Origin of the sequence: Bacteroides sp. HF-162, assembly GCF_015679285.1 — a bacterium.
GTDB classification, from domain to species: Bacteria; Bacteroidota; Bacteroidia; order Bacteroidales; family Bacteroidaceae; genus Bacteroides; species Bacteroides uniformis.
Genome location: NZ_CP064937.1, coordinates 403,699 through 865,071 on the forward strand (window position 1 = coordinate 403,699; position 461,373 = coordinate 865,071).

The 461,373-nt window shown below is 47.4% G+C and carries 357 protein-coding genes, 10 tRNA genes and 7 pseudogenes (2 of these 374 cut by a window edge); 222 read left to right on the top strand and 152 right to left on the bottom strand.

Annotation, left to right across the window (positions count from 1 at the left end; genetic code table 11):
* The 3 genes from ITJ87_RS01595 to ITJ87_RS01605 form a co-directional block, all read left to right on the top strand.
* Positions 1 to 721, top strand: partial view of an ABC transporter permease gene (locus ITJ87_RS01595; protein WP_117601218.1) — the 3' portion only. 521 nt of this gene lie to the left of the window's left edge; 721 of the gene's 1,242 nt are visible here — the last part of the coding sequence; the start codon falls outside the window, past its left edge; the stop codon is at positions 719 to 721.
* Between the two features lie 80 nt (positions 722 to 801).
* A complete protein-coding gene (locus ITJ87_RS01600; RefSeq protein ID WP_117601217.1) occupies positions 802 to 1,905 on the top strand; it encodes an efflux RND transporter periplasmic adaptor subunit in 1,104 nt (367 codons plus the stop codon).
* A gap of 30 nt (positions 1,906 to 1,935) precedes the next feature.
* Positions 1,936 to 3,264, top strand: a complete 1,329-nt coding sequence (locus ITJ87_RS01605; RefSeq protein ID WP_117974640.1) for a TolC family protein — start codon at positions 1,936 to 1,938, stop codon at positions 3,262 to 3,264.
* An 83-nt stretch (positions 3,265 to 3,347) separates the two neighbouring features.
* Here the strand turns inward: ITJ87_RS01605 and ITJ87_RS01610 are convergent, their stop codons facing one another.
* The 3 genes from ITJ87_RS01610 to ITJ87_RS01620 form a co-directional block, all read right to left on the bottom strand.
* Positions 3,348 to 4,259: a hypothetical protein gene (locus tag ITJ87_RS01610; RefSeq protein ID WP_117966130.1), complete on the bottom strand. Its 912-nt coding sequence runs from the start codon at positions 4,257 to 4,259 to the stop codon at positions 3,348 to 3,350.
* 13 nt (positions 4,260 to 4,272) lie between these two features.
* Positions 4,273 to 4,965, bottom strand: coding sequence for a DUF4476 domain-containing protein (locus tag ITJ87_RS01615; RefSeq protein WP_196096304.1), 693 nt, complete (start codon positions 4,963 to 4,965; stop codon positions 4,273 to 4,275).
* 100 nt (positions 4,966 to 5,065) lie between these two features.
* Positions 5,066 to 5,902, bottom strand: coding sequence for a S1 RNA-binding domain-containing protein (locus ITJ87_RS01620; protein WP_117601213.1), 837 nt, complete (start codon positions 5,900 to 5,902; stop codon positions 5,066 to 5,068).
* A gap of 193 nt (positions 5,903 to 6,095) precedes the next feature.
* Between ITJ87_RS01620 and ITJ87_RS01625 the strand changes: the two genes are divergently transcribed.
* The 13 genes from ITJ87_RS01625 to ITJ87_RS01685 all read left to right on the top strand — a co-directional run bounded on the left by ITJ87_RS01625 (position 6,096) and on the right by ITJ87_RS01685 (position 16,973).
* On the top strand, positions 6,096 to 7,097 hold the full coding sequence (locus tag ITJ87_RS01625; RefSeq protein ID WP_117966127.1) for a malate dehydrogenase: 1,002 nt from the start codon (positions 6,096 to 6,098) through the stop codon (positions 7,095 to 7,097).
* Between the two features lie 137 nt (positions 7,098 to 7,234).
* Positions 7,235 to 7,307, top strand: a tRNA-Phe gene (locus tag ITJ87_RS01630).
* Positions 7,308 to 7,322: 15 nt separating this feature from the next.
* A tRNA-Pro gene (locus tag ITJ87_RS01635) sits at positions 7,323 to 7,395 on the top strand.
* Between the two features lie 404 nt (positions 7,396 to 7,799).
* Positions 7,800 to 8,273, top strand: coding sequence for an arginine repressor (argR, locus tag ITJ87_RS01640; protein ID WP_005825113.1), 474 nt, complete (start codon positions 7,800 to 7,802; stop codon positions 8,271 to 8,273).
* Positions 8,274 to 8,308: 35 nt separating this feature from the next.
* The gene (locus tag ITJ87_RS01645; RefSeq protein WP_005825115.1) at positions 8,309 to 8,866 is read left to right on the top strand and encodes a GNAT family N-acetyltransferase; all 558 of its coding nucleotides are present in this window, start codon (positions 8,309 to 8,311) and stop codon (positions 8,864 to 8,866) included.
* A 13-nt stretch (positions 8,867 to 8,879) separates the two neighbouring features.
* Positions 8,880 to 10,085 (top strand): argininosuccinate synthase, encoded by a 1,206-nt coding sequence (locus ITJ87_RS01650; protein ID WP_117600278.1) that lies wholly within the window; start codon positions 8,880 to 8,882, stop codon positions 10,083 to 10,085.
* A complete protein-coding gene (locus tag ITJ87_RS01655; protein ID WP_005825120.1) occupies positions 10,086 to 10,304 on the top strand; it encodes a PspC domain-containing protein in 219 nt (72 codons plus the stop codon).
* Positions 10,297 to 11,265: an N-acetyl-gamma-glutamyl-phosphate reductase gene (gene argC, locus ITJ87_RS01660; protein WP_005825122.1), complete on the top strand. Its 969-nt coding sequence runs from the start codon at positions 10,297 to 10,299 to the stop codon at positions 11,263 to 11,265. Before ITJ87_RS01655 ends, argC begins: the two co-directional genes overlap by 8 nt.
* Positions 11,266 to 11,271: 6 nt before the next feature.
* Positions 11,272 to 12,393 carry an aspartate aminotransferase family protein gene (locus ITJ87_RS01665; RefSeq protein ID WP_117600277.1) on the top strand — a complete coding sequence of 374 codons (1,122 nt, stop codon included), beginning with the start codon at positions 11,272 to 11,274 and terminating at the stop codon, positions 12,391 to 12,393.
* Between the two features lie 46 nt (positions 12,394 to 12,439).
* On the top strand, positions 12,440 to 13,213 hold the full coding sequence (gene proC, locus ITJ87_RS01670) for a pyrroline-5-carboxylate reductase (protein WP_016272529.1): 774 nt from the start codon (positions 12,440 to 12,442) through the stop codon (positions 13,211 to 13,213).
* Between the two features lie 72 nt (positions 13,214 to 13,285).
* Entirely contained in the window at positions 13,286 to 13,840 is a 555-nt protein-coding gene (locus tag ITJ87_RS01675; RefSeq protein WP_016272528.1) for a helix-turn-helix domain-containing protein, read from the top strand.
* A gap of 7 nt (positions 13,841 to 13,847) precedes the next feature.
* Positions 13,848 to 15,503, top strand: coding sequence for an AMP-binding protein (locus ITJ87_RS01680; RefSeq protein WP_117965553.1), 1,656 nt, complete (start codon positions 13,848 to 13,850; stop codon positions 15,501 to 15,503).
* A gap of 219 nt (positions 15,504 to 15,722) precedes the next feature.
* Positions 15,723 to 16,973 (top strand): acyloxyacyl hydrolase, encoded by a 1,251-nt coding sequence (locus ITJ87_RS01685; protein ID WP_117965555.1) that lies wholly within the window; start codon positions 15,723 to 15,725, stop codon positions 16,971 to 16,973.
* Between the two features lie 349 nt (positions 16,974 to 17,322).
* Here the strand turns inward: ITJ87_RS01685 and ITJ87_RS01690 are convergent.
* The 7 genes from ITJ87_RS01690 to prmC form a co-directional block, all read right to left on the bottom strand.
* Positions 17,323 to 17,406 (bottom strand) — tRNA-Leu (locus tag ITJ87_RS01690).
* Between the two features lie 20 nt (positions 17,407 to 17,426).
* A tRNA-Gly gene (locus ITJ87_RS01695) sits at positions 17,427 to 17,499 on the bottom strand.
* Positions 17,500 to 17,601: 102 nt separating this feature from the next.
* Positions 17,602 to 18,942, bottom strand: coding sequence for an argininosuccinate lyase (gene argH, locus ITJ87_RS01700; RefSeq protein WP_196096305.1), 1,341 nt, complete (start codon positions 18,940 to 18,942; stop codon positions 17,602 to 17,604).
* A 21-nt stretch (positions 18,943 to 18,963) separates the two neighbouring features.
* Positions 18,964 to 19,374: an SRPBCC family protein gene (locus ITJ87_RS01705; protein ID WP_117965559.1), complete on the bottom strand. Its 411-nt coding sequence runs from the start codon at positions 19,372 to 19,374 to the stop codon at positions 18,964 to 18,966.
* 93 nt (positions 19,375 to 19,467) lie between these two features.
* Complete coding sequence (gene pyrE, locus ITJ87_RS01710) at positions 19,468 to 20,106, bottom strand: orotate phosphoribosyltransferase (protein WP_005825142.1); 639 nt, start codon at positions 20,104 to 20,106, stop codon at positions 19,468 to 19,470.
* An 82-nt stretch (positions 20,107 to 20,188) separates the two neighbouring features.
* Complete coding sequence (locus ITJ87_RS01715) at positions 20,189 to 20,668, bottom strand: regulatory protein RecX (protein WP_005825143.1); 480 nt, start codon at positions 20,666 to 20,668, stop codon at positions 20,189 to 20,191.
* Positions 20,665 to 21,501, bottom strand: a complete 837-nt coding sequence (prmC, locus tag ITJ87_RS01720; protein ID WP_117965561.1) for a peptide chain release factor N(5)-glutamine methyltransferase — start codon at positions 21,499 to 21,501, stop codon at positions 20,665 to 20,667. The genes ITJ87_RS01715 and prmC overlap by 4 nt, the downstream gene beginning before the upstream one ends.
* A gap of 74 nt (positions 21,502 to 21,575) precedes the next feature.
* On the opposite strand from prmC, the gene ribD reads away from it, so the two are divergent.
* The 11 genes from ribD (at position 21,576) to ITJ87_RS01775 (ending at position 33,407) form a co-directional block, all read left to right on the top strand.
* The gene (ribD, locus tag ITJ87_RS01725; protein ID WP_117974650.1) at positions 21,576 to 22,631 is read left to right on the top strand and encodes a bifunctional diaminohydroxyphosphoribosylaminopyrimidine deaminase/5-amino-6-(5-phosphoribosylamino)uracil reductase RibD; all 1,056 of its coding nucleotides are present in this window, start codon (positions 21,576 to 21,578) and stop codon (positions 22,629 to 22,631) included.
* 134 nt (positions 22,632 to 22,765) lie between these two features.
* Positions 22,766 to 24,130, top strand: a complete 1,365-nt coding sequence (locus ITJ87_RS01730; RefSeq protein ID WP_117965564.1) for a DUF6242 domain-containing protein — start codon at positions 22,766 to 22,768, stop codon at positions 24,128 to 24,130.
* A 5-nt stretch (positions 24,131 to 24,135) separates the two neighbouring features.
* Positions 24,136 to 24,870, top strand: a complete 735-nt coding sequence (locus ITJ87_RS01735) for an isoprenyl transferase (RefSeq protein ID WP_057258836.1) — start codon at positions 24,136 to 24,138, stop codon at positions 24,868 to 24,870.
* A gap of 52 nt (positions 24,871 to 24,922) precedes the next feature.
* A complete protein-coding gene (bamA, locus tag ITJ87_RS01740) occupies positions 24,923 to 27,562 on the top strand; it encodes an outer membrane protein assembly factor BamA (RefSeq protein WP_117965566.1) in 2,640 nt (879 codons plus the stop codon).
* 48 nt (positions 27,563 to 27,610) lie between these two features.
* Positions 27,611 to 28,126, top strand: coding sequence for an OmpH family outer membrane protein (locus ITJ87_RS01745; protein WP_005834752.1), 516 nt, complete (start codon positions 27,611 to 27,613; stop codon positions 28,124 to 28,126).
* Positions 28,127 to 28,254: 128 nt separating this feature from the next.
* Positions 28,255 to 28,761 carry an OmpH family outer membrane protein gene (locus ITJ87_RS01750; protein WP_005834750.1) on the top strand — a complete coding sequence of 169 codons (507 nt, stop codon included), beginning with the start codon at positions 28,255 to 28,257 and terminating at the stop codon, positions 28,759 to 28,761.
* A 109-nt stretch (positions 28,762 to 28,870) separates the two neighbouring features.
* Positions 28,871 to 29,710, top strand: a complete 840-nt coding sequence (gene murI, locus ITJ87_RS01755) for a glutamate racemase (protein ID WP_005834749.1) — start codon at positions 28,871 to 28,873, stop codon at positions 29,708 to 29,710.
* A gap of 75 nt (positions 29,711 to 29,785) precedes the next feature.
* On the top strand, positions 29,786 to 30,025 hold the full coding sequence (locus ITJ87_RS01760) for a DUF2007-related protein (RefSeq protein WP_005825154.1): 240 nt from the start codon (positions 29,786 to 29,788) through the stop codon (positions 30,023 to 30,025).
* Positions 30,015 to 31,094, top strand: a complete 1,080-nt coding sequence (gene proB / locus ITJ87_RS01765) for a glutamate 5-kinase (RefSeq protein WP_087332249.1) — start codon at positions 30,015 to 30,017, stop codon at positions 31,092 to 31,094. Before ITJ87_RS01760 ends, proB begins: the two co-directional genes overlap by 11 nt.
* Before the next feature lie 67 nt (positions 31,095 to 31,161).
* Complete coding sequence (locus ITJ87_RS01770) at positions 31,162 to 32,409, top strand: glutamate-5-semialdehyde dehydrogenase (protein ID WP_117965568.1); 1,248 nt, start codon at positions 31,162 to 31,164, stop codon at positions 32,407 to 32,409.
* A 44-nt stretch (positions 32,410 to 32,453) separates the two neighbouring features.
* Positions 32,454 to 33,407 (top strand): acetylornithine carbamoyltransferase, encoded by a 954-nt coding sequence (locus ITJ87_RS01775; RefSeq protein WP_117965570.1) that lies wholly within the window; start codon positions 32,454 to 32,456, stop codon positions 33,405 to 33,407.
* A gap of 140 nt (positions 33,408 to 33,547) precedes the next feature.
* On the opposite strand, the gene ITJ87_RS01780 is transcribed toward ITJ87_RS01775, so the two are convergent.
* From ITJ87_RS01780 to rpmH, 7 genes are all read right to left on the bottom strand, one after another.
* Positions 33,548 to 33,934 (bottom strand): rhodanese-like domain-containing protein, encoded by a 387-nt coding sequence (locus ITJ87_RS01780; RefSeq protein WP_117965661.1) that lies wholly within the window; start codon positions 33,932 to 33,934, stop codon positions 33,548 to 33,550.
* A 13-nt stretch (positions 33,935 to 33,947) separates the two neighbouring features.
* Positions 33,948 to 34,616 carry a NigD-like C-terminal domain-containing protein gene (locus ITJ87_RS01785; RefSeq protein WP_117965571.1) on the bottom strand — a complete coding sequence of 223 codons (669 nt, stop codon included), beginning with the start codon at positions 34,614 to 34,616 and terminating at the stop codon, positions 33,948 to 33,950.
* Between the two features lie 4 nt (positions 34,617 to 34,620).
* A complete protein-coding gene (locus tag ITJ87_RS01790; RefSeq protein ID WP_117965573.1) occupies positions 34,621 to 35,775 on the bottom strand; it encodes a 1-acyl-sn-glycerol-3-phosphate acyltransferase in 1,155 nt (384 codons plus the stop codon).
* Positions 35,776 to 35,787: 12 nt separating this feature from the next.
* A complete protein-coding gene (locus ITJ87_RS01795) occupies positions 35,788 to 36,768 on the bottom strand; it encodes a D-alanine--D-alanine ligase (protein WP_117965576.1) in 981 nt (326 codons plus the stop codon).
* A complete protein-coding gene (locus ITJ87_RS01800) occupies positions 36,765 to 37,835 on the bottom strand; it encodes an RluA family pseudouridine synthase (RefSeq protein ID WP_005834741.1) in 1,071 nt (356 codons plus the stop codon). Before ITJ87_RS01800 ends, ITJ87_RS01795 begins: the two co-directional genes overlap by 4 nt.
* A 53-nt stretch (positions 37,836 to 37,888) precedes the next feature.
* Positions 37,889 to 38,536 (bottom strand): PASTA domain-containing protein, encoded by a 648-nt coding sequence (locus tag ITJ87_RS01805; RefSeq protein ID WP_117600267.1) that lies wholly within the window; start codon positions 38,534 to 38,536, stop codon positions 37,889 to 37,891.
* Between the two features lie 169 nt (positions 38,537 to 38,705).
* Positions 38,706 to 38,867 (bottom strand): 50S ribosomal protein L34, encoded by a 162-nt coding sequence (gene rpmH, locus ITJ87_RS01810; RefSeq protein WP_004292199.1) that lies wholly within the window; start codon positions 38,865 to 38,867, stop codon positions 38,706 to 38,708.
* Positions 38,868 to 39,061: 194 nt separating this feature from the next.
* Between rpmH and efp the strand changes: the two genes are divergently transcribed.
* The 7 genes from efp to ITJ87_RS01845 all read left to right on the top strand — a co-directional run bounded on the left by efp (position 39,062) and on the right by ITJ87_RS01845 (position 45,156).
* Positions 39,062 to 39,628, top strand: coding sequence for an elongation factor P (gene efp / locus ITJ87_RS01815; RefSeq protein WP_005825176.1), 567 nt, complete (start codon positions 39,062 to 39,064; stop codon positions 39,626 to 39,628).
* A 145-nt stretch (positions 39,629 to 39,773) separates the two neighbouring features.
* Positions 39,774 to 40,763, top strand: coding sequence for a glycosyltransferase family 2 protein (locus tag ITJ87_RS01820; RefSeq protein ID WP_087332257.1), 990 nt, complete (start codon positions 39,774 to 39,776; stop codon positions 40,761 to 40,763).
* Positions 40,764 to 40,794: 31 nt separating this feature from the next.
* Positions 40,795 to 41,481, top strand: a complete 687-nt coding sequence (radC, locus tag ITJ87_RS01825; RefSeq protein WP_022401073.1) for a DNA repair protein RadC — start codon at positions 40,795 to 40,797, stop codon at positions 41,479 to 41,481.
* Between the two features lie 349 nt (positions 41,482 to 41,830).
* A complete protein-coding gene (locus ITJ87_RS01830; RefSeq protein WP_117965579.1) occupies positions 41,831 to 42,142 on the top strand; it encodes a metal-sulfur cluster assembly factor in 312 nt (103 codons plus the stop codon).
* A 39-nt stretch (positions 42,143 to 42,181) separates the two neighbouring features.
* Positions 42,182 to 42,946 (top strand): UDP-2,3-diacylglucosamine diphosphatase, encoded by a 765-nt coding sequence (locus ITJ87_RS01835; RefSeq protein ID WP_005824878.1) that lies wholly within the window; start codon positions 42,182 to 42,184, stop codon positions 42,944 to 42,946.
* Between the two features lie 41 nt (positions 42,947 to 42,987).
* On the top strand, positions 42,988 to 44,844 hold the full coding sequence (locus tag ITJ87_RS01840) for a ChbG/HpnK family deacetylase (RefSeq protein WP_117965582.1): 1,857 nt from the start codon (positions 42,988 to 42,990) through the stop codon (positions 44,842 to 44,844).
* A gap of 99 nt (positions 44,845 to 44,943) precedes the next feature.
* Positions 44,944 to 45,156, top strand: a complete 213-nt coding sequence (locus ITJ87_RS01845) for a hypothetical protein (protein WP_008662841.1) — start codon at positions 44,944 to 44,946, stop codon at positions 45,154 to 45,156.
* A gap of 106 nt (positions 45,157 to 45,262) precedes the next feature.
* Here the strand turns inward: ITJ87_RS01845 and ITJ87_RS01850 are convergent, their stop codons facing one another.
* From ITJ87_RS01850 to pta, 3 genes are all read right to left on the bottom strand, one after another.
* Positions 45,263 to 46,663 carry an alkaline phosphatase gene (locus tag ITJ87_RS01850; protein ID WP_117965585.1) on the bottom strand — a complete coding sequence of 467 codons (1,401 nt, stop codon included), beginning with the start codon at positions 46,661 to 46,663 and terminating at the stop codon, positions 45,263 to 45,265.
* Between the two features lie 180 nt (positions 46,664 to 46,843).
* Complete coding sequence (locus ITJ87_RS01855) at positions 46,844 to 48,040, bottom strand: acetate/propionate family kinase (RefSeq protein ID WP_117965588.1); 1,197 nt, start codon at positions 48,038 to 48,040, stop codon at positions 46,844 to 46,846.
* A gap of 21 nt (positions 48,041 to 48,061) precedes the next feature.
* Positions 48,062 to 49,081: a phosphate acetyltransferase gene (gene pta / locus ITJ87_RS01860; protein WP_117600262.1), complete on the bottom strand. Its 1,020-nt coding sequence runs from the start codon at positions 49,079 to 49,081 to the stop codon at positions 48,062 to 48,064.
* A 322-nt stretch (positions 49,082 to 49,403) separates the two neighbouring features.
* Between pta and ITJ87_RS01865 the strand changes: the two genes are divergently transcribed.
* The 4 genes from ITJ87_RS01865 to ITJ87_RS01880 are packed head-to-tail and all read left to right on the top strand — an operon-like array spanning position 49,404 to position 52,453.
* A complete protein-coding gene (locus tag ITJ87_RS01865; protein ID WP_117600260.1) occupies positions 49,404 to 49,742 on the top strand; it encodes a CidA/LrgA family protein in 339 nt (112 codons plus the stop codon).
* Positions 49,739 to 50,434 carry an LrgB family protein gene (locus tag ITJ87_RS01870; protein WP_005824898.1) on the top strand — a complete coding sequence of 232 codons (696 nt, stop codon included), beginning with the start codon at positions 49,739 to 49,741 and terminating at the stop codon, positions 50,432 to 50,434. Before ITJ87_RS01865 ends, ITJ87_RS01870 begins: the two co-directional genes overlap by 4 nt.
* A gap of 52 nt (positions 50,435 to 50,486) precedes the next feature.
* Complete coding sequence (locus ITJ87_RS01875; protein WP_117600259.1) at positions 50,487 to 51,401, top strand: DUF2156 domain-containing protein; 915 nt, start codon at positions 50,487 to 50,489, stop codon at positions 51,399 to 51,401.
* A gap of 35 nt (positions 51,402 to 51,436) precedes the next feature.
* Entirely contained in the window at positions 51,437 to 52,453 is a 1,017-nt protein-coding gene (locus ITJ87_RS01880; protein WP_117965591.1) for a GNAT family N-acetyltransferase, read from the top strand.
* 2 nt (positions 52,454 to 52,455) lie between these two features.
* Here ITJ87_RS01880 and ITJ87_RS01885 read toward each other — a convergent pair whose 3' ends face one another.
* The 4 genes from ITJ87_RS01885 to folP all read right to left on the bottom strand — a co-directional run bounded on the left by ITJ87_RS01885 (position 52,456) and on the right by folP (position 57,058).
* Positions 52,456 to 53,775, bottom strand: coding sequence for a TldD/PmbA family protein (locus ITJ87_RS01885; protein WP_195690848.1), 1,320 nt, complete (start codon positions 53,773 to 53,775; stop codon positions 52,456 to 52,458).
* 22 nt (positions 53,776 to 53,797) lie between these two features.
* The gene (locus tag ITJ87_RS01890) at positions 53,798 to 55,336 is read right to left on the bottom strand and encodes a TldD/PmbA family protein (RefSeq protein WP_117965597.1); all 1,539 of its coding nucleotides are present in this window, start codon (positions 55,334 to 55,336) and stop codon (positions 53,798 to 53,800) included.
* A 79-nt stretch (positions 55,337 to 55,415) separates the two neighbouring features.
* Entirely contained in the window at positions 55,416 to 56,180 is a 765-nt protein-coding gene (gene cdaA, locus ITJ87_RS01895; RefSeq protein ID WP_005824908.1) for a diadenylate cyclase CdaA, read from the bottom strand.
* A 26-nt stretch (positions 56,181 to 56,206) separates the two neighbouring features.
* Positions 56,207 to 57,058, bottom strand: coding sequence for a dihydropteroate synthase (gene folP, locus ITJ87_RS01900; protein WP_117965599.1), 852 nt, complete (start codon positions 57,056 to 57,058; stop codon positions 56,207 to 56,209).
* A 184-nt stretch (positions 57,059 to 57,242) separates the two neighbouring features.
* On the opposite strand from folP, the gene murF reads away from it, so the two are divergent.
* Complete coding sequence (gene murF, locus ITJ87_RS01905) at positions 57,243 to 58,541, top strand: UDP-N-acetylmuramoyl-tripeptide--D-alanyl-D-alanine ligase (protein WP_117600254.1); 1,299 nt, start codon at positions 57,243 to 57,245, stop codon at positions 58,539 to 58,541.
* A gap of 2 nt (positions 58,542 to 58,543) precedes the next feature.
* On the opposite strand, the gene ITJ87_RS01910 is transcribed toward murF, so the two are convergent.
* Entirely contained in the window at positions 58,544 to 58,927 is a 384-nt protein-coding gene (locus ITJ87_RS01910; protein WP_005824913.1) for a VanZ family protein, read from the bottom strand.
* 103 nt (positions 58,928 to 59,030) lie between these two features.
* Between ITJ87_RS01910 and ITJ87_RS01915 the strand changes: the two genes are divergently transcribed.
* Both ITJ87_RS01915 and ITJ87_RS01920 read left to right on the top strand, forming a co-directional pair.
* Positions 59,031 to 60,398, top strand: a complete 1,368-nt coding sequence (locus ITJ87_RS01915; RefSeq protein ID WP_117600253.1) for a sodium-dependent transporter — start codon at positions 59,031 to 59,033, stop codon at positions 60,396 to 60,398.
* A 6-nt stretch (positions 60,399 to 60,404) separates the two neighbouring features.
* Positions 60,405 to 61,355, top strand: a complete 951-nt coding sequence (locus tag ITJ87_RS01920; protein ID WP_117965602.1) for a helix-hairpin-helix domain-containing protein — start codon at positions 60,405 to 60,407, stop codon at positions 61,353 to 61,355.
* A 62-nt stretch (positions 61,356 to 61,417) separates the two neighbouring features.
* On the opposite strand, the gene ITJ87_RS01925 is transcribed toward ITJ87_RS01920, so the two are convergent.
* The 3 genes from ITJ87_RS01925 to ITJ87_RS01935 all read right to left on the bottom strand — a co-directional run bounded on the left by ITJ87_RS01925 (position 61,418) and on the right by ITJ87_RS01935 (position 64,983).
* Entirely contained in the window at positions 61,418 to 62,077 is a 660-nt protein-coding gene (locus tag ITJ87_RS01925; RefSeq protein WP_117600251.1) for an ABC transporter ATP-binding protein, read from the bottom strand.
* 64 nt (positions 62,078 to 62,141) lie between these two features.
* Entirely contained in the window at positions 62,142 to 62,852 is a 711-nt protein-coding gene (locus tag ITJ87_RS01930; protein WP_117600250.1) for a ThiF family adenylyltransferase, read from the bottom strand.
* A gap of 1 nt (position 62,853) precedes the next feature.
* Entirely contained in the window at positions 62,854 to 64,983 is a 2,130-nt protein-coding gene (locus ITJ87_RS01935; protein ID WP_117965605.1) for a cation:proton antiporter, read from the bottom strand.
* 154 nt (positions 64,984 to 65,137) lie between these two features.
* Here ITJ87_RS01935 and ITJ87_RS01940 point away from each other — a divergent pair, with 154 nt between their 5' ends.
* Positions 65,138 to 66,145: an aspartate-semialdehyde dehydrogenase gene (locus ITJ87_RS01940; RefSeq protein ID WP_117965608.1), complete on the top strand. Its 1,008-nt coding sequence runs from the start codon at positions 65,138 to 65,140 to the stop codon at positions 66,143 to 66,145.
* 77 nt (positions 66,146 to 66,222) lie between these two features.
* On the opposite strand, the gene ITJ87_RS01945 is transcribed toward ITJ87_RS01940, so the two are convergent.
* From ITJ87_RS01945 to ITJ87_RS01955, 3 genes are all read right to left on the bottom strand, one after another.
* On the bottom strand, positions 66,223 to 68,121 hold the full coding sequence (locus ITJ87_RS01945; RefSeq protein ID WP_117965611.1) for a RagB/SusD family nutrient uptake outer membrane protein: 1,899 nt from the start codon (positions 68,119 to 68,121) through the stop codon (positions 66,223 to 66,225).
* A 19-nt stretch (positions 68,122 to 68,140) separates the two neighbouring features.
* Positions 68,141 to 71,482 carry a TonB-dependent receptor gene (locus ITJ87_RS01950; RefSeq protein ID WP_117965614.1) on the bottom strand — a complete coding sequence of 1,114 codons (3,342 nt, stop codon included), beginning with the start codon at positions 71,480 to 71,482 and terminating at the stop codon, positions 68,141 to 68,143.
* Positions 71,483 to 71,894: 412 nt separating this feature from the next.
* Positions 71,895 to 72,743, bottom strand: coding sequence for a hypothetical protein (locus ITJ87_RS01955; protein ID WP_005824933.1), 849 nt, complete (start codon positions 72,741 to 72,743; stop codon positions 71,895 to 71,897).
* Positions 72,744 to 73,146: 403 nt separating this feature from the next.
* On the opposite strand from ITJ87_RS01955, the gene ITJ87_RS01960 reads away from it, so the two are divergent.
* The 5 genes from ITJ87_RS01960 (at position 73,147) to ITJ87_RS01980 (ending at position 80,687) form a co-directional block, all read left to right on the top strand.
* Positions 73,147 to 76,542, top strand: coding sequence for a TonB-dependent receptor (locus tag ITJ87_RS01960; RefSeq protein WP_044468867.1), 3,396 nt, complete (start codon positions 73,147 to 73,149; stop codon positions 76,540 to 76,542).
* Positions 76,543 to 76,564: 22 nt separating this feature from the next.
* Entirely contained in the window at positions 76,565 to 78,250 is a 1,686-nt protein-coding gene (locus tag ITJ87_RS01965) for a RagB/SusD family nutrient uptake outer membrane protein (protein ID WP_005824940.1), read from the top strand.
* Between the two features lie 208 nt (positions 78,251 to 78,458).
* A complete protein-coding gene (locus ITJ87_RS01970; RefSeq protein ID WP_196096306.1) occupies positions 78,459 to 80,012 on the top strand; it encodes a hypothetical protein in 1,554 nt (517 codons plus the stop codon).
* A gap of 90 nt (positions 80,013 to 80,102) precedes the next feature.
* Positions 80,103 to 80,375 (top strand): HI0074 family nucleotidyltransferase substrate-binding subunit, encoded by a 273-nt coding sequence (locus ITJ87_RS01975; protein ID WP_005824947.1) that lies wholly within the window; start codon positions 80,103 to 80,105, stop codon positions 80,373 to 80,375.
* Positions 80,376 to 80,378: 3 nt separating this feature from the next.
* Positions 80,379 to 80,687 carry a nucleotidyltransferase domain-containing protein gene (locus ITJ87_RS01980; RefSeq protein WP_005824948.1) on the top strand — a complete coding sequence of 103 codons (309 nt, stop codon included), beginning with the start codon at positions 80,379 to 80,381 and terminating at the stop codon, positions 80,685 to 80,687.
* Between the two features lie 148 nt (positions 80,688 to 80,835).
* Here the strand turns inward: ITJ87_RS01980 and ITJ87_RS01985 are convergent, their stop codons facing one another.
* Complete coding sequence (locus ITJ87_RS01985; RefSeq protein ID WP_005834690.1) at positions 80,836 to 81,459, bottom strand: HU family DNA-binding protein; 624 nt, start codon at positions 81,457 to 81,459, stop codon at positions 80,836 to 80,838.
* Positions 81,460 to 81,830: 371 nt separating this feature from the next.
* On the opposite strand from ITJ87_RS01985, the gene ITJ87_RS01990 reads away from it, so the two are divergent.
* The 15 genes from ITJ87_RS01990 to ITJ87_RS02060 all read left to right on the top strand — a co-directional run bounded on the left by ITJ87_RS01990 (position 81,831) and on the right by ITJ87_RS02060 (position 106,334).
* Positions 81,831 to 83,924 (top strand): BT4734/BF3469 family protein, encoded by a 2,094-nt coding sequence (locus tag ITJ87_RS01990; protein ID WP_117965620.1) that lies wholly within the window; start codon positions 81,831 to 81,833, stop codon positions 83,922 to 83,924.
* Positions 83,925 to 84,153: 229 nt separating this feature from the next.
* A complete protein-coding gene (locus ITJ87_RS01995; RefSeq protein ID WP_117600247.1) occupies positions 84,154 to 85,320 on the top strand; it encodes an exo-beta-N-acetylmuramidase NamZ domain-containing protein in 1,167 nt (388 codons plus the stop codon).
* 158 nt (positions 85,321 to 85,478) lie between these two features.
* A complete protein-coding gene (locus tag ITJ87_RS02000) occupies positions 85,479 to 86,933 on the top strand; it encodes a sodium:solute symporter (protein WP_087332263.1) in 1,455 nt (484 codons plus the stop codon).
* Positions 86,934 to 86,948: 15 nt separating this feature from the next.
* A complete protein-coding gene (locus ITJ87_RS02005; RefSeq protein ID WP_117965623.1) occupies positions 86,949 to 89,951 on the top strand; it encodes a xanthan lyase in 3,003 nt (1,000 codons plus the stop codon).
* A gap of 19 nt (positions 89,952 to 89,970) precedes the next feature.
* Positions 89,971 to 91,830, top strand: a complete 1,860-nt coding sequence (locus ITJ87_RS02010; RefSeq protein WP_117965626.1) for a PQQ-binding-like beta-propeller repeat protein — start codon at positions 89,971 to 89,973, stop codon at positions 91,828 to 91,830.
* 17 nt (positions 91,831 to 91,847) lie between these two features.
* Positions 91,848 to 93,308 (top strand): glycosyltransferase family 2 protein, encoded by a 1,461-nt coding sequence (locus ITJ87_RS02015; RefSeq protein WP_117965629.1) that lies wholly within the window; start codon positions 91,848 to 91,850, stop codon positions 93,306 to 93,308.
* Between the two features lie 36 nt (positions 93,309 to 93,344).
* Positions 93,345 to 94,277 (top strand): DUF4922 domain-containing protein, encoded by a 933-nt coding sequence (locus tag ITJ87_RS02020; protein ID WP_117965664.1) that lies wholly within the window; start codon positions 93,345 to 93,347, stop codon positions 94,275 to 94,277.
* 41 nt (positions 94,278 to 94,318) lie between these two features.
* Positions 94,319 to 95,638 carry a SpoIID/LytB domain-containing protein gene (locus ITJ87_RS02025; protein ID WP_117965632.1) on the top strand — a complete coding sequence of 440 codons (1,320 nt, stop codon included), beginning with the start codon at positions 94,319 to 94,321 and terminating at the stop codon, positions 95,636 to 95,638.
* Between the two features lie 27 nt (positions 95,639 to 95,665).
* Positions 95,666 to 96,988, top strand: a complete 1,323-nt coding sequence (locus tag ITJ87_RS02030; protein WP_117965635.1) for an MFS transporter — start codon at positions 95,666 to 95,668, stop codon at positions 96,986 to 96,988.
* A gap of 20 nt (positions 96,989 to 97,008) precedes the next feature.
* Entirely contained in the window at positions 97,009 to 98,250 is a 1,242-nt protein-coding gene (locus ITJ87_RS02035) for an exo-beta-N-acetylmuramidase NamZ domain-containing protein (RefSeq protein WP_117600244.1), read from the top strand.
* A gap of 109 nt (positions 98,251 to 98,359) precedes the next feature.
* Entirely contained in the window at positions 98,360 to 101,332 is a 2,973-nt protein-coding gene (locus ITJ87_RS02040) for an FAD-binding and (Fe-S)-binding domain-containing protein (RefSeq protein ID WP_117600243.1), read from the top strand.
* A gap of 29 nt (positions 101,333 to 101,361) precedes the next feature.
* Positions 101,362 to 102,546 carry an acyltransferase family protein gene (locus ITJ87_RS02045; RefSeq protein WP_117600242.1) on the top strand — a complete coding sequence of 395 codons (1,185 nt, stop codon included), beginning with the start codon at positions 101,362 to 101,364 and terminating at the stop codon, positions 102,544 to 102,546.
* A 113-nt stretch (positions 102,547 to 102,659) separates the two neighbouring features.
* Positions 102,660 to 103,499 (top strand): BadF/BadG/BcrA/BcrD ATPase family protein, encoded by an 840-nt coding sequence (locus ITJ87_RS02050; RefSeq protein WP_117600241.1) that lies wholly within the window; start codon positions 102,660 to 102,662, stop codon positions 103,497 to 103,499.
* A 46-nt stretch (positions 103,500 to 103,545) separates the two neighbouring features.
* The gene (gene murQ / locus ITJ87_RS02055) at positions 103,546 to 104,382 is read left to right on the top strand and encodes an N-acetylmuramic acid 6-phosphate etherase (protein WP_117600240.1); all 837 of its coding nucleotides are present in this window, start codon (positions 103,546 to 103,548) and stop codon (positions 104,380 to 104,382) included.
* A 95-nt stretch (positions 104,383 to 104,477) separates the two neighbouring features.
* Positions 104,478 to 106,334, top strand: coding sequence for a serine hydrolase (locus ITJ87_RS02060; RefSeq protein ID WP_117965638.1), 1,857 nt, complete (start codon positions 104,478 to 104,480; stop codon positions 106,332 to 106,334).
* 70 nt (positions 106,335 to 106,404) lie between these two features.
* On the opposite strand, the gene ITJ87_RS02065 is transcribed toward ITJ87_RS02060, so the two are convergent.
* The 3 genes from ITJ87_RS02065 to ITJ87_RS02075 form a co-directional block, all read right to left on the bottom strand.
* Positions 106,405 to 107,037: an FKBP-type peptidyl-prolyl cis-trans isomerase gene (locus ITJ87_RS02065; RefSeq protein ID WP_117600238.1), complete on the bottom strand. Its 633-nt coding sequence runs from the start codon at positions 107,035 to 107,037 to the stop codon at positions 106,405 to 106,407.
* Positions 107,038 to 107,105: 68 nt separating this feature from the next.
* On the bottom strand, positions 107,106 to 108,647 hold the full coding sequence (locus tag ITJ87_RS02070) for a glycine--tRNA ligase (RefSeq protein WP_117600237.1): 1,542 nt from the start codon (positions 108,645 to 108,647) through the stop codon (positions 107,106 to 107,108).
* A gap of 244 nt (positions 108,648 to 108,891) precedes the next feature.
* Positions 108,892 to 110,418, bottom strand: coding sequence for a hypothetical protein (locus ITJ87_RS02075; protein WP_117965644.1), 1,527 nt, complete (start codon positions 110,416 to 110,418; stop codon positions 108,892 to 108,894).
* Positions 110,419 to 110,556: 138 nt separating this feature from the next.
* On the opposite strand from ITJ87_RS02075, the gene ITJ87_RS02080 reads away from it, so the two are divergent.
* The 16 genes from ITJ87_RS02080 (at position 110,557) to ITJ87_RS02155 (ending at position 139,904) form a co-directional block, all read left to right on the top strand.
* Positions 110,557 to 111,657: a glycoside hydrolase family 43 protein gene (locus tag ITJ87_RS02080; protein ID WP_117965646.1), complete on the top strand. Its 1,101-nt coding sequence runs from the start codon at positions 110,557 to 110,559 to the stop codon at positions 111,655 to 111,657.
* A 142-nt stretch (positions 111,658 to 111,799) separates the two neighbouring features.
* Positions 111,800 to 114,481, top strand: a complete 2,682-nt coding sequence (locus tag ITJ87_RS02085; RefSeq protein ID WP_117965649.1) for a DNA gyrase/topoisomerase IV subunit A — start codon at positions 111,800 to 111,802, stop codon at positions 114,479 to 114,481.
* A 65-nt stretch (positions 114,482 to 114,546) separates the two neighbouring features.
* On the top strand, positions 114,547 to 115,401 hold the full coding sequence (locus tag ITJ87_RS02090) for a DUF3316 domain-containing protein (RefSeq protein ID WP_117965652.1): 855 nt from the start codon (positions 114,547 to 114,549) through the stop codon (positions 115,399 to 115,401).
* A 44-nt stretch (positions 115,402 to 115,445) separates the two neighbouring features.
* On the top strand, positions 115,446 to 116,462 hold the full coding sequence (locus ITJ87_RS02095; RefSeq protein ID WP_117600232.1) for a S41 family peptidase: 1,017 nt from the start codon (positions 115,446 to 115,448) through the stop codon (positions 116,460 to 116,462).
* A gap of 76 nt (positions 116,463 to 116,538) precedes the next feature.
* A tRNA-Leu gene (locus ITJ87_RS02100) sits at positions 116,539 to 116,620 on the top strand.
* 167 nt (positions 116,621 to 116,787) lie between these two features.
* Positions 116,788 to 119,652, top strand: a complete 2,865-nt coding sequence (locus tag ITJ87_RS02105) for a hypothetical protein (protein WP_117600231.1) — start codon at positions 116,788 to 116,790, stop codon at positions 119,650 to 119,652.
* A 177-nt stretch (positions 119,653 to 119,829) separates the two neighbouring features.
* Positions 119,830 to 122,847 carry a TonB-dependent receptor gene (locus tag ITJ87_RS02110; RefSeq protein ID WP_117974657.1) on the top strand — a complete coding sequence of 1,006 codons (3,018 nt, stop codon included), beginning with the start codon at positions 119,830 to 119,832 and terminating at the stop codon, positions 122,845 to 122,847.
* A gap of 29 nt (positions 122,848 to 122,876) precedes the next feature.
* Entirely contained in the window at positions 122,877 to 124,373 is a 1,497-nt protein-coding gene (locus ITJ87_RS02115; protein ID WP_117964748.1) for a RagB/SusD family nutrient uptake outer membrane protein, read from the top strand.
* Between the two features lie 31 nt (positions 124,374 to 124,404).
* Positions 124,405 to 126,504, top strand: coding sequence for a family 43 glycosylhydrolase (locus ITJ87_RS02120; protein WP_117964746.1), 2,100 nt, complete (start codon positions 124,405 to 124,407; stop codon positions 126,502 to 126,504).
* A gap of 17 nt (positions 126,505 to 126,521) precedes the next feature.
* The gene (locus ITJ87_RS02125; RefSeq protein ID WP_165853589.1) at positions 126,522 to 127,925 is read left to right on the top strand and encodes a glucoamylase family protein; all 1,404 of its coding nucleotides are present in this window, start codon (positions 126,522 to 126,524) and stop codon (positions 127,923 to 127,925) included.
* Between the two features lie 13 nt (positions 127,926 to 127,938).
* Positions 127,939 to 130,230 (top strand): beta-glucosidase BglX, encoded by a 2,292-nt coding sequence (gene bglX, locus ITJ87_RS02130; protein ID WP_117964742.1) that lies wholly within the window; start codon positions 127,939 to 127,941, stop codon positions 130,228 to 130,230.
* Between the two features lie 137 nt (positions 130,231 to 130,367).
* Positions 130,368 to 133,403 carry a TonB-dependent receptor gene (locus ITJ87_RS02135; protein ID WP_117964740.1) on the top strand — a complete coding sequence of 1,012 codons (3,036 nt, stop codon included), beginning with the start codon at positions 130,368 to 130,370 and terminating at the stop codon, positions 133,401 to 133,403.
* An 84-nt stretch (positions 133,404 to 133,487) separates the two neighbouring features.
* Positions 133,488 to 135,008: a RagB/SusD family nutrient uptake outer membrane protein gene (locus tag ITJ87_RS02140; RefSeq protein WP_196096307.1), complete on the top strand. Its 1,521-nt coding sequence runs from the start codon at positions 133,488 to 133,490 to the stop codon at positions 135,006 to 135,008.
* A 277-nt stretch (positions 135,009 to 135,285) separates the two neighbouring features.
* On the top strand, positions 135,286 to 137,622 hold the full coding sequence (gene bglX / locus ITJ87_RS02145; RefSeq protein WP_117964772.1) for a beta-glucosidase BglX: 2,337 nt from the start codon (positions 135,286 to 135,288) through the stop codon (positions 137,620 to 137,622).
* A 39-nt stretch (positions 137,623 to 137,661) separates the two neighbouring features.
* Entirely contained in the window at positions 137,662 to 138,525 is an 864-nt protein-coding gene (locus ITJ87_RS02150) for an endonuclease/exonuclease/phosphatase family protein (RefSeq protein ID WP_117964738.1), read from the top strand.
* Between the two features lie 14 nt (positions 138,526 to 138,539).
* Complete coding sequence (locus tag ITJ87_RS02155) at positions 138,540 to 139,904, top strand: glucoamylase family protein (RefSeq protein WP_117964736.1); 1,365 nt, start codon at positions 138,540 to 138,542, stop codon at positions 139,902 to 139,904.
* Positions 139,905 to 140,057: 153 nt separating this feature from the next.
* On the opposite strand, the gene ITJ87_RS02160 is transcribed toward ITJ87_RS02155, so the two are convergent.
* From ITJ87_RS02160 to ITJ87_RS02210, 12 genes are all read right to left on the bottom strand, one after another.
* Positions 140,058 to 142,586 carry a TonB-dependent receptor domain-containing protein gene (locus ITJ87_RS02160; protein WP_117964734.1) on the bottom strand — a complete coding sequence of 843 codons (2,529 nt, stop codon included), beginning with the start codon at positions 142,584 to 142,586 and terminating at the stop codon, positions 140,058 to 140,060.
* 146 nt (positions 142,587 to 142,732) lie between these two features.
* Complete coding sequence (locus tag ITJ87_RS02165) at positions 142,733 to 144,028, bottom strand: DUF4010 domain-containing protein (protein WP_117964732.1); 1,296 nt, start codon at positions 144,026 to 144,028, stop codon at positions 142,733 to 142,735.
* Between the two features lie 34 nt (positions 144,029 to 144,062).
* Entirely contained in the window at positions 144,063 to 144,530 is a 468-nt protein-coding gene (locus ITJ87_RS02170) for a CYTH domain-containing protein (protein WP_117964730.1), read from the bottom strand.
* 19 nt (positions 144,531 to 144,549) lie between these two features.
* Positions 144,550 to 144,684 (bottom strand): hypothetical protein, encoded by a 135-nt coding sequence (locus ITJ87_RS18875; RefSeq protein ID WP_005830349.1) that lies wholly within the window; start codon positions 144,682 to 144,684, stop codon positions 144,550 to 144,552.
* An 80-nt stretch (positions 144,685 to 144,764) separates the two neighbouring features.
* Entirely contained in the window at positions 144,765 to 145,880 is a 1,116-nt protein-coding gene (prfB, locus tag ITJ87_RS02175; RefSeq protein ID WP_005830350.1) for a peptide chain release factor 2, read from the bottom strand.
* Positions 145,881 to 145,994: 114 nt separating this feature from the next.
* The gene (locus ITJ87_RS02180; RefSeq protein WP_117964728.1) at positions 145,995 to 146,747 is read right to left on the bottom strand and encodes a carbohydrate-binding family 9-like protein; all 753 of its coding nucleotides are present in this window, start codon (positions 146,745 to 146,747) and stop codon (positions 145,995 to 145,997) included.
* Complete coding sequence (locus ITJ87_RS02185) at positions 146,744 to 148,147, bottom strand: family 10 glycosylhydrolase (protein ID WP_005830352.1); 1,404 nt, start codon at positions 148,145 to 148,147, stop codon at positions 146,744 to 146,746. The genes ITJ87_RS02180 and ITJ87_RS02185 overlap by 4 nt, the downstream gene beginning before the upstream one ends.
* Positions 148,148 to 148,152: 5 nt before the next feature.
* On the bottom strand, positions 148,153 to 149,379 hold the full coding sequence (locus tag ITJ87_RS02190; protein ID WP_117964726.1) for a DUF5009 domain-containing protein: 1,227 nt from the start codon (positions 149,377 to 149,379) through the stop codon (positions 148,153 to 148,155).
* Positions 149,380 to 149,390: 11 nt separating this feature from the next.
* Positions 149,391 to 151,841 carry a glycoside hydrolase family 9 protein gene (locus tag ITJ87_RS02195; RefSeq protein WP_117964724.1) on the bottom strand — a complete coding sequence of 817 codons (2,451 nt, stop codon included), beginning with the start codon at positions 151,839 to 151,841 and terminating at the stop codon, positions 149,391 to 149,393.
* Positions 151,842 to 152,055: 214 nt separating this feature from the next.
* Positions 152,056 to 153,657, bottom strand: coding sequence for a SusD/RagB family nutrient-binding outer membrane lipoprotein (locus tag ITJ87_RS02200; protein ID WP_016272451.1), 1,602 nt, complete (start codon positions 153,655 to 153,657; stop codon positions 152,056 to 152,058).
* Positions 153,658 to 153,671: 14 nt separating this feature from the next.
* Positions 153,672 to 156,746 carry a SusC/RagA family TonB-linked outer membrane protein gene (locus tag ITJ87_RS02205; RefSeq protein ID WP_117703849.1) on the bottom strand — a complete coding sequence of 1,025 codons (3,075 nt, stop codon included), beginning with the start codon at positions 156,744 to 156,746 and terminating at the stop codon, positions 153,672 to 153,674.
* A gap of 718 nt (positions 156,747 to 157,464) precedes the next feature.
* Positions 157,465 to 159,270 carry a long-chain fatty acid--CoA ligase gene (locus ITJ87_RS02210; protein ID WP_117964720.1) on the bottom strand — a complete coding sequence of 602 codons (1,806 nt, stop codon included), beginning with the start codon at positions 159,268 to 159,270 and terminating at the stop codon, positions 157,465 to 157,467.
* Positions 159,271 to 159,412: 142 nt separating this feature from the next.
* On the opposite strand from ITJ87_RS02210, the gene ITJ87_RS02215 reads away from it, so the two are divergent.
* The gene (locus ITJ87_RS02215) at positions 159,413 to 160,483 is read left to right on the top strand and encodes a M20 family metallo-hydrolase (protein WP_117588744.1); all 1,071 of its coding nucleotides are present in this window, start codon (positions 159,413 to 159,415) and stop codon (positions 160,481 to 160,483) included.
* A 7-nt stretch (positions 160,484 to 160,490) separates the two neighbouring features.
* On the opposite strand, the gene ITJ87_RS02220 is transcribed toward ITJ87_RS02215, so the two are convergent.
* Genes ITJ87_RS02220 through dut form a run of 4 tightly spaced genes read right to left on the bottom strand, consistent with a single transcriptional unit; the run spans position 160,491 to position 164,723 of the window.
* On the bottom strand, positions 160,491 to 161,783 hold the full coding sequence (locus tag ITJ87_RS02220; protein ID WP_196096308.1) for a murein hydrolase activator EnvC: 1,293 nt from the start codon (positions 161,781 to 161,783) through the stop codon (positions 160,491 to 160,493).
* Positions 161,784 to 161,825: 42 nt separating this feature from the next.
* On the bottom strand, positions 161,826 to 162,413 hold the full coding sequence (locus ITJ87_RS02225) for a DUF4292 domain-containing protein (protein WP_117703846.1): 588 nt from the start codon (positions 162,411 to 162,413) through the stop codon (positions 161,826 to 161,828).
* Positions 162,391 to 164,241 carry a tetratricopeptide repeat protein gene (locus ITJ87_RS02230; protein WP_117964716.1) on the bottom strand — a complete coding sequence of 617 codons (1,851 nt, stop codon included), beginning with the start codon at positions 164,239 to 164,241 and terminating at the stop codon, positions 162,391 to 162,393. The genes ITJ87_RS02225 and ITJ87_RS02230 overlap by 23 nt, the downstream gene beginning before the upstream one ends.
* 47 nt (positions 164,242 to 164,288) lie before the next feature.
* The gene (gene dut / locus ITJ87_RS02235; RefSeq protein ID WP_117703874.1) at positions 164,289 to 164,723 is read right to left on the bottom strand and encodes a dUTP diphosphatase; all 435 of its coding nucleotides are present in this window, start codon (positions 164,721 to 164,723) and stop codon (positions 164,289 to 164,291) included.
* Between the two features lie 183 nt (positions 164,724 to 164,906).
* Between dut and ITJ87_RS02240 the strand changes: the two genes are divergently transcribed.
* Positions 164,907 to 166,235, top strand: a complete 1,329-nt coding sequence (locus ITJ87_RS02240; RefSeq protein ID WP_117964714.1) for a deoxyguanosinetriphosphate triphosphohydrolase — start codon at positions 164,907 to 164,909, stop codon at positions 166,233 to 166,235.
* 28 nt (positions 166,236 to 166,263) lie between these two features.
* Here ITJ87_RS02240 and ITJ87_RS02245 read toward each other — a convergent pair whose 3' ends face one another.
* Together ITJ87_RS02245 and ITJ87_RS02250 are read right to left on the bottom strand one after the other, a co-directional pair.
* Positions 166,264 to 167,241: a GNAT family N-acetyltransferase gene (locus ITJ87_RS02245; protein WP_117964712.1), complete on the bottom strand. Its 978-nt coding sequence runs from the start codon at positions 167,239 to 167,241 to the stop codon at positions 166,264 to 166,266.
* 43 nt (positions 167,242 to 167,284) lie between these two features.
* A complete protein-coding gene (locus ITJ87_RS02250) occupies positions 167,285 to 168,103 on the bottom strand; it encodes a 1-acyl-sn-glycerol-3-phosphate acyltransferase (RefSeq protein ID WP_117964710.1) in 819 nt (272 codons plus the stop codon).
* Between the two features lie 213 nt (positions 168,104 to 168,316).
* Here ITJ87_RS02250 and ITJ87_RS02255 point away from each other — a divergent pair, with 213 nt between their 5' ends.
* The 3 genes from ITJ87_RS02255 (at position 168,317) to ITJ87_RS02265 (ending at position 169,952) form a co-directional block, all read left to right on the top strand.
* Positions 168,317 to 168,820 (top strand): RNA polymerase sigma factor, encoded by a 504-nt coding sequence (locus ITJ87_RS02255; protein ID WP_117964708.1) that lies wholly within the window; start codon positions 168,317 to 168,319, stop codon positions 168,818 to 168,820.
* A 372-nt stretch (positions 168,821 to 169,192) separates the two neighbouring features.
* The gene (locus ITJ87_RS02260) at positions 169,193 to 169,696 is read left to right on the top strand and encodes an RNA polymerase sigma factor (protein WP_117964706.1); all 504 of its coding nucleotides are present in this window, start codon (positions 169,193 to 169,195) and stop codon (positions 169,694 to 169,696) included.
* Between the two features lie 118 nt (positions 169,697 to 169,814).
* Positions 169,815 to 169,952 (top strand): hypothetical protein, encoded by a 138-nt coding sequence (locus ITJ87_RS02265; RefSeq protein WP_158562784.1) that lies wholly within the window; start codon positions 169,815 to 169,817, stop codon positions 169,950 to 169,952.
* 184 nt (positions 169,953 to 170,136) lie between these two features.
* Here ITJ87_RS02265 and ITJ87_RS02270 read toward each other — a convergent pair whose 3' ends face one another.
* Positions 170,137 to 170,382: a hypothetical protein gene (locus tag ITJ87_RS02270; protein ID WP_227204056.1), complete on the bottom strand. Its 246-nt coding sequence runs from the start codon at positions 170,380 to 170,382 to the stop codon at positions 170,137 to 170,139.
* Between the two features lie 123 nt (positions 170,383 to 170,505).
* On the opposite strand from ITJ87_RS02270, the gene mraZ reads away from it, so the two are divergent.
* The 14 genes from mraZ (at position 170,506) to ITJ87_RS02340 (ending at position 186,854) form a co-directional block, all read left to right on the top strand.
* Entirely contained in the window at positions 170,506 to 170,982 is a 477-nt protein-coding gene (mraZ, locus tag ITJ87_RS02275) for a division/cell wall cluster transcriptional repressor MraZ (RefSeq protein WP_117964704.1), read from the top strand.
* A gap of 10 nt (positions 170,983 to 170,992) precedes the next feature.
* Positions 170,993 to 171,913 carry a 16S rRNA (cytosine(1402)-N(4))-methyltransferase RsmH gene (rsmH, locus tag ITJ87_RS02280; protein WP_117600286.1) on the top strand — a complete coding sequence of 307 codons (921 nt, stop codon included), beginning with the start codon at positions 170,993 to 170,995 and terminating at the stop codon, positions 171,911 to 171,913.
* A gap of 9 nt (positions 171,914 to 171,922) precedes the next feature.
* Positions 171,923 to 172,273: an FtsL-like putative cell division protein gene (locus ITJ87_RS02285; protein WP_005830386.1), complete on the top strand. Its 351-nt coding sequence runs from the start codon at positions 171,923 to 171,925 to the stop codon at positions 172,271 to 172,273.
* A gap of 87 nt (positions 172,274 to 172,360) precedes the next feature.
* Positions 172,361 to 174,499, top strand: a complete 2,139-nt coding sequence (locus ITJ87_RS02290) for a penicillin-binding protein (protein ID WP_117600207.1) — start codon at positions 172,361 to 172,363, stop codon at positions 174,497 to 174,499.
* 43 nt (positions 174,500 to 174,542) lie between these two features.
* Positions 174,543 to 175,991: a UDP-N-acetylmuramoyl-L-alanyl-D-glutamate--2,6-diaminopimelate ligase gene (locus ITJ87_RS02295; protein ID WP_117600206.1), complete on the top strand. Its 1,449-nt coding sequence runs from the start codon at positions 174,543 to 174,545 to the stop codon at positions 175,989 to 175,991.
* Positions 175,992 to 175,999: 8 nt separating this feature from the next.
* The gene (gene mraY / locus ITJ87_RS02300) at positions 176,000 to 177,268 is read left to right on the top strand and encodes a phospho-N-acetylmuramoyl-pentapeptide-transferase (protein ID WP_117600205.1); all 1,269 of its coding nucleotides are present in this window, start codon (positions 176,000 to 176,002) and stop codon (positions 177,266 to 177,268) included.
* A gap of 52 nt (positions 177,269 to 177,320) precedes the next feature.
* Positions 177,321 to 178,655, top strand: coding sequence for a UDP-N-acetylmuramoyl-L-alanine--D-glutamate ligase (gene murD, locus ITJ87_RS02305; protein WP_117964702.1), 1,335 nt, complete (start codon positions 177,321 to 177,323; stop codon positions 178,653 to 178,655).
* Between the two features lie 67 nt (positions 178,656 to 178,722).
* Positions 178,723 to 180,039: an FtsW/RodA/SpoVE family cell cycle protein gene (locus tag ITJ87_RS02310; protein WP_117600203.1), complete on the top strand. Its 1,317-nt coding sequence runs from the start codon at positions 178,723 to 178,725 to the stop codon at positions 180,037 to 180,039.
* A gap of 100 nt (positions 180,040 to 180,139) precedes the next feature.
* Positions 180,140 to 181,336 (top strand): undecaprenyldiphospho-muramoylpentapeptide beta-N-acetylglucosaminyltransferase, encoded by a 1,197-nt coding sequence (gene murG / locus ITJ87_RS02315; RefSeq protein ID WP_117964770.1) that lies wholly within the window; start codon positions 180,140 to 180,142, stop codon positions 181,334 to 181,336.
* A gap of 26 nt (positions 181,337 to 181,362) precedes the next feature.
* On the top strand, positions 181,363 to 182,748 hold the full coding sequence (gene murC, locus ITJ87_RS02320) for a UDP-N-acetylmuramate--L-alanine ligase (protein WP_117600284.1): 1,386 nt from the start codon (positions 181,363 to 181,365) through the stop codon (positions 182,746 to 182,748).
* A complete protein-coding gene (locus ITJ87_RS02325; RefSeq protein WP_117600202.1) occupies positions 182,741 to 183,478 on the top strand; it encodes a cell division protein FtsQ/DivIB in 738 nt (245 codons plus the stop codon). Before murC ends, ITJ87_RS02325 begins: the two co-directional genes overlap by 8 nt.
* A 76-nt stretch (positions 183,479 to 183,554) precedes the next feature.
* On the top strand, positions 183,555 to 184,988 hold the full coding sequence (gene ftsA, locus ITJ87_RS02330) for a cell division protein FtsA (RefSeq protein WP_117600201.1): 1,434 nt from the start codon (positions 183,555 to 183,557) through the stop codon (positions 184,986 to 184,988).
* Positions 184,989 to 185,021: 33 nt separating this feature from the next.
* Positions 185,022 to 186,335, top strand: a complete 1,314-nt coding sequence (ftsZ, locus tag ITJ87_RS02335) for a cell division protein FtsZ (RefSeq protein ID WP_117600200.1) — start codon at positions 185,022 to 185,024, stop codon at positions 186,333 to 186,335.
* A 69-nt stretch (positions 186,336 to 186,404) separates the two neighbouring features.
* Positions 186,405 to 186,854 carry a GatB/YqeY domain-containing protein gene (locus tag ITJ87_RS02340; protein ID WP_005830410.1) on the top strand — a complete coding sequence of 150 codons (450 nt, stop codon included), beginning with the start codon at positions 186,405 to 186,407 and terminating at the stop codon, positions 186,852 to 186,854.
* Positions 186,855 to 187,004: 150 nt separating this feature from the next.
* On the opposite strand, the gene recO is transcribed toward ITJ87_RS02340, so the two are convergent.
* On the bottom strand, positions 187,005 to 187,733 hold the full coding sequence (gene recO, locus ITJ87_RS02345; RefSeq protein ID WP_117964700.1) for a DNA repair protein RecO: 729 nt from the start codon (positions 187,731 to 187,733) through the stop codon (positions 187,005 to 187,007).
* A gap of 288 nt (positions 187,734 to 188,021) precedes the next feature.
* Here recO and ITJ87_RS02350 point away from each other — a divergent pair.
* The 3 genes from ITJ87_RS02350 (at position 188,022) to gyrB (ending at position 190,557) form a co-directional block, all read left to right on the top strand.
* A tRNA-Glu gene (locus tag ITJ87_RS02350) sits at positions 188,022 to 188,093 on the top strand.
* Positions 188,094 to 188,134: 41 nt separating this feature from the next.
* Positions 188,135 to 188,389, top strand: coding sequence for a 30S ribosomal protein S20 (gene rpsT / locus ITJ87_RS02355; protein ID WP_005830420.1), 255 nt, complete (start codon positions 188,135 to 188,137; stop codon positions 188,387 to 188,389).
* A gap of 206 nt (positions 188,390 to 188,595) precedes the next feature.
* Entirely contained in the window at positions 188,596 to 190,557 is a 1,962-nt protein-coding gene (gene gyrB / locus ITJ87_RS02360; protein ID WP_008662686.1) for a DNA topoisomerase (ATP-hydrolyzing) subunit B, read from the top strand.
* Between the two features lie 129 nt (positions 190,558 to 190,686).
* Here gyrB and ITJ87_RS02365 read toward each other — a convergent pair whose 3' ends face one another.
* Positions 190,687 to 191,268: a DUF3109 family protein gene (locus ITJ87_RS02365; RefSeq protein WP_008662683.1), complete on the bottom strand. Its 582-nt coding sequence runs from the start codon at positions 191,266 to 191,268 to the stop codon at positions 190,687 to 190,689.
* 112 nt (positions 191,269 to 191,380) lie between these two features.
* The gene (gene gpmI / locus ITJ87_RS02370; protein WP_005834542.1) at positions 191,381 to 192,895 is read right to left on the bottom strand and encodes a 2,3-bisphosphoglycerate-independent phosphoglycerate mutase; all 1,515 of its coding nucleotides are present in this window, start codon (positions 192,893 to 192,895) and stop codon (positions 191,381 to 191,383) included.
* A 269-nt stretch (positions 192,896 to 193,164) separates the two neighbouring features.
* On the opposite strand from gpmI, the gene ITJ87_RS02375 reads away from it, so the two are divergent.
* Positions 193,165 to 194,091: a magnesium transporter CorA family protein gene (locus ITJ87_RS02375; protein ID WP_005834540.1), complete on the top strand. Its 927-nt coding sequence runs from the start codon at positions 193,165 to 193,167 to the stop codon at positions 194,089 to 194,091.
* 9 nt (positions 194,092 to 194,100) lie between these two features.
* Here ITJ87_RS02375 and ITJ87_RS02380 read toward each other — a convergent pair whose 3' ends face one another.
* The gene (locus tag ITJ87_RS02380) at positions 194,101 to 194,706 is read right to left on the bottom strand and encodes a ribonuclease HII (protein WP_117964698.1); all 606 of its coding nucleotides are present in this window, start codon (positions 194,704 to 194,706) and stop codon (positions 194,101 to 194,103) included.
* A gap of 97 nt (positions 194,707 to 194,803) precedes the next feature.
* Here ITJ87_RS02380 and ITJ87_RS02385 point away from each other — a divergent pair, with 97 nt between their 5' ends.
* The 7 genes from ITJ87_RS02385 (at position 194,804) to ITJ87_RS02415 (ending at position 207,494) form a co-directional block, all read left to right on the top strand.
* Positions 194,804 to 196,426: a tetratricopeptide repeat protein gene (locus tag ITJ87_RS02385; protein ID WP_098031879.1), complete on the top strand. Its 1,623-nt coding sequence runs from the start codon at positions 194,804 to 194,806 to the stop codon at positions 196,424 to 196,426.
* Positions 196,427 to 196,645: 219 nt separating this feature from the next.
* Complete coding sequence (locus tag ITJ87_RS02390) at positions 196,646 to 199,771, top strand: TonB-dependent receptor (RefSeq protein WP_098031811.1); 3,126 nt, start codon at positions 196,646 to 196,648, stop codon at positions 199,769 to 199,771.
* Positions 199,772 to 199,794: 23 nt separating this feature from the next.
* Positions 199,795 to 201,315 carry a RagB/SusD family nutrient uptake outer membrane protein gene (locus tag ITJ87_RS02395; RefSeq protein ID WP_117974443.1) on the top strand — a complete coding sequence of 507 codons (1,521 nt, stop codon included), beginning with the start codon at positions 199,795 to 199,797 and terminating at the stop codon, positions 201,313 to 201,315.
* Positions 201,316 to 201,445: 130 nt separating this feature from the next.
* A complete protein-coding gene (locus ITJ87_RS02400; protein WP_117600194.1) occupies positions 201,446 to 201,724 on the top strand; it encodes a LysO family transporter in 279 nt (92 codons plus the stop codon).
* Positions 201,721 to 202,323, top strand: coding sequence for a lysine exporter LysO family protein (locus ITJ87_RS02405; RefSeq protein WP_005830487.1), 603 nt, complete (start codon positions 201,721 to 201,723; stop codon positions 202,321 to 202,323). The genes ITJ87_RS02400 and ITJ87_RS02405 overlap by 4 nt, the downstream gene beginning before the upstream one ends.
* Positions 202,324 to 202,401: 78 nt before the next feature.
* Positions 202,402 to 205,545 (top strand): glycoside hydrolase family 2 TIM barrel-domain containing protein, encoded by a 3,144-nt coding sequence (locus ITJ87_RS02410; RefSeq protein WP_117964766.1) that lies wholly within the window; start codon positions 202,402 to 202,404, stop codon positions 205,543 to 205,545.
* 20 nt (positions 205,546 to 205,565) lie between these two features.
* Complete coding sequence (locus ITJ87_RS02415) at positions 205,566 to 207,494, top strand: trehalase family glycosidase (protein ID WP_117964694.1); 1,929 nt, start codon at positions 205,566 to 205,568, stop codon at positions 207,492 to 207,494.
* A 150-nt stretch (positions 207,495 to 207,644) separates the two neighbouring features.
* On the opposite strand, the gene buk is transcribed toward ITJ87_RS02415, so the two are convergent.
* Together buk and ITJ87_RS02425 are read right to left on the bottom strand one after the other, a co-directional pair.
* Complete coding sequence (buk, locus tag ITJ87_RS02420) at positions 207,645 to 208,706, bottom strand: butyrate kinase (protein WP_117964692.1); 1,062 nt, start codon at positions 208,704 to 208,706, stop codon at positions 207,645 to 207,647.
* Positions 208,707 to 208,750: 44 nt separating this feature from the next.
* Complete coding sequence (locus ITJ87_RS02425; protein ID WP_117600190.1) at positions 208,751 to 209,671, bottom strand: phosphate acyltransferase; 921 nt, start codon at positions 209,669 to 209,671, stop codon at positions 208,751 to 208,753.
* 226 nt (positions 209,672 to 209,897) lie between these two features.
* On the opposite strand from ITJ87_RS02425, the gene ITJ87_RS02430 reads away from it, so the two are divergent.
* From ITJ87_RS02430 to ITJ87_RS02440, 3 genes are read left to right on the top strand one after another with little or no spacing between them, the layout of a single operon-like run.
* A complete protein-coding gene (locus ITJ87_RS02430) occupies positions 209,898 to 210,836 on the top strand; it encodes an LD-carboxypeptidase (RefSeq protein WP_005830507.1) in 939 nt (312 codons plus the stop codon).
* On the top strand, positions 210,833 to 211,846 hold the full coding sequence (locus tag ITJ87_RS02435) for a M28 family peptidase (protein ID WP_117964690.1): 1,014 nt from the start codon (positions 210,833 to 210,835) through the stop codon (positions 211,844 to 211,846). The genes ITJ87_RS02430 and ITJ87_RS02435 overlap by 4 nt, the downstream gene beginning before the upstream one ends.
* Positions 211,847 to 211,883: 37 nt before the next feature.
* The gene (locus tag ITJ87_RS02440; RefSeq protein WP_034525971.1) at positions 211,884 to 212,306 is read left to right on the top strand and encodes a SufE family protein; all 423 of its coding nucleotides are present in this window, start codon (positions 211,884 to 211,886) and stop codon (positions 212,304 to 212,306) included.
* Between the two features lie 284 nt (positions 212,307 to 212,590).
* Here ITJ87_RS02440 and ITJ87_RS02445 read toward each other — a convergent pair whose 3' ends face one another.
* The 11 genes from ITJ87_RS02445 to ITJ87_RS02495 form a co-directional block, all read right to left on the bottom strand.
* Positions 212,591 to 212,794 carry a helix-turn-helix transcriptional regulator gene (locus tag ITJ87_RS02445; protein WP_005830522.1) on the bottom strand — a complete coding sequence of 68 codons (204 nt, stop codon included), beginning with the start codon at positions 212,792 to 212,794 and terminating at the stop codon, positions 212,591 to 212,593.
* Positions 212,795 to 212,812: 18 nt separating this feature from the next.
* Positions 212,813 to 213,031 (bottom strand): hypothetical protein, encoded by a 219-nt coding sequence (locus ITJ87_RS02450; protein ID WP_005830523.1) that lies wholly within the window; start codon positions 213,029 to 213,031, stop codon positions 212,813 to 212,815.
* 20 nt (positions 213,032 to 213,051) lie between these two features.
* Positions 213,052 to 213,516 carry a DUF2975 domain-containing protein gene (locus tag ITJ87_RS02455; RefSeq protein ID WP_034532751.1) on the bottom strand — a complete coding sequence of 155 codons (465 nt, stop codon included), beginning with the start codon at positions 213,514 to 213,516 and terminating at the stop codon, positions 213,052 to 213,054.
* Positions 213,517 to 213,542: 26 nt separating this feature from the next.
* Entirely contained in the window at positions 213,543 to 214,184 is a 642-nt protein-coding gene (locus ITJ87_RS02460) for a DUF2975 domain-containing protein (RefSeq protein WP_005830526.1), read from the bottom strand.
* Positions 214,185 to 214,199: 15 nt separating this feature from the next.
* A complete protein-coding gene (locus ITJ87_RS02465; protein WP_005830530.1) occupies positions 214,200 to 214,805 on the bottom strand; it encodes a DUF2975 domain-containing protein in 606 nt (201 codons plus the stop codon).
* A 23-nt stretch (positions 214,806 to 214,828) separates the two neighbouring features.
* Positions 214,829 to 215,497: a DUF2975 domain-containing protein gene (locus tag ITJ87_RS02470; RefSeq protein WP_005830532.1), complete on the bottom strand. Its 669-nt coding sequence runs from the start codon at positions 215,495 to 215,497 to the stop codon at positions 214,829 to 214,831.
* A complete protein-coding gene (locus tag ITJ87_RS02475) occupies positions 215,494 to 216,288 on the bottom strand; it encodes a CPBP family intramembrane glutamic endopeptidase (protein WP_016272429.1) in 795 nt (264 codons plus the stop codon). The genes ITJ87_RS02470 and ITJ87_RS02475 overlap by 4 nt, the downstream gene beginning before the upstream one ends.
* Before the next feature lie 181 nt (positions 216,289 to 216,469).
* The gene (locus ITJ87_RS02480) at positions 216,470 to 216,955 is read right to left on the bottom strand and encodes a DUF3836 domain-containing protein (protein WP_117964688.1); all 486 of its coding nucleotides are present in this window, start codon (positions 216,953 to 216,955) and stop codon (positions 216,470 to 216,472) included.
* 225 nt (positions 216,956 to 217,180) lie between these two features.
* The gene (locus tag ITJ87_RS02485) at positions 217,181 to 218,122 is read right to left on the bottom strand and encodes a bifunctional riboflavin kinase/FAD synthetase (protein ID WP_057097766.1); all 942 of its coding nucleotides are present in this window, start codon (positions 218,120 to 218,122) and stop codon (positions 217,181 to 217,183) included.
* A complete protein-coding gene (locus tag ITJ87_RS02490; RefSeq protein ID WP_005830542.1) occupies positions 218,106 to 218,726 on the bottom strand; it encodes an HAD family phosphatase in 621 nt (206 codons plus the stop codon). The genes ITJ87_RS02485 and ITJ87_RS02490 overlap by 17 nt, the downstream gene beginning before the upstream one ends.
* A gap of 2 nt (positions 218,727 to 218,728) precedes the next feature.
* Positions 218,729 to 221,413: a calcium-translocating P-type ATPase, PMCA-type gene (locus tag ITJ87_RS02495; protein WP_117964686.1), complete on the bottom strand. Its 2,685-nt coding sequence runs from the start codon at positions 221,411 to 221,413 to the stop codon at positions 218,729 to 218,731.
* A 301-nt stretch (positions 221,414 to 221,714) separates the two neighbouring features.
* Here ITJ87_RS02495 and ITJ87_RS02500 point away from each other — a divergent pair, with 301 nt between their 5' ends.
* From ITJ87_RS02500 to ITJ87_RS02515, 4 genes and pseudogenes are all read left to right on the top strand, one after another.
* Positions 221,715 to 222,938 (top strand): site-specific integrase, encoded by a 1,224-nt coding sequence (locus tag ITJ87_RS02500; protein ID WP_005775881.1) that lies wholly within the window; start codon positions 221,715 to 221,717, stop codon positions 222,936 to 222,938.
* Positions 222,935 to 223,324, top strand: a complete 390-nt coding sequence (locus tag ITJ87_RS02505; protein WP_004328110.1) for a hypothetical protein — start codon at positions 222,935 to 222,937, stop codon at positions 223,322 to 223,324. The genes ITJ87_RS02500 and ITJ87_RS02505 overlap by 4 nt, the downstream gene beginning before the upstream one ends.
* A 277-nt stretch (positions 223,325 to 223,601) precedes the next feature.
* Complete coding sequence (locus ITJ87_RS02510; RefSeq protein ID WP_004328112.1) at positions 223,602 to 224,807, top strand: primase-helicase family protein; 1,206 nt, start codon at positions 223,602 to 223,604, stop codon at positions 224,805 to 224,807.
* A 257-nt stretch (positions 224,808 to 225,064) separates the two neighbouring features.
* Positions 225,065 to 225,352: pseudogene (locus ITJ87_RS02515) on the top strand (CHC2 zinc finger domain-containing protein); the annotation flags it as partial.
* Here the strand turns inward: ITJ87_RS02515 and ITJ87_RS02520 are convergent.
* Positions 225,353 to 226,738: an IS110 family transposase gene (locus tag ITJ87_RS02520; RefSeq protein WP_075964355.1), complete on the bottom strand. Its 1,386-nt coding sequence runs from the start codon at positions 226,736 to 226,738 to the stop codon at positions 225,353 to 225,355. It abuts the pseudogene before it with no gap.
* Between the two features lie 260 nt (positions 226,739 to 226,998).
* Between ITJ87_RS02520 and ITJ87_RS02525 the strand changes: the two are divergent.
* From ITJ87_RS02525 to ITJ87_RS02535, 3 genes and pseudogenes are all read left to right on the top strand, one after another.
* A pseudogene (locus ITJ87_RS02525) lies at positions 226,999 to 227,652 on the top strand (toprim domain-containing protein); the annotation flags it as partial.
* A 176-nt stretch (positions 227,653 to 227,828) separates the two neighbouring features.
* Entirely contained in the window at positions 227,829 to 228,194 is a 366-nt protein-coding gene (locus ITJ87_RS02530; RefSeq protein ID WP_004329306.1) for a MobC family plasmid mobilization relaxosome protein, read from the top strand.
* Entirely contained in the window at positions 228,191 to 229,138 is a 948-nt protein-coding gene (locus ITJ87_RS02535) for a relaxase/mobilization nuclease domain-containing protein (protein WP_007560543.1), read from the top strand. The genes ITJ87_RS02530 and ITJ87_RS02535 overlap by 4 nt, the downstream gene beginning before the upstream one ends.
* Before the next feature lie 21 nt (positions 229,139 to 229,159).
* Here the strand turns inward: ITJ87_RS02535 and ITJ87_RS02540 are convergent, their stop codons facing one another.
* On the bottom strand, positions 229,160 to 229,819 hold the full coding sequence (locus tag ITJ87_RS02540) for an AraC family transcriptional regulator (protein WP_004329304.1): 660 nt from the start codon (positions 229,817 to 229,819) through the stop codon (positions 229,160 to 229,162).
* A gap of 62 nt (positions 229,820 to 229,881) precedes the next feature.
* Here ITJ87_RS02540 and ITJ87_RS02545 point away from each other — a divergent pair, with 62 nt between their 5' ends.
* Positions 229,882 to 230,031 (top strand): hypothetical protein, encoded by a 150-nt coding sequence (locus tag ITJ87_RS02545; protein ID WP_004329303.1) that lies wholly within the window; start codon positions 229,882 to 229,884, stop codon positions 230,029 to 230,031.
* 47 nt (positions 230,032 to 230,078) lie between these two features.
* On the opposite strand, the gene ITJ87_RS02550 is transcribed toward ITJ87_RS02545, so the two are convergent.
* Positions 230,079 to 230,978: an AraC family transcriptional regulator gene (locus ITJ87_RS02550; protein ID WP_004329302.1), complete on the bottom strand. Its 900-nt coding sequence runs from the start codon at positions 230,976 to 230,978 to the stop codon at positions 230,079 to 230,081.
* Between the two features lie 130 nt (positions 230,979 to 231,108).
* Between ITJ87_RS02550 and ITJ87_RS02555 the strand changes: the two genes are divergently transcribed.
* From ITJ87_RS02555 to ITJ87_RS02570, 4 genes and pseudogenes are all read left to right on the top strand, one after another.
* Entirely contained in the window at positions 231,109 to 231,885 is a 777-nt protein-coding gene (locus ITJ87_RS02555; protein WP_196096309.1) for an MBL fold metallo-hydrolase, read from the top strand.
* On the top strand, positions 231,882 to 232,550 hold the full coding sequence (locus tag ITJ87_RS02560; RefSeq protein WP_004329299.1) for a radical SAM mobile pair protein A: 669 nt from the start codon (positions 231,882 to 231,884) through the stop codon (positions 232,548 to 232,550). Before ITJ87_RS02555 ends, ITJ87_RS02560 begins: the two co-directional genes overlap by 4 nt.
* Positions 232,547 to 233,422 carry a radical SAM mobile pair protein B gene (locus tag ITJ87_RS02565; protein ID WP_196096310.1) on the top strand — a complete coding sequence of 292 codons (876 nt, stop codon included), beginning with the start codon at positions 232,547 to 232,549 and terminating at the stop codon, positions 233,420 to 233,422. Before ITJ87_RS02560 ends, ITJ87_RS02565 begins: the two co-directional genes overlap by 4 nt.
* A pseudogene (locus ITJ87_RS02570) lies at positions 233,423 to 234,734 on the top strand (hybrid sensor histidine kinase/response regulator); the annotation flags it as partial.
* Between the two features lie 106 nt (positions 234,735 to 234,840).
* Here the strand turns inward: ITJ87_RS02570 and ITJ87_RS02575 are convergent.
* Together ITJ87_RS02575 and ITJ87_RS02580 are read right to left on the bottom strand one after the other, a co-directional pair.
* On the bottom strand, positions 234,841 to 236,646 hold the full coding sequence (locus tag ITJ87_RS02575; RefSeq protein ID WP_014775792.1) for a reverse transcriptase domain-containing protein: 1,806 nt from the start codon (positions 236,644 to 236,646) through the stop codon (positions 234,841 to 234,843).
* Between the two features lie 318 nt (positions 236,647 to 236,964).
* Positions 236,965 to 237,162 (bottom strand): hypothetical protein, encoded by a 198-nt coding sequence (locus ITJ87_RS02580; protein ID WP_134978547.1) that lies wholly within the window; start codon positions 237,160 to 237,162, stop codon positions 236,965 to 236,967.
* A gap of 104 nt (positions 237,163 to 237,266) precedes the next feature.
* Here ITJ87_RS02580 and ITJ87_RS02585 point away from each other — a divergent pair, with 104 nt between their 5' ends.
* Positions 237,267 to 238,589, top strand: a complete 1,323-nt coding sequence (locus ITJ87_RS02585; protein ID WP_005775887.1) for a sigma-54 dependent transcriptional regulator — start codon at positions 237,267 to 237,269, stop codon at positions 238,587 to 238,589.
* Positions 238,590 to 238,901: 312 nt separating this feature from the next.
* Here ITJ87_RS02585 and ITJ87_RS02590 read toward each other — a convergent pair.
* Positions 238,902 to 239,320, bottom strand: a pseudogene (locus tag ITJ87_RS02590) (sensor histidine kinase); the annotation flags it as partial.
* A 141-nt stretch (positions 239,321 to 239,461) separates the two neighbouring features.
* On the opposite strand from ITJ87_RS02590, the gene rd reads away from it, so the two are divergent.
* Positions 239,462 to 239,623 (top strand): rubredoxin, encoded by a 162-nt coding sequence (rd, locus tag ITJ87_RS02595; protein ID WP_005830549.1) that lies wholly within the window; start codon positions 239,462 to 239,464, stop codon positions 239,621 to 239,623.
* Here the strand turns inward: rd and ITJ87_RS02600 are convergent.
* Complete coding sequence (locus tag ITJ87_RS02600; protein WP_005830551.1) at positions 239,620 to 241,317, bottom strand: Na/Pi cotransporter family protein; 1,698 nt, start codon at positions 241,315 to 241,317, stop codon at positions 239,620 to 239,622. The genes rd and ITJ87_RS02600 overlap by 4 nt on opposite strands.
* An 83-nt stretch (positions 241,318 to 241,400) precedes the next feature.
* Between ITJ87_RS02600 and ITJ87_RS02605 the strand changes: the two genes are divergently transcribed.
* Positions 241,401 to 243,074 (top strand): nucleoside kinase, encoded by a 1,674-nt coding sequence (locus ITJ87_RS02605; protein WP_005830553.1) that lies wholly within the window; start codon positions 241,401 to 241,403, stop codon positions 243,072 to 243,074.
* A 42-nt stretch (positions 243,075 to 243,116) separates the two neighbouring features.
* Positions 243,117 to 244,622 (top strand): HAMP domain-containing sensor histidine kinase, encoded by a 1,506-nt coding sequence (locus tag ITJ87_RS02610; RefSeq protein ID WP_117964684.1) that lies wholly within the window; start codon positions 243,117 to 243,119, stop codon positions 244,620 to 244,622.
* 101 nt (positions 244,623 to 244,723) lie between these two features.
* Here the strand turns inward: ITJ87_RS02610 and ITJ87_RS02615 are convergent, their stop codons facing one another.
* On the bottom strand, positions 244,724 to 246,097 hold the full coding sequence (locus tag ITJ87_RS02615) for an aminopeptidase P family protein (RefSeq protein ID WP_005830557.1): 1,374 nt from the start codon (positions 246,095 to 246,097) through the stop codon (positions 244,724 to 244,726).
* Between the two features lie 327 nt (positions 246,098 to 246,424).
* Between ITJ87_RS02615 and rpoN the strand changes: the two genes are divergently transcribed.
* From rpoN to ITJ87_RS02645, 6 genes are all read left to right on the top strand, one after another.
* Positions 246,425 to 247,915: an RNA polymerase factor sigma-54 gene (gene rpoN, locus ITJ87_RS02620; protein WP_117964682.1), complete on the top strand. Its 1,491-nt coding sequence runs from the start codon at positions 246,425 to 246,427 to the stop codon at positions 247,913 to 247,915.
* A gap of 93 nt (positions 247,916 to 248,008) precedes the next feature.
* Entirely contained in the window at positions 248,009 to 248,671 is a 663-nt protein-coding gene (locus tag ITJ87_RS02625; RefSeq protein WP_005830565.1) for a membrane protein, read from the top strand.
* Between the two features lie 68 nt (positions 248,672 to 248,739).
* Positions 248,740 to 249,120 (top strand): glycine cleavage system protein GcvH, encoded by a 381-nt coding sequence (gene gcvH, locus ITJ87_RS02630; protein WP_005834498.1) that lies wholly within the window; start codon positions 248,740 to 248,742, stop codon positions 249,118 to 249,120.
* A gap of 116 nt (positions 249,121 to 249,236) precedes the next feature.
* Positions 249,237 to 249,746, top strand: a complete 510-nt coding sequence (gene purE, locus ITJ87_RS02635; RefSeq protein WP_009037672.1) for a 5-(carboxyamino)imidazole ribonucleotide mutase — start codon at positions 249,237 to 249,239, stop codon at positions 249,744 to 249,746.
* 114 nt (positions 249,747 to 249,860) lie between these two features.
* Entirely contained in the window at positions 249,861 to 251,726 is a 1,866-nt protein-coding gene (locus tag ITJ87_RS02640; RefSeq protein WP_117964677.1) for a 4-hydroxy-3-methylbut-2-en-1-yl diphosphate synthase, read from the top strand.
* Between the two features lie 12 nt (positions 251,727 to 251,738).
* Positions 251,739 to 252,653: a glutaminase gene (locus tag ITJ87_RS02645; protein ID WP_005834492.1), complete on the top strand. Its 915-nt coding sequence runs from the start codon at positions 251,739 to 251,741 to the stop codon at positions 252,651 to 252,653.
* A 6-nt stretch (positions 252,654 to 252,659) separates the two neighbouring features.
* Here the strand turns inward: ITJ87_RS02645 and ITJ87_RS02650 are convergent, their stop codons facing one another.
* The 16 genes from ITJ87_RS02650 to ITJ87_RS02725 all read right to left on the bottom strand — a co-directional run bounded on the left by ITJ87_RS02650 (position 252,660) and on the right by ITJ87_RS02725 (position 279,250).
* On the bottom strand, positions 252,660 to 253,661 hold the full coding sequence (locus tag ITJ87_RS02650; protein ID WP_005834489.1) for a metallophosphoesterase: 1,002 nt from the start codon (positions 253,659 to 253,661) through the stop codon (positions 252,660 to 252,662).
* The gene (locus ITJ87_RS02655) at positions 253,658 to 254,428 is read right to left on the bottom strand and encodes a prolyl oligopeptidase family serine peptidase (RefSeq protein ID WP_005834487.1); all 771 of its coding nucleotides are present in this window, start codon (positions 254,426 to 254,428) and stop codon (positions 253,658 to 253,660) included. Before ITJ87_RS02655 ends, ITJ87_RS02650 begins: the two co-directional genes overlap by 4 nt.
* Positions 254,429 to 254,436: 8 nt before the next feature.
* Positions 254,437 to 256,161: a family 43 glycosylhydrolase gene (locus ITJ87_RS02660; RefSeq protein ID WP_117964764.1), complete on the bottom strand. Its 1,725-nt coding sequence runs from the start codon at positions 256,159 to 256,161 to the stop codon at positions 254,437 to 254,439.
* A gap of 44 nt (positions 256,162 to 256,205) precedes the next feature.
* Complete coding sequence (locus tag ITJ87_RS02665; RefSeq protein WP_196096311.1) at positions 256,206 to 257,936, bottom strand: alpha-L-fucosidase; 1,731 nt, start codon at positions 257,934 to 257,936, stop codon at positions 256,206 to 256,208.
* A 37-nt stretch (positions 257,937 to 257,973) separates the two neighbouring features.
* Positions 257,974 to 259,548, bottom strand: coding sequence for a sulfatase (locus ITJ87_RS02670; protein ID WP_005834483.1), 1,575 nt, complete (start codon positions 259,546 to 259,548; stop codon positions 257,974 to 257,976).
* Between the two features lie 222 nt (positions 259,549 to 259,770).
* Positions 259,771 to 260,622, bottom strand: a complete 852-nt coding sequence (locus ITJ87_RS02675; RefSeq protein WP_005834481.1) for an endonuclease/exonuclease/phosphatase family protein — start codon at positions 260,620 to 260,622, stop codon at positions 259,771 to 259,773.
* Between the two features lie 55 nt (positions 260,623 to 260,677).
* Complete coding sequence (locus ITJ87_RS02680) at positions 260,678 to 261,994, bottom strand: glucoamylase family protein (protein WP_009037668.1); 1,317 nt, start codon at positions 261,992 to 261,994, stop codon at positions 260,678 to 260,680.
* Between the two features lie 10 nt (positions 261,995 to 262,004).
* Positions 262,005 to 263,645, bottom strand: coding sequence for a glucoamylase family protein (locus tag ITJ87_RS02685; RefSeq protein WP_009037667.1), 1,641 nt, complete (start codon positions 263,643 to 263,645; stop codon positions 262,005 to 262,007).
* Between the two features lie 25 nt (positions 263,646 to 263,670).
* A complete protein-coding gene (locus ITJ87_RS02690; protein WP_005834473.1) occupies positions 263,671 to 264,507 on the bottom strand; it encodes a LamG domain-containing protein in 837 nt (278 codons plus the stop codon).
* 22 nt (positions 264,508 to 264,529) lie between these two features.
* On the bottom strand, positions 264,530 to 266,050 hold the full coding sequence (locus tag ITJ87_RS02695; protein WP_009037666.1) for a RagB/SusD family nutrient uptake outer membrane protein: 1,521 nt from the start codon (positions 266,048 to 266,050) through the stop codon (positions 264,530 to 264,532).
* Between the two features lie 19 nt (positions 266,051 to 266,069).
* Complete coding sequence (locus ITJ87_RS02700) at positions 266,070 to 269,072, bottom strand: TonB-dependent receptor (protein WP_181980929.1); 3,003 nt, start codon at positions 269,070 to 269,072, stop codon at positions 266,070 to 266,072.
* A 438-nt stretch (positions 269,073 to 269,510) separates the two neighbouring features.
* Positions 269,511 to 271,802 (bottom strand): beta-glucosidase BglX, encoded by a 2,292-nt coding sequence (gene bglX, locus ITJ87_RS02705; protein WP_016272416.1) that lies wholly within the window; start codon positions 271,800 to 271,802, stop codon positions 269,511 to 269,513.
* 167 nt (positions 271,803 to 271,969) lie between these two features.
* A complete protein-coding gene (locus ITJ87_RS02710; RefSeq protein WP_117964673.1) occupies positions 271,970 to 274,804 on the bottom strand; it encodes a hypothetical protein in 2,835 nt (944 codons plus the stop codon).
* Between the two features lie 121 nt (positions 274,805 to 274,925).
* On the bottom strand, positions 274,926 to 276,323 hold the full coding sequence (locus ITJ87_RS02715; protein ID WP_181980928.1) for a DUF5723 family protein: 1,398 nt from the start codon (positions 276,321 to 276,323) through the stop codon (positions 274,926 to 274,928).
* A gap of 229 nt (positions 276,324 to 276,552) precedes the next feature.
* Positions 276,553 to 278,244 (bottom strand): S41 family peptidase, encoded by a 1,692-nt coding sequence (locus tag ITJ87_RS02720; RefSeq protein ID WP_117964670.1) that lies wholly within the window; start codon positions 278,242 to 278,244, stop codon positions 276,553 to 276,555.
* Between the two features lie 22 nt (positions 278,245 to 278,266).
* Complete coding sequence (locus tag ITJ87_RS02725) at positions 278,267 to 279,250, bottom strand: adenosine kinase (RefSeq protein ID WP_117963222.1); 984 nt, start codon at positions 279,248 to 279,250, stop codon at positions 278,267 to 278,269.
* A gap of 81 nt (positions 279,251 to 279,331) precedes the next feature.
* Here ITJ87_RS02725 and ITJ87_RS02730 point away from each other — a divergent pair.
* The 3 genes from ITJ87_RS02730 (at position 279,332) to ITJ87_RS02740 (ending at position 280,290) form a co-directional block, all read left to right on the top strand.
* Positions 279,332 to 279,405 (top strand) — tRNA-Asn (locus tag ITJ87_RS02730).
* Positions 279,406 to 279,425: 20 nt separating this feature from the next.
* Positions 279,426 to 279,499: transfer RNA gene (locus ITJ87_RS02735), tRNA-Asn, on the top strand.
* A gap of 182 nt (positions 279,500 to 279,681) precedes the next feature.
* Complete coding sequence (locus ITJ87_RS02740; protein WP_229135033.1) at positions 279,682 to 280,290, top strand: outer membrane beta-barrel protein; 609 nt, start codon at positions 279,682 to 279,684, stop codon at positions 280,288 to 280,290.
* Position 280,291: 1 nt separating this feature from the next.
* Here ITJ87_RS02740 and ITJ87_RS02745 read toward each other — a convergent pair whose 3' ends face one another.
* The 3 genes and pseudogenes from ITJ87_RS02745 to ITJ87_RS02755 all read right to left on the bottom strand — a co-directional run.
* Positions 280,292 to 280,996 (bottom strand): ComF family protein, encoded by a 705-nt coding sequence (locus ITJ87_RS02745; RefSeq protein ID WP_117964666.1) that lies wholly within the window; start codon positions 280,994 to 280,996, stop codon positions 280,292 to 280,294.
* A 53-nt stretch (positions 280,997 to 281,049) separates the two neighbouring features.
* Complete coding sequence (locus ITJ87_RS02750; RefSeq protein ID WP_117964664.1) at positions 281,050 to 281,847, bottom strand: inositol monophosphatase family protein; 798 nt, start codon at positions 281,845 to 281,847, stop codon at positions 281,050 to 281,052.
* Positions 281,848 to 282,127: 280 nt separating this feature from the next.
* A pseudogene (locus ITJ87_RS02755) lies at positions 282,128 to 282,616 on the bottom strand (3'-5' exonuclease); the annotation flags it as partial.
* A gap of 310 nt (positions 282,617 to 282,926) precedes the next feature.
* Here ITJ87_RS02755 and ITJ87_RS02760 point away from each other — a divergent pair.
* The 4 genes from ITJ87_RS02760 to topA all read left to right on the top strand — a co-directional run bounded on the left by ITJ87_RS02760 (position 282,927) and on the right by topA (position 290,810).
* Positions 282,927 to 283,466: an NUDIX domain-containing protein gene (locus tag ITJ87_RS02760; RefSeq protein ID WP_117964662.1), complete on the top strand. Its 540-nt coding sequence runs from the start codon at positions 282,927 to 282,929 to the stop codon at positions 283,464 to 283,466.
* A 104-nt stretch (positions 283,467 to 283,570) separates the two neighbouring features.
* A complete protein-coding gene (locus ITJ87_RS02765) occupies positions 283,571 to 286,615 on the top strand; it encodes a tetratricopeptide repeat protein (RefSeq protein ID WP_117964660.1) in 3,045 nt (1,014 codons plus the stop codon).
* A gap of 15 nt (positions 286,616 to 286,630) precedes the next feature.
* Positions 286,631 to 288,262 (top strand): TonB-dependent receptor, encoded by a 1,632-nt coding sequence (locus ITJ87_RS02770; RefSeq protein WP_117964658.1) that lies wholly within the window; start codon positions 286,631 to 286,633, stop codon positions 288,260 to 288,262.
* A gap of 145 nt (positions 288,263 to 288,407) precedes the next feature.
* The gene (gene topA / locus ITJ87_RS02775; RefSeq protein WP_005834437.1) at positions 288,408 to 290,810 is read left to right on the top strand and encodes a type I DNA topoisomerase; all 2,403 of its coding nucleotides are present in this window, start codon (positions 288,408 to 288,410) and stop codon (positions 290,808 to 290,810) included.
* Between the two features lie 141 nt (positions 290,811 to 290,951).
* On the opposite strand, the gene argS is transcribed toward topA, so the two are convergent.
* On the bottom strand, positions 290,952 to 292,769 hold the full coding sequence (argS, locus tag ITJ87_RS02780; protein ID WP_117703823.1) for an arginine--tRNA ligase: 1,818 nt from the start codon (positions 292,767 to 292,769) through the stop codon (positions 290,952 to 290,954).
* 155 nt (positions 292,770 to 292,924) lie between these two features.
* Positions 292,925 to 293,191: an HU family DNA-binding protein gene (locus tag ITJ87_RS02785; RefSeq protein WP_117878811.1), complete on the bottom strand. Its 267-nt coding sequence runs from the start codon at positions 293,189 to 293,191 to the stop codon at positions 292,925 to 292,927.
* A 246-nt stretch (positions 293,192 to 293,437) separates the two neighbouring features.
* On the opposite strand from ITJ87_RS02785, the gene ITJ87_RS02790 reads away from it, so the two are divergent.
* The 5 genes from ITJ87_RS02790 (at position 293,438) to secDF (ending at position 301,401) form a co-directional block, all read left to right on the top strand.
* Positions 293,438 to 294,121: a rhomboid family intramembrane serine protease gene (locus ITJ87_RS02790; protein ID WP_171030407.1), complete on the top strand. Its 684-nt coding sequence runs from the start codon at positions 293,438 to 293,440 to the stop codon at positions 294,119 to 294,121.
* On the top strand, positions 294,102 to 294,992 hold the full coding sequence (locus ITJ87_RS02795) for a rhomboid family intramembrane serine protease (protein ID WP_117964656.1): 891 nt from the start codon (positions 294,102 to 294,104) through the stop codon (positions 294,990 to 294,992). Before ITJ87_RS02790 ends, ITJ87_RS02795 begins: the two co-directional genes overlap by 20 nt.
* A 92-nt stretch (positions 294,993 to 295,084) precedes the next feature.
* Positions 295,085 to 296,185: an endonuclease/exonuclease/phosphatase family protein gene (locus ITJ87_RS02800; protein ID WP_117600125.1), complete on the top strand. Its 1,101-nt coding sequence runs from the start codon at positions 295,085 to 295,087 to the stop codon at positions 296,183 to 296,185.
* A gap of 48 nt (positions 296,186 to 296,233) precedes the next feature.
* Positions 296,234 to 298,318, top strand: coding sequence for a M3 family metallopeptidase (locus ITJ87_RS02805; RefSeq protein WP_117964654.1), 2,085 nt, complete (start codon positions 296,234 to 296,236; stop codon positions 298,316 to 298,318).
* Positions 298,319 to 298,401: 83 nt separating this feature from the next.
* Positions 298,402 to 301,401 carry a protein translocase subunit SecDF gene (gene secDF, locus ITJ87_RS02810; protein ID WP_117964652.1) on the top strand — a complete coding sequence of 1,000 codons (3,000 nt, stop codon included), beginning with the start codon at positions 298,402 to 298,404 and terminating at the stop codon, positions 301,399 to 301,401.
* A 65-nt stretch (positions 301,402 to 301,466) separates the two neighbouring features.
* On the opposite strand, the gene ITJ87_RS02815 is transcribed toward secDF, so the two are convergent.
* Positions 301,467 to 301,538: transfer RNA gene (locus ITJ87_RS02815), tRNA-Arg, on the bottom strand.
* Between the two features lie 165 nt (positions 301,539 to 301,703).
* On the opposite strand from ITJ87_RS02815, the gene ITJ87_RS02820 reads away from it, so the two are divergent.
* The 8 genes from ITJ87_RS02820 (at position 301,704) to ITJ87_RS02855 (ending at position 314,950) form a co-directional block, all read left to right on the top strand.
* Positions 301,704 to 303,551: a 2-oxoacid:acceptor oxidoreductase subunit alpha gene (locus ITJ87_RS02820; RefSeq protein WP_117964650.1), complete on the top strand. Its 1,848-nt coding sequence runs from the start codon at positions 301,704 to 301,706 to the stop codon at positions 303,549 to 303,551.
* A 99-nt stretch (positions 303,552 to 303,650) separates the two neighbouring features.
* A complete protein-coding gene (locus ITJ87_RS02825) occupies positions 303,651 to 304,655 on the top strand; it encodes a 2-oxoacid:ferredoxin oxidoreductase subunit beta (protein WP_117964648.1) in 1,005 nt (334 codons plus the stop codon).
* A 647-nt stretch (positions 304,656 to 305,302) separates the two neighbouring features.
* Positions 305,303 to 308,683 (top strand): SusC/RagA family TonB-linked outer membrane protein, encoded by a 3,381-nt coding sequence (locus ITJ87_RS02830; protein WP_370540409.1) that lies wholly within the window; start codon positions 305,303 to 305,305, stop codon positions 308,681 to 308,683.
* A 31-nt stretch (positions 308,684 to 308,714) separates the two neighbouring features.
* The gene (locus ITJ87_RS02835) at positions 308,715 to 310,397 is read left to right on the top strand and encodes a SusD/RagB family nutrient-binding outer membrane lipoprotein (protein WP_117964645.1); all 1,683 of its coding nucleotides are present in this window, start codon (positions 308,715 to 308,717) and stop codon (positions 310,395 to 310,397) included.
* 300 nt (positions 310,398 to 310,697) lie between these two features.
* Entirely contained in the window at positions 310,698 to 312,206 is a 1,509-nt protein-coding gene (locus tag ITJ87_RS02840) for an amino acid adenylation domain-containing protein (RefSeq protein WP_117964643.1), read from the top strand.
* An 8-nt stretch (positions 312,207 to 312,214) separates the two neighbouring features.
* Positions 312,215 to 312,457: an acyl carrier protein gene (locus tag ITJ87_RS02845; RefSeq protein ID WP_005830717.1), complete on the top strand. Its 243-nt coding sequence runs from the start codon at positions 312,215 to 312,217 to the stop codon at positions 312,455 to 312,457.
* A 3-nt stretch (positions 312,458 to 312,460) separates the two neighbouring features.
* A complete protein-coding gene (locus ITJ87_RS02850) occupies positions 312,461 to 313,849 on the top strand; it encodes an MBOAT family protein (RefSeq protein WP_117964641.1) in 1,389 nt (462 codons plus the stop codon).
* Positions 313,850 to 313,861: 12 nt separating this feature from the next.
* Entirely contained in the window at positions 313,862 to 314,950 is a 1,089-nt protein-coding gene (locus tag ITJ87_RS02855) for a histidine kinase (RefSeq protein ID WP_117600083.1), read from the top strand.
* Here ITJ87_RS02855 and upp read toward each other — a convergent pair.
* Positions 314,893 to 315,552: a uracil phosphoribosyltransferase gene (gene upp / locus ITJ87_RS02860; protein ID WP_005830723.1), complete on the bottom strand. Its 660-nt coding sequence runs from the start codon at positions 315,550 to 315,552 to the stop codon at positions 314,893 to 314,895. The genes ITJ87_RS02855 and upp overlap by 58 nt on opposite strands.
* A 384-nt stretch (positions 315,553 to 315,936) precedes the next feature.
* Here upp and pckA point away from each other — a divergent pair, with 384 nt between their 5' ends.
* Both pckA and ITJ87_RS02870 read left to right on the top strand, forming a co-directional pair.
* On the top strand, positions 315,937 to 317,544 hold the full coding sequence (pckA, locus tag ITJ87_RS02865) for a phosphoenolpyruvate carboxykinase (ATP) (protein ID WP_008662559.1): 1,608 nt from the start codon (positions 315,937 to 315,939) through the stop codon (positions 317,542 to 317,544).
* A 137-nt stretch (positions 317,545 to 317,681) separates the two neighbouring features.
* On the top strand, positions 317,682 to 318,329 hold the full coding sequence (locus ITJ87_RS02870; RefSeq protein WP_117964639.1) for a nitroreductase: 648 nt from the start codon (positions 317,682 to 317,684) through the stop codon (positions 318,327 to 318,329).
* Positions 318,330 to 318,420: 91 nt separating this feature from the next.
* Here the strand turns inward: ITJ87_RS02870 and typA are convergent, their stop codons facing one another.
* A complete protein-coding gene (typA, locus tag ITJ87_RS02875) occupies positions 318,421 to 320,220 on the bottom strand; it encodes a translational GTPase TypA (protein ID WP_117964638.1) in 1,800 nt (599 codons plus the stop codon).
* A gap of 158 nt (positions 320,221 to 320,378) precedes the next feature.
* Here typA and rpsO point away from each other — a divergent pair, with 158 nt between their 5' ends.
* The 6 genes from rpsO to ITJ87_RS02905 all read left to right on the top strand — a co-directional run bounded on the left by rpsO (position 320,379) and on the right by ITJ87_RS02905 (position 327,082).
* Entirely contained in the window at positions 320,379 to 320,648 is a 270-nt protein-coding gene (rpsO, locus tag ITJ87_RS02880; protein ID WP_005830737.1) for a 30S ribosomal protein S15, read from the top strand.
* A 92-nt stretch (positions 320,649 to 320,740) separates the two neighbouring features.
* Positions 320,741 to 321,634: a helix-turn-helix domain-containing protein gene (locus ITJ87_RS02885; protein WP_087332377.1), complete on the top strand. Its 894-nt coding sequence runs from the start codon at positions 320,741 to 320,743 to the stop codon at positions 321,632 to 321,634.
* A 14-nt stretch (positions 321,635 to 321,648) separates the two neighbouring features.
* The gene (locus tag ITJ87_RS02890; RefSeq protein ID WP_117601393.1) at positions 321,649 to 322,137 is read left to right on the top strand and encodes a DUF4251 domain-containing protein; all 489 of its coding nucleotides are present in this window, start codon (positions 321,649 to 321,651) and stop codon (positions 322,135 to 322,137) included.
* A gap of 141 nt (positions 322,138 to 322,278) precedes the next feature.
* Complete coding sequence (locus tag ITJ87_RS02895) at positions 322,279 to 324,603, top strand: outer membrane beta-barrel family protein (RefSeq protein ID WP_117964756.1); 2,325 nt, start codon at positions 322,279 to 322,281, stop codon at positions 324,601 to 324,603.
* 176 nt (positions 324,604 to 324,779) lie between these two features.
* The gene (locus tag ITJ87_RS02900; protein ID WP_005830747.1) at positions 324,780 to 325,355 is read left to right on the top strand and encodes a helix-turn-helix domain-containing protein; all 576 of its coding nucleotides are present in this window, start codon (positions 324,780 to 324,782) and stop codon (positions 325,353 to 325,355) included.
* An 80-nt stretch (positions 325,356 to 325,435) separates the two neighbouring features.
* On the top strand, positions 325,436 to 327,082 hold the full coding sequence (locus ITJ87_RS02905) for an AMP-binding protein (protein WP_008662551.1): 1,647 nt from the start codon (positions 325,436 to 325,438) through the stop codon (positions 327,080 to 327,082).
* Between the two features lie 102 nt (positions 327,083 to 327,184).
* Here ITJ87_RS02905 and ITJ87_RS02910 read toward each other — a convergent pair whose 3' ends face one another.
* Complete coding sequence (locus tag ITJ87_RS02910) at positions 327,185 to 327,676, bottom strand: S-ribosylhomocysteine lyase (RefSeq protein WP_117964637.1); 492 nt, start codon at positions 327,674 to 327,676, stop codon at positions 327,185 to 327,187.
* Between the two features lie 24 nt (positions 327,677 to 327,700).
* A complete protein-coding gene (locus tag ITJ87_RS02915; protein ID WP_117964636.1) occupies positions 327,701 to 328,405 on the bottom strand; it encodes a 5'-methylthioadenosine/adenosylhomocysteine nucleosidase in 705 nt (234 codons plus the stop codon).
* A 244-nt stretch (positions 328,406 to 328,649) separates the two neighbouring features.
* Here ITJ87_RS02915 and ITJ87_RS02920 point away from each other — a divergent pair, with 244 nt between their 5' ends.
* The 3 genes from ITJ87_RS02920 to ITJ87_RS02930 all read left to right on the top strand — a co-directional run bounded on the left by ITJ87_RS02920 (position 328,650) and on the right by ITJ87_RS02930 (position 333,420).
* Complete coding sequence (locus ITJ87_RS02920; protein ID WP_117964635.1) at positions 328,650 to 331,160, top strand: YfhO family protein; 2,511 nt, start codon at positions 328,650 to 328,652, stop codon at positions 331,158 to 331,160.
* Between the two features lie 692 nt (positions 331,161 to 331,852).
* The gene (gene rbfA, locus ITJ87_RS02925) at positions 331,853 to 332,185 is read left to right on the top strand and encodes a 30S ribosome-binding factor RbfA (RefSeq protein ID WP_057088878.1); all 333 of its coding nucleotides are present in this window, start codon (positions 331,853 to 331,855) and stop codon (positions 332,183 to 332,185) included.
* The gene (locus ITJ87_RS02930) at positions 332,185 to 333,420 is read left to right on the top strand and encodes an FtsX-like permease family protein (RefSeq protein WP_117601397.1); all 1,236 of its coding nucleotides are present in this window, start codon (positions 332,185 to 332,187) and stop codon (positions 333,418 to 333,420) included. The genes rbfA and ITJ87_RS02930 overlap by 1 nt, the downstream gene beginning before the upstream one ends.
* Positions 333,421 to 333,428: 8 nt before the next feature.
* Here ITJ87_RS02930 and ITJ87_RS02935 read toward each other — a convergent pair whose 3' ends face one another.
* The 3 genes from ITJ87_RS02935 to aroQ all read right to left on the bottom strand — a co-directional run bounded on the left by ITJ87_RS02935 (position 333,429) and on the right by aroQ (position 336,074).
* Positions 333,429 to 334,058 (bottom strand): O-methyltransferase, encoded by a 630-nt coding sequence (locus tag ITJ87_RS02935; protein ID WP_005830764.1) that lies wholly within the window; start codon positions 334,056 to 334,058, stop codon positions 333,429 to 333,431.
* Positions 334,059 to 334,176: 118 nt separating this feature from the next.
* Entirely contained in the window at positions 334,177 to 335,634 is a 1,458-nt protein-coding gene (gene pyk, locus ITJ87_RS02940) for a pyruvate kinase (protein WP_005834375.1), read from the bottom strand.
* A gap of 20 nt (positions 335,635 to 335,654) precedes the next feature.
* Positions 335,655 to 336,074 carry a type II 3-dehydroquinate dehydratase gene (aroQ, locus tag ITJ87_RS02945; protein WP_005834372.1) on the bottom strand — a complete coding sequence of 140 codons (420 nt, stop codon included), beginning with the start codon at positions 336,072 to 336,074 and terminating at the stop codon, positions 335,655 to 335,657.
* 118 nt (positions 336,075 to 336,192) lie between these two features.
* Here aroQ and xerD point away from each other — a divergent pair, with 118 nt between their 5' ends.
* From xerD to ITJ87_RS02965, 4 genes are all read left to right on the top strand, one after another.
* Positions 336,193 to 337,146, top strand: a complete 954-nt coding sequence (xerD, locus tag ITJ87_RS02950; RefSeq protein WP_117601398.1) for a site-specific tyrosine recombinase XerD — start codon at positions 336,193 to 336,195, stop codon at positions 337,144 to 337,146.
* A 136-nt stretch (positions 337,147 to 337,282) separates the two neighbouring features.
* Positions 337,283 to 338,977: a tetratricopeptide repeat protein gene (locus ITJ87_RS02955; RefSeq protein WP_117601399.1), complete on the top strand. Its 1,695-nt coding sequence runs from the start codon at positions 337,283 to 337,285 to the stop codon at positions 338,975 to 338,977.
* A 111-nt stretch (positions 338,978 to 339,088) separates the two neighbouring features.
* Positions 339,089 to 340,162, top strand: coding sequence for a TlpA disulfide reductase family protein (locus tag ITJ87_RS02960; protein WP_117964634.1), 1,074 nt, complete (start codon positions 339,089 to 339,091; stop codon positions 340,160 to 340,162).
* A 37-nt stretch (positions 340,163 to 340,199) separates the two neighbouring features.
* The gene (locus ITJ87_RS02965; RefSeq protein WP_117964633.1) at positions 340,200 to 341,738 is read left to right on the top strand and encodes a YifB family Mg chelatase-like AAA ATPase; all 1,539 of its coding nucleotides are present in this window, start codon (positions 340,200 to 340,202) and stop codon (positions 341,736 to 341,738) included.
* Positions 341,739 to 341,811: 73 nt separating this feature from the next.
* On the opposite strand, the gene ITJ87_RS02970 is transcribed toward ITJ87_RS02965, so the two are convergent.
* A complete protein-coding gene (locus ITJ87_RS02970) occupies positions 341,812 to 343,872 on the bottom strand; it encodes an acetate--CoA ligase family protein (protein WP_117964632.1) in 2,061 nt (686 codons plus the stop codon).
* A gap of 168 nt (positions 343,873 to 344,040) precedes the next feature.
* Between ITJ87_RS02970 and ITJ87_RS02975 the strand changes: the two genes are divergently transcribed.
* Positions 344,041 to 344,973 (top strand): acyltransferase, encoded by a 933-nt coding sequence (locus ITJ87_RS02975; RefSeq protein ID WP_035447239.1) that lies wholly within the window; start codon positions 344,041 to 344,043, stop codon positions 344,971 to 344,973.
* Here the strand turns inward: ITJ87_RS02975 and ITJ87_RS02980 are convergent.
* From ITJ87_RS02980 to ITJ87_RS02990, 3 genes are all read right to left on the bottom strand, one after another.
* Positions 344,960 to 345,979 carry a sensor histidine kinase gene (locus tag ITJ87_RS02980; protein ID WP_117964631.1) on the bottom strand — a complete coding sequence of 340 codons (1,020 nt, stop codon included), beginning with the start codon at positions 345,977 to 345,979 and terminating at the stop codon, positions 344,960 to 344,962. The two genes, ITJ87_RS02975 and ITJ87_RS02980, sit on opposite strands and share 14 nt — an antisense overlap.
* 10 nt (positions 345,980 to 345,989) lie before the next feature.
* Positions 345,990 to 346,748: a LytTR family DNA-binding domain-containing protein gene (locus ITJ87_RS02985; RefSeq protein ID WP_005834358.1), complete on the bottom strand. Its 759-nt coding sequence runs from the start codon at positions 346,746 to 346,748 to the stop codon at positions 345,990 to 345,992.
* Positions 346,749 to 346,813: 65 nt separating this feature from the next.
* Positions 346,814 to 347,722: a DUF6268 family outer membrane beta-barrel protein gene (locus ITJ87_RS02990; RefSeq protein ID WP_005834356.1), complete on the bottom strand. Its 909-nt coding sequence runs from the start codon at positions 347,720 to 347,722 to the stop codon at positions 346,814 to 346,816.
* 246 nt (positions 347,723 to 347,968) lie between these two features.
* Between ITJ87_RS02990 and ITJ87_RS02995 the strand changes: the two genes are divergently transcribed.
* Positions 347,969 to 348,409: a DUF6078 family protein gene (locus ITJ87_RS02995; RefSeq protein ID WP_005834355.1), complete on the top strand. Its 441-nt coding sequence runs from the start codon at positions 347,969 to 347,971 to the stop codon at positions 348,407 to 348,409.
* A gap of 208 nt (positions 348,410 to 348,617) precedes the next feature.
* On the opposite strand, the gene ITJ87_RS03000 is transcribed toward ITJ87_RS02995, so the two are convergent.
* Positions 348,618 to 349,469 carry a PepSY-like domain-containing protein gene (locus ITJ87_RS03000; RefSeq protein ID WP_005834354.1) on the bottom strand — a complete coding sequence of 284 codons (852 nt, stop codon included), beginning with the start codon at positions 349,467 to 349,469 and terminating at the stop codon, positions 348,618 to 348,620.
* Positions 349,470 to 349,635: 166 nt separating this feature from the next.
* Here ITJ87_RS03000 and metG point away from each other — a divergent pair, with 166 nt between their 5' ends.
* The 7 genes from metG (at position 349,636) to ITJ87_RS03035 (ending at position 358,135) form a co-directional block, all read left to right on the top strand.
* Entirely contained in the window at positions 349,636 to 351,678 is a 2,043-nt protein-coding gene (gene metG, locus ITJ87_RS03005; protein WP_009037611.1) for a methionine--tRNA ligase, read from the top strand.
* A gap of 92 nt (positions 351,679 to 351,770) precedes the next feature.
* Positions 351,771 to 353,216 carry a lipopolysaccharide biosynthesis protein gene (locus ITJ87_RS03010; protein ID WP_117713744.1) on the top strand — a complete coding sequence of 482 codons (1,446 nt, stop codon included), beginning with the start codon at positions 351,771 to 351,773 and terminating at the stop codon, positions 353,214 to 353,216.
* Entirely contained in the window at positions 353,213 to 354,124 is a 912-nt protein-coding gene (locus ITJ87_RS03015) for a beta-1,6-N-acetylglucosaminyltransferase (RefSeq protein ID WP_195690929.1), read from the top strand. The genes ITJ87_RS03010 and ITJ87_RS03015 overlap by 4 nt, the downstream gene beginning before the upstream one ends.
* A gap of 64 nt (positions 354,125 to 354,188) precedes the next feature.
* Positions 354,189 to 355,058 carry a phosphorylcholine transferase LicD gene (locus ITJ87_RS03020; protein ID WP_005834345.1) on the top strand — a complete coding sequence of 290 codons (870 nt, stop codon included), beginning with the start codon at positions 354,189 to 354,191 and terminating at the stop codon, positions 355,056 to 355,058.
* 15 nt (positions 355,059 to 355,073) lie between these two features.
* Positions 355,074 to 356,090: a hypothetical protein gene (locus tag ITJ87_RS03025; RefSeq protein ID WP_016272354.1), complete on the top strand. Its 1,017-nt coding sequence runs from the start codon at positions 355,074 to 355,076 to the stop codon at positions 356,088 to 356,090.
* 40 nt (positions 356,091 to 356,130) lie between these two features.
* Complete coding sequence (locus ITJ87_RS03030; RefSeq protein WP_008662500.1) at positions 356,131 to 357,396, top strand: glycosyltransferase family 4 protein; 1,266 nt, start codon at positions 356,131 to 356,133, stop codon at positions 357,394 to 357,396.
* Positions 357,389 to 358,135 carry a glycosyltransferase family 2 protein gene (locus tag ITJ87_RS03035; protein ID WP_117964630.1) on the top strand — a complete coding sequence of 249 codons (747 nt, stop codon included), beginning with the start codon at positions 357,389 to 357,391 and terminating at the stop codon, positions 358,133 to 358,135. The genes ITJ87_RS03030 and ITJ87_RS03035 overlap by 8 nt, the downstream gene beginning before the upstream one ends.
* 266 nt (positions 358,136 to 358,401) lie before the next feature.
* On the opposite strand, the gene ITJ87_RS03040 is transcribed toward ITJ87_RS03035, so the two are convergent.
* On the bottom strand, positions 358,402 to 359,118 hold the full coding sequence (locus ITJ87_RS03040; protein WP_117601410.1) for an NAD-dependent deacylase: 717 nt from the start codon (positions 359,116 to 359,118) through the stop codon (positions 358,402 to 358,404).
* Between the two features lie 182 nt (positions 359,119 to 359,300).
* On the opposite strand from ITJ87_RS03040, the gene ITJ87_RS03045 reads away from it, so the two are divergent.
* From ITJ87_RS03045 to ITJ87_RS03120, 16 genes and pseudogenes are all read left to right on the top strand, one after another.
* Positions 359,301 to 359,894: an FKBP-type peptidyl-prolyl cis-trans isomerase gene (locus tag ITJ87_RS03045; protein WP_138346247.1), complete on the top strand. Its 594-nt coding sequence runs from the start codon at positions 359,301 to 359,303 to the stop codon at positions 359,892 to 359,894.
* A gap of 18 nt (positions 359,895 to 359,912) precedes the next feature.
* Complete coding sequence (locus tag ITJ87_RS03050; protein ID WP_117964628.1) at positions 359,913 to 360,779, top strand: FKBP-type peptidyl-prolyl cis-trans isomerase; 867 nt, start codon at positions 359,913 to 359,915, stop codon at positions 360,777 to 360,779.
* 230 nt (positions 360,780 to 361,009) lie between these two features.
* Positions 361,010 to 361,474, top strand: a complete 465-nt coding sequence (locus tag ITJ87_RS03055) for an Lrp/AsnC family transcriptional regulator (RefSeq protein ID WP_005830846.1) — start codon at positions 361,010 to 361,012, stop codon at positions 361,472 to 361,474.
* Between the two features lie 9 nt (positions 361,475 to 361,483).
* Entirely contained in the window at positions 361,484 to 361,795 is a 312-nt protein-coding gene (locus ITJ87_RS03060) for a DUF4491 family protein (RefSeq protein ID WP_117601411.1), read from the top strand.
* 92 nt (positions 361,796 to 361,887) lie between these two features.
* Positions 361,888 to 361,961, top strand: a tRNA-Ile gene (locus tag ITJ87_RS03065).
* 141 nt (positions 361,962 to 362,102) lie between these two features.
* Positions 362,103 to 363,371 (top strand): phage integrase SAM-like domain-containing protein, encoded by a 1,269-nt coding sequence (locus ITJ87_RS03070; RefSeq protein WP_011108551.1) that lies wholly within the window; start codon positions 362,103 to 362,105, stop codon positions 363,369 to 363,371.
* 78 nt (positions 363,372 to 363,449) lie between these two features.
* Entirely contained in the window at positions 363,450 to 364,316 is an 867-nt protein-coding gene (locus tag ITJ87_RS03075; RefSeq protein ID WP_011108552.1) for a hypothetical protein, read from the top strand.
* A 134-nt stretch (positions 364,317 to 364,450) separates the two neighbouring features.
* The gene (locus ITJ87_RS03080) at positions 364,451 to 365,344 is read left to right on the top strand and encodes a hypothetical protein (RefSeq protein ID WP_011108553.1); all 894 of its coding nucleotides are present in this window, start codon (positions 364,451 to 364,453) and stop codon (positions 365,342 to 365,344) included.
* Between the two features lie 167 nt (positions 365,345 to 365,511).
* Positions 365,512 to 367,122: a DEAD/DEAH box helicase family protein gene (locus tag ITJ87_RS03085; RefSeq protein ID WP_011108554.1), complete on the top strand. Its 1,611-nt coding sequence runs from the start codon at positions 365,512 to 365,514 to the stop codon at positions 367,120 to 367,122.
* 335 nt (positions 367,123 to 367,457) lie between these two features.
* Entirely contained in the window at positions 367,458 to 368,477 is a 1,020-nt protein-coding gene (locus tag ITJ87_RS03090; RefSeq protein WP_048699232.1) for a DUF3871 family protein, read from the top strand.
* Between the two features lie 86 nt (positions 368,478 to 368,563).
* Positions 368,564 to 369,010 carry a JAB domain-containing protein gene (locus tag ITJ87_RS03095; protein WP_011108556.1) on the top strand — a complete coding sequence of 149 codons (447 nt, stop codon included), beginning with the start codon at positions 368,564 to 368,566 and terminating at the stop codon, positions 369,008 to 369,010.
* Positions 369,011 to 369,160: 150 nt separating this feature from the next.
* Positions 369,161 to 369,748: a tyrosine-type recombinase/integrase gene (locus tag ITJ87_RS03100; RefSeq protein ID WP_011108557.1), complete on the top strand. Its 588-nt coding sequence runs from the start codon at positions 369,161 to 369,163 to the stop codon at positions 369,746 to 369,748.
* Positions 369,749 to 370,499: 751 nt separating this feature from the next.
* Positions 370,500 to 370,796 carry a hypothetical protein gene (locus tag ITJ87_RS03105; protein WP_011108558.1) on the top strand — a complete coding sequence of 99 codons (297 nt, stop codon included), beginning with the start codon at positions 370,500 to 370,502 and terminating at the stop codon, positions 370,794 to 370,796.
* A 114-nt stretch (positions 370,797 to 370,910) separates the two neighbouring features.
* Complete coding sequence (locus tag ITJ87_RS03110) at positions 370,911 to 371,090, top strand: hypothetical protein (protein ID WP_016660898.1); 180 nt, start codon at positions 370,911 to 370,913, stop codon at positions 371,088 to 371,090.
* 235 nt (positions 371,091 to 371,325) lie between these two features.
* A complete protein-coding gene (locus ITJ87_RS03115) occupies positions 371,326 to 372,528 on the top strand; it encodes a hypothetical protein (protein WP_011108560.1) in 1,203 nt (400 codons plus the stop codon).
* 418 nt (positions 372,529 to 372,946) lie between these two features.
* Positions 372,947 to 374,192 (top strand): annotated as a pseudogene (locus tag ITJ87_RS03120) (phage integrase SAM-like domain-containing protein).
* A gap of 206 nt (positions 374,193 to 374,398) precedes the next feature.
* On the opposite strand, the gene ITJ87_RS03125 reads toward ITJ87_RS03120, so the two are convergent.
* The 23 genes from ITJ87_RS03125 to ITJ87_RS03235 form a co-directional block, all read right to left on the bottom strand.
* Positions 374,399 to 375,511 (bottom strand): BF3164 family lipoprotein, encoded by a 1,113-nt coding sequence (locus tag ITJ87_RS03125; RefSeq protein ID WP_230391787.1) that lies wholly within the window; start codon positions 375,509 to 375,511, stop codon positions 374,399 to 374,401.
* 315 nt (positions 375,512 to 375,826) lie between these two features.
* On the bottom strand, positions 375,827 to 377,926 hold the full coding sequence (locus tag ITJ87_RS03130) for a family 20 glycosylhydrolase (protein ID WP_229034792.1): 2,100 nt from the start codon (positions 377,924 to 377,926) through the stop codon (positions 375,827 to 375,829).
* Between the two features lie 23 nt (positions 377,927 to 377,949).
* On the bottom strand, positions 377,950 to 378,249 hold the full coding sequence (locus ITJ87_RS18550) for a hypothetical protein (RefSeq protein ID WP_147327314.1): 300 nt from the start codon (positions 378,247 to 378,249) through the stop codon (positions 377,950 to 377,952).
* Positions 378,250 to 378,261: 12 nt separating this feature from the next.
* The gene (locus tag ITJ87_RS03140) at positions 378,262 to 379,821 is read right to left on the bottom strand and encodes a DUF4434 domain-containing protein (RefSeq protein WP_035447290.1); all 1,560 of its coding nucleotides are present in this window, start codon (positions 379,819 to 379,821) and stop codon (positions 378,262 to 378,264) included.
* Between the two features lie 30 nt (positions 379,822 to 379,851).
* On the bottom strand, positions 379,852 to 380,859 hold the full coding sequence (locus ITJ87_RS03145; protein ID WP_117964626.1) for a GRP family sugar transporter: 1,008 nt from the start codon (positions 380,857 to 380,859) through the stop codon (positions 379,852 to 379,854).
* Between the two features lie 30 nt (positions 380,860 to 380,889).
* Positions 380,890 to 381,786, bottom strand: a complete 897-nt coding sequence (gene rbsK / locus ITJ87_RS03150) for a ribokinase (RefSeq protein ID WP_035447294.1) — start codon at positions 381,784 to 381,786, stop codon at positions 380,890 to 380,892.
* Between the two features lie 33 nt (positions 381,787 to 381,819).
* Complete coding sequence (locus ITJ87_RS03155) at positions 381,820 to 384,597, bottom strand: glycoside hydrolase family 2 (protein ID WP_035447296.1); 2,778 nt, start codon at positions 384,595 to 384,597, stop codon at positions 381,820 to 381,822.
* A gap of 9 nt (positions 384,598 to 384,606) precedes the next feature.
* Positions 384,607 to 385,494 (bottom strand): ROK family protein, encoded by an 888-nt coding sequence (locus ITJ87_RS03160; protein WP_229034790.1) that lies wholly within the window; start codon positions 385,492 to 385,494, stop codon positions 384,607 to 384,609.
* On the bottom strand, positions 385,494 to 386,555 hold the full coding sequence (locus ITJ87_RS03165) for an SIS domain-containing protein (protein WP_035447300.1): 1,062 nt from the start codon (positions 386,553 to 386,555) through the stop codon (positions 385,494 to 385,496). The genes ITJ87_RS03160 and ITJ87_RS03165 overlap by 1 nt, the downstream gene beginning before the upstream one ends.
* A gap of 74 nt (positions 386,556 to 386,629) precedes the next feature.
* Positions 386,630 to 388,240 (bottom strand): DUF4434 domain-containing protein, encoded by a 1,611-nt coding sequence (locus tag ITJ87_RS03170; protein ID WP_035447789.1) that lies wholly within the window; start codon positions 388,238 to 388,240, stop codon positions 386,630 to 386,632.
* A 5-nt stretch (positions 388,241 to 388,245) separates the two neighbouring features.
* Positions 388,246 to 389,757: an ADP-ribosylglycohydrolase family protein gene (locus tag ITJ87_RS03175; protein WP_057281453.1), complete on the bottom strand. Its 1,512-nt coding sequence runs from the start codon at positions 389,755 to 389,757 to the stop codon at positions 388,246 to 388,248.
* Positions 389,754 to 390,821: a DUF4434 domain-containing protein gene (locus tag ITJ87_RS03180; RefSeq protein WP_035447304.1), complete on the bottom strand. Its 1,068-nt coding sequence runs from the start codon at positions 390,819 to 390,821 to the stop codon at positions 389,754 to 389,756. The genes ITJ87_RS03175 and ITJ87_RS03180 overlap by 4 nt, the downstream gene beginning before the upstream one ends.
* A 21-nt stretch (positions 390,822 to 390,842) precedes the next feature.
* Complete coding sequence (locus tag ITJ87_RS03185) at positions 390,843 to 391,946, bottom strand: SGNH/GDSL hydrolase family protein (RefSeq protein ID WP_035447306.1); 1,104 nt, start codon at positions 391,944 to 391,946, stop codon at positions 390,843 to 390,845.
* Between the two features lie 10 nt (positions 391,947 to 391,956).
* Positions 391,957 to 393,078: a DUF4434 domain-containing protein gene (locus tag ITJ87_RS03190; RefSeq protein WP_310591120.1), complete on the bottom strand. Its 1,122-nt coding sequence runs from the start codon at positions 393,076 to 393,078 to the stop codon at positions 391,957 to 391,959.
* A gap of 290 nt (positions 393,079 to 393,368) precedes the next feature.
* Positions 393,369 to 394,331, bottom strand: a complete 963-nt coding sequence (locus ITJ87_RS03195) for a metallophosphoesterase family protein (protein ID WP_035447308.1) — start codon at positions 394,329 to 394,331, stop codon at positions 393,369 to 393,371.
* A 139-nt stretch (positions 394,332 to 394,470) separates the two neighbouring features.
* The gene (locus tag ITJ87_RS03200) at positions 394,471 to 395,886 is read right to left on the bottom strand and encodes a hypothetical protein (RefSeq protein WP_035447310.1); all 1,416 of its coding nucleotides are present in this window, start codon (positions 395,884 to 395,886) and stop codon (positions 394,471 to 394,473) included.
* Between the two features lie 49 nt (positions 395,887 to 395,935).
* Complete coding sequence (locus tag ITJ87_RS03205; RefSeq protein WP_035447312.1) at positions 395,936 to 397,525, bottom strand: RagB/SusD family nutrient uptake outer membrane protein; 1,590 nt, start codon at positions 397,523 to 397,525, stop codon at positions 395,936 to 395,938.
* A 12-nt stretch (positions 397,526 to 397,537) separates the two neighbouring features.
* On the bottom strand, positions 397,538 to 400,654 hold the full coding sequence (locus ITJ87_RS03210; RefSeq protein ID WP_035447314.1) for a TonB-dependent receptor: 3,117 nt from the start codon (positions 400,652 to 400,654) through the stop codon (positions 397,538 to 397,540).
* Positions 400,655 to 400,692: 38 nt separating this feature from the next.
* On the bottom strand, positions 400,693 to 401,874 hold the full coding sequence (locus tag ITJ87_RS03215; RefSeq protein ID WP_035447799.1) for an AGE family epimerase/isomerase: 1,182 nt from the start codon (positions 401,872 to 401,874) through the stop codon (positions 400,693 to 400,695).
* 77 nt (positions 401,875 to 401,951) lie between these two features.
* Entirely contained in the window at positions 401,952 to 403,472 is a 1,521-nt protein-coding gene (locus tag ITJ87_RS03220; protein ID WP_035447801.1) for an ADP-ribosylglycohydrolase family protein, read from the bottom strand.
* A gap of 17 nt (positions 403,473 to 403,489) precedes the next feature.
* Positions 403,490 to 404,896: a sugar porter family MFS transporter gene (locus ITJ87_RS03225; RefSeq protein WP_035447316.1), complete on the bottom strand. Its 1,407-nt coding sequence runs from the start codon at positions 404,894 to 404,896 to the stop codon at positions 403,490 to 403,492.
* Between the two features lie 28 nt (positions 404,897 to 404,924).
* Positions 404,925 to 406,349 (bottom strand): calcineurin-like phosphoesterase C-terminal domain-containing protein, encoded by a 1,425-nt coding sequence (locus ITJ87_RS03230; RefSeq protein ID WP_178610878.1) that lies wholly within the window; start codon positions 406,347 to 406,349, stop codon positions 404,925 to 404,927.
* A gap of 11 nt (positions 406,350 to 406,360) precedes the next feature.
* Complete coding sequence (locus ITJ87_RS03235; RefSeq protein WP_117713773.1) at positions 406,361 to 407,440, bottom strand: DUF4434 domain-containing protein; 1,080 nt, start codon at positions 407,438 to 407,440, stop codon at positions 406,361 to 406,363.
* Between the two features lie 325 nt (positions 407,441 to 407,765).
* Here ITJ87_RS03235 and ITJ87_RS03240 point away from each other — a divergent pair, with 325 nt between their 5' ends.
* The 6 genes from ITJ87_RS03240 (at position 407,766) to ITJ87_RS03265 (ending at position 416,791) form a co-directional block, all read left to right on the top strand.
* Positions 407,766 to 408,968 (top strand): ROK family transcriptional regulator, encoded by a 1,203-nt coding sequence (locus tag ITJ87_RS03240; protein ID WP_035447319.1) that lies wholly within the window; start codon positions 407,766 to 407,768, stop codon positions 408,966 to 408,968.
* 476 nt (positions 408,969 to 409,444) lie between these two features.
* Positions 409,445 to 410,596, top strand: a complete 1,152-nt coding sequence (locus ITJ87_RS03245) for a hypothetical protein (RefSeq protein WP_227204100.1) — start codon at positions 409,445 to 409,447, stop codon at positions 410,594 to 410,596.
* Between the two features lies 1 nt (position 410,597).
* Complete coding sequence (locus ITJ87_RS03250; RefSeq protein WP_117601089.1) at positions 410,598 to 411,365, top strand: M15 family metallopeptidase; 768 nt, start codon at positions 410,598 to 410,600, stop codon at positions 411,363 to 411,365.
* Positions 411,366 to 411,556: 191 nt separating this feature from the next.
* Positions 411,557 to 412,804: a class I SAM-dependent methyltransferase gene (locus ITJ87_RS03255; protein ID WP_117964947.1), complete on the top strand. Its 1,248-nt coding sequence runs from the start codon at positions 411,557 to 411,559 to the stop codon at positions 412,802 to 412,804.
* Between the two features lie 273 nt (positions 412,805 to 413,077).
* Positions 413,078 to 415,846 carry a TonB-dependent receptor gene (locus ITJ87_RS03260; protein ID WP_117964963.1) on the top strand — a complete coding sequence of 923 codons (2,769 nt, stop codon included), beginning with the start codon at positions 413,078 to 413,080 and terminating at the stop codon, positions 415,844 to 415,846.
* Between the two features lie 12 nt (positions 415,847 to 415,858).
* On the top strand, positions 415,859 to 416,791 hold the full coding sequence (locus ITJ87_RS03265) for a metallophosphoesterase (RefSeq protein WP_165853620.1): 933 nt from the start codon (positions 415,859 to 415,861) through the stop codon (positions 416,789 to 416,791).
* Positions 416,792 to 416,968: 177 nt separating this feature from the next.
* Here the strand turns inward: ITJ87_RS03265 and ITJ87_RS03270 are convergent, their stop codons facing one another.
* On the bottom strand, positions 416,969 to 418,777 hold the full coding sequence (locus ITJ87_RS03270) for a mechanosensitive ion channel family protein (RefSeq protein ID WP_117964966.1): 1,809 nt from the start codon (positions 418,775 to 418,777) through the stop codon (positions 416,969 to 416,971).
* Positions 418,778 to 418,945: 168 nt separating this feature from the next.
* Between ITJ87_RS03270 and ITJ87_RS03275 the strand changes: the two genes are divergently transcribed.
* The 5 genes from ITJ87_RS03275 to ITJ87_RS03295 all read left to right on the top strand — a co-directional run bounded on the left by ITJ87_RS03275 (position 418,946) and on the right by ITJ87_RS03295 (position 425,358).
* On the top strand, positions 418,946 to 419,926 hold the full coding sequence (locus ITJ87_RS03275; protein WP_117964968.1) for a calcium/sodium antiporter: 981 nt from the start codon (positions 418,946 to 418,948) through the stop codon (positions 419,924 to 419,926).
* 150 nt (positions 419,927 to 420,076) lie between these two features.
* Positions 420,077 to 421,213: an N-acetyltransferase gene (locus ITJ87_RS03280; protein ID WP_117964970.1), complete on the top strand. Its 1,137-nt coding sequence runs from the start codon at positions 420,077 to 420,079 to the stop codon at positions 421,211 to 421,213.
* 117 nt (positions 421,214 to 421,330) lie between these two features.
* On the top strand, positions 421,331 to 423,265 hold the full coding sequence (locus ITJ87_RS03285) for a DNA topoisomerase IV subunit B (protein WP_370528673.1): 1,935 nt from the start codon (positions 421,331 to 421,333) through the stop codon (positions 423,263 to 423,265).
* On the top strand, positions 423,262 to 423,720 hold the full coding sequence (coaD, locus tag ITJ87_RS03290) for a pantetheine-phosphate adenylyltransferase (RefSeq protein ID WP_005830918.1): 459 nt from the start codon (positions 423,262 to 423,264) through the stop codon (positions 423,718 to 423,720). The genes ITJ87_RS03285 and coaD overlap by 4 nt, the downstream gene beginning before the upstream one ends.
* A gap of 24 nt (positions 423,721 to 423,744) precedes the next feature.
* Entirely contained in the window at positions 423,745 to 425,358 is a 1,614-nt protein-coding gene (locus ITJ87_RS03295; protein ID WP_171030461.1) for a S41 family peptidase, read from the top strand.
* 73 nt (positions 425,359 to 425,431) lie between these two features.
* Here the strand turns inward: ITJ87_RS03295 and ITJ87_RS03300 are convergent, their stop codons facing one another.
* Positions 425,432 to 426,034 (bottom strand): phosphatase PAP2 family protein, encoded by a 603-nt coding sequence (locus ITJ87_RS03300; RefSeq protein ID WP_117601081.1) that lies wholly within the window; start codon positions 426,032 to 426,034, stop codon positions 425,432 to 425,434.
* 105 nt (positions 426,035 to 426,139) lie between these two features.
* Between ITJ87_RS03300 and ITJ87_RS03305 the strand changes: the two genes are divergently transcribed.
* From ITJ87_RS03305 to ITJ87_RS03320, 4 genes are all read left to right on the top strand, one after another.
* On the top strand, positions 426,140 to 427,042 hold the full coding sequence (locus ITJ87_RS03305; RefSeq protein ID WP_117601080.1) for an AraC family transcriptional regulator: 903 nt from the start codon (positions 426,140 to 426,142) through the stop codon (positions 427,040 to 427,042).
* A 162-nt stretch (positions 427,043 to 427,204) separates the two neighbouring features.
* Entirely contained in the window at positions 427,205 to 427,903 is a 699-nt protein-coding gene (locus tag ITJ87_RS03310) for a succinate dehydrogenase/fumarate reductase cytochrome b subunit (RefSeq protein WP_005830923.1), read from the top strand.
* Positions 427,904 to 427,939: 36 nt separating this feature from the next.
* Positions 427,940 to 429,886, top strand: a complete 1,947-nt coding sequence (locus ITJ87_RS03315; RefSeq protein ID WP_117601079.1) for a fumarate reductase/succinate dehydrogenase flavoprotein subunit — start codon at positions 427,940 to 427,942, stop codon at positions 429,884 to 429,886.
* Between the two features lie 33 nt (positions 429,887 to 429,919).
* Positions 429,920 to 430,675, top strand: coding sequence for a succinate dehydrogenase/fumarate reductase iron-sulfur subunit (locus tag ITJ87_RS03320; RefSeq protein WP_005830925.1), 756 nt, complete (start codon positions 429,920 to 429,922; stop codon positions 430,673 to 430,675).
* Between the two features lie 138 nt (positions 430,676 to 430,813).
* Here ITJ87_RS03320 and ITJ87_RS03325 read toward each other — a convergent pair whose 3' ends face one another.
* From ITJ87_RS03325 to ITJ87_RS03340, 4 genes and pseudogenes are all read right to left on the bottom strand, one after another.
* A complete protein-coding gene (locus tag ITJ87_RS03325; RefSeq protein ID WP_117964974.1) occupies positions 430,814 to 431,677 on the bottom strand; it encodes an AraC family transcriptional regulator in 864 nt (287 codons plus the stop codon).
* Between the two features lie 175 nt (positions 431,678 to 431,852).
* On the bottom strand, positions 431,853 to 432,821 hold the full coding sequence (locus ITJ87_RS03330) for a fimbrillin family protein (protein ID WP_117601078.1): 969 nt from the start codon (positions 432,819 to 432,821) through the stop codon (positions 431,853 to 431,855).
* A 45-nt stretch (positions 432,822 to 432,866) separates the two neighbouring features.
* The gene (locus tag ITJ87_RS03335) at positions 432,867 to 433,850 is read right to left on the bottom strand and encodes a DUF5119 domain-containing protein (RefSeq protein WP_117601077.1); all 984 of its coding nucleotides are present in this window, start codon (positions 433,848 to 433,850) and stop codon (positions 432,867 to 432,869) included.
* Positions 433,847 to 434,386: pseudogene (locus tag ITJ87_RS03340) on the bottom strand (DUF3575 domain-containing protein); the annotation flags it as partial. The pseudogene ITJ87_RS03340 and the gene ITJ87_RS03335, both read right to left, overlap by 4 nt.
* A 518-nt stretch (positions 434,387 to 434,904) precedes the next feature.
* Between ITJ87_RS03340 and ITJ87_RS03345 the strand changes: the two are divergent.
* Positions 434,905 to 435,705, top strand: a complete 801-nt coding sequence (locus tag ITJ87_RS03345) for a glycerophosphodiester phosphodiesterase family protein (protein WP_117601075.1) — start codon at positions 434,905 to 434,907, stop codon at positions 435,703 to 435,705.
* A gap of 19 nt (positions 435,706 to 435,724) precedes the next feature.
* Here ITJ87_RS03345 and dprA read toward each other — a convergent pair whose 3' ends face one another.
* From dprA to ITJ87_RS03360, 3 genes are read right to left on the bottom strand one after another with little or no spacing between them, the layout of a single operon-like run.
* Entirely contained in the window at positions 435,725 to 436,843 is a 1,119-nt protein-coding gene (dprA, locus tag ITJ87_RS03350) for a DNA-processing protein DprA (RefSeq protein ID WP_117964977.1), read from the bottom strand.
* 11 nt (positions 436,844 to 436,854) lie between these two features.
* Positions 436,855 to 437,271 (bottom strand): thioesterase family protein, encoded by a 417-nt coding sequence (locus ITJ87_RS03355; RefSeq protein WP_117601073.1) that lies wholly within the window; start codon positions 437,269 to 437,271, stop codon positions 436,855 to 436,857.
* A 31-nt stretch (positions 437,272 to 437,302) separates the two neighbouring features.
* On the bottom strand, positions 437,303 to 438,595 hold the full coding sequence (locus ITJ87_RS03360) for a peptidase U32 family protein (RefSeq protein ID WP_117964979.1): 1,293 nt from the start codon (positions 438,593 to 438,595) through the stop codon (positions 437,303 to 437,305).
* Positions 438,596 to 438,664: 69 nt separating this feature from the next.
* On the opposite strand from ITJ87_RS03360, the gene dusB reads away from it, so the two are divergent.
* Complete coding sequence (gene dusB, locus ITJ87_RS03365; RefSeq protein WP_005834282.1) at positions 438,665 to 439,645, top strand: tRNA dihydrouridine synthase DusB; 981 nt, start codon at positions 438,665 to 438,667, stop codon at positions 439,643 to 439,645.
* A 358-nt stretch (positions 439,646 to 440,003) separates the two neighbouring features.
* Positions 440,004 to 440,129: a hypothetical protein gene (locus ITJ87_RS18880; RefSeq protein ID WP_005834280.1), complete on the top strand. Its 126-nt coding sequence runs from the start codon at positions 440,004 to 440,006 to the stop codon at positions 440,127 to 440,129.
* Here ITJ87_RS18880 and ITJ87_RS03370 read toward each other — a convergent pair.
* The 3 genes from ITJ87_RS03370 to ITJ87_RS03380 all read right to left on the bottom strand — a co-directional run bounded on the left by ITJ87_RS03370 (position 440,126) and on the right by ITJ87_RS03380 (position 443,103).
* Positions 440,126 to 441,091, bottom strand: a complete 966-nt coding sequence (locus tag ITJ87_RS03370; RefSeq protein WP_005830954.1) for a phosphatase PAP2 family protein — start codon at positions 441,089 to 441,091, stop codon at positions 440,126 to 440,128. The genes ITJ87_RS18880 and ITJ87_RS03370 overlap by 4 nt on opposite strands.
* Positions 441,082 to 442,089 (bottom strand): NAD(P)-dependent oxidoreductase, encoded by a 1,008-nt coding sequence (locus ITJ87_RS03375; protein WP_117964983.1) that lies wholly within the window; start codon positions 442,087 to 442,089, stop codon positions 441,082 to 441,084. The genes ITJ87_RS03370 and ITJ87_RS03375 overlap by 10 nt, the downstream gene beginning before the upstream one ends.
* Positions 442,090 to 442,164: 75 nt before the next feature.
* Positions 442,165 to 443,103 carry a cation diffusion facilitator family transporter gene (locus ITJ87_RS03380; RefSeq protein WP_117601096.1) on the bottom strand — a complete coding sequence of 313 codons (939 nt, stop codon included), beginning with the start codon at positions 443,101 to 443,103 and terminating at the stop codon, positions 442,165 to 442,167.
* Positions 443,104 to 443,329: 226 nt separating this feature from the next.
* Here ITJ87_RS03380 and rnr point away from each other — a divergent pair, with 226 nt between their 5' ends.
* Complete coding sequence (rnr, locus tag ITJ87_RS03385) at positions 443,330 to 445,474, top strand: ribonuclease R (RefSeq protein ID WP_117964984.1); 2,145 nt, start codon at positions 443,330 to 443,332, stop codon at positions 445,472 to 445,474.
* 71 nt (positions 445,475 to 445,545) lie between these two features.
* Entirely contained in the window at positions 445,546 to 446,022 is a 477-nt protein-coding gene (locus ITJ87_RS03390) for a pyridoxamine 5'-phosphate oxidase family protein (RefSeq protein WP_117601069.1), read from the top strand.
* A 63-nt stretch (positions 446,023 to 446,085) separates the two neighbouring features.
* Here the strand turns inward: ITJ87_RS03390 and cysK are convergent, their stop codons facing one another.
* Positions 446,086 to 447,033: a cysteine synthase A gene (cysK, locus tag ITJ87_RS03395; RefSeq protein ID WP_117964986.1), complete on the bottom strand. Its 948-nt coding sequence runs from the start codon at positions 447,031 to 447,033 to the stop codon at positions 446,086 to 446,088.
* 220 nt (positions 447,034 to 447,253) lie between these two features.
* Here cysK and epsC point away from each other — a divergent pair, with 220 nt between their 5' ends.
* From epsC to ITJ87_RS03440, 9 genes are all read left to right on the top strand, one after another.
* Entirely contained in the window at positions 447,254 to 448,153 is a 900-nt protein-coding gene (gene epsC / locus ITJ87_RS03400; protein ID WP_117601067.1) for a serine O-acetyltransferase EpsC, read from the top strand.
* Positions 448,154 to 448,341: 188 nt separating this feature from the next.
* Complete coding sequence (locus tag ITJ87_RS03405) at positions 448,342 to 449,841, top strand: THUMP domain-containing protein (RefSeq protein WP_117601066.1); 1,500 nt, start codon at positions 448,342 to 448,344, stop codon at positions 449,839 to 449,841.
* Positions 449,842 to 449,861: 20 nt separating this feature from the next.
* Complete coding sequence (locus ITJ87_RS03410) at positions 449,862 to 452,087, top strand: DPP IV N-terminal domain-containing protein (RefSeq protein ID WP_117964988.1); 2,226 nt, start codon at positions 449,862 to 449,864, stop codon at positions 452,085 to 452,087.
* A gap of 190 nt (positions 452,088 to 452,277) precedes the next feature.
* Entirely contained in the window at positions 452,278 to 453,552 is a 1,275-nt protein-coding gene (gene purD / locus ITJ87_RS03415) for a phosphoribosylamine--glycine ligase (protein ID WP_117964990.1), read from the top strand.
* Complete coding sequence (locus ITJ87_RS03420; RefSeq protein ID WP_117601063.1) at positions 453,553 to 454,548, top strand: hypothetical protein; 996 nt, start codon at positions 453,553 to 453,555, stop codon at positions 454,546 to 454,548.
* Positions 454,533 to 455,012 (top strand): YqaA family protein, encoded by a 480-nt coding sequence (locus ITJ87_RS03425; protein WP_005830979.1) that lies wholly within the window; start codon positions 454,533 to 454,535, stop codon positions 455,010 to 455,012. The genes ITJ87_RS03420 and ITJ87_RS03425 overlap by 16 nt, the downstream gene beginning before the upstream one ends.
* 162 nt (positions 455,013 to 455,174) lie before the next feature.
* Complete coding sequence (gene mnmD, locus ITJ87_RS03430; protein WP_117964992.1) at positions 455,175 to 455,861, top strand: tRNA (5-methylaminomethyl-2-thiouridine)(34)-methyltransferase MnmD; 687 nt, start codon at positions 455,175 to 455,177, stop codon at positions 455,859 to 455,861.
* Positions 455,862 to 455,931: 70 nt separating this feature from the next.
* Entirely contained in the window at positions 455,932 to 456,834 is a 903-nt protein-coding gene (locus ITJ87_RS03435; protein WP_195690930.1) for a metal ABC transporter solute-binding protein, Zn/Mn family, read from the top strand.
* Between the two features lie 34 nt (positions 456,835 to 456,868).
* Positions 456,869 to 457,678 carry a metal ABC transporter ATP-binding protein gene (locus tag ITJ87_RS03440; protein WP_117964995.1) on the top strand — a complete coding sequence of 270 codons (810 nt, stop codon included), beginning with the start codon at positions 456,869 to 456,871 and terminating at the stop codon, positions 457,676 to 457,678.
* An 82-nt stretch (positions 457,679 to 457,760) separates the two neighbouring features.
* On the opposite strand, the gene ITJ87_RS03445 is transcribed toward ITJ87_RS03440, so the two are convergent.
* Together ITJ87_RS03445 and ITJ87_RS03450 are read right to left on the bottom strand one after the other, a co-directional pair.
* Positions 457,761 to 459,650, bottom strand: coding sequence for a hypothetical protein (locus tag ITJ87_RS03445; RefSeq protein WP_181980927.1), 1,890 nt, complete (start codon positions 459,648 to 459,650; stop codon positions 457,761 to 457,763).
* A protein-coding gene (locus tag ITJ87_RS03450; RefSeq protein ID WP_117964997.1) for a glycoside hydrolase family 9 protein crosses the window boundary here: on the bottom strand, positions 459,640 to 461,373 show its 3' portion. The gene runs 795 nt beyond the window's last position; 1,734 of the gene's 2,529 nt are visible here — the last part of the coding sequence; the start codon falls outside the window, past its right edge; it ends in the stop codon at positions 459,640 to 459,642. The genes ITJ87_RS03445 and ITJ87_RS03450 overlap by 11 nt, the downstream gene beginning before the upstream one ends.

A 461,373-nucleotide genomic window follows, 5' to 3' on the forward strand; every position in this document is an offset into this window, starting at 1 on the left:
CGGCAAATACGTTCGGGTGAACGGAATCTATTACCGGATTATCGGAATGTGTTCATCCGAAGGCAATGTCAACATACAAGGACAAGCCTCCGAAGCCATTGTATTGCCTTTCTCCACCATGCAGCAGACCTACAACCTCGGAAAGAAACTGGATGTGGTATGTTTCATCATGAAACCGGGAATAAAAGTAAAAGACGTACAGCCCGAAGTGGAACGCCTCGTAAAAGCAGCGCATTACATTGCTCCCGATGACAAACAAGCCGTCATGTTCCTGAATGCGGAAGCTATGTTCTCTATGATGGACAACCTGATGACCGGAGTACACTTTCTTATTTGGATGGTAGGTCTGGGTACATTGTTCGCCGGAGCCATCGGCGTATCGAATATCATGATGGTAACCGTCAAGGAGCGTACTACGGAAATAGGCATACGGCGTGCCATCGGTGCCCGTCCTAAAGACATCCTGCAACAAATTCTTTCGGAAAGCATGGTACTGACCACTATAGCGGGTATGGCAGGCATTTCTTTTGCCGTATTTGTACTGCAAATACTTGAAAAGGCTGCCAACGACCCTGGAGTTATCAAAACCCACTACCAGGTTTCATTCGGACTGGCTATCGGAACTTGCATCCTCCTCATCGCATTGGGAGTGCTTGCCGGACTGGCACCTGCCTATCGCGCCATGGCAATCAAACCAATTGAAGCAATCAGGGATGAATAAACCTATAAAAGATTATCAACCGTAAACCATGAAACAATGGTTACTATATCAATAGTAAATAATTAAATCATAAATATAAGATGAGAACTAAAAAGTATCTGAAAATTGCATTATTGGTAGTAATAGCTGCCTTGTTTATCTGGACATTTATATTCCTATATCAGAAGTCCCAACCTAAAGTAAAGGTATACGAAACAGTAGTTCCGGAAGTGACAGACCTCGAAAAGACCACCGTAGCCACCGGCAAAGTGGAACCAAGAGACGAAGTACTCATTAAACCGCAGATTTCCGGTATCATATCTGAAGTGTACAAGGAGGCCGGACAAAGCATAAAACAAGGCGAAGTGATTGCCAAAGTGAAGGTTATTCCAGAACTAGGCACATTAAACTCAGCCGAAAGCCGCGTACGGTTGGCGGAAATCAACGCTGCCCAAGCCGAAACAGACTTCGCACGTACCCAGAAGTTGTACAACGACAAGCTTATCAGCGCTGAAGAGTATGAAAAAGGAGAGGTAAGTGTAAAGCAAGCACGCGAGGAACTGCAGACTGCAAAAGACAACTTGGAAATTGTAAAGGAAGGCATCACCAAGAACAGCGCCTCTTTCAGTAGTACGCTGATTCGTTCCACCATTACCGGTCTGATTCTGGATGTGCCCATCAAAGTCGGTAACTCGGTTATCATGAGTAACACCTTCAATGACGGAACCACTATCGCTACCGTTGCTAACATGAACGATTTGATTTTCCGCGGCAACATTGACGAAACGGAAGTGGGCCGTGTACACGAAGGTATGCCGGTGAAACTGACAATCGGCGCCCTGCAGAATCTTTCGTTCGATGCCACACTGGAATACATATCTCCGAAGGGTGTGGAAGAAAACGGTGCCAACCAGTTTGAAATCAAAGCTGCCATTGCCGCACCGGACAGCGTACAGATACGTTCCGGCTATTCTGCCAACGCAGAAATCGTATTGGACCGTGCCCAAAAAACGCTTGCTGTTCCGGAAAGTACTGTTGAATTCAATGGGGACAGTACCTTTGTATATGTAATGACGGACAGCGTACCGGTACAAAAGTTCGAACGCCGTCCCATACAGGTCGGCATGAGCGACGGCATAAAGATTGCCATCAAAAGCGGCATCAGTGCCCAGGATAAGCTTCGCGGTGCAGAGAAAAAGGATTAACAAACGGAATAGCTTAAAAAGATATACGACATGAATAAAAAGATATTCTTATACCTCGCCATATTCGGCAGTATCTCAGTGCAGGCGCAGGAACGCTGGTCTTTGCGCCAATGCATAGACTATGCCATCGAGCATAACATCAGTATCCGCCAAACAGCCAACGCTGCCGAACAGAGTGCTGTCGAGGTAAATACAGCCAAATGGGCACGACTGCCGAACCTGAATGCCAGTGCCGGCCAGAGCTGGAACTGGGGACGTACGCAAACAGCCATCAAGAACGAGGATACGGGAGACTACTCCACTGTATACGTCAACACCAGCAGTCACGGAACCAACATGTCCGTCAATACCAGCATACCTATTTTTACCGGTCTGGAAATTCCCCACCAGTATGCATTGGCCAAACTGAACCTCAAAGCTGCCATTGCCGACCTGGACAAAGCCAAGGAAGATATTGCCATCAATATAGCTTCGACCTACCTGCAAGTGCTGTTCAATGAAGAGCTCCACCAGGTGGCGCTGGGACAAGTACAACTGAGTAAAGAGCAATATGTCCGTATCAGCCGGCTAGCAGAACTGGGCAAGGCTTCTCCGGCAGAACTGGCAGAAGCCAAAGCACGTGTGGCACAAGACGAGATGAATGTGGTACAGACGAACAATAATTATAAGTTGGCTCTGCTCGACCTCAGCCAGCTTATCGAGCTGGAAACACCTGAAGGGTTCAGTCTGGAATCTCCGGCAGTCAATCTGGAGCTGGTTCCTCTCACTCCTCCGGATGAAATATTCCAAACAGCTATGGTAAGCAAAGCCTCCATTCAGGCGGCACAGTTCCGTCTGGAAGGCAGCAAGCATAGCATCCGCATTGCCCAGAGCAACTACTACCCACAACTGAGCTTGAACGGTAGTCTCGGTACAAATTACTATTCTACCATTGACCGCACCTTCAGCCAGCAGATGAACGATAACTTCAACAAATATGTAGGCTTCAACCTCAGCGTACCTATTTTCAACCGCCTCTCTACCCGTAACCGGGTGCGCACGGCACGCCTGCAACGTGAAAACTATGCCTTGCAACTGGATAATGCCAAAAAGACACTTTACAAGGAAATCCAGCAAGCATGGTACAACGCCGCCGCTGCCGAAAGCAAATATACCAGCAGCCATACAGCCACCGTTGCCAGCGAAGAATCTTTCAAGCTGATGAGCGAGAAATATGAAAATGGTAAAGCAAATGCCGTGGAATACAATGAAGCAAAACAAAACCTTATGAAATCCCAATCAGACGAACTGCAGGCCAAGTATGACTATCTGTTCCGTACCAAGATTCTGGATTTCTATAAAGGAGAACCGATTGAGTAAAAAACGAAGTATAATTTTAGTTGTTGTGTTTGATTCTCCCCTCTCCCTGCTTCATGCAGGCGAGAGGGGAGTTTTTTGTTCTTCTATCTCCTTGTATTTTCCGAAGAACGGGAAGAGCTACTGCGGGTAGTGCTTGAAGAGCTGCTGCGACGGCTTTCGGAATTCCGTACGCCGGAAGCATTTCTTCTTTCCTTACTTTCCGTCTTTACCCTGCTACGGCTGGGGCTCTTATCATTATTTTTAGTTCTTGTGGTTTCTATTTTCTCTTTACTCGACTTTCTGCCACTATCCACACTACTACGTCGCGTACTGCTGTTACGTGTACCTGTACTAATGCGATTATTACTACCGTTGCTACGTCGCGTGGTATATACATCATCCCTGCCTACCGGACGCTTATGCGAATTAGGGCGGATGTTCACCGAACCGAAATCTGAACGGCGGCTGGTGTGGTACGACTTATCATTCCGAATGCTCCACGAATCGGTATAGTGCGGATGATGGTAACGACCACGATAATAGCTGTTGTGATAGTGCGTACGACAATGCCCACCGCAATATGTACGGTAATGATACGGCCGCGGGAAATAGAAATGATTATGGTTGGTGTAAGTGATGTAAACCCTAAAAGACCAACGCCCACCACTTACATAAACCGGACGGCAAAAATAGGCGGCCTGCATGAAACGGCCATACTGCCGGTTATTCAGCACCCATCGAAGATCGTCATTGCGCACATCCAGATAATCGTAATAGCGATTCAAGGCCCATTCCTCCCCCCGAAGAACGTCATCCATCAGATAGCGTATACCGGAAATGAAATCATAGTTTATTTCGTACACGTCATTATACTGTTCTGTATTCAGGTTCAATTCATAGGCCATCTTGTCCGTAAGAAAGCGGGTCTCTTTACGCACTTTGCTGTTGCTCATTGCCGCACTGCAAACAGCTGTGCTCATCATAGCGGCAAGAAATATAAATATAATCCGTTTCATAATCCCTCCTTTTTTAGTTATTCTTCTCATGACATTGTTTGATGAAGGCATTTATCTCGTTCTTGTCCGACGAGAAGGTCAGCTTGTCTATCGCATAATAGAAATTCGGTTTATCGACTATTTTAGGATAAATCTTTTTCATCAACTGCTTCTTTTCACTGTCGAAACGATAAAAATCCATCAGACGGATACACTGGTCAGTAGTGAACCAAGAGGTCAGCAAGGCATGGTCGAGCACTTCCTTACGGTCTGAATCGAAACTCTGTTTTTCCATCAGCCCCATAAACTGTTCGAAGGCAGAGGGAGACATTACCCGTTCATACTGCCCGCCCCCTGACGGTCTGTCACCGGGTCTGCCAGGCTTGTGATGATTAGAAGTACCCCAGTTTCCACCAGGTCTTTTGTCCTCTGGAATGAAAATATCTTCCACTTCATTGATGGAGCAATGCACACGTTCATCATATAGGAGTTTTCCTCTTCGGGGATTCCCCCCACGGGATGGCGCTTCATAAACCTCTACCCGACAACTACCACGCAGATTGGCTACAAAACAACTGAAAGTAGGCAGGCAAACCTGCTGTCCGTCGACCAATACCACCACTCTACGGTATGGACTTTCTATACGGATTCCGTCTATGGGCGCCGCTTTTATTGCGGGAAACGCTACCAGAACTAGACAAACACTTAATATCAAATGACGTATCATGACTTTTCTTTTTTTATTGTACGACAAAAATAGGGAGAGGAAATTCCCCTCCCTAATGATTGTCTCTATTTACAAGTAGGGAAATTCCTAATGACTGGGACTAATTCCTAATCCTGATTCCATCTTCCTCCAATACAACCAGATGTTTTTTGTACAAATCTCCCACAGCCTTTTTGAAGGTTTTCTTGCTGACACCGAAAGTTGCATAGATTTCTTCTGCCGGACTCTTGTCATTCAAAGCTATCCGTCCGCCCTGTTCACGGATATAGTCCAGCAGCGTAGCTGAGAAATCTTCTACTTTAGCCTGCCCCGTTTTTTGAAGCAGCAGGTCTATCTTGCCGTCTTCACGTACCTGCTTCACATAGGCTTTCATCCTCATGCCCGTGTGCAGTGGCTGAAATATCTCGCTCTCATATAGCAAGCCGCTATATTCATCGTTGATGATCGCCTTGAATCCCAAATCCGTCTTCTGCCAAATCAGGATATCCACCTCCTGCCCCGACTCATAGGCGGCCTTCTCTTTGGAAAGATAACGGTCTACCTTGGCCGATGCCACGATACGATAGCTTTCATCATCCAAATGGGCATGAACCACATACTTCTTTCCCACCTGCATCTTCATTTTCTGTTCGCGGAAGGGGACGAAAAGATCCTTCATCAATCCCCAGTTAAGGAAAGCACCATACTGGTTTATCCACGCCACCTCCAAGCAGGCAAACTGCCCGACCTGCACTAACGGTGTCAGAGTAGTGGCTACCAGACGTTCTTCGTTATCAAGATATATAAAAACGTTCAGTTTGTCTCCCACCTTACAGTCTTGGGGGACATAACGCGACGGAAGCAGAATTTCACCTTCTTCGCCACCGTCCAGATACATGCCGAAGGCTACCTCCTTCACCACTTCCAGCGTATTGTACTTTCCTAACTCAATGCTCATAGTTTCTTACTTATCTTCATTTTCCCAACAAAGATAAGTAATTTAGGTACAATACAGCAGTTCGGAAAGAAGAAATAACTTTTTGCTCTAAAAGATAACTTTTTTCTATGAACAACTCTCTTCAAAAAGGGTTATCTTTGTATCGTGACAATCAGCAAGAAAAGATATTACTCACCTTTAAATAAAAAAGATTATGGAATTTCTGACAAATGACAAATTGACAATCGTCGGCGCAGCCGGCATGATCGGTTCAAACATGGCACAGACTGCAATCATGATGCATCTCACTCCCAACCTATGTCTGTACGACCCTTATACTCCCGGACTGGAAGGTGTGGCCGAAGAGCTGTTCCACTGCGGATTCGAAGGAATGAACATCACATTTACCTCCGATATCAAAGAAGCGCTGACCGGTGCCAAGTATGTGGTATCATCAGGCGGTGCCGCCCGCAAGGCCGGCATGACCCGCGAAGACCTTTTGAAAGGCAATGCCGCTATTGCCGAAGAATTCGGTAAGAATGTAAAAGCCTACTGTCCGGATGTGAAGCACGTGGTTGTCATTTTCAACCCTGCCGACATCACCGGTCTGATTACCCTATTGTATTCCGGCCTGAAACCTTCACAAGTGACCACACTGGCTGCCCTCGACAGCACCCGCCTGCGCAGTGAACTTTCCAAGCACTTCGGCATTGCCCCCGACAAAATCGAAAATTGCCGTACCTACGGCGGTCATGGTGAACAGATGGCTGTATATGCCTCTACCGCCAAGGTGGACGGTAAACCGTTACTTGATATCATCGGTACCCCTGCCCTGACTAAAGAGCAGTGGGTCGAAATCCAGACTAAGGTAACCAAAGGCGGTGCCAACATCATCGCCCTCCGTGGACGTTCTTCCTTCCAGAGTCCGGCATACGTCTCTATCGAAATGATAGCTGCAGCGATGGGTGGCAAACCGTTCCGCTGGCCTGCCGGTACATATGTACACAGCCACGGCTTCGACCACATCATGATGGCAATGGAAACTGAAATTACCAAAGACGGTGTACACTACAAGGAACTGAACGGCACACCCGAAGAAGAAGCCAAACTGAAAGAAAGCTATGCCCATCTCTGCACACTTCGTGACGAGGTGATAGAAATGGGTGTACTGCCTGCCATCAAAGACTGGCAGAGCATCAATCCGAATATCGACTGATGTCTTCGATAGCAAATGATTTTTAGAAGTAAGGTGCCTCGCTCCATAGAGCAAGAGGCACCTTTTTTAGATATTTTTCCTCAAAAAGCCTTGCGGTATAAAAAAAACTCTTTATCTTTGCACCCGCAAACGAAAAAGGTGCCATAGCTCAGTTGGTAGAGCAAAGGACTGAAAATCCTTGTGTCCCCGGTTCGATTCCTGGTGGCACCACTTTTCAAAAGCAATCGGAATGTAGCGCAGTTGGTAGCGCACTACGTTCGGGACGTAGGGGTCGGGCGTTCGAGTCGCCTCATTCCGACAGAAAAGGCTTAACTTTTAGAAGTTAAGCCTTTTTTATTTCATCCCTCCTCTCCTCCGGTTTCCCGACCATAAGAGAGGGGGGGGGCAACGTAACAATCTGGGACCAACGTAAAAACCTGAGGGATTCTATTTCTATGCATATAATTTTTGTACAGTTTTTGATTGAAAGGGTGTCAGATTTGACAATTGCATATCTATTCTATATTATATCAACATTTACCAAAGACATACGGAAACAATCTCCAATAACGTAAAAGAACAAACAAGACTCCAACAAAGAGAACAAAAACAACATATACAGTACGCCCGATGTATAAAAAGAATAAAAAAGCTCTCATTTTTGCATATTCTTTCCGAAATAATCCCTAATTTTGCACTACTCTTAGAATAATTATACAGAAAATGAAGAAAAAAGCCAATCGGTTAGACGCCATCAAGATGATTATCTCAAGCAAAGACGTCAGTTCTCAGGAAGAACTGTTGCAAGCTTTGAGCAAGGAAGGCTTTGAACTGACACAAGCCACCTTGTCACGCGACTTGAAACAGCTGAAAGTAGCGAAAGCAGCGAACATGAACGGTAAATACGTATATGTGCTGCCCAACAACATCATGTATAAACGTTCGAACGACCAGAGTGCAAGTGAAATGCTGATGACAAGCGGATTCGTTTCACTTCAATTTTCGGGCAATATTGCCGTCATCCGTACCCGGCCCGGATATGCCAGCAGCATGGCCTACGACATCGACAACCGAGAGTGTCCCGCCATTCTGGGTACCATTGCCGGAGATGACACCATCATGCTGGTGGTGCACGAAGCAGCGTCACATGACGAGGTACGCAGCTTCCTATCGCAAATCATCCCGAACATTAAATGATAGATAACAACAAAAAACAAGAAATTAAATAAGAAATGGATTCGAAACAAATTGATGTGATGGTGGCTGACGCCTCACATGAAGTTTACGTAGACAAGATTTTGGATACCATCCGGGAAGCTGCCAAGGTACGCGGAACGGGCATCGCAGAACGCACACACGAATACGTAGCTACTAAAATGAAAGAAGGAAAGGCTATCATAGCCTTGTGTGGAGATGATTTTGCCGGTTTCACCTACATAGAGAGCTGGGGTAACAAGCAATATGTAGCAACCTCCGGTTTGATAGTACACCCCAAATATCGGGGACTGGGGCTGGCAAAACGTATCAAGACCGCTTCTTTCCGCCTGGCACGCCTACGCTGGCCTAATGCTAAAGTTTTCAGTCTCACCAGCGGAGCTGCTGTCATGAAAATGAATACCGAGCTGGGATATGTGCCCGTCACCTTCAACGAACTGACCGATGACGAATCGTTCTGGAAAGGTTGCGAAGGCTGTATCAACCATGATATATTGGTAGCTAAGAACCGTAAATTCTGCATTTGCACAGCAATGCTTTACGACCCGAAGCTGCACGAAGAGGATAAAATATAAAAATACTAAGGATATGGAAAAGAAGAAGAAAGTAGTAGTCGCATTCAGCGGAGGTTTGGATACCTCGTTTACGGTGATGTATCTTACCAAAGAAAAAGGGTACGAAGTATATGCAGCTTGTGCCAATACGGGCGGTTTCAGTGCTGAACAGTTGAAGACAAACGAAGAAAATGCCTACAAGCTGGGCGCCAAAGAATACGTCACCCTCGACGTGACGCAGGAATACTATGAGAAAAGCTTGAAATACATGGTATTCGGCAATGTTTTGCGTAACGGTACCTATCCTATTTCTGTAAGTTCCGAACGTATCTTCCAAGCATTGGCCATTGCACGTTATGCCAACGAAATCGGCGCGGATGCCATCGCCCACGGTTCTACGGGTGCGGGTAACGACCAGATTCGTTTTGACATGACTTTCCTCGTCATGGCTCCGGGCGTGGAAATCATCACGCTGACACGCGACATGGCACTGAGCCGTCAGGAAGAGATTGATTATCTGAACAAACACGGCTTTGCCGCCGACTTCACCAAACTGAAATATTCCTATAACGTAGGTTTGTGGGGCACTTCCATTTGCGGTGGCGAGATTCTGGATTCCGCGCAAGGGTTGCCCGAAAGCGCCTATCTGAAGCACTGCACCAAAGAGGGCAGCGAGCAGTTGCGCCTCACTTTTGAAAAAGGTGAGCTGAAAGCCGTGAACGACGAGACATTCGACGCCCCCATCAAAGCCATCCAGAAGGTAGAAGAGATTGGTGCGGCATACGGTATCGGTCGCGACATGCACGTAGGCGACACGATTATCGGTATCAAAGGCCGCGTAGGTTTCGAAGCTGCCGCACCTATGCTGATTATCGGAGCACACAAGTTCCTCGAGAAGTACACTTTGAGCAAATGGCAGCAATACTGGAAGGACCAGGTAGCCAACTGGTATGGCATGTTCCTGCACGAAAGCCAATATCTGGAACCAGTAATGCGCGACATCGAAGCCATGCTGGAATCCTCGCAACGCAACGTAAACGGTACGGCTATCCTCGAACTTCACCCGCTCTGCTTTTCTACCGTAGGTGTAGAAAGCAAAGATGACCTTGTGAAAAACAAGTTTGGTGAATACGGTGAGATGCAGAAAGGATGGACGGCAGAAGATGCCAAGGGCTTCATCAAAGTAACCTCCACAGCACTGCGTGCTTATTATTCAAATCATAAAGACGAGAAAATCTAAATGACCGGCAGGAAGCAAAAACTGACACGTCCCCGGACTGGAAGGATGCTTTCAGGCGTATGTGCAGGACTGGCAAACTTTTTCGGACTCGATGTCTCATTGGTGCGTATCGTTTATACGTTCGCCACGATCTTTACTGCATTTGCAGGCATACCCATATACATTATAATGCTAATTGTTATACCACAAGAACCAAATAGATATTATCGAAATGATTAAAGTAGGAATCATCGGCGGAGCCGGATACACGGCAGGCGAACTGATACGTTTGCTGCTCAACCATCCGGAAGCGGAAATCGTTTTCATAAACAGCTCAAGCAACGCCGGCAACAAAATTACCGACGTACACGAAGGACTGTACGGCGAAACAGACTTGGTATTTACCGACCAGCTCCCGCTGGAAGAAATCGACGTACTCTTTTTCTGTACGGCACATGGCGACACGAAGAAGTTCCTCGAAAGCCACAACGTGCCCGAGGAACTGAGAATCATCGACCTCTCCATGGACTACCGCATAGCCTCTCCCGAACACGACTTCATCTACGGCCTGCCGGAGCTGAACCGCCGTGCCACCTGCAAAGCGAAGCACGTAGCCAATCCGGGCTGCTTTGCCACCTGCATACAGCTGGGGCTGCTACCGCTTGCCAAACATCTGATGCTGAATGATGATATCATGGTGAACGCCATTACCGGAAGTACCGGCGCCGGTGTGAAACCGGGCGCCACGAGCCACTTCAGCTGGCGCAACAACAACATGAGTGTCTACAAAGCTTTCGAGCACCAGCATGTGCCCGAAATCAAGCAATCGCTCAAACAGCTGCAGAACAGCTTTGATGCGGACATTGACTTCATCCCCTACCGCGGCGACTTCCCGCGCGGCATCTTCACCACCATTGTGGTGAAGACCAAAGTGGCCCTGGAAGAAATCGTCCGCATGTACGAAGAATATTACGCCAAAGATTCCTTTACCCACATCGTGGAGAAGAATATCGACCTGAAGCAAGTGGTAAACACCAACAAGTGCCTCATCCATCTGGAGAAGCACGGCGACAAACTGCTTATCATTTCCTGCATCGATAACCTCCTGAAAGGCGCCAGCGGACAAGCTGTCCATAACATGAATTTAATGTTTAACCTGGAAGAGACCGTAGGTTTACGGTTGAAACCTTCTGCATTCTAAAAAAAAATGAATTTATTCGACGTATACCCTCTCTTTGACATCAACATCGTCAAAGGAAAAGGCTGCCATGTATGGGACGAGAACGGTACCGAATATCTCGACCTCTACGGTGGCCATGCAGTCATCTCAATCGGACATGCACATCCACATTATGTAGAGATGGTGAGCAATCAAGTTGCTACGTTAGGATTCTACTCAAACTCAGTAATCAACAAGCTGCAACAGCAAGTGGCAGAGCGTTTGGGAAAGGTCTGCGGCTATGATGATTACTCACTCTTCCTCATCAACAGCGGTGCCGAAGCCAATGAAAACGCCTTGAAACTCGCCTCTTTCTACAATGGCCGTACCCGTGTGATATCCTTCTCAAAAGCATTCCACGGACGTACCTCACTGGCGGTGGAAGTAACGAACAATCCTAAAATCATCGCTCCCATCAACAACTGCGGGCACGTCACCTACCTCCCGTTGAACGACATCGAAGCCATGAAGGCCGAATTGTCCAAAGGAGATGTCTGCGCAGTGATTATCGAAGGCATACAAGGTGTAGGCGGCATCCAACTGCCGACAGACGAATTCATGCAGGCTCTCCGCCAGACTTGTACGGAACACAACACGGTCTTGATTCTCGATGAAATCCAAAGCGGCTACGGACGCAGCGGCAAGTTCTTCGCCCATCAGTACAACGGCATCAAAGCCGACATCGTCACCGTGGCAAAAGGCATCGGCAATGGTTTCCCGATGGCAGGCGTACTCATCAGCCCAATGTTTACACCGGTATACGGGCAACTTGGAACCACTTTCGGTGGAAACCACCTGGCTTGCAGTGCCGCCCTTGCCGTACTGGACGTCATAGAGCAAGAAAAACTGATAGAAAATGCAGCGCAAGTCGGTGACTTCCTGATGACAGAACTGAGAAAGTTCCCGCAAATCAAGGATGTTCGCGGACGAGGACTGATGATAGGACTGGAATTTGAAGCCCCCATCAAGGTACTGCGCCTAAGACTGCTGAAAGAGCAACATGTATTCACCGGCGTAAGCGGTACGAATGTGCTCCGCCTGCTGCCGCCTCTGTGCCTCAGCATGGACGAAGCAAAGGAATTCTTGAAACGCTTCAAGAAAGTTCTTTAATTTATCTACCTTTGCCAACAGACAACTCTTTTAACAACAAGAAAATATGAAAATAGCAATTATCGGTGCCGGAAATATGGGAGGCTCCATCGCCCGCGGGCTGGCAAAAGGAACAATCATCCCTGCCGGTGACATCATTGTCTCCAACCCCACCCAGGACAAGCTGGACAAACTGAAGGCAGAATTCCCCGCTTTGCAAGTGACTAACGACAATCAGGAAGCAGTGACCGGTGCAGATATGATAATCTTTGCCGTGAAGCCATGGCTGATGAAACTTGTGGTAAAGGAATTGAAACTGAGAGGCACACAGATTCTTATCTCCGTTGCAGCCGGTATTCCCTTCGAAGAACTGACACACTATGTAGCAGACAAGGAAATGACCATGTTCCGCCTTATTCCCAATACAGCCATCAGCGAAATGGAAAGTATGACACTCATCGCCAGCCGCAATGCCACCAAGGAGCAGGAGCAGCTGATGCTGGACATTTTCAACCAGATGGGACTTGCCATGCTCATTCCCGAGGAAAAGATTGCGGCAACCACCGCCATGACTTCCTGTGGCATCGCCTATGTGCTGAAGTACATCCAGGCAGCTATGCAGGCCGGCATTGAAATGGGTATCTACCCCAAAGACGGCATGCGCATGGTGGCACAGTCCGTGAAGGGAGCAGCCGAGCTGATTCTGAACAGTAACACACACCCCAGTGTTGAGATTGACAAGGTGTGTACTCCCGGAGGAATTACCATCAAGGGAATCAACGAACTGGAACACGAAGGATTCACCTCCACTGTGATTAAAGCTATCAAAGCGAGTATTTAATGTGCCAATATGCCAATGCCCTGCGGCGTAACGGTGTATTTCAATAACAACCCATTTAAAACAAATATAATTATGGACGAACAAATCAGACAAATAGCCGAACGCCTGCGCGGACTGCGTGACGTATTGGAACTGACTGCCGACGATATCGCCCGCGACTGCGACATCTCTGCAGAAGAGTACCGCCTGGCCGAAACCGGAGAATTCGACATCTCGGTCAGCATGCTGCAGAAGATAGCACGGCACTACGGCATATCACTGGACGCACTGATGTTTGGGCAAGAGCCCAAAATGAGCTCCTACTTCCTGACACGTGCCGGAAAAGGAACCAGTATAGAACGTACCAAGGCATATAAATACCAATCACTGGCAGCCGGTTTCATCAACCGCACGGCAGACCCGTTCATCGTGACCGTAGAACCGAAACCGGACAGCGAGCCGATACATTACAACAGCCATGCCGGTCAGGAGTTCAACCTCGTACTGGAAGGCCGTATGATGGTCAGCATCGACGGCAAAGACTTAATCTTAAACGAAGGAGACAGTCTATACTTCAACTCCAAACTGCCGCACGGCATGAAGGCGCTTGACGGAAAGACTGTAAAATTCCTGGCAGTAATTATGTAATAAAGTTATGGTAGAAAGATTTTTATCTCAAACATCCTTCACCTCACAGGAGGACTTCATCAAGAACTTGAAGATAAACGTACCGGAGAATTTCAACTTCGGCTACGACGTAGTGGATGCCTGGGCCGCCGAGCAACCCGACAAACCCGCACTGTTGTGGACCAATGACCAGGGCGAATGCCGGCAATTTACCTTTGCCGACATGAAACGGTACACAGACATGACGGCTTCCTATTTCCAAAGCCTCGGCATCGGCCACGGAGACATGGTGATGCTGATACTGAAGCGCCGTTACGAATTCTGGTTCAGCATTGTGGCACTACACAAACTCGGTGCAGTGGTGATTCCCGCCACCCACCTGCTGACGAAGAAAGACATCGTATACCGTTGCAACGCCGCAGACATCAAGATGATAGTCTGCGCCGGCGAAAGCGTCATCACCGACCATATCACGGCAGCCATGCCGGAGTCTCCTTCTGTGAAACGCCTCGTAAGCGTCGGGCCGGAAATTCCCGAAGGATTCGAAGACTTTCACAAAGGTATCGAGGCTGCCGCTCCTTTCGTGAAACCTGAACATCCGAATACGAACGATGACATCTCCCTGATGTACTTCACCAGCGGCACTACCGGAGAGCCCAAAATGGTGGCCCACGACTTCACCTATCCGTTGGGACACATCGTCACCGGCAGCTTCTGGCACAACCTGAAAGAGAGCAGCCTACACCTCACCATTGCCGACACCGGTTGGGGAAAAGCCGTGTGGGGCAAGCTCTACGGACAATGGATTGCCGGCGCCAACGTATTTGTATACGACCACGAGAAATTCACTCCCGCAGCCATACTGGAGAAGATACAAGATTATCACGTCACGTCGCTTTGTGCGCCGCCCACCATCTTCCGATTCCTCATTCACGAAGACCTCACGAAGTACGACCTATCCAGTCTGGAATACTGCACCATCGCCGGAGAAGCATTGAACCCCGCCGTATTCGAGACCTTCAAGAAGTTGACGGGCATCAAGCTGATGGAGGGATTCGGACAGACCGAAACGACCCTTACCGTTGCCACCATGCCATGGATGGAACCGAAACCCGGCAGCATGGGATTGCCCAATCCGCAATACGAGGTAGACCTGATAGACCACGAAGGACGTTCCGTGGAAGCCGGTGAGCAGGGACAGATTGTAATCCGTACCGACAAAGGCAAACCGCTGGGATTGTTCAAGGAATACTACCGCGATGCCAACCGCACCCACGAGGCATGGAACAACGGCATTTACTACACGGGAGACGTAGCCTGGAAGGACGAAGACGGCTACCTCTGGTTCGTAGGCCGCGCCGACGACGTCATCAAAAGTAGCGGCTACCGCATCGGTCCGTTCGAAGTGGAAAGTGCATTGATGACCCACCCAGCCGTAGTGGAATGTGCCATTACCGGTGTGCCCGATGAAATCCGCGGCCAAGTGGTAAAAGCTACGATTGTGTTGGCAAAAGAGTACAAGGCACGCGCTGGAGAAGGGCTTGTCAAGGAGTTGCAGAACCATGTGAAGAAAGTGACGGCTCCCTACAAATACCCACGTGTCATCGAATTTGTTGATGAGCTCCCCAAAACCATCAGCGGGAAAATCCGCCGGGTGGAAATCCGGGAGAACGACCGGAAATAATGCTCGCCACCCAGCATCCGAATCATAAGACAGCATCCGGGTGAATGAATAAGGAGGGGGTAAAACCGAAGTCGGCCATTCTATTGGCGATTTCAGTTTTACCCCCTCTTTTTACAAATAGTTGTCTCATTGTGAATGTCAAAAGGATAAAAAAACTATATTTGCACGAAATTAAACTTCACTCGGAACATTTATAAACAAGAAAGACCGACACGGCATATGAAAAATAGCATGCAGATATGGAAAATACTGGCTTTCTTAGGAGCGGTACTTTTCTTGTCTGATACAATATACGCCCAACAATGGACATCCGATAGCCATTCGGAATACAAACGGGACACACTCCCTTTCTCACAGCGCTTCATCCACAGATTAGGCGTAGAAGGGCGTGCTGGCTATATTTTTCAGACCAACCCTTTTCTGGAGTACTCCAACCACCAATACAAGGCCATGAAAAATGCCTATGCCGGCCATCTGAAATACTCCTTCCAGCTCCGTCCCCACACCGTTGCCGACCAGGCTTATATAGGAGCCTATCAAGGGATTGGAGTCGGCTATTTCAACTTCGGCAATCCGGAAGAGCTGGGCAACCCGCTGGCGGTCTATCTGTTTCAAGGGGGACGCATCGCCCAATTCAGCCCCCGCATATCCTTGAACTATGAATGGAACTTCGGCGCATCGTTCGGCTGGAAACCCTACGATGAATATGACAACCCGGAGAACCAGATTATCGGCTCGAAAGTGAATGCCTATCTCAATGTGAACCTCTACTTAAAGTGGGCACTCTCCCCCAAGTTCGACTTGATGATAGGAGCTACCGGAAGCCACTTTTCCAACGGAAACACCCAATATCCCAACTCCGGCCTGAACACGGTGGACTGCAAAGTGGGACTGGTATATAACTTTAACCGCAGAGCAGATGAACTCGCCCAATCATGGCAACGCCCTATCGTTCCTCCATTCCCCCGCCACGTCAGCTACGACTTGACTTTGTTCGGCTCCTGGCGAAAGAAAGCAGTGGCCCATGAGGGCAGTAGTGGCCAGGTACCCGCACCCGGCACTTACAACGTGTTCGGTTTCAGCTTTGCACCCATGTACAACTTCGGCTATAAATTCCGTGCCGGTGTGGCGCTGGACGGCGTATACGACCACAGTGCGAACATGAAAGAATCGTACGAAGAAGAGAACGGCTTCTATACTCCGCCCGCCAAGAAGCAGATGGCATTGGGCTTATCCGCCCGCGGAGAATTTGTCATGCCTTACTTCACGGTAGGTATCGGTCTGGGAGCCAATGTTCTGCACGGCGGCGGTGACATGAAGTCTTTCTATCAGATTCTTGCCCTGAAAATAGACGTAACACGCAATTCGTATCTCCATATAGGATATAACCTCCGGGAATTTCATGAGCCCAATTATCTGATGTTGGGTATCGGCTATCGGTTCAATAACAAACGCCCCAAGCTGTTCTGAACAATAAAGAGGAGGCTATTTATATAGATTCTTTTATTTCATCTGCAAGCACATATTACCAAGTGCCACGCGCATATCATCTACTATAGTATTATAGTTAGTTTGTTAGTTCACAGAGATGAACACTTTGTTCAAGTATAGAGAAACAGTTTGTTCCAATAAGGAAAAACAGTCTGTTTTCATATGATGAAACGAAATGTTCTGTTAAGGGAAACAAAGTGTTCGCCATAATGAAACAACTTGTTCTATTAAGGGAAACACTTTGTTCGCTATAGGGAAACGGTCTTTCATATCAAGAGCTTATAAAGAAAAAGCTCTGCAAATCAATGATTCACAGAGCTTAATCGAGTACTCGAAGCGGGACTTGAACCCGCACAGCCGCAATGGCCAAAGGATTTTAAGTCCTTCGTGTCTACCATTCCACCATTCGAGCATCCTAAAAAGGGAAAAGAGAGCGGAAAACGAGACTCGAACTCGCGACCCTAACCTTGGCAAGGTTATGCTCTACCAACTGAGCTATTTCCGCATTTGGAGAACGGGTGCAAAGATAAACAGTTTTCCCGTTTCTGCCAAATTTTTTTTTATAAAAGTACAGTACTCGAAGCGGGACTTGAACCCGCAGGACCTTTTACCTGCCCAGCAACTCTTTCTCCGCAGCTTGCATGGTCTCACAATTGAAACCCTCCACCACTTTCTGCATCAAGGCAGAGATTTCATCGTTGCAAAGGTTCCCGATACTGCCTTCATGGGTATGATGTACCTCTTTGCTGTGCGAGAAGTTTCCGGCTTCAATATCCAGTCCCACCTTCTTGTAGGCATCGCGGAAAGGCATCCCTTCACGTGCCAAGCGGTTGACTTCCTCCACACTGAAAATAAGCAGATACTTGTCATCATCAAGAATATGTTCGTTCACCTTGATTTCATTCATGATGTAAGTCGTCATCTGCAGACAATCTTTCAGTTCCTGAAAAGCAGGCAGGAAGACCTCTTTGATAATCTGCAAGTCACGGAAATAGCCGGAAGGAAGATTGTTGGCTATCATCATAATCTGCTGGGGAAGGGATTGCAGTTTGTTGCACTTGGCACGCGTCAGTTCAAAGACGTCCGGGTTCTTCTTGTGAGGCATGATGCTGGAGCCGGTAGTGCAATCGTCCGGCAGCTTCACAAAACCGAAGTTCTGACTGTTGAACATACATGCGTCAAAAGCCAATTTCGATATGGTTCCGGCCACACTGGCAAGGGCGAAAGCTACATTACGCTCCATCTTGCCACGCCCCATCTGGGCATACACTACGTTGTAGTTGAGGGAATCAAATCCCAAAAGACGGGTAGTCATCGTACGGTTCAGCGGGAACGAGGAACCGTATCCCGCAGCAGAACCCAAAGGATTGCGGTTGCACATCTTGAAAGCTGCCTGAAGGAACATCATATCGTCCACCAGGCTCTCGGCGTATGCCCCAAACCAAAGTCCGAAAGAAGACGGCATGGCTATCTGCAAGTGTGTATAGCCCGGCATCAGTACATCCTTGTAGCGTTCGCTCTGCATAATCAGCACATGGAACAATTGTTCCACAGCCTCCGCCACTTCCTTTATCTCTGCACGGGTAAAGAGCTTCAAATCGAGCAACACCTGGTCGTTGCGCGAACGTCCGCTGTGTATTTTCTTACCTATATCACCCAAGTTGCGCGTCAGCATAAGTTCCACTTGTGAGTGAACGTCTTCCACTCCCTCTTCTATCACAAATTCTCCACACTCGGCCATCGCATAGATTTTCTTCAATTCGGCCAGCAATTGCCGCAGTTCTTCCTTCGTCAACAAGCCAATGCTTTCGAGCATTGTGATGTGCGCCATGGAACCCAGCACATCGTGCTTTGCCAAATAAAGGTCCATTTCACGGTCACGGCCTACCGTGAAGCGTTCGATATCCTTATTTACCTGAACGGATTTTTCCCAAAGTTTCTGAGCCACGTTGTTTCTAATGATTAATGATTAATATTGTATCATCGCCAGCATATCTGCCATCTTCTCCAATCCTTCCTGCAAGGGTTTCTGCACCATGGCCTTCATAAACGGATTTATATCCATGCCGATGGTCAGCTTCATTTTGCATTCGGTTTCGGTGATGGGTACAATCTGTATCCACAGATTGAAGGGCAGCGGTGAAGTGGTTGTTGCAAACTTGATACACTTGCAAGGTTCCTTCTCCACAATCTGCAACGTAATCTTTCCCACGGGAGCCACCTCTATCGTCATGCTCTCCGCATCAAAACTCAAGTTCTTCACTTTGTCTTCAGGCAGACGGTCTTTCACCTTCTCCAGATTGCTCAGGTCGGAAAGTTTTTCATAAACAGCTTCTTGTGAAGCCGGTACAACTTTCACTCCACTCTCAAATTTCGTCATAATCAATCGTATTCAAAAAGAAAAAAGAACTATCCGGACAGAATCTATCCGAATGGCTCTTTTATCCATATTAACATTTTTACAAATAAGTCCTTATTTCCCGGATTCCCAATGTGCAGGGTCTTTACGCCATTCATTCAGAGTCTCCACATCTTCTTCCTCGATATAGCCCGTACGCAGTGCCACTTCCATCACAGCCTCGTAATTGGTCAGCGTCACCAAAGGCACTTTGGCATCCTTGAAAGCCTTTTCGGCAACCGGGAAACCATAAGTGTAGGCAGCCACCATGCCAATGACCTCACATCCGTCACGGCGGATAGCCTCTACAGCCTTTAAGCTGCTTCCACCCGTAGAAATCAAATCTTCCACGACTACCACCTTCATACCGGGACGAAGTTCACCTTCAATCAAATTCTCCAGTCCATGGTCTTTCGGAGTGGAGCGTACATATACAAACGGCAAGTTCAATGCATCGGCCACCAAGGCACCTTGCGGGATAGCTCCCGTTGCCACACCGGCAATGGCATCCACCTGTCCGAAACGTTCCAAAATCAGACGCGTAATTTCAATCTTTACGAAATTACGGAGAGAAGGATAAGAAAGGGTTTTGCGGTTATCACAATAAAACGGAGACTTCCATCCGGATGCCCAAGTGAACGGGTTAGCCGGTTGTAGTTTAATCGCTTTTATCTTCAGCAACTTCTCTGCAAACAATCTTTCTAAAGTTTTCATAGCAAAACTAATCTATATATGATAAATATGGCACAAAAATACGGAAACAGAATGAGAATAAAAAAGAGAAAGCCGATAATTTTCATTCGGAGTAGTCATTTTCCTCAGAAACCTCTATGCAACGACATATATCCTTCATTTCAAACCCCCTGCTCAAGGCAAAACGCACCAGTTTGCCATTCAACTCATACTCACTTTCGGCACGGACGCTTTTACGCTTTGCCGCCAGCAGTTTCTGCAAGACGGCGTGGTATTCCTCCTCATCAATCTCGTTCAAATAGGGCCAATAGACAGATGAGGATATCTTTTTCAACTGGAGCGCCTGCCCTATCTTCATCTTGCCCCATTTGGCAAAACGGTATTTGTCATTGATGAAAGCACGGCAGAAGCGTTCTTCATCAATGTACTTCTCTTGTTCCAGACGGTTGATGATACGGTCTATGGCATCATAGGCAATGCCCCAGCGTTGCAGTTTCTCCGCAATCTCCGCCCGGCAATGCTCGGCAGTGGAGCAATATGCCGCCACTCTGTTCAAAGCTTCAGTTTCAGTTATTTCTATCATCGTTCTGCAATTACGTACCGGTCGTTGCCGGAAATATCTTTTCGGATACGGACATTCGTATAGCCTTGCTTGCGAAGCATCGAAGCGACAGCCTCTCCAAATGCCCGGTTGATTTCAAAATAGAGTCGGCCGCCGACCGTCAGCATGCTCCGTCCCAGTTCACCTATACGCCGATAGAAACGGAGCGGGTCGCTGTCTGGAACAAACAAAGCTCCCGAAGGTTCCCAGTTCAAGACATTTGGTTCCATATCCCGCTTTTCTGTTTCCGTAACATAAGGTGGATTACTGACGATTACATCAAAGAACTCATCCTCAGCCGGTTGATACGTCAGGACATCACGCTGTACAAATTGTACGGAGGTCTGCAAAAGGCGGTTATTGTCGCCGGCTATGGCAAGAGCTTCTCCGGAAATGTCCCAAGCAGTTACTTCCGCTTCCGGCAACTCTTTAGACAAAGTGACGGCAATACACCCACTTCCAGTGCCAATGTCGAGAATACGGGAAGCCGGAGCGACTTCCTCCAGCATCCTCTCCACCAGTTCTTCCGTTTCGGGACGGGGAATAAGCACCCCCGGAGCCACCCGAAAAGTACGTCCCAGGAAACGGGCAGTACCCTGCACATACTGTATGGGCTCAAAATTGCACAGACGGGAAAGAATGCTTTCCAATTCCTTTTCATCCTTTGGAGATAAAATCATATCTTTGCCCAGGTAATAGTCAATATGACTCTGACCTAACATTTCACAGCAGACAATACGGGAAAGATTGGCTGCCTCCCGGGGAGGATAGCACTCCTGCAAAGCACTGCGGATATGTGAAACGGTTACATTCATTCGGAGTCCGGTTTTATTCGGGCTGCAAAAGTAATCATTAATTTTGATTATTCAACCAAAAGACAAGCAAGGATATGAATTCAGAAGAAGAGAAATATATGCTGCGATGCATCCAACTGGCACAAAACGGACTTTGCAATACAGCACCCAACCCGATGGTGGGAGCGGTAATAGTATGTGACGGGAAAATCATAGGCGAGGGATACCATGTGCGCTGTGGAGAAGCCCACGCCGAGGTCAACGCCATCCGTTCCGTGAAAGACACGTCCCTGCTGAAACGTTCCACCATCTATGTCAGCCTGGAACCGTGTTCGCACTATGGCAAAACTCCTCCTTGTGCAGACCTCATCATCGAGAAGCAGATTCCACGCATCGTCATCGGGTGCCGGGACCCTTTCTCTAAGGTTGCGGGCCGGGGCATACAGAAACTGAAGGATGCCGGACGTGAAGTTATTGTCGGAGTGCTGGAAACAGAATGTCGGCAGCTCATCCGCAGGTTCATCACTTTCCATACCTTGCGACGCCCCTACATCACCCTGAAATGGGCGGAATCTTCTGACGGATATATCGATTACTCCCGCACGGACGGTAAACCGGTTATCCTCTCCAGCCCGCTGACTTCGATGCTGGTACACAAGAAACGGGCAGAGCACAGTGCCATATTAGTAGGTACCCGTACGGCTGAACTGGACAATCCCGGCCTGAATGTCCGCCATTGGTATGGTCGTTCACCGGTACGTATCGTGCTGGACCGGCAACAAAAGCTATCCCCCAACCTTCACCTATTTGACGGTAGCGTGCCGACCCTCGTTTTTACAGAAGCCCCGCACGCTCCGCTACCGAATGTAGAGTATCTGCCAGTCAGCGACTACCGGCAGAATATACTCCCCGAAATCATGGAAACGCTGTATACACGCGGATTACAATCCCTTTTGGTAGAGGGTGGCAGCCAAACGCTCCAATCCTTCATTGATGCCGGATTGTGGGACGAAATCTTTGTGGAAGAAGCTCCGTACCTTCTTCATTCCGGCGTCAAAGCACCCGAAATCAGTGACGGATATCCATTTGCAACAGAGTATTCTTTTGGCAGGAGTTTTCGCCATTATACGGCCTCAAGAAACAGTCAATAGCCTCATTTCAGGGCTTTTTTATCGAGAAAAAGGGGGATATTATCTATAATTTTATATAAAACTTCCCCGTAAAGCTGTTTATAGAAAAAAATGTTCCTATTTTTGCAACTTGTAAATAAACACTAACTTTCAAAATGAGAATAAAGTTTCTATCAGTAATTGTGAGTTTTCTTATTGTGTCATTTGCTCTAAGTTCATGCCTTGACTCTGACGACAATTATGAATTCAGCTCCGATGCTACTATACATGCTTTTGGTATCGATACCATACATGGCAAACATTACAAATTTACAATTGACCAGCTCAATAGACTCATCTATAACAGAGACTCATTGCCTGTAGGTTCAGACACCATCATTGACCGTATTCTGATTGATACTATGACCGTTACCGGTTGGATAACTTCAGGCTCGCCTACCGACACGGTATTCGTCATATCGGACTCCGTGGATTTGAGACCCGCCATGAACAACGATGCCGGCATGCTGTTCAAAGCACATGCCGCCGACGGCGTTACAGTCCGCGAATATAAACTGAAAGTTAATGTACATCTGCAAGACCCGGACTCACTCGTTTGGACAGACATGCAGAAAAGAGGAAATGTATTCTCCAATACCATCAATTCAGGTCAGCAAAAAGCGGTTGTACTGGGAGACGAACTATTTGTCTACACTTCCAACACTACTGCTTACAAGACATCGACTGCGCCCGATAAATACAACTGGAGCAAAGTCAATGTCAGCAACCTCCCCTCAGACGTAAAGCTGACATCTGCCGTAGAGTATAACAGTGCGCTTTATATGGTTACAGAAAGCAAAAGAGTATTCAGTTCCACCAACGGCGCCGCCTGGACAGAAGTCACTACATTGGGAGACAATGTTATAGTCCTCATCAATGGTTTCTCCGACCGGCTCTCGGGTATTGTGGAAATCAACGGAAAGCAATATTTCAACATCTGTAAAGACGGAAAGAATTGGGAAGCGGAAAACACTGCTGACAACCTTATCCTTGAAGAAGTCCCGGCAGGATTCCCTACCGAAAACATATCCACCACCCAGACCAGCACCGGCAATGGTGTAGAGAAGGTGGTTCTGGCAGGAATGCCGCTAGCCAACGAAAAAGAGACAACACCTTGGTTCTCATTGGACGGCAAAGGTTGGGCAAGCCTGGCCAACACCATGTATGACACATATTGTCCCGGCATGGACAACCCAGCCATCATGTACTATGGCGGCATGTTCTATTGCTTCGGAGGGGAACTTGACGCTATCTACAGCTCCATCACCGGCATTGCATGGAGCAAGACAGAAACCAAATTCCTGTTACCCCAGGAATTCAAAGGAAAAGGCGCGTACTCCATTATAATGGAACCGACAAAAGACAAAACTGTGGCCCCGGCAGACAAACGGGACTTCATTTGGGTGATATTCGGCGGTAACGGCACCAAAAATGAAGTATGGCGCGGACGTCTTAACAGATTGGGCTTCGAAATACAATAATAATGATGTCATATAAGGAAGAAATCGATCTAAACCGGATACCCCAGCACGTGGCGATTATCATGGACGGTAACGGACGGTGGGCCAAGCAGCGTGGACACGAACGCAGCTATGGACATCAGGCCGGCGCAGAGACTGTGCACGTCATTGCAGAGGAAGCCGCTAAATTAGGAGTCAGATACCTTACTTTATATACGTTCTCTACCGAGAACTGGAATCGTCCGTCGGACGAGGTAGCTGCCTTGATGGGGCTACTCTTCGACTCCATAGAGGAAGAGACGTTCATGAAGAACAATATCAGTTTCCGAGTAATAGGAGATATTGAAAAACTGCCAGCCAACGTACAGCAACGGCTCAACACTTGCGTGGCACACACCTCCCACAACACGGGAATGTGCCTGGTGCTGGCATTGAGCTACTCTTCCCGCTGGGAAATAACGGAGGCTGCCCGGCAAATAGCCGGTTTGGTACAGAAAGGTGAGTTGAAACCCGAACAAATCGACAGTGAGCTCATATCCCGTCATCTGACGACCCACTTCATGCCCGACCCCGACCTGCTGATACGTACCGGAGGAGAGCTCCGCCTCAGTAACTACATGCTCTGGCAATGCGCCTATTCGGAACTTTATTTCTGTGATACCTATTGGCCCGACTTCCGTGAAGAAGAACTACGCAAAGCCATATGTGACTATCAGAAACGCGAACGCAGGTTCGGCAAGACCAGCGAGCAAATCAATTAATCACCGGACACACAAATAGTAAATAGTAAATTGTAAAATAGTAAATAAAAAGATGCACTATCGTATTTTCTCCATACTCGTAACGTTTGTCTGCCTTTTCGGCTGCGCACTGACAACAGCAGCACAGGACGTAAACAACACCGATGAAACCGAAAAGCCGGTTATACTCTATTCGGGAACCCCCAAGAAGTATGAAATAGCCGACATTAAGGTCGAAGGAGCCCAGAACTATGAAGATTATGTAATTGTCGGATTGTCCGGACTATCCAAAGGGCAGACTATCACCGTGCCGGGTGACGAGATTACACAAGCTTGTAAGCGCTACTGGCGCCACGGTCTGTTCTCTGACGTGGAAATTACAGCAGACAAGATTGAAGGCGACCAAATTTGGCTGACCATTCATCTGATCATGCGTCCGCGTGTTTCCGACATACGCTACAACGGTGTGAAGAAGTCTGAGCGTGAAGACCTGGAAAGCAGAATCGGCATGATAAAGGGCGGTCAGATTACACCTAACCTGGTGGACCGCGCCAAGACCCTGATAAAGCGCTACTTTGACGACAAGGGCTTCAAGAATGCAGATGTAATCATCACCCAACGTGATGATCCGGAAAAGAAGAATGAAGTGATTGTCAACATCGACATCGACAAGAAGGAGAAAGTGAAAGTACATCAAATCACCATTGTAGGCAACGAGGCCCTCACGACCAAGAAGCTGAAGCGTGTGATGAAGAAAACAAACGAAAAGGGCAAGCTGCTCAATCTGTTCCGCACCAAGAAATTCATTGAGGACAACTACGAAGCGGACAAACAACTGATTATCGACAAATACAACGAACTGGGTTATCGTGACGCCATCATCGTGACAGACAGTATCAAGCCCTACGATGACCGCACGGTAGACATCTTCATGCAGATTGAGGAAGGACAGAAATACTACCTCCGCAATGTAACCTGGGTAGGTAACACACTGTATCCTTCCGAACAACTGAACTTCCTCCTCCAGATGAAGAAGGGTGACGTCTACAACCAAAAGTTACTTGAAGAACGTACAATGACCGATGACGATGCCATCGGCAACCTCTACTACAACAACGGTTATCTGTTCTACAGCCTCGAACCGGTGGAAGTAAACATCGTGGGCGACTCCATCGACCTGGAAATGCGTATCTACGAAGGCCGCCAGGCTACCATCAATAAAGTCAGCATCAACGGTAACGACCGTTTGTATGAAAACGTAGTACGCCGTGAACTCCGTACCCGTCCGGGCGAACTCTTCAGCCGTGAAGACCTGATGCGTTCCATGCGTGAAATCCAGCAGATGGGACACTTCGACCCCGAACAAATCCAACCCGACATCCAGCCGAGACCGGAAGACGGCACGGTAGACATCGGTTATGACCTTGTATCCAAAGCCAACGACCAGGTAGAGTTCTCCGCCGGTTGGGGACAAACAGGTATTATCGGTAAGTTAAGTCTGAAGTTCACTAACTTCTCTCTGGCCAACCTGCTTCACCCGGGTGAGAACTACCGCGGTATCCTCCCGCAAGGTGACGGCCAGACATTGACCATCAGCGGCCAGACCAATGCCAAATACTATCAGTCATACAGCGTTTCATTCTACGACCCGTGGTTTGGCGGTAAACGCCCGAATGCATTCTCCGTATCGGCTTTCTATTCCCGCCAGACCGACATCAGTAGCCGTTATTACAATTCGGCCTACATGAACAGCTATTACAACAGCTATTATAGTGGTATGTATGGCTACGGTATGTACAACTACGGCAATTACAACAACTACGAGAACTATTACGACCCGGACAAATCTATCCAGATGTATGGTCTTGCAGTGATGTTCGGTAAGCGCTTGAAGTGGCCGGATGACTATTTCCAATTCACAGCCGAGTTGTCTTACCAACGCTATGTTCTGAGTGACTGGCAGTACTTCCCGGTTACCAACGGTAAGTGTAATAACCTCAGCCTCAACTTGACCTTGTCCCGTAGCTCTATCGACAACCCGATTTATCCGCGCCAAGGTTCCGAGTTCTCGTTGTCTGCACAAATCACACCGCCTTTCTCTCTGTTCGACGGTACCGATTACAGCAAGTACAGCACCAGCAGCCAGGAAGACATGAACAAGATGCACAAGTGGATTGAATACCACAAGTGGAAATTCAAATCCAAAATCTATATCCCGTTAATGGATCCGATTACCGTTAAACGTACTCCGGTATTGATGGGACGTGTAGAATTCGGTTTGCTGGGACATTACAACAAATACAAAAAGTCTCCGTTCGAAACGTTTGACGTGGGTGGTGACGGTATGACCGGCTACTCCAGCTATGCTACAGAAAGTATCGCACTTCGTGGTTATGAGAACAGTTCATTGACTCCATACGGTTCTGAAGGTTATGCCTATACACGTCTCGGACTGGAATTAAGATATCCTTTGATGCTCGAAACAAGTACCAGTATTTATGCGTTAACGTTTGTGGAAGCCGGTAATGCATGGCATGATGTCAATAAGTTCAACCCGTTCGAGTTGAAACGTTCAGCCGGTGTCGGTGTCCGTATCTTCCTCCCGATGATTGGTATGATGGGGATTGACTGGGCTTACGGTTTCGACAAAATAATGGGTTCCTCGCAATATGGCGGTAGCCAGTTCCACTTCATCCTGGGACAAGAATTCTAAGCAATGGACGATAGACAATTATCCATCGTCAATTAAATAAATATCGTTATGAAGAAGAGTTTATTGATCCTTTTTACGCTGTTTGCAGTAAGTATAACAGCCGGTGCACAGAAGTTCGCCTTGATTGACATGGAATATATCCTGAAAAATATTCCTGCTTACGAACGTGCCAATGAACAACTGGAACAAGCCTCCAGACAATGGCAGAGTGAAGTCGAAAAGATTTCCGAAGAAGCCAAGACTCTGTACAAGAACTATCAGTCTCAGATTGCTTCCCTTTCTGAAACACAAAGAGGCAAAAAGGAAGAAGAGATTGTCGCTAAAGAGAAATCGGCAGCCGAGCTACGCCGCAAATACTTCGGTCCGGAAGGCGAACTGTATAAAAAACGTGAAAGTCTGATGCAACCCATTCAAGATGAAATATACAATGCTGTAAAGGAAATTGCTACACAGAACGGATATGCGGTAGTTGTAGACCGTGCTTCCGCATCAAGTATCATTTTTGCCTCGCCAAGTATTGACGTCAGCAATGAAGTACTTGCAAAACTGGGATATTCAAATTAATTTCATACATTTGTTTCAGAATATAGACTGCATTCAAGATTAAAAATAAGCTTGCTTATTTTGTATTGCGTTCAGTTTGCGCTATATTTGCCCCCGACGAATAATCATTCAAATAAATAATAAACATTATGCTTAAAAAAATCGCACTACTCGTAGTTATGTTCGCCCTCCCGCTGGGAGCTATGGCGCAAGCTAAATTCGCTCACATGAATTCTCAAGATGTAATCGCTGTTATGCCTGAATTTACCAAAGCCCAAGCTGACTTGGACGCCATGTCTAAAAAATACCAGGATGAAATGCAGCGTACCAACGAAGAATTCCAAAAGAAGTACCAAGAATTCCTGGCACAAGCCGACTCTCTGCCGAAAAACATTGCAGAAAGACGTCAGAAAGAGCTGCAGGATATGGCTCAACGTCAGGAACAGTTCCAACAAGAAGCTTATCAAAGTATGCAGAAAGCACAGCAAGATGCTATGGCTCCCATCTATAAGAAACTGGACGAAGCCATCCAAGCTGTCGGCAAAACTGAAGGTGTTGTCTACATTTTTGACTTAGCCCGTACCCCGATACCATTCGTAGGAGCACAGAGCGTTGATGTAACTGCCAAAGTCAAAACGCAATTGGGCATTAAATAATAGAATTATTTATGATAAAGCAAGCGCGGATAGTTTTATCCGCGCTTATTTTTTATACATTACTGAGAAATTTGAATTATCTTTGCATGGTACATAGCCTTTAGAACGCATGAAACAGACATTACCTTCTGCAGCCGGTCCCATCGGAATATTCGATTCCGGATATGGCGGACTGACCATCCTAAGCAAGATACGGGAAGTCCTTCCCCAATATGACTACATTTACCTGGGCGACAACGCACGTGCGCCTTACGGGACCCGCTCATTCGAGATTGTCTATGAGTTCACCTTGCAGGCAGTCACCAAACTGTTCGAGATGGGATGCCATCTCGTCATCCTGGCATGCAATACAGCTTCGGCAAAAGCCCTGCGCAACATACAAATGAATGATTTGCCCCGCCTCGACCCAATGCGTCGTGTGTTGGGAGTAATCCGCCCAACCGTAGAATGCATAGGGAACATAACCCAAAGCCGCCATGTGGGAGTGCTTGCCACAGCAGGAACCATCAAGTCTGAATCCTATCCGCTGGAAGTGCATAAACTCTTCCCCGACATCAAAGTGAGCGGTGAAGCCTGCCCTCTATGGGTATCCCTCGTAGAAAACAACGAGGCACAAGGTGAGGGTACCGACTACTTCATACGCAAGAACATCGGCAACCTGCTGGCCAAAGACACACAGATAGATACCGTCATTCTAGGCTGCACGCACTTCCCGCTGCTGCTGCCCAAGATACAGCAATACATGCCCGACGGCATCACGACCGTCACCCAAGGGGAACTGGTGGCAGACAGTCTGAAAGACTATCTTCACCGTCATCCGGAAATGGACAAAAAATGTACCAAAGGTGGAAGATGCGTCTACCGCACCACGGAATCGGAGGAGAAATTCACAGAATCGGCTTCTACTTTCCTGAATGAATCGATAAGAGTTGAGAGGATTGAACTATAAATCCGTCAGCATTAAACATTAAAACAAAAACATTTGTTATATTTGTAAGACAGAAACCTCTAAATTCTTACCATCATGAAAGAAGAAGATAAAAGCAAACTCGTTGAGGTGTTCACCGGTTCACCGTGGGAAGCAGAACTTGTAAAGAGCCTGCTGGGAAATAGTGATATTGAAGCTGTAACAAAAGACGGAATGGTAGTAAACGTTGTACTGCCTGCCACTGCGGTAGATGTTTCCGTTCTCGTCAATGAGAAGGACTACGAAGCCGCCATGGAAGTAGTCCGTGAATACGAAAAGAGAGAAAATGGAGATTGATTTCAATAGAATTGCTGTCAAGGTAGGCAGCAATGTTTTGACACGTCGTGACGGCACTCTCGACGTCACCCGCATGTCCGCTTTGGTGGACCAGATAGCCGAGTTGCACAAGGCCGGCATAGAAATAATACTTGTTTCTTCCGGAGCCGTTGCTTCGGGACGTAGCGAAGTGCGCCCCACCAAGAAGTTGGACAGCGTAGACCAGCGCCAGCTCTTTTCCGCTGTAGGGCAGGCCAAGCTCATCAACCGTTACTACGAACTGTTCCGGGAGCATGGAATCCCCGTGGGACAAGTGCTCACAATGAAAGAGAACTTTTCCACCCGCCGCCATTACCTCAACCAGAAAAACTGTATGACCGTAATGCTGGAGAACGGCGTCATTCCTATTGTCAATGAGAACGACACCATCTCCGTGAGCGAACTGATGTTCACCGACAACGATGAGCTGTCCGGCCTGATAGCCTCCATGATGGATGCCCAGGCACTAATCATTCTCAGCAATATAGACGGTATCTACAACGGTTCACCCGCCGACCCGAATTCTCAGGTCATCCGTGAAATAGAACAAGGCAAAGACCTCTCCTCCTACATACAAACTTCCAAATCCAGCTTCGGACGCGGCGGTATGCTGACAAAAACCAACATTGCCCGCAAAGTGGCGGATGAGGGCATCACAGTAATCATAGCCAATGGGAAGCGGGACAACATCCTCGTGAAAATAATGAAGAATGAAGAATTAAACTATACCCGTTTCATTCCATCTCCGGAACCGGTATCGAGCATCAAGAAATGGATTGCACACAGCGAAGGGTTTGCCAAAGGGGAACTGCACATCAATCATTGTGCCACCGAACTGCTCTTCTCGGACAAAGCAGTAAGCATCCTACCGGTAGGTATCACTGACGTTATAGGCGAGTTCGAGAAGGACGACATCGTACGGATTATCGACTTCGGCGGTAAACCCATCGGTGTGGGAAAAGCCAACTGTGACTCCAGCCAGGCACGGGAAACGATGGGAAAACATGGAAAGAAACCCGTAGTGCACTACGACTACCTATATATAGAATAAGCCACAGACGGATACTATCCCACAATATATATACTTGCATATTTATCACTCTATATTCAATAAAAAAATGAACTTAAACAAAACTTTTGTCGCCGTACAAGATGCCAGCCGTAACATGTTAGCGTTGAGCGACAAAGAAATCAATCAAATATTACTGGCTGTTGCAGACGCTGCCATAAACAAAACAGACTTCATTCTGAGTGAAAACCAGAAGGATTTGGAGCGTATGCCTTCTACCGACCCTAAATACGACCGCCTGAAACTGACAAAAAGCCGTTTGCAGGACATCGCTGCGGACATCCGCAACGTAGCTGCCCTCCCTTCTCCTCTGGGAAAAGTCCTTAAAGAGAACGTATTACCCAACGGATTGAAGATAAAAAGGGTCAGTGTACCTTTCGGCGTCATAGGCATTATCTACGAAGCTCGTCCCAACGTCAGTTTCGATGTCTTCTCACTCTGCCTTAAAAGCGGCAATGCCTGTATTCTGAAAGGCGGAAGCGATGCAGACTATTCCAACCGTGCCATAATCAGCGTGATACACGAGGTACTGGAGCATTTCAACGTAGATACACATATCGTAGAACTGCTTCCTGCCGACAGAGAAGCGACTGCCGAACTACTGCATGCCAACGATTATGTAGATTTGATAATTCCGCGCGGCAGCAGCAGCCTGATAAATTTCGTACGCCAGAATGCCACAGTACCGGTTATAGAGACAGGTGCCGGCGTATGCCATGCGTTCTTCGACCGCTATGGCGATATAAGCATAGGTCCATCCATCATTGCCAATGCAAAGACACGCCGTGTCAGTGTATGCAACGCTTTGGATTGCCTGATTATCGAAGCCGACAGCCTGGCTGATTTGCCCGGCCTATGCCTGCCGCTACAATCAAGCAATGTAGAGATATTTGCCGATGAACCCGCCTACCACAGTCTGCGTGACAAATATCCCGTCGAGCTGTTGAGACTTGCCACTGAAGACTGCTACGGCAGAGAGTTCCTGGACTACAAGATGGCCATTAAAACCGTGAATTCTTTCCAGGAAGCATTGGCACATATCCGGGAGTACGGTTCCAAACATAGCGAATGCATCATTACGGACGACAAGACACGTGCCGAATGGTTCTGCCGGGAAGTGGACGCCGCTTGCGTATACGTCAATGCACCGACCTCTTTCACCGACGGCGCACAATTCGGGCTCGGTGCCGAGATCGGCATCAGCACACAGAAGCTGCACGCCCGCGGTCCGATGGCTCTGGAAGAAATCACCACATACAAATGGATTGTTGAAGGTTCCGGACAGACCAGACCTTGACAGCCGAATAACAAAGATATAGATACACTAAAAAGACTGTAAATATGAAGAACTTTACTTGCGTGCAGGACATCGGTAACCTGAAGTCTGCACTGGACGAAGCATTCGAGATTAAAAAAGACCGTTTCAAATATGTGGAACTGGGACGTAACAAAACGTTGATGATGATTTTCTTCAACTCCAGCCTGCGCACCCGCCTCAGTACACAGAAGGCGGCACTGAACCTGGGCATGAACGTCATTGTACTGGACATCAACCAGGGAGCCTGGAAACTGGAGACAGAGCGTGGCGTCATCATGGACGGTGACAAACCGGAACACTTACTGGAAGCCATTCCCGTGATGGGCTGCTATTGCGACGTCATCGGCGTACGTTCTTTTGCACGTTTCGAAAGTAAGGAAGACGATTACAACGAAGTGATACTGGAGCAGTTCATCAAGCATTCCGGCCGGCCGGTATTCTCCATGGAGGCTGCCACACGCCATCCGCTGCAGAGTTTTGCCGACCTGATAACCATTGAGGAATATAAGAAGACGGCACGCCCCAAAGTAGTGATGACATGGGCTCCACATCCGCGTCCATTGCCTCAGGCTGTCCCCAACTCCTTTGCCGAATGGATGAATGCAACTGATTATGACTTTGTGATTACACATCCCGAAGGTTATGAACTCGACCCCAAGTTCGTAGGAAATGCCCGCGTAGAATATGACCAGATGAAAGCTTTTGAAGGGGCCGATTTTGTCTATGCCAAGAACTGGGCGGCCTATACAGGCGACAACTACGGACAAATATTGAGCAAAGACCGCACCTGGACAGTAGGCGAGCGCCAGATGACCGTTACCAACAATGCCTACTTCATGCACTGCCTGCCGGTTCGACGCAACATGATTGTGACGGATGATGTGATAGAAAGCCCGCAGTCCATCGTAATCCCCGAAGCGGCCAACCGGGAGATTTCAGCAACAGTGGTGCTGAAGAGACTGCTTGAAAGCCTCTAACCAGAGGACAAGACTACTTTATTCTTTTTAGGCGCGGATTACGCGGAAAACGCGGATTCTTTTCTTAAATTTTTCCGTGAAATCCGCGTAATCCGCGCCTAAAAAGAAATTATAGCAAATGCATTTCAGCTGCACCGCTATTACTTTTCCACTTCCTTGCCCGCTTCTTCCCAACCGATGAAACCTTTGTCAAGGTCATAGATTATATATCCTTTTTTGCTCAGTATGGCAGCGGCCTTTTTACTACGCTTACCACTACGACAATATACTGCAACCGGTTTGTCCTTCTGCAGAGTGGAGTCGGCCATCGTTTCAAACGACTCATCCAGCACATTGATATTGATACTGTAGGGCACGTGTCCTTCCGAGTATTCGGCAACAGTACGCACATCCAGAAGCTGCACCTCCGGATTGGCTATCAATGTGGAAAAGTCATCTACCGAAACAGACTTGAACTGTCCCTCCTTCTGCTGGCAGGAAAAGAGGGTGGTAAAAACGAGGCAAAAGCCCGCGAACAATGTCTTCATCGAATATTTCATTTTAGTCAGGGTTATAAACAAAATCGTAAGTCTTGATGTCACCGGAATAAGTGTGCACACTGAAATGAACCATAACCTTCTGTATACCCACTGCCGCATACTGCCGCAAAGGTACGGAAGCGTAGGCACGTCTGGTATAAGACACTACCTCCTCCTTTGCGTCATGATACAGCGTCAGATATACTTCACTACACCCGATAGCAGTATCCACAATCACTTCATCCTCAACAAAATGGAACTTATGCTCACCATTCTCCTTGACTATCAGTGTCATATTGAGATAGTCGAGTCCCATCCAGATACCCAGCACATCAGTAGGGTCTGTCCTGACGCCCTCCTCGAACTTGTCAGCCGTTTGGGGAGCGACAGAAAGAACACCGCTCAAGGCATACAGCACCGCACCGGCAGTTCCATCGGCAGTTACCTCCGAAGCATAATTACTGATGACACGTACCGAGGCGTTTGCCTCTATGTTCGTCTTTGTCTTGTCCTCCACTACCGGCAAGGTTTCCCCTTCATCCGTCACAACAGACTGCAGATAGCCGTCAGCCCCCGAAAAGGCAGTCAGGAACTCCAGCTTCACGGAAGGATAATGATAATCATCATCGCCACAACCAGTCAACAGACAGGCCAACAAAGGCAAAAGCCACCAATCACAGTACTTCTTCATGTATTCATTCTTTTATAGCCGCCAGATAATTCTTCAACGGGTTGGCATACATCAGCAGCATTTTTCCGCGCAGGAAGTCCACGTCCTTATTGGGAATGGAGATACGCTCCAACTGTTGTTCTATATAGGCCGTGAAGCGCTGCTTATCCCCGGCAGTGTAATGGTCGGAAAAATCCTCCTTCCCCTCGAGAAGGTCGTGCGCCACATAATTATTGGGATACATCCGGTAGCTGGCATGAATACGTTTGTCTATCAGTGCAGACATGCGTGCAAAGAGTTCGGGCTTCGGAAGTGAACGGTCTATCTTCGCCAATTCATCATTCATGCAGGCACCCGTCTGGAAATGTACCCGCCCTTTATAGCCGAACAGTCCGGTCTGCATATTCAGCAAGTCGTCAGCCGTCGTTTTCTTATAGCCTTCAATGTCCCGTTTCAGTTGGAACTCCTGCGCTTTCAGGAAGTCGCAAGGGTCGTATTCATAGGAAATGGCAAGCGGAGCTATGTTCATTTCCATCAAGCGGTCAATGACGTCGCCTTCACCGCCTATTGCCAGCATCTTCAGCACACTGTCCTGCGTGCGGTCGTTGGAGTCCTTGGCACGCCCTTCGCGTTGTGCAATCCAGATAGACTGTTTCTTCTCACTGATGGTATAGTGCATATAGCGGGACATGCGTGCGGAAGCCTCCAGCATCTGGCGCATGGTCAACGCACGCTGCACGATGAAGGACTTGTTGACACGCACGAATTTCTTAATCCACGGATAGACAAGCAGGTTGTCGCCAATGGCTATCTCTACCGTATCCATACCCTGGTCTACCAACAGAATGGACAAGAAACCGGAATCGAGAATAATGTCGCGATGGTTGGAGACATAGGTATATGCTGCCGACTTGTCCGGCAACGCTGTATGGTCCAGAGTCAATCCATCCGTAGCCTCCTTCGCCAGCTTCCACAGAAGCCCATAGCAGAAAGTCTTCTGAAACTCCAGCTTGGTTTTACACGCGCGCATTTTCTGCGACCATACTTCAAAAGGTACACCCGGCATCACAGTATCCACTGCCTGCCGGAACGCCGCATCGGCAATCAGTTCCTCATAGACTTGAGGAAGTTCCTCATCATGATAAGGACGGATTTCATCAAATTCCACGTTCGCATTCATAATGAATAATGATTAATCCTTAAACTTGTTTTCTATAATATCTGTCATTACATCCTTCATCTCCATTCCGGCAGCGCGAACCTGCTGGGGAATAAAGCTGGTGGCAGTCATTCCGGGGGTGGTATTCACCTCCAGCAGATTGATTTTTTCCCCTTCGGTAATGATATAGTCCACACGGATAATGCCGTAGGCCCCGAGTATATCATAAATGGCAGAAGTCAGCGTCTGCACCCGGCGGGTCAAATCGTCCGAGATGCGGGCGGGAGTAATCTCGTCAGACGCACCATTATACTTAGCTTCATAATCGAAGTACTCGTTGTAGCTCACCACCTCCGTAATGGGGAACACTACGGACTTGTCTTTTGTTTTGTAACAGCCGCAGGTAATCTCGGTTCCGTCCATAAAGGCCTCCACCAGTACTTCCTGCGCTTCCGCAAATGCCTTGGCTATGGCAGGTTGTATCTGCTCTTTCGCCGTCACCTTGGTCACGCCGAAGCTGGAACCTCCCAAGCTGGGCTTAATGAAGCAAGGCAGACCGATTTTCTCCATCACATCTTCATCCGTCACCGACTGTCCGCCGCGCAGCAACAACGATTCGGCAATGCGCACACCGAAACCTTTCAGATACTGGTTGCAGGCAAACTTATCGTACGTGAGCGACGCTGCCAGTACTCCGCAACACGAATAAGGGATATGGAGCATATCAAAATAGCCCTGCAGACGGCCGTCCTCACCCGGAGTTCCGTGGATGGTAATATAGGCAAAGTCGAATGTCACTTTCTCGCCACCCAGCACGAAGCTGAAGTCATTGCGGTCTACCGGAGCCTTGGCGCCGTCGGGCAGCTGTACATGCCAGTCCAGTCCGTGCATTTCTACAATATATAAGGTATACTTCTCCTTGTCGATGAAGGAGTAAATCCCCTGTGCACTACGCAGGGAGACGTGGAATTCGGAGGTATCTCCTCCGGCTACAATAGCAATCGTGCGTTTCATTCTAATTCTCTGTTACTGATATAGCCTCTCCATTTGTCTATCAGCCGGGTCATGTCATCGGGCAATTCCGAAGTGAAGTACATTTCTTCTCCGGTGACGGGATGCACAAACCCCAGCGTCATGGCATGCAATGCCTGCCGCGGACAAGTGTCGAAGCAGTTGTTTACAAATTGTTTGTATTTGGCAAAATGGGTTCCTTTCAGGATTTCGTGTCCGCCGTAACGTTCGTCGTTGAAAAGTATGTGTCCGATGTGCTTCATGTGCACACGGATTTGATGGGTGCGTCCCGTTTCAAGGATACACTCCACCAATGTGACGTATCCCAAACGTTCAAGCACCCGGTAATGGGTGACGGCATGCTTTCCCTGGTCGTCGGGAAGGACGGTCATCTGCATGCGGTCTCTGGGATTACGGCCGATATTGCCGACAACGGTCCCTTCATCCTGTTCCACATTTCCCCAGACCAGCGCCCGGTAACGGCGTTTTGTCGTCTTGTTGAAGAACTGGTTGCCGAGATTCGTCTTGGCATCCGGAGTCTTGGCTATCACCAGCAGGCCGGAGGTGTCCTTGTCGATGCGGTGCACCAGTCCCACATGCGGGTCATTGGCATCATAATCGGGATTATCCTTCATGTGCCAGGCTATGGCGTTGACAAGCGTACCGTGATAGTTGCCATGACCGGGGTGCACCACCAGACCGGCAGGTTTGTTCACTACCATCAGATACTTGTCCTCATATACTATATCAAGGGGGATGTCTTCGGGGATGACTTCATTCTCATAGCGTGGACGGTCCATCATCACAGTGATTACATCCATCGGCTTCACCTTATAGCTGCTTTTCACAGCCTTGCCGTTCGCCATCACGAAGCCTGCATCGGCAGCCTTCTGGATGCGATTGCGCGAAGAGTTCGTCAAGCGGTCGAACAGATACTTGTCCACCCGCATCATCTCCTGCCCCTTGTCCACCACCACACGGAAGTGTTCATAGAGTTGCGCCTCGTCACCCACCGGCTCTACGTCGTCCAGCTCATCATTATCTATATCATCCGGCAATTCTTCTATCATCACGGCATTTACAATTTGACTATTTACAATTTACGATTGGAGTCAGATGTTTATCAGAACCAGGACTCATCTGCCGCAGAGTCTTCGGACAACACGGGTTCAACGGTACCTCCCACGGAATCCACTCCCAGGGAGTCTGCCTTCAAGGCGCCTCCATCTCCCACCATCAGCGTCAGCACTGCGCCGGTGGGCACTTTCTCGCCGATGGAAAGCTGACGACCCTTATACTTCACGCCATACACCCAGTCCTTCTCACCCGGAATATACTGTATCTCGGCCAGCTTGAAGCCCGAAGCCAGAATACGCGCTTCCGCCTGCCGCAGCGAACTGTTGTCCGCCACATCGGGCACTATGTGCAGAGGGACTTCAATCGTATTGATCGTAAGATAGATGGTACGTCCTTCCTTTACCTTTTGTCCGGCTGCCGGATTATATTCGAGGATGCAGCCGGCAGGAAGAGTCTTGACATAACTGGAATCCGAAACGATGCAGACCAAGCCGCGGTTACGGAACATTTTCTCGGCTTCCTCCACTCCCATGCCCTTCACATCGGGCACTATCACAGCCTCGCCGTGGCGGGTATATATATCCAGTCCTTTCAGCACTCCGAACAGCAATCCCACTACCACAACGGCCATCGCAAGGATGTTCGCCCAGAAGAACCGGTTCTGCCGGAAAGAGAAAAAATCTTTTATTGTCATAATCGATAATGCATTATTTGGGACAAAGATACAATTTTCACCACATAGTACACGGAGTTGGCAATAGTTTTTTCCGGAGAAGCGGGCACAATACATAAGAAAAGCTGCAAAAGACCAGAATCAGTCTTTTGCAGCTCCCTTATTTCTTTAATACGAACGAGAACGACTATTATGCCTTTACTCCGTTGTATTCGTCAGAAACAGTCAGTTTCTTTCTGCCTTTAGCACGACGTGCTGCCAATACTCTGCGGCCGTTTGCTGTAGCCATTCTCTCACGGAAACCGTGTTTGTTCTTTCTCTTTCTGTTCGAGGGTTGAAATGTTCTTTTCATTACTGTATCTTGTTTTATGTTATTATTCTCACGAATTCGGGCTGCAAAAATAGGTACTTTTTTCAAATAAACCAAGAGATAACTCATTTTCTCTCAAAAGTTTTTGTGTTTTTTACCGAATTCCATTACTTTTGCACCCGCAAACCAGCACTAAAGAAGTAAATACCAATATAATAATATTAAAGACTATAAGTATGATTAATGCCCAAGACATTAAAATCGGAACTTGCATCCGCATGGACGGCAAGCTGTATTTCTGCATCGACTTCCTGCATGTAAAGCCGGGAAAAGGTAATACCTTCATGCGTACCAAGCTGAAAGACGTGGTGAACGGCTACGTTCTGGAACGTCGTTTCAACATCGGTGAGAAACTGGAAGACGTGCGTGTAGAACGTCGTCCCCACCAATACCTCTATCATGACGGTGACAACTACCAATTCATGAACCAGGAGACTTTTGACCAAATTCCCATCGCCCACGACCTCATCAACGGTGTTGACTTCTTGCTCGAAGGAATGATAGTAGACGTGGTATCAGACGCTTCCACAGAAACCGTGCTCTATGCCGACGTGCCCATCAAGGTTCAGCAGAAGATTACCTATACGGAACCGGGACTGAAAGGCGACACAGCCACCAACACGCTGAAGCCCGCCACAGTAGAATCCGGCGCCACAGTCCGCGTCCCCTTGTTCATCAACGAAGGCGAGACTATCGAAATCGATACGCGCGACGGTTCTTACGTAAGCCGCGTAAAAGCATAAGCCCTTTTGGAAATCAGGCAAATGCCCTTTTCATATCATCCCCGGTGCTCCACTTGGCATCCGGGGATTTTTCTTTCCATTTATTCATCTGCAAAGCTTAAATGATATATCTTTGCGGAGATAACCAAAACATAGAGCCATACCCATGAGATACTCCGTCATCATCCCCGTATACAACCGCCCCGATGAGGTAGACGAACTGCTGCAAAGCCTGACGCAGCAAAGTTTCAAGGATTTTGAAGTGATTGTGGTGGAGGACGGCTCCTCCATCCCCTGCAAGCCGGTCACAGAGAAGTATCAGGAACTATTGGACGTGCATTACTATGACAAGCCCAACTCCGGCCCCGGGCAGACCCGTAACTACGGGGCGGAACGAAGCAAGGGCGAATACCTGATAATACTGGACTCGGACTGCATCCTGCCCGAAGGTTATTTCCTTGCTGTGGAAGAAGAGCTGCAGCACGAAGCCGCCGATGCCTTCGGAGGCCCCGACCGCGCGCACGAATCATTCACAGACATACAGAAAGCCATCAACTACTCCATGACCTCCTTCTTCACCACCGGCGGTATCCGTGGGGGGAAGAAGAAGATGGACAAGTTCTATCCGCGCAGCTTCAACATGGGTGTGCGGCGGGAAGTGTACCAAGCCCTGGGCGGATTCTCGCGGATGCGCTTCGGGGAGGACATCGACTTCAGCATCCGAATCTTCAAGGGAGGATATACATGCCGGCTGTTCCCCGGTGCCTGGGTATACCATAAGCGCCGGACAGACTTCCGGAAGTTCTTCAAGCAGGTACACAATTCCGGGATTGCCCGCATCAATCTGTACAAGAAGTATCCGGAATCACTGAAGCTCGTCCACCTGCTGCCGGCCGCATTTACCCTGGGAGTGGCCATATTCCTGCTGGGAACGCTCTTCTGTCCGTACAGCCTGCTGCCCATCGCTCTTTATGCGCTTCTGGTATGCATCGATTCCACTATCCGGAACCGTAGCCTCAGCATCGGGCTCTACTCCGTTGCCGCCTCCTTCATCCAGCTCATCGGATACGGGACGGGGTTCCTGCGCGCCTGGTGGAACCGCTGCATACTTGGCAAGGACGAGTTCGAGGCGTTCAAAAAGAACTTTTACAAATAAGGAGGATTAGGGGTTAAGGATTAGGGATGATATGGAGAAACTGAATATCAACCAGTGGGCTGCAGAGGACCGCCCGCGGGAAAAGATGATGCAGAAAGGGGCGGAAGCCTTGAGCGATGCCGAACTGCTAGCCATCCTCATCGGCTCCGGCAATACGGAAGAAACCGCCGTGACACTGATGCAGCGCATACTCGCCGCCTGCGGCAACGACCTCAACCGCCTGGGCAAATGGGAGGTGCGGGACTTCTCCCGATTCAAAGGCATGGGCCCCGCCAAAAGCATCACCGTCATGGCATCCCTGGAACTAGGCAAACGCCGCAAGCTGCAGGAACGCTCCGGACGTACTGCCATCCGCTCTTCCGCCGACATCTACGAGCTGTTCCATCCCCTGCTCTGCGACCTTGCCACAGAAGAGTTCTGGGTACTGCTTATGAACCACGCCGCCAAAGTGATAGACAAGGTACGCATCAGCCGTGGCGGTATCGACCAGACCACCGCCGACGTGCGCAGTATCCTGCGCGAAGCCCTGCTGCAACGCGCCACACAGATAGCCCTTATCCACAACCATCCCTCCGGCAACCCGCACCCCAGCAACGACGACCGGCAGCTGACGGAACTCGTGAGGAAAGCCGCCCAAACCATGAACATACACCTGACCGACCACGTCATCGTCACGGACGGAAGCCATTACAGCTTCAACGACGAAGGATTGCTATAAATAATCCAAGTTACGGACATACTATACGAAAGACAAAAGCGGTCATAACACTAACTATCAGCACATTGTATTTACCTGCTATTTACCAGCCAATGTAAAAGCCGTTACCGCGGTATGTAAAAGCCGTTACCCTATATTGTAACGCCCTTTACCCCATATTGTAAAGACCTTTACCGCCTATTGTAAAAGGAGTTTCCCCAGGGGTAAAGGGAGTTCCCCCAGCGGGTGAAGCGTGTTTCCCCACCGTCAAACCCTTTCTGAAGTAATGAAAAGGAGGGCGTTCCTTTGCATTTTCAATTAAATTCCATAGCTTTGTTCTTTGAAAACCTATATATAAAACCCTACGAATATGACCAAATTTGAAATAGAAGAGAAAATAGTCTCCATGCTCAAGACCGTATTCGACCCGGAAATACCGGTAAATGTATACGACCTGGGACTGATTTACAAAATAGACGTCTCCGACCAGGGAGAAGCCTCCATCGACATGACGCTGACTGCCCCCAACTGTCCGGCAGCCGACTTCATCATGGAAGATGTGCGCCAGAAGGTGGAATCCATCGACGACGTTACCTCCGCCACCATCAATCTCGTCTTCGAACCCGAGTGGGACAAGGACATGATGAGCGAAGAAGCGAAACTGGAACTGGGATTCCTTTAAATCAGTTGAAAGTTCAAAGTTGAAAATGGAAAGTTGAAAATGAAGAATGTATATTTCCTCTCGGATGCTCACCTGGGCTCACGAGCCATCGAACACGGACGAACCCAAGAACGGAGGCTGGTCAACTTCTTGGACAGCATCAAGCACAAGGCATCGGCCGTATACCTGCTGGGAGACATGTTCGACTTCTGGTACGAATTCCGTACCGTAGTGCCCAAAGGATACACCCGCTTTCTGGGCAAGCTGTCCGAACTGACCGACCTGGGAGTGGAAGTCCACTTTTTCACGGGAAACCATGACCTTTGGTGCGGCGACTATCTGACCAAGGAGTGCGGCGTCATGATACACCGCGAACCGCTGACCACCGAAATCTTCGGAAAAGAGTTCTACCTTGCCCACGGTGACGGGCTGGGCGACCCGGACAAGAAGTTCAAGATGCTGCGCGCCATGTTCCGCAGCCGTACCCTACAGACGCTGTTCTCTGCCCTGCACCCCCGCTGGAGCATGGAGCTGGGACTGAACTGGGCCAAGCACAGCCGCTTGAAACGCATAGACGGGAAAGAACCCGCATACATGGGAGAAAACAACGAATACCTGGTGCTCTACACCAAGGAATACTTGAAAAGCCATCCCAACATCAACTACTTCATCTACGGTCACCGCCACATCGAACTCGACCTGATGCTGAGCAGTACCGCCCGCATCCTCATCCTCGGCGACTGGATAAACTACTTCTCGTACGCCGTCTTTGACGGCGAGAACCTCTTCCTTGAGAATTTTGTGGAGGGAGAGACGAAGCTATAACCCGCATTGCCAAACTGTTAACCATCATACCATTACCACCCATGAAACCTTTAAGACTGAAAAACATGATTGCCGGATGCCTGCTCGCAGCAGGAGCATTGCCGGTATGGGGACAATCCGGCGCCCCGACACTTGTCATCCGCATTGATGATCTCGGCGCCCTGCATTCCGTCAACGAAGCCTGCATCCAGACCTACCGCTCGGGTATTGCCCGCAGCGTGGAAGTGATGCCCGTAGCAGCCTGGTATCCGGAAGCCATCAAGATGCTGAAAGAAAATCCGGGACTGGACGTCGGCCTGCACCTCGTCATCACCAGCGAGTGGGAGAACGTGAAGTGGCGTCCGCTGACCCACTGCCCCAGCTTGACGGACGAGAACGGCTATTTCTACCCGATGATGTCCCCTAACCCCGCTTATCCGGGACAGTCCATCATGGAGCAGAAATGGGACATCAAGGAGATAGAGCAGGAGTTCCGCGCGCAGATAGAGACGACGCTGAAAAGCATTCCGCAACTCAGCCATCTGTCCGGACACATGCTCTCCACCGGTTTCAGCAAGGAAGTGAACGAGCTGGTGCAACGGCTCGCCAAAGAATACAACCTGCCGTCCATCGACCGCATGGACTCCTCCAAGGACTACCGGTTTACCTACATCGGATACGACGGCCCCAAAAGAACTGCCGAAGAAAAGGAGGCCAGCTTCATCAAAGCATTGGAGAAGTTGCAGCCGGACCAGCGCTACCTTTTCTTAGACCACCCGGCACTGGACAACGATGAAATGAAAACCGTCTTCCACGTCGGATATGAGGACGTGGCGCTGGACCGCCAGGGAGTGACCGACCTGCTGACAAGCCCCCATGTCCGGAAAGCCATTGAGGACAAAGACATAAAGCTGATTTCCATCAACCAACTGACCAAGGGCCTGCCCCGCACCGCCGCTACTCCGAAGCTGGACAAGGCCATGAACAGATATCTGGATGCCGTAAAGAAAGCCGGACAAGACCTGCACAGTATCATGATTGTGCAACACGGCAATGTCATTGCCGAAGAATGGATGGGCGAAGGGAAAGAGGATAAGCCTCACATCCTGAACTCCGTCAGCAAGACATTCACCGCCACCGCCGTGGGACTTGCTGCCTCCGAAGGCAGGCTGAAGCTGACGGACAAGGTCATCTCCTTCTTCCCCGGCAAGCTTCCGGCAACCGTCAGCGAAAATCTGGCAGCCATGACCGTACGCGACCTGCTGACCATGAACTGCGGGCACGACACCGACCCCACCGGAACGGTACGCAAAAAGGCGGACGCCGATTGGGTGCAGGAGTTCCTTGCCTTCCCCGTGGAGCACAAGCCCGGTACCTTCTACACCTACAACAGCCTGGGAACCTACATGCTCTCAGCCATCGTACAGAAAGTGACGGGCGAGAAAGTGGTGGATTATCTCTATCCCCGTCTGTTCCGCCCGCTTGGCATCGTCAACGCCCGGTGGCAGGAAAGCCCGCAAGGCATCAATACCGGAGGCTGGGGGTTGTACCTCAAAACGGAAGACCTTGCCAAGATGGGACAACTGTTCCTGCAGAAAGGAAACTGGAACGGACAGCAGATTCTGCCCGAAAAATGGGTAAAGGAGGCATCTGCCGGCCAAGTGCCCTCACTGCCCGCCGGCATGAAACCGGAGATGCTGAAGAAAGCGAAGATGAGCGCCAAGACAAGCGACTGGCTGCAGGGCTACGGCTACCAGATGTGGCGCTGCCGCCACAACGCCTACCGTGCCGATGGTGCCAACGGACAATACATACTGGTGTTGCCGGACAAGGATGCCGTCATTGCCGTCACCGCCAACATCCCCGACATGCAGGCAGAGCTGAATCTAATATGGAAGTACCTGCTGCCCGCGCTATAAAACGTTTATTCTTATAAATGATTACAAAAAAGTGAAGGTCACCGGAACTTTTTCCCGGCATGGTTGTAGTAATATCATAACATTAAAAACATTAGCGTCATGGATGATATGATTTACAGAAACGACCCGATTGCCGAAGAGAACATAGACCCGCACGGACGTCCGGCAACGGATGAATTCGAGGAATGGAGCGAAGAGGTCTCCGAACGGACAGATACCGGATACAAGGACCAGAAAATAAAATCCGCCAAGGAACGGGAGAAACGTATCCGGGAGATGGATGAAATTATAAAGAAGGACCTTAAGGAATAAATTGACAGCCACCACAGATAGCACAGATTCTCACAGATTAGTCTCTTATACTTGATTTCAGAGCTTCCAATCTGTGAGAATCCGTGTAATCTGTGGTGACCTTTTATTATTTGTATCCGCCAGCCTTGGCTATGCGTTTCGGGATTTCCGTGTTGTCCATCTTACCCACGAACAGCTTGGAACCTGCACCTACTGCGAATACCGGCACATATCCGGCTGTATGGCCACCGCTGGTCCAGCCTACCATGGCAATCTGGCTCATCACCTTCTTGGCGGCAACGGCCAGGGGCTCAGTCTTGGCATAAAGACTTTCCTCAAACACTACATGCTTGTTCACAAATGATTCTTCGTAAGCATCACGCAGCATCTTCTCCTGCTCCCAGCTTACCGGCAGTTCTTTCCAGAAACCCATCTTTTCTGCCAGGAATTCCTTCATTTCCGGCCAGTTGATAACCTTGCGCATCTTGCGTAAGTCCGTGATGGAACGTGAAAGGATATCCTGAGACTGCTTCTGCTTGGCAAGGGCTTTCAGTTGAAGCTCGTACTTACCGGTACCCAGCCCCAGACCGCCGGTTTCATGGTCGGCAGTTACCACAATCAGCGTTTCTTTGGGATGCTTCTTATAGAACTCGTAAGCCACCTTGATGGCGTTGTCCATATCCACCACTTCCTCAAAGACTGTGGCGGGGTCGTTTCCGTGGCAGGCCCAGTCAATCTTTCCACCTTCAACCATCAGGAAGAAACCCTTGTTACTGCCTTTGGTCAGGAAAGAGATGGCACTCTCGGTAATTTCGGCCAGTGTCAGGTCGCCTTCCTGGCGGTCGATGGCATAGGGCAGGCAAGAAGGCTCTGCCCCTTCTTTCTGGATAAGAATCATCTTGTCCGCCTGGACAGACTTCGACTTATATTCGTCAAGGCCTCTTGCAACGGTATAACCGGCTTCTTCAAAGATAGGGAAGATGCTCGGAGCCTCTTTCTTGTCGACAGTGGTAGTCGGTTTCAAGAAACCACCGCCTGCATAGAAGTCGAAACCGGCTTTCGGCAGGTCGAGGGCTATCTCGTAATACATGCCACGGTCCGGCTGATGGGCATAGAATGCGGCGGGAGTAGCATGGTCCACGCTGACGCTGGTAGTTACCCCAACTTTCTTACCGGACTTTTTAGCTCTCTCGGCCACACTCTGGAGCACACTCTTATTATCGTCCATACCGATAGCGCCGTTGTAAGTCTTAACACCGGTAGCCAAGGCTGTTCCAGCAGCAGAAGAGTCAGTCACAGAGTTGGTAGCAGAGAAGGTAGTCGCCATGCTGGCAACCGGGAAAGAAGTGAACAGCAAAGGCTTTACACCGATGCGCCCTTCTTGTTCGGCCAGATACATCTCCGTACCGTTCACCTGGTTCACACCCATTCCATCACCGATGAAATAAAACACGTACTTCGCCTGCTGGGCATAGGCCATGCCGCTGGTCAGCAGTACAAAGAACAACACATACATTAATCGTTTCATAAGCAGTTCTTATTTAAAGTTATTCGGAAAATTGCCTTTATTGTTTTTAACCGAGTAACAAAGATAGCAATTTTAAAGGATTCGGAAAACATTTCGCCCCTACAAATACATTACATATTTGCAGGGGCGAAACCACATCCGGACTCCGGGAAGCCGGAACCGGGAGATATTACAGCGATATTACTTCTTCAGAATATCCATCGTGTCCGAAGCAATCATCAGCTCCTCGTCAGTGGGGATTACCACTACCTTCACCTGAGAATCTTCGGTAGAAATAACCATTTCTTCACCACGTACTTTGTTCTTCTCAGCATCCAGCTTTATACCCATGAATTCCAGGCCTTCGCATGCACCCCAGCGGGCACTTGCCTGATTCTCACCGACACCACCGGTAAATACTACGATATCCACACCACCCAAAGCAGCGGCATAGGCACCGATATATTTCTTGATACGGTAGAAGTACATTTCTTCAGCCAGGACAGCCTTCGGATTGCCGGCAGCTACGGCATTTTCCAGGTCGCGCATGTCACTGGATTCACCGAAGATACCCAGCACACCACTCTTCTTGTTCAGGAGGTTGGATATACCGTTTACATCCAGACCTTCCTTTTCCATAATGAAGGAAACAGCACCGGCATCGATATCACCGCTGCGGGTACCCATCATCAGCCCCTCAAGCGGAGTCAGGCCCATGCTGGTATCCACGCACTTGCCGTCCTTAATGGCAGTAATGGAACCGCCGTTACCGATGTGGCAAGTGATAATCTTCTTTCCTGCCGGCTCTACACCCAGGAATTCGCAGACGCGCTGTGATACATAACGATGGGATGTCCCGTGGAAACCGTAACGGCGTACACCATACTTTTCATAAAGCTCATAAGGCACGGCATATAAATAGGCATGCTTCGGCATGGTCTGGTGGAAAGCCGTATCAAATACACCAATCTGCGGAACATCCGGCAGAATAGCAGATATTGCATTTACACCCTTCAGATTAGCAGGATTGTGGAGCGGAGCCAGGTCGTTGCAGGCAGTGAAGGCGGCAAGCACTTCCGGCGTCAGTCGTACAGACTCGCTGAACTTTTCGCCTCCATGCACCATACGGTGGCCTACGGCATTGATTTCGTCCAAAGACTTGATGGCTCCATATTCAGGGTTTGTCAAGGTGTTCAGAATAAATTCCACACCTACAGTATGTTCGGGAATATTCTTTTCAAGAATCTTCTTCTCACCGCTGGGCAAGGTGAACTTCAGGAAAGAGTCTTTCAAACCAATTTTTTCAATACCACCCTGGGCGATAACTTCCTTCCGGTCCATATCAAACAATTTGTACTTGATGGACGAGCTACCGCAGTTCAATACTAAGATTTTCATATTATATATCAGATTTAGAAGTTATTCAGCGTTCTTTTTGGCTGCAATAGCCTGATTTGCAGTAATGGCAATCATGCGATAAACGTCCTCGATGGAGCAACCGCGTGAAAGGTCGTTCACCGGACGGGCAATACCTTGCAGGATAGGACCTACAGCATCGGCATGTCCCAGACGTTGTACCAGCTTATAGGAAATATTACCCACCTCAAGACTGGGAACAACCAGTACATTGGCATGTCCGGCAATGGAAGAACCCGGAGCCTTGCTTGCACCTACTTCCGGCACCAAAGCAGCATCGGCCTGCAACTCACCATCGATGGCAATGTCGGGAGCCATTTCCTTGGCAATCTTCAATGCCTCAACCACTTTATCCACCACTTCGTGCTTGGCAGAGCCCTTGGTAGAGAAGCTCAGCATGGCAACTTTCGGATCGAGACCGGCAACTGCCTGAGCTGTACGTGCCGTACATACGGCAATCTGTGCCAATTGTTCTGCATCGGGCACCGGAGTCACAGCCACGTCACCCATCACCAGGATGCCGTTCTTTCCATATTCAGGAGCATGCGTCAGCAGCAGCATGGCACCCGAAACGCAAGTGATGCCCGGAGCAGTCTTGATAATCTGCAAAGCAGGACGAAGTACATTGCCCGTAGTGTTGCGTGCACCTGCCAACTGGCCGTCAGCATCTCCATTCTTTATAATCAGACAGCCTAAATAAAGCGGGTCGACAACCAGCTTGCGAGCCTCTTCGATGGTCATGCCTTTCTTCTTACGAAGTTCGCAAAGCAACTGGGCATATTCTTCTTTCTTAGGATGGTCTTCCGGGTCGATAATGGTAGCCTTATTGATGTTCCCCAATCCCCACTCTTTGGCACAAGCCTCTATCTCAGCAGGTTTTCCAAGGATAATCAAGTCGGCCACCCCATCAGTCAATATCTGATTGGCAGCTTTCAATGTACGTTCTTCCGTACCCTCGGGAAGAACAATTCGTTGGCGGTTTGCTTTGGCGCGCTCAACAATTTCATTAATTAATCTTTGCATGATATTTTAATTGTCTATTAAGAATCGGCAGTATGTGTTATTCACGCCGCAAAAGTACACAATTTTGCAATATCTACATTGCAAATGTCGGTCTTTTTACTGTTCAGTCCATAATTATTATATTATTTAACATTAGCTGTTCCCCGCATTCGTGTGTACGCGCACGTACCCCTCTGCAACAAACAATTACCCGTCCGGCAGGAATAACCTACCCGACTCTGCAAACGACATGAAAAAAATCAGGTTATAACGATAACAAGCAATACATAGAATACCTACCTTTGCAGCGTTTTCAACATATAACAATAGGTATTATAATAGTATGATTCGTCAATGCGCCATCCTTTTCGGATGCTTAGCTTTGGGTGAACTGATTGTTTTCCTTACAGGTATCAAGTTGCCTTCCAGCATCATCGGTATGTTGCTGCTCACCCTATTCTTGAAATTGGGTTGGATTAAACTGCACTGGGTGCAGGGTATGTCCGACTTCCTGGTTGCCAACCTGGGCTTTTTCTTTGTACCGCCCGGTGTAGCCCTCATGCTTTACTTCGATGTCATCGCCTCCGAGTTCTGGCCGATAGTAACCGCTTCCATAATCAGCACCCTGCTGGTGATTGTAGTCACCGGATGGGTTCACCAACTAACACGTAAAATCAAATGAACTTTTTAGAAAACGAATTTTTCCTATTGGCTGTCACCTTCGGGATTTTCTTTCTAGCCAAACTCCTGCAGAAAAAGACCGGCATCATGTTGCTGAACCCCATCCTGCTGACAATCGCCATCCTCATTGTCTTCCTGAAGATGACACATATCAGTTATGAGACCTACAATGAAGGAGGACATCTGATAGAATTCTGGCTAAAGCCCGCTGTTGTAGCTCTGGGCGTCCCCCTATACCTCCAATTGGAAACGATTAAGAAACAACTGCTCCCCATCATGCTGTCACAACTTGCCGGCTGCATTGTGGGAGTTATCTCTGTCGTGCTGATAGCTAAATTGATGGGGGCTTCCGACGAGATAATCTACTCCCTGGCACCCAAGTCGGTCACTACGCCGATAGCCATGGAAGTAACCAAGTCGCTGGGCGGCATTCCCTCACTTACCGCCGCCGTAGTGGTCTGCGTAGGCTTACTGGGAGGAATACTGGGCTTCAAGACCATGAAACTGACCCACATCGGCAGTCCTATGGCACAAGGCCTTTCCTTGGGAGCCGCCGCCCACGCGGTAGGAACTTCCACTGCCATGGACATCAGCCGCAAATACGGCGCATTCGCCAGCCTCGGCCTGACCCTGAACGGTATCTTCACAGCATTGCTGACCCCAACTATCCTGCGATTATTAGGGCTACTCTAACAAAATCTTCTTATTTTTGTTATCTATAATCATAACCAACTAAAAACAACGTATGATTTCATTTAAAGATATCGAATTACAAGACAAAAAACTGATTACCTCCTATACACAGAACAGTCCGCGACGGAATTGCGACCTCTCTTTCTCCAACCTATGCAGCTGGCGTTTTCTATACAATACAAAGTTTGCCATCATGGACGGCTTCCTCCTACTGAAATTCTGGGCAAACGACGAACTGGTGTACATGATGCCGATAGGCAACGGAGATTTGACAAAAGTACTGGACGCACTGGTCGAAGACGCACACCGGGAAGGAGAACCTTTCTGCCTGCTGGGAATATGTTCGGGCATGTGCTCGGAACTGGAAGCCTTCATGCCCGGAAAATTCCAGTTCACAGCAGACCGGGATTATGCCGATTACCTCTATCTGCGTACAGAGCTCGCTACGCTTGCCGGAAAGAAATTCCAGTCCAAACGGAATCATGTCAACAAATTTAAACGCACCTATAATTACGAATATACTCCCATCACTCCCGACCGCATCCAGGAATGTCTGGACCTGGAAGCTGAATGGTGTAAGGCCAACAACTGCGACCAGCATGAAGGAACGGGCAACGAACGTCGCGCACTGGTCTACGCCCTCCACAATTTTGAAGAACTGGGACTGACCGGAGGCATCCTGCATGTAGACGGCAAAATTGCCGCCTTCACTTTCGGAATGCCCATCAACCAAGATACCTTCGGGGTACATGTGGAAAAGGCCGATACCAGCATAGACGGAGCATACGCAATGATTAACTATGAATTTGCCAACCACATCCCCGAACAATATGTCTACCTCAACCGTGAAGAGGATTTGGGTATTGAAGGATTGCGCAAGGCCAAACTTTCGTACCAGCCTGCCATTATTCTGGAAAAATACGTAGCATGTCTGAAAGACGAGCCGGTGGAAGCGATTAAGTGGTGAGAGTAAGGATTAAGGATTAAAAGAATAAGGGATTGATGATGCGGGAAAAGGTAAAGAAGCTATGGAAGCTCTGTTTCAATGATAGTGAGGAATTTACTGAATTGTATTTTCGGCTCCGCTACAACAATGATATCAATATTGCCATCCAAAGCGGCGAAGAAGTGATTGCCTCCCTACAAATGTTGCCTTATCCTATGACGTTCGAAGGAGAAGATATTCATACAGCCTATATATCCGGCGCTTGCACACACCCTGATTACCGTAACCGGGGCGTAATGCACGAGCTGTTATCACAAGCCTTTGCACGGATGCTACACAATAATGTCGCCTTATCCACCCTGATACCGGCAGAGCCGTGGCTGTTCGACTACTATGCCCGCAGTGGTTATGCACCCGTATTCCGCTATGCCGAAGAGACTTTTATCGCTTCCGGCATACCGGCAGCCGATACGGGCCTTACTTTGGAAATGTCTGCCGAGTATAGTGAAAAAAGATATGAATATCTCGACCGGAAATTGCGGGAGCGCCCTTGCTGCATTCAGCATACGAAAGAGGATTTTCAGGTTATCATTGCCGATTTACAACTGGGGCAGGGCTTCGTTTGCACTTTGAGCAATGGGAAGGAAATCACGGCTTTGGCCATTACCTATCCGATAGGGAAAGCCAACTGGCACATTGGAGAAATCGTGTCGGATACTCCCGTAACAAACACTTTACTGCTTCAACATATCTGCCAAAGCCTGAATCTCCCGTCCATCCGGGTTCTCACTCCTCCCACTACCGATAAAAGCCAACTTTTGGGCATGGCACGCATCATCAATGCCAAAACCATGCTGCAACTCTATGCTACGGTCCATCCGGAACTGGAACTCAGCATTCATCTTACTGATGAGCAAGTCAGTGCCAATAACGGTTACTACTACCTCAACAATGGTAAATGTATGAATAGTGCCAAGCGTCTGCCAGGCAGCCACTTGGCACTTACAATCGGTGAACTCACCGAAAAAATATTTGCAACATCAAGCCCATATATGAGCTTGATGTTGAACTAGCATTACAATCCGCTGAAGTCGACTCCCTCAAATACCAACGAAGGAATCTGCCATGAGCGGTTTGGTTGAGGGTCATTGCCCACAGCAACCAAGGAATTCCACAAAGCAACCATGTTACCCGTCACATTCATTTCGTTGACAGGCTGTGTCAGCTTACCGTCTTCAATAAGGAACCCCTCTATACCATAAGAGAAGTCACCGGTACTGCTATTGCTGTTACCGCCATTGAAGCCCGTAACCAAAATGCCTTGTTTAACATCTGCCACCAACCCGTTCAGGTCTTTATCACCCGGTACCAGAATCAGGCGTGAAGGCGTACTGATAGTAGGAGCCATATTCATCTTCTTACCATTGTAGGTATCGATGAAATAAGTTTTCAGCACCCCCTTATCAAAGACAGTGCGGGGTTCAGTAGCCACACCCTCATTATCGAAGTAGCGCGAACCGTTTGCACCGATGACATGCGGCTCGTCACGCAACGTGAAGAGGTCCGAAGCCACCTTCGCATCCAGCTTGTCCATCAGGAAGGAATTCTTTTGTTGCAGAGCACTGCCATACAATGCACTTAGCATCGGGCTGAGCAGATTTCCCACATTCATAGGGTCAACCACCATTGTATATTTACCCGACTTTGTTTTCTTCTGTCCCAGCTTGCGCAATACGCGTTCCAATGCCTTGGCACCGATTCCCGTCTTCGTCAATTTATCATAGAACAGAGCCGAGTCGTACCAGTAATCCTGAGGACGCGCTTCACCTTCTCCCTTAATGGATACACTGGCTGAGACAGAGAACCAGGTACTCTTCGACTCGCCTTCAAATCCGTTGCTTATCAAACGATAGGAAGAACCCTCACCATCACTATAAGAAGAATCAACCGAAATGATACGCTCATCCTTGCCCAATACCTCCTCTGCAGCAGCACGGGCAATCGCCACTTTATCATCCGGGTTGACTTCATAGAGTTTCTTATCAAAAAGCTGCAAGTCAGGCTTGCCTCCTTTATAGTAGCGTGCAGGGTCGGCCAGCATACGCGACTCATCCACCGCCAGATAGCGGGTAGACTCTATACCATTCGTGATAAGAGTTTCCAATTCTTTCTTATCCAGCCGATTGGTGGAAAAAGAGCCGAAACGTCCGTCCACATAAAGATTCAATCCCAAACCATTCTCCGTAGACTGCTGCAAACGGTCCATTTTGCCGTCACGCAGTTCAAAAGAAGAATTAGAATTTGTATATAGCACCAGTTTGGCTGCCTGGCAACCGTTCTTCAAGGCATATTCCATTGCCCATTGTGCCAATTTCTTATTGTCGTCTGTAATCATGTCTTTAATTGATAGTTGATAATTAACTTTCTCCTCCTACAGTCAGCTTGCTGACTAGTGCCGATGGCATACCGCAGGTAACGGGACAAGACTGACCGTCTTTACCACAAGTCCAAGTACCGTTGTCAATCTTATCGTTATTTGCCACCATCGTGATGTCAGCCAATGCTTTCGGACCATTACCGATGATATTTATATCCTTGACGGGCTGCGTCAGCTTGCCATCCTCAATCAAGTAACCCGACTTCACAAAGAAGGTAAAGTCTCCGGCACCGATTTGCACCTGGCCATTGGTAAACTGGTCACAATAGATACCTTTCTTCACGGTGGAGATAATGTCCGCTTCCTTCATATTGCCGGCTTCCATATAAGTGGCACGCATACGGGGGATAGGAGTATTACGGAAAGTATCGCGACGTCCGTTTCCAGTAGGAGCCACCCCATAATGCTTGGCACTGATGCGGTCGTGCAGATAACTGGTCAGGATACCTTCCTTCACGATATAGGTTTTCTGACCTTCCACACCCTCATCGTCGAAATTCACGGCTCCACGATTGAAGGCGATGGTACCGTCATCCACCACGTTGATATGCTCATCGCACACCTTCTTTCCCAAAAGGTCGCAGAAAATGGAAGTACGTTTACGGTTGAAGTCAGCCTCAAAAGCATGTCCTATGGCTTCGTGCAACAAGATACCCGAACCGCCAGCCCCCATCACGACGGGCATTTCGCCACCTTTGGGTTTCACAGCCTTGAACAAGATAGCAGTCTTATCCACCGCCTCACGTGCAATAATATCCACGATGTCATCCGTCATGAATTCAAAACCCTTGCGGTAAGAACGACCGGCATAACCGTTCTCCATCTTTCCATTCTCTTCCATGATGCAGACTGCCATAAAAGAAACCATCGGACGGTAGTCGTAGTAGCTCACGCCCTCGGAATTACAGAACAGCACGTGCGATGTACTGTCAGAAAGAGAAGCCTGCACCTTACGTACACGATTGTCCAAAGAGAAAATCTTTTCGTTCAGCTTTTCTAAATAAGGTATCTTTGCCTTGACACTCACGTCCTCCCAAGGTTCAGTGACGGCATAGCGGCTTTTGGCAATTGTCTTTTCCGTCAGTCCTACAGATTTTCCGGCCTTGCCCGAAGAGGCGATACGGGCAGCAGTACGTGCAGCACGCAGCATTTCTTCCATAGTTACCCCTTCCACATAAGCATAACCCGTCTGGTCGCCTGCCAATACGCGTACGCCCATACCGAAGTCAATGTTAGCTCCACAGTTGTTTACTTTGCCGTCCATCAGAACCACACTGTTGTTGAATGTGTGTTCAAAATAAAGGTCAGCATAATCGCCGCCTTTTTCCAGAGCGGCAGCCATCACTTTCTTCAAGTCAGCCTCCGTCACACCGAAGTGAACCATTGCCGAAGCTACGGCAGACTGATTATCTGCTCCTCCTAAAGCTCCGCGTACTGACGCAGGCATAGCCAACGAGGGTACTGCCAGCGAACCTAACATCGCCAGACTTCCCGTCCGCAAGAAATTTCGTCTATCCATCCTTTTCAGTTATTAGTTATAAGATATTGTTTTTTATATCATAGTTATATGACGTAAAAATAGGAGATTTTGTCACACCTCAGCTTTCCTTTGTTAACAAACTTTCCAATTCCTCTGCATTCAGACGCAGATAGAATTGTCCTTTGTAAGCCACTGAAATGCCTCCGGTCTCCTCCGATACAATGATGGCATGCGCATCAGACACCTGGGAAATCCCCATGGCAGCACGATGCCTCAGCCCCAGTTCCTTAGGAATGTCCAGATTATGGGAAACAGGCAGGATACATCCCGCCGCTTTGATACGTTTCTTACTGATAACCATCGCTCCATCGTGCAACGGACTGTTCTTAAAGAAAATATTCTCAATCAGACGCTGGTTTATATCGGCATTGATAATCTCTCCCGTACGCACCACATCATCCAAAGGCAGATTATGTTCAATGACAATCAGGGCACCAACCTTCTGCTTCCCCATACTGATACATGCCATTACCACCGGCATGATGTCGTCATGTTCCAGCTTCTCTTTCTTGTTACCGGTGAAGAAGCGCACCAGCGCACTGGCATGCTGATGCGAGCCGAGTGTCAGCAAGAAGCGCCGTATCTCGTCCTGAAACAAAATGATAAGCGCCAGCACGCCTACACTGACCAGCTTGTCGAAGATAGAACCGAGCAATTTCATCTCCAGCACCTGCGATACCACCAGCCATATCAAGATAAACACCAGGATACCCGTAAACACATTTATAGAACCGGAGGCTTTCATCAGCTTATACGTATAGTACAGCAAAAAAGCCACTAACAGAATATCTATAAAATCTTTTATTCCAAATTCAAAAAACACGATATCGAATGATTAGGGGTTAGGGACTAGGAATTATTTCGCATAGCTTGCACAATCCGTACGGTTTCCACGGCTTCTTTCACGTCGTGTACGCGGAGAATGTCAGCACCTTTCAGCAGACAGATGGTATCGAGCACCGTAGTACCATTCAGCGCCTCCTGAGGAGTAATGTCCAACAAGCGGTATATCATCGATTTACGTGAAACACCTACCAATAAAGGCAACTCAAAAATACGGAAATCTTCCAGATGGGACAGCAATTCATAATTATGCTCTATTGTCTTTCCAAAGCCGAAACCGGGGTCCAGAATGATGTCTTTCACACCTAAGTCACGCAATTGCTGCACCTTGCGTGCAAAATACAAGAGAACCTCTTCCAGAAGATTGTCGTAATGAGGATGCTGCTGCATACTTTGCGGAGTGCCTTGCATGTGCATCATAATATAAGGCACATTCAACGCCGCAACGGTATGGAACATATCCGCATCCATCTCACCGGCCGCAATATCGTTGATGATGGCAACCCCATACTCCTCCACACACATTCTTGCCACATCCGCCCTGAAAGTGTCTACCGACACCACAGCATCCGGCTGTATCTCAAAAAGTATTTTCAGCCCCATACGCAGCCGTTCCATCTCCTCCCGGGCAGAGACATTGTCGGCATTGGGACGGGAAGAGTAAGCGCCTATATCAATAATGGCCGCTCCCTCCGAAACTATCTGTTTCACCCGGCGTACTATTTCCGCCTCTGTCTGTGTACGGCTACCGGCATAAAAGGAATCTGGAGTAACGTTCAGTATGCCCATGACACGGGGTTGAGAAAGGTCAAGCAGCGAACCGTTGACATTTATATATCGGGCAGTTGTAATTTCCATAGGCAGTCTGTTCTATATAGTACCTGCAAATGTAAACAAAAAAGTGGTTTCAAAATACATAAACTCATAAAACTGATAAGTTTTTTGCTTGTACCCGGGAAGGGAGAGGATTAAAACTATATCTTTGCACGATGGTTTACCACAGATTACACAGATTCACACAGATTGATTTAATTATAAAGTCATGAATATAACAGCTATACATCAGATATTCCTAACATGTACCAGTGTCACTACTGACAGCCGTAACTGCCCCCAAGGTTCTTTATTCATTGCACTGAAAGGCGAGTCGTTCAACGGAAATGCCTTTGCCGCCCGGGCGCTGGAAAGCGGAAGTGCTTATGCCATAGTAGATGAAGAAGCCTATGCCCCCGCAGGCGATACACGATACATCGTGGTGGAAAACAGCTTGAAAACCTTGCAACAACTTGCCAATTACCACCGTCGGCAGATGCGTACACCCATCATCGGCATTACGGGTACAAACGGAAAGACCACTACCAAGGAACTGATGTCCACCGTACTTTCGCAAACTCACAACGTGCTCTATACCTTGGGAAATTTGAACAATCACATCGGTGTTCCCCTCACCTTACTCCGCCTGCGCCCTGAACACGAACTTGCCGTAGTGGAAATGGGCGCCAGCCACCCGGGAGACATCAAGGAGCTGGTAGAGATAGCCGAACCTGACTACGGAATCATTACCAACGTAGGAAAAGCCCATCTGGAGGGATTCGGCTCTTTTGAAGGAGTCATCAAGACCAAAGGAGAGATGTACGACTATCTGCGGACGCGGAAAGAAGCTACCATCTTCATCCATAACGACAACCCCTACTTGAAAAAGATAGCCTACGGACTCCACCAGATTGCCTACGGCAGCGAGGACGAGCTGTACATCAACGGACACGTCACCGGCAATTCTCCTTACCTCACCTTCGAGTGGAAAACGGGAAACGAAAGCAAATATCACGAAGTACAAACCCAACTTATCGGTGAATATAACTTCCCCAATGCTCTGGCAGCTGTCACCATCGGACATTTTTTTGGTGTGGAACCGGAGCAAATAGATAAAGCACTGGCCGGATATACCCCACAAAACAACCGTTCACAACTGAAAAAAACAGCGGACAACACACTGATTATCGATGCCTATAATGCCAATCCCACAAGCATGATGGCTTCCATCAGTAACTTCCGGAACATGCAGGCCAAAAACAAAATGCTGATATTGGGAGATATGCGGGAATTGGGTAAAGACAGTGCCGACGAGCACCAGAAGATTGCAGACTATCTGGAAGAATGCGGATTCAAGGACGTAGCTCTTGTTGGGAAATTGTTTGCCGCCACACGCCACTCTTATCAGAGTTATCCCGATGTAACCGCACTCATCGCAGAGCTGCAAAGAGAGAAACCTTGTGGGAAAACAATTCTGATAAAAGGGTCGAACGGCATCAAGCTAAGTTCCGTAGTTGAATACTTATAATCCTATTTCATCCTTGGCCTTAAAATGAAATAGCCGACCATTGATGCAAGCACCGCTCCCGTGGTATTGGCCGCAAAATCCAGCCAGTCTCCGCCGCGGTATGTCGTGCAGTATTCTTGCAGCAACTCCACCATTCCGCTGAACAAAACGGGACAGACAAACGCCCCTGCCCATGCATGCCATAAAGGGGCGTTGTCTCTCCGGTGAGCGCGAAGAAACTCCAGCCACAGCATTCCCGACATGCCGAAATACATACAGATATGCACCACCTTGTCTATATTGGGAATCTTGCTTATTTCTGTAGAAGGCGGTTTAAAGAATGAAAGATAAATCACCGTCAGAATAATAAAAAGCGACACCGGATATTTCTTAATATAATATAGCATATACCAAATAATCAACGAACTGTGCGCAAAAGTACAGAACATTTTCTATATTTGCATGTTTTAGGTGGTATTAATAACGAATTGAAAGAAAAATCTACGTTTTATGACAAAAAGTGACAGAGCCAACTTCGGAAGCAAATTAGGTGTCATACTTGCCTCGGCAGGCTCCGCAGTCGGTTTAGGTAACATCTGGCGTTTCCCGTTTGAGACCGGGAATCACGGAGGTGCAGCATTTATCCTTGTATACCTGGTTTGCGTGCTCATTCTCGGCATCCCCATCATGATTGCAGAATTCCTCATCGGCAGGCGCTCGCGTGCCAATACAGCAAGGGCTTATCAAAAATTAGCACCCGGCACGCATTGGCGCTGGGTAGGACGTATGGGCGTACTGGCCGGATTCCTTATTCTGGGATATTACTCCGTTGTGGCAGGATGGACGCTTGAGTTTATCGGGGAAGCAGCCACAAACAGTTTTGCCGGGAAATCGGCAGCCGATTTCATCGCATCCTTCAACAGCTTTGTCAGCAACCCCTGGCGTCCGGTCATCTGGCTGGTGCTGTTCCTGCTGGCCACCCATCTCATTATTGTCAAAGGAGTGGAAAAAGGTATTGAAAAATCAGCCAAAATCATGATGCCGATGCTGTTTGTCCTATTGATAATCCTTGCCATCTGCTCTATATCTCTGCCCGGAGCAGGAGCAGGTATTGAATTCCTGCTGAAACCGGACTTCAGCAAAGTGGACGGCAATGTGTTCCTTGGAGCTATGGGCCAGGCATTCTTCTCCTTGAGCTTGGGGATGGGATGTCTCTGTACATATGCCTCCTATTTCCGCAATGATACGAACCTGCCCAAAACGGCACTCAACGTGGCCGCCATCGACACTATGGTAGCTATTTTGGCAGGATTCATCATTTTCCCTGCCGCCTTCTCTGTGGGTATCAAACCGGATGCGGGTCCCAGCCTGCTATTCATCACCCTACCGAATGTCTTTCAGCAAGCGTTCGGCAATATTCCCTGGCTGGCGATACTGCTGTCTCTGATGTTCTATATCCTACTGGCATTGGCAGCACTTACTTCCACCATTTCCCTGCACGAAGTGGTAACCGCCTATCTGCATGAAGAGTTCAAGTTCTCACGCAGCAAAGCAGCCAGATATGTGACAGCAGGTTGTATTTTCTTAGGAGTATTCTGCTCACTGTCTCTCGGTATCGGCAAGAGCTATACCGTATTCGGGTTAAACCTATTCGATTTGTTCGATTTTGTAACGGCCAAGCTAATGTTACCGTTAGGCGGTTTGTTCATTTCCATCTTCATAGGCTGGTATCTGGACAAGAAAATCGTATGGGAAGAAGTCAGCAACAACGGCACTCTGAAAGTATCCGTCTACAAGCTATTGATATTCATCCTGAAATACATTGCTCCTATAGGAATTGCACTGATTTTTATCAATGAACTGGGTTTTCTGAAATAGGCCATCATGCAGAACCCCTTCAAAGAATTCCTTTATTTCTCCCGGGGAGAAAGGCGCGGAATACTGGTTTTGATTATCGGCATCATTCTCGTCTTTCTCTCCGGGTATATTTATATATACCAAAGAGAACACCGCCCTCTCTCCGATGAAGCAATCCGGCGGCAGGCCACTGCCATGGCAGAATACGAATCGTTCATCGCATCCATACAAGAAAAGGAACAAAAATGGGACAACAGACTTAATTCTTCCTCTCCAAAACAACCGACAACCGTCTCCCTGGTCCGTTTCAATCCCAATACTGCCGACTCCGTTACTTTTTGCCGACTGGGACTGCCCGGATGGATGGCGCGGAACATACTCCGCTACCGTAGTAAAGGAGGGAAGTTCCATAAGGCAGAAAATTTCCGGAAAATATATGGAATGACAGAAAAACAATATCAGACACTCCTGCCCTATATCCACATCACTCCGGAAGACACAGAGACAAGAACCGTCCAGTTGTACAACTCTCCTTCGAGTAATAATAGCGCTGCTACTTCCCGAATTGCACCGGAAAAATATCCGGCTGGAATCCTTGTCGACCTGAACCGCGCCGACACCACAGAGCTGAAGAAAATACCAGGCATCGGTAGCGGCATTGCCCGTCTAATCATCGGTTACCGGCAACGCTTGGGAGGGTTCTACGACATCACGCAACTACAAGAAATCCATTTGGACACCAGCCAATTGCAGTCTTGGTTTTCCATCGACACCCGAGCCATCCGCCTCATCAACCTGAACCATAGTAGCATAGAGAGGCTGCGCAACCATCCTTACATCAACTTCTACCAGGCAAAGGCCTTTGTAGAATACCGAAAGAAGAAAGGCGACCTTCATAGCCTGAAACCTTTTGCACTTTACGAGGAATTCTCCGATACCGACTTAGAGAGAATCAGCCACTACATCTGCTTTGAATAACATGCCACTCTCTCAACGAGGCAAACCACCATATCGAACTTGGAAAAACCGCACTGACAGGCTCAGACCATTTTATTGATTTCCCCGTCTATCAGATGTATCGTCCGGTCGGTGAGCTGCGCCAGTCCTTCATCATGGGTTACGATAACAAACGTTTGTCCGAAACGGTTACGTAAATCAAAAAAGAGCTGGTGCAGTTCTTCCTTATTATGGGTATCCAAACTGCCGGAAGGTTCATCTGCCAGCACCACTGCCGGATGATTAATGAGAGCACGGGCCACCGCCACACGCTGCTTCTCACCTCCCGACAACTCATTCGGTTTGTGGGAGGCCCGTTCGGCAAGCCTCATGAATTCAAGAATTTCCGTAGCTGCTTCCTTGGCTTCCTGCTGTCCTTTTCCGGCAATAAAGGCCGGTATCATTACATTCTCCAAAGCCGTAAACTCCGGCAGAAGTTGGTGGAACTGGAACACAAAGCCGATATGCCGGTTGCGGAATGCGGAAAGTTCCCTCTCCCTCATACGGTTGACTTGTGTACCGTCAATAACCACTGAACCGTCATCCGGCATGTCCAACGTACCCATGATTTGCAGCAAGGTAGTTTTACCCGCTCCACTAGGGCCTACAATGCTGACAATCTCCCCTTTCTCTATCTCCAGGTCAATACCCCGTAACACTTGCAGGTTACCGAAACTCTTGGTTATATTCTCTAAATGAATCACTAGGCTATTTACAATTTGACAATTTACTATTTACTATTTGATAGTTTTCTTTCAAGTGCTATTACTATAGTCTTTTAATTACATATTCGGCCAAATAGCAGCCAAAAACTGCAGGCATGTAGCTCACTGTTCCACAGGTGGACTTCTTGTTCATCTCGTCGTCCGTCAGCAAAACGGCATTCGGGTCAGCCTGTTCAGTGCTAAAAACAACTGGAAGTTTCCGCTTTATGCCCATTTTTTGCAGACGCTTACGCACAGCCTTGCTCAATCCACAATGATAGGTATCCCATATATCGGCAAAGCGCACTTGCGAAATGTCACTCTTTGCTCCCGCCCCCATGCTGGACACAATCTTGATATGCCGCCTCATGGTTTCCACTATCAAGTGACATTTTGGAGCAAGCGTATCAATGGCATCCACCACAAAGTCATAAGCCGCAGCATCCAGCAGTTCCGGTATGTTCTCATCTTTCAGGAATACGGGCAACACTCTCAATTCCAGAGCCGGATTAATGTCCCTAAAACGTGATGCCAATATCTCCGCCTTCTTCTGCCCCAGGGTAGAATGCAGAGCCGGCAACTGACGGTTTATGTTCGTTGGCTGCACGGTATCGGCATCGACAATCGTCATCCGCCCCACTCCGGCACGGCATAGCATCTCGGCCGCATAAGCACCTACACCACCCAGTCCTACGACAAGTACATGCGCCTTGCATAGCCGTTCCATCTTTTCATCTCCCAGCAGGAGTTGTGTTCGCTGTTTCCAATCTTCCATTTTAGCTTTTCTTAAACCACTTATAGAACCATTTGCCTACCTTCTCGTAATGCTGCGACTCATTGTTGCCACGCGGATTTGAGAAGGATACCGCATCCTGCGGTTCACCCAGTTGGTCTGGATACAACACAATCAGACTATTGTTTGCAAAATATTTACTGATTTGTGCCGGCAACTTCTCGAAGGAGCTGTCATAGGAGATGGAGCCCCGACGAGCGCTGATAATCACTAACAGATGGTCAAAGTTCACTTGTCCGGTCAATATCAGTAAATCCCCCCAATCGTCCAGGCGAGAAAAGTCAGTCAATGTCTGTCCATATTTGGCTTTCACCAGCCCTTGAAGATGGGCGGTAGTCTCTTCATTGGCATAAAAATGCACCCGGCAACCCAAAGTACTCCCCAACCGACAGAAATGTTCCACCCACTTCAGGAATCCCGCCTCATACTCGGCTTTCGGAGGTACCGCCACAATCACCCGCCTGATTGTGTTAATAGGCATCAAGAATTTGGAAACCATCACCTCGCGATGCAAGCCTTTCAGCAGATTCTCCGTCAGCATACCGAAGAATGAATCCACAATATTGACCTTACGGTGCAGACCTATAATGACATCCGTTGCCGCATATTCTTTTGCCGTATGGATAATGCCCGAAGCGATATTCAAGTCGTAACGTGTGATTTGCCTCAACGGCACATCTGCCGAGGCCGTTATCATAGCAGCCTTTTCCAGATAGCGTTTCCCACGCAATTCGGCACTTTCAGAACTGCTATCGTCGTTGATGACATTCAGTGCCAACAGATTATCCCGTTGCTTCGGGTCGCGTATCACCAAAGAAAGATTTATCAGGTCTTCAATCGTATCGGGGTTGGCTATCGGAATCAATATCTTCTCCGCTTCCACGGAGCGGTTTTCTTCCAGATGCGCCTCCTCCATGGCAATCTTCCGTGCGGCACGTTCCGTAATGAACGAACTCACAACGCAAGTTACAAGAATCAGCAGGACGGTACCATTCAAAACATCATCGTTCAGCAAGCGTTCCCCATTGGGCAGAATGATGTTGTACCCCACCAACACAGCCGCCAGCGTTGCCGCTGCTTGTGCATTGCTCAATCCGTACATCAGCTCCCGTTCAATCCCTCCCATTTTATATATTTTCTGTGTCAGCCAGCAGGCAATCCATTTACCTGCCAATGCCACCACAATCATTACAGCCGCTACTTTCAGAGCATCGCCATGACCGAAAATCACATGCACATCAATCAACATACCCACACCTATCAGGAAATAGGGAATAAACAAGGCGTTGCCCACAAACTCCAGATGGTTCATCAACGGAGAGACATGCGGAATCAGCCGGTTCAAAACCAAACCTGCAAGGAAAGCACCCAGGATACCTTCCATCCCCACAAACTCCATCAATCCGGCTCCGAGGAAAACCATGGCAAGCACAAATATGAACTGCATCACGTTGTCATCGTACCTCCGGAAGAACCAACGGCCTATGCGTGGAAACAGATATACAATCAAAATACCCAGGAAGATAACCTTTATGACAAGCCATACCCAGAAGAAGCCGTCCGACTCCCCCTTGAACATACCACCCACAACGGCCAGAACCAGCAAAGTGAGTGTATCCGTAACCGCCGTCCCCCCCACTGCAATACTCACACTGCGATGCCGCGACACACCGTAACGAATCACGATGGGATAGGCCACCAGCGTATGCGACGCATACATACTTGCCAGTAGGACAGAGGTCAGTACCCCATACTTCAACAAAGCTATATTCGTTACCAAGCCTATGCCTATGGGCACAATAAAAGCCAAGAGTCCCAGTACAAGCGCTTTGCCCCGGTTCTGTTTGAAGTCCCCCATATTCATTTCCAGACCGGCAAGGAACATGATGTAATACAAGCCTACTTTGCCGAAAAGCTCAAAACTACTGTCACGCACCAAGATATTGAAACCATGCTCCCCAATGACAAGCCCCGCCAGTATCATTCCGATAATGTGCGGAATACGAAGCTTATTCAACAATATGGGAGCAAACAATATAATGAGGAGTACAAGGAGGAATATCCATGTAGGGTCGGTGATGGGAAGTTTCAAGCTGAAGTCAAACCAATCCATAGGCTATAAGTTTTAGGTTTTGAATGCAAAATAACGAAAAACTTTTCACTTTATGCGGTGCTATACAGCATTTTGTTATAAATTTGCGACCGATTCTATCTTTTTAGAGATAGTATTTCACTTTTTTATAAACTTAATTTAAAACAAAAGAAAAATGAAAGTAGCTATTGTTGGAGCAAGCGGAGCCGTGGGACAAGAGTTCCTGCGAGTGCTCGATGAAAGAAATTTCCCGTTGGACGAGTTAGTATTGTTCGGTTCTAAACGCAGTGCCGGAACCAAATATACCTTCCGCGGTAAACAGATCGAGGTGAAACTCTTGCAACACAATGATGACTTTAAAGGGGTTGATATCGCTTTCACTTCCGCAGGCGCAGGCACCTCCAAAGAATTTGCCGAAACCATTACCAAGTACGGAGCAGTGATGATTGACAATTCCAGCGCTTACCGTATGGACGACAATGTACCTTTGGTAGTGCCCGAAGTGAATGCCGCCGACGCCAAAGAACGTCCTCTCGGCATCATCGCCAACCCCAACTGTACTACTATCCAAATGGTAGTGGCACTGAAAGCCATCGAACAGCTTTCCCATATAAAGACCGTACACGTTTCTACCTATCAGGCTGCTAGTGGTGCCGGCGCTGCTGCCATGGACGAGTTGTACGAGCAATACCGCCAGGTATTGGCAGGCGAACCCGTAACCGTTGAGAAATTCGCTTACCAACTGGCATTCAACCTCATTCCGCAAATCGACGTATTCACCGAAAACGGCTATACCAAAGAGGAAATGAAGATGTACAACGAGACACGCAAGATTATGCACTCTGACGTAAAAGTCAGTGCTACTTGTGTACGTGTTCCTGCCCTCCGTTCCCACTCCGAAAGCATCTGGGTAGAGACAGAGCGTCCCATCTCCACTGAAGAAGCTCGCGAAGCATTTGCCAAAGGCGACGGCTTGGTTCTGATGGACAACCCGGCAGAAAAAGAATATCCCATGCCGTTGTTCCTCGCCGGCAAAGACCCGGTTTACGTTGGTCGTATCCGTAAGGACCTCAGCAATGAGAACGGATTGACATTCTGGATTGTAGGTGACCAAATCAAAAAAGGGGCTGCACTGAATGCGGTGCAGATTGCAGAATACCTGATTAAGGAAAAGGCACTGTAAGAGAACAATGAATAAAAAATAAGGGATGTCCTCGTTTTGTGAGGACATCCCTTATTTTTATAATCTACTTTATAATATTACCAACCTGGGTTCTGAGTCAACGCCTGACCTTTATTCTCATAAATAGTCAACTGTGCAGCCGGTATGGCACGCAAATAGTAGCGTTCCGAATTCAATTCACCAGCCTTGAATATGCGAAGTTCCTTTTCACGAAGATAATAAATATACCCTTTTTCAGTATCCTCATTACCCGGATTCTCTGGGTCGAACAGATAGAGCACTCTCTTGCCGGAATCATCTTTTGAAGATATTTCCGGATAATCGGCCATATTGACATAAGCACCCAGGAAAGACATGGTAGGATAACCATTTGCATCTTCTGAGTTTAAGTATTCAAACTTGGCCCAACGACGGAGGTCTTCACCACGACGGCCTTCCATAATCAACTCAATACGACGCTCACGACGGATTTCCCACAAAACCGGATTGACATCAGGGTCACGGGCAGGGTCATTGATAACAACCCCATTCACACTCAAGTTGCCGCCATTCAGTTGAACTTTCGGCATTGTCTTGGCTTCAGTATCTCCCCACTTCGTCAACTGACGGTCACGGAGTTCATTGATAGACTTGTCAAGGTCACTCTGCGAGAAAATGTTACCCCCCACTTGAGCAATCTCATAACGTGCTTCTACATAGTTCAGCAACACTTCCGCATAGCGGATACACGGCGCATCAGCCGGACTTAATCTACCGGTACAATAATCCAGACCAGCCACCCACCACTCGTCGTTCAAGAACTTTTTGGTAGGATATCCCGTTGGTGATGTACCTTCGGTATAATTTGTACCCATGGCGCTCATGATACGGAGGCTATCGGCAATAGTTTGATACAAACGCGGGTCACGGTCTTGAAATGACTTCTGAATACTCGGATCTTCCTTACCTTGATACAGCGGAGACTGACCTATCGGCAAACCGTCACTGCAAAGATAAGTGTTGATTACATCTTGCGTAACACCACCTTGAGTCTGATCTTCCGGGCCATTGTAGGACATCAAAGCATTACACTGCAAACCGCTTGTATATTCACGATACCAGATGACTTCCGGATTGTTAGCCAAATCGTCCGTAGTAAACAAAGCATTATAGGTATTGCCTATTGAATAGATACCAGAGTTCATCACGACCTCTGCACCATTAATGGCTCCTTGCAGCAAGTTCTTAATATCACCATCCGCCACCTTCTCTGAAGTAGGACCTACAGTAGTACCGTGATACTTCAGCCATGTGGCATGATACAGCATTTCGCGTGACATATACGCACCAACCACATATTTGTTGACTTGGCGCTTCGTATCATCCGTACGTACATTATCCAATGCATATTGAAAATCCTCTTGTATCTTCTGCGCTACATACAAATAAGAATCACGGTCTTTATAAAGAGTCGGGTCTGCCGGGTCTGTCACCTTATCGTAGTAAGGAACACCGCCATAATACTTTGCCAGCGTACTATAGGCCATTGCACGGAAATAGCGTGCAATACCTTCCCAGTGTCTCTTGGCTTCGTCCGAAATATTCATTCCGGGAATCTTCTCAAGCATGACATTGGCTTTATAAATAACACTATAATTATCCGACCAAGTTCCGGTCCGGCTATTCCAGTCCGTAGTGGCAGAAGTGGAGAAATAAATATATCCTGAACCGTTTGTATTTGCATTATTCAGATTGATAAAATCATCCGTATAATCATCTCCAGAGAAATAACCGGCAAAAACTGTATAGTCGGTACCATATCCTGTAAAGTAGGAAGAATAGAAGTCTTGCGCATAAGTACGCAAAGAAGTTTCAGTCTGCCAATAAGTGTCATTGGTCTGCTTGTCCTGCGGGTCTTTATCCAAAAAATCGTCGCAACCGCAGAGCGAGCTCATTGCCAACGCACAAACGATGTATAATAAATTTTTCTTTTTCATAACTGCAATTACTATTAGATTATAAACTAAGCTGAATACCGAACGACACTGTCTTCTGATATGGATAGCTACGACCAAAGTTACGCTGGTCACTCTTACCATTGGCCGTACGTATTCCTATTTCAGGATCGATAGCAGGTTTCACACCATCAATGGTGAAAAGGTTTTCACCTGTAAAATAAACACGCAAACCTTGCACCTTGAATTTACTCAACCAAACCTTAGGAAGAGAATATCCCACAGTAAATGTCTTCAGACGCAGATAAGCCATATTCAGCAAATAGCGATCATTCACGCTATAGTTACCCGAAGCAGACTGCTGGTAATCCATCGGACGGGGATAGAAAGCATCTGTGTTTTCGGGAGTCCAATAATCCTCAGCACCTTTGTAGAAGGGTTCACCGGTAGTAAAGCCTGGCAATACCTGGTTACCTGCCGCCCAAAGTTTTCTCTTGGCTACCCCCTGGAAGAACATGCTTATATCAAAGCCTTTCCAAGCAGCATCCAAATTCAAACCAAACTGTAAACGCGGCAGGGCGTTACCTATAACACTAAGGTCACCCTTGTCATTTGTATTGGTCTGTTTTACGATTTCACCGTTGTTGTCGAGGTCTTTATAAAGCACATCACCGGGAGCAAATTGATAACCGGCAGGGAATACTTTAGTCTGGTCGGGCAAACCGGCTTTCAAAGAACCGTCAGCATTAAAGTCATCTTCCGTCAAGAAACGGTCGAACTGCAAGCCCCAGATATCTCCCAAAACCATACCTTCTTTATAAGCACTCTTATCCCACCATCCGGTAGCTCCATAAGAAGGAATCTTTGTATTATACGTCCACTTGGTTACTTCAGTCTTGTCATCGGCAACAGAAGCCGTCACGCCAAAGTGCAGACCATTCTTGAAGGTATGGCGATAGTCAATGGCAAGCTCCCATCCTTTGGTCTGGATAGTACCCATATTTTCATATGGAGCGGCAGCACCCAATGTGGCAGGCAGGTTAGCAGTAGTCAAAATATCACTGGTAGTACGGTTATACCAATCAAACGTTACTCCCAAAGCATCATTGAAGAAACGGGCATCCAAGCCAAGGTCAAGTGTAGTAACTTTCTCCCAAGTAAGGGTTGAAGACACAATAGTCGGTTTTTGCGTTGACTGTACTTTCTTTCCATCGATAATCCAACTGTCAACAGAAGTGGACAGAGTGGAGATATAACGGTCGGTACCTACATCCTGATTACCAATCATACCCCAAGAACCACGAACCTTCAAAGTACTCAAATAAGGTTTCAACGACTGCATGAACGGTTCTTCAGAAATACGGTAACCGGCAGACATAGAGGGGAAGAAACCGAAGCGGTTGCCCGAAGGGAAACGGGAGGAACCATCATAACGGCCGTTCAACTCCAACATATATCGGTCTTTGTAAGAGTAATTAAGACGTCCGAAGAAGCCTGCTACAGACCACCATGTATGCGAGGAGCTTGTAGTCTGGTCACCTGTAGCCAGATTCAATTCCGGTTTTGCAGGGTCGAGCAGACCTTTGCGTTGTGCCCAGTAATATTCATATTCGCTCTTTTCAAGGCTGGAACCTGCCATCGCCTTAAAATCATGATCTCCCCAGCGTTTGGCATAAGTTGCCACGAAGTTAGCTGTCAGATTCTCCGTGCGTCCGGTTTCCTGATATACATAATCATAAGTAGCAGCAGATAGATAACTGCCATAAGAATCACGTAATGCCTCAACAGACGGACGGGCAGTGAAGATTTCATAACCACTGGTCAAGCTCGGCGTACCATACTCCTTATAGCGATTTTCCACTGTACTGTAAGCAACATCAATATCAATTGTCAAATCTTTAATAGGTTTGATTGTTGCACCACCCGCCAAACGGAGATATTCACGTTCTTTGGTTGTAGTAGGAGCACTCTTCAACTCTGTCAAAGCATTGCGGAATTCCTTACCCTCAAAAGTACCGTAAGGCATCATCGGCTGCCAACGATATAGATAGTACATTGGATCATACAAATCACTCCCATAATTAAACGGCTTGTCATAATCAGAACGGGTAAACATGACACCTGTACGGACAGATACATATTTGTTCAATTCAGAGTTCAAAGAGATATTAGCATTATAACGTGTATAATCATCCGAATTGATTTTCATCATACCATCCTGGCTCAGATAACCCAAAGCGATATTGTAATTAGTCTTTCCGTTGCCACCGTTGATAGAAAGGCTATGGTTCTGCTGCGGAGCCCAGTCCTTGATGTATTCATCATACCAGTCCCAAGTGCGGATAAAGAACATACCGCCATCGCGGAACTCAAAGTCACGACCCAATTCCATCTCACGGCCAAACTGGTCACCATAACCATATTTATCCCAGTAATCCTTCATTTTCTGCACATGTGTAGCATCCACACGCATATTACCCACTACGTTATAAAATGCGGCAGATCCCTTAGTCTGATTGATTACACCCTGCAAGTTTATATCAGCCTGCTGCCATCCCGGAAGTTGTTCGGGTGTCTTGGTCGGCGTACGCCATGCGAAGTTATTGGTATATTTTACAGAAAGACGTTCATGTTTACTTCTTGATTTTGTGGTAATCAGCAATACGCCAAATGCACCACGAGCACCGTAAATAGAAGCAGAAGCGGCGTCTTTCAATACAGAAATACTTTCAATATCGTCCGGATTCACCATAGAAATATCCGTTACTTCCACATTATCTACAAGAATCAAAGGTTTGGAATCACCGTTTGGAGAACCGATACTACCACGAATCTTGATAGTAGGCGCACCACCTATCTCACCGGAGTTGGTAGTGATGGTCAATCCCGGCACAGCCCCCTGCAAGGCACGACCTATATCCGTGATAGGACGGCTATCGATTGTTTTGTTCACGTCCACGGAAGCCACCGCACCAGTCAGGTTCACTTTTTTCTGTGCACCATAACCTACTACGACAACTTCATCCAACAATTCCGTATCATCTTTCAAAACAACCTTCATTACCGAAGTTGCCTTAACTTCTTGAGTAGTATATCCCACAAATGATACTTGCAGAATAGCACCGGGCTTTACATTTAATTTGGAAACTCCATCCAAATCCGTAATGCCACCATTGGTCGTACCTTTCTCAATGACATTGGCACCAATAATAGGTTCACCTTTTGTATCTACAACTGTGACAGTTACAGAGATAGATTGCATCTGTTCTTGTACTCCTTGTGAGTCGTTGGATGCTGTTTGGGCAGCCATCACGTTGCCACTGCCTAAAAACAGAGCACAGATTGCCACCGCCGTAAAGAACTTACCATTGGCAAGTCCTCGTTTTTTGCGATCTTCATTCATAAGTGATTGATGATTTTGTTAATTAAACCAGTTTTTCAAAATTAGGGTAAGGGAATCATATAGTTCGGATTAGTCAGACTATTTCCGAAAGCTTCTTTAATTTCTCATAGGCGTTTTCTTTATTTAAAGGTTCACATTTTTATATTATCTCTCTTTTTTCTATTTATTTACCAAGTCCAGACGGAACTTAGTTATATATTATACAAGGTTAAAATCTTGTTAATTACTTAACTCTATTGGTTGTTTTAAGAGATAAAAAACTCGTTATTAACAAAGGTGAGAAATGATTCATTCATTTCGTCCTAACAAAGATACATTATTATTTAATATCAAGAACATTCCTTTGCATTTATTTAACTTTATATTTATACATTTGCAAAAAGGAGGTTATACACCTTATTATATAAAGAATTTAAGGTTCTTCTATATTTAAAGAATGGAATTCAATCAGGCCATTCATTGGTGTTTCTTCAATGATTTCCAGTTCGATGCCAAATTCACGGGCAACTTCCCGCAAAATGGTCGCGTAGCTGTAAGCCAATGAACCCACAAAACGAATAGGATAATTTTTGTAGTCATATTGGCAGACATTACGAGTAAAGAAATTTCTCAGATTACCGGTAATCAGCTCAAATACATAGTCATCATTGGTATAATCAGCCAAAAAATAAGATATAGTAGACAAAAAGCGATTGGGGAACGGGCGGTTATACACAGATTCCATAACCTCATTCGGACTTATACGGAACTTCTCAAAGAAATCCGCCGTTACATCTTTAGGAGCCAAACCTTTCAGTACATCAGACAAGAACATTTTGCCCAATACAGCACCACTACCCTCATCCCCCAGGATGTAACCTCCTGCCCGGACATTCTTTACAACGATTTTCCCATCATAAAAACATGAGTTTGAGCCGGTTCCCAAAATACAAGCAATGCCGGCCTCGCATTTGAACAAGCCACGTGCAGCTGCCAGCAAATCACTCTCTACCTGAATTGGAGTTTTGAATTGTGCTACCAATGAAGCTCCCAATACATTTTTCTTTTCATAAGAAGTACATCCGGCACCATAATAATAGACTTGTTCCAATTTCCTTTTGAAAAAATGCTCGGGTAATCCTAACCGCACACTTCGGCTAATCTCTCTTCTCGTTTGAAAGAAAGGATTTAAGCCCTCTGTGAAGGCTCGCTGTATCAGACGATTATCTTCAACCAGCGCCCATTCTGTTCTCGTAGAACCACTTTCTGCAATTAGTTTCATAGGTAGTTAGTTTTAGAATTGAATACAAATATATAGTTTTTTTTAATCTTTCCAAGGCTATTTCAAGAAAAAATCATTTTACTGGCCATACATCTCCCTTTTGCTCATATCCTCAATCATCCAACAAAGTATTCCCACTTTTCCAACGCAACCGCGTTTTAGTCAAAACAAGACGATAACAGACTAACAATAAGATACTATCTGACTGAATTCCAAGTTCCGTCTGAACTTAGCAAACAAATAGGAAAACAAGAGATAATATAAAGTTATGAACCTTTAAAAAGAGAAAATGCCTATGGAAGAAGAAACAATCCTGCAAGTTGAATAGTCTCACTATTCGGCCCTTATTACCCTTACCCCAAATTTAAGAAGTATTTAATTAACAACAAATCATCAATCATTTATGAATGAAGATCACAAAAAACGAGGACTAACACATAGCAAACTCCTCACAGCAGTGGCAATCAGCTCACTGTTATTAAGTAGCGGCAACGTGATGGCTGCACAAGCCAATCCTGATAAATCGCTTGGTGTAACAGAACAATTACAAGCTATCACCATCAGCGGTTTAGTTGTCGATGCAGCCGGCGAACCGATTATCGGTGCCAGCGTAGTAGAAAAAGGGACTACCAACGGCGGAATTACCGACTTAGACGGTAAGTTTACATTGACCATAACACCGGGAGCAACACTAAAAATATCATTTGTGGGCTATCAGACACAAGAAGTGAAGGCAGCCAAAACGATGAGAATAACTCTGAAAGAAGATACCGAGATGCTGGATGAAGTAGTAGTAGTAGGCTACGGTGTACAAAAGAAGGCTAACTTGACAGGAGCAGTTTCTACAGTGGACTTAAACAAGACAATGGCAGGTCGTCCACAACAAGATGTAGCCAAAGCATTGCAAGGGGCTGTTCCGGGACTAAGCATTCTCACCACAAGTGGTGCCATCGACGAGACAGCCTCCATGCGTATACGTGGTTTGGGGACATTGAGTAATGGAGAAGTCAGCAATCCACTCATTGTAGTGGACGGCGTTCCGATGGATGACATTTCTTTCCTCGATACGCAAGACATCGAAAATATTTCCGTACTGAAGGACGCTTCCGCTTCCTCCATTTATGGAACGCGCGCCGCTTTCGGTGTGATTCTAATCAATACCAAGAGCGCAAAGCCTAGCGAAAAGGTTACCATCAATTACAGCAACAATTTTGCATGGGATCAAGCTACTTACCTGCCGGACTATCCCGATGTACCCACACAATTAAAGATGGGTATCGAAGCCAGTATGAACGGTGGTGCCGGTATGCCTGAATTGTTCGGTATGTATTTCGACAAATTGTTACCTTACGCCGAAAAGTGGCAGCAACAGAACGGCGGCAAGACCGGCTACCGTCCTATGAACCTCTACCAAAGCGATAGTAACGTGGGTGACTATATCGTATTGGACGGCACTCCTTTTTATTATGCTGACTGGGATGTACAGGACATCTACTTCAACAAAGCTGCTCCTTCCATGAGCCACAATGTTTCTATACAAGGAACATCTGGTAAGACCAATTACTACCTATCTTTCGGCTACAACGAAAAGCAAGGACAGATGAAGATTCACCCGGACGAACTAAAAAAGTACAATGCCTCAGTCAATGTCACCACTAATGTTTACGACTGGCTACAGGTGGGTGCACGCATCAACTATAGTCGTAAGAACTATAAACGCCCGGACACATGGGCCAACACCTACCAATATTTGTGGCGTTGGGGTTCTTATTTCATTCCTTCGGGCACAATCGACGGCTATGACACACGCGTCATGGCCATGCAGAAGCAAGCTGCCGATCGTGAAGTGACAACAGACCTGACCCGTATGAACACTTTCTTGAAAGCTGAAATCGTTAAAGGACTGACCCTTAATGCAGACTTTACATATGCCATTCAGAATATGAACAGCGGTTCGCAGGACAACTCCGTTTACGGCATCAATTGGAGCGGGAAACCGGTACCCTCTTACATCGTCACTAAAGGCAATAGCGGTATCTGGAGAGACTTTTCCAAACAGAACACATGGACGGCCAACGCATACGTAAACTATACCAAAACATTTGCCAAAAAACACAATCTGAATGTAATGGCAGGTGTCAACGCAGAAGAAGAGGAATACAAATATCTGTATGGTACCCGCAATGTGATGTACGATCAAGAGGGATACCCCGAACTGAATATGGCTGGCAAGGATGGACAAGATTTGAGTTGGAATCATACATCCCGCGCTTCTGCCGGTTATTTCGGCCGTATCAATTATGACTACAAAGGCATTTATTTATTGGAACTGAACGGACGTTACGACGGTTCTTCCCGTTTCCCCCATACCGACCAGTGGGCCTTCTTCCCTTCTGCATCCATCGGCTACCGCTTCTCCGAAGAAGCCTACTTCGCCCCACTGAAACATATTGTCAGCAATGGTAAGTTGCGTGCTTCTTTTGGCGAAATCGGCAACGAGGCTGTGGGCGACTACATGTTCGAACAATTAATAAGCCAACGGTTGAACAATAAAAGTACCGGCTATATCTATTGGATTGAAAACAATAATGCCAACGCTAATCTCCTGACCATGTATAACATGCCGGATTTGGTATCAAGTACTTTGACCTGGGAGCGTATCCGCACCCTCAATATAGGTCTTGACCTGGGTCTCTTGAATGACGAACTGACTATAGGTTTCGACTGGTTCCAACGTGAGAATCGTGACATGCTGGCACCGGCACAAGTATTGCCGAACACTCTGGGTGCTTCTGCTCCTTATGAAAATGCCGGTACCTTACGTACACGTGGATGGGAGTTGAACTTGAACTGGCGCCATACCTTCGGCGACTTCGACGTATATGCCAACTTCAACATCGGTGACTCCAAGACTAAAGTAACAAAGTGGGACAATGATTCCAAACTGCTCAGCACCTATTACACCGGTAAAACCTACGGTGACATTTTCGGTTTTGAAACCGACCGTTACTTCGAGGAAAAAGACTTCACCAGCCAAAATGCAGACGGTTCATGGAATTATGCAAACGGCATTGCAAGCCAGGCAGGACTGGAATCCGGTAATTTCCATTACGGCCCGGGAGACGTCAAGTTCAAGGATTTGGACGGCAATGGCAAGATTGACGGTGGAAAAGGCACAGCAGACGACCACGGCGATTTGAAAGTCATCGGAAACTCTATGCCACGCTACGAATACAGCTTCCATTTAGGCGGAGCGTGGAAAGGTATCGACCTTGACCTCTACTTCCAAGGTGTAGGCAAACGTGAGGACTGGACGACTTCTTCCCTAAACCTTCCCGCCATGGTACATGCCGACGTAGCCATCTATTCCCACCAAACAAGCTATAACAAAGTGCTTTGGAATTCAGACTATACCGCCATTACCGGTTATGAGGTAAATCAAGGCAACCGTTATCCACGTCTTTATCGTGGTACAAATAATAGTGGAGGTACCGTATCCGGTATAGCTAACGGCTGCAACAACTACTATCCCCAATCCCGCTATTTGACAGACATGTCCTATCTTCGTCTGAAGAACGTAACTGTGGGATATACCCTTCCGAAAGAGTGGACACGCAAAGCCTACATTGAGAAAGCACGTATCTACTTCAGTGGCAGCAACCTCTTTCTGCTCCACAAAGGGAATGACCTTCCAGTCGACCCCGAAATCAGTACAGGCAATGGACTTACAGCCGGTGGATGGGGACGTATAGCTCCTATTACACGCACATTCTCATTTGGAGTCCAGGTAACATTATAACAACCTCAAAAACTTAAGAACAATGAAGAAATTATTTATATATGGGGTCACAGCGCTGGCGATGTTAACCGGTTGCAACGATTTGCTGGACAAATCCCCCTTGGATACCTTCACGAATACTCCGGCATACTGGAGCAACACCGATAATTTGGATAATCAGTGCAATACTTTTTATAACAACTTTACCGGCTTTGGCAACGGAGCCAGTGGAGGATGGTTCTACTTCAAAACAATAAGCGATGACCAGGTAGATGCAGAAAGCCATAACTGGACTTACACTAACGTGGTCGCATCTTCCACAAACTGGTCAGCCCCTTTCACAGAAATCCGACGCGCCAACTATATCATTGCCGGTGTACAGTCTTCCTCTCTTGATGAAGCAACAAAGGCCCACTATGAAGGTCTTGCACGCATGAACCGTGCGTGGGAATACTATCAGTTGGTCCGTATGTACGGCGATGTTCAATGGATAGACAAAGTTATCGACCCAGCCGACAACGAAGCCCTCTACGGACCACGCACCGACCGGGATGAAGTGATGGACCATGTGCTGGCAGACATCAATTATGCGTGCGAACACATTACCGCAAACAGCAATCGGCAACGTTTCAGCACCGACATGGCATATGCCATGAAAGCAGACATCACCTTATATGAAGGTACATACTGCAAATATCGCACTCAAGCCGAGAATGGCAAAGCCGCTGATGAGAGCCGCGCCAACAAATACTTGCAAGAATGTGTATCAGCCTGCGAATATCTTATGGCCAAAAACTACTCTCTAAGTAATAGTTACAAAGCCAACTATAATTCTGTCAGCCTGGCAAGCAATCCGGAAATGATTTTCTACAAGCCTTATGCACAAAGTTCGCTAAGGCACTCCACCATTGACTACACAATCAACACAAGTGGTACGCACGGCATTTCAAAGGACGCATTCGACAGTTTCCTTTTCCTTGATGGAAAACCGTTGGCAACAACCTCGAAAAACAAGGACGATGCAGCCGTATTGGATGCAGACAAAAATTACTCTATAAGAGAGGTTTTGGCCGTACGCGACAAGCGCCTGTCCGAAATTCTTGACCCGGTACTTTCTTTCAGAGGCCACGCCTACAGCCGTGCCGGTGTAGCAGCCTTCACCACATCGACCGGTTATGGCATCGCCAAGTATGATAACCCCGAAGAATTGAGTGTAAGCGACCGAAACAACATCGGCTACCAATACACCGACTGCCCGCTCTATTGGATTTCAGTTATTTATCTGAACTTTGCAGAAGCCAAAGCCGAAATGGGTTCTCTCACACAAGACGATCTCAACAACTCCATAAACAAGCTTCAAGCTCGTGCCGGCCTGCCGGCTATGACAACTACTCCAGATGCCGATCCTGCCAATAATATGGGAGTAAGCAATCTGATTTGGGAGATACGCCGCTGTCGCCGTTGCGAACTGATTATGGATAACTGGTACCGATATTGGGATTTAATCCGTTGGCACCAGCTCGACAAATTGGATTCAACCAAGTACCCGAACACCATGTTGGGCGCCAACGTAAGCAATGTGCCTGACTGTGAAGAAGCGACCAAGAACGGATATATAGATGCCTCCGATGCACAAATCCGTACTTATGAAGCCAAACATTATTTCTACCCGATTCCAACTACACAGTTGACCCTGAATAAAAACATGAAGCAGAATCCGGGTTGGTAATCAACTAAAAACAGCATATCGCGCTGTACCTCGTTTGGATTTAATTAAAGCGTTCATACATTCCATGTATCTAAATACAAATGTATGGACGCTTTTGTTATTCCCTTTAAAAGGTGTATAGAAACACGAATAGCACCTTCTAAAAGGAACCATAAATCAATATCATATACTTTCCCTTCGTTCATAACATACTAACAAGAAACATATCATGAAAAAGAAGAACATATTTTTCGTACTACTAATCTGCTTCATCAATAGTAGTTGCAACAAAGAAGAACAAACAGACGAGTTACAAGATAAGGATTTCTATTCTGATGTCACAACACGTGCTTCCTACATAAGCGGTACTATTACGGGCGAAATGAACCCCTATGTTAGTGATGGTTACTACACTTATGATTTAAGTATTCCTATACAAAAACAATCTGTAGGTATAAGAATTTCAGCAGTCGGTGGAGAAGCACGATTCAAAACAAACTACCAAGAACGATTCGAGAGTACATGGGTAACCCAAATTCCAGCAGGAAAAAAACATTTTCCAATAAATGTATTATGGACTAAAGCAGGTAGTAATTCTACCCTGATGGTACGTCCTGAAAAAAGTACAATCGAACTTACCGCAGATCTAAGAAACATCAATGTCAAAATGAAACCTATGCCAATCAATGCCCCTTCAACATTTGAATTGGGAGATACGATAACACTTTGGTGCAATTATTCCATAAACAAAGATACGGGCATAAAGTGGACTTACGATAAAAATCTATTCGCTGAAGTCTCTCAAAGTGCATCTGTCACACAAAGTAGATTCCAAATAAATTTGAAATCAAAGCAAGCCTTCAAGAACAGCGATGTCGGAGTAGAAGTCCATGATTTCTACATAAATTCTATCGGAGCAAAAGAGTATTTCATGGCTCGGAAAAGCAATATCAGTTTTCCCAATATGGGTCCTCAAATAGATGGCTACAGAAATATTGAACAATATAAAGAATACATATATTCCATCAATGACAGCAAGGCACATACATTTTATTGGACCGGGAAGAATATTAAGATAGTAAGTGGTCAGAACAGCTCTACGGTAACAATCGTACCGACACAACCCGGTAACGCAAGTGTCAAAGTGAGCTACAAATATAAAAATCAAACCGATAATTTTACCAATGAGCTACCTTTGAGTGTATCTAAGACATCAATGCAACTGATTGGCCCTGACGTAATCTGTGACAACGGGACATTCAGTATCAAGAATTTTCCCACAAAAGCAACAGTGGATTGGATTGTTGGCAACGATTTATATTCGCAATTAAATCAGGCATCACCTGCTATCACCCTGAATAATTTAGGGACACCCGGAGGCAGTTCCATTTATACGACCTTAACCGCAATAGTACACACAAAGGAATACACTGTTCAGTTTTCCAAACCAATTACTTTCAATGTATCAGGAATACAAGAAAATGACCATGACATTATATATGGCTATCTGTCACAAAGCGGAGGTGAATGCGGATTGAATCCTATTCCTGAAGGTGCGCATGATTTTCATTGGAGTGTTGACTGCGATTGGGAGGTAGACATGCAAGGATATTATTTCACTACTTTCAGCAGTCGGAACAGTCATGAAATTGAACGAGTTTGCGTAACGGTTGATTTCATAAATGCATGTGGAACCAGAACATACATATATAACTATTTCGACATCGGCTCAACAAATTCAGGAACTTATTCCACACCTAAAAACAGCCTTTCTCCAAAATAGCCCCAGACAGCTTTCACGAAAAAGCCCCCATCCATTTGCTCGTTACACAAAAGAAGCTTATATTTGCTTACTTAAAAACAGACAGCTATCATGGTACAGCAAGACATACGATGGATACAGCGTTTTGAATATACCCACGAACTGGCCTGGAAAGTGATGAAGGACTATGCAGAATATCAGGGGTATACCGACATCCGCAGCTCCCGTGATGCCATACGCAAAGCCCTTGAAATGGGATTGATTGATGACAAGCAATGGACGGAGACTATAGAAGCCCGAAATCTGACATCGCACAATCATGACAACGATGTAGTCTCTGAAGAGAAAATGCAATCCTTGAATACACCATCCTTATTCGATTGAGCTATGTACGGATTGACCGACAATGAACTGGAAAAGCTATGCAATCTCTTCCGGAAACATGAAGAAATAGAGCAGGCTGTTTTGTACGGCTCACGAGCCAAAGGAAATTTCAAGCCTTTTTCTGACATAGACATCACGCTGATGGGAGACAGACTTACGTATAATACTTTAAGCAGCCTTTCCGATGAAATAGACGACCTGCTTTTGCCTTACAGCGTAGACCTTTCCATCTATGGCAAATTAAAGAATGCCGACCTTTTGGAACATATACACCGTATGGGAATACCCATATTCAGCCGCCCATCAAACTAAACTAAATTTCACACATCCACCCTCACCACCCTCACCTTTCGCACGCATCGCCCTATTCATCGGCATTCAAGAGGTGGGTGAGAGCAAATTTAAAAAGTGAGGGCAAAATTTGCCCTCACCACAAGATTTCTTCGTTCAAAGTTATAAGTCACTCATTCTTACCGTAATATCCTGAAACGGGTACATAAATCGGTTGCAGCATTGTTCCCTCATTCTTCAACTTTCCTTCGGTGCGCAGCCGACGGATATGCCGCATGGCAGTAGTACGCATCATGCCGCAAACGCTTTGAAAGTCATTCCGTGTCATAAAAGGGCGAGTGGCGAAATAGTTGGTCAGCCGACGGTCTATCTCTTTATCCGTCAGTTTAGCCGAATGCTCGTTTGCCTTCAAAGCCTTTGCCTTGATGGTACCAATTTCATTTTTCAGTTTTTGGTCGGCACGAAATTTCACACCCGCCATCTTCACCTTCGTCAACTTACGCTTGGTAGCAGCCACTACCCGTTCGGTCGTGGTGAGCGACACGCGAAAGTAGCCGATGCCGTCGAGATGCACCTGCCTTCCTTCGGCAAGTTCCCTGCCCATGACGTGCGACACAGCATCAAGCACAGCCGTCACATCGGTTTCTGTCAATGAGCAACGTGCCTGGATGTCCCGCCGCAATTCATCGGTAGACCTGCTCCCATTTAGGCGGAGACGGGGATGAAGGATTTTATCTTCCGGAGATTTGTCGTACGAGTCCGGATTCTCGTACCAATCAAACAAAATAGCCATAGTTCAAACTGCGTTAAAGGGTTACATTATACGATAAAGCACTGCACGGAACACGTGCGAAGTACGTACGCAGTCTGTTGAAGTACAAAGGTTATATCACAGCCCAGCCCGTGAGCAGAACCGTTCACTGTAGTGAGCTGCTCCGTTCACTAATATGAACAAGAAAGACCACTTTAGTGGACTGTTCATAAACTCTGGTGTAAAAATAGACAAAACTATGGGGATAAGCAAAGAAACAAACACCTTTTATAAAAGAAACATATAGACATTCCACCCCAAAAAAGAAGCCAATCGGAAAATAATCCTTGAAAAGCTTGTATCCCCCCCTTTCCCGGCGTATCTTTACAAGAATATTACATACACGATAAAGAATGAAAATCACACTGATCAGAGAGGAACGCGAAAGCGGAAAAGAGGCCGTCAGCACACAAGAAACGGACATGTTGATGGAAAAGCTGAAAACCGAGAACAAGACCGGATACATTACGGAGCTGCGTAGCATCATCCCGCATTTGAAAGGGACCAACGCCCGATATGAGCATATCGACAGACTGCCGCGTCTCTATCCCGCCGTAGAAATGACCCGCACCAAAGCAGGAGAACATCGGATAAAGACCTACAACGGGCTGATACTACTGGAAGTAAACAATCTGGCCGGGGTGGCCGAAGCCGAACTGGTGAAACAACAAGCCGCCCTGCTGCCGCAAACCTTTGCCGCCTTCTGTGGCTCCAGCGGACGAAGCGCCAAAATATGGGTACGCTTCACCCTGCCCGACGGAGGGCTTCCAAAGAATGAAGACGATATCGCCTTATTCCACGCCCACGCCTACCGCCTGGCAGTGAAGTGCTACCAACCCCTTCTCCCTTTCCCCATCACCCTCCAGGCTCCTCCACTCCTACAAAGCTGCCGGATGACCGTGGACGAACAGCCCTATTATAGCCCCACCGCCGTGGCCTTCTGCCTGGAACAGCCCTGCGCCCTGCCCTCGGAAGACAACTACCGCCAACGGAAACAGCAGGAAAGCAATCCGTTGCTGAGAATGACTCCCGGCTACGAAGTGGCGGACACATGCAACCTGCTCTTCGAGGCCGCCCTCGACCGTGCCTTCCGCGATTTGGACAACTGGCGACGGGGCGACGACCTGCGCCCGCTGCTGTCCCGCCTTGCCGAACATTGCTTCAAAGCCGGCATTCCTGAAGAAGAAGCGGTGCGCCAGACACTGATGCACTACTACCGGGAGGCAGACGAACCCCTTGTACGCCTGACGCTGCATAACCTTTACGGGGAATTGAAAGGCTTCGGCACCCGCAGCAGCCTGAACAAAGACCAGGAAACTGCTTTCCGGCTGGAGGAGTTCATGAAACGCCGCTACGAATTCCGCTACAACACCGTGCTTGGCGACTTGGAATACCGGCAGCGCGACTCCATCCACTTCTACTTCCAACCTGCCGACCAGCGCGTACGCAGCAGCATCGCCATGAAGGCACTGAAAGAGGGAGTACGTGTGTGGGACCGCGACATCACCCGCTTCCTGTCTTCGGACTACGTGCCGCTATACAACCCCATCGAAGAATATCTCTATAACACCGGACGCTGGGACGGCAAAGACCGCATCCGCGCATTGGCCGACCTCGTGCCCTGCCACAATCCCCACTGGAGGGAACTGTTCTACCGGTGGTTTCTTGGCATGGTGGCACATTGGCGGGGAACCGACAAACAGCACGGCAACAATACCTCGCCCCTGCTCGTAGGTCCGCAAGGTTACCGCAAAAGTACTTTCTGCCGCATCCTATTGCCACCGGAACTGCGTTTCGGCTACACCGACAGTATCGACTTCAAGAGCAAGCAGGAAGCGGAGCGCAGCCTTGGCCGCTTTTTTCTGATTAACATCGACGAATTCGACCAGATAAACGCCAATCAGCAAGGCTTCTTGAAGCACCTCCTGCAAAAACCGGTTGCCAACCTGCGAAAGCCCTACGGTACCACTATTCAGGAAATGCGCCGCTATGCCTCCTTCATCGGGACCAGCAATCTGAAAGACCTGCTGACCGACCCGTCGGGAAGTCGCCGTTTCATCTGCATCGAAGTGACCGGTCCTATCCAGACAAACGTCACTATCAATTATCACCAGCTCTATGCCCAAGCCATGCACGACATCATGAAGGGTGAACGCTACTGGCTGGACGACACTGACGAAGCAATCGTAAAGGAGTACAACCGGGAATTCGAGCGGGTAGACCCATTGGAAGAACTTTTCCTTTGCCATTTCCGTGGCGCGGAGGAGAGCGAAGAAGGCGAATGGCTCACAGCCATGCAGATTTTCAACGACCTGCAACAGAAAACGAGGGATAAGTTGGCCATCAACCGGATAGCAGCTTTCGGGCGCACGCTCCGCAAGCTGGACATCCTCAACAAGAAATCGAACCGGGGAACACTTTATCATCTGGTAAGAATAGAAGAATGAACCGGCACTCCCACCGATTGTACCAAAGTGAGGGCAAACTTGGCCCTCACTCTTTTTATAAAAAGTATTTCCGTACGCAGTTGATGCAGTTCAACCATTATTAATAAGGTGAACAGTTGACTATTTGCAAATTATGATTGATAATACTAAAAATACCCAAATAAGTGTTTTTGATATTAAAATAAACCGTATCTTTGTTGCAAACAACGTCCTCCTTAATAATACTATTATGAAGAAACTGCTGCTTTTAGCCTTTGTGCTATGTAGTTCTTTACTGTGCCGGGCACAAGAAGAACGAATTATTTTAGGTGATGAACAGACTTCCGAGTATTTTCCAATCCTAAAAGATAAACGAATTGCCATATTCTCCAATCATACAGGAATGATAGGAGACAAGCATCTGCTGGACATTCTGCTGGAAAACAAGTTCAATGTAGTAGCCATTTTCTCCCCTGAACACGGTTTCAGAGGAGATGCCGACGCAGGCGAACACGTGTCCAGCTCGGTAGACAAGAAGACCGGAGTACCTATCCTCTCGCTGTACGACGGGAAATCCGGAAAACCAAGCGAAGCATCCATGCGCAAGTTCGATATCCTTGTGGTAGACATCCAGGATGTAGGCCTGAGATTCTATACTTATTATGCCTCTATGTGCCGGCTGATGGACGCTTGTGCAGAATACAACCGTAAGGTGCTGATACTGGACCGCCCCAATCCGAACGGACACTACGTGGACGGCCCGATACTGGACATGAAATATAAATCCGGTGTAGGTTGGCTGCCGATTCCCGTGGTGCACGGCATGACGCTGGGCGAACTGGGCCTGATGGTAAACGGCGAACGCTGGTTGCCGGCGTCACGCACTTGCGACCTGACCGTCATTCCCTGCAAGAACTATACGCACCAGACCCTATACAAGCTGCCGATTCCCCCGTCCCCCAATCTGCCGAACATGAAGTCCATCTATCTGTACCCCTCGACCTGCTATTTCGAGGCCACTCCGGTCAGTCTGGGAAGAGGAACCGACCTCCCCTTCCAGGTCTACGGGCATCCCAACATGACGGGCTACAGCTACAGCTTCACCCCGCGCAGTGTTCCCGGAGCCAAGAATCCGCCCCAGCTGGGCAAGCTTTGCCACGGCGTGAACCTGAGCAACATGAGCGACGAGGAAATCTGGAAACGCGGTATTGACTTGAGTTACGTGATAGACGCTTACCGGAATCTGAACATGGACGACCACTTCTTCCGTTCCTTCTTCGAACTGTTGATAGGCACCGACTACGTGCGCAAAATGATAAAGGAAGGGAAGAGCGCCGAAGAAATCAAGGCAAGATGGAAAGACGACGTAGAGAAATTCAAGGTACAGCGCAAGCCCTACCTGCTCTACGAAGAATAAAGGGATGTACGATTTGACGATTTACGATTTACGATTAAAAAATGAACGTGAATTGGAAGAGAACGTCAGAGCGTACATAGGATAATCAAAGTCGTACATATCATCAAAAGAAGTAATTTCAATCGTAAATCGTAAATCATAAAATCGTAAATAACCTCATGACTCCACTTTCCGTAATCATTACCATCGCTGCCTACTTCGTGATATTGTTCACGGTATCTTATATTGCAGGAAGAAAGGCTGACAACGCAGGATTCTTTGTCGGTAACCGTAAGTCATCCTGGTATGTCGTGGCGTTCGCCATGGTCGGTTCCGCCATTTCAGGTGTGACCTATGTATCCGTACCCGGCATGGTTGCCGCCAGCAGCTTCGGCTATCTGCAAATGGTGTTGGGCTTCATTGCCGGACAGCTCATCATAGCCTATCTGCTGGTACCGCTATTCTACAAAATGAACCTGGTATCCATCTACGAATATCTGGAGAACCGTTTCGGCATGTCTTCCTACCGCACGGGTGCCTGGTTCTTCTTCATCTCCAAAATGCTCGGTGCCGCTGTCCGTCTGTTCCTCGTATGCCTGACGTTGCAACTGCTGGTATTCGAACCTTTCGGACTGCCTTTCCTACTGAACGTGGCCATCACCGTGGCACTGGTCTGGTTGTACACTTTCCAGGGTGGCGTAAAGTCTCTTATCTGGACAGACTCTCTGAAGACATTCTGCTTGGTGGTGTCGGTCGTACTCTGCATCTGGTATATCGCTTCCGACCTCAATCTGTCATTTACCGGTATGGTAAGCACCATTGCCGACAGTGACATGTCCCGCATCTTCTTCTTCGACGATGTGAACAGCAAGCAGTACTTCTTCAAGCAGTTCCTCGCCGGTGCCTTCACCATGATTGCCATGACCGGGCTGGATCAGGACATGATGCAGCGCAACCTGAGCTGCAAGAACTTCAAGGACTCACAGAAGAACATGATTACCAGTGTCATTTCGCAGTTCTTCGTCATCCTGCTTTTCCTGATGCTGGGCGTGCTGCTCTACATCTTTGCCGCCAACCAGCAGATTGCGGTGGAGAAGAGTGACGAACTGTTCCCGCTGATTGCCACCGGCAACTATTTCCCTGCCATTGTGGGCATACTGTTCATCATCGGCCTGATTTCTTCTGCCTATTCAGCCGCAGGCTCGGCACTCACCGCGCTGACCACTTCCTTCACCGTAGACATTCTGGGAACGAAAGGCAAGTCGGAAGAGACGGTTGTGAAGATGCGCAAGAAAGTGCACATCGGCATGGCGGTTGTCATGGGAATCACCATTTTCGTATTCAATCTTCTCAACAACACCAGTGTCATCGACGCTGTATATATTCTGGCAAGCTATACCTACGGTCCTATCCTGGGTCTGTTTGCTTTCGGCATTTTCATGAAACAACAAGTGCGTGACAAGTACATCCCGTTAGTTGCCATCGCCTCCCCGGTTCTCTGCTTCATTCTGCAGAAGAATTCCGAAGCCTGGTTCGGAGGTTATCAATTCAGCTACGAATTGCTGATTTTCAATGCACTGTTCACTTTCATCGGTCTCTGTCTATTGATTAAGAAAGATAAAAAGAACAATTAACTTAATACATCATCTATGAATGTAAGACGTCAGTTTTTACTTAGTCTGCTTGCCGCCTCCCTCTTCCCCCACGCGGGAGGCGCGCAAGGACTTCCGACGGATGTCCGTCAGGCAATCGGGAAATTCCTGGATACCACCGCACGAAAAGAAGTTTCCGTAGGACGTATCAGCATCGACTCAGTGGCTGTGGAAGGAAATACACTGCAACTGTTTGCCAACATGAACTGTGCCTATATTCCTTTCCGTGAGGACAATGTGGCCGAAATCTACCAAGGCGTAAGCGCCCTGCTGCCGGCGGAGTTTGCCAAATACAAGCTGCAAATCCGTACCAACAAGCGCAGTATCGAAGAACTGGTTCCCCAAGCCCTGCGCAGTAAAAAAGACAAAAAGACGAAGACATTCAGCCCCGTCGCTTCCAAGCCTCTGGTTACCGAAGTTTCCTCCCCCTACACCCCCACCAACGGCTTGTATAACCGGCATATCGCCCTATGGCAAAGCCACGGCTGGTACTACGAATCAAAACTCGACCGCTGGGAATGGCAGCGTGCGCGTATCTTCCAGACAGTGGAAGACCTCTACACCCAGAGCTACGTATTGCCCTTCCTCGTACCGATGTTGGAAAATGCCGGTGCCAATGTGCTGCTTCCCCGCGAACGCGATTGCCAGACGGCAGAAGTCATCGTAGACAATGACGGTTGCCTGACCGGTCGTTCCGTCTATACAGAAAATTCCGGTGACAAGCTCTGGAGTCAGGGAGAAGGACAAGGCTTCGCCCACCTGCGCCCCCAATACATAGACTTTGAGAATCCTTTCAAGGAAGGCACCTACCGCGCCATAGAAACCATCAAGAAAGGAAACGCAAGCACCGCCGAATGGATTCCCGAAATCCCTTCGACCGGACAATACGCCGTATACGTCTCTTACCAAACCTTGCCAAACAGCGCGGACGATGCCCTTTACACCGTCTATCACAAAGGCGGCACCACGCAGTTCAAGGTAAACCAGCAAATGGGAGGCGGCACCTGGATTTACCTCGGCACCTTCGGCTTCAATGCCGGCCGGAACAATGAATGCAAAGTCGTTCTGAACAACCTTTCCTCCAAAGTAGGAAGAATCATCACTGCCGACGCCGTGAAGATAGGCGGCGGCATGGGGAACATAGCCCGGGGAGAAGTCAGCGGTTATCCCCGTTTCTGCGAAGCCGCCCGCTACTGGCTGCAATGGGCAGGCATACCGGACAGTGTATATTCAGAAAGCAACGGCAAGAATGACTATACCGACGACTATAAATGCCGTGGTATCTGGGTGAACTACCTTTCCGGAGGCTCTGCCGTGAACCCGACGGAAAAAGGGCTGAACATCCCTGTCAACATGGCCTTTGCCTTCCACTCCGATGCAGGAACTACACTGAACGATTCCATCATCGGGACACTCGGCATCTACTATACCAACGCCTACAATGAGAAATTCGCCAACGGAGCATCCCGCTACTTGAGCCACGACCTGACAGACTTGATTCAGTCCAACATCGTGCGTGACGTGCGTACCCTCTACGAACCCCAATGGACACGCCGGGGCAAATGGAACCAATCCTACTATGAGGCCCGTGTACCCCGCGTACCTACCATGCTACTCGAACTACTTTCCCATCAAAACTTTGCAGACATGCGCTACGGACTGGACCCGCGTTTCCGTTTCACCGTAAGCCGCGCCATCTACAAAGGTATGCTTCAGTTCCTCTGCTCACAATACAACATGGATTATGTAGTGCAACCGTTACCGGTAGACCACATGGCCTTGCGCATGACCAGCGAGAACGAAGTGGAACTGACCTGGCAACCCGTAGCGGATGCGTTGGAACCAACTGCCGTAGCAGAGAAATACATTGTTTATACCCGTATCGGCGACGGGGATTTCGACAACGGAGTATTGGTGGACGGCAACAGTTACCGAACCACGCTCCCCGCCGGCATGGTATGCAGTTACAAGGTAACCGCTGTCAACAAGGGCGGCGAGAGTTTTCCTTCCGAAATTCTTTCCACCGGACGGGCGTTCAATTCCAAAGGTACCGTATTGGTGATAAACGGATTCGACCGTATCAGTGCCCCTGCCGACTTTACGGCCCCCGCCCCCGCCGACACCCTCCTTGCCGGATTTCTGGATGAGCAGGACCACGGGGTCCCCTATATCCGGGACATCAGCTACATTGGCAAGATGAAGGAATACCGCCGTTCCATTCCCTGGATGGACGACGATGCCTCCGGTTTTGGCGACAGCTATGGGAATTACGAGACCCAAGTCATCGCAGGAAATACGTTCGATTATCCTGCCATACATGGTGCCGCTATCCTGAAAGCGGGATATTCATTTGTATCGTGTAGTAACGAAAGCCTCTCCCCCAACCCCTCCCCCGTAGGAAGGGGAGATAAAAATACTTCGGTAGATATGAAAGAGTATAGGTATGTGGACTTGATACTTGGGAAGCAATGCCAGACCAAGATGGGACGGGGAGGCGTAAAACCGTTGGAGTTCAAGACTTTCAGCAAACCGATGCAGGAGGCTATTGTGGCTTATTGTAAGCAAGGTGGAAATATCTTTGTTTCGGGCGCTTTTGTAGGAACGGATTTATGGGACAACCGCCTTGCAACTGCCGACGAAGCCGACAAGAGATTTGCGATGGAAGTACTGAAATATAAGTGGCGTGTGGGACAAGCGGCTACAATGGGTAAGGTGAAAAGCGTAGCTTCTCCGTTCCCCGCCCTTTCAGGAAACTATACCTATCACAATGAGCTGAATGCCGATTCGTATGTGGTGGAATCACCGGACGCCATTGAACCGGCAACCAAAGATGCACACACCGTGATGCGGTATTCTGAAAACAACCTAAGTGCCGGTGTGGCTTACCAGGGCGACTACAAGACTTTTGTATTGGGATTCCCTTTTGAATCCATACGTACTGATTCTGAAAGAGAGGCACTCATGAATGCTGTACTGACATTCTTCAACGACAACAAGTAATATCAACCAATCATCATCTATGAACAGAAGACTGTTAATAATCGTCCTGATGGCTTGCCTGCTCCCCCTGGGGATGCAGGCACAGCAAGGAACATTCCGTTTTGCCCAACTGACAGACATTCATCTGACCCCGAACAATCCGAATCCCACAGAGGACCTGCTGCGTTCCGTGGCACAGATTAATGCCACCGACAGTATCGACTTTGTCCTGGTGACGGGCGACCTGACCGAAGAAGGCGATCGTACTACCATGGAAAAAGTGAAATCGTGCCTTGACTTGCTGAAGGTCCCCTACCACGTAGTCCTAGGCAACCATGAAACGAAATGGAGCGACTCCGGCTGTACCGCTTTCGGAGAAATCTTTGGCGGCGAACGCTTCGAGTTCGAGCATAAGGGATTCCTTTTCCTCGGCTTCAACTCCGGTCCGCTGATGCGTATGGCCTACGGGCATGTAGTGCCGCAAGATATCCGTTGGATGACGGAAGAAATGGATAAAAACGGCAAAGACAAACCGGTGATACTTGTCACCCACTACCCACTAATGGAAGGTGATGTGGACAATTGGTATGAGGTGACGGATGCCGTCCGCCCCTACAACGTGCGCTTGTTTATCGGCGGACACTACCACAGCAACCGGGATTTACGTTACGACGGCATTCCGGGCGTACTGATGCGCAGCAACCTGCGCGACAAAGAAAGGAAACCGGGTTACGGCATCTATGAAGTAACCGGGGATTCCATCCGGGTATACACGCAACGTATCGGCGAACCCAAGAAGCAGTGGACAGCATTCTCGCTGACCAAGCAGTATTACGACCGCAACGGAAAGGCAGAGAAATATCCCGACTTCTCGGTCAACAAGGAATATCCGCAAGTAAAGGAGCAATGGATGGTACAGACGGGCGCAGGCATTTACTGCTCTCCCGCCGTAGAAAAAGATAAAGTGTTCGTAGGAGACGATATGGGAAGGCTGACAGCCTACACCCTGAAAAACGGCAAAAAGCTATGGAGCTTTGAAGCCGGCAAGCGCATTGTCGGTACTCCGGCCGTAAGCGAGGGTATCGTTGTATTCGGGTCTGCCGACCGCCGCATCTACGGATTGAACGCCAAAGACGGCAGCCTGCTCTGGACGGTAGAAGCCGCCGAACCGGTGCTCGGAGCCGTGACCATCGCAGACGGTACCGCCTACATCGGTGCCAGTGATGCCACTTTCCGCGCCATAGACATCCATACGGGAAAAGTAATCTGGACCTACACCGGCGTAAAGGGCTACATCGAAACCAAGCCGTTGGTGACGGAAGACAAGGTCATCTTCGGCGCATGGGACAATACACTGTATGCCTTGAACAAGACTGACGGACGTGAGTTGTGGAAATGGACGGGCGGACTGACCCGCATGCACTTCTCTCCTGCCGCCGTATGGCCGGTAGCTGCCGACGGTAAAGTATTCATTACCGACCCGCAACGCGCCATGACCGCCATAGACATCCACACGGGCAATACCGTGTGGCGCACCTTTCAGTCTATGGTGCGCGAGACCATCGGACTTTCCGAAGACGGTGAACGTATCTACAGCAAAACAATGAATGACAGCATTGTCTGCTATGCAGCCCGGGAAGATGTTCCGCGGGAGTTGTGGGCAACCCATGTAGGCTTCGGTTACGAGCATGCCCCCTCCATGCAAGTAGAAAAAGAGGGGGTCATGTTTGGCAGTACCAAAGAAGGACTTATCTTCGCACTGGAAGGAAAAACAGGCAAAGTACTGTGGAAACATAAAATAGGAAATTCACTTATCAGTACCGTAGTTCCGTTGAACGGCCACGAAGTGCTGTTCACGGCAACCAGTGGAGAAACGGGACTTTTGAGAATTAAAAATTAAAAATTAAAAGATATATCATGAATAAAATCAGTTGCTTTCTTCCCTACGCAGGAAAAGAACAAGTAGAAAAAACAGTGAACAGCCTACAGGCGACAGGACTTATAGAAGAAATCCGGTTAATCACGACCGATACCACTCTGGAATCGCTCCCGGGCTGCGAAATATTGTTTGTTGACATGCCCTACAGCAGTGCAACCCTCAAAGCTATTGCTAATGCAGCCAAAGGAGAATACACATTGCTTTATACCAAAGAGACTACGCTCGAAATGGGTATGTTTGCACTGGAACGTATGATACACATCCTTGAAGATTCAAGCGCCGGTATGGTATATGCCGACCACTACCAAATAGCAGACGGCAAGCAGAGCAACGCTCCGGTAATCGACTACCAATTCGGTTCCTTGAGGGATGACTTCAACTTTGGCTCCCTGCTCCTTTTCAACACCGAAAAACTAAAGGAAGCCGCCGGACACATGAAGTCTGACTACAACTTCGCCGGACTTTACGACCTGCGCTTGAAATTGAGCCAACATTCAGACTTGGTACATATCAACGAATACTTATACAGCGAGGTGGAAAACGATACCCGCAAGAGCGGCGAAAAGATTTTCGACTATGTAGACCCCAAAAACCGTGACCGCCAGATTGAGATGGAGCAGGCATGTACCGAACATCTGAAAGAAATCGGGGGGTATCTGGCACCGGAGTTCAAGAAGATTGAGTTCTCTGCCGGTAACTTTGAGTATGAAGCTTCGGTCATCATTCCGGTGCGCAACCGTATCCGTACCATCCGCGATGCCATCAAGTCGGTACTGATGCAGAAGACAGACTTCAAATATAATCTTATCATCATCGACAACCACTCCACAGACGGCACAACGGAAGCCATCGACGAATTCAAGGACGACGAACGCCTCATCCATATCGTCCCCGAACGCAACGACCTCGGTATCGGCGGTTGCTGGAATGTAGGTGTACACCACCCCAAGTGTGGCAAGTTTGCCGTGCAGCTGGACAGCGACGACGTATACAAAGACGAAAACACACTCGCCATCATGGTACGTGCCTTCTACGAACAGAACTGCGCCATGGTGGTAGGCACCTATATGATGACGGACTTCAACATGAACATGATTGCTCCGGGCATCATCGACCACAAGGAATGGACTCCGGCAAACGGACGCAACAACGCCCTCCGCATCAACGGCCTGGGTGCCCCACGCGCCTTCTATACCCCGGTGCTGCGCGAAGTGAAAATACCCAATACCAGCTATGGCGAAGATTATGCACTAGGACTGAACTTCTCCCGTCAATACCAGATAGGACGTGTGTACGACGTGGTCTACCTCTGCCGCCGTTGGGACGACAATTCCGACGCCTCACTGGATATTGTAAAAATGAACGGACACAACCTCTACAAAGATCGTATCCGTACTTGGGAACTCCAAGCACGCATAGCAATGAACAAGAAAAAGTGATTGCACACCGTAAATCATCAAATAACAGACAAGCTCATGAATCAAACGATACACAATCTTCTAACCGGACAACTGGCATCCTGGGAGACGGCACGCAACAATTATGCTGCCCTCTCCGGTGTGCGGGTGAAAGAGCTGAATGTAAACGGCATACCCTATAAGGTACAGTTCAACCCGGCACGCATCGTTTCCTCCGGTGCCAAGGTGGATGCCAAGTCCATTCAGGAACGAAAATGCTTTCTGTGCCCGGCAAACCTGCCACCGGTACAGAAAGGTATCCCATTTGGCGGGCACTACCATATTCTGGTGAATCCGTTCCCCATTTTCCCTCGCCACCTGACGATACCGGAACTGGCGCATACTCCCCAACGCATCGCTTCCCGCTTCACCGATGTGCTGGAGCTGGCCGAGGCGCTGACGGAATATACCATTTTCTACAACGGTCCCCGATGTGGCGCCTCCGCCCCCGACCATGCTCATTTCCAAGCAGGAAACAAAGGATTCATGCCTATCGAAAAAGACTGGCGCGGACAAGTTGCCGGAAAGATAGCCGATTATGGAAAGGCTACGCTATGGTATCTCAATGACGCTCCCCGTGCCACACTTGTGATTGAATCCATCTCCAAAGAGGACGCGGCAGACTTGTTCGACATCATTTACCGCTCTCTGGACGTGAAACCCGAGGAAGACGAACCGATGATGAACGTACTGGTCCTATACGAGGCCGACCGTTGGGTGGTCTTTGTCTTCCCGCGCGAGAAGCACCGTCCCACCTGCTACACCGCCGAGGGAGAAGCCAACCTATTGAGCAGTCCGGCGTCCGTTGACTTGGGAGGTGTCTTTATCACCCCCGTAGAAAAGGATTTCCTAAAAATCACTGCGGAAGATGTGGCACAGATATTAAGTGAAGTATGCCTCTCTGCCACAGACTTCCACAAGGTACGGCAGCGTATCAGGGAAAAAATATGACTTCTGAAATCCTAAAACTCTAATTTTAAAGAAATACCATTATGAAAGAGCCCAAAGTACAAGTAGGCATTCTGTTTGAACCGCAGATAGAATTCGTTTTGCTGAACCCGTATCGCATAGACGGAACGGAAGTCAGCGGCAAGCAGGTAGTGACCTACGACGAAGGCAAGATTCTCTGGAATGGCCGCCAGTATGACGAACTGCTGTTCGAACCGCAACACGAGCAGACCGATGCCTTCGAACTATTGGACGTTACCATCGGCATCAATTTCCATTGGGAGCGCAAAGAAGACCAGTGTTTTCTGGGTGCCCTCAAAATCATCGTTGAGAATGGAAAGCTCACCGGCATCAACGTCATCCATGTAGAAGATTATCTGACCAGCGTCATCTCCTCCGAGATGAGTGCCACCGCTTCTCTGGAGCTGCTCAAGGCACACGCTGTCATCTCCCGAAGCTGGCTACTGGCACAAATACAAAAGAATAAGGAAATCACCGAAGCCCAAGCTAACTACTCGGCCTTTACGCAGACCGACGAAGAGCTGATTCGCTGGTACGACCGAGAAGACCACACACGTTTCGATGTATGCGCCGACGACCATTGTCAACGCTACCAGGGCATTACACGTGCCTCTACCGATATTGTGAAACAAGCCATCTCCGCTACCCGCGGCCAGGTACTGACATCTGATGGTAAGATTTGCGACGCCCGTTTCTCCAAATGCTGCGGCGGTGCTTTCGAGGAGTTCCAATACTGCTGGGAAGACATCAAATACCCCTATCTTGCCCAACAACGAGACAGCAAAACGCACGCCACACTGCCCGATTTGACGCAGGAAGTCGAAGCGGACCGCTGGATTCGTACCTCCCCCGAAGCATTCTGCAACACCACCGACAAGAAAATCCTCTCACAGGTACTCAATAACTATGACCAGGAGACTACGGACTTCTATCGCTGGAAAGTGGAATATACCCAGGAAGAGCTTTCAGCCCTCATTCTGAAACGTTCAGGCATTGACTACGGACAAATCATCGACCTTATCCCCATAGCCCGCGGAACCAGCGGACGCCTCTGGAAACTGAAGATTGTGGGAACCAAACGCACACTCACCATCGGCAAGGAACTGGAAATCCGCCGCACGCTCTCCACTTCACACCTCTACAGCTCTGCCTTCGTGGTAGACAAAGAGGAGTTGTCCGCCGAAGACATTCCCGGACGCTTCATCCTCACCGGTGCCGGTTGGGGGCATGGTGTGGGACTTTGCCAAATAGGTGCAGCCGTGATGGGCGAGCAAGGGTATAAGTATGATGCAATACTGCTGCACTACTATATAGGTGCCAGCATTGACAAGCTGTATGAATAATCGAATAGAACACAATAAATCAATATCATGAACCATACAAAAAACATATCGCCATGGGCATGGGTACCCACCTTGTACTTTGCACAAGGCATTCCATATTTTATCGTAAACAACATCTCCGTGATGATGTTTACTAAAATGGGCGTACCGAACGGAGAAATGGCCTTGTTCACAAGCCTGCTCTATCTGCCATGGACTATCAAACCCTTCTGGAGCCCGTTTGTCGACATCATCAAGACCAAAAGATGGTGGACCCTTTCCATGCAGATTCTGATGTCTGTGGCATTCATCCTGCTGACGCTGTCCATTCCACGGCCGGACGAGGCGACTATGGCGGCCGGAACAACCCCCATCAGCATGTTCAGCATCACGCTGATGCTGTTCATCATCACGGCTTTTGCCTCTGCCACACACGACATTGCCGCCGACGGCTTCTACATGCTGGCACTGAAACAGAGTGACCAGGCAGCCTTCGTTGGCATCCGAAGCACGTTTTACCGGCTCGCCTCTATCTTCGGACAAGGCGTGCTCGTAGCCATTGCCGGCGCCATCGAACTGAGAACCGAAAACATTCCGCTGTCATGGACCATCACGATGCTGGTTACAGCCGTTCTGTTCAGCCTGGTGACGTTCTATCACCTCTTTGCAGTCCCCAAACCCGCTTCGGACAAGTCTACACTGGCAGCCGATGCCGCCACTGCAGGAGCCATATTCAGAGAATTCGGACGAACATTCGCCACCTATTTCACCAAACCAGGTGCATTGCTGGCCATCGTGTTCATGTTGCTGTACCGCCTGCCTGAGGCATTCCTCATCAAAATGTGTATGCCCTTCCTGGTGGCCTCCAAAGAATCGGGAGGTCTGGAACTCTCGACTGCAGAAGTAGGTATCGTATACGGCACCATCGGAGTCATATTCCTCACCCTGGGCGGTATTCTGGGAGGATTATTCGCATCACGCATCGGATTGAAAAAATCCATCTGGTGGATGGCAGGATGTATGACTCTACCATGCCTGACGTTTGTCTATCTTGCCATTGCCCAGCCCGACAATCTGTTTGCCATCTCAACCTCCATCGCCATCGAGCAATTTGGCTACGGCTTTGGTTTCACGGCCTACATGCTCTACATGATGTACTTCTCCGAAGGCGAATTCAAGACCTCCCACTATGCCATCTGTACCGCATTCATGGCACTGAGCATGATGATTCCAGGGATGTTTGCGGGATACATTCAGGAGGCTATCGGATATATCGACTTCTTCTGGTTGGTGATGATATGCTGTTTCGCCACGGTTGTTGTCACCATTTTTGCAGACAGAAGAATAGACCCGGAATATGGGAAAAAGTGATTAATGTTTAATGATTAGCGATGAAAAAGATTATTATAATATCCTTGCTCTGCCTCCTCTGCGGAGGTGCGATGCAGGCACAGAAGATAAGAATAAAGACCGGCATCGAAGTACTGAAAGAACAGAATTTCCGATGCTTGGAAGGTAAACGTGTAGGGTTGATTACCAATCCGACGGGAGTGGACAACCGGATGAAGTCTACCATCGACATACTGCACGAGGCCCCGAACGTAAATCTTGTGGCACTCTATGGCCCCGAACACGGCGTACGCGGTGATGTGCACGCAGGCGACCATGTAACGGACATCAAAGACGCGACTACCGGACTGCCCGTATATTCGCTTTACGGAAAGACTCGCAAGGCCACACCGGATATGCTGAAAGACGTAGATGTATTGGTATATGACATCCAGGACATCGGTTGCCGTTCCTTTACCTACATCAGCACCATGGGACTGGCTATGGAAGCCGCTGCCGAAAACGGCAAGGAATTCATCGTGCTGGACCGGCCCAATCCTGTAGGCGGATTGAAAATTGAGGGTAACTTAGTTGAAGATGATTGCATTTCTTTTGTAAGCCAGTTTAAAATTCCGTACCTTTACGCTCTCACTTGCGGTGAGCTGGCACTGATGCTCAATGGCGAGAAGATGTTGAAGGATGGGGAACAATGCAATCTCCACGTAGTGAAGATGAAAGGCTGGAAACGCAAGATGGATTATACCCAAACCGGACTGCAATGGGTTCCTTCCTCTCCACACATTCCACATCCACATTCTGCATTCTTCTATCCCGTCAGCGGAATCCTGGGAGAGCTGGGATATATGTCCATTGGTGTGGGGTATACCATTCCGTTCCAGATGTTTGCCGCACCGTGGGTGGAAGCAGAGAAGCTGGCCGGAAACCTGAACCGTCTGAACGTACCGGGGGTTATCTTCAGACCGATGTACCTGAAACCGTTCTACAGTGTAGGCAAAGGCGAGTTGCTGCAAGGTGTGCAAGTGCACATCATGGATTTCGGCAAAGCACCGTTGAGCGACCTGCAATTCCTGGTCATGCAGGAAGTCGCCGCCCTCTATCCGGACCGTGCCGTGTTTGACCATGCCGACAAGGGACGTTTCTCGATGTTCGACAAGGTAAGTGGTTCGCGGCAGATACGCGAACGCTTTTCGAAGCGGAACCGTTGGGAAGATATACGCGACTACTGGTATAAGGATGCCGAAGACTTTCGTAAGTTGTCGAAAAAGTATTATTTATATAAATAGTTTTACAGACGAACAAAGAGGAAAGATAGCAATCATACTGAGGGTATCCCCATCAGCCCTGTTTATAGCCTACTTTGAAGAGAAATGATACGATAGTAAAAAAACAGATATGAAAGAGCGCAGTTACATGGCTTTCCTGCAGGAAGCAAGCCAAATCATTCCGCAGGAAAGAATTTATACCGACGAACTTCGCCGGCTGGCTTGGGGTACGGATGCCGGTTTCTACCGCCTAATTCCTCAGATTGTAATCCGTTCAAAAGACGAGGACGAAGTTTCACAACTGTTGAAACTGGCTAGCCGCCACGAGTTACCAGTCACCTTCCGAGCGGCAGGAACCAGTTTGTCGGGACAAGCCATTAGTGACTCCATCCTCATCGTAGCCGGCAAGAATTGGGAAAAATACAGCATATCTGCCGACCATGAACAGATAACCCTCCAACCGGGCATCATCGGACAACGTGTGAACGAATTGCTGGCCCCCTACGGCCGCAAGTTTGCACCGGATCCCGCCTCGGTAAAAAGCGCCATGGTGGGCGGTATAGTCATGAACAATGCTTCCGGCATGAATTGCGGCACGCATGCCAACAGCGACAAAGTGCTTGTTTCCGCTCGCATCGTCCTAATGGACGGTACCCTGCTGGATACCGGAAATCCCGCCAGCCGCGCCTCCTTCGAAGTGACCCACCGCAACTTTATCCGCCGCATCTGCGCACTGCGTGACGAAATACGTACCAACGAAAAATTGGCTGAACGCATCCGTTACAAATATTCCATCAAAAACGTAACTGGGCTCAATCTGCTGCCTTTTGTCCGTTTTGATGACCCGTTCGAAATCATCGCCCACCTCATGGTAGGTTCCGAAGGTACATTGGCATTCCTTTCGGAAGTGACGATGAAGACCGAATATGACTATCCCTACAAAGCCTGTGCTATGCTCTACTTCAAGACCATAAAAGAAGCGAGCCGCGCTGTGGTAGCCATGAAGAAGCTGGTCGGCAAAACCGGTGAATGGACAGTAAAAGGGGCTGAAATGCTGGACTACAAGAGCCTTTCTTCCGTCAACGACCCCATATTCCTGAAATACAAAGGTGAAGTTGCCTCCTCCACCCTCCCCGACGTAGAGCCGGGCGACGAAACCGGGCTAACCGCAGTGCTAACTGAAACCAAAGCCCGTACCCCCGAAGAACTCCGACAAAACATATCCACCATCGAAACATGCCTGCAAGCCTTCACAACTTATATTCCGGTACGCTTCACTGACCGTCCGGAGGAATATTCCAAATTCTGGGCCATCCGTTCCGGCATCTTCCCCTCTGTAGGAGGTACCCGCCAGCCGGGAACCACTTGCCTCATCGAAGACATCGCCTTCCACATTGAAGACCTTCCGGAGGCAACGGCAGAACTGCAACAGCTCATAGCCCGCCACGGATATAATGACGCCTGCATCTACGGCCATGCTCTCGAAGGCAACTACCACTTCATCATCAACCAATCCTTCAGTACCCAAGCAGAAGTGAAACGTTACGAAGATTTGATGAATGACATCAAGAACTTGGTAGTAGATAAATATGACGGTTCCCTGAAAGCCGAGCATGGTACGGGCCGGAATATGGCTCCCTTTGTCCGCCATGAATGGGGAGATGACGCCTACAAAGCCATGAAAGCCGTCAAAGAGCTGTTTGACCCACAAGGATTGCTAAACCCCGGTGTCATATTCAATGATGACCCGCAATGCCATATCAAGAACTTCAAGCCGCTGCCTTTATTAATGGAAAATGGAAAAGGAACAATTGACAATGACGCTGTACCCCATTCTCAATTATCAACTGTCTATTCTCAATTAAACAAGTGTATCGAGTGCGGTTTCTGCGAAGTCAACTGTCTCTCCTGCGGCTTTACCCTTTCCTCGCGCCAGCGCATCGTGTTGCAGCGCGAAATATCCCGGTTGAAACAAAGTGGTGAGGACCCGACACGCCTTGCACTGCTCGAAAAGCAATACCGCTATCCCGGCAACCAGACTTGTGCCGGAGACGGTCTCTGCTCCATGTCGTGTCCGATGGGTATCAATACGGGTGACCTTACCCATATAATCCGCCAGGAAGCATTGCCCAAAGGCAGTCTGGGATACAAAACCGGAGACTTTGTCGCCAATCATTTCGCTGGTGTCAAGAGTACACTGCGTCCCGTATTGTCCTTAGCCAACTTCGGACATTCACTATTAGGGACAAAGGCGATGAGCAATATTACCAAAGGCTTGCACAATGCATTAGGCATACCTCTATGGACGCCGGCTATGCCAAAACCCCTCCGTCCTTATAATAAAGCAAAAGTAACTACTCCCCCTCCCTACGGAAAAGGGGGCAAGGAAAGAGAGGCCGTAGTTTATTTCCCCAGCTGCATCAACCAGACTATGGGTCTGGCCAAGAAGTCTCCCGTAGAGCAGCCATTGGTAAACAAAATGGTGTCTTTGTTACAAAAAGCCGATTACGAAATCATCTTCCCGAAAGACATGGACAAACTTTGCTGTGGCACCATTTGGGAAAGTAAAGGGATGCTGGACATTGCCGACCGCAAGACAGCCGAACTGGAGGCCGCACTTTGGGAAGCCAGCGAACAAGGCAAATACCCCGTCCTCTGTGACCAAAGCCCTTGTCTGCACCGCATGCGCGAGTGCATCAAGAAGATGAAACTATATGAACCTGCGGAATTCATCTATACATTCTTACGTGACAAGCTGATTTTCACACCCATCAACCGCCCCGTAGCAGTCCACATCACCTGCTCCATGCGGAAAATGGGACTGGCAGATACCATTATAGCCCTTGCACGTCTCTGCTCCAGTAAAGTCATCGTACCGGAAGAAGTAGGTTGCTGCGGTTTTGCCGGAGACCGGGGATTCACCTATCCTGAGCTGAACTCGTACGCCCTACGCAAACTCCGACCGCAAATAGAAGCATCCGGAGTGAGTATAGGCTACTCCAACAGCCGCACTTGTGAAATCGGATTGACAACAAACTCAGGTATCCCCTACGTATCCATCGCTTATCTGGTAGACGAATGTACAAAGGCGGCTGATAATTAGGATTGATAACTTAACACACAAATATTACAATGAACAGTACAAAAGTAAGCAAACGCATCCTTGCACTCGACATTCTTCGTGGTGTCACCATCGCAGGTATGATTATGGTAAACAACCCCGGTTCGTGGGGACATATCTATGCCCCCTTGCGACATGCAGAATGGAACGGCCTGACTCCCACCGACCTCGTCTTTCCTTTCTTTATGTTTATCATGGGAATTTCTACGTACATTTCCCTGAAGAAATACAACTTCGAGTTCAGCCACACCACCGGCATGAAGATACTGAAACGTACCATCGTCATTTTCCTCATAGGCATGGCCATCGGCTGGTTCTCGCGTTTCTGTTATTACTGGGCTTCCGCTCCGGACGACCTCAGTTTCGGAGAGAAACTATGGGCTTCCGTCTGGACATTCGACCGTATCCGTATCCTGGGTGTCATGCAACGGCTGGCCCTTTGCTACGGTGCAGCCTCCATCATTGCACTAACCATGAAGCATAAACATATACCTTATCTGATCGCCAGCCTATTGATAGGTTACTTCATACTGTTGATGTGTGGTAACGGTTTTGCCTATAATGAAACAAACATTCTTTCCGTGGTAGACCGTGCTATCCTAACCCCTGCACACATGTACAAGGATAACGGCATAGATCCCGAAGGTTTGTTAAGTACTATCCCTGCCATTGCACACGTGTTGCTGGGATTCTGTGTAGGACGGCTGATGCTGGACGGCAACAAGTCAGAAAACCGTGCCTCATTTCTCAATTCGCAGCTTATCACACTGTTTCTAGTAGGTGTTATCCTTACTTTCTCCGGTTTCCTGCTAAACTACGGTTGTCCTATCAATAAGAAAATATGGTCTCCTACCTACGTACTCGTCACTTGCGGACTGGCATCCAGTTTTCTGGCATTGCTTATCTGGATTATTGATGTGAAAGGCTATAAGAAGTGGAGCATGTTTTTCGAGGCATTCGGTGTGAATCCGCTGTTCATGTATGTATTGGGCGGCGTACTTAGCATACTTTTCGGTAGCATCAGCTTCCCGTGGGGAGACGGCAGCATCAGTATACACGGATTCTTATATAATATAGTCCTCATGCCCGTTTTCGGTGAAACCGCCGGTTCCCTTGCCTTTGCCTTGCTGTTTATCGCCATTAACTGGTGTATCGGCTACCAGTTGTACAAACGAAAAATATATATCAAGATATAAGAATAAAGATGAAGGATTAGGGATTAATGTTTAATGATATCACCTTTATTATATGCAATACCCTAATCCTTAATCCATCATCCCTAATCCTTAATCCTTAAAAACTATTTTATATGATTTTAATAGCAGACAGTGGCTCTACAAAAACCGATTGGTGTGTTGTAGAGAATGGAGTACTTATCCAACAGATATTCACGAAGGGTACAAACCCTTTCTTTCAGTCGGAAGAGGAAATCAGTAATGAAATAGCAACAGCTCTATTACCTCAGCTGAAAACAAGTGAACTAGATGCCGTATACTTTTATGGTGCAGGATGCGGATTTCCCGACAAGATAAGTATGGTGCACCGTGCCATTACCAAACACCTCAATGTGAAAAATGAAGTGGAAGTCAATACCGATATGCTGGCTGCCGCACGTGGCCTCTGCGGACATGACTCAGGCATTGCCTGCATCATGGGAACCGGTTCCAACTCATGTTATTATGACGGGAAAAGCATTGTCACCAATGTATCTCCTCTCGGATTCATCTTGGGAGACGAAGGCAGCGGAGCCTGCTTAGGCAAACTACTAGTAGGCGATATCTTGAAAAATCAGATGACACCTGAACTTAAAGAAAAATTCCTCAAACAGTTCGACCTGACACCTGCTGATATCATCGACCGTGTCTACCGTAAACCTTTCCCCAACCGTTTCCTGGCAAGCTTGTCACCGTTTCTTGCACAGAATCTGGGTGAACCTTGTGTACGCGCTCTGGTACTGAACAGCTTTAAGGCATTCCTTAAACGCAACGTCATGCAATATGAAGACTATCAGCATCAAAAAGTACATTTCATCGGTTCAGTAGCCTTCTATTACAAGGAAGTTCTGGCAGAAGCTGCCAAAGAAATGGGTATCCAACTGGGTGCAATCATCAAGAGCCCCATGGAAGGACTCATCAAATATCACAACTGAAAGTGACAAATCGTAAATAGTAAATCGTCAAATAGTAAATAGCCTTATGTTCGTAAAAATCTCAGAGCAACCATCGCTCTACAATGACTTGGAAAAGAAATCAGTCCGTGAAATTCTGGAAGACATCAATACCGAAGACCAGAAAGTGGCGCTTGCCGTACAGAGGGCAATCCCTCAAATAGAAAAGTTGGTAACCCAGATTGTGCCCCGCATGAAACAAGGCGGACGCATCTTCTACATGGGTGCGGGTACCAGTGGACGTCTGGGCGTACTCGACGCTTCGGAAATTCCACCGACTTTCGGTATGCCCCCCACGCTGGTTATCGGCTTGATTGCCGGTGGTGACACTGCATTGAGAAATCCGGTAGAGAATGCCGAAGATGACATTCACCGCGGTTGGGAAGAACTGACGGAACGCAATATTACAGATAAGGATACGGTCATCGGTATTGCTGCATCCGGTACCACCCCCTACGTGATTGGTGCCATGCACGAGGCACGCGAACACGGCATACTGACCGGCTGTATCACCAGCAACCCGGACTCTCCAATGGCAGCAGAGGCAGATGTAGCCATCGAAATGATTGTAGGGCCTGAATATGTGACGGGAAGCTCACGCATGAAATCGGGAACAGGACAGAAAATGATACTGAATATGATTACTACTTCCGTCATGATACAGTTGGGACGCGTGAAAGGCAACAAAATGGTGAATATGCAGCTCAGTAACAAAAAGCTTGTGGACCGTGGTACCCGTATGATTGTAGAGGAACTCGGACTGGACTATGGCAAAGCCAAGGCACTGCTGTTGATGCACGGCTCGGTGAAGAAGGCAGTGGATGCGTACAGAGCCCCTCGTGCCACTAAAGAGGAAGAAGAATAGTTTCAAGAACAATTAACCCGATTAATTATCCCCTTCCCCTTTCAAGAATGTGTCAAAACCCCTTTCATAGGGGGGGCGGGGCAAATCTTTTTATTATGAAAGCAATCTGTTTTTTTCTTTTTTCTCTTTGTCTGCAAGTTGCCACTGCGCAGCCTTTGCAGCGTGTAGCTCCTGAACAGGTGGGAATGGACTCCCGCAAACTGATGTATGCCGATGAAGCGATTGAAACGGCTATCGCCAACAAGGATATTCCCGGCGCCGTACTTGCCGTAGTGCGCAATGGGAAAATGGCATACTTGAAAGCCTATGGTAACAAGCGCATCTACCCCAGTGTAGAGCCAATGACTACCAATACCATCTTTGATATGGCATCATGCAGCAAATCCATGTCGACTGCCGTATGTACAATGATACTGGCAGAACACGGCAAGCTCCGCATGCTGGACCCCGTCAGCCTCTACATACCCAATTTTAAGAATTGGGAGAGTGCAGACGGCAAAGAGAAGAAGGTAATCCGCATTGCCGACCTGATGACACATACTTCCGGACTGCCCCCATACGCACCGGTAGGCGAACTTGAAAAGCAATACGGTTCCCCCAATCCGGATGGTCTTATGGAATACATCGCTACTTGCAAACGTGACTTCAAGCCACAGACAGATTTCCAATACAGTTGCCTCAACTTCATCACCCTGCAGCATATCATCGAGACAATAAGCGGCCAAAGTCTGCGTGATTTTGCCTGTGAAAACATATTTGATGTACTCGGCATGGAGCATACCGACTATCTGCCCTGCCAACGTGACAAGAATGGCAAATGGATAAATACAACAGATGCAAACTGGGCAGGTATCACCGAAGGAAACTGGCACAATGCCATCGCGCCAACCGAAAAACAACCTGACGGGCAAGTCCTCTGCGGACAAGTACACGACCCGCTGGCCCGTATCATGAACGGAGGCATCAGCGGCAACGCCGGAGTATTCTCCTGTGCCGAAGATATTGCCGTGCTCTGCGCAGCCCTGCAGAACGGAGGCGAATGGAACGGCCGCCGTATCCTGAGCCCGCTGGGTGTAAAAAACATGCGTACCGTGCCACGCGCCACAGCCAGTCTGGGACGTACTCTCGGCTGGGACTGCTTTACAGCATACGCCTCTAACAACGGGGACTTATTCGGCCCGAACACCTATAGCCATACCGGATATACGGGTACTTCCATCGTTATTGACCCAGACAATGACACTTCTGTCATACTGCTTATCAATGCCGTGCATCCGGAAGACGGGCATAGCGTGGTTCGTCTGCGTTCATTGGTTGCCAACGCTGTAGCCGCTTCCATCTGTCCCGTTCCGCACATCTATACAGACCATTACTACAAACGCTTCCTACAGTTTATGGATGAGCCTGCCATTACAAGCAAAGACATCGTCATGCTTGGCAACAGCCTGACTGAAGGCGGTGGTGACTGGTCGGCACGCCTCGGCAAGAAGAACGTACGCAACCGTGGCATTATCGGTGACGAAGTGATGGGTATCTACGACCGTCTGCACCAGATACTCCCCGGACATCCCGCCAAGCTGTTCCTACTTATCGGAGTCAACGATATTTCCCACAATTTGACGTCGGACAGCATTGTAAGTATGATTCGTACAACCGTGGAACGTATTCAGAAAGAATCTCCCGATACGAAACTATACTTGCAAAGCCTGCTTCCTTTCAATGAAAGTTTCGGCCGGTACAAAAGCCTGACTGGGAAAACCGATATAATCCCCGAAGTCAACCTTCGTTTGGAAGCACTTGCCAAAGAAAAAAACATCGCTTATATCAACCTCTTCCCCTTGTTTACAGAGAAGGGAACGAATGTACTGCGCAGCGAACTAACCAACGACGGGTTGCATTTGAATGAGGATGGATACAAGATTTGGGTAAAGGCCATCAAGAAGAAAATATAGACTCCTCTATTATAAATAATAAAAAAGTGGTGAAGAAAAATCTTCACCACTTTTTTATTATTTATACCGGTTATTCTACGATGCGCTCCAGCAACAAATCGAACGTCAATGCGGTATATCCAGGGATTGTTCCATCACTATTACCACTGGATCCATAGGCGCTCTGCCAAGGTATATAAAGCATCCAACGCTCGCCTACCCGCATTAACTGCAAGGCTGCTGTCCATCCGGGAATTACATTTGCAACACCAAAAGTGGTTGGGGAATCAAAAGCTGTCGGTGCTTTCAACGAATTCAATGGAATATTAGTATCCAAAGCACTATACCCATCAAAATTTCCGTCAATTTGATCACCGACAATTAAAGTTCCGTAATAAAAAGCACTGACAGTAGAATGGTATCCCATATATAACGGACGTTCCCCTGTTTCATTCTTCACAAGCTTCTTGCAATATACATACTGGGCACCTTCGGTAGTGCTGGCAGTCGTCTGTATGGCATACAGTTTCCCGAGTTCCATAGCATCAGCCTGCTCTGCTGTGGCAACATAGTTCTCGCCAGTCAGCCTTTTTATCGAGTCAGCAAATGCCTCATTGCGTTCTCTCCAGTTATCATACTTCCCAGCCTCCTCCACTTCTTCACAAGAAATAAAAGCACCCACCAGCAACAGCAGGAAAGGCAAAAACAAAAGGGACTTTTTCATTTACTATTTTACTATTTTACTATTTACTATTTCAGTTTGTTCACGCATCAGTCTATTCCGTAACCGGTTTATTGCAACGTTTTCAGCAGTGATGTAATGCTTACACGGTCTGCAATGATATTGTTCAGTTCGGAGATAGCCACACGTTCTTGCTTCATGGTGTCACGGTTACGCAAGGTCACGCAATTGTCCTCCAATGTCTGGTGGTCCACAGTTACACAGTACGGAGTACCGATGGCATCCTGACGGCGGTAACGCTTGCCGATGGAGTCTTTCTCGTCATACTGGCAATGGAAGTGGAACTTCAAGTTGTCAATGATTTCGCGTGCCTTTTCGGGCAGTCCGTCTTTCTTTACCAACGGCATCACAGCCAGCTTCACCGGAGCCAGAGCAGCGGGAAGTTTCAATACTACGCGCGTTTCACCGTTCTCCAGCTTCTCTTCACAGTAGGAAGCAGACATGATGCTGAGGAACATACGGTCTACGCCTATCGAGGTTTCGATGACATACGGAGTATAGCTTTCGTTGGTTTCAGGGTCGAAATACTTGATGTTCTTACCGGAGAATTTCTCATGCTGGGACAAGTCAAAATTAGTACGGCTGTGAATACCTTCCACTTCCTTAAAACCGAAAGGCATCAGGAACTCGATGTCTGTAGCAGCATTGGCGTAGTGTGCCAGTTTGTCGTGGTCGTGGAAACGGTAATGGTCGTCGCCAAAGCCCAGCGCCTTGTGCCATTTCAGACGAGTAGCCTTCCAGGTCTTGAACCAGTCAAGCTCCGTACCCGGCTTCACGAAGAACTGCATTTCCATCTGCTCGAACTCGCGCATGCGGAAGATGAACTGGCGGGCTACGATTTCGTTACGGAAAGCCTTACCAATCTGGGCGATACCGAAAGGAATCTTCATGCGACCGGTTTTCTGTACATTCAGGTAATTTACGAAGATACCTTGTGCCGTTTCCGGACGAAGGTATATCTTCATGGCACCATCGGCGGTAGAGCCCATTTCTGTTGAGAACATCAGATTGAACTGACGCACCTCTGTCCAGTTCTTTGTGCCACTGATAGGGCAAACGATTTCTTCGTCAAGGATAATCTGACGGAGTTCGTCCAGATTATTATCGTTCAAAGCCTTGGAAAAGCGTTCATGCAAGGCATCACGCTTGGCCTGGTGTTCCAACACACGCCCGTTGGTACTGCGGAACTGAGCCTCATCGAAAGCCTCACCAAAACGCTTGGCAGCTTTGGCCACTTCTTTGTTTATCTTGTCATCGTACTTAGCAAGCTGGTCCTCTATCAACACATCGGCACGATAACGTTTCTTGGAATCGCGGTTGTCAATCAAAGGGTCATTGAAAGCATCTACGTGTCCGCTGGCTTTCCAGATGGTGGGGTGCATAAAGATTGCTGAGTCGATACCGACAATATTTTCGTGCAGCAGTACCATACTCTGCCACCAGTATTGCTTGATGTTATTTTTTAGTTCCACACCCATCTGACCATAGTCATACACAGCTCCCAGTCCATCATAAATCTCGCTGGAAGGGAACACAAAACCATATTCCTTACAGTGTGATACGAGTTTCTTAAAAACGTCTTCTTGTGCCATTTTCTGTTGTATCTAAATTAATTTGAATCTTATTTTCAGCTAAAAAGCGCCACAAAGATAGGGATTTATATCGTAAGTAGGACACAGAGGGTATTAATTTATCTTATTCCACCTTTTGAACGGACGCACCGAAGCATAAAATTACAATTCCCTATTGGTAGGATACGAGCGTTTCTACACTTGAAAATAGATACAAGCAAAATACTTACCCTCATTACTTCCACCTACAAGAAGACATTAAATATTACATTTCACCCTTTCCAACCAGCCGATATGCTTCCCTGACTACTTCCTGCGGATAGCCGCACATCTCAATAATCCGGATGGCATTACGTTCCGTCACCGGTCCCGGCTTCAACTTATAATCAAAAGACAATGTATTGTCGGCAACACACTCACAAAAATGAAACAATTCATATTCGTCCTCAAGTAAGGAAGCCAGTTCGACATCGTGAGTGGAAGCAAACACAATACTGTTCTTGTACGCCAAAGCAGACAGCACAGCTTTGGCTATAGCTATCCGTTCCACCGTATTCGTTCCCTTGAACAACTCGTCCAGCAGGAAAAACCGCCAACACTCCTTTCCGGCTTCCAGCATCTCTCGAACAATTTGCACCTCCTGCAGAAAGAAACTTTTTCCTTCCATCAGACTATCCTCCAGATGGATAGCAGAATATAATGCAGCATCCATAGGAAAACGGAAACTGTGGGCAAAACAAGTATGGAGCACTTGTGCGGAAAACAGGTTAAGTCCAATGGCACGAATAAAAGTTGTCTTACCGGACATATTGGAACCGGTAACAAGGACAGATTTGCCACAGAGTGTAATGTCATTAGGGATACAACGTTCTATAAGCGGATGATAAAGCCCCTCTGCATGAAATGTTTCACCCTCACCGCAAGCTTCCGGTAAAACATAATAGGGCAGCCCATCCCGGAGCTCGGAAACAGAGCAAAGCACATCCACCAGTCCGAAATAGCGGAAAACCTCTTCAATCTGTTCCTGTCTACCCTGCAATAGAAAGAAAGCCTTGGAAACCGGAATAACTTCCCGCAGAAAAAACACATTCACTATCTCGGTGAAGAAATAAGCGAAAATGGCGATGTCGCTCTCCAGTCTGATACTGAAACGGAAAGTGGAAAGTTTCTTTCGCAACGGATGCAATGCCTGCAAAGTCTTTTGGATATCCCGATGCACGGATGCACACAACGGAATCTGTGCCAACTTCTCCGCTTGCCTGAGCAACTGCCATAACTGAGGAATGGAAAAGAAATAGCCCTGAATCCGAGCCTTGCTGTGATAGTGCAGTACCATGTTCACCAATACCGATGTGCACAAAATCCCCAGAACATAAAGCGAAGACGTAATGTAAACCATTCCCAACAAAACAAAAGGCACGAATTGCAAGATAGTCAGCAAACGGTAAAAGCGGCGGGAATACACGGGATGGGAAATGGAGAACAACGATGCAATGGTATAAGCATCCGGCGTATCCAGCTTCCGCAACTCCGACCGGATTCCTGCACGCAACTCCTTGTCGGCAGAAAGCTTGCGAATCACCTCCTCTTGTTCCGAAATCTCCGAAAGACGGTTGTAATGCAACACGTCGTAAAGGTACTGTCGGCCCACACAAGAAGAAGTACGGTCAGCCCATTCGAAAAAATCATCCAGATTGAGGTCGTCCCAGGTTTTCTGTGACACCAAATGTTTTATCTCCCTCGCCGACCGGTACTCGTGGTATAGCGATATATCCGAAAATGACTGTCCCATCAAAGAATTATTTGGAATGATGCACAAAAATAATGAAAAGATTGCATTCTATCTAATTTCCTTGCTGCTTTCCCTATATTATGTTTACTTTGCGGATACAAACACTTTTCATTACTTCACCATTAAAATTATAACAAGATGAAACACATTTTTTTCACATTGACACTGTTTTTACTGGCCTTGCTGTCACCATCATGCGGAAACAAAAAAGTAGCATATCAGAATCCCCTGCCCATGGCCTTCGGAGACCCATTCCTACTGAAAGCTTCCGACGGCAAATACTATATGTACGGAACGGGCGGAGTATCGAACGGTTTTAAAGTATACTCCTCCGATGACCTGGTGACATGGACAGACGAGGGTCCCATCTATCAAGGCGGCACCTCCGACTCATGGGCCACCGACTGTTTCTGGGCACCCGAAGTGTATGAACGGAACGGCAAATACTACCTATGGTTCAGCGCCAACTGGAAAGAAAATCCCACTAAAGAGCAAGAGAACTTCCGTATCGGTGTAGCCGTAGCCGATAAGCCTACGGGTCCTTTCAAAGACCTGTTCAACCAACCGGTATTCGACCCCGGCTATCCTATCATCGACGCAAACATACTCTTTGACGATGCTACCGGAAAGACCTACCTCTACTACTCCCGCTGCTGCTACAAACATGCCGTTGAAAGCGAAGTTTCAGCATGGGCTAAAGAAAAGGGCTGGTTTGACGAGATTGAGGAAAGTTGGATTTACGGCGTGGAACTGAAACCAGATTTCTCCGGTATCATCGGAGAACCGGTAGCACTGCTTTGCCCACCCCAGACAATGGACGACCCTCAAGCGGAATGGGAAAACCGCTCGGTGACTTCACATGAAGTCAACAGACGCTGGACAGAAGGCTCGTATATCGTGAAGCACAAAAATCTCTATTATATGCTGTACTCTGCAAACTTTTTCGGAGGAAAAAATTACGCGGTGGGTTATGCTACCTCCCAGAACCCCTTAGGACCATTCACAAAAGCTGCCAACAATCCGGTGCTACAAACGAACACAGAGCAAGGCGGCATCGTGACCGGAACCGGGCATTGTATGCTCATTGATATTCACAACCGACTCTATTGCGTTTATCATGGACGCACCGAAACCACTGGTGATGAACGAATGGTATTCATTGACCCGGCAGAAATCCAACCGGATGGAAAACTGGTGGTCCACGGACCGAATACCGGCTCACAGCAAATTGAGCATTGAATGTAGCCAAGCAAACACCGGCGCGTTGAGGCATACAGTTAAAAAACTATCGTACCGGTTTCCTATAATAGAATTAAATTAGTATTTTTGCCTGCAACTGAAAAATCAGTAATATCATAGAATAGACAATTCCCGAACAAATATGAGCGAAGATTTTGAAGCACCGAAAGATGATTTGGACAAGGAACTCCCGGCCGGGAGCGAAGAACACTCGGATTACAAACCTGCGGACGCAAAGGATGCCAATATAAAACACCAATTGAGCGGCATGTACCAGAATTGGTTTCTGGACTACGCCTCATACGTTATATTGGAACGTGCCGTACCCCATATCATGGATGGTCTGAAACCCGTACAGCGGCGTATCCTCCACTCCATGCGCCGCATGGAAGACGGGCGCTACAACAAGGTGGCGAACATCGTAGGACATACCATGCAGTTCCATCCGCACGGTGATGCTTCTATCGGCGATGCTCTGGTACAACTGGGACAAAAGGACTTGCTCGTGGATTGCCAGGGAAACTGGGGTAACATTCTGACGGGTGACAGCGCCGCTGCCCCCCGTTATATCGAAGCACGTCTCTCCAAGTTCGCACTGGACGTGGTATTCAACCCCAAGACCACCGAATGGAAACTCTCTTATGACGGGCGAAACAAAGAACCGGTTACACTACCGGTAAAATTCCCACTGCTGCTTGCACAAGGTGTGGAAGGTATTGCCGTAGGCTTGTCGTCCAAGATATTGCCACACAACTTCAATGAACTGTGCGACGCTTCCATCAGCTATCTGCACAACGAAGAATTCAAGCTGTACCCCGACTTCCAGACGGGAGGCAGTATCGATGTATCCAAATACAACGACGGTGAACGTGGCGGTGCGATACGCGTGCGCTCCAAAATAGAAAAGATAGACAACAAGACACTTGCCATTAAGGAAATTCCTTACGGAAAAACGGTGGCCAGTGTATGCGACTCCATCGTAAAGGCCAGCGAAAAAGGAAAAATCAAGATACGTAAGGTAGAGGACCTGACATCCGGCAGTGTGGAAATATTAGTGCATCTAGCCCCGGGTGTATCATCCGACAAGACCATCGATGCCCTCTATGCCTTCACCGACTGTGAAGTGAGCATCTCTCCCAACTGCTGTGTCATCGACGACCAAAAGCCCCACTTCCTCACCGTGAGTGATGTATTGCGCAAATCAGTCGACAACACATTGGCACTGCTACGCCAGGAACTGGAAATCCGTAAGGGAGAGATACTGGAAAGCCTGCATTTCGCTTCACTCGAAAAGATATTCATTGAAGAACGTATTTACAAGGATAAGGAGTTTGAACAAGCCAAAAACATGGATGCCGCCTGCGAACATATCGATGAGCGCCTGACTCCCTACTACCCGACTTTCATCCGCGAAGTGACCAAGGAAGACATCCTCCGGCTGATGGAGATAAAGATGGCACGTATCCTCAAGTTCAACTCCGACAAGGCAGAGGAACTGATAGCACGCATGAAGAAGGACATAGAGGAGATAGACCGCCATCTGGCAAACATCGTGGAATATACCGTCGACTGGTTCCGTATGCTGAAAGACAAGTACGGCAAAGGCTTCCCCCGCCACACGGAACTGCGTAACTTCGACACCATCGAGGCAACCAAAGTCATCGAAGCCAACGAAAAGCTGTACATCAACCGCGAAGAGGGGTTCATCGGAACTGGATTGAAGAAAGACGAATTCATAGGCAACTGCTCGCCCATAGATGACGTGATTATCTTCTTCCGCGATGGAAAATATATCATTACCCCAGTGGCCGACAAGAAGTTCGTAGGCAAGAATATACTTTATGCCAACATTTTCAAGAAGAACGACAAACGTACCATCTACAATGTCTGCTACCGTGACGGTAAGGAGGGGACAAGCTATATCAAGCGTTTTGCCGTCACTTCCGTGGTGCGTGACCGCGAATACGATGTGACGCAGGGCACCCCCGACTCCCGTATCACCTACTTCACCGCCAACCCCAACGGCGAAGCCGAAATCATCAAGGTAACCCTGAAACCCAATCCCCGCGTACGCCGCATCATCTTCGAGGAGGATTTCAGCAATATCAATATCAAGGGACGGCAGGCCATGGGAAATATACTCACGAAACTCCCCGTACACAAGATAGCCTTGAAACAGCGCGGAGGCTCCACCCTGGGCGGACGGAAAGTCTGGTTCGACCGTGACGTGCTGCGCCTCAACTACGACGGTCGCGGAGAATATCTCGGAGAATTCCAGAGCGAAGACACCATCCTTGTCGTACAGAACAGCGGAGAGTTCTATGCCACCAACTTCGACCTGAACAATCACTATGACGACGGCATACGCGTATTGGAGAAATACGATCCGAACAAAGTATGGACCGCCGTACTCTACGATGCCGACCAGCAGAACTATCCTTACATCAAGCGTTTCTGCTTCGAAGTAACCGCCCGCAAGCAAAACTATTTAGGAGAAAACAAGAACAGCAGCCTCATTCTGCTGACAGACGAGTGCTACCCACGTTTAGAAGTGGTGTTTGGCGGTCACGACAATTTCCGAGAGCCGATGGTGGTGGAAGCAGACGAATTCATCGCCGTGAAAGGCTTCAAAGCAAAAGGCAAGCGCCTAACCACCTATACTATAGAAACCATCAACGAACTGGAGCCTACCCGTCAACCGGAACCCTCGCAGGAAACCGAAGAGCAGGAAACGGATGAAGAACCGGAAATTCTGGACCCCGACCACGGTAAAAGTGAAGGGGACATACTGGACGAGCTGACAGGACAGATGAAGCTGTTTTGATGAAGAATGAGAATGAAGGATTAGGGATTGGCTGACGATTACTAATTTGTAATTGAGAATTTAATATGTACGTATACAAGATAATAATCCTATGCGGACTGCTCTTGGGAAGTGCCGGACTGAAAGCACAAGAAGCACAATGCAGCATCGACCGGGAGCTACGGGCTGACTCCACCAACCGCAACCGTATCATCACTCGTGCCACCATGTATGGTATCGGCTTCACCAACGTGTTCGACACTTATCTTTCACCTCAGGAGTACAAGGGAATCGATTTCCGTATCTCCCGCGAAAGCATGCGGATGACACGGTTGATGGGCGGCAACGTATCTCTGCAAACTTTCTTCCAGGCAGACTTGGGATACACACACAATAAAGTAGACAATAACAATACATTCTCCGGACTGGCCAACTGGAACTACGGCCTGCATTATAATTTTCCAATCACGGGCAATTTCAAACTGCTTGCCGGAGGAGTCGGCGACTTCAACGGTGGCTTTGTCTATAATCTGCGCAACGGAAACAACCCCGCCCAAGCACGTGCCTATATCAACCTTGCCGCATCGGGAATGGCTATTTGGGACTTACGCATCAAGAACCGTCCCATCACACTACGCTATCAGGTGAATCTTCCTTTGGCAGGTATCATGTTCATGCCCAACTATGGACAGTCCTACTACGAGATATTTACGTTGGGACATTGGGACGGAGTAGTGAACTTCACCTCCCTGCACAACCAGCCCTCTCTGAGACAAATGCTAACCGCCGACTTTCCGGTGGGACGTGCCCGAATGCGTTTTGCTTACATATGGGACGCACAACAGTCCAAAGTAAACGAAATAAAGACACATACTTACTCGCACGTATTCATGGTGGGGTTCGTAAAGGAACTCTATCTGTTTCCTAACAAGAGAAAGTAAAAAGTGACAAGGTGATAAATGATAAGACGATAAGGATAATGTGCATGAAAAGAATATATATCTTAATAATTTGGAGTGCCCTACTCATGTTACTGCCCCTATTGAACGGATGTATTCGTGAGGAAGAGGTTAACAATACCCCACAAGGCAATTTCGAAGCCTTGTGGAAAATAATAGACGAACAGTACTGTTTCCTGGACTACAAGCAAATAGATTGGAATGCCATTCATGACAAGTACCAACCGCTCATCACCCCGGGAATGAGCTACGACGGTCTATTTGAAATATTAGGTAACATGCTTGCCGAGTTGAAAGACGGACATGTCAACTTGTACTCTTCTTCCAACATGGCACGCTACTGGGACTGGTATCTGGATTATCCCCGTAACTTCAACGAAAGTATCATTGAAAAGTACCTGGGAAGAGACTACCGCATTGCCGGAGGCGCCAAATATACCATCTTGGAGGACAACATAGGATATATCTATTACGGTGATTTCTCCAGCGGCATCGGAAACGGCAACCTGGATGAGATTCTGTTATACCTTTCCGCTTGCAATGGCCTGATTATCGACGTGCGCAACAACGGTGGCGGCAACTTGACAAACGCCACCCGAATGGTACAACGTTTCACGAATAAAAAAGTACTGACGGGATATATTCAGCACAAAACTGGCAAAGGCCATAGCGATTTTTCAGATCCGACTCCCATTTATGTAGAACCTTCCAACAGTATCCGCTGGCAAAAAAAGGTAATTGTCCTGACAAATCGTCATTCCTATAGTGCAACCAATGATTTTGTCAATTCCATGCGCTGTTTTCCCAATGTCACCTTGGTTGGTGATAAAACCGGCGGAGGGTCGGGCCTGCCATTCTCTTCGGAACTGCCCAACGGATGGGGAGTACGCTTTTCTGCCAGCCCGCACCTCGATGCCCAAAAACAGCATATCGAGTTCGGCATCGACCCAGACAAAAAGGTGGATATGAGCAAAGAAGATGAGAACAATGACCTGGATACCATCATTGAGGAAGCAAGAAAAATGCTGAAAGTGACTTCCTAAAACGACTTTATCTAAAAAACAATTTGCCAAAACGAAAATTCTTTCTATCTTTGCCACCGCTAATCGGAATTATTCCGCGGATGTGGCGTAATTGGCAGCCGCGCCAGACTTAGGATCTGGTGCCGTGAGGCGTGTAGGTTCGAGTCCTATCATCCGCACAATCCCTATAATAATTTTCAAAAGACAAACAACTAAGAGGGGAGGATATTCATTAAGAAGCATCCTCCCTAACTGCTTCAAGTACCTTTTTTATCTCATCAAAACACAATATTTAGAATACTTATTGTATCTTTGCTTCCAAGAAACACTTCGATTAACCTAAAAAATGAAACAAAATACGATAAGACCGATGCTTTTCAAGCGTTGGGTAGTGTGCCTTTTATTGTTTATTCTCTTCATCCAGGCCAGGGCTTCTTCCTTCATGCCCGCCGTCACCAACTATCTTGCCAAAGACTATGAAGCCGGTTATCAGAACTGGGCATGTGCGCAAGGTAGCAACGGCGAAATGTTTTTCGGCAACAGCCAAGGACTCCTGGTATATGACGGTTATCGCTGGACACTACACAAAGTACCGGGAAACCATATTGTACGTTCAGTATACGTCAAGGAAGATCGCATCTATGTGGGGGCATTCGAGGAATTCGGCTATTTCAAGTATTCGGAGGCAGGCACTCTCCGGTACCATTCTTTGAGCAAATTCCTGAAGAATTTCCCCATGGAGAACAACGAGATATGGAACATTGTAGAGCTGGACGGCCGCATCTACTTCCAGTCGTTCAGCGCATGGTTCTCCTACGACGGGAAAATGGTACGCGCTTTCCGCAACAGACAACAACAGCCGCTCTACTTCTACAACCAAAACGGACATATCTACACACAAATGATTGATGAAGGCTTCTATGAATTCGACGGCAAGGAGTTCCATCACCTCTTTCCCCGCAGCAAAGTGAACGATGACAATGTAGTGGCATTACTGCCCGACGGAAACAACAGCTTCCTGATGGTCACGGAGAACAACGGACTGTTCCGCTACACGGGTGACATCACCCCCTGGAAAACAGACATTGATGCAGAGCTGAAGAAACAGCGGGTGAACCGCGCCGTCATGACCAATGACTCCATATTCATGATAGGTACAGTCCTAAACGGCATATACGCCATCGACCGCAAAGGACATTGCCTCTGGCACTTCAATCTGGATAACCGTTTGGACAACAACACAGTCCTGGGACTGTTCTGTGACAAAGACAACAACGTATGGGCAGCATTGGACGACGGCATCGCATACATCCACCACAACTCCCCCGTCATGCTACTGACCCCTGCCAACCATGAAACCAAGCTGGGTATGGTGTACGACATAGCCCACCGGGGTGACTGTTTCTATCTGGCCACCAACCAGGGCTTGTACGAATACCACCAGATTACCGGAAATATGCGTTTGCTTCCCCATAGCGAAGGACAGAACTGGTATGTAAAGGACATTGACGGGCAACTCTTTGCAGGTAACAATGCCCATACCTTATTAATAGGCGAAAAAGGGAACGTTTCCGTCATAAGCAATACCAACAGCAGTACGTGTCTGATTAAGTGCACCCTCTATGGCGAAGAGATACTGTTGGAATCATCCTACGCCAATTTGCGTATCTATAAAAAGAAGAACGGTCAATGGACCTTTTCGCATGTCGTAGACGGCTTCATTGCACCGGTCATGCACTTGGAGGTTGACCAAAGCGGTGTCATCTGGGCTTCACACATGTATCAGGGAGTCTATAAAATAGTCTTGAGCGATGACTTGTCGGCTGTAAAAAGCGTACGGCACATCTCCCATTTAGGCTCGGAATATATCATCGGCCCTATCCAAGTAATGAAAATGCGGGGACGTATCGTCTTTTCCAGTCCCAATGGCTTCTATACCTATGACGACATCACCCGGCAGATTATCCCCTTCCAAAAGCTGAATACCATTCTGCCTTACATCAGGAATGCCCATTCTGTGGTATCCGTCACGAACGACCGCTTCTGGCTGTCCGGTTCACATGAGTATGCACTGGTAGAGTACGCGGAAGGAGAGTACATCGTGAAACAACGCATTCTCATCGAACTGTTTGATTCTCCATGTATAGAGAACTACAACAATGTGTTCGTTGACAATGACGTTGTCTATTTTAATCTAAATAACGGAATCGCCAGTTACAGCAAAAACACAGACAGCCTCAGTCCAACGTTGGAGTCCGCCCTATCACTGAGCTCTGTCATTTGCTCTTCTTCAGATAAAAAGGAGAAACGCCTGCCTCTGCAGGGAAATGTCGAACTGGAAAGCAATTACCGGGATTTGCTGTTCTCGGTAAGCCTGCCGCATTACAATAAATTGTCCGTACATTTCCATTATGTCCTGCAAGGAGGACAAGGCATGGCTCTGACATCAGACCTAAAAGAGCCCGAAATCCGCTACGGTAGCCTGGATTACGGAGAATACACATTCCAAGCAGAAGCCTATAATGATTTGGGACAGAAAATCGGTGAAGTGGAATATCATTTCGCCATAGCCCGTCCTTTCTACCTCACCTATTATGCTTTTGCACTCTATCTTATAGTTCTCATTGCACTTCTCTACTTCTTCTCCAAGTGGCGCGCCAACCGTGCCATGGAAAAGAAACGGAAAGAGTACGAAGCTGAGCAGATGCAGCAGAACATCAAGATGCGTGAGCAGGAACATCTGATAACTCTACAGCAGCAACAATTGCTGGAAGCCGAGCTGTCAGCAAAGAGTAAAGACCTTGCCAGCATGGCGCTGGGTGTATTTGCCAAGAACGAAGTCTTGGAGAAACTTCGTGCTGCCGTGCAAGAATTCCTGGTAAAAGGGCAATATGGACGCAAGAACCTCGAATCTCTACTGAAGCTCATCAACGAAAACATCGAGACACAAGAGTTCTGGGACGTATTCCAGAACAATTTCGACCTAATTCATGAGAAATTCTTCCGCAACCTGCGCGAACGTTATCCCAGCCTTACCGCCACCGATCTGCGTTTTTGCGCACTGTTGCGCCTAAACCTTTCTACGAAAGACATTGCGCAAATGACCAACCTTACCATCCGGGGAGTGGAGGCAGCACGCTACCGTCTGCGCAAGAAGCTGGATATCCCCGACGGAACGGGATTAGTAGATTTTCTCATTGACTTGAAATAATACAGCTACAAACCATTCTATCATAATAAACTGATTATTAGAAATAAGCTACACTAAAACGTAGTAAAACAGTACCCCTTTTTACTCTAAGCGTATTATCGTGGTAGTGATTTTTTTTGCCTTACTTGCCGTTATTACTTTCTTTGCCGGCAGAATTATTAACTCTTAAATTTAGTTATGAGAAGGCAAACATTATTTCTTCTATTCATGATTTTGTTCTCGTTGCCACTGACAGTTTTGGCACAAGGAACAAAGACAGTTAAAGGAACTGTTGTTGACCAGAACAATGAACCGATCATCGGAGCCACGGTTGTAGTAAAAGGCTCTACTATTGGAGCAGCTACCGACCTCGACGGTAACTATGTACTTAACGGTGTCCCTGAAGAGGCAACACTTGTGTTTAACTATCTAGGCATGTTGCCGCAGGAAATAAGTGCTGCGGGACAATCCGTTGTCAATGTAAGGCTGCGGGAAGATACGCAACTGCTGGATGAAGTCGTTGTCATCGGTTACGGTTCAGCCAAAGCGAAAGACTTAACAGCTCCGATTGATGTCGTTAAAGAAAAAGAATTAGTTAATGTTCCGACCTCCTCTCCAATGGCAGCATTGCAGGGAAAGGTACCAGGCGTTAACATCATCAATTCGGGAACACCGGGCGACGGCCCCAAAGTTACTATCCGCGGTATGGGTTCTTTTGGCGATACCTCTCCTCTCTATGTAGTAGATGGAATGTTCTACGATGACATCAACTTCCTGAACAACTCTGACATTCAGGACATGACCATTCTGAAAGATGCATCTGCATCAGCCATCTACGGTGTTCGTGCCGCCAACGGCGTTGTAATCATTACTACCAAACGTGGTGCACGCAATCAGGATGCCAAAGTAACCTACAATGGCTACGTAGGTATCCAGAAAGCAACCAACCTGCTGGAAATGTGTAACTCCCACGAATATGCCACCATGTTGATGGAAGCGGACGCTGCTTCTTACGGGCACATCTTCGAAAAGTCTATCGAGACCTTCGGAGGTGACCTCAATGCCCTGAAGTTCAATGCAGACACCAATTGGTATGACGAGCTATTACGTACAGCCATGATGACCAACCACAGTCTCAATGTATCCGGCGGTACGGAAAAGGCCACTTATTCTGCCGGTATGAGCTACTTGTCACAAGACGGTATCATGGATGTTGACAACTACTACCGCCGTCTCAACTTCCGCGCTGCATTGGATTTCGATGCACGCAGCTGGTTGAAGCTCGGATTCAACGGTGTATTCAGCAGCTCACAGCAGCAACTGCCCAAGAATGCAGCTTGGCAACAGGCATTCAACACTCCGTCCATCATCCCCGTGTTCGACAATACCCGCGATGACACCATCTTCCCCGACAAGTATGCGTCACCCGAACAGGTGGGTCTGGGTTCCAACTTCAAGAACCCCGTTGCCACAGCCAACTATTACGACAACCGTAATGATGTCTATCAGGTGTTGAGCAACTTCTACGCACAGCTCAACCTCCTCCCCAACAAGCTGAATGTACGTACGAGCTACAGCTACGACTATCGTGCTATCCGTGGTACAGACTTCACACCGACCTATTACATCGGCACTCACCAGCAACAGGCCACTACCTGCCTGACCAAAAAGAATACCGACTATAACAAATGGGTATGGGACAACGTGGCCACTTATACCGACAAGTGGGGGCAGCACTCCTTCACCGGCATGCTGGGTGTATCCATGCGTCAGGAACAGATGAAGTCACTGGAAGGTACAGCTACCAATGTTCCCGAAGGTGAGGATGTCTGGAAATATATCTCCTTGGGTAACAAGGAAGGCGCTACCGTAAAAGATGACGGCTGGAAATACCGCGGTCTCTCCTACTTCACACGTTTGAACTATAACTACGCTGACAAGTACATGTTAATGTTCACTTTCCGTGCCGACGGCTCTTCCAAATACAACGACAAATGGGGTTACTTCCCCTCTGTCGGTGCCGCATGGGTCATCTCTCAAGAACCGTTCATGAAGAATCAAAATATATTCGACTACATGAAACTCCGCGCAAGCTGGGGTAAGCTGGGTAACGACAAGATTGCCGCAAGTGCAGGCTTCGCAAGTATCCAGAACACACAAGCCGTATTGGGAACTGCTCTTGACGGTTTCATCAACTCCACCAACTTCAGCTGGCTGGGTTGGGAAGTCGTAAACGAAACCAACGTAGGTGTCAACTTCTCTACCTTAAACAGCCGTTTGAGTGCCGACATCGACTGGTATTACCGTCTGACTGACAATGCGGTTATCTCTCCGAAACTACCCATGCAAAATGAAACCCTCGCAGGCAACAACGGACAGATTCTGAATAGCGGTATCGACTTCTCACTGAACTGGAACGACAAAATCGGTAAGGATTTCACCTACAACGTAGGCGTCAACCTCTCTTATCTGCACAATGAGGTAAAGAGCCTGAAAGACAACATGACCATCATCAAGGGTGGCAAGACCGTAAACATGGTAGGCGAGAAAATGAACTCTTATTATGGTTTCAAAGTTATCGGTATCTACCAGACTCCGGAAGAATGTGCCGCCGACCCGATTGCTGTAGCCAATGGCCTCGAACCAGGTGATTTCAAATACCAGGATGTAAATGGAGACCACGTCATCGACGGAAGCGACAAGCAGGTACTAGGTTCTTATATCCCCGATTTCACTTACGGATTCAACCTCGGATTCGCTTATAAGAATTTCGACTTTAACCTGACTACTTACGGACAAGCCGGTGGAGAATTGTGGAACAGAAAACGTGCTTTGCGCTATGCACAATCCGACTACAACTTCGACAAAGCCCAGTACGAAAACCGCTGGACCGGACCGGGTTCCACCAATGAACATCCGTCTGCCAAAGCATTGCTCAAGACTTGGAATACCTCGGACAGCAACAATGCCTCTTATTTTGTAGAAAGCTCCAACTACTTCCGTATCCAAAACATCACGTTGGGCTACTCATTCAAGAATGTTAAGGTTGGCAGCTACGTAATGCCGGGCATCCGCCTCTCTCTGACAGCTGACCGTCCGTTCACAACATTCAAGGCAAACAGCTTCACACCTGAATTGTCGGATGCCGAAGGTTGGGATACAGAAGTATACCCTTTGACTTCGACTTATACTTTCGGAGTGCAGATTGATTTCTAAACTATCCAAAACACTAAAAACATATAACAATGAAATTCATAAAGAAAACATTAGCATATATCCTCCCGGCAATGATGCTGCTGGGTAGTACGACTGCTTGTTCCGATTTCATCAACATCGATCCGGAAAACAAGGTACCGGAACAAAGCGTGGACTTCACCAATACGGGCAACATGTATCAACCCGTTGTCGGCGTGTATTCCAAAGTGCGCACATCAGCCATGCACTGGGCCAATGCACTGATCATGTTCACTCGTGACGGTGACGTATGGTCAGGGCGTACAGATGACCAGGGAGCAGCCGTAGATTTCGGCCGCCACTTCAATTATACGAACTCTTTCTGGGCGCTCAATAATGTTTGGGTCACTTTCTACGAAATTATCCGTACAGCCAACTCAGCCCTGGAGTCCCTTAACGGTTATGCCCAACACCTGCCCCCCGGAAGCAACGACTACACTTCGTATGAGACCTATTGCGGAGAAGTACGCACCATTCGTGCATGGGCTTACTATCAGTTGGTTACCAACTTCGGACCTATTGTAATCTACAGAGACAACTACCAGACTGATTTCCGTCGTTCCAATGTAAATTCAGTATATGACTATATGCTGGAAGAGGATTTGAATTACGCAATGGAGAAACTACCCCGTATGCGTCCCAACCAGATGGAGCATAAAGGCGCAGTGACAGCCTTTACCGCCGAAATGCTGGCTGCCAAGATTTACCTCTTGAAGGGAGACTATGCACAAGTTGAAACCTTGACGGACGACATCATCAATAACGGCAACTTCTCTCTATATCCCGACTTCTATAATCTGTTCAAGATTCCAGGAAAGTTGTGTGACGAGTCCTTATTCGAGTGCCAAGTGACCGACTATGGCAACGGCTCAGGAGACTATCTGGGCGTTGACAATTGGTTCCCGTTCCAAGGAACTACCATAACAAGCCCCAACAGTGCCGAACCGAGCTTAGGCGGATGGAACTTCATCGGCTATGAACCAGAGTTCGTGGCATGGGCCGATGCACGCGGCGAAACCGTACGTGCCGAAACCTCCTTCCTGAGAGCCGGACAGAAAACCCGTGAAGGCTGGACAGTCGGTGCAACATCCGGCACCATGACTGACTGCTGGAATGGAAAGGCGTATCTTCCCTACAATCAGATGACCTTACCGCGTACTGACTACGGTGCCAACAACAACGTGCGCATCTTCCGTTATGCAGAAGTGTTACTGATGAACTCCGAAGCCAAGATTCGCCAAGGAAAAGACGGTGACAACGGCTATAATCTGGTTCGTACACGCGCTGAAATGCCTACCAAAAGCGGTGTCACATTGGATGACGTATTGGATGAACGCCGTATGGAACTTTGCAATGAATGGTGCAACCGTTATGTCGACCTGGTTCGTACCGGAAAGGCAGCTGCAGAACTCGGACCGAAAGGTTGGACTGAAGCCAAGACGTACTGGCCTCTTCCATCCAATCAGCTTGATGATCTTCCCGACCTGAAGCTCGACCCGATTGACTAATTCAAAGCAATCTTTATTCCAAATCCATACCATGATAAGAAAAATCTTAATCAGCTGTGGAATAGCCTTTGCCGCTCTGACGGCAAAGGCAACCACGGATGATTCCATTAAAGTTGTGAAAGGGCAGGTTAGCGACTACTACATTACTGTGACCCAAGACCGTATTGTAAAAGGACACGTATTGGACAGTAACCGACAACCGCTTGAAGGTGCTACAGTCATGTTCTTTGCAAGTCCCATGCACAATACCACTGCCCACGACGGCAGCTTTGCCATCAAAGGAGCGAAGAATGACGTACATCTGTATGTCTACTATCCCGGAAAAAAGATAGTGAACAGAATCCTGGCACTGGATGAAACCGATATTGAGGTGATAATGGAAAATGAGGTACACCAGGCTACCACAATCCGCCGTCCGGCTCAAGCGACCCGATGGTATGACCCGCATGCGCCTCTGTCGCGAACCTTCTGCAATCCGATGAACATCAGTTACAATTTCGAGCCTTTCAACAACAATGTGCGCCCCAATGGTTCGTTCCGTTCCTCCGCCGATCCAATGGCGGTAGAATACAAGGGAGAATACTTTCTGTTCTCCACCAACCAGGGCGGTTTTCACTATTCCAAGAATCTGGTGGATTGGGATTTCGTTCCTGCCAGCTTCCAGCGCAAGCCTACAGATGACGACCAGTGCGCGCCGGCAGCCTATGTAAGCGGTGATACACTGTTCTATACCGGCTCCACTTACGAAGGTCTAGCCGTGTGGTACAGCACACACCCCAAAACGGGACGTTTCAAACGTGCCATCGAAAAGAATGTGCTTCCCACATGGGACCCCTGCATGTTTCTGGACGATGACGGCAGACTATATATGTATTATGGCTCCAGCAATGAATACCCGCTAAAGGCAGTGGAACTGGACCGGAATGATTTCTACCCCATCAGTAAGATTCACGACATCATGATGCTCCGTCCTGAAGAACACGGCTGGGAACGCTTCGGCATGAACAATGACGACGAAGTCACGCTTCGTCCATTTACAGAGGGTGCTTACATGACTAAGCACAATGGCAAATATTATTTCCAATATGGCGCTCCGGGTACGGAATTCAAGGTATATGCCGACGGCGTATATGTTTCGGATTCCCCACTGGGCCCGTTTGTCTATCAAAAGCATAACCCGATGTGCTACAAGCCGGGAGGATATGTGCAAGGTGCCGGTCACGGAGGCACGTTCCGCGACGTGAAAGGCAATTACTGGCATGTCGCCACCTGCATGCTCTCCCTGAAATATAAGTTCGAACGCCGCATCGGTCTTTATCCTGTGGCTTTCGACAAGGATGGTACCATGTATTCATCCACTGCCTTCGGTGACTACCCCAACTGGGCGGAACCGATGGACATAAAGAATCCGGAAGACCGCTTTACGGGATGGATGCTTTTGTCCTACGGCAAGCCAGTAGAGGTTTCTTCCACAGACAGCATCCACGTAGCTTCCAACCTGACAGACGAAAGTATGCGTACCTACTGGGCAGCACGCTCCGGTAATCCCGGCGAATGGGCTAGGATAGACCTGGGCAGTACAAAGAATATACGTGCCGTGCAATTAAACTTCTACGACCATAAAGCGGTCCAATACAACCGTGCCATGGATATCTATCACCAATACCGTATTTTTGCTTCCGAGGATGGAAAAGAATGGACATTAGTCATAGACAAGAGTGACAGTGACAAGGATTGTCCGCATGACTACATCGAACTCAACGAGCCGTTGCATGCCCGTTATCTGAAATACGAGAATGTACACATGCCTACGGGAAATGTCGCCTTGTCCGGTTTCCGCGTCTTCGGAAACGGTGACGGTGATGTCCCACAAACCATAAAAGGACTGACCGTGAAACGTGACAAGAAAGACCGCCGGAATGCCCTTATCTCCTGGCAACCCGAAGCAAGCGCTTATGGCTACAACATCTACTACGGCACTGCCGAAGGCAAGATGTACAATGCCATCACGGTACTGGGACAGACGGAATATGACTTCCGCGGACTGGATGCAGACACGGACTATTACTTCACTGTCGAAGCGCTGAACGAAAACGGACGCTCGCCATTGTGCAAGACGACAAAAAATTAAACACAAAAAATAAAGATATGAAAAAACCAATAATGATACATGTGCTGGCTTTGTTCCTAATTTCCACACTGGCAAGCTGCGCGTCCTGCTCTTCCGACCTGAAGGAAAGCGGGAAAGAGAACGGAAAAGAAGAAAAGCCCGACATAGAGGAAGTACGTCCCGAATCATTCGCTTCGGATGACGAAATGCTGGATTACATCCAAAAGGTACATTTGAACTACATGTGGGACGGTGCGGAACCGGTTTCCGGACTGGCACCCGAACGCATTCACCTAGACGGAGAATATCCCGAGAAAGACCAGAGCGTCGTCACCATCGGTGGCAGCGGATTCGGTGTTGCCGGTCTGCTGGTAGGTATAGAGCGTGGCTTTATCCCCAGAGCCGAAGGCGTGAAGCGCCTGACCCAAATTGCCGATTATCTGAAACGCGCCGACCGCTTCCACGGCGTATGGCCCCACTGGCTGTACGGTCCGACCGGAGAGGTGAAGCCTTTCGGACAAAAGGACAATGGCGGCGACCTGGTGGAAAGCTGCTTCCTGATGCAAAGCTTGCTTTGCGTGCGCCAATACTTCCGCGACGGTAACGAGCAGGAAAAGAAACTGGCAAAAAAGATTGACCAATTGTGGAAAGAGATGGAGTTCAGCTGGTATCAGAATGGCAAGGATGTCATCTACTGGCACTGGTCTCCCGAATACAATTGGGAAATGAACTTTCCGCTGGAAGGCTACAACGAGGCATTGATTGTGTATGTGCTCGCAGCCTCCTCCCCTACTTATCCCGTTCCAGCTTCGGCCTACCACAACGGTTGGGCACGCGGCGGCGGTATCAAGTCCGACTCTGCCCCCTACGGCTTGCCTTTGGAATTGAAACACAACGGAGCCGAGAAACTGGGCGGCCCCTTATTCTGGGCACAATACTCGTACATCGGTCTGGACCCGCGTAATCTCAGTGACCGCTATGCCAACTACTGGAACGTGGTGCGCAACCATGCCCTCTCCAACTACCGCTACTGCGTGGAGAACCCGAAGAACTTCAAAGGCTACGGCAAGGACTGCTGGGGACTTACAGCCAGCTACTCTACCCAAGGCTATGCAGCCCATTGCCCGGGTGACAATGATCATGGCGTCATCACACCGACGGCAGCCTTGTCCAGCTTCCCCTATACACCGGAGGAATCCATGCGTGCGCTGAAGTATTTCTATTCCAAAGGAGACTGGATTTGGGGCAAGTACGGTTTCTACGATGCCTTCTCCGAAGCAAGCAACTGGACAGTGCCCCGCTATCTGGCCATCGACCAGTGCACCATTGCCCCGATGATCGAGAACTATCGCACCGGATTGTTGTGGAAACTCTTCATGAGCTGTCCCGAAATCCAGGAAGGTCTGCAGAAGCTAGGCTTCCAACAAATCGCATCTAAATAATTTTCTATATAGCATGAAGAAATACTCATTATTAGCAGCCTTGGCTTTCTCTGCCCTCACCGTGACGGCAACGCCCAAAGAAAGCACATCCCAAGGCACTCCGCAGGACATGGACAAGTTCATTACGGAGTTGATGGGCAAAATGACATTGCACGAGAAAATCGGTCAGCTCAATTTGCCGGTGACGGGAAACATCGTTACCGGACAAGCCAAGAGCAGCGACGTTGCCAGTAAAATCCGCAACGGTGAAGTCGGCGGTCTGTTCAACCTGAAAGGTGTGAAAAACATCCGCGAAGTACAGAAACTGGCCGTAGAGAACAGCCGCCTGGGCATCCCCTTGCTGTTCGGTATGGACGTGATTCACGGTTACGAAACGGTATTCCCCATTCCCCTGGCACTCTCGTGTAGCTGGGACATGGAAGCCATAGAGAAATCGGCCCGTATAGCTGCCATCGAATCAAGTGCGGACGGTATCTGCTGGACATTCAGCCCGATGGTAGACATCTGCCGCGATGCCCGTTGGGGACGCGTATCCGAAGGCAACGGTGAAGACCCATTCCTGGGTTCAGCCATTGCACAAGCCATGATTCGCGGCTATCAAGGTAAGGATATGAGTGCCAACAACGAGATAATGGCTTGCGTAAAGCACTTCGCACTGTATGGCGCCGGAGAGGCCGGCCGCGACTACAACACGGTGGATATGAGCCGCAACCGTATGTTCAACGAATACTTCCCTCCCTACAAGGCTGCCATAGAGGCCGGCGTAGGTAGTGCCATGACCTCCTTCAATGAAATTGACGGAGTACCCGCCACTGCCAACCACTGGCTGCTGACCGACGTACTGCGCAACCAATGGGGCTTCGACGGCTTCGTGGTGACAGACTATACAGCCATCTCCGAAATGATAGACCACGGAATCGGCGACCTGCAGGAAGTATCCGCACGTGCCCTGACCGCCGGAACAGACATGGACATGGTAGCCGACGGATTTATCGGCACACTGGAGAAATCCCTGAAAGAAGGCAAAGTGACTGAGGCCGACATTGACAAAGCCTGCCGACGCATCCTAGAAGCCAAATACAAGCTGGGACTGTTTGCCAATCCGTATAAATACTGCGACGTGAAGCGTGCCGAAAAAGAAGTATTCACTCCCGAGCACCGCTCCATTGCCCGCCAGATTGCCACAGAGACATTCGTGCTGCTGAAGAACCAGGACAACCTACTGCCCTTGCAACGCAAAGGCAACATCGCCTTGATTGGCCCACTTGCCAACACCCGTGCCAACATGCCGGGCACTTGGAGTGTGGCAGCCACAGCAGACAAATACAGCACCCTGCTGGAAGGTTTCAAGAATTCTGTCGGCTCCAAGGCCAACATTCTCTATGCACAAGGCAGCAACCTGATGTACGATGCCGACTACCAGACACGCGCCACGATGTTCGGCCGTGAACTGCCCCGTGGCAATGATCAAGAACTGCTGGACGAAGCCCTGAAAGTAGCCGCACAAGCCGATGTCATCGTAGCAGCCCTCGGCGAGTCTTCCGAGATGAGTGGTGAGAGCAGCAGCCGTTCCGAACTGGAAATGCCGGACGCACAGCGCCACCTGCTGGAAGCATTGCTGAAAACGGGCAAGCCCGTAGTATTGGTATTGTTCTCTGGACGTCCCGTAGTGCTGACTTGGGAGAATGAAAATGTTCCCGCCATCCTGAATGTATGGTTCGGAGGTAGTGAAGCTGCCGACGCCATTGCCGACGTAGTGTTCGGAGACGTTTGCCCCAGCGGTAAGCTGACCACCACTTTCCCACAGAATGTGGGCCAGTTGCCTATGGCATACAATCACAAGAATACCGGCCGTCCTCTGAAAGAAGGCAAATGGTTCGAGAAGTTCCGCAGCAACTACCTGGATGTGAGTAACGACCCGTTGTACCCCTTCGGCTATGGCTTGAGCTACACCACCTTCCAATACAGTGACATCACGCTCAGCTCCAAGCAACTGAATGCGGACGGCAAGCTGACCGCTTCCGTAACCGTAACCAATACGGGCAACTACGATGCAGATGAAATCGTACAGCTCTATATCCGCGACCTGGTGGGCAGCATTACCCGCCCCGTGAAAGAGCTGAAAGGCTTCGAGCGCATCCACCTGAAGAAAGGCGAAAGCAAGCAGGTGACCTTCACCATTACCCCCGAATTGCTGAAGTTCTACAACTACGACATACAGTATGTATACGAACCCGGCGAGTTCCACGTAATGATTGGACCCAACAGCCGCGATGTAAAGACTACGAGTTTTGAGTTGAAATAGGTATAGTTTTGCTTTTAGGTAAGAGGGCAGTCCGCAAGAACCGGGCTGCCCTTTTTTAACACCGTCACCAAATCTTTTTTGCATTTTGATTGTTCAGAGGAGAAACTGAATGATTTATCCACTAAAAAATCAATGTAATGAAGAAGAACCTAAACCTTCCCAAGAAGAAAACCGGAAGACTGAGAAACCTGTTTCTGACGGTGTGCCTGCTGGCAAGTACCGCCGCATCGGCGCAGGAGAAAACAGTAACCGGTACCGTGACCGATGCCCTGGGTGACCCGCTGATTGGTGCCACCGTATTGGTGCAGGGAACCTCCAATGGCGTGATTACCGACATAGACGGCCGGTACTCCATCCAGGCCACCCCGGAGAACACATTGGATTTTTCCTATGTAGGCATGGTGAAGCAAGCTGTCAAGGTAGGCAGCCAGTCGGTAATCAACGTCCAGATGAAAGACGACTCGCAGATGCTGGCCGAAACCGTGGTCATCGGTTATGGCAGCGCCAAGAAGCGAGACCTTACGGGCTCCATCACCAACATTAAAGGCGACGAAATCGCCAACAAGCCGGTGGTCAACCCCGTATCCGCACTACAAGGCAAGATTGCCGGCGTGCAGGTGATAAACTCCGGCAAGGCAGGCTCCGACCCGGAAATCCGTGTACGCGGAACAAACTCCATCAACGGCTACAAGCCACTCTATGTCGTGGACGGACTGTTCAACGACAATATCAACTTCCTGAATCCGCAGGACATCGAATCCATGGAGATACTGAAAGACCCGTCGTCGCTCGCCATCTTCGGTGTGCGCGGTGCCAACGGTGTGATTATCATCACCACCAAGAAGGCGAAAGAGGGACAGACACGCGTCAATATCAACGGCTCGTTCGGTTTCAAGTCCGTCACCGACAAAATTGCACTGACGGATGCCGAAGGATTCAAACTGCTGTACAACGAACAGTTGAGGAATGAAGGCAACCCGGAATACAACTTCTCGGACTGGACGGGAAACACCAACTGGCAGGATGAAATCTTCCAGACCGGGTTCATCACCAACAACAACATCAGCATCACGGGTGCCTCGGACAAGAACAGCTTCTATCTCGGTGCGGGCTATGCTTACGAGCAAGGCAACATCAAGCACGAGAAGTACAGCAAAATCACGCTGAACATCAGCAACGACTATAAAGTGACGGACAACCTCAAGGTAGGTTTCCAATTCAACGGGGCACGCATGCTGCCCGCCGACACGAAGAGTGTGGCTACAGCCCTGCGCGCAGCTCCGGTGGCGCATGTATTCAACTCCGAGTACGGCCTCTACACCTCACTGCCCGGATTCCAGAAGGCACAGATGAACAACCCGATGGTGGACGTGGACCTAAAGGCGAATACCACGAAAGCCGAGAACTACCGTGGCTCGGGCAACGTGTACGGTCAATGGGATTTCCTGAAAAACTTCCAGTTCAAAGCCATGTTCTCGCTGGACTATGCCAGCAACAACACGCGGACGTATACCCCGATTATACAAGTGTATGACGCAAGCGTCGAGGGAGACATAGCCACGCTGGGCAACGGAAAGACCGGAGTGTCCCAAGCCAAAGAGACGGAAATGAAGGTACAGAGCGACTATCTGCTGACCTACACCAACTCCTGGGGAGACCACAACGTGACGGCCACAGCCGGTTTCACCACCTACTACAACAAGCTCGAGAATCTGAACGGCGCCCGTACCCAAGGGGTAGGCCTGGTCATTCCGGACAATCCCGACAAATGGTACGTAAGTATCGGCGACGCAGCCACCGCCACCAACGGCAGTACGCAGTGGGAGCGCTCCACCGTGTCCGTGCTGGCACGCGTGCTCTACAACTACAAGGGCAAGTACCTGTTCAACGGCTCCTACCGCCGCGACGGTTCTTCCGCCTTCTCCTACACCGGCAACCAGTGGCAGAACTTCTACTCCGTCGGCCTGGGCTGGCTGATGAGCGAGGAAGCATGGATGAAGGACATCACCTGGCTGGACATGCTGAAACTGAAAGGCTCATGGGGCACACTGGGCAACCAGAACCTGGATCGTGCCTATCCCGCCGAACCGTTGCTGACGAATGCCTACTCCGCCGTGTTCGGTACCCCGTCTGCCATCTATCCGGGCTACCAGCTTGCCTACCTGCCCAACCCCAAACTGCGCTGGGAGAAGGTGGAAGCCTGGGAAGCCGGTGCAGAAGCCAACTTCCTCCGCAACCGCCTGCACTTTGAAGGGGTGTACTACAAGAAGAAAACCAAAGACCTGCTGGCCGAAGTGCCGGGCATCTCGGGCACCGTACCGGGTATCGGAAACCTCGGCTCCATCGAGAATTCGGGCGTAGAGCTTGCCTTGAGCTGGCGCGACCGGATAGGCGACTGGAACTACAACATCGGTATGAACCTTGCCACCATCAAGAACAAGGTACTGAGCCTCGTGCAGGAAGGCTACTCCATCATAGCCGGAGACAAGCAGCAGAGCTACACAATGGCAGGATACCCCATCGGCTACTTCTACGGCTACAAGGTGGAAGGCGTCTACCAGACCCAGGAGGAGATTGAGCACTCTCCCAAGAACACACTGGCAACCGTCACCCCGGGCGACCTGAAATTCCGCGACGTGAACGGTGACGGTGAAATCACCACGGCAGACCGTACGATGATTGGTAATCCTACACCCGATGTCACCTACGGCTTCACGCTCGGCCTGGGCTACAAGAACTGGGAGCTTGCCGTTGACATGATGGGGCAGGGCGGCAATCAGATTTACCGCACGTGGGACAACTACAACTGGAGCCAGTTCAACTTCATGGAGCAACGCATGGACCGCTGGCACGGCGAGGGTACCAGCAACACCCAGCCACTGCTGAACACCAAGCATACCATCAACAATCTGAACTCCGAGTATTACATAGAGGACGGCTCGTTCTTCCGCATCCGTAACATGTCGCTGGCATACAACTTCGACAAGGCGCTGATTTCGAAGATAGGCATGCAGGCACTGAAGCTCTACGTGAACATACAGAACCTGAAGACCTGGAAGCACAACACCGGATATACCCCGGAACTGGGCGGATCGGCCATCGCTTTCGGGGTGGACGACGGCAGTTATCCGATGCCGGCGATTTATACGTTCGGATTTAATCTGACGTTCTAAAAGCCTCTCCCCTAAATAAGAAAGAGTAACTTCAAACCTCCCCCGACCCCTTCAAAGGAAACGGGGAATGAAAAATATAAATTTATGAAACTGATAAAATACATATTTACATTGCTGGTGGGTGCAACAGCCCTCTCACTGACATCCTGCAACGACTTCCTGGACCGCGACCCGCTGGGGCAGTTCACGGAAGATGACTCTCCTAACGCCCTTGTAGGCGGGAAGATATTCAACGTCTACTACCTGATGCGCTCGTACGACATCACTGCCGGTATTCCTGCTTTTATGGTGCACATGGTGCGCAGCGAGGACTCCGAGAAAGGCAGTGATGCCGGCGACGGCAGCAACGAGGTCGCCATGTGGGACGACTTCGAATACACTGCCTCCAACGGCCCTCTGAGTGCCTATTGGGGACAGAACTACAAAATCATCTACCAGTGCAACGAAATCCTGGACGACATTGAGAAGAGCGGACACAAGGACGACACCGAAGCCATCCGCAACCGTGGCGAAGCGCTCTTTTTCCGTGCCTGGTGCTACTTCAACCTGGTACGCGCCTTTGGCGAAGTGCCGCTGGTCACCATCAAGGTAGTGGAAGCCTCCGATGCCAACGTGCCCAAGACCACGGCGGAAAAGATATACGAACAGATTGACAAAGACCTGACCGAAGCCGAAGAATGCCTGCCCCTGCGGTGGGACAGCGACTATACGGGACGGCTGACCTGGGGCGCCGCACGCTCCCTGCACGCACGCACCTATATGATGCGGAACGATTGGGACAATATGTACACAGCCTCCACCGAAGTGATAAAGTCGGGCATCTACAACCTGAATACACCGGTCGACAAAGTCTTCACCGTAGAAGGGGAGAATTGCGGTGAGAGCATCTTCGAACTGCAATGCGAAGCCACCGATGCCATGAAAGAGGATGCCAGCATCGGCAGCCAGTTCTGCCAGGTGCAAGGGGTGCGCGGAGCCGGCGAGTGGGACCTGGGATGGGGCTGGCACATGGCCACCAAACTGATGGGAGAAGCTTTTGAACCGGGCGACCCGCGCCGGAACGCCACATTGCTCTACTTCCGCCGCAGCACGGACGAGCCCATCACACCGGAGAACACCAACCAGCCTTATGGCGAGTCACCCGTATCCACCGCCATGGGTGCCTACTTCAACAAGAAGGCCTACACGGACCCGACACTGCGCCGCAAGTACACCCGCATGGGTTTCTGGGTAAACATCCGCCTCATCCGCTACCCGGACGTGTTACTGATGGCTGCCGAAGCCGCCAACGAGAAAGGGCTAACGGGCGAAGCCGCCGGGTATCTGGAACAAGTACGCGCCCATGCCCGCGGCACACTGGCAGACGTGCTTCCGAAGGTAGAATCTGCCAGCCAGTCTGTGCTGCGTGACGCTATTCGCCACGAACGCCGCGTAGAGCTGGCACTGGAACCCGACCGCTTCTACGACCTCGTGCGCTGGGGCATTGCCAAAGAAGTGCTGCAAGCTGCCGGAAAGAATTACCAAGACAAGAATGCGCTGCTGCCTCTGCCCCAGACAGAGATAGACAAATCGAACGGAGTACTGGTGCAGAACCCCGACTATTGATACCCGGCCAAAGGAAACAGCCGGCCCAATCAATGGCAAAAGGTCTGTTTCATAACTTACTTGCAATCAAAGCACTGCAAAGGTGTTGCAGTAGCACTGCACAACAGTTGCAGTGTCGCTGCAAAGCAGTTGCAGTAGCGCTGCAAACCGTTTGCAGTATCACTGCAGAGAAATTGCAGCACCGTTGCAAAGAAGTCATAGCGCTACTGCAATAGAGTGACGGCAATCTAAAAACAATGAAGGGAACATACTTACAAACAATTAATTCAATATGAATATGAAGAAAATTTTCAAGAGAACAAGTCTGCTGCTCGCGACCGCTTTAATAGGCGTCACCGCCACCGTGCAGGCGCAGAAGTCTCCGCAGGACATGGACCGCTTCGTCGACGCACTGATGCGCCGGATGACTGTGGAAGAGAAAATCGGCCAGCTCAACCTGCCCGTGACCGGAGAGATCACCACCGGTCAGGCAAAGAGCAGCGACGTGGCCAAGAAGATTGAGCAGGGGCTCGTGGGAGGGCTTTTCAATCTGAAAGGAGTAGCCAAGATACGCGACGTACAGAAACTGGCCGTAGAGAACTCCCGCCTGGGCATCCCCCTGCTGTTCGGCATGGATGTGATACATGGCTATGAGACCATCTTTCCCATCCCCCTCGGCCTCTCCTGCACGTGGGATATGGCAGCCATCGAGCAGTCTGCCCGCATCGCCGCCACAGAAGCCAGTGCCGACGGCATCTCATGGACCTTCAGCCCGATGGTGGACATCAGCCGTGACCCGCGCTGGGGACGTGTATCCGAAGGGTCGGGCGAAGACCCGTTCCTCGGAGGTGCCATCGCCCGCGCCATGGTGTTGGGGTATCAGGGAAAAGACCTGAACGACCAACTGACACGGAACGACGAAATCATGGCATGCGTCAAGCACTTCGCACTGTACGGTGCCGGAGAAGCCGGACGCGACTACAACACCGTAGACATGAGCCGCAACCGCATGTTCAACGAATACATGTACCCCTATGAAGCAGCCGTCCATGCCGGAGTGGGCAGTGTAATGGCCTCTTTCAACGAAGTGGACGGTGTGCCCGCCACAGCCAACCGCTGGCTGATGACAGACGTGCTGCGCAAACAATGGGGGTTCAGCGGTTTTGTGGTGACCGACTTTACCGGTATCTCCGAAATGGTGGAGCACGGCATCGGTGACCTGCAGACCGTTTCCGCCCGTGCGCTCAACGCCGGTGTGGACATGGATATGGTGAGCGAAGGTTTCGTGGGCACGTTGAAAAAGTCGCTCACCGAAGGCAAAATAACCATGAAGACGCTGGATGCAGCCTGCCGCCGCATCCTTGAAGCGAAATACAAGTTAGGGCTGTTCGATGACCCTTACAAATACTGCGACCTCAGCCGTCCCGCACGCGACATCTTCACCCGCAAGCACCGCGACGCTGCCCGCCGGATTGCCGCCGAAAGCTTTGTGCTGCTGAAAAACGAACCTTTTGAGGGACAAGGCAAGAAGTCTTCTCGTCCTGTCCTTCCCTTAGAGAAGCAAGGCACCGTCGCCGTCATCGGCCCTCTGGGCAATACCCGCAGCAACATGCCCGGTACCTGGAGTGTTGCCGCACGCCTAAACGACTATCCCTCTCTGTACGAAGGACTGAAGGAGATGACAGCCGGCCGGGTGAACATCACCTACGCCAAAGGCAGCAACCTCATCGGTGATGTAGCCTACGAGGAACGCGCCACCCTATTCGGCCGATCGCTGAGCCGGGACAACCGTACGGATAAGGAACTGCTGGACGAAGCTTTGAAGGTGGCCTCCGGTGCCGACGTGATTGTAGCCGCCCTGGGCGAGTCTTCCGAAATGAGCGGTGAAAGCTCGAGCCGTACCGACCTCGATATCCCCGACGTGCAACGCACCCTGCTGGAAGCCTTGCTGAAGACCGGAAAGCCCGTTGTACTGACCCTCTTCACCGGCCGGCCGCTGACGCTCACCTGGGAGCAGGAACATGTGCCCGCTATCTTGAACGTATGGTTCGGTGGCAGTGAAGCAGCATACGCCATCGGCGACGTGCTGTTCGGTGACGTGAACCCAAGCGGTAAGCTGACCATGACTTTCCCGAAGAACGTAGGGCAGATACCTTTATTCTACAACCACAAGAATACCGGTCGCCCGCTGGCTGCCGGTAATTGGTTCGAGAAGTTCCGCAGCAACTATCTGGATGTGGACAATGAACCGCTGTATCCCTTCGGATACGGGCTCTCATACACCACTTTCCAGTACAGCGACATCGCCCTCAGTACCCCGGTCATGGGGCAAAATGGCTCCACCACTGCCGTAGTCACCGTGACCAATACCGGTAAGCGTGACGGCGCAGAAGTCGTGCAGCTCTATATCCGCGACCTCGTAGGCAGCATTACCCGCCCCGTACGCGAGCTGAAAGGCTTTGAAAAGGTGTTCCTGAAAGCGGGCGAAAGCAAGACCGTATCCTTCAAGATTACCCCTGAGCTGCTCCGCTTCTACGACTACGACCTCAACCACGTGGCCGAACCAGGAGAGTTCGATGTGATGATAGGTGGCAGCAGCCAGGCAGAAAAGACAGCCCGACTGACGCTGAAATAAAATAAAATATTTAATATTGCACTCTAAAAACAAGAAAACATGAGATATACTACTTTACTCCTTTGTTTTTGCAGCATTCTGCTCCTTGGCAGCTGCAAGAGCCAGCCCTCCGTACAGAACGGACAGCCGCTGGAAGTGATGACGTTCAATGTCCGCCTGGATATTCCTTCGGACAGTGTAAACAACTGGAATTACCGCAAGGGTGACGCCTGCCGTATGATAGCCTACTACAGCCCCGACTTGCTGGGCATGCAGGAAGTGCTTCACAACCAAATGGAAGACCTGAAACGCGGGCTGCCGCAATACACAGCACTCGGCGTGGGGCGCGACGACGGCAAGGAAGCAGGCGAATACTGCCCGATATTCTTCCGGACCGACCGGTTTACACTGGTGGAATACGGCAATTTCTCCCTCAGCGAGCAACCCGAAACTATCGGCATCAAGGGCTGGGACGCTTCCTACAACCGTGTCACCACCTGGGCGATACTGCAGGAAAAGAACAACGGACAAAAGTTTGTATATTTCAACACCCATCTGGACAACGACGGAAAGACAGCCCGCAAAGAGGGCGTGCAACTCATTCTCGACAAAATCAAGGAGATAGCACCGGGCATGCCCGCCATCATCACCGGTGACTTTAACTGTACGCCCGGTGAAGAACCTCTGCAAACGCTGGAAAAGGGAGGAATGGAAAATGCCGCAAAGACAGCTGCCGTCACCTACGGTCCGTCCTGGTCTTTCCATGACTTCGGCCGCCTGCCGGTGGAGGAACGCGTACTGCTGGACTATGTCTTCGTGACCAAAGGCGCAAAGATAGACCGCTACCGCGTTATCCAAGACAAACCGGAGAACAGCTACCTTTCCGACCACTGTCCTATACTTGTTGAATTGACCGTGCAATGAATATAGATAAGTAAATGATAAAAAAACAAGTAAGCATTGGTACAATAAAAATACAATACAGTTTATTATTGTTCCTGCTGTTGCTCGGTTTCACGCAATGCAAAAGCCCCGCCGCCAAAGAAGACCGGCTGAGCGACGATGCCCTGATGGACACCGTGCAGCGTCGCACCTTCAACTACTTCTGGGAAGGTGCCGAGCCCAACAGCGGACTGGCACGCGAACGCATCCACATGGACGGTGTCTATCCGGAGAACGACCAGAACGTAATCACGTCCGGTGGAAGCGGTTTCGGCATCATGGCTATACTTGCCGGTATAGACCGCGGCTATGTCACCCGCCAGGAAGGGCTGGAACGAATGGAGAAAATCGTCTCCTTCCTCGAAACCGCCGACCGTTTCCACGGTGCCTACCCGCACTGGTGGTATGGCGATACGGGCAAAGTGAAACCTTTCGGGCAGAAAGACAATGGCGGCGACCTGGTAGAAACAGCCTTCATCATGCAGGCCCTGCTCTCCGTCCACCAGTACTACATCGACGGTTCGCCCGCCGAGCAAGCCCTCGCCGCCCGCATCGACAAGCTGTGGCGCGAAGTGGACTGGAACTTCTACCGCCAAAACGGCCAGAACGTGCTCTATTGGCACTGGAGTCCGGAATACGGTTGGGAAATGAACTTTCCCGTACACGGTTACAACGAATGCCTCATCATGTATATCCTTGCCGCCGCCTCGCCTACCCACGGCGTGCCTGCAGCAGTCTATCACGAGGGCTGGGCGCAGAACGGGGCCATTGTAGACCCTCATAAAGTGGAGAATATCGAGTTGCATCTGCGCTATCAAGGCACAGAAGCCGGACCGCTCTTCTGGGCACAATACTCGTTCCTCGGCCTCGACCCCATCGGGCTGAAGGATGAATACTGCGCCAACTACTTCGACGAGATGCGTAACCTGACGCTTGTGAACCGTGCCTACTGTGTCCGCAACCCCAAGCACTACAAAGGTTTCGGGCCCGACTGCTGGGGACTGACAGCCAGCTACTCCGTCAACGGATATGCCGCCCACGCTCCCAACGAACGCGACGACCAGGGAGTCATCTCTCCAACTGCCGCCTTGTCATCCATCGTCTATACTCCGGAACAGTCGTTGCAAGTGATGCGCCACCTCTACGAGATGGGAGATAAGGTCTTCGGCCCCTATGGCTTCTACGATGCTTTCAGCGAAACGGACAACTGGTTTCCGCAGCGCTACCTCGCCATTGACCAGGGCCCGATAGCCGTCATGATTGAGAATTATCGGTCAGGGCTGCTGTGGAAGCTCTTCATGAGCCATCCGGATGTGCAGAAAGGGCTGAAGAAGTTGGGGCTCTCAACAGTCAGCAAGTAAGTTACTATCATAAAAAATCCCCTTCTGAAACTTGTATTCTCTGAAGAATAGAGAGGTACAAGTTTCAGAAGGGGATTTTTAGCAATTCAACACCCTAAATCCCGTCCATCTGTTGTGTCCTACGAGTCATTTGCCTGACAATGTATTTACAACTTATTCACCACCACCGGAACCGCTGCCACCGCTCTTCACATCATCATTGCTGATAGTGCGCGCAGCCTTTTTCACGCTTGCCTTCAGCTCACCGATACGGTAGCTGACGCTTATGCCGAAACGTTGGCGGCTGTACTTATAGTTGCTTTCACGTATAAAACCGTTGCCTTCGGTGGTGGAGCTTTGGTCCATATACTTCTTGAAGAAGTTGCTGGCAAAGGCAGACAAGGTGAGGCGCTTGTCCAGGAAGGACTTGTTGACGCTCAAGCCATAATCAAAGAAGCTGCTGCCCTTACCTTGCAGCATAATCCACGGCGTCTGTCCGAAGACATTCAGACTGATGCGCCAGTCATGGGGCAGCGTCTGCTGTGCACCGCCGTAGGCAAAGAGGCTCCAGCCATCGTTACGCATGCCTTCACTGCCCTCCAGATAAGAGTAATTGCCGCTCATGTTCATGTAGATACGTGTACGTGGAGTGGCATTCCAGTTGACGTAACCGTTCACACTGGCATAACGGGTCTTGCCGATGTTGGCATAGGTAGAATAAAGCACATCCTTGCCCGTGGGGTTCTTCAATCCCTCAATCTCCGTATCGGGCATGAGCCTTGTCACATTCTCAATACTGTTGTTGGTAAACGAGTAGCGGGCCGAGATATTGATGTTGAACTTCTGTGTGAAGTTACTGTAACTCAAGTTGAAAGCATGGCTCTTCTCACTGTCCAGTTCCGGATTACCCTGGCTGATGTAGGAGGGATCCGTATCATTCAGATAAGGATTCAGAGACCAGATTCCCGGACGATAGATACGCATGTTGTATCCCAAACGCAGATTGGACATATCCGTCAGCTTGTAGCCGATGGAAGCGGAAGGCACTACGTCGTCAAAGTTCTTTGTGAAATCCTCACCCCGGCCCACCAAATACTTCACGTCTTGGATGGTATGCTCGTAGCGCAATCCCAAACGGCCCGAAAGTCTCTTCACCTTCAGCCCATATCCCAGATAGGCGGCAATGATATCGTTTAAATGCTTGTAGTGCGAGCTCTGGTCTTTGTTGTATTCATACTTTCCGGTATCGTCCGCATCAAAACGGTCGTCTTCCGAAGAGTTGTTGCGCAGAATGTACTTGGCGCCTGCCTCCAGTGTATGCAGCTTACCGATAGGCGTGGTATAGTCGGCTTGGAACGTATGCTCCGTGGTATTCTGCTCACCGTCGTTATGCAGGTTCTTCAAGCGGTTCAGATAGTCTGCCCAATCGGGGTTATAGCCATTGTCTATTTCATATTCCGTATAGGAATCCGATGTTTGCGGACGGGTGTTTATCTTGTAAGAAAACGTCAGCATACGGTCCTTCACCTTGAACAGACGCTGGTAGTCTACACCTCCGTCGATAGAATACCAGGAAGACTTGCTGCGGTTAAAGGCAGAATAACTGTAAATGGGAGCAGCGTTCATGCTCTCCGGGAAAGTGGCGATGTAGTCCGTAGAGCCGTTACTCTTATTCCCACCACCCCAAAGTCCGAAAGACATGGTAACCAAGCGTAATGTATCTATTTCGTAGCTGGCCTCCATGCTGCCCGACTGGAAAGAACCGTGTCCCTTGTTGCTGCCGTCATAGTCCAGATTGGAAGAATTCTCCGTAACAGCTTCCGGTGTCACATGCTGGCTACCGCTGTTATAGTTGCGGGGCTGATCGTTGTAGTTGTAATTGTAGCGGGCGCTGACGGTCAGCTTGCCACTCTTGATGGTACCGAATGTCCCGCCGCCTGCACCGCGATTGCTGACGTTGGCACTGAACGTAGCCGTATAGCCTTCGACTCCGCTGCCCACGGTGACGATGTTCAAAATCCCTCCCACACCTTCGGCGTCATACTTGGGGCCGGGATTGGTTATCACTTCAATATGCTTGATACTGTTTGCAGGCATACTCTTCAGCACTTCCGTCGGATTGTTGCTCATCATGTTGTTGGGCTTTCCGTTGACGTATACCTTGAAGCTGCTGCTCCCGTTCACCTGAATATTGTCCTCGCCATCCACCGTTACCAACGGTACCTTGCGAAGCATTTCCAGCACAGAGTTCGATTGGGCGTCAGGGTCGTCCTGCACATTGTACTCTATCTTGTCGATATCTGCCTTCACCAGAGGCTTCTGAGCTACAATCTCCACTTGTCCCAACTCATTGGAGGCATCTACGATATACAGCGTACCGAAGTCCACCAGCTTCTCCCCTGCCTTCACAGAAAAGTTCTTCACGATGGGAGTACGTCCCACGGAAGTGATGGTCATCACGAAGTTGCCCGTGCCGGGTACTTTCTCCTGAAACTGACCTTTCATGTCCGTTACCAGCATTTTCAGCGCTTTTGCAGGAGCCTCTTTCTTCACGATTTTAATGGTAGCATAAGGTTCACCCTCCTGGGTGAGCGAGTCTAGCAAAATTCCTTTAACCTGAAAAGAAGTGTTTGCCGTGTTTTGCGCTGCAACCAGGCCCGAAATCATCAGCATCCATAGCAGCACAGTCCATTTGATTCTCATTGCGTTTTTATTTTTAGTGACTATTCTTTATTGTCTTCGTATTAGACGTTTCCCGTTCGAGTTTTGTCACAGTGAATTCGACAAAAATAGCCTCTTTTCATGCATTTACGAGACTTTCGGAGTTAAAAAAGCAAAAAGAAAGCTATTTAGAGAAAATAGAAGAAAAGTAACAGACAGATATTTATGGCAATAACACAACCAAATCCCCCCAATATCCACGGGCGCAAAGGGCTTTTCCTGCCGGCAAAAAATAACGCATAGCACATGTTCACCGCTATATTGCTGACAATAGCCTGCATACTGCAAGCCGTAATCACCAGCACCGCCACACTGCCTGTTCCTTGAAGCAGGTTCAGAATGAAAGGAGTAATATCACTGAACCCCGAAATGAAAGAGAGCAGGTTCAGTCCACCCGTACCGGCATACACCAGCGTATAGTGGGTCAAGATAGTGAACACCACAAACAGCATGGCAAAAATCAGCGCTACCTTGAATTCCAACGGGTTACTGCTGTCCTCGTTCTCCGTGTCACGCATGCCGTCGTCCACCCGTTTCCGCTTGGAATGCAGATACCATGCCACGGCTGCCGTCACCACCGACATTATCAGCAAGTAGGGATAAATGACCAGTAGCGTCTCCCGGCTGAAAATACCTATCAATATCAAGAAACGGAGGAACATCATGCTGACCGCCAACAACATGGCCGCCACATATTCGGGAGCATCCTGCGCAGACGACTTACGGCTCTTTCGCGCCAGTACGGAAATGGTAGCCGTGCTGCTGTACAAGCCTCCCACGATGCCCGAAACCAGAATGCCCGACTCATGGAAGACGTAGCGCTTCAACAGATAAGAAAGGTAGGAAATGCCCGATACAACCACTGTGGCCAGCCAAATGCTGTATGGCGTCAGGTTGATGCCGGGAATAAGGTTCTCATTGGGCAGCATCGGCAGGATAATGCCGCTGATGGCAAGGAACTTGGCAAGCGTAATCATCTCGTCGTTCTTCATGCGCTGGGCCAGTTCCGTGAAGGTATGCTTCAACTCGGTGAAGAGCAGGACGGTCACTATGACCATGACGTAGAACCACGACGGCTGCGTGGCCACAATGGGAGCAATGCAGTAGGTGATGAGTGCAATAATGATGGTGGTTACTCCGAACACATGGTACTGTGACTGCTTCACATAATAGTTCAGTCCGAGCAATAGCCCCAGAATGGCTCCTCCTCCCATAAACAGACGATAGCCCGTAGGGTCGAGAATATAGAGCAGATAGCCCAGAATGCCTATAAAGGTGAAGGTGCGGTCGGTACCGAAAAGCGTAGTCTCCCCTTCGCGCTTCAAGCTGATTTTACGCTGTGAAAGCCCGATGAGTAAAGAGAATACGGTGACCAAAAGGAAGGTGACCAGTTCTCTTGGCAGGTAGTCGTAAAGTTTCTCCATGACGATTAAACAAGTACGGCATACAATTGGTTTGCTACCACGTGGTGAAAGGGTGTTTCATCAGCTGCGAGTTATAGTAGCGGATGTCTCCCGTCACCTCCCGTCCGATGAATGCAGGTTTCACGAAAGGCTCGTCTTCCGAGGAGAGTTCCACCTCAGCCACAGTCAGCCCTTCGTTCTCGCCATAGAACTCGTCCACCTCAAAAGTATGCTGTCCGCTACGCACAAGGTAACGGGTCTTGTCGATGATACCCGGTTCGCACAATTTCAGCAGTTCCCGCGCTTCGCACAGTGGGATTTCCTTTTCCCACTCGTAGCGGCTGGTTCCCGATTCATTGGATGCACCCTTGATGGTGAGAAATCCCCGCTCATCACGGATGCGCACCCGTACCGTCCGTCCACGCGCACTACTGATGTATCCTTGTACGATACGGCTGTGTGCATACGCTTGTGGCTTGTATTCTCCCGTCACGAGGAATTTCCGTTCTATCTCCTGCGGCATGTCGTTTCCAGTGATTTTATCAGCCCCAGTAAGAGTAAGCCACAAACATGGCGATGACCAATACAATGGCTATTACTCCCATCGTCATCATCACTTTCTTGGCTTGTTGCTCTTCCTTCTGGCTGTGCATTGCTTTCTTCTTACTTTTTCCCATGGTGTGTTTTATAGTTTAAAGTTCAACGATGAACAAAGTAAGAAGAAATTCGGGAAGAATGCAAATGAAAGGGAGAAAATTTATTCGCCACTTCCTGCAAACTCCATCAGGTAAGCTTTGATGAAGCCGTCTATCTTTCCGTCCATCACACCGTTCACGTCGCTGGTCTGGAAATTGGTACGGTGGTCTTTCACGCGGCGGTCGTCGAAGACGTAGCTACGAATCTGGCTACCCCATTCGATTTTCTTCTTACCGGCTTCCACCTTTGCCTGCTCGGCCATGCGGTGCTGGAGTTCCTTATCATAGAGCATGGAACGAAGAAGGCGGAGAGCGTTCTCGCGGTTCTTGGGCTGGTCTCGTGTCTCGGTATTTTCAATCAGGATTTCTTCCTCTTCGCCCGTATATGGGTCCTTATACTGATAGCGCAGACGGACACCGGACTCTACCTTATTGACGTTCTGTCCACCGGCACCACCACTTCGGAAGGTATCCCATGACATGCGGGCAGGTTCGATATTCACCTCGATGGTATCATCTACCAAGGGAGTGACAAACACGGATGCAAAAGAAGTCATACGCTTGCCCTGGGCATTGTAGGGCGAAACACGCACCAGGCGGTGCACACCGTTCTCACCTTTCAGATAACCGTAGGCATAATCGCCGGAAATCTCGATGGTACAAGTCTTGATACCTGCCTCGTCTCCTTCCTGCAGGTTGGCGATGGTGGCCTTATAGCCGTGAGTCTCGGCATAGCGCAGATACATACGCATCAGCATGCTTGCCCAGTCCTGGCTCTCCGTACCACCGGCACCAGAGTTAATTTTCAGCACACAGTCCATCTGATCGGCTTCCTCGCGAAGCATATTCTTGAGTTCGAGGGCCTCGACAGCAGTGATTGCCTTGGCATAGGCATCGTCCACTTCCTCTTCAGTCACCAGTTCGTCTTTGTAAAAGTCGAAAGCCAGTTGTACCTCGTCAGTCAAGGTCTTTACCTCATTGTAGCCAGAAATCCATTGCTGCAAGCCTTTCACTTTCTTCATCTGAGCCTCGGCAGCCTTCTGGTCATCCCAGAAACCGGGAGCCTGGGTGCGGAGCTGCTCTTCTTCCACCTGTATCTTCTTTCCTTCAATGTCCAGATAGCGGTTCAACGCCTCGGTACGTTCTTTGATATCTTTCAGTTGTTCTGCGGTAATCATATATGCATTTACAATTTAGGAAGTGCAAAGGTATAAAAAAACACATAATTCCGCAATTGTCAATCCAATAAGTAATGCTAACGGCAAATGATTCCACCAAAACACCCTAAAGATTTATTCAAAAGACAAGGTGCCGAAAAAGGCCGGACAGTGGAACATGGGGCGTTCCAGCCCGATAGGACTCCAAGAAAGGAAGTGGGGAGTCTGGAGTTTGTCACCACACTTGTAGAAATTCCCTTTCATTGTTTTTCCGTCCAGAGAACCGACGGAATGCTGGAAGAAAGCGGAAACGGGAATAACCATGGCCAGTTCCCAGCTGCACTCGCCCAAACGTTCCTCGAAAGGTTCGCCGCCCAACGAGCTCCAACGTTTCACCATGCCCAGCACTTCTTGACTCGCCGTAGGACGGCGCTCATTGATTGCACCTCCCTGAATCAGCAGCCTGCCGGCGCAGTTACATTCGAAATTGTAATAGCGGTCGTCACCTTCGGGAGATACGAAGAATTCCACACAAGCATCTTCCCATACCCGGCCATTGTCTCCGGAGGCCACTGCACGCACACTGGCTTCCTTCACTTTGTAGTGGAGCAGGATTTCGCGCCCCGTATGGGCTATGCGGAAACTCACTTCCGGCTTGTAGGGATAATCTTTCCAGTTGACCACATCAAGGGGCTGAAACTCTATCCCGTTCTCGTCCAGCAAGGACGGCACAGCCTCACCTTCCGGTGAAGCCGTACACATTACTTTCTTTACACACAAGCTCTTTCCACTCTGGGCATTGCAACAAACCATGCCTACCATTGAAAACACCAAGAGCAGAAGGAGTTTGCTCCCGTAATCTCTCACTATCATAAAACGTCCTTTCATTTCTTATTAGTAGAAGCCTTGTCTGCTACTGCTACATCCCAACCGGAAACAACGTCGCCGTAAAGATAGAATGTCACGTCAAAAGTAGTCTTGCTATTCTCATCCACCACTTGGTAGCAGCGTGTCGCGTCATAGGAATCCACCTCCTTGTACTCGCCCAATGCCAGCGGAGCCGGCTCTTCCTTGCCGGCAGCCTTGGCTATGATTTGCTGCATGCGTTCCTGCATCAGCTTCATAATGCCTTCATGCTTGAAGGGGTCGGGATCCGCCACTTCGGGATGGGTAGCCTTTATCACCCCGCCATTGGCGGCACGCACGGCTCTGACACTGTCCGTATAAGCCTTGAACTGCCTCTTCACCTCCGGAGAACGCAGTCCATGAATGGTAAATACGGCAATTCCCTGGGCGCCGTTGTTGAGAGCGGCATCCATGCATTCGAACATCATCGGGCCGTCGGTGGCGGTCATGCCGCAGTACAGTGTAGTCATATCGTTCTTGTCGCGTACATTCTCAACCGTACAGTCGGAAATGAAGCTGGCATCACCCGTATAGAAGGTATGGTAAACCATCGGGAACACGATGTCGAGATTCCATTTGCCCCAGTCCTGACGCACCATGCGTGAAGCCATCTTCGGGGTGGGGAACGGGGAGGCAGCCATTGTCTTGCCGTAGGAATGCACCACTTCGGCAATCATATTGGCCACTTCGGTTATCTGGTCGCAACGAAACTGGCGCCACTTCACATCGAGGGAAGGGTCTTCCTGCTCGCGGGGGTCATAACCGTACTGCTCCTTGAACAACCTGAGCATTTCCGGATGGTAACCGTAATCCCACGCAGCGTATTCACGGTCCTGCACAATGCCATAATGGGGCCACAAGGTGGTGGGAAGCACCACATCCACAAAACGATGATAGTCGATGGCAATGCCATTCAAGCCTTCCACTTCGCAGTAGGCCTTGATTTTTTCCTTGATGAACTCGCGGACTTCGGGCAATGCCGGGCAGAGAAACTTGTAATAGCCTACATAGGCGGTAGTGTCTGCCAGGCTCTTGCCGTTACGATTCACGCTGAACCATTCGGGATGCTCCTTCAATATCTTGTCACGGTCGTGTTCCAGATTCATGGTCCATAACCAGGCATACACTTCGATTCCGTGTTTATGGGCAACCGGTATGGCAGCCCGGTAATCGTCGGGAGTCGGCGCATTCAGCATAATTCCATCCATGCCGATGTCGTTCATCACTTGGCAGATGGAGTCGAAGTTCATGCCGGGACGATAGTCCAGCCACGTCCAGAACATGGGATATTCCTTGGTTGTTTCCTTAGCTCCCTGCTGGCACGAGAACATGCCCAGCGCAAGGAACAGCAGCAAGAATGCAGGTAAAAAGCTCTTTTTCATTCTATCTAAATTTTAAGTTTAACATGCAGTTTTTCCATCACCCAGGTAACGCCGATTACCACAAAGGCAAAACAAAGGCAGTTGACCAGCCCCATGAATCCATGTGTGAACCAGTCCGGCAGGACAACACCGGTCACATCAGCAAAGCCATAGAAGACATAAGGTACCAGATAAGTGGTCAGCGTAGCCGTTCCGGCAGGGCGTATCAGGTTGAACCAACCTGTGACCTGATGGCTGACCAGATAGCCGAGCAGTGTGTAGAGCCCCACGGAAATGGCAGTCACATAGAACACCCAGGGAGGAGTGCCACCCATCTTGGCCACAATCCAGAAATGGTGTGTCCCAATTCCGACCAGCAGAAGCAGAACGGCAACCGTCAGCCCATTGCAGAGTTTCCAGCCGTCACCCTTGCCGGCATAGCGGGCGCTGAGAATGGAAAGGATGACACCTCCCATTGTAAATGCGGGCAAAGCCCCGTTGCCGATATGCAGAATGGACAACATGCCCTGATAGAAGTTGCGTTCGGGAAAGGCAAGGATAGCCTCACCGCCAAAGCCCTCGCGCAAAGGCGTACCCAGCAGGCATATCAGGATAAAGGCACCCCAGGCAGGCAGCAGATACTGCAACCGGTCACGGCTGAAGATATAGATTACGGCACATACCAGATAGGTCCAGCCGATGGAGCCCAATATTCCCCAATAGGCACCGAATGCACCTCCCTGCGGATTGCGGAACGTGAAGGCAAGGTAAAGGAGAACCAATACTCCGATTATTTTAAAAGCACGGAAAAGGTTCTTCTGAGTGCCGGAAGCCGGTTTCGGATATTGGTTCCACACACCGATAAAGCCTATGGCCATCAGGAACCAGTATACTCCTATCGGATAGGGAGCTTCCGGTGAAAGCCGGAACTCCGAGTTCGTTATAAACGCACCCATCACCAGCAAGGCAAAGGTGCGGGAAAGGATATGCCCCAAGGTGGACTCTGCCGAGAAGCCCTTGGCATATCTGCGCTCAATGGCGTAAGGTATGGACATTCCCACTGCAAACAAAAAGCAGGGGAATACAATATCCGCCAGTCCCATAAAATCCTCACCATAGACGGCATGTTCCAGCCAATGGGGTACGTCATGCACTTTCCAGAAGTCATTGACGAAAATCATGATGAACATGGTCAATGCCCTCAGCATGTCGATGGCCAGGTTGCGCCGTGAATAAACAGTCTTGTCACTCATATCATCTTGCTTTAGAATTCAGAAACCAACATCAGCCATCTGGCTGCCGAAGAGCCCCACACCTCTTTATAAGTAGCCGTATTGAACTGTGGCCAATAGGGCGTGTCCTCATTGAAATAGGACTGCATACCTACGGGTATCTCTCCTACCGTTTCTCCGGGCAATGCCGTGTAGAGCTGCGGATAGTTGCTGCCTTCCCCATAAATCATGGACTGTCCGAAAGGATTCCTGCCTACAACCCAGAAGAGCTGCTGTTCGGCAATGTCTTTCAGTTCCTTGTCCTTCAGTACCCTGGCACAGATAGCGGCAGCTTTACCGGTAGACAAATGTACGGCAATATTTCCCTTAAACGAGAACCAGACGGGGAATATGCGCAAATAATGCTCTTTATCCAGACGAATACCGTTTTCGAGTTGTTCCTCGAAATCCTTATCGGCACCGCTGCGAATCCCTACCTGAACGGCGTAGAAGTTGGCGGAATCCTTCACTTCATCTTTGTGATAGATGCCACTGGGCACCATTCCATAAGGATATACATACTTCATGATATTCTTCAGATAACCGCCATAGAGTTTCATGGCACGAATCCACTGCTCATACTCGGCATGACCGGACTGTGTCTCGCAAAGGGCGGCAAGGGCTTCCATATAGGCATAGTCGCGGGACTGGTGGGTATAATGTACAATGGACTTCCTGGCCAAATCACGGTAGAAGAAGCCGCAGGTCTTGTCTTTGTCTTTCAGCGGTTCGGTGCGCTGGCACTGCAAGGTGTAGCGGATAGCCTTCACGGCCTCATCGGCATACTGCTGTTCGCCGGTCAGCTTGTAGAGCATGCTGGCTGCCCATGAAATATTGGCGTGATACTGGCTTTCGGATGCCATGGCGGCATGTCCCCCACCCTTCTTTATCAGTTCGGCAAAGCCCAACTCATTAAAGCGTTTCATGGCATAACCGAAGTCTTCCTTTGCAATCTTTTTCAGATTGCTCCTGAGGGCTTCATCCTTCTCAACCATCATGGAGGCATACGCTTCAATTCCTGCAAGCAGGAAGTTTTCCAAAGCTCCGTTATGGACAAGCAGTTCACGGCGGCCGGCATCGTCGTCGGTACCTACCTCACCGTCAGTCCATAGATTGGTACCCCACGTCTGTGCACGGTAACCATCGCCCAGCCGGGTCTTCATCACATAGTCCATTCCCCACAAAGCCTCTTCCATCAGGCGGTTGTACAAGTCGACATTGCCTTTTTCTTTGGCGCGTTCGGCCATCAAGAGCAAGGAATAGGCTATTTCTCCCGTCTGTAAGGTCTGTTGGGACATGTCGGCAGCATCGTGCCATCCTCCGTTTATAGGAATAATATGTCCGTTGTAAGTGGCATGCAAGTCATTATGACAAGCCCCGTGCTTTCCGGGAACGGGATAACCGCAACGTTCGCAAAACAGGAAGTTGACCATCCGCCAGGCAGAATCCTCCCACACATCCTTATGGATATAGAAAGGCAAGGTGGTGACATCCCCTACCTGAATGACGTAACGTCCCTGCGTCTTGAAGTCGGAAAAGTCTATCGTCTCGAACTCTCCCAGACCGGTCTTTTCCTTACGGATGGGGCCGGTATAGACAATGGCCTGCGTCGCGGCATCCTTCAACTGGAACTGTCCGCCGTGCTTTTCCACATTGACAATGGCGCTCTTGGGACTCTCTATGCCATAACCAGTAGTAGAGAAGATGATGCGGTTTTGTGCGGGCATCCAGCCTTTCACGGTTTCCGGATTCTCCACTTTCTGCAATTCCACGGCATCCACATCGAAACGGAGGGAATCTCCCATAGTGCGTTCCTTGCCGAACACTTCGATAACAAATGAAATCTTGGTCACCTTGTCGCGCGCCAGCCCGGACATCTCGACGAAACATTCGTTCCATTGGTTGTTTTTCAAGTTGATTTCGTGGTATCCTTCCCGACCGTAAATGTCGGGTACTTTTATTTCTCCGTCATTTTCCACATAGAGGTTCAGGTAAATGCTGCGTGCCCCTTCGCACGTGGGATAGATATAGAACTTCAGACGGTTGTAACCTTCCCAGTTCACACCTCCTATATCATAAGAGGCCATGCAAGTGCCACGTCCCAACCCCCAGCCGAGAATCTTCTCCGGATGGGCAGGAGCTTCCAGACGCAGGCTATGCTTGCCAGACTTGCTCCGTTCATCAGTCAAACCAATCTTACCGATGCCCTTGTGCGACCATTTGGAGAAATCCTCCATATCACACAGCATCATAGTTTCCAACACTTTCTTTTTCAAGCCGAATGTCTCGAAAGCCTTTGTCTCGTCGAGCGGCAACGGACTGTGCACGTAACCCGTACTGACGATGTCGGCTTTCAACTTTTCATCTACTTGGGCATGAAGCCAAACAGCCGGGGTACAAAGCAGACCGGTCAACAAGCAGAGAGGTTTAATGATATTCCTCATATACAGTAAATAAGTTTAATTCAATTTTTCGCACGAAACTTGTTCTTTTCAGCTAACATAAATCAAGCTACAATATTAAGCAAGAATAGTCAGACAGAGGTTTAAACTCTATCTGAAGATATTTGAAATCTATCAAAATAAAATGATTCCCTTTCAAGAGATTAAGGAGGTATGCCGAAGTTGTCTCCGGCATACCTTTTACTCAGTAAGGATATCAGAAATTCGATTTGTTCACATCCCAGAATACACGGGTTGCCGCATTATCAGGACCACCAAGCATTTCGACAGCTTTGGCATAACCGGTAGGATTATTGTCCTTTTCATTAATGGTGAAAGGCAAACGACGTGGTCCAAGGTCAGTATCAATTTCACCCTGGCTGTAATTTACCATCACTGGGAATAGTTTAGGATAACCGGTACGACGCAACTCGGCCCAACCGTTCATACCTTCGGGATAGACAGCAATCCAGCGCTGTGTAGCAATCTTGGCAAATTTCTCCTCGTTGCTCAAAGACTCATCCCATTGAGCGGTCACCTTGCTTTGACCTTCGATACTGGCTGCCGGAATAATAGGATCCACATAAGCAGCAGCAGTAGTAGTGCCACTCAAATAATCGCCTACAGCAGCTCCCCATTGTTCAAACGAAGCCTTCACTCCCTTCTCGTACAAATCCTTAGCAGTACCTTTACCATTCACATTCCAACCACGCAGGGCAGCTTCAGCTTCCAGAAGAATCGTTTCACCGGCAGTAGCCAAAATAGCCGGAGACGTTGCAACCAGATTAGGTTTGCTCACAATCGCCTTGTAATTATCCGAGTTCTTGCCCTCTTCCAAACCTTTCACACCATTACGGATACCGAAGAAATCACCGTCAGCATTTGTTGTGGCATACTTTTCCAAACGGGCATCATTCATCCCTCCCAGCAGAGAGGGAATATTGGCATTGAGCACACAGTCGCCATAGCTGAAGGCCAGGCCGTAAAGCGGGTTCACATAACCGTTTCCAGCAATACCAAAATTCGCATCATTGGTTTCAATCAGCCCATTACTATCATTCATGGCAGCCTCAGCCTCGCTCTTTGCCCATGCAGCGTCGTATTTCACGATACGCATGGCCAGACGCAAACGGATAGTATTACACAATTTGGCCCATTTATTGAGGTCACCCCCATAAGCATAGTCAAACGGAGCGAACGAAGCCACATCTTTGTCCTTCACTGCACGCAGTTCATCAGCAGCCTCCCTCAGTTCTTCAAAGAACTTCTTGTAAACATCCTGCCCGGAATCATAAGTACCACCTGTAGCCGATTCACCATAATGAGTATAGATAATACACCCGTATTGATCGGCCAAACGAGACATGGCTATCACACGACAAATGGTATTGATGGCTGCGAAATGGGAATATGTCTCCATGTCTTTCTCACATTTGCGCGTAATTTTAAGACTCTGGGACATCACATGATTATAAGCATAATCCCAGCAGTTATCATTCCATCCGGCATTCATCGCATAAGTAATGTTATTTACATTACCTGCAAAGGCAGTAGCCGTACTTACATAGCCCGACCACATATCCGCATTCAGATTCTGTATCAGCTGATATTCCCACGGATTAGTACCACCGCCATTATTATAATAGATGGACTGCATCATCGGAATAAAATGCATGCCTATATAGTTGTTGTCCTGCTTCAATTCTTCGTCACTTACTCCTTTCGGGTTGGTATTCAAGTCATCGAATGCACCGGTACATGCGGTAAACATGGAAGCTGCCAGCAACGCAGTTGCCGTATATTTCAATATATTCTTCATAATTATAAGTCTATTTAAAAGTTAACCTTCAAGTTGAAACCTATCGAACGGTTGGTAGGCATACCAAACACATCGACACCCTGCAAACGGTTGCTGGTAGACAGCATACCATCGGGATCATAAGGAGCATTGTTCTTGAAGAAGAACAAGTTACGGCCCACCAGCGAAATTTGTGCACTCTTGATAACACCAATCTTAGTCAGCCATGCCTGGGGCAGATTGTATCCTATGGAAAGTTCGCGCAAACGAATATTAGTGGCACTGTAAGTATAGTACTCTGTCACACCGGCACGTCCGCCCACCAGATTATAAAAATCTTGTATAGCCTGCTCTCCGGATATCTTATGCCCTTCGAGCATCACATATCCACGGTCACGTGCATCACCGGTAGCCTTGCTCACACCTTGCTGGTCAAGGTCGGCTTCTGTCAGTGACATCACTTTACCACCAAAGCGTCCGTCAATAAGGAAATACAACGAGAAGTCTTTCCAGGTAAGCGTATTGCTCCATCCTAAATTGAAATCAGGATTTGAGTTACCCAGCTTTTTAGGATCGGATTTGTTCACCAATGGCAGACCGTCATCGCCAAACTTGATTTTACCGTTATCATCACGTTCAAAAGTTGTTCCGTAGAAGTCGCCGAACGAACCACCTACTTCCAGACGGCTCCATACATTATTACTCTCACCGCCACTGAATTGGAAATATCCCAATGCTTCACCGGCCAATGCTTTGGCTTCGTTCTTGTTGGTGGCAAAGTTGACGCCGGTTTTCCAACGGAAACTATTGGTCATCACCGGAGTGGCGTTCATCATAATTTCTATACCACTGTTCTGAATGTCACCTGCATTTACATAATAGGTATTATACTCTGAACCGGAAGGAGCGGGCAAGGTGAAGAGCTGGTTCTTTGTATTCGTCTTGTAGTAAGTAAAATCAAACTCCAAGCGGCTGTCAAAGAAGCGCCATTCGGTTCCAAATTCCAGAGAAGTCGTCTTTTCAGGTTTCAACTCATCAAAAGGAGAAGTTGTATTAAAGCTGATACTGCCGTTCTTTGTAATCGTATTAAGTGGATTGGAGAGATAGGTATCCAAACCGTTACCTACTTGTGACCATGCACCACGGATTTTCCCAAGACTAATCCAGGAAGGCAACTTCAAAGTTTCGTTGAGCAACCAGGTAAGACCTACTGACGGATAGAAAAAGCCCTTGTTCTTATACTTGGTATAGGCCAAGGTAGAAGTCCAGTCATTACGTGCCGTCACGTCAAGGAAAAGCTGGTCTTTTAAACCAATCTGACCGGTAAAGAACACGCTCTGGCTTTGTGTATGTTTTCTCCAATCACTCAAAGAGCCTGCATTGAGAGTCACATTCTGCATCGTAAATACATTGGGAATGGAGAGTGTACCCGGATAGGAATCGAAACCGGTTCCATTGCCATTATAATCATTGATACTGCCACCGACTGATGCATTAAAGCTGAAATTCTCGAACTGTTGTTGATACGTAAAGAGGACATCTCCATAAGTAGAAAGTTCACTTTGCTCATTATAGCTGTAACGGCCATTGGTTCCGGTTCCAGCAGCATTCATACCGCAGAGGATAGGGCTGGTACCTGCATACATACGGGTATTGTCTTTATCCACTATATAGTCGGCGCTACCACGAGCCTGGATACTGAAATAATCGTTAATCTGGTATTTCACACTCAGGTTTATCAAAGTACGGTACCTCGTATCTTCATTAGGCACTTTGTTGATAAGCCAATAAGGATTTTGCTCCATATCGGTTCCGGAAGTCTTATACCAGTTTTGATCCATAATATTACGTCCGGTATTCAACACTTGATAGTTATCCTTGTAGTAGTTAAAATCTTTACCACCCTCTACACCACCACGCGGGAAGTGGTACAAACCGACCAAAGGATTCATATAATAACCTCCTGAAGTGGTACGGTTGTTTCCTTTCTGATACATGGCATTGACGTTGGCATCGACCGTCAACTTATTATTGAAGAAATTTGCTGTTTCGCGGAAATTAAAGTTATGTTTCACCAAACGGTTGCCTTCTACCACACCCTTGCCGTAAGTATTGGCATAGGAGAAATAAGTCTGCATAGCCTTTGAACCCATACTTAAAGAAAGAGAGTTAATAGTGGTAACACCCGTCTTGAAGAAATCGTCAGTATAGTCGGGACTACCGTTTATCTTACCGCCCCAGCTGGTCGTTTGGCCGGTATAATGATTCTGGAATTCGGGAATACCATAGGCAGCCATATCAAAAGTGGTATTGGTATTGAAAGAAATGCTGGCACGACCTTCTTTACCTCTTTTGGTATTGATGATTACCACACCGTTGGCAGCCGAGCTACCATACAAAGCGGCTGCCGCAGGACCTTTCAAGATATTCATACTCTCAATATCATCGGGATTCAAATTGGAGATACCGTCGCCACGGTCGTAGTTACCACTGTCATTATCACCACCAATGGTAGTTGAAGTATTTTCGTTAGTGGAGGAACCGAACGGCACCCCGTCTATCACGTAAAGAGGCTGATTATTACCGCTTACAGAACGGTTACCACGGATGATGACCTTGGAAGAACCACCCAGACCGGAAGAACTCTTGTTGATTTGCACACCTGCCGTCTTACCGGCCAGCGCATTCATCATGTTGGGGTCCTTGGCACGAACCAATTCGTCGCCGTTCACCACTTGAGTAGAGTAAGTCAGTGATTTTTCTTTCTTTGCAATACCCAATGCCGTTACCACCACTTCATCCAGTAGCTTGGCATCATTCTTTAATGTGACTCTTATCGTTCCCGGAGTGATGGGAACTTCTTGTGTTATCATACCTACGAAAGACACTTGCAGTGTCGTGGCACCTGCGGGTGCATCTGTAATAGTGAATTTGCCGTCTAAATCTGTTACGGCTCCGGTAGTACTTCCTTTTACCAATACGGAAGCTCCGATAATCGGTTCATTGTCTTCAGCTGAAATAACGATACCGGTAATGGGGGAATTTTGGGCTGCTACCCAGCTAATGGCCGCCATCAGGCAAACCAAGGTTAGCATAAGTCTTTTTTTCATAAGCTGTTTTTCGGAAAATAAATATTAGATTAAATATGTGTTAAGTTAATAAACAGATTCTCGGAAATCTGTTATCCCGATCGGCCAGTCTGATTGACTGTTCCTCTCATTTCTTCTTCTTTGTATGCTTCATAGGCTATTAGTATGTTACGGTTAATATTTAAGCTTATCCAAATGTCTTTATTCTGCAGATTTCTTTCAAGCTCTCGTATATAAAACCGGGGGCACAACCGCAACCCTATCGGAAAAGGACGAATTATTTGCTAATAAAAGTTAATGAAGAAAAGCTGCTGGCAGAACCGGTGCTTTATTGCATGGTTTTAAGCAGATTACGGCATCACCCTTCTCTCCCTCGCCTAAGAGTGAGGCTTTCATTATCTACAAGAGAATCCCCCCCGGCACCGCGGCAAATTAACCTCTCCATTGCGACAAACTAACTATTTTCTCGCATCTCATTATTCTTATCACAGTCATGTTAGTTTCTTACAACAGCTGTATTCTTTTCTTATAACAGCTGTGTTCTTTTCTTACAACAGCTGTTGTAAGAATAATAAGAAGCATAAAAACTGCCAGTCAGCAGTATACAGATGATTAGTTTCTCGCAGTGCAGGGGGTAGTTTCTTTCTGTTCAGAAGAAGGAGATAAAAAACAGACCGTCCGGCCCGGAATGAAAAAGATTCACCCCAGGTCGGACGGTTATAAACAAAAAAACAAAGTTTTATTCTTCGTACATCTTATCAATCAGCTCCTTGTAGTTCTTTGCCACAACAGAACGTTTCAGCTTCAGCGTATTCGTCAGTTCCCCACGCTCCATGCTGAATGGTTCCGGCAGAAGTGTGAAACGCTTCACTTGCTCATAATGGGCAAATTGCTGCTGCAAGGTATCGATACGGGCACGGAACAACGCCTGTATCTTGGGATGTTGCAGTAACTCATCCATATTGCCGTATGCAATGTCTTTCTCCTTGGCATAATCCTTCACAAAGCCATAAACGGGAACTATCAAAGCGGAAACAAACTTACGCTCATCGGCAATGACAGCAATCTGGTCAATGTAACGGTCAATAGCCAGCTTCGTTTCTAATGCCTGCGGCGAAATGTATTTTCCGTTAGAGGTCTTGAACAAGTCTTTGATACGCTCCGTCAGATACAGATGACTATCCTTCAAATAACCGGCATCACCCGTGTGGAACCAACCGTCACGGTCGATGGCAGCAGCCGTTGCCTCCGGTTTCTTGTAGTATCCGGTAGTGATAGTCTTACCACGAAGAAGTATCTCGTTATTCTCGCCAATCTTCACCTCCACATCAGGCATCACCGTACCTACGGAACCAATCTCATAGCCTTCGTTGAGGAAGCAGGAAACGGTAGCCGTAGATTCCGTCAGACCATAGCCCACCACCATGTTTATACCTACAGAATGCACAAACTCGCAGATTTCATCGGGCACAGCAGCACCTGCCGTAGGGAAGAAATTACCGTTCTCAATACCTATCGTCTTCTTCAGCAGAGCATAAATGGTCTTTTCGTAGAACTTGTATTTCAGATGAAGCATCATCGGAGGAGTCTTTCCTTGACGCACATAATCAATGTTATGCGTCCTGCCCACCTTGATGGCATCCAACATCATCGCCTTACGCAGACCGGTTTCCTGGGAAATCTTCTCCTGCACACCGGCATAGACTTTCTCCCAAAAACGGGGTACACTGCACATCAGTGTAGGACGTATCTCTTTAATAGTAGTCTGTATATCTTGTGGACGGAGATTGATGCAGACCTGCACCCCCCGGTGTATACAAAGGTAGGTCCATGCCTTTTCGAATACATGGGTCAGCGGAAGGAAGTTCATGGAAACATCCTGGTCTGTTATGAAAGGCAATCGGATATCATGAATGCGGAAAGCCTCTCTATAATTGAAATGATGGAGCATGACACCTTTCGGCTCACCGGTAGTACCGGAAGTATAAAGGATATTGGCGAGGTCATCATCTGAGGCAGCTGCTGTACGTTCTTCTACAATGGCATTGTGCTGCAACTCTTCATCCATTGCCATAAATTCATCAAAATAGATGGAAGTCATGTCGCGCGGATCTTTCACCACAGCACGGTCGAAGATGATGAGCTGCTGCAGAGACTGGCAAAATCCGAACACACTGAAAGCGGCATCGTACTGGAACTGCTCGCCTACAAACAGATAACGTATCTGTGCATCGTTGATGATATACTGTGCCTGAGCCGGTGAGCTGGTAGCATACAAAGGTATAGTCACCGCCCGGTTGGCGAATGCACCGAAATCAGTAAAGAGACATTCGGGTTTATTCTGCGAGAAGATACCGATATTCTCTTGCGGCTCTATTCCCAAAGCCACCATTGCATTGGCAGTCCGGCGTACAGTCTGTGAGAACTCTTTCCAAGAGATGGGTATCCATTGTGCAGTTTCATAGTCTCTGTATTTCAGGGCTATTTTGTCTCCATACTTCTCTGCCTGGCGGTGCACCAGAACAGACAAATGATGATAAGTCATAACTTTTGATATTGGTAAATACGGTACAAAGGTAGTGGTTTCATTTGAAACTAATCCGATATTAGCGGGTAATTATTCAATATGGGTACTCCTTTCCGTTTTTTATTCGTAAGTTTGCAGCAGGATTATTTATTTACCGAATATGATTTACGATATACCGACTTTAACTTCCGAAGCAATCGGATTGCTCAAATCACTGATAGCCATTCCTTCCTTGAGCCGCGACGAGGAGAAAGCGGCGGATTATCTGCAGAACTATATCGAAATGCAAGGCATGGCAACAGGACGTAAAGGCAACAATGTATGGTGCCTCAGCCCGATGTTCGACCTAAAGAAACCGACCTTGCTGCTGAATTCCCATATCGACACCGTAAAACCCGTCAACGGGTGGCGGAAAGATCCTTTCAAACCAACGCTGGAAAGTAATGGAAAGCTCTACGGGCTGGGCAGCAACGATGCCGGAGCCAGTGTAGTCAGCCTGCTGCAAGTATTCCTGACATTGTGCCGCACCACTCAGGCCTACAATCTGATATATCTTGCCTCGTGTGAGGAAGAAGTATCAGGCAAGGGGGGAATAGAATGCGTATTGCCGGAACTCCCTCCCATACAGTTTGCCATTGTAGGCGAGCCGACAGAGATGCAACCTGCCATTGCAGAAAAAGGATTGATGGTGCTGGACGTAACTGCTACCGGAAAATCGGGACATGCTGCCCGAAACGAGGGAGATAATGCTATATATAAGGTATTGGATGATATTGCCTGGTTTCGTGATTACCGTTTTCCAAAAGAATCTTCCCTGTTGGGTCCCGTGAAAATGAGCGTAACCATGGTAAACGCCGGTACACAGCATAACGTCATTCCCGACCGTTGTACTTTTGTCGTAGACATTCGCAGCAACGAGTGTTATAGCAATCAGGAGCTATTCGATGAAATACAGAAACACATCACGTGTGAAGCCAAAGCCCGCTCCTTCCGGCTAAGCTCTTCACACGTAGCTCCGGAGCATCCGGTAGTGCAAAAGGCTATTACCATGAAACGTACTCCTTTCGGCTCACCGACCTTGTCCGACCAGGCACTGATGCCGTTCCCTTCTCTAAAGATGGGACCAGGGAAAAGTGCCCGTTCACACACTGCCGATGAATTTATCTTTGTCAAGGAGATAGAGGAGGCGATAGGAATGTATTTGGAGTTGCTGGAAGGAGTGAAAATTTAAATTATCATTATCTGTTCAGCCACGGCTCCGGATTCAGTTTTTCCTTCTCTTTCCTCAATTGGAAATGTAGCACCGTACGACCATTGTCGGCCCCATCCGAGAAGATTTGTCCGAGGGTCTGTTTGGTGGTAACATCATCGCCCTGCTTCACCGAGGCCGATGACAAGTTGCAATAGACGGATATATAATTCCCGTGACGGACAAGGATATTGAACAGTCCGTTCAGTTTAAAGACAGCCGCCACTTTACCATTGAAGATGGCGCGGGCTTGGGCACCCGGTTTCCCTTGTATATCGATGCCTTTATTGTCCAGCTTGACATTGCGCAAACCTTCTACAGAATACTGGCCGTAATGGCTGGTAATGATATACGCTCCAGTGATGGGCATCGGCAGCTTACCGCGATTATTAGCAAAATTCCCGGATAATTCACGGTCTGCCTTACTCATGGAGTAAGTATCCAAAGGCTGTGCCTTTGGCTTTGCGGACGTAGAGGCAGTCGCAGTTTTCTCACCAGCCTTTTTACGTGCGGCTGCCTCACGGCGCGCTTCTTCTGCCGCACGTTTACGCGCTTTCTCTATCTCTTCCACTATCAGGCGGTCAATGCGTGCATTGAGCTGATTGGCTTCACGGCGTTTCTTATTCAGTTCGTTCTGCAATCCCCGCTGTTTCTTTTTCAGATTGGCCACCAACAACTTCTGTTCCTTCTCCTGCGCTTCCAGCTTGACTTTCTCCTCTTCACGTTCTTTCAGCAATCCTTCCTTGGCAGCCTTCACTTGCTGAAGCTCAGCCTTCTTACGGTTCAGCTGTTCCTGCTTTTTCAACACCTCCTCGCCTTGCAGGCGCTGATAAGTGGCATATTCGCGTACATAACGCATGCGTCGATAGGTCTGTGCCAGGCTCTTGGCAGAGAAAATGAACATCAGCTTCTCTTCAATGGAACGGTTCTTATACAAATATTGGACGGACGATTCATATTTCTTCTTCTTGTCCTTTAGGTCACGTTGCAAGCGAGTCAACTGACGTCCCAATGAAGACAACTCGCGCTCTATGGATTCCACATCATTATTGATAGTCAGAATATAACGTCTGCGTTCTTCTATCTGTCCGGTCAGTGCAGCAAGACCTTTCAACTGGCTTCCCACATCCTTCTTGGTGGTTATCAACAGCGTCTCCGACTCTACTATCTGTTTCTGCAAGGCACCACGCTTGCTTTCCAGTTCCTTAATCAGCTTGTTGGACTGGGCAAAGAGCGGAGAAACCGGCAAAAGGAGGAGAAAGAAGAAAAGGAGAAGCTTCATAAGTTATAAGGGATTATCCAACAACTATCAATTATCAACTAATCAAAGGTCCATCAGCATTTCCAGCAGTTCCTCCAGCTCCACCTCTTTATATTTCTGTGAGAGCTGGGTAGGGGCCAGTACAAAAGGCTTATCCGAGAAGTTGGAAAGTTCAATCTTTCCCTTTTCTAGAGAGGGTATCCCGAGTTCCTTGCCGGTAAGCACCTTCTTACCATTGGGTTTGGAAGCAGCATAAAGCAGTTTCTCCAAATGGGCAAAATCCGCCTTCTTGGGCAGCACATCCTTCAGTTCCTTACGTGTTGCACGGACATAACGTTTTCCCATACGGTCTACCAACAGAATCTCATCCGGGGTGACTTCCATACGTGCCACCTCCGTACGAAGTATCGGCATCAGAAAGGAAATCTGCATGCATTCTTCCTTCTTCAACTTCATCGTACCGTTCACAGTAAGGGTGGCATCTTTATGGGGTACCGTCAGCTGCACTTTGGAGGAAAGGCAGGCAGATTCTCCGGACAGAGAACTTGAGTGACGCGAAGTCTTGCAACCGGCAAGCCCCACAGCCAGCAACAACAGCAAGGACAATAGGCGGCACGTCCTTGCCATATCATTCAGCAGGTTTAGTTTCATCTGATATATATTTCTTTTTTTGTATTTTCTGTTTCAACGTATCAGAGCGATTGCCCTTATCCCAGGCTTGTTTCCAGTATTTCAAGGCACCTTCCGCATCGCCAGTCATGTAATAGATATCTCCGCAATGTTCCAAGACCACGTCACTGCTATCTTTATCATTCTTTATCGCCTCATCTATGTAGAGACGCGCCTCGGCATAATTACCTTTAACAAACAATATCCATGCATATGTATCGAGATAGGTGGAATTGTTCGGCTCGGCTTTCACTGTCTTGTAGCTCATCTCTTCCGCCTTGTCTAAGTCGCGACGCTCCACGGAAAGATAATATGCGTAGTTATTCAAGGCACCGATGTTTGAAGGATTGTACACCAAAGCGGAATCATAAGCCGCATAAGCTTCCGCATGCAGATTCTTGGTGTGATAAGCATCACCGATAATGGCATAAAAATCTGATACGACCTCCTTCTTGCTATCGTCCTTGACGTGTGACAAAGCCTTTTGACAGATGGCAAGAGCATCATCCGTCCGTTCCGCCTGGTTGTAGGCAATGGCCAGATAGAAATAGAACTCCAACATATCGGGATTGGACTCCACACCGGCTTCGCACAAATTCATTATTTCCTTGTAATCCTCCTGGCGCACGGCTTCCCCCAGCAATGTCATACGAGCCGCTGTGTTGGTAGGGTCTATCGCCAGAACCTGACGCAGAACCGGTCCTGCCTCCTTGTTCATTCCTTTGGAAAGAAGATATTGGGCATACAGCAAAGGTAATTGTGCCTCATCGGGCTCCTGCTCCATGATACGGTTGAAGAGCGTAATGACACGTGTGCTGTCCTTGCCTGCCTGCTCATTCTGCACGATGAACTGCCGCATCACATTCAGTTTGGTGTCCGAAGCCACTTTCTTGTTCAGTAACAGCGTGTCCAATTGCTGTTCATATAGTTCCTTCTGTCCGGTCTCTTCGTAGTAAGAAGCCAATGAGTACATGGCCATTGCATTGTCCGGCTCTTCGGCCAGCACCTTCTTGTAAATCTCATAAGCTTCCTGCTTTTTCCCGTTCTGCATATAGACATCCCCCAGTACCACCTGATAGCGCCTATCGTTGGGATACTCTTCTACCAGACTTTCTATTTCATGAAAGGCGCTCTTGTCGTCCTTCTTTTGCAGATAGATGCGGAACTTCTCCATACTGAGCTGTTCGTTCTTGCCCATCCGTTCCTCGAGCTTGTTCAGTATACCGATAACTTTGTCATACTCTTCCTGGCGGTTGTAAATCTCCAGCAAGTTGTATAGCGGGTCCAGCTTATCCGAGAAACGTACCGCCATATTTTCCAACAAGACAGCGGCTTTCTCCGTTTCGTTTTGCTGCATGTACAGATTGGCAAGTCCCTGGGCATACCAGTAATTGTCGGGAGCATTCTCCACCGCCTTTTCCAACGCGGCTTGTCCCAGCGGCACCTGCTTGAGGAACATATAATACTGGGCCATCTCATACAAAGCCGATGATGCGTTCGGGTTTATCGTCAGGCAATGTTGCAGGACATCAAAAGCTGCATCATAGTCTTTCTGGACTTTCAGACGGGCGGCCTCAAGAAAGAAGTAGTCGTAACGGCGCTGCTGTTCGGGGGTAAGCTCCTTTACGGGCGAAACATCGGCTTTCTTCGACTTCTTCCGTTTCTTCAATTCCTTCCGTGCCTTTTCAGGCCGACCGTACCCGCTCATTTTCTCCTTAGAAGCTTGAACATTGGCAGCCTGCACTCCATACGTAGTAAGGCAGAAGGCACCTATCAACAACGCAAGTATTATTTTTACTCTGATTCTCATCTATTTAATTATAAATTCTTAGCCCGTAAAAACGGAACAATATCCATTCATTTTTTACCCGTATGCCCGAAGCCACCGGCACCGCGCTCCGTCTCATCCAGCACTTCCACTTCCTGCCAAAGAGCTTGTTCGTGACGCGCTATCACCATTTGTGCAATCCTCTCCCCATCTTCGATGACGAAGGTTTCTGCAGAAAGGTTGACGAGAATAATACAAACTTCACCACGGTAATCGGCATCAATCGTTCCAGGGGAGTTCAGCACGGTAATCCCCTTCTTAATGGCCAATCCGCTACGCGGACGCACTTGCGCCTCAAATCCTTCCGGAAGAGCGATATAAAGGCCAGTAGGCACCAGACACCGCTGCATCGGAGCCAGCGAAATAGATTCATTAAGGTTTGCACGGATATCCATTCCTGCAGACAGCTCAGTGGCATAAGCCGGAAGCGGATGCTTTGATTTATTGATGATTTGTACGTTCAACATGATGTTATTTACGATTTGACGATTTACAATTAGGGCTACTTCTATTCTTACAATTCGAGTAATTCAAGTTTCGCAATTCATCTCCGTTTCACTATAAACTTGGGCGAAAATACGGCTTTTTATACAAAATAGTGATACATTTGCAGTTAAATAATAGTAACTTCAATCGTAAATAACATCATGATGAATTGGAATACGCTCATATCTGCCAAACGTTTCGGACTGGAAGAGTTTCATCAGGAACGCCATGAAAACCGCTCGGAATTCCAACGTGACTATGACCGCCTTGTCTTCTCCGCCCCCTTCCGCCGTCTGCAGAACAAAACCCAGGTATTCCCTCTTCCCGGTAGTGTATTCGTCCACAACCGATTGACGCACAGCCTGGAAGTATCATGTGTAGGTCGCTCACTAGGCAACGATGTATCGAAAGCTCTCATTGCCCGCCGTCCGGAACTGCAAGACAGCTACCTCACCGAAATAGGCTCCATCGTTTCCGCCGCCTGCCTGGCACACGACTTGGGAAATCCTCCTTTCGGACATTCGGGAGAACGAGCAATTTCCACCTTTTTTTCTGAAGGAAAAGGAATGTCCCTGAAGGGCCAACTGACACCTGCCCAATGGGAGGACCTTACTCACTTTGAAGGAAATGCAAATGCGTTCCGCCTGCTTACCCACCAGTTTGAGGGAAGGCGACAGGGAGGATTTGTACTCACCTACTCCACCTTGGCAAGCATCGTGAAATATCCCTTTTCATCGAGTCTTGCTGGCAAAAAGTCAAAATTCGGTTTCTTCATCACAGAGGAAGAAAGTTTCCGCCGCATAGCAGAAGAGTTGGGTATGGAGAAGCAGAACGATGCCCCGTTGAAATATGCCCGCCACCCGCTAGTCTATCTGGTGGAAGCCGCCGATGACATCTGCTACCAGATGATGGATATTGAGGATGCTCACAAACTGAAAATTCTGACTACACAAGAAACCAAAGAGTTGCTTCTTTCTTATTTCTCGAAAGAGCGCCAAGCACACCGGCTCAAAACGATGGAGATAGTAAGTGACACCAATGAGCAAATAGCCTATCTGCGTTCCAGCGTTATCGGGCTGCTTATCGGCGAATGCGTGCAAGCCTTTGTAGACAATGAAGAAAAGATTCTGAAAGGAGAATTTGAAGGAAGCCTCATCAACCATATATCCGAGGTACCAGCCAATGCCTACAAGCACTGTGCAGACATCTCCCTGAAGAGGATTTACCGCTCACGCGACGTACTGGACATTGAACTTGCCGGTTTCCGCATCATCAGTACCCTACTCGAACTGATGATTGACGCCGTGCGTTCTCCAGAAAAGGCATATTCGCAACTGCTCATCAATCGCGTATCGGGCCAGTACAACATAAAAGCGCCTGCACTCTATGAAAGAATGCAGGCGGTACTGGATTACATCTCCGGAATGACAGATGTATTTGCACTCGATTTATACAGGAAAATAAACGGGAATAGCTTGCCAGCGGTATAACAGACGACAAGCATTCTTCCGGATAGTCCTATGATACAACCTTATTTGCTCCCGACGTAAGCTTGCATGCCTCCGGTGCGCTCGCTATGAATGACTCGATGTGGCGAATGCGCTTTTCTGCTAAAATCTCGTCCACGGCAATCAGGATACCCGTTTCCTCCACATCTCCGAAACCGTAATTGATGGCTGTACCGAACATACGCATGGTAGGGCTGAGACTCATATAGGCATTCACCAGAGGGGGAATATTATACCCCGCCTTACGGATTTCACAATTCAAAATCTTATAGTCTTCCTTAAAAGAGTCTTTACAGAAGAGAGCTGCCAATTCATTCTCGTCCGATTCCAGAAGTAACGGCTTCATCGGAGTAATCAGGTTGTCCTTATCCGCAAAGTGTTTCCGAAGAAAATAAAGAATCTTATCACGACTCTGACGATGATAGCTGGGATACATAGTCACCTTTCCGAAGAAATACTTCACATTGGGCATGACTACGGTCAGTGCGCCCAAACCATCCCACAGATTATCCAACGCAAACAGACCTTTACTGTCTGCACGCGTAGACTGATACTCCAACGTAACGAACGAACGTCCCAACTCAATGGTCGTAGGAAGATAGTCCTTCAAAAATTTATCCGAAAAGTTAAACATATGGGCAGTTGCCAGAATAGGGGCACCATGTTCGTCAAAACGCACATCCGTACCCAAGATATAACGGTATCCACCCAAAATTTCTTCAGCTTCCGGATTCCAGACAATCAACTGCTTGTACGGATTGTCCATGATGTCATATTCGTCAATATCCATAGACTTGCCCGTTCCTCCTCCCGCAGCGCGGAACGCAATCTCGCGCAAACGGCCGATCTCCTTCATGGTATTCGGAGAGTCTTGGGCAGTAATGATATATATCTGGTTATGACTTCTATTGGTCATACGCAGGCGCTTCTCCTCAGTCAACTCCGCTTTCAACAGCTCCTTGCTTATCGGTGCAATTACATCTTCCATATTTCTCTGTTAGTAGTTCTTCTTTTATATAAATACGGTCTCTCTACAATTTATATACAATATCCTTCACATATTGCGCCCATCCAGCCGGGCTTTTCGATTTATCGAAAGTTTGCCAGGGGATAGGCTTCCCTATGGTGATAGTAAATGTTTTATGGCGATTCTTCAGCATTTCATCTGCCAGGTAAAGCATGGCGATATTGAACTTGACACCCAACATCTTACAAAGATTGGCAAGATTATAAAAGAAATTGGAGTTCCGCCCTTCGAAGTGGATGGGAACTACATCACGGTGGGCTTCGACACTCTTCACGATAAAGGTCTTTTTCCAATCCAAGTCACGGATGACCCCATTCTGCCTACGTGAACAAAGACCTGCGGGAAACATGATGAGCTGATTGTCCGAAGCAAATCCCGCCTCCACCATTCTCGGGAAGTCTTTGGCCTGCTTTCCCGTCTTGTTGATGGGGATGCAGAGCGGTGCCAGTCCGTGCAGGTTCATCAGCAGGTCGTTGACCATATATTTCACCTTGCCGCCATAAAAGGAGCCCAAGACATAACCCAACGCCACTCCGTCCTGCCCACCCAGGGGATGGTTGGATACAAAAGTATAAAGCCCTTCTTTAGGCAGATTCTCCTCCCCCTTTACCACAATATTGGCATCAAGGAACTCCAGACAAGCTTTCAGAAAATCCACACCGACTTTATCTTTCGACTCCCGCAAAAAGACATTCAATTCCTCTTGATGAACGATATGCTTCAAATAAGAAACTACGAACTTGGGGATATACTTAGACTTCTTCGGAGCCTTTTCCCGAAGTATCTTGTCTATGTCAATCAAAAATAAAGAGTCGTCAGCCATTCTTCTTTTGATGAAATGAATGTGCAAAATTAACTCATCTTTTTAATTAATCGCAAAAAAAGGACAGAAAACTACACCCGAAATCTATCAAATAACACCTAAAAACTATCAATTGACAGTTTTCCCCCTAAAGTGTGTTTGAAATCCGTCTGCCTGAAAAAGAAAACTTCCGTAAACTTGCAATATCATGATTAACGAAAAAACATAGCACATATGAACAATATAACATTTAAAAAAGACCTGCTCGGAGTTCAAGACGATTTATTGCGTTTTGCATACAAACTTACTTCCGACCGTGAAGAAGCCAACGACCTCCTGCAGGAAACATCCCTGAAAGCTCTGGATAACGAAAAGAAGTATACTCCCGATACCAATTTCAAAGGATGGATATATACCATCATGCGTAATATCTTCATCAACAATTACCGCAAAGTGGTGCGTGACCAGACTTTTGCGGACACCACGGATAATCTCTATCACCTGAACCTGCCGCATGACACCGCTTTTGAGAGCACAGAAAGGGCATATGATTTGAAAGAGATGCACCGCATTGTCAACGCCCTGCCACGGGAGTACAAGATTCCCTTCTCCATGCATGTCTCCGGCTTCAAGTACCGCGAAATTGCAGAGAAGCTGGGGTTACCCTTAGGTACGGTAAAGAGCCGCATTTACTTCACCCGCCAAAGATTACAACAAGACTTGAAGGATTTTGTTTAAGAACCCAGCATATAAAACCAGTGATTTCCATAAATTAAGAAGAGTACAAATTTTAGTTGTATCAAAAGAGAGAAAGGTAGGCAGGGACAATCCCATGTCTACCTTTCATGGTCTCGCCTTTATATTTCTGCACGAACATATTCAAGCCGTTACACTTTGCGATAATATTATTTACAAAAATCAGGTAGTAACCTCTGGTTACATTCCACCTTTCCAGCTATCCGAAGCACTGAAAGCTAACCAAAACCACCTGAAAACTGCCAATTATTAGATTTCCCCCCAAAGAGAGTTTGATTTCCGTCTATCAAAAAAAGAATCATCCATAACTTTGCATCATCAATAAAACGAACAATAATTAAAAAAACATCCATTATGAATAATAGAACATTTACCCAAGACCTACTCGGAGTTCAAAACGACTTATTACGCTTTGCATATAAATTAACCTCCAACCGCGAAGAAGCCAACGATCTGCTTCAAGAGACATCATTAAAAGCTCTGGGCAATGAAGAGAAGTATACACCTGATACCAACTTTAAAGGATGGATATATACCATCATGCGTAATATTTTCATCAACAATTACCGTAAAGTGGTACGTGACCAGACGTTTGCAGATACCACAGACAATCTCTATCATCTGAATACACCGCATGACCTCACACTTGACAGCACAGAAAGTGCTTACGACCTGAAGGAAATGCACCGCATTGTCAATGCCCTGCCACGTGAGTACAAGATACCTTTCTCCATGCACATTTCCGGTTTCAAGTACCGTGAAATCGCAGAAAAGCTGAACCTCCCACTTGGAACAGTAAAGAGCCGTATCTTTTTTACCCGCCAGAAGCTGCAGCATGACTTGAAGGATTTCAGATAAGAGAATACGGCAAGCAAAGAATTGTTTATTTATTGGCCGGATAAAAAAGAAATATACCAGACAATCATAGAATACAAACCAAGATACCTAAAGAAAAACCGAGTGATTAATAAACAACATGAAGAAACAGACAACCATTACAGCCTGCACATTTGTAACAATGGCAATGGAAGCTCCTGCTGTTTTTGTCGTACAGCCGGCCATGAGCAAGCACGTCAAGTACGCAGGTATGGCACTACGTACAGCTGGTCAATGAAGACAAACTTGACTCGCTGAACAGCATACAGTAAAAAAAAGATTTATCCACCGGATTCTGTGGATGAATATAATAATCAACCACCCTAGGGGAATATTATCACTCCTCCCCATCATCTCCCGGCAAACGGTAACGTTCACAAAAAAAGATGGGAAATTAACAAAAAAGAGTTAAGAAGTTAATACTAAAACAAGGAAGAGTTAAGAAAGAGCTTTATCCCAAACTTTGGTTTTTCCAAACCAAGCCTTGAGATAGAAAAACCAAGGCTTGGTTTAGATATCCGCAAGGCTGGGAAAGAAGTTTCCCGCCCAAGACACCATTCCACCAACAAGCGACTTTCAAACCAAAGACCCGCCATCTCTAACTGAATCTTTTCAAAAGAGACTACACAAATTCCCCCACCAGCAAAGTGCTTCAAAAGTAGCTTCATTATCAAATGAATAAGCTATCAACAAGGTGTTGAAAACTTCTTCCTAAGATTTTAGTTAAAAGATTGTGGGGAATTGTGGGGAAATGTGTATTTTTACCGTCGCTTATTATAATAAGGTGAGAAATGATACAATTCTTAGGTAATATCGAGGCGAAGGCAGATGCAAAAGGAAGAGTTTTCATCCCGGCCACCTTCCGGAAACAGCTGCAGGCCGCTTCCGAAGAAAAGCTCGTGTTGCGCAAGGACGTATATCAGGATTGCCTGGTGCTCTACCCGGAAAGTGTATGGTTTGCCACCCAAAACCAACTTCGCTGCCGGCTGAATAAATGGAACGCCAAACAGCAAATGATTTTCCGCCAGTTCGTAAGTGACGCGGAAATCATGATCCCTGACGGGAACGGACGCATCCTGCTCCCAAAGCGTTACCTGCAAATGGCGGGTATACAAAGTGATGTCCGCTTCATTGGCGTGGACAACACAATAGAAATCTGGGCCAAGGAACGTGCCGAACAACCATTCATGAACCCTGACGAGTTCAGTGAGGCTCTTGAAGAGCTGCTGGGAGACGAAAATATTTGCTGTGACGAAAATAAGCTATAAACAACAGATGATGAAAGAAGAAACAACATATCATATCCCCGTATTGCTGATGCCGAGCGTAGATGCGATGAGCATCCGTCCGGACGGCACGTATGTAGACGTAACGTTTGGTGGAGGAGGACATTCGCGCGAGATACTGTCCCGCCTGGAAGACGGCGGCCGGCTGCTGAGCTTCGACCAGGACGAGGATGCGGAACGCAACATTGTGAACAACCCGCATTTTACATTCGTACGCAGCAACTTCCGCTACCTGCACAACTTCCTACGCTATCACGGCATCGAAAAAGTGGATGCCATACTTGCCGACCTCGGCGTATCTTCCCATCACTTTGATGACAGCGAACGGGGATTTTCCTTCCGCTTCGACGGAGCACTGGATATGCGTATGAACAAGCGTGCCGGCCTGACAGCTGCCGACATCGTGAATACCTACGAAGAAGAAAAGCTGGCCGATATTTTTTATCTGTACGGCGAGCTGAAGAACAGCCGGAAACTGGCATCTGTCATTGTTAAAGCACGGGCTACGCAGAGAATTGCCACCATCGGCGAATTTTTGGAAATCGTCAAGCCACTCTTCGGCCGCGAACGTGAGAAGAAAGAACTAGCAAAGGTATTCCAGGCATTGCGCATTGAGGTAAACCAGGAAATGGAGGCACTGAAAGAAATGCTGTATGCAGCAACAGAAGCGCTAAAGCCGGGAGGCCGTCTGGTGGTGATAACCTATCACTCCCTGGAAGACCGTATGGTGAAGAATATCATGAAAACCGGCAACGTGGAAGGCAAGGCCGAAAAAGATTTCTTCGGGAACGTATTGACCCCGTTCCGGCTGGTCAACAACAAAGTAATTGTACCGGACGAGGAAGAGATAGAGCGCAATCCGCGTTCGCGCAGCGCCAAGCTGAGAATTGCAGAAAGAGTAACGAATGATTAGTGACTAGCAATGGAAAAGAAACAAGAAGAAAAGAATACGGAGAAGGTGAAAAAACGCACCTCACTGAAAAACATCATAGGAGGCGACATTCTGGCCACAGACTTCTTCCGCCGTCAAGCCGGATTGTTGTTCCTTATCATGGTGCTTATCATTATTTACATCAACAACCGTTACGAATGCCAACTGCAACTGATAGAGATAGACAACCTTAAAAAAGAGTTGATAGACATCAAGTACGATGCCTTGACACGCAGTTCGGAATTAATGGAACGGAGCCGCCAATCGCGCATCGAGGAATACATCGCCACCAAAGAAAGTGATTTGCAGACTTCCACTAATCCACCGTACTTACTAAAATAATGGAGAATTGAGGATTAAAGTAATTTCAATAGCACATCGTAAATCGTTAAATCGTAAATAACATTGGCTGTAAATAAAAAAAACATAATGACCCGTTACTTCTTCGTCGTCCTACTCATGGGGCTGGTGGGGATAGCTATTGTTGTGAAAGGCGCCATGATTATGTTTGCCGAGCGACAGTACTGGCACGATGTAGCCGACCGCTTCGTCAAAGAGAATGTAACGGTGAAGCCCAACCGGGGAAATATCCTGTCCTCGGATGGTAAACTGATGGCAAGTTCGCTGCCGGAATATAAAATATATATGGACTTCATGTCCGGCGAAAGGGACGAGAAGCGCCGCAAAAAGGACCAGCAGCGCAAGGATTCTATCTGGAAAGCCAATTTCGATTCCATCTGTATCGGGCTTCATCAGATTTTTCCGGACATCAGTGCCGCCACCTTCAAAAGCCATCTGCGCAAGGGGCGGGAGATGAAGAGCCGGAACTACAACATTCTTCCCAACCGCAACCGGCGCATCTCTTACATTCAGTATAAGGAAGCCAAGCGGTTACCCGTATTCAAGATGAACAAATACCGAGGCGGTTTCCACGAACAGATATACAACCAGCGTAAAAAGCCGTTCGGTTCTTTGGCAGCCCAAACCCTGGGCCGTCTTTATGCCGATACAGCCATGGGAGCCCGCAACGGCATTGAGTTGGCCTTCGACACCCTGCTGAAAGGACGGAACGGTATTACCCACCGTCAGAAGGTGATGAACAAATACCTGAATATCGTAGACCTTCCCCCGGTAGACGGTTGTGACATCATATCCACCCTCGACGTAGGCATGCAGGACATCTGCGAAAAAGCCCTGGTGGACAAGTTGAAGGAAATCAATGCCAATGTCGGGGTAGCCGTACTGATGGAAGTGGCTACCGGAGAAGTAAAGGCCATTGTCAACATGATGAAAGCCGGAGACGGCAATTACTACGAAATGAACAGTAATGCCATCAGCGATATGTTGGAACCGGGCTCCACCTTCAAGACAGCCTCCATTATGGTGGCACTGGAAGACGGCAAGATAACCCCGGATACCGAGGTAGACACGGGCAACGGTATTATGAATATGTACGGCAGCAAGATGAGAGACCACAACTGGCACCGGGGAGGCTATGGAAAGATAGATGTGACACGTATTCTGGAAGTTTCTTCCAATGTGGGCGTCTCCTACCTCATCGACAAGCACTACAAGGATAATCCGCAGAAGTTCGTGGACGGTTTGAAGCGCATGAGCATCGACCAGCCGCTTCATCTGCAAATTCCTGGTGAAGGAAAGCCCAACATCAAAGGACCTAAAGAGCGTTATTTTGCCAAAACGACTTTACCGTGGATGAGTATCGGCTACGAGACCCAGGTACCTCCTATGAACATACTGACCTTCTACAATGCCATAGCCAACAATGGGGTCATGGTACGCCCCAAGTTTGTGAAAGCAGCGGTAAAGGATGGTGAGGTAGTGAAAGAATATCCTACGGAAGTAATCAATCCCAAGATATGTTCCGACCATACCCTGACACAGATCCGCGAAATCCTTCGGAAAGTGGTATCGCAAGGTCTGGCAAAACCCGCCGGCAGCAAGCAGTTCTCCGTATCGGGCAAGACGGGTACGGCACAGATTTCTCAAGGAGCAGCCGGATATAAGTCGGGACGGGTGAACTACCTTGTAAGTTTCTGCGGATATTTCCCCTCGGAAGCACCTAAATACAGTTGCATCGTTTCCATTCAGAAGCCTGGGTTACCAGCTTCAGGCGGTCTGATGGCAGGTAGTGTCTTTGGGAAAATAGCGGAAAGAGTTTATGCCAAAGACCTGCGTTTTGACATACGCAGTGCCATAGACAGTACCACCAATGTGATTCCTCCCGTGAAAGCCGGAGAGATGAACGAGGCGCTCCTTGTATTGAACGATCTGAAAGTTCCCGTCCAGAAACAGTTCTCCGAACAAAAGAAAAAGGAGCAGTGGGGACATACACAAGCTGCCCCGTCGGCAGTCATCCTGCAAGACCAGGAACTGGCCTCGGGCACCGTGCCCAGCGTGGTCGGTATGGGAGCGAAAGATGCAGTCTACCTTTTAGAGAGCAAAGGACTGAAAGTAAGGCTAAACGGCGTAGGACGGGTGAGGAACCAGTCCATAGCAAGCGGCAGTCGGATAGTGAAAGGACAAACCATAGCCCTGACACTACGTTAACATGAGAATAAACAAGATTTGGATATACATTATATAATAAGGTATGAAATTAAGTGATTTGTTGGCAACAATACAGCCGGTCCGGATTGCCGGAAGTACAAACATGGAGATAACGGGAGTGAATATAGACTCCCGCCTGATAGAAACCGGACATCTGTTCATGGCCATGCGTGGTACGCAGACCGACGGGCATGCCTATATCCCAGCTGCTATCGACAAAGGGGCTGTCGCAGTATTGTGTGAAGAATTGCCGGAAGAGCTCAAGACCGGCACCACCTACATTCTGGTGAAAGACAGTGAAGATGCCGTAGGGAAAGTGGCCACCACTTTCTATGGTGACCCTACATCCAAGATGGAACTCATCGGCGTGACCGGAACCAACGGAAAAACAACCGTTGCTACCTTATTATATAATACTTTCCGCTACTTCGGCTACAAGGTCGGACTGGTTTCCACTGTATGTAATTACATCGACGACCAGCCCGTACCGACCGAACATACCACCCCGGACCCAATAACCTTGAACCGCCTACTTGGAGAGATGGCGGACTCCGGCTGCAAGTATGCCTTCATGGAAGTCAGTTCCCATTCCATTGCCCAGAAGCGCATCAGCGGTCTGAAGTTTGCCGGCGGTATTTTCACTAATCTGACCCGCGACCATCTGGATTATCATAAAACGGTGGAGAACTATCTCAAGGCCAAGAAAAAGTTCTTCGACGAACTGCCGAAAGGAGCTTTCAGCCTGACCAACCTGGATGACAAGAACGGACTCGTGATGACACAGAATACCCGTTCGAAAGTATACACCTACTCTTTGCGCAGTCTTAGCGACTTCAAAGGCAAAGTCTTGGAATCTCATTTCGAGGGAATGTTACTTGACTTCAACAACCACGAGCTGGCAGTACGTTTCATCGGAAAATTCAATGCCTACAACCTGCTGGCGGTATTCGGTACTGCCGTATTGCTGGGCAAGAAAGAAGAAGATGTACTGGTTGCCCTCAGTACGCTGCGTCCGGTAACCGGCCGCTTCGATGCCATCCGTTCACCGAAAGGCTACACTGCCATTGTGGACTATGCGCATACTCCAGACGCCCTGGTCAATGTATTGAACGCCATTCACGGAGTGCTGGAAGGAAAAGGAAAAGTGATTACCGTTGTAGGTGCCGGCGGCAACCGCGACAAAGGCAAGCGTCCCATCATGGCCAAAGAATCCGCCCGCTTGAGCGACCGGGTCATCATTACCTCCGATAACCCGCGCTTTGAAGAGCCGCAGGACATCATCAACGACATGCTGGCGGGGCTGGATAAAGACGACATGCAGAAAACCATCAGCATCACCGACCGCCGCGAAGCCATCAAGACAGCCTGCATGCTGGCACAGCCGGGAGACGTGATTCTCGTTGCAGGCAAAGGGCATGAGAATTATCAGGAGATTAAAGGCGTGAAACACCATTTTGACGACAAAGAGATATTAAATGAAATAATTAAATAATTAACATTATGTTATACTACTTATTTCAATGGTTAGACAAATATGACTTCCCCGGTGCGGGCATGTTCGGCTATACATCCTTCCGTTCGTTGATGGCAATCATTCTGGCATTGCTCATTTCGAGCATCTGGGGAGACAAGTTCATCAATCTACTGAAGCGCAAGCAAATTACCGAAACGCAACGTGATGCCAGTATCGATCCATTCGGTGTGAACAAAGTGGGAGTACCCAGCATGGGCGGTGTCATCATTATTTTTGCCACACTCATTCCTTGCTTGCTACTGGGCAAGTTAGACAATATTTATATGATATTGATGCTGATTACCACAATCTGGTTAGGGTCGCTAGGATTTGCCGACGACTACATCAAGATATTCAAAAAGGACAAGGAAGGCCTGCACGGTAAGTTCAAAATCATCGGTCAAGTAGGTTTAGGACTTATCGTCGGATTGACTCTCTACCTCAGCCCGCAGGTGGTTATCCGCGAGAACATAGAAATAGAGAAGCCAGGGGGACAAATAGAAGTAGTACATGCAGCCAAGGAAATCAAGGCAACGCAGACCACCATCCCGTTCTTCAAAAGCAACAACTTCGACTATTCCGACTTAGTAAGCTTTATGGGTGAACATGCCCAAACAGCAGGTTGGATATTGTTCGTGATTATCACTATTTTCGTAGTTACCGCCGTCAGCAACGGAGCCAACCTGAATGACGGAATGGACGGAATGGCGGCAGGGAACTCCGCCATTATCGGACTAACCTTGGGAATACTCGCCTACGTGTCGAGCCACATTGAATATGCCGGCTACCTGAATATCATGTACATTCCCGGCTCGGAAGAACTGGTAATCTTTATCTGTGCCTTCATCGGTGCACTTATCGGCTTCTTATGGTACAATGCCTATCCGGCCCAAGTATTCATGGGCGATACGGGCAGTCTGACCATTGGAGGAATCATCGCAGTATACGCCATCATTATTCACAAGGAACTGCTGATACCCATCCTTTGCGGTATCTTCCTGGTGGAGAACCTCTCGGTCATCCTGCAACGCCTCTACTACAAGACAGGCAAGCGGAAAGGCGTGAAACAACGTCTCTTCAAAAGAACGCCGATACACGACCACTTCCGCACTTCCATGAGCCTGATAGAACCGGGATGCAGCGTGGTATTCACCAAACCGGACAAGCTGTTCCACGAATCCAAAATCACCATCCGCTTCTGGATTGTGACGATTGTACTAGCAGCGATAACAATTATAACATTAAAGATTAGATAATGTGGGATGCATTAGCATAGTTTCCACATTGACATATTAGTATATAAATATTATGAGTAGAATTGTAGTATTAGGAGCTGGCGAAAGCGGCGCAGGCGCTGCTGTACTGGCCAAAGTGAAAGGTTTCGACACGTTCGTCTCCGACATGTCTGCCATTAAAGACAAATACAAGGAACTGCTGGATAAATACGGCATTGCCTGGGAAGAGGGACACCACACAAAAGAGCTGATTCTGAATGCTGACGAAGTGGTGAAAAGCCCCGGTATCCCCAACGACGCTCCGCTCATTGTGAAATTAAAGGAAAAAGGTACGCCCATCATCTCTGAGATAGAGTTTGCGGGACGGTACACTGACGCAAAGATGGTCTGTATCACCGGCTCAAATGGAAAGACTACAACCACCTCGCTCATTTATCACATCTTCAAGAGTGCAGGACTGAACGTCGGCCTCGCCGGCAACATCGGCAACAGCCTGGCCTTGCAGGTAGCCACGGAGCAGCATGATTACTACGTCATTGAGCTGAGTTCCTTCCAACTGGACAATATGTATAACTTCCGTGCCAACATTGCCGTACTGATGAACATCACTCCGGACCACTTGGACCGTTACGACCACTGTATGCAGAAATATGTGGACGCCAAATTCCGCATCACCCAAAACCAGACACCGGAAGACGCTTTTATCTTCTGGAACGACGACCCCATCATCAAGCGCGAACTGGACAAGCATGGCCTGCGCGCCCATCTTTACCCGTTCGCTGCCGTAAAGGAAGACGGAGCCATCGCATACGTGGAAGACGGTGAAGTGGAAATCAACGAACCGATAGCCTTCAATATGGAGCAAGAGGAGCTGGCGCTGCACGGCACACACAACTTATACAATTCATTAGCCGCTGGTATCTCGGCCAACTTGGCCGGTATCCGAAAAGAATATATCCGCAAGGCTTTGTCCGACTTCAAGGGAGTGGAGCACCGATTGGAGAAAGTAGCCACCGTACGCGGCGTAAGCTTCATCAATGATTCCAAGGCAACGAACGTAAACTCCTGCTGGTATGCCCTGCAAAGCATGACCGGCAAAACCGTACTTATCCTCGGCGGTAAGGACAAAGGAAATGATTATACGGAAATCGAAGACCTTGTACGCGAAAAGTGCTCTGCCCTGGTATATTTGGGATTACACAACGAAAAGCTGCACGACTTCTTCGACCGCTTAGGATTGCCCGTAGCTGATGTTCAGACCGGCATGAAGAATGCCGTAGAAGCAGCCTTCAAACTGGCAAAGAAAGGTGAAACCGTGTTGCTCAGCCCTTGCTGTGCCTCCTTCGACCTCTTCAAGAGTTATGAAGACCGCGGCGAACAGTTCAAAGCATGTGTCAGAGCACTATAAAAGACAAGTGCCGCATGAGACTGTCAACTTGTAATTCTTTAATTATTAATTTTTAATTTGCGAAGCATTGGATTTATTAAAGAGCATATTCAAAGGCGACAAAGTGATTTGGATTATTTTCCTTTTCCTTTGCCTCATCTCCATCACAGAGGTATTCAGTGCTGCCAGTACGCTGACCTACAAGAGTGGCGACCACTGGGGACCGATTACGCAGCACAGCATTCTCCTGATGGTAGGTGCCGTCATTGTAGTACTGGTACACAACATCCCCTATAAATGGTTCCAGGTGTTCCCGGTATTCTTGCTTCCGATATCCATCGGACTGCTGGCTTTTGTGATGCTGATGGGATTCATTACCGGTGACCGCGTAAACGGCGCAGCCCGCTGGATGACCTTCATGGGCATTCAGTTCCAGCCGTCGGAAATAGCGAAGATGGCCGTCGTCATCGTTACAGCCTTTATCCTCTCGAAAGGGCAGGACGAAGACGGTGCAAGTCCGAAAGCCTTTAAGCGCATCATGATTATTACCTGCATAGTCTGTGGCCTTATCCTGCCGGAAAACTACTCAACGGGAATGTTGCTCTTCGGAACGGTCTACCTAATGATGTTCATCGGGCGGGTATCTGCCAGGAACCTACTGATACTGGGAGGAGGGATTGTGGCATTCGTTACAGTCTTTGTTGCCTTCCTGCTGGCCACGCCAGACAAGACATTGGAAAATATACCGATGGGACACCGTTTTACCACTGTAAAATCCCGTATTGCAGACTTTACCAACAAGGAAGAAGTTCCTGCTGCCAAATTCGACATCGACGGCGACGGGCAAGTGGCACATGCCCGTATTGCCGTAGCTACGAGTAACGTTGTAGGCAAGGGCCCGGGAAACTCCGTACAACGTGACTTTCTGAGCCAGGCATTCTCCGATTTTATCTATGCCATCATCATTGAGGAACTGGGACTGGTAGGCGGGATAGTCGTTGTGTTCCTTTATGTCTGCCTATTGGTGCGAGTGGGCCGTATCGCCAAAAAATGCGACCGCACCTTCCCCGCTTTCCTCATTACCGGAATAGCCTTGCTACTCGTCACGCAGGCGTTGTTCAACATGATGGTTGCCGTAGGTCTGGCACCCGTCACGGGACAACCGCTTCCGCTCATCAGCAAGGGTGGTACATCCACTTTCATCAACTGTGCCTACATCGGCATGATACTGAGCGTCAGCCGCTATACAGCCAAACTGGAGGAACAACGGATGCATGATGCACAAGTGACTATGCTGGTGGATACCGGAAATGCAGAAAACCTGAAACAACCGATCGACAGCGAGGCACAAACAGCCGCCGAACCGACAGCAAAGGTACTGAACAGTGATGCGGAGTTTGAATAACAGCCTCTCCCCCCACCCCCTCCCCTATAGGGAGGGGAGAAAAGAGTGATTGAGTAATGGCGAGTATGCCAATAATACAAAAATAAAGAAGAACAAGAATATGAGTAAAGAGGCAAACAACTATACAAGTCAAAGTAACTCTACCCCTCTCTCTACGGGGAAGGGAGTGAGGCTTATCATCAGTGGCGGTGGTACCGGAGGACATATCTTTCCGGCTATCTCCATTGCCAACGCCATAAAAGAGTTGTGTCCCGACGCAGAGATTCTCTTCGTAGGTGCCGAAGGAAGAATGGAGATGCAGCGTGTTCCCGATGCTGGTTACCGGATTATAGGTTTACCCGTTGCCGGATTTGACCGTAAACATCTGTGGAAGAACGTCTCCGTATTGCTGAAACTGATACGGAGCCAGTGGAAAGCACGGAGCATCATCAAGGAGTTCCGCCCGCAAGTAGCTGTCGGTGTAGGTGGCTATGCCAGTGGTCCTACGCTGAAAATGGCGGGAATGATGGGTATTCCCACACTGATACAAGAACAGAATTCCTACGCCGGTGTCACTAACAAGCTGCTGGCACAGAAGGCATGCAAGATTTGTGTGGCTTACGAAGGTATGGAAAAATTCTTCCCGGCAGAAAAGATAATCATGACCGGTAATCCGGTGCGCCAGAATCTGCTCCACCACTCCATCTGCCGCGAAGATGCCGTGAAATACTTCGGACTGAACCCGGAGAAGAAAACAATACTGATATTGGGCGGCAGTCTCGGAGCCCGCACCATCAATCAGACATTGAGTGCCGGACTGGATGTCATTCGCGCCAATCCCGAAGTGCAATTCATCTGGCAAACGGGGAAGATATACATTGACCAAGTCAGAGAAGCTATTACAAATACAACGGGAGAAGCCGTACGCAACCCGCGCATTAGTGCCATCCCCAATCTGTACGTGACGGACTTCATTAAGGATATGGCAAATGCATACGCGGCTGCCGACCTGGTGATTTCACGTGCAGGAGCCGGTTCCATCTCCGAGTTCTGCCTGCTGCACAAGCCAGTCATCCTGGTTCCCTCACCCAATGTGGCAGAGGACCACCAAACCAAGAATGCGCTGGCGCTGGTGGATAAGGGTGCAGCTATCTATGTGAAGGATGTGGAAGCGAAAGAGAAGCTGCTACCGGTGGCGTTGGAGACAATCGCCAACTCCGAGAAGCTGCAAGACTTAAGCAAGAATATCTTCAAGCTGGCGTTACCGGACTCGGCAACAATTATTGCGAAGGAGGTATTGAAGTTAATTAAGAAATAAATTAGGAGAGCATCTTAATGAAAGATATGAATATAGAAACAATTAAATCCGTTTACTTCATTGGTGCCGGCGGTATCGGCATGAGTGCGCTGATACGTTATTTCCTCTCTAAAGGAAAGAAAGTAGCGGGCTACGACCGTACGTCGAGCGAACTGACAGAACGCCTGATTACGGAAGGAGTACAGATACACTACGAAGAGAATATCAACCTTATTCCGGAGATGTGCAAAGACAAGGCAAGCACGCTCGTGGTCTATACCCCCGCCGTGCCGCAAGAGCATGCAGAACTGACCTATTTCCGTGAAAACGGTTTCGACATATATAAGCGCTCCCAAGTATTGGGCATCATCACCCGCAGCAGCAAAGGTTTGTGCGTGGCAGGTACGCATGGCAAGACTACCACCAGCACCATGGCTGCCCACCTGCTGCACCAGTCACACGTGGGCTGCACCGCCTTCCTCGGAGGTATTTCGAAGAACTACGGTACGAATCTGCTGCTTTCCGCCACCAGCCCTTATACCGTTATCGAAGCAGATGAGTTCGACCGTTCCTTCCACTGGCTGTCACCCTGGATGAGTGTCATTACTGCCACCGACCCCGACCACCTGGATATATACGGCACCAAAGAAGCCTATCTCGAAAGCTTCCGCCACTACACCGCGCTTATACGACCGGGCGGCGCCCTGATTCTGCACAAAGGACTGGAGATGCAGCCCGACGTACAGCCAGGGGTAGCCACCTATACCTACTCGCGCCATGAAGGTGACTTCCATGCCGAGAACATCCGTATCGGAAACGGTGAAATTTTCATCGATTTCGTAGCACCGGACACCCGCATCAATGATATCCAGCTAGGTGTTCCCGTCAGCATCAACATCGAGAACGGCGTTGCCGCCATGGCACTCGCCCATCTCAGCGGTGCCACCGACGAGGAAATCAAGCAAGGCATGGCAAGCTTCCGCGGAGTGGACCGCCGTTTCGACTTCAAGCTGAAGAATGACCAAATTGTATTCCTCAGCGATTACGCCCACCATCCGGCGGAAATAGCCCAAAGTCTGAAGTCCGTCCGTGAACTGTACCAAGACAAGAAGATAACCGCCATCTTCCAGCCTCACTTGTACACCCGCACCCGCGACTTCTACCAGGATTTTGCAAACAGCCTTTCCCTATCCGACGAAGTGATTCTGACAGAGATATACCCTGCCCGCGAGCAACCAATTCCCGGCGTGACGAGTCAGCTGATTTATGACAACCTCCGCCCCGGCATCGAGAAATGTATTTGTAGGAAAGAAGACGTCCTCAGCCTCCTCGCCCAGAAGCATACCGAAGTAGTGGTAGTGCTGGGAGCCGGCGACCTGGACAACTATGCTCCCCAAATCACCCAACTATTATCAGAGAAGTATCATGGTTAAAAGGATTCTACTTTCTATCGTCCTGTTGCTTGTCATTGTCTATCTGGTGGTGGCTGTCACTGCCCTCAACCGCAAACCGGCCACCCAGGTGTGCCATGATGTAGAGCTGGTGATAAAAGACACGGTATATGCCGGCTTCATCACGAAGAAGGAAGTAGCTACCCTGCTGGAGAAGAAAGGCATCAGCCCCATTGGGAAAGACCTGAAACGCGTGCGCACCAAGACCTTGGAGCGCGAACTTGCCAAGCATCCCCTCATCGACCAGGTGGAATGCTACAAGACCCCGAGCAGCAAGCTCTGCATCGAAGTGACCCAGCGAATCCCCATCCTGCGCGTGATGAGCGCCAATGGCGAAAACTACTATCTGGACAACAAGGGTACTGTAATGCCCCCCGATGCAAAATGCGTTGCACACCTTGCCGTAGTGACCGGAAATGTAGAAAAGTCGTTTGCCATGAGGGATTTATATAAGTTTGGTGTATTTTTGCAGAAGAATTCTTTTTGGAATGCACAGATTGAACAGATTCATGTACTGCCTGGCAAAAATATAGAATTAGTGCCACGTGTCGGCGACCATCTCATCTATTTGGGTAAGATGGCCGGTTTTGAAAAGAAACTGAAACGTGTAAAAGCATTCTACGAAAGAGGTTTGAACCAGGTGGGCTGGAACAAATACTCCCGCATTAACGTTGAATTCGATAATCAGATTATCTGCACGAAGAGGGAGTAAAGAGATTTATCCCTTATCAAAGCGCAGTAAATTGTAAATTGTAAATTGTAAATTGTAAAATAGTAAATAAATAGATATGGCAACAACAGATTTCATCGCCGCTATCGAGTTGAGTTCTTCCAAGATTTCCGGTATCGCAGGGAAGAAGAACAGTGACGGAAGTATCCAGGTGTTGGCTTATGCATGCGAAGATGCATCCCCGTTTATACACAAAGGGGCCATCTACAACATTGACAAGACCGCACAAGCGCTGACTTCCATCATCAACAAGCTGGAAGGCCAGCTGAACAACTCCATCGCCAAAGTATATGTAGGCATCGGCGGACAATCATTGCGCACGGTGAGGAATGCGGTAAGCCGTACGCTGAAGGAAGAGAGCATCATTTCGCAAGAACTGGTAGACGAGATTTGCGACGAGAACCGTGATGTACCCCTAGTAGACATGAGTGTGCTGGATGTAGCCCCGCAAGAATACAAGATAGACAACACGTTGCACGTGGAGCCCGTAGGAGTTGCCGGAAAATACATCACCGGACAGTTCCTCAACATCGTGGCGCGCGCCTCGCTGAAAAAGAACCTCGAACACAGCTTCGAGCAAGCCAAAGTGGAAATTGCCGACGACCTGCTCGTAGCCCCCACTGCGTTGGCCAAAGCCGTGCTGACCGAAAACGAGATGCGTTCGGGCTGCGCACTGGTGGACTTCGGTGCCGATACCACCACCGTGCTGGTCTATAAGAACAATATCCTGCGCTACCTCAGCGTACTGCCGCTGGGTGGAAACAACATTACCCACGACATCACTTCCCTGCAAATGGAAGAGGAAGACGCCGAAAAGCTGAAACTGCAATACGGTGATGCCCTCTACGAGGAGGAGGAAGACGCCGAGACTCCTGCCGTATGTATGTCGGAAGACGGCCGTACCTTCGAATTGGCCCTGCTGAACAATATTATCGGAGCCCGTGCAGAAGAAATCCTTGCCAACGTATGGAACCAGTTACAGCTTTCCGGCTACGAGGACAAACTTTTCTCCGGTGTAGTATTTACCGGTGGAGGAGCCAATCTGAAGAATCTCGAGAAAGCCTTCCATAAAGTGAGCAAGATTGAAAAGGTAAAGACCGCTAAGTTCGTACAGACCACCGTCCACACACGCAGCGAAGAGCCCCAAAAGGACGGCATGCACAACACACTGCTGGGCCTGCTGGCTGCCGGCAACGAGAATTGCTGCCTGCAAGAGGTGAAACCGGTGCAGCAGCCTGCCTCCAATGTTCCTCCCAAACCGGTCGACATATTCGTTGACGACGAAGCGCTGAAAGAGCAGGAAGCTGCCGCACGCGCCGCCAAGGCACAGCGCGAGAGGGAAGAAAAAGAACGCAAGGAACGTGAGCGAAAAGAAAGGGAGCTGCGCGAAAAGGAAGAGAAAAAGAAGAAAAAGAAAGAAGGCCCCAGCTGGTTCGAAAAGACTTTCAACAAGATTTCCAACGAAATCTTCTCGGACGACGATATGAAGTAATAATGTGATAATGTGCCAGAAAATTAAGTTATTATGGAAGATATAGTACAATTCGATTTCCCGACCGATTCACCGAAAATCATTAAAGTAATCGGTGTAGGCGGAGGTGGCGGCAATGCCGTGAACCATATGTACCGGGAAGGTATACACGACGTGACGTTCGTACTGTGTAACACAGACAACCAAGCGTTGAAGGACTCTCCCGTGCCCGTGAAGTTACAGCTTGGAAAAGAAGGCCTGGGAGCCGGAAACCGCCCTGCCCGTGCCCGCAAGGCAGCAGAAGAGAGCATCGAAGACATCAAGAATATGCTGAACGACGGCACCAAGATGGTATTCATCACTGCCGGAATGGGCGGTGGTACCGGTACGGGTGCCGCACCCATCATTGCACAGACCGCCAAGGAAATGGATATCCTAACCATCGGCATCGTCACCATCCCTTTCCGCTGGGAGGGCGACAAGAAGATAGACCAGGCACTGGATGGCGTAGAGGAAATCAGCAAGCACGTAGATGCCCTGCTGGTCATCAACAATGAAAAGCTGAGCGAGATATACAGCGAGTTGTCCGTGGACGACGCGTTCGACAAGGCCGACGACACCCTTTCGGTAGCCGCCAAGAGTATTGCCGAAATCATCACCCTGCATGGAAAGGTGAACCTCGACTTCAACGACGTGAAAACAGTGCTGAAGGACGGCGGCGTAGCCATCATGAGTACCGGCTACGGCGAAGGTGACAACCGTGTCAGCGAAGCCATCAAGAATGCGCAGCACTCGCCGTTGCTGAACAACAACGACATTTTCAATTCCAAGAAGGTACTCCTCAACATCTCTTACAGCTCACAATACAAGCTGATGATGAGCGAAATGGACGAGGTAAAGGAATTCATGAACCGTTTCAGCCGCGACTTCGAGACCAAATTCGGTATGGCCATCGACGACAAACTGGAACAGAAAGTGAAAATCACCCTGCTTGCCACCGGTTTCGGTATCCAGGACATCCACATGAAGGAGATGGACGACCGCATCACCCAGCGCACCGCCGAAGAACAGCAACGCCTTGCCGAGCTGGAGGAGGAAGAGGAACAGAGACGCAACCGCCGCGAAGTGTACTACGGCAAGGATGCCAACGCCCGTTCCCAGCGCAGCCGCCGTCGCCATATCTATCTCTTCAATCCCGAAGACATGGACAACGCCGACATCATCAGCATGGTAGAGAATTCTCCGACCTATCTGCGTGACAAAAGCACGCTGAACAGCATCAAGATGAAGGCAGAGCAGGAAGGGCAGCTCGCCACCGAAGCCGCGCAAGAAGCAGAAGGCGGTGCAGGGGGAGTCATCACCTTCTGATTTTTCCGTTCCCGATATGTAAAACCATCCTCCTCCCCTTCGGGAGAACAGGAGTAAACCTATAACAATATGGATTTATTTGAAAAAGTCAGCGAAGACATTAAAACAGCCATGAAAGCCAAAGACAAAGTGGCTCTCGAAACATTGAGAAACGTAAAGAAAGTATTCCTTGAAGCCAAAACCGCTCCCGGAGCCAACGATACCCTGAGCGATGCAGATGCTTTGAAGATTATCCAAAAACTGACCAAACAAGGCAAAGACGCCGCTGAAATCTATGTACAGCAAGGTCGCCAGGACTTGGCAGACGATGAGCTGGCACAAGTAAAGGTGCTTGAAACCTATCTGCCCAAGCAAATGAGCGCCGAAGAACTGGAAGCAGCCTTGAAGGAAATCATAGCCGAGGTCGGTGCCACCAGCGGCAAGGACATGGGCAAAGTGATGGGTGTAGCCAGCAAGAAACTTGCCGGACTTGCCGAAGGCCGCGCCATCTCAGCCAAAGTAAAGGAACTGCTGGGATAAAGTATAGCGAAGGAGATAAGAAATATTCGGGTTCAATTGCATGAGATGGGCATCTCGTGCTGTATGAGATATACATCTCATGCAGCATAAGATGCCCATCTCGCGCAATCAGGAGCTATTGTTTCATCCGACAAGCAAGATTGGCGCTCCTCAATCAAACAATTCTTTCAAGACTTCAAGAGACTTCAGCACCGGGAAATCCGGCAGATGCAGACGATAATATTCATTCATAATGTTCAGGCAGTGGGTACGCTCCAACCGGTTCATGGTAAAAAGATGCATCGTTTCATAATTCATACGCATCAGCTGTGTCAGGCGGGCCGCCTCCTCGGGAGCGATGTAATTGGAATGAAGCTGCGGACGCAAGGGAGTGAAACAAGCATTCTGCAAATCGAAGTAATCTCCGGCATGATAATCCTCCAGGTTGGGATACAAACCGAGAAAACGGGAAAGGCGCATCAGGAAGACCAGATGAAAATTGGCAAACCCCTCCCTGCATTCATCCAGCCAGATGACGGAATGATACAGATAAGCAAACAGCGGACGGTTCTCCGCCTCCTCCCGGACGGCGCGATAAAGGAATTCCGAAAGAAACAAAGCGATGGCGGATTTGTAGGGATCGTAGGGAAGCGTGGCAAAAGGATAAAGAGACTTCGCCTCCTTCACCTTATATATAGTGGCATTAGGACGGAAATCGGCTTCAAGTTCCACCAATGCCAGCGGCTGGAAGAGTACCGGCTTCACCGCCGCCTTGCGCGAACGGGGTATGGACACCATGAAGGAAGCCCTGCCAGCCACCTCTGTATAGATGTCTGCAATGAGAGATGTATCCTTATATTTCAAGGTATGCAGTACAATTCCCTGTGTTTTCTGTAACATTCCCGATTTCTTTATCTGGTTTCAATCTGATAACAAAGCTACAAAAAAAGCCCGAAAGAAGAGAAACAAAAGGAGAAGAATAAAAAAACAAGGTAAGGAGTGTAAAAAAATAAAAGCATATATTACACTGATTTTCAATAGATAACACTCCATTCTAAGACAAAAGACAACAAAAAGCTATATTTTTTTCTTGCGAATGTTTTGGTAATTCAAAAATAGTTTCTACCTTTGCATCCGCAAACGAAAAATAAAGACTCTTTGCAAGAGCGGAAACGCTCACCAAAGGATGGCCCGTTCGTCTATCGGTTAGGACGCAAGATTTTCATTCTTGAAAGGGGGGTTCGATTCCCCCACGGGCTACAAAATAAAAAAATAAACGAATTAAAAAAAGATTAGTCGAGATGGCAAATCATAAATCATCACTGAAGAGAATCAGACAAGAAGAAACAAGAAGACTTCACAACAGATATTATGGCAAGACCATGAGAAACGCTGTTCGTAAGCTTCGTGCTACTACAGACAAAGCTGCAGCAACAGCAATGTATCCGGGTATCACAAAACTGTTGGATAAATTGGCTAAGACTAATGTAATCCACAAGAACAAGGCTAACAACTTGAAGTCAAAGTTGGCTATCTATATCAACAAGCTGGCTTAAGTTGACTGTTACACAAAAGATATTACAAGGCTGGACTTTTTTAGTCCGGCCTTTCTCATTTATACCTCTCTATTTACCTGCTTCCACACAAGTTTCTTTTCTGTGCTAAAAAGCTGTAAACTACCCGAATTTATCCGTTTGTTTAGCACCATATCCCGAGGATTTTCACTATATTTGCTCTGTTATTACAATAAGGAAAAAAGATTATGACTGAAGAACAGATTCACTCCAATAACGGGAGCTATTCTGCCGAAAACATCCAGGTACTGGAAGGTTTGGAAGCAGTGAGAAAGCGTCCCGCGATGTATATTGGCGACATTAGCAGCAAAGGACTTCACCACCTGGTGTACGAGGTTGTGGATAACTCCATCGACGAGGCACTTGCCGGCTATTGCGACCACATCGAAGTCACCATTAACGAGGACAACTCCATCACCGTACAAGACAACGGACGTGGTATCCCGGTAGACTATCACGAAAAGGAAAAGAAATCCGCGCTGGAAGTTGTAATGACCGTACTGCATGCCGGAGGAAAGTTCGACAAAGGTTCCTATAAGGTATCGGGAGGTCTGCATGGTGTAGGTGTATCTTGCGTAAATGCCTTGTCTACACACATGACTACCCAGGTTTTCCGTAACGGAAAAATCTATCAGCAGGAATATTCCTGCGGACATCCGCTCTACTCCGTCAAAGAAGTGGGCACAACAGACATTACCGGTACACGCCAACAGTTCTGGCCGGACGGTACCATCTTTACGGAGACAGTCTACAACTATGATATTCTTGCCACCCGCATGCGCGAGCTGGCGTATCTGAACGCAGGCATCAAGATTTCACTGACCGACCTTCGCGTAAAGGACGAAGAAGGAAATGCCAAGAAGGAAATCTTCTACTCGGAAGAAGGCCTGAAGGAATTTGTGCGCTACGTGGACTCCTCACGCGAGCACTTCATGAACGATGTAATCTACATCAATACCGAGAAGCAAGGCACACCGGTGGAAGTAGCCATCATGTACAACACTTCTTATAACGAAAATGTGCACTCTTACGTAAACAACATCAATACCATTGAAGGGGGTACCCACTTGGCAGGTTTCCGCCGTGCACTGACCCGTACGTTGAAAAAATACGCCGAAGACAACAAGATGCTGGAGAAAGCCAAGGTAGAGATTGCAGGAGACGACTTCCGTGAAGGACTGACTGCCGTTATCTCCATCAAGGTGGCAGAGCCTCAGTTCGAAGGACAGACCAAGACAAAGCTGGGTAACAACGAAGTGATGGGCGCCGTAGACCAGGCTGTGGGCGAGGCCCTCACCTACTACTTGGAGGAACACCCGAAGGAAGCCAAGCTGATTGTAGACAAGGTGATTCTTGCCGCCCAGGCACGTATCGCCGCACGTAAGGCGCGCGAATCCGTACAACGCAAATCGCCGATGTCCGGTGGTGGCATGCCCGGTAAGTTGGCCGACTGCTCCAGCAAGGACCCGGAAGAATGCGAATTGTTCCTCGTCGAGGGTGACTCGGCAGGCGGTTCAGCAAAGCAAGGCCGTAACCGTGCGTTCCAAGCTATCCTGCCGCTTCGCGGTAAGATTCTGAATGTGGAAAAGGCCATGTGGCACAAGGCATTCGAGAGCGACGAAGTAAACAATATCATCCAGGCGCTGGGCATCCGTTTCGGCGTGGACGGTGAAGACAGCAAAGAAGCGAACATTGACAAGTTGCGTTACAAGAAGATTATCATCATGACCGATGCCGACGTCGATGGTTCTCACATCGACACGCTGATTATGACGCTTTTCTTCCGTTACTTCCCACAAGTCATCCAGCAGGGTTGCTTGTACATCGCCACTCCTCCCCTTTACCTTTGCACCAAAGGCAAGGCGAAAGAGTATTGCTGGACAGACCAGCAGCGCCAGAAGTTCATCGACACTTACGGCGGCGGTTCGGAAAACGCAGTACACACCCAACGCTACAAAGGTTTGGGTGAAATGAACCCGGAACAGTTGTGGGAAACCACCATGAATCCGGAAAACCGCATGCTGAAGCAGGTGCATCTTGAAAATGCGGCCGAAGCCGACTATATCTTCTCCATGCTGATGGGCGAAGACGTGGGCCCGCGCCGCGATTTCATCGAAAAGAATGCAACGTATGCAAATATTGACGCTTAATTAATTTAATAACCAACCTCACATCTTACAACGAGGAAGCCCCGGACGGGCAGGATAATCCTGCTGACCGGGGCTTTTCCTTTATCCCTCTTCTCTTCCAAAGAAGAGACCCGTCTCCATACAGAAGAACTATAGGATTCCTTGTTTCTTCATCTCTTCCACTACCAATTCCAACTCTGCATACCAGTCCTCACCAAACTTACGGATAAGCGGCTCTTTCAGGAACTTGTACACGGGCAGATTTTCCTTTTGTCCCAACAACATAGCGGCTTTGCAGACATCCCAACGATGATAGTTCACTGCCTTATAGAGTCCGTAGTTCCCCACCCTTATCGGATAGAGATGACAGGATATGGGTTTGTAGAAGTTGGTCCTACCTTCACGATAAGCCTTTTCGATGGCGCAATAGCAACAGCCTTTATCATCATAGCAGGTAAAGACGCAATCCTTGTTGTTCACAATAGAAGTCACCAGGTCACCTTCACAATCGGTATAGACCACACCTTGCTCCTCTATCACGGTGCGGGCTTCGGGAGAAAGCTCATCCCAAATCAGCGGAAGCACCTCTTCCAGTTTCTCCACCTCGTCCAGCTCTACGGGAGCACCGGCATCGCCCTCAATGCAGCAAATCCCCTGGCAGGCACCCAAGTCACACAAGAACTTCTCGCGCAAGACATCGAAAGAAACCACAACATCACCAATCTGTATCATAATCATTCTATTAAAAAAAGACGCGGATTATCCGGATTGCACAGACTCAACTTTAAGAGCATCCGTGGAATCCGTATAATCCGCGTCTAAATATTGTTACGGCCTTGACGCCTTACTTAATCAAATCCTTACCAGTCATTTCGGCCGGCTGTTCCATACCCAAGATATGCAGGATAGAAGGAGCTACGTCAGCCAATACACCGTTCTCAACCTTGGCGTCCTTGTTTGCAGTAACGTAAACGAAAGGAACGGGGTTCAGAGAGTGGGCAGTATTCGGAGTACCATCCTCATTCAGAGCGTGGTCGGCATTACCGTGGTCGGCGATGATGATTACTTCATAATCGTTTGCCTTGGCAGCTTCAACAGTATCTTTCACACATTCGTCGATGGCTTTCACTGCCTTCTCAATAGCTTCGTAGATACCGGTATGTCCCACCATATCACCATTGGCGTAGTTCACCACGATGAAATCGAACTTCTGGGTCTTGATAGCTTCAACCAACTTGTCCTTCACCTCGTACGCACTCATTTCGGGCTTCAAGTCGTAAGTGGCAACCTTCGGAGAAGGAACCAGGATGCGCTCTTCAGCATCGTAAGGAGTCTCGCGGCCACCGTTGAAGAAGAAAGTCACGTGTGCATACTTCTCTGTTTCGGCAATGTGCAGCTGGGTCTTGCCATTGGCAGCAAGGTATTCGCCCAAGGTATTCTGTACGTTCTCCTTATCAAAAAGGATATGCACACCCTTGAAGCTGGCATCGTACGGAGTCATGCAGTAGAACTGCAGGCCCGGAATGGTCTGCATGCCTTGTTCGGGCATATCTTGCTGGGTGAGGACAACGGTCAATTCCTTGGCACGGTCATTGCGGTAGTTGAAGAAGATTACAACATCACCTTCCTTGATGGTACCGTCGAAGCCACCGTTCACAATCGGCTTAATGAATTCATCCGTAACGCCTTCGTCGTAGGACTCCTGCATAGCCTGGACCATATCCGTAGCAACCTTGCCTTCACCGTTTACCAACAAATCGTAGGCAACCTTCACACGTTCCCAACGTTTGTCGCGGTCCATGGCATAGAAACGTCCCACGATGGAAGCAATCTTGCCGGCAGACTTCTCGCAATGAGCAGTCAACTGCTCAATGAAACCTTTACCACTCTTCGGGTCGGTATCACGACCGTCCATAAAACAGTGGATGAAGGTATTCTCGATACCGTATTCCTTGGAAATATCGCAGAGTTTGAACAAATGGTCAAAAGAGCTGTGCACGCCACCGTTGCTGGTCAGTCCCATAAAGTGAATATTCTTGCCGTTTTCCTTTGCATATGAGAAAGCAGAAACAATTTCCTTGTTCTTCAGAATGCTGCCATCGGCACAAGCACGGTTAATCTTCACCAAATCCTGGTAAACGATGCGTCCGGCACCGATATTGAGGTGACCTACTTCAGAATTACCCATCTGTCCGTCGGGCAAACCAACGTTTTCACCGCTTGCTTGAAGCTCGGAATGCGGATAAGTTGCCAACAGACTGTCCCAATACGGAGTAGGTGTATTGAAAATCACATCATCTTTGCCTTGATCGCCGATGCCCCAGCCATCAAGAATCATTAAAAGGGCTTTCTTACTCATAATATTAATCGAATTTAATTGTATAATCTTTTTGTATGATACAAACGTTCTTTTATAGTAGGAACCTGTTTTTTGCGTTGCAAAGGTACAAAAAACAGCCGTTAAAGCGTACTGTTTCAAATGATTTATGTACTTTTGCCACGCTTAAAAAATAAAAAAACAAGAAATATGGACGATTCAAACCCACGAACGTGCAATAGTATTCACCAATAAAACGAACGGAGACGTTGACTGCAATGCCTCTGTTCCAACTAGAAAGGAGGCAAACAATGAGAAAGTATCTCTACAGTGAAAATGGCTTCACTGAAAAGGCCGAATGGCAACCCAACTGCTGGGTCAACGTAGAATGCCCGGACAACGATGATTTCAAATTCCTAACCGAAGAGCTGAAAGTTCCCGAATCATTCCTGGAAGACATAGCCGACGTGGACGAGCGCCCACGTACGGAAACAGAAGACAACTGGCTGCTGACCATCCTCCGCATCCCGATGCAGAGCAACCAACGCGGCGTGCCGTTCATCACTGTGCCCATCGGCATTATCACCAATGACGGAATCATCGTTTCTGTCTGCTATCACCACACGGAGCTGATACCGGACTTCATTCAGCATACCCGCCGGAAGAACATAGTCGTCAACAATAAACTGGATTTGATTCTGCGAATCATCTACTCTTCCGCCGTCTGGTTCCTGAAGTATCTGAAACAGATAAACAACGATGTGGCCACCGCCGAAAAAGAGCTGGAGAAAAGCATCCGCAACGAAGATCTCCTGCAACTGATGAAGCTGCAAAAGACGCTGGTCTACTTCAACACTTCCATCCGTGGCAATGAAGTGATGATAGGACGGCTGAAAAACATCTTTCAAGACACCAATTATCTGGATTTGGAATTATTGGAAGACGTGGTCATCGAATTGAAGCAGGCATACAATACCGTAAACATCTACAGTGATATCCTGACGGGAACCATGGACGCCTTCGCCTCCATCATCTCCAACAATGTGAATGCCATCATGAAACGTATGACAAGCCTCAGCATTACACTGATGATTCCCACGTTGATAGCCAGTTTCTACGGCATGAATGTGGACATCCACCTGGAGAGTTTTCCGCACGCGTTTATTTTCATCATACTTTTGTCGGCAATATTATCAGCAGTGACATTCGTATGGTTCAGAAGGATTAAGTGGTTCTAAACAGCATCATTACCCGAAGTTCAGCGACAACTGCCCATCCCCCAAGAGATTGAACGTCAAGCGATGATAGGGGGTAGTGCCCCGCTCAGCAATGGCGGCACGATGTTTCTTGGTGGGATACCCCTTATTATGATTCCAGTCATAATAAGGATACTCTTCGTGGAGACGGTTCATGTAGTCATCACGATAGGTCTTTGCCAAAATGGAGGCGGCAGCGATGGAAAGGTACTTCCCGTCTCCTTTCACTACGGTAGTATGCGGCAAGTCCCGATATTTTTTAAAGCGGTTGCCGTCTATCAGCAGATGTTGCGGACGGACATTCAGTTGGTCAACAGCACGGTGCATGGCAAGAAAGGAGGCATTGAGAATATTGATTTTGTCAATTTCTTCGGGAGAGACGACGCCCACCGCCCATGCCAGAGCCTCTTTTTCAATCACTTCACGCAAGGTATAGCGTTGTTTTTCCGTCAGCTGCTTGGAGTCGTTCAAAAGTTCATTCTTAAAGTCCGTTGGCAGAATAACAGCAGCGGCATAGACCGCACCGGCCAGACAGCCGCGACCGGCCTCATCGCATCCTGCCTCTATCAAATCTTTATTCAAATAAGGTAATAACATATATATCGCTATCTTTGAGGCACAAAGATAAATCTTTTTGGAGGGAAACCGGACTTCTAAGAAGAATTAATTAAATTTGCAGAAACAAGACGATGCCATGAAGAAAAACCTATGTCTACTACTCGTATGTCTTCTGTCAGCAGCTGCCCCACTGCAAGCTCAAGACATGCAGCAAGCACAGAAATTGATTGACCAAGCACAGAAATACCTGTACAACAACCCCAAACAAGCTTCCTACTATGCAGCTCAGGCTTCTGCCTTGTTTCCCGAAGATGAGCCCAGTGAGGTCCGCGCACAAGCCATGTTCCTTTATTGCCAGGCAGAACAGCTATTGGGCAACTTTGACTTGAGTCTCAAGAATCTATATGATACCCAGAAATACATCGATCCTGCAAACAAGCAACAAAGTGCCCAACTATACTCCCTCATGGGACGTGTCTACAGTAAGCTGGGAGACTACAACAAAGCCATAGAACTAAACGACAAGGCAACCTCCATATTCAAAGTCATCGGTGATTCCACTTCTGTAGCCGGATGCTATAACGAACGTGGAGTCATGCACCACTTCATGAATGAGTTTGTTGTTGCCGAGCGTTTCTTCCAGCGTGCGCTGGCCATCAACCGTGCCCAACGAAACCTGAAAGAGATTGCAACCAACCTGAACAACCTCTGTCTGTACCGGGGAAATACGGAAGAGAAACTTTCTTTCATCCAGGAAGCCATCACCATCAACAAGAATCTGGACGCCCAATGGTCTCTTGGCGAAAACTATAACAACATGGGGAAACAGTATTACTATGACAAGCAATACTCCAAAGCCTTGGAAGCCTTGCATAAAGCCTACGAGTATGCCCACAACATCGGAGCCCGCGAACTGATTTGCGACAATTACGAATATTCGTCCATGGTATATGCAGCTATAGGTGACTATGCCCAAGCCTATAAATACCTGGAGAAAATGCAGCACCTGAGCAAAGAGCTACAAAGCAGTAACAAGCTGCGTAACATTGAGCAGGAAATCTCCTATAAAAGATATCAAGACCAGAAGCATGCCACTGAAATGCAGGAACAAATCTATGAAATAGAACTGCTGAAACGCAATCTATGGCTCTTGGGCAGCATACTTATTCTCGGTTTGGCTGTCAGTATCTTCTTATATAAATGGTATAAACGCAGAAAAGACCTGCAACTGATTGAAACCCGCTATCAGCTGGAACTCTCCGAACGCGAAGTATCCGAACTGAAACTACAACAGCAAGAAATGGAACTGAAAAACGTGCAGAGTGCTTTGGATGACAGCCGCCAGGAGGTTACCAGCTTTGCCGTGTTCCTAAGAAGCCGCAATGAGCTACTCGACAAGATACGTGGAATGATTAAAGAGGGTTATAAAATGGATAACCAAACACTCATTCCCCACCTGAAGAAAGTGAATGCCTTCATCAGCCAATATCAAAGCGGAGATAAGACAAACAGTAGCTTATTGCTGAATATAGAAGAAAAGAACAAGGAATTCCTGGACCGGCTCGCACTAAAGCATCCTAATCTGACGCAAGGTGAAAAATACCTAGCAACTCTATTACGCGTCAATCTGTCAACCAAAGAAATCTCCATGATAACCGGTACCATTCCCAAAACAATCAATATGAACCGGTATCGTTTACGCAAATCTTTGAACTTATCCACAGAAGAAGACTTGGTTGAATACCTTCAGAGTTTCTAAAAACGAAGCCAAAGAGAAAAGCTCTCTTGTAGATAGATTATATTAGAATATAATACTATTATTCAACGATTTAGCAATCGGATTGTAGATTAAACAACAGTACTTTCAACCCCCTTTGTAGATATTTTATAGATAAAGGTCATAGCCAACCTTTTAATTATATTGCTTCCTTTGCCCTTGTGAAAAACAAAGTATTAACCTTAAAAAACTTTATCACACATGGGTAAAATTAAACAGTATTTCTCAATGCAAAGAGTATTACTACTTGCCTTACTCTTTGTATGTCTAGCGCCGCTAAGTGCATTAGCGCAAACCATCCAGCTAACCGGTACCGTAACCGATACCAAAGGAGAATCTCTTATCGGTGCCAGTGTCCTGGAAAAAGGAACCAGTAATGGTTGCATCACCGACGTTGACGGCAACTTTACGTTGACAGTCTCTCCCAAAGCAACTATGGTAATCTCTTATGTGGGTTATGTAACCCAGGAAATTCCCCTCAACGGGCAGAAGAACATCAAAATAGCATTGAAAGATGATTCTGAAATGCTGGATGAAGTCGTAGTCGTAGGTTACGGTACGATGAAGAAGAGTGATATGACCGGTGCCATTTCTTCGGTGAAAGCGGAAGATTTGATGAAGCGTGCCACTACCAGCGCAACCGAAGCACTGCAAGGTAAAATTGCCGGTGTAAGCGTTTTGAAATCGGGAGGTAATGCAGGTGCAAGCATTTCTGTAAAAATCCGTGGTATCAAGACTATGGGTGACAATGAGCCGCTTTACATCATCGACGGGTATCCTGGTGACATCAACACCATCAATCCGCAGGATATCGAATCCATGGAAATCCTGAAAGATGGTGCCGCCGCTGCCATTTACGGTTCTGTGGCCGCCAATGGTGTAGTCATCGTTTCTACCAAGAACGGAAAGGAAGGAGAGCTGAAAGTTTCCTTTAATACGTATATGACGGTCAACTCGGTAGCCAAGAAGTTCGACATGCTCAATGCAGACGGCTACTTGAAAGTGCACAACATGATGTACGAGAATGCAGGAACAAACAAGCCCGCTTATCTTACGTACAAGAATGGACAGAACCCTACCGGTGCCGATACAAACTGGCAGGATGAAATGCTCCGTACCGGTATCGCACAGAACTATTATGTAAACCTCATCGGAGGTTCTGAAGTTGCCAAATATTCACTTTCTTATGGGCATGCCGACGAGAAGGGTATCTTTAAGGGTAACTCTTACATCCAGGATAATGCCCGCCTGAAACTGAATGCGCACAAATATATCTTTGATTTCGATGCGAGCTTGAACTTCAAGGTCACACAAAGCAAACAGCCCCAGTATTCCTTGAAAGAAATGTACTCCATTTCGCCACTGGTGCCCGTTTACGACGAAAACCAAACATACGGATACGGTCTGACCGACATGTCGGTAGACGGTACCAAGATGGAATTCCCAACCAACCGTAATGTCATGGCAGACGACCATTACAAAGACAGAAAATATACGGGCTACGACATTACCGGCAATATCGGTCTGACCATGAAGCTCGCCCCGTGGCTTACATTCAAAACAAGCTATACGTACGACGGTTACTACTACAACGACCGTTATCATCGTGCCAAATACGAAGCCAATGCACAAGAGCCGAGCCTCTATCCTTATAACTACGAGTACAACTCATACTATCGCAAGCAAACATTCGAGAATGTATTGACCTTCATGAAAGACTTCGGCAAGCACTCCGTTACTGCCATGGTAGGTAACTCCATCATTTCCGCCCATCAGGATAAAAGTTCTGTCAGCGTGGAAGGCAAGAAAACCGAATATGATGTAGTAGGCGGCAGTCTGAGTTCCAGCGAGGTTCCCGGCGGATTCTTCGACCCGACATCTCCCACAATCGATGCAGGTATCGGCGGTACATTTGCCGGCACAGGTACTTTCTACGATTACAACCGCGCTTCTTTCTTCGGACGCTTCAACTATTCATACGCCAGCCGTTACTTGCTGCAAGTGACTGTACGTTCCGACGGCTCTTCCAAGTTCGGTAAAAACAACCGTTGGGGTACCTTCCCTTCCGTAGCAGTGGGATGGAGAATCAGCGAGGAAGATTTCTTCCCCAAAAACACCCCTATCAGCAACTTGAAGTTCCGCGCCAGCTGGGGACGCCTGGGTAGCGAGAGTGCACTGGGCTACTATTATGCGCCAACAATGAGTAACAGCAACACCCAATGGATGAGCTACATACAAGGTGGTAATCCTTGGGCCGGCATGTCCAACCTCTATCTGGTAAACGACGATTTGCGTTGGGAAACTACCGATACCAAAAACATCGGTTTCGACTTCGGTCTTTTCAACAATAAGTTGAGCGGTAGCCTTAACTACTATTACAACACAACGGAAGACTTACTGATTGAAAAAGTCATGCCGCCTTCTGCAGGTATCTACAATCCTACTGTCAACGTAGGAAAGATGGTAAACAAAGGTTTCGAGCTTGAATTGAACTATGGAGACAACATCAACGGTTTCGACTATAATATCGGTTTCAACCTTTCTACCATCCACAACGAAATGTTGAAGGCAGACCCGAACCAGGTACTTTATGGTTCTGCCTGGAAGGGTGACGGCCACTTCGTAACCCAAACACTGAAAGGTTATCCGGTAGCCAGCTTCTGGCTGTATCAGACTGACGGCATATTCCAGACTGATGCAGAAGCTGCTGCTTACGTAAACAGTGCAGGCGAACGTCTCCAGCCGAGTGCCAAAGCCGGTGATATCCGCTTCAAGGATGTAGACGGCAATGGAAGCATCGACTCCGGCGACAAGGTATATTCCGGTTCCGGTATTCCCAAGGTGGAAGCCAACTTGTCATTCAGCGGTTCCTATAAGAACTTTGACCTTTCCTTCCAGTTTGGCAGTGCATGGGGGCACAAACTCTACAACGTAAACCGTCTGTATTATGAAGGAATGGACGCCGGTAGAAACTACTTCACAAGCACCATGAATGCATGGACACCGCAAAACGCAGGAACAAGTATGCCAAGAGCTGTACTGGGTGACCCGAATGAAAATACCCGTGAATCCGATCGCTTCCTCGAAAACGGTAACTTCGTCCGCCTTCGCCAGTTGCAGTTAGGATACAGCTTGTCCAGAGCTTTAGCTAAGAAAATGTATCTTGAAAAATGCCGCCTCTATGTCAGTGGAGAGAATCTCTTTACCATCACTAAATATTCCGGTATCGACCCTGAATTCTCTTCAAGCATTCTGGACACCGGTGTAGACTCCTTTGTATACCCGTTCACCCGCTCATTTGTAGTAGGTCTGCAAGTTACATTCTAATCACCATTAAAAACAAGAAGACAATGAAAAAAATTATATATATAGCCTCTTTCTTATGCGCCGCCTTACTGGCAGGATGCGATGATTTCCTGACGACAGAGTCTCCCGACTTTTCTACAGACAAATACTGGAGAGATAAAGCCGATGTAGAGGCAGGTCTATCAGCGGTATATGGCCAGTTGGATAACCGCACCGGCTCTTACACGGTTGCAGAAGTCAAGTTTGTTGTGGAAACCTTCCGTAGCGATGAGATGGTAAAAGGCCAGGACGTCAACAACTATCCGGAATGGGCTGCATTGTACGGATTCACCTACAACAATGAGAACTCCAGCATCAAAGAATACTGGATGAACAATTACAATGGCATCAACTACGCCAACAACGTATTATACGGTATTGACAAAGTACAGACCAGCGGTGAGAAGATGAGTGCCGATGACGAGAACCATCTTACGGGCGAAGCTCTGTTCCTGCGTGCCTACTATCATTTCAAACTGATTATGAGCTGGGAGAAAATCATTATCCGCAATGAATATCTGACCGGAGAATCCCAGACTCACAAAGCATTGTCTACCAGAACGGAAGCATGGGACTTTATCTGTGCTGAACTGGACAAAGCAGGCAGCATGCTGCCACAAGACCGCCCTTCTTCCGAAGCGGGACGTGTAACCAAAGGAGCAGCCTACTCTTACCTGGGATGGGCTTACTTAACCCGTGCTTATGAAGAAAGTGACAAAAAGGCCGAATACCTGGGGCTGGCAGAAGCCGCTTTCAACAAAGTGACCGGCTACGAACTGGAGTCCGACTACGGAAGCATGTTCGACGGAACCAACAAGAATTGCAAAGAGTCCATTCTGGAACTTCAGTTTACCAACAGTACGGCCGACGGTACTTTCCACAAGCACGTACTCCACTTCTGGGTAGCTCCGGGCAGCATGTCCGGTTGGGACGAAATCCGTGTCAGCGACATGATGTACAACGAATTCCTGAAAGAAGGACGCATTGCCGAAGGTAACATGTACGATGCCCGTGCCTATGGTTCCATGATGTTTGATGATCCGTATTACTATGAAGGCGGGCACATTCTGGGGTACAATTACGATGACATCTATGATGAGAATTCTGCCACCCGATATAATTACCGTAAATACATGCCTTCAACTTGGAGCGACTATGCACAAAACTACGTAGGTACCAACATGCCATTGATGCGTTATGCCAATGTACTGCTGATGAAGGCTGAAATCTACAATGAACAAGGCCATCCAGAAAAAGCCATTCCATTGATTAACGAAGTACGTAGCGTGCACGGCAAACTGCCTGCCATGACCGGAAGTGACCAAGCTGCTGTTAAAGCACAGATTGAACATGAACGTCTGGTGGAATTCACACTGGAAAACTCACGCTTCTATGACCTCCGTCGTTGGGGCAAACTGGACGAAGCCATGAAGGCTGACGGCAGAACCGGATTCAGTGCATCTACCCATTCCTTCCTGCCCATTCCTCTGATGGAGATTCAGACCAACAATAAAATAAACGAATAATCCTTTTCCCAAATAGTATATCAAGGCGGCATTCGCCCCCGGCAATGCCGCCTTGTTTGCTTTGAAAGCTTTATCTTTGCACCTGCAAAAATAGACCATACTATCTTTGCCACTAAAAAACGACATAGATATGTTTACAATCATCGGACTAATGCTCACGGGAATGCTGCTGGGCTATCTCTTACGGAAACGGGACTTAAAGAAAATCCACCAAATCATCACCCTGCTCATCTGGTTGCTGCTGTTTATCCTCGGCATCGAGGTCGGAAGCAACGAGCAAATCATCAAGGGACTCCATACCATAGGCCTTGAAGCTGTGATACTCACCCTGGGAGGAACCTTGGGAAGCGTCATCGCCGCCTGGGCATTGTGGAGAGCCTTGTATAACAAGAAAGGAGGAAGGGCATGAAAGGAAGTCTTATCATAGTGGGCTTTTTCGTACTGGGTACGATTTGTGGCGTATGCCATCTGTTGCCCTTTGATATTGCAGAAACCAACATCAGCTACTACGCGCTTTGTGCGCTGATGTTCAGTGTAGGGCTGAGCGTGGGTAACGACCCGCAAACCCTGAAGAATTTCCGTTCACTCAATCCGCGACTGGTATTCCTGCCCATCATGACGATACTGGGAACGCTAGCAGGCTCCGCAGCCGTCAGCCTGATTCTGACACACCGTTCTATAACGGACTGTCTGGCCGTAGGTTCCGGATTCGGCTATTACTCGCTCTCCAGTATCTTCATTACCGAATACAAGGGAGCCGAGCTGGGCACCATCGCCCTGCTTGCCAATATCAGCCGGGAGATTCTGACACTGCTAGCCGCTCCGTTGCTGGTACGATGGTTCGGAAACCTTGCTCCCATCTCTGCCGGAGGAGCCACGACGATGGACACCACACTGCCCATCATCACACGGACAGCCGGACAGCAGTTTGTAGTAGTTTCCATTTTCCATGGATTTGTAGTAGACTTCAGCGTCCCATTCTTAGTGACATTGTTTTGTTCTATTTAGCTGAAAATGGAAAGGTGAAAGGTGAAAATTTTCCGTTTCCCATTTTCCATTTTCAACTTCCAATTAATCATTAATAATATGAAGACCAAACTTTATACCTTTCTTCTCTCTTCGCTGCTTTGCACCGGTGCCCTGGCAGACAATGAGCCGTGGCAAAACCCGCAAGTCAACGAAATGAACAGAGAACCGATGCACGCCCACTTCACTCCGTTTACGAATGAAGCCAACGCATTGAAACAACGTGCCTTGCCCGCCGACGTACGGTTCGACGTTAATTCTGCAACGGAACGCCGTATCACTCTGGACGGCACCTGGAAATTTCTTTTTTCAAAGAACAATGACCTCTGCCCCAAAGACTTTCACAAGCCCGGATTCAGTACCCGCAAGTGGAGTAAAATTGAAGTTCCGGGAAGCTGGGAACTGCAAGGCTTCGATGCACCTATCTATACAGATACCCGTTATCCGTTCCCGCCCAATCCGCCCTACGTGCCTACCGACTACAATCCCGTAGGTGCTTATATCCGCGAGTTCACCGTCCCGGCTAGCTGGGGAGGCATGGACATCTTTCTTGATTTCGAAGGGGTGGAGTCTGCCTACTATGTATGGGTAAACGGCGAATTGGCAGGATATGCAGAAGACAGCCGCCTACCGTCGCACTTCAACATCACCCACCTGCTGAAGAAGGGCAACAATAAACTGGCAGTAAAAGTATTCCGTTATAGCGACGGTTCCTACCTGGAAGGCCAGGACTACTGGAAATACAGCGGCATCGAACGGAGTGTTTATCTCTACGCCCGCCCCCAGAGCCGCGTCAAGGACTTCCGGATGACAGCGGAACTGATAAACAACTACAAGGATGGCGAACTAAAGCTGGACGTATTCCTCCATCGGCCTAAAGCCGGAGAAACGGTGGAAGTCAAGGTAATGGACAAGGACAAGGTTATCTATGACCGGAAAAAGTCCATAACCTCTGCCACAGACACTTTGTTTACCCAGCAGCAAGTGTTCCCGAATGCACGAGCCTGGAATGCCGAAACACCGAACACCTACACGCTGGTAGTCAGCACCTTTGATGCACAAGGAAAACCGCAGGAATCCTTTACGCACCTTTTCGGCTTCCGTACCGTGGAAATGATGAACGGCATGCAGATGATTAACGGCCAGGCCGTCCTCTTCAAGGGGGTGAACCGTCACGAGCACGACCCGCACAAGGGACGTACCATCACCGTAGCTTCCATGATACACGACATCCAGCTGATGAAGCAGTTCAACCTGAACGGTGTACGCAACTGCCACTACCCGAACAACTATGCGTGGTACGAGCTTTGCACGGAATTCGGACTCTATATGGTAGACGAAGCCAACATCGAGAGCCATGGCATGATGTTCCACAAAGATGAGACCCTTGCCAACTACCCCGCCTGGGAGGTGCCTTTCATGCAGCGGATGAGTCGTATGATTGCGCGCGACCGCAACTACTCCGCCATCGTGACTTGGTCCATGGGCAACGAGTCGGGCTACGGCAAGCACTTCGAAACGCTGTATGACTATACCAAGAAGATAGATCCTACTCGTCCCATACAATACGAAGGGGGTGGCTACAACTCCAAGAGCGACATCTATTGCCCCATGTACGCACGCATCTGGAGGTTGCGCCAACACGTGAACCAACGTGATGCCCGCCCCATGATTCTTTGCGAATATGCCCATGCCATGGGTAACAGCGTAGGTAACTTCCAGGACTACTGGGACTTGATTTACAAGTACGACCAGCTGCAAGGCGGTTTCATTTGGGACTGGGTGGACCAGACGTTTGCCATCAAGGACGAGAACCAGCACGACATCTGGGCTTTTGGCGGCGACATGGGATTTGTAGGCGTCGTCAACGACTCCAACTTCTGTGCCAACGGCTTGATTGCTGCCGACCGCACCCCGCACCCGCACATCTACGAAGTGAAGAAGGTATTGCAATACATCCATTTCGAACCGCTCGCCTTCACCCCGAACAAGATAAAGGTCACCAACTGGCACGATTTCATCGGATTGGAAGGATATACCCTCCGCTGGGCAGTGGAATGCGACGGCAAGACCGTTCAGAACGGTGAGATGGATTTCCCCAAGATTACTCCCAGAAACTCTGCCAACATAGAATTGCCACTGAAAGCGCTGCCTGCCGACGGCAAGGAGTATTTCCTCACACTTCGTGCATTCACCAAGCACGAAGCGCCATTAGTACCGAAAGGACACGAGGTTGCCATCGAACAATGGGAACTGCCTTCCGTCCCGTCAGCCAAAACCGTTCAGCCGGTGGAGGGAACGTTGACCGTAAACCGCAACAACGAAGCATTGACCGTGAAAGGCAATAACTTCCAGGTAGCTTTCTCTACCCGAAACGGTGAAATGACAGAGCTGAACTACAACGGAAAGAATCTGATTAAGGAAGGGCTGCGACCCAACTTCTGGCGCCCGTTGACTGACAATGACATTCCAAACAGACATCTGATACGCTGCGGCACTTGGAAAAACGCTGGACGCGATGCCAAACTACAGCATATCGAAGTTGCGGAAGCCGGACAAACGGCTACTGTCACTGCGACCTACCGCATGGAAGAACAAGATGCTGATTTGCAGACTCTCTACAAAATCACTCCCGACGGCAAGGTTCAAGTAACCATGCACTTCACCCCCGGCAAGAAGCCATTGAGTGAAATGCCGCGCCTGGGCATGCGCATGATACTCCCTGCCGAATATGAAATGATGACCTGGCTGGGCCGTGGTCCGCAAGAGACGTATGCCGACCGCAAGACGGGAGCATTGATAGGCCTCTACAACGCCACGGTGTGGGAACAATTCCATCCGTATGTACGTGCCCAAGAGACGGCCAATCATTGTGACGTACGCTGGGTGGCCCTGCGCAATGCTGCCGGTGAAGGTCTGCTGGTAGTGGGCGAAGAACCGTTAAGCGTCAGCGCCTGGAACTTCCCTATGGAGGACATTGAATACCGTCCCTCGCAGATGGAGCGCCGCCACGGTGGAAGCATCCAGAAGAAAGATATGGTATGGCTCAACATCGACCACAAGCAGATGGGCGTAGGCGGTGACAATACCTGGGGAGCACAAGTTCATCCCGAGTACACCATCACTCCGCACGAATGGAAATACAACTTCACGCTCGCCCCTCTCGCACCGGAGGATGATGCGGCGGAACAAGCGCACAAATAACCGTTAAATACCTCATTCATATGAAATACAAATTTATACGCATACTCTGCTTCACATTGTTGGCCGCAAGCATCGCAGCCTGCACCCCCGGCATGAAAAGCACTACGGAGAAACGGTATGCCTTCGCCGACATACTGGACATCTCCTACACTCCCGACACTCTGCACCGCTGCTACGGTTGGTTCACCGACGCCGGCTCGTGGATGGGCTTCACGCTGCCCGAACGGCAACAATGGGTCAACGGCTTCTGCGGCCCCTTCAGCCTCGATATGTTCCGCCGCCAGTGGATGGCACAGTCAGCCGCCGTCGTAAGCTTTGCCAAAGATACACAAGAGATTTTTGTTCCGGATTCCACTTGCTATTACCCCGGCGAGCTCTATATGTCGGCACATTCCACCCACGGGAACATCACGCAACGGCTCAACTTCACAAGTGCCTCGACCGCCTTGCTGCGCATCGAAGCCGACACGGCTGAAGACCTGCTGTTCTCCGGTAGCCAATGGGGCAAAGACATCACCGTCAGCGTAGAACAGAACTCCGTCATCGCCCGTCATCCCAGTGGCGAAACCGTAACCGTGACCTTTACTCCTAATGTAGAGCTGGCCAAGACTGACAATAACTATACAGCCCTCGTCCGCTCTCCGCGCTACCCCGTCAACGTAGCCATCTCTTTCTTCACTTCCGAAAAAGAGATGACTGCCGGCCTGCAAAACCTGCCGGGCTTGCTCAATAATCCCACCCCCGCCCTGCAAGCCAATGCCGAACGTTGGGAAGGTTACCTCACCAAGATACTGCGCAAGGACATGAAGCCCGAATACGACCGCATCGCCGTGAAAGCCGTCACCACGCTCATCTCCAATTGGCGGACACACCGCGGCGGATTGCTTCACGAAGGCATCATCCCGAGCCATGCCGTAGGTTATTTCGTCGGCTTCTGGGCATGGGACAGTTGGCGCTTCAGTGCCGGAACCGCCAAGTTCGACCCCGAACTGGCCAAGAACAACATCCGCGCCATGTTCGACTACCAGCAACCGGACGGCATGATTATCGACTGTATCTATACCGACCCCTCCGAGAACAATGCCCGTGACAGCAAACCTCCCTTGGTATGCTGGGCTGTCGACGAAATCTTCACCCATACGGGTGACACCGCCTTCGTTGCCGAAATGTACCCTCAACTGCTCTCCTATTATAAATGGTGGTACGAAAAACGCGACCACAACCGCAATGGCATGTGCGAATACGGTGCTACCGACGGAACACTGGAAGCTGCCGCCTGGGAAAGCGGTATGGACAACGCCATCCGTTTTGACGGCGCCGTGATGCTGAAAAACGAAGGCTACGAGGATGCCTGGAGTATGGATCAGGAGAGTGTGGACTTGAACGCTTATCTGGCACTGGAATGCAAACTGCTGAAGAAGTTCTCCAGCCTGCTGAAGATACCTTTCGACGCACCGGACTACAGTAGCCAGGTAGCCGACTATTTCTTTGACAAGAACATCAACTTCTTCTGCGACCGCCGTCTGAAGGACGGTTCATTCATCGAAGAGCCGGGCTGCGAAGCCTACACTCCGTTGTGGACCCGGATTGCCACACAGGCGCAAGTGGACAGCATGCTGCCCATACTTCAAGATACGGCAAAGTTCTCCACGTATATCCCCTTCCCTACCATTGCCGCCGACAATCCCAAATACAATCCGCGCGGCTACTGGCGTGGCCCCATCTGGCTGGACCAAACCTACTTTGCCATCCGCGGACTGCGCAACTACGGCTACAACCAGCTGGCAGATGAATATACGCTGCAAGTCTTCGACCGCCTAAGCGGGCTGAAAGAGGGTGCTCCCATCCACGAGAACTACGGAACCCATACCGGCGGACGCCTGAAAGCTCCCCATTTCAGCTGGAGCTCCTCACATCTGTTGATGATGTACGACGATTACGGTAAATAAACCGAGTCTCTATATAACGGAACGGTTTGTTTCCATACAGCAAGACACTTTGTTTCAAAAGAAAGAAACAAAGTGTCTTGCTGTATGGAAACAAACTATTTTGTACGTTGAGACAAAGTGTTCCGCTAAAGAGCACAAAAAATATGCTTATTACCGATAAACCTGCACCGGAAGCTCTCCACGCAAAGCTCCCAGCGCATTCAGTACCAATGCTTCCAATTCGTCTTCTCCGGGATAGACGTGAACAGGAGCAAGGAAAGACACGCGCTCCTGCAATCGTGAAGTGATGTACTCGGAATGTGCCATACCTCCCGTAAGCAGAATGGCGTCCACCTTACCATAAAGCACAACAGCAGCGGCGCCCACACACTTGGCTATCTGATAAATCATTGCATTCAGCACCAGTTCCGCGTGCTTGTCCCCCTCCTCTATCCGCTTTACGATGGCAGGAACATCTGTCGTACCCAAATGTGCCGTCAAACCGGCACGACCGGAAATACGCTTCTTCAGTTCCTCTTTGATAAAACGACCGGAGCTGCAAACATCTATCAGCTGCCCGGCAGGCAAGGTCCCGGCACGTTCCGGCGAGAAAGGACCTTCACCGTCCAGTGCATTGTTCACGTCGACGGCACGCCCCTTGCAGTGTGTCCCCACAGAAATGCCGCCACCCAGATGGCAGATAACCAGGTTCAAGTTTTCGTATCGGGTGTTGTGCTCGGCAGCATATCTCCGGGCGATGGCACGCTGGTTCAGGGCATGCCAAATGGTGATACGTGGCATCAAAGGCGAACCCGTAATGCGGGCTATTTCATCCAACTCATCCACTACACCGGGATCTGCAATAAAAGCCTGGCAACCGGGAAGCAGAGCTGCCAGTTCGGAAGCAATCAGGCATCCCAAGTTACATGCATGGCTGCGCATCGCATGGGCAATATCATCCAACATGGCGTCATTCACTACATAAACACCACCCGGAATGGGTTTCAATAATCCTCCACGCCCCACGATAGCGTCAAATTCAAAAGGGATTCCATTGTTGTCCAAAGCTTCCAGTACCAACTTCTTGCGGAATTCGAACTGGTCGATGATGCGGGGAAATTGGGAAAGTTCCTCCACCGAATGCCGGATGTTGAGTACCAGACGGGGAGTTTCATCCTCATAGACAGCAATTTTTGTCGAGGTGGAACCGGGATTTACTGCCAGTATTTTCATTGATTACGATTTACAAATTACGAACTACAAATTACTAATTACAATTAAGACTCTTTCACCCCGCTGGTCAGGCAAGCCATGGCAATGCTGTAATATTTGGACAAACCAGAATCGCTACGCGACGGTAATACCACCGGACATGAGGGCCCTTGCAGCAACCCGGCCATATCGGCATGAGAAAACAGAGATACAGCCTTATAAAAAGCATTTCCCGATTCGATGTTTGGGAATATCAACACATCCGCCTCCCCGTCAATCGGTGATACAATGCCTTTGATGTTACCGCTCGTCTTCTCACAAGAGGTCTTCACATCTAGCGGACCGTCGATGATGACATTGCCGAACTCTCCGGCTTCCGCCAGTTCCACAATATTCACATAGTCCAAAGAATGGGGGAATTTGGCGCTGACCTTCTCCGTGCAATGAATCAGCGCGATACGTGGCTGCTCTATCCCGAAATGGCGGCAAGTATGAATGGCATACCAAATCATTTCAATGCGCTGTTGAAGCGTCGGGCGGGGAATGACCGCAGCATCGGAGAAAAAGAGCAGTTTATCGTAAGTAGGTATCTGCATCACGGCCAGATGGGTCAGAATCTTTCCTTTAGGCAACAAACCATGCTCCTTGTCCAGAATGGCACGTAGCAAATTGTCGGTATTGATGATGCCTTTCATCAGGATATCTGCTCCACCCTCGCGTACGATACGCACCGCCTCACGTGCAGCCTCATCAGAATCTTCTATATGCAAGGTACTGACATATTGAGGATATTTCTTCAAGGTGGGATATTTTTCCAATATGGCAGAATCGCCAATCATCAGAAATTCCGCAATCCCCTCCTCCAAGGCACGGGATATGGCATATTCTGTATTAGGGTCATTGGCACAGACTACCGCAATACGTTTCCTCTTATTCAAGGTTTTCAGGTGGGCTGTTAACTGGGCAAAGTTCCGTATTGGTTCCATAACGTTAGATTTTTAGCAAATATCTAAAAAAATGTCGAGAAATGCAGCATTTATCCCGTTGAAATTTTATATGTTTAATATCATTTTGATATATTCACTACAGATGACACGAATTTGCACAGAACACATTCCCCTCTCCTCGCTCTCTTCTGTTAAAAATCCGTGTTAATCTGTGATATCTGTGGTGAATTGTGTACTTTTGCCCAAAATAGATTGATAATATAGTATGGGTAGTCTTATTTTCCCTCCGTATCTGCAGGAAGGTGACCGTGTCATTGTTCTCTCCCCTTCCAGCAAGATTGACAAATCTTTCCTGAAAGGCGCCTACAAACGTTTGAAGTCCTGGGGGCTGGAAGTCGTATTCGCAAAGCACGCGGGGAGTTCCAACGGAACGTATGCAGGAAATATCCGGCAACGCCTCGAGGACCTGCAGGAAGCCATGGACGATGAAGAAGCCAAAGTCATATTCTGTAGTCGGGGCGGTTACGGAGCCGTGCATCTGATAGGCAAACTGGATTTTACCAAGTTCAGGCAGCATCCCAAATGGCTCATCGGATTCAGTGACATCACCGCCCTCCATAATCTGTTCCAGCAGAATGGCTTCGCGTCGTTGCACGCCCCCATGGCGCGCCATCTCACAGTAGAACCGGAAGACGACTTCTGCACACAAGCACTGAAGGATATACTATTCGGGCAGGCATTGGGAGGAACCGAAGCATTCAGTTATGTCTGCCCGGGGCACAAACTAAATCATAAGGGAGAGGGAAAAGGCGTGTTGCGCGGCGGCAATTTGTCTGTGTTCTACGGGCTGCGTGGTACTCCTTACGATATTCCCGCCGAAGGCACCATCCTCTTCATCGAAGATGTGGGAGAACGCCCACATGCGGTGGAACGCATGATGTACAATCTCAAACTGGGAGGTGTCCTCGACAAGCTTTCCGGCCTCATCATCGGACAATTCACCGAATACGAGGAGAACAAGTCCCTGGGAAAAGACCTATATGGCGCATTGGCCGATTTGGTGAAGGAATACGATTACCCGATATGTTTCGATTTTCCCGTCGGACATGTCAGCATGAATGTACCGCTGATAAACGGCGCTGCGGTAACACTGAAAGTTGGAAAGAAAGAAGTGAAACTAAGTTTTAATACAGAAAGAGAATGAAACGGAATTATACATTCATCCCGTTGCTGCTGTTGCTGATTGTAGCGATAGTGGCATGCAGCAACAACAACAGCAAGTCTGCAGCCGATAATGACAGTGAGGGCGATGCGACCAAAGCGACTGTCCAAGTACCCCAGTTCAGTGCAGACAGTGCATATCAATACATACAGACCCAAGCGGATTTTGGTCCGCGCGTGCCCAACACCGCCGCCCACAAAGCCTGCGGAGAATTCCTTGCCAAGAAGCTGGAAGAATTCGGCGCCAAAGTATACAACCAGCATGCCGACCTGGTGGCTTACGACAACACCATCCTGAAAGCGCGCAATGTTATCGGCGCCTATAATCCGGAAAGCAAAAGGCGTGTACTGCTCTGTGCCCATTGGGACAGCCGTCCTTATGCCGACCAGGATGCCGACAAGACGAAGCATCACAGCCCCATCCTGGGTGTGAACGATGGAGCCAGCGGTGTGGGCGTATTGCTCGAAGTGGCCCGCCAACTACAGCAGCAGGCTCCAGCCATAGGCATCGACATCATCTTCTTTGACGCCGAAGACTATGGCATCCCCTACTTCTATCAAGGTGCATACAAGAACGACACTTGGTGCCTGGGCTCGCAATATTGGGGACGAGTACCCCATGTAGACGGCTATAATGCCCGCTACGGCATCCTGCTCGACATGGTGGGTGGAAAGAACGCCACCTTCTACAAGGAACAGTTCTCTCAAAGAACCGCCGGTAAGTACGTGAACAAGATATGGAACACAGCCCACCGCCTGGGCTTCGGCAACTTCTTCCCCAAAGAAAAAGGCACCGAAGTGACAGACGACCATATGTATGTATACAACCTGCGGCAGATTCCCTGCGTAGACATCATCAACTATGACCCGAACTGCGACACCGGCTTCGGTGACTTCTGGCACACGATAGACGACACCATGGACATCATCGACAAGGGCACTCTCAACGCAGTGGGACAGACCTTGCTCGAAGTCATCTACAATGAGAAATAGACAATCAAATAGTAAATCGTAAATAGTAAATTCCATGATAAGTATCAACGAAGTACAAGATGAAGTAATTGCCGAATTCAATGATTTCGACGATTGGATGGACCGGTACCAACTTCTTATTGATTTAGGAAACGAGCAGGAACCGCTCGACGAAAAATACAAGACGGAACAAAACCTGATTGAAGGTTGCCAGAGCCGCGTATGGCTGCAGGCAGACGAAGTGGACGGAAAAATTATTTTCCAGGCCGAAAGCGACGCACTGATTGTGAAAGGAATCATTTCACTGCTTATCAAAGTACTCTCCGGGCACACACCGGATGAGATACTGAACGCCGACCTCTATTTCATTGATAAAATAGGACTGAAGGAACACTTGTCGCCCACCCGTAGCAACGGACTGCTGTCTATGGTAAAGCAGATGCGAATGTATGCGCTGGCCTTCAAAGCGAAAGACATCTAAAGGTTACGACCGACAATATATAAGCTAATAATCAGCAGATTATATTTACCGGATGTTTACCCTATAATGTAAAAGCCGTTACTCCAGAATGTAACGGTTTTTACATTATGAAGTAACGACGTTTACCATAGTATGTAAAGGCGTTTACCATAGTATGTAAAGGCGTTTACCGTAGTATGTAAAGGCGTTTACCGTAGTATGTAAAGGTGTTTACTGTAGTACGTAAACGGAGTTTCTTAAGGCGGTAAGCATTTCAACCTCTACTTGCGCCTTCTTCTCCCTATTTATCCCTCCTTAAACTCCAGTATATCCCCCGGCTGGCAATCAAGTTCCTTACAGATTGCTTCCAGTGTAGAGAAACGGATGGCCTTAGCCTTTCCGGTTTTGAGAATAGAGAGATTGGCAGGCGTAATATCAATCTTCTCCGCCAGTTCGCCCAAAGATATCTTTCTTCGGGCCATCATTATGTCAAGGTTTACTATAATCATATAATTGTGTTCTATTTATCAATTATTCTTTTCCCACTCACACCACCAGTCAGTGTACCGTTTCGTCAACCGGTAATAACCATATATGCACAGATACATCCACGGCATTACAATATAGACTTTCCACTTCCCGTCAAAGGCCGGAAACAAGAGGAGAAAATAGACAATACTTGCCAACAATAAAACCGCCACAAGTCCGACAACGAAATACAGACCATATTTCACACTTTTCTTCATATCGCGCTCTTCACTTTTATTTAAATCGTCAACTCTTGTTCCTCACGCATACGAACTCCCATCTTAAAAAGATAGCCCATAAAGATGATGAAAACTCCCAATAACACGAATATCCGATAAGAAGTATCAGTCGGTACTCCTTCGGGAGTAAACCAGGAGAGAGTTACCTGAAAAAGCCCATTCAATGCTATCAGCACCCCAATGGTTTGTATCAAAGATGAATTCTGATAAACAAACACTTCCTCTTTCTTCACATTGCGGAGAATGAGAAAAATACACAAGCCACATATTGTCATCACCAGCATTGTTACTGATTCGGGTAATATGTGCCAGATAAAATTAGCAGTATCATCCTTTCCCAACTCATAGCACAATGTCAGATTACGAACAATGCCGCCACCAATACATAGTCCACAGAAATAAAACAGCACATTCATAATAAGCGCTATCCGTCTCTTTGGTTCCTTTGGTTCCTTTTGTTTCATAAGTGTCATAATCCCTCCTCTCACTTTTAAATAGTCAAGTCCTGTTCTTCCTTTATCTTCACCCCGGCGGCAAATATCTCGGTGAAAAGAATTATAATAACCAGGGATGTGAAATCCGTATCATGCGATGCAACCACTTCATAGCCCAGCAGAGCCACTTGCTTCACTGCTTCAAGATGATTCAGCCAATCGTGCAAAGTCATCAAGCCGTACAATGCAGCAAACGAATAAGTAAAGAAACGCAACCGGGCTACATTATCCGAAGTAAACACTTCCCGCTTTGAGATGGATACCAGCAAACGTATCAGACAATAGATTCCTACAAAGAAAGGAATGATGGCAAACATGGCAAAGAAGTTCACTATGGAACTCCAGACAGTGGGGACAATCACAGTGCCTATTCTCTTTACCTGATAAGGTACTGACTTATCGGCAAAACGATTCGTCAAGGAATCGACTGCTGTCGTTTCCAAAGGTCTTACATCCACATATACCTTATCAAATAAACCGGAATACTCCGGCTGTGGAGTTCCCGAATGCACATTTACACTATTGTAACCCTCAAGAAAACTATTCTTCATATCCACCCAGCCCGCTATCATCGCATAGGTAAACTCTGCAACAATGACCAATATAGCCAGGATACCCAATATACTTATCTTTTTCATAATCCTCCCCCCACATTAAACCGTTAAATCCTGCTCTTCCTTTATCTTCACGCCGATGGCGAATATCTCGGTGAACAATGCCAACAGCATATAATTGAACCAAGCATACTTGAAAGAATAAGGCAACACCTCGTATCCCTCCAGCCGCACTTGAGAAGCCAAGTCATGATAGATGCCCCATTGCTGCAACTCGAATAAAAGACTCACCGAAATCAGCGCATAGACAAAGATGCGCATCCGACGCACATTCTTGTGCACAAACACCTCGCCTTTCGTGGCAGTAAGCACCAGCCGCGCCACACTATAGAACCCGTAAAGCGCAAACAGTCCCGCAGGAAACAGCAAGAACGATACCCACCGCCACTTCGTACTACGGAAACCTTGCACCGATACCTCACTTGTATTGCAATACATGGGCGTATCCTGTGCCGCACTAATCAAAGTATCGGCAGGCAGCGTATCATCTGCCCGCACCAAAAGTGACACAGAGGGTAAGGCATGAAAATCCTTCTGGTCGCCCGCCTCATTCCAGCCGTCCATAAATCCACTAAACATATCCGTTACAACACTACCAATAAACACTACCAAAGCCAGGAAGGCACATACTCTGATTTTATTCATATCTCTGTCCGTTCTTCTTATTATTAAATCGTCAAATCCTGCTCTTCCTTCATTTTCAATCCAATGGCAAACACTTCACCTACAATCAGCGAACAAAGCCCAAGTACCAGCGTGGTAGTGCTCACCAATTCTGAGAGGCTCAGCTCGTAACCATGCAGCGAGAATACGGTATCGATACCTATAAAATCAAGATATGATGACGCAAAGGTACAGCAGAAGCTGACAACCAGTGCCATTCCCAATCGACGCAGCCGACGTACATTCCGCCAGTTGAAGATGTCGGACTTGTTGATAGAGATTATCAAGCGGATAAACAATACTACCGCCCAAAGGGAAAAGCCCAAATGCAGATATATCAGCAAATACTTTGCCACCACTTTCCCGACAGAATCATGAGAATCTACGCTGACCATCAACGAAGAGTAGGCTGCAGGCACATAACTCCTGCTTTTCTCATTGTAGACGGAATCCCTGAAGAAATCAAACGACTCCATGGAAGAAGGTATCAGGTTGACAACCTTCAGGTTCATCAGTTCCTTGTAGGCAGCAATGTCACTCCCTTTCTTTCCCAGCTCCAGTCCGGTCTGCGCCCCCATCTTGGCTCCCAGAAAGATATAGTACCCCTGCTCCAATACCGAGTAACTCAGTACAAGCATTACCACCAGGCAGAGAATGTTCAATCTTCTTTTCATAATTCAGTTGTTGTTGTATTAGTATCAGATATATTATATTTATTCAGTTGTTTCAAGGAGAGTAGAAGCAACAATATGAAAACCACTGCCCAAACCAGTACATACGGGTTACTCAGCAGATGTGTCACATCCTCCATTTCAGGATGTTTCAGGCTCAGATAGACAGACAAGCCGTTATTCATGATATGTATCAGAATACATGCCATAAGACTCCGTGTCTTATAATAAAGCCAGGCAAGCAAGAAACCGATGAGGCAAGCACCTATTATCTGAACCGGATTCAGATGAAAGATACCAAATATCAACCCGGAAAACAAGATAGCCTTTGCCGGGCTATATCTGCGAAGCAGCTCCTTGGTAATGGCACCACGGAAAAGCAGTTCTTCCAATACGGGTCCCAAAACAGAAATACAGAGAATACCCAGCCAACCGGATTGCAGTATATCAAATGTCTGGTCCAACAAATTGGGCAAAAAAGTAAGTTCGGACATCAGAAGACCTATTATACATATGGAAGTCATTCCGGCAAGCAGGCTCCATGCCAGATAAGGGACTGACACCGGAGAATACAGATGCTTGTCTCCCGTCAGGTAGTTCTTGCGCCACAAGTACAGTCCCATGAAAACAAAGCCCAGCAGCATGGTAGGCGCCACAGCAATCTGACCAGCCTTGTCCATGTCGAAAGTTCCATAAGCGAAATACGTATACAGCAGACAGAAAGGTCCTGCAAACAGTGCTCCTATAAGCTGCATCAAAAAGTAAATCAATACTAGTTTTATTGCCGTTTTCATTGTTCTATTCGTCTAAAAGTTCGCAAAGATACACATTTTCTCTGTCAATCCGTCAAGCTGTGGCAACAAGTCCCATCAGCAGCACCATCACTGTAGAAAGTGACAATACCAATAGTGTAATACTCATAAATGCTCTTCTCATAACCTAAGCCCCTCCCTCATTTCTATATTTGTTCTTCATTTATTTCACTGCCAGGAGCAATACGTCTTCCTCTGCAGTGGCATGTTCCACCAACAGATTCCAGTCGTTGTCCTTCTTACTCCATTTGTAACTCAAGTAGTTGATGTCATCTCCCGCCTGCAGATAAACTGCTTTTTCTTTCACATCGGAGTAGGCATGCGTCTTGTTGTCCCACAAGGCATATTCCACATCCGTACCGGCTTCTGTATAATTGTAGTTCAAGCAATAGAAGCGTTCAAACGCCTGCTCAATCTCGTTCCATTTCAACGCTTCCTTCTGTATCGTACGCCCTTGGGCATCATAGTTGAAATTGTATTTCAAATGGTTCTGCAGAAACTTACCGTTCTCTACTTTATATACAATCTGGGACTCCACCTGATTTCCGTTCATCACTTCATTATAGGCAAAGTTTTCCTGGATATTACCACCAAAAGCATTTATCACTACTGTCACTACAAAGATTGTTGTCATTACTAAAGTTTTCATACCGTTATTGTTTTATTAGTTCTTTATTTTGTTTTTCGATAATCATTTATCGTTTTTCGATATGCAAATAAAAGACCTTTTTTTGATATGACAAAGAAAAACAGAAAATATTTATCGAAAAACAATAAAAAAAACGTGTTTTACGATAAATACACAGAAAACAAACATTTCAAACGGGAAAATACATAGAACTGCAAGGAGATAAATGACCTTATCGCCTTATGTTTATAAAGAAAGAATGGATTTAATCTCCACCTCGTCACGGTGAAGCTGGGCAATAAGTTCTTCTATACTGTCGAATTTCAGTTCAGGACGGGTGCGGCGCACAAAGGAAAGACGCATCGGCTGCTGATAAATGTCAGCATCAAACCGGAATATATGGACCTCAATACTGCGATCGGGGCCGTTCTCCAACGTAGGTCGGTAGCCAATGCTTAGCATACCGCCGTACTCCTTGCCTTCAACACAGACACGGACGGCATACACACCATCGCAGGGAATCAGCTTGTCAGAATCGGAAACACGGAGATTAGCCGTAGGAAAACCTATCTTACGCCCCACCTGATAGCCGCCGACAACCGTACCGTCCAAAAAGAAATCATATCCCAGATACTCGGCAGCTTCCGAAACGTTTCCCTCCTGCAACAGACCTCGAATAGCCGAGGAGCTGACAGTAACCTCCGTTACCGATGCTTCCTTACTATAAGAATACGCGCGCGCAAGAAGCACCTCCATACCCAATTCGCGACCATAGTGCACATAGTCTTCAAAACCCTCGCTGCGGTTATGCCCGAAACGATGGTCGTATCCTACTACCAAAGCTTGTATCTGATAGCGATCCTTCAGTATGGACATGAATTCCCGTGCCGAAAGCCGGGCTATTTCAGGAGTAAAATCAAGCATCATGCAATAATCCACCCCAGTCTTGGCTAGCAGGGAAACTTTCTCATCACAGGTGGTCAATAACTTCGGATGATAATCGGCCTGCATCACTTTACGCGGATGTACCGGAAAAGTCACGACCGACGAAGCAAGCCCACGCCCGGCAGCTACCGCACACACTTGCTCTATCAGGTAGCGGTGTCCCCGATGTACTCCGTCAAAGAAACCGATAGTGGCTACACTTGGACGGGAACCAATGTCCGATGTTTCACAAAACAACTGCATGTCTCCAATCCTCGTGGGCCTTTGGCGTATAGGTAGAAATACCCAACGCCTCCGCTGTCCGGCAATTGGCCTCAGAATCGTCAATGAAAAGAGTCTCGTTGGGAAGAATACCGGTCTCATCCAGTACTTTCTGAAATATATCGGCATCCGGTTTTGCCATCTTCATCTCATAAGAAAGATAGATATGCTCAAAAAAGTCCTCCGCACGGAAAGCCTTGTAGCGAAACGCGTGCAGACACGACCATTGCCAATGGATTTCATTGGTGTTGCTCAGCAGATAGACCACATATTTTTTGCGCAGTTCCAACAGTAAATCCAATTTAAAAGTAGGAATACTCACTAGGAAACTGTTCCAGGCGTCATCTATCTGGGCATCAGTCACCGGTTTCCCTATCTTTCCACGAATCACTTCCCGGAACTCCGCACTGGTAATCAACCCTTTTTCATATTTCTGGAAGAAATCCTGCTGGTGATAGAGGTCCAACATGACTTCCACGTCCGGCAATCCCAGCTTTCTGAAATTCTCTAAACAGCGCTGGCGGTCCAAATCAATCAGAACTCCGCCAAAATCAATAATAAGGTTCTTGATTCCTCTTCTTTTCATCACTATTTCTGTGTTAAACGTCGGATAAGGCGAACCAGTTCACCTATCCACAAAACAAACGAAGTAGAAACGACAATCGTCATCCAAGTCATAAAATCGAGCGGCACTGTGCGGAATACAGCTCCACCAAACTGTACAATCAGTATCTGTCCGCCCAAAATGGCAAGTATAATCAGCTCCATGCCATAAGATTTAGAAATGCCCTTGAACGCCGAGTCCGAAGTGCCGAACACACGTGCATTGAACAAGTTCCAGAACTGAAGCATAACAAAGAACGTGAAGAACACAGTCAACCGATAGGTAGTCATCCCCCCCTCTTCACTGTTAAACCAGAAGAGCATTCCCATAAGTAACACCAGGAAGGCAGACCCCATTCCCAGAATGTAATACCTCATGGACTTGGTTATAATGAAATCCGTACTCTTACGCGGTTTTTCCTTCATCACGCTCTCACTGGGTGGAATGGACGCCAGGGCCAGGGCCGCAAACGTATCCATAATCAGGTTCACCCACAACATCTGCGTGACGGTCAAAGGAAGCGTCGTACCCACCAGTGAACCCAGGAGAACGATAAACAAAGCCACAAAATTGATAGTCAGCTGAAAAACAATGAAACGCTGTATATTCTTATATAGAGAACGTCCCCACATCACGGCCGTACCTATACTGTTGAAGGAGTCATCCAGCAACGTGATGTCGCTGGCCTCCTTGGCAACGGAGGTTCCAGTACCCATCGAAAGTCCCACTTGCGCATGGTTCAACGCAGGAGCATCATTCGTGCCGTCACCCGTCACAGCCACTACCGCACCTTTCTGCTGCAACAGTTGCACCAGACGCTGTTTGTCTGTGGGGCGTGCACGCGACATTATCTTCAGGTCCATCACACGGTCCAATGCCTCCTCATCCGTCAATTCGGCAAATGCAGCTCCCGTAATGCGGTTCTTTTCCGTATCCTCCGGTTTCCACAGACCAATCTGACGTGCTATCTCGGTAGCTGTACCCGGTGTATCTCCCGTCACAATCTTCACTCCGATACCTGCCGACTGGCATTTGGCAACGGCCGCAGGCACATCCGGACGGATAGGATCACTGATGGCAACCACACCGAGGAACGACAAGTCATTTTCAGCAACCAATGACACACAATCAGACGCTTCCGCATCATCCACAATCTTGAATGCAAAGCCAAGTGTACGCATAGCCATATTCTGGTAGTTGAGCAACTGAGCCTCCACTGTAGAACGGTATTCCACCGCATCCACACGCTTGCCGTCCAACATGACATCCTTGCATTTACCCAAAACAATCTCGGGAGCTCCCTTCACATACAGCACCTTCTTCCCAATCAGGGGGAATTGCACCAGGGTAGCCATGAATTTCCTTTCCGTAGAGAAAGTCAGCTGGTCGATAACCGTAGCTTTCTCACGCAACGCCAGATAGTCGCATCCTTGGCTGTTCAGCCAAAGCAGCAGTGCCACCTCCGTGGGGTTACCCACCCCTTTCGGCTTCTCGCCAGTCACCTCTTCTTCCAGAAAAGCAGTGGAGTTAGCACTGATACCTTCCATTACCAGCTTGCTGAGGTCATCATTCCCCAGCTGCCCGTTATTCTTCAAACCATAGAAATTGGGTTCATACACCTGCATCAGATTTTGGGTCAATGTACCGGTCTTGTCGGTACAAATCACTGTAATGGCTCCCATCGTCTCGCATGCATGCATCTTGCGCACCAGGTTGTTGGTGGAGAGCATGCGGCGCATGTTCAACGCCAGACTGAGTGTTACGCTCATCGGCAAGCCTTCGGGCACAGCCACCACAATCAGGGTAACCGCCATCATAAAGTATTGCAAAGTAGCCTGCAAGGCCGGCAGCCAATCACGGAAGGTATGAAATGAAGAAAAGTCATAAACCAGTACCACATCCTTTACAAAGAAAATGAGAAAAGCCAGACCCGCTACGGAAAAGCCAATCTTTCCAATCAGATTGGCCAATTTGGTCAACTGAATATTCAGCGGAGTAGGTTCCGTATTCTGTTCGGTACTTTGACGTGCCACTTTACCGATTTCCGTAGCATCGCCCACAGCCTCCACACGCATGGTGCCATGTCCGTCCACCACCGTTGTACCGCGCAAAATGCGGTTGGAAGCATACGTAGCCTCTTCGTCAAAGTCAGCTTCTACGGTAGTTTTCGTCACTACCGGCTCACCGGTCAGATTCGATTCGTTCACTTGCAGGGAAATGGCTTCCAGCAATTCACCGTCCGCCGGAACCTCTTCACCGGTTTCCAGCACCACTATATCACCCACCACTACATCTTTACGGGGAATCTCCTGCACATGTCCGTTACGAATTACTTTCACCAAAGTTTCTTCGTTCACTGCATTCAGCAGGTCAAACTTCTTTCCGGCATCATATTCAAAGAAGAAACCGATACCGGTAGCCAGCAGAATGGCTACTATAATGCCGATAGTCTCGGCATATTCATTCTCTACAATGGAAATAATCAAAGAAAACAGAGCGGCAACCAGCAATACCCTTACTACGGGGTCCTCAAACTTCTCCAGATACAATTTCCATAAAGAAGGCCGTTTAGGAGGCGTCAATAAATTTACTCCATGTTCCTCGCGGCTCTTCCGCACTTGTTCGTCGGTCAGCCCGACATGATAATAATCATCCTTTATTGCAGTCATGCAAGTCTTTAGGTTTAATTTTGGAACGCAAAAATACCAAAAATCTCTGGAAAAGACGAATAAAAAGGGACAAATGTCTTCGTAATGCCTGTCAATAAGGCGTTTGCGAAGACAAATGAGGACAGGCGAAAAATCGAGGTAACGTAAAGGAAAGCGGATTTATGAAGAAGAACGGTCTCCAAATCATTACCCGCCGAATGGTGATTTTTAACACACCGTGTTGTATTTGGCAGCTTGTGGCACAGGTTGGCATATCAAGGTCTAACTCGTTGAGTAATAACTTTGCAAACAAAAAACGAGTATGGCAAGAAGCACATTCAAGGTTCTGTTCTACGTGAACGGCAGCAAGGAGAAAAACGGTATTGTCCCCATCATGGGACGAGTGACAATCAACGGGACTGTGGCGCAGTTCAGTTGTAAGCAGAACATCCCGAAAACGCTTTGGGACGTGAAAGGAAACAAGGCGAAAGGCAAGAGCCGCGAGGCACGAGACATCAACCTTGCCCTTGACAACATCAAGGCGCAAATCATCAAACATTACCAGCGCATTTCAGACCGCGAGGCATTTGTTACGGCTGAGATGGTGCGCAACGCCTATCAGGGAATCGGCAGCGAGTATGAGACGCTGCTAAAAGCATTCGACCGTGAGAACGAAGTGTTCAAGAAACGGGTAGGCAAAGACAGGGTAATGGCTACCTATCGGGCACGTGTACGGGCAAGAAACCATGTAGCCGCCTTTATCAAGTCGTTTTACAGACGCAGCGATATGTCCATGTTGGAACTTACTCCCGATTTCATCAAGGAGTTCGCCGCATACCTCTCGACTGAAGCCGGATTGCGGAACGGTTCGATATGGGCAAACTGTATGTGGCTGAAAGGTGTGGTCATGAAAGCGCATTATAACGGGTTGATACCGCGCAATCCTTTCATCCAGTTTCATATCAGCCCCAATGTGAAAGAACGGGAATATCTGACGGAGGATGAACTGAAAGCGGTCATGACACATGAGTTTGCAGACAGCAAGCTCGCATACATCCGTGACATTTTCATCTTTGCCAGTTTCACCGCCTTGTCATTCGTGGACATTCAGGAACTGACGAATGACAACATCGTGGAGGTGAACGGCGAGAAGTGGATATTGTCCAAACGCCACAAGACAAAAGTCGCCTTCCAAGTGAAGCTGCTGGATATACCCTTGCAGATTGTCGAACGCTACCGACCGATGCAGAAAGACAATCGTATATTCCCCGGCTTGAACTATTGGTCTATCTGCAAACCGTTGAAACGGATGATAAGGGAATGTGGCATAACCAAGTCAATATCATTTCATTGCAGTCGTCATGGCTTCGCAACATTAGCTTTGAGCAAGGGGATGCCCATTGAAAGCGTAAGCCGTGTGTTGGGACATACGAATATAGTCACGACCCAACTCTACGCAAAGATAACCACGCAGAAGCTCGACAACGACCTGACCATGTTCGGCGACAAACTGAGTAAGACGTTTAACGGAATAACGATGTCATGAGTATGAGAAGAAACAGCATAACAGTGAATGAATCCGGCAATATCATCATGCCGGAGAATGTCTCAAACATTTGGATGAGCGAGCCGGAATTGGTGGAACTGTTCGGAGTAATTGCTCCGACACTTCGTTCTGCCATCAGAAACATCTATAACAGTGGAGCATTAAAAGAATACGAGGTACAGAAGTATGTTCGGCAGGAGAACGGGTATCATGCCGATGTGTTCAGCTTTCCGATGATAGTCGCACTTGCTTTCCGCATTGACAGCTTCGGTGCGGAACAGGTGCGCAATGCCATATTTAAAAGGCTGTACTTGCGAAAAGAGAAAACAAATATCTTCTTTTCGCTGGGTATAAATGGTTGGGATATGTCTAATTATCAGGCATAAGTTCTAATGATATGACGACATGAAGTAGTGAGACCTATGCGTATTCCCATTGCCAACAATGTATTTATACGAGTATGTGAATAGGTGTATTGCCATTCATACGTACGATTACGACAAACCCGAAGAAAAATCCATTAGAATGGCATTTCTTCGGGCTTTTGTTGTATGTCATAAAGCCAAATCCAAGAAAATCTTACGTGAGGTATGCGTGAGTTGTTAATCCGTTCTGCGCTAATTGCCGAGTTTTGCACTGATTAAACAAAAAAATGAAGTGCTAATGAAACAAGGCAACTTTGAAAATGAGGAGTTTATCCGTGTGGGTACCACCCTCTACAAGTTAGTGAACCAGCCCCGTCTGAACGGAGGCTATGTGAAGAAGCGCATCGTGTGGAACAACGAAACACTGCGGCAGGACTACGGCAAGGACTATCTCGCCACCGTGCCGAAGTACGACGGCTTCTGCACCGTCCCCGACCATGTGGACTACCGTCCCGTGGTGGACAAGTTCCTGAACCTCTACGAGCCGATAGGACACCGTCCGCAACAAGGCGAGTTTCCCTGTATCCGGTCATTGGTGCGCCATATCTTCGGTGAACAGTATGAATTGGGCATGGACTATCTTCAATTGCTCTACCTGCAACCCGTGCAGAAACTGCCTATCCTGCTGTTGGTATCAGAAGAACGCAACACGGGCAAGAGTACATTCCTGAACTTCCTGAAAGCTGTGTTTCAAAACAATGTCACTTTCAATACCAACGAGGACTTCCGCAGCCAGTTCAATTCCGACTGGGCAGGAAAACTGCTCATCGTGGTGGACGAGGTATTGCTCAACCGCAGGGAGGACAGCGAGCGGTTGAAGAACCTCAGCACCACACTTTCCTACAAGGTGGAAGCCAAAGGCAAAGACCGTGACGAGATAGCGTTCTTTGCCAAGTTCGTGCTATGCTCCAACAACGAGTATCTGCCTGTTATCATTGATGCAGGTGAAACACGCTATTGGGTGCGCAAGATAGACCGTCTGCAATCCGATGACACAGACTTCCTGCAAAAGCTGAAAGCTGAGATACCTGCCTTTCTGTATTACCTGCAATACAGACAACTTTCCACCGAAAAGGAAAGCCGTATGTGGTTTGCGCCCTCTTTGCTGCATACCGAAGCCTTGCAGAAGATTATCCGCAGCAACCGCAACCGATTGGAGATAGAGATGTGCGAACTTATCCTTGACATTATGGAAAGTGTCGGCACGGACACATTCTCGTTCTGCCACAACGACATTCTTCTTTTGCTGGTACATTCGCAGGTAAAGGTGGAGAAGCACCAAGTCAGAAAGGTATTGCAGGAATGTTGGAAACTTACTCCTGCCTCTAACGGGCTTACATATACCACTTACCAATTCAATTACAATCGGGAGTGCCGATATGAGCCGATAAAAAGAGTCGGTCGTTTCTACACCGTCACAAGGGAACAACTTGAATCCCTGTAATACTATTCTTTTTTTGTTGAATTGATGAATAATGATATAACCATACTGATAATAAACAGCATACACTCTCAACAAATTCTCAACAATCGAAAAGAAAAGTTGAGAGGGAAACAGCATCAGTTTGTTGGATTCTCTATTTGTGAGTGGTTTGTTGAGAAGATGTTGAGAATATAAAGCATTAACGTATAGGACAATACATATCTCATTCATCAAATCAACGTTTTTACAGTCATCATCAAATCCATAGAAATTATATCATGAACATCCAAGAAGCAAAACAAATCAAAATTGCGGACTATCTGCAAAGTTTGGGTTATTCGCCCGTAAAGCAACAGGGAAACTGCCTGTGGTATAAATCCCCGTTCCGTCAGGAAACGGAAGCCTCGTTCAAGGTGAACACCGACCGCAACCTGTGGTTCGATTATGGACTGGGAAGAGGTGGTAACATCATCGCACTTGCAGGGGTACTGTACGCATCCGACCATGTGCCTTATCTGCTTGGCAAGATAGCGGAACAGGCACCACACATCCGTCCCATATCTTTTCTATGGAACACATGCATTGCCAATTTCTATATGTGTGCCTGTAATTCGTTCTAATTCACGTTTGTATCTTGTAATCCGTTTTTCGAGTAATACTTTCTCGTCTATACCTACTCTTTCCGGATTATAAGTTGTTTGGTTTGCAACCATGGCAAAGAATATCTCGGCTACCTTGTGGGCAGTGGCAATGACTGCGGCTTTACCTCCGGCCCGTGAACGTATTCTGCGGTAGAAGTTCCCCAATTGGTTCTTCGCATTGGCGAGCGAAGAAGCGATACTTCTAAAAATCAACCCGACATTGTTCCGACGGTGTGGCACGTGGCTTGATATTCTTTTTCCTCCTGATATCTTGGTGTTCGGTGAGATGTTGCACCAACAGCAGAACTGTTTGGAAGACGGGAACTTCCGGGTAAAGTCGTGCCCCAGTTCACTCATCAGTTCAAGTGCGGTCAGGTGGCTTATGCCCGGTATCTCAAAAACGTTCACTCCCCACATTTCGTATGCTTTCCTTTCCACGTCGAAGCTCACGGTATGCCTGGTCTTTTTATAATCGCGGCGTTTTTTTGCCGGGCTATATGAAGTATCTTCCACTTTGGCAACCTCCGCACGGTAGTTTTCCATGAGTTTCTCCAGTTCTGCATCGCACTCGCCAAGTTGGGTACAATAATGTTTGAAAGTATCATAGTTTTGTCTGAGGACAAACATGAGGTCTTCTTCCCAGTTGCCCTCAAGTGCCTTGGCTATTTCCTCTTTCGGGGTTTTGCACTGGATGTCAGCCAATTCCGCAAGTTTCTTGGGGTCACGTTCACCTGCAAGAATGGCCTCGATGATACGTATGCCGGATTTTCCCGTGATGTCAGACAGGACAAGCGTAAGTTTTATATTCATCTGCTGCATGGCTTTCTGCATACGCAGGACCATGCTTGAGGCTTCACGGGAGAGGGTGTCACGATGACGGGTAAGTGTCCTCATCCGTTTGGCGTCGTTGTGCGGTTGGAAACTTGCCTTGAGCAACCCGTACTGGTGCAGCAACATCAGCCATTCGGCATCCGACTCGTCGGTTTTCCTCTCCGTTATGTTCTTCACATCCCTTGCGTTGGTCAATACGACATCCAGCCCGTCCTCCTGAAGACGACAGAACAGCGGTATCCAGTACACCCCGGTGGATTCCATTGCGACTGTCTTTATGCCACATTCCCTAAGCCATGCCGAGATGGCATGCAGGTCGGATGTATATGCTCCGAACGCACGGTTGTTGTCCTTGGAGCGGTCAGCAGGGATGCAGACCTGCATGATACCGTCCGCGATGTCTATCCCAGCCGCATCGGGATTGACTATCCGAAGTTCCGCACCTTTGGCGCTCTTGACTTTTTTTGCTTTCTTTGCCATGGTAATATCGTTACTCTTGTTGATGGATAAATGGCATAAGCCATGTCCTGTCGATGAGCATTCTTCTATACGGCCTCTGACGACCAATCTTCGATTCGCAGGACAAGGAGCCATACTCTTTTGTGGGATTGAAAACCCAAGAAAAAAACGGCTTGCTTCTTATGCCTACAGCAAAGGTAACTAAAAACGTTTCTGCCGCCATAGGCGGCGGAAACGTTCTGTGTTCCACTCTGATTTCAATCAAGACAAAGGCTTGGCTTTACTCTTTTCGCCAGCAGGCATCCGAACCGAGTTTCCAACATTTGGAGGTGGGCGAACTCACCCATCCGGCATTGCTCCGATACTTGCAGGAACGGGGCATAAACATCGCTTTGGCAAAGGCGCAATGTAAAGAGCTCCACTTCACCCATAACGGCAAGCCCTATTTCGCCATCGGTTTTCCGAATGTGGCGGGAGGATTTGAAGTGCGTAACCGTTTTTTCAAAGGCTGTGTCGCACCCAAAGACATCAGCCATATTCGGCAACAGGGAGAAGCGAGAGAGAAATGCCTTGTATTCGAGGGCATGATGGACTATCTTTCATTCCTCACGTTGCGGAAGAGGAACTGCTCGAACTTGCCCGACCTTGACAGGCAGGATTACGTCATCCTCAATTCGACCGCCAATGTTTCCAAAGCTATAGATGTGCTGCACGGGTATGGACGTATCCACTGCATGCTCGACAATGACGAGGCGGGAAGAAAGGCGTATCGGGAATTGGAAAGGAAGTTCGCCGGACGCATCCGCGACTTCTCCGACAACTACAAAGGGCATAAAGACCTGAACGATTACCTGCGTGGAATCCGGCAGAAATTAGCCGTTAGTCCACCGCCAAGAACTATCGTAAAACCCAAGAAGAAAGGGTTGGGATTATGACATCCCGAATGAGAAAAACGGGAGATGCCCGAAACTCATTCCTTAAGGATTGGGAGGTAGCAAGTTTGTGTTTCGGGTGTACCGAAACCGCTTGCCACCCACCATCCAAATTGCAGGAGGTGGCATCCCGTCGGTCTATACAGTTGAATCAGTAACCGAATTAAAAGGAATAAAATATGGAACAGACAAAGGAACACAAGGAACGCAACAAGGGAGGTCGCCCCAAGAAGGAAGCAACCGAGAAACTGAAATACCGTATCGCAGTGAAAATGACGGCAGCCGACTACTTCCGCCTGCTGACACGATCGCATGAGGCGGGCGTATCACCAAGCGAGTACATGAGGGAATGTTTCCGTAACGGTCATGTGAAAGAACGGCTGTCGGAGGAACATGCCGGATACATCCGCCAACTCTGCGGCATGGCTAACAATCTCAACCAGCTTGCGCGTAAGGCAAACGCCGGAGGCTTCCACGATGAACGGTGGGACTGCAAGGTGGCAGTGGCAAGGATTCATGAACTTATAACCAAGATAGGGATATGATGGCGAAAATCGTAAAAGGAAGCGACTTCAAGGGTGTGGTGGATTACATCATCGACAAGAAGAAGGATACGCAGATAGTAGCAAGCGAAGGCTTGTTTATGGAAAATCTGGAAACTATCGCCATGAGTTTCAATGCCCAGTCACGGATGAACGATAAGGTGACAAAACCTGTCGGACATATCGCGTTGAGTTTTTCCAAAGAGGATGAGTTACGGCTGACGAACCGTATCATGGCAGGCATCGCGCTTGAATATATGGAACGGATGGGAATCAAGAATACGCAGTTCTTCATCGCCCAGCATTTCGACAAGGAGCATCCGCACGTGCATATTGCTTTCAACCGCATAGACAACAACGGCAATACCATATCGGACAGGCACGAGCGTCTGCGCAGTACCCGCATCTGCAAGGAATTGACCTTGAAATACGGCTTGCATATGGCTGGCGGAAAGGACAATGTCAAACGCAACCGCCTGAAAGAGCCAGACAGGACGAAATATGCGCTTTACGACATCATCAAAATGGAAGTCGGCAGATGCGGCAACTGGAACGTGCTTATCGCCAACCTGAAACGGCAGGGAGTGGAAGTACATTTCAAGCATAAGGGGCAGACCAGCGAGGTGCAGGGTGTTGTATTCTCCATGAATGGTTACCATTTCAACGGCTCCAAAGTGGACAGGCGTTTCAGTTATTCCAAGATTGACGCGGCTTTGCAGCACAACAGATGCAGGGAACGTATGGGAATAACAGCCGGAATATATGAAACGGCTACACCAAGCGCACCGTCCGGCACGGCACAAAGCGAGTTGTTCAACGGCTCTTGGGGATTGCTAAAAAGCAGTGGCTCATCTTATAACGCTGCTGATGCGGAAGCCAATCAGGAAATGGTGGATATACTTCGCAGAAGGAAGAAAGTTAAGCGCAAGAGAGGTGTTGGGTTCTAATATTCTGTACTAATCCAATTCTCACGACACTTGCGCTCTATATTCATTCGGAGTGTAACCTACCTCTTTCTTGAACAGTCGGGTAAAATGTTGCGGGTACTGAAAGCCGAGATTATAGGCGATTTCATTAACGGTGTCGTCTGTAGATGCAAGTTCCGTCTTGGCTATTTCAATAGACTTGTCATGAATGAAATGTAGGGCGGTTGAACCTGTTTCTTTTTTCAATAAATCACTGAAATAGTTGGGCGAGAGGCAGAGCTTGTCTGCACAATACTGTACAGTGGGCAAGCCTATCCGTTTAGCAGCCCCATCATGGAAGTATTCGTCAAGCAACCGCTCAAATCTTGCGAGGATGTCTCGGTTTTGGTTGTCGCGTGTGATGAACTGGCGGTCATAGAAACGTGTGCAGTAATCAAGGAACGTCTTGATGCTGTCTGTGATGAGGTTCTTGCTGTGACGGTGTATCGGATGGTTCAATTCATATTGAATCTTGTGGAAGCAATCCATGATGATTTGCCGTTCTTCCACACTAAGGTGCAATGCCTCGTTTGTCTCGTAGGAAAAGAACGAATATTCACGCATTATCCGCCCGAGAGGTGTATTCCGCAGCAGGTCGGGATGGAACATAAGCAGGTAGCCATCTGGTTGGAACTGCATGCCGTCATCTTCCGCACCGAACACCTGTCCGGGCGCGATAAATATCAGTGTGCATAATTATTCCTAAGTCTGTGAAACCGGAACGCATGAAGCAGAATCTCGACATATTAGACTTCACCCTGTCGGCCGACGACATGGCACGGATAAAGACGCTGGATACCGACAAGCCTTTCTTACTCGGCTCGCACGAAGATCCAGAAATCGTAAAATGGTTCATGCAGTACAAAAACGCCTGAACATCAACAACCATATTTCGATAGCCGCTATCGACTATATTAAGAAGTTATTCGTATATGCCTTTATTGTAATCCGTCATGTACTGAGTAAATGTTTTGCCTGTTTGCTGTTTGAAGAAGCGCATGAGATGGCTCGGATCAGAGAAATTGAAATCATCCGCCATTTCACTGACAGTGCGGTTGGAGAATAGCAATTCGTTCTTCAGTTCCTCAAGCAGACGTTGTTTTATCAAATGGGTAGCTGATACTCCGAATTGGGCTTTTACTGAGTTATTGAGTGTGATGCGACTGACATGAAGCATGTCTGCATATTCCTGCACCCGCTGGTGGGTGCGGATATTCTGTTCCAACAAGTCCTTGAACCGAAAAGCGAAATTGTTTTTAGCAATTTCAGCGGGCAAGCAATAGGCGGCAGCGTATGTACGATTGATAATCAGCAAAAGATAATATAGTAAGGAAACAATGATATTGTACGTATCGGACACTGGATTCATCAGCTCATACTTAATCTTTCCGAGCAGCCGCATATATTCCTTCATTTCGTCATGTGTGGCATTGATGTAAGGCGGCGTATCTGTCTGGTAACAATACAAAAGGCGAAAAACGAAGAACTTGTCGGCGATAAAAGTACGCATGAAATCTTCGCGGAATATAAGGAACGTGTAATCCAACGCCGTCTCATCTACATGCCACTCTTGTTGCTGATGGGGTGAAAGCAGGAGAACCATGCCGTCGCGCAGTTCAATCTTGCGGAAGTTCAGTAGCAAATATCCGTTTGCCTTACGGAAAAAGTAGAAGCTGAAGAAGTCTGTCTTAAACCGCTTGTTTTCTGTCAGCACAAGTCCGATGTCCTTGTTTATGGCAGTATTGATGTAAAAATCCACGCCGCAGCGTGTCTTGTTGAACGGTACGCTGACCAGTCGATCAGGGTTGATTATCTCGTCCATATCCTTGTCGTTTTTGCAAAGATAATAATTTCATTTATCAAAATGGCATAATTACCGTTTTTTCAGGCATAGATGTTTCGCCGGATTCTTCCGAACTTTGCACCCGTAATCAATAACAAGACATATAGTCATGAAAAAGACATCCACAGTACAATTGGTGCGCAATGCCACCTTGAAAATCAGGTATGCGGGACACACCATGCTAATTGACCCCGTTTTAGCCGACAAAGGCACTTTGATATCGGCCCTCGGTGTGAATAAAACACCGAGGGTACACCTCACCATTCCTATTCAGGATATTATCGGAGGCGTGGACATGGTGCTCCTGACCCACAATCACATCGACCATTACGAGCCGAGTGTCCCCACACATTTGCCCAAAGAAATTCCTTTCTACGTTCAGCCCCAGGACGCGGACGCCATCAGAAACGACGGATTTACAAATGTGATACCCATCGAAGAAATAAAAACAATAGACGGCATATCCATTTACCGCACGACCGGACATCATGGTTTCGGGCAGATCGGGCAGATGATGGGACCTGTATCAGGTTATGTGCTAAAAGCCGAGGGCTTCCCGACCGTTTATATAATGGGTGACTGCCGATGGGAAGCATGTATCCGAGACACCGTGGAACGGTTCAATCCTGACTATATCGTGGTAAACTCCGGAGGTGCAATCTTTCCCGAATTTTCCAAAACGGACGGTCCTATCATCCCCGACGAGAACGAAGTGATGCAGATACTTGACGAATTGCCTTCGCATATCAAGCTGATAGCCGAACACATGGATGCCATCGACCATTGCCAGACCACCCGTGCAATTCTGCGCAATGAGGCAACGCATCACGAAGCCGACATGAGCCGGCTGATTATCCCGGAGGACGGAGAAACAGTTGTGTTATGAGTGTCTGCATTAAATCCCTGATAAAAAACATGAACATAGTGGTAGGGTGCACTATAGGATGCCCTTACTGCTATGCCCGTAACAACTGCCGCCGTTTCCACATTACCGACGACTTTTCCGTGCCTGAATACATGGAACGAAAACTGCGCATCATCGATACGTCCCGTCCTCATGTGTGGCTCATGACAGGAATGAGCGATTTCTCCGATTGGAAGCCTGAATGGAACGCAGAAATTTTCGAGCGGATCAGCAGCAATCCCCAGCACGCCTATATCTTTCTGACGAAGCGCCCTGACAAAATCAGTTTCTCCTCTGACGACGAGAACGTATGGATGGGCGTGACCGTCACGCGCAGTTCCGAGAAAAGGAGGATTGATGATTTGAAAAAGAATATCAAAGCACGACACTACCATGTCACGTTTGAACCTCTCTTCGATGATATCGGCGAGATTGATTTCGAGGGAATTGACTGGATTGTCATAGGCACAGAGACCGGAAACCGAAAAGGAAAGTCATATTCGCGCCCCGAATGGGTGCTTAGCATTGCAGAACAGGCAAAGGCTCATGGCATACCGGTGTTCATGAAAGAGGATTTGCTGCCGATTATGGGCGACGAAAGAATGATTCAGGAATTGCCGGAACAATTTACCAGACGAATACAATGAATATGGATACAATAAAGGAAATAGATGTAAAGAGTGTAATGACCAAATCCTCTCTGCCGGTGGGAGGATATTCGGTCAACCCTTATGTAGGGTGTCCCCACGCCTGCAGGTATTGCTACGCATCGTTCATGAAACGGTTCACCGGGCACACCGAGCCGTGGGGTACGTTTTTAGATGTAAAAAACTGGAAGCCGATAACGAATCCTCATAAATACGACGGTGAACGTGTTGTAATAGGGTCTGTGACGGACGGTTACAATCCGTATGAAGAAGAATTCCACCGTACCCGAAGGCTGCTCGAAGAGCTGCGAGGAAGCGATGCCGAGATTATGATATGCACAAAGTCCGATCTTGTCCTTCGCGATCTCGACCTGTTGAAGAGTTTTCCCAAAGTGACTGTGTCATGGTCTGTCAATACGCTCGACGAGCAGTTCTGCGCAGATATGGACAACGCCGTAAGCATTGAACGCCGTCTGAAAGCGATGCGTCAGACATACGAGGCAGGTATCCGCACCGTATGCTTCGTCTCGCCCATATTCCCCAGAATAACAGACGTGAAGGCAATAATAGAGGAGGTAAAAGATTATGCTGATTTAATCTGGCTTGAAAACCTGAATTTACGCGGGCAGTTCAAAGGCGGGATAATGACGTATATCCGTGAGAAGTATCCTGACCTCATACCGCTTTACGAGAAAATTTACAATAAAAAAAGGCTTGAATACTGGCAGGCATTGGAGCAGGACATTTCAAATTACGCCAAGGAGCAGGGCTTCCCGTATCGTATAAACGATCTGCCATACGGACGCTCGGAAAAAGGCAAACCTGTCATCGTAAACTACTTCTACCACGAAAAAATACGATTGACAAAATGAGGCTATGCCGGACTGATGCAGAAAAGTTGTAGCGCGGATAAAAGCACCATGTATGTGGATAATATCCGGCAATCTTCTGAGCGTATGCGGGAGATGCTCAACACGCTGCTGGATTTCTTCCGTCTGGACAACGGCAAGGAGCAACCCAACCTTTCCCCTTGCAGGATTTCCGCAATCACGCATATTCTTGAAACGGAGTTCATGCCCATTGCCATGAACAAGGGGCTGACTTTGATAGTGGAGAGCCACACCGATGCGGTGGTTTTGACCGACAAGGAACGTATCCTGCAAATCGGCAACAACTTGTTGTCAAACGCCATCAAGTTCACGGATAACGGTAGTGTATCATTGGCAGCGGATTATGATAACGGTTTGCTGAAACTTATCGTTGAAGATACCGGTACGGGCATGACCGAAGATGAGCAACAACGAGTATTCGGTGCATTTGAACGTCTTTCAAATGCCGCCGCAAAAGACGGCTTCGGATTAGGATTGTCCATCGTGCAGCGTATTGTGGCGATGCTCGGTGGAACTATACGCTTGGAAAGCGAGAAAGGCAAAGGGAGCCGCTTCACGGTGGAAATTCCCATGCAGACAGCCGAGGAACTGCCGGAACAGACAATTCAAGCGCAAATGCGCCATAATCATATCTGCCATGATGTGATTGCCATCGACAATGACGAGGTACTTCTCCTTATGTTGAAAGAAATGTATGCCCATGAAGGGATGCACTGCGATACCTGTACCAATGTTTCGGTACTGATGGAGCTGATACGAAAAAAGGAATACAGCCTGCTTCTGACGGATCTGAATATGCCTGAGATAAGCGGTTTTGAACTGCTGGAACTGTTGCGCTCATCCAATGTAGGCAACTCGAAGAGTATTCCCATAGTCGTGACAACCGCTTCGGGCAGTTGCAGCAAGGAGGAACTTATAGGGCGTGGATTTGCCGGATGCCTGTTCAAGCCGTTCTCCATATCCGAACTGATGGAGATTACGGATAAATGCGCATTAAGCAGCATATTGGATGAAAAGCCGGATTTTTCCACTCTGCTATCTTATGGCAATGAATCCGTCATGCTGGACAAACTGATAGCGGAAACCGAAAAGGAAATGCAGGCGGTCAAGGATGCAGAACAGCGTAAAGACCTCCAAGAACTGGACACACTTACACACCATCTGCGAAGTTCATGGCAGATTCTCCGTGCCGACCAGCCATTGAGGGAACTTTACGCCCAACTTCATGGAAGTGCCACTCCAGATGACGAAGCGATATGCAAAGCGGTGACCGGCTGTGCTGGATGTAGGCTAAGCACCCGGCGCCTTACCGTATTTCTACGGCAGGTTTCCAAGAACTCGCCCCCGAACCGGACTTACACCTCTCGGCGTATCCGGCTCTCCACTAATTTTTTTTCAGTCTAAACTTTTCCCAGATGCCGCAGCCTGTGGCAACTCGGACACAACGCAATGGTCTTGCGTTTTCGGGCTGACATGAGCCGTTTCCAACTCTCTTTCCCTTTCAGGTCTTTGAGGTTGCGGACATGGTGCATAATCAGCTTGCCCGTTGCCCCACACAATTCGCATTTTTCCGCTTTGAGCCTGTCCGTCAAATTGGTTCGGCTCACGTCTGCAATAGAGTACGGTTCGATGTCGCAGCTTCCGTTGAACGCCGTTGTCCGGCGTTTGAAACTTGTCTTGTAAAAGGTTCGGGACTTGATTACCCCTTTCTGCTCGTACTTTACGGTGAACAGTTTGTTGAGACGGTACTTTTTGTTGATTTTTCGTACCGTGCTCCTATATTTGCCCGCAAATGTTTTATACATGCTGTACTCCATGATATATCTGAAGTTGTGCAGTACGACGCAGTTGTTGGCGATCAGGTAATAGTTGCAAAATCCCACTGTTTCCCGATTGTATCGGTCGAGGATTTCAAGATCGTCGTTGAATATCAATCCTGAACGGCATTTGGGTTTCCAAATCTCTTTCCCGTTGCGGAGCTTGATTTCCATAGCTCCGTATTCCAGAAGTTTGTCCCGCAGCGTTGCCATGCTGACATTCAGCCGGACACGCTTGCCGTAGGTGCGTCGCAGACGTCCTTGCACATCCCGTCGTTGATGATTGTTCCGTGTTACCGTAATCTCATATCCGAGAAATTTCGCCGATTTACCCGTATGGGTTATCAGCGTCTTTTCTTCGGACAGTTCGAGGGCGAGGCTTTCGGATAGGAATGATTTAATATCCTCCTTTATCCGCAGTGCATCCTCTTTGCTACCGATTACACCCAGAATAAAATCGTCGGCGTAACGGATGTATTTGAGCCTGCGGTAACTTCCGTCCATTTCATCTCCGCTTGGAAATGCTGCACGTTCCTGTTCGATGGCTTTGAGTCTTGCGACCAAAGCCGCCTTCTCAGTCCCGTCTTTTATCTTTTTCAGTTTCCGCACAGTCCGTTTTCGTTCATTGGCCAAATCGTTGCTCTCTTTGCCCGGCCTGCGTTTGGTTCCCATGTCGAAATGTCGGATATACTCTTTCACGTACTTGTCTAATTTATCGAGGTATATATTCGCCAGAATCGGGCTGACGATACCTCCCTGCGGCATTCCGCTGTAAGTGTTGTGAAACGTCCAATCCTCGACGTATCCCGCTTTCAGGAATTTCCGTATCAGACGGATAAAACGGTCATCTGAAATGCGCTCCCGCAGGATTCCGACAAGTACATCATGGTCAATGTTGTCGAAGAACCCTTTGATGTCGCCCTCGATAAACCATTTCGCCCCGCTGAACGTCTTTTGAATATGAAGTAATGCAGTGTGACAGCTCCGTTTAGGTCGGAAACCGTGCGAGGTGGTCTCAAAATGTCCCTCGTAAATGGCTTCCAGAATCATGCGGACTACCTCCTGCACCAGCTTGTCTTCAAAAGCCGGTATTCCCAGAGGGCGCGTTTTCCCGTTTTTCTTCGGGATATGCACCCTCCGCGACGGGTGGGGCTGATAACTTTCGTCTTTCAACGAGGCTATCAGCGTTTCGATCCGGGCAAGGCTCATCTCGTCGATACTGCGACCGTCGGAGCCTTTGGTCGTGCTACCTCCGTTCGATGCGATCTTTTGGTAGGCAACATAGAACAACTCTTCGTTGAACAGAATCCGGTAAAGGCGTTCGAACTTGTAGCTCGAATCCTTACTGTGTTCGTTCAGACTGTTTAATACTCTTTCCGGACTTCTCATAATGTCTCTCACATTATCCATTAAATTGTATTAAAGAAAATTAGCTGCCTCCCTTCGCCATGTGCAGGGCGTTACCCTGCCCGGACTACTACGGAGGCTCCGTTACCGTGCCGGATATTCAGAGGTCTGCACCTCATAGCCTTACGGCGTTCCGGTTTAGGTAATCCCCGTTTACTTACTTAGTAACTGTTGGCATGATGGATTGTCGGATGCGATTTCCGTCCTTTACCATTTATCATGGTTGCTCTGCGGCAAGTTCTTGCTTGCGTCCGTACCTATACACCGGAGCAGTACCGCAGTATGACGATTTCAGTTACCTTACGTCATAGCCTTCAAGTAGAGCAGCTCGGACTGTCGTTCAAACAATTCGGTTTTCATCCTCATATCCATCGTTTCATCTTGCCGTTCAGTGGCAGTCTGGTAACTGACTGACTTACGACGTTCCCGACATGCTACACTCCCCGTCCGGTTTCCCTTTCGGATAAGTCGGGTGATGATAGGTTTTTCAAAGAACACTTACCTAATCCCTTGCCAGTGGGATATTTACTAAGCAGCTTGTACGGGCGCACAAAGGTGCTGAAATTATCCGGCAGGCAAAAGAAGAAAGGAAAAATACGAAAATGGATAAAACAAGAATCATCGTGGTGGAGGACAATATCGTGTATTGCGAGTTTGTCTGCAACCTGCTGGCACGGGAAGGATTCCGTACCGTGCAGGCTTACCACCTCTCGACCGCGAAGAAACTTCTGCAACAAGCCTCAGACGGGGACATCGTGGTTTCTGACCTACGACTACCCGACGGTGACGGCATCGACCTATTACGATGGATGCGCAAGGAAGGCATGACACAACCGTTAATCATCATGACCAACTATGCCGAAGTGCATACGGCAGTCGAAAGTATGAAACTCGGCTCGCTGGACTATATCCCCAAGCAGCTTGTGGAGGATAAACTTATGCCTCTGCTTCATACCATCCTGAAAGAACGGAGTATCGGACGAAATCGTATGCCCGTTTTTGCCCGTGACAGTTCCGCCTTTCAGAAAATCATGCAACAGATAAGATTAGTTGCCCCTACTGATATGAGCGTGCTGATATTCGGAGAGAACGGCACGGGCAAGGAGCATATCGCCCACCATCTGCATGATAAGAGCAAAAGGGCAGGGAAACCGTTTGTGCCTGTGGACTGCGGTTCACTCTCCAAAGACCTTGCGCCCTCGGCATTCTTCGGACATGTCAAAGGCGCGTTTACGGGTGCGGACAGCACAAAGAAAGGATACTTCAATGAGGCAGAGGGTGGCACATTGTTCTTGGATGAGGTAGGCAATCTCGCATTGGAAACCCAGCAGATGTTACTCCGTGCCATACAGGAACGGAGATACCGCCCTATAGGTGACAAGACGGACAAGAGCTTCAATGTCCGCATCATCGCCGCCACCAACGAGGATCTGGAGAAAGCGGTCATTGAAAAACGTTTCCGACAGGATTTGCTGTACCGTTTGCACGACTTCGAGATAACTGTTCCGCCCTTGCGTGACTGTCAGGAGGACATCATGCCGTTGGCGGAGTTCTTCCGTGAGATTGCCAACAATGAATTGGAATGTAGCGTGACTGGGTTCGATGCGGAAGCCCGTAAGACATTGCTGACCCATCCGTGGCCGGGTAATGTCCGTGAGCTTCGGCAGAAGATAATGGGCGCGGTGTTGCAGGCACAGACGGGAGTTGTCATGAAAGAGCATCTGGAACTTGCCGTAACGAAACCGACCTCACCTGTCAGCTTCGCCTTGCGAAACGATGCGGAGGACAAGGAACGCATCTTACGCGCGTTGAAGCAGGCAAACGGAAACCGCAAGGTTGCCGCCGAATTGCTCGGAATCGGACGTACAACGCTGTATAGCAAGTTGGAAGAGTATGGATTAAAGTATAAATTTCAGCAATCATAGCCCGCAACTTGCCGAAAATAGAAGTAACGGTTAAACCGGATTATTCAGCGAAGATAAAAAACGTCCTGTGATAAAAATCATGGGACATTTTGATGTGTATCCGATTTTTATTGCTACTTTTGTACCAAGACGAGAGACATTGACAGCAACTCACAGCAGAACGTAGAAATAGACAGGGTTGCCAAATCATTACCTCATTTTTACCTTATCCTCAGAACTGCTTGCTAATAAAGTGGTTATAAAAATCTTCCAGAATTACAATAATAATCCGGGAAAACAATACCTATATAATGATTAGTGATTAATTGACTGTCATCGATTCTCTTTTTCCCTTACCAGTTTCGGTCCGGTTACAGGCTCCCACGGCAATGTGAACCAGAAAGTCGAACCTGCCCCTTCTTCCGATTCCACGCCTATTTCGCCTCCCTCAATTTGCGGACAATGGTCTGGCAAATGGAGAGCCCCAGTCCGGTACCTTCCTTTCCCTGCTTCAGCTTGACGAAACGTTCAAAAACATGTGGCAACTTCTCCTAAGGAATACCGGTTCCCGTGTCTTTTACGTAGAAATAACTTTGCACAATTTCCAGTAACAGTATCTCCTCCTCGCCCGTCGATGCAGAGGCCAGCAATTCCGAGAATCCGACAATTACGTTCAACGGAGTACAGACTTCATGGCTCATATTCGCCAGAAACACCGATTTGGAACAGCCGGCATTCTCTATGGCATCCCGCATAATCGCCCAGAACAGATTGTCGGCCATTTTCATAAATGTTGTTTTAATAAGAAACAAAAATAGACTATTTTGTTCAACAATAAAACAAAAAGGGCTTTTAAACGTTATTATAGAAGAATAAACCTAAAAAAGAAATTTATGGAAAAGTACATTTGCACTGTATGCGATTATGTCTATGACCCTGAATTAGGCGACCCTGAAAATGGAATAGAACCGGGAACATCTTTCGAAGACCTTCCCGAAGATTGGGTTTGCCCCTTGTGCGGAGTAGGCAAAGAAGAATTTGAGAAAGCGTCCTAAGACGCTTTCTTTTCTTTTATATCGCTGCTGGCTTCCACTACATTCACCACATAGTCGCCCAGCTTTTCACATTCCGCAATGATGTCCATATAGTAAACACCCATCTGGTAATCATATTCTTTGTTGTTCACATCCAAGATATTCTGGTTCTTCAGCTGATTGCGGTAATTATTGATTTCGTTCTCCAAATTAAAGGACTTGTTCACATCCGCGCCTGCATGCTCCGGATGTTCCACCACGACAATCATCTGCTCCAAGGCATCATCCGTCAGCTTCATCATGAAATGGATATGCTCGTACTGCTTCTCGGTGAAATCCTGATTGGTCTGGCGCTTGCGGTTGATGGTACGTGCCAGGTTATAGCAGCTGTCGCCGATGCTCTCTATCTCCGTCACTTCACGCAGCATGGCACGTATTTGCAACTTACTTTCCGAACTCAGGCGCCCTTCGGACACTTGATTCAGATAATTGGCAATCTCCAGCTCCATGCTGTCACTGATATTCTCGTACTTCTCCACACGGCTGAACACTTTGTTGAAATCATCATCCTTCTCCGTATGCAGCAAGTCCTGCACCATTCCGAACATACGGCGGGTACGTTCGGCAAAAAGATGTATTTCCTTGCTTGCCTGCAGGATGGACAGCTCTGCCGTAGAAAGCATACCGCCCGAGATAAAACGCAAGCGATATTCCTCGTCCTGCTCCTTCATTGGAATAATGGCACAGACCGTACGTTCGATAAACTTCACGAACCATATCAATATCAGCACGTTGCAGATATTGAAGCAAGTATGGAATGCCGAAAGCTTGAAGGATACGGCCACAGCCGGATCTTTAGTACCCATCACGTTCTCCACGAACCATGACACAGCCTCGGTAAAGGGGGTGAAAAGACACAACACCCATATCACACCGAACACATTGAATACCAAATGAGCCAAAGCAGCCCTCCTCGCCTGCGTATTACCGGTCAGCGCCGCAAGGTTTGCCGTGATGGTTGTACCGATATTCTCTCCCAAAACCAGTGCTGCCCCCAATTCGAAACTAATCCAGCCGTTGGCGCACATAATAAGCGTAATGGCCATAGTTGCCGCAGATGCCTGCACAATCATGGTCAACACCGTACCGATACCCACAAAAAGGAGTATGGAGATAAAGCCCATGTCGGTATAGTCCTGCACAAATGACAGCATATCAGGATTTTGGCTCAAGTCAGGAGCATTGTTTTTCAAATAGGAAAGCCCCATGAACAAGAATGAGAAACCGAAAATAAATTCACCGACAGACTTGCGGTTACTTTTTTGAGAGAAGAGGAGAGGAATGCCGAAAGCAAGAAGAGGAAGAGCAAAGGCGGCAATGTCCACCTTGAAACCTAAAGCTGAAATAATCCATGCCGTAACAGTCGTACCGATATTAGCACCCATTATGACACCTATGGACTGTGAAAGCGTTAACAACCCCGCATTGACAAAACTTACAACCATCACCGTGGTTGCAGAGGAAGATTGTACAAGTGCTGTAATCAGCACGCCCGTCAACATACCGGTCACTCTGTTGGTTGTCATTGCGGTCAATATCTTCCGCAGTCTGTCACCGGCAAATTTTTGAAGCCCCTCACTCATAATCTTCATTCCGTAAAGAAACAGTGCCAATGAGCCGAGTAGCTTTAAAAAATCATAAAAAGAATATTCCATCTTTAATTATTTAAGGTGTTTCATTCCTTCACGTGTTATAATGTCCTATATTTAACGTGTCAACCCACTAAAAACGAGACATCATGAAACACATGTTACAAATTTGTTGCAAAAATAATAATATTTCTAAAGAATTCCCTATAGGGAGCTCACTTTTGGATATTTATTACGGTTTTAATCTAAATTTCCCCTATCAGGTAGTCAGTGCAAAGGTCAACAACCGTTCCGAAGGGCTGAATTTCCGTGTATACAACAATAAGGATGTAGAATTTCTCGACATACGTGACTCCTCAGGTATGCGCACCTATGTCCGTTCCCTCTGCTTCATTCTTTACAAAGCTGTCAGCGAGCTGTTTCCGGAAGGAAAACTGTTCGTAGAGCATCCGGTATCCAAAGGTTACTTCTGCAACCTGCGCATCGGCCGCCCCATAGAGCTGGAAGATGTGGCAGCCATCAAGAAACGGATGCAGGAAATCATTGCCGAGAACATCCCCTACCACCGTGTAGAATGCCACACCACCGAGGCTGTACGCATCTTCAACGAACGGGGCATGAACGACAAAGTGAAGCTGCTGGAAACTTCCGGCTCGCTATATACCTATTACTACACACTGGGCGACACCGTAGACTACTACTACGGCAACCTGTTGCCCAGTACCGGATACATCTGGCTGTTCGATATCGTGAAGTATTACGACGGCCTGCTGCTACGCATCCCCAACCGGGCAAACCCCGATGTCCTGGAAGAAGTGGTGAAACAAGAGAAAATGCTCGACGTATTCAAGGAACACCTGCGCTGGAACTACATTATGGGACTGGGCAACGTAGGCGACTTCAACATGGCTTGCGAGGAAGGCCATGCCACCGACCTCATCAACGTGGCCGAAGCCCTGCAGGAAAAAAAGATAGCCCAGATTGCCGATGACATCTACCACCGCGGCGAAAACGGAAACCGGGTGAAGCTCGTGCTCATCTCCGGCCCCTCGTCTTCCGGAAAAACCACTTTCAGCAAACGCCTCAGCGTGCAGCTGATGACCAACGGCCTGCGTCCTTACCCCATCTCGCTGGACAACTACTTCGTAGACCGTGAAGACACCCCGCGCGATGAGAACGGCAATTACGATTACGAATCGCTCTATGCCCTCGACCTTGAGCTCTTCAACACCCAATTACAAGCATTGCTCCGGGGCGAAGAAGTGGAGCTGCCCCGCTTCAACTTCAACCTCGGGAAGAAAGAGTACAAGGGAGACAAGCTGCGCATCGACGAGCATACCATCCTCATCCTGGAAGGAATCCATGCCCTGAACCCTGAACTGACACCACAGATTCCCGCCGCCAGCAAATACAAGATTTATGTATCTGCCCTGACCACCATCTCGCTGGACGACCACAACTGGATTCCCACCACGGACAACCGCCTGCTGCGCCGCATCATCCGCGACTTCAACTACCGCGGCTACTCGGCACAAGAGACCATTTCACGCTGGCCCAGTGTACGTGCCGGCGAGGACAAATGGATATTCCCCTATCAGGAAAATGCCGACGTTATGTTCAACTCTGCCCTCTTGTTCGAATTCGCCGTGCTCCGCTGCCACGCAGAGCCCATCCTTACCAGTGTTCCACGGAACTGTCCGGAATACGCAGAAGCCTACCGGTTGCTAAAATTCATCAAATATTTCACCCCCGTGCAGGACAAAGAAATTCCACCGACATCCTTATTGAGAGAATTTTTAGGAGGCAGTAGCTTCAAATACTAAGTTTTTATTCTAACTTTGTGAGCAAATAAAACAAACGTACACATGAAAAAAATTATTTCGATACTTCTCTTAGCGACTTTCTGCATCTTTACTCAACTCCATGCGCAAAACCGTGCAGACGAATTGATGAAACAAGCACAAGAAAATCTTACGAAAAAAGAATATATCAAAGCCCGCTATCTATTCCTGCAAGCCTACAATGCCTTTGCCACGCAAGACAAGTATGCCCAGGCAGTGGAATGCGGCGTCAATGCCAGCGCCCTCTACCATCGGGAGAATTACTATAAAGAAGCTTTTGAACTGCTGCGCGGTGCCGAGCAAGTGGTGGCAACCGGCGAACAGAAAACGGGCAAGGCCATGCCCAACCTACGTTTCCGCATCAACAAGGAACGCCTGCAGATGTACATCAACCTGAAAAATCCCGCACGTGCCAAGGAACAGCTGACCAAACTGGAAGAGACCGCCAAAGCCTCTCACAACGACTCTCTGAGCAACGACCTGCTTTATACGCAGGCCAACTATTACTACACCTTCGGTATGAACACACAAGGTGATGCGGCTACCAACCGCCTGATAGGGCAATATAAGGAACAGAAGAACTACGCCAAAGTAGACGAATGCTACAAGACTCTCATCAGCATTGCCCGCAAGGCAAACAATGCCGGACTGGTGGCACGCACATACGACAAGTACATCCTATGGACCGACTCCGTAAAGGCGCTTACCGCCCAAGAGGAACTGAACGCCCTGAAGAAGAAATACGATGAAAGCCTGGCCACTATCCAGGAGAAAGATGATTCCCTAAGCGCCAAGCAGTACATCATCATCGGGCTTTGCATACTCGCCGCCATCCTTGCCGCCGCACTGGTATTCAGCGCCATCGTATTGCTGCGTTTCATCATCCTCACCCGTAAACAGAAGAAGGCCATCAGCATTGCTAATGAGCACAATGAGCTGAAAACCAAATTTATCCAGAACATTTCCACCCAAATGGAACCGACACTGGACACGCTCGACGCCTCACTGCCGGGCGTAAAAGCCCTGCATGCATTCTCCAACCATATCCAGGAACTGTCCGAATTGGAAACCACCTTGTCCGAACCCTACGAAGTGCAGGAGAAGAATATCTCCACTTTCTGTGAAGGCATCATGGACAAAATCAAAGGAATGACACAAGAAGATGTCACCCTGACCGTGAATGCCCCCAAATTGAATGTGAAAATCAACCCTGAGCAACTGGAACGCGTCTTGCTGCATTTGTTGGAAAACGCCGCCGATTACACCCCTGCTGGAGGAAAAATATGGCTGGACTTCAAGAAACGTGGTGCGCACACCCACCAGTTCATCATCAGCGACACCGGTTGCGGTATCCCCGAGGAGCAACGCGAAAACATCTTCAAGCCTTTCACCGAAGTGAAAGACCTGACGCAAGGCGACGGCCTGGGACTCCCCATCTGCTCACTGATTGCCACCAAGATGAACGGCAGCTTGACACTAGACAGCAGCTACAACAAGGGAGCACGGTTCGTACTGGAACTGCACGCATAAACCATACATAATACAATCTGTATGACCCCTAAATTTGAGAGCCGCTTGCCACCGGCATTATCGGGACAAACGGCTCTCTGTGTATATTAAGGATGTGGTTGTCAACGCAACGCTTCCACCTCTTCCGGTGTCAGTGGAATTTTCTTGCCCAAGCGACGTGCTCCCGTTTCGGTAATCAGATAATCCTCCTCATTACGGATGCCGCCGAAATTGCGGTATTCTTCCACCTTATCGTAGTTGATGAAGTCCATGAACTTCTTCTCTCCTTTCCATAAGTCAATCAGCTCGGGGATGAAGTAGATGCCCGGCTCAACCGTATGCACAAAGCCCGGTTCCAGAGGGATGGCAAGACGCTGGCTCTTGCGGCCGAACTGCGTACTCTTGGGCTGACCGTCATAGCCTACCCAGAGCTCACCCAGGTTCTCCATATCGTGCACATCCAACCCCATCATATGGCCCAGTCCATGGGGATAAAACAAGGCATGCGCCCCTTCGCGCACGGCATCTTCGGCATTGCCCTTCATCAATCCCAGCTCTTTCAGCCCCTCCACCATCACTTGGGCGGAAAGCTCGTACACCTTCATATAGGGAATGCCCGGGCGAAGCGCTTTAACAGACTCCAGATGCATGGCGTTCTGGATTTCGTAAACGGCACGCTGGCGTGGAGTAAAAGTCTTGTCCGCCGGCACGGTAGACGACATGTCACCACAGTAACCCGAAGGCAGCTCGGCGCCGGCATCAATCAAGAAGAGGTCTCCCGGTTGCACCCGGTTGCCGTGATAGTGGTTATGCAGGGTCTGGCCGTTGACAGTAGCAATCGTGGCAAAAGACAGCTCGCAGTTGTTCATCTCGGCGATACGGTTCATTTCGGCCACAACCTCGTATTCGTACATGCCCGGACGAAGCACCTTCATTGCGGTGATGTGCATGTCAGCAGTCACGTCGCATGCCTTTTCTATTTCCGCTATTTCTTCTGCCGACTTGTAGTTGCGCTGTGCCACCACCGCACGGATAAACGGTACAGACCCTTCCTGACGTGCCGGAGGAACACCCAGCCAGTCCATCAGTTTCAACTTATGCTCGGCACGATAAGGGGGCAAATAATGGATGGTCTGTCCCTTCTGTACAGCCTTGTGCAGATAACCGACGATGTCGGCAAAAGGACGGGTTTCGGAAATTCCCACAGCAGAAGCCTTTTCGTGAAGGGTGGGCTGGGTACCCATCCAGACAATATGGTCGATGGTCAGCTCATCGCCAAAAATGATTTCTTTATCTTCATCTATGTCGATGAGAGCTGACAGCCCGGCAAACGACAAGCCAAAATAGTAGAGAAAAGTGGAATCCTGGCGGTAACGGAAAGTATTGTCCTCATAGTTCAAACCTTGCTCATCGTTACCCAAAAACAGTAACACTCCGGAGCCTATCGTTTTTTTCAGCTGGGCCCTGCGCTGCACATACGTTTCTTTAGCAAACATAACATTCCTTGTTTTAGTAGTTATAGGACAAAGATATAGATAATCTTTGAAAGAAGATAATACAAAAAGGAGATTAATCTATATAGTTCATAATCAGAAGACTATTTTGCCAACGTTTTTCAAGCCTTTGGCAAAGTTTTGCCACCGCGTTGGCAAAGTCTTGCCATAGGCATGGCAAAAGTTTGCCAAGCTATTGGCAAAAGCTTGTTTTCTCTTTTCTTGTTAAATATCATCAGAGAGGTTTCGTGTTATCGAACTATTCACTATTTTTGCGGTAAATATCTGAAAGAAGATGCACAATGAGTGCATTGAATAATTTATAAAAATATGGCACAAGGCTCCCGACAAGTACAGACCCAAGCGCAACAGCAGATACAAACGCTGTCGCCGCAACAAATTCTGGTGGTAAAGCTGCTGGAACTTCCCGCCGTGGAACTAGAGGACCGCGTACGTGCCGAACTTCTGGAAAATCCGGCACTGGAAGAGGGCAAGGAGGATACTCCCGGCGATGAATACCCCGACACACCCGATGCGGAAACCGACTCAGAAGATGGTGGAGACACTAGCTATGATTCTTTAAGCGATTATCTGAACGAAGACGATATCCCCGACTACAAGCTGCAGGAGAACAACCGCAGCAAAGGGGAGCAGGCAGAAGAAATTCCTTTCTCCGACGCCACCTCCTTCTATGAAACCTTGCGCCAGCAGCTCGGCGAGCAGGACTTGACTCCGCACCAGCGCGAACTGGCCGAATATCTCATCGGCTCGCTGGACGACGATGGCCTGCTGCGCAAATCGCTGGACAGTATCAGCGACGAACTCGCCATCTACGCTGGTATCGACGCTTCTCCCGAAGAGCTGGAAGAAGTATTGAAGATTATACAAGACTTCGACCCCGCCGGTCTGGGCGCCCGCACCCTACAAGAGTGCCTGCTCATCCAGATTCGACGTAAGGAAGCGCAACGGCCCATGCCCTCGCCTCCACAATACTATATAGAAGAAGATATTCTTACCCAGTGCTACGAAGAGTTCACCCGCAAGCATTGGGACAAGATTATGCAGAAATTAGGTATCAGCGAAGATACCCTGCAACAAGCCGTTAAGGAAATCTGCAAGCTGAATCCCCGTCCCGGTGCCTCGCTCGGCGAAGCCATCGGCAAGAACATGCAGCAGATTGTGCCCGACTTCCTGGTAGACACTTATGACGACGGTACCATCAACGTGACACTGAACAACCGCAACGTGCCGGAACTGCGCATGAGCCGCGACTTCACCGAGATGGTGGAAGAACACACCAAGAACCGGGCCAATCAGTCTAAGGAGTCCCGCGAAGCCATGATGTTCCTCAAACAAAAAATGGATGCCGCACAAGGTTTCATCGATGCCGTGAAGCAACGCCAGAATACGCTGATGACTACCATGCAGGCCATCATAGACCTGCAACGTCCTTTCTTCCTCGAAGGAGACGAGTCATTACTCCGCCCCATGATTCTGAAAGATGTTGCCGAACGCACCGGGTTGGACATCTCGACCATCTCCCGTGTGAGCAACAGCAAGTATGTACAGACCAACTACGGCATCTACCCGCTGAAATTCTTCTTCAACGACGGCTACACAACCGAAGACGGCGAAGAGATGTCTGTACGCGAAATACGCAAGATACTCAAAGAGTGCATTGACAACGAGGACAAGAAAAAGCCTCTGACCGATGACGAACTGACCGAGCTGCTGAAGGAGAAAGGCTATCCCATAGCCCGCCGCACGGTGGCAAAGTATCGCCAACAGATGAATATCCCCGTGGCAAGACTGAGAAGATGAGAGAAAAGGATGAGCGATTAGGGATTAAGGTTTAAAGATTAGTGCATTCAAATAGTAAATTGTAAATAGTCAAATCGTAAATAAAATTAGGTTGTGGAAGAGCATATTATAGCAGATAAAACTTTAATCAGAACAGCGAAAGTGATTTCGGCGGTATTCACACCGTTCTCCATCCCTTTCCTGGCATTTCTGGTTCTGTTTATATTCTCGTACCTGCGCATCATGCCGTTGCAGTACAAGTTGATAGTATTGGGCGTGGTGTATTGCTTCACCATCCTGATGCCTACACTGACTATCTTCATCTTCCGCAAAATCAACGGTTTCAGTCCGGAAGAACTGGTGGAACGAAAAAGGAGATACATTCCCTTTATTCTGACCATCACTTCTTATGTATTCTGCCTGCTCATGATGCACCGGCTCAATATCCCGTGGTACATGACCGGTATCATACTCTCCGCCCTGGTAGTGATGATAATCTGCGTCATTGTCAACTTAAAATGGAAACTGAGCGAACACATGGCAGGCGCCGGAGCCGTAATTGGTGGACTGGTAGCTTTCAGCGCCTTGTTCAGCTACAATCCCGTATGGTGGCTATGCCTCTTTATACTGGTGGCTGGCGTGCTGGGCACCGCCCGCATCATCCTGCGACACCACACACTGGGCGAAGTTATGGGAGGCTTTGCCGTAGGGCTTATCTGCTCGTTGCTGGTACTCCACCCGCTGAGCAACATACTGTTCCGAATCTTCCTCTTTTAAGAGCCTTGTTTAATTTTTAATTTTCAACTTTTAATTTACATAGTATCAACCCTTAAAAACTAATGATCATGAATTTCCCGACTAATGTAAAGTACACCAAAGAACACGAATGGATTCGCCTGGAAGGTGATGTAGCCTATGTAGGTATTACCGATTATGCACAAGAGCAACTGGGTGACATTGTGTTTGTCGACATCCCGACCGAAGGTGAAACATTGGCTGCCGACGAAGTGTTCGGTACCATCGAAGTAGTAAAAACCATATCAGACCTCTTCCTGCCCGTAACCGGTGAGATTCTGGAGCAAAACGAAGCCCTTGCCGACCAGCCGGAACTGGTAAACCAGGACCCATACGGCGAAGGCTGGCTCATCAAAATCAAACCCGCCGCTGATGCCGACTTCGACAGCCTGCTGGATGCCGAAGCCTACAAAGCGCTGATAAACGAATGAAATGAAAGGATTAGGGGTTAGCGATTAGCACCGGACGGAATGATAGCGCAGTCCCTAACCCCTAATCGTTAATCCCTAACCCTTATAAAATTAACCCTTTAATAATTTAAAGATTCATGTCTCCAATCGTTAGCATCATCATGGGCAGCACTTCCGACCTCCCCGTTATGGAGAAGGCCGCACAATTGCTCAATGACCTGCATGTACCGTTCGAAATGAACGCTCTCTCTGCTCACCGCACACCGGAAGCAGTGGAGGAATTTGCCAAGAATGCCCGCCAACGCGGCATTAAAGTGATTATTGCCGCTGCCGGTATGGCTGCCGCCCTGCCCGGCGTCATTGCTGCCAATACCACACTGCCGGTAATCGGGGTTCCCGTAAAAGGGTCTGTACTCGATGGCGTAGATGCCCTCTACTCCATCATCCAGATGCCTCCGGGCATACCGGTAGCCACCGTTGCCATTAATGGTGCCATGAACGCTGCCATCCTTGCCGTACAAATGCTGGCATTGGGCGATTCCTCATTGGCCGAAACATTTGCCACCTACAAAGAAGGGCTGAAAAAGAAAATAGTCAAGGCAAATGAGGACTTGAAGGATGTGAAGTACGAATACAAAACCAATTGATTTACGATTGGATGATTTACGATGTACGATTGAAGATACCAAGAAGTAATTTCAATCGTACATCGTAAATCATCCAATCGTAAATCTTTTAATCCTTTAACTGTAAATATCATCGTGGATCTATTTAACTATTCCCGACGGGAAACGTCAGAAGTAAACATTGGAGCCACCCCTATGGGCGGCTCCAATCCTATCCGCATACAAAGTATGACGAACACCGCTACGCAGGACACAGAAGCCAGTGTGGCGCAAGCCAAACGTATTGTCGACGCCGGAGGAGAGTATGTACGCCTCACGGCCCAAGGCATCAAAGAGGCTGAAAACCTGATGAATATCAACATAGGCCTACGCCAGGACGGATATATGGTGCCGCTTGTGGCCGACATTCACTTCAACCCGAAGGTAGCGGACGTGGCAGCACAGTATGTAGAAAAAGTACGCATCAATCCGGGAAACTATGTGGATGCAGCACGTACTTTCAAACATTTGGAGTATACCGATGAAGAGTATGCCCAGGAGTTGCAGAAGATACACGACCGCTTTGTCCCCTTCCTTAATATCTGCAAGGAGAACCATACTGCCATCCGCATCGGCGTGAACCACGGTTCATTATCCGACCGCATCATGTCGCGCTATGGCGATACACCGGAAGGCATGGTGGAATCTTGTATGGAGTTTCTGCGCATCTGCGTGCAAGAGAATTTCACGGATGTAGTCATTTCCATCAAGGCGTCCAATACAGTGGTCATGGTAAAGACAGTGCGCTTGCTGGCAGCCGTAATGGAACAAGAAGGCATGCGATTCCCGCTGCATCTCGGTGTAACGGAAGCCGGAGACGGAGAAGACGGGCGCATCAAGTCAGCCCTGGGCATCGGTGCCCTGCTGGCAGATGGTTTGGGTGACACTATCCGGGTTTCCCTGAGTGAAGCTCCGGAGGCAGAAATCCCCGTAGCCCGCAAACTGGTGGATTACATTGTACAACGACACGACCACCCCTACATCCCCGGAGCAGATGTACCGGAATTCAATTATCTCTCTCCCACCCGCCGCAAGACCGGTGCCGTACACCATATCGGTGGAGACAATCTGCCTGTGGTCATCGCTGCACGCCTGGACGGAGATATGGACTTCAACCCGCAATTCATGCCGGACTATATCTATACGGGGCGCTCCATCCCCCGGCAACTTCCGGAAGGCATGCAATGCATCATCGATGCCGATGTCTGGATGGAGCACAGTAACGGCGGAACGGAACCGGACAATGCCTGGCCCGCCTTCAAAGGAGACCAGCTTCCTTTCCTAAGCAGCTGCGGCGCTTCTTTGAAATTCCTCTTCATCACGTACATGGGGCTGAATGACGAAGCCATCGCCTGCCTGAAGTATCATCCGGAAGTCGTATTAGTTTCACAAAGCAATCACCCCAACCGATTGGGAGAACAACGCGCCCTGGTACACCAAATGATGAAGGAAGACCTGAAAAACCCGGTAGTATTCTTTGAACACTACGCAGAAAGCGAACTGGAAAATCTGCAAATCAAAGCGGCTGCAGACATGGGAGCACTTATCTTCGACGGTCTGTGCGACGGTATCCTTCTCTTCAACCAAGGAGAAACCATAAGCGGCAAAGTAGTGGATGCCACTGCTTTCGGTATCCTGCAAGCCGGACGTGTACGTACCAGCAAGACCGAATACATCTCTTGTCCCGGCTGCGGACGCACCCTCTACGACCTGGAAAGTACCATTGCCCGTATCAAGGCAGCCACCGGCCATCTGAAAGGACTCAAGATAGGAATCATGGGATGCATTGTCAACGGTCCCGGAGAAATGGCCGATGCTGATTATGGCTATGTAGGCGCCGGACGAGGCAAAATCAGCCTCTACAAGAAGAAGGAGTGCATCGAAAAGAACATTCCCGAAGAAGAGGCGGTGGAAAAGCTGATAGAACTCATTAGGGACAATGGCGACTATATAGAGAAATAAAAGAACTATAATATGGATTATCAGAAAATACTGAAAGGTATTCATCAAGAAATAGAGCCTTATGCCACTATTGGCAAGCAAGCTGATTACATTCCGGCACTCGCCAAAATCAATCCGGACCAGTTCGGAATGTGCATTCACACCATACAAGGCGAAACCTTCATGCATGGAGAAGCTACTACCGGCTTCTCCATACAAAGTATTTCGAAAGTATTTTCCCTTGCCATGTGCCTAAGCCTTGAAGGAGACAATCTATGGAAAAGAGTGGGTAAAGAACCCTCGGGCACTGCTTTCAACTCGCTAGTGCAACTAGAGGTAGAAAAAGGTATTCCCCGAAATCCATTTATCAATGCCGGCGCCATTGTGATGACCGACATTCTATTGAGCCATTTAAAGCATCCAAAAGAGGAATATATCCGTTTTGTCCGTTCACTCAGCAGAAACAACCAGATTGATTATAATGAAGAAGTAGCCCTATCCGAACGCGAAAACGGCTACCTGAATGCGGCAATTACCAATCTGTTGAAATATCATCATAACATAAACAATGACATAGAACGCGTACTCCGCTTCTATTTCCTGCAATGCTCCATAGAGATGAGCTGTTATGATTTGTCTAAGGCATTTTTACCTTTCGCCAACCATAAACAAGCCTTTGCGTTCGAAAACATCACTCTGACCTCCTCTCAGGTAAAAAGGATCAATGCCATCATGCAAACATGTGGTTTTTATGACGAAGCCGGAGAGTTCTCTTATCTAGTAGGCCTTCCTGGAAAAAGTGGTGTAGGAGGCGGCATAGCTGCAGTTTATCCACTGCGTTATTCAGTCGCAGTATGGAGCCCAAGACTGAACCAGAAAGGGAATTCCGTTATGGGCATCAAGGCTTTGGAACTGCTGACCACACAGACACAGGAATCTATTTTCTGAAAAATTTCAGCGTAGATATTTATCAAAGTCCACCTCTTTGAACTTAAAGTTATGATGTTCGGAGGGGTGGTAGGCTTTATTCCAAGTAGAATAGGTTTTCACATCTATCTCCCTTGTCTTCCGGTTAAAAGTTACAATACGTAAGTAGCCTTCACCTCCCAATCTACTACCTTCCACACCACGCTGATAGTTTGCCAGCATCTGATACACTTTATTTCCCTCTTTCCCTATAGAGACCAGCGTGCCGACTCCGCTTTTCAAGACATGCCCACAAAAGACAGCTATCACATTGCGATGTTTGAGAAGCAATTTCTCCCAGATTCCAGCACCATCGTTCACTGTGCGCCCAGACTCTTTGCCGATGCCATATCCTTGAGGGCGCCACCAGTCTTTCCCGTCATGCAACGTACTGTCACAATACAAATAGGCGTGTGTATTCAATATGACAAGCTTATCCGGATGAATACCCACTATGGAATCGGCCCATTGCAGAGCCTCATCAGAAGGCCCGAATTCCAGATTCAAGACCAGCCAATCGGTATCGCCCGACCTGAAATTTATGAAATAGTTATCCAATGTCTTTCCATCTGCACTACCTCCCCAATAGCTCTTCCGCTTATAGCCGGAAAGAGGAAAATACTTGTTGGCCATTGCAGTGTTATGTATGTCCGAAAACTTACCGGGTTTACTGCCAATATCGTGATTTCCCCATACGACAGAATAAGGTATTCCTGCTTGGCTGACACGATGAAAAGCTTTCTGCATATATGCCCATTCCACCGGAGAATTATCTTGTGTCAAATCTCCCACTTGGAACACGGCATCTATTTTCTTACGGTTGGCAACCAACCAGTCCACTTGCGAATCGAAGACCTCCGGACATTGCTCCAGATAAGTCTGCGTATCCGGCAATACCACAAAAGTACTTACCCGACCGGAAGTGGTGCAAGAAGTTAAAAAAGCGCCCCCTAAAAAGAGCGCTCCGATAACAGACAATATTCTCATCATTTTTTCTTCTGATTAAACAGCCACTCCATAAAATCAGGATAGTTGAAAGCCGGATTCCAACTACCATGATTACAACCAGGAAATTCAATATATTCCACATCGGCACCAATAGCTTTCAAGGCCCGATATGCTGCACGCGATCCTTCAGGAGTTACTACATTATCCGCATCTCCATGAAAAATACGGAACTTGACCGATTTGCCAGCCTTCAACCGTGCCGGATTCACTGTTCCACAAATAGGTATTGCTGCCGCAAAAATCTCCGGATAGCGGACAGCCATGTCAAATGTACCCATTCCTCCCATAGAAAGTCCCATAACATAGATACGGTCTTTGTCTATCTGCGGCATGGCCAGATAGAAATCCAACAACTCTTTCAACGTACGGAAAATAGGAGAAACAGGCACTTCCAACGGCATATCTGCCGGAGCAAAAGATGAAGGGCGCTCCGTATATGCCCAATATCCGGTTTCAGGACACTGCGGAGCCAAAATAAACGCCGGATACTTTTCGCGGTTTACAGGATTAAGCCACATCTGCCCACCATGAACCAATTGTTTCTCATTATCATTGCCACGCTCTCCGGCACCATGCAGGAAAAGCACCAAAGGATACTTTTCATCAGGTTTCATCACCTCTGGACGCAACAAACGATACAACAATGTATCTCCACGGGAAGAGATATAAGTTTCCTTTTGAAAGGTTTCTTGTGCAAACGAAAACAAGAAAAAGAATAATCCACAAAGGATGCCGATTATACGTTTCATCTTATTATTTATTTTACATGTTTAACTTCCGAACGTAAAGATACACCATTTTCATTGAAAGCCTCCACACAAAAATAATAATCCTGATCAGCAGTAAGGGTTTTCATCAATAAATCAGTCTTATCATAGACCATCCAAGAGCTGTAAAGTTTGTCCGGTGCAATGCCCCAAAGTATGTTGTAACCTTGTGCACCTTTCACAGCCTCCCAACGGATGGAGATGTCACGACGGTCTGCTTGGCGGTCAAGTACCAACTTTTTGGGTTGTTGCGGTGCCTTCCCCGTACCCAATCCAAAGACGCGAAGTTCAGATATAGCCAGATTCGGTGTCGGTATATCTATATTTTTATAACGGATATAACGGGCAGACTTGGGTAATGCCAGTTCAACATAATCATTCGGAGTATCCCTATAACTTTCCTTACGGTCCACCAATATATCCCAATTCTCACCATCAAGAGAACCTTCGATGAGATAACGGTGATGGAGTCCTTCGTAGCGACCGTACATATTACTTTGATAATCGTGATAGTTTATCTGAACAGCATACACATCAGCAGGTTTCTCTAAATCAATCATCACCCACTGCCGTTCGTCATTAGCCTCGGCAAGCCAAAAAGTTTTAGTCAGTTCATCCGTTAGGGCATCTGCCTTAAATTCGTCTTTTGTAGTAAAAGCCGTCACCGGCTTGCCATACGAGAGCAACATCCAGCCACGGAACTGTCCAGCCTTGCCCGGTACGGCAGGTGCATAACGGGGATAGTCTCCGAAACGGGTATCTACATACATAATGCCATCTTTATCAAACCCTGCCGGAAACATACAAAGGCGACGTTCCCAATTCACATTGATAGAGAGTGACATCGAAGCAAAATGCCAATACTGCCCCCCAGGACCAAGCACGGTACTTCCATGTCCGGCACCGTTCATATAACCACCCGGCTTGTAGGACACCGGATTATGCTTTTGGTAAGTATAAGGCCCCATCGGATAATCGGCCACATAAACACCATCGGCATAGACATTGAATTCCGTTCCCGGAGCACCGTATTGCATATAGTATTTCCCATTATGCTTCGTCAGCCAAGGCCCCTCAATATATCCGCCCAATACAGTATCCGTATGGTTTTCACCGAAACGTTCCCAGCCATGTTTAGGCATATCCAAATTGAAGAGTTCTTTCGTTTCTCCCTTCTTGATGAAACGCCGGTTCTTGTCCAGTTCCATTCCCCTGATAGGATACACATTGGAAGAACCCCAGAACATATACGCTTTACCGTCATCGTCAATAAACAAATCGGGATCTTGCAGATTATGCAAAATTGCCGGAACAGCTTCCCAGTTTCCTGAAGCCGGATTATCCGTATAAAGGATACTCATGGAACCGGAAGGATCACCGGTCACATAAAGTACCGAATCTTTGTAATTATGTGCCGCCGGAGCATTACACCCTTGCGGATACCAGTTCCTGCCCGGACGTACAAACTCCCAGTTCAGCAAATCCCTGGAACGCCAATAACCGTGTGAACGGGTAACAAACATATAATATTCACCCCGGAACTCCACCACAGCAGGATCGGCACCAGAACGGTAGGAGATATTCTTATCCGAATTATAAATCATGTACGTGTAATCGATATTTAAAGGATTACAATAAGTATCCATATGCATGTCTTGTGCAGAAAGGAAATTCGCCAAACACAACAGCAGCACCAAACCACTTAATCTTTTCATCATATTATCCATATTTATATTATTATACTACAGCCCTACCTACGTCACAAAGTTTCTACAACAATGGTCGTACTGATTTTATCAGGAGCGTCTAAAGGTAAAGAAAATATATGATTGTCTCCCATTTTGTCTATAGGTAAAGAAGTTTTCTTCGCATCAATCAATAAATAGGCCCGTTTTATCCCAGAGCCAAAATCCGGGACAAGAAGTTTGCCGTCTTTCGGCCAATATTGAGTAAAAACATGCAAATAAAGAAACTGTTTACCGTCCACTTCTTTTCTGGTAGCTCTTCCCCAATCGAGTTGGCTAACAAACGGACTCGGTATTGTACCATAAATAGCTTCACTGTTCACCTTCATCCAACTGCCGACTTCCTCCAAGCAATTGATGCTTTCAGCAGGGAAAGTACCATCTGCTTTCGGACCGATATTCAATAGATAATTCCCCCCTTTACTGGTAATATCAATCAATTTTTGAAGAACATCCTCTGTAGTCTTCCAGCGTATATCATGGGCAGCATATCCCCAATTGTCATTCAAGGTCATACAAGTCTCCCAATCTGTACCATCTCCATTGGAAGGCATATCAGGTATGCTTTGTTCCGGAGTTTTAAAATCACCCGTCAGCTTATCCTCCATTCGGTCATTAAAAATTAAACGTTCCGTACCAGGTATGTTCTTGATAGCTTTCATCATACGATATTTAAATTCGGGAGCGCTGCTTGCTCCCATATCCCACCAAATAAGATCAACTTTATAATCATTTATGATAGTGTGTAAATGAGGGATAACTATTTCATCCGTATATTTTGCTTTGTCTGCATAGGAAGCTTCCCGATTAGGCGCGTCATTTTGCGGAATCCATCCCATCCCCCCCGGATTATTCCAGTCCAATGCCTGCGAATAATAAAAACCTATTTTCAGACCGGCCTTCCTCGCTTCATTCACCTGTTCTTTCAATATATCCCTGCGGATATCTGTATCTTTAAAAATAGTATGCCCCACAGGTGTATTTAAAAGTGCAATGCCATCATGGTGCTTTGAAGTAATGACAATATATTTCATCCCTGCCTCTTTAGCCATCCTTACCCATTCTTTAGCATCGAATTTTTCTGCTTTGAAATCCTCCTTTGCCCGCTTCAGATACTCATCCCTGGGTATTTGAGCCGCAAACATTATCCATTCGGCATATTGCCCTCTTTTATAAGGTTTGCCTGTAGTTGGGTCTGTCTTTATACTCCCATCGGAAGATACCCATTCAGGACGATAGCATGAATAGTAATCTTTTATCATGCCGTCAGCCTCTATCCAAGGATGTTTTTCATTTGTCTGCAGAAACGTGGGTCCTGTATAATGCCCACCTAATGCAGAATAAGGGCCCCAATGGACAAACATCCCAAAACGGGCTTCACGCCACCACGCCATCCGCTTATCCTTTTGCCTTTTTGTCTCAGCGGTAGCTACATAAAGTTTCTCGCTCTCGCGACTGAACTCTCCATGACTATTCCTAGCCTTCACTGAGAAGAAGTAAATATCAAACGAATTCAGCCCTTCCACTGTAATGCGATTTTCTTTAACAGTCTTATATAAAGTATCTTCCTTGTAAACCTCATAACTTACAGCCTCTACTACATTCTCCCAAATAAGTTCTACGCTATTTGTACCTACACGACTAGCCTTCAAATGACAAGGTATGCGATTGGTAAATGGATCTTGTTGAGCAGACAACATTACACAGCCTACTACTAAAATGATTAATAAATAGATTCTTTTCATTCTAAACTTCATTTATACGTCATAATAATATGCACTATTATTTGCACAGAGATTCAGGAACATCATATTCTTCCTGCAGGCGGGCAAGTTCCGCTTTCAATTCTGCAGCAACCTTCTCCATCCCTTTTTCACCATACAAATTATGCATTTCTGCCGGGTCCTCCTTCAAATCATAAAGTTCCCACTTGTCATCCACATAAAAATGCATCAATTTATAGCGCTCCATCTTGACACCGTAATGTGCACGGACACTATGAAAACCGGGGAATTCATAATAGTGATAGTAAAGTGACTTCCTCCAGTTTCGTGGAGTATTTTCTCCCTCTACCAACCGACGAAATGACACTCCCTGCATGTCTTCAGGAATCTCAATTCCACACATATCGAGAAAAGTGGGAGCGAAATCAATATTTTGAGTTAATCCTGTTACCTGCGTTCCAGGCTTAATATGTCCCGGCCAGCTCATTACCATCGGCATACCGAAAGACTCCTCGTACATAAAACGTTTATCAAACCAACCGTGCTCGCCCAGATAGAACCCCTGGTCTGTAGTATAAACGACAATCGTATTTTTATCCAATCCGGTACGCTTCAAATAATCCAATATTTCTCCTACACTCTCGTCCACGCTTGCCACACAAGCCATATAATCCTGCAAATAACGCTGATATTTCCATTCTGCCACCTCTTTGAAAGTACGCTGTTTCGAATAAAATTCATTGTTCCGTTCACGATAGGCATCCATAAAACGGCGGCGCTCATCCGGCTCCATCGTACCAAGAAAAGCATGAGGCCACGGGTCGAATAGCAGACTGTCGCTATTCATACCCGCAACCATCTTCAAGTCGTGACCTTCGTACATATCACGGTATATATTCATCTTCTGCATTTGTGCCGCATAACGTCCTTCGTATGCATCATAATAATTGTCGGGTAAAGGGAACTGCGTGTGTTCGTACAAATGATAATGCCGTTCGGCAGGCACCCAATTACGGTGAATGGCTTTGTGATGCATCATCAGGAAAAAAGGTTTATTCTTATCCTCGCGCCCACTCATCCAGTCTTCACAATATTGAGTGATGAGGTCAGTTACATATCCTTTATGCCGAGTGGTATCTCCCTCGGTAATAAAATACGGATTATAATAATCTCCCTGATCATTCAAAATCATCCAATGGTCAAACCCGGTAGGCTTTGAAACAAGATGCCACTTGCCGATAATGGCTGTTTCATAACCGTTTGCTTGCAATATCTTCGGCAGTGTCTGCTGCGAACCGTCAAATCCTTTATTTCCATTCCTCATAAAACCATTCTTATGACTATGCTTACCAGTCAGTATGGCTGCACGACTGGGACCGGAAATGGAATTGCAACAGTAATTATTCTGAAATACCGCCCCTTCATGCCCAATACGGTCAATATGGGGAGTAGGAGCTATTTTACCTATGGGATGTCCATATATACTCATTGCTTGTCGGGCATGGTCATCACTCATGATAAAAATAATGTTAGGACGCCTGTTTCCTATTCCTTGTTTCTGTTCTTGTCCTTGCATCCAAACCGAAGGAACAAAGGGCAACAAGGCAATTCCCCAGGATAGTTTATTTTTCATGTATTCATTATTTGTTGTAATTTATCAAAGGCGTAATACCGTTTTATAATTTACTGATTATCAGTACAGTTAGAATACAGTGCATTCAGTATACGACTGAACCCTATTCAGTATACGACTGAATGGCATTCACTATACGACTGAATTAGGTTCAGTATACAAGTGTTTCTTGAGCCCTTATGATTTGTAAATAATGCAGAATAGAATTAGACGAGTGCCTCTTTACAGTTTCAAAGTAACCAATACGGGAGCATGGTCGGAAAGATAGCCATTGTCCGGCTTATCGCCAACTGTGCGGTAACGCTCCACCTCTACAGAAGCATTTACGAATATAAAATCTATCAGCCTGCGCTTCTCCACCGGAATACGTCCGAAGTCATGAAAGCTCCATGTCGGTCCGTAAACGACCTTTGCCGTGGAACAAGCGTTCCTCATTCCACCTTCCGTCAATATAGTGACCGGCTCGGAGTCTACCGTTCCATTAAAGTCTCCAGTGATAATTACCGGAAGCTCTCCCGCTATTTGCTTTATCTTCTCGAGTATTAACTTAGCGCTTTCTCGACGTGCCACCTCACCTACATGGTCAAAGTGGGTGTTGAAAGCAGCTACTTTCCTGCCACTCACCTTGTCTTTCAACACAGCCCAAGTCACGATACGCTCGCATGCCGCATCCCAGCCTTTCTTTCCGATGGAATCGGGAGTCTCACTCAGTCCGAAATCTCCGTTCTTTAAAAGCTCAAAACGCTCTGTCTTATAAAAAAGGGAGCAATATTCGCCTTTCTCTTTTCCATCTGCACGACCTACGCCAAGGGCAGTATATTGAGGAAGACGCTCCTTCAAGTCATTGAGTTGATTCTTTACCACCTCCTGCATGCCCACAATGTCCGGAGCATAATAAGCAATCATCTGTGCTGCATTATCCTTACGGTATTTCCAGTTATTCATACTGTCCGCTACATGATCCAGACGGATATTAAACGACATCACCTCCACCTTAGCTTCCGGTTGCTTGCCGCACGAGGCGACAAGCAATACGAAAGCAACCAATACACTATTGAAAAGCACGTTTTTCATGGTTATAATCCTTTTTAATCTATATAAAATTTACCAAAATCAAATCCTGCCAAACCTAATCAGCCTTATTCAAATAAGGAGACGTAAAGCCTAATCTCTTCAATCCCTTCTGTACATCGGGATGACTCATGAAAAGCTTCCAAATTAAACCGGTGCGATAGTTCTCTATCATCACAATAATCGGTCCCTGGTCAATGGCAAGATACGAAGGCGCAAACCAATCCTCAGTCAGATTAAATGCATCTTTGAACCCATATTCACCCCAAAGACGGTCACCCAGTTCTTCATAGAAATAGCGCATGGCCTCCAAAGAATATTCCGGTGTATAAGGGATGGATGAAAGGGCCGCAGTAGGCGTAATCACGCCGCGATCATTTCCGGGGCTATGGGCCGAATAGCCTTTATCACCGTCACTGGCTGTCAATCCCCAGCATTTCTCACCGTAACCCTTATATCCCTTCGGATTGTCGATACAATAGGCACGGTTAATCAAGGTATGGGCCTTCATTTGTTCCTCGTAGTCAGCATAGCGGTCCTTCAAGCCATGCGGATCAAGCCCCATGTAAGAGTAATGAGTAAAGAACAAAGGACCGCCCTTACCGTTATCGTTTCCGAGAGGAAGCCTGATGCCATAATACTCCCGACCATTCAGAAAAGTATTCGCATTGACCCAGCCTTTATGATAAACACTCTCGGCAATCGGATAAGTAGGAGAAGACGCACCTAAAATATAAATAATGTGGCACTCGTTATGACCTTTAATCTGATGGTTCATCGCCCACCCGTTATAGGGTGACCAATGCCAATACATCACATCTTGCCCCTGAGTGAAAAAATTCCACTCTGCTTGGCGCCACAGATTATTAATCATTCCCCGGATACGGTTTTCCGTCGGATTATCCTTTATAAAATACTGATGGGCAGCCAACAAACCTTCGAACATGAAAGCGGATTCTACAATATCGGCTCCATCATCCTTACGGCTGAAAGGAATGGTCTTACCGGTTTTACCGTTCATCCAATGTGCCCACATGCCGTGATAACTGTCGGTATTCTTGTCGCTCAAGAAACGAACAATCTTCAGTATACGTTCAGCACCTTGTTCACGGGTGATAAACCCGCGTTCTATGCCGACAATGATAGCCATCACTCCGAATCCCGACCCACCAATGGTAGCTGTCTCGGCACCACCGTTACTCCGTTCATGCGCCAATCCGGATTCAGGATGGGCAAAATCCCAAAAGTAACGGAAAGTTTGCTTCTGAACGAGGGTCATAAGTTCGTCGTCAGAAAGCCGCTTCTGCTTTTTCTGTCCCGAAATCAAATTAAAAGGGTATAGCAAAAGTATCAAATATATTAATATTCTCATCATAATCATTCTTTTAGTTTAAGCACGGACTCTGAAAGCCAAGCTTCTTCAGTCCTTGTTGGATTTCCGGTATAGACATAAATAAATTCCAAAGGAGACCTGTTCTATAATTCTCTATCATACAGATTATCGGCCCTTGGTCAATGGCTATGTACTGAGTATCGTACCAATCTGCCGTCAAATTAAAGGCATCTATAAAACCATAATCTTTCCAAAGTTTGTCTCCCATCTTATAATAGAAGAAATGCAGCGCTTCCATTGACTCCTCCGGAGTATAAGGAAATGCAGACAAAGCAGCTGTTGGAGCAATGACCCCTTTATCATTAGTAGGTGAATGAGCTGAATATCCCGTATCGCCGTCACTTGCCGTCAACCCCCAACAAGAAGCGCTATAACCCGTATATCCTTTAGGATTTTCCTTACAATAATTGTAATTAATCAACGTATGATTGCGATTTTGCATCCAGTAATCGGCATATTGGTCTTCCAGTCCTTGTGGGTTAATGCCTAGAAAAGAATATTGAGATAAGAACAGCGGTCCCCCTTTATCCGAACCTAAAGGAAGAGTGATGCCATAATAAGATTTTCCATTCCTGATTCCTCCATTTTTAGCCCAGCCCGCTTCATATACAACTTTATCGATAGCATGTGTTGGAGACGAAGCAGCAAGTATATAAGTAATCAGACACTCATTCCATCCTCTTATTGCCAGGTTCTTCTCAAAACCGTAATCGGGACTCCAATGCCAATATAGTACATCTTCACCATTTTTCCGGAACCAAGTCCAGTCAATAGCTTCCCAAAGACGGGTTATGTCGGCACGCAACCTGCTTTCTACTTCCGTATTTTCCTTGAAATAGGCTCGAGCGGCAAGCAAACCTTGAAATAACAAGGATGTCTCAACCAAATCGGCACCGTTGTCTTTCTCACTGAAAGGTTTGGTTGCTCCCGTTGCGCCATTTATCCAATGTGCATAAGCACCATGATAAGCCGTACATTCCTTATCAAGAAAAGTAACTATCTTCTGCACTCGTTCAACAGCTTGCTGACGGGTAATAAAGCCCCGTTCAGCAGCTACCAGCATGGCCATCACGCCAAAGCCGGTACCACCGGTAGTAACGACATCGCCCGAAGTAGTACGTTCGCGCGCCATTCCGGAATATTCATGCCCAAAGTCCCAGAAGTACTTAAAGGTCTGCTTCTGTACCAATGTCAACAAGTCCTCATCAGGGATACGCTCAAACTTATCTGTATCATCCATTCCTGTCTTAATCATACAAACCTTGCCATTGGAAAGCAGTGTCCCGGAAGTGGATTTCACCCCCGGATTGACAATCAATTTATACGATGACAAGATTTTAAACCCCTCCTTAGGAGTCATCGATACTTTTTTCTCTTGCAGGAACTCATAATCGCAGCTTATGGGAAGCTCCTCATGTTTCAAAGCAATATTGTTACGGGCTGAAGCCTCATCTACAGCATCCGAGAACTCCAAAACAATGGCTACATTGGGAGCAACATTCTCAAATGTCTGTTGGTTTTGTTGGTCACCCACAATGATATTCTTCAACTCGAAAGGCTGATTCACTTCAGGTTGATCATCACCACCGCACGCAACCAACAAAAGACATACTATGAAATATAATACTTTCATCCTATCATCAGATTAAAGTGTAGCTTCATTCTTTTCCAGAGTAAATACTCTGAATTTCGGTTGCCGTCAACACCTTGTCATATAAGCGGAACTGATCAAGCTGACCGGGAAAGTTCTTTGCCCAGGTTTGTGCTCCTGCACCCGAAGTAAGACTCGGAGTAGTGCTGAACTGAAATGCACCAACAGCCAAAGAAGCGCCTACATTATTAAACTTCAATTTCCCACAATCTGGCAATTCTTTGGTAAAGACACCCTCACCATTACGATAAACAGTAATGGTAGAAGTATTGCCATCATACACAAAAGCCAGATGCACCCATTCGCTACCAAAAATATCATCTATTTTTGCCTCAACCCATCTTTCATCATTCTCTTTTGCTGTCTGATTGAAGATATGAACCTTGAAAAATGCCTGAGTCTCGCTATTATTATTCTCCAAGAAGATGTCGAAGTTGCCCCAGAATTTAATAGAGTTAGGGATAGAGAACAAACCTTGCGCAGAAGTATTCTTAGTGGTTCTCATCCAGAAAGCTACAGTCAAATCACCGATAGTGGGCATGTTATTTTCCAATATAGAAGGAGTCTTGGCCAAAATGTAAGCATTCTCAGCACCTTGATAGGCCATGCCAGCGATTCCGTCTTCCGCAAACTTGGCATTACCGTTATCTGCTACCAAAAATCCCCATTCACCTTTATCCCGAATGTCCTCTTCATCAAAAGGAAGATACATCTTCAAAGGGGTAGTAGGTACTTCACCTGTACTCTCAGGGTAGTCGAAAGCAGGATGATCCATATCCTGAAAACAAGACTGCATACACAATGCAAACAGGCAAGAAGCCACAGATACTATATATTTTTTCATAAGTAGTTAGTACATTTATAGATTAATAATTGGGATTTTGAACCAATACACCATTCGACTTGTCAATTTCGTCTTGCGGAATGGGCAACAAAGCATGTCTGTCTTGATAACCGGTCTTGCCTGCCGCATGAAGTACCTCTTTAGCAATACCCCAACGAACCAAGTCGTAGAAACGGTCGAACTCCATACCTAACTCAACACGTCTTTCATGACGAATGGCCTCACGCAGTTCATTCTGGTTGTTGGTCGTCACTTCCGGTAGAATTCCGATATTATTGCCACGAGCACGAGCGCGCACCATCTCCAAATAGTTACGGGCAGAAGACAAATCACCCAATTCACAAGCAGCTTCGGAAGCCATTAATACCACATCAGCATAACGTATCAGACGAATATTTACCCAATATCCTCCCTTTGTGAATTTCAAACGCATCGCCGGGTCCGTATATGCCTTCTTGTTAAAGTATTTAGCTATAACATCAGCATTCGAAATAGGTTTCTCACCATAAGGCTTGTTAGCAGGTATGGACTCTGGATCGTCCTTGCCGTTGCGTATAAAATAAAGCAGAGTTTCGTCTTTTCTCGGATCTCCCTCTTCAAAAGCATCTGCCAATTCTTGAGTAGCGGTGTGTTGCCCCCAACCGAGATTCCACTCGCCTGCGCCACGTACACCCTGAACGGAAGCAAACTGGCTTCCTATGTCATTAGAACCTGGTTGTGATTCTGTTGCCGTACATTGCAATTCAAAAACAGATTCACTACAGTTTTCACCTTTTTCTCGGAATATGTCTTCATAAGGTGTTTTCAGATTATATAAACCGGAGTTAATCACTTCTTCAGCGGCAGCCTTCATATTCCCCCAGTCATTACGCATCATGTATGTGCGTGCATGAAGAGAACGAGCAGCTCCCCAAGTGAGACGACCTACATAAAGTTGCTCCCACGTTCTGGGCAGACTGTTTTCGGCTTCCGTAAGGTCAGAATCTATTAATTCATATATCTTTGCCACAGAAGACTTTGGAACATTTGCCTCAGCTGCATCATAAACTTTAAAGTCAATCAAAGGCACTTCACCAAAAGCGCGTACAAGGTTGAAATAACAGAAAGCACGTACAAACAAAGCTTCCCCCTTATTGACGAGGTCACCTTCTGTCAATGACGGATTTTGGCTCATCTCATCAAGCAAATCATTTACCTTATGTATCAATGAATAGTTATCATTCCAATAACTCTTAATCATCCCATTACTTGCCAAATATTCAAAGTCATCGAACATCTTGCCGGTAGCTGCTCCATCGGACAATGTACTTCCTTTCTCTGCGTCCTCAGAACGCATACCGTGGATTGCCAATGCAGTATTGCCGCTTGTCAAATGAAAACCGCGCAACTTGGCATACATATTAAAAACCTGTGTTTCATAAGTACCACCAGTCAAATCATCCTCTGTCTGTTGTCCAAGCGGTTTTCTATCAAACATATCCTCACACGAAGTTAGTGCAAAGCTTACTGCTAAAAATGCTATATAATAAAATATCTTCTTCATAGTCTGTCTCTATATAATTTTAGAAAGTCAAATTAAAACCAATCGTATAAACTGTAGGCATAGGATAGCCTCCACCATCAATACCAAACGAAATAGCACTTCCGCCCACTTCCGGAGTATATCCTCCATTACGGCTCCAGGTCTTGGGATTCTGCACATTAGTGTAAAGACGCAGTGACTGTACCTTGATACGATTCAACAGTCGTTTGTCAAAGTTATACCCCAATTCGATATTACGGATTCTGAAGAAACTGCCATCTTCGATGAAATACGTGGAAGCCTCCTGATTTATTTTGTGTGAAGGGTCGAGCAAGGGCTCCCAATTGGAAGTGCCCTCTCCATGCCAACGATTCAATTGCTCTGTGCGATAATTCAGTTGTGCATAGCTACTGCTTCCCCAATTACGGTAAATTTCATTTCCATAAACACCCATCATGTCAACAGTCAGGTCCAGATTCTTCCATCCCAAATTAACATTAAAACCGTAAGTAAAATCAGGAGTTGGATTACCTATCATTGTACGGTCATTATCAGTAATTTTGCCATTACCGTCAACATCAGCAAATTTCAAGTCACCCGGTGTTACCGAGCCAACCGAGTTAATCGGAGAGAAACGGATGTCGTCTTCGTTCTGATATACACCCTCAACCTTGTAACCATAGAAATAGCCAATCGGATAACCTTCGGAAACACGTGAGGGACCACTGATAATATTATAGTCTTTGTTTACCAGTGAAAGCACCTTGTTATCAATAGTGCTCAAATTAGCACCTAATCCATATCTCCAATCTTCCCCAATCTTGTCGTTCCAAGAAGCACTAAGTTCAAAACCGCGATTGCGAATCTCACCCACATTCTGTAATCCGGGAACAGTACCTGCAATACCCGGAATGGAAGTCAACATATCTTTTGTTGTTTTGTTATAATAAACCGGAGAAAGCTGCAAACGATCATTGAACATATGCATGTCAAAACCTACTTCCCATGAATAATTACGTTCCCATCCCAAAGTAGGTGAAATCAGTTTGTTGGGGCCTTTACCCGCAATGATATTGTCACCGAACACAGCTGAACCCGAACTAACAATGGTGGCATATGCCGGATAACCGGAACCAGTATTCTGGCTACCCAACACCCCCCAAGAGCCTTTCAACTTCAAGAAGTTAATTACATTCTGGTTCTGCATAAACTTCTCTTCGGTCATTACCCAACCGGCACCGAAAGAGTAAAAGTTGTCCCAAGTATTACCTGTCTTATAGAAAACAGATGAACCGTCCCTACGGAAAGAAGCATTAAGTAAATAACGATTCTTGTAGTTATACAATACTCTGAACAAATAAGACATGGTAAATCTGTCACTCTGAGAACCGCCATTAGTTGCCGTAGATACATCGTCGATGGTAGAGAGCCACCATCTGTCCGGGTCGTCGCCCACCAAAATGCCGTAGCCCGCAAGCTGGCTGCGTCCACCACTCAAACTGGAAGACTCATTGTAATTGGTTGTAAGACCGGCAGTCAATGTCAATCCATGATTGCCAAACTGTCCGAGATAAGTCAACACATAGTCAGACTGTGCAGCAAGAGAGGTAGACTTGCTTTGGTTCACACTTTCTCTTTCAGTCAACCGTTCTTTCCCCCCCTCCACATCGGGATTATAAACATAAATCAGCGGAGAATATGAACGTCCCTGACTGGAAGCATAGTCCATAGAGAAAGTTGCTTTGAACGTAAGGTTCTTCAGAATATCTATCTCTCCGAACACATTACCTGCCACGCGATAGTTTTCAGACTTGTTGTGAGCACCGCGCAGCTCTGTTTCAATAAGAGGATTCCACACTTGTGCACGCTGGAAGTCGGGCAGCGTATGTATCAGTCCCGATTCAAGGTCATGAGTAGGAGCAATAGGAGCAGCCTTCAAAGCACCATCCACACCCTTTGCATCAGGATACTTGGCACGAACTCCATTAAGCTGGAAACCAAAACGCAGGAAATCGGTTACGCTATATTCACTGTTCAAGTTTACGGTAAACTTATTGAGCTTTTCCGTTTTAATGGAACCTTCTTCCATGACGTAACCCAAACCCAAATAAAACTTACTCTTATCCGTTGCACCCGTAATGCTCACATTGTTATTGGTCAGAAAACCTGTCTGGAATATCTCATTCTGCCAATCAGTATTACCAGTCCATTGAGTATAATCATAAGGGTCGCTTCCTTGAGATATCAACTGCTCGTTGTACAGCATCTTAAACTCTTCGGCATTCGTCACACCTACACGGTCATAAATAACCTTCCAACCCACTGAAGAGTTGATATTGACCATCGTCTTCCCTATTTTTGCCCTTTTAGTAGTAATGATGATTACACCATTGGCACCACGCACACCGAAAATAGCCAAAGAAGAAGGGTCTTTCAAGATTTCCATAGATTCAATATCCGCAGTGTTCAGATAATTGATATTGTCCGTGAACAGTCCATCTACCACATAAAGGGGTTTGAAACCGTTAATGGAGTTCGTACCGCGAACACGGATTTCAGGGTCTTGTCCTGCACGACCCGTATTCACCACCTGTACACCGGCAACCTTACCCTGTATGGATGCCAGTGGATTGGTAGAAGGCTTAGAGGCAATCTCGTCCGCTTTCACAGTAACGATAGAACCGGTCAAGTCGCGTTTCTTGGCACTACCATAACCAACTACAACCACCTCATCAATGAGCTGGCTGTCCTCTTCCATCTTCACATTGATAGTTGAACGCCCATTTACGGCAATCTCCTGCTCACGCATACCTATATAACTAAAAATCAAGGTAGCATTAGATGCCACATCAACAATCTGATATTTACCATTTATATCAGTAATACTACCTTTACTCTCCTGCCCTTTTACACGAACAGAAGCACCGATAACAGTTTCGCCTGTCTTGTCCGTAACGACACCCGAAATCGTAATTTTGTTCTGTGCCATCGAAGTAATGGCAAACAATAACATCACACATGTAATTAGTAGATTTTTCTTCATTTTGTATTGATTTAAAATTCTTTTGCAAACATACCGGAGAAGTTGATATATTTCAAAAAACAAGCTACCACAAGAGTACCACAGTTCACCGGAGGGGTACATCATTGCTACTACTGTATAACATAAACGACAGATTATAAGGAATATAAAAGTACAATAAATATTTAGGTACTATTCATATAATAGAGCAAGAAGATAGAAAAGCAAAGGGGGCTTTTATCCTATTCTGAAGTTTTTTATCCCATATTCAAGAACGTCATACCTTTCACTGCCTCAAAGCCGACCATAAGATTTCCATAACCGATTGCCATTATACGATAGATTATATACCAAGCAAATACTGCAAAACGTTTGCAGTGAAGATGTAGACAATATGCAGCAACAATGCCATCTCAACGCAGTGGCTCGAATGCTGCATATTGCCGTCTTGAGAATCAGTTAGAGTAACTTGAACGCTGCTTTCTTTACGTCCTGGCTATTTCTGCCAATCATCACCTCAAAGTCACCGGACTCGCATACAAAATCAAGATTGTAGTTGTAGAACTTCAGCAATTCGGGAGTAATCTTGAAAGATACTTTTTTAGATTCACCGGCTTTCAGGAAAATCTTCTCAAAGCCTTTCAACTCTTTCACCGGACGGGTTACACTTCCCACAAGGTCACGAATATAAAGTTGAACCACTTCTGCACCGTCTCTCTTGCCGGTATTGGTCACAGTCACGGTAGCAGTCAGTTCGCCCTTATCCGTCATGCTAGTCTTGTCCAAAGACACGTCGCTATAAGAGAATGTGGTATAGCTCAAGCCGAAACCAAAAGGATAAAGCGGTTCATTGTCTATGTCTATATAGTTGCTGCGGAATTTCTGGAACCATGCACCGTCGGCAAGAGGGCGGCCCGTGTTCTTGTGGTTGTAGAACAAAGGAATCTGTCCCACGCTCTTCGGGAAAGTCGTAGTCAGCTTCCCACTCGGATTCACATCACCAAACAGTACATCACCGATGGCAAAACCTGCCTCACTGCCCGCAAACCATACATTCAGAATGGCCGGCACGTTTGCCTGCTCCCAGTTCAGTACCAGCGGACGACCGGTAAACAGTACCAGTACCACTGGTTTTCCTGTTTTCAATAATTCTTGTAACAGCATGCGTTGGGTGTCGGTCATTTCAAGATTCGTGCGGCAACTGCTCTCTCCACTCATTTCCGAAGACTCACCGAGCGCAGCCACAATAACATCCGATTTGGCAGCCACGGCAAGAGCCTCGTCCAGCAACTCCTTGTCCGAACGATTGTCACGGTGTAAAGAACGTCCGAACATAGTGGCACGTTTCTCATATTCGGCATCACTCATCAAATTACAGCCTTTCGCAGTCAATATTTCGGCTTTATCGCCTGCTACCGCCTTCAAACCTTCAGCCAAAGAAGTTGCATTCTTCAATACAGCAGCCACACTCCAAGTACCCGGCATATTACTGCGGCTGTCTGCCAACGGACCTACCACAGCAATAGTGCCTTTTTTGGCCAGCGGAAGCACATTACCCTCGTTCTTCAACAACACCAAGCTCTCCGAAGCAATCTTACGCGCAACAGCACGATGCTCTTTGGTAAAGATTTGCTTCTTGGCACGCTTCACATCACAGTATTTATAAGGATTATCGAACAAGCCCAACTTGTACTTAGCTTCCAAAATACGGCGACAAGCCGCATTAATTGCTTCTTCTGTCACTTTTCCTTCTGTCAATGACTTCTTGAGCGTACCTACAAATGCATCGCTCACCATATCCATATCCACACCTGCATTCAGTGCCAAGGCGGCAACAGTCTGCGTATCGCCCATACCGTGGTCGGTCATCTCAGCAATTCCAGTATAGTCTGTCACCACAAAGCCGTCAAATCCCCACTGCTTACGCAGTATATCCGTCATCAACCACTTGTTTCCAGTGGCAGGAATGCCATCGACCTCATTGAAAGAGGCCATCGCACTGCCCACACCGGCATCAACCGCCGCCTGATAGGGCAACATGTATTCATTGAACATGCGCTGATGACTCATATCTACTGTATTATAATCACGTCCTGCCTCACCGGCACCATACAAGGCAAAATGCTTTACACAAGCCATGATTTCATCATTACGGCTCATATCCTTTCCCTGATAACCACGTACCATGGCCTGCGCAATGGCTGCTCCCAGAAACGGGTCTTCACCGTTGCCCTCGGACACACGCCCCCAACGGGCATCACGGCAAATATCCACCATCGGACTGAATGTCCAGCAAATACCGTCGGCGCTGGACTCAATGGCTGCAATACGTGCCGATTCTTCAACCGCCTTCATATCCCATGTACACGACAATCCCAAAGGAATGGGAAACACCGTTTCATATCCATGAATAACATCCATACCAAATAAGAGAGGAATACCCAAACGACTTTCTTCAACCGCCTGCTTCTGTACATCGCGGATACGTTCCACGCCTTTCAGATTGAAAAGCCCGCCCACTTCACCGGCACGAATACGTTTGGCCACATTACTACTTTTAGCCTGACCGGTCGTAATCTCACCGGTAACCGGCAGATTCAACTGACCTATTTTCTCTTCCAGGGTCATCTTCTTCATTAAATCGTCGATGAAACGATTCATATCGACCGGAGATTTCTGCGCATACGCACTAGCGGCAGTAAACACCAACAAGACTAAAAATGATTGTAACTTGAAAAGTAAATGCTTCATGTCTTTCATGCTTTTAATTTATAGAAATATTATTTTGCTGCAAATAAAAGAAAAGCATGCGACAATCTCCACATCCCGCACTACAACAAAAGTACACCCATCACTAAAAAACAAAAGAGGAAGTACAATATTAGTACTTCCTCCATTAATATTTTACTGTAAAACAGTCATTTAAAATTTATAAGGAAATCAGTCAAACTTTCTTCCGGAAGCAAATCGAATTTCTTACGTAACCGGTATCTCGCAGCATCAACCCCACGTGTAGAAATGTTGAGCAACTTCGCTATCTCCTTTGTCGGCATATTCAAGCGGAGCAATGCACAAAAGCGTAAATCTCCTGAAGTCAAATCAGTATATTGAAGTTTCAGATTCCGGAAGAAATTTTCATGTATACGGTCAAAATTAGCTTGAAACATTATCCAGCTCTCTTCATCAGACACTATATTATTGTTAACCAAAGCGAGAAGCTTATCCAAATTCTTACGACTATGCTGTCCGGACAACTTTTGCTTCTGTATCTCCTCTTTCAATGAATTCAAAAACTCCTGATGAGCGATATTCATCATTACCACGCTGGACAATTCTTTGCTTTTAAAACGCAAATCGGCCTCAAGCTGTTCCTTTTCCAACTCGATAATCTTCTTCTCTTGCCGTTCAAGCTCTGCTTGATGGGCTACACGCTGCTGCTCAATCACACGATCCTTCTTTTTCTTCACAAAACGATAAACAATATATTGCAGCAAGGCCAGCAGGCACAACCCTATCAGAATGTAGCTTCCCACAGCCCAATAAGACAAATACCACGGAGACAAAATCTCAAAGGGAAACTCTACCGATGCCAAAACTCTACCAGTATCATATATCTCCGCCCGAAAAACATAACTTCCATAAGGAAGACGGGCATACTTTTTCTGCAAATTGCGTCCATCGGGTATCCACTGATCAGAATACCCTTCCAACCGGTATCTTACTTTATAAGTATAATCGTTATAAACCGGATAGCACAATGTAAAACTCACTGTATTAAACTCATGTTCGACCTTGACTCCCGACTGCACGACCAATGTTTTCCGTTTATCACTGAATTCCTCAGTAACCTGCATCTCTGAAATCCATAAAGAACGCCTAGTCTGAGATTTATATAACGAGGAACTATCTGTTTCAATACGGGCAATAGCATTATTCAAGCAAAGATAGGAATGATTATTTCTCTTGTCATAAACCACGCTTCCTCGTTCTTCCACAGCCAGACCGTCAAACAAAGAATATGGAATCCGAAGTTCGATATTGAAAGTATTTATCGCACACTTCACCAAATACACAGTCCTGTCGCCCACAAACCAATAGTAATCTCCGTTCGCATGACTCACAGTCTTGATTCCTTTCAATTCCATCAATTGCTCATTCATTGTTTCATAAGGAACAATCGAATCAGTCATATCTTCGTAAGTATAGAAATATTCCCCATTAGAAAAAACTACCCGACCATTGATTTTGAACAAAGTAAAACTCCCACCTTTCACTTCTCCCAAGCTCTCATACTTCCGCACATCCTTTACCTGCTTCATATCCGAATCAATCCGAAAGCGATACAAACCATTCCTTAAATGTTTCGCCCAAATATTCCCTTGATGGTCCACTTCTATATGACGAATCATGTGGCTGAACCCACGTAAGGACCGAGTAAAGCAATACTCTCCCGAAGCAGTCTCCGTATATAAATTCAGAAGCGCATAAGCTCCCTCCAACAAAAAAGATTGTTCCTTCAATTCAATCTTTTCCATACACATCCCTCCTTTTACATCAGATACCAGCTTTGATTTCAGTCCTGATATAAAGAAAGTCCCCTTGTTGTGCCCGCAGAAAATCTGTTTTCCCCATTCATCGACGAACCACGCTTGTTCTTCCAAACCCGGAACTAATTCAGTCTTTCCATCCTTAAGCCAATAAAGTCCCTGATTAGAAGCAATATAAGCTTCATTTTCCCTTACCAAGACATCATATACCATGCCTATTTTACGAAATGGAGATTCATAATAATAGATTAAAGAATTGTTGTGTATATAGGCAATACCTTCATCCAAAGCTGTCCATATATTGTTGTCATCATCACAATACAATCTCAAAACAGTATTGTTCTGTAGTTTATTATCCGTATTGACCTTCCAAATCAGCTTTCCCTTTTTATCCAACGCATATATGCCATCAGATATTGTGCCAACAACGTAGCAACTGTCTTTGGTCATCACCGCACGATTAATGGTATGCTTCCTGAATATATCATCACATTCAGTTTCCCATTTTTCTACCCTCCCATCTCGATACAGGAAACCTCCCTGATTACGGGTAAACATTAAAACCGCATCATCATAAGGGAGCCCGGCCAGGACATCACTATCTCCAAATGCTTTTCTGGGAATAAGTTCTTTCATTTCCCTACCGGCAAAGACATAAAGTCCGCCGTTTATTCTTTGAGAATAAAAAGTATTTCCAACCTGGAACAAATTCAGTGGAAGGTTCTTCATTCGAATACCTTCTACCGAATTTCCATTATAAAAAAAGAGAGAACCGAATGATTGAAATACAATTTCTCCTTGAACGCAAGCAATATCCCAGATTTCGTCATTATGAAACACAAAATCTTTCACCTTATTTTTCAATGAATGATATTGAAGAGTGTCATAAGGAGTACGGACAAAATAACCGAATTCTTCGTAAGAGCCTACATAAATTCTTCCATCTTCACTGATATATATAGCACGCACAATTCCTTTTGTCGGTAATTCATACAGCCGCCAAGCACTTCCATCAAATTCCAACAGCCCACTGTTATTACCGAAATACATCACTCCTCTTTCGTCCTGAGCAATGGCCCAATTCTGAATACCAGCATTATAATCCGACACTGAATAGCTCCTCACTATAGGAGAAAAAGGTATGGGTGAAGCTTGCAGCAAACTACTGAAAACCAAAAACAAGAGAAACGTTATTGCAATTCTCATGAGTACTGTTTATAGGTATTTACCAGCAAAGATAAAGCTTTTTGCGTTTTCGTAAAAACAAAATCGCAGATTATCCTCTTTTATAGAAAGATAATCCGCGATAATATCCAAATCCAATTTATTAATTTTCAGCAGTTTTCTGTTTTCCCAAAGGAATAGAAACACCCAAGTAAGCATTGACATTCTTCGTATTCTTACCAAAGAACATATAGTCTGTTCCCGCAAAGAAAGGCCCCAGTTTCAGTGCCAGACCGAAGGTTTTACCGGCTCCTTGAAGTACGGAATAGCTGGCAGCTACATTGAAAGCATTCGTCGGACGGATGCAGGCAGAGAAAGTCAGCTCATTCAAAGTTTTCGGCTTGGCAAAACGACCGGTATACAAGGCACCCACTACCAGCCAATCATTCAGCAAGGCATATTCAGCGCCAAGAACCATTGTAGAAGTCAATCCACGGGTACGGCTCTTCTCAGAAGCTTCCTCTGTCTTGAGCTGCAACATGTCATAGTTAAGAATCTCGCCGCTGTTCACAATATTTATGAACTCCTGCTGCGAGGCCGGGTCAAGAAGATCATAAGTCTGCTCTGCATTGGCTCGCGCTATACTGGTATTCGATTTAGACCATTTGATAAAGCCCAAATCAAGAACTGAAGCAGAAAGTGTCAATTTATCCAGTAACTTGTAAGATATTCCCAAATCAATAGCCCCACCATATCCGGCAAAACCGAAACTGCCAAAATCGATTTCATCGATATAATCACCATTCTCGTTCTCGGGAAGTTCTAACAGCTTTGACGAGTTCTCCAAAGTTGCATCCACTTGAATGGAAGCTTTACTCGTCACTCCTGAAGAGCCCACAGAAGGAGTTTCCACATGAATCTGGTTAATGTTCAGCTTTAAGTTACCGATACCCAGCAGCATCTTCACCTTACCGCCTACAGCCAGTCGGTCTGTTATATTCCTTGCAAAGCCAACGCCGACTTCTGCATAGGAATTTATCTCAAGCTTCTGTCCATTAATGGTTTCGTTAATGCCCAAATAGTCAGAAATATTGTCACCAAACTCCAGGCTACTCATGTTATTCATAAACTGGAACATGGTTTTCGGTATGGCAGCACCGATATCATTACGCAACCCCACATTGACTGACCAGAAGTTCTTTCCTTTATACCACCCGGCAGACAGAATGTCGGTACTCAAATTCACATTCAAGTTATTGATAGCATCCAGTCGGTTCATAAAGTCATTGCTCATGAAATAGTCGCTATCATCACTGTTCTCAATAATGTCCATAATATCCCTATACCCCAGGGAACTGGAGTTGACGGTAGCATTCAACGAACCTATCGCGGGAATATTCAGATAACCGCGTCCCGGCATCAAGGCCGGATTGAGCTGCATACGCTGGCTACTTCCTTCCATAAAGTAGGAAGTGCGCAGAAACTGGGCTTGTCCGGAAAGAGAGAAGCAAAGCAACAATACCACAGACAGCCATACTTTCAGAGAATTCAATCGTTTCATAACCTTGTCAATATTTTCATTATCACCTGCAAAAATATAAAACAAGTTAATACCCTACAAACAACTTAACCGAATAGCCGTGTATAAAAGGCTTATACAGAGACTATCCGGTATAAATTAAGGAGCAAATAAAAGAATCCTCTTAAGAATGCCCTTATACTATTTCATCATAAACATTCTCATTTGCTCTCGTAGCGGTACTCAGAAAAACCGGGGCTGCCTCCTTTCTTTATTGCAGAGACATTGACGTCACTGTCGGAGCACTCAACATTTCCTTGTATTTTGCCGGAGCAGTCAGTATCTTTACAGCCTCTTTCAAGTCATCATCATCTTTCAACTGCTGGATAATGCTTCCACGCTGGAAATAATAACGCTTGATGATTTCTACCGCAATCATGCTCTTGATGTCCTTGGAGAAATGGTCAAGGTCACGGTCCAGATTATGCGACAATTTTTTCTCCAGCGCTTCAAACTCTTTCGAAGCATCAGTCAGATAGCCCTCAAATTCGGCCATCTCCTTCAGGTTCTTCAGCATCTTCTCTGTCTGCTGGTCGTATTTGAAGTCCGCCTTTTTCACCATCGCCTTGAAGTCCGCATAATCGGCATCTGTAATTTCAAACTGCTCTGCTGAAGAGATGGTAGGATGTTTCAAGCAATAGTCCGTAGCATAATTGAAAATAAGGTTGTCATTGACAAGATAGAACAGAATGTTGGGCAGCTTCTCCTGCTTCACCGCAATGTCCGGAGTCACGCCTCCACCATCACGCACTTCACGTCCGGCAGCCGTATGGAACACGGTAGTAAGGCTGTCCGGAATACGCCCCACACTGCCGTCTTCATTCCGGTGCTTGTAGTCGATAGCCTGCACACAACGGCCGCTGGGAATATAATATTTGGAAGTCGTCAGCTTCATGGTACCACCGTATGGCAACGGACGGGTGGTCTGCACCAATCCCTTACCGAAAGTACGGTTACCGATAATGACCGCACGGTCAAGGTCCTGCAAAGAACCCGCAAGGATTTCTGACGAAGAAGCCGTTCCGCCATTGACCAGCACAGCCAAAGGAATTTCCAAATCCAACGGTTCACGCAATGTTTTGTAGGTATTGCTGGCTTGCTTAATCTTGCCTTTTGTCGTCACAAGTGTCTTTCCGCGAGGCAGAAAGAAGTTGGCTATCTCTATAGACTCATCCAGCAAGCCGCCCCCATTGTTCCGCAAGTCAATCACCAACGAAGTCATCCCTCGCTTCTTCAAGTCCAGAAAAGCCTGCTTGAACTCCTTGGAAGGATTTCCCGAGAAGGTGCTGAGGTTGATATAACCTATATTATTATCCAGCACCGTATAATAAGGTATGAACGGTAATTGGATGGAACGGCGCACAATGTCGAAATCCAACGGCTTCTCCGTACCGGGACGTTGCACTTTCAGCTTGAAGCTGGTACCCACTTGTCCTCGAAGCATCTCGCTGACTTCTTGGTTGTTCTTTCCGGCAAGGTCTTTTCCGTCAATCTCCATCAAAATATCTCCGGCTTTCAGGCCTACATCGGCAGCAGGCATATTCTCATATGGCTCAGATATCATGGAACGTTTTAGTTTCGGATTCCAAGTAATCACAGAACCTATACCACCATAGGAATTCTTCAGCATCTGCTCCAATTCGCTTTGGTCATCTTCCGGATAATACTCCGTGTAGGGATCCAGCGAGTAGAGCATGGCATCAATGCCTTCACGGATAGTCTTGTTCGGATCAATCGTATCCACGTAGAACATATCCAACTCTTTCACAATGGAATTGAATATATCCAGATTCTTTGCTATTTGGAAACTACGGCTATCACCACTCTTAAACCCCCAAAAACAAACGGCTCCTGCTACAATCAGCAAGGTAATCATCCAGCGTATCTTTAAAATTCTTTTCATAATATGTCTATGTGATAATATGCTAATTAATTAATAAAATTTCTTCCTTGATTTTTTCCCATTGTGCTACCTGAAGCTCCGTACCCACCACTTGTATCACATCTTTGGAGAGAAGAGAACCTATCTTGCCACATTTCTCCAGCGAGTAACCACACGTCAGTCCATACAAGAAACCCGCCGCAAAATAGTCACCCGCTCCTGTAGTGTCCACCACTTTCTCTACCGGAGCCGCTTGTACCTGCACCATCTCTGTACCTTTACGAATCAGAGAACCACGGGCACCCACCTTTACAATGGCTATGCTACACATTTTGGCAATGATATCCAATGCTTCCTCCGGTTCCTTACCCGTAAAAGCCTTTGCCTCTTCCTCATTGGCAAAAACAATATCCACATATTTGTTGACCAACAAAGAGAAAAATTCAAGGTCTCCTTCTACTATATTGTAGCTCGCCATGTCCAAACATACTTGTAAACCGGCCTCTTTAGCCAACTCTATGGCACGGAGAATCATATCATGGTCTTGCACCAGATACCCCTCTATAAACAGGTAAGCATATCCTTTGAACATATCCAGCGAAAGATCTTCCGCCTTCAATGTAGAAGCCGCCCCCAAATAAGTGCCGAAAGTGCGCTCTCCATCAGGAGAAATGAAAGTAGAGGCTACACCGGACGGAAGGGTAGTGGAAAGCAATAAATCCGCCTCTGTCCCATGCTCCAGCAGACTATCCCGGAAAAAGTTACCATAAAAGTCATTGCTTACTTTTCCGATGAATCCCGTACCTGCACCAAGGCATGCCATTGCCCGAATCGCATTTCCGGCAGAACCTCCGTTAGCCAGATGCGTCTTCATCCGGCTGAAATACTCACTAATTTTCAAGAACTTATCTTCATCAATCAGAGTCATACTTCCTTTCGGGAGCTGCATCTCCGTCAAAATATTATCATCCTCAATGATTGCCAGTGCATCGACCAAAGCATTGCCCAATCCAATTATTTTATCCATCTTCGATATTTTTTTTGCAAAGATATTGCATATTTCAAAATATCCTATTACTTTTGCAGCGCATTTGAGAAAAAACAACATTCTTCCTTAGCTCAGTCGGTTAGAGCATCTGACTGTTAATCAGAGGGTCCTTGGTTCAAGTCCAAGAGGAAGAGCAAGAAACTTGAATGCATATTCTTCCTTAGCTCAGTCGGTTAGAGCATCTGACTGTTAATCAGAGGGTCCTTGGTTCAAGTCCAAGAGGAAGAGCGAAAAGGTTCGTCAATCAGGCGAGCCTTTTTTGTTTTCTCCATCAGCCGCACTTAACGAACAAACGGAAACCTTTCATCTTTCATGAAATTAACATATATTTGTGGAATATTTATAGGGAATTTATCCCGACCTTCTGTCTTTATTTGCAGAACCATGAAATTTAATTCAAAAATACAACTATGATGAGAACAGCCCAACTTTTTTTAATCATCGGATTGACTGTATGTACATTTTGCAAAGCACAAGACATACCCGTTCTGCCCCAAGAAAAGTTCCGGCACCATGAATTTTCCGTCAGCTATGGTTTCCTGCCCATTACCGATGCCAACAGCATGGCCGAGGAGTGCTTCGCTCCGGTACTAAGTTTCGGAGTTTATACACGCGAAAAGACAAACTACTACGGTGCCCTGAACATCAGCTACATTTATAGATTCAACCGCAAAATCAGCCTGGGAGTAACCGGAGGAATAACCGGCAACAAAGGGAGAGCCAGCAGCCTTTACGAAGCTTTGGATGAAAACACCAAAGACAACCGAAGGTATCTGTATGTTCTTCCCACCTTCCGGTGGCACTGGTTTACCCGCCCCAAATTCTCTCTGTATACCTCAGCAGGGCTCGGTGCCTATTTCCTTCGGAACAGCTTTGGAGAAGAAGTCTTTCACAAGACAAAATTCGCTTATCAGTTCAGCTTTTTAGGCATCGAATACGGAAGCCGGTTTGCCTTCTTCACAGAATTCGGAGTAGGATATACCGGAACAATCGTAGCAGGCGGCCGTTATCGTTTCTGACTTATGAGGCCGCCACCGCCAGTGTCAATACACTGATGCGCACACCCTCCACTTCCTTGAGCGCATCGGCACAAGCCGTAGTGGTGGCACCGGTAGTCAATACGTCATCTATAATCAGTACATGCTTCCCTGCAAAAGCATCAGCACGACGCAGACAAAAGATACCGTCCACATTCTCCCACCGTTCATAAGAGGATTTACGGGTCTGCGTTTCCGTATGCCTCATACGGGCAACGGAAGCAGTATCCATGGGAATACCGGTGACAGCAGAAACGCCGCGGGCTATACATTCGCTCTGATTGTACCCGCGCATTTTCCGCTTATGCGGATGCAGAGGAACGGGGACTATGACATCCACATCACTGAAGAAGCCGGCTGCCGACAACTCCGCCGCCATAAACCGCCCCATCACTTCGCCAAGGTCTTTCCTCCCTCCATATTTCAACTGATGGAGAATGCGGCGGAAATCACTCCCTTTATGGTAAAAGAAACAAGATGTGGCATGTTCCAGAGGTATCTTCCCCCAGAACATACGTTCCACCGGATTGTCCTTACGAAGATGATAGTTTGTCCGGGGCATATCCATATTGCACTTCATGCAGATGCCCTCTTCACCCTCTTGCAAGATAGCACCACACACGGCACACTGACGCGGGAAGAAGAGATGGACAAAAGAAAAGAACCAGATTTTAACTATGTTTTTCATCGTATAGTATTAAAAAAACAGCAACAGAGCAATACACTCCATCGCCTTGTTTGCTATAATGGCGAGACCTCGCTTGCCAGCTTCAAGAACAACGGATGCAGTGGTCCGTTAGTAGCAATGACATGATGTCCGTCCAAAAAGTCGTCACTACCGCAAAAGTCAGTGATTCTTCCACCGGCCTCCAGCACCATCAGCGCCGCCGCAGAAAAGTCCCATTTGCCGATAAACGCCTCAAGCCAGGCATCAAAACGTCCGGCAGCCACATAGCAGATGGCAAGCGCAGCGGAACCAGTCATGCGGATGCCTGCCACACGTCCGTAAAGTTCATGAATCAAATGCTCACCGGTACGTGCATACCGGTCGGAATTATAAGGAAGTTCCGTCACTACAAAGGCGTCCTCCACCTGCCGGACAGACGAGACCTCCATCCGTTCTCCATTCACATAAGCGCCGCCTCCCTGCCAGGCATAAAAACATTCACCCCGGCAAGGGTCATAAACAACTCCCAGCAACAGAGAATCCTTGTCGCGCAAAGCGATGCTGACGCAATAGGGGGCATTATCATGGATATAGTTCGTTGTCCCGTCCAACGGGTCCACCACCCAGCAGTAGGGTTCGTCGCGATAGGCAGCAGAGCCTTCCTCGGCAATGAATCCAGCCTCGGGAAGAAGTTCCCGAAGCGCAGCCACCACCCGCCTCTCCGACTCCTTGTCCACATAAGAGACATAATCATGGGCTTGTTTCTTCTGTACCGCTTCACGGCTGAAGTTCTTCCGCTCTTCTTTCAGGAAATGTCCGGCTTCACGGGCTATACGGCAGACAGACTCTGTCAGTATCTTCAAATCTTCCATCCCTTTACATATTATTCTCCGCATCATCCACGGCGTTCATACGGACTCCTTTTTCCCACAGACGGATACAGTCTTTCTGAGCCTCACTCCATGCAATGCAACCATGCTTATCCTTATCACCACCAACGACATGTACCGTATCGGCTTGTCCAGCAACTTCCGCAGTCTTTCCACTCTTGCTACCACAAGCCACAAACAGCGCTCCGGCACATAGCAAGCACATAGATATTCCTCTTACATTCATCTTTTCTCTTTTAATTTGCTTTTTGCCTGACAAAGTCAAGACCTCCTTGGCTATCCACGCACAAGCCTCCGCATCTGCCAATGCATGGTGATGTTGCTCCAGTTGGTAGCCACAACAAGCTACCACTGTGTGCAGCTGATAGTTGGGCAATCCTTTCAGGACGCGACGTGATGCCTGCAAAGTACAATGAAACTCATAATCCGGATAATCCATGCAGTAAGTACGGAAAACTGCTTTCAGGCAGCTTTCATCAAAGGCCTTGTTGTGTGCAACCAATGGTAAACCTTCAATGCGTGGAGCTATTTCCTGCCACACAACGGGAAAGATAGGAGCATCCTGGGTATCTGCCAACGTCAAGCCATGCACGCGGGTATTCCAATAAGTATAATACTCCGGCTCGGGACGGATGAGGCTATAATAATGGTCCACAATTTCTCCATCGCGTACGATAACCACTCCTACACTACAAACACTGGTACGCTGTTCATTGGCCGTTTCAAAATCAATGGCTGCAAAATCTTTCATCCTATCAGAGAATTTAATGACTCCCAAAGATAGAAATAATATTTGCACAAGAAACATAGTCAATAAACAAATATGCTACTAACTCTAATTACCAGCGCCTTACCTTTACCAAGTCGTTACTCTATTCGGTAAAAGCTTTTACTTCATAGTGTAACGACCGTTACCTAAGAATGTAAAGCCCGTTACCCCATAATGTAAACACCTTTACAGCCTATTGTAAACGCACCCGTAATATAAAAAAGAACTCCGTTCCTTTCATACTACACCTGGTTTCCATTATCTTTGTCCCCCGGACAAAGACTAAAATATCATGGAACATCCACTTTCGCAATTCAAATATTGTCCGAAATGCGGTTCAGCCCATTTCGAAGTTCATAACGAGAAGTCGAAGCAGTGCGCCGACTGCGGTTTCGTCTACTACTTCAACCCCTCTTCCGCCACCGTCGCCTTGATACTGAACGAGCGCGACGAGCTGTTGGTGTGCCGCCGCGCCAAAGAGCCTGCCAAAGGGACGCTGGACCTCCCCGGAGGCTTCATCGACATGACCGAGACCGGTGAGGAAGGCGTTGCCCGCGAAGTAAGAGAAGAAACCGGCATGAAGGTGGCAAAGGCCGAATATCTCTTCTCCCTACCCAATATTTACATCTATTCCGGCTTCCCCGTACACACGCTGGATATGTTTTTCCGTTGTACGGTGGAGGACACCTTGCACTTCGAGGCGATGGACGACGCGGCAGACCTCTTCTTCCTCCCCTTAAAAGATATCCGTACGGAAGAGTTCGGGCTCGGCTCCATCCGCAAAGGAGTGGGTATCTTCCTGGAAGACATGCGGAAGAACAAAAGCGAATGATTATTCGTTCCTATTATGGTATATATCCTAAAAAAGCCAAACAAGTGTAACATTTCCGGGTTAAAACCCGTATTTTTGTAAAATACCTATTCTAACAAAAGAAAATGAAACATAAAATCTCCCGAATATTGTGCACAGCACTCTGTTGCGCACCCTTACTCGCCTCAGCACAAACAAGCGAGAAGAGTACTTCTCCCAAGCGACTCTACCAGGAAGGACAAACGTTGTTCCAACAAAAGGCCTATGCCGCCGCCATCTCCCCGTTGCAAGCCTATGTACGCCAGATGAATGCAGACGGCAAGCCTCTGCCCGACACGGGCGAGCGACAGGAAGCGGAATACATGCTGGTATGCGCCGCATACGAACTCAGAGACCCCAAAAGCATAGACCTGCTCCGTGCCTTCCTGGACGAATATCCCGATACTCCCCATGCCAACCGCATCTACGCACTGATTGCCTCCGCCTACTTCTTCGAAGGCAATTATGACGATGCCCTCGCCATGTTCAACTCCGCCCGCCTCGACCTGCTGGGTTCCGAGGAGCGAGACGACATGACCTACCGCCTTGCCACCTGCTACCTGAAAACGGGCAACGTAAAGGAAGCAGCCATCTGGTTCGAGACTCTGCGTAGCACCAGCCGCAAGTATGCAGCGGACTGTGCTTACTACATCTCTTATATCCGATATACCCAAGGACGGTATGACGAAGCGCTCAGCGGTTTCCTGCCTTTGCAGGACAATGCCAAATACAAGGACTTGGTTCCCTATTACATCGCCGAAATCTATCTGTTGAAGAAGCAGTACGACAAGGCGGAAATCGTGGCGCAGAATGCACTGTCAGCCCATCCCGACGGTCTGAGCTACACCCACACGGCGGAGCTGAACCGTATCCTCGGTACAGCCGAATACCATTTCGGGAAGTATCACGAAGCCGTAAAGTCCTTCGGACAATATATAGAACACAATGCCGAATCTGCCGCTCATAGAAGGGATGCCCTTTACATGCTGGGAATGTCCTATTATCAATGCGGCGTGTATTCGCAAGTCCCCTCCGTCCTCGGCAGAGTGACTGCCGAAAACGACGCCCTTTCGCAGAACGCATACCTGCACATGGGACTGTCTTATCTGCAACTGGCAGACAAGACCAAAGCGCGTATGGCTTTCGAGCAGGCTGCCGCCTCCAACGCCGATATGAAAGTCAAGGAACAAGCCGCCTATAACTACGCCTTATGCATCCACGAGACCTCCTATTCCGCTTTCGGCGAATCGGTGACCGTCTTTGAAAAATTCCTGAACGAGTTCCCGAACTCTCCTTATGCCGAGAAAGTCAGCAACTACCTGGTGGAAGTGTACATGAATACACGCAGCTACGATGCCGCACTCAAATCCATCGACCGCATCTCCCATCCCAGCAAAGCCATTCTGGAAGCCAAGCAGAAGATTCTGTTCCAACTCGGGACCCAGTCTTTTGCCAACACACAGTTCGAGCAAGCCATCGGTTACTTCAACCAAAGCGTCACGCTGGGACAATACAACCTCCAGACCAAGGCAGACGCCCTCTACTGGCTCGGCGAGTCTTATTACCGCCTGAACCGGATGAGAGAAGCCGCCCGCAATTTCAACGAATATCTGTCACTCACCCGGCAGAGGGATACGGAAATGTTTGCCCTTGCCTACTATAACCTGGGCTACATCGCTTTCCACCAGAAAGACTATTCGACGGCAGAGAACCGTTTCCGCAACTTTGTCCAACTGGAGAAAGGCGAAAACCCGACCGCATTGGCAGATGCCTACAACCGCATCGGTGACTGCAACCTGCACGTCCGCCGTTTCGAGGAAGCTAAGCAATACTACGCCAAAGCCGAGAACCTGAACACTCCCGCCGGAGACTATGCCGTCTATCAATTAGCACTGGTATATGGCATGCAGAAAAACTATACGGAAAAGGTGAGCATGCTGGACCGACTTGCAGCCAAATATCCCAACTCGCCCTACGCCATCAATGCCCTCTACGAGAAGGGACGCTCCTACGTACAGAGCAACAACAGCCGCCAGGCTATCGCCACCTTCCGCGAGCTGCTTGCCAAATACCCCGAAAGCCCCGTCAGCCGTAAAGCCGCCGCCGAAATCGGCCTGCTTTACTACCAGAACGACGACTATGACCGTGCCATAGAAGCCTACAAACATGTAGTCACCCAATATCCCGGAAGCGAGGAAGCCCGCCTTGCCATGCGCGACTTGAAGTCCATCTACGTAGATGCCAACCGCGTGGATGAGTTTGCCGCCCTTGCCGCCCAAATGCCGGGAGAAATCCGCTTCGAACCCAGTGAGCAAGACTCGCTGACTTACATCGCTGCCGAAAAAGTATATATGAAAGGCGAAGCCGCACCTGCCAAAGAGAGCTTCACCCGCTATCTGCAAAGTTATCCGGGAGGCGCTTTCAGCCTGAATGCACACTACTACCTCTGCGTCATAGGCAAAGAGCAGAAAGATGACGAGGCGGTATTGGAACATGCCGGAAAACTGCTGGAATACCCCGATAACCCATATTCTGAAGAGGCTTTGCTGATGCATGGAGAAATTCTGTTCAACCGCCAGCAATATGACCTGGCATTGGCCGACTACAAGAAATTGCAAGCCAAAGCCACCACGGCAGAGCGCCGCCAGCTTGGCGCTATCGGTGTACTACGCTGTGGAGCACTGATGCATGATGATGCGGAAGTCATCAACGCCGCCACAGCCTTGCTTGCCGAAGCCAAGCTGTCTCCGGAGCTCCGGAACGAGGCATTGTACTACCGTGCCAAGGCATACCTCAACCAGAAAGCCGACAAGAAGGCAATGGATGACCTTCAACTGCTGGCCAAAGACACCCGTACCCTTTATGGAGCCGAAGCCAAATATCTGGTGGCATTACAATGGTACAACACCGGTAATTATGCCTCTGCAGAAAAGGAAATCCTTAATTTCATCGACCAGAGTACACCGCATGCCTACTGGCTGGCACGCAGTTTCATACTTCTGTCTGATGTATATGTAGCCATGGACAAGAAGCTCGATGCACGCCAATACCTATTGAGCCTGCAGCAGAACTACCAGGCCGACGACGATATAGCAAGCATGATTAACGAAAGACTGGAGAAATTGAAGTAAGAAATATAGCACATTATGAAAAAGAAACAATATATCCTCGCAGGAACTATGCTTGTCTCCCTCTCTTGGGGAGCACAAGCCCAGACACAACCCCAAGACACCACCATGAACCGTACGGTAGTCGTGGAACAAGAATATAATCCGGACATCATGGACGCCTCCAAAGTGAACGTGCTTCCCAGGGTGGAACCTCCTACCGTCAGCAAAAAGGCGGTGGAATATGACGCCACCCTGATGCCGGCAACCCAAATCCCCGCAGGCATCATGCAAGCCTATACCGGAGAAGAGACGCAGGCGAAAGCACTGCCCGGATATATACGTTTGGGATACGGTAACTACGGTAACCTCGATGTACGCGCCAACTACCTCTTCTCTTTATCCCCCAAAGACCGCCTCAACCTGACATTCACAATGGATGGCATGGATGGCAAACTGGACTTGCCGGATAATGGCGGGAAGTGGAATTCATTCTACTACCGTACCCATGCTGCCATGGATTATGTACATGCCTTCAGCAAAGTCGATTTGAATATTGCCGGAAAGTTCGACCAAAGCAATTTCAACTTCCTGCCCGACTTCGTCAGCAACAAGCAGAAATTCGTTTCGGGTGATGTACATTTCGGGGTAAGTTCCACGAGCGACGATATGCCTCTCCAATTCCGCGCCGAAACCAATTTGTTGGTCTACCAGCGCCAACACGACCTCATGGTGAGCAATATCAAAGAGAATATCGTGCGCACCAAAGCCGATGTCACCGGTTCCATCTCCGATGAGCAGACCATCGGCATGGCTTTTGCCATGGACAACACATTCTACAGCGACGGACGTTTCGAGAATCACACCGACGTAGACTTCAATCCATACTATCTCTTTCAGAATGACGACTGGAAAATACGTCTCGGCGCACACGTCGACCTGGCTTTCGGTTTCGGCAAGAAGTTCCGCGCCGCTCCCGACGTAGAAATGCAATACATCTTCTCGGACAGCTACATCCTCTACGCACAAGGTAAGGGAGGACGGCTGCAGAACGATTTCCGCCGTCTGGAAACCATTACGCCTTATGGCATTACAAACCAGCAGCTTGACAATACCTACGAACAGCTCAACGCAGCCATCGGCTTCAAGGCAAGCCCGGTCAGCGGATTGTGGTTCAACCTATACGGCGGGTATCAAGATTTGAAAAACGACCTGATTGACACTCCGACTGTCAAGTCCGACGGGATAAGCAATGTTTACCTCACAGAAGATACCAAGAACCTCTACGCCGGAGCCGACCTGAGCTACAACTACAAGGATGTTTTCTATCTCGCCGCCAATGCCGTCTATCGCCATTGGACAACAGACTCAGACGGTTCTGATGTCGTAGTAAGCTTCAAACCTTCCGTAGAAGGCAATCTCAATCTCAAGGTACGCCCCATCTCCCCACTGCTTGTCGGCATCGGTTATCAGCACATCTCACGCCAGGGCGTGGAGAGCAACAAGGCAGACCCCGTCAACAATCTCTATCTAAACGGCAGCTACGAACTCTTCAAAGGTATCTCCGTGTATGCGCGCGTGAACAACTTGCTGAACAAAGATTACCAGTACTACTGGGGATACCCTTCAGAAGGTCTCAGTTTCTTAGGCGGAGTAAGCTTCCTCTTTTAATAGGGGCAGCACAAGCCGGAGCTCTAATTTGAACAAAAAAGGTCATTTTTGCTAAATTCTCCTTATATTATAAGGTGGGAAGAATCTTTTTTTCCTACTTTTGCGGGCGAATTCAGTGGCGGGAGTCACTAAAAAACAGAAATTTATGCAGAAAAACCTTGTCATAGTCGAGTCTCCGGCGAAAGCAAAAACCATCGAGAAATTCCTTGGAAAAGATTTCAAAGTCCTTTCCAGCTACGGCCATATACGTGATTTGAAGAAAAAAGAATTCAGTATTGATGTAGACAAAGACTTCAAACCGCATTACGAGATACCGGCGGATAAAAAGAAACTCGTAACCCAGTTGAAAGAAGAAGCCGAGCAGGCAGAAACCGTATGGCTGGCTTCCGATGAGGACCGCGAAGGGGAAGCCATCGCATGGCACTTGTACGAAGTGCTGAAACTGAAACCGGAACACACCAGACGTATCGTCTTCCATGAAATCACCAAAGGTGCCATCCTGAAAGCGATAGAAAATCCCCGTGACATTGACATCAACCTGGTCGATGCCCAGCAAGCCCGACGTATCCTGGACCGTATCGTAGGTTTTGAACTTTCACCGGTATTGTGGAAGAAAGTGAAACCTGCCCTTTCTGCAGGCCGTGTACAGTCCGTAGCCGTCCGTCTCATTGTAGAGCGCGAACGCGAGATACATGCATTCCAAACCGAAGCATCCTACCGTGTTACCGCCGTATTCCTCGTTCCGGACACTGACGGCAAAACAGTGGAAATGAAAGCCGAACTGGCGCACCGGCTCAAGACAAAGGCAGAAGCCCGGAAATTGCTGGAGAGCTGTAAAGCAGCCACGTTTACCATCAGCGACATCACTACCCGTCCGCTGAAGAAAACTCCCGCCGCCCCGTTCACCACCTCTACCTTGCAGCAGGAGGCTGCCCGCAAACTGGGATTCACCGTGGCACAGACCATGATGGTGGCGCAACGTCTGTACGAATCCGGATTGATAACCTACATGCGTACCGACTCCGTCAACCTTTCCGAACTTGCCGTCAACGCCAGCCGTGAAACCATCTCCAACCTGATGGGCGAACGTTACGTACACAACCGTCACTTCGCCACCAAGACCAAAGGAGCGCAAGAAGCCCACGAAGCTATCCGCCCCACCTATATGGAGAATGCCAAGATAGAAGGTACCCCGCAGGAAAGAAAGCTGTACGACCTCATCTGGAAACGTACCATCGCCTCGCAGATGGCAGATGCCGAAGTGGAAAAGACAACCGTAACCATTGCTATCAGCAACGAGACGGAGACTTTCACTGCAACCGGCGAAGTGGTGAAATTTGACGGTTTCCTCCGTGTCTACCGCGAATCATACGATGATGACGTAGAAACCCAGGAAGATGAGGCACGCCTACTGCCCCCTCTGAAAAAAGGACAGAAGCTCGAACATGAAGGTATCACCGCTACCGAACGTTTCACCCAACACCCTCCCCGCTACACGGAAGCAAGCCTTGTGCGCAAATTGGAGGAACTGGGTATCGGACGTCCGTCTACCTATGCTCCGACCATTTCCACCATCCAGCAACGCGAATACGTGATAAAAGGAGAAAAAGCAGGTGAAGAACGCACCTACAATGTGCTTAACTTGCAGGGTAATGAAATAACGGACAACAACCATACAGAAATCACCGGAGCTGAAAAGTCAAAACTGATGCCGACAGACACCGGTATTGTGGTCAATGACTTCCTGATAGAGTACTTCCCGGACATCCTTGACTACAACTTCACTGCGAGCGTCGAAAAGCAATTCGACGAAATAGCCGAAGGTGACAAGCAATGGACCGCCATTCTGAAAACATTCTATAAGAAATTCCATCCTTCAGTAGAAAACACACTTGCCGCGAAAACCGCCCACAAGGCAGGCGAACGGATTCTAGGAACAGACCCCGTCAGCGGAAAACAAGTGTCTGTAAAAATCGGACGTTTCGGCCCAGTAGCACAGATAGGTACTGCCGAAGATGAGGAAAAGCCCCGTTTCGCCCAGGTAAAAAAAGAAATGTCCATCGAGACCATTACGCTGGAAGAAGCGCTGGAGCTGTTCAAACTTCCCCGTACTCTCGGAGAGTATGAAGGCAAGAATGTAGTCGTAGGTGCGGGACGTTTCGGACCTTATATCCAGAACAACGGCTTGTATGCCTCGTTACCCAAGACAATGGACCCGATGACCGTTACGCTGGAAGAAGCTATTGAACTTTTGCAAAAGAAACAAGAAGCAGAAGCCCAGAAACATATCAAGAAGTTTGAGGAAGAACCGGAACTGGAAATCCTGAATGGACGCTATGGCCCTTACATCGCTTATAAAGGCAGCAACTACAAGATTCCTAAAGACATCATCCCTCAAGACCTGAACCTTCAGGCTTGTCTGGAAATTGTGAAACTGCAAAGCGACAAGGATACGGGCAAGTCTAAGCGGACTGCAAAGGCGGTGAAAGCAACGAAAACGACTAAAACAACCGCCAAGGCAACTGCCAAAACAAGCAAGACAAAATAGGACTTAGTCTACACGTATAAAATGGGAGAAAGGAGGCGATAATTTAAACTTCTATTATTTATACCACAAGAATAAAAATTGTACTATAAAAGAATAAGCCCGAAGAAGTATCCCCGGGCTTATTCTTTTATAGTGCGATGTTTACATCCTATCCGGCACCTCAATTCCCAGTAAGCCCATACCTAAGCGTACCACTTTGGCTACATTCTCGGACAATGCAAGGCGGAATACCTTCACTGCTTCGTTCTCCTCACGCAAAATGCTGAAGTCATGGTAGAACTGGTTATATTCCTTCACAAGGTCATACGTATAGTTTGCAATGATGGACGGGCTGTAATCCTCACCTGCCTGCTTCACAATAGCGGCAAAGTCGGCAACCATCTGTATCAATCCCTCTTCCTTCTCACTCAGTTCAATGCCGGCAGGCAACTGAGCAGGGATTTCGATACCGGCCTCTTTTGCCTTGCGGAGAACAGACTGGATACGTGCATAAGTATATTGGATGAACGGTCCCGTATTACCATTAAAGTCGATGGACTCTTTTGGATTGAATGTCATGTTCTTGCGGGCATCCACTTTCAGGATGAAGTACTTCAAGGCACCCAGACCAACGATACGGGCGATATTGTCCGCCTCTTCCTTTGTCAGACCATCCAGCTTACCCAGTTCATTGCTGGTTTCCTTGGCTGTATCAATCATCTCCGCCATCAAGTCGTCAGCATCAACTACTGTACCTTCGCGGCTCTTCATCTTGCCCTCGGGAAGTTCCACCATACCGTAAGAGAAGTGCACCAACCCTTTACCCCATTCGAAGCCCAGTTTGTCGAGCAGGATGGACAATACCTGGAAATGGTAATTCTGTTCGTTGCCTACCACATAAATCATCTTGTCGATGGGATAATCTGCAAAGCGGAGTTTGGCAGTACCTATATCCTGCGTCATGTAGACGGATGTACCGTCCGCACGCAGCAGCAGCTTGTGGTCCAGCCCCTCCCCCGTGAGGTCCGCCCATACAGAGCCATCTTCTTTCCGGTAGAAAAAGCCTTTCTCCAGGCCTTCCATCACCTTCTCCTTACCTTCGAGGTACGTGTTTGATTCGTAATATATCTTATCAAAAGTTACACCCATCATACGGTAAGTCTCGTCGAAGCCTGCATACACCCAGTCGTTCATCTTCTTCCAGAGCGCACGTACTTCCGGGTCATTGGCCTCCCACTTTACCAGCATTTCACGAGCCTCCTTCATCAAAGGAGATTCAGCTTCTGCCTTGGCTTTGGCTTCTTCCTCATTCATGCCTTCGCTTTGGAACTTGGCCATCAGTTCTTTCACTTCCGCTTTATAATGCTTGTCGAAGGAAACATAGTAATCGCCAATCAAGTGGTCTCCCTTCTTGCCGGATGATTCGGGAGTTTCACCATTCCCGTACTTCTGCCATGCCAACATGGACTTGCAGATATGAATTCCACGGTCATTGACAATATTTGTCTTTACTACCTTATTACCGTTGGCAGCCACTATATTAGCCAGCGCATTTCCCAAAAGATTGTTGCGTACATGGCCCAAATGAAGCGGTTTGTTGGTATTGGGAGAAGAATACTCAATCATCACCAATGGAGAGTTGTCAGTAGCAGCCACGATACCGTACTGCTTGTCCGCATGAATGCCATTCAACAATTCTATCCACGCAGAGGAGGCAATGGTCAGATTCAGGAAGCCCTTAATGACATTAAATGCTGCAACCGAAGACTCGTTTGCCTGCAAGTATTCACCGATTTCCTGGGCCGTCTGCTCCGGTCCTTTCTTGGACATACGGAGGAAAGGGAATACAACCAGCGTGAGGTGTCCCTCAAATTCTTTCTTGGTTTTCTGCAACTGCACTTGTGCGGCAGGAACATCCTGTCCGTAAAGCGCTTTCAGTCCGCCGATGACGGACGATACCAGTTTCTGTTCTATATTCATGATTCAAATGTATTTTCCTGCGTGCAAAGATAGCGTAAACCGAAATCAGTACAAAACAAGCAGGCTTGTTTTTATTGACTCACAAGATATTCAACATACAAAGAGGGGACGCTCCTTGTAAAACGTCCCCTCTTTGTATGTTGAGTATACTGTTCTTATTCAGCTGTCAATTCCGCACCTGGTTTGAATTTAACAACTTTCTTTGCAGCAATCTCGATAGGCTTTTTAGTAGAGGGGTTGATACCCATACGCGCTCCTCTTTCCACCACACTGAAAGTTCCAAAACCAACCAATGATACTTTATCACCGGCCTTCATTGCCTTAGTGACTGATGCGATAAATGCATCCAATGCTTTCTTTGAATCAGTCTTTGACAAACCAGACTCCGCTGCCATAGCGCTAATAAGTTCCGCCTTATTCATAATGCTTAAAATTAATTAATATGTTACACAAAAGATATTTTTACTTTTCATCACAAACCTCCACAAAAATAGAGCAATATTTCTGAATATCAAATAAAAACATTAAAAAAATATTGGAAAACAACGAAAAAGAAGGAATAGAATCTGCTTTTTCTGTTATAGAACAGAATTTATTCGTATTTTTGCCGGAGAAAGCAAAAACAGGCAACTGTTTTTGAACTGTAAAATGAATTGAAACAACAGATTATGAATACTATACCTACTGTAACCAAGAACCTTTTAATCATTAATGTGCTGATGTTTCTGGGTAGCATTGTCGCCCAAAGCTACGGCATCGACCTCGCCCAATATCTGGGATTGCATTTTTTCCTTGCCGAAGATTTCAATGCAGCACAATTGATAACATATATGTTCATGCATGCCGGATTCGCGCACATATTTTTCAACATGTTTGCCGTATGGATGTTCGGACGTATTTTAGAGCAGGTATGGGGGCCTAAACGATTTCTGTTCTACTATCTGGCATGCGGTATAGGAGCCGGAATTATTCAGGAGGTGGTACAGTATATTCATTATGAGACAGTGCTTTCCGCCTATGACAGCGTGAATACCGGCATGGCCATCATCCCGATGGAGGAATATCTCAATATGATGACTACCGTGGGAGCTTCGGGAGCAGTATACGCCATTCTGCTGGCATTCGGCATGTTGTTCCCCAACCAGCAAATGTTCATCTTCCCGTTACCGGTTCCCATCAAGGCCAAATATTTTGTTATCGGATATGCCCTGATTGAGCTATATGCCGGATTTGCAAATAACGCAGGAGACAATGTGGCACACTTTGCACATCTGGGCGGTATGGTATTCGGTTTTATCTTGATTATGTATTGGAGAAAAAAGAACAGAGGAAATGGCTACTATTATAACTGATTTGAAAGAAAACTTTCGCAGAGGAAATATCTATATCCAGTTGATTTACATCAATGCAGCGGTATTCATATTCACCACTCTGACTGAAGTCATGCTCCAATTGTTCAATCGGAGTATGATGGGAATATTCGAATGGCTGGAATTACCGGCATCACTTTCACGCTTCATTCTGCAACCGTGGTCACTGCTGACGTACATGTTCATGCATGCAGGATTCATGCACATTCTTTTCAACATGCTGTGGCTTTATTGGTTCGGAGCACTATTCCTGAACTTCTTTTCTGCAAAGCATCTGCGTGGTGTGTACATTTTGGGAGGAATCTGCGGTGGTTTGCTCTATATTGCCGCCTATCATATTTTCCCGTACTTCCACCCCATGATAAATTACTCTTTCATGCTGGGTGCCTCTGCTTCCGTGCTTGCCATCGTAGCTGCCACAGCCTATCGTGAGCCCAACTATCCGATACATCTATTTCTTTTCGGAACCATCCGACTGAAGTATCTGGCGCTTATCGTTATAGGCACCGATTTGCTATTCATTACCTCCAGCAATGCCGGTGGACACATCGCACATTTGGGAGGTGCGCTGGCAGGGTTATGGTTTGCTGCCAGCCTCAGCAAAGGCAGTGACCTGACCTCATGTATAAACAAATGTCTGGATGCTTTAGTTTCCATCGTCAGCTTTAAACCCCGAAAGCCGAAAATGAAAGTACATTACGGTACCAGTAAACAAAAAGATTATGATTACAACGCACGGAAAAAAGCCCAATCCGACGAAATAGACCGCATTCTCGACAAATTAAAGAAATCGGGATACGAAAGCCTTACTACGGAGGAAAAGAAAAGCTTGTTCGACGCAAGTAAACGTTAAACAAATGGAAAACGGAAAGTGGAATATGGAGAATGAGAAAATAGCCGCCACTCTTATTTTCAGTTTTCACCTTTCAATTTTCAATTATTATAATGAAGTATTTAGGTAATTTTGTCGCCCTCCTGATTTTGGCGGTCAATGCCTTGTTTACGGGCTTGCTACTGTTTACCGCCTATAGTCCGCACATACAGCCGGTCACACATCCGGTGCAGTCGTGCCTGGGACTGACATTTCCCGTTTTTCTGATGATAAATATAGGCTTCTTCATCTTTTGGCTGGTCATCCAGCGTTACAAAACCGCATTGCTTCCCTTGATAGGATTACTACTTTGTTATTCACAGACACGCACTTATCTGCCCATCAACTTTCATACAAACAAGTTGCCTGAAACAAGTTTCAAATTACTCTCATACAACATCATGGGATTTGACGGAGCCATCAAGCAGAATGGCAAGAATCCCATACTGACTTATTTAAAAGAAAGTAATGCCGATATCCTCTGCCTCCAAGAATACTCCACGACAGAATCATCCCGGCACCTTTCGCAAAAAGATGTGGAACAGGAACTCAAGGCATATCCATATCACCGCATCAACACGGTGGGCAGGGAAAAAGGGCATACCAACAAGATAGCATGTTATTCCAAATATCCGATTCTCTCGGCACGTGTACTAGATTATTCCAGCGAGTACAACGGTTCGGTACTGTATGAAGTAAAAATAGGAGAGGATACAGTCACCCTCATCAACAATCATTTGGAGTCCAACAAATTGACCAAAGCCGATAAAGCCGTGTACGAAAACATGCTGAAATCCCCTGAAAAAGAAAAGGTGAAAAGCGGTATGCGCCTGCTCATACGTAAATTAGCAGAGGCATCAGCCATCCGCGCACCGCAAGCTGACACGATTGCACACGAAATAACAGCTTCACCACATCCTTGTATCATTGTATGTGGCGATTTCAACGACACCCCCATCTCTTATACTCATCGTACCATCGCCCAAAATCTGGACGATGCATTCACCAAATCAGGACGGGGATTAGGAATTTCTTACAATCAGAACAGATTCTATTTTCGGATAGACAATATATTGACCAGCAAGAACCTGAAAGCCTACAATTGTACAGTAGACCGTTCCATCAAGGATTCAGACCACTATCCGATATGGTGTTATATCACCAAAAAGAATTGAGAATTGAGAATTGAGAATTAATACTTAACATTTAATACTTAGAAAACAATGTTCAAAAAATGTATTCTAATTTTAGCAGCAAGTTGTATGATGTACTCCTGTGCCACCCAGACGGAAAGCAATCCGTTCCTTACCGAGTTTCAAACACCCAATGGAGTGCCTCCATTCGATAAAATCAAGTTGGAGCACTATGAACCCGCATTCCAAAAAGGTATAGAAGAGCAGAATGCCAATATCCAAGCCATCATTGCCAATACGGAAGCTCCCACTTTCGAAAATGTCGTTGTTGCTCTCGACAACAGCTCCCCAACTCTGGACCGTGTAGGCGGTGTATTCTTCAACCTGACGGAGGCCGAAACTACCGATGAACTGACAGCCCTTTCCATGAAACTGGCCCCGACATTGGCCGAACACGAAGACAACATCTCACTCAATCAGGAGCTTTTCAAGAAAATAGATGCTGTCTACAATCAGAAAGATGCTCTCGGTCTGACCCGTGAGCAACAAAGACTGCTGGAAAAGACTTATAAGGGTTTTGTCCGTTCCGGCGCCAATCTTCCGGCCGACAAACAAGCCCGCCTGCGCGAAATCAACAAGCAGCTTTCCACGCTCGGAATCACGTTCAGCAACAACATCCTGAACGAAAACAACGATTTCAAGCTTTATGTAGAAAAAGAAGAAGACCTCGCCGGACTTCCCCAATGGTTCCGCGAAAGCGCCTTGGCCGAAGCGCGTGCCACCGGACAAGAAGGCAAATGGCTGTTCACCCTGCACAATGCAAGCCGCCTGCCCTTCCTGCAATATTCAGCCAACCGCCCGCTGCGCGAGCAGATGTACAAAGCCTACATCAACCGTGGCAACAACAATGACAAGAACGACAACAAGAAAATCATTGCCGACATCGTAAGCCTGAGACTTGAAAAGGCGCAATTGCTGGGATTCGATTGTTACTCCAACTTTGTATTGGACAATACAATGGCAAAGAATTCCGCTACCGTGATGGAGTTCCTCAACAATTTGTGGAGCTATGCACTCCCCAAGGCAAAAGCCGAAGCAGCCGAGCTGCAAAAGCTGATGGACAAGGAAGGCAAAAGAGAGAAACTGGAAGCATGGGACTGGTGGTACTACACCGAGAAACTGCGCAAAGAAAAATACAATCTCGAAGAAGAAGAAATCAAGCCCTACTTCAAGCTGGAAAATGTACGCGAAGGCGCCTTTGCCGTTGCCAACAAGCTCTATGGCATCACACTGACCAAACTCGAGGGCATCCCCGTCTATCATCCCGATGTGGAAGTGTTCGAAGTGAAAGCCGCCGATGGCTCACAACTGGGCATCTTCTATGTAGACTACTTCCCTCGCCCCGGCAAGAGTGGCGGAGCATGGATGAGCAATTACCGTGAGCAACAAGACGGCGTACGCCCATTGGTATGCAACGTATGCAGCTTCACCAAGCCGGTAGGCGACACTCCCTCCCTGCTGACCATCGACGAAGTAGAAACTTTGTTCCATGAGTTTGGCCATGCCCTGCACGGATTGCTGACCCAATGCCAGTATAAAGGTACTTCAGGCACCAATGTCGTACGCGATTTCGTGGAACTCCCCTCCCAAATCAACGAGCACTGGGCCACCGAACCCGAAGTGCTGAAAATGTATGCCAAGCATTACAAGACTGGCGAAGTCATCCCCGACAGCCTGATTGAAAAGATACTGAACCAGAAAACGTTCAATCAGGGTTTCATGACTACCGAGTTGCTGGCCGCCGCCATCCTCGACATGAATCTGCATAACCTGACTGACACCGAAGGTCTTGATGTCGTTGCATACGAAAAAGAAGCAATGGACCAACTGGGGCTGATTCCGGAAATAGCTCCCCGTTATCGTACCACGTACTTTAACCACATCATTGGCGGCTATGCGGCAGGCTACTACAGCTATCTCTGGGCCAATGTTCTAGACAATGATGCCTTCGAAGCCTTCAAAGAACACGGTATCTTCGACAAGCAAACAGCCGACCTTTTCCGCCAAAATGTTCTGGAAAAAGGAGACAGCGAAGACCCGATGACTCTCTATAAAAACTTCAGAGGAACTGAGCCTCAATTAGACCCGATGTTAAAAAATCGCGGTATGAAGTAAGATTTGTGAAAAAAAAGCTATATTTGCAGCCTTGTATGCAACAGAATTTAATTAAAAAGTAATCATAATAAACTAAAAGTAACATGCAAAACAAAGGATTTGTAAGGGTTTTTGCGATATTGCTCACACTGGTGTGTGTGTTCTATCTCTCCTTCTCTTTTGTAACTCGCCATTACACAAGTAAGGCCAAAGAGTTTGCAAAAGGCGATGTGAAAGTAGAGCAGGACTACCTCGATTCTCTGGCTAATGAGAAAGTGTATTTTGGCAATTGGACGCTGAAACAATGTCGTGAGATGGAGATCAGTTTAGGTTTGGACTTGAAGGGCGGTATGAACGTCATCCTTGAAGTATCCGTACCCGATGTCATCAAAGTATTGGCTGACAACAAGACTGACGAAGCATTCAACCAAGCATTGGCCACTGCCGCCAAACAAGCTACCACAAGCCAGGATGACGTGATCACCTTGTTTGTCAGAGAGTATCACAAGCTTGCTCCGGGTGCTCCGCTGTCACAGCTGTTCGCAACCCAACAATTAAAAGACAAGGTAACTCAGAAATCTACCGACGCAGAAGTTGAAAAAGTATTGCGCGAAGAGGTAAAGGCGGCTGTTGAGAATTCCTATAATGTACTCCGTACCCGTATTGACCGTTTCGGTGTAGTTCAGCCTAACATCCAAAGTCTGGAAGACAAGATGGGGCGCATCATGGTGGAACTTCCGGGTATCAAAGAGCCTGAACGTGTAAGAAAATTGTTACAAGGTTCCGCCAATCTGGAATTCTGGGAAACATACACAGCAAAAGATGTTACTCCTTATCTCCAAGCTGCCGACACCAAGTTGCGTGCCATCGTTGCAAGCGAAACTCCGACAGAAGAGGCAGACAGCGCAGCTACCGAAATTCCTGCCGTAGCACAAGCTACCAGCACAGCCGACAGTCTTGCCGCTGCTTTAAAGGGCGAAAACAAAACACAAGCTGTTGACCTTGCGCAGATAAAGAAAGAACACCCGCTGTTCGCCATCCTGCAGGTCAACCCCAGTGGGCAAGGTCCTGTTGTTGCTTATGCCAACTACAAGGATACTGCTGAAATCAACAGATACCTTTCCATGCCGGAAGTTCAGGCCGAAATGCCGAAAGACTTGCGTCTGAAGTGGGGCGTATCTCCTTATGAATACGATCCGAAAGCCCAAACTTTTGAACTTTATGCCATCCGTTCTACAGAACGTAACGGCAAGGCGCCTCTGGAAGGTGATGTAGTGGTTAACGCCAAAGACGAATACGACCATTACGGTAAACCTGCCGTAAGTATGTCTATGAACACAGACGGTGCACGCCGTTGGGCTCAGCTCACCAAGCAGAATATCGGCAAGAGCATCGCTATCGTGTTGGACGGTTATGTTTACTCAGCACCGAACGTAAGCAATGAAATCACGGGCGGTAACTCACAGATTACCGGTCACTTTACTCCGGAACAAGCAAAAGACTTGGCAAACGTGTTAAGATCAGGTAAAATGCCGGCTCCTGCGCACATCGTACAAGAAGATATCGTAGGTCCTTCACTGGGACAAGCTTCCATCAATGCCGGTATCATGTCATTCATCGTAGCATTGATTCTGCTGATGGTTTACATGTGCTCTATGTACGGATTCATTCCGGGTATGGTTGCCAACGGTGCTCTGGTACTGAACTTGTTCTTCACATTGGGTATCCTTTCTTCTTTCCAAGCAGCATTGACGATGTCCGGTATTGCCGGTATGGTGCTGGCACTGGGTATGGCTGTAGATGCCAACGTATTGATTTACGAACGTACCAAAGAAGAACTCCGTGCAGGCAAGGGTGTAAAGAAAGCATTGGCTGACGGTTACTCCAACGCCTTCTCTGCAATCTTCGACTCCAACTTGACGTCTATCATCACCGGTATTATCTTGTTCAACTTCGGTACAGGTCCTATCCGTGGTTTTGCTACTACATTGATTATCGGTATTTTGATTTCGTTCTTTACTGCCGTATTCATGACGCGTCTGTTCTATGACCATTTCATGAGCAAGGACAAACTCCTGAATCTGACATTCTCTTCCAAGATTTCAAAGAACTTGATGGCGAATGTACACTTCGACTTCATGGGCAGAAACAAATTGTGGCTGACCACTACTGGAGTTATCATAGTGATATGTATCGCTTTCCTCGCTACCCGCGGATTGAGCCAGAGTATCGACTTCACTGGTGGACGTAACTTCAAAGTACAGTTTGAAAATAAGGTAGAGCCGGAACAAGTTCGCGAGCTTATCTCCAGCAAGTTCGGCGATGCCAATGTCAGCGTTATCGCTATCGGCACGGACGGCAAGACAGTACGTATCAGTACCAACTACCGTATCGCAGAAGAAGGTAACAACATCGACTCTGAAATCGAAGCATACTTATACGAAACATTGAAACCGTTGCTGACTCAGAACATCACTTTGGAAACCTTCATCGACCGCGAAAACCATACGGGCGGAAGTATTATCAGTTCCCAGAAGGTAGGTCCGAGTATCGCAGACGACATCAAGGTTTCAGCCATCTGGTCTGTTGTACTTGCATTGATTGCCATCGGTATCTATATCTTGATCCGTTTCCGCAATATTGCATACAGTATCGGTTCAGTATCCGCATTGGCTTGTGATACTATCATCATCCTGGGTGCCTACTCCATCTGTTGGGGCTGGATGCCGTTCTCTCTGGAAATCGACCAGACCTTTATCGGTGCCATCCTGACAGCTATCGGTTACTCTATCAACGACAAGGTGGTAATCTTTGACCGTGTACGTGAATTCTTCGGTCTCTATCCGAAGCGTGACAAGTTCCAGTTGTTCAATGACTCATTGAATACAACTTTGGCACGTACCATCAATACTTCACTGAGCACCTTGATTGTGTTGCTGTGCATCTTCATCCTCGGTGGTGATTCCATCCGCAGCTTCGCATTCGCCATGATTCTGGGTGTTGTATTCGGTACACTGTCTTCTCTGTTCGTTGCATCTCCTATCGCATATCTGTTGATGAAAAACAAGAAAGGTACTGAAGCAGCTGTAGAAGTAGCCAAATAAGAATTTAGACAAAAAACTATAAACTAAAAAAGGAGGAAATCCGAAATGGATTTCCTCCTTTTTTGTAGTCTCGCCGGGAATCGAACCCGGATCTAAAGTTTAGGAAACTTCTATTCTATCCGTTGAACTACAAGACCTTTTGCATAGATTCTGCATATTGCAGTAGATTGCGAATGCAAAGATAATGTATTCTGTCGATTTTCCGAAAAAAGTTTTGTTAATCCGATTAACTTTACGAAATTTGTCGGTCAGTGATAGAATACAGTAACCCCCAAAAATTAATCTATAGTAATTCGTAAGTTATGGCAAACGACATGATGGTCAAAGAACTGGAGCAAGTGGTAGTCCGCTTCTCCGGAGACTCCGGCGATGGTATGCAGCTCGCCGGCAACATCTTTTCAACAGTTTCGGCTACCGTGGGCAATGATATCAGTACATTCCCCGACTATCCGGCAGATATCCGCGCCCCGCAAGGCTCACTTACCGGTGTTTCCGGTTTCCAAGTACATATCGGTGCTGAGAAAGTCTATACCCCGGGTGACAAATGCGACGTATTGGTAGCGATGAACGCCGCCGCACTGAAAACCCAATATAAGTTTGCTAAATCCACTGCTTGTATCATTATCGATACAGACGCTTTTCAGAAATCAGACCTGGAAAAAGCAGCTTTCAAGACCGATAATCCGATAGAGGAAATGGGTATTAAGCAGGATGTCATCGCCGCCCCTATCTCGAAAATGGTGAAAGACTGCCTTGCCGACACCGGAATGGACAACAAATCCATGCTGAAATGCCGCAACATGTTTGCAGTAGGTCTGGTATGCTGGCTGTTCAACCGCGACCTAAAGATAGCCGAAGATTTCATCCGCGAGAAATTCGCCAAAAAGCCCGAAATTGCCGAGGCAAACATCAAGGTTATACATGCAGGATATGATTACGGACACAACACCCATGCTTCCGTAGCCCACACATATAAGATTGAAAGTAAAACCACCGTTCCCGGCAGATACATGGATATCACGGGTAACAAAGCTACTGCTTACGGTTTCATCGCCGCAGCTGAAAAGGCTGGTCTGAAGCTGTTCCTCGGCTCCTATCCCATTACTCCGGCAACCGATGTACTGCACGAACTCTCTAAGCACAAGTCTCTGGGCGTGATTACCGTGCAGTGTGAAGACGAAATTTCCGGTTGCGCCACTTCTATCGGCGCCGCTTTTGCAGGCGCGCTGGCTGTGACCTCCACTTCAGGTCCCGGTGTCTGTCTGAAATCGGAAGCCATGAACTTGGCAGTCATTACAGAACTTCCGCTGGTTGTGCTCGACGTGCAACGTGGTGGCCCTTCTACCGGTCTGCCCACCAAGTCAGAGCAGACAGACTTGTTACAAGCATTGTTCGGCCGCAACGGTGAAAGCCCAATGCCCGTCATCGCTGCCTCTTCACCCACAAACTGTTTCGATGCAGCCTACATGGCAAGCAAGATTGCATTGGAACACATGACTCCGGTCGTATTGCTGACCGACGGCTTTGTTGCCAATGGTTCCGGCGCCTGGAAGCTGCCCAAACTGGCAGACTATCCCGCCATCACTCCTCCCTATGTGACTCCCGAAATGAAGGACAACTATACTCCGTACAAACGCAATCCTGAAACGGGTGTCCGCTACTGGGCCATCCCTGGACAAGAAGGCTATATGCACATCCTCGGCGGTCTGGAGAAAGACAGCAATACCGGTGCCATCTCCACCGATCCCGAAAACCATAACTTGATGTGCCACCTACGTGCCGAGAAGGTGGCCAAAATCCCCGTACCTGATGTAGAAGTGCAAGGCTGTGCAGACGATGCCGATTTGCTGATTGTCGGTTTCGGCGGTACATACGGCCACTTGTATTCGGCCATGGAAGAGATGAACAAGGCAGGCAAGAAGGTTGCCCTCGCCCACTTCACTTATCTAAACCCACTCCCCAAGAACACAGAAGCTGTTCTGAAGAAGTACAAGAAGGTGGTAGTTGCCGAACAGAACCTCGGACAATTTGCCGGTTATCTACGTATGAAGATAGACAACTTCACCCCGTACCAGTTCAACGAAGTCAAAGGACAGCCGTTCGTCGTTGCCGAGCTGGTGGCAGCGTTCAATAAATTAATTGACAATTGACTGTTGACTATTGATAATAACCATGCGTAATATGCGGATTATCAATGACCAGCCACCAATTATCAACTATCAATTATCAACTATCAATTTAAAAAGATTATGTACGAATATACAGCAAAAGACTATAAAAAAGGACAACCTCGTTGGTGTCCGGGTTGTGGTGACCACTTCTTTCTGGCCTCACTACACAAAGCAATGGCAGAAATCGGCAAAGCTCCTTGGGAGAATGCCGTCATCTCAGGTATCGGCTGCTCCAGCCGTCTGCCCTATTACATGAATACGTATGCGATGCAGACCATCCACGGACGTGCTGCTGCCATCTCTACAGGTGCCAAGGTTGCCAATCCCAACCTGACGGTATGGCAAATCTCCGGCGACGGTGACGGTCTAGCCATCGGCGGTAATCACTTCATCCACGCCATACGCCGTAACATCGACCTGAACATGATTCTGCTGAACAACCGCATCTACGGTCTGACCAAAGGTCAATATTCTCCGACCTCTCCGCGTGGTTTCGTCAGCAAGTCGTCTCCCTATGGTACGGTAGAAGATCCATTCCACCCGGCAGAGCTTTGTTTCGGTGCCCGTGGCCATTTCTTTGCCCGCGCGGTAGCTACCGATGCTCCGGGGACAGTGGAAATATTGAAGGCAGCCATGGCTCACAAGGGGGCTTCCGTTTGCGAGATTCTGCAAAACTGCGTTATCTTCAATAACGGTACGCATGACTCCGTAGCCAAAAAGGAAGACCGCGCCAAGAATGCCATCTACTTGAAACACGGCGAACCGATGCTCTTCGGCGAGAACAACGAATACGGACTGATGCAGGAAGGCTTTGGTCTAAAAGTCGTGAAACTCGGTGAGAACGGCATTACAGAGAAGGATATCCTCATCCACGATGCCCACTGCATGGACAACACCCTGCAACTAAAGCTTGCCCTAATGGAAGGTCCCGACTTCCCGATTGCACTCGGTGTTATCCGCGATGTGGAAGCTCCTACTTACGACGATGCCGTTCATGAACAAATCGAAGAGGTGTCTGCCAAGAAGAAGTATCACAACTTCGAGGAATTACTGATGACGAATGATACGTGGGAAGTAAAATAAACCACTAAGATTTTTGCATAAGTTGCTTCCACTCATCTGCTGAAATTTCTTATCCAACGGCACATTTCAGATGCAGTGGAAGCAACTCAAAAGTATGGAAGCGCATTTTGCTTCCACACTTTTGAGTTGCAATATTAATAGCTTGCATCATTTCTTATTAATATTATGTTTGCACGAAACAAATAAGGTGCAAACATGATATTAATTTCCTAAAAGTAAGAGTACCTCCCTACCTATCCTTTCTCTCACAAACCGCAGGCTGATGGTTCCTTCGTTCGAGTAGTCCTTCCCAGATAAAGGTCAAAAGCACTCCCACCCTGAAAAGAAAATGCAACCACTGCAACTGCACCAGATTTTATTACAGCGATAGAGCATACCTCCGACGAACAAGGCTACCAATAAGGGTAGACAACAAGACTTCAAGGGAAGAGAGGGAAATTGTGGAATACCTACTGTGGATTTTTTCCACATCTCCACACCACAAACACCCGAACTTCCCTTTTCCCAATTAAAAATAAACGATTGATTATCAACATTATTCATCCTTGAAAGGATAGCTTGCCTTTCGTTTGGCATATCTCTTGCTAAAATATCCGCCGAAAGGACGTAATATTTATAATAAGATAAATCAATTATTTTTCAGTAGTATGAAAATCAGGATGAGAAAACGGTGTGACATTCCACATTCAGCGTCGCACTTCCAAAAAAGTTTGATTATTGCAAGTTGGTTATTAGCATTTCTTTTCACCGGAACAGCCTTCGCACAAGAAAACCGAACCATTAAAGGCATTGTGAGAGATGTAACAGGAGAACCGCTTATCGGTGCCAGCGTCATACAGAAAGGTACCAACAACGGCGTCATTACCGATGTGGACGGCAACTTCACACTGACCGTTCCTGCAGATGCAACACTCTCTATCGCTTACATGGGCTATGCCACCCGGGAGATAAACCTGGCAAAACGAAAAAAGCAAGGCGACCTGAAGATTACACTCAGCGAAGATACCCAGCAACTGAAAGAAGTCGTAGTAACGGCAATGGGCATCAAAAAAGATACGAAACGTGTCGGTTATGCCATCAGTACCATCAGTGCAGACGAATTGGTAAAGGCAGGAGCACCCAATTTTGCCTCTGCCATGTACGGTAAAGCACCGGGAGTCCGCATTACACAAACACAGGGCGGTTCTGCCGGAGCTGTCTCCATCAACGTACGCGGCCTGACCTCTATCACTGGAAATAACCAGCCACTCATCATTCTGGACGGGGTACCCATCCGCAACGGCGGCACGGGCAAAAGCACGGACTTCGCTGAATTTGGCAACGACGGACAAATCCGTTCCAATGGTCTGGTAGACATCAACCCAGAGGACATCGAGAGCCTCAGTATTCTGAAAGGAGCTTCTGCCACAGCTCTCTACGGCTCGGAGGCTGCAAACGGTGCGGTAGTCATCACCAGCAAACGCGCCAAAAGTGGCAAGCTGACGGTGGACTTCAATGCCCAAGTCATGGCAAACTTACCGGCTTATCTGCCGAAAGTACAGACCGTATACGGGCCGGGAACCTACAACACCGCATACAGCGATTATGAGAAACAGACGGGAGGCTTCTATCAGAGAACCCTAAACGGACAAAGCTACAAAAGCCTCCGTTCCACCACCTTGTCCTTCGGCCCGAAATACGACGGTAGCGAGGTACTTTACTGGGACGGGAAGATGCGCCCCTACCAGGCACTGACCGACAACCCGTGGAAAGAGTTGTTTCGCACCGGCTGGACCCAAACTTACAATCTCGCCATCTCACAAGGGACGGAAACCACCAGCAACCGCTTCTCCTACACATTCATGGACGAGATTCCCAATGCCTTGACCGGAAGCTTCACCAAACACAACTTCAAGCTGACCGGTTCGTATCAACTGGCGAAACCGCTGAAACTGGAATACTCCCTTAACTACATCGTACAGAATGTAGAAGACCGCCCGCAAACCTCGCTCAACCTATACAGCGGTTTCGGCAACATGTTCTCCACCTTCCTGGACATTCCCTATCTGAAACAAAGCTACGTCACCAGTCTGGGATACCGTAATACCTTTGTCGGAGGAAACGCCACGCTGACTCCTGAGGAATCATGGGCCTACGACCCCAGTTACGCCACCGGAGTGAACAACATGCTGTGGAATATGTACCATCACCATAGCGACGAGACAGAGAATCGGCTCATCGGTATAATTCGCCCCACCTGGCAGATAACCAACTGGCTGAGTCTGCGCGCCCAGGTTTCAACTGATATCACAGATGTGAAGCAAACACTGAAATATGAAAGCGAACAACCCAATTCCCTATACGACCCCAACGGTAGCTTCCAGTCCATCAACCGCCGTTACGACATTGTCTATGGAGATGTTATGTTGAACTTCAACTATAATATCAACCGCTTCGACATTGCCGCCACCGTAGGCTGGACCGGACGCTACGAAAATATGAACAATATGAGGGTCTCCACCAATGGCGGGCTTGTCACGGAAAACTGGTTCGACCTCAATGCCAGCCGCTACACGCCAAGCAGTACCCTGCAACGTATGGAACTACTGAAAACCGGCTATATGGGTACACTGAGCCTGGGATGGGACAACTATCTATTCCTTGAACTGACCGGACGCCAGGAACGCTCGTCTACCCTAAAAGACCAGAGTTTTTTCTATCCTTCCGCTAATCTGAGTTTCCTCTTCACTCAAGCCTTCCACATGCCGTCATGGTGGAACTATGGAAAACTGCGCCTCTCATACGGTATCGTAGGAAATGCTCCTGAAACCTATACCGCCAATATCGTCTACGAGCAAGGTTCGGACAACGGATTCACCTGGAACACCATTCCCTCTTCATGGGGGAATGCAGATATCCGTCCGGAAAAGAAGTACGAATACGAGATAGGTCTGGAAAGCAAGTTCTTAAACAACCGGTTGGGTATAGATGTATCTTACTACAACAACCGTGTAAAGGACCAGATACTCTCCACGCCGCAACCTTCCACATCAGGCGTAAAGAATGTGTTGATGAATGTGGGCGAGGTAGCCAACCACGGCTGGGATATATCAATCAGTGCCACTCCCATACTGACCAGAGATTTCCGCTGGGACCTGACAGCCAACTATGGTGTATATAAGAACAAAGTAGTGAAACTGGCCGATGGAGTGCCCTATCTGGAAATACTCAACTCCGGAGGCAGTGGAATAAAAATACAAGCTGTGGAAGGCCAGCCAATGGGTGACATCTATGCGCAGGTTCCCCAGGTGAACGAAAACGGTGAGTACCTCGTTTCCGATAAAGGTCTTTACCTCAACCAAACCGAATTGCAGAAAGTCGGCAACATCAATCCGGCAGGCGTAGGAGGTCTATTCAACTCTTTCTCCTACAAGAATGTATTCCTCGATTTCAGTATCGACTTCCGCATCGGAGGAGATGTCATCAACGAAATGAACCAATATGCCACCGCAGTGGGTCTGACACCCGAATCCCTAAAGTACCGCGATACGGAACACGGCGGACTGTCCTATTACTATCCGGGCGACAACAATTCCAGCGGAATTCCGGTACAAGTAGACCCTTCCACGGGTGCCGGCCCCAACGGAGAGATAATCTACCACGACGGCATCATCCTTCCGGGTGTAGTGGCCTCCACTGGCGAAAGAAACACACGTATCATTCCGGCAGGCTATTACTACAACACCACCTATAATTGGGGAACGGAGGCCGAACAGCTGACATACCGCCATTCGGTATTCGACAATTCTTATGTCAAACTGCGTGAATTGACCATCGGCTACCAGTTTCCCGAAAAGATAATTTCCAAACTGGGACTGGGCCGGCTGAGTGTGTCGGTCTTCGGACGTAACCTCTTCTACTTCTACAAAGCACTGAAAAACTACGATGCGGAGTCGTCCGTCGGAACATCCTGGGCCAACCAGGCTACCGTGGGAAGTTCTACCACAGCTACCCGCAGTTTCGGTGTTTCACTTCGTGCAAGTTTCTGACAAAACAACCATCCAAAAAACAACAAAGAGTATGAAAAAGACAAAGATATTATCTCTTGTTTCATTGGGAGCATTCCTCTTGACAACATCAGGCTGTACGGATTATGACTTCGACAGCAAATACGAAGACCCCTCCAAAGTAACCCAAGTCACCATCAGTAATCTGATGGTAGGAGTCTTCCAAAAAGTAAAGGACTATGATGTTTACGAATACAACCGGTTCTTCGGATTCGATTCACAGTTTACGGGCAAGTATGCACAAACCTTCGGCTACTCCAACACTACGGATATGTATACCCCCGGCTATATACCCGCTATTGACGGACAGTGGGACAATGTGTATTCGGCACTGGCCCAGTTCCGTAAGCTGGAATCTCTCTACGAGGAAGAAAGCGCGGCAGAACAAGCCCAGGACGAGGCATTCTATCTTGCCGCCAAAGTACAGTTGTACGATTTCTTTGCCGCCACAGTGGACGTTTTCGGGGATATGCCTTTCTCGGAAGCTTGCACGCTGCCGCTTACCAACGATGTAGGTAAATCGTATGCTCACTATGACAAGGCCGAGAATATATATAAAACCATTCTTGACGAGCTCAAAGAAATTGCTCCGCGGTTCCGCTCCATCCCCACACCGAGGAACTTCAATACACAAGACTTTATCAACAACGGGGACATGGACAAATGGGAACGTTATGCAAACTCCTTGCGCCTACGCCTTGCCCTGCGCGTAGCCGCGCAGGGAGACTTGCAGGCGGAAGGCCGTACCGCCATCAAGGAAATCCTGGAAAATCCGTCGGCCTATCCGTTGATAGAGGAACAAGAAAACAACATTCTCATTGTCAACCAGAAGTCTGGGCAACTGAACTTCACCGCAGGCCACGGACTGGGTGACTGGGTAACCAACCGACTCGCTTCGGGCGCCATCATCGACCGCATGCTGGGCCATGGCAACTATGATATGACCAGCAATGACCCACTGAGCGGCGTTTATGTGAAAGGAGAAGACGACCCGCGCATCCTGCTCAACTTCAATCCCGTGAAGATTACCAACCAAAACACCGGTCAATTGGACGAGCACCGTTATCTGGGCACAGACCTCACCGTGGCGGATGAGCTGACGGAATATTACAACTCGCAGGCACAAGACGAAGTCAATACCAGCAACACCGGTTTCTCACAAATCACGCAGAAAGGTTTCTTTTGGGAAAACGATAAATTCGACATGCTGATAATGGCCTCACCCGAAATCCATTTCCTGAAAGCGGAAGCCTATGAAATGGGGTATGGAGTGGCAAAGAATGAAGCGAAAGCGGAAGAAGAGTTCAAAAAGGCTGTCGGCCAGTCCATCACGCTTTACTACTATTACGATTCGGTAAGTACGGGTGAAAACGCACGCCGGTATGATGCCCCCACTGCCGAAGAAACAGCCTCTTTCGCTGCTGCCAAATGGAACAGCACGGAATATGCAGACAAGCTGGATGCTATCATTACCCAAAAGTGGCTGCATTTCGGTTTCCTGGCCAGTCGCGAGGCATGGAGTGACATCCGACGTACCGGTTATCCGTCCGGCCTGGTCTTCCCCGAAGTGGCCGGTACCATCACAAATGTGCCGAACCGCTGGAGATACCCGAATACGGAAGTCAACTACAATCCCTACTATAAAGAGGTGTCAGCCGAAGACACTTACTACCACAAACTGTTCTGGGCAAAATAAGGACTTTGTTTGCAAACCCATTCTGCCCGGAGAGTGTACTATAACTCACCACGGAATTACACGGATTAACACAGATTATCTTTGGAGTTCTGATAATAAAGAACTTTTAGTTATGTTAATCCGTGTAATTCCGTGGTGAGTATGTATTTGCCTCTCAGTTTCTTTTATTCCGAACTATATCCTTCCTTTTTAGAAATCTTAAGGATTGCCCGATAGGGAGATTGCAGGAAACCACTGTCTTTAATGAACGACGGATAAACATCGCTTCCGCAAAAACTGAACTATAACATAACGGAGTAAATGAAAAAACATTCAAATGACTTGATTGGCGACATCGTGAAAGCCTTCGGCAAATATGCCGACCGGCCGGCATTCGTCATCGAAGACACTGCCTGCACTTATGGAGAGCTGGCAACTTGCGTACAGAAAATATCCTCCCTATTCAAGGACAGAGAAGACAAAATTATCGGCATCGTCGCAGAAAACAGACTGGAAACATACGCATCCATACTATCTGCACTGATTTGCGGAAAGGCATACGTCATCCTCCATCCTTCCTACCCCAAACATAGGAATGACAGAATTGCCGGCTTAGCAGGCATCCGCCTCGTGCTGCATACCGAGAATATCCATGTCTTGAACCTCGACACCCGGAATCTGGAACTGATATGCACCTCCGAAATAGAGCAGGCAGAGAACTCCACCACGTTCCATGCCGCAGAAGACATCCTCCATACGGCAGAAGAGGAAAATGCCTACATTATCTTCACTTCCGGAAGCACGGGCGAACCCAAAGGAGTGCCCATCTCTCGCCGCAACCTGAATGCTTTCTATACCGCCTATCACCGCCTCGGCTGGCAACTGGACGGGAACGACCGGATGCTGCAGATGTTCGAACTCACTTTCGACGTTTCCATCGTATCCTTTCTGTATCCGCTGACGCTGGGTGCTTGCATATACACCGTTTCTCCGGAAGGCGTGAAATACATCAACGTAATTGAAACTCTGGAAAAATACGACCTGACCTTCGCTGCCGTAGCCCCTTCACTGCTCCAGCTGCTACGTCCCTATTTTCCGGAGATACACCTTCCCGCACTGAGATATCTGGTGGTTACTGCCGAGGCATCTGACGCGGAGCTGTTGGGTGCTTTCAGAAAATGCGTCCCCAATGCCTCTTTCATAAACCTATACGGACCGACAGAGGGAACCATCTACTGCACTGCCTATCGGATACCCGTCACCTCCTGCAAGCATCACAACGGCATGGTCGCCATCGGAAAGCCTTTCGAAGGCATCGATGCCCTGATTATGGATGCAGACGGCCGCCCGCTGCCTACCGGAGAAACCGGTGAACTATGGATTAGCGGCAATCAAGTGATGGGCGGCTACTGGAATGCTCCCGAAAAAAACGGAGAATGCCTCGTAGAGACCGCCAATGGAAAAGTATACTACAAAACAGGAGACCTCTGCCAAATGGACGCCGACGGCGACATCATTTATTACGGACGAAAAGACTCACAGATAAAGATACAAGGGTTTCGCATTGAGCTGAGCGAGATTGAACATGTGGCAAAAAACTTTTTCAACGGTGAATGCCGTATAGTCGTCATTCCCAAATACGACAACGACAACCAGTGCGAACTGCATCTCGTCGTAGAGAAGAAACAGCTCGACAAACAGCAGATAGAGGAATATCTGTGTAGCAGGCTTCCCTACTACATGATTCCCAAGCATATGCATTGTCTGGAACAGTTTCCGCTGAACACCAGTAGCAAAACAGACAGAAAGAAAATACAAGAACTAATTTAAACTTGACAATGGATACACAGACTATTTTGAATGAAATGAGCCTCATCTTTCGGGAGGTACTGAAAAGAGAGAACATCGTACTTGACAATGAAACCACCGCCCAGGATGTAGAAGGATGGGATTCACTGACCAACATGCAACTGATAAACAAGATAGAGAAGAAATTCAATGTACGCTTCACCTTCAGAGATATTGTAAAACTCAAAAACGTGGGAGACATCTGCCATGCCATTTTAACCAAAACCAACTAAGAAATGTCATTCATATCCCTGAACTTCGTCGTACTGTTTGCGTGTACTTTCATTCTATACCATACGCTTCCTTCACGATTCAGAAAAGCGACCTTACTGACAGCCAGCTGCCTCTTCATAGGCTTCTACCACCTCGCTTTTCTGATAACGGCCCTCATCCTCACGCTTACCACCTTCTACCTTGGCAAATGGATAGGACAGGCCAAGCGGGAAAGCGGCATGAAGGGAATTTATTTTTCAGGTGTGTGTTTTCTGGTTGTAAGCTGGTTGGCATTCCGGTATGCCGACCGGCTTACAGACTGCCACATTCTCTTTCCACTGGGAATCTCTTTCTATACTTTCCAGGCCATTTCGTACCTGACAGAAATCTACTGGCAAGAAGAAGAACCGGAAAAGAGCCTGCCCGACTTCATGATATACATGCTCTTCTTCATGAAGTTCCTTTCCGGTCCCATAGAAAGAGCAAGTGACATGCTCCCCCAACTGAAGTCCTGCAAAGCTACGGACTATACATCCATGGTCTACGGAATGAGATTGATTGTCGTGGGACTAATAAAGAAACTGATACTGGCTGACTCCATCGCCCCATACATAGACGGTGTCTTCGGGTCGGTATACACAGCCTCGGGCGTGCAATTGCTGATGGCATGCCTCCTATATCCGATAGAGCTGTATGCCGACTTCTCCGGATATACCGACATCGCATTGGGAGGAGCGCGCATGCTGGGATTCAAGCTCAGCCCAAACTTCAACCGGCCGTTCATTGCACAGACCACTGCCGACTTCTGGCGCCGATGGCACATGTCGCTTTCATTCTGGGTACGCGACTATCTGTACCTCCCGTTGTCCTCGAGCCTGCGTGGATGGGGACAATGGGGCGTATTTCTAAGTCTGGCGCTGACCTTTACGGGACTGGGTATCTGGCATGGTGCCGGATGGAACTTCGCTGTCTACGGACTAATTCAAGGTGTCATCATTTTCTACGAGATGAAGACCACAGCATTTCACCGCAGACTGAAAGCCCAATTGGGAAGCCGCTTATATGCCACATTATCCGTCGTAAGGACCTACCTACTTTTTGCTGTATCTCTGATATTCTTCCGGGCAAGTTCCATGGCCGAAGCGTTCCACTACATCAGCCACCTCTCCTTCGGCGTACATTACAGTTGGAAGGAAATGAACATCGGAATGCCGGACCACAACAGCATTGTGGCAGGAAGCGCACTCGTACTGATATTGGTTTACGAATATTTCATGTCCAAGCATGATTTGCTGGAAGCCCTCGGACGACAGCCGACAGCCGTAAGATGGAGTATCTATTATCTGCTCGCCATAATACTTTTCACACTGGGACAGTTCAACTCGGACAGCTTCATATATTTACAATTTTGACAATAAAGACACATGATGAAGAAAAACAGCGAACGGAACGCAGCCATACGTTTCATGAAAAAGCTCTTTATCCTTTTTATCCCTTTTATAGCCCTACTGGCAGTCTATTTCCTGGACGACCCTTTCATGGTCCTGAAGAACTATGAACGATACGACCAAACCCCGGTTGTACTAAACGAAGGGTACGTGGGGTGGCAGATGTATCTGAACAACCGGGATACCATCCCCATCGACTCCTATATCATGGGAAACTCCTGCACTATGGCTTATCAATGCCATGAATGGGAGAAATACCTCCACGGCGGAAGGGCCGTACGGCTATTCGGAAATGCCGAAAGCCTCGCCGCCGTCTGCCTGAAGCTGAGGGCACTGGACAAGGCAGGTGCAACAATCAAGAACCTGCTGCTGATTATCGACAAGGAATCATTGCACAACGACCGCTGCCTGACCGGACATTCCAACATTCTGCCGCCCGCCATATCGGGAATAAGCAACTTCAAGTTTCAGAAGGAATTCTGCCAAGCCTTCTTCTACCCGAACTTTCTCTTCCCCTATCTGGACTACAAGCTGTTCCATACCTATCGCCCTTACATGAAAGGGATTATAAACCCCTATGGCTCCACCCGAAACCCGGTAACCAATGATGTGCTGAATCCCAGAGAGAAAATGATAAAGGAAGAGGGAGATAAGTACTGGGAAAACCGGAAAGGAGAATTCACCAAAGAGAAAATGAAGAATTATAGAGACGGGAAATACCGGGAAGCCCCCCAAGTGCTCAGGGAAAAGCAAATCAGCTTGTTGCAGGAAATAAAGTGGATTTGCCGGAAGCATGATACCGATGTGAAAATCATTATCAGTCCCGACTACCTGCAGGTCAACATAAACCCTGCCGACGTAAAGACGCTAAAGCGCTTCTTCGGAAAACGGAATGTGTTTGATTTCACCGGTATCAACGAATACACGGAAGACATCCACAATTATTATGAACCGGGTCATTATAGGCCCGCACTTGGGAAAAGGCTGATGGAAAAGATATATGAACCTTATATCTTGTCACCGAACGCCAAATCTCCGGCATCTCCCAGCCCGGGAACGATATAGGAATGCTCGTTCATCTCCGGGTCGATTGCTGCACACCACAAGGTCACTTCATCTCCAGGGAACAGCTTTTCCAGATGCTCTACGCCCTGCTGGCTGGCTATGACACAAGCTATCTGCAACTTGGCCGGCATCCCCTTGGTGACGAAGGCCTTCCAGGCCAATTCCATACTTTCTCCCGTGGCAAGCATCGGGTCTACAATCAATAATGTCTTCTTGGACAAATCCGGAGTAGCGATGTATTCGATGTGTACATCCACCGTACGGCATTCCTTATCCTTATAATAACGGTAAGCGGAAACAAAAGCGTTCCCGGCATGGTCGAACATATTCAAGAATCCAGTATGCAAAGGCAATCCGGCACGGAAAACAGTGGCAATCACCACCTCGTCATCGGGTGTGCTGACCGACGCCACCCCCAAGGGAGTCTGTACCTGCTTGACAGAATACGTCAGTTCCTTACTCATTTCATACGCCATTATCTCTCCAATGCGTTCAATATTACGGCGGAAACGCATACGGTCGCCCTGGACTGCTACATCACGAATTTCCGCCACGTATTGGTTCAAGACAGAATTTGTCTCGGCAAAGTTGATAACCTTCATAACTATAAATGTGCTAATGTGCAAATATGCTAATGTGCAAATGTGGTGTACGTAATGCCGCATGGCAATTAGCACATTGGCATATCAGCACATTAGCACATTAAAATCTGCTGCAAAGTAAACGAATTTCACTCAATTTGCAACATTCAGTTAGCAGATATTGTTATGGTTTTATAAAAGATTTCCTATTAGAGAAAAATTTCTCTAATAGAGCTTTTCTTTAAAAAGAAAGTATTACTTTTGTAGGCGAAAAACAAGGGACCTGCTGAAAAGCAGGAAAAAAAGAGCTTTTCTACACCCGTTTTCCCTTGTAAATCAAAGGTAAAAAGAGATTAAAGAAAGAGATTATAAACCAAATACCAACATTTTAAATCATTAAAAGAAATGGCAAATTTAGATTTAAGCAAGTACGGTATCCAAGACGTGAAGGAAATTATCCACAACCCGTCTTACGATGTACTGTTCGCAGAAGAAACCAAACCAGGTTTGGAAGGTTTTGAAAAAGGTCAGGTAACTGAACTGGGTGCTGTAAATGTAATGACAGGTATCTATACCGGTCGTTCTCCTAAAGATAAATTCTTCGTAATGAATGAAGCCAGCAAAGATTCTGTATGGTGGACTTCTGAAGAATACAAAAACGACAACAAACCTTGCTCTGAAGAAGCTTGGGCTGACTTGAAAGCTAAAGCTGTTAAGCAGCTGAGCGGCAAGCGTCTGTTTGTTGTTGATACCTTCTGTGGTGCCAACCCCGCTACTCGTATGAAAGTACGTTTCATCATGGAAGTGGCATGGCAGGCTCACTTCGTAACTAACATGTTCATCCGCCCGACTGCTGAAGAACTGGCTAACTACGGAGAACCCGATTTCGTATCATTCAACGCTTCTAAGGCAAAAGTTGACAACTACAAGGAACTGGGTCTGAACTCTGAAACAGCTACTGTATTCAACTTGAAGACCAACGAACAGGTTATCTTGAACACTTGGTACGGCGGTGAAATGAAGAAGGGTATGTTCTCTATCATGAACTACAAGAACCCGTTGCGTGGTATCGCTTCTATGCACTGCTCTGCCAACACTAATATGGAAGGCACTGACTCTGCTATCTTCTTCGGTCTGTCCGGTACTGGTAAGACTACCTTGTCAACTGACCCGAAACGTCTGTTGATCGGTGACGACGAACACGGATGGGATGACGAAGGTGTATTTAACTACGAAGGTGGTTGCTACGCTAAGGTTATCAACTTGGATAAAGAAAGCGAACCCGATATCTACGCTGCCATCAAGCGTGACGCTCTGTTGGAGAACGTTACAGTTGCTGCTGACGGCAAGATTGACTTCGCTGACAAGAGCGTAACAGAAAACACTCGTGTTTCTTATCCTATCTACCACATCAATAACATTGTTAAACCGGTTTCTAAGGGTCCTCACGCTCACCAGGTAATTTTCTTGTCTGCTGACGCATTCGGTGTATTGCCTCCGGTATCTATCCTGAACCCTGAACAAGCTCAGTACTACTTCTTGTCTGGCTTTACTGCTAAGTTGGCTGGTACAGAACGTGGTATCACTGAACCGACTCCGACATTCTCTGCTTGCTTCGGTGCTGCTTTCTTGAGCTTGCATCCTACTAAATATGCAGAAGAATTGGTTAAGAAGATGAACAAGGTTGGTGCTAAGGCATACTTGGTTAACACTGGTTGGAACGGTAGCGGCAAACGTATCTCTATCAAAGATACTCGTGGTATCATCGACGCTATCCTCGACGGTTCTATCGACAAGGCTCCGACGAAGGTTATTCCTTTCTTCGACTTCGTGGTTCCTACTGAATTGCCTAATGTAGATCCGAAGATTCTTGATCCTCGCGATACTTACGAATGCGCTTGCCAATGGGAAGAAAAAGCAAAAGACCTGGCTGGCCGCTTCATCAAGAACTTCGCTAAGTTCACTGGCAACGAAGCTGGTAAGGCTCTGGTTGCTGCTGGTCCGAAGCTCTAATCTGACAATAAAGTTAGAAACATATGAAAAAGGTATCTCCTCCGGGAGATGCCTTTTTTCTTTTTTAATATCTCTATCTCATTGATAATCCGAAAGTTTTAGTAGTTTTGCAGAAACCATTATTCAAATAAAGCAATATGAAAAGTATCAGATTGATGTTGGCAGGCGCAAGTTTGTTACTGCTCTGCAGTTGCGGTGCCCAGGTCCAGAAAGAGGCCCAAGCTGCCAATGCAAATGAAAGCAAAGAGAATGCGGTGATTGAAACCATCATGTCACGCCGCAGCATCCGCCAGTACAAACCGCAAGCCGTGAATCGCGACACCATGCAGATTATCCTGGATTGCGGTATCAATGCACCCAACGGACAGAACAAGCAATCGTGGGAAGTGCGTGTAGTGGATAACCCGGATTTCATCAACGGCATTACGGAAATCTACAAGAAGGAAAATCCCAAAGCCGCCGAAGACCCGAAATTCAAGAACATGTTTCGCAACGCTTCTACAGTAGTATTTATTGCCAATGACCCGTCTTATGACCTTTCGCAGATTGACTGCGGACTGCTGGGTGAGAATATGATTCTATCAGCCTGGTCCATGGGAATCGGTTCTTGCTGCTTGGGCGGTCCCACGCGCTTCATGACCTCTACTCCGGCTGCTGCCGGATACCTGAAGAAACTGGATATTCCGGAAGGCTATCAGCTACTTTACTGTATCGCTTTCGGCTATCCGGATGAAACGCCCGCTGCCAAACCCCGTAATGCGGCAAAGGTAAAATTCATCGATTGACTTTCGTTTGAATGACGACAATAAACAAGGAGTGCCTCACCTTTCGGCGGGGCACTCCTTTCATATATAACAACTAAAACTCTTCTGTTTATCAGTTCTTGTTTGCGCGTTTACGCTCAAGCTCATCGAGGATAACCTTACGCATACGCATTGATTTAGGAGTAACTTCCACGTATTCGTCTTCCTTGATGTACTCCAGTGCCTCCTCAAGAGAGAACTGTACGGGAGGAATCAGACGTGCCTTATCATCCGAACCACTGGCACGCATATTGGTAAGCTTCTTGGACTTCGTTACATTAATCACCAAGTCGTTGTCATGGGAATGCTCGCCCACTACCTGGCCTGCATAAACCTCTTCCTGCGGGAAAATGAAGAATTTACCGCGGTCTTGCAACTTGTCAATGGCATAGGCAAAAGCCGTACCGGACTCCATGGCAATCATAGAACCGTTGGTACGCCGTTCAATTTCACCCTTATACGGCTGGTATTCCTTAAAACGGTGTGCCATGATAGCCTCGCCGGCAGAAGCGGTCAGCACGTTGGTACGCAGACCGATGATACCGCGCGACGGCATGTCGAACTCAAGATTTACACGTTCGCCGGCACTTTCCATCTTTACCATTTCACCTTTACGACGGGTCACCATATCAATCATCTTGCTGGCATATTCTTCGGGAACATTGATGGTCAGCTCTTCGATAGGTTCGCATTTCACGCCGTCAATCTCCTTGAAGATTACCTGCGGTTGCCCTACCTGCAACTCATACCCTTCACGACGCATGGTCTCAATCAGTACGGAAAGATGAAGCACGCCACGGCCGGAAACAATCCACTTGCCGTCTTCCTCGCTCTTGCGCACACGAAGAGCAAGATTCTTATCCAACTCCTTCATCAAACGGTCGTGGATGTGGCGGGAAGTAACAAACTTACCTTCCTTACCGAAGAACGGAGAGTCGTTGATGGTGAAGAGCATACTCATCGTAGGCTCGTCAATGGCAATGGGCGGCAACGCCTCCGGATTTTCGTAATCGCAGACCGTATCTCCGATTTCAAATCCTTCGATACCTACCAATGCACAGATGTCACCGGAAGACACTTCCTGCACCTTTACACGGCTCATACCTTCGAATGTATGCAGTTCCTTGATTTTTGATTTCACGATACTCCCGTCACGCTTTGCCAAAGACACGTTCATGCCTTCTTTCAATGTGCCACGGTGCACGCGGCCCACAGCAATACGCCCGGTATACGAAGAATAATCCAGCGAAGTAACCAGCATTTGCGGTGTACCTTCCAACTGTTCGGGGGCAGGAATATTCTCCAAGATACAGTCCAGAAGCGGATAAATGTTATCAGTCGGCTGCTGCCAGTCGGTACTCATCCAATTATTCTTGGCAGAACCGTAGATAACGGGGAAATCCAGCTGGTCCTCGGTTGCATTCAAGCTGAACATCAAGTCGAACACCATCTCGTACACTTCTTCGGGACGGCAGTTTGGCTTATCCACCTTATTTACAACAACGATAGGTTTCAGACCAATCTGCAGAGCTTTCTGCAATACAAACCGTGTCTGCGGCATAGGACCTTCGAAAGCATCCACAAGCAGAATGCATCCATCCGCCATATTCAATACACGTTCCACTTCACCTCCGAAGTCACTGTGTCCCGGAGTATCAATAATGTTAATCTTGGTGTCCTTGTAGTTGATAGAAACGTTCTTTGAGAGAATCGTTATACCTCGTTCACGCTCCAGGTCATTGTTATCCAACATTAATTCACCTGTGCTCTGGTTGCTGCGGAAAAGGTTTCCGGCCAAAAGCATCTTGTCAACGAGCGTCGTTTTCCCATGGTCCACATGGGCAATAATTGCAATGTTTCTAATCTTTTGCATATAATACCTATTATTTTCAGGCGACAAAGTTAGTGATTTTGGATTAGATATGCAGTATAGATATGATTTTTTTGCTGAATATCATTGTGATATAAAAGTTTATCCCTATCTTTGCAGCCCCGAAAGGGAATATTTATAATAACTTTTAATTAAACATTATGTATTTAGACGCTGCTAAAAAGCAAGAAATCTTCGGCAAATACGGAAAGTCTAACACTGATACTGGCTCAGCTGAGGCTCAGATAGCTTTGTTTTCCTACCGTATTGCTCGTCTGACTGAGCACCTTAAGCTCAACAGAAAGGATTATAGTACAGAAAGAGCTTTGACTATGTTGGTAGGTAAACGCCGTGCGTTGCTGACTTATCTGAAGGACCGCGACATCACCAGATATCGTGCTATCGTCAAAGAACTCGGCTTGCGTAAGTAATCTACTTGCGGCAAAACCATCAAAAAAGGAAGTTTTCCAAAAGGAAACTTCCTTTTTTGTTTATAATCCGATTTATACCTAATTTTGTATCCATGAAAAGAAAAGTATCAGCAGCAAATCTTTCGATAGCAATCACTTTTCTATTGATACTGCTATCATTCGGCTTTGGTTATCGCAGCTATTCGCAGGCAGAACAACGTGTGGTCTCTGACCTGAACCAGGCACTGCAACGCACAGTATTGCAGAACAAGGGATTATGGTTGAATGCGGACACCATCCAAACCTATGCCAAGTTGCAAGAAGTGATGGGTACTCCCGTTTCCGTAAGCGGTTCCCACAGAGCCTTTACCGAAGCATTGTCCGTCACCGGATTGAAAGATGTCTCCACACTTTCGCTGCATATACTGAAAAAGAATGCTCCCGCCACCGTATTCAATGAAATTCCTGCCGGATGTCTTGCCAGCGACACATTAGTATGGCTCTCCACCACAGCCGATGCATCTGGACTGACGCTTTCTTTCCGAGGATATGCCCGCTGCTCAGCTGCCATGCTGTTCAGTTTATCCAAGCAGACAATTCCGGCAACATTGCTATTGGCCGCCCTCCTCTGGGGAGGATTCACCTTTTTCTATTTCCGTCGGCGCACAAGGACTGATGCTGATACTTGTAACGGGCAACAGCAGGAAAACACCATCACTTTCGGCAACCTTTCGCTTTCCCTCCAGGAAGCCTGCTTCTATAATGAGCGGCAAGAGAAACTGAAGCTCACACCCATGCAATATACACTGATGGAGATGTTCTATCTTTCTTCCTCACACCTACTTTTCAAGTCTGACATCTGCCAATCGCTATGGCCGGGAAAAGACAATGCAGACGAAACGCTTTACACATTGATACGGCGTCTGAAGCCCATTGTCGAGGACAACAGCAACCTCAGAATAACAACAGACCGTGGCCGCGCCTACGGACTGGAAATAAGAACCTAAACATTATAAGAATCATGAAGACTAACAGACTTATTCTATTAGGGCTAATCTGCCTAACTGCCGCAATGCCGGCAACTGCTCAAAGCCGAAGCGAAAAGAAAACACGTATCGAACGTATAGTAAAGGAGGCCATAGCTGCCAGACAATACAAAATCAACGTAGACCGGATGCAACCGATGAGAGGCAGCAGCCGTAGCCTGACCACCAACTATACATTGGAAGTCAGAAATGACTCTGTCTTTTCCTATCTACCTTACTTTGGAGTGGCCTATAACGCTCCCTATGGAGGAGGCAAAAGTCTAAACTTCAACGCCCCCATCACCGGATACACAACCAAGCCTCTCAAAAAAGGCAAAACCCAAATAGACTTCAAGACTCGCAGTGAAGACGACAATTATGAATACAGCCTCACCGTCTTTCCCGACGGTTCTACCAGTATCCATATACAGTCCATGAACAAGCAGTCCATCTCATTTACCGGAGATATGGATACAGAAAAATAGCCATTCCCCGCCCAGAAGAGTAAGAAAAGGCATTGTCAGTCTATTGTCAGGCAAATGTCAGACAACTATCCGCTTTTTGTTTCTTCCATCCCGGCAGAAAGCGGATACCTTCGTGTCCCGAAATCAAACAACAACCGGAACATGAAACAGATAATATGTATTCTTGCCCTGCTCCTAATGAGCGTCACGACAACAAAAGCACAAACCAGCCCGACAACCCCCTCCATCCGAGGTAAAATTCTCACAGAGGAAAAGCAACCGATAGAGTTTGCTAACATCGCCCTCCTTTCCGAAGATTCCACCTTCATACAAGGAACGTGTAGCCGAAGCGACGGTAGTTTTAAACTTCTCCCTCCCGCTCCCGGAAACTATCTACTACAAATTTCTTCCATCGGTTACAAAACCCTTTGCCAGCCTTGCCCCACCGGGAGTACCCACAACTGGATATTGCAAACCGATGCCGTGCTACTTGCGGAAACCGTCATCACCGCCGCCCGTCCCGTTTTCCGACTAAAGGGCGGAAAGTTGGAGACAAGCGTACGGCAAACCCTGCTTGCATCCTTGAATGATGCCAACGACGTATTGAAACATATCCCCGGACTGCGCTCCTCTGATGAGGGGTATACCGTTTTTGGCAAAGGGACACCGGTCATCTATATAGACAACCGCCTTCTGCAAGACAACTCCGAGCTGCAACGCCTCTCTGCCGCCGATATTGAAAAAGTGGAGCTCATCACCAACCCGGGTGCAGAGTACGATGCTACCGTTAAAGCCGTTGTACGCATACGCACCGTACGTAACAAAAGAGACAGTTTTGGCGGTAATTTCCGTGCAGGAATCACCCAACGGAGACGCAGCAGCCATTACGGACAAGTCAATCTGAATTATCAGAAGAAAGGACTGGCCCTACTGGGCATGCTGTACACCAATTATGAAAACAGAAAACGCCACCAGGAGGTTCGCTACCAGATACCGTCCGAAATACAATGGGATGTAAATAACCGGGGTCACTTATATAATAAGGGACTGCTTGCCGGAGGAAAAGCAAGCGCCAGTTACGACTTCACCCCCCAACACAGCCTCGGTGCCTCCTATGAGTTTCATCGTACCCCCGATTATCACAGCAGTGATCATTCGACATATACCGTCCGGGCGAATGAAGAGTTGGCCGATCACACCATACATTCCTCTCAAAACTTGCAGCAAACCAGCCGGCACCAGCTGAATGCCTACTATCAGGGCAGCATAAAGCAACTCTACATAAACTTCAACACCGACCTGGTATACGGCAAAAGTTATAATCACCAGGAGGCTCAAGAAGAAAGCCAGACCGAAGGCAATCGCGACATCAGCTCTTTCAACCACGCCGACAACCGCCTTTATGCCGCCAAGTTGATTCTGACCCATCCCCTTTGGAAAGGTGAACTGAAGACCGGCGCCGATTACACCTTCATCCGGCGAAATGACAATTTCCTGAACCGGCAGCACATACTTCCCGATACAGACAGTCGAATCGACGAAAGCAAGTCCGCCGTCTTTGCCGAATACTCACTGACATTAGGAAAAATCAGCCTTCTTGCAGGACTGCGCTTCGAGCATGCCGTCTCCGACTATTGGGAGCAGGAAGAGTACGTGCCCGGTCAAAGTCGTACTTACAATGACTGGTGCCCCAACCTATCGGTAGACTTTCCTCTCGGCAAAGCCCAAGCCAATCTCAGCTATACAGCCAAAAGCAACCGCCCCAGCTTCTTCCAGCTACGTAGCACACTGAGTTATAACAACCGTTTCATCTACGAAGGCGGAAACCCGCTGCTCACCCCCGAAACCAACCACGACCTGCAGTTCACGGCCCTTTACAAGTGGGTACAATTCGGACTTAACTACCAATACCGCCGCAATGCCATTGCCTTCATGACCAAAGAATACGAGGACAATCCGGATGTTGTCATCTTCACTACCGGAAATTTCAAACGGATGCAGTATCTCACCGCCTCTGCCCATCTGTCACCCACCGTCGGCATCTGGAAACCGGAGCTCGGCATCTACTTCGCCCAACCGTTCTTCAAAGTCACCAATCAAGGCAGTAGCAAGAATATGAACCGCGGCAGCATTTACCTCTTTCTGCAAAACAGTCTCCAGCTTCCGGACGAGTGGACTCTCTCCCTTGATGCCGACTACCAGAGCGAAGGCAACTTCGGCGCCATGCTGCAACGTTCCTATTGGGGCATAGACGCCGGCATCCGCAAAACATTCTTCAACAAAAGGCTGACGCTCGGACTGCAAGTCAATGACCTGTGGAATTCCCGGTATGGCTCCTTCATGCTGTTCGGTCCCCGGCTGACCTATACGAAAAAGGCAAACCCGGACTCGCGCAGCTTCTCCCTGAACCTAAGCTATCGCTTCAATGCGGCAGGCAAAGCGTACAAAGGAAAGCACGTATCGGAACAAGACTTAAAGCGGCTATAAACAGAACTTTGGGGAAGAAAGAGAAACAGAACAGAAGAATATTATACAAATAAGCCGACCACCGGATATATTTCAGCAATATTTTCCCTCAGAATGTTGCATCAAGTAAAAGTTTCTCTTATTTTTGCGGTTTAATAGCTATAAATTATAACCTTTAGACAGAAAATACTATCATTATGGATACCAGCAAAATTGTAGGAGAAAAAATAAAATCACTCCGTGAAAGCCAATCCATCAGTATGGAAGAACTGGCACAGCGTTCGGGACTTGCTATCGAACAGATTGAACGTATAGAAAACAACATCGACCTCCCGTCACTGGCTCCCCTCATCAAGATAGCTCGTGTACTGGGTGTACGTTTGGGAACTTTTCTTGACGACCAGGATGAGAACGGTCCCGTGGTCTGCCGTAAGGACGAATCGCAGAACAGCATCAGTTTCTCCAACAATGCCATCCACAGCCGCAAGCATATGGAGTATCATTCACTCTCCAAATCCAAAGCCGACCGCCACATGGAGCCGTTTATCATTGATGTGGCCGCTACGGACGACAGTGACTTTGTACTCTCCTCACACGAAGGCGAAGAATTCATCATGGTGATGGAAGGGACCATGGAAATCAGTTACGGCAAAAACACCTACCTGCTCGAAGAAGGTGACAGCATCTATTACGATTCCATCGTTCCGCACCACGTACACGCCTATGAAGGGCAGGCAGCCAAGATACTTGCAGTAGTTTACACACCAATTTAAATTAATGGAAAATTGAAAGGTGAAAATGGAAAATGATAAATACTTTCTATTTTCACCTTTCCACTTTCAACTTCCACATCATGTTATACGAACGCACCCTCGGCCAATGGTTGGAACATTGGGCCGAAACAACACCAGACAAAGAATATATCGTTTACTCCGACCGCAACCTGCGTTTCACCTGGAGCCAGTTCAACCGCCGGGTGGACGACATGGCCAAAGGACTTATCGCCATCGGCGTGGAGCGGGGAACACACGTAGGTATCTGGGCAGCCAACGTACCCGACTGGCTGACCCTATTATACGCTTGCGCCAAGATAGGTGCCGTCTACGTAACGGTAAACACCAACTACAAACAGTCCGAGCTGGAATATCTCTGCCAGAACTCCGACATGCATACCCTCTGCATCGTCAATGGCGAAAAGGACAGTGACTTTGTGCAGATGACCTATACCATGCTTCCGGAACTGAAGACCTGCCAACGCGGACACCTGAAAAGCGAACGTTTCCCCTATATGAAAAATGTCATCTACGTGGGGCAGGAGAAGCACCGGGGCATGTACAACACGGCCGAAATACTTCTCTTGGGCAACAATATAGAAGACAGCCGCCTGAATGAGCTCAAAAGTCAGGTCACTTGCCACGATGTAGTGAACATGCAATACACCTCAGGCACTACGGGATTCCCGAAAGGCGTCATGCTTACCCACTACAACATTGCCAACAACGGTTTCCTTACCGGTGAGCACATGAAGTTTACCGCCGACGACAAGCTCTGCGTCTGCGTACCATTGTTCCACTGCTTTGGCGTGGTACTTGCCACCATGAACTGCCTGACACACGGCTGTACGGAAGTAATGGTGGAACGCTTCAACCCGTTGGTAGTGCTCGCCTCCATCCACAAGGAGCGCTGCACGGCACTTTACGGTGTACCCACCATGTTCATTGCCGAACTGAACCATCCGATGTTCGACATGTTCGATATGTCCAGCCTACGTACGGGTATCATGGCAGGTTCCCTCTGCCCGGTAGAGCTGATGAAGCAGGTGGAAGAGAAAATGTACATGAAAGTGACCAGCGTTTACGGGCTGACCGAAGCTGCTCCCGGAATGACCGCCACCCGGATAGACGACCCGTTCGATGTACGTTGCAATACCGTAGGACACGACTTTGAACATACGGAAGTAAAGGTTATCGACCCCGAAACCGGAGAAGAGTGTCCCGTAGGCGTACAAGGCGAAATGTGCAACCGCGGATACAACACCATGAAGGGTTACTACAAAAACCCGGAAGCCACAGCCGAAGTCATTGATGAGAACGGCTTTCTGCACTCGGGAGACCTTGGAATAAAGGACGAAGACGGCAATTACCGCATCACAGGACGCATCAAGGACATGATTATCCGCGGTGGTGAAAATATCTATCCCCGCGAGATAGAAGAGTTCCTCTATCAACTGGAAGGCGTAAAAGACGTGCAGGTAGCCGGCATTCCCTCTAAAAAGTACGGTGAAGCCGTAGGCGCTTTCATCATCCTGCACGAAGGAGTGGATATGCACGAATCGGATGTACGAGACTTCTGCATCGGCAAAATATCACGCTACAAGATACCCAAGTATATCTTCTTCATCAAGGAATTCCCCATGACAGGAAGCGGCAAGATACAGAAATTCAAGCTGAAAGACTTGGGATTGCAACTTTGCAAGGAGCAAGGGATTGAGATTGTGTAATAATAAAGGATAAGGATCAAGGATGGGGTTATGCCTATATTAAAGTCTATGCGACCCCAATAATCCCTTATCCCTAATCCTTTATCCTTAATCCCTAACCCCTTATTTTTCTTCTTTTTCCGGATATTTCATATTCTCCTCTTTCATCTGTTCCAATACCTCATGCAGGTATTTGGCAGACTCCCATTTAGCCATCGGAAGGTCGTGGAGCAGGTAGTTGCCGCAATCTTGCGGAGCGGCACCGGGGACTTCACCTTCATATTCGGCAACAAAGCGGAAGGTGTCCTGCATCAGTGTCAGTATGTCCTGCGGCTTCAAGTCACCTTTCATCAGCAGATAATTACCGGTGAGGCAGCCCATGGGGCCCCAATAGATAATCTTGTCCTGCCACTGCGGGTCGTTGCGCAGGTAGGTGGCGGCAAGGTGTTCGATGGTGTGCAGAGCACCTTGTCCCAAAGCAGGCTCACGATTGGGCTCTTTCATACGGATGTCGAAAGTAGTGACTGTTTCTCCGTTCACTTCATCCTGGCGGGATACGTAAATGCCGCGCAACAAGCGGATGTGGTCGATTGTAAAACTGGGAATCTTCTTCATGAGTTATAAGTTATAAGTTATGAGTTATAAATTGCTGGGAAGGGTGGAGAGGAAGGTCCATATCGTGAGGAATGAACGCTCTGCCATGGTTCCCCAGAAATCGGCATACTGCGAAGCATGGTCCTCTACTCCGGGTGTGTCGCTGATGATGCGGAAGCTGAGAAAAGGAACATTGTACAGATGGCAAGTCTGCGCAATGGCGGCAGACTCCATATCAACGGCAAGACCGCCAGGGAAACGTTGCTTGATGGTATCCAGCTCCATACGGTTGGTGATGAACCGGTCGCCGGTACAGACTAGTCCGCTGTGGATGCGGCTTTCCATTCCGGCTTCGTTCAGCGACAAGGCATGTCTCAACAGAGAGGGACAGCCCTCGTAAGAGGCGGGGAAACCTTGTACCTGTCCGTACTCGTTACCGTCGCCGCACCAGACGTCGTGATACACCAGACGTTGGCTTGCCACTACATCCGTCACCTTCAGGCAAGCATCAATACCACCCGCCACACCGGTGCTGACGATGCAGTCCGGAGAAAAGCGCCGTATCAGTTCCGAAGCTCCTACCGCTGCACTCACCTTACCGATGCCACATTGCGTCAAGATTACATGGTTACCGCCCAATGTACCTTCCACATAGCGGAAACTACCATCGCCCGACGTATTCTTATCCTGCAAGCGCTCCACCAACCGGCGGTGTTCGCTGTCCATTGCACTGATTATCCCTATTGTCATATCTATAATAATTTAAGCTTGCATATTACCATTAAAGCACTTTAATCTTTTTTTGGAAAGGCAAAGGTACAACATTCTGCCGATAACGTGACAATAACAATCTGCATTTATGTATCTTTGCCACAAAAGCGAAGATAGGCTGCACCTCAACAAAACTTTTTCATGCAAGCATGAAAGTTCTGTATTCGGTTTGCACTATCTTTGCCCCACAATTGATTAATTGATAACTCATAACTTATAACTCATGAAGAAGCTTCTTCCCGACCTTATTGCCATCTTGGCATTCGTCCTCCTTTCCTTCGCCTACTTCTTCCCGGCGGATATAGAAAACCGTATTCTCTTTCAGCACGACACGGCTGCAGGAGCAGGGGCAGGACAAGAAGTCAAGGAGTATTACGAACAGACGGGCGAACGCAGCCGTTGGACAAACTCGCTGTTCGGCGGTATGCCCATGTATCAGATAGCCCCTTCGTATGACTCCACCAAGTCACTGCAGTGGGTACAGAAAGCCTACCAACTCTTCCTGCCCGACTATGTGTGCCTCACATTCATGCTGATGCTCGGCTTCTACATCCTGCTGCGCGTCTTCGGCATACCGGTCTGGCTGGCCGGACTGGGCGGTATCATGTGGGCATTCTCGTCCTATTTCTTCATACTGATATCTGCCGGACACATCTGGAAGTTCATCACCCTTGCCTACGTGCCGCCCACCATAGCAGGCATTGTGCTCGCCTATCGTGGGAAACTGCTGTGGGGAGGCATCCTCACCGCCTTGTTCGTGGCCCTGCAAATCACCTCGAACCACGTGCAGATGTCCTATTACTTCTTCTTCGTCATCCTCTTCTTTGTGGGAGCCTACTTCGAGAAAGCATGGCGTACCAAGACATTGCCCCAGTTCTTCAAGGCAAGTGCCGTACTGATTGTAGCAGCCCTCGTCGGCATAGCCGCCAACGTATCCAACCTCTATCACACCTATGCTTACAGCAAAGAAACCATGCGCGGCAAGAGCGAACTGGTGCAGACCGGCGACGCTGCCAAGCAGACCAGTAGCGGGCTGGACCGCGACTACATCACCCAGTGGAGCTACGGCATCGACGAAACACTGACTCTGCTGGTGCCCAACTTCAAAGGCGGAGCATCCGCCGCCCTCAGCCAGAGTGAAACCGCCATGAGCAAGGCAAACCCGATGTACAGCAGTCTGTACGGCTCACTGACACAATATTTCGGTACCCAGCCCATGACGTCGGGTCCCGTCTACGTCGGAGCATTCGTCTTGTTTCTGTTCGTACTGGGATGCTTCATCGTGAAAGGACCGTTGAAGTGGGCATTGACAGGAGCCACCTTCTTCTCCATCGTCTTGTCCTGGGGCAAGAACTTCATGCCGCTGACGGATTTCTTCATCGATTACGTCCCGTTGTACAACAAGTTCCGCGCCGTGTCCTCCATCCTTGTCATAGCAGAGTTCACGATACCTTTGCTGGCTATCTTTGCCCTGAAACGCCTGCTCGAAGAGCCGGAAATCTTAAAACAGGAAAAGAAGCCCCTCGGCATCAGCCTGCTGCTCACTGCAGGCATCGCCCTGCTGCTTGCCGTTGCCCCGGGCAGCATCGGCTCCGGCTACGTGCCCGCCCAAGAGGCACAGATGCTGCAGAATGCCGTCAACCAGCAGATGATACCCGCCAACGAGCTCTCCGGCATCCTTGCCAACTTGGGAGAGATGCGTGCCGAACTCGTCAGCAGCGACGCCCTGCGTAGCTTCATCATCATAGGCATCGGCTGCAGCCTGCTCTGGCTCTATGCAAGCGGCAAGCTGCGCAGCTCGCTGACCATTGCAGGTATCACCATACTCTGCCTGGCAGATATGTGGGGGGTCAACAAGCGCTATCTGAATGATGCCCAGTTCGTGCCCCACTCCATCCGTACGGAAACCTTCACCAAGACAAATACAGACGAGCTGATACTACAAGATACCAGCTTGGACTATCGTGTATTGAACTTTGCCACCAGCACCTTCGATGACAACAACACCTCCTACTGGCACAAAAGCGTCGGCGGTTATCACCCGGCCAAGCTGCGCCGCTACCAGGAAATGATAGAGCATCACATCTCTCCCGAAATGCAGGCGGCCTACAAGGCCATTGCCACCGCCGGAGGTGAGATGGACAGCGTGGATGCCAATAAGTTCCGCGTACTGAACATGCTAAACACCAAATACTTCATCTTCCCTGCAGGACAGCAAAGACAAACCGTTCCCATCCTCAACCCGCACGCCTACGGCAATGCATGGTTTGTAAACAAGGTGCAGTATGTGAACAACGCCAACGAAGAGATTGACGCCCTGGACAGCATCATACCCACAGAGACAGCCGTAGTGGATGCCCGCTTCAAGGATGTACTGAAAGGTACCACGGAAAGTTATAAAGACAGCCTCTCCAGCATCCGCCTGACAAGTTACGCACCTAACCGCCTGACGTACGAAACAAACAATGCCCAAGACGGTATTGCCGTATTCTCCGAAATCTATTATCCGGACGGCTGGCACGTAACCATCGACGGACAGCCTGCCGAACTGGCACGCGCCGACTATATCCTGCGCACAATGTATGTTCCTGCCGGACAGCACACCATCGAAATGCGCTTTGACCCCACCAGCCTGCACGTGACGGAAGGCATCGCCTACGGAGCACTGGCGCTGCTGGTGATAGGTATCATCGTGGCAGTGCTGATAGCCAAAAGGAAGTATGTAAAGGCATAAGAACAAATATCATATCATTCCCCCACAAGCACCCGACGCATTCCGCTATTCATACCCTGATACGGAATGCGTCGAGTGCTTATGTCCGTTCCGTTATCCCCTCATGTTTGTTCTGTCATTCCCTTATGTCTGTTCTGTCAACCCCTATATATTGATGAAAAACCACAGCTGTGAAGCATATTCTTCACAGCTGTGGCACGTCTTCTTCACCGCTGTGGAAAAGGCGTACCACAGCCGTGCGCACATGATAAACCCAAAGGCTTCTCAAGACAAACCACCGTGCAAAACACAACAGAAGCCTATGTAACACACAACGGAAGCCTATGCAAGAGACAAGAAAGCCCGGTCAGATGCGCAAAAAAACCGTTTCTACCCTCCCGGGTAAAAACGGCTCAAGTCAATAATACATGAAAAAACGCTATTTAGAGAGAGTCTCTTCTATAACGGAATGGTTCTCTTCCTTCTTCACTCATCATCAGTTCTCCGAACTGACATCAAAGTTAGGGAAGCATAACAAGAACAACAAATAGAATCTACGAAAAGGCATATCTCATCGACAGAACGGAAAAGAATGAACCCTACAATAGGGAAAAGAATGAAAAAAAAGCTATAAACAGTCGGCAGAACGATATATTTCAGTAACTTTGCTAACGTGAAAACAGGCTGCACCCCAGCATAAAAAAATGAACAGTATGGAAACTACCAGACAAAATAAAATAGCCCGTCTCCTGCAGAAGGAACTGAGTGATATCTTCTTGTTGCAAACCAAGTCCATGCCCGGCATACTGATTTCCGTCAGTGCCGTACGCATCAGCCCCGACATGAGCGTGGCACGCGCTTATCTCAGTATATTCCCCTCGGAGAAAAGCGAAGAAATAGTCAACAACATCAACGGAAATATGAAATCCATACGCTTTGAACTGGGTACCCGCGTACGCCACCAACTACGCATTATCCCCGAACTGAAGTTCTTCGTAGACGACTCACTGGACTATCTGGAACGAATTGATGAACTGCTGAAATAATGTCCCTTCCCTTCTTTATAGCCCGCCGCTACCTCTTCTCCAAGAAGAAACACAATGCCATTAATATCATCTCCGGTATTTCGGTGTGTGGAGTGGCATTGGCTACGTTGGCGTTGGTATGCACCTTGTCCGTGTTCAACGGTTTTCAGGACATGGTGGCAGGCTTTTTCACAGCTTTCGACCCGGAACTGAAAATCACCGTCCGCGAAGGTAAGGTTTTCGACCCGCACGAAGCGTGCATCCGGCAAGTACACGCCCTGTCCGAGATTGACGTGTGGACGGAAACACTGGAAGAGAATGCCATGGTGCAGTACAAGGACCGCCAGGCAATGGCCGTCATCAAGGGAGTGGAGGACAATTTCGAACAGCTTACATCCATCGACAGCTTGCTCTATGGGACGGGAAAGTTCCTACTGAGCGACTCGGTGGTGGACTATGGTTTTCTGGGTGTGGAACTTATATCCGAGTTGGGCACCGGCATTCAGTTCGTGGACCCGTTGCAGGTCTATGCCCCCAAACGGAACGTACGGGTAAACATAGCCAACCCCACTGCGGCTTTCAACCGGGAGTATCTCTTCTCGCCCGGCGCCATCTTTGCCGTCAACCAGCAAAAATACGATTCACGCTACATACTGACGTCACTCGACTTTGCCCGCCGTCTGTTCAATTATGACACGGAAGTTTCTGCCATTGAGATGAAACTGAAACCCGGTTCCAACATCGGCTCCGTACAAAAGAAAATAGCAGGCATTCTCGGCGACCGGTTCATTGTACAGAACCGCTACGAGCAGCAGGCCGATGTTTTCCGCATCATGGAAATAGAGAAACTCATCTCTTATCTCTTCCTCACCTTCATTCTGGGTATCGCATGCTTCAATGTCATCGGTTCGCTGTCCATGCTGATACTGGACAAACGGGAGGACGTGGAGACACTGCGCAACCTGGGTGCCGATGACCGGCTCATAGCGCGCATCTTCTTGTTCGAAGGCAGGATGATTTCTGTGTTCGGCGCCCTCTCCGGCATCGTTTTAGGATTGTTGCTGTGCTTTCTGCAGCAACGTTTCGGGTTGATTTCATTGGGGGGAGGAAACGGAAGTTTTGTAGTAGACGCTTATCCGGTAAGTGTACATGCCACGGATATTATTCTGGTATTCGTAACGGTCATCACTGTAGGCTTCTTGTCCGTATGGTATCCGGTGAGATACCTCAGCAAGCGGCTGCTGAGAAAAAGATAGAAAAACAGTTACTTCTTACGGATAATCGTCAATCCGTCACGCAGGGGGAGAATGACTTTCTCCACACGCGCATCCCGCGCCACCAAATCATTGAAGGCTTTGATACTGATTGTCTGCAGGTCTGTGCGATGGGGTTGTTCTTCCAGCACATGGCCATCCCACAAGGTATTGTCGGCAATGATATATCCACCGCCGGAAAGGCGGGCGAGCACCATTTCATAATACTCTATGTATTTACGCTTATCTCCGTCAATAAAGGCAAGGTCAAAAGTGAGGTCCAGTTGCGGTACCCGCTCCAAGGCATCGCCAATGTAGAACCTGATTTTATCCGCGTAATCGGAATTCTCCAGCCACGGACGGGTGAAGTCCTCCTGCTCGTCGTTGATTTCAAACGTATGCAGCATCCCGCCCTCCGGCAGTCCTTCTGCTATGCAAAGTGCGGAATATCCACTATAAGTCCCTATCTCCAGCACCTGCCGGGGACGAATCATCCGGACAAACATCTTGAGCATACGCCCCTGCAAATGTCCGGAAGCCATGCGGGGATATAGCAACTTGACATGCGTGTCGCGATAGAGCGCTTTCAGGTAATCGCCCTCATCATCAATGTGCTGCAAAATGTATTCGTCAATCGTCACTTTGTTAATGGATTATAGGTTAGGGATAAGGGATTAGGGGTTAGGGATTAGGGGTTAGTTCTGCGCACAATTATTAATTAATCATTAACCGCTAATCCCTTATCCTTAATCCCTTATCCTACAAGTATCTGTTACTGTTGGGCAACACACTATCTTCAGCATGCTTCAAGGCATCTTCTACGACATTGATTTCAAGGAAAGAGGTCTGTGTGCCTTCCTTACCGCTACTCAGGTAGCCCACCATGTCCGTAGGACATAAACGGCCTTCCTTCAACAAGCGGCGCAAGGCTGCAAAGTAATATTCCTGCCCGTTGGCAAGTTCGGGCATATAGATAGCTTCCACACCGTAGGAAAGGGCAAGGTGCCGCATGGTCTTTTCCTTGTAGCAGATGGCCAACACCGGATATTTGCCACGGAAAGCGGCAAGGTTACGGGCAGTACGGCCGCTGTAACTGTCGGTGATGATTGCACGGATTTTCAGTTTGGTGGTAGCCTTTACCGCTTGTTTGGCCAGGAACGCAGTCACGTCGTTGCTGTTCTCGTCCAGCGGAATACGGATATCGTTGTCAGACAGCTTGTCTTTCTCCGCTTGGGCGGCAATCTTGGTCATCGTCTTCACTGCTTCTACCGGATACTTTCCATAGGCGGTTTCACCGCTCAACATCAAGGCATCCGTACGATAATAGATGGCATTGGCAATGTCCGTTACCTCCGCACGGGTGGGACGCGGATTGGAAATCATGGTATGAAGCATCTGTGTGGCAACAATCACCGGCTTCTTGGCAAGAATACACTTGCGGATGAGCACACGCTGGATGCCCGGAATACGTTCCTGCGGAACTTCAATACCGAGGTCACCGCGAGCTATCATCACACCGTCGGCTACTTCCAGGATTTCATCGATATTATCAACACCTTCCTGGTTCTCAATCTTTGCCACAATGCGGATATCGCTGTTATGAGCGTCAAGAATCGCCTTGATGTCGAGTATATCCTGCTTATTGCGCACAAAGGAGTGGGCAATAAAGTCTATGTTCTTCTCAATGGCATAAAGGATATTGGTGCGGTCCTTCTCCGTCAGAGAAGGCAGATTGATGCGGACGCCGGGAACGTTGACGCTCTTGCGGCTGCCCAGAGTAGCCTCATTCTGTACTTCGCAGAGCAGATAGTCGGGGGTCTTCTCTACAACGACCAACTCTAAGTCACCGTCATCAATAAGGATATGGCCGTCCACATTCAAGTCTTTGACGAAATGGGGATAGGATACCGAGATACATTCACGGGTAGTCTCCTGCTCCGGGTTGCCTACCACCTTCACGCGGTCGCCCGCCTTGAAAGGAATGGGCTCAGCCAGAACCGTCGTACGGACCTCCGGTCCTTTCGTATCCATAAGGATAGCGATGCGGTTGGAAACCGAACGCACATTATTAATCAACTTCTCGGCACCTTCACGGCCAAGATGTGCAGTATTCATACGTACAACATTCATACCTGCATCGAACAACTGCTTTATAAAATCAACATCACAGCGCTGGTCAGAAATCGTTGCGACAATCTTCGTTTGCTTCAATAACATAATCTATATACCTATTTTATTTAATAATCTTTTAATGCCTCCATGGCCAGACGGTAGGAGTTCAGCCCGAAACCGAGAATGACACCCTTGCAAGCGCAGGAAATCATGGACACATGACGAAAAGCCTCGCGGGCATGTACATTAGAGATATGCACCTCAATCACTGGAGAAGTGACCGAACGGATAGCATCTTGCAGAGCGATGGACGTGTGAGTGTAAGCACCCGCATTCAAAATGATGCCGTCCACATCAAAACCCACCTGCTGAATCTTGTCTATCAGCTCTCCCTCAATGTTGGACTGGAAATAGTCAATCTGTACATCCGCATATTTCTTACGGAGTTCGGCAAGGTAGTCTTCAAAAGTAACGCTACCGTAAATGGAAGGTTCACGTTTGCCCAAGAGATTTATATTGGGGCCATTAATAATCTGTATCCTCATAACACAATTTTTTATACCTTTGCGGTGCAAAGATAGTGCAAACCGAAAGCAGATGCAAATTTATTTGCAATTTGCTGAAATGCAGTCTATTTTCGCGAAGCAAAGGTAGAAAAAAGAAATGAAATCAGAAGAAAAATCCACAAATAAGGAGAAACAAACGCTGATAATCAGAAAGTACCACCAGTATCTGAAACTGGAAAAAGCACTCTCACCCAATACAGTGGATGCTTACCAAACAGACTTACAGAAGCTGCTGCACTTTCTGGAAGGAGAGGGTATCGCTATCCTTGACACTACCCTGGATGACTTGCAGCATTTTGCCTCCGGACTGCACGACATCGGCATCCATCCCCGCTCGCAGGCACGCATCTTGTCGGGCATCAAGTCATTTTTCCATTTCCTAGTCATAGCCGACTACCTGGAAGGAGACCCCAGCGAACTGTTGGAGGGTCCCAAAATCGGATTCAAGCTTCCAGAAGTATTGACGGTGGAAGAGATAGACCGCATCATCTCCGCCATTGACCTAGGCACAAACGAGGGGCAACGCAACCGGGCCATCCTCGAGACTCTATACAGTTGCGGCCTACGGGTATCGGAACTGTGCAACCTGAAAATCTCCGACTTGTATTTCGACGAAGGCTTCATCAAGGTAGAAGGTAAGGGCAGCAAACAACGCCTTGTACCTATATCGTCCCGTGCCATCAAAGAAATAAGGAACTGGTTCGTAGACCGTAATGGAGGCTGGAAAATCAAGAAAGACTTCGAGGACTATGTATTTCTGGCACGCTGGGGCAAAAACATCTCGCGCATCATGGTATTCCATCTTATCAAAGAACTGGCAGAGAAGGCCGACATCACCAAAAACATCAGCCCACACACCTTCCGCCACTCCTTTGCCACTCACCTGCTTGAAGGAGGCGCCAACCTACGCGCCATACAAAGTATGCTGGGGCACGAATCCATTGCTACAACAGAAATTTACACACACATCGACCGGAACAGATTGCGCAGTGAAATCATAGAACACCATCCCCGCAATATAAAGTATCGCAAAGAACGGGAAATTCATTAAATTATGATAAAATTACTGCGAGGGTTAACAAACTGTAATAGGATTTAATATCTTTGCGTTGTTATGTTCATGCCCAAACAGCACACTAACATGGAATAGACAAATTTCAATTACAAACAATTAATTTATACCTAAAATGACTAAGAAATTGTATCTGCCGTTTTTAATGGCAATGGTTGTTGCATTAATGACATCATGCAGCAAAAAAATGGGTGAATTGTCATCTGATTATTTCACCGTAACTCCTCAAGTTCTGGAGGCTGTAGGTGGTAAAGTTCCCGCTACAATCAACGGAAAATTCCCCGAAAAGTACTTCAACAAGAAGGCTGTGGTAGAAGTGACTCCAGTATTGAAATGGAACGGTGGCGAAGCTAAGGGTCAATCTGCCGTATTCCAAGGCGAAAAAGTGGAAGGTAACGACCAGACTATCTCTTACAAGATGGGCGGCAGCTACACGATGAAAACATCTTTCGACTATGTACCGGAAATGGCAAAATCCGAACTGTATCTGGAATTCAAGGCTACAATCGGTAAAAAGACTGTCACCATCCCTGCTGTAAAAGTAGCTGACGGTGTAATTTCCACTTCTGAGATGCTGGAACAAACATTGGGTAGCGCTAACCCCGCCAACGGTGACGACGCTTTCCAACGTATCATCAAAGAAAAGCATGACGCCAACATCATGTTCTTGATCCAACAAGCCAACGTACGCGCCAGCGAATTAAAGACTGCCAAAGAATTCGGCAAAGAAGTGAAGAACATAAACGAAGCTGCCAACAAGAAGATCAGCAACATCGAAATCTCCGCATACGCTTCTCCTGATGGTGGTGTAGACTTGAATACTACATTGGCTGAAAACCGTCAGGACAACACAGCTAAGATCATCAACAAAGATTTGAAGAAAGCCAAAATCGATGCAGCAGTAGACACCAAGTATACAGCTCAAGACTGGGAAGGTTTCCAGGAACTGGTATCCAAATCAAACATCCAAGACAAAGAATTGATTCTTCGCGTTCTTTCCATGTATCAGGATCCTGAACAAAGAGAACAAGAAATCAAAAACATCTCTTCTGTTTATAAGACTTTGGCCGACGAAATCCTGCCGCAACTGCGTCGTTCACGCCTGACTTTGAACTACGAAATCATCGGTAAGTCTGACGAAGAAATCGCAAGCCTCGCCGACAGCGATGCCAAGCAGTTGAACATCGAAGAATTGCTGTATGCCACTACCTTGACTAAAGATGCTACCAAACAAGAAGCCATCTTCACAAAAGCTACTCAAATCTACCCGAACGATTTCCGTGCTTACAACAACTTAGGTAAACTGGCTTATCAGGCTGGTGATCTTGACAAGGCTGAAAGCTACTTCAAGAAAGCTCTCTCTATCAAGGATGCTCCTGAAGTCAACATGAATCTTGGTCTGATTGCTTTGACCAAGGGTGACAAGACCGCAGCAGAAGGCTACCTGAGCAAGGCTTCCGGTTCTAAGGAGCTGAACGAGGCATTGGGTAATCTGTATGTTGCTCAAGGTCAGTACGACAAGGCTGTTAACTCATTCGGCGATACAAAAACCAACAGTGCAGCTTTGGCACAAATCCTGGCTAAGGACTACAACAAAGCAAAGAGCACATTGGCCGCTATCGAAAAGCCGGACGCTTACACTGACTACCTGATGGCTGTACTTGGCGCAAGAACCAACAATACATCTATGGTAACCAGCAGTCTGAAAAATGCCATTGCAAAAGAACCGGCTTTGGCAAAGAAAGCTGCTTCTGACCTGGAATTCGCCAAATACTTCACTAACACTGACTTTATGAATATCATCAAATAATAAAGGTTAGACTGAAAAGAACGTGCCCGGCATAGAAATATGTCGGGCATTTCTTTTTATTCACACCAAAAAGAAGTATTTTCGCGACGAAGTATCAGAAAAAGAACCGGAATGAAGAAAATCTATCTTGCACACCTTCTGCTTATTATATTGTCTGCCTGCGACAGCAAAAACACGAATTCAGTCCACCTAAGCGGTGAAATCAAAGGGCTGGGGAATGATACCCTTTATATATATGGTACGGACAAGTTCTATAACCGTATGGACACACTGCTTGTCAAGGATGACAAGTTCTCTGTAACCCTCACCACCGACACACTTGCCTCTACATGGTTGCAATTCAGCGACGGTACGGAATATCCGCTTTACCTGGACAAAGGAGACAACATAAAGATAAAAGGTTCTGCCGCCGAGCTTACTTCACTGGAAATCACGGGAAATGTCCCCAATGAAGAACTAACCGCCTTTCAGAAAGAGTTGAAAGGCTTGAGTACTCCCTCGGAGAAAGCATTGGAAGAAAAAGCAGAAGCCTTCATCAACAACCATCCTTCTTCACTGGTAAGTATCTATCTGCTGAAGAAATATTTCGTGCAAAAACCGCAACCGGACTTCGCCTTAATCAAAGAAATGACAGCACACATGACCGGAGGCTTAAAAGACCGTCCGTATGTGGACGAACTGCTTGATCTGATCCAAGAAGAAGAGAAGATATCCATCGGGAAAACTATCCCTTACGTCAACCTGCCCAATGCCAAAGGTACACAAATCAGTCGCACCAGCTTTAAAGACAAATATCTGTTGATACATTTCTGGGCATCTTGGGACCCGCAAAGCATGGAAGCCAACGCTGCCCTGCGCCGGATTTACAAGAAAGAAGAAAAGAACAAACTATTCGCCCTCTGGGGTATTTCCTTGGACATCGACAGAAAGGAATGGGAAGAAGCAATCAAAAGAGATACCCTGAAGTGGGAACAGAGTTGTGATTTCTCCGGATGGAACACAGCGCCCATCAAGCAGCTCGCCATACAAGCATTGCCTGCCAACCTGTTCCTTAGCCCTTCCGGAAAAATTGAAGGGAAGAATATGAGTGAGGAAGACATCAAGAAGAAACTGGAGGAGATAGAGCAAAAGGAAAAAGAGAAGAAAGAGAGTGAAAAAAAACTCAAAAAACAAAACCGACGGTAGCCTATCCTGCCATCACTAACCCCTAATCACTAAAAACGTGCTCATAAAAGTTTTTGGAGCGGCTGTTCAAGGTATTGACGCAACCCTCATCACCATTGAAGTCAACAGTTCCAGAGGCTGTATGTTCCATTTAGTCGGTTTACCGGACTCTGCGGTCAAAGAAAGCCATCAACGTATCATATCTGCTTTGCAAGTCAACGGTTACCGGATGCCTACCAGTAATATCGTCATCAACATGGCACCGGCAGATATCCGCAAGGAAGGTACAGCTTACGATTTACCTTTAGCCATCGGCATACTTGCCGCCAGCGAAGTTATCCAGTCCGATAAGCTGGAACGCTATCTGTTGATGGGTGAACTAAGCCTTGATGGTAGTCTGCAACCTATCAAAGGAGCACTCCCCATTGCCATTAAGGCCAGAGAGCTGGGGTTTGAGGGTATGATAGTTCCTTGCTCGAACGCACATGAGGCCGCTGTAGTGAACAACCTAAAAGTCTACGGCGTGGAGAATATCAAAGATGTCATTGAGTTCTTCAACGAAAAACCAAAATTATCCCCGACACAAGTCAATACCCGCGAAGAGTTTTACTCCCAACAAAGCTCTTTTGAACTGGACTTTGCAGAAGTGAAAGGGCAGGAAAATGTAAAGCGAGCGCTGGAAGTAGCCGCCGCAGGCAGCCACAATATTCTTCTCATTGGGGCCCCGGGTAGCGGAAAGTCTATGCTGGCAAAACGTCTTCCCTCCATACTTCCTCCTTTATCATTGGGAGAAAGCCTGGAAACGACCAAGATTCATTCTGTTGCCGGAAAACTCGGTAAAGGTGGCGGACTTATCTCAAAACGGCCATTCCGTGATCCGCACAATTCCATTTCCACAGTAGCCATGACTGGTGGAGGCAGTTTCCCCCAACCCGGTGAAATCAGTCTGGCTCATAATGGAATCCTATACCTCGACGAATTGCCTGAGTATAACCGCAGCGTTTTGGAGGTTCTCCGCCAACCGCTGGAAGATAGAAAAATTACTGTATCACGCATTCGATGCAATGTGGAATATCCTGCCAGTTTTATGCTGGTAGCCTCCATGAACCCATGCCCATGCGGATACTACAACCACCCGACCAAAGGCTGCGTTTGCAGTCCCGGGCAAGTACAGAAGTATCTAAATCGCATATCCGGACCTTTACTCGACCGCATAGACCTGCAAATCGAAGTTACCCCACTTCCTTTTGAAAAGATGGCAGACACTCGCCCGGGTGAGTCGAGCGCAACAATACGAGAGCGTGTGATACATGCCCGACAAATTCAGGAAACAAGGTATGCAGACATTCCCGGTGTATATTGCAATGCCCAGATGAACAGTAAACTGCTTGCCTGCTACGCCCGTCCGGATGACAAAGGACTTGCCATGCTCAAAACTGCCATGAACCGGCTGAACCTTTCGGCCCGCGCCTACGACCGCATATTGAAAGTATCACGCACCATCGCCGACCTGGAAGACTGCGAATCAATACAGCCGGCACACTTGGCGGAAGCTATCGGATATAGGAATCTGGATAGGGAGGACTGGGCAGGATGAAAAAGGGATTAGGGATTAGCGGTGAGCGATTAACAGTCAGCCCCTTTAATCTCTAATCCCTAATCTCTAACCCTTATTTCTCTATCCGAATGCGCGCATCCACCGCTATCACCTGCTTTTCAGTCGCCAACAATGGATTGATATCCATCTCCTTGATTTCCGTTGCAAAGCGCAGCAAGGTGGAAAGCCGTACAATAATTTCGGCAAATTTATCTTCATTCACACCCTTCTGCCCGCGCGTACCTTTGATAATCTTATAGGCACGCAACGAGTGAATCATGGAGTAAGCCTCCTCATAGGACAACGGTGCAAGACCGGAAGATATATCCTTCAGCACCTCCACAAAAATACCGCCCAGGCCGCAGAGTACCACATGTCCGAACTTCTCTTCATATTTGGCACCGATAAACAATTCCGTCCCTTTCAGCATCGGCTGCACCATAATAGCACTGGCTTCGGGAATCTGCATCATACGGTCGAATTCCAATGCCAAATGCTGTTCACTTTTGATATTGAGCACAACACCGCCTACATCCGACTTATGCACCGGCCCCACCACCTTTGCCACCACCGGGAATCCCGTGCGGCGTGCAAAGGCAAGCACTTCTTCCTTGTTGTCCGAAACAAACTCCTCCACAATAGGAATACCTGCAGAGCTGAGCAATGCCTGCACATAGTGCGGTGCGATATAACCGTCCGCAGGAATGGAATCTATAATCCGGCGGATACGGGGAACATCCACTCCAAAGAGCTCGATTTCATTATTGGCAGGCCTCGGGGCATTCATTATCCGAGAAAGTGCCGTGCCCAAAGTCACTTCATCGGCAAAGTTCACATGGCCTTTTGCCAGAAAAGCGGCAACCTCGGCTCCCGCCGTATTGATGGAAGGAAGAATCGGAAAAATCGGCTTCTTGCAATGCAGCATCTTCTCGTGCAGCACATCATACATTTCAAACATGGTCACCAGCCCCGGAGTGCCGAAAATAGCCATTACAGCATCAATATTGTCAAACTTCTCCTCACAATACTCCAGACAGAGGCGCAGATGTTCCGGCGTACCCGTAGCCAGAATATCAATGGGATTCCCCACAGCCGCACCGGGGAAAAGCTTACCCTTAAGTTCCTCCGCCACCGGTCCTTCCAGTTTCGGAACATTCAGTCCACCCTTACTCAATGCATCGGTCAGCATCACTCCCGGACCGCCGGCATGAGTAATGATGGCGAAGTTTTTCCCTTTCAGTTCCGGCAGTGTAAAGATACAACCTACGGTTGTCAGCTCCTCGCGCGAATAGCAACGCACAATACCCGCCTTACGGAACAAGGCCTCTACCGCCGAATCGCTACTGGCAATGGCCCCCGTATGCGAACTCGCCGCCCGGCTGCCGCTTTCGCTACTGCCCGCCTTGATGGCCGCAATCTTGCAGCCCTTCTTGATGAGCGAGGATGCATGAAACAGCAGACGGTCGGGGTCACCGATACTCTCTATATAAAGAAGTTTTATTCTGGAATCCGCTTCCGGATTGAAGTGTTCGTCCATGTATTGCAACACATCCTCCACGCCGATTTGCTTGGCATTGCCCACAGACCATACAGAGTTGAATTGCAATCCCTTGGTCACGGCGCTCTCCAATATGAACACCGCTGTGGCACCGGAGCTGGAAATCAGGTCCACCCCTTGCGGATGCAGTTGCGGGATGGGCTGGCTGAATACACTGTGATGCCACGAGTTCATAAAACCGATACAGTTGGGGCCTATCAGAGAGGCTCCATACCGGTTCACCGTTTCCAGTATGCGATCTTCCAGCACAGCACCCTCATGGGTCTCCTCACCAAAACCGGCAGAAAGGATAATGAACGCCTTCACCTGCTTCTCCGCAGCAAGCATCTCCACCGCATCGGGACAAAGCGCGGCAGGTATGGCAAGGATGGCTAGGTCCGTATCGGGAATGTCCTTCACATCCGCAAAGGCAGCAACACCCTGCACTTCAGTCTCTTTCGGATTCACGGCACGAAGCTCACCGGTATATCCGCCGCTAAGCAGATTTTTCAGGATAGCCCCTCCGGGTTTGTGTACATTGTTGGATGCCCCCACTACCACAATACTGGCCGGGTGAAGTAATTGGCTTGTTATCATAGTCTGTTTTACATTAAGTTAATGATTCATGCACAAATATACATTTTCCATACATAAAAGCAATCGGTAAAAGAGAAAATAAGCTTAATCCCTTTGCAAAATATAAATAAGTTTACGGAAGTATATATATTTGTGCCATCAATAACAATACGCAGAAAACTACCCTATATGGAAAGCCGTGTCAAAGAGATAGATTATCTGAAATGCATCTTCATCACCCTGATGATTATCTTCCACCTTGTATATATAGGCGACAAGTATCCGTATGCGAAACAAATCGTCTATACGTTCCACATGTCCGCTTTCCTGATTATTTCGGGCTATCTGGCCAATAACCGGAAGGATGCCCGAAGCTTTCTCCGCAAGTTTCTATGGATTTTCATTCCGTATGCCTGCATGGAGGCGGCCTATACGGTGATGTCTCATTTCCTGCCCGTACGCGAAAGTGTAGATGCCATTACTCCTACCGTATTGCTCGACAAGATATTCCTCCATCCGATGGGACCTTACTGGTATCTGCATACACTGATTCTGTGCAGCCTCATCTATTATATCACATTCCGCTATGTACGGCTGTCGGTTGTCTCCCGGCTGGTTGTGACCGGTGTCTGCCTGTTTGCCCTTTCCCATTGGGGAGGATTGATGAACTTCTCCAATGCCCTCTATTTCCTTATCGGCATGACAGTGAGCCAAAGCGGGCTTCGTTTTACACAAGTCTTTCGCGCCACAACCTTCGCCATTGTTCCATTCGTAATACTATGCTGTTTTCCCGCCAATCTGGATAGGGGTACTCTGGCAGGAGTCGCCATCACCTGGCTTTCCATCAGCCTGCTGTTGGCAGCCTACGGCTATCTGCCGGTACAAGCCAAACGGCTTTCCTTCTTTATAGGGCGCAATACGCTGGTCATACTCCTTTTCTCACCCATTTTCACCATTCTGTCCAAGGCGTTTCTGCCCGTGTTCGCCTTCGACCCTACGGGGATGCTGTTCCTTGTCACTGCCACCGCCTTCACTCTTAGCGGCTGCATGGGTATGGCGTGGGCTATGGACAAAATGCACGTTTCCAGATTCTTCTTCGGGAAGAGGACTATATTGTGTTGAGACGGTTCACGTCTCCGCCCACAAAGGGAAGTTTCACCACAAACTCCTTTTCGTCCTTAAGAATCTCCACCAGCGTGCCGTATAGGGCATACTGCCGTTGCAGGTTCTTCAATCCCGCTCCATTACTGGCCACATAGTTGCGCAACTGAAGATTGTTGCGTACCGTAATCCCTTCGTTTCCTATGGATATATGGACTATCAGCGGCGACTTCTTTGTACTGATATTATGCTTCAAGGCATTCTCCACAAGCATCTGTATGCTGGCAGGAATGACGAGACAATGATGATTCCGCAAATCATCTTCTATCTCCACATGCAGCGCATCGCCAAAGCGGATATGCTCCAGGTATAAATACGACTCTACGAACGACAGTTCTTCCTGCACGGTCACCGTAGCTCTGCCATGCGTAGTGAGCAGATAACGGTACACCGTAGACAGCTTCTTGGCAAACCGGTTCGTCTTTTCGGTATCCTGATAAGCAAGGGAGGCAAGGACATTCAGACTATTGAATAAGAAATGGGGATTAATCTGGTTTTTCAGCACCTCGAACTGATACAGCGCCTTCTCCTTCTCGATGACAGCCATCTGCTTCTCCATCTCCGAACGTTGCAGGCTATAGAAGAATATCTCTATCTGCAGAACGATAATCCAGTTCCACGGCACTACCGGCAGGGAGTTTCTCAGGATATGCCAGAAATTTCCATGCCCGCCCATCAGCAGGAAGTTCAAGATGTACGTCAACAGAACAGCCTGTGCAGTGGTCAACACGATATCCACCAGAATCCTCACCGCATTGTTGCGCTGTTTCAGTCTTTTATATATCAAGTTGATAACCCCAAAGTCGATGAACCCCAGCCCTATGCACAAAGGAAGATTCAGAAAGAACTGCACCATGATATTCGCATACCACGGCTTACCGCTGATGACGTTATAAACGCACCCTATGACAAGCAACGAGACGGAAACCGTCAGTATAAAAAGGAATATGTATCTCTTATGCCTCATAACTTATAACTCATACCACTCCGTCCACCCATTTCAAGAAATCGGCCACGCGACTGCGGCTCACCAATACCTCGTGCGGGCACTCCGGCTCGAAGTAAAGCTTCAAGCGACTGCCGAAGTACCTGGAACTCTTCCGGATGGACCTAATGTTGGATATGCAGCTCCTTGAAACCCTAAAGAAAACATCCCTATCCAGCATTCCCTCCAACTGGTCCAGCGAGTAGCTGATGATATACCGTTTCCCGGAGAAGAGGTGCAGATAAGTCAGCTTGTCCTCACTATAAAAGAAAGCGACATCCGGAGTTTCTACGTAGCGGAAGGTATCGCCCACCTGCACCAGAAAACGGTTTTTCTTGTTGGCTGCCAAGTAGCCGAGTTCCAGTTGCCGATATTCGGGAGCCGCAGAACGGAGGGCACTGTTGCGCTCGAACTTGCACAAGGCTGCTTCTAGGTCGCTTTCTTCAATGGGTTTCAGCAGATAGTCGATGCTGTTTACCTTGAAAGCCTTGATGGCATATTCGTCGTAGGCGGTGGTGAAGATAACGGGCAAATCGACGGGACACTGCTCGAATATCTCAAAGCTCAACCCGTCGGACAAGCGGATATCTACAATCATCAAGTCCAGGCTGCCCTGACGCAAGAGCAGTACAGCCTGCTCCACGCTCTCTGCCCAGCCCGCCAACTGCCAGGAAGGGCGCAGCCGTTGCATCATACGCTTCAGCTCTTCGTAGGCGAAGCGCTCATCTTCTACTAATAAATACTTTACCATAAAACGTGTCTGTTATTGCGACAAAGATACTATTTTACCTCTTGTCTTTACTAAAATGGCATTTGTCATTTCAGCGTATACCTGAATCCCACCGTCAGGCGCAGAGTCGGTCTGAAGCAAGGCTCGTCCTCATCGTTCTTGAAGTTATTGAGAAAACCTTTCAAACTACGGTCCGACATACTTATTCCGCGTATCCAGTTACCGCCCACTCCCAGATAAACAGCCGTCTTCCTACTCAACTGGTACGAAGGACTGATGTATGACCTCAGCATGACGGTAGAATAGATTTTCGATTTCCCGTCGACTTCCATCACGGCAGACATGCCGTCCATATCGAGGGCGGTCAGTTCCAGCTTCAGCTTCTTGTTCAGCCAGGTGGCGACGGACACTTTCATGCCGCTGGACATATCCACTTTCAGCTCATACCTGCCGGCATTCCTCCAACTGAAGTACATCATGGGCAGTATCATCGGGATACCGTAAGAGTTCGTCAACCCCGCACCGATGCCCAAGTCGAGGTTCTTCCGCAGTTTATAGACAAAGATGATTGCTCCATTAGCCAGTAGGGTCTTCATGGAAACCCCATCCAACGGGGCATAGACACCGCCGCCCACAGAGGCTATGATACTCCACTTGTCGGACAGGGGACGGATGTGGGAGATATTCAGACTGGCATTCAGCAGATTGTCCGGATTCAACTCCCGCGCCTGCCCCTTATTATGGAATACGCCATAGGCAGCATTGACGGTTGCCGACCACGCCACCAGCCTGCCCTTGTCGTCATGCCTGACGGAAAGCGGCAGGTTATACCTTCCCGATACCATCATCAAGCTGCCCGAACCATACTCGTTGCCGAGGTCATCCTTCAACGAACTTTCGGGCAGATAGTCGTAACTGATATAGCCTTGCCCCCGGCAGCAGAACGGCCACGCCGCAAGCCACAACACCAATAGAATCACAGAGTTTGTCTTCATGGGAATATGCAAATGTTTTCTGCAAATATAGTCCTGCGGCAAGTAAGCGGGAAGCATTTACGGACGGGGTGCGGAATGGGGAGGACGAAATGCGGAAACCGGAAGGCGGAATGATTCCATGTTTTACGTTACGCATTTCACGTTACGTAAAATACATAATATTTTCGGGATAAAACAAATATCAGGTGAAGCACCCATCAATCTCCAAACTAATTGTACCTTTGCGGAACTTTAAACAAAAAAATGATGAAAGAAGAAACTTTCGATTATTCCAAAGTTCCCCATAACTTCGGCTTATGCGCTACTGACACATGCCCTTATACTGACACCTGCCTGCGCCGGATTGCATATACGTATGCACCCTCAAACAACATCTTCCTATATGTACTGAATCCGAAAGCAATAGAGTCCACAGCGGGAAAATGCAAATATTATTGCTCGAATAAGAAAGTGCGCTATGCCAAAGGCTTTATCCATACGGCAGAAGCCATCTCTGTCGGCCAGTCCGGCACGTTCCGCTACCGGCTCATCGGCTTATGGGGTATCCGAAGATATTATCAGAAGCGGAAAGGGGAAACTTTGCTCTCACCAACCGAGCAGCAACAAGTCATTGCAATTGCCCGTAACTTAGGACTCCAACGGGCGGAGTACTTCGACGCTTATGTAGAAGAGTACGACTTCACATGACGGCTCCGGTCACCTCACATGATAACTCCGGTTACCCCAAACGGTAACTTCATTTACACTACGAGGTAAAAGGCTTTACACTATGGTGTAACGACCGTTACAATATGGAGTAACGGCCGTTACACCCTATGGTAAACTGCTTTACATTAGAAGGTAAACAAGCAGTAAATACAATACGCTGATTTAAAGGGAAGTATTCAGTATAAGATTATGGCAGTATTTCACCTTCCGCTGTCACCTTTACGTAGATTTCCCTTTCCCCTTGCTCCATCTCTACCAAAAAGTAACTGCCATCGGGAGTCTCAATAAAGTCGGCATCATCAATGACATAACCGGGATGGGCAGCCGTAACGGCGTTCTTCACTACATCCTCCAGATGTCTCTTACTGATATCCCAGATAGTATAGGCCCATGCACCCTCAGCGGTGAACATCACATCCTTGCTGATACTTCCGTGCACGATTTCGACTTCCGTCATACCGTTCTTTTCTTTTTCAATATCCACAATGCGGGCATTGGGATATTTCTCTGCTATAAAATCTTTGATGGCAGCGGAAATATCAGAAGGGAGATAATCTTCGGGAGAACCGCCGTTGTGCGCATCGGCCACTTCCTTCACCAGAATGCCGTCCTCCGAATAATAGAGGTCCATTTCCTGATTACCTTTCTCCACTTCGATGATGTAGACAACAGCCATTTCCTTACGTTCCAGCTTGTCTACATCTTCCACCTTCCATACATTATAATAGGTACTACTCTCGTAAGAGCTTCTCACCGGAGCGGGAAGGTCTGCATAACGGAGGTCGGTTTCGGTCATCTGCCATACACCGTCTTTGGTGAACCAGGCCTCCTTTTCGAAATTGTCCTCATGGAAATCAGCCACATAATATGCACCTTTTGTTTCCCATTCTATACGCTGGGCATTGGGATGCTCCTTGGCCAACGCATTACTCAGTTCCGCGGGCACGGAGATTCCGTCGTTGTCGTCATCATCACAGCTTTGCAAGGCAAAGGCAAACACGCCTAACGCCAATAATAAGAAGTACTTTTCCAGTTTCATAGTCATTTCGTTTTTTTACATTATCAATACCAAGTTTGTTCATTTTGTATGGCAAAGATGAAGCCTAAATCTGGAAAGAATCTGGAAGAATACTCATATTTTGCAGAAAACAGCTATCTTTGTGCCACTAAAAGCGTTCATAACAAAAGAGATACATAATAACACAATGGAAAAGAAATTCAAACGTACCACCGTGACCTCGGCATTGCCGTATGCCAACGGCCCGGTTCATATCGGACACCTGGCAGGCGTTTATGTTCCTGCCGACATTTATGTCCGCTACCTGCGACTGAAAAAGGAAGATGTAATCTTCATCGGCGGCTCCGACGAACACGGAGTGCCCATCACCATCCGCGCCAAGAAGGAAGGCATCACCCCGCAAGACGTGGTGGACCGCTATCATACGCTTATAAAGAAGTCTTTCGAAGAGTTCGGCGTTTCCTTCGACGTGTACAGCCGTACTACTTCAAAGACGCATCACGACACGGCTTCCGACTTCTTCCGCAAGCTGTACGATAAGGGAGAATTCATCGAAAAGACCAGCATGCAGTATTACGACGAAGAAGCCAAGACCTTCCTTGCCGACCGCTACATCACCGGCGAGTGCCCCCACTGCCATGCCGAAGGCGCTTACGGTGACCAATGCGAGAAGTGCGGCACCAGCCTCAGCCCCACGGACCTGATTAATCCGAAGAGTGCCATCAGTGGCAGCCAGCCCGTAATGCGCGAGACAAAGCACTGGTATCTGCCGCTGGACAAGCACGAGGAATGGCTTCGCCAATGGATTCTGGAAGACCATAAGGAGTGGCGTCCCAATGTTTATGGCCAATGCAAGAGCTGGCTCGACATGGGCTTGCAGCCGCGTGCCGTGAGCCGCGACCTGGATTGGGGTATTCCCGTTCCCGTAGAGGGCGCCGAGGGCAAAGTGCTCTATGTATGGTTCGACGCCCCTATCGGCTACATCAGCAACACCAAAGAGTTGCTGCCCGACACATGGGAGAAATGGTGGAAAGACCCCGAAACGCGTCTGGTACACTTCATCGGAAAAGACAATATCGTGTTCCACTGCATCGTGTTCCCCGCCATGCTGAAGGCAGAGGGTAGCTACATCCTGCCGGACAACGTGCCGAGCAACGAGTTCCTGAACCTGGAGGGCGACAAGATTTCCACTTCACGCAACTGGGCAGTATGGCTGCACGAGTATCTCGTTGACTTCCCCGGCAAGCAGGATGTGCTGCGCTACGTGCTGACAGCCAACGCACCGGAGACAAAAGACAACGACTTCACCTGGAAGGACTTTCAGGCACGCAATAACAACGAACTGGTTGCCGTTTATGGCAACTTCGTGAACCGCGCCCTGCAACTCACCAAGAAGTACTTCGACAGCGTAGTACCCGCCGCAGGCGAACTGAACGACTACGACCGCGAGACGCTGAAAGAATTTGCCGACGTCAAGGCAGAAGTGGAGAAGTTACTGGACGTATTCAAGTTCCGCGACGCACAAAAGGAAGCGATGAACCTTGCCCGCATCGGAAACAAATACCTTGCCGACACCGAACCGTGGAAACTTGCCAAGACAGACATGGAGCGCGTAGCCACCATTCTCCACATCTCGTTGCAGTTGGTCGCCAACCTTGCCATTGCTTTCGAACCGTTCCTGCCCTTCAGCAGCGAGAAGCTTCGCAAGATGCTGAACATGGACAGCTTTGACTGGGCAGAGCTGGGACACACCGACCTGTTGCCTGCCGGACACCAGCTGGGCACCCCCGAACTGCTGTTCGAAAAGATAGAGGACGACGTCATCCAGGCACAAGTGGACAAGCTGCTTGCCACCAAGAAGGCAAACGAAGCCGCCACCTACAAGGCAAACCCCATCAAGCCGACCATCGCCTTCGAAGACTTTGAAAAGCTGGATATCCGCGTAGGTACAGTGCTTGAATGCGAGGCAGTGCCCAAGATGAAGAAGCTGCTGAAGTTCAAGATTGCCGACGGGCTGGAAAACCGCACCATCGTCAGCGGCATTGCCCAGCACTACAAACCGGAAGAACTGGTAGGCAAGCAAGTGCTGTTCATCGCCAACCTCGCTCCACGCCAATTCAAGAACGGGCTGGTAAGTGAAGGAATGATTCTCTCTGCCGAGAATTATGACGGCTCGCTGGCGGTGACTTCACTGCTGAAAGAGGTGAAACCGGGCAGCGAGGTGAAATAAAGCAGTAACAAGGTAACGAGTTAACAAGGCTACAGGGAGGAAGGAAAAGCCTCGTGGCCTTGTTAACTCGTTGGCTTATCAACCAATAAACTATGTCCGATACATCACTCAAAGAAAAAACAGCCAAAGGCCTCTTCTGGGGAGGATTCAGCAACGGCATACAGCAGTTGTTAAATCTGGGATTCGGAATAGTCCTTGCCCGTCTGCTGGATGCTTCGGATTATGGTATGGTAGGGATGCTTACCATTTTCTCCGCCATTGCCGCCGCCTTGCAGGAGGGTGGGTTCATTTCGGCACTGACCAACCGGAAGGAGACTTTGCACAAGGATTACAACGCCGTGTTCTGGTTCAGCCTGATGTGCAGCACTACTATATATATATTACTCTTCTTTGCCGCACCGCTGATTGCCGACTTCTACGATACGCCCGAGCTGATACCGCTGTCCCGTCTCTCTTTCCTCGGATTCGTCATCTCAAGCATGAGCATCGCACCGAGAGCGTATCTGTTCAAGAATCTCAGAATCAAGGACACTACCATCATCTCCATTTCGAGTCTGATAGTCTCCGGCATTGTGGGCATCACACTGGCTGCCAACGGATTCGCCTATTGGGGGATTGCATTGCAAAGCATCTCTTTCATCACCGTAATGACGATTCTTAACTTCTACTTCTCGCGTTGGAGACCCCACTTCCGGTTCGACTTCACACCCATTAAGGAGATGATAGGGTTCAGCAGTAAGATAATCATTACGAATATCTTCACCATAATCAATAACAATTTGTTTTCCGTCTTGTTGGGTAAGTTCTACTCGGAACGGGAAGTGGGTAACTTTACGCAGGCAAACAAGTGGAACGGCATGGGACATACCACGATTACGGGCATGATAAACGGCATTGCACAACCCGTCTTTACCCGTGTTGCCGATGACAAGGCACGGCAACTTGCCGTATTCAGAAAGCTGTTGCGCTTCACCGCCTTTATCTCTTTCCCCGCCATGCTGGGATTGAGTTTGGTTTCGAAGGAACTGATTGTTATCACTATCACGGAGAAGTGGCTGCCCAGTGCCGATATCTTGCAACTGTTATGTATTTGGGGAGCATTTATTCCCGTCATCAATCTGTTCTCCAACCTGCTCATCAGCCGGGGGCATTCTTCTATCTATATGTGGAGCACCATCAGCTTGAGCCTGCTGCAAATAGTAGCTGTATGTGCCATATACCCATACGGATTGGAGTGGATGCTGCGTATTTTCGTCATTATCAATATCGGCTGGCTATTTGTATGGTTCCGTTTTGTCAAGAGGGAGATAGGATTAAGACTGCGCGATATGCTGAAAGACATCTCTCCTTATCTCTCCCTATCCATTGTACTCGTAGTATCAACTCACTATGCCACTCAGCCCATAGAAAACCTATACTTAAATATGGCAGCCAAAATCATTATGGTAGCTGGGCTTTATGCACTGGTTTTGTGGAAACTACAATCTACCATCTTCCGGGAAAGCATTGAATTCCTCTTAAAGAAAAAAAGAGCATGAGCCGCATAGCCTACATCATATCCGCCTACAAGGATGCCCCACACTTGGCACGCCTGGTTGCCGCACTGGATGACCGGGCAGACTTCTACGTGCACATCGACCTCAATGCCGATATACACCCTTTTGAAGAAGCCTTGGGAGACAAGGTCACTTTCGTGCCCCGCCACCGGATAAGCTGGGGAGGATGGGAACAAGTGGAATACCAGAAAGAATTGCTTGCTGCCGTATTGCACAACGGTATCCCCTATACCCGCGTAGTATGCCTGAGCGGGCAGGACTACCCATTATGGAGCAACAACGCCATCCACCGCTATTTTGAGGAGCATCAAGACACTGAATTCATCGGCGGTTTCAACCTGACACACTGCACCGTGAAACAGCAGTTGCACAAGATAACCCATTACCACCCTTTCCGTGACCTGCCTTGGAAGAGTATATGGTGGAAGAACAAACTCATCGTAGCATCGCGCAAGCTGGTACAGATACTCCCCATCCGGAAAGCCCCTTTTGCACCCTTGGAAGGCAAGCAGGCAGATGTCTATTTCGGTTCCGACTATTGGGCCATCACGTTGCCCTGCGCACGATATGTATATGAAAAGTTGTGCACGGAGGAGAAGCTGGTGAAGTATTTCAGAACCAGCTTTGTACCCAGCGAACTGTGCATACAGACCATCGTATTCAACTCCCCTTTTGCCTCAAAAGGGCTTCTTTTAGAGGGAGAATACCCCGGACTTACCCGTCTCACCCCCTTGCACTACATAGACTACGGCGCATCCATCCGCGTGATGACACTCGAGGACCTGCCGGTATTGCAGCAGTCTGGAAAGATGTTCTGCCGGAAAGTGGTAAGCGGGGAGTCCGACACACTGATAGAAAAACTCAAGTCCGATTTCGCAAAAGAAGATTGAAATGGAAAGTGCTCCTTTCAACTATTATCATTATTTTTGCAGACATCAATCAAAAATGGTATCCATGGTGAAGCAATATACCCCAGAAGAACTGACCCAACTACATCAGGTGCTATACGAAATACTGGAAGAGATTGTGCGCATCTGCGACAAACACAATATTCCCTATTTTGTAATCGGCGGAACAGCAATAGGGGCACTCTATGACAAAGCGATTCTTCCTTGGGATGACGACATAGATATAGGTATGAAACGGGAAGACTACAATAAGTTTCTCCAGATAGCCTCCCAAGAACTGAGAGAACCATACTTTCTTTCATGGATACATACCGACCCTCATAGTCCTTATTACTTTGCCAAAGTCAAGAAAAACAACACCTTGTTTGTCGAAGAGATGTTTAAAGATGTACCTATGCATCAGGGAATCTTTGTCGATATATTCCCTTTTGACCGTATTCCAAACAATAAGCTATTAAGGAAGATACAATATGAAGCCGTCAACTTTCTGAAATGCTGCCTGATGGGAAAAGAGGTATGGCTATGGAAACACTTCGGAAAATGTCAAATATCCAACCCTACCAATCGTGGAGCTGTTGCCTGCCTTCTGAACCGGATAGTTGATATGACACTCTCTAAAAAGACAATCTACCGTTTGATGGTGATAATGCAAAGTTGTTTCAACTCATGGAAAACTTTGTATTACAACAATGTGATTACCACTACCGACCATGTTTTGGAGACGAGTCTCAACCATTTACAACCAATCAAATTCGGTCCACTTTATCTGAAAGCACCTGATGGATTGGAAAACTTTCTACGGTACAACTATCCCACTTTACACCGGTATACAGAAGAAGAGCAGGACAAGATAAACAATCATTATCCGGCAGTTCTTTCTTTCAACATACCAAATGACCATATAGCCACCTCCTAATCCAACAAAATTGCCATGAAACCAGCCCTTGTAGATGTATCTGTACTGATTCTTTTCTTCAACCGCCCCAAACTGCTGGCGCAAGTATTCGAACAAGTGAAGAAAGCACGCCCCGCACGACTGTTTCTCTATCAGGACGGCCCGCGCGGCGAGCGTGACATGCCGGGCATAGAAGCTTGTCGCAAAGTAGTGGCAGACATCGACTGGGAATGCGAAGTACACCACAACTACCAAGAGAAGAACTACGGCTGCGACCCATCGGAATACATGGCACAGAAGTGGGCATTCTCCTTGTCGGACAAATGTATCGTGCTTGAGGATGACGACGTGCCCGCCGTCTCTTTCTTCGGCTTCTGCAAGGAACTGCTCGACAAGTATGAGCACGACACACGCATCAGCATGATTGCCGGATTCAACAACGAGGAGATTACACCCGACATCACTTCCGACTACTTCTTCGCCACCACCTTCTCCATCTGGGGATGGGCGAGCTGGCGGCGGGTGACGGACCAATGGGATGAATTCTACACCTTCCTGGACGACAAGGAGAACATGCGGCAACTGAAGAACCTCATCCACACACGGCGCTACCGCAAAGACTTCATCTACATGTGCCAACGCCACCGCGAACACGGGAAAGCCTATTACGAAACCATCTTCCACGCTTCCATGTTGTTCAATTCGGGTCTGAGCATCGTGCCCACCCGCAACATGATAAACAATCTGGGAGCCACTGCCGACTCCACCCACTTTGCCGGCTCCGTGCACACCATGCCGCGCGGTTACCGCCGCATCTTCACCATGAAACGCCACGAAGTGGAGTTTCCACTGAAGCACCCTCGTCACGTCATCGAGAACACAGCCTACAAGGATAGCGTTTACCGCATCATGGCATGGCGGCATCCCTGGATAAAGATTGCACGGTCGTTCGAGGAACTGGCGTTGAACCTACGGTACGGCAACTTCACCATCATATGGCAAACGCTGCAAAAGCGTATCCGGAAATGGATGAAACAAGACCGGCATCTGTAACAAGAAAAAACATTCAAAAAAGAAGAAACGAACAACAGTCATGAGAGTACTACTTATCAATACATCCGAACGCATCGGCGGCGCAGCCATCGCCGCCAGCCGTCTGATGGAATCACTCAAGAACCACGGCATCAAAGCCAAGCTGCTGGTACGCGACAAGCAGACCGACCAAATCTCCGTTGTGTCACTGGACCATAACTGGCGCATGGTGTGGAAGTTCGTCTGGGAGCGCATCGTCATCTGGAGCGCCAACCGCTTCAACAAGAAGAACATCTTTGCCGTAGACATTGCCAACACGGGGACAGACATCACCTCACTGCCCGAATTCCAGCAAGCAGACGTCATCCATCTGCACTGGATAAACCAAGGGATGCTCTCGCTGAAGAACATCGAGAAGATTCTCGCCTCGGGCAAGCCCGTCGTCTGGACCATGCACGACATGTGGCCCTGCACTGGCATCTGTCACCATGCCCGCGAGTGCACCCACTACCAGCAGGAATGCCACAACTGCCCCTTCATCCACGGAGGTGGAGGCAAACGTGACCTTTCCTACCGCATCTTCCACAAAAAGCAGGCATTGTATCGCAACCGTCACATCAACTTCGTCACCTGCAGCCGCTGGCTGGAAGAACGTGCCCGGACAAGCGCCCTCTTCTGCGGGCATGCCGTGACATGCATCCCCAACCCCATCAACACCAATCTCTTCAAGCCCCGAAACCGGCAGGAAGCCCGCAGCCGTTGCCTACTGCCGCAAGACAAGAAACTCATGCTGTTCGGCTCGGTGAAGATTACGGACAAACGGAAAGGCATCGACTACCTGATAGAATCGTGCCGACTGCTGGCTGACAAGCATCCCGAACTCCGGGAACAGTTGGGTGTCGTCGTCTTCGGCAACCAATCGCAACAACTGGAAAACCTGCTTCCATTCAAAGTCTACCCGCTGAACTTCGTCAGCAACGAACACCAACTGGTGAACATCTACAATGCCGTGGACATCTTCGTGACCCCCTCGCTGGAAGAGAACCTGCCGAACACCATCATGGAAGCCATGGCATGCGGCATTCCCTGCGTCGGATTCAACGTGGGCGGCATCCCTGAGATGATAGACCATCTGCACAACGGCTACGTGGCACAATACAAATCCTCGGAAGACTTTGCCAACGGCATCTACTGGACGCTGACCGAACCCGACTACCCCAGCCTCTCGGAACAAGCCTGCCGGAAAGCCATCTCCCACTATTCGGAGAACGTCGTCGCCAAGAAATACATTGACCTTTACAACAAAGTGACCGGAAGAAATGCATAACCACCCCACCCCGAAATTCAGCATCATCACCGTGACCTACAACGCCGAAGCGGTACTGGAGGACACGATTCAAAGCGTTATCTCGCAAACCTACCACCACGTGGAATACATCATTGTGGACGGTGCGTCCAAAGACGGCACGCTCTCCATCATCGACCGTTACCGCGACCGCATCACCCGCATCGTGAGCGAACCGGACAAGGGACTGTACGACGCCATGAACAAAGGCATCCGCCTTGCCACCGGCGATTACCTCTGCTTCCTCAATGCCGGCGACAGCTTCCACGAGGACGACACCTTGCAGCAGATGGTGCGTTCCATCTCCGGCAACGAACTACCCGACGTGCTGTACGGCGAAACGGAGCTGGTGGACAAGGAAGGCCACTTCATCCGCATGCGCCGCCTCGCCGCCCCGGAAGTGCTTACCTGGCGAAGCTTCAAGCAGGGCATGCTGGTCTGCCATCAGGCCTTCTTTGCCAAAGCTTCCCTTGTAGAACCCTACGACCTGCAATACCGCTTCTCCGCCGACTTCGACTGGTGCATCCAGGTGATGAAGAAGGCACGGACCTTGCACAATACCCATCTCACCCTCATCGACTATCTGGAAGAGGGAATGACCACCCAGAACCGGCAAGCATCCCTGCGCGAACGCTTCCGCATCATGGCGCGGCATTACGGACTGGCGAGTACCATAGCCCATCATGCCTGGTTCGTATTACGGGCCGTGATAAAGAAATAGCACAAGTTTCGAGGGCAAATATACTTTGTTCCCGCAAGACCTATACCTTGTGGGAATCCCCCCCTATACCCAGCTCCCTACAGTATAGGAGTGAGTACCCAAAACATCCCCATGTTTTCACCTAAAACATCCGGATGTAATGGGGCAAAACATCCCCATGTTTTTGGGTAAAACATCCGGGTGTTTTGGAGAAAGACATCCGGATGTTCTGCATATTAAGTCCTATACCGTGAGGGGTTAAGTCCTAAGACGTAGGAGATTAAGTCCTAAGGCAAAGGAGGCTGGGTAGCTGCAAGCAGCGCCTTCAACTCTTTTACCCCTTCCGAAGCTCCCTTTTGAATGACATGTATCGGACGCATGACGTGCGTGTCCACCGGCTTGGGGTCTATCAGATACACTTCGGCGGCACGGGGCACGTAGTTCAGCAGTCCCGCAGCGGGATAAACGTTCAGGCTGGTGCCGATGATGACGAAGATGTCCGCCTGCTCCACATACCGGATGGCAGTTTCAATCTCCGGCACCGACTCGCCAAACCACACGATGAACGGGCGGAGCTGCGTACCGTCGCCCGCCTTGTCGCCCAACTTTACTTCATATTCCTCCGGCGCCAGTTCCTTGACGAAATGCGGATTATAAGGGTCGCGGCTGGAACAAACCTTCGTCAGTTCCCCATGCAAGTGTATCACGTGCGTACTGCCGGCACGCTCGTGCAGATTATCTACGTTCTGGGTGACGACCGTTACATTGAAATCCCTCTCCAGGTCGGCAACGCCCAGATGCCCGGCATTCGGCACCACATCGAGCAACTGCTTGCGACGTTCGTTATAGAAATTAATGACCAGTTCCGGATTACGTGCATACCCCTCGGGAGTCGCCACCTGCTCCACCGGATATTTGTCCCACAGTCCGCCCGCATCACGGAATGTGCTGATGCCGCTCTCGGCGCTCATACCGGCACCCGACAATATGACCAAGTTCTTCATTTTCTGCTCCTTTCCTTTATTAAAGTAAGACAAATATAAGAAGAATGTTCAAGTTGTGATATAAATAAGAAAAATTAAATACTTAAAAGTCTTATCATTCAAATAAAAGACGTACTTTTGCCATTCGTAAATTTGCAATAGACTGGAAAAGAAACCAATCCGGTCGTCAACAAAAGAATCTTATGGATAAATTCAGTTATGCTATCGGCCTTGGAATAGGTCAGAATCTTTTAAGCATGGGTGCCAAAGGCATTGCAGTAGATGACTTTGCACAAGCAATCAAAGACGTTTTGGAGGGCAACCAGACGGCAATCAGCCACACAGAAGCCCGTGACATCGTCAACAAGTACTTCGCCGAACTGGAGGAGAAGATGAACGCAGCAAACATAGAAGCCGGCAAAAAGTTCCTGGAAGAGAACAAAAAACGCGAGGGAGTTGTTACGCTTCCCAGCGGACTTCAATACGAAGTTATCACAGAAGGAAACGTCGGTCACTATGCCAAAGCAACCGACCAGGTACAATGCCACTACGAAGGCACACTGATTGACGGAACGCTGTTCGACAGCTCCATCAAGCGCGGCCAGCCTGCCACATTCGGTGTAAACCAAGTGATACCCGGTTGGGTGGAAGCCCTTCAGCTTATGCCCGAAGGTGCCAAGTGGAAACTCTACATCCCCAGTGATCTGGCATACGGAGCGCAGGGTGCCGGCGAGATGATTCCCCCCCACAGCACGCTCATATTCGAAGTTGAATTACAGAAAATTTTATCTAAATAAACAACAAGTAAAAGCAAAATGAAAAAAGTAACATTTCTCATGGCTCTTGCAGTAGCTGCCGGCATGGCATCTTGTACTGCTCAAAGTCCGAAAGCTGATTTAAAGACGGACATCGATTCATTGTCTTACGCCATCGGTATGGCACGTACAGAAGGTTTGGACCAGTATCTTGCACAACAAGGCATTGACTCAACCCAGATGTCAGAATTCCTAAAAGGTTTCAACGAGGGTGCAGCCAAAATCGATAAGAAAGACGTGGCCTACATGACCGGCCTGCAAGTAGGCCAGATGGTCAGCAAGCAATGGGTGGAAGGCTTCAACCAACAAATCTTCGGCAACGACTCCACACAGAGCATCAGCCGCGAAAATCTGCTGGCAGGTTTCGTAGCAGGTGTCATCGGCAAGGGTGGTGCTATGGATATGATGAAAGCTCAAGAGTACATGCGTACTCAGATGGATGCCATCAAAGAAAAAGCAACTGCAGAAAAGTATGCTGACAACAAAGCTGCCGGTGAAAAGTTCCTGGCTGAGAACAAGGCTAAAGAAGGTGTAGTAACTACCCCGAGCGGTCTGCAATACAAAATCATCACCAAGGGTAACGGTGCCGTTCCTGCCGACAGCAGCAAGGTGAAAGTAAACTACAAAGGTACGCTGATTGACGGAACAGAATTCGATAGCTCTTACAAGCGCAACGAACCTGCTACTTTCCGTGCCAACCAGGTAATCAAAGGCTGGACAGAGGCCCTCACCATGATGCCCGTCGGCTCTAAGTGGGAACTCTATATCCCCTACGACCTGGCATACGGTTCAAGAGAAACCGGTAGCCAAATCAAGCCGTTCTCTACTTTGATATTCGAAGTGGAACTGCTGGGTATCGAGAAGTAATGTAACAATCCGAAAGGAGGGGCAAAACCCTCTTGATACTTCTTTTAGGCGCGGATTACGAGGAATAACGCGGATTTGGTAAACTAAATCCGTGAAATCCGCGTAATCCGCGCCTTATCGTTACCCCTCACTTTTATTCATTTTTCCGTCCCTTTTTATAGATAAATTAAAATAAAGTCCTATATTTGCTTACTATTTGATAACAACAAGAACTTTACTTATTTACTATTATGGAAAAAATAGACAATCTTGACCGGCAGATTCTGGAAATCATTTCCCAAAATGCCCGTATCCCTTTCAAGGACGTAGCTGCTGAATGTGGCGTGTCACGTGCTGCCATCCATCAACGTGTACAGCGCCTGATTGACCTTGGCGTTATTGTTGGCTCAGGCTATCATGTAAATCCCAAGTCCCTTGGATACAGAACCTGCACTTACGTAGGAATCAAGCTGGAAAAGGGCTCCATGTATAAGACGGTAGTTGCTGAGCTGGGCAAGATTCCCGAAATCGTAGAATGCCACTTCACCACTGGTCCGTACACCATGCTGACCAAGGTATATGCCCGCGACAACGAGCATCTGATGGATTTGCTGAACAACAAGATGCAGGAGATTCCTGGCGTAACCGCTACCGAGACCTTGATTTCCCTGGAACAGAGCATCAAGAAGGAGATTCCTATTTGCCCCGAGAAATAACGAACAACAATGGATTTCTTGAACGAATATCATCTGTCGGGCCTTGTCATAGGTATCTGCACATTCCTCATCATCGGCTTGTTTCACCCCATAGTTGTGAAAGCCGAATATTATTGGGGCACCAAGTGCTGGTGGATTTTCCTTTTACTCGGCATCGGCGGCATCATTGCCTCCCTTTATACGGAGAACATCATGATAGCCTCCCTTTTGGGCATCTTTGCATTTTCCTCGTTCTGGACCATCAAGGAGATATTCGAGCAGGAAGAACGAGTGAAAAAAGGCTGGTTTCCCAAGAATCCAAAACGAACTTATAAGTTCTAAGGACAAAGGTTATAAGGAATTTTATCCAAAAGTCTTGCATATTTCAATAGAAAATGCTACTTTTGTCCCCGCTATCCAAGCAAGGATGCATCGGACTTGTAGCTCAGTTGGTTAGAGCAACAGACTCATAATCTGGAGGTCCCTGGTTCAAGCCCAGGCTGGTCCACAAACTAAAAGGCTGATTCCTAACGGAATACAGCCTTTTTTGTTTGCAGACCCTCCAGATATAACTCTGTTGCTCTTGGTTGATTTACTCCTATTTTAAGCAGATGTTGACTAATTGTTGACTAATTAAAATAGAGCTAATATGCTGACTATTAAAGCTGAGATTAAAAGGAGTGAACTAAAAGTTGACGGAACTTATAACGTCAAGATTAGATTCACATTAGACCGCAAGGTAAAACGCTTATCCACCAACCTGTTTGTAACTCAACAAGACCTAACTAAATCCCTCAAATTCAAAGAGGACACTTCCATTAAGAGAGAAATAGATAGGCTTGTTCTCTATTATAGGGAACAGTGCTTAAAACTGCAATTAGACCAAAATCATTATTCATTGGATGAGATAATTGAGTTCCTAAACGGAGAGCAAGAGAAGCAACAGACCATTGACTTTATAAAGTTCAGTCGTGAGTGGATAGCTTCTACTACCATAAAAGGAGCACCCAATTACACTACTGCCATCAATGCTTTGGTACGGTTTGTAGGTAAGGAAGAATTGGATATAAATCTTATCACCTTAGACTTCTTGGAACAGTTCAAAGCATTTTTAATTGGAGAACGTGATGCACGTACCAAGAAACTAATGCAGCAAGGTAAACGTGTGACCTCTAACCGCACCCTTTCCCTCTACTTGGTAAGCATCAAGAAGCTGTTCAATGAAGCCAAACGTAAGTTCAATAAGAAAGACAAGAACCTTATTCTTATTCCTAACTCACCCTTTGAGGACTTCAAGATACCTAAACAGGAAGCTACACGTAAGAGAGCCATTCCAGCAGACATCATTAAAAAGGTGTGGAAGCTGCCTTATAAAGACATGAAGAAAGGATATAAGTCCACCTGCCGTTATAACTTGGCTAAAGATTGTTTCATTCTCTCATTCTGTCTTATTGGAATCAATTCAGCAGACCTTTACAATGCTACTAAAATGAGAGGGAACACTATTATCTATAACAGAACCAAAACCAAGGCTCGTAGATTGGATGGTGCAAAGATGATGGTAGATATTCCTAAGATAGTGCAACCTCTTATTGATAAGTACAAGGATAGCACAGGAAAACGTCTGTTCAACTTCTATCAATATTATGGGGATGAAAAGACATTTAACAAGGCTATCAATTCTGGATTGAAAGAGATTGGTTCAATATTAGAAGTAGATGATTTGGAGTACTATGCAGCGCGCCATTCATGGGCTACTATTGCATTGAACAAAGTAGGCATAGACAAATATATAGTCCATGCAGCCCTTAATCACATAGACGACTCAATGAAAGTGACAGACATTTATATTGAACGTGACTTTGTAAATGAGAACAAGGCTAACGCCAAAGTTGTGAAGTACGTGTTTGGTAAGTAAGCTAATAATTCCTCACTTGCAGCAAATGCAGGTGAGGATTATTTTTTAACTTTGTACTGAATTAGAGCAAAAAGCATTATGGATGATAATCTGTTCATTGAATATATAAACTCCCCTTATGAAGAGCCACAAGATATGCTCCCTAAGATTGATGAAACTATGCTGACTGATATGGAGAGTAGTTTAGAAACTGATTTCAAAAATGAATATCAGCATGAAGATGTTACTTCTATTTTGGAGAGCATTGAATATATCAGAATCTATTGTAGAAACTTCCCATGCTTCAATGGCTTCGATTATCAACCACTCCAAGCTCCATTTGCATACTATCGTAGTAGAGAAATCTATCTAAAAGAACTACCCTTTACAGAAGATGGATTTTATAAATTCACGTACATACAGGATGCAATAAAAAAGTTAGGGCTAAAAGCTCAACCTACATTTGAGTTTATTGCATTCTTATATCATATTATTAAGGTGTGGAGCGAGAATCAGATAACCACAAGTGGGACAAAGATTGATAACATTCTCTACTTATTGAAGGAGCAACCCAATACCAAATTAACTATGAATATTAAGGTAGGCAGTAAATCCTTCGAGTTTAACAATTCATTGTTCATTCAATCTTTATTGGAGTTCTATTCTTCCCATGACCTTGTCTCTCATGGTCTCATTGAAAGAGAGAATAAGAGAGTGAGAGAACGTACCATCCAATATTCTTTGGTCAAAACATTGTTAGACTATCTTCCCATCAAAACTGATAAGTCTGAGGGAGTCAGCTTTGTACAGGCAGAAAGAGACTTAGCTTTATGCACTTTATATCTATGTAAATTACTAATGGGTGACCCTGCATACGTTTGTACCAAAGATAACAACGCTACATTTGACAAGTTGATGAGAGACTTCAAAGACTTTAATATTACACTTCATAAGATGCTAACCTAATGATATTCAGCAACGTAAAAACAGGGATATAAAACTTACTCTTACATACCCTATTTAAGAGACATATCTTTGCACCGCTTTCAGAAAGCTGGCAGGCACGTTGCCACAGACTAATCACTGAAAGCCCCAAAGACATGAAGAACTTAAATTTATTGTTCATCGAAGGTAACCGCACTAAAATTGACAACTCTAACGTAGTTGAATCTTACAACAAGATTAAGGCATGGGGATTCATCGAAACAATGCCTATTGAATACTTCCCAATGGAAGAAGCTAAGAATAAATTAGGCGGTAGAAAGTTGTACAGACCTACTATTACTCGTAAGAAAGGGGAAGGCTCTGCTACTATCAGCAATTTCGAGATTAAAATGGTTGAAGTACAGGAAGCAGACTATGACAAGTACGACGGTGTTTGTGGCGATGGTCAGCATAGAACAATAGCCCTCATGTTTGATGAATTGAAAGATGTTACAGCTACTTATCAGCCAGTAAAACTCTCTAAAGAGAATATGGATATATTGGCTTACATATCAATACGTAACAATGGCAGGAAATGGTCTAATGATGATTTTTATGCTTCCAATATTTCAACAGGAGATACTAATGCAGACTATATCCTTAATAAAAGGAAAGAAGGCTATATTCCTGCATTCCTTTTCAATGTTTATACTCTTGGAACATCTAATCTGACAGCAGCACAAATCAAGTCAATCCAACAAGGATATAAGAAACTCTCTGACTTTAGTAAAGTTCAAATCAGCAAAGATACACAAGATAAGGGAGATAGAATCTTAGCGGCATTAGAATCTAACAGCTTCATCTCTAATGATAGGTTTACTGGACGTTTTGGAGCAGGACTGAAAGCATTCTTTACTGAATGTAAGGATATAGAAATAGTTGTAAACACTATCAACCATATCAATAAAGAGAATTGGAATAAGTACTTCACCCCAATTGCAGGTCAGAGCATGGAAGCCAAATCTTATAAGGAAGCTCTAACTAAATTGACAGAACAAATAAAGAAGTAACCTGTTCGATAGCCCATGTGACAGGTGGGCTTCTCTACTCCAAATTCTTGGGTTTAGCATTTCAGCCTTATAGAACTATCTCAAATTACCCATTATATGAACTTTAGACATATCTAAGATTCTATAATTGGGGTTACAGCTAACAGATTTTTAAAAGCCAACAATATATGATAACCAAGTTAGATATTCAAGAGAAAGATGGATTCCTTACCATGAAGGACTTCCCTATGAACTGCATCTTTAATAAGGTCAAGACAGGTTGCGGTGCTACTACCATAGCACTTACCAATAACGAGAATTATATCATTACTGTTCCAACCACAGAACTGATTGAGAACAAATGCTATCCAACTAAAGATGCAGATGGTAATGTGAAGTTCTGGAAGAAACATGAACGCAGAGCAGGATTAAGTCCTGTTGTTAATAACCTGTTTGGCTTATATGGAAATTTCACCTTAGAGCTAAAGAAAAAATTAAAGGATTACTTATCTTCTGTTGGAGTAAAGAAGATTATCTGCACCTATGACAAGATAGACAAGTTGATGGAGTTTATCAATCCTAAAGACTTTAAACTGACGATTGACGAATACCACAACTTCCTTAAACAATACTCATTCAGAGACAAGGCTATTAATGGGGTGTTGGCTCACTTTAAAGAGTTCAAATCCTATTGCTTCTTGTCAGCTACTCCTATTCCAAACAATTTGAAGCCAGCAATCTTCAATGACATTCCAGAATACATAGCTGATTGGAATACAACAGATGATATTACTGTTTATCCTTACCATACAGACAAGCCTTATATGGTAGCAGCCAAGTTTATCAAGACCTACCAAGCTAAAGGTTGTCTGAATGTGAACGGCATAGAGAGCAAGGAAGCATATTTCTTCATTAACAGCGTTACAGAGATTAAAGCCATACTTAAACAGACACAACTAACAGAGGATGATTATAGAATTATTTGTGCTGACAATCCTAAGAATAGAAGAACCTTAGAAGAATATACTATATCAAGTTCTGCTGACGCTCCCAAGAAATTCAACTTTATCACTTCCAAATCATTTGAGGGTGTGGACTTCCATTCTGAAACAGGATTATGCTTTGTTGTCAGCAATGTTCAGAACAGACACACATTGGTCAGCATTGATATGGATATACCTCAAATTGTAGGAAGAATCAGAACCAAGTCCAATCCATTTAGAAATAAAGTAGTCCATATCTTCAACACTAAAGCTACTGACCATTACACAACATTTGAAGAAATGGAGCAGATTGTGGATAAGGAAGTAAAGGCAGCACAAGAAAGGGCTGATATGCTTAATAATACCAAACTATCAGAAGCGGCAACCAAGCAACAGATTAATGAGATTAAGAAAGTTGGGATTGAATCTTACCTATCTTATCAAGAGAATAAATTTGTCGTTAATGATATGGTAGCCAAGTTACAGCTTTACAGCTATTATATTGCTACTGTGGTTTACCAATCAGACAAATCATTAAGAGAAACTTATGCCCAATCTGGAATAGTAACTACTAAAGGTAAATGGCATATCGCACCAGAGAAGTTTGTCAAGGAATTAATTGTAAAGCCAACTTTCAGAGAACTACACAAACGATATTGTGAAATCAAAGCAAACCCAATGACATTTGACTTGCAAACCATTGATATAGAACATGAATATCCAATCTTAGGCAGAGCTTACCGCCAACTTGGAGTGAAAGAATTAAAGCGATTGCGAACCATCAAATCCATTCAAGAGGCTTTAGGTGAAGCATAAACCTATCTCATAAGATGATTACATAAGTTTATAGTGTAACGAGCGAGGAGGTACACTACATTATTATCCCCCCTCATGGCTCTAAATAAAAAAGAATGCTTTAGAAATGTAGTCCAACGGCTGACAGGAATAAGCATTCTTATTAATCTAAGAACAGGCACGATGCACGATTATCACAGTCTGCCAATAATTTACTAATACTCCTCATTTCCTTTGAAAGAATCTTTAGGGAAAGACATAGGACAGCCTAAGATGCAAGCGAAGAAATTCACTTGTGTTTTAGGTTTGTTCTTGTTAAATCCATTCAATCAATAACCATTTAATTCAATTTCATTATGAGAGATTTAGTAATTATGCCAGCTATGGCACAGCGTAGAGAATCATTAAACATGGGTGAGTTTGCAGAAGAAGCAATTATTGTGGAAGAAGTTGCAGCACCCAAAAGAGTAAACCATTTCATTGAAGCAAACACACAGGAAGTAACCTTACAGCACTTACAGCAAGACTGCATCATTCCAAGTTTTGCATCAATGGAGGAAACCATAAGCCACCAATCCTTTATAGGTGCAGTAGTAGATGCAGCTAAGGATTACTTTCATGGAGAACAGTTTGATATGCCAGAGATTAGAATCTCACACCCTATCAATGGCAGAATACCAAGTGCATTAGGTAAGAAAGCATCTGAATTGACAGACGAAGAGAAAACTTTGTTCTATCAGAGAATGTGTTTCTGTTTTGAAATTCCATCCATTGTACATGATGAATACGGTAATCGTTTAGCGTTATCCATTGGTGGAGTGAGAGCATATAACGAGATTAACCTATACAGTAAGAAGTCTGTTGAGAGATTTAAAATCTTCATAGGCTTTCGTAATCGTGTGTGCTCAAATTTAATGCTTACTACTGACGGCTTGCAGGATAAGATAGAAGTCCTAAGCATACAGGAACTATATGCAGCAGCATTGAATCTGTTCCATGCTTACAACCCATCCAAAGACCTGCATCTGTTAAGGACACTTGGGCAGATGTCAATCTCAACGAGTGAGTTCTGCCAGATAATAGGCAGGATGAGATTATATCAAGCTCTTACACCCAACCAACAGAAACGCTTACCTCGTCTATTATTAGGAGACAGTCAGATTAATGCAGCTTGCAGAGCATTCGTTTCTGATGCGAACTTCAAGAGTACAGGGGACAGCATTACAGGCTGGCAGCTCTTAAACCTGCTCAATGGTTCTGTGAAGTCAAGTTACATAGATAACTTTTTGGAGAGGAATCTTAATTGCACAGAGTTCGTACAAGGCATTCAACGTGCCAAATTAGGAGATAGTGAATACGCTTGGTTCTTGGGCTGAGTGGATTGTTGATTGAGAGAGGAAAGGGCAGCTATTCAATTAGTTGTCCTTTCTTTATATCTACCAGCTTATTAAGACATCAAATTATGGATATAGATTATACTGTGGGAGAAGTGGAACTGTCCTACAAACCCAAATTCAAGAATATATATAAGGTAGTCAGTTCAGAGGATGCTTATAAATATTTGCTTCCTACATATAAGGAGGGTACAATCTGTTACAAAGAATATTTCAAAGTCTTGTTTCTAAACCAAGCCAGCCAAGTTTTAGGTTACACTCTCATATCAGAGGGAGGAATAACAGATACGACCGTAGATGTCAGAGTAATTCTACAAGCTGCATTGCTCACCAATTCAGTAGCTATCATTCTTGCTCATAACCACCCAAGTGGTAGCATGAAACCAAGCAGGCAGGATATGGAGATTACTAAGCAGGTCAAAGAAGCTGCAAGACTTATGAGAATTACAGTAACAGACCACCTCATATTAACAGATGCAGGATATTATAGCTTCGCAGACGAGGGAGAATTATAATAAGGTAGAGGGCACTCAATTTCTAAGTTGGGTGTCTTTATCATATTCACTTCTACTATTAGTGAATGTTCCATTAATAATCAGTGAGTTAGTAAATCCAACTCAGAATTAATATTCACTTCTATTCATTAACTTATAAAACAGAACATTATGTCACTTAAATATTCAAGCACAACCGCAGACTATCTTGTTTGGTCTGATGCAATGAACCTAATAAGGAAGTTAGCCAAAGACGAGAATTATAAAATCTCACTTCTTATAGCTTTAGGATGCTTCACAGGATTAAGAATATCTGATATTCTATCTCTAAGATGGAAGCAGATATTAGATGCTGACGAGTTTACAGTAATTGAGAAGAAGACAGACAAAGTAAGGACTATCAGACTGAACCCCCAATTACAACATCATATTAAAGAGTGCTACGAGCATATAAATCCTGTTGGAATCAATGCGCCAATTCTTATAAGTCAGAAAGGCACTATCTTCACAGTTCAGAGAATCAATATCATTCTTAAAGAGGTGAAGAAGAAGTACAGGTTAAAGATTAAGAACTTTAGCTGTCATTCGCTTAGAAAGACATTTGGTAGGCAGGTCTATAACATGAACAGCGATAATGCTGAACTTGCCTTAGTAAAGCTGATGGAACTGTTCAATCACAGTTCTGTAGCCATTACTAAGAGATACTTGGGATTAAGGCAGGAAGAAATCTTGCAGACTTATGACTGTTTGAGCTTCTAATGATTGGGACAGGATTATTAAGATACATCTTTATAGTGGTCTGAACGGTTCTGTCCCAAATCAATGAAATATTGAGTTTAGATATATCTAAAGTCCAATCTTGACAGTTCGGCATTTCAGCCTTATAGAAGTAAGTCAATTCCATAAGTTTACAGATTTTAGGATTATCTCAACTCTTATTAAGCATGTTACAGATAACACTTCTTAAATATCCAACAATATACTGACTTAAAGATGATAATTCAAGGCAGGTAAGAATATTCAGAATTTACTCTTTATATGAGGAGAAGTGAATTTGATACCCACATGGATTTAGAGAGTTTAGATGCGACTCTGCTTAAATACTCCATTAATTCCCTGTTTTGTAACACAATAATTACTATTTCTCCTTATTCCATGCCTATTAATTTAGAACCTTTCGCTATCTTTGCACCAATTCCAATGAACTAAGGAGATAGAGAGTTGGAAGGACATATTTAACGAAAGGTGTTATTGAAATTATCTTCTGTTTCTTAGATTCTCGCAAAATTTAAAAACGGTACGAAGATGATAACAATAGCACCCACACATTTGATATATATTCATCGCTTAGGTGAACTATATACCTTTTGGTGTGGGGCTATTGTTTTATCCGTACCAAAAGGCAATGCGAGAAGCCCAAGAAACAGGATAAGACAAATATAGTTCCCACACCTCTTTTATTTTAACAGCTTATCCATAGGGAACAGATAAGCACTAATTATCAAACACTATGGGTTTATTTGGTGGTATCAATGCTGTAAATGAAATCAATTCTCTTATTGCTCAAATAGAGAGAAACATGAATGCTTTAGCTCCTATGATAGAATTGAATGGGATGAAGCATACCACACAATCTAAAGAATTAACAAAGTTAGTCCGCAGGGATTTGGATAGAATTAAAGACCTGTTGAATCAACACAGTTCTGCCAGAATAGCTGTTTACAGACTTAAAGGCGACAAGGTGGATTCTACAACATTGGTTGGATTCCTTGAAATGTGTCTTAAACAAGCTGAAAGTCTTATATAATTATGGATGCAAATGATATTAAGTTAGGACTGTTCATTTTAGTTATAGTCCTTATAGGTGCTTTCATTGGCTATTGTTTGGCAAGTTAAGACAGATTACTAAAACAGCTATCACATGAAAATATTTCATCTATTAGGGTTAGTGGTACTGCTATTATCTTCTTGCGATGATACTTCTGGTACATATATAATTTCTGAAGTCGCATTTAAAGTTAATAACCTGTCTGAACAAGAGAAACAGAAAACTATCAATGAGTTTATCAATCAAGAAGTGTTACTTACAGTTCTTAAATGAAAGATAGAATTAACATTATCTAACAAACCAACCACTTCTAAGATAACTCTACAACGCGTGTCTAATAACTGTTATTCAACGACTGATGGAAATATAACCATTAATTTAGAATTGGAGAAAAAGAACTTTGTACAGACCAAATATAAATTGATTGAATATGGTGGCACAGATGACAAGTTCTTTAGCTTACATATGACTTTGGATAAACAATAACAAATTTATTGCATAAGAATCAATGAGAACATTTAGATTATTAGCAACTTCATTATTGGTTGCATTGAGCATGGGAGTTAGCTCTTGTAGTGAAGAATTGGATAGCCAACCAATGGAATCTTATCCAGAAGGTGGTGAGCCTTTAGATGTAGTTTGTAAAGAATATGGCATTAGTGACTATGAAGACATAGAATTACTTTCTTACTATAAGAACAATTTGGAGCAAGCTAACTTCTCTGGCTTACGAGAAGAGAAGCTATGGCTTGCATCATTCAATGTAAAAGATAAGTCGCCTATTATTAATTGGACTGACGAATTACCATTTAATAGGAATCGTAAGATTTACAAAGGCTATGGAGAATATGAAGATGTCACCATTCAGCAGATAACCATGTTGCAAACCATGTACTTTAATCCGAAGGAGTTTGTAGCATCATTAAGCTATTACTTTGGTAAAGATTATGGTTACCTCGCTTTACTCTTTAGGCATGATACACAAACTAAAGAAGTTCAAGTTAAGCGTAGTGAAATACTTGCTGGATTTCAATATTCTATAATAAACAATGATTGTTGTTACTCATTGTCTGGCGATACGCTCTATATAGCAGAGAAAGGCTTTGGATATTCCAATGTAGGAACTCTCTATACTTCTGAATTTATATCTCACGAAGAAGCAATATACACCCATAGAGATAATAAAGGCTTCTTTGTAGGAAGACGGAATTTCAAATTGGGAGAAGATTTATGGCATATCCAAGTACCACAGCTAAATGATGAACCTGCTGATGCTAAGATTGAGGTTAGTGTAGAAGATAATTCCAAGAGAGTTTGGAAGTACAATGTCAATATTATACATTATGATGGAACTAAGAAGAATGTAACATTTGAAGTGGATATTGACAACGGTACAATTAAAGGAGAGAATGATTATACTTCTCTCATTATAGGTAAATGGAAGAAGACAAGCGGTGATGCTGTTGCTACCCATGTTACTTATAAGAATGATGGCACATTTGAATATACAAGTACAGAAGATAGCTCTTACAAGGAAGTGGGCAAGTACAAGATAGACGGTAACAAGCTCTATGAAATGTACAGCGATGAAGAAGAATGGATTATCAATGATATTCTGTTACTTAATTCTATGACCTTATCAGTGCAGGAATTGGAAGCAGACGGAGTTACACCCACAGGTCAGAAGTACTCTTATCAGAGAGTGGAATAAAGAACTTATTCATACTAAAAGTAGGCAGCATTTGAGGAAACTCTTATGCTGTTTTCTTTTTTATATAAGCACTACGAATGTTACATACTAACAACCCAATTCTTTGGAATATAGGAAACTAATATTTAACTTTGTACCGTAGGTTTAGCTGTTGACTAATTGTTGACTGATAAACTTCCAATGAGATTATTAATACGTTGACATATTGCAATTTAATAGGATGAAATTTAGAGCCTCATAATCTGGAGGTCCCTGGTTCAAGCCCAGGCTGGTCCACAAACAAGAGGCTCATCTCTAACGAGATAGAGCCTTTTTTAGTTCATGGAGACCTCCGATTAAGGGTCTGTTGCTTGGTTATATTAGCCTTAATAAAGAGCAGTTGTTTCACTATTGTTTCACCAATTAAACAATGTGTAATATGCTGATAATCAACCCAGAAGTAGTTAAAGTACAAAGAAAGACAAATGACTGTTTCACCGTAAGGCTTAGATTTACTCTTAACAGAAGAATGAAACGTATATCAACAAGCCTATTCGCAACCCCTAATGATTTAACAAAGAACTACAAGATTAAAGCCTCAGCACCCATAAAACAAGATATAGACGCTTTAATCCACAGCTACTATGACAAGTGTGCCAAACTCCAAATTGAGTTAAACAACTACACGTTAGACGATGTAATGAACTACCTAAGTGGAGAACAAGAGAAGCAACAAACCATTGACTTTATAAAGTTCAGTCGTGAGTGGATAGCCTCAACCACTATCAAAGGTGCACCTAACTACACCACTGCCATTAATGCCTTAGTCCGTTTCATAGGCAAAGAGGAATTGGATATTAATTTGATTACCCTTGACTTCTTAGAAAGTTTTAAAGCATTCTTGAATAAAGAACGCGAGATACGGACTAAAAGATTAATGCAGCAGGGTAAACGGATACCTTCCAATCGTTCACTCTCTCTATATTTGATAAGCATTAAGAAGTTATTCAATGAAGCCAAGAAGAAATACAATAAGAAGGAGAAGAATTTAATCCTAATCCCTAACTCACCCTTCATGGAACTTGAAATACCCAAGCAGGAAGCAACAAGAAAGAGAGCCATATCCGCAGATATTATAAAGAAGCTATGGAAGAGGCTACAAATCTACCTGCCATTATAATTTGGCAAAGGATTGTTTCATTCTATCATTCTGTCTTATGGGAATCAATTCAGCAGACCTTTACAATGCCACTGAAATGGAAGGTTATACAATCGTCTATAATCGTACCAAGACGAAAGACCGTAGATTGGATAAGGCTCAAATGAAGGTTGACATACCCAGATTAATCCTGCCTCTTGTTGAGAAGTACAAGGATAAGACTGGTAAACGTCTCTTCAATTTCTATCAATACTATGCTGACGAGAAGGATTTCAATAAGGCTATCAACTACGGCTTAAAAGAAATTTGTACAATATTAGAAATTGACGATTTGGAATACTACGCAGCAAGGCATAGTTGGGCTACCATTGCACTTAATAAAGCTGGCATTGATAAATATATAGTCCATGCAGCACTTAACCATATTGACGATGCAATGAAAGTAACGGACATCTATATTGAACGTGATTTCGTAAATGAGAACAAGGCTAATACTAAGGTTGCGAAGTACGTGTTTGGCAAGTAAGCTAATAATTCCCCACTAAAAATCTACTGAGCTATAATTAGTCGCTATCCTTTTTCGGCTTCCACATGCTTCAAAGGTAGAATGCCTAAAAAGGATATCAAATCAACACTTCAGTAATTTAATGGATATCAGTTATATACAAATTAAAACATATAATTATACGCTATCCTATTTCTAGTGTATAAGGGAAATACTAGACTATATATCTAAAAAACGACATCAAACGAAACAAATGCAGGTTCTGGCAGATTCCCCAGCCCGATAATCTTATGCAATTTTGTACACAAAGCCATCTGATAGATTCGTTTATCCAATATCAACTTGGCTATGGGTACTCCCGAGTAATTGAAAACCAGCACCTTGTTCGCCATGGATTTTTGCGGGTCATTATAGTCATACTCGCTTAAAAGTTGATCTAAGTACAAAATATAGATATATTGGTCATCCATTGCCAAATCCAACACCTGCCCAAAGTTTCTTGCCTTACTAAACAAGAGGTTATAGTCTTTACATTCATAAAAAGACCGATCAAAATAAAAGTTCCAGTCTTTTACCATGGTTCCATTTTCCAGGTGGTATTTAGCAAGATACGGCAGTTTGCTAGGCGCAAACACCATATGCCCGTCATGCACCGACAGATAACCTTTCAAATTCATCCGTGAAGACTGGACAGAAATTTTGTTCCCCACCGGAGATTCGCCGAACCTCTGTAAAGGCTGCAGATTGGCATCCAGTAAGGAAAAGAAACTACCGTCCTTTCCGCACAATAGGGAGACAAAATGCTGTTCATCCAGTCGTACGAAATTATAATCTGCAGGATTGAGCTCACCTTGCACACGCTTATAAGGAGTTTTTTTTCTGGACAGCTCTTCAATTTCAATAGCATTTCCGTTGCCTTTTAGAGACATCACTGCCAACATTTGTATATTGACATCATTCAAACCGAAGGTGTTTTCGTGAGCGTATGTAATTATTGGCTGTAGGAACTCGCCAGGACCATTTCCCAATGAACCCCAAGTATGGATTTTTTTCATACCCGAAGGAATGGAATATACATGGCAAAAATCATTTTGGGCGACATGCGTCATTACCAAGAATGTATCAACACAGTCAATCCATCCCATATTAATCAGCAATTCTGTATCAGATTGCTCACCATCTACTCTAATCTCCTTATCAAAGGCTGGAAATTCTGTTTTAGATTCGAAGCTACAACTTGACAAGAAGCATAGAAGAATGAATATAATAGAAGTTGTTTTCTGCATAAGTACTTCAAAGCAACATGTAGAATAATCAATGAGCCCTACTTTAAGTTTCACTTTACATCTTATTACATATCTGTTGTAACAAGCTAATGGCTAAAAGTGAAATTTAAAGCAGGCTTAATAATTGCACTTTAGCACTAATCATTATATCCAACCAGGCCTTTTGGTATGACCCAGCAAAATATTTTCACCATAATCTCCGTCAGGATATATTACAACCATTGAATATAAATCAGGGAATTATCACTATCCTTTTTCAACTTCCACATGCTTCAAAGATGAAAAAGCATTAGTGTCCACCAATGAATTCTTACAACAAATTAAAGGCAAAGAATAACCTAAAATGGATCCTTGTAACATGAACTCGAATTACTTTTGCAGTACTTTCAAATTTAACAATTGCCCACTAAAATTTCCAGTAAAAGCTAATGGAAAAACAAGAGTGGACTGGTAGTACACCACCTCCTCGCCAATTTTATAAAGTATCTTTTTATCCAAAGTCTGATGTAGTTTTCCATCAATGTATAAACTTGTAGAGGTATGGTCACCTTTAATCACAATTTGTACCCGTTGACCGATAGGAAACATATAATCAAACTCATTTAAATAACCATCTGACCAGAATGCCAATTTTCCAGACTTTGGGCTACTCTGATACAAAATGGCATTGGAAGATTTAAAAAGCACACTGCCCTTATCTGCGGATTTTGCAGTGAAATCAAAAGCCACTTCATAATCATACCCTATTTCTTCTATCAAAAGCTTTTGATTCCTTTTCAACTTCGAGACTTGAAGCACTTTCCCATCCATCGTTTTTACCTTTGCTCCAATATTCACTCCCGGAGCTTCCGACAAAGCACGACGGCAAGAATCAAACCGTGCGAAAGACAAATCATCCACAGCACCGGTCCACATTTTCAAGCTTAATGTCTGCATAGCAGGATACGCACGATGATGAATGTCCTTGAAAGTAATCCCATTTCCAATGTAATCATTCCATACGGCAAACATTCCCCCTTTCACACGCCTATCATTCCGACTAAATATTCTATCATCAAACATATAGGGTTCCCAGTTATTAAAAATCCACTCTATATTCAGGTAATCGTGGTAATAGAGTGCCGTCAATGGTATTATGTACAATTGGCTACATGCCACATTCACCAATCCAAATCCCAATTCGGCCATTTCAAAGGGATCGGCATAACCATTGTACCAAATGTCCAATAGTACCTCGTCAGACTTCACAGGAAGATCTCCTCTGGCATGCGTCAATGCACCCCATGCCACCGCTTTCTTCCCAAAACCCTCCACATATTTAATGTAATAATCAGTAAAAAAGCGAAACTTTTCAACAACATTAGGATCCGAATTATCGTATTCATCTGTACCAATATGCACTTCTTTACCCCTAAACACCGGATTTTCTCCACCTAAATACTCTGCAAACAAGCTGTCCAAGAACAAATAAGTCTCCGGATTAAACAAATCCAGGTGATCCTCTCCGTACTCCTTACTAGCAATTTCCGGCTTATAGCGCGTAAAGGCCAATGAATGCGCAGGCACATCTATTTCCGGCAAGACAGTCACTCCATACTGCTCGGCTAACATCTGAAGTTCAACAAATTCTTTTTTTGAATAATGAGCCCCCTCCGTGGCCAATCCCGGAAACACGGTACTTTCTAATCGGAAAGCCGCGGGTGTTTGCGACCAGTCATTGCCATAGAACTTTTTAAAGCCGTTGTCATTCAAATGAATCTGGAAACAATTCATTTTATAATAAGACATTATCTTCACATAATCCCTCAAAAAGCCAATGGGGACAAATTTACGTCCTACATCCAACATAAATCCACGCTTAGGATAATTGGGCCAATCTACAGCCACTCCCTGCGGCACCGCCCCATCATACTGTTCCATCATTTGAAGAATGGTCCGAGTTCCCCAAAACACTGCCTGCGTCGTTGCACCCGTCAACACCATCCGATCAGACACATCCAAATAATACTTCTCCCGATTCTCTTCTGTTTCTTTTCCAGCCAAAGTCAAAAAAATATCTCCCGAGCAGGCAGAAACGCCTTCCGCCACCTTATATTTCCTGCCAAACATCACTGCTAAATCTTCGGCAAATGTGTTTGCCACCGGATTGAGTTCTGCTGCATAGCGGGGGTCCAACACCAACCGACACGATGAGCGCCAATAGCCATCCCCGCCTTTCCACTCCTGTAATGCCGGTATCACAAATGGCCTAGAATTTTCTGCCTTTAGCCCTGGCACAAATAGTATGCAAGACACTGCTCCCAATAACACACCTGCCTTAAACACCTGCAACACTTTACCAAAGAGAAACTGCCCCAAAAACAAAATAGTCATTTTCACATCACGAAATATCCACCTCATGTAGTTTGGTCCAAAAACATCAATCCAAGCATTATGCTTGGTAATCCATCTATCCAAAGCAAATTCCATACTATTTATTTTAAAGTTTCAGTTCACTCTACAAGAGTGATTTTTTTTACAAAAGTAACTCCATGATAAGGGACTTGTGTCCAAAATCCCCCTTTATACTCCCCTAAATCCTTTTGATGCCACAAATCACGAACAGAGACTTTTTCTGTATTTCCAAGGCTGCACCATAGACTATTAATCTGTGGAACCTCAGGTGCTTTGGGGGTTAGGATATATTTCTCCTTTGCCATCGATTTTGACCAAGAAGGAATTGGTGCAATTTCCCCGCGGCCTACACAAGCAAGAAACAGCCACACCGTTAATAAACACAAACTCACTCTCATCTCAACTGGTCTTTATTTTATCACCGGATTAACAAACAACTCATCCATATACACTTGTTGCGAAGCTTCGAAAGCCACCTTCATATAACGGATGCTTTCATCCAATTGATCAAATAACAAGTTTTCAATCCATGCATCATGCCGATTGTTCGGGAAATGGGGAGTATCCTTGATAGAAGCTAATCTATATTCTTTTCCATCCAACGAAGTGAACAGATAAACTTTCAGCGGCATACCTATTCCATCTAAATTATAGTCCAGCATACGAAGCATGACTTTCCGTAGTCTGGTCTTTTTCTGCAAATCTACCACAAGCTCATGATAACCTTTCTCGAATTTCACCCAACGGGCATCTTTACTGTCTTCCTCGGCAACCCTGCCATCAAGCAATGCCTTCAAATCCGCTTTTCCCAACACCATGTCAATGGTAGCCCCGTTAGCCAATCTCTCCATAAAGGCAGCTTCGGCCAATTGCCAGCAGCCAATCCGCCTTTTCCAGGCCATATAGTCATTGTATACTTTATGTGACCACACCGGTTGCCCCAACTGATAAGTTGACGTGGGGCTTTCTATGATTCCACAAACCATAAATGAGATAATCCTGTCAACCCCTGCCACAGAAGCAGCCACTTGTTGAGATAAAAGACGCGGATAAGCGGCAGGAATCAAGGCCGAAGAACGGTCGTTGGTTCCCTGTTCCCAAGTGAAAGTCTCACAATTGGCCCACATCTCAATATTCAGACGGTTGTGGATGTCTCTCAACCGTTTCCAAGTCTTCTTTAAGCGAGGCAACATGAATTTATCGCGTACACAGCCCACTTCGTCCTGATAGGCTATGATGTCGACTTTCAGCTTTGCCAATTGTTTCTCATACTCCGGATTATCAAAATCAGACAGTCCGATACCATAAGGAGAAATCAGTGTCTTCTTATCCGGAGTCAATGCTTTTGCCTTTTTGGTCAATGCATTAACCGATTGTACAGCATGTTCTGCAAAAATGGGGCAAAGACAATCCTCTACCGGCAAATACCAGCCATAAAAGGCTTTATGATTTTTATAAAAGACGGCCAGTTCCTCCATAATTTGCAATTGGCGTTGTTTGATAGCAGGATCCTGCAAATTATCATCCTGGTCTTTTGCCCATCCAGTACTCATAAAAACCTTCATGTCATATCGGGCAGCCTCATCAAGAATGGCTTCCACAGGACTCTGTTTATCTTTATCATACCACCAGAGCATTAATTGAGAGGGATAATAAGCCTTACCCTCATTGGCAACTTCCATGAATACCAGATATTCAATGCCCATAGCTGACAGTTCCCGCACTTTAGCTTTCCATAATTCCGGATCCGTATTATCAAAACTCTGCGGATTGGTATATCTATTACGTACATCCTTATATGCCAGATTTATCCAAGTACCAGTAATGGGCTTCACCCTCAAAACAGATTCCTTCACCTTCTGTTTTCTCTGTCGGCCAGGAACATCATTGCCAGCAAAAACTACTGCCGACGGCAGTACGGCTGATATCATCAGTACCCCCAATAGGATTGGCAGAAAAATCCTCTTCATAATATACACATTTTTTTAATTAATAAAAGATCAATTGCCACCGGACGTAATAATTAACGCCAAACCTAAAATAAAGAGAATAAACATCAAGGCAATCAATAGATTAGTAGATTTAGAAGCCCCTTTGAATTCCTTCCAAATAAACACCCCCCATAATGCGGCAACCATCGTAGCCCCTTGTCCCAACCCATAGGAAATGGCAGCACCGGCTGTTCCGGCAGCAATATAACTGCACGCTGTTCCCAACGCCCAAATGGCACCCCCAAAAATACCAACCAAATGAGTATTCATATTTCCTTTGAAGTATTGACTGTAAGCCACAGGCACCCCCGTAAAAGGTTTCCTCATTAACAAAGAGTTGAATAGAAAGTTACTGATAAAGATACCTATTGCAAACACAAACAAGGCAGAATACGGAGTCATCATACCAACAGCAGGCGATTCCAGATTTTCCAAATCCATAGCAGCGGCGACAAAACGATAGAAAAACGCCATCAGAATACCAGCGCAGACAGCAATCAGAACTCCTCTTTTTCGGACAGTCTGACCTGATACTTCAGAAACTTTACTGGAAGCAATCCCATTAAAAACAATGGCCAACACAATCAAGAAGACACCCCCAAAAAGAGTGACAGGATCCCCCTTCGGTACACTAAAGTAATTGACAAATACGCCTAATACCAACGCCAACCCCACCCCTATCGGGAAAGCAACCGACATACCAGCCAACGACATGGAAGCCGACAACAATATATTCGAGGCATTGAATATGACGCCACCCAGAAAAGCGCTCCAAAAATTCTCCATACCAACTTGCTGCAAGTCCTGCATAAATCCGCGTCCCCCTTCTCCAATGCTGCCCAGTGTCAAGCCCCAAACCAAAGAAAAAAGAAGTATACCAATCACATAATCCCAATAGAACAATTCATAGCGCCATGTTTGGGCTGACAATTTTTGAGTATTTCCCCATGATCCCCAGCATAACATCGTGACCCAGCACAACGCTACCGCCAATCCGTAACTTTCAACTATAAACATAATCGTGATATTTAATATTGTTTTTAATGATTACAACTCTTCACGGTAAGGAATAGAAGACTGGGCTCCCATTCTGGTTACAGCTATGGATGAAGCTTTTGAAGCCATCACAGCAGCTTGTTTCAAGTCCATGCCCTCTGACAATCCTACGCACAAAGCCCCATTAAACGTATCTCCGGCAGCTGTAGTGTCAACAGGCTCCACTTTGAAAGCATCTATACGATAAGAAACGCCCTCTTCCCTTATAAGACATCCTTTCGAACCCAAAGTGATAATTACATTCTTTACCCCCATCGCGCAAATCTCTTCCGCCACTTTCTCAACATCGGCATCATTGGCAATCTTTATGCCCGTAAGCATCTCCGCCTCGATGCGGTTCGGAGTGACCATGTACAGATGCCGGAACAATTCTTTGGGAAGACTGCGGGCAGGAGCCGGATTCAGCACCACCTTCACTCCTTTCCCGAAAGCCTTTCTGGCAGCATACTCCACTGTTTGAAGCGGAATTTCCAATTGCATCAAGAGGATATCTCCCTCACACATTTCCTCCAACATTTTATCCACATCTTGTTCGTTCAACAACATGTTGGCACCGGATGCCACTACAATACTATTCTCCGCATGATCGTCCACGCTGATCAGAGCTACTCCGGAAGCAGAATCTTCATCGAGAGCAATATATCTTGTATCAATTCCTTCCTTTTTAAAATAACCGACAGATTGCCGACCTAATACATCATTCCCCAATTTTGCCATAAATATCAGATTGCCGCCCAATCTCTTTATTGCAACAGCCTGATTTGCTCCTTTTCCACCCTGGTTCATAAAGAATTCCCCTCCCAGAATCGTCTCACCGGGAGCAGGCAGATGAGAAGTTCTCACCACCATGTCCACATTGGAACTGCCAATCACTATAATTTTTTTCATAACACTATATTATAAATAAATTCAATCTATTCATCATCGTGCCCGGAAGAACACAGGAGGTGTATCTCCGGCATCGGATACTGCCACACGAGCCGTTATTACCTTTTCATCTCCCGGAAAGAGCGTAATAAAATTGTCACTCCAGAATACCGGATTAATCTCCTTACCCCGGACGTCCAGCAAAGTCAGATGATTGAAATGGGACAAACGATCCGATTCGTTCTTCAAACAAATAGAAAAGACATATTCCCCTTCCTCTTTGGTAACTTCAACCTCCTCCTTCAATTCCGGTTTCTCCATAGAAGTGAACCAAAAGAAATCCATATGCTGGGAATAGAACCAATATAGGTTCTCGGACAGAAGTTTACCGTATTTATCATGCAGCTCCAGCTTCACAAAGTAATTATAAGAGTATTTTCCACACCGGGGCACCGTAACAATCTCCTGATAGCAATCGGGAGAAACAGTTATCCGCTGGGAGTCCTCCCAAGCCACTTCCATGTCATTGTTGATAACTTTAGCCGTCACTTTCACGTCTTGCAGTGTCTGATGGGAGGCATTAATCACAGAAACCCTGAAATCATTCGCATTCAACTGTACGTGCACCGGTTCCATAGCTTTTTTTGCAAAATAATAAGAAGCATTGGGAGCCAGATACCAGTCGTATATCTGCCAGCACACATCGGGCCAGCAAGAATTAATCTTCCAAATCATCACACCGGAAGTAATATCCCACATCCGGTGATTAGCCGCTTCAAACATAGCGCGATAACCATCGGCACTCAGAAACTGGGCATTGTCGGCATATTCTTTTGCCGTCTTCGGATCACCGAACATTGTGCGAATGGCATTGTCATAAGAGCGATAGCAATAATTACTTACATCCCAAGCACCATGTTCAGCCCAAATGCTATCCAATGGGAAAATAGGGCTGTTTACATTAGCCGTACTCTCCGCGGTAGGAATAAATTTCCGGAGGCTGTTGTACGTCGGCATGGAAGGCATCCCCAGTTCATTGCGGAACATCTGCAAATGGACCTCACGCACTTTATCAAAGAAGTAGGAAGAAGGCGCCCAATTATAGTCGGGCGCACCGTCATCCGTCGTACCTGTTGGCAGATCTTCTTTCAGATAAGGAGTCAAGGCGTCTACATCCCAATGAAAACTGGTAGTCGGAAGATAAACACGCGTAGTATCGATACTCCTCACTTTCTCCTTGGTCAGCTTGTACAAGCTTTCATTCATCAAGACCTCATTGGCTCCTATCCATGAAATAATAGAAGGGTGATTGCGATAGCGGAGCATCATATCTTCCACTCCTGCCACCGCCAGACCATGATCCAGAGGATTGTCAGCAGTTTCAGTTCCGGGAGTCATACGGAAACATTGATAGAAAACATGCCACCACATCAGGCCATATTTGTCAAAACTTTCAAACCAGGTTTCAGAAGGAGACGGCATATCTTCACTGCCAATCAGGTTGATGTTCGCCTCTGCCATCAAGCGGGCTTCATCATAGATACGTTTTTCAGATTCCTCCAACAAGATGTCCGGCTGTATCCAACCGCCCTTACAGAATATCCGCTTGCCATTCACATAATATACACGACCACATTCATCTCCCACCCGGTTCAGTCCACTTGCCACCTCACGGATTCCGAAATCAAACTCTTTGGTATCGGACACTTTTCCACCGATGCTAAAAGACAGTTTCATGTGATGCAAGTATTGCTCGCCATACCCATTCGGATACCACAAATACGGGTTTTCTATCAGCAAGGAAGGAAAGTCCTCAGGGGTCAGTTCCACTACTTTTCTCTCACCGGCACGCAGGGCTACTTTCTTCGTCAGCTTGATTGGCTTGAGGTATCCCTCCATATGCTTGGTATAAGTGGGAAATTTGACTTCGTTGAGTAATGTAATCCAAGCATTCACCTTTCCCTCGACAAGCTTTGCAGAAGTATTCCTCACTTCAAGTTTAATATTGACCTTTGCAAGCCCAGTGTCAACCTTCATAGGCATGGTAGTGGACTTTGGTAAAGTAGTGATAACAAAAGGATTTTCAATCAACACCTCGTCCGTGGCTTCCACTATCACTTTCTGGTAGATACCCATATTCCGGTCGCGAACCACGGGAGCACAATCCCAGCCACCGGATATCTTCAATGTCTCATCCTTAAAGATATCGTAGGAATGTCCGCGTACAGGACCGAATACTTTCAACTGGGTGCCGGGAGTCGGGACGCCCGGATGATCCACCTGATAAATTTTTATCGCAATGCAATTGTTGGCTCCGGCACGGGCATATCCGGTTATATCAAGTTTAAAGCGACGAAACATACCCACAATATCTTTTTTATCAGCAACCTGACGACCATTTACCCAGACATCTGCCCGGTAGTTGATGCCGTTCAAGGTCAGCCATACCTTCTTGCCTTTATATGATTTGGGAAGAACGACTTCCGTACGATACCAGTATGGATCTTGCCAAGGATTACGGCCACTTTTCAGGTAGTTGTATTTAGATAGATCCATCCGGGCATTAAATTCATCCGACACATCCGGAATCAGGTAATTATTCAGGCCGATTCTCGGATCAGGATATACGTTTTCCTTCACCAAAGCGTTCAACACGGTAGTGGGCACAGTGGCCTGATACCATCCGGCAGTGGGATAAGACAATTGCGAAACCTCAGCAGCTCCGGCGTTTAGCTCGGAAGAATTGATAATCTTCCAGTTCTCCAGTTCAAGAGATTGGGCATTGACAAACAACATGTTACATATCAACAGTATAAAAAAGAGTTTTCTCATAGTTTCTTGTTATTTTAATATTAATGCAGCCGCACCAATAAATCCGGCATTGTCTCCCAAGGCTGCAGGCAGCAAAGTAGTATGCCGGGCTGCTGAACGACAAATGAATTTACGAAATAGCCACTCTGCCTTGTCCCAGTATAAATCGGAAGATTTCAGAACAGATCCGCCTATGATGACAATTTCGGGATCGGTAATATTCACTGTCCATGACAAAGCATGAGCTAATGCCTGGGCAAAAGCATCCCATACCTGCAAAGCCATTTTATCACCGGACCGTGCCAGTTCGGCTATACGATAAGCCGGCAACTCCTCCTTTGTATATTCTTTATAAAGACGGGTGACGGCATTGCCGGATACATAATCTTCCAATATCCCTTCTTTATAAGGTGATGTCCATACTTCTCCAGCACAACCGGAATGCCCACGCCATACTTTTCCTCCATTAATCCAAGCACATCCTATCCCCGTTCCTAAAGTGAAACCCAGGACTGAACCGGCATTCCGACCCGCTCCCCATAATGCCTCTGCATAAATCAGCGCATTGGCATCATTATCAAGGATCACCCGCAACGGAAATGCTTGTTCAACGGTGTCTTTCAACGGAAAATAGTTCAAAGTGGGAAGATTCTCAACATCCAGCAGTATACCTTTATCTATATCGAGAGGTCCGGTACACCCGATACCAATGCCCTGAATATCGTAATCCGCAGCATCAGCCAGAATATTTTTCAACAGAGAAAACAAATTGGCAATAATTACTTCGCCGGGTTCTTTCGGATTAGTTGCAATAGTACGGGGAGAAGCATAAACCAATCCCTCTCCGCCAACAATACCCGCACTGATCTTTGTGCCTCCGATATCGACTCCTATGGCTACCTTTCTTCGTCCCATCATTATTCTATTGAAGTCACTTTAGCACCATGTGTAAAACTGCCGGGCACTAGTTCCATTTCTTCCGCCCAAGCATTCACTATCAGCTGAACAGGAACAATGGACGGAATTGCAAACAAATCAGGGTCTCCGCAATGAACATTGATTTCCAGCAAATTCACACTTTCAATGCCGGAGGAGATATCCGACACCAGGATCACTTTACCATTAAAAGACAGAACATCAGCCATAAGCCTGATGCTCTGCCGATAAACACCGGACCGTGAATGCGCATAAATGATACAGATAAAGCCAGGGCCTACCATCTCTAGTGGGCCGTGGCGAAACTCACCGCCCAACAAAGCTGAAGCCGGAGTCTTGGTAGCCTCCATAAACATCAGGGCGGTTTGGGCAGCGCTTGCAAAAACCGTACCCCTGCCTATCACTTGAACAAACGGATGCCCACTTAAAAAAGCGACCGAACGGGATAAATAAATCCCCCCTTTCTCAAGCTGAAGACCGACTTCCCGAACGACACTATCTAAAAGAGCATTATCCACCCTGCGACCATCCAATGCTCCTGCAAGCAGATACACTACCAGATAGGTGGTGATAAATGTCTTCGTAGATGTCATTTCCTCCCTCCCAGCCTTACATAGCAGACTGAGAGTAGCCATCGCCGCTAAAGAACTTCCAGACTCATTTGTGACCCCAACCACTGTCAACCGTGAATGATGCCGTTCACCAAGTTGTTTAAGCAGTTCAATCACCTCATAGCTCTCGCCTGACTGTGAGATGGCAACCAATAAAGTGCGCTCTGTCAGAACTGAAGACTGAAAATGCAATAGCTCCCCGGCATTGATAGCAAAAGCGGGTATATTATAAGCGGTCATCATGGTCGCGGCAGCTTGCGATACAAAATAAGAACTTCCCATACCGGTAAGTACTATTTTGTCATAGTCACCGGTTGTCCACAGAGTACAGACAGCATCCAAACGCTCCTTTCCTTCTCTTGAATGATAATAGCCAAGAGTACGTTCCAACATTTCCGGTTGTTCTTGTATTTCTTTGATGAACTGATTCATAAAAAATATTTGTTTTTTATTGATTAAACACTACCAATTCCGCTAATGAGCTATTTTATTGCATCAGCAATAGGTCATTTTCCTTCAATATACCTCTTATAACCTTCATAAGTGTCCGTTCCCGGCTTAAAGGTAGCCCAACTGAAATTCGTAATATGATCGGTAAACATTCCGGCAACCCTTAATTGTTCTTCCAACTCTGACCAAGGCTTGGTACGCATTGTAATCTTCGGACACCAGCATTCCTTAAACGACTCGATGTCTACCCCGAAAATCACTCCGTTGGCATCGCAAGCTTTCTTTATTTCGGCAAACCAATTGGGCAGATCCACATCAAAGTCCACCAGACAACGTCCGCCTATGTCCTGAAGATAAAGAACATCAATATCGGGTGTTTGGGCAAATATCTTACCGAACCACTCCCCACAAAGATCGGCCGGCATGCCACGCCACAAGGCAGGAGCGATGCAGACTTCCTTGGGAGATTTCGACTTTATATAAGCCGCCACCGTCTGCAAATAGTTGGCCAGCATGGAGAGTGAAGGTTCTTGCTGCCACCCCACGGGATAGGAGCCATCGTGAAACTCTTCCGTTATATACCAACCATCCAGGCAGGGATGATTTCCCCAAAGGGCAAACAGTTCATCAAAGACCTGCTTGTTCCGCTCTACGAGGAAGTCGTATTGCTCGGGGCTTGCAGTGTCTTTTTTGCTATAATCACCGGGATAAAGCCCTACGATAAGCTTCATTCCATTCTGCTTGGCAGCCTCGAACATCCGGTTCATGATATCATATTGTTTCGTGACCCAAGGAAGTTTTGTTGGAACATAAAAAGAAGTTTTTTCTTCTGCACGGTCATTGAACCCCTCGGCATACTGTATAATCCAGGTATCAATGCCCACCTCTTGGCTTGCTTTAAACTCCTTATCCCAATCGGTGTTTTCATATACCCCGTCCAATTGAATAAACACACTGGAAAACTTTGGAGTCCCTTTGAACTCGGGAGCATAAGAAGTCAACTGCTCCAGATTGTCAATGCAGAACGAACCGGTACACATTACACCCTCATCATTGGTCACTTCTATCCGATACCCCTCAAAGCGGTTCAGCATCAGTTTATTATCCCCCATATCATGTCCCTTGACAAAAGTAAAGGCTTCGTATGGCATCACCACCCGAGTCCACTCTTCTTGAGTCAACACCTCTTTGTCCACATATTCAAAGAATTGCCAGCGCCCTTTGTCGTGCAGTGTCCCCTGGGTGAACATGCCTGCATCTTGAATTATCATAAAACGGAATGTACCCTTGTTGTTCTTATTACCCTTCACCCAAATGGAAAGTCCCAGAGGATGAAAAGATAAATCACTGCGGTAGTCTCCACCACTTTGCTGGATATACACCGATTCCGCTTCGGAAGAATTGCCGGAAAAAGAGTATCTGATTTCAAAACTTCCTGCACCTTCTACACAGTCATCACTGACAAAACGGTCTATCGAACTTTTAGGCGAGGCAGGAGTTACCTTCATATCATACACCACACAATTCATCTCATCATAAGCGTTCAATGTCTTCACAGCACGAGCTTCTGTCAAGATATCCTCGCTTGTGGGGAGCTGCTTATTGCTGCAAGCTGCCATACATAGCAACAAAGAAGACAAGGTTGCCAGAATCATTCTTTTTTTCATGGCTGTCATTTCGTTGTATAGGTTATAATTTCGGTAATCCATATCTTTCCGCCGGACACGGGATTTTTCCATTTAAAAGTCACTGCGTGCTTACCCACCGGACAGTCGTAGCAGAAGAACAACTCGCACTTCCGGTGATTGAGTTCCTGAGGCAAAGCAGTGGTCTCATGCAATTTCCCATCTATATACACCTCCATTTCGGCCGTATAGTCTGTCGGAAGAGCACCTGCGACGTACCCCTTCACCACCAGACCTGTGCCTACGAAAGTGAATGGATTCACCTCATCTATCGATTTTTCAACAGTAAGTTTGCCACTAACTTTCAGGTCCTCAAAGGCCACTTCCAACGCAACAGGACGAATATCCTCCCGCTTGATTTCAAAAGCATTCCCTATTTTCGCATTTCCATGCTTCCGGAGCATATCACAAGCATGTTTATAAGTCATTTCGTAAGCCTTGTTCAGACTTATGTCTGTATGAGAAAAAGGCCGGTCTTCCACCTCATACAAAGTCCCTTTCCAGTATTCGGGAATGTTGCTGTAACCTATCATGGTTCCCAATATACCTGCTGCCGATGCCGGGTTGCAGTCAGAATCCTGCCCAGCACGGGTAGAGATATCAATGGTTTTTGTAAAATCACCCTCTCCATAGAGCAATCCTAAAAGGATGTAGGCCCCGTTGATTTTCGTACCGATATTAAAAGAATTGTGGATGCCTTCGGGACAACTGATTTCTTCGCTCCACTTGTTCTGCAGTTCAAACCAAGTACGCTTCCAGTCATTGGGATATTTCTTGTGCCAACGAATGACATCGGACATGCACTTGTGAAAATCGCTTTCCTCCGGTATGATTTTAAGGGCTTCTTCCACAATATACTCCATATCATCACTGACATAGGCCAAAGAATACATGGCTGCAACATACACCCCCCCGTACCAACCTTCGCCATAAGACATGATGTGACCTACCTTATCGCAAATTTCAGCCGCTTGATTGGGCATCCCAGGCGACATAATTCCGGCAAAATCAGCCTCAATCTGGAAATCGATACAATGGGCATGAGGGTTGTTCTTCCAATGCCCGCTCTGAGGAGCTTTCATTCCTTGCAGCAGGTTATAGCGCGCTACCTGATTGGCATGCCACAAGGGATATTCCGTTCGCTTAAAGGCAACGGCAAACGAATCCACCGGAGCATCCAAACCGCATCTTTCAAAGACTTCGACAAATGTCAAATCTACATAGACATCATCATAAAGTCCCGGAAAGCTATCGTACCATTTTTTCACCATGTGTTCATTCCAAGGAATGGGAATATAATCCTGAATAATAGTTCCCAGGAATTTGAATTCGGTGGGACCACCATAACTGCACCCTAACGTTTGCCCGGCCCAAGCACCTTTCACCTTATCCTTCAGCACTTGCTCTGACAAAATTCTCTTTTCGTTCTTTTTAAAAGCAGCTTTTACTTCAAAGGTACCAAACAGAACCAATAAAGTCAAGAGAAACACTTTTTTCATTCACACTTCTTTTGATAATGATTATACCATTCTGTATATTGCTCATATAATTTTATAGAATCCGGATGCCCTGCCACAATATCTGTATCAGGTTTGTTCATAATGCCCAAATATTGATAGCAGAGCACCTTATCCACATAAGGGGACACAGCTTCCAGCTGCCTGATAATGCGTTTGCCAAAATCAGCAGGAAGCAAATTACCACCGGTTCCATCCTCAAAATAAAACAATTCGACATCTGCCCACAAACGAGCCCTGCAAGCTTTTTCATGCGCCTTATACAATATTTCATAGAACTTGGCCGAGTCTTCCAATGAAGTATGGTTCACTCCCACCCCGTCCTGATAGGCTATGATATCAATATTCATCTTCTCCAACTGACGAACAAAATGATCATCAAAACGGGCTTCCTTGATAAAATAAGGGGCTATCAGGTTCACACAATTGGGCGTCAGGCGTTGGGCAAATGCCGCAGTCTCATTGACATAGTTCACACAAGCATCCACAAAATAAGGTTGCAGCATGGCTTCATTCGGAAAATACCACCCATAAAAACACGCATGATGACTGTACCTCTCAGCTATCTCTTCCATCGCCTGGAAACGAACTGTCTGTACTCCCTTGTCCAACATCATGTTGTAAGCATCTAAATCGCCCCAAAAATCATTGCTGACAAAAAATTTGATACCACATTCATCTGCCGCAGAAAGGACAGCTTCCAGCGGGTCATCACACCCCATTGGAATCCGAGGAGCAATTTTAGAAGGATAGAAGGGTTTGCCGGCACGAGCCACTCCCATCAAAACCAAATACTCCATACCGACCTCACGGATTTCAAACACCTTCCTGCGCCATTGGTCGGCAGTAAAATGGGCCAATGCTTCATTCCAATACCCGCCTTCGGCTGCCGAATGTTGAAATTCAAACCAAGAGCCCGAAATAGGCTTGGTCTTCTTGTCCGAACACAATGTGGTGGCGGCAGCAGGAACTGCATGCATAGCTTCGGGTATGGTCACAGCCACACTTCCCAAGCCTAAATATCTTATAAAATCACGTCTTCTCATCTCTTGTTCTTTTTTTCTGTTTTACTCAATAATTTTATCAGCCAATTCCCACCCCATGAGGGTCGAGATATAAGGAATTATCCACATAGCCATTTTCCTATGTCCACTGTATCCGGGATGCCAGGCTGCACCCAAATCTGTTGTCCTGTTATAAAGTCCTTCATCCAGCCTCAGCAGAAAGAGTTTCGGATCATTCAATTCAGACACTATTGTTTCATAATAACTGAACACCGGAGCCTGCATAGCAACCGGATAAAGGCAGAGAATAGGAATATTCCCATAATGCTCGCGCAACTGTGCTATTATCTGCATATAAGCTTTTACAAACTCTCTCTTGTAAGGATGCGGTTCTGTAGAAAAATCGTTCGAGCCTAAATTTATAACCACCAAATCCGGTCGATAGCCCGTGAAATTCCATTTAACAGTAAGGTCTTCATCAAGAGTATTTAGCATTCGGTCTTTCATCGTTACTTTCGACACCCTCACCGAATCACCGTAGTTACGGGCTACTCCTCTGCCCGAATGGGCAACCAACGTATAATCGGCATCATAATAGCGGGCTACCATGGCTGCAAAGGCATGATTACAGTTTTCCGTTTCCACCCCAAAAGGCTCATCACGGTGCCTACCATCCACCCCATACCCACAAGTAAGCGAGTTGCCGATAAACTCAATATGACGGGTACGCACAGTAGGACTTGCCTGCAACTGTCCCGAAGCAGAGAGCACAAATCGGTGGATGGTTGTCTTTCCAAACTCTCCCTCAGAACGTTTTTGCATCCTCAAGCTATGAAGACGCTTATCTATCCCCGACACCACATTAATTAGAGTATCTGTCCCGCACACCTTTACAACCCGGTGCAGTTCATCATCCACAAACACATTGTAGTAGCTTGTTCCGGTTTCAGAGACTATCAAAGAAAGTCTTCCGCCCGTAAAACGAGTCTCCCAATAGGTGCCCACCCAATCGAAAGATACCGACCCGTCCGAGGAAACCAGCGTTCTGCCAACATATCTCACGGCCGGATCATTCCCTTTGAAAACCTTGCCACAACTCTTAGCAGCAAGCTCCGACAGGCAACACATCTCTATTAGGATAAACAGGTATAGATAACAGCGCTTCATCACTTTCTTTTTATTTACGTGTTTTATTCCTATATTTCAGTTCTTTCAAATATCTCATATACCCATTGAACAAGTTGATTGTACGCGCTTCGCCCACACGGATAGACATCTCCGGATCGTTGAAAACACCGGGGAACTGATAGCAAAGGATCTTCTCGAAATTGTCAAACAGATTCAAATCATGAATAATCTGCTCTATAGGACGGGGATACAAAGAATTGTCCGGATTGAATAGAAAAGCCTCAAGATCGAACCACAAGTGCGCATTCGCCTCATCGCAAACCTTCTGCAACAAATCGGCAGCCTCTTTGCCGCTTATATCGGTTGCCGGCATACGTGCAAAGCCGAATGGACAAAGAATATCCAGATATTTCAATAATTCCGGATAAGTATCCATCCCAACAGGGACATCAAAACTATTAGTGGCAAGCATTATGGGTTTCTCAGGAGCTAAAGCACTACAAAACTCCTTAAATTCCTTGAAGAAATGTACTATTTCAACTTTTCTTTCCTTACTGCGTTGTGGATCTGGTTCCCAGTTATTTAGGCCCCCACCACTTTCTTCGGATACATAGAAAGCATAAAAAGACTCATGATGCCCATACATATCCCACAGTTCTTTGGCAACCCGTTTGTGCCATTCCAAGGACTCGGGGGTAAAGTCGAACCAAGCGAACATACCAACCCCCATCAATACTTGCATTCCTTGCTTATCCGCTTCCGAGAGAATGGCTTCGATAGGATCTTCAGCTGCAATGTCCATACGGCCGGGATATAATTTAGAAGGATAGAAAGCCTTCCCCGGATAATCCTCAACGGTAGTAGAACTTCCGATATAAGCTTGATGGCGAAATACTTCCTGAATTACCACCATATCCATCTCAATCTTGTGCATGGAACGAATCATCTCTCTCCAATGGTTATCGGTCATCTTTTTGATATCTTGATTCCAGTGCTTACCTTCCTCTTCACTCCAATGATAGATTCCGGTCCAAGCACCTGAAATCTGCTGAATGGAACGAATGTCCGATTGAATTACTTCTATTTCTTTTGTCTTACGATATACTCTTTTGCCATCAGACACCTTCAAAATCACCTTATGCTTGCCCACTTTATCTTTCATGGGAATCATAATCTTCACAACATCCGATTTACTTGATGATATTTTCAAAGTTGTATCACACAATAAAGCAGATTTTTTCTCTTTATCCCAAAAAAGGGAAACTTGATAAGTTTGCAGAGAATTACCCCTATTCACAATTCCTCCACGTATATCCAAATTTATCTTATTTGAAATTTTGCCGGGAGGTATCAATGTTAAACCCACTTTCTCATTAGAGTACATATTCACAGTACAAAACAGAGAAAAAAGAAACAATAATAAATATTTCATAATAACCTTTTTTGAAAGTATAATTTCTATTAATAGAAGCTGTTGGGAAAAGTGACAAAAGATTCCATCTCATTATTAGCTACGCGAATATAAGTATCAAACCTACGTTCACCTTCATGCAAAACAATGACACGAGCTCCATTAGAAGACAAATCATTATAAACAGTTTTTCCACCTGTATAACGACCATAAGCCAACAACACTTCTTTATATGCTACTGCATAATCATTATCATGATCATGTCCAACGAAGATACCCATCACATCACCACACTCCTTAACTGAAGTGAAAAAGCCAGAATTGGTAGTTGGACAACATACCATTTCTCCCTTACAACCAAACAAACGGTTTTTATCTTCCAGTAATGCATCTTTATATTCTGGGAGAGCAATATGGAAAAAAGCCAATGCAGGCAGAGGTATACCTCCGTTGTTTTCTGCAAACTTCTTACTGTGCTCACGATACCAAGCTATCTGATTAAATTTAATCCAATCATAACCCGGAACTGACTTAATTTGAGTATAAGAATGAGAATCAATGCAATACAGTAATGCCGCATCTTTATTCTTATCTTTTGAAGATTTCACAGTCAGCACATAATCCGGAACCACCTCACTTATACGGGTAGGCATTAGACTGCCTTTCTTCTTCGCAATATAGTCATAGAGTTCCGGACGGGTATGATCGTATTCGTCGTCATGATTACCAAATACGACAGCAAAAGGAATATTACGTTTGATACAAACGTCCAACACTATATCCAACCCTTTAAAAGATTCGTTAGAAACCACAACATCTCCCGTGAATATTACAAATTCGGGCTTCTCTATATCCAAGACCTCATTCATACGATCCAGTGCTACCTGAGAATTGACCTGATCATCATATTTATAATGGACATCCGTAAACTGTACTATTTTAAATGTTCTATTCTGATTGAATTTCAATGTCTCTTTTTGTCCCCATACTGTAAAAATATTCAATAAAGCCATAAGGGAAAAAAGTACTTTCTTACATGTCATAATCTAAGTCCGATAAACTAATTAATAAAAAACCAAAAAACAAAAATAGGCGGGATTATCACTCTTAAGACGAATTCCCGCCTATCAATCACCAGCTACATGTTACTTCTTATTGGCGATACCAAGTCATCTTATACATGCGTATTGTTGTTTGGGATGTATCACCACCAATCACACAAGTTGCAATATAAATATCATATCCAGTATCTGTAGGCACAATGGCAGTAGTCAAATCACCCCAAGAGTTATAACTTGTAGCATAAGGAGACCATTCACCCCTAAATAAACAGAACTTATCATAACCTGCATCATCAGGTCCCAATTCCATCTTAGACGGGTCGGTAATATCATAAACACTCAATGTAGAAACGCCACCAGACCAAGTGTCCGCTTGCTGGTCGTTCAACGCTAAATAAGTCTCGTTTTCAATATTGAACACATTAAATCCTAAGATGCGATACTCGTGATTGTCTTGATTCAAAGACGTAATTTCATAAGCCGGAGTAAACATACTAAATTTAGCTTTATAAGCAGCGTCATCGCCGGTAGCGCCAGAATAGCGATTATAAGCAATATAATGCTTAGAATCATCTTCAAGAGTTGCACGTTGTATCATTGGAGCGCTGGTCCAATCGCCACCAGCAGGGCCATAACGAAGTACATTCGGTTTTGCATCAGGAGTTACCAATTGACCATCCTCCAATTTCCAATAATAAATTTCCATATTATGAGGACACATACCATAAATATAAGCTACTCCTTTAGTTACATCCCCCTTCACACTCATGTTATAACCCAAATCATCGGGACATCCTGCATCAGCTGTCCAATTCAATAGATTAATATGTTCTTGAGTCTCCTCTGAATAGTAATAGACCATAAATCCTGCACCATAAACATTTTCACGGTTTGTAATCAAATGACCGGCATCATCTGTACGAGCTCTCATCATAAAGGTACTTGCTGCAGGGATTTCCTTCACAAACTCACCGCTATTTCTATCATACAATTTAATAGGAGCATTGTACTCTTGAATAGCCAAGTAGTTCTGATAGAAAGCCAAACCGGTAGTATTAGATGACATATTCAGTAAAGCGGCATTTTTCTCCCATAATTTAGCATATTTAGTCTTCGGAGGAGTAGGCACTACACGAATCGTGTTATGATGCTTATTTCCCAATGCATCCACTACCGTTATAGGATAAGGATTTGTAAAATCCATCTCACCACCAACCGCAGGAGTAACATAACAATTGTGTTCTACATTCACCATGCAGATAAGACGTGTTAGATCTAACGGGGTTTCATCTGTCGTAGGTACCTTAACAATAATCTCTTCATTTTCTTCATAAGGTCCAGTCTTGGTGGCTGCAAATTTCGATGGATTTCCCGGAATCTGTATGGTAACACTCATCAGTCCGTTCACTTGAGCAGTACGGCCTGTTTCATAATCAGGAGACTCACACGATGCCAATGTAGCCCAACACAAACAAGCGATTACTGATAATTTACTTAATATTTTCATGGTTAATTTTTATTTTCAAGTTAATACATTCAGCAAATAAATTGATTTTTTACTTCCATTCATCAAACTGTTGAACTGCTTCATTCTGTTCTATTTCACCAAGGGGTATAGGGAATCTGGCATAACGTTCTTCCCAAACACGGGTCTTGCCGCCATCAATATCTACAACTTCGTATGTAAATTCATTATCACCGACCTTAATCGGCTTCACTCCATGCATACTTGTACCGTTCAGTACAGTAGATGCCAACCCCCAACGGCGAAGATCCCAAAAACGATGGCCTTCAAAAGCCAGTTCAATCTTTCTCTCATGGCGAAGTAATTTCATGAATTCTGTTTGGGTAGCAGCCGTTAAATCCTTAGTAAAACCAGCTCTTCTCCTGACCTGATTTAAAGCATCTAAAGCCTCCGGCAACTTATCCTGCATCGCCATGGCCTCTGCATAAATTAACAGCACTTCAGCATAACGCATATAATAATAAGTCAAATCTCCCTGACCAGTAAAACTCGTGCCTTTGGGTTGAATGGCTTCTTTCATCAACTTACGCATGTAGTAGCCTGTACTGGTAGTACCTCCTCCCAAGCCAAAACCATCCTTACTACCCTCATAAGTATATAAAGTTTCCCCTTTCCATTGACAACCGTTATACAAGATTGTTGCATAAAAACGCGGCTCACGCCCTTCATAAGGATTAGCAGCCATCTCAGGATTATCCCAATCAAATTCACTACCATCAGCCATTTGATAAGAAGAAACCAAATCTTCTGTAGGAGAAATCTCAGCATAACCACCATCACTTGGCGGACAATAGAAATAATCAAAAGAATAAGTGAACTTATCCTTCAGATATCCGAATTCTATGACACTTTCTTTATTTTCAACCGGCACCAAACGCGAATTGGTAAACAGTTTACCGTAATCTTCATATAGCTCATAATCTTGGTTCATTACCTGAGCTGCTGCATCAGAAGCTTCTTTCCAACGTTCAGCATATAACATAGCACGAGCCAACATACCATAAGCAGCACCACTGCTCAAGCATCCCAATTCCACTTTATCTTTTGTAGGCAAATGTTCGGCGGCAAACCTCAAATCCTCATAAATAAAATCCCAACCTTCTTGAGAAGAACAAAGCGGATGATTTTTCTCACCTAACACAGGAAGTTGTCTATAGATTATATATTGCCCACCATAGCATTTAGCTAAATTAAAACAAGTTACACCACGGAAAAAGCGGACTTGTGCTTCAGCAAGTGTAGCAATCGAGTCTGAAAAATTAGTTCGATTCTTTTCTAGATTTTCCAAAAAACGAGTCAAAGACAATTGTGAGGAGTGGCTCCCCCCCCAAGTATCAAACATATTACTAGTAGTTGTTATAGGCATCGAACCAAAAACGAATTGATTATAATCAGATACAGGATTATTCTGCTTCAACATATCAGTACAAGCTTCACCTCCAAGTCCATAATAACCACCCACCAATGAATAATAACCATTGATATAAGTAATCAAGTTAGATTCATTCGACCAAATAATATCAGAAGGATATGAAGATGTTAATGTTGGATCAATATCACAACTACCCAATATGAAACAAGTAGAAGTGAATACCGTTAATATTTTCTTTATAGATTTCATCTGATTAAATTTTTAGAAAGTAATGTTTAAACCAAATTCATAAGTACGCTGCTGAGGATAATATCCTTGATTTACTCCAGGCATTTCCGGATCCATATAATCCAGTCCACAAATAGTCAGCAAATTACCACCACTCACATAAGCACGAATAGTTCTAAATCCAGCCTTTTCCGTCAATTTCTTAGGAAGTGTATAACCTAACTGAACTGATTTCAAACGTAAATATGTACCATCTTTTACCCACCAAGAAGAGAATTTTCCACCATTATCGCGAGCCTCAATCCCTAAACGAGGAAATTTTGCATTGGGATTATCAGGACGCCAAGAGCCTTCCACCAAATAATAAGGGGTATTTCCATCAGCATAAAACGGACGGGTATAGAACGTATCGTCACGAATTCCACTATCATAAATACCGCATAAATTCACATCGAACATAGCAGCTCCCTGCCAGAACATACTGAAATCAAATCCCTTCCATTCAGCTCCTAAATTTAATCCAAATACCATTTCCGGAATACTACTACGACCAATGGGTACCATATCTTGATCCCAAGTAATCTTTCCATCACCGTTAATGTCTTTCAATTTAATATCACCTGGTTTTGTATTTGTAGACCCTTCAAACAAAGCGCTGTGAGCTATTTCTTCTTCCGATTGAAATAATCCTTCTGCAACGAATCCCAAATAGCGTCCCATACTTTGCCCTGTAGCACGTTTATAAATCGGCACATTAGCATCTTCTGTAACTTTCAAGATTTTGTTACGAGCCCATGACAAGTTGCCTCGTACATGATAATTAAAATCTCGAATTTTATTATGGTGCGTCAATACCAATTCAAAACCACGATTGTCATGTGAACCATAGTTAATATATCCCGGGAAGTAACTGCCTAAAGAAGGTGGAAATTTCCCAGACTGACCTTCCAGAGAACGAGTGGTCTTCATGTAGAATACATCCAATTCAAGCCCCAATAGGCCATTCCACATATTAGACTCAACACCAATATTATAGGTATCAGTCAATTGCCATTTCAAATCCGGACAAATAGGCCCACTCATACCTATATCTTTCAAAGCATTAGTACCAAATACGACTACGGGGTCAGCAGATAAGGTTGCTGTAGAAAAATAAGTCATAGTGCTCTCAATAGCACGATCACTACCTAAACGTCCTATAGAAGCACGAATCTTTAAATTATCCATAAAAGGAACGGCTTCTTTAAAGAAATCTTCTTGAGAAATTCGCCAACCGACAGAAACGGCAGGGAAAAAGCCCCAACGGTTATGAGCCGGAAGTGCAGTAGAAGCATCCACACGTCCTGTAAACTCAAGCAGATACTTTTCATCATAAGCATAATTAAAACGCATAACATAGCCTGCACGTTTGTCATTACTATGACTGCCCTTGACTAAATTTTCGCTGACTTTCAAACCGTAACTCATATCCATTATATCTGTAATCGGAAAATCCTCCCGTCCAGCAGATATTCCTTCATAATCTTCTCTGGCATATTCATACAAGAACAAACCTGAGACATCGTGCTTACCAAATTTATTAGCATATTCAATGGTAGGTCTTATCGTATAACGCTGCTGGGAACCGTACCAGTGTGAGACAGATGCCATTGAACAGATACGCCCTTTTTCAACATTACCCTGATGTGTCGTTTGATTCCAAGAATAAACATTATACGGTGTCATTGCAGCTTTCCTCATTGAATGACTCTTCAAAAAAGCAGCATCCAATTTTGCTGAAAGCCCCTTGATAGGCAACTTATAACATAAAGAAATATCACCTTGAAACTTAGTAGTCTTACTTGATTGATATCCAGACAAGTCTCTGGCACCTAAAGGGTTATTATTACCATTACCTGCTGTATTTTGACTTGCTATAGGCATACCGTCTTTGGTATAAGGCCTCAAATAAGGATAAGACAACATCGCTTGTTGGAATACTCCCGCATAAGCATTCGGACCAACAGAAGCACCCGGTGAACGCTGGTCATCTACAAACCCAGATAAATTCAAAGAAAAATCAATATTATTAGTTACCTTAGCATCCAAGTTTGAACGGAAATTATACTTATCATAAGATGTGTTTTCGACAATACCTTCCTGATTATAAGCTCCCAAAGAAGCAAAGAACTTGATACGCTCATTACCACCAGAAACAGAAACCGTATTCGTATATGTAGGAGCTACATTTTTAAAAAGCAAATCAAACCAGTCTGTATTACCATAGATCTCTTCATTCTCTCCAGGATTATTTATACGTTCAATATCTTCGGGAGAAAAACGTAAATTCTCCTCAGCTACACCATCCATCAACTGAGCTTTATTATACCAATAGGCATAATCCGGACCATTCAAAAATTTCGGAAAATTAGTATTCTGGCTCAACGTAACGGAAGAATTCAACGTTACAGTCGGTTTTTGTACAGTACCACGTTTTGTCGTTACCAAAATTACACCGGCAGCAGCACGTACGCCATACACGGCAGCAGCTGTGGCATCCTTCAAAATAGTAACTGATTCTACTTCATCTGGAGAAAAAGAGGGAAAATAATCTTGTATCACACCATCCACTACTACCAAAGCGTTACCGTCACCAGCACCTGTACCACGAATATAAAGATTTGAACCATCCTGCCCAGGCTGTCCACTGCTTTGTTTAGCAATCAACCCCGGAATACGTCCAGCTAACATATTAGAAAGTGTCCCGCTTGGAGCCTTCTTCAACTCTTTGTTACCCACTTGAGCAATAGAACCTGTTACACTGATTTTTTTCTGTGTGCCATAGCCTACTACCACCACTTCATCCAACAATTCGGAATCCTCTTTCAAAACCACTTTCAAAAGCTTTCTATCTTTCAGAGCAATCTTTTGAGTAGTATATCCTACATAAGAAAAGGTTAATGACACTTTAGTATTGGGCACAGTAATCGTAAAATGACCATCCACATCTGTCACTGCACCAGTCTTGCGATTCTCTGTAAAAACAGATACACCTATCAACGGATTATCCATCTCGTCGAACACACTACCCTCTACCTTCACTTGGGCACTTGCACCTAAACTTACCAAAGTGAACAACAAGAACAGCCAACAAAAATACTTGTTTTTCATTTTAACTAGAATTTAAAATCGAACAATTGAATTAGTTTTTAATATTGTTTATCCAGAACAATCTCTTCCAAGGTCTTCCAGCATTGATAGAGCCCTCTGGGAACATGGAAACAACCTTTCCACTTGCCACCCTTCAAAGGCAACAGAACTTCACCTCTACGATTCAAATAGCCAAACCATTCCGGATATTCTTGATCCTTGAAATGCGTCCATACATAACCATGTACTTTTTCAAACCACTCCAAACATTTTTCGTCTCCGGTCAACCGATAGCCTTTAAGCAATGAAATCAGCGTCTCTATATGCACCCACCAGAGTTTCTGATCCCACTCCAATTGCTGGGGAGGGAATCCCTTGCGATCCATAAAATAATAGATACCGCCAAATTCATTATCCCAACCATATTCCAACATCTTCAAAGCCGTGTTCTTAGCCTTCATTATCAATTCCGGGCGTTTCAACCGCTTACCCAAATCCATGATAAACCACATGGCTTCAATGGCATGCCCCGGAGTAACCTGACGTCCTTCAAAACAGTCTACCAAACTATTGTCGCCATTCAGGCTCTCAACAATAATTCCTCCAAGTTCCGGACGCAAGAACACCTCCATCACCTCGTGAATGCACGTATCCATTGTTTCTACCAAAAAATCCTCGTCAAGCAAATGCTCAATTTCTAATGCCAAGTTACATAGAATCATAGGCAAAGCAAAGCCTTTAAGATCTCTTGTTCCCGGATGAAGCTTATTCCATTTTCCTTTCGGATTATCAACTTTCGACAAAACAATGTCAAAAGTCTTTTTAGCTATATCTGCATACTCTTGATTTCCGGTGGCCAAACTCAGTTGCCCGAATGCCATCGTTGCAAAAGTGTATGAAAAGATATTATAAGGCTCTACCAACGGATGTCCTGCACGGTCCAATGAAAAATACCAGTTGTAATTCCCATCGTGCCCGTATTTCTTCAAGAACTCACCACCCTGAATGGCACAATCAAGCCACTCCTGACGCTTCTCCACCCTATTGTAAAGCATGGAGAACATCCATACTTCCCGGCCTTGCAGCCAGATAAATTTATCCGTGTCGAAAACATTCCCCTCCCGATCCAGACAAGTAAAATAGCCACCGTATTCGGTGTCTTGGGAATGATTCAACCAAAAAGGAAGAACATTATTCATAAGTTCGTCCTTATACTGATTCGCCAATTTCTTAAAATCCATCATCTTCATTCTTTTTTAAATAGGGCTGGGAACGTTTTTTATCCGACATGCATCTAAACCAGCCCTTTACATTCACATTATTTATCTGTTGTATAAGAAATTACATCTCTTACCCAAATATCTGCTCCTTCAACGGGGTTTACCCATTTACAAGTCACGGTATATTTGCCATAAGACTGTACATAATTAAAGAACAACTCATGCTTACGGTGATTATACTTCAGCGGAAGCTTGCATACCTCAATCAATCTATCATTGAAATACACTTCCAGTTCAGCAACGTAATCTTCGGGCACATTCTCACCTTTCAATTCACCTTTAATGACAGCCCCCACACCTTCAAATTCGAAGGTCGGGAAATTAGCAATCCAATTCTCCACTACCACTTTTTTATCAACTTTCAAGCCTTCGAAGCTAATCTCCAATTGTGCAGGTTCCAGTTCTTGAAAACAGATAGTCACCTCATCGCTTCCAACTTTTCCACCGTTTTTTTCTATCATTTGTAAAGCGTGCCCAAAACTCAATTCACATCCTTTATTAAAGCTCACTGTATTATTGAAAGGAATATCTTCGACTACAGTCAGCTCTTTTCTGAATTTCTCGGGAATGCGATTATACCCAATCATTGTTCCCAAAATTCCCCCAGAAGAAGCCGGATTACAATCTGAATCCTGACCGGCACGTGTAGAAATATCAATCGTCTTCTCAAAGTCACCCTGCCCGTAGAGAAGCCCTAAAATGATATATGCACCGTTCACATAAGTCTCAATATTGAAAGGCATCTCAACCCCATCTGGACAAGCAATATCATTGGATCCCCATTTTTTCTCTATTTCTTCCCAACATTTTTTCCAATCCTCTGGATACTGTTTATGCCAATTTATAACATCAGCCATGCATGCATGAAAACGACTTTCCCGAGGAATAGACCTCAACGCCTCCGTCACAACATACTCAACATCATCGCTCACATAAGCCAAAGAGTACATGGCTGCTACATATACACCACCATACCAGCCATCGCCATACGCCATGATGTGTCCTACACGATCGCAAATTTCAGTAGCACTATTTACCATACCTGGAGCCATGATACCTGCAAAATCCGCTTCAATCTGAAAATCCAGACAATTGGCATGGGGATTATTTTTCCAATGCCCGCTGGCGGGAGGAGTCAAGCCATGAAGAAGATTGTAACGGGCCATCTGATTGGCATGACACAAAGGGTATTCTTTAGCCAAAAAGGCTGTGGCAAAAGAATCGGCCGGAGCATCCAAACCGTATCTTTCAAAAGTCTCCACAAAAGTCAGGTCGACATATACATCGTCATAAAGACCGCCACCACCATCGTACCATTTTTTAATTTCACCCGGTCCCCAAGGCATCACTATCGAATCCGGAATCATAGTAGACAGATAGCGGAACTCTGTAGGACCTCCATACGTACAGCCGATAACCTGACCGGCCCAAGCACCTTTTACTTTATCAAACAGAGCATCTTTTGATAGAGTAAGATTCAAATTCTCGTTTTGAGAACCACCACATGAGCATAAAGTTGCCACCAAACAACCACTCAATAAAATTTTTCTAACTTTCATCATATCTATTATTAAGGTCAATTTTTTATTTTCATCCAATAACGTTCAATCTCTTCCAATGATTTTCCGGTGGTCTCCGGCACCAGTTTCCAAACTATCAGCATGTAGGGAATACACATGGCAGCAAACAGGAAGAATGTTCCGGCGGGGGTAAGATTTTGGAGCATCCAGGGGGTAAGCTGCCCAATCAGGTATGTACCTATCCACAATGCAAAACCGGCAATGGACATGGCCAGCCCACGCACCCGGATTGGATACATTTCGGAAAGCAATACAAACACGACTGCGCAAATGGAAACCGCACAGCAAAACACATAGAACAAAAAGAAAACTAGCAAGAATAGGCTTGAAATGCCCCATGATTCTCCGGCAATAAAATAAAAGCCTATCAATACCAATGAAAGAATCATGCCTGAAACACCGTAATACACCAATTTCTTACGACCCACTTTATCAATAATGGCAAGAGCCAGTACAGTAGTCAGGGTATTGACTAGCCCCACCAACACCTGATAGAACAAGGAATCGCCACCGGAAAGGCCGGCCCCTTCAAAGATGGAAGGACCATAATACAAGACTGCATTCACTCCCATAAACTGTCCGAGGATGGCTATACATACACCGATAATAACGGCTTTCATAATACCCGGCGACAAAAGCAAGGACCACTCTGATTTGGTTTCGGAAGTAAGAACAGACTTCGTTTCGTTCAATTGCACCAACGCTTCTTTGGAAGAGCTGTAAATGTGCTCCAAAATATTGACCGCACGCTCTTCACGATTGCGGACAATCAGCCAACGCGGACTTTCCGGAATAAAGAAGACAATGGCAAAGAACAGCAAAGCAGGCAAAGTCTCCATTCCCAACATTCCTCTCCATACTTCATTCACAAAAATCCAGTTAAACCAGCTATCGGCAGCTCCTGCATGGGTCTCAGCATACATAAGCAACTGATAATTCATTAGATAAGCTCCTAAAAAGCCAATGGTAACCGCTAATTGATAAAGTGATACCAAGCGTCCACGATACTGAGCTACCGACACCTCGGATATATAAAGAGGGGATACAATGGAAACCACACCGATACCTACACCTCCGACAATACGGTAAACCACCAACTGATTGAAATCTGCACATACCGCACAACCGATAGCAGACATGGAAAAGAGTATGGCCGACAGAATCATGGTACGTTTACGACCAAGCTTGTCACTTAAAATACCAGCAAAGAGCACTCCTACAATAGAACCTATCAACGCACAGCCCACATACCACCCTTGCGACATGGTATCTAAATTAAACTGAGCGGTTACCTTGGCAATGGTACCGGAAATGACTGCTGTATCATATCCGAAAAGAAATCCTCCCAAAGCAGCCACAACAGACAAGAAAACTACATAACCAATATTGACCGAAGATTTCATAGTATAAAATTTATCGATTAAATTCAAATTATTCTTTTACAAGTTGCTTATAAACAGTACCGAAGCGATCGGTCACTAGTACTTCTATGCGAGCCTTTTTATCTTTAGGAACAGCCTTAAACAAATGATTGGTAGGAAAAGCATTCACCCAGAGTGCACCCATCTTTTCACGATCGGAAAAAGCTTCTACAGCAGCTGGATCCAAACCTTCACAACGGGTCATCTCACCCATACAAGTACCATTCTCGAACCACTCTACCTTCCACTGCTCATCCCAATTCCAGACATTGGCCAGCACTTCTTCGGGAAACTCTTTCGAACTACCCGGAGCATAAGCCTGAAACTGGTATTCCAGCGGATAATCTACCGCTTTGTAGTGCCACTTCACCTGATTACCATCTACCTCATAAAGTCCAAAGCCTTGGGGGGTACCGTCAGAACAAAGCATGGATTTCCAAAAGCCTGCACATACAGCAGCTGTATTGTGTTCCATTAACCGGTCGTTGAACACCACGTTACCGTTCACATGGGTATGTCCGGTAATGAGGTGTGCCTCATGGTCTTTCAGCAAATCATACAGACTATTGGCATTGCTTGTCTCGTCGGGTAGCAAGGCATTGAACTTGATGTCCTTGGTAGTGCTGGAAGGAATATGCATCATTACAAATACCAGATGATCTTTCGGCACCAAAGCCAAATCTTTCTCTATCCATTGCAGTGTACGTTCATCAATGTAACCTATATAACGATAATCCCTATTGATATAAAAACAATTGTCTAGTATAATATAATGTGCCTTTCCACGATTGAAAGAATAATAAATGGGACCAAAATAGTCCTCATAGGTCTTGTATGAATGTTCAAAAGAACGTACACCCATTTCCATATCATGATTTCCTATGATACGGTAAACAGGCAATCCCAGACCGCCAGACACTTGAATGTAATCTGGGTATAAACCAGGAGTATTACCCACAATGTCACCACAATCCAACACGAAGGCATCACGCTCCTTGGCATACTTTTCCATAAAGGCTCGTGCCTTACCTACATAAGAACGATAACTGTCTAAATGCTCCTGACAGCTGACTTGCACATCAGTCTGTACCATAAACACATGCTTCATATCATCTTTCAGATTCCTCTTCAATTCAAAATCATACTTTAAACGGCCTTTCTTAAGCGGGAAAAAGAAAGCGATATGCCCACCACCCTCTTGCGGCAGATAACCTGCAGGCGTGGAAAGATATACAAACCGAGCATCCCGGTTGCGCGGCAACTCATAACGGCCCTGAGCATCAGTCAGCACCACGTCAAAACCATCTGTCACCACAACACCAGCAAGCCCTTTGCCTTTACAGGTCACCACGCCTTCAACGGGATCTGGATAAATTGCAGCCTGCATGATTGAGACAACCAAGAACAGACAACAACTGCAAAACAATCTGAGCATAAAATTCATAATCACTTAATATTGAAATATTCCTTATACCTATTATACAAGTGTCCTGCTTGCAAATATGCTGATTGAGGACTCATAAAATGAGAAAACTCAAAAGTGATGGCCTTATCATAACCGGCTCGCTTGGCAGCCTCCAGTTTCATCCGTAACTTGTCAAACTTAATAGGCAAAAAGTCGATGGGCATGTCACGATCAAAGGTTTCAGCATTTGTCCAACATTTCATGCCATACTTATCAGCCAGCTTTTTGTTCACCGTAAAGAAAGCATCCAGTTCATCGTAATCGATATGTCCGTCCTGAAAAGCACAGGCGTCAACCACATCATGAATGCCATCGAAAATTTCATTCCACTCCCTTTCATGCTCCTGAACAGAAACCGCATCCTCCTTTGTCAACTTATCTGTACCCATCACGGCCTTTTTCCCGTCAATCCACGGAGAAATAAAAGTCGGCAAACCGCCGGAGACATCCTTGCATTGTTTGCCCATCGCATGAAAGGCATCAATGGCACCCTTCGTCTTACGGCTTATCTCACCACTGATATACCATCCGCCGAAACTCTTGTACTTCTCACCGTACCTGCTCCACACCTCATCAATCACATACTTGTTATCCTCAACCTCCCACGAAAGGTCACCGGTATCCCAGTACTTGCCCGAATCATATAAACCAAAATAGAACTTCATGTGATATTTCCCCGCCAGCCGAAGGAACATGTCCAACAAATCGACGGAAGGCATATAACACCCTTTGCCCAGCAAATGCGCCGAAGGATAAGTAATGAATTTGCGATAACCCGACCGGATCATTATGACCGTGTCAATTCCAATACTCTGCATATACCGGAAATCCTGATCCCATTCCCTTTCCCCCCAATTCTGATGGGGAATATCATGGGATATCTCATCCAAGAACGTGCCGGTAATTTTAAGTGCATCGCCCATGGGAACTAGCATGGAAGAGGCAGACTCTTGAGAAAAGAAGCAATCCCCATCACCCTCTCGCCCCAACAATGAAGGGGCCATGAATGCAGACGCACCGAACAAAGCGGTCCTCTTTAAAAAATCCCTGCGTGTTTTCATTATTAATAAAATTAAGATCAACCATTATATATTAAACCTATCGAATACACTTTTTTAAGATAAAAAATCAATTATGTTTTTCATTGTTTTAGATATTAATTGTTATTATTCAATTATCACGCTGCAAATATAGATATATTTATTATATTTGCAAGACTTAATAAAGTATTTAATTAATATATAACCTACAATTAATATATATTAACGCGTAATTACAAAACAATTTACATAATAACAAATCAAATACATAATATTTCAGAATAATAAATCCGTATTTATTAATATAATAAACAAAATAGAGTAAATAACATAAAAATACATACATATGAAACAGAACTTATTAAAAGAAATGGAAACCGGGAGCAAGAATGCACTCTTAAAAAAAAGGATCATCACACATTATATATATAATGGGAGCTCCACTATTACCGATTTGGCCAAGGAACTCGATCTGAGTGTGCCCACAACCACCAAATTCATCAATGAAATGTGTGAGGACAACTATATAAACGACTATGGGAAACTGGAGACCAGTAGCGGCCGCCATCCAAGCCTATACGGACTCAACCCGGAATCAGGATACTTCATTGGAGTGGACATTAAGAAATTTGCCATAAACATTGGACTGATCAATTTCAAGGGGGATATGGTGGAAATCAAGATGAACATACCATACAAGTTCGAAAATACACAGGAAGCTTTGGAAGAACTGTGTGCACTCATCCGAAACTTCATAAAGGGAACGGAAATCAACGACAAGAAGATAATGAACATCTGCATCAACATCTCCGGAAGAGTAAATCCGGAATCAGGATATAGTTTCAGCATGTTCAACTTTTCAGAGCGTCCTTTGGCGGATGTACTGAATGAAAAGATAGGATACCCGGTCTGCATAGACAACGACACAAGGGCCATGACCTATGGAGAGCATATGCAAGGATGCGTCAAAGGGGAAAAGGACATCATCTTTGTCAACATAAGCTGGGGACTCGGAATCGGCATCATCATAGACGGGAAGGTATACACGGGAAAATCTGGATTTTCCGGAGAATTCGGGCATGTCAATGTTTTCGATAATGAAATACTGTGCCACTGCGGCAAAAAAGGATGCCTGGAAACGGAAGCCTCAGGATCGGCACTACACCGCATCCTGTTGGAAAGAATCGGTAGCGGAGAAAGTTCCATACTATCAAAACGGACTGCAGAAAATCCGCCCACCTTGGATGAAATCATCACCGCAGTCAATAAAGAGGACTTGCTATGCATTGAGATAGTGGAAGAAATAGGCCAAAAACTGGGAAGGCAAATAGCTGGATTAATAAGCATATTCAATCCGGAACTAGTAATAATCGGGGGTACACTATCATCAACAGGAGACTATATAGTGCAGCCAATCAAAACGGCAATAAGGAAATACTCATTGAATCTGGTCAACAAAGACGCCACGGTGACTGTTTCCAAGCTAAAAGACAAGGCTGGAGTAGTTGGGGCCTGCATGCTGGCACGGAGCAGAATGTTCGAAATTTAAAACGACCATTGCCAGCATAATGGGATTGACAAAGAGTATACCAAGAACGCAACTATCATATGCAAAAATATTGAAAAAGCGAGTCAGTAGTTGGTTACTGATAAAAGCACAGAATAAACCAGCATCATGATAACCGATTTCCAATACTGCCTCATATTGTGGAATTCGAAAATGCAGATTATTAAACTGTCAATAAAGAGAAGATGGAATCTATAGGATATACTCGGAAATATTACGAACATAACAAAGATTTGGGAAAGTATACCCTAAGATAAGGACAGAAAAGCAAGAAGCCATCATTACGGGTATCTATATTACTATAATTCCCTATCTGTAGCCTGCGTAGTGGGTTTAGGTGACGGAAAGAGGTTGTGGCAATCACAATCTCTTTCTTTTTATGATACATGGGGCAAGCTGTTGCATTTCAGATAAAATCCTTTACCTTTGCCGGCAAACACATTTATCAAGATATCAGGATGAAGAAAGTACTTAAATTGGCTGGAGGATTCATGGTCGGGGCATGCATCGGTTTCGTAGGAGTAATAGGTGTAAGAGTCCTAGTTTTGGGAGACTCGTTCGACGGTTTACACAGCAAGTTTGCCGAAACCGGCATGCTGGAGACGGTAGGAGTTTCCTTGTTAACCATACTGATTCTGCTGTTCTCCATCTTCCTGCAAGTACTTCTGCACGAAGGCGGGCATCTTGTCTGCGGACTGGCAACCGGCTACCGCTTCGTCTCCTTCCGCATCTTCAACCTTACCTTCATACGGAAAGACGGGAAATTATGCATCAAGCGTTTCAGCCTTGCCGGAACGGGAGGCCAATGCCTGCTTACCCCACCCGAAAGGCCTCTTGAAGATATCCCAACCACCTTGTACAACCTGGGTGGAGTGCTTGCCAACCTGCTGACCGCCATCCTTGCCTTCCTCCCCCTGCTGACCGTAGACGGGCTGCCTTACCTGCTGAAATTCTTCCTTCTGATGCTCTCTTTGATTGGCATTCTCCTTGCAGGGATGAACGGCATCCCCATGAAGATGGGCGGCATCGGCAATGATGCCGACAACATGCGCCTGCTTCTCAAGGACAGCAAGAGCAAGCAGGCACTGGTCACCCAGCTGCGCATCAACGCACTGGTGCAAGAGGGCATGCGTCCTAAGGACATGCCTGCCGAATGGTTCAGCCAAACGGAAGACATCAACTACAAAGATGCCCTGCAGGTCACCATAGCCTTGATAAGCGCCTCGCGCCTGCTCGACTGCGAAGAATGGGAAGCCGCCTACAATGCATTTGAGAAAATAATGAGCCACCGGCACGAAGTCATCGGGCTTTTGATAAAGGAAACCGCTTGCGAGCTGCTCTTCACCGCATTGGTGACAAAGAGGACCGCACGGGCAGAAGAATTATATACCGATGAGCTGGATACCTACATCCGGCAATATAAGGATGTGACGTCTTCCAAACAGCGGCTGCTCTGCGCCCTGGCACTCTACCGGGACAAGGATACGGCAAAGGCAAAAGAGATTTACGAAGCCACCTGCCAACGGAAAAACAAATACCTGATGCAGGGAGAAGTAGATTCGGACATAGCCTTGATGAAATCAATCCTTACCGCCAAGAATGCCTTGTAAGATGGAACGATATTTCTTTTACTTGTTATATCTGCTGCTTGGCTGCTCACTATGCGGTTGTAGCAGAAAACAAGCGCCAAAGCAGACACAAGACCCGGATACGGAGACCACCATCCCGTACGTCGACACCATAGCGGCACCCGTCCCTCCGGCTCCGGCTAAAAGCCGGACAGCCCGCTACCTGGACTCCCTCGGTTTCGTCAACATCGCCGAAGCGGACAGCAGCATCGCCATCGACTTGATGTACACCCGTGCCGACAACTTCACCGGAACCCTATTGTACGAAGACCTGAAAGAAGCCTACCTGCACCCCGATGCCATGAAAAGCCTGAAGCGGGCACAACGCCTACTGAAAGAACAGTACCCCGGCTACAGCCTCATCGTCTACGACGCAGCGCGCCCCTTGTCCGTACAGCAGAAGATGTGGAACGTAGTGAAAGGAACCTCCAAATACATCTATGTCTCCAACCCCTCACGCGGCGGCGGCCTGCACAACTACGGGTTGGCAGTGGACATCAGCATACTCGACGATAAAGGAACCCCTCTGCCCATGGGCACCCCAGTAGACCATCTGGGCAGGGAAGCCCACATCACAGAAGAAGCCGTGCTCGTGGCACAAGGCAAGCTGACGGAACAAGAACGTGAAAACCGGCTGCTGCTCCGGCAGGTAATGAAAGAAGCCGGATTCCACCCGCTACCCAGCGAATGGTGGCACTTCAATCGCGTCGGCAGGCAGACGGCGAAGGAGCGATACCGGGTCATCCCTTAACTCTCACCCCCAGCTTGTCCGAAAACTTAATTTTGCTATCGCTTTGACGCAGATGACACGGATTTTAATCTTCTTAATCTGCGTAATCAGCGTCATCTGTGTCTGAAAAATAATCAGACAGAAAGCTACGAATTCATGCCTTACTTTGCCCTTTTTGAGATAACTTTGCATCAGAATAAATAAGCCAAGCCATGCCTTTATCCCAAGACACCCTCCGTTTCATTCGCGAGCATCGTCGCGACGACGTGCGCAGCCTTGCTTTGCAGGCACGCCGCTACCCTTCGGTAGACATGCCCGCTGCCATCACACAAATTTCCGGCTGGCAGGTTGCCAAAGAGAAAATACCCGCATGGGCGAAGAACGACGACATCCTCTACCCCGCCCACCTCTCATTGGAGCAATGCTCCTCCCAAGCAACGGCACAGTATAAAGCGGAGATCATAGCTAACCTGCTATGCACAGAACAAGAGCATCCCGCGAAGGACAGCGCCCCTGCACCAGCCGCCACTTTTACCGACCTCACCGGAGGTTTCGGCATCGACTGCTCCTTCCTCTCCTGCTGCTTCGGGCACGCCACTTACGTAGAGCGCCAGGAAGCCCTCTGCCAGATAGCCGCACACAACTTTCCTGCCCTCGGCCTAAATCACATCTTCGTCTGCCACGCAGACAGCGTCCGCCATCTGCAAGAGATGGAACCCGTAGACTGCATATTCATAGACCCTGCCCGCCGCGACGGACACGGCGGAAAGACCATAGCCATCGGCGACTGCGAACCCGATGTAGCCACCCTGGAAGACCTGCTGCTCCGGAAGGCACGGCACGTACTGATAAAACTCTCCCCCATGCTCGACCTCACCCTTGCCATGAACGATTTGAAACATGTCCGCCAGGCACACATCGTCTCCGTAGGCAACGAATGCAAGGAGCTGCTGCTCTTGCTGGGACAAGGCGGAAGCCTGCCAACAGACGACGTCCCCATCCATTGCGTCAACTTCACCTCCGCCCCGGCTCCCCAAACCCTTGTCTTCACCCGCGGGCAAGAGAAAGAGTGTGCATGCCCCTACACTCCTCAACTGAAATCGTACCTCTACGAACCGAATGCCTCCGTGCTGAAAGCCGGAGCGTTCCGCAGCCTTTCCTTATTATATAAGGTTAAAAAGCTGCATCCCAACAGCCACCTCTACACTTCGGACAGCCTCCTTCCCGACTTCCCCGGCCGCAAGTTCCGAATCTCCTCCTCCTGCGGCTTCAGCAAGAAAGAAATGAAAGAGATGTTGGCTGCCGAGAAAAAGGCGAACCTCACCGTACGCAACTTTCCCGCCACCGTTGCCGAACTGCGCAAACGGCTGAAACTGGCCGAAGGGGGAGACTCTTATCTCTTTGCCACTACCCTGGCAGACGAAAAGAAGGTACTTATCCGCTGCCAGACTACCGGATAAGACACCAAACCCTATATCTTTCCTTGCACAAGATGTACATCTCATACTGTTCGAGATGTACATCTCATGCAGTCTGAGATGTGCATCTCGTGCATCCTTAGCATTAGTCTGCCAGACGACGACAAAAAGAGATAGCGCCGAAAGAGTACTACCTCCAAGAGCTTATGTAACTTCATTGTAACCGAATCGTTACCTGTTCTTCAACTCTCTGCAAAATCCGCGTAACGGCAACCTCCTACTTTTGCGGCAGATTATTAACAGATAATAACAATTATGAAACAGATCTTGAGAGCATTCTTATTCCTGCTCTTATTCACCGCCACCGGCAATACAGCCATGGCCGACGAAAAAGCAAATGTCACGAAACAAGGAACTGTACGCGGGCGTATCATTGACGCCACTAAACAGACTCTCCCGGGCGCTTCTATCTACATCGAGAAACTACACACTGGCGTGACGAGCGACGTCAACGGCTTCTACACTTTCTCTAACCTTGACCCGGGAACCTATACAGTAAAGGTGAGCTACGTGGGCTACTCGCCCGTAGAACTGAAAATCACCATCCCCGCAGGCCGCACACTGGAGAAAGACGTCGTGCTAAACGAAGGTGTGGAGTTGCAGGAAGTGGTGGTAGGCGGCGCCTTCCAGGGACAGCGCCGTGCCATCAACTCACAGAAAAACAACATGGGGATTACGAATGTAGTCTCTGCCGACCAGGTAGGCAAGTTCCCCGACTCCAACATCGGTGACGCCCTTAAACGCATCTCCGGCATCAACGTGCAGTACGACCAAGGCGAGGCGCGCTTCGGGCAAGTACGGGGCACGAGTGCCGACCTCAGCTCCGTCACCATCAACGGCAACCGCGTTCCCTCTGCCGAAGGCGATACGCGCAACGTACAGCTCGACCTCATTCCGGCAGATATGATTCAGACCATCGAAGTAAACAAGGTGGTCACTGCGGACATGGACGGCGACGCCATCGGCGGCAGCATCAACCTCGTCACCAAGAACTCCCCCTACAAGCGCACCATTGCCGCCACTGCCGGAACCGGCTACAACTGGGTGAGCGAAAAGGCGCAACTGAACCTTGGCTTCACCTACGGCGACCGCTTCTTCAACGACAAACTCGGCTTGATTGTATCGGCCTCCTATCAGAACTCACCTTCCGGCTCCTACGACACCGAATTCGTGTGGGAGCAGGACGATGACGGCAAGACGTACGTCAACGACTACCAAATCCGCCAATACTACGTCACCCGCGAACGCCAGAGCTACTCTGCCGCACTGGACTGGGACATCGATGCCAACCACAAACTGACCTTCAAAGGCATCTTCAACAACCGCAACGACTGGGAGAATCGCTACCGCACCACGCTGAAAGACCTTGATGCCGACGGCAACGCCACCGTACGCATACAGACCAAAGCCGGTACGCCGGACAACCGCAACGCCCGCCTGGAACGCCAGCGCACCATGGACTTTGCCCTCGGCGGCGAACACCTCTTCGGCTCACTCTCCATGGACTGGCACGCCAGCTATGCCAAAGCCAGCGAAGAACGTCCCAACGAACGCTACATCGACTTCCAACTGAAGAAACAGAAGTTCGACATGGACCTGAGCGACGAACGCGAACCGTTTGCCAGCCCCAAAGCAGGCTCTACCATGACGCTGAACGATGAATTCAGCCTGAAAGAGTTGACGGAACAGCAGGAAGACATCAAGGAGCAGGACCTGAAGTTCTCCGCCAACTTCAAGCTTCCCTTCAAGAACGGCAACAAGCTGAAGTTCGGCGCAAAGGTGGTGCGCAAGACCAAGGATAAAGAAGTGGACTTCTACGAATACTCTCCTCTGAACGAGGACGCCTTCATGACGAACAGCCTGGCAAATACAGTGGACCAAACCAACAAGAACTTCATGCCCGACAACAAATACCAGGCAGGCATCTACGCTAGCAAGGAATACACCGGCTCTTTAGACTTGAACAACGCTTCCCTCTTTGAGAAAGAGCAGGTGCAGGAAGAACTTGCCGGTAACTTCGATGCCCGCGAAACCGTGACTTCCGGCTACCTCCGCTTCGACCAAAAACTGACAAAAGACGTGGAACTGATGACCGGACTCCGCATAGAGAACACCAACCTTGCCTATACGGGACGCACCTACGATGCCGACGAAGACCTCACCAGTAAGACCGACCGTCAGCGCAACAGCTACATCAACTTCCTGCCGTCGCTGCTCGCCAAGTGGAATGTAAACGATGACTTCAAAGTGCGCGGTTCGTTTACCCAAACCTTGTCACGCCCCAAATACTCGGCCCTCGTGCCCAGTGTGAATATCAAGCGTTCCGACAACGAAATCACCATCGGAAACCCGGAGCTGAAACCTACCGTCTCCTACAACTTCGACTTGAGTGCCGACTATTACTTCCGCAGCATCGGTCTGATAAGCGCCGGCATCTTCTACAAGAAGATAGACGACTTCATCGTAGACCAGGTGAGCACCAACTACGAATACCAGGGTAACACCTACACCCGCTTCACCCAACCCAAGAATGCGGGCAACGCCAACCTGGTAGGGGTAGAGTTATCCTACCAGCGCGACTTCAGCTTCATTGCTCCCGCTCTGAAATGTGTAGGTTTCTACGGAACGTACACCTACACCCACTCCCGTGTGGAAGACTTCAACTTCGAAGGCCGCGAGAATGAGAAAGACTTGAGCATGCCAGGTTCTCCGGAGCATACCGCAAACGCTTCCCTATACTTTGAGAAAGGCGGCCTGAACCTGCGTCTGAGCTATAACTTCGCTTCCGACTTCATCGACGAAATGGGAGAAAGCACCTTCTACGACCGCTACTACGACAAAGTGAACTATATGGACGTAAACGCGAGCTATACCTTCGGAAAGAAATTCAAGACTACCTTCTACGCCGAAGCCAACAACCTGCTGAACCAGCCACTACGCTACTACCAGGGCACGAAAGACCGTACCATGCAGGCAGAATACTACGGCGTGAAAGTGAATGCAGGAGTGAAGATTAATTTTTAATGATGACTGATTATGAAGAAACTATTCCTTTTATTATTGGTTGCCCTACTCGGCAACGCGGCTATTGCCCAAATTACCGATTACTCCATCTTCGACAAGAAGTTCAACTTCTACGTAGCCAACGACCTCGGCCGCAACGGCTACTACGACCAGAAACCCATTGCCGAACTGATGGGACAGATGGCAGAGAACGGCGCAGACCCCGAATTCGTACTTGCCACCGGCGATGTACACCATTTTGAAGGTGTACGCAGTGTGAACGACCCTCTTTGGATGACCAACTACGAACTTATCTACAGCCATCCGGAGCTGATGATAGACTGGTTCCCCCTGCTGGGCAACCACGAATACCGCGGCAATACGCAAGCTGTGCTCGACTACAGTAACGTCAGCCGCCGCTGGACAATGCCTGCCCGTTATTATACCAAGACATTCGAGGATAAAGGCGCTACTATCCGCATCCTTTGGGTAGACACCGCCCCGATGATTGACAAATACCGCAATGAAAGCGATACCTATCCCGATGCCTGCAAGCAGGACTACCGGAAGCAACTTGCCTGGGTGGACTCCGTACTGAGCGCCGCCAAGGAAGACTGGGTTATCGTTGCCGGACACCATCCCATCTATGCCGAAACCCCGAAGGACGAGAGCGAACGCGCGGATATGCAGGCACACCTCGATCCCATTCTGCGCAAGCACAAGGTGGATATGTACATCTGCGGGCACATCCACAACTTCCAGCATGTACGCGTGGCAGGCAGCGACATCGACTATATCACCAATTCCGCCGGTTCGCTCGCCCGCAAGGTGAAGCCCATCGAAGGAACCGTATTCTGCAGCCCCGAACCGGGTTTCTCCATTGTATCGGCCAGCAAAAAGACACTGGAACTGCGCATGATTGACAAGAAAGGAAATGTACTGCACACGGTGACGCGCAGCAAATAACCTACTAAACTCTTCGCGACAGAAAATCCGGAAATGTTGAAGAAAATACAGTCACACTGAAGAATACATCGAAAAGTTTTCAAAACAAAACAGAAAAGGATCTTGCAGGAGATAATAGATGAACTGTAATATTATCACCGAATACGAAAAAGCTTGTACTTGCGGGATAAAGGGAAATCATGATTTCCCTTTATCCCGCAAGTCATCCTTGGGTATGGTCGTCTCACTGCCGTCACGCGTAGCTATGTAGTGAGGAGACATGATTTCGATGCCTGCTTCGTTGAAAACATCCTGGATATTCTGATGCAAATCAGAGTAAATCTGGCTAAGGCTGTTGGCATCCCTGATATAGGCATTCACTTGATAAACCGGATAATAATCCTGAAGGGAAGTTTCCAATATAAACGGGCGGGGATCATCTATCACTCCAGGGGTATTCAATGCAGCCTCTATCAACAGCTGGTGTGTCTTCCGCCACGGAACATCGTAGCCAATACTGACCTCCGAATGGATAATCAATCCATACTCACGGGCAGACTGGCTGTAATTGACCGTATGGGAAGACATGATGAAAGAGTTCGGAATGGTCACCACCTCATTCTTCGGGGTACGGATGCGGGTGACAAGCGGCGTTTTCTCAATGATGTTGCCCGTAGTGTCGTTCAGCTTGATGCGGTCACCCAGCTTGAAAGGTCGCATGTAGGTTATGACCAGCCCTGCAATGATATTGCCGATAACTGTACTGGAGCCGAGCGAAACAATCAAGCCGACAAACACAGAGATTCCCTGGAAGACTCCCGACTTGGAACCCGGCAAATAAGGGTAAATCATGGCAATCATAAACGCATAAAGCAAGAAGCGCACAATGTGATAGGTAGGAATGGCCCAATCCGGATAGAAGCCGTTTATCTTCAGCCGTTCAGCCTGCACCTCATTGGCAAGATAGCGCACCAGTCTGACTAAATACTTCACCGCATAGCATATCACAAAGATAGTGAACAGATTGGGTATATAGTCGGTTATTCCATTCAGAATGACCTTTATAGGATTCCAGATGTAGGAGAATAATGTATAAGCCAAACTCTTGGTCTGAGGGAAAATGGAGAATAACAGTGGAACTGTCAGCAACAACTGCAACAGCATGACCACATAACGCACCAGATTGGCAGCAAACACCAGCAGGTTGACCTGCTTCTGCGTATCCAACAATTCATAATCCTGAATGGAGATCGGTTTCAGTTTGGTATCCTTCAGTTTCTGGATGCGTAGTTTGAGCTTTCTGAACAGCCAGTTAGTAAACTTGAATAGGAAGAATTGTCCTACAAGCACCAGGATAAAATACAAGATGCGTTTACCCAACTGCCACAAGCTATGCTCCTTCTGCATGGCTTTTAGTTTGTCCACCACGACATGCCTCTTGCTGGCGGCCAGCTGGTCGCGAGTACAGTTTTCCCACAAAGCATCCTGATCGGTAAAGGAAATGATGACCTTTTCGCCATACATCAAGTCCGTAACAATATCCGTACTCTCCAAATAAACAGAGTCCGGACGCAGACTGAAACGCGTGCCCAATGCTTCGATGACGCTACTTACATCCTTGGCCCGCTGCTGAGGCGTATGCCCTCCACGCTTGGCATATAGATAGAACAAGGTGTCCTTCTCTACCACCACCGGAATACCCGGCGTCACCGTCCGCAACGAATCAATGCGTTGTTTCTGCAATGCCAGTTTCACCGAATCGGCCGCATAGCCCGCCAACTTCATCTGCTCCATTTCCATCCGCAAATTCGCCTCGTTCAGCCGGGCTGTTTCCAACTCCCGCCGGACAAGCGACAACTGAATCGAATCGGAGTCGGTCCTTGCCACTGTGACACTCCCCACACTATCCTCCCCTAAAACACTGAGCACTTTATCTACCAGCTGAGCTGACACTCCGCCCGCCAGCATCAACAGCCAACTAAGACAGAAAGTACGGATAACCTTCATATATAAACTTCTTGATTTGATTCTTTAATTATGCAAGCATACCCAATAAATGCTCCAAACATACAGAATGTTTTTAACTTCCTATCCTAATCAACATAACTTTTTCATGCAAACATGAAAATTCTATATCCAGTTTGCATTATCTTTGTACTCAAAATTGACATACTTATGGATATATTGTTTCTTGTCGGAGGACTGCTCCTCATTCTTTTGGGTGCCAATGGCTTGACAGATGGTGCCGCATCCGTTGCCAAACGTTTCCATATACCGTCCATCGTCATCGGGCTCACCATTGTTGCCTTCGGTACTTCCGCACCGGAACTCACCGTCAGCATCTCCTCTGCTCTCAAAGGCAGTGTAGACATTGCCATTGGTAATGTGGTGGGAAGCAATACGTTCAATACCCTGATGATTGTGGGTTGTACAGCCCTTTTTGCCCCGATAGCCATCACCCGCAATACACTGAAACGCGAAATACCCCTTTGCATCCTTTCATCCTTCGTCCTGCTGATTTGTGCCAACGATGTCTTTCTGGACGGCGGTGGGGAGAACATACTCAGCATCACCGACGGCCTATTGCTGCTATGCTTCTTTGCCATTTTCCTGAGTTATACTTTTGCCATCGCAAAAAGGGATGGAAGTATGAAGGAACCGGAAAAAGAGCACTTGCAGGAAGAAGACGAAATCAGACTGTTACCCGCGTGGAAGTCTACCCTATACATTCTCGGCGGACTTACCGGCCTCATCATCGGAGGTAATTTCTTTGTAGACGGCGCCAGCGGCATAGCCCGCGGATTGGGTGTCAGCGAATCCATCATCGGCCTTACGCTCGTAGCAGGCGGCACATCACTGCCCGAACTTGCCACCTCCATCGTAGCCGCCTTGAAGAAAAACCCCGAAATAGCCATCGGAAACGTCATCGGAAGCAATCTCTTCAATATATTCTTTGTGCTGGGTTGTTCGGCCTCCATCACTCCACTGCGTCTGACGGGCATCACCAATTTCGATTTGTGGGTACTTGTTGGGGCCAGCCTCCTGCTTTGGCTGTTCGGTGTCTTTTTCGGGAAACGCATCATCACCCGGCTGGAAGGGAGCATTCTGATTCTCTGCTACATTGCCTACACAGCGGTACTGATATACAACCTCTAACAGCAAATTTACAGACACTCTACGCGGTATTTTAAAGATTATCACGTATCTTTAAATAAGGCAAGCTGCATCTCGGCATAAAAAATAAGCAAGCTTATTTTGTTCTACTCTCAGTTTGCATTACCTTTGCCACCTCAATATTGAACAACTATGGCAATTACAATCAAGAAAGTAACCACAAGACGGGAATTGAAACGCTTTATCCGTTTCAACTACCTGCTATACAAAAACAACCCTTATTCCGTCCCCGACCTTTTCGATGACATGCTCAACACCTTCAACAAGAAGAAAAACGCTGCATTTGAATTTTGTGAAGCCGACTATTTCCTGGCTTATCGGGAAGGTAAAATCGTAGGACGTGTAGCTGCCATCATCAACCACAAGGCAAACCAAACCTGGAACAAAAAGGAAGTCCGCTTCGGCTGGATAGACTTCATCGACGATGCGGAAGTCTCCGATGCCCTGATTCGCACCGTGGAAGAATGGGGAAAAGAACGGGGAATGACACATATACAAGGCCCGCTGGGATTCACAGACTTCGATGCCGAAGGTATGCTTATCGAAGGATTCGACCAGCTCAGCACCATGGCCACCATTTATAACTATCCCTACTATCCGCAACATATGGAGCGCATGGGATTTGAGAAGGATGCCGATTGGGTGGAGTACAAAATCTACATTCCGGATGCCATACCCGACAAGCACAAGCGCATCTCCGACCTCATCCAGCGCAAGTATAACCTCAAGATAAAGAAATACACATCGGCCAAGAAGATTGCCCAAGACTACGGTCAGGCCATCTTCGAACTGATGAACGAAGCCTATCAGCCCCTCTACGGTTATTCTGCACTGAGCCAACGGCAGATTGACCAATACGTCAAGATGTACCTGCCCATCCTCGACCTTCGCATGGTGACACTGATTACCGATGCCGATGACCAGCTGCTTGCCGTAGGCATTTCTATGCCATCCCTCGCCGAAGCGTTGCAAAAAGCCCACGGGCGCCTGCTTCCTATGGGTTGGTATCACCTGGCCAAGACCATCTTCTTGAAGAAATATCCCAAAATGCTCGACTTGCTGCTGGTTGCCGTAAAACCGGAATATCAGAACAAGGGCGTCAATGCACTGCTGTTCTCCGACCTTATCCCCGTCTATCAGCAACTTGGTTTCGAGTATGCCGAAAGTAATCCGGAGCTGGAATTGAACGGCAAAGTACAAGCGCAATGGGAGTACTTCAAGACGGAACAGCACAAACGGAGAAGATGCTTTGTGAAGGGAATAAAATAAATTCTAAATCCAGAATATAAGCTTGTCAGAAGTCCATAAAAGACATTATTTTTTTGCGAACCCCCGAATTTCTCATTACCTTTGTCGCAATGCGCAATATGAAGGAATAACGTACTTATGGAAGATAACAACAATATGACCCTGCCGCTGGAAGAAGCAGACAACAATATCACAGAGAGCCCCGTTTCCAGCGTAGAATATACCGACGACAACATCCGCCACCTGGACGACATGGAGCATATCCGTGTCCGTTCCGGTATGTACATAGGCCGTCTGGGCGACGGCTCACAGAACGACGACGGTATCTATGTGTTGCTGAAAGAAGTGATGGACAACAGCATCGACGAGTTCAAGATGGGTGCCGGAAAGCGTATAGAAGTGACTATAGAAGACGGCCTGCGCGTCAGCGTGCGCGACTATGGACGAGGCATCCCGCAAGGCAAACTGGTAGAGGCAGTCAGCAAACTGAATACCGGGGGTAAATATGACTCGAAGGCTTTCAAGAAAAGTGTCGGACTGAATGGCGTGGGCATCAAGGCGGTCAATGCGCTGAGTAGCCGTTTCGAGGTACGCAGCTACCGCGACGACAAAGTACGTACCGTCATCTTCGAGAAAGGAACGCTGTTGAGTGATGTGACCGAAGACTCGACAGAAGAAAACGGAACTTATATCTTCTTTGAACCGGACAACACGCTCTTCTACAACTATTCCTTCCAGAACCAGTTCGTAGAAACCCTGCTGCGCAACTACACCTACCTGAATACGGGCCTCACCTTCATTTACAACGGACAGCGCATCGTCTCCCGCCACGGGCTGGAGGACTTGCTGAAAGACAACATGACCAGCGAAGGCCTTTACGACATCATCCACTTGAAAGGAGAGGACATCGAGATTGCCTTCACACATACCAATCAATACGGTGAAGAGTACTACTCCTTTGTCAACGGGCAGCACACCACCCAAGGCGGTACACACCAGACTGCCTTAAAGGAACACATTGCCCGTACCATCAAGGAATTCTACAACAAGAACCAGGAGTATGCCGACATACGCAACGGACTGGTAGCCGCCATCGCCATCGACGTGGAAGAACCCATGTTCGAAAGCCAGACCAAAACGAAACTGGGCAGCAACAACATGTGGCCTGCCGCGCCGCAGGAGCACAAGCCCGCCGGCCCCACAGTAAACAAATACGTAGGAGACTTCATCAAGACGGAAGTGGACAATTACCTCCACAAGAACCCGCTTGTGGCCGAAGTGATGCTGCAAAAGATACAGGACTCCGAGAAAGAGCGCAAAGCCATTGCCGGCGTCAACAAGCTGGTACGCGAGCGCGCCAAGAAAGCCAACCTGCACAACCGCAAGCTGCGCGACTGCCGTTACCACTTGAGTGACGGTAAAGGCAAGGATCAGGAAACCGAATCCTGTATCTTCATTACCGAGGGAGACTCTGCCAGCGGCTCCATCACCAAGAGCCGTGACGTGAATACCCAAGCAGTATTCAGCCTGCGTGGTAAACCGCTAAATACCTACGGACTGACCAAGAAAGTAGTTTATGAAAACGAAGAATTCAACCTGCTCCAAGCAGCCTTGAATATAGAAGACGGCATAGAAACACTGCGCTACAACAAAGTCATCGTAGCCACCGATGCCGATGTGGACGGCATGCATATCCGCCTGCTGATTATCACCTTCTTCCTGCAGTTCTTCCCCGACCTGATAAAGAAGGGACATGTATACATCCTGCAAACTCCGCTCTTCCGCGTGCGCAACAAGAAGAAGACAAGCTATTGCTACACTGAGGAGGAACGTGTGAAAGCCATTGAAGAACTGGGTCCCAACCCCGAAATCACCCGATTCAAAGGTCTGGGAGAAATCTCGCCAGACGAGTTCAAGCATTTCATCGGCAAGGACATGCGTCTGGAGCAAGTGTCGCTGCGCAAGACAGACCTCGTAAAGGAACTGCTGGAATTCTACATGGGTAAGAATACCATGGAACGGCAAAACTTTATTATCAACAACTTGGTTATAGAAGAAGACTTGGCATCATGAGAAGAGCTATCTTTCCGGGAACATTCGACCCATTTACTATCGGACACTCCTCGGTAGTGAGCCGTGCACTAACTTTCATCGACGAAATCGTTATAGGAATCGGCATCAATGAAAACAAGAACACGTATTTCCCCCTGGAAAAGCGCGAACAGATGATACGGGACTACTACCGGAATGAGCCGCGCATCATTGTGCAGTCATACGATTGCCTGACCATCGACTTTGCCCGGCAGGTAGATGCCAGCCTAATTATACGCGGCATACGCACCGTCAAGGATTTCGAATATGAGGAAACCATTGCCGACATCAACCGCAAACTGACCGGCATAGAAACCATCCTGCTCTTCACCGAGCCGGAACTTACCTGCGTCAGCTCCACCACTGTGCGCGAACTACTGCAATACGGCAAGGACATCAGCATGTTCATACCGGAAGGAATGGAGATTAGGGATTAAGGATTAGGAATTAAAATGGAGATGATGAAGAAACTATTTACTATTATAATATGTATATGCGCGATGACGGCGCAAGCGCAAAAGCCGAATAATGAAGCCCTGCGCAAACTACAGATGGCAGAGTTTGCCATCACCAACCTCTATGTGGACAAGGTGGATGAAGACAAGCTGGTGGAAGAAGCCATCATCAAGATGCTGGCACAACTCGACCCGCACTCCACCTACAACAATGCCGAAGAAGTAAAGAAAATGAACGAGCCGTTACAAGGCAATTTCGAGGGCATCGGTGTACAATTTCAGATGATAGAAGATACCCTGCTTGTGATACAACCCGTCAGCAACGGTCCTTCCGAGAAAGTGGGTATCCTTGCCGGTGACCGTATCGTAGCCGTCAACGACAGTGCCATTGCCGGAGTAAAAATGAGCACGGAAGATATTATGAGCCGCCTGCGCGGACCGAAAGACTCGGAAGTGAAACTGACCATCGTACGCCGTGGCGTGGAAGACCAGCTGTACTTCAACGTAAAACGTGACAAAATTCCCATCCTCAGTCTGGATGCCTCTTACATGATACAACCCAAAATTGGCTATATACGCATCAACCGCTTTGGAGCAACCACTGCTGAAGAATTTGCAGAAGCCCTGAAAAGCCTGCAGAAAAAGGGGATGAAAGACCTAATCCTCGACCTGCAAGGAAACGGAGGAGGGTATCTGAATGCCGCCATCGACCTTGCCAACGAGTTTCTCAAGCAAAAAGAACTCATTGTCTACACCGAAGGAAGGGCTTCGCGCCGCAGTGATTTCTTTGCCAAAGGTACGGGCAACTTCAAGAACGGACGCCTCATCGTATTGGTGGACGAGTACTCCGCTTCTGCCAGCGAAATCGTGACCGGGGCCATTCAGGACTGGGACAGAGGTGTGATAGTAGGGCGCCGCACATTCGGTAAGGGACTGGTACAGCGTCCTATCGACCTGCCGGACGGTTCCATGATTCGTCTGACCATAGCCCGTTACTATACCCCTTCGGGGCGTTGCATCCAGAAGCCTTACGACAGTACCGCCAACCTCGATGGTCGTCTGAGTGGAGAAAACAGTCAGGATAAATATAATCAGGAACTGATAGACCGCTTCAATCATGGAGAAATGATTCATGCGGACAGTATCCATTTTGCCGACTCCCTGAAAGTGCAGACCAAACGTATGGGGCGTACCGTTTACGGAGGTGGAGGTATCATGCCCGACTTTTTCGTCCCCATCGACACTACCCAGTACACAGACTATCACCGCAATCTCGTAGCCAAAGGCGTGGTTATCAAAGCCACTACCGGCTACATCGAGAAACACCGGAAGGAGCTGCAGAACAAATACAAGAAATTTGAAGCCTTCAACGAGAAATTCGAGATAGACGATAACTTCCTTGCCGAAATACGTGCGCTTGCCGACAAGGAGAAAATCAAGTTTGACGAGAAACAGTACCACCAATCCCTACCGCTCATCAAGACACAACTCAAAGCCTTGATTGCCCGTGACCTATGGGACATGAACGAATACTTCCAGGTGATGAACAATACGAACCAGAGCGTACAGCAAGCTCTAAAAGTGTTGAATGACGACATTTACAGTACCATTATTCAATAGCCGGCTTGAAACCGACATTAGGCGCGGATTATGCGGAATACGTAAACTAAATCCGCGTAATCCGCGCCTAAAATTATTCTCCAAACAGCCATTTATTCAACCACTTGTTGACATAGATATTGACCACAGCACATCCTGCACCGATTGCAGCCCCCGCCAATACATCCGACGGATAATGCACTCCCTCGTTCATACGGGAAACTCCCACGGAACAAGCCCACAAGGCAGACGGAGCTATCACATACCATTTAGGATACTTCACACTGAGCGAGGTGGCAAGGGCAAAAGCCGTTGCCGTATGCCCGGAAGGAAAAGACGGGCTGCCTTCATGACTATATGCATGTACTCTGTCGGGATATTTATCATAAGGACGTTCACGACCCACCAGATACTTCATTCCATAAGTCACAACAAAAGCCCCCGCCACACTTGTACCTACGTAGACCGCATCTTTCAGCAAACCCTTATCATGTTTTATCCAAGCGGCAACGGCCATCGCCACCGGAACACCGACAGCAATATAGGGCTCCGAACGTGAAATTATCTTATTATAGTTACGGACAAACTTGCCATCCCAACTGTTAACCCGGTGCAAAGTGTTGATATCCCAATTCTGTGCCGAAAGACCGGATACAACAAGGCAGATAAAATATACAAAAAAAACAGCCTTTTTCATAAGTCCTTTATACTAGTTTGACGCAAAGATAGGACAAATAGATAGAGTTTTCACAAAAAAATTCTATCTTTGTTGCCACATTTATAATAATTTGCTAATCATTTCATGAGACTGGAAACTTACTGCAACCGACAGATTGATTGTGTGGTATGTCCTCAAAAATCAGAAGAAGTATTGGTTTACCGCCACTATCCCAAGGGACAACATTTCTCTGCTGAAAAGTGCACACAGAACTGCATGATATTTATGCTGAAAGGCGAATTACTTGTAAACAGTAACGAATATCCGGGCACCACTCTCCAAAGTCGCCAGCTCATCCTGCAAGCCATCGGCTCCAAAGTAGAGCTCTTGGCTCTAACCGAAGTGGAATATATTGTCTATTGGTTCACCGAGCTCCCCCTAATTTGCGAAGAGCGTTACAAAGAGATACTGAAACGCTCGGAAGCCCCCCTGATTTACACCCCGCTTACAGCAATTCCCATGCTCGAAGGACTTCTGAAAAGCCTTGCCTGCTACCTCAACGAGCAGCCTTATGCGTGCAGCAAATACATTGAAATGAAATGCCAGGAACTGGCATACATATTAACATGCTACTATCCACTACACCAAATCAGTACATTTTTCTACCCCATCAGCACTTATACGGAAAGCTTCCAGTATTTCGTCATGCAGAACTACGACAAAGTGAAGAATGTGGAGGAGTTTGCCCACCTCGGCGGATATACCACCACCACATTCCGTCGTATGTTTAAAAACATGTATGGGGTCCCGGTATATGAGTGGATTCTGGACAAGAAACGCGAAGGAATTCTGAACGACCTGCAATATACCAAACAACGCATTTCAGTCATCAGCGCCCGCTATGGCTTTGATTCCCTATCCCACTTTGCCCACTTCTGCAAAGACTCTTTCGGAGACACACCCCGCGCCCTGAGAAAACGTTTGGCAAACGGAGAAAAGATTTCCATTATCTGCAAAGAGCAAGGCAAAGACCAGGAGGACGAGTAAACCTTTTACTTGTCCGCAAACTTCGCATCCTGCCGGATTACGGAATTATTTCTTTAATCGCTTGCTTTATCGCTGGATTTCTCCTATTTTTGCGAAACATTTACAGAAGTATCCTGATAGAACAAATTTTCAAACTATTAAATAACTTAAATTCAATCATTTATGTGGTTAAGTAATTCATCTGTAGGAAGGAAAGTGGTGATGAGCGTTACCGGTATCGCCCTTGTCCTGTTTCTGACATTTCACATGGCGATGAACCTGGTTGCATTAGTCTCGGCTAATGGCTACAACATGGTTTGTGAGTTCTTGGGAGCAAACTGGTACGCATTGGTGGCTACGGTAGGTCTGGCTGCCTTATTCATCATCCACATCATCTACGCTTTCTGGTTGACTATGCAGAACCGTAAGGCACGTGGTAGCGAACGCTATGCCGTTACGGAAAAGCCCAAGACTGTGGAATGGGCTTCTCAAAACATGCTCGTATTGGGTATCATCGTAATCGTAGGTTTGGGCCTGCACCTCGTAAACTTTTGGGCTAAAATGCAGCTTCCCGAGTTGATGCACAACATGGGCATGCATGCCGACACCCTCACGCTGGCATATGCAGCCAACGGTGTCTATCACATTCAGAACACCTTCAGCAATCCGGTATTCGTAGTGCTTTACCTTGTTTGGCTGGGCGCATTGTGGTTCCACCTCACTCACGGTTTCTGGAGCTCCATGCAGTCTTTGGGCTGGAACAACAAAGTATGGATTAACCGTTGGAAATGTATCTCCAACATCTATTCTACTATCGTTGTCCTCTGCTTCGCTCTGGTAGTTGTCGTATTCTTTGCAAAATCATTGTGCGGCGCTTGCTAAATTCAAATTGTAAATGACTAAATTGTAAATTGCATTATGACTAAGATAGATTCTAAAATACCGGAAGGACCGGTGGCTGAGAAATGGACCAATTATAAGGCTCACCAAAAATTAGTAAACCCTGCCAACAAACGTCGTCTGGACATCATCGTAGTAGGAACCGGACTTGCCGGTGCCAGTGCTGCCGCCTCTCTGGGCGAAATGGGTTTCAGAGTATTCAACTTCTGTATCCAGGACTCTCCGCGCCGTGCACACTCCATCGCTGCACAAGGTGGTATCAATGCTGCTAAGAATTACCAAAACGACGGTGACTCTGTGTACCGTCTGTTCTACGATACAGTAAAAGGTGGCGACTACCGTGCCCGCGAAGCCAACGTTTACCGTCTGGCTGAAGTATCCAACAATATTATCGACCAATGCGTTGCACAAGGTGTTCCTTTCGCCCGCGAATACGGCGGTACACTGGACAACCGTTCTTTCGGTGGTGCCCAAGTATCACGTACTTTCTACGCTAAAGGTCAGACCGGACAGCAGCTGTTGCTGGGTGCATACTCTGCATTGAGCCGCCAGGTGAACGTAGGTACCGTAAAACTGTACACCCGCTACGAAATGGAAGATGTTGTCCTCATTGACGGACGTGCCCGCGGTATCATTGCAAAGAACCTCGTTACCGGTAAATTGGAACGTTTTGCCGCTCACGCTGTGGTAATCGCTACCGGTGGTTACGGCAATACCTACTTCCTTTCTACCAATGCAATGGCATGTAACTGCTCTGCTGCAATGGCTTGCTACCGTAAAGGTGCCTGGTTTGCCAACCCTGCTTACGTACAGATTCACCCCACTTGTATTCCGGTTCACGGTGACAAGCAGTCCAAACTGACTTTGATGTCCGAATCTCTGCGTAACGATGGGCGTATCTGGGTTCCGAAGAAGCTGGAAGATGCCAAGAAACTGCAGGAAGGTACACTGCAAGGAAAAGATATTCCCGAGGAAGACCGCGACTACTACCTGGAACGCCGTTATCCGGCATTCGGTAACCTCGTTCCGCGTGACGTTGCCAGCCGCGCTGCCAAAGAACGCTGCGACAAGGGCTTCGGCGTGAACAACACCGGTCTTGCCGTATTCCTTGACTTCTCCGAAGCTATCAACCGCCTGGGTAAAGATGTCGTTGCACAACGTTACGGCAACCTCTTCGATATGTATGAAGAAATCACTGATGTCAGCCCATACGAAAACCCGATGATGATTTATCCGGCTATCCACTATACCATGGGTGGTATCTGGGTTGACTACGAACTGATGACCTCCATCAAGGGACTGTTCGCCATCGGTGAATGTAACTTCTCCGACCACGGTGCAAACCGCCTCGGTGCTTCCGCCCTGATGCAAGGTCTGGCCGATGGTTACTTCGTATTGCCTTACACTATCCAGAACTATCTGGCCGACCAGATTACAGTTCCCCGTTTCTCTACCGACCTGCCCGAATTTGCAGCTGCAGAAAAGGCCGTTCAGGAGAAGATTGACTGGATGATGAACATCAAGGGTAAGAAGTCTGTAGACTCTATCCACAAGGAACTGGGCCACATTATGTGGGAATATGTAGGTATGGGACGTACGGCCGAAGGCTTGAAGGAAGGTCTGAAGAAGCTGAAAGAAGTCCGCAAGGAGTTCGAGAAAGAACTGTTCATCCCGGGCGACAAGGAAGGTATGAATGTAGAACTCGACAAGGCTATCCGTCTGTACGACTTCATCACTATGGGCGAGCTGGTTGCTTACGATGCACTGAACCGTAACGAAAGCTGCGGTGGTCACTTCCGTGAAGAATATCAGACTGAAGAAGGCGAAGCCAAGCGTGACGATGAAAACTACTTCTACGTGGCTTGCTGGGAATATCAGGGTTCTGACGAAAAGGAACCGGTATTGCTGAAAGAGCCGCTGGTTTACGAAGCAATCAAGGTACAGACTCGTAACTACAAGAGCTAATCGGGAAGTTGAACATTTAAAGAATTAAAGAAAATGGATAAAAATATATCATTTACGCTCAAGGTATGGCGCCAGAAGGGTCCGAAAGCAAAAGGCGCTTTTGAAACATACCAAATGAAAGATATCCCGGGCGATACTTCATTCCTCGAAATGCTGGATATCCTGAACGAACAGCTGATTTCTGAAGGTAAAGAACCGGTTGTATTCGACCACGACTGCCGCGAAGGTATCTGCGGTATGTGTTCGCTCTACATCAACGGACACCCCCACGGTCCTGCAACCGGCGCTACGACTTGCCAGATTTATATGCGTCGTTTCAACGACGGCGATACCATCACTGTTGAACCGTGGCGCTCTGCCGGTTTCCCGGTTATCAAGGACTTGATGGTCGACCGTACGGCCTACGACAAGATTATGCAGGCAGGCGGCTACGTCAGCGTACGTACCGGTGCTCCCCAGGATGCCAACGCTATCCTGATTCCGAAGCCCATCGCTGACGAGGCTATGGATGCTGCCAGCTGTATCGGTTGTGGTGCTTGTGTGGCTGCTTGTAAGAACGGTTCTGCTATGCTGTTCGTTTCTGCCAAAGTGAGCCAGCTGAACCTGTTGCCCCAAGGCAAACCGGAAGCATTGCGCCGTGCCAAGGCTATGTTGAGCAAGATGGACGAACTCGGTTTCGGTAACTGTACCAATACCCGTGCGTGCGAAGCTGAATGCCCGAAGAATGTTTCCATCAGCAACATTGCTCGTTTAAACCGCGACTTTATCATTGCGAAACTGAAAGACTAATCCGGTCTTTCTGCAAATAATATAGGATGCGCTTCGGATAAACCTTTTGAGCAAGCTCAGATTTATCACTCAGCTTTCACTATATTTGATTAATATCACAAGAGACTCCTCTGCCGGGAAACCGCCGGAGGAGTTTTTTTATGACATGCCGCTTACTTCAGATAAATTGCCGGCACGCAAGCTACGGGGAGAAGCCCCGAAATTCTTTTTGCAGAAATTGGAAAAATGAGGCAGCGATTCAAAGCCATATTTATAGCAAATCTCTGATATGGAAGCATCCGTATAACGAAGTTCATAAACCACACTTTCCTTCCTCCGTTCCATCATCCACTCGTACACCGGTTGATGAAAAACAGAATTGAATATACGCCGGAAAGTAGCCACTGTATATCCTCCCAGCTGGGCAAATTTCTCTACTGTCTTGACTTTGGCATGATTCTGCAAGACAAAGTAATGGAAGGAATTAGTATACTGGGCAAGAGGATGTATCAGCATGGAAAGCTCATAGTCGGAGTAATAATTTCCAAGAATGAAAGCAAGTTCTTTTCGTTTGAAACAAAGCATTTCCCGGCAAATTTTCTCCTCGGACAAATAGGCCTTGGAACTTTCCAGAAAGAGCTGCAATTCGGGAGTAATGGTCAAAGGACAGAATATCAATGGAGGGGTAATCTCTTTCATGATATGGTTATACCGGTCCTCACAGAAGAATTCAGGCTTACTGAACCGGTAACAAACGCATTCCACATCCGTCATGGCAAGTATTTCGTACTTGGAACCAATAGCTTGAAGGATGAACTCACCTGCATGCAACACAGTTCCCGCATACTCCTTACTGTTAACAAGCACTTCTCCTTGCAGCAGAAAAATTACAATATTTTCCTCACACTTCCGTGCCGGCAGATGGAATCCTCTGGGGTGAGAAGCATATATTATTGCATTGTCCACAGCCTTGGGACATTGAGCGCATTGTTTTTTACCTCCGCAAGCAGAAGAGTTGGGCATCGGCAAGTAGATTTGTTTGTTTGTTGCAGTGACAAAAATAGATAAATAATACTCATAAAAGAAACATTCCCCGAAAACTTTCATAAAGAAGTCTCGGGGAATGAATAAAATAGAAGCAATTCAGTTTTGCGGACAGTACCCGTTTCTATTTACACAAAATTATGGATACTGCCTTTTATTTTTCCACATTCGTATCATCAGCCGTACTCCACGGACCAACTTCAGGTACAAAGGTTACTTTTGCCGCCTTATTGGCCAGCGTCAGCGTATAACGTATCTTTTTGCCTTCACCCCAGGCTTGTGTACCATCCAAGTCAATGGCGGAAGTTACAGTATCAAGAAGAACGTCTTTCTCATAGATGTCATAGACAACATTGATTTTGGCGTTCGTATCCAACGTCTGGGGCATCAACATCCAGGCTGTATTCACTTCCACACCCGTTGTATTCACTTCCAATGCACCACCGTCAATCGTATGTGCATAAGTAGCCGTTCCTTCCTGTGACTTCCATGTTGAATCATCAAAACCATAAGTTCCCTTATTGTGCACACCGGATATTGTAAGTGTTTTCAGTTTATAAGTCAAAGCGTCGGCTGCCTTGACAGTGAAATTTATTTGCGTCAGTATATGGCCGAATTTCAAAGATACCCCACTGGCATTTGATGCCTTGGTTGCATCCATCGCTTTCGCGGCTACCAAGTCCGTTTGGGTAACTACATCCGCTACCGTATAAGTAATGGAAGGATATATAGCACCAGCAGCCGGTTGATTGTACGTCAAGGCCCCGGTACCCGGATTCCCGTAAGCAAAGAACTGCAAGTTATCCGTCATTGGCCAATAATATGTTCCCCCAGTCAAACTCCAGTCGGGAGCACTATAAGTTACCTTAACATCTGCCATGAATTCCTTCATTGCATCAAAAGTCGCAACAGAGGCCATTGTTGTTGCTCCCGTATTATAAGCATACACAGTGAACCCTACCTTCTGCAATTCCGGCAAATCAGTCACTGCGGCTCTCGTAGTGTTACCCACTACTGTTCCCAATTTAATCTCCGCCTTTTGTCCGGCATTCTCTATCTCCTCACTTTCCGAGCAACTCATTACTGCTGCTGCAGCCAAAGCCAAAAATAAAACCTTCTTCATAATTGTCTGTTATTAAAGTTAATATATTTATTTGTCTGTTTGCTATCAATTCACCGGTAGCTCCACATCCGTCTCATCATCCCAATCATCCACATCGCCACCAATCCCTCCATCTCCTTCATCGGTTCCCGGTTCCAAATCATCCACCACAACCTTGTCCTCCGGTACGGGAACCTCGATATGGATTTCCGACCCAGGAACGCCCACATCAGGTTCTTCTTCGCCTCCTCCCGAGGGAGGAGCTGTTTCAATCACTTCCGTGATATCCACCTTCACCTCTTGAACCGTTTTATCTCGTTTCACAATCTTCAATGTCAGCAACATAGGACTATCCGCACGGGTCTTGGCATCTTTCAGTAATACAAAACTGGAGAAATACCCCCATAAAAGCCCGTTTTCACGCTTTGTATTCACACATATAGGTACCTCGCTCAAATGGCAAGCACGGTTGCCTATAAAGTAACTTCCGTTCAAGCCGTCCACATGGCAGATGATGCTCGATATTCTATCCCATCCTTCCACCTTTATATCAAAGGAATAATGGTTCACTACCGCTTCCGGCTTCCAGTTCAACGGAAGCGCCACATCACTCTGCCTTATTTCCACCTCGTCCAAAGCCACCACATACAAAGGGTCGGGCGACCAAACCATATCTTCGTGTATATCCAGCCCCGTACAGTGTCCCGTAAAAGCCTCAATCGTCTCATAACTCTCGTCGCCCCGTATCTGTATACTCTCCGTATTGAAGTTATAGGCCACCACCGCATACCTCCCCGGCGGTACCTTCACCTCACCCCCTTCGGCAGGCAGATAACTTTCAACCTTTCTCCTCTGAGTATCTTTCGGATAGAAGATAATCCGCATGGTCTGCGGCAGCTTATCCGTCACCCCTTTCCAATCCAATTTAATCTGTACTCCGCTAACGGGATAATCATCCAGCATATCGCGGAAGTCACAGCTTCCCAGCATTGGCAACAGTCCGAAGAACAGCCAGAGAATCATATGCCGTGCATCTTTCATACCACTCATCTCCCCGACGTTAGAAGCCACACCAAAGAAACTTTTGCTTTTGTCGGCCCGATAAAGCGATACTTTCCACTCCTGACCCAAACCAAGTCATTTCCATAAGAAGTATATTTCCGGTACTCCGTATCCAAGTATCCAATACCCACACTGAATTCAATCGCCAGATGCCGAGCCAGTGGACGCACATATCCATAAGTTATTCCAGCAGCAGCGTAATACTTCCCCCGGTATCCCTTCTCCTTTTTCAACTGAAAATCATAGGTACCTCCTTCGGCATATGCTCCCAGGAAATGTCCGAACAATATTCCATGCGTATAGCGGTTTCCCAACCAGTAACGTACCTCTGTCCCTCCCGAAAGGAACTGATAACAGAAACCACATCCGCTGTCAGACCACCAAGGACATTTGTACTCAACATTCAAAGACCACCTCTTTCTCAATGGCAGCTCCACTTCTATGTTCGGAGCCAAGGCCAGGTCGTAAAGCAAATTATTTTTTAACGCCAGCACCGTTTTACAAGTATGGCTATGAGATTCCGCCGACTTATTCTGCCCTATTACCTGCCCCGACATCATGCAAAAAAGGAGTAGCCAAAGAACATATATAAGAATGCGTTTTCCCATAATTTCGCGTTGTATACAAACAAAAGTAGAAGATAATTACCGAATAAAATCCACTTTCCATCACTCTTTTCAAAGGCTGAAAGGTTCTGTGAAACGATTGAAACAGATTTGCAACTTTTGCCTTATCCGGGACGCTGTGAATAGATTCTTTCCATACTCTCTCAAAAAGTCAATCCGTGTGCGAAAACAGTAAAATTCAGTGAAAGAAATACAAAAGAAGTAGCAGAATCATTCTGAAATTTGGAAGATAACAATGGAAACCTTACATTTGTAATGTGATTTTTTTCATAGTATTAGATTTAAGGTTAACAAAGGTTGGAGTACGGCGGTACTCCTTTTTTTATACCCATACGTTTCTCCGAATGACAAAAAATAGCTATCTTCGATGGCTTTTATAACTGTTAAAGAAGAAAACATCACCACTTGAGCCCATTATGAAAAAACCGGTACTCGCATTGCTTTCCATAATCCTACTTACCGCAGGATGTTCCCAACGGCCTGCCACCACCAAGATACCCCTGACCAGCGCACACCGTGGTGCGGCCACCATTGCTCCCGAAAACACAATGGCATCCGTAGATTCGTGCATCAAATACGGTGTAGGCAATATAGAATGCGATGTCTGCATCAGTAAGGACAGTGTCTTCTACGTACTGCACGATTCCACCCTCGACCGTACCACCAACGGTACCGGCGCCATCTCCCAATGGCTGTCCGCCGACATCGACACACTGGATGCCGGCTCTTGGTTTGCGCCCCGATTTGCCGGACAACGGGTACTACGCCTTACCGACCTGCTACGCAAGGCCAAAGAGCACGGTTTAAGAATCACCATCGACTACCGCAACGGCGGTCTGCACCAATTACTGAATCTGATAAAGGACGAAGGCATGCTGGAAAACTGCAACTTCACCTTCAGCAAGGAGTATCATGCCAAATGCTTCAGAAAAATGGCACCCGAGGTAAGAACCCTGCAAGCCTACATCAAAAGTGAAAAGGACATAGAGCATGTCGTAAAGGAACTGCATCCCGACATCGCTGTCGTCTGGATTGACTCCCTTACCCCGCAATTCGTAAAGAAATGCCGCGAGCACAACCTGCAGGTACTGGCACTTGTCCTGGGGCTGGACGACAAGACGGAAGAGAACCAGAAGGCGGTCGACCTGGGGGTAGACATCATAGCGACGGACCATCCGGAAAAGTTCATCATGAAATACGGGCAACCGTCCATATAAGGCAAGAGACCTGCTGCGCTTAGGTCAGCAAATGATAGACACCGCCCACCATTGCCTTGACCACTCCTTTCATCTCCAGTTCAAAAAGCAAGGCACTCATCCGGTTGACGGGTATATCCGCTTCCACCACCATCGCATTGATATGGAGGTCTCCCTGCCGCATAAGGATGCGTACAACAAGCTCCTCCTCTTCCGTCAGTTCCGGGAAGAGATTACGCTGAATACCTTCTGTCCGGGCAGGCTGCTCCGCTACGGACCAGCCCATAATCTGCACAAACTCTTCCGCATTCTGGATAAGGGCAGCCTTGTTGTCGCGTATCAACCGGTTGCAACCGATGGAAGATTCGTCCGTAACACGTCCCGGAACAGCAAAACAGTCACGATGATATCCCTCCGCCAACTCTGCAGTGATAAGGGAACCTCCCTTTGCGGCAGACTCCACCACAATGGTAGCATCACTCATACCCGCCACAATACGGTTGCGGCTGACGAAATTATGCTTGTCCGGATTCGTCCCGGTAAGGAATTCGGTCAGCAGTCCGCCTTGTGCCAGCATGTCGATGGCTGTTTTCCGGTGGACATACGGATAGATGCGGTCCAGTCCGTGAGCAAGGACAGCAACGGTAGGGAGATGATTTGCCAAAGCGGCCCGATGGGCATGGATATCTATCCCGTAGGCCAGTCCGCTTACTACCAGCACATCGGGACAAAGAACGGCCAAATCGCGCAGGAAGTCGATACAGAATTGCTTGCCGTAATCGGTGGCACGACGTGTACCTACCATATCGATGACATGCAGGCGGTTGAAATCGGTGTTTCCTTTAAAGAAAAGTACAATCGGCGCATCTTCACATTCACGCAAGCGCGAAGGGTAAGCCTCATCCTTCAACGTCAGGCAGGAAAGACGATTCTTCTCTACAAACTCCATCTCCTGCTCGGCACGCAGAAAGGCAGCGGGACAATCAAGAGCCGTCACTACCCCCGGATTCACACCGGACATGATTTCGGGAAGCTCCTTCCGCCGACTGAATACTTCGGCAGCACTGCCCATACCCTCTATTAAACGCTTTGCCCCGATATGTCCTATACCGGGGCAAAGTGTGAGAGCTATACTGCAAATCCGTTCGTCACTGTTCATTCCACCAAAGATTACACGGACTTACACGGGTTGAGATAAGGGGCAAAAAGGCGGTCGAACAGTTCGCTGTCGCTCAACCGGCCATTGACTACACACACGGTCTCTACCACGCCTTTGAGGCAGACCTTACCGTCGGAAACACGGAAGATATCTTGATAGAAGACGTACTTGATGCCTTCCTTCTTCATATAAAGTTTGGAAACAAACTCGTCACCACTCCTCAGGGGAGTCTTGAAAGCCATATTGATACGTGCCACTACCGGGTCTACCCCCTGCTCGTGCAGTCCGGCAAAGCTGACGCCGGCACTCAACAGAAACTCATGGCGCGTATGCTCCAGATAATGCTGATAATTGGCATTATTGACGATGCCTTGCAGGTCGCATTCATAGTCGCGCACCTTCATGGGAAGTTCATAGATATAATTCATATTTACTATTGGACTATTTACTATTTGATACTTAGCCACGTTGTTTCTCCACATCCAAGCCTTTGAACTTCTTCAGTTCTTCTACGCTGACCAGCTTGTAGAGTTTGTCGCTGGGACGTATTTTCACCGATTTCATCGAGAAATGCTGGCCTTTCTTTACAGTCTGCACGGGTTTCAAATCGACGCGTGCCTCGTCCAAAGTGACGAATTCGGCACCCGTTGTGGGACCCGTAATCAGCAACTTGTCGCCTACGCTCACTTCGGCTGCTTCTACCAGGAACTCCGCCACACCGATGTTTGAGAAGTAGCGGATACCCTTACCCACATAGATTTTACGTTCCGTAGCGGCAGAACCGTAGTTCTTGGTCCATTCGCCCAAGCGTTGTCCCAGGTAGTAGCCGTCCCAGAAACCACGATTGAAGACCGTCTTCAAACGTTCGTCCCACCGGGCAATCTTCTCATCGGTGAACGTGTCGTCCAGATAGAAACGAATGGCTTCTTTATAACACTCCACTACCGTGCGCACGTACTCGGGTCCGCGGGCACGTCCTTCAATTTTGAAAACACGAACACCTGCATCCAGCATCTTGTTCATGAAGTGGATAGTTTTTAAGTCTTTGGGGGACATGATGTACTGGTTGTCCACCTCCAATTCCACATCCGTCTCCTTGTCGCGCACCGTGTAGCTGCGGCGGCATACCTGCATGCAGGCACCGCGGTTGGCGGAGTGGTTCATTTCATGCAATGAGAGATAACACTTTCCGCTGACTGCCATGCAAAGGGCACCGTGACAGAACATCTCTATACGTATCTGCTCTCCGCTGGGACCGCAGATATTCTCCTCACGGATATGGCGGTAGATTTCTGCCACTTGCTCCAGATTCAGCTCACGCGCCAGCACCACCACATCGGCAAACTGCGCATAGAAGCGCAGGGCTTCCACATTGCTGATGTTGAGCTGTGTGCTGAGGTGTACCTCCTGCCCTATCTGACGGGCATAGCTCATCACTGCCACATCGGCGGCAATGACAGCCGAGATACCTGCCGCCTTTGCCGCATCTACAATGGTACGCATCAGCGGAATGTCATGGTCGTATATGATGGTATTGACGGTGAGGTAGCTCTTCATGCCATGCTCGTCGCACGTCCGGGCTATCTCCCGCAAATCGTCGATAGTGAAGGTATTGGCCGAACGGGCACGCATGTTCAGGTTCTCGATACCGAAATAGATGGAGTCGGCACCTGCTTGTATGGCTGCTGCGAGAGATTCGCGCGAGCCTACCGGTGCCATGATTTCGAAGTCACTGATTGAGTGTTTCATCATTTCTTTTTGAATTAGAGTATGCAAAGGTAGGCTTTTTTCTGTACTTTTGCGGACAAATCCGCTTAGATTATGAAGATTAAAGATATAGACCTGGGCCCACGCCCCGTATTCCTCGCCCCGATGGAGGACGTCACCGACCCTGCTTTCCGCCTGATGTGCAAGCACTTCGGAGCAGACATGGTATATACCGAGTTCGTTTCTGCCGATGCCTTGATACGCTCCGTAGGCAAGACCCAGCAGAAACTGAACATCAGCGATGAAGAGCGGCCCGTAGCCATACAGATATACGGACGGGACACCGCCACCATGGTAGAAGCCGCCCGCATTGTGGAGCAGGCACATCCGGACACGCTGGACATCAACTTCGGCTGCCCCGTGAAGCGCGTTGCCGGCAAGGGTGCCGGTGCCGGTATGCTACAGAACATTCCGCTGATGCTGGAAATCACTCGTGCCGTGGTAGATGCCGTGAAGATTCCCGTCACCGTGAAGACCCGCCTGGGCTGGGATGCCAACAGTAAAATCATCGTAGACCTTGCCGAGCAGTTGCAGGACTGCGGCATTGCCGCCCTCACCATCCACGGCCGTACCCGCGCCCAGATGTATACCGGCGAGGCGGACTGGACACTTATCGGCGAGGTGAAAAAGAACCCACGCATGCACATTCCCATCATCGGCAACGGTGATATCACCACTCCCCAACGGGCCAAAGAATGCTTCGACCTCTACGGTGTGGACGCCATCATGATAGGCCGTGCCAGCTTCGGCCGCCCGTGGTTCTTTAAGGAAGTGAAGCATTATTTGGAGACGGGCGAAGAACTCCCTCCGCTGAGTTCCGAATGGCGGCTGAACGTACTCCGCCAGGAAGTGGAAGACAGCGTCAACCTGCTGGATGAACGACGGGGCATACTGCACGTGCGCCGCCACCTGGCAGCAAGCCCGCTCTTCAAAGGGATTCCCAATTTCCGCGACACCCGGATAGCCATGCTGCGGGCAGAGACGAAGGAGGAACTGTACCGCATCTTCGAAGAGATAGAACCGTTGCTGCCATAGGAGAAAACCGCATACGATTTTTACCATCGAGTCCGACACTTGAGCAATCATCCTCACGCCCCTTCTTGAATAGCTTCTGAGAGGGGGGCTATTCAGACGCAGATGACACGTTTTGTTGCCATCCGCATAACTCACTGTCTGTCAGCAAGAAATTTTGCCAATCACTTGCCTTGCCCTTGGCAAACTTTTGCCATGCCTATGGCAAAGTTTTGCCAACGCGGTGGCAAAGCCTTGCCATAGGGAAGGCAAAACCTTGCCAACAAAGAGGCAAGAAAAAAAACATTGTTTCTTTGGCAGAAAGAAACAAGTCCCTATATTCGTCTTCCCAAGAAAGAAAGAATCCCATAAATATGTCTTTATGAAAAAGAAAAAACTACTCAAACAGCTCATCGTAAACTTCCAGCATTCACTTCCGGCAGAAGTTTATCCGCGTACATTGGTATTACCCACAGACAGTGGAAAGATAATCACCGTGCCCGACTAGCGGAACATCGGCTGCGCAAACCATCGCTTGAACATCCACGTGGCCAGGATATAAATGCCGAAAGCCGATACGAAACCCACGATAGAGTCTATCAGGTAATGTGCCTGGATATAGACCGTAGCCCCACACAACAGCAGATAGAAAGGAAACAAGCAGGCAAACAGACGCTTGCTGCCACGCCATGCCATAATCATCAGTACCGTAGACATTCCGACGTGCGAACTGGGAAAAGCAGCCGTGGGGCGCTCACCCACCTGCTGGGAACTCTCCACCAGGTTGTAGAAGAAGCCGTGCTCATAGCCCGGACCGGGAAGAAGTTCCTGATGGTGATGGAAATAATCACCGATGGACGGGAAGATACCTTGCGCCACATGGTCGCTTCCAATGGCGGGGAAGTAGAACTGCGGCCCGGCAACGGGGACGAAGATATAAATAAGGTAATAGATGAAGAAAGCGGTGACGATGACGAACGAAACCTTCTCGAAAAGGTCGAAACGATAAAGGAAATACCACACCACCACCAGCAGAATCATCGGATAATAGAAGAAGTATCCCATATTGAACGGCTCGCTCACCCACATCTGCGGAAACCTTTCACAGAACCATACAGCAGGCTGTCCGCCAAACATCCACTGCTCCACCGACGCGAACACGTGGTCGAGATTGGGGAATATCCGGTTGAACTCAAAGGTGTCGGGATACCAATAGGAAAGCAGTGACATCTGGATGGCTATGCGCACAAAGGCAGAGAACTTGCAGGGTGCCAGCCGGTAAAGATACATCAGCAGGAACGTCATACCCGCAATGACAACACGGTCTGCAAGCATCTGCACCGGATGATCCATTTCCTGAAAAAGAAACAGAATGAGAATGGAAGTCAGCAAATTGTATATCAGCGTAATCTTCTCTACCGCAAAAAGCCCCTTACGGGTTTCTACCCTTTTAAATAAATCTAAAGCCATCCCTTATCCTTATACCAGGCAATGGTTTCCTTTACACCCCGTTCCAGGTCGTACTCAGGACTGAAGCCCAGTTCCTCGACGGCCGGTGTGATGTCACACTGCCAGTTGCGTTGTTTCATTATTCTATACTTGTCCGAATTGAGCGTACTGGTCTTGTTCTGCCGCTTCGCCCAAAATTCAGCGAGCAAAGATACGACTTTCAATACAATTAACGGACATCTCAGGCGAATAACAAACGGGTTGCCCAATTCTTTCCTTATCAAATCGGAAAAAGCACGGCTACTATACACCTTCCCGTCAGCCAGAAAATAGGCGCGGCGGGACACCTGCTTCTCTATCCCGAGGAAGACGGCCTGCACGATGTCCTTTACATATACAAACGTCAAGTCCTGGCGGCGGAAGCCCACAGAAAAGTCCGTATGCTGCCGGATGGACTTTGCCATAAGATAATAATCCTTCTCACGCGGCCCGTATACACCCGTCGGCCGGTAGATGACGTAGGGGAAACCCGGAATACTCTGCAAATAAAGTTCTGTTTTCAGTTTACTGAGCCCGTAGGCGGTATTGGGTGAAGGGGGGTCACTCTCCATAATCGGGTCGTAGGTCCTCTCGCGTACCGGACCGAACACACTCAGCGTACTGATGAAAATAAACTGCTTGGGAATCATGTTCAGCTCCCTCAGCGTATCGATGAAGTATTTGGTCTGCAGGTAATTCACCAAATCGAATTCGTTCTTGTCCACGCACTTCGTCACACCGGCACAATGAACAATATAATCAAACTTATTGTAGGTCCCTTTATGTCCCGAAAGCTGCGCCCTCAGTTCATTGGGATGCGCAAAGTCCAGTTCGAGAAAATGTATCTTGCGGTCACGCAGATACTCGCGGCTGCTGGACGAGCGTACACCCGCCCACACACCGAACTTGCGCTTCAACGCTTCCTCCACGATGAAACTTCCGATAAATCCGCTTGCTCCTGTAATTAAAATCGATTTCACTTCTTCAGTTACAAATTACTAATTACTTTTCATCCGATTACTTTTCATCCAATCCGTCACCTTGGCGCTCCTTTATTACTTTGTCGCCTCGTTACTCTTCTTCACCGGCTCCACATGGATGCTGACCAGTGTTCCTTTGCCGAACTGCCTTTTCAACTTGTTCTCCACCGCCGTTGCCGTCTCGTGAGCTTCCTCCAGCGAGATGCTGCCATCCATACGCACATGCACCTCGATGGCACAATAACTGCCGATGCGACGCGTACGAAGGTGATGCGGCGAGCTGATACCGGGAAAAGAGAGAATTGTCTTTATTATCTCATCCTCTACCTCGGCAGGCAATGATTTCTCCAACAGTTCGTCCACACACGGTATCAACAATTGCACAGCCACCTTCATAATGAAGAAGCTGACAATAACCGCCGCCACCGGGTCCAGCACCCGCCAATGGTCACCCAAAAGAATGGCTCCACCTATCCCCACTGCCGTGCCTATGGATGAAAGCGCATCACTCCGGTGATGCCAGGCATTGGCAACAACCGCCTGCGAATTCAACTTCCTACCCTTGAAAACGGTATATTGATAAAGCACTTCCTTGAAAACGATGGATACCAATGCAGCCACCAGCGCCAGCATACCGGGCTCCTGCAAAGAACCGCCTTGCAGGAAACGGTAAATGGAGGAAGCCCCGTTCCAGAAAATGCCGAATCCCACAAACAACAGAAAGACACCGATAATGGCAGTTGCCAGCGTCTCGTACTTGCCATGACCGTAATCGTGCCCCTCATCCTCGGGCTTTGCTGAGATGCGCACAAATACAATGACAATAATATCTGTAATGAAATCCGACAAAGAATGTACCGCATCCGCCAGCATGGCGGCACTGTGACCTACAATACCTGCAAAGAATTTGAAGACAAGCAAGAGAAAGTTTACCACACTTCCCACAACCGTCACCCGGTAAATGTCTTTTTCCCGTGTGGCATCTGCTTTTTTGTTCAGAGTTTGCATTTCCATCTGCTTTTCGTCTAAGGTACAGCCTATCTTCACTTTGTGTGCAAATATAGTACATAAATCCATTACAATCTGTCGTTCCTTCATTATTTTCAATAGAATGATAATATTTTGAAGTCTGAGTGAACGAAGGAACGTATTTATTTGTTTACTTTGCAAGAGGTAATCACCACAGATTACACAGATTGACACAGAATCTCTATTTATACATAAAATACATCATAACATTATGGCCAAAAAGAAAGAAAAGAAAGCCGGCAAACGCATGAAGAAGAAAGAGCTCGTCAAAGTACTGCTGGAATTCTTCCACACAAAGCAAGACGAAGTATTATCCCTGAAATACATCTTTGAACAACTCCACCTCACCACACATCCGCTGAAGATGCTGTGCATGGACATCTTGTCCGAACTGTCGATGGACGACTACATCACAGAAGTGGACAAGCACAAATACAAGCTGAACAACCACGGCGTGGAAATGACCGGAACCTTCCAGCGCAAGAGCAACGGCAAGAATTCCTTTATACCGGAAGGTGGAGGCGAACCGATATTCGTGGCCGAACGCAACTCGGCACACGCCATGAACAATGATAAAGTGCGTATCGCCTTCTATGCCAAGCGTCGCGGACGCGAAGCCGAAGGAGAAGTCATCGAGATACTGGAACGTGCCAACGACACCTTCGTGGGTACCCTGGAAGTTGCCAAGTCATACGCTTTCCTTGTAACGGAAAACCGTACGCTTGCCAACGACATCTTCATCCCCAAAGAAAAGTTGAAAGGCGGCAAGACGGGCGACAAAGCCATCGTAAAGGTGGTGGAATGGCCCGACAAAGCCAAGAACCCCATCGGCCAGGTAATCGACATCCTGGGGCGCGCAGGAGACAATACCACCGAGATGCACGCCATCCTGGCGGAATTCGGCCTGCCCTATGTCTACCCCGCTGCCGTAGAGAAAGCTGCCGACAAGATACCCGCCGAAATCTCCGCCGAGGAAATAGCCCGACGTGAGGACTTCCGGGGTGTGACCACCTTCACCATCGACCCCAAGGATGCCAAGGACTTCGACGACGCCCTCTCCATCCGCAAACTGAAAGGGGGACTTTGGGAAGTAGGCGTACACATTGCCGACGTGACCCACTACGTGAAAGAGGGCGGCATCATAGACAAGGAAGCCGAGAAGCGTGCCACATCCGTCTACCTCGTAGACCGCACCATCCCAATGCTCCCCGAACGGTTGTGTAATTTCATCTGTTCACTCCGCCCCGACGAAGAGAAGCTTGCCTACTCCGTCATCTTTGAAATGACGGAAAAAGGCGAAGTGAAGAACTCACGCGTGGTACATACCGTCATCAAGAGCGACCGCCGCTTCACCTACGAAGAAGCCCAGGAGATTATAGAAACCGGCAAAGGAGACTTCCAGGAAGAGGTGCTCCAACTGGATAAGCTTGCCAAAATACTGCGTGAGAACCGCTTTAAGGCAGGAGCCATCAACTTCGACCGCTACGAAGTGAAGTTCGAAATTGACGAGAAGGGCAAACCCGTCAGCGTCTACTTCAAGGAGTCGAAAGATGCCAACAAGCTGATAGAGGAGTTCATGCTGCTTGCCAACCGCACCGTAGCCGAAAAGATAGGCCGCGTGCCCAAAGGCAAGAAAGCCAAAGTGTTGCCATACCGTATTCACGACCTCCCCGACCCGGAGAAGCTGGACAACCTGGCACAGTTCATCGCCCGTTTCGGCTACAAGCTGCGTACCAGCGGTACAAAGACCGACATCTCCAAGTCCATCAACCACCTGCTGGACGACATCCAGGGCAAGAAGGAGGAGAACTTGATTGAAACCGTCTCCATCCGCGCCATGCAGAAGGCACGCTACTCCGTACATAACGTGGGGCACTATGGTCTGGCTTTCGATTACTACACCCATTTCACCTCGCCCATCCGCCGCTATCCGGATATGATGGTGCACCGTCTGCTCACCAAGTATTTGGACCAGGGAGGCCGCACCGTGTCCGAACAGAAATACGAAGCCCTCTGCGAGCACAGCAGCAACATGGAGCAGATAGCCTCCAACGCGGAACGCGCCTCCATCAAGTACAAGCAAGTAGAGTTCATGACCGAACGCCTGGGACAGACCTTCGACGGTGTCATCTCCGGTGTAACGGAATGGGGCCTCTACGTGGAGCTGAACGAAAACAAATGCGAAGGCATGATTCCCATCCGTGACCTCGACGATGACTATTACGAATTCGACGAAAAGAACTACTGCCTACGCGGGCGCCGTAAAAACCGGATATACAGCTTGGGAGACGCCATCACCGTCAAAGTGGCACGCGCCAATCTGGAGAAGAAACAACTGGATTTTGCACTGGTATAGAATAACCCTATAATTTAAAATCATCCCCGATCCCTTTCTTTCAGAGAGAGACCGGGGATGAGACCTGCACGATGAAAACGATTACTATTACGGACCCTACACAGATTGAGGAAATTATCCGCAAATGTCCATATTGCATAGTGGGCATCACAGACCTTGAAGGAAACCCATATGCGGTTCCCATGAACTTTGCCTATCAAGACGGAGTGATATACTTGCATTCCGGCCCGGAAGGTAGTAAAGTGGAGATGATAACAAAGCACCCGCAAGTTTGCATCACCTTCTGCGAAGGACACGAACTGGTCTATATGCACCGGCAAGTGGCATGCAGCTATAGCATGAAGTCGCGCAGTGTCATCTGCCATGGAAAAGTACACTTCGTGGAAGACATGGAAGAGAAGCGACGCGTACTCGACATGCTGATGAAGCAATACACGGAGAATGAATGCAAATATGCCGAACCTGCCGTACGCAATGTCAAGATATGGGAAGTGAAAGTAGAGAAAATGAGCTGCCGGTCGTTCGGGTTAAGACCAAGCGAACTATAAATACCATCTGCCAGCTACCTGCTCCACATTGATGGAGCGGATAACCGGCAGAAATGTTTGCTCTTACAATGGGTATTCCTCAAACGCATACAACAACGTCGAAAGATACCGTTCTCCCGTATCGGGCAGCAGCGCGACAATCGTCTTGCCCTCATTTTCGGGCAACCTTGCCAGGCGGGCAGCCGCAGCAACGGCAGCCCCCGAAGAGATGCCGACCAGCAATCCCTCATACTTCGCCAGTTCGCGACCCGTACGGATGGCATCATCATTGGATACCTGCAGCACTTCGTCTATCACGGCACTGTTATAGTTCTTCGGCACAAATCCCGCACCGATACCTTGTATTTTATGGGGACCGGGCTTTCCGCCGGAAAGTACGGGAGAATCTTCGGGCTCCACAGCCACAATCCTTACCTTCGGGTTATTGGCTTTCAAGGCTGCGCCCACTCCGCTCACCGTGCCTCCCGTACCTACACCTGCCACAAAAATATCCACCCGACCGTCCGTATCACGCCAGATTTCCTGTCCCGTAGTACGCTCGTGCATTGCCGGATTGGCAGGATTATCGAATTGCTGCAAAATCAACGAACCGGGGTTGGCGGCCTTCAGTTCCTCGGCACGGGCTATGGCGCCTTTCATACCGTCAACACCCGGAGTCAGCACCAGTTCCGCACCGAGAGCTTTCAAGAGGTTGCGGCGCTCCAGACTCATTGTGTCGGGCATTGTCAGTATCAGCTTGTAACCTTTGGCGGCGGCTACAAAAGCCAGCCCTATGCCCGTATTGCCACTGGTAGGTTCGATGAGGGTGGCACCGGGCTTCAACAGCCCTTTTGCCTCGGCATCTTCTATCATGGCAAGCGCCACGCGGTCCTTCACGCTACCGGCAGGGTTAAAATATTCCAATTTGGCGATAACACGGGCTTTCAAACTTTTATTCTTGTTATAATTATTCAACTCCAACAAGGGAGTGTTGCCTACCAGGTCGGTAAGGCGTTCTGCTATCTTCTTCATAATCCAACTGTTTTAAAAACCCTCATTCCCCCTAAGGGAAAAGACTAACAATCCGGAGTGGAATGAGGTACGTTATTTCTTACAAGACAAAAGTAGCGCAAAATCGGTTCGTGGGAAATACCACAAATATGGTAAATATGTACTATAAATGAGGGATATGTAGGATATTTGACGAGTATTTCCTATCTTTGCCTCCACTTTTAAACTTAAGGATATCATAATGAGTCCACTCAACTTTACCCACATTTTGACACAAGCAGTCGATGAGCTATCGGAAAGCGAATCATACAAGGGACTGTTTCACCAGCATACGGACGGCAATCCGCTGCCTTCGGCAAAAGCGCTGCGCGACATCATCGAACTGGCGCGGGCCATCATCTTCCCCGGATATTTCGGAAATTCCACGGTCAACAGCCGCACGGTGACTTACCATATCGGTGTCAACGTGGAGCGCTTGTTCGACCTGCTGACCGAACAAATCCTTGCCGGACTCTGCTTTGCAGGCGATGGCGAATGCAATTGTTGTACCGAGCTCCAACGGGAAGAAGCCGCTTTATTGGCTGCCAAATTCATCAGCAACCTGCCGGCCATGAGACGGGTGCTTGCCACAGATGTGGAGGCTGCCTACAATGGTGACCCCGCCGCACAGTCGTTCGGCGAAGTCATCAGCTGTTATCCGGCCATCCGAGCCATCAGCAACTACCGCATTGCACACGAACTGCTCAAGTTGGGTGTCCCCCTCATTCCCCGCATCATCACCGAGATGGCGCATAGTGAAACAGGAATCGATATCCATCCGGGAGCGGAAATAGGCGGTTATTTTACCATCGACCATGGTACGGGTGTGGTAATCGGCGAGACCTGCATCATCGGCAACAACGTAAAGCTGTACCAGGGTGTGACCCTCGGTGCCAAGAGCTTCCCGCTGGACGAAGACGGCAAGCCCATCAAGGGCATTCCCCGCCATCCCATTCTGGAAGACAATGTGATAGTCTATTCCAACGCCACCATATTGGGACGTATCACCATCGGACAAGGAGCCACTGTGGGCGGCAACATCTGGGTGACGGAGGATGTTCCGGCAGGAGCCAGAATTGTACAGACAAAGGCGAAGAAATGAGAAGCCCCCAACCCCGTTTAAAAGGCAATATTGCTGCATTTGGCAGGCACTTGTGTCTGTCACGTCAGACACAAGTGTCCAACACAACAAACACCGGTGTCTGAGCCAACAGACGCCAGTGCCTAACAAACGGGAGGCAAATTACTGATAAACAATAGAATAAAAACAGTAAAATAGTAAATAAATAGATGAGCGAACAATCTTTTGAAATGATTGCCAAAACCTTCCAAGGACTGGAAGAGGTACTGGCACAAGAGCTGACTGCACTGGGCGCCAACGAAATAGAAATAGGCCGCCGCATGGTATCTTTCAGTGGTGATAAGGAAATGATGTACAAAGCCAACTTCTGCCTGCGTACAGCCATCCGGATACTGAAACCCATCAAACACTTCACAGCCAAGGATGCCGACGAGGTTTACGAACAGATTAAAGCCATCCGATGGGAAGACTATCTGGATACGGACAAGACCTTTGCCGTGGACGCGGTTGTATTCAGTGAAGAGTTCCGTCATTCCAAGTTCGTTTCCTACAAGGTGAAGGATGCCATCGTAGACTATTTCCGCGAGAAGACCGGCGAACGTCCCGGCGTGCGTGTCAACAAACCGGACGTGCTGCTGAACATACACATTGCCGAAACCAAATGTACGCTGTCTCTCGACTCCAGCGGCGAATCGCTGCACCGCCGCGGTTATCGCCAGGAAGCAGTAGAGGCCCCGCTGAACGAGGTGCTGGCCGCCGGCATGATATTGATGACTGGCTGGCGTGGCGAATGCGACATGATAGACCCGATGTGTGGTTCGGGAACCATTCCCATCGAAGCGGCGCTGATTGCACGCAACATCGCTCCGGGCGTATTCCGCAAGGAGTTCGCTTTCGAGAAGTGGGTGGATTTTGACCAAGAGCTGTTCGACACGATATACAATGACGACAGTCAGGAACGCGAATTCACACATAAGATTTACGGTTACGACAACAGCCCGAAGGCAAACGAAATTGCCACACACAATATAAAGGCTGCCGGCGTAAGCAAGGATGTAGTATTGAAGCTGCAACCCTTCCAGCAATTCGAGCAACCTGCGGAGAAATCCATCATCATCACCAACCCACCCTACGGGGAGCGTATCTCTACCAACGACCTGCTGGGACTTTACTCCATGATTGGCGAGCGTCTGAAACACGCCTTTACGGGCAACACTGCATGGGTTCTATCTTACCGCGAAGAGTGCTTCGACCAAATCGGGCTAAAAGCCACCTCCAAGATACCTTTATTCAACGGTGCACTGGAATGTGAATTCCGCCAGTACGAAATCTTCGACGGAAAGTACAAGGAATTCCGTGCCGAAGGCGAGGAGTTGAGCAAGGAGCGCAAAGAATTTCGTCCGGCTTCAGGAGAAAGGAAAGAGTTCAAACCCGGAGAAAGACGCGAATTCCGTCCCCGATTCAGTGGAGAGAGACGTGAATTCAGTGGCGAAAGACGCGAATTCAACGGTGAACGCAGAACAAGAGAATTCAAGGACGGCGAAAAGCGAGAATTCCGTCCGCGTGAAAGAAGAGAGTTCAAAGACGGGGAAAAACGGGAATTCAGACCGAGGGAAAGACGCGAATTCGGTGGAGAACGCAGAACAAAGTCGGGTGAGTCTTACCCGGAAAGAAAAAGAAGAGAGGCGGGAAAGAAGGAAGAAGAATAACACGAACAATGACAAGGAGAATGAATGCAAAGAAAATAAGTAAGAGCATTCTTGCACTGCTGATGGCAGTGCCTGCTCTGTTTACAACAAACGTCATGGCACAAGAACTGAAAAAGCCGACCCTGGAAGACCTTATTCCCGGAGGTGAAACCTACCATACTGCCGAAAACAAGTGGTACCAGTGGTGGGGCGATGCCGCTTGTCTGGAACTTGGCATCGACAATATAGAAGGTACATGGGCTGTCAAAGGATTAGGTGCCAAGCCCGGAGAGAAATTCACTGCCATCACATTGGAAGAAGCCAACGCGCTGCTGGAAGAAAAAGGACTTGGAAAACTGCGTCACTTTCATGCTGCAAAGGCTGTCAACGTACCCCGAGGCGTCAATCAGGGTATTCAAGTCCAAATAGACCCACTCCTGCTGCTGAACACCGGCAAGTACCGTGCCCTCGTCGACTGGAAGAAGAAAAAAGTCATCTGGAGCCAGCCTTGCCCCGCCCAAGCCGCAAATGAGGATTGGAACGAGGTAAGCCGCCATTTGGCTTATACTATCGGCAATAATCTCTATGTGATGACCAGTGACGGGCAAACCCTGAAAGTCACCAACGAACCGGAAGGTATCGTCTGCGGACAAAGTGTGCACCGCAATGAATTCGGCATTTCAAAAGGCACTTTCTGGAATCCTGCTGGAGACCTGCTGGCTTTCTATCGAATGAACGAAAGCATGGTCACCCCCTATCCATTGGTTGACATCACGGCAAGAATAGCGCTGGTGGATAAAATACGCTACCCTATGGCCGGCATGCTCAGCCATCAGGTAAAGGTAGGTATCTACAATCCAGCTACTCAAAAGACCATCTACCTGGACATGGGCGACCCAAAAGACCGCTACTTCACCAACATCACCTGGGCACCGGATGGCAAAAGCCTCTATCTGATAGAGCTAAACCGAGACCAAAACCACTCCAAACTGTGCCGGTACGATGCCGAAAGCGGAAAGCTGCAACAAGTGCTCATCGAAGAGAGACATCCCAAATATGTGGAGCCGCAATCTCCCATTCTATTCCTGCCATGGGACAGCCACAAATTCATCTATCAAAGCCAGCGTGACGGCTTCAACCATCTGTACCTATACAATACGGAAGGGGAACTGCTGAAGCAACTCACCTCCGGCCCCTGGCTTGTACAAGACATCGTAGGTTTTAACCGGAACACGAAAGAGCTCATTATCAAGAGTACGGAAATCTCTCCTTTGCAGAGCAACCTTTACGCTGTCAACCTGAAGAATGGCAAACGCAGCCTGATAGGAGACCCAACCGGCGTGCACTCGGCACAAATCTCCGGCTTCATGGGAACTTACCTCATCGACAATGCCTCTTCTCCCACTTGCCCCCGTACCATAAAACTGATGTCCACCAACCCGAAGAAACAATGGGAACACACACTGCTGACAGCCAAGAACCCCTACGAAGGCTTTGAAATGCCCAGCATAGAAGTAGGCACCATCAAAGCCGCCGACGGCAAGACAGACTTGTACTACCGCCTGATAAAGCCTGCCGACTTCGACCCGGCAAAGAAGTATCCCGCCATCGTCTACGTATACGGCGGCCCGCACGCCCAGATGATAACGAACGGCTGGATGAACGATGCCCGCGGCTGGGACATCTACATGGCAAACAAAGGCTACATCCTATTCAGCCTCGACAACCGTGGCAGCAGCAACCGTGGACTGGAGTTTGAAAACGCCACCTTCCGCCAGCTGGGCATCGAAGAGGGCAAAGACCAGGTGAAGGGCGTAGAATTCCTGAAAAGCCAGCCTTATGTGGACGGAGAGCGTATCGGAGTGCACGGCTGGAGCTTCGGAGGACACATGACTACGGCGCTGATGCTGCGCTATCCCGAAATTTTCAAGGTAGGTGTTGCCGGCGGACCCGTCATCGACTGGGCATACTATGAGATAATGTACGGTGAACGTTATATGGACACTCCGCAAACGAACCCGGAAGGCTACAAGCAGACGAACTTGAAAAACCTTGCCGGTAACTTGAAAGGACATCTGCTCATCATACACGACGACCACGACGACACCTGCGTGCCGCAGCACACCCTTTCATTCATGAAGGCGTGCGTGGATGCCCGTACCTATCCCGACTTGTTTATCTATCCCACGCACAAGCACAACGTCCTGGGACGCGACCGTGTGCATCTGCACGAGAAGATAACAAGATATTTCGAAGAATATCTTTGATGTACAATGTACCATATACAATGTACAATTTGCTATGCAGTGCGGGCGTGCAAATAGGGAGTAGATGGTAGAAGAAAGAAGAGAATAAAAGAGAGAATAAATCATTAAGTATAACAATCTGTACAACTTACCTGATGTCCCACAGCACAGACAAATTGTAAATTGTACATTATAAATTGTAAATGAACCCATGAAAATATTATTATTAGGCTCCGGTGGCCGCGAACACGCTCTGGCATGGAAGATTGCCCAAAGCCCGAAAGTAGAGAAACTATATATTGCTCCCGGCAATGCAGGTACAAGCGAAGCAGGCGAGAATGTGAACCTGAAGGCGACAGACTTTCCCGCACTCAAGGCCTTTGCCCTTGAGAAAGAAATCGACATGATTGTTGTGGGTCCCGAAGACCCGTTGGTACAAGGCATCTTCGACAGCTTCAAGGAAGACCCTGCCACCTGCCATATCGACATCATCGGCCCCACCGCCAAAGGTGCTACACTGGAAGGTAGCAAGGAATTTGCCAAAGGCTTCATGATGCGCCACAACATCCCCACTGCCCGCTACAAGAGCATCACCGCCGACAACTTGCAGGAGGGACTCGACTTCCTCGCTTCCCTCGAAGCGCCTTACGTACTGAAGGCCGACGGACTGTGTGCAGGCAAGGGCGTGCTGATTCTCCCCACACTGGAAGAAGCTCAGAAAGAGCTGAAGGAAATGCTGGACGGCATGTTCGGCGATGCCAGCGCCACGGTAGTCATTGAAGAGTTCCTCAGCGGCATCGAATGTTCCGTATTCGTGATGACAGACGGCCGCCACTATAAGGTATTGCCCGTAGCCAAAGATTACAAGCGTATCGGCGAAGGCGACAAAGGCCTCAACACCGGCGGTATGGGCAGCGTTACTCCCGTACCTTTTGCCGACGAAACATTTATGGAAAAAGTACGCACCCGCATCATCGAACCTACCGTAAACGGTCTGCTGGAAGAAGAAATCGGCTACCAAGGCTTCATCTTCCTGGGACTTATCAACGTGAAGGGCGAACCGATGGTGATTGAATACAACATCCGCATGGGCGACCCCGAAACCGAAAGTGTAATGCTACGTATCAAGAGCGACCTGGTAGACCTACTCGAAGGCGTTGCCCAGGGCGACCTCGACCAGCGTACACTGGAATTCGACCCACGCACAGCCGCTTGCGTCATGCTGGTAAGCGGAGGATATCCGGAAGCCTACGAAAAGGGCAAGGTGATGACCGGATTCGAGAAGGCTGCCGAAACGGACAGCATCCTCTTCCATGCCGGAACAGCCACCAAAGACGGACAGACCGTAACTGCCGGTGGCCGTGTCATCGCCGTCTGCTCCTATGGTGAAACAAAGGAAGAAGCCTTGCAGAAGAGCTACCGCGTGGCCGACATGATAAACTTCGAGAAGAAATATTTCCGTCGCGACATCGGATTTGACTTATAAATGAGAACGAAGAGATTCCAGAACCGGATAACGGCAGGGCGGTTCACACTACCCGCCGCTATCTTGATTTCAGTATCCTGCTGGATACTGACTGCCGTTCTGTTGCCCGAGACGGAGACACAGCAAAGCGGATATTCCCTTTGGGAAACATTCTGCGACTTCTGCATCCCCACCTGGGCAAACCGTCTCTTCAGCTTTATTCTGTATGCCGTCATCGGGTATTTCCTGATACAGCTCAACAATACGTTCGCCATCATCCGGATGCGGGCATCGGTACAGACTTCTGTCTACTTCCTGCTGATATCCGTCTGCCCCAGCCTGCACATGCTGTATGCGGGAGACTTGGCATCCGCCTCCTTCCTGGTGGCACTGTTTTTCCTCTTCAGGAGCTACCAGCAGGCACGGCCCACAGGCAGTCTCTTCCACACCTTTGTCTTCATCGGACTGGGCAGCCTGCTTTTTCCGCAGCTCATGCTGTTTGTCCCCATCTTCTGGATAGGCGCCTACAACTTCCAGTCTCTCCAACCCAAAAGTTTCTTCGCCTCCTTGGTAGGATGGAGCGTACCCTACTGGCTGTTGCTGGGACACGCCCTCTACTACGGGCAAATGGAACTCTTCTGCCAGCCCTTCCGCGAGCTGGTGACCTTCGCTCCCATCCGGTTCGACTATCAGCCGTGGGAACTCGCCACCCTCGGGTATCTCCTTGTTCTGTTCATCGTCAGCGCGGCACACTGTCTCATTGCCGGCTATGAAGACAAGATACGCACCCGGAGCTATCTACACTTCCTCATCCTGCTGAATTTCTACATCTTTGTCTATATCGGACTGCAACCGGCATTGAGTGTCCACCTGATGTCCTTCCTGCTCATCGGTGTCAGCATCCTGGCGGGACACTTGTTTGTACTGACAAATAGCCGCAGTTCCAATATATTCTTCATTTGTGCATTTATCGGATTATTCATTCTATTAGGATTCAATATATGGACGCTTTTGTAGATACACTCGTACAGCTGCTGATTGACTGGGGATATGTCGGTCTGTTCATCTCTGCCCTATTGGCAGGAAGCATCATTCCGTTCAGTTCCGAGATAGTGATGGTAGCACTGGTCAAGGTCGGTCTGAGCCCGGCACTGTGCGTACTCTCCGCCACCTTGGGAAATACGCTGGGAGGCATGACGTGCTACTACATGGGACGTCTGGGACGTATAGACTGGATTGAGAAATATTTCAAGGTAAAAAGGGAAAAGATAGAACGGATGCAGCATTTCCTCCAAGGGAAAGGGGCACTGATGGCTTTCTTCGCCTTTCTGCCTTTTGTGGGAGAGGCCATAGCCATTGCACTGGGCTTCATGCGCAGTAATCTGATGCTGACCACCACGTCCATGTTTGCAGGGAAACTGGTGCGCTACATAGCTATGCTGTGGGCACTGCAAGGAGCCATTTCGATGATGAATTATTGACATGTAGTGAGTCTGAGCAATAGATGTATAGACACAACGCGTTGGATGTATAGATGCAACGTGCTGGATGTATAGATGCAGCACGCTGGATATATAGGCGCAACAACACGCTGAATCACAGAGAATTAAACTAAATAAAAACATTCAACAAAAGCAGAAGTGATGCAACGAATCATAGAGAAGACGGAAGACGGAAGTGCGACACTGTTTGTACCGGAACTGAACGAACATTATCATTCGGTAAAGGGGGCACGTACAGAGTCACAGCACATCTTTATCGACATGGGACTGAAAGCATCCGCTACTGCCCGCCCGCATATCCTTGAAATCGGTTTCGGCACCGGACTGAATGCCCTACTTACACTGGAAACTGCCGAAAAGGAAAAGAGACCTGTGCACTATACCGGTATCGAACTCTATCCGCTTGCATGGCCGGAGGTGGATGCGCTAAAATATAGCGACAATCCTCTGTTCGAGGAACTGCATCGGGCTGCGTGGGAAGAAAAAGTTGCCATAACTCCTTATTTCACACTGAGAAAAGTGCAGGCAGATGTCGAAACAATAAGCATTGACAGTTTGTTAATGATTAATAAATCTCCGTTCGATGTTGTCTACTTCGATGCCTTTGCACCCGAAAAGCAACCGGGAATGTGGGAGGAAAAAGTCTTCCGGAATATCCATGCCGCCATGAGCACTGATGGCGTGCTGACCACCTACTGCGCCAAAGGAGTAGTACGTCGCATGCTGCAAGCCATAGGATTCAAGGTAGAGCGTCTCCCAGGTCCCCCCGGAGGGAAACGGGAGATACTGAGGGGAAGGAAAGAGGAAGTGATAATGGATAAGGAATAGTTGATAATGAATAGTTGACGCCCCCTGCCACAGCGCAGCCAAATTGTAAATTGTAAATAGTAAATTGTAAATGAAAAAGTTTTGTTTTTTACTCCTCATAGCCACCTTGCTCTTCTCGTGCAAGCAAGGAGGCCAACAGAACAAGAAGAATGACGATAAACCCGTGATTACCGTCACCATCGAGCCGCTGCGGTATTTCACCGAAACCATTGCCGGCGATGAATTCACCGTCGTCAGCATGGTGCCCAAAGGTTCAAGTCCGGAAACCTACGACCCCACGCCCCAGCAGCTCGTCGACCTCGCGCAAAGTAAGGCCTATTTCCGCATCGGCTACATCGGTTTCGAACAGACATGGACGGAAAAACTGACGGACAATGCTCCCCACCTGCAATTCTTCGACATGTCCGAGAATGTGGAACTTATTCTGGACGAGACCCATGCGCATCACCATAAAGACGGACATGTACACGAAGGCCATACGCACGCCGGTGGTGTGGAACCCCACATCTGGAACTCCACCATCAACGCCCAAATCATTGCCGGGAACATTCTGAATGCACTCTGCACCATAGACAAAGCCAATGAAAACGCCTACATGGAACGTTACAACGCACTCATCCGGCGGATAGAGCATACGGACAGCCTCATCTGCCAGATGCTTTCCAGTCCGAATGCCGACCGTGCCTTCATGATTTATCATCCGGCACTTTCCTACTTTGCCCGCGACTACAACCTGCACCAGATTCCTATCGAAGCCGGTGGAAAGGAACCCTCTCCCACCCATCTGAAGAACCTGATAAACTCCTGCAAGAAGGAGAAGGTACGCATCATCTTTGTACAGCCGGAATTCGACCGCCGCAATGCCGACCTTATCGCCCAGCAGACCGGAACCCGGGTGGTGGCTATCAATCCCCTCTCATACGACTGGGAGGAGGAGATGATGAATACCGCCAGAGCGCTTGTAAAAGAGTAAACGATGATTCTGTCCATTTAACGAAGAAGAAGCTATGCCTGCATCCCCCATTATAGAGATAAAGAACCTCAGCGCCGGATACGATAACCGGACCGTACTGCATGATATAAACCTGATTATCTACGAACGTGATTTTCTGGGCATCATCGGTCCCAACGGTGGTGGAAAGACTACCCTTATCAAATGTATACTGGGACTGCTGAAACCCACCGCCGGGGAAATTCTATATCACTCCTGCCCCCCATCCCCCTCCGAAATTGCCAATTGTCAATCATCAACTGTCAATTGTCAATTATCTATGGGTTACTTGCCCCAGTACAGCAGCATCGACCGGAAATTTCCCATCACCGTAGAGGAGGTCATCCTTTCAGGACTCAGCAGCAAGAAGCCGCTGGCTTCACGCTTCACCGCCCGGCACCGCGAGAAAGCCTCTGCCGTGATAGCCCGCATGGGGCTGGAAGGCATGGAGCAGCGTGCCATCGGCGCTTTGAGCGGCGGACAGTTGCAACGTGCCCTCCTGGGCCGTGCCATCATCTCCGACCCGCAGGTGGTGATTCTCGACGAACCCAGCACATACATCGACAAGCGTTTCGAAGCCCGCCTCTACGAACTGCTGGCAGAGATAAACAAGGATTGCGCCATTATTCTCGTCAGCCACGACATCGGCACGGTGTTGCAGCAAGTCAAGTCCATTGCCTGCGTCAACGAAACCCTGGACTACCATCCCGATACCGGCGTTACGGAAGAATGGCTGGAACGCAACTTCAACTGCCCGATAGAGTTGCTGGGGCACGGGACACTGCCGCACAGGATATTGAAAGAACACAAGCATTCTCACGGATGACTGGAAGCAAAGGAGGCCGGCCCATTGTAGAACCGACCTCCCGTTACCCTTCCGAATAACTATCCGACAATCTTCTTACCCGTCATTTATATTGGAAAGCCTTATACGAATGGGGCAGTAATGACAAACGGAAAGAGTTCTTTGGTGTCACCGGACGCCTGCTCTGTACGGGTTCGGCAGGAAGGGGAGCCAGAATATCCCCATTCTCCAGATTTTCCAACCTCGTCACCTCATCATCGGTAACAATACGCACTTCCACCGGTTCATCATTGAAGTTCTCCACCACCAGTGTTTTATTGTCATACACAAACAATCCGACTTTGGAGGGAGCCTCCAGATAGACATCCATATCCTTACTCATAATGCGGCGAATCTCATTCAAGGCTTTTGCCGGGAAATCATATAAATTTCCCATATCATCGGGAATGGTCAATACATATAGATTGCCGGCGGCATAGGGAGCTCTCAACAAAATAGGATACCCCGATACTCCTCCCGTCAACGGACGGCCCGCACTGACTACTTCCCAAGCATCATTCGTATAATACTGAACCTGCGGTATCAATAAATCGCGTCCGGCTTGTCCGTATCGGCCAAAATCATTGACAAGAGCTTTCAAATCGGTACAACGCAACTCTACTATTTCGGCAATTTTTTCAGGAATGGCTTTCAGCAAGCCGCTTGTAATCACCACATCCCGTCCGCTTTGCAATTGCTTCCTAATGTCGGTCATGAGCTCCGGAGCTTGAGCCGCCTGGGCAGTCAGCAGCACCACTTGTTGGTCTTTCGGAAAAACGGGACGTATATCCATCGGCAAACCTATCATGCCCAGATAATTCTGCAAGAAATCATCACCCGCCACATGAAAAGGCTTGTAGGACTTGATGCCAATGGGGTTACCCAACTTACCTATCAGTTTATCAGTCTGTTTCAATACAACATCCGCAATGCGTGCCATGGTGGTAGGCTCTATGGAAGTTCCGTCCTTCTGCCGGATAGGGGCAGTCATCTCATCATAATTAAAGCTGGTGCCCATGCCCTGCCAAGGGGTACGGAACCTGGGAGACAACTTCACGCCCAGAAGCTGGTTATAGGCAAAGAGAATGATTTCGGGAGCCTTGGCAAGCATGGTCAGATGCAGCTGCTCAGCATAGCGGTCCATGCCTAGATTCAGTCCACCGGAGTCCACCCATCCTCCACCGTTGTAGCCCGGACGCAGATTATCGAAATAGCGGATAATATTATAGCTTAGATAATTCTGCAGATGCTGGTTGCCGGCAGGGTCCCTTGTTTCGGTACCCGTCCAGACACCGTCAAAGAGTTGGGGACCTTCCTCCAGATTAAAGCCCAAACCTTGGAAATGGTCGTACCAGTTGGGATACTTGATGATTACCTTTACACGAGGATTCACCTTCTTGGCAGGTTTCAGCACAAGGTCGCGCCCGGCTTCAGTCATCAGCTTCAAACGGTATTCCGTCCAGCTCTGCGCACCTTTGGCTTTTATCTCTATGTCCGACTTGCAACTGGTGAAGAAAAAGTCATCCAGAATAAACTCGTCAAAGTGCTTTGCCGTATGTTCTGCAATCTTTCGCACCATCTCACGATGCTCGGGATTGGAATAGCAGAACGTCTCGAAACTGTTTGCCTCGTTGATGGTGTAGGTAATTCCTCCGGCAGTCTCTATTCCCCGGTCATGGAAAAATTTCTTAGCTTGCTCCAGGGTGGCGTCATCCACAATCAGTAAATCACGATGTGTTTCCAGATAAATCTTGTCCACTTCCAACTGTTGTGAAATCACATTCCAAGTCGAATCCAGCCAATGGATGTCCTTCATCTTGTCTACCTCGTAGGCACGTACATAGACCGATACCTTAAAATTGTCATAAGCTTTTGCCTGCATGGCCATAGTGCAGACCATGCAGAGCAGAAAAGCTACAATTACAAACTTATCTACCTTTATTTTACTGTTCATTACCATTCAATATTTTCTGAGATGCCAATACCATATACATAAACCACGTAGCATGTCCGCCCAAACAGTACTCACCCTCCTGCCATAAGAACGGGAAATGAAGTAATTCGGGCAAGTCAGGACGAATCAGATTTGTACCCGGAGACACTCCACCCGGAATATAAGACCAGTCGGCACGGTTGACACCATAGGCAGCTTTCATCGTTTCGGCACCGACTCCCGTTACAAACGCTGCCTGATTACGTCCCGGATGCATACCGAGCAGGTATTGGACAGCATTGAAAATATAGTCCGGTGCAAACAAGTCAGGATAGGCAGCATGCAGGTAACAGTAATTGTAGCCCAGATGCTGGGGTTCCCATGAACCGGAAGAACGGTTACCTCTGTCATGCGGCACTCCATACGGAGTTTTACTGCTATACTCCTGATACATAGCCTGCAACTCCGGCAGTGCTTTGCGAACAGTCTTGCTGAAACGTGCATTTCCCACAGCCTTGTCGAAACGTCCGATGAACCAACCCGTCTGACGGATATTCTTGCAGATGAAATCCTGCTGCTGCAAAACGAAATCACGGTACTCCACTTCCTTTGTCGCCAGATAAAGTTCTACGGCAGCATGTACCTTGGCTGTCAGCACCCGGTTGTTGTCGCAGCGGGTAATCCTGAACAATTCACGGGCTATCTCCAGACAATCCGCTCCCAATGCATCGTTATGTCCCTTCAAGACACGTGAAATACCTGCCAGCCAGGCAGCCACCTGAAGTTCCCTACCAGGGTTGTCCTCCGTAAACACCCAGCGGTCGTCGGCAGTCCCACTGACATGGTCTGTATGGGCCGACGCATCACCCAGGTGTGCATACTGGCGTACGGTAGGACACAGAATCCCTCTGTAGAGACGCCCCAGAGCCTTCCAACCCGCCACTATCGTCAAAGCACCGTTTTCCACCTGCTGCAACAAGTCATTCTTTCCATCCGGCTGGTGAATCTCGACTATCTTCTTTTCAAAATCTATGGAAGTCTCGTCCCAATAGGCACCAAAGTTCTCACAAGCCATGGCAAGTATATAGGCCTCGCCTGCCTGGGATTCCACACGCAAGTCATAGTCCCCCGCATCGTGCCATCCACCCACATTCAGCCCTGGAACCAAATCACCCGGCTGATACTTACAAAGAGTAGAGGTTCCTTGAGTATATCCGTCTATATGGTTGATATCGGTTTTGGCCATACGTGCATCGTCATGATGACAGAAGTCATGCCATACACGGTATTTTTCGTTCACACGCATGTGGCACATCTGTACCGGCAAGAAGTATTCCACCTCTGCCTGCCAGATACCCTTGTCCCACACATCTTTGGCAATGCGGAACACCGGAGAAGCAGCATCGCCGTACATCACCTGATAGAGCCCTTCTTCCGTCACTTCCGTGAAGTCGAACTGCAGATAGTGGTAACGTTGGAAATCTCCCCAATCCTTGGCAGCCTGCTGCTTTACCAGTTTCCTGCCATCGGCAACAATGCGATAAAGGGCAGGTTGCTTGAAGTCTGTATCCCGTTTGTCCAACTCTATGACAGCTACTTTCTTCTGTCCAGGATGGTAACCTACTTGAGAGGCTTGCACCACCGGTGCATAACGCCAGTCTTTAGTGACTGTCGGACGGATTATCCATTTCACCGCACCTTCCTTTGTCCCTGCCGGGAACTCCGAACGGAGCACAAACCAACC

Coding starts and splice junctions, on each gene's coding strand:
- ITJ87_RS01600 (WP_117601217.1), top strand. CDS start 802: ATGAGAACTAAAAAGTATCTGAAAATTGCATTATTGGTAGTAATAGCT.
- ITJ87_RS01605 (WP_117974640.1), top strand. CDS start 1,936: ATGAATAAAAAGATATTCTTATACCTCGCCATATTCGGCAGTATCTCA.
- ITJ87_RS01610 (WP_117966130.1), bottom strand. CDS start 4,259: ATGAAACGGATTATATTTATATTTCTTGCCGCTATGATGAGCACAGCT.
- ITJ87_RS01615 (WP_196096304.1), bottom strand. CDS start 4,965: ATGATACGTCATTTGATATTAAGTGTTTGTCTAGTTCTGGTAGCGTTT.
- ITJ87_RS01620 (WP_117601213.1), bottom strand. CDS start 5,902: ATGAGCATTGAGTTAGGAAAGTACAATACGCTGGAAGTGGTGAAGGAG.
- ITJ87_RS01625 (WP_117966127.1), top strand. CDS start 6,096: ATGGAATTTCTGACAAATGACAAATTGACAATCGTCGGCGCAGCCGGC.
- argR (WP_005825113.1), top strand. CDS start 7,800: ATGAAGAAAAAAGCCAATCGGTTAGACGCCATCAAGATGATTATCTCA.
- ITJ87_RS01645 (WP_005825115.1), top strand. CDS start 8,309: ATGGATTCGAAACAAATTGATGTGATGGTGGCTGACGCCTCACATGAA.
- ITJ87_RS01650 (WP_117600278.1), top strand. CDS start 8,880: ATGGAAAAGAAGAAGAAAGTAGTAGTCGCATTCAGCGGAGGTTTGGAT.
- ITJ87_RS01655 (WP_005825120.1), top strand. CDS start 10,086: ATGACCGGCAGGAAGCAAAAACTGACACGTCCCCGGACTGGAAGGATG.
- argC (WP_005825122.1), top strand. CDS start 10,297: ATGATTAAAGTAGGAATCATCGGCGGAGCCGGATACACGGCAGGCGAA.
- ITJ87_RS01665 (WP_117600277.1), top strand. CDS start 11,272: ATGAATTTATTCGACGTATACCCTCTCTTTGACATCAACATCGTCAAA.
- proC (WP_016272529.1), top strand. CDS start 12,440: ATGAAAATAGCAATTATCGGTGCCGGAAATATGGGAGGCTCCATCGCC.
- ITJ87_RS01675 (WP_016272528.1), top strand. CDS start 13,286: ATGGACGAACAAATCAGACAAATAGCCGAACGCCTGCGCGGACTGCGT.
- ITJ87_RS01680 (WP_117965553.1), top strand. CDS start 13,848: ATGGTAGAAAGATTTTTATCTCAAACATCCTTCACCTCACAGGAGGAC.
- ITJ87_RS01685 (WP_117965555.1), top strand. CDS start 15,723: ATGAAAAATAGCATGCAGATATGGAAAATACTGGCTTTCTTAGGAGCG.
- ITJ87_RS01705 (WP_117965559.1), bottom strand. CDS start 19,374: ATGACGAAATTTGAGAGTGGAGTGAAAGTTGTACCGGCTTCACAAGAA.
- pyrE (WP_005825142.1), bottom strand. CDS start 20,106: ATGAAAACTTTAGAAAGATTGTTTGCAGAGAAGTTGCTGAAGATAAAA.
- ITJ87_RS01715 (WP_005825143.1), bottom strand. CDS start 20,668: ATGATAGAAATAACTGAAACTGAAGCTTTGAACAGAGTGGCGGCATAT.
- prmC (WP_117965561.1), bottom strand. CDS start 21,501: ATGAATGTAACCGTTTCACATATCCGCAGTGCTTTGCAGGAGTGCTAT.
- ribD (WP_117974650.1), top strand. CDS start 21,576: ATGAATTCAGAAGAAGAGAAATATATGCTGCGATGCATCCAACTGGCA.
- ITJ87_RS01730 (WP_117965564.1), top strand. CDS start 22,766: ATGAGAATAAAGTTTCTATCAGTAATTGTGAGTTTTCTTATTGTGTCA.
- ITJ87_RS01735 (WP_057258836.1), top strand. CDS start 24,136: ATGTCATATAAGGAAGAAATCGATCTAAACCGGATACCCCAGCACGTG.
- bamA (WP_117965566.1), top strand. CDS start 24,923: ATGCACTATCGTATTTTCTCCATACTCGTAACGTTTGTCTGCCTTTTC.
- ITJ87_RS01745 (WP_005834752.1), top strand. CDS start 27,611: ATGAAGAAGAGTTTATTGATCCTTTTTACGCTGTTTGCAGTAAGTATA.
- ITJ87_RS01750 (WP_005834750.1), top strand. CDS start 28,255: ATGCTTAAAAAAATCGCACTACTCGTAGTTATGTTCGCCCTCCCGCTG.
- murI (WP_005834749.1), top strand. CDS start 28,871: ATGAAACAGACATTACCTTCTGCAGCCGGTCCCATCGGAATATTCGAT.
- ITJ87_RS01760 (WP_005825154.1), top strand. CDS start 29,786: ATGAAAGAAGAAGATAAAAGCAAACTCGTTGAGGTGTTCACCGGTTCA.
- proB (WP_087332249.1), top strand. CDS start 30,015: ATGGAGATTGATTTCAATAGAATTGCTGTCAAGGTAGGCAGCAATGTT.
- ITJ87_RS01770 (WP_117965568.1), top strand. CDS start 31,162: ATGAACTTAAACAAAACTTTTGTCGCCGTACAAGATGCCAGCCGTAAC.
- ITJ87_RS01775 (WP_117965570.1), top strand. CDS start 32,454: ATGAAGAACTTTACTTGCGTGCAGGACATCGGTAACCTGAAGTCTGCA.
- ITJ87_RS01780 (WP_117965661.1), bottom strand. CDS start 33,934: ATGAAGACATTGTTCGCGGGCTTTTGCCTCGTTTTTACCACCCTCTTT.
- ITJ87_RS01785 (WP_117965571.1), bottom strand. CDS start 34,616: ATGAAGAAGTACTGTGATTGGTGGCTTTTGCCTTTGTTGGCCTGTCTG.
- ITJ87_RS01790 (WP_117965573.1), bottom strand. CDS start 35,775: ATGAATGCGAACGTGGAATTTGATGAAATCCGTCCTTATCATGATGAG.
- ITJ87_RS01795 (WP_117965576.1), bottom strand. CDS start 36,768: ATGAAACGCACGATTGCTATTGTAGCCGGAGGAGATACCTCCGAATTC.
- ITJ87_RS01800 (WP_005834741.1), bottom strand. CDS start 37,835: ATGATAGAAGAATTGCCGGATGATATAGATAATGATGAGCTGGACGAC.
- ITJ87_RS01805 (WP_117600267.1), bottom strand. CDS start 38,536: ATGACAATAAAAGATTTTTTCTCTTTCCGGCAGAACCGGTTCTTCTGG.
- rpmH (WP_004292199.1), bottom strand. CDS start 38,867: ATGAAAAGAACATTTCAACCCTCGAACAGAAAGAGAAAGAACAAACAC.
- efp (WP_005825176.1), top strand. CDS start 39,062: ATGATTAATGCCCAAGACATTAAAATCGGAACTTGCATCCGCATGGAC.
- ITJ87_RS01820 (WP_087332257.1), top strand. CDS start 39,774: ATGAGATACTCCGTCATCATCCCCGTATACAACCGCCCCGATGAGGTA.
- radC (WP_022401073.1), top strand. CDS start 40,795: ATGGAGAAACTGAATATCAACCAGTGGGCTGCAGAGGACCGCCCGCGG.
- ITJ87_RS01830 (WP_117965579.1), top strand. CDS start 41,831: ATGACCAAATTTGAAATAGAAGAGAAAATAGTCTCCATGCTCAAGACC.
- ITJ87_RS01835 (WP_005824878.1), top strand. CDS start 42,182: ATGAAGAATGTATATTTCCTCTCGGATGCTCACCTGGGCTCACGAGCC.
- ITJ87_RS01840 (WP_117965582.1), top strand. CDS start 42,988: ATGAAACCTTTAAGACTGAAAAACATGATTGCCGGATGCCTGCTCGCA.
- ITJ87_RS01845 (WP_008662841.1), top strand. CDS start 44,944: ATGGATGATATGATTTACAGAAACGACCCGATTGCCGAAGAGAACATA.
- ITJ87_RS01850 (WP_117965585.1), bottom strand. CDS start 46,663: ATGAAACGATTAATGTATGTGTTGTTCTTTGTACTGCTGACCAGCGGC.
- ITJ87_RS01855 (WP_117965588.1), bottom strand. CDS start 48,040: ATGAAAATCTTAGTATTGAACTGCGGTAGCTCGTCCATCAAGTACAAA.
- pta (WP_117600262.1), bottom strand. CDS start 49,081: ATGCAAAGATTAATTAATGAAATTGTTGAGCGCGCCAAAGCAAACCGC.
- ITJ87_RS01865 (WP_117600260.1), top strand. CDS start 49,404: ATGATTCGTCAATGCGCCATCCTTTTCGGATGCTTAGCTTTGGGTGAA.
- ITJ87_RS01870 (WP_005824898.1), top strand. CDS start 49,739: ATGAACTTTTTAGAAAACGAATTTTTCCTATTGGCTGTCACCTTCGGG.
- ITJ87_RS01875 (WP_117600259.1), top strand. CDS start 50,487: ATGATTTCATTTAAAGATATCGAATTACAAGACAAAAAACTGATTACC.
- ITJ87_RS01880 (WP_117965591.1), top strand. CDS start 51,437: ATGATGCGGGAAAAGGTAAAGAAGCTATGGAAGCTCTGTTTCAATGAT.
- ITJ87_RS01885 (WP_195690848.1), bottom strand. CDS start 53,775: ATGATTACAGACGACAATAAGAAATTGGCACAATGGGCAATGGAATAT.
- ITJ87_RS01890 (WP_117965597.1), bottom strand. CDS start 55,336: ATGGATAGACGAAATTTCTTGCGGACGGGAAGTCTGGCGATGTTAGGT.
- folP (WP_117965599.1), bottom strand. CDS start 57,058: ATGGAAATTACAACTGCCCGATATATAAATGTCAACGGTTCGCTGCTT.
- murF (WP_117600254.1), top strand. CDS start 57,243: ATGAATATAACAGCTATACATCAGATATTCCTAACATGTACCAGTGTC.
- ITJ87_RS01910 (WP_005824913.1), bottom strand. CDS start 58,927: ATGCTATATTATATTAAGAAATATCCGGTGTCGCTTTTTATTATTCTG.
- ITJ87_RS01915 (WP_117600253.1), top strand. CDS start 59,031: ATGACAAAAAGTGACAGAGCCAACTTCGGAAGCAAATTAGGTGTCATA.
- ITJ87_RS01920 (WP_117965602.1), top strand. CDS start 60,405: ATGCAGAACCCCTTCAAAGAATTCCTTTATTTCTCCCGGGGAGAAAGG.
- ITJ87_RS01930 (WP_117600250.1), bottom strand. CDS start 62,852: ATGGAAGATTGGAAACAGCGAACACAACTCCTGCTGGGAGATGAAAAG.
- ITJ87_RS01935 (WP_117965605.1), bottom strand. CDS start 64,983: ATGGATTGGTTTGACTTCAGCTTGAAACTTCCCATCACCGACCCTACA.
- ITJ87_RS01940 (WP_117965608.1), top strand. CDS start 65,138: ATGAAAGTAGCTATTGTTGGAGCAAGCGGAGCCGTGGGACAAGAGTTC.
- ITJ87_RS01945 (WP_117965611.1), bottom strand. CDS start 68,121: ATGAAAAAGAAAAATTTATTATACATCGTTTGTGCGTTGGCAATGAGC.
- ITJ87_RS01950 (WP_117965614.1), bottom strand. CDS start 71,482: ATGAATGAAGATCGCAAAAAACGAGGACTTGCCAATGGTAAGTTCTTT.
- ITJ87_RS01955 (WP_005824933.1), bottom strand. CDS start 72,743: ATGAAACTAATTGCAGAAAGTGGTTCTACGAGAACAGAATGGGCGCTG.
- ITJ87_RS01960 (WP_044468867.1), top strand. CDS start 73,147: ATGAATGAAGATCACAAAAAACGAGGACTAACACATAGCAAACTCCTC.
- ITJ87_RS01965 (WP_005824940.1), top strand. CDS start 76,565: ATGAAGAAATTATTTATATATGGGGTCACAGCGCTGGCGATGTTAACC.
- ITJ87_RS01970 (WP_196096306.1), top strand. CDS start 78,459: ATGAAAAAGAAGAACATATTTTTCGTACTACTAATCTGCTTCATCAAT.
- ITJ87_RS01975 (WP_005824947.1), top strand. CDS start 80,103: ATGGTACAGCAAGACATACGATGGATACAGCGTTTTGAATATACCCAC.
- ITJ87_RS01980 (WP_005824948.1), top strand. CDS start 80,379: ATGTACGGATTGACCGACAATGAACTGGAAAAGCTATGCAATCTCTTC.
- ITJ87_RS01985 (WP_005834690.1), bottom strand. CDS start 81,459: ATGGCTATTTTGTTTGATTGGTACGAGAATCCGGACTCGTACGACAAA.
- ITJ87_RS01990 (WP_117965620.1), top strand. CDS start 81,831: ATGAAAATCACACTGATCAGAGAGGAACGCGAAAGCGGAAAAGAGGCC.
- ITJ87_RS01995 (WP_117600247.1), top strand. CDS start 84,154: ATGAAGAAACTGCTGCTTTTAGCCTTTGTGCTATGTAGTTCTTTACTG.
- ITJ87_RS02000 (WP_087332263.1), top strand. CDS start 85,479: ATGACTCCACTTTCCGTAATCATTACCATCGCTGCCTACTTCGTGATA.
- ITJ87_RS02005 (WP_117965623.1), top strand. CDS start 86,949: ATGAATGTAAGACGTCAGTTTTTACTTAGTCTGCTTGCCGCCTCCCTC.
- ITJ87_RS02010 (WP_117965626.1), top strand. CDS start 89,971: ATGAACAGAAGACTGTTAATAATCGTCCTGATGGCTTGCCTGCTCCCC.
- ITJ87_RS02015 (WP_117965629.1), top strand. CDS start 91,848: ATGAATAAAATCAGTTGCTTTCTTCCCTACGCAGGAAAAGAACAAGTA.
- ITJ87_RS02020 (WP_117965664.1), top strand. CDS start 93,345: ATGAATCAAACGATACACAATCTTCTAACCGGACAACTGGCATCCTGG.
- ITJ87_RS02025 (WP_117965632.1), top strand. CDS start 94,319: ATGAAAGAGCCCAAAGTACAAGTAGGCATTCTGTTTGAACCGCAGATA.
- ITJ87_RS02030 (WP_117965635.1), top strand. CDS start 95,666: ATGAACCATACAAAAAACATATCGCCATGGGCATGGGTACCCACCTTG.
- ITJ87_RS02035 (WP_117600244.1), top strand. CDS start 97,009: ATGAAAAAGATTATTATAATATCCTTGCTCTGCCTCCTCTGCGGAGGT.
- ITJ87_RS02040 (WP_117600243.1), top strand. CDS start 98,360: ATGAAAGAGCGCAGTTACATGGCTTTCCTGCAGGAAGCAAGCCAAATC.
- ITJ87_RS02045 (WP_117600242.1), top strand. CDS start 101,362: ATGAACAGTACAAAAGTAAGCAAACGCATCCTTGCACTCGACATTCTT.
- ITJ87_RS02050 (WP_117600241.1), top strand. CDS start 102,660: ATGATTTTAATAGCAGACAGTGGCTCTACAAAAACCGATTGGTGTGTT.
- murQ (WP_117600240.1), top strand. CDS start 103,546: ATGTTCGTAAAAATCTCAGAGCAACCATCGCTCTACAATGACTTGGAA.
- ITJ87_RS02060 (WP_117965638.1), top strand. CDS start 104,478: ATGAAAGCAATCTGTTTTTTTCTTTTTTCTCTTTGTCTGCAAGTTGCC.
- ITJ87_RS02065 (WP_117600238.1), bottom strand. CDS start 107,037: ATGAAAAAGTCCCTTTTGTTTTTGCCTTTCCTGCTGTTGCTGGTGGGT.
- ITJ87_RS02070 (WP_117600237.1), bottom strand. CDS start 108,647: ATGGCACAAGAAGACGTTTTTAAGAAACTCGTATCACACTGTAAGGAA.
- ITJ87_RS02075 (WP_117965644.1), bottom strand. CDS start 110,418: ATGGGACAGTCATTTTCGGATATATCGCTATACCACGAGTACCGGTCG.
- ITJ87_RS02080 (WP_117965646.1), top strand. CDS start 110,557: ATGAAACACATTTTTTTCACATTGACACTGTTTTTACTGGCCTTGCTG.
- ITJ87_RS02085 (WP_117965649.1), top strand. CDS start 111,800: ATGAGCGAAGATTTTGAAGCACCGAAAGATGATTTGGACAAGGAACTC.
- ITJ87_RS02090 (WP_117965652.1), top strand. CDS start 114,547: ATGTACGTATACAAGATAATAATCCTATGCGGACTGCTCTTGGGAAGT.
- ITJ87_RS02095 (WP_117600232.1), top strand. CDS start 115,446: ATGAAAAGAATATATATCTTAATAATTTGGAGTGCCCTACTCATGTTA.
- ITJ87_RS02105 (WP_117600231.1), top strand. CDS start 116,788: ATGAAACAAAATACGATAAGACCGATGCTTTTCAAGCGTTGGGTAGTG.
- ITJ87_RS02110 (WP_117974657.1), top strand. CDS start 119,830: ATGAGAAGGCAAACATTATTTCTTCTATTCATGATTTTGTTCTCGTTG.
- ITJ87_RS02115 (WP_117964748.1), top strand. CDS start 122,877: ATGAAATTCATAAAGAAAACATTAGCATATATCCTCCCGGCAATGATG.
- ITJ87_RS02120 (WP_117964746.1), top strand. CDS start 124,405: ATGATAAGAAAAATCTTAATCAGCTGTGGAATAGCCTTTGCCGCTCTG.
- ITJ87_RS02125 (WP_165853589.1), top strand. CDS start 126,522: ATGAAAAAACCAATAATGATACATGTGCTGGCTTTGTTCCTAATTTCC.
- bglX (WP_117964742.1), top strand. CDS start 127,939: ATGAAGAAATACTCATTATTAGCAGCCTTGGCTTTCTCTGCCCTCACC.
- ITJ87_RS02135 (WP_117964740.1), top strand. CDS start 130,368: ATGAAGAAGAACCTAAACCTTCCCAAGAAGAAAACCGGAAGACTGAGA.
- ITJ87_RS02140 (WP_196096307.1), top strand. CDS start 133,488: ATGAAACTGATAAAATACATATTTACATTGCTGGTGGGTGCAACAGCC.
- bglX (WP_117964772.1), top strand. CDS start 135,286: ATGAAGAAAATTTTCAAGAGAACAAGTCTGCTGCTCGCGACCGCTTTA.
- ITJ87_RS02150 (WP_117964738.1), top strand. CDS start 137,662: ATGAGATATACTACTTTACTCCTTTGTTTTTGCAGCATTCTGCTCCTT.
- ITJ87_RS02155 (WP_117964736.1), top strand. CDS start 138,540: ATGATAAAAAAACAAGTAAGCATTGGTACAATAAAAATACAATACAGT.
- ITJ87_RS02160 (WP_117964734.1), bottom strand. CDS start 142,586: ATGAGAATCAAATGGACTGTGCTGCTATGGATGCTGATGATTTCGGGC.
- ITJ87_RS02165 (WP_117964732.1), bottom strand. CDS start 144,028: ATGGAGAAACTTTACGACTACCTGCCAAGAGAACTGGTCACCTTCCTT.
- ITJ87_RS02170 (WP_117964730.1), bottom strand. CDS start 144,530: ATGCCGCAGGAGATAGAACGGAAATTCCTCGTGACGGGAGAATACAAG.
- ITJ87_RS18875 (WP_005830349.1), bottom strand. CDS start 144,684: ATGGGAAAAAGTAAGAAGAAAGCAATGCACAGCCAGAAGGAAGAGCAA.
- prfB (WP_005830350.1), bottom strand. CDS start 145,880: ATGATTACCGCAGAACAACTGAAAGATATCAAAGAACGTACCGAGGCG.
- ITJ87_RS02180 (WP_117964728.1), bottom strand. CDS start 146,747: ATGAAAGGACGTTTTATGATAGTGAGAGATTACGGGAGCAAACTCCTT.
- ITJ87_RS02185 (WP_005830352.1), bottom strand. CDS start 148,147: ATGAAAAAGAGCTTTTTACCTGCATTCTTGCTGCTGTTCCTTGCGCTG.
- ITJ87_RS02190 (WP_117964726.1), bottom strand. CDS start 149,379: ATGAGTGACAAGACTGTTTATTCACGGCGCAACCTGGCCATCGACATG.
- ITJ87_RS02195 (WP_117964724.1), bottom strand. CDS start 151,841: ATGAGGAATATCATTAAACCTCTCTGCTTGTTGACCGGTCTGCTTTGT.
- ITJ87_RS02200 (WP_016272451.1), bottom strand. CDS start 153,657: ATGAAGAATATATTGAAATATACGGCAACTGCGTTGCTGGCAGCTTCC.
- ITJ87_RS02205 (WP_117703849.1), bottom strand. CDS start 156,746: ATGAAAAAAAGACTTATGCTAACCTTGGTTTGCCTGATGGCGGCCATT.
- ITJ87_RS02210 (WP_117964720.1), bottom strand. CDS start 159,270: ATGACTTATCATCATTTGTCTGTTCTGGTGCACCGCCAGGCAGAGAAG.
- ITJ87_RS02215 (WP_117588744.1), top strand. CDS start 159,413: ATGATTTACGATATACCGACTTTAACTTCCGAAGCAATCGGATTGCTC.
- ITJ87_RS02220 (WP_196096308.1), bottom strand. CDS start 161,783: ATGAAGCTTCTCCTTTTCTTCTTTCTCCTCCTTTTGCCGGTTTCTCCG.
- ITJ87_RS02225 (WP_117703846.1), bottom strand. CDS start 162,413: ATGAAACTAAACCTGCTGAATGATATGGCAAGGACGTGCCGCCTATTG.
- ITJ87_RS02230 (WP_117964716.1), bottom strand. CDS start 164,241: ATGAGAATCAGAGTAAAAATAATACTTGCGTTGTTGATAGGTGCCTTC.
- ITJ87_RS02240 (WP_117964714.1), top strand. CDS start 164,907: ATGATGAATTGGAATACGCTCATATCTGCCAAACGTTTCGGACTGGAA.
- ITJ87_RS02245 (WP_117964712.1), bottom strand. CDS start 167,241: ATGGAAGATGTAATTGCACCGATAAGCAAGGAGCTGTTGAAAGCGGAG.
- ITJ87_RS02250 (WP_117964710.1), bottom strand. CDS start 168,103: ATGGCTGACGACTCTTTATTTTTGATTGACATAGACAAGATACTTCGG.
- ITJ87_RS02255 (WP_117964708.1), top strand. CDS start 168,317: ATGAACAATATAACATTTAAAAAAGACCTGCTCGGAGTTCAAGACGAT.
- ITJ87_RS02260 (WP_117964706.1), top strand. CDS start 169,193: ATGAATAATAGAACATTTACCCAAGACCTACTCGGAGTTCAAAACGAC.
- ITJ87_RS02265 (WP_158562784.1), top strand. CDS start 169,815: ATGAAGAAACAGACAACCATTACAGCCTGCACATTTGTAACAATGGCA.
- ITJ87_RS02270 (WP_227204056.1), bottom strand. CDS start 170,382: ATGAAGCTACTTTTGAAGCACTTTGCTGGTGGGGGAATTTGTGTAGTC.
- mraZ (WP_117964704.1), top strand. CDS start 170,506: ATGATACAATTCTTAGGTAATATCGAGGCGAAGGCAGATGCAAAAGGA.
- rsmH (WP_117600286.1), top strand. CDS start 170,993: ATGAAAGAAGAAACAACATATCATATCCCCGTATTGCTGATGCCGAGC.
- ITJ87_RS02285 (WP_005830386.1), top strand. CDS start 171,923: ATGGAAAAGAAACAAGAAGAAAAGAATACGGAGAAGGTGAAAAAACGC.
- ITJ87_RS02290 (WP_117600207.1), top strand. CDS start 172,361: ATGACCCGTTACTTCTTCGTCGTCCTACTCATGGGGCTGGTGGGGATA.
- ITJ87_RS02295 (WP_117600206.1), top strand. CDS start 174,543: ATGAAATTAAGTGATTTGTTGGCAACAATACAGCCGGTCCGGATTGCC.
- mraY (WP_117600205.1), top strand. CDS start 176,000: ATGTTATACTACTTATTTCAATGGTTAGACAAATATGACTTCCCCGGT.
- murD (WP_117964702.1), top strand. CDS start 177,321: ATGAGTAGAATTGTAGTATTAGGAGCTGGCGAAAGCGGCGCAGGCGCT.
- murG (WP_117964770.1), top strand. CDS start 180,140: ATGAGTAAAGAGGCAAACAACTATACAAGTCAAAGTAACTCTACCCCT.
- murC (WP_117600284.1), top strand. CDS start 181,363: ATGAATATAGAAACAATTAAATCCGTTTACTTCATTGGTGCCGGCGGT.
- ITJ87_RS02325 (WP_117600202.1), top strand. CDS start 182,741: ATGGTTAAAAGGATTCTACTTTCTATCGTCCTGTTGCTTGTCATTGTC.
- ftsA (WP_117600201.1), top strand. CDS start 183,555: ATGGCAACAACAGATTTCATCGCCGCTATCGAGTTGAGTTCTTCCAAG.
- ftsZ (WP_117600200.1), top strand. CDS start 185,022: ATGGAAGATATAGTACAATTCGATTTCCCGACCGATTCACCGAAAATC.
- ITJ87_RS02340 (WP_005830410.1), top strand. CDS start 186,405: ATGGATTTATTTGAAAAAGTCAGCGAAGACATTAAAACAGCCATGAAA.
- recO (WP_117964700.1), bottom strand. CDS start 187,733: ATGTTACAGAAAACACAGGGAATTGTACTGCATACCTTGAAATATAAG.
- rpsT (WP_005830420.1), top strand. CDS start 188,135: ATGGCAAATCATAAATCATCACTGAAGAGAATCAGACAAGAAGAAACA.
- gyrB (WP_008662686.1), top strand. CDS start 188,596: ATGACTGAAGAACAGATTCACTCCAATAACGGGAGCTATTCTGCCGAA.
- ITJ87_RS02365 (WP_008662683.1), bottom strand. CDS start 191,268: ATGATACAGATTGGTGATGTTGTGGTTTCTTTCGATGTCTTGCGCGAG.
- gpmI (WP_005834542.1), bottom strand. CDS start 192,895: ATGAGTAAGAAAGCCCTTTTAATGATTCTTGATGGCTGGGGCATCGGC.
- ITJ87_RS02375 (WP_005834540.1), top strand. CDS start 193,165: ATGAGAAAGTATCTCTACAGTGAAAATGGCTTCACTGAAAAGGCCGAA.
- ITJ87_RS02380 (WP_117964698.1), bottom strand. CDS start 194,706: ATGTTATTACCTTATTTGAATAAAGATTTGATAGAGGCAGGATGCGAT.
- ITJ87_RS02385 (WP_098031879.1), top strand. CDS start 194,804: ATGAAGAAAAACCTATGTCTACTACTCGTATGTCTTCTGTCAGCAGCT.
- ITJ87_RS02390 (WP_098031811.1), top strand. CDS start 196,646: ATGGGTAAAATTAAACAGTATTTCTCAATGCAAAGAGTATTACTACTT.
- ITJ87_RS02395 (WP_117974443.1), top strand. CDS start 199,795: ATGAAAAAAATTATATATATAGCCTCTTTCTTATGCGCCGCCTTACTG.
- ITJ87_RS02400 (WP_117600194.1), top strand. CDS start 201,446: ATGTTTACAATCATCGGACTAATGCTCACGGGAATGCTGCTGGGCTAT.
- ITJ87_RS02405 (WP_005830487.1), top strand. CDS start 201,721: ATGAAAGGAAGTCTTATCATAGTGGGCTTTTTCGTACTGGGTACGATT.
- ITJ87_RS02410 (WP_117964766.1), top strand. CDS start 202,402: ATGAAGACCAAACTTTATACCTTTCTTCTCTCTTCGCTGCTTTGCACC.
- ITJ87_RS02415 (WP_117964694.1), top strand. CDS start 205,566: ATGAAATACAAATTTATACGCATACTCTGCTTCACATTGTTGGCCGCA.
- buk (WP_117964692.1), bottom strand. CDS start 208,706: ATGAAAATACTGGCAGTAAATCCCGGTTCCACCTCGACAAAAATTGCT.
- ITJ87_RS02425 (WP_117600190.1), bottom strand. CDS start 209,671: ATGGAACCAATACGGAACTTTGCCCAGTTAACAGCCCACCTGAAAACC.
- ITJ87_RS02430 (WP_005830507.1), top strand. CDS start 209,898: ATGGGTAGTCTTATTTTCCCTCCGTATCTGCAGGAAGGTGACCGTGTC.
- ITJ87_RS02435 (WP_117964690.1), top strand. CDS start 210,833: ATGAAACGGAATTATACATTCATCCCGTTGCTGCTGTTGCTGATTGTA.
- ITJ87_RS02445 (WP_005830522.1), bottom strand. CDS start 212,794: ATGATTATAGTAAACCTTGACATAATGATGGCCCGAAGAAAGATATCT.
- ITJ87_RS02450 (WP_005830523.1), bottom strand. CDS start 213,031: ATGAAGAAAAGTGTGAAATATGGTCTGTATTTCGTTGTCGGACTTGTG.
- ITJ87_RS02455 (WP_034532751.1), bottom strand. CDS start 213,516: ATGAAACAAAAGGAACCAAAGGAACCAAAGAGACGGATAGCGCTTATT.
- ITJ87_RS02460 (WP_005830526.1), bottom strand. CDS start 214,184: ATGAAAAAGATAAGTATATTGGGTATCCTGGCTATATTGGTCATTGTT.
- ITJ87_RS02465 (WP_005830530.1), bottom strand. CDS start 214,805: ATGAATAAAATCAGAGTATGTGCCTTCCTGGCTTTGGTAGTGTTTATT.
- ITJ87_RS02470 (WP_005830532.1), bottom strand. CDS start 215,497: ATGAAAAGAAGATTGAACATTCTCTGCCTGGTGGTAATGCTTGTACTG.
- ITJ87_RS02475 (WP_016272429.1), bottom strand. CDS start 216,288: ATGAAAACGGCAATAAAACTAGTATTGATTTACTTTTTGATGCAGCTT.
- ITJ87_RS02480 (WP_117964688.1), bottom strand. CDS start 216,955: ATGAAAACTTTAGTAATGACAACAATCTTTGTAGTGACAGTAGTGATA.
- ITJ87_RS02485 (WP_057097766.1), bottom strand. CDS start 218,122: ATGCAGTTGTTTTGTGAAACATCGGACATTGGTTCCCGTCCAAGTGTA.
- ITJ87_RS02490 (WP_005830542.1), bottom strand. CDS start 218,726: ATGAAAAGAAGAGGAATCAAGAACCTTATTATTGATTTTGGCGGAGTT.
- ITJ87_RS02495 (WP_117964686.1), bottom strand. CDS start 221,413: ATGACTGCAATAAAGGATGATTATTATCATGTCGGGCTGACCGACGAA.
- ITJ87_RS02500 (WP_005775881.1), top strand. CDS start 221,715: ATGGCAAGAAGCACATTCAAGGTTCTGTTCTACGTGAACGGCAGCAAG.
- ITJ87_RS02505 (WP_004328110.1), top strand. CDS start 222,935: ATGAGTATGAGAAGAAACAGCATAACAGTGAATGAATCCGGCAATATC.
- ITJ87_RS02510 (WP_004328112.1), top strand. CDS start 223,602: ATGAAACAAGGCAACTTTGAAAATGAGGAGTTTATCCGTGTGGGTACC.
- ITJ87_RS02520 (WP_075964355.1), bottom strand. CDS start 226,738: ATGGCAAAGAAAGCAAAAAAAGTCAAGAGCGCCAAAGGTGCGGAACTT.
- ITJ87_RS02530 (WP_004329306.1), top strand. CDS start 227,829: ATGGAACAGACAAAGGAACACAAGGAACGCAACAAGGGAGGTCGCCCC.
- ITJ87_RS02535 (WP_007560543.1), top strand. CDS start 228,191: ATGATGGCGAAAATCGTAAAAGGAAGCGACTTCAAGGGTGTGGTGGAT.
- ITJ87_RS02545 (WP_004329303.1), top strand. CDS start 229,882: ATGAAGCAGAATCTCGACATATTAGACTTCACCCTGTCGGCCGACGAC.
- ITJ87_RS02550 (WP_004329302.1), bottom strand. CDS start 230,978: ATGGACGAGATAATCAACCCTGATCGACTGGTCAGCGTACCGTTCAAC.
- ITJ87_RS02555 (WP_196096309.1), top strand. CDS start 231,109: ATGAAAAAGACATCCACAGTACAATTGGTGCGCAATGCCACCTTGAAA.
- ITJ87_RS02560 (WP_004329299.1), top strand. CDS start 231,882: ATGAGTGTCTGCATTAAATCCCTGATAAAAAACATGAACATAGTGGTA.
- ITJ87_RS02565 (WP_196096310.1), top strand. CDS start 232,547: ATGAATATGGATACAATAAAGGAAATAGATGTAAAGAGTGTAATGACC.
- ITJ87_RS02575 (WP_014775792.1), bottom strand. CDS start 236,646: ATGAGAAGTCCGGAAAGAGTATTAAACAGTCTGAACGAACACAGTAAG.
- ITJ87_RS02585 (WP_005775887.1), top strand. CDS start 237,267: ATGGATAAAACAAGAATCATCGTGGTGGAGGACAATATCGTGTATTGC.
- rd (WP_005830549.1), top strand. CDS start 239,462: ATGGAAAAGTACATTTGCACTGTATGCGATTATGTCTATGACCCTGAA.
- ITJ87_RS02600 (WP_005830551.1), bottom strand. CDS start 241,317: ATGGAATATTCTTTTTATGATTTTTTAAAGCTACTCGGCTCATTGGCA.
- ITJ87_RS02605 (WP_005830553.1), top strand. CDS start 241,401: ATGAAACACATGTTACAAATTTGTTGCAAAAATAATAATATTTCTAAA.
- ITJ87_RS02610 (WP_117964684.1), top strand. CDS start 243,117: ATGAAAAAAATTATTTCGATACTTCTCTTAGCGACTTTCTGCATCTTT.
- ITJ87_RS02615 (WP_005830557.1), bottom strand. CDS start 246,097: ATGTTTGCTAAAGAAACGTATGTGCAGCGCAGGGCCCAGCTGAAAAAA.
- rpoN (WP_117964682.1), top strand. CDS start 246,425: ATGGCACAAGGCTCCCGACAAGTACAGACCCAAGCGCAACAGCAGATA.
- gcvH (WP_005834498.1), top strand. CDS start 248,740: ATGAATTTCCCGACTAATGTAAAGTACACCAAAGAACACGAATGGATT.
- purE (WP_009037672.1), top strand. CDS start 249,237: ATGTCTCCAATCGTTAGCATCATCATGGGCAGCACTTCCGACCTCCCC.
- ITJ87_RS02645 (WP_005834492.1), top strand. CDS start 251,739: ATGGATTATCAGAAAATACTGAAAGGTATTCATCAAGAAATAGAGCCT.
- ITJ87_RS02650 (WP_005834489.1), bottom strand. CDS start 253,661: ATGATGAGAATATTGTCTGTTATCGGAGCGCTCTTTTTAGGGGGCGCT.
- ITJ87_RS02655 (WP_005834487.1), bottom strand. CDS start 254,428: ATGAAACGTATAATCGGCATCCTTTGTGGATTATTCTTTTTCTTGTTT.
- ITJ87_RS02660 (WP_117964764.1), bottom strand. CDS start 256,161: ATGAAAAGATTAAGTGGTTTGGTGCTGCTGTTGTGTTTGGCGAATTTC.
- ITJ87_RS02665 (WP_196096311.1), bottom strand. CDS start 257,936: ATGAAAAGAATCTATTTATTAATCATTTTAGTAGTAGGCTGTGTAATG.
- ITJ87_RS02670 (WP_005834483.1), bottom strand. CDS start 259,548: ATGAAAAATAAACTATCCTGGGGAATTGCCTTGTTGCCCTTTGTTCCT.
- ITJ87_RS02675 (WP_005834481.1), bottom strand. CDS start 260,622: ATGAAAAACGTGCTTTTCAATAGTGTATTGGTTGCTTTCGTATTGCTT.
- ITJ87_RS02680 (WP_009037668.1), bottom strand. CDS start 261,994: ATGATGAGAATATTAATATATTTGATACTTTTGCTATACCCTTTTAAT.
- ITJ87_RS02685 (WP_009037667.1), bottom strand. CDS start 263,645: ATGAAAGTATTATATTTCATAGTATGTCTTTTGTTGGTTGCGTGCGGT.
- ITJ87_RS02690 (WP_005834473.1), bottom strand. CDS start 264,507: ATGAAAAAATATATAGTATCTGTGGCTTCTTGCCTGTTTGCATTGTGT.
- ITJ87_RS02695 (WP_009037666.1), bottom strand. CDS start 266,050: ATGAAGAAGATATTTTATTATATAGCATTTTTAGCAGTAAGCTTTGCA.
- ITJ87_RS02700 (WP_181980929.1), bottom strand. CDS start 269,072: ATGAAGAAAAATCTACTAATTACATGTGTGATGTTATTGTTTGCCATT.
- bglX (WP_016272416.1), bottom strand. CDS start 271,802: ATGAAGCATTTACTTTTCAAGTTACAATCATTTTTAGTCTTGTTGGTG.
- ITJ87_RS02710 (WP_117964673.1), bottom strand. CDS start 274,804: ATGAGAATTGCAATAACGTTTCTCTTGTTTTTGGTTTTCAGTAGTTTG.
- ITJ87_RS02715 (WP_181980928.1), bottom strand. CDS start 276,323: ATGAAACGATTGAATTCTCTGAAAGTATGGCTGTCTGTGGTATTGTTG.
- ITJ87_RS02720 (WP_117964670.1), bottom strand. CDS start 278,244: ATGAAAAGAATTTTAAAGATACGCTGGATGATTACCTTGCTGATTGTA.
- ITJ87_RS02725 (WP_117963222.1), bottom strand. CDS start 279,250: ATGGATAAAATAATTGGATTGGGCAATGCTTTGGTCGATGCACTGGCA.
- ITJ87_RS02740 (WP_229135033.1), top strand. CDS start 279,682: ATGATGAGAACAGCCCAACTTTTTTTAATCATCGGATTGACTGTATGT.
- ITJ87_RS02745 (WP_117964666.1), bottom strand. CDS start 280,996: ATGAAAAACATAGTTAAAATCTGGTTCTTTTCTTTTGTCCATCTCTTC.
- ITJ87_RS02750 (WP_117964664.1), bottom strand. CDS start 281,847: ATGGAAGATTTGAAGATACTGACAGAGTCTGTCTGCCGTATAGCCCGT.
- ITJ87_RS02760 (WP_117964662.1), top strand. CDS start 282,927: ATGGAACATCCACTTTCGCAATTCAAATATTGTCCGAAATGCGGTTCA.
- ITJ87_RS02765 (WP_117964660.1), top strand. CDS start 283,571: ATGAAACATAAAATCTCCCGAATATTGTGCACAGCACTCTGTTGCGCA.
- ITJ87_RS02770 (WP_117964658.1), top strand. CDS start 286,631: ATGAAAAAGAAACAATATATCCTCGCAGGAACTATGCTTGTCTCCCTC.
- topA (WP_005834437.1), top strand. CDS start 288,408: ATGCAGAAAAACCTTGTCATAGTCGAGTCTCCGGCGAAAGCAAAAACC.
- argS (WP_117703823.1), bottom strand. CDS start 292,769: ATGAATATAGAACAGAAACTGGTATCGTCCGTCATCGGCGGACTGAAA.
- ITJ87_RS02785 (WP_117878811.1), bottom strand. CDS start 293,191: ATGAATAAGGCGGAACTTATTAGCGCTATGGCAGCGGAGTCTGGTTTG.
- ITJ87_RS02790 (WP_171030407.1), top strand. CDS start 293,438: ATGAATACTATACCTACTGTAACCAAGAACCTTTTAATCATTAATGTG.
- ITJ87_RS02795 (WP_117964656.1), top strand. CDS start 294,102: ATGGCTACTATTATAACTGATTTGAAAGAAAACTTTCGCAGAGGAAAT.
- ITJ87_RS02800 (WP_117600125.1), top strand. CDS start 295,085: ATGAAGTATTTAGGTAATTTTGTCGCCCTCCTGATTTTGGCGGTCAAT.
- ITJ87_RS02805 (WP_117964654.1), top strand. CDS start 296,234: ATGTTCAAAAAATGTATTCTAATTTTAGCAGCAAGTTGTATGATGTAC.
- secDF (WP_117964652.1), top strand. CDS start 298,402: ATGCAAAACAAAGGATTTGTAAGGGTTTTTGCGATATTGCTCACACTG.
- ITJ87_RS02820 (WP_117964650.1), top strand. CDS start 301,704: ATGGCAAACGACATGATGGTCAAAGAACTGGAGCAAGTGGTAGTCCGC.
- ITJ87_RS02825 (WP_117964648.1), top strand. CDS start 303,651: ATGTACGAATATACAGCAAAAGACTATAAAAAAGGACAACCTCGTTGG.
- ITJ87_RS02830 (WP_370540409.1), top strand. CDS start 305,303: ATGAAAATCAGGATGAGAAAACGGTGTGACATTCCACATTCAGCGTCG.
- ITJ87_RS02835 (WP_117964645.1), top strand. CDS start 308,715: ATGAAAAAGACAAAGATATTATCTCTTGTTTCATTGGGAGCATTCCTC.
- ITJ87_RS02840 (WP_117964643.1), top strand. CDS start 310,698: ATGAAAAAACATTCAAATGACTTGATTGGCGACATCGTGAAAGCCTTC.
- ITJ87_RS02845 (WP_005830717.1), top strand. CDS start 312,215: ATGGATACACAGACTATTTTGAATGAAATGAGCCTCATCTTTCGGGAG.
- ITJ87_RS02850 (WP_117964641.1), top strand. CDS start 312,461: ATGTCATTCATATCCCTGAACTTCGTCGTACTGTTTGCGTGTACTTTC.
- ITJ87_RS02855 (WP_117600083.1), top strand. CDS start 313,862: ATGATGAAGAAAAACAGCGAACGGAACGCAGCCATACGTTTCATGAAA.
- upp (WP_005830723.1), bottom strand. CDS start 315,552: ATGAAGGTTATCAACTTTGCCGAGACAAATTCTGTCTTGAACCAATAC.
- pckA (WP_008662559.1), top strand. CDS start 315,937: ATGGCAAATTTAGATTTAAGCAAGTACGGTATCCAAGACGTGAAGGAA.
- ITJ87_RS02870 (WP_117964639.1), top strand. CDS start 317,682: ATGAAAAGTATCAGATTGATGTTGGCAGGCGCAAGTTTGTTACTGCTC.
- typA (WP_117964638.1), bottom strand. CDS start 320,220: ATGCAAAAGATTAGAAACATTGCAATTATTGCCCATGTGGACCATGGG.
- rpsO (WP_005830737.1), top strand. CDS start 320,379: ATGTATTTAGACGCTGCTAAAAAGCAAGAAATCTTCGGCAAATACGGA.
- ITJ87_RS02885 (WP_087332377.1), top strand. CDS start 320,741: ATGAAAAGAAAAGTATCAGCAGCAAATCTTTCGATAGCAATCACTTTT.
- ITJ87_RS02890 (WP_117601393.1), top strand. CDS start 321,649: ATGAAGACTAACAGACTTATTCTATTAGGGCTAATCTGCCTAACTGCC.
- ITJ87_RS02895 (WP_117964756.1), top strand. CDS start 322,279: ATGAAACAGATAATATGTATTCTTGCCCTGCTCCTAATGAGCGTCACG.
- ITJ87_RS02900 (WP_005830747.1), top strand. CDS start 324,780: ATGGATACCAGCAAAATTGTAGGAGAAAAAATAAAATCACTCCGTGAA.
- ITJ87_RS02905 (WP_008662551.1), top strand. CDS start 325,436: ATGTTATACGAACGCACCCTCGGCCAATGGTTGGAACATTGGGCCGAA.
- ITJ87_RS02910 (WP_117964637.1), bottom strand. CDS start 327,676: ATGAAGAAGATTCCCAGTTTTACAATCGACCACATCCGCTTGTTGCGC.
- ITJ87_RS02915 (WP_117964636.1), bottom strand. CDS start 328,405: ATGACAATAGGGATAATCAGTGCAATGGACAGCGAACACCGCCGGTTG.
- ITJ87_RS02920 (WP_117964635.1), top strand. CDS start 328,650: ATGAAGAAGCTTCTTCCCGACCTTATTGCCATCTTGGCATTCGTCCTC.
- rbfA (WP_057088878.1), top strand. CDS start 331,853: ATGGAAACTACCAGACAAAATAAAATAGCCCGTCTCCTGCAGAAGGAA.
- ITJ87_RS02930 (WP_117601397.1), top strand. CDS start 332,185: ATGTCCCTTCCCTTCTTTATAGCCCGCCGCTACCTCTTCTCCAAGAAG.
- pyk (WP_005834375.1), bottom strand. CDS start 335,634: ATGTTATTGAAGCAAACGAAGATTGTCGCAACGATTTCTGACCAGCGC.
- aroQ (WP_005834372.1), bottom strand. CDS start 336,074: ATGAGGATACAGATTATTAATGGCCCCAATATAAATCTCTTGGGCAAA.
- xerD (WP_117601398.1), top strand. CDS start 336,193: ATGAAATCAGAAGAAAAATCCACAAATAAGGAGAAACAAACGCTGATA.
- ITJ87_RS02955 (WP_117601399.1), top strand. CDS start 337,283: ATGACTAAGAAATTGTATCTGCCGTTTTTAATGGCAATGGTTGTTGCA.
- ITJ87_RS02960 (WP_117964634.1), top strand. CDS start 339,089: ATGAAGAAAATCTATCTTGCACACCTTCTGCTTATTATATTGTCTGCC.
- ITJ87_RS02970 (WP_117964632.1), bottom strand. CDS start 343,872: ATGATAACAAGCCAATTACTTCACCCGGCCAGTATTGTGGTAGTGGGG.
- ITJ87_RS02975 (WP_035447239.1), top strand. CDS start 344,041: ATGGAAAGCCGTGTCAAAGAGATAGATTATCTGAAATGCATCTTCATC.
- ITJ87_RS02980 (WP_117964631.1), bottom strand. CDS start 345,979: ATGAGGCATAAGAGATACATATTCCTTTTTATACTGACGGTTTCCGTC.
- ITJ87_RS02985 (WP_005834358.1), bottom strand. CDS start 346,748: ATGGTAAAGTATTTATTAGTAGAAGATGAGCGCTTCGCCTACGAAGAG.
- ITJ87_RS02990 (WP_005834356.1), bottom strand. CDS start 347,722: ATGAAGACAAACTCTGTGATTCTATTGGTGTTGTGGCTTGCGGCGTGG.
- ITJ87_RS02995 (WP_005834355.1), top strand. CDS start 347,969: ATGAAAGAAGAAACTTTCGATTATTCCAAAGTTCCCCATAACTTCGGC.
- ITJ87_RS03000 (WP_005834354.1), bottom strand. CDS start 349,469: ATGAAACTGGAAAAGTACTTCTTATTATTGGCGTTAGGCGTGTTTGCC.
- metG (WP_009037611.1), top strand. CDS start 349,636: ATGGAAAAGAAATTCAAACGTACCACCGTGACCTCGGCATTGCCGTAT.
- ITJ87_RS03010 (WP_117713744.1), top strand. CDS start 351,771: ATGTCCGATACATCACTCAAAGAAAAAACAGCCAAAGGCCTCTTCTGG.
- ITJ87_RS03015 (WP_195690929.1), top strand. CDS start 353,213: ATGAGCCGCATAGCCTACATCATATCCGCCTACAAGGATGCCCCACAC.
- ITJ87_RS03020 (WP_005834345.1), top strand. CDS start 354,189: ATGGTGAAGCAATATACCCCAGAAGAACTGACCCAACTACATCAGGTG.
- ITJ87_RS03025 (WP_016272354.1), top strand. CDS start 355,074: ATGAAACCAGCCCTTGTAGATGTATCTGTACTGATTCTTTTCTTCAAC.
- ITJ87_RS03030 (WP_008662500.1), top strand. CDS start 356,131: ATGAGAGTACTACTTATCAATACATCCGAACGCATCGGCGGCGCAGCC.
- ITJ87_RS03035 (WP_117964630.1), top strand. CDS start 357,389: ATGCATAACCACCCCACCCCGAAATTCAGCATCATCACCGTGACCTAC.
- ITJ87_RS03040 (WP_117601410.1), bottom strand. CDS start 359,118: ATGAAGAACTTGGTCATATTGTCGGGTGCCGGTATGAGCGCCGAGAGC.
- ITJ87_RS03045 (WP_138346247.1), top strand. CDS start 359,301: ATGGATAAATTCAGTTATGCTATCGGCCTTGGAATAGGTCAGAATCTT.
- ITJ87_RS03050 (WP_117964628.1), top strand. CDS start 359,913: ATGAAAAAAGTAACATTTCTCATGGCTCTTGCAGTAGCTGCCGGCATG.
- ITJ87_RS03055 (WP_005830846.1), top strand. CDS start 361,010: ATGGAAAAAATAGACAATCTTGACCGGCAGATTCTGGAAATCATTTCC.
- ITJ87_RS03060 (WP_117601411.1), top strand. CDS start 361,484: ATGGATTTCTTGAACGAATATCATCTGTCGGGCCTTGTCATAGGTATC.
- ITJ87_RS03070 (WP_011108551.1), top strand. CDS start 362,103: ATGCTGACTATTAAAGCTGAGATTAAAAGGAGTGAACTAAAAGTTGAC.
- ITJ87_RS03075 (WP_011108552.1), top strand. CDS start 363,450: ATGGATGATAATCTGTTCATTGAATATATAAACTCCCCTTATGAAGAG.
- ITJ87_RS03080 (WP_011108553.1), top strand. CDS start 364,451: ATGAAGAACTTAAATTTATTGTTCATCGAAGGTAACCGCACTAAAATT.
- ITJ87_RS03085 (WP_011108554.1), top strand. CDS start 365,512: ATGATAACCAAGTTAGATATTCAAGAGAAAGATGGATTCCTTACCATG.
- ITJ87_RS03090 (WP_048699232.1), top strand. CDS start 367,458: ATGAGAGATTTAGTAATTATGCCAGCTATGGCACAGCGTAGAGAATCA.
- ITJ87_RS03095 (WP_011108556.1), top strand. CDS start 368,564: ATGGATATAGATTATACTGTGGGAGAAGTGGAACTGTCCTACAAACCC.
- ITJ87_RS03100 (WP_011108557.1), top strand. CDS start 369,161: ATGTCACTTAAATATTCAAGCACAACCGCAGACTATCTTGTTTGGTCT.
- ITJ87_RS03105 (WP_011108558.1), top strand. CDS start 370,500: ATGGGTTTATTTGGTGGTATCAATGCTGTAAATGAAATCAATTCTCTT.
- ITJ87_RS03110 (WP_016660898.1), top strand. CDS start 370,911: ATGAAAATATTTCATCTATTAGGGTTAGTGGTACTGCTATTATCTTCT.
- ITJ87_RS03115 (WP_011108560.1), top strand. CDS start 371,326: ATGAGAACATTTAGATTATTAGCAACTTCATTATTGGTTGCATTGAGC.
- ITJ87_RS03130 (WP_229034792.1), bottom strand. CDS start 377,926: ATGGAATTTGCTTTGGATAGATGGATTACCAAGCATAATGCTTGGATT.
- ITJ87_RS18550 (WP_147327314.1), bottom strand. CDS start 378,249: ATGAGAGTGAGTTTGTGTTTATTAACGGTGTGGCTGTTTCTTGCTTGT.
- ITJ87_RS03140 (WP_035447290.1), bottom strand. CDS start 379,821: ATGAAGAGGATTTTTCTGCCAATCCTATTGGGGGTACTGATGATATCA.
- ITJ87_RS03145 (WP_117964626.1), bottom strand. CDS start 380,859: ATGTTTATAGTTGAAAGTTACGGATTGGCGGTAGCGTTGTGCTGGGTC.
- rbsK (WP_035447294.1), bottom strand. CDS start 381,786: ATGAAAAAAATTATAGTGATTGGCAGTTCCAATGTGGACATGGTGGTG.
- ITJ87_RS03155 (WP_035447296.1), bottom strand. CDS start 384,597: ATGAGAAAACTCTTTTTTATACTGTTGATATGTAACATGTTGTTTGTC.
- ITJ87_RS03160 (WP_229034790.1), bottom strand. CDS start 385,494: ATGATGGGACGAAGAAAGGTAGCCATAGGAGTCGATATCGGAGGCACA.
- ITJ87_RS03165 (WP_035447300.1), bottom strand. CDS start 386,555: ATGAATCAGTTCATCAAAGAAATACAAGAACAACCGGAAATGTTGGAA.
- ITJ87_RS03170 (WP_035447789.1), bottom strand. CDS start 388,240: ATGAAAAAAAGAATGATTCTGGCAACCTTGTCTTCTTTGTTGCTATGT.
- ITJ87_RS03175 (WP_057281453.1), bottom strand. CDS start 389,757: ATGAAAAAAGTGTTTCTCTTGACTTTATTGGTTCTGTTTGGTACCTTT.
- ITJ87_RS03180 (WP_035447304.1), bottom strand. CDS start 390,821: ATGAGAAGACGTGATTTTATAAGATATTTAGGCTTGGGAAGTGTGGCT.
- ITJ87_RS03185 (WP_035447306.1), bottom strand. CDS start 391,946: ATGAAGCGCTGTTATCTATACCTGTTTATCCTAATAGAGATGTGTTGC.
- ITJ87_RS03190 (WP_310591120.1), bottom strand. CDS start 393,078: ATGATTCCCATGAAAGATAAAGTGGGCAAGCATAAGGTGATTTTGAAG.
- ITJ87_RS03195 (WP_035447308.1), bottom strand. CDS start 394,331: ATGGCTTTATTGAATATTTTTACAGTATGGGGACAAAAAGAGACATTG.
- ITJ87_RS03200 (WP_035447310.1), bottom strand. CDS start 395,886: ATGAAAATATTAAGTAAATTATCAGTAATCGCTTGTTTGTGTTGGGCT.
- ITJ87_RS03205 (WP_035447312.1), bottom strand. CDS start 397,525: ATGAAATCTATAAAGAAAATATTAACGGTATTCACTTCTACTTGTTTC.
- ITJ87_RS03210 (WP_035447314.1), bottom strand. CDS start 400,654: ATGAAAAACAAGTATTTTTGTTGGCTGTTCTTGTTGTTCACTTTGGTA.
- ITJ87_RS03215 (WP_035447799.1), bottom strand. CDS start 401,874: ATGGATTTTAAGAAATTGGCGAATCAGTATAAGGACGAACTTATGAAT.
- ITJ87_RS03220 (WP_035447801.1), bottom strand. CDS start 403,472: ATGAAAGTTAGAAAAATTTTATTGAGTGGTTGTTTGGTGGCAACTTTA.
- ITJ87_RS03225 (WP_035447316.1), bottom strand. CDS start 404,896: ATGAAATCTTCGGTCAATATTGGTTATGTAGTTTTCTTGTCTGTTGTG.
- ITJ87_RS03230 (WP_178610878.1), bottom strand. CDS start 406,349: ATGCTCAGATTGTTTTGCAGTTGTTGTCTGTTCTTGGTTGTCTCAATC.
- ITJ87_RS03235 (WP_117713773.1), bottom strand. CDS start 407,440: ATGAAAACACGCAGGGATTTTTTAAAGAGGACCGCTTTGTTCGGTGCG.
- ITJ87_RS03240 (WP_035447319.1), top strand. CDS start 407,766: ATGAAACAGAACTTATTAAAAGAAATGGAAACCGGGAGCAAGAATGCA.
- ITJ87_RS03245 (WP_227204100.1), top strand. CDS start 409,445: ATGAAGAAAGTACTTAAATTGGCTGGAGGATTCATGGTCGGGGCATGC.
- ITJ87_RS03250 (WP_117601089.1), top strand. CDS start 410,598: ATGGAACGATATTTCTTTTACTTGTTATATCTGCTGCTTGGCTGCTCA.
- ITJ87_RS03255 (WP_117964947.1), top strand. CDS start 411,557: ATGCCTTTATCCCAAGACACCCTCCGTTTCATTCGCGAGCATCGTCGC.
- ITJ87_RS03260 (WP_117964963.1), top strand. CDS start 413,078: ATGAAACAGATCTTGAGAGCATTCTTATTCCTGCTCTTATTCACCGCC.
- ITJ87_RS03265 (WP_165853620.1), top strand. CDS start 415,859: ATGAAGAAACTATTCCTTTTATTATTGGTTGCCCTACTCGGCAACGCG.
- ITJ87_RS03270 (WP_117964966.1), bottom strand. CDS start 418,777: ATGAAGGTTATCCGTACTTTCTGTCTTAGTTGGCTGTTGATGCTGGCG.
- ITJ87_RS03275 (WP_117964968.1), top strand. CDS start 418,946: ATGGATATATTGTTTCTTGTCGGAGGACTGCTCCTCATTCTTTTGGGT.
- ITJ87_RS03280 (WP_117964970.1), top strand. CDS start 420,077: ATGGCAATTACAATCAAGAAAGTAACCACAAGACGGGAATTGAAACGC.
- ITJ87_RS03285 (WP_370528673.1), top strand. CDS start 421,331: ATGGAAGATAACAACAATATGACCCTGCCGCTGGAAGAAGCAGACAAC.
- coaD (WP_005830918.1), top strand. CDS start 423,262: ATGAGAAGAGCTATCTTTCCGGGAACATTCGACCCATTTACTATCGGA.
- ITJ87_RS03295 (WP_171030461.1), top strand. CDS start 423,745: ATGAAGAAACTATTTACTATTATAATATGTATATGCGCGATGACGGCG.
- ITJ87_RS03300 (WP_117601081.1), bottom strand. CDS start 426,034: ATGAAAAAGGCTGTTTTTTTTGTATATTTTATCTGCCTTGTTGTATCC.
- ITJ87_RS03305 (WP_117601080.1), top strand. CDS start 426,140: ATGAGACTGGAAACTTACTGCAACCGACAGATTGATTGTGTGGTATGT.
- ITJ87_RS03310 (WP_005830923.1), top strand. CDS start 427,205: ATGTGGTTAAGTAATTCATCTGTAGGAAGGAAAGTGGTGATGAGCGTT.
- ITJ87_RS03315 (WP_117601079.1), top strand. CDS start 427,940: ATGACTAAGATAGATTCTAAAATACCGGAAGGACCGGTGGCTGAGAAA.
- ITJ87_RS03320 (WP_005830925.1), top strand. CDS start 429,920: ATGGATAAAAATATATCATTTACGCTCAAGGTATGGCGCCAGAAGGGT.
- ITJ87_RS03325 (WP_117964974.1), bottom strand. CDS start 431,677: ATGCCCAACTCTTCTGCTTGCGGAGGTAAAAAACAATGCGCTCAATGT.
- ITJ87_RS03330 (WP_117601078.1), bottom strand. CDS start 432,821: ATGAAGAAGGTTTTATTTTTGGCTTTGGCTGCAGCAGCAGTAATGAGT.
- ITJ87_RS03335 (WP_117601077.1), bottom strand. CDS start 433,850: ATGAGTGGTATGAAAGATGCACGGCATATGATTCTCTGGCTGTTCTTC.
- ITJ87_RS03345 (WP_117601075.1), top strand. CDS start 434,905: ATGAAAAAACCGGTACTCGCATTGCTTTCCATAATCCTACTTACCGCA.
- dprA (WP_117964977.1), bottom strand. CDS start 436,843: ATGAACAGTGACGAACGGATTTGCAGTATAGCTCTCACACTTTGCCCC.
- ITJ87_RS03355 (WP_117601073.1), bottom strand. CDS start 437,271: ATGAATTATATCTATGAACTTCCCATGAAGGTGCGCGACTATGAATGC.
- ITJ87_RS03360 (WP_117964979.1), bottom strand. CDS start 438,595: ATGATGAAACACTCAATCAGTGACTTCGAAATCATGGCACCGGTAGGC.
- dusB (WP_005834282.1), top strand. CDS start 438,665: ATGAAGATTAAAGATATAGACCTGGGCCCACGCCCCGTATTCCTCGCC.
- ITJ87_RS18880 (WP_005834280.1), top strand. CDS start 440,004: ATGAAAAAGAAAAAACTACTCAAACAGCTCATCGTAAACTTCCAGCAT.
- ITJ87_RS03370 (WP_005830954.1), bottom strand. CDS start 441,091: ATGGCTTTAGATTTATTTAAAAGGGTAGAAACCCGTAAGGGGCTTTTT.
- ITJ87_RS03380 (WP_117601096.1), bottom strand. CDS start 443,103: ATGGAAATGCAAACTCTGAACAAAAAAGCAGATGCCACACGGGAAAAA.
- rnr (WP_117964984.1), top strand. CDS start 443,330: ATGGCCAAAAAGAAAGAAAAGAAAGCCGGCAAACGCATGAAGAAGAAA.
- ITJ87_RS03390 (WP_117601069.1), top strand. CDS start 445,546: ATGAAAACGATTACTATTACGGACCCTACACAGATTGAGGAAATTATC.
- cysK (WP_117964986.1), bottom strand. CDS start 447,033: ATGAAGAAGATAGCAGAACGCCTTACCGACCTGGTAGGCAACACTCCC.
- epsC (WP_117601067.1), top strand. CDS start 447,254: ATGAGTCCACTCAACTTTACCCACATTTTGACACAAGCAGTCGATGAG.
- ITJ87_RS03405 (WP_117601066.1), top strand. CDS start 448,342: ATGAGCGAACAATCTTTTGAAATGATTGCCAAAACCTTCCAAGGACTG.
- ITJ87_RS03410 (WP_117964988.1), top strand. CDS start 449,862: ATGAATGCAAAGAAAATAAGTAAGAGCATTCTTGCACTGCTGATGGCA.
- purD (WP_117964990.1), top strand. CDS start 452,278: ATGAAAATATTATTATTAGGCTCCGGTGGCCGCGAACACGCTCTGGCA.
- ITJ87_RS03420 (WP_117601063.1), top strand. CDS start 453,553: ATGAGAACGAAGAGATTCCAGAACCGGATAACGGCAGGGCGGTTCACA.
- ITJ87_RS03425 (WP_005830979.1), top strand. CDS start 454,533: ATGGACGCTTTTGTAGATACACTCGTACAGCTGCTGATTGACTGGGGA.
- mnmD (WP_117964992.1), top strand. CDS start 455,175: ATGCAACGAATCATAGAGAAGACGGAAGACGGAAGTGCGACACTGTTT.
- ITJ87_RS03435 (WP_195690930.1), top strand. CDS start 455,932: ATGAAAAAGTTTTGTTTTTTACTCCTCATAGCCACCTTGCTCTTCTCG.
- ITJ87_RS03440 (WP_117964995.1), top strand. CDS start 456,869: ATGCCTGCATCCCCCATTATAGAGATAAAGAACCTCAGCGCCGGATAC.
- ITJ87_RS03445 (WP_181980927.1), bottom strand. CDS start 459,650: ATGAACAGTAAAATAAAGGTAGATAAGTTTGTAATTGTAGCTTTTCTG.